Origin of the sequence: Flammeovirga sp. SubArs3, from assembly GCF_947387565.1 — a bacterium.
GTDB classification, from domain to species: Bacteria; Bacteroidota; Bacteroidia; order Cytophagales; family Flammeovirgaceae; genus Flammeovirga; species Flammeovirga agarivorans.
Map to the genome: position 1 here is coordinate 1 of NZ_CANDOA010000001.1, position 461,373 is coordinate 461,373.

The 461,373-nt window shown below is 34.1% G+C and carries 368 protein-coding genes, 1 pseudogene and 2 riboswitches (1 of these 371 only partly in view); of the genes and pseudogenes, 244 read left to right on the forward strand and 125 right to left on the reverse strand.

The genetic code is table 11. The features are described from left to right. A pseudogene (locus QL232_RS00005) lies at positions 1-542 on the reverse strand (nucleotide sugar dehydrogenase); the annotation flags it as partial. Between the two features lie 528 nt (positions 543-1,070). Here QL232_RS00005 and wecB (QL232_RS00010) point away from each other — a divergent pair. The 20 genes from wecB (QL232_RS00010) (at position 1,071) to QL232_RS00105 (ending at position 24,346) form a co-directional block, all read left to right on the forward strand. Then, the gene (gene wecB / locus QL232_RS00010; RefSeq protein ID WP_168884650.1) at positions 1,071-2,222 is read left to right on the forward strand and encodes a UDP-N-acetylglucosamine 2-epimerase (non-hydrolyzing); all 1,152 of its coding nucleotides are present in this window, start codon (positions 1,071-1,073) and stop codon (positions 2,220-2,222) included. Between the two features lie 79 nt (positions 2,223-2,301). Further along, a complete protein-coding gene (gene wecC, locus QL232_RS00015; protein WP_281612505.1) occupies positions 2,302-3,513 on the forward strand; it encodes a UDP-N-acetyl-D-mannosamine dehydrogenase in 1,212 nt (403 codons plus the stop codon). Between the two features lie 7 nt (positions 3,514-3,520). After that, positions 3,521-4,525: an NAD-dependent epimerase/dehydratase family protein gene (locus tag QL232_RS00020; protein WP_168884648.1), complete on the forward strand. Its 1,005-nt coding sequence runs from the start codon at positions 3,521-3,523 to the stop codon at positions 4,523-4,525. Beyond that, positions 4,515-5,780 (forward strand): Vi polysaccharide biosynthesis UDP-N-acetylglucosamine C-6 dehydrogenase TviB, encoded by a 1,266-nt coding sequence (gene tviB / locus QL232_RS00025; protein WP_168884647.1) that lies wholly within the window; start codon positions 4,515-4,517, stop codon positions 5,778-5,780. The genes QL232_RS00020 and tviB overlap by 11 nt, the downstream gene beginning before the upstream one ends. A gap of 75 nt (positions 5,781-5,855) precedes the next feature. Beyond that, complete coding sequence (locus QL232_RS00030) at positions 5,856-6,848, forward strand: SDR family oxidoreductase (protein WP_281612506.1); 993 nt, start codon at positions 5,856-5,858, stop codon at positions 6,846-6,848. A gap of 303 nt (positions 6,849-7,151) precedes the next feature. Continuing rightward, the gene (locus QL232_RS00035) at positions 7,152-8,153 is read left to right on the forward strand and encodes a Gfo/Idh/MocA family oxidoreductase (protein ID WP_168884645.1); all 1,002 of its coding nucleotides are present in this window, start codon (positions 7,152-7,154) and stop codon (positions 8,151-8,153) included. Further along, positions 8,143-9,393, forward strand: coding sequence for an oligosaccharide flippase family protein (locus QL232_RS00040; RefSeq protein ID WP_281612507.1), 1,251 nt, complete (start codon positions 8,143-8,145; stop codon positions 9,391-9,393). The genes QL232_RS00035 and QL232_RS00040 overlap by 11 nt, the downstream gene beginning before the upstream one ends. Then, positions 9,350-10,537 carry a PQQ-binding-like beta-propeller repeat protein gene (locus tag QL232_RS00045; protein ID WP_281612508.1) on the forward strand — a complete coding sequence of 396 codons (1,188 nt, stop codon included), beginning with the start codon at positions 9,350-9,352 and terminating at the stop codon, positions 10,535-10,537. Before QL232_RS00040 ends, QL232_RS00045 begins: the two co-directional genes overlap by 44 nt. Positions 10,538-10,539: 2 nt before the next feature. Further along, positions 10,540-11,868 (forward strand): UDP-N-acetylglucosamine 1-carboxyvinyltransferase, encoded by a 1,329-nt coding sequence (locus tag QL232_RS00050; RefSeq protein WP_281612509.1) that lies wholly within the window; start codon positions 10,540-10,542, stop codon positions 11,866-11,868. A gap of 82 nt (positions 11,869-11,950) precedes the next feature. Then, a complete protein-coding gene (locus tag QL232_RS00055) occupies positions 11,951-13,111 on the forward strand; it encodes a glycosyltransferase (protein WP_281612510.1) in 1,161 nt (386 codons plus the stop codon). Further along, complete coding sequence (locus QL232_RS00060) at positions 13,108-13,938, forward strand: hypothetical protein (protein ID WP_168884640.1); 831 nt, start codon at positions 13,108-13,110, stop codon at positions 13,936-13,938. Before QL232_RS00055 ends, QL232_RS00060 begins: the two co-directional genes overlap by 4 nt. Next, entirely contained in the window at positions 13,892-15,139 is a 1,248-nt protein-coding gene (locus QL232_RS00065; protein ID WP_281612511.1) for a hypothetical protein, read from the forward strand. The genes QL232_RS00060 and QL232_RS00065 overlap by 47 nt, the downstream gene beginning before the upstream one ends. Beyond that, positions 15,132-16,271, forward strand: coding sequence for a glycosyltransferase (locus QL232_RS00070; RefSeq protein WP_281612512.1), 1,140 nt, complete (start codon positions 15,132-15,134; stop codon positions 16,269-16,271). Before QL232_RS00065 ends, QL232_RS00070 begins: the two co-directional genes overlap by 8 nt. Positions 16,272-16,346: 75 nt before the next feature. Continuing rightward, a complete protein-coding gene (locus QL232_RS00075) occupies positions 16,347-17,456 on the forward strand; it encodes a glycosyltransferase family 4 protein (RefSeq protein WP_281612513.1) in 1,110 nt (369 codons plus the stop codon). Between the two features lie 222 nt (positions 17,457-17,678). Continuing rightward, positions 17,679-18,860 carry a hypothetical protein gene (locus QL232_RS00080; RefSeq protein ID WP_281612514.1) on the forward strand — a complete coding sequence of 394 codons (1,182 nt, stop codon included), beginning with the start codon at positions 17,679-17,681 and terminating at the stop codon, positions 18,858-18,860. A gap of 44 nt (positions 18,861-18,904) precedes the next feature. Beyond that, positions 18,905-20,104, forward strand: coding sequence for a delta-aminolevulinic acid dehydratase (locus QL232_RS00085; protein WP_281612515.1), 1,200 nt, complete (start codon positions 18,905-18,907; stop codon positions 20,102-20,104). Positions 20,105-20,298: 194 nt separating this feature from the next. Next, a complete protein-coding gene (locus tag QL232_RS00090; protein WP_281612516.1) occupies positions 20,299-21,207 on the forward strand; it encodes a WecB/TagA/CpsF family glycosyltransferase in 909 nt (302 codons plus the stop codon). A 147-nt stretch (positions 21,208-21,354) separates the two neighbouring features. Beyond that, positions 21,355-22,491 (forward strand): MraY family glycosyltransferase, encoded by a 1,137-nt coding sequence (locus QL232_RS00095; RefSeq protein WP_281612517.1) that lies wholly within the window; start codon positions 21,355-21,357, stop codon positions 22,489-22,491. Positions 22,492-22,595: 104 nt separating this feature from the next. Then, entirely contained in the window at positions 22,596-23,759 is a 1,164-nt protein-coding gene (locus QL232_RS00100) for a DegT/DnrJ/EryC1/StrS family aminotransferase (protein WP_281612518.1), read from the forward strand. Then, positions 23,756-24,346 carry an acyltransferase gene (locus tag QL232_RS00105; protein ID WP_168884633.1) on the forward strand — a complete coding sequence of 197 codons (591 nt, stop codon included), beginning with the start codon at positions 23,756-23,758 and terminating at the stop codon, positions 24,344-24,346. The genes QL232_RS00100 and QL232_RS00105 overlap by 4 nt, the downstream gene beginning before the upstream one ends. A 95-nt stretch (positions 24,347-24,441) precedes the next feature. Here the strand turns inward: QL232_RS00105 and QL232_RS00110 are convergent, their stop codons facing one another. From QL232_RS00110 to tdh, 3 genes are all read right to left on the reverse strand, one after another. Next, a complete protein-coding gene (locus tag QL232_RS00110; RefSeq protein WP_281612519.1) occupies positions 24,442-25,521 on the reverse strand; it encodes a lipid A deacylase LpxR family protein in 1,080 nt (359 codons plus the stop codon). A 123-nt stretch (positions 25,522-25,644) separates the two neighbouring features. Next, positions 25,645-26,820 (reverse strand): glycine C-acetyltransferase, encoded by a 1,176-nt coding sequence (gene kbl / locus QL232_RS00115; protein ID WP_281613269.1) that lies wholly within the window; start codon positions 26,818-26,820, stop codon positions 25,645-25,647. An 84-nt stretch (positions 26,821-26,904) separates the two neighbouring features. Further along, positions 26,905-27,927, reverse strand: a complete 1,023-nt coding sequence (gene tdh, locus QL232_RS00120; protein WP_281612520.1) for an L-threonine 3-dehydrogenase — start codon at positions 27,925-27,927, stop codon at positions 26,905-26,907. A gap of 395 nt (positions 27,928-28,322) precedes the next feature. On the opposite strand from tdh, the gene QL232_RS00125 reads away from it, so the two are divergent. Beyond that, positions 28,323-28,769, forward strand: a complete 447-nt coding sequence (locus QL232_RS00125; protein ID WP_281612521.1) for a hypothetical protein — start codon at positions 28,323-28,325, stop codon at positions 28,767-28,769. Positions 28,770-28,880: 111 nt separating this feature from the next. Here QL232_RS00125 and QL232_RS00130 read toward each other — a convergent pair whose 3' ends face one another. The 6 genes from QL232_RS00130 to QL232_RS00155 form a co-directional block, all read right to left on the reverse strand. Beyond that, positions 28,881-30,257: a Gfo/Idh/MocA family oxidoreductase gene (locus QL232_RS00130; protein ID WP_168884628.1), complete on the reverse strand. Its 1,377-nt coding sequence runs from the start codon at positions 30,255-30,257 to the stop codon at positions 28,881-28,883. Between the two features lie 199 nt (positions 30,258-30,456). Continuing rightward, complete coding sequence (locus QL232_RS00135; RefSeq protein ID WP_281612522.1) at positions 30,457-31,464, reverse strand: DUF4922 domain-containing protein; 1,008 nt, start codon at positions 31,462-31,464, stop codon at positions 30,457-30,459. Positions 31,465-31,532: 68 nt separating this feature from the next. Further along, complete coding sequence (locus QL232_RS00140) at positions 31,533-32,633, reverse strand: aminoglycoside phosphotransferase family protein (RefSeq protein WP_281612523.1); 1,101 nt, start codon at positions 32,631-32,633, stop codon at positions 31,533-31,535. 366 nt (positions 32,634-32,999) lie between these two features. Then, positions 33,000-33,254: a DUF2492 family protein gene (locus QL232_RS00145; protein WP_281612524.1), complete on the reverse strand. Its 255-nt coding sequence runs from the start codon at positions 33,252-33,254 to the stop codon at positions 33,000-33,002. Positions 33,255-33,445: 191 nt separating this feature from the next. Next, the gene (locus QL232_RS00150) at positions 33,446-34,657 is read right to left on the reverse strand and encodes a T9SS type A sorting domain-containing protein (protein WP_281612525.1); all 1,212 of its coding nucleotides are present in this window, start codon (positions 34,655-34,657) and stop codon (positions 33,446-33,448) included. 158 nt (positions 34,658-34,815) lie between these two features. Beyond that, entirely contained in the window at positions 34,816-35,088 is a 273-nt protein-coding gene (locus QL232_RS00155) for a hypothetical protein (RefSeq protein ID WP_168884623.1), read from the reverse strand. A gap of 323 nt (positions 35,089-35,411) precedes the next feature. Here QL232_RS00155 and QL232_RS00160 point away from each other — a divergent pair, with 323 nt between their 5' ends. Both QL232_RS00160 and QL232_RS00165 read left to right on the forward strand, forming a co-directional pair. Beyond that, positions 35,412-36,467, forward strand: coding sequence for a histidine kinase (locus tag QL232_RS00160; RefSeq protein ID WP_168884622.1), 1,056 nt, complete (start codon positions 35,412-35,414; stop codon positions 36,465-36,467). Next, positions 36,460-37,149, forward strand: coding sequence for a LytTR family DNA-binding domain-containing protein (locus QL232_RS00165; RefSeq protein WP_281612526.1), 690 nt, complete (start codon positions 36,460-36,462; stop codon positions 37,147-37,149). The genes QL232_RS00160 and QL232_RS00165 overlap by 8 nt, the downstream gene beginning before the upstream one ends. 63 nt (positions 37,150-37,212) lie before the next feature. Here QL232_RS00165 and QL232_RS00170 read toward each other — a convergent pair whose 3' ends face one another. From QL232_RS00170 to metH, 5 genes are all read right to left on the reverse strand, one after another. After that, positions 37,213-37,620, reverse strand: coding sequence for a hypothetical protein (locus QL232_RS00170; RefSeq protein WP_281612527.1), 408 nt, complete (start codon positions 37,618-37,620; stop codon positions 37,213-37,215). A 45-nt stretch (positions 37,621-37,665) separates the two neighbouring features. Then, a complete protein-coding gene (locus QL232_RS00175) occupies positions 37,666-38,046 on the reverse strand; it encodes a hypothetical protein (RefSeq protein WP_281612528.1) in 381 nt (126 codons plus the stop codon). A gap of 246 nt (positions 38,047-38,292) precedes the next feature. Beyond that, positions 38,293-39,039, reverse strand: a complete 747-nt coding sequence (locus QL232_RS00180; RefSeq protein ID WP_281612529.1) for an acyl-ACP thioesterase domain-containing protein — start codon at positions 39,037-39,039, stop codon at positions 38,293-38,295. Then, positions 39,029-39,928, reverse strand: coding sequence for an aldose 1-epimerase family protein (locus tag QL232_RS00185; protein ID WP_281612530.1), 900 nt, complete (start codon positions 39,926-39,928; stop codon positions 39,029-39,031). Before QL232_RS00185 ends, QL232_RS00180 begins: the two co-directional genes overlap by 11 nt. Positions 39,929-40,171: 243 nt before the next feature. Beyond that, entirely contained in the window at positions 40,172-43,975 is a 3,804-nt protein-coding gene (gene metH / locus QL232_RS00190) for a methionine synthase (protein WP_281612531.1), read from the reverse strand. A 108-nt stretch (positions 43,976-44,083) separates the two neighbouring features. Then, positions 44,084-44,191, reverse strand: a riboswitch (SAM riboswitch). A 519-nt stretch (positions 44,192-44,710) separates the two neighbouring features. On the opposite strand from metH, the gene QL232_RS00195 reads away from it, so the two are divergent. Then, the gene (locus tag QL232_RS00195; RefSeq protein WP_281612532.1) at positions 44,711-47,641 is read left to right on the forward strand and encodes a TonB-dependent receptor; all 2,931 of its coding nucleotides are present in this window, start codon (positions 44,711-44,713) and stop codon (positions 47,639-47,641) included. Between the two features lie 40 nt (positions 47,642-47,681). Continuing rightward, positions 47,682-49,319, forward strand: coding sequence for a RagB/SusD family nutrient uptake outer membrane protein (locus QL232_RS00200; protein WP_281612533.1), 1,638 nt, complete (start codon positions 47,682-47,684; stop codon positions 49,317-49,319). 1,535 nt (positions 49,320-50,854) lie between these two features. Here the strand turns inward: QL232_RS00200 and QL232_RS00205 are convergent. From QL232_RS00205 to QL232_RS00260, 12 genes are all read right to left on the reverse strand, one after another. Continuing rightward, positions 50,855-51,181 carry a hypothetical protein gene (locus QL232_RS00205; RefSeq protein ID WP_281612534.1) on the reverse strand — a complete coding sequence of 109 codons (327 nt, stop codon included), beginning with the start codon at positions 51,179-51,181 and terminating at the stop codon, positions 50,855-50,857. A gap of 247 nt (positions 51,182-51,428) precedes the next feature. After that, positions 51,429-52,757, reverse strand: a complete 1,329-nt coding sequence (locus QL232_RS00210; RefSeq protein ID WP_281612535.1) for a PCMD domain-containing protein — start codon at positions 52,755-52,757, stop codon at positions 51,429-51,431. Between the two features lie 12 nt (positions 52,758-52,769). Beyond that, positions 52,770-53,531, reverse strand: coding sequence for a hypothetical protein (locus QL232_RS00215; protein ID WP_281612536.1), 762 nt, complete (start codon positions 53,529-53,531; stop codon positions 52,770-52,772). Positions 53,532-53,556: 25 nt separating this feature from the next. Beyond that, a complete protein-coding gene (locus QL232_RS00220; RefSeq protein ID WP_168884610.1) occupies positions 53,557-54,096 on the reverse strand; it encodes a hypothetical protein in 540 nt (179 codons plus the stop codon). A 120-nt stretch (positions 54,097-54,216) separates the two neighbouring features. Beyond that, positions 54,217-57,330 carry an efflux RND transporter permease subunit gene (locus QL232_RS00225; RefSeq protein WP_281612537.1) on the reverse strand — a complete coding sequence of 1,038 codons (3,114 nt, stop codon included), beginning with the start codon at positions 57,328-57,330 and terminating at the stop codon, positions 54,217-54,219. Positions 57,331-57,363: 33 nt separating this feature from the next. Next, positions 57,364-58,446 carry an efflux RND transporter periplasmic adaptor subunit gene (locus tag QL232_RS00230; RefSeq protein WP_281612538.1) on the reverse strand — a complete coding sequence of 361 codons (1,083 nt, stop codon included), beginning with the start codon at positions 58,444-58,446 and terminating at the stop codon, positions 57,364-57,366. 362 nt (positions 58,447-58,808) lie between these two features. Beyond that, entirely contained in the window at positions 58,809-61,142 is a 2,334-nt protein-coding gene (locus QL232_RS00235; protein WP_281612539.1) for a TolC family protein, read from the reverse strand. A gap of 313 nt (positions 61,143-61,455) precedes the next feature. After that, a complete protein-coding gene (locus QL232_RS00240) occupies positions 61,456-61,905 on the reverse strand; it encodes a hypothetical protein (protein WP_168884607.1) in 450 nt (149 codons plus the stop codon). Positions 61,906-62,195: 290 nt separating this feature from the next. Next, positions 62,196-63,884 carry a ribonucleoside-diphosphate reductase subunit alpha gene (locus QL232_RS00245; RefSeq protein WP_168884606.1) on the reverse strand — a complete coding sequence of 563 codons (1,689 nt, stop codon included), beginning with the start codon at positions 63,882-63,884 and terminating at the stop codon, positions 62,196-62,198. 90 nt (positions 63,885-63,974) lie between these two features. Further along, entirely contained in the window at positions 63,975-64,952 is a 978-nt protein-coding gene (locus QL232_RS00250; protein ID WP_168884605.1) for a ribonucleotide-diphosphate reductase subunit beta, read from the reverse strand. A gap of 159 nt (positions 64,953-65,111) precedes the next feature. Next, positions 65,112-65,315: riboswitch (cobalamin riboswitch) on the reverse strand. A gap of 440 nt (positions 65,316-65,755) precedes the next feature. Next, on the reverse strand, positions 65,756-66,883 hold the full coding sequence (locus tag QL232_RS00255) for a BamA/TamA family outer membrane protein (RefSeq protein WP_281612540.1): 1,128 nt from the start codon (positions 66,881-66,883) through the stop codon (positions 65,756-65,758). Positions 66,884-67,037: 154 nt separating this feature from the next. Then, positions 67,038-68,168, reverse strand: a complete 1,131-nt coding sequence (locus tag QL232_RS00260; RefSeq protein WP_168884603.1) for a BamA/TamA family outer membrane protein — start codon at positions 68,166-68,168, stop codon at positions 67,038-67,040. Between the two features lie 145 nt (positions 68,169-68,313). On the opposite strand from QL232_RS00260, the gene QL232_RS00265 reads away from it, so the two are divergent. The 5 genes from QL232_RS00265 to QL232_RS00285 all read left to right on the forward strand — a co-directional run bounded on the left by QL232_RS00265 (position 68,314) and on the right by QL232_RS00285 (position 72,298). Next, positions 68,314-69,234, forward strand: a complete 921-nt coding sequence (locus tag QL232_RS00265) for an exonuclease domain-containing protein (protein ID WP_281612541.1) — start codon at positions 68,314-68,316, stop codon at positions 69,232-69,234. Positions 69,235-69,631: 397 nt separating this feature from the next. After that, positions 69,632-70,372 (forward strand): molybdate ABC transporter substrate-binding protein, encoded by a 741-nt coding sequence (gene modA, locus QL232_RS00270; protein WP_281612542.1) that lies wholly within the window; start codon positions 69,632-69,634, stop codon positions 70,370-70,372. A gap of 1 nt (position 70,373) precedes the next feature. Next, the gene (locus QL232_RS00275; protein ID WP_281612543.1) at positions 70,374-70,766 is read left to right on the forward strand and encodes a TOBE domain-containing protein; all 393 of its coding nucleotides are present in this window, start codon (positions 70,374-70,376) and stop codon (positions 70,764-70,766) included. Continuing rightward, on the forward strand, positions 70,767-71,432 hold the full coding sequence (gene modB, locus QL232_RS00280; RefSeq protein WP_281612544.1) for a molybdate ABC transporter permease subunit: 666 nt from the start codon (positions 70,767-70,769) through the stop codon (positions 71,430-71,432). It begins immediately after the preceding gene. Next, entirely contained in the window at positions 71,429-72,298 is an 870-nt protein-coding gene (locus tag QL232_RS00285; protein WP_281612545.1) for an ATP-binding cassette domain-containing protein, read from the forward strand. Before modB ends, QL232_RS00285 begins: the two co-directional genes overlap by 4 nt. Here the strand turns inward: QL232_RS00285 and QL232_RS00290 are convergent. Further along, a complete protein-coding gene (locus tag QL232_RS00290) occupies positions 72,295-72,579 on the reverse strand; it encodes a hypothetical protein (RefSeq protein WP_168884597.1) in 285 nt (94 codons plus the stop codon). The two genes, QL232_RS00285 and QL232_RS00290, sit on opposite strands and share 4 nt — an antisense overlap. Before the next feature lie 204 nt (positions 72,580-72,783). Between QL232_RS00290 and QL232_RS00295 the strand changes: the two genes are divergently transcribed. Both QL232_RS00295 and QL232_RS00300 read left to right on the forward strand, forming a co-directional pair. After that, positions 72,784-73,464, forward strand: coding sequence for a metal-dependent hydrolase (locus QL232_RS00295; RefSeq protein WP_281612546.1), 681 nt, complete (start codon positions 72,784-72,786; stop codon positions 73,462-73,464). A gap of 51 nt (positions 73,465-73,515) precedes the next feature. Next, a complete protein-coding gene (locus QL232_RS00300; protein WP_281612547.1) occupies positions 73,516-73,881 on the forward strand; it encodes a DoxX family protein in 366 nt (121 codons plus the stop codon). Positions 73,882-73,904: 23 nt separating this feature from the next. Here QL232_RS00300 and QL232_RS00305 read toward each other — a convergent pair whose 3' ends face one another. From QL232_RS00305 to dnaE, 4 genes are all read right to left on the reverse strand, one after another. Then, positions 73,905-75,281, reverse strand: coding sequence for a carbohydrate porin (locus tag QL232_RS00305; protein ID WP_281612548.1), 1,377 nt, complete (start codon positions 75,279-75,281; stop codon positions 73,905-73,907). Positions 75,282-75,434: 153 nt separating this feature from the next. Then, positions 75,435-75,665 (reverse strand): hypothetical protein, encoded by a 231-nt coding sequence (locus QL232_RS00310; RefSeq protein WP_281612549.1) that lies wholly within the window; start codon positions 75,663-75,665, stop codon positions 75,435-75,437. A gap of 127 nt (positions 75,666-75,792) precedes the next feature. Beyond that, positions 75,793-76,047, reverse strand: a complete 255-nt coding sequence (locus QL232_RS00315) for a hypothetical protein (RefSeq protein WP_168884593.1) — start codon at positions 76,045-76,047, stop codon at positions 75,793-75,795. 492 nt (positions 76,048-76,539) lie between these two features. Continuing rightward, positions 76,540-80,805, reverse strand: a complete 4,266-nt coding sequence (gene dnaE / locus QL232_RS00320; protein WP_281612550.1) for a DNA polymerase III subunit alpha — start codon at positions 80,803-80,805, stop codon at positions 76,540-76,542. 223 nt (positions 80,806-81,028) lie between these two features. On the opposite strand from dnaE, the gene QL232_RS00325 reads away from it, so the two are divergent. Beyond that, entirely contained in the window at positions 81,029-81,664 is a 636-nt protein-coding gene (locus tag QL232_RS00325; protein ID WP_211093381.1) for a trimeric intracellular cation channel family protein, read from the forward strand. Positions 81,665-81,725: 61 nt separating this feature from the next. On the opposite strand, the gene QL232_RS00330 is transcribed toward QL232_RS00325, so the two are convergent. Then, positions 81,726-81,962, reverse strand: coding sequence for a hypothetical protein (locus QL232_RS00330; RefSeq protein WP_168884591.1), 237 nt, complete (start codon positions 81,960-81,962; stop codon positions 81,726-81,728). A 282-nt stretch (positions 81,963-82,244) separates the two neighbouring features. Here QL232_RS00330 and QL232_RS00335 point away from each other — a divergent pair, with 282 nt between their 5' ends. Further along, the gene (locus QL232_RS00335; protein WP_281612551.1) at positions 82,245-82,781 is read left to right on the forward strand and encodes a dihydrofolate reductase family protein; all 537 of its coding nucleotides are present in this window, start codon (positions 82,245-82,247) and stop codon (positions 82,779-82,781) included. 12 nt (positions 82,782-82,793) lie between these two features. Here the strand turns inward: QL232_RS00335 and QL232_RS00340 are convergent, their stop codons facing one another. The 4 genes from QL232_RS00340 to QL232_RS00355 form a co-directional block, all read right to left on the reverse strand. Further along, positions 82,794-83,738: a hypothetical protein gene (locus tag QL232_RS00340; RefSeq protein WP_281612552.1), complete on the reverse strand. Its 945-nt coding sequence runs from the start codon at positions 83,736-83,738 to the stop codon at positions 82,794-82,796. Between the two features lie 30 nt (positions 83,739-83,768). Continuing rightward, a complete protein-coding gene (locus QL232_RS00345) occupies positions 83,769-84,311 on the reverse strand; it encodes a hypothetical protein (protein ID WP_281612553.1) in 543 nt (180 codons plus the stop codon). A gap of 207 nt (positions 84,312-84,518) precedes the next feature. Beyond that, a complete protein-coding gene (locus QL232_RS00350) occupies positions 84,519-86,393 on the reverse strand; it encodes a SusD/RagB family nutrient-binding outer membrane lipoprotein (RefSeq protein ID WP_281612554.1) in 1,875 nt (624 codons plus the stop codon). Positions 86,394-86,405: 12 nt separating this feature from the next. Further along, positions 86,406-89,498 carry a SusC/RagA family TonB-linked outer membrane protein gene (locus tag QL232_RS00355; RefSeq protein ID WP_168884586.1) on the reverse strand — a complete coding sequence of 1,031 codons (3,093 nt, stop codon included), beginning with the start codon at positions 89,496-89,498 and terminating at the stop codon, positions 86,406-86,408. An 809-nt stretch (positions 89,499-90,307) separates the two neighbouring features. Here QL232_RS00355 and QL232_RS00360 point away from each other — a divergent pair. Both QL232_RS00360 and QL232_RS00365 read left to right on the forward strand, forming a co-directional pair. After that, on the forward strand, positions 90,308-93,394 hold the full coding sequence (locus QL232_RS00360) for a SusC/RagA family TonB-linked outer membrane protein (RefSeq protein ID WP_168884585.1): 3,087 nt from the start codon (positions 90,308-90,310) through the stop codon (positions 93,392-93,394). 38 nt (positions 93,395-93,432) lie between these two features. After that, positions 93,433-95,343: a SusD/RagB family nutrient-binding outer membrane lipoprotein gene (locus QL232_RS00365; protein WP_281612555.1), complete on the forward strand. Its 1,911-nt coding sequence runs from the start codon at positions 93,433-93,435 to the stop codon at positions 95,341-95,343. 137 nt (positions 95,344-95,480) lie between these two features. Here the strand turns inward: QL232_RS00365 and QL232_RS00370 are convergent, their stop codons facing one another. Continuing rightward, a complete protein-coding gene (locus QL232_RS00370) occupies positions 95,481-95,969 on the reverse strand; it encodes a hypothetical protein (RefSeq protein ID WP_281612556.1) in 489 nt (162 codons plus the stop codon). A 480-nt stretch (positions 95,970-96,449) separates the two neighbouring features. Here QL232_RS00370 and QL232_RS00375 point away from each other — a divergent pair, with 480 nt between their 5' ends. From QL232_RS00375 to QL232_RS00390, 4 genes are all read left to right on the forward strand, one after another. Continuing rightward, complete coding sequence (locus QL232_RS00375) at positions 96,450-96,953, forward strand: MarR family transcriptional regulator (RefSeq protein ID WP_281612557.1); 504 nt, start codon at positions 96,450-96,452, stop codon at positions 96,951-96,953. 53 nt (positions 96,954-97,006) lie between these two features. Beyond that, on the forward strand, positions 97,007-97,351 hold the full coding sequence (locus QL232_RS00380; RefSeq protein ID WP_168884581.1) for a hypothetical protein: 345 nt from the start codon (positions 97,007-97,009) through the stop codon (positions 97,349-97,351). Positions 97,352-97,370: 19 nt separating this feature from the next. Beyond that, entirely contained in the window at positions 97,371-97,754 is a 384-nt protein-coding gene (locus QL232_RS00385; protein WP_168884580.1) for a hypothetical protein, read from the forward strand. Positions 97,755-98,529: 775 nt separating this feature from the next. Then, positions 98,530-99,555: a hypothetical protein gene (locus QL232_RS00390; RefSeq protein WP_281612558.1), complete on the forward strand. Its 1,026-nt coding sequence runs from the start codon at positions 98,530-98,532 to the stop codon at positions 99,553-99,555. Between the two features lie 46 nt (positions 99,556-99,601). Here QL232_RS00390 and QL232_RS00395 read toward each other — a convergent pair whose 3' ends face one another. Continuing rightward, positions 99,602-100,387, reverse strand: coding sequence for a DUF3050 domain-containing protein (locus tag QL232_RS00395; RefSeq protein WP_281612559.1), 786 nt, complete (start codon positions 100,385-100,387; stop codon positions 99,602-99,604). Positions 100,388-100,862: 475 nt separating this feature from the next. On the opposite strand from QL232_RS00395, the gene QL232_RS00400 reads away from it, so the two are divergent. Continuing rightward, positions 100,863-101,822: a hypothetical protein gene (locus tag QL232_RS00400; protein ID WP_168884577.1), complete on the forward strand. Its 960-nt coding sequence runs from the start codon at positions 100,863-100,865 to the stop codon at positions 101,820-101,822. A gap of 280 nt (positions 101,823-102,102) precedes the next feature. Here QL232_RS00400 and QL232_RS00405 read toward each other — a convergent pair whose 3' ends face one another. The 11 genes from QL232_RS00405 to QL232_RS00455 form a co-directional block, all read right to left on the reverse strand. Beyond that, positions 102,103-102,609 carry a hypothetical protein gene (locus QL232_RS00405; RefSeq protein WP_168884576.1) on the reverse strand — a complete coding sequence of 169 codons (507 nt, stop codon included), beginning with the start codon at positions 102,607-102,609 and terminating at the stop codon, positions 102,103-102,105. A 324-nt stretch (positions 102,610-102,933) separates the two neighbouring features. Then, positions 102,934-107,595, reverse strand: coding sequence for an MBG domain-containing protein (locus tag QL232_RS00410; RefSeq protein WP_281612560.1), 4,662 nt, complete (start codon positions 107,593-107,595; stop codon positions 102,934-102,936). Between the two features lie 135 nt (positions 107,596-107,730). Beyond that, complete coding sequence (locus QL232_RS00415) at positions 107,731-109,866, reverse strand: sulfatase-like hydrolase/transferase (protein ID WP_281612561.1); 2,136 nt, start codon at positions 109,864-109,866, stop codon at positions 107,731-107,733. 53 nt (positions 109,867-109,919) lie between these two features. Further along, a complete protein-coding gene (locus QL232_RS00420) occupies positions 109,920-112,547 on the reverse strand; it encodes a carbohydrate binding domain-containing protein (protein WP_281612562.1) in 2,628 nt (875 codons plus the stop codon). A gap of 217 nt (positions 112,548-112,764) precedes the next feature. Further along, complete coding sequence (locus QL232_RS00425; RefSeq protein WP_281612563.1) at positions 112,765-114,177, reverse strand: sulfatase-like hydrolase/transferase; 1,413 nt, start codon at positions 114,175-114,177, stop codon at positions 112,765-112,767. Positions 114,178-114,364: 187 nt separating this feature from the next. Further along, complete coding sequence (locus QL232_RS00430) at positions 114,365-118,405, reverse strand: MBG domain-containing protein (RefSeq protein WP_281612564.1); 4,041 nt, start codon at positions 118,403-118,405, stop codon at positions 114,365-114,367. A 272-nt stretch (positions 118,406-118,677) separates the two neighbouring features. Further along, positions 118,678-121,272, reverse strand: coding sequence for a T9SS type A sorting domain-containing protein (locus tag QL232_RS00435; protein WP_281612565.1), 2,595 nt, complete (start codon positions 121,270-121,272; stop codon positions 118,678-118,680). A gap of 709 nt (positions 121,273-121,981) precedes the next feature. Next, entirely contained in the window at positions 121,982-124,072 is a 2,091-nt protein-coding gene (locus QL232_RS00440; protein WP_281612566.1) for a hypothetical protein, read from the reverse strand. Between the two features lie 132 nt (positions 124,073-124,204). Continuing rightward, a complete protein-coding gene (locus tag QL232_RS00445) occupies positions 124,205-125,722 on the reverse strand; it encodes an alpha-L-fucosidase (protein ID WP_281612567.1) in 1,518 nt (505 codons plus the stop codon). A gap of 137 nt (positions 125,723-125,859) precedes the next feature. Beyond that, entirely contained in the window at positions 125,860-126,744 is an 885-nt protein-coding gene (locus QL232_RS00450; RefSeq protein ID WP_281612568.1) for an alpha/beta hydrolase, read from the reverse strand. A 166-nt stretch (positions 126,745-126,910) separates the two neighbouring features. Then, complete coding sequence (locus QL232_RS00455; RefSeq protein WP_281612569.1) at positions 126,911-128,317, reverse strand: sulfatase; 1,407 nt, start codon at positions 128,315-128,317, stop codon at positions 126,911-126,913. Positions 128,318-128,532: 215 nt separating this feature from the next. Between QL232_RS00455 and QL232_RS00460 the strand changes: the two genes are divergently transcribed. Beyond that, complete coding sequence (locus QL232_RS00460; RefSeq protein WP_281612570.1) at positions 128,533-130,989, forward strand: glycoside hydrolase family 2 TIM barrel-domain containing protein; 2,457 nt, start codon at positions 128,533-128,535, stop codon at positions 130,987-130,989. A 50-nt stretch (positions 130,990-131,039) separates the two neighbouring features. Here the strand turns inward: QL232_RS00460 and QL232_RS00465 are convergent, their stop codons facing one another. From QL232_RS00465 to QL232_RS00475, 3 genes are all read right to left on the reverse strand, one after another. Then, entirely contained in the window at positions 131,040-131,939 is a 900-nt protein-coding gene (locus tag QL232_RS00465; protein ID WP_281612571.1) for an alpha/beta hydrolase, read from the reverse strand. An 86-nt stretch (positions 131,940-132,025) separates the two neighbouring features. Continuing rightward, positions 132,026-132,691, reverse strand: a complete 666-nt coding sequence (locus tag QL232_RS00470) for a DNA-binding response regulator (protein ID WP_281612572.1) — start codon at positions 132,689-132,691, stop codon at positions 132,026-132,028. Then, the gene (locus QL232_RS00475; protein WP_281612573.1) at positions 132,688-133,794 is read right to left on the reverse strand and encodes a sensor histidine kinase; all 1,107 of its coding nucleotides are present in this window, start codon (positions 133,792-133,794) and stop codon (positions 132,688-132,690) included. The genes QL232_RS00470 and QL232_RS00475 overlap by 4 nt, the downstream gene beginning before the upstream one ends. A 207-nt stretch (positions 133,795-134,001) precedes the next feature. Here QL232_RS00475 and QL232_RS00480 point away from each other — a divergent pair, with 207 nt between their 5' ends. The 3 genes from QL232_RS00480 (at position 134,002) to QL232_RS00490 (ending at position 136,743) form a co-directional block, all read left to right on the forward strand. After that, on the forward strand, positions 134,002-134,385 hold the full coding sequence (locus QL232_RS00480) for a hypothetical protein (RefSeq protein WP_168884564.1): 384 nt from the start codon (positions 134,002-134,004) through the stop codon (positions 134,383-134,385). 379 nt (positions 134,386-134,764) lie between these two features. Beyond that, entirely contained in the window at positions 134,765-135,295 is a 531-nt protein-coding gene (locus tag QL232_RS00485) for a hypothetical protein (RefSeq protein WP_281612574.1), read from the forward strand. A 164-nt stretch (positions 135,296-135,459) separates the two neighbouring features. Then, positions 135,460-136,743: a C45 family peptidase gene (locus QL232_RS00490; RefSeq protein ID WP_281612575.1), complete on the forward strand. Its 1,284-nt coding sequence runs from the start codon at positions 135,460-135,462 to the stop codon at positions 136,741-136,743. Between the two features lie 73 nt (positions 136,744-136,816). Here the strand turns inward: QL232_RS00490 and QL232_RS00495 are convergent, their stop codons facing one another. The 6 genes from QL232_RS00495 to QL232_RS00520 form a co-directional block, all read right to left on the reverse strand. Then, positions 136,817-140,827: a T9SS type A sorting domain-containing protein gene (locus tag QL232_RS00495; protein ID WP_281612576.1), complete on the reverse strand. Its 4,011-nt coding sequence runs from the start codon at positions 140,825-140,827 to the stop codon at positions 136,817-136,819. A gap of 279 nt (positions 140,828-141,106) precedes the next feature. Next, complete coding sequence (locus QL232_RS00500) at positions 141,107-144,829, reverse strand: Ig-like domain-containing protein (protein ID WP_281612577.1); 3,723 nt, start codon at positions 144,827-144,829, stop codon at positions 141,107-141,109. Between the two features lie 430 nt (positions 144,830-145,259). Next, the gene (locus tag QL232_RS00505; protein ID WP_281612578.1) at positions 145,260-145,580 is read right to left on the reverse strand and encodes a hypothetical protein; all 321 of its coding nucleotides are present in this window, start codon (positions 145,578-145,580) and stop codon (positions 145,260-145,262) included. A 175-nt stretch (positions 145,581-145,755) separates the two neighbouring features. Next, complete coding sequence (locus tag QL232_RS00510) at positions 145,756-148,008, reverse strand: Ig-like domain-containing protein (protein WP_281612579.1); 2,253 nt, start codon at positions 148,006-148,008, stop codon at positions 145,756-145,758. A 173-nt stretch (positions 148,009-148,181) separates the two neighbouring features. After that, positions 148,182-149,828: an arylsulfatase gene (locus QL232_RS00515; RefSeq protein WP_281612580.1), complete on the reverse strand. Its 1,647-nt coding sequence runs from the start codon at positions 149,826-149,828 to the stop codon at positions 148,182-148,184. 241 nt (positions 149,829-150,069) lie between these two features. After that, on the reverse strand, positions 150,070-153,465 hold the full coding sequence (locus QL232_RS00520; protein ID WP_281612581.1) for an Ig-like domain-containing protein: 3,396 nt from the start codon (positions 153,463-153,465) through the stop codon (positions 150,070-150,072). Positions 153,466-153,943: 478 nt separating this feature from the next. On the opposite strand from QL232_RS00520, the gene QL232_RS00525 reads away from it, so the two are divergent. The 9 genes from QL232_RS00525 to QL232_RS00565 all read left to right on the forward strand — a co-directional run bounded on the left by QL232_RS00525 (position 153,944) and on the right by QL232_RS00565 (position 162,160). Further along, positions 153,944-154,522, forward strand: a complete 579-nt coding sequence (locus QL232_RS00525; protein ID WP_281612582.1) for an NAD(P)H-dependent oxidoreductase — start codon at positions 153,944-153,946, stop codon at positions 154,520-154,522. Between the two features lie 179 nt (positions 154,523-154,701). Beyond that, complete coding sequence (locus QL232_RS00530) at positions 154,702-155,616, forward strand: helix-turn-helix domain-containing protein (protein ID WP_281612583.1); 915 nt, start codon at positions 154,702-154,704, stop codon at positions 155,614-155,616. 132 nt (positions 155,617-155,748) lie between these two features. Continuing rightward, positions 155,749-156,186, forward strand: a complete 438-nt coding sequence (locus tag QL232_RS00535) for a nuclear transport factor 2 family protein (protein WP_281612584.1) — start codon at positions 155,749-155,751, stop codon at positions 156,184-156,186. A 20-nt stretch (positions 156,187-156,206) separates the two neighbouring features. Next, complete coding sequence (locus QL232_RS00540; RefSeq protein ID WP_281612585.1) at positions 156,207-156,635, forward strand: nuclear transport factor 2 family protein; 429 nt, start codon at positions 156,207-156,209, stop codon at positions 156,633-156,635. Between the two features lie 47 nt (positions 156,636-156,682). Further along, positions 156,683-157,591, forward strand: coding sequence for an alpha/beta fold hydrolase (locus QL232_RS00545; RefSeq protein ID WP_281612586.1), 909 nt, complete (start codon positions 156,683-156,685; stop codon positions 157,589-157,591). Positions 157,592-157,861: 270 nt separating this feature from the next. Beyond that, positions 157,862-159,496: a T9SS type A sorting domain-containing protein gene (locus QL232_RS00550; protein WP_281612587.1), complete on the forward strand. Its 1,635-nt coding sequence runs from the start codon at positions 157,862-157,864 to the stop codon at positions 159,494-159,496. Between the two features lie 164 nt (positions 159,497-159,660). After that, positions 159,661-160,014: a RidA family protein gene (locus QL232_RS00555; RefSeq protein ID WP_281612588.1), complete on the forward strand. Its 354-nt coding sequence runs from the start codon at positions 159,661-159,663 to the stop codon at positions 160,012-160,014. Positions 160,015-160,206: 192 nt separating this feature from the next. Further along, positions 160,207-160,875: a CatB-related O-acetyltransferase gene (locus tag QL232_RS00560; RefSeq protein WP_211093376.1), complete on the forward strand. Its 669-nt coding sequence runs from the start codon at positions 160,207-160,209 to the stop codon at positions 160,873-160,875. 160 nt (positions 160,876-161,035) lie between these two features. Then, on the forward strand, positions 161,036-162,160 hold the full coding sequence (locus QL232_RS00565; RefSeq protein ID WP_281612589.1) for an RDD family protein: 1,125 nt from the start codon (positions 161,036-161,038) through the stop codon (positions 162,158-162,160). 75 nt (positions 162,161-162,235) lie between these two features. Here the strand turns inward: QL232_RS00565 and QL232_RS00570 are convergent, their stop codons facing one another. Then, positions 162,236-163,363, reverse strand: coding sequence for a choloylglycine hydrolase family protein (locus QL232_RS00570; RefSeq protein WP_281612590.1), 1,128 nt, complete (start codon positions 163,361-163,363; stop codon positions 162,236-162,238). A 182-nt stretch (positions 163,364-163,545) separates the two neighbouring features. On the opposite strand from QL232_RS00570, the gene QL232_RS00575 reads away from it, so the two are divergent. Then, complete coding sequence (locus QL232_RS00575; protein WP_281612591.1) at positions 163,546-164,340, forward strand: AraC family transcriptional regulator; 795 nt, start codon at positions 163,546-163,548, stop codon at positions 164,338-164,340. A 70-nt stretch (positions 164,341-164,410) separates the two neighbouring features. Continuing rightward, positions 164,411-164,800 (forward strand): VOC family protein, encoded by a 390-nt coding sequence (locus tag QL232_RS00580; protein ID WP_281612592.1) that lies wholly within the window; start codon positions 164,411-164,413, stop codon positions 164,798-164,800. Positions 164,801-164,891: 91 nt separating this feature from the next. On the opposite strand, the gene QL232_RS00585 is transcribed toward QL232_RS00580, so the two are convergent. Further along, complete coding sequence (locus QL232_RS00585) at positions 164,892-167,900, reverse strand: CHAT domain-containing protein (protein ID WP_281612593.1); 3,009 nt, start codon at positions 167,898-167,900, stop codon at positions 164,892-164,894. A 517-nt stretch (positions 167,901-168,417) separates the two neighbouring features. Here QL232_RS00585 and QL232_RS00590 point away from each other — a divergent pair. Continuing rightward, positions 168,418-168,939, forward strand: a complete 522-nt coding sequence (locus QL232_RS00590; protein WP_281612594.1) for a hypothetical protein — start codon at positions 168,418-168,420, stop codon at positions 168,937-168,939. 119 nt (positions 168,940-169,058) lie between these two features. Here QL232_RS00590 and QL232_RS00595 read toward each other — a convergent pair whose 3' ends face one another. From QL232_RS00595 to QL232_RS00610, 4 genes are read right to left on the reverse strand one after another with little or no spacing between them, the layout of a single operon-like run. Next, positions 169,059-170,036: a deoxyhypusine synthase family protein gene (locus QL232_RS00595; RefSeq protein ID WP_281612595.1), complete on the reverse strand. Its 978-nt coding sequence runs from the start codon at positions 170,034-170,036 to the stop codon at positions 169,059-169,061. Next, complete coding sequence (gene speB, locus QL232_RS00600; RefSeq protein WP_281612596.1) at positions 170,026-170,883, reverse strand: agmatinase; 858 nt, start codon at positions 170,881-170,883, stop codon at positions 170,026-170,028. The genes QL232_RS00595 and speB overlap by 11 nt, the downstream gene beginning before the upstream one ends. Further along, complete coding sequence (locus tag QL232_RS00605) at positions 170,876-172,285, reverse strand: arginine decarboxylase (protein WP_281612597.1); 1,410 nt, start codon at positions 172,283-172,285, stop codon at positions 170,876-170,878. Before QL232_RS00605 ends, speB begins: the two co-directional genes overlap by 8 nt. A gap of 37 nt (positions 172,286-172,322) precedes the next feature. Continuing rightward, a complete protein-coding gene (locus tag QL232_RS00610) occupies positions 172,323-173,849 on the reverse strand; it encodes a bifunctional GNAT family N-acetyltransferase/carbon-nitrogen hydrolase family protein (protein ID WP_281612598.1) in 1,527 nt (508 codons plus the stop codon). Positions 173,850-174,354: 505 nt separating this feature from the next. Between QL232_RS00610 and QL232_RS00615 the strand changes: the two genes are divergently transcribed. The 4 genes from QL232_RS00615 (at position 174,355) to QL232_RS00630 (ending at position 176,474) form a co-directional block, all read left to right on the forward strand. Continuing rightward, on the forward strand, positions 174,355-174,744 hold the full coding sequence (locus QL232_RS00615) for a tautomerase family protein (protein ID WP_281612599.1): 390 nt from the start codon (positions 174,355-174,357) through the stop codon (positions 174,742-174,744). A 212-nt stretch (positions 174,745-174,956) separates the two neighbouring features. After that, a complete protein-coding gene (locus QL232_RS00620) occupies positions 174,957-175,346 on the forward strand; it encodes a group III truncated hemoglobin (protein WP_281612600.1) in 390 nt (129 codons plus the stop codon). 172 nt (positions 175,347-175,518) lie between these two features. Beyond that, positions 175,519-175,857, forward strand: a complete 339-nt coding sequence (locus tag QL232_RS00625) for a PadR family transcriptional regulator (RefSeq protein WP_168884535.1) — start codon at positions 175,519-175,521, stop codon at positions 175,855-175,857. After that, on the forward strand, positions 175,854-176,474 hold the full coding sequence (locus QL232_RS00630) for a hypothetical protein (RefSeq protein ID WP_281612601.1): 621 nt from the start codon (positions 175,854-175,856) through the stop codon (positions 176,472-176,474). The genes QL232_RS00625 and QL232_RS00630 overlap by 4 nt, the downstream gene beginning before the upstream one ends. 156 nt (positions 176,475-176,630) lie before the next feature. Here the strand turns inward: QL232_RS00630 and QL232_RS00635 are convergent, their stop codons facing one another. Then, positions 176,631-177,281: a hypothetical protein gene (locus QL232_RS00635; RefSeq protein ID WP_281612602.1), complete on the reverse strand. Its 651-nt coding sequence runs from the start codon at positions 177,279-177,281 to the stop codon at positions 176,631-176,633. 469 nt (positions 177,282-177,750) lie between these two features. Between QL232_RS00635 and QL232_RS00640 the strand changes: the two genes are divergently transcribed. From QL232_RS00640 to QL232_RS00655, 4 genes are read left to right on the forward strand one after another with little or no spacing between them, the layout of a single operon-like run. After that, the gene (locus tag QL232_RS00640; protein WP_168884532.1) at positions 177,751-178,521 is read left to right on the forward strand and encodes a hypothetical protein; all 771 of its coding nucleotides are present in this window, start codon (positions 177,751-177,753) and stop codon (positions 178,519-178,521) included. A 5-nt stretch (positions 178,522-178,526) separates the two neighbouring features. Continuing rightward, positions 178,527-179,171, forward strand: coding sequence for a hypothetical protein (locus tag QL232_RS00645; RefSeq protein ID WP_281612603.1), 645 nt, complete (start codon positions 178,527-178,529; stop codon positions 179,169-179,171). After that, positions 179,147-179,896 (forward strand): ATP-binding protein, encoded by a 750-nt coding sequence (locus QL232_RS00650; RefSeq protein ID WP_281612604.1) that lies wholly within the window; start codon positions 179,147-179,149, stop codon positions 179,894-179,896. The genes QL232_RS00645 and QL232_RS00650 overlap by 25 nt, the downstream gene beginning before the upstream one ends. Continuing rightward, entirely contained in the window at positions 179,893-180,561 is a 669-nt protein-coding gene (locus QL232_RS00655; protein WP_281612605.1) for a response regulator transcription factor, read from the forward strand. Before QL232_RS00650 ends, QL232_RS00655 begins: the two co-directional genes overlap by 4 nt. Before the next feature lie 36 nt (positions 180,562-180,597). On the opposite strand, the gene QL232_RS00660 is transcribed toward QL232_RS00655, so the two are convergent. Continuing rightward, a complete protein-coding gene (locus QL232_RS00660; protein ID WP_281612606.1) occupies positions 180,598-181,125 on the reverse strand; it encodes a hypothetical protein in 528 nt (175 codons plus the stop codon). 163 nt (positions 181,126-181,288) lie between these two features. Here QL232_RS00660 and QL232_RS00665 point away from each other — a divergent pair, with 163 nt between their 5' ends. The 5 genes from QL232_RS00665 (at position 181,289) to QL232_RS00685 (ending at position 184,852) form a co-directional block, all read left to right on the forward strand. Continuing rightward, entirely contained in the window at positions 181,289-181,783 is a 495-nt protein-coding gene (locus tag QL232_RS00665; protein WP_281612607.1) for a MepB family protein, read from the forward strand. A gap of 13 nt (positions 181,784-181,796) precedes the next feature. After that, entirely contained in the window at positions 181,797-182,348 is a 552-nt protein-coding gene (locus QL232_RS00670; protein WP_281612608.1) for a TetR/AcrR family transcriptional regulator, read from the forward strand. Positions 182,349-182,402: 54 nt separating this feature from the next. Beyond that, entirely contained in the window at positions 182,403-183,233 is an 831-nt protein-coding gene (locus QL232_RS00675) for an alpha/beta hydrolase (protein ID WP_281612609.1), read from the forward strand. 76 nt (positions 183,234-183,309) lie between these two features. After that, positions 183,310-183,771, forward strand: coding sequence for a RidA family protein (locus QL232_RS00680; protein ID WP_281612610.1), 462 nt, complete (start codon positions 183,310-183,312; stop codon positions 183,769-183,771). 61 nt (positions 183,772-183,832) lie between these two features. Further along, on the forward strand, positions 183,833-184,852 hold the full coding sequence (locus QL232_RS00685; protein WP_281612611.1) for a hypothetical protein: 1,020 nt from the start codon (positions 183,833-183,835) through the stop codon (positions 184,850-184,852). An 18-nt stretch (positions 184,853-184,870) separates the two neighbouring features. On the opposite strand, the gene QL232_RS00690 is transcribed toward QL232_RS00685, so the two are convergent. Then, entirely contained in the window at positions 184,871-185,464 is a 594-nt protein-coding gene (locus QL232_RS00690; RefSeq protein ID WP_281612612.1) for a hypothetical protein, read from the reverse strand. Positions 185,465-185,645: 181 nt separating this feature from the next. On the opposite strand from QL232_RS00690, the gene QL232_RS00695 reads away from it, so the two are divergent. The 17 genes from QL232_RS00695 to QL232_RS00775 all read left to right on the forward strand — a co-directional run bounded on the left by QL232_RS00695 (position 185,646) and on the right by QL232_RS00775 (position 202,868). Further along, a complete protein-coding gene (locus QL232_RS00695) occupies positions 185,646-186,116 on the forward strand; it encodes a Crp/Fnr family transcriptional regulator (protein ID WP_281612613.1) in 471 nt (156 codons plus the stop codon). An 86-nt stretch (positions 186,117-186,202) separates the two neighbouring features. Further along, positions 186,203-186,655, forward strand: coding sequence for a hypothetical protein (locus QL232_RS00700; protein WP_281612614.1), 453 nt, complete (start codon positions 186,203-186,205; stop codon positions 186,653-186,655). A gap of 338 nt (positions 186,656-186,993) precedes the next feature. After that, on the forward strand, positions 186,994-188,817 hold the full coding sequence (locus QL232_RS00705; RefSeq protein ID WP_281612615.1) for an IPT/TIG domain-containing protein: 1,824 nt from the start codon (positions 186,994-186,996) through the stop codon (positions 188,815-188,817). Between the two features lie 345 nt (positions 188,818-189,162). Further along, the gene (locus tag QL232_RS00710) at positions 189,163-191,229 is read left to right on the forward strand and encodes a hypothetical protein (protein ID WP_281612616.1); all 2,067 of its coding nucleotides are present in this window, start codon (positions 189,163-189,165) and stop codon (positions 191,227-191,229) included. Between the two features lie 213 nt (positions 191,230-191,442). Further along, entirely contained in the window at positions 191,443-192,051 is a 609-nt protein-coding gene (gene bluB / locus QL232_RS00715) for a 5,6-dimethylbenzimidazole synthase (RefSeq protein ID WP_281612617.1), read from the forward strand. Positions 192,052-192,091: 40 nt separating this feature from the next. Further along, positions 192,092-193,018, forward strand: a complete 927-nt coding sequence (locus tag QL232_RS00720; RefSeq protein ID WP_281612618.1) for an AraC family transcriptional regulator — start codon at positions 192,092-192,094, stop codon at positions 193,016-193,018. Positions 193,019-193,083: 65 nt separating this feature from the next. Then, positions 193,084-193,605 carry a DinB family protein gene (locus QL232_RS00725; protein WP_168884516.1) on the forward strand — a complete coding sequence of 174 codons (522 nt, stop codon included), beginning with the start codon at positions 193,084-193,086 and terminating at the stop codon, positions 193,603-193,605. A 56-nt stretch (positions 193,606-193,661) separates the two neighbouring features. Further along, positions 193,662-194,387, forward strand: a complete 726-nt coding sequence (locus QL232_RS00730) for a hypothetical protein (RefSeq protein WP_281612619.1) — start codon at positions 193,662-193,664, stop codon at positions 194,385-194,387. A 51-nt stretch (positions 194,388-194,438) separates the two neighbouring features. Then, on the forward strand, positions 194,439-194,957 hold the full coding sequence (locus tag QL232_RS00735) for a DinB family protein (protein ID WP_281612620.1): 519 nt from the start codon (positions 194,439-194,441) through the stop codon (positions 194,955-194,957). A gap of 95 nt (positions 194,958-195,052) precedes the next feature. Continuing rightward, on the forward strand, positions 195,053-195,631 hold the full coding sequence (locus QL232_RS00740) for a Crp/Fnr family transcriptional regulator (protein WP_281612621.1): 579 nt from the start codon (positions 195,053-195,055) through the stop codon (positions 195,629-195,631). 61 nt (positions 195,632-195,692) lie between these two features. Then, positions 195,693-196,334 (forward strand): MBL fold metallo-hydrolase, encoded by a 642-nt coding sequence (locus tag QL232_RS00745; RefSeq protein WP_281612622.1) that lies wholly within the window; start codon positions 195,693-195,695, stop codon positions 196,332-196,334. Positions 196,335-196,344: 10 nt separating this feature from the next. After that, positions 196,345-197,112: an MBL fold metallo-hydrolase gene (locus QL232_RS00750; protein WP_281612623.1), complete on the forward strand. Its 768-nt coding sequence runs from the start codon at positions 196,345-196,347 to the stop codon at positions 197,110-197,112. 143 nt (positions 197,113-197,255) lie between these two features. Then, positions 197,256-197,561: a DUF2834 domain-containing protein gene (locus QL232_RS00755; RefSeq protein ID WP_281612624.1), complete on the forward strand. Its 306-nt coding sequence runs from the start codon at positions 197,256-197,258 to the stop codon at positions 197,559-197,561. Between the two features lie 189 nt (positions 197,562-197,750). Further along, entirely contained in the window at positions 197,751-198,698 is a 948-nt protein-coding gene (locus QL232_RS00760) for a sterol desaturase family protein (RefSeq protein ID WP_281612625.1), read from the forward strand. Positions 198,699-198,960: 262 nt separating this feature from the next. Continuing rightward, a complete protein-coding gene (locus QL232_RS00765; protein WP_281612626.1) occupies positions 198,961-201,201 on the forward strand; it encodes a glycoside hydrolase family 3 N-terminal domain-containing protein in 2,241 nt (746 codons plus the stop codon). A 139-nt stretch (positions 201,202-201,340) separates the two neighbouring features. Continuing rightward, positions 201,341-201,748, forward strand: a complete 408-nt coding sequence (locus tag QL232_RS00770; RefSeq protein WP_168884507.1) for a hypothetical protein — start codon at positions 201,341-201,343, stop codon at positions 201,746-201,748. Between the two features lie 10 nt (positions 201,749-201,758). Beyond that, positions 201,759-202,868: a hypothetical protein gene (locus QL232_RS00775; RefSeq protein WP_281612627.1), complete on the forward strand. Its 1,110-nt coding sequence runs from the start codon at positions 201,759-201,761 to the stop codon at positions 202,866-202,868. A 19-nt stretch (positions 202,869-202,887) separates the two neighbouring features. On the opposite strand, the gene QL232_RS00780 is transcribed toward QL232_RS00775, so the two are convergent. Next, a complete protein-coding gene (locus tag QL232_RS00780; RefSeq protein WP_281612628.1) occupies positions 202,888-203,259 on the reverse strand; it encodes a VOC family protein in 372 nt (123 codons plus the stop codon). 223 nt (positions 203,260-203,482) lie between these two features. Between QL232_RS00780 and QL232_RS00785 the strand changes: the two genes are divergently transcribed. The 11 genes from QL232_RS00785 (at position 203,483) to QL232_RS00835 (ending at position 215,394) form a co-directional block, all read left to right on the forward strand. Continuing rightward, positions 203,483-204,460 (forward strand): dienelactone hydrolase family protein, encoded by a 978-nt coding sequence (locus QL232_RS00785; RefSeq protein ID WP_281612629.1) that lies wholly within the window; start codon positions 203,483-203,485, stop codon positions 204,458-204,460. Between the two features lie 126 nt (positions 204,461-204,586). Further along, positions 204,587-205,522, forward strand: a complete 936-nt coding sequence (locus QL232_RS00790; RefSeq protein WP_211093374.1) for an alpha/beta hydrolase — start codon at positions 204,587-204,589, stop codon at positions 205,520-205,522. Positions 205,523-205,647: 125 nt separating this feature from the next. Continuing rightward, a complete protein-coding gene (locus QL232_RS00795; protein ID WP_281612630.1) occupies positions 205,648-206,028 on the forward strand; it encodes an AraC family transcriptional regulator in 381 nt (126 codons plus the stop codon). 58 nt (positions 206,029-206,086) lie between these two features. Beyond that, the gene (locus tag QL232_RS00800; RefSeq protein WP_281612631.1) at positions 206,087-206,482 is read left to right on the forward strand and encodes a VOC family protein; all 396 of its coding nucleotides are present in this window, start codon (positions 206,087-206,089) and stop codon (positions 206,480-206,482) included. Positions 206,483-206,523: 41 nt separating this feature from the next. Beyond that, positions 206,524-206,922: a VOC family protein gene (locus tag QL232_RS00805; protein ID WP_281612632.1), complete on the forward strand. Its 399-nt coding sequence runs from the start codon at positions 206,524-206,526 to the stop codon at positions 206,920-206,922. Between the two features lie 106 nt (positions 206,923-207,028). Then, a complete protein-coding gene (locus QL232_RS00810; protein WP_281612633.1) occupies positions 207,029-207,847 on the forward strand; it encodes an alpha/beta hydrolase in 819 nt (272 codons plus the stop codon). Positions 207,848-207,871: 24 nt separating this feature from the next. After that, positions 207,872-208,747, forward strand: coding sequence for a helix-turn-helix transcriptional regulator (locus tag QL232_RS00815; RefSeq protein WP_281612634.1), 876 nt, complete (start codon positions 207,872-207,874; stop codon positions 208,745-208,747). Positions 208,748-208,943: 196 nt separating this feature from the next. Further along, positions 208,944-209,717 (forward strand): nuclear transport factor 2 family protein, encoded by a 774-nt coding sequence (locus QL232_RS00820; protein WP_281612635.1) that lies wholly within the window; start codon positions 208,944-208,946, stop codon positions 209,715-209,717. A 150-nt stretch (positions 209,718-209,867) separates the two neighbouring features. Further along, on the forward strand, positions 209,868-211,049 hold the full coding sequence (locus tag QL232_RS00825) for an FAD-dependent oxidoreductase (RefSeq protein ID WP_281612636.1): 1,182 nt from the start codon (positions 209,868-209,870) through the stop codon (positions 211,047-211,049). A gap of 245 nt (positions 211,050-211,294) precedes the next feature. Continuing rightward, positions 211,295-214,264 (forward strand): sulfatase-like hydrolase/transferase, encoded by a 2,970-nt coding sequence (locus QL232_RS00830; RefSeq protein WP_281612637.1) that lies wholly within the window; start codon positions 211,295-211,297, stop codon positions 214,262-214,264. Positions 214,265-214,419: 155 nt separating this feature from the next. Continuing rightward, positions 214,420-215,394, forward strand: a complete 975-nt coding sequence (locus QL232_RS00835) for an alpha/beta hydrolase (RefSeq protein ID WP_281612638.1) — start codon at positions 214,420-214,422, stop codon at positions 215,392-215,394. Between the two features lie 62 nt (positions 215,395-215,456). On the opposite strand, the gene QL232_RS00840 is transcribed toward QL232_RS00835, so the two are convergent. Further along, complete coding sequence (locus tag QL232_RS00840; RefSeq protein ID WP_281612639.1) at positions 215,457-216,071, reverse strand: TetR/AcrR family transcriptional regulator; 615 nt, start codon at positions 216,069-216,071, stop codon at positions 215,457-215,459. A gap of 81 nt (positions 216,072-216,152) precedes the next feature. Here QL232_RS00840 and QL232_RS00845 point away from each other — a divergent pair, with 81 nt between their 5' ends. The 3 genes from QL232_RS00845 (at position 216,153) to QL232_RS00855 (ending at position 218,110) form a co-directional block, all read left to right on the forward strand. Next, a complete protein-coding gene (locus tag QL232_RS00845) occupies positions 216,153-217,283 on the forward strand; it encodes an FAD-dependent monooxygenase (RefSeq protein WP_281612640.1) in 1,131 nt (376 codons plus the stop codon). After that, positions 217,280-217,708, forward strand: coding sequence for a DUF3995 domain-containing protein (locus QL232_RS00850; RefSeq protein ID WP_281612641.1), 429 nt, complete (start codon positions 217,280-217,282; stop codon positions 217,706-217,708). Before QL232_RS00845 ends, QL232_RS00850 begins: the two co-directional genes overlap by 4 nt. A gap of 102 nt (positions 217,709-217,810) precedes the next feature. Continuing rightward, positions 217,811-218,110, forward strand: coding sequence for a DUF1330 domain-containing protein (locus tag QL232_RS00855; RefSeq protein WP_168884492.1), 300 nt, complete (start codon positions 217,811-217,813; stop codon positions 218,108-218,110). An 82-nt stretch (positions 218,111-218,192) separates the two neighbouring features. Here the strand turns inward: QL232_RS00855 and QL232_RS00860 are convergent, their stop codons facing one another. Together QL232_RS00860 and QL232_RS00865 are read right to left on the reverse strand one after the other, a co-directional pair. Beyond that, positions 218,193-219,602: an NAD(P)/FAD-dependent oxidoreductase gene (locus QL232_RS00860; RefSeq protein WP_281612642.1), complete on the reverse strand. Its 1,410-nt coding sequence runs from the start codon at positions 219,600-219,602 to the stop codon at positions 218,193-218,195. Continuing rightward, entirely contained in the window at positions 219,599-220,456 is an 858-nt protein-coding gene (locus QL232_RS00865) for an AraC family transcriptional regulator (protein ID WP_281612643.1), read from the reverse strand. The genes QL232_RS00860 and QL232_RS00865 overlap by 4 nt, the downstream gene beginning before the upstream one ends. Before the next feature lie 158 nt (positions 220,457-220,614). Between QL232_RS00865 and QL232_RS00870 the strand changes: the two genes are divergently transcribed. The 12 genes from QL232_RS00870 (at position 220,615) to QL232_RS00925 (ending at position 230,061) form a co-directional block, all read left to right on the forward strand. Further along, the gene (locus QL232_RS00870; RefSeq protein WP_281612644.1) at positions 220,615-221,451 is read left to right on the forward strand and encodes a helix-turn-helix domain-containing protein; all 837 of its coding nucleotides are present in this window, start codon (positions 220,615-220,617) and stop codon (positions 221,449-221,451) included. Positions 221,452-221,540: 89 nt separating this feature from the next. Continuing rightward, on the forward strand, positions 221,541-222,095 hold the full coding sequence (locus QL232_RS00875; RefSeq protein ID WP_281612645.1) for a YbhB/YbcL family Raf kinase inhibitor-like protein: 555 nt from the start codon (positions 221,541-221,543) through the stop codon (positions 222,093-222,095). 143 nt (positions 222,096-222,238) lie between these two features. Further along, positions 222,239-222,790, forward strand: coding sequence for a tyrosine-protein phosphatase (locus tag QL232_RS00880; RefSeq protein WP_281612646.1), 552 nt, complete (start codon positions 222,239-222,241; stop codon positions 222,788-222,790). A 36-nt stretch (positions 222,791-222,826) separates the two neighbouring features. After that, positions 222,827-223,393, forward strand: coding sequence for a Crp/Fnr family transcriptional regulator (locus QL232_RS00885; RefSeq protein WP_281612647.1), 567 nt, complete (start codon positions 222,827-222,829; stop codon positions 223,391-223,393). A gap of 79 nt (positions 223,394-223,472) precedes the next feature. Further along, complete coding sequence (locus QL232_RS00890) at positions 223,473-223,787, forward strand: multidrug efflux SMR transporter (RefSeq protein WP_168884485.1); 315 nt, start codon at positions 223,473-223,475, stop codon at positions 223,785-223,787. Positions 223,788-223,797: 10 nt separating this feature from the next. Further along, positions 223,798-224,670, forward strand: a complete 873-nt coding sequence (locus tag QL232_RS00895; protein ID WP_281612648.1) for an NAD(P)H-binding protein — start codon at positions 223,798-223,800, stop codon at positions 224,668-224,670. 183 nt (positions 224,671-224,853) lie between these two features. Beyond that, positions 224,854-226,113: a serine hydrolase domain-containing protein gene (locus QL232_RS00900; protein ID WP_281612649.1), complete on the forward strand. Its 1,260-nt coding sequence runs from the start codon at positions 224,854-224,856 to the stop codon at positions 226,111-226,113. 38 nt (positions 226,114-226,151) lie between these two features. After that, the gene (locus QL232_RS00905; RefSeq protein WP_281612650.1) at positions 226,152-226,976 is read left to right on the forward strand and encodes an AraC family transcriptional regulator; all 825 of its coding nucleotides are present in this window, start codon (positions 226,152-226,154) and stop codon (positions 226,974-226,976) included. A 79-nt stretch (positions 226,977-227,055) separates the two neighbouring features. Then, complete coding sequence (locus QL232_RS00910; protein ID WP_281612651.1) at positions 227,056-227,910, forward strand: SDR family oxidoreductase; 855 nt, start codon at positions 227,056-227,058, stop codon at positions 227,908-227,910. 13 nt (positions 227,911-227,923) lie between these two features. Continuing rightward, complete coding sequence (locus QL232_RS00915; RefSeq protein ID WP_281612652.1) at positions 227,924-228,676, forward strand: N-acyl homoserine lactonase family protein; 753 nt, start codon at positions 227,924-227,926, stop codon at positions 228,674-228,676. After that, entirely contained in the window at positions 228,669-229,130 is a 462-nt protein-coding gene (locus tag QL232_RS00920) for a nuclear transport factor 2 family protein (RefSeq protein WP_281612653.1), read from the forward strand. The genes QL232_RS00915 and QL232_RS00920 overlap by 8 nt, the downstream gene beginning before the upstream one ends. A gap of 40 nt (positions 229,131-229,170) precedes the next feature. Then, positions 229,171-230,061, forward strand: coding sequence for a DMT family transporter (locus QL232_RS00925; protein WP_281613270.1), 891 nt, complete (start codon positions 229,171-229,173; stop codon positions 230,059-230,061). Here QL232_RS00925 and QL232_RS00930 read toward each other — a convergent pair. Then, positions 230,058-230,684, reverse strand: coding sequence for a LysE family translocator (locus QL232_RS00930; protein WP_281612654.1), 627 nt, complete (start codon positions 230,682-230,684; stop codon positions 230,058-230,060). The genes QL232_RS00925 and QL232_RS00930 overlap by 4 nt on opposite strands. A gap of 86 nt (positions 230,685-230,770) precedes the next feature. Between QL232_RS00930 and QL232_RS00935 the strand changes: the two genes are divergently transcribed. The 10 genes from QL232_RS00935 (at position 230,771) to QL232_RS00980 (ending at position 239,296) form a co-directional block, all read left to right on the forward strand. Beyond that, a complete protein-coding gene (locus QL232_RS00935; protein WP_281612655.1) occupies positions 230,771-231,664 on the forward strand; it encodes a LysR substrate-binding domain-containing protein in 894 nt (297 codons plus the stop codon). Positions 231,665-231,953: 289 nt separating this feature from the next. Continuing rightward, positions 231,954-232,343, forward strand: coding sequence for a hypothetical protein (locus QL232_RS00940; RefSeq protein WP_281612656.1), 390 nt, complete (start codon positions 231,954-231,956; stop codon positions 232,341-232,343). Then, entirely contained in the window at positions 232,344-232,787 is a 444-nt protein-coding gene (locus QL232_RS00945; protein WP_168885806.1) for an NADAR family protein, read from the forward strand. 93 nt (positions 232,788-232,880) lie between these two features. Beyond that, positions 232,881-233,795 carry a hypothetical protein gene (locus QL232_RS00950; protein WP_281612657.1) on the forward strand — a complete coding sequence of 305 codons (915 nt, stop codon included), beginning with the start codon at positions 232,881-232,883 and terminating at the stop codon, positions 233,793-233,795. A gap of 219 nt (positions 233,796-234,014) precedes the next feature. Continuing rightward, positions 234,015-235,934 carry a hypothetical protein gene (locus QL232_RS00955; protein ID WP_281612658.1) on the forward strand — a complete coding sequence of 640 codons (1,920 nt, stop codon included), beginning with the start codon at positions 234,015-234,017 and terminating at the stop codon, positions 235,932-235,934. A gap of 146 nt (positions 235,935-236,080) precedes the next feature. Beyond that, positions 236,081-236,497: an energy transducer TonB gene (locus QL232_RS00960; RefSeq protein ID WP_281612659.1), complete on the forward strand. Its 417-nt coding sequence runs from the start codon at positions 236,081-236,083 to the stop codon at positions 236,495-236,497. Between the two features lie 118 nt (positions 236,498-236,615). Beyond that, a complete protein-coding gene (locus QL232_RS00965) occupies positions 236,616-237,506 on the forward strand; it encodes a hypothetical protein (RefSeq protein WP_281612660.1) in 891 nt (296 codons plus the stop codon). Positions 237,507-237,592: 86 nt separating this feature from the next. Then, positions 237,593-238,069: a hypothetical protein gene (locus QL232_RS00970; RefSeq protein WP_281612661.1), complete on the forward strand. Its 477-nt coding sequence runs from the start codon at positions 237,593-237,595 to the stop codon at positions 238,067-238,069. Positions 238,070-238,139: 70 nt separating this feature from the next. Further along, positions 238,140-238,685, forward strand: a complete 546-nt coding sequence (locus tag QL232_RS00975) for a hypothetical protein (RefSeq protein ID WP_281612662.1) — start codon at positions 238,140-238,142, stop codon at positions 238,683-238,685. A gap of 32 nt (positions 238,686-238,717) precedes the next feature. Next, positions 238,718-239,296: a Crp/Fnr family transcriptional regulator gene (locus QL232_RS00980; protein ID WP_281612663.1), complete on the forward strand. Its 579-nt coding sequence runs from the start codon at positions 238,718-238,720 to the stop codon at positions 239,294-239,296. Here QL232_RS00980 and QL232_RS00985 read toward each other — a convergent pair. Together QL232_RS00985 and QL232_RS00990 are read right to left on the reverse strand one after the other, a co-directional pair. After that, positions 239,293-239,979 carry a DUF4386 domain-containing protein gene (locus tag QL232_RS00985; RefSeq protein ID WP_281612664.1) on the reverse strand — a complete coding sequence of 229 codons (687 nt, stop codon included), beginning with the start codon at positions 239,977-239,979 and terminating at the stop codon, positions 239,293-239,295. The two genes, QL232_RS00980 and QL232_RS00985, sit on opposite strands and share 4 nt — an antisense overlap. Next, positions 239,972-240,613, reverse strand: a complete 642-nt coding sequence (locus QL232_RS00990; protein WP_281612665.1) for a hypothetical protein — start codon at positions 240,611-240,613, stop codon at positions 239,972-239,974. Before QL232_RS00990 ends, QL232_RS00985 begins: the two co-directional genes overlap by 8 nt. A gap of 277 nt (positions 240,614-240,890) precedes the next feature. Here QL232_RS00990 and QL232_RS00995 point away from each other — a divergent pair, with 277 nt between their 5' ends. The 11 genes from QL232_RS00995 (at position 240,891) to QL232_RS01045 (ending at position 252,323) form a co-directional block, all read left to right on the forward strand. Further along, complete coding sequence (locus QL232_RS00995) at positions 240,891-242,312, forward strand: aminotransferase class V-fold PLP-dependent enzyme (protein ID WP_281612666.1); 1,422 nt, start codon at positions 240,891-240,893, stop codon at positions 242,310-242,312. Continuing rightward, positions 242,281-243,144, forward strand: coding sequence for a methylated-DNA--[protein]-cysteine S-methyltransferase (locus QL232_RS01000; protein WP_281612667.1), 864 nt, complete (start codon positions 242,281-242,283; stop codon positions 243,142-243,144). The genes QL232_RS00995 and QL232_RS01000 overlap by 32 nt, the downstream gene beginning before the upstream one ends. 161 nt (positions 243,145-243,305) lie before the next feature. Further along, entirely contained in the window at positions 243,306-243,731 is a 426-nt protein-coding gene (locus QL232_RS01005) for a hypothetical protein (RefSeq protein ID WP_281612668.1), read from the forward strand. A 104-nt stretch (positions 243,732-243,835) separates the two neighbouring features. Then, entirely contained in the window at positions 243,836-244,528 is a 693-nt protein-coding gene (locus QL232_RS01010) for a hypothetical protein (protein ID WP_281612669.1), read from the forward strand. Between the two features lie 271 nt (positions 244,529-244,799). Beyond that, positions 244,800-245,024: a hypothetical protein gene (locus QL232_RS01015; RefSeq protein ID WP_281612670.1), complete on the forward strand. Its 225-nt coding sequence runs from the start codon at positions 244,800-244,802 to the stop codon at positions 245,022-245,024. 87 nt (positions 245,025-245,111) lie between these two features. Further along, positions 245,112-245,810 (forward strand): hypothetical protein, encoded by a 699-nt coding sequence (locus QL232_RS01020; RefSeq protein ID WP_281612671.1) that lies wholly within the window; start codon positions 245,112-245,114, stop codon positions 245,808-245,810. 49 nt (positions 245,811-245,859) lie between these two features. Continuing rightward, entirely contained in the window at positions 245,860-247,269 is a 1,410-nt protein-coding gene (locus tag QL232_RS01025; protein ID WP_281612672.1) for a serine hydrolase, read from the forward strand. Between the two features lie 355 nt (positions 247,270-247,624). Further along, positions 247,625-248,476 (forward strand): hypothetical protein, encoded by an 852-nt coding sequence (locus QL232_RS01030; RefSeq protein ID WP_281612673.1) that lies wholly within the window; start codon positions 247,625-247,627, stop codon positions 248,474-248,476. A gap of 151 nt (positions 248,477-248,627) precedes the next feature. Continuing rightward, the gene (locus QL232_RS01035) at positions 248,628-249,659 is read left to right on the forward strand and encodes a histidine kinase (RefSeq protein WP_281612674.1); all 1,032 of its coding nucleotides are present in this window, start codon (positions 248,628-248,630) and stop codon (positions 249,657-249,659) included. Position 249,660: 1 nt separating this feature from the next. Next, complete coding sequence (locus QL232_RS01040; RefSeq protein ID WP_281612675.1) at positions 249,661-250,434, forward strand: LytTR family DNA-binding domain-containing protein; 774 nt, start codon at positions 249,661-249,663, stop codon at positions 250,432-250,434. A gap of 560 nt (positions 250,435-250,994) precedes the next feature. Continuing rightward, the gene (locus tag QL232_RS01045; protein WP_281612676.1) at positions 250,995-252,323 is read left to right on the forward strand and encodes an amidohydrolase family protein; all 1,329 of its coding nucleotides are present in this window, start codon (positions 250,995-250,997) and stop codon (positions 252,321-252,323) included. Positions 252,324-252,367: 44 nt separating this feature from the next. Here the strand turns inward: QL232_RS01045 and QL232_RS01050 are convergent, their stop codons facing one another. After that, a complete protein-coding gene (locus tag QL232_RS01050; RefSeq protein WP_281612677.1) occupies positions 252,368-253,333 on the reverse strand; it encodes an AraC family transcriptional regulator in 966 nt (321 codons plus the stop codon). Positions 253,334-253,719: 386 nt separating this feature from the next. On the opposite strand from QL232_RS01050, the gene QL232_RS01055 reads away from it, so the two are divergent. The 18 genes from QL232_RS01055 to QL232_RS01140 all read left to right on the forward strand — a co-directional run bounded on the left by QL232_RS01055 (position 253,720) and on the right by QL232_RS01140 (position 272,867). Then, the gene (locus QL232_RS01055) at positions 253,720-253,944 is read left to right on the forward strand and encodes a hypothetical protein (protein ID WP_281612678.1); all 225 of its coding nucleotides are present in this window, start codon (positions 253,720-253,722) and stop codon (positions 253,942-253,944) included. Between the two features lie 306 nt (positions 253,945-254,250). Then, positions 254,251-255,039, forward strand: a complete 789-nt coding sequence (locus tag QL232_RS01060; RefSeq protein ID WP_281612679.1) for a hypothetical protein — start codon at positions 254,251-254,253, stop codon at positions 255,037-255,039. Beyond that, positions 255,032-256,036, forward strand: a complete 1,005-nt coding sequence (locus tag QL232_RS01065; RefSeq protein ID WP_281612680.1) for a helix-turn-helix transcriptional regulator — start codon at positions 255,032-255,034, stop codon at positions 256,034-256,036. Before QL232_RS01060 ends, QL232_RS01065 begins: the two co-directional genes overlap by 8 nt. Positions 256,037-256,476: 440 nt before the next feature. Continuing rightward, on the forward strand, positions 256,477-259,035 hold the full coding sequence (locus QL232_RS01070; protein WP_281612681.1) for a cadherin domain-containing protein: 2,559 nt from the start codon (positions 256,477-256,479) through the stop codon (positions 259,033-259,035). A 419-nt stretch (positions 259,036-259,454) separates the two neighbouring features. Further along, complete coding sequence (locus QL232_RS01075) at positions 259,455-260,273, forward strand: alpha/beta hydrolase-fold protein (RefSeq protein ID WP_281612682.1); 819 nt, start codon at positions 259,455-259,457, stop codon at positions 260,271-260,273. Between the two features lie 407 nt (positions 260,274-260,680). Then, positions 260,681-261,604: a carboxypeptidase-like regulatory domain-containing protein gene (locus tag QL232_RS01080; protein WP_281612683.1), complete on the forward strand. Its 924-nt coding sequence runs from the start codon at positions 260,681-260,683 to the stop codon at positions 261,602-261,604. 334 nt (positions 261,605-261,938) lie between these two features. Then, positions 261,939-262,622, forward strand: a complete 684-nt coding sequence (locus QL232_RS01085; protein ID WP_281612684.1) for a hypothetical protein — start codon at positions 261,939-261,941, stop codon at positions 262,620-262,622. Positions 262,623-262,787: 165 nt separating this feature from the next. Next, positions 262,788-263,546 carry a helix-turn-helix transcriptional regulator gene (locus QL232_RS01090; RefSeq protein ID WP_281612685.1) on the forward strand — a complete coding sequence of 253 codons (759 nt, stop codon included), beginning with the start codon at positions 262,788-262,790 and terminating at the stop codon, positions 263,544-263,546. A 216-nt stretch (positions 263,547-263,762) separates the two neighbouring features. Next, positions 263,763-264,428 carry a hypothetical protein gene (locus QL232_RS01095; RefSeq protein WP_281612686.1) on the forward strand — a complete coding sequence of 222 codons (666 nt, stop codon included), beginning with the start codon at positions 263,763-263,765 and terminating at the stop codon, positions 264,426-264,428. Positions 264,429-264,432: 4 nt separating this feature from the next. Next, the gene (locus QL232_RS01100; RefSeq protein ID WP_281612687.1) at positions 264,433-265,710 is read left to right on the forward strand and encodes a hypothetical protein; all 1,278 of its coding nucleotides are present in this window, start codon (positions 264,433-264,435) and stop codon (positions 265,708-265,710) included. Between the two features lie 430 nt (positions 265,711-266,140). Next, complete coding sequence (locus QL232_RS01105) at positions 266,141-266,692, forward strand: TetR/AcrR family transcriptional regulator (RefSeq protein ID WP_281612688.1); 552 nt, start codon at positions 266,141-266,143, stop codon at positions 266,690-266,692. Positions 266,693-266,743: 51 nt separating this feature from the next. Continuing rightward, a complete protein-coding gene (locus tag QL232_RS01110; protein ID WP_281612689.1) occupies positions 266,744-267,604 on the forward strand; it encodes an SDR family oxidoreductase in 861 nt (286 codons plus the stop codon). Positions 267,605-267,624: 20 nt separating this feature from the next. After that, on the forward strand, positions 267,625-268,032 hold the full coding sequence (locus QL232_RS01115; protein ID WP_281612690.1) for a hypothetical protein: 408 nt from the start codon (positions 267,625-267,627) through the stop codon (positions 268,030-268,032). A gap of 172 nt (positions 268,033-268,204) precedes the next feature. Further along, positions 268,205-269,068, forward strand: a complete 864-nt coding sequence (locus tag QL232_RS01120) for a helix-turn-helix domain-containing protein (protein ID WP_281612691.1) — start codon at positions 268,205-268,207, stop codon at positions 269,066-269,068. Between the two features lie 84 nt (positions 269,069-269,152). Beyond that, positions 269,153-270,142 (forward strand): zinc-binding alcohol dehydrogenase family protein, encoded by a 990-nt coding sequence (locus tag QL232_RS01125; RefSeq protein WP_281612692.1) that lies wholly within the window; start codon positions 269,153-269,155, stop codon positions 270,140-270,142. Between the two features lie 343 nt (positions 270,143-270,485). After that, the gene (locus tag QL232_RS01130) at positions 270,486-271,073 is read left to right on the forward strand and encodes a Crp/Fnr family transcriptional regulator (RefSeq protein WP_281612693.1); all 588 of its coding nucleotides are present in this window, start codon (positions 270,486-270,488) and stop codon (positions 271,071-271,073) included. A 74-nt stretch (positions 271,074-271,147) separates the two neighbouring features. Further along, a complete protein-coding gene (locus tag QL232_RS01135) occupies positions 271,148-271,963 on the forward strand; it encodes an alpha/beta hydrolase (RefSeq protein ID WP_281612694.1) in 816 nt (271 codons plus the stop codon). Positions 271,964-272,120: 157 nt separating this feature from the next. After that, complete coding sequence (locus QL232_RS01140; RefSeq protein WP_281612695.1) at positions 272,121-272,867, forward strand: L,D-transpeptidase family protein; 747 nt, start codon at positions 272,121-272,123, stop codon at positions 272,865-272,867. Between the two features lie 215 nt (positions 272,868-273,082). Here the strand turns inward: QL232_RS01140 and QL232_RS01145 are convergent, their stop codons facing one another. After that, on the reverse strand, positions 273,083-277,402 hold the full coding sequence (locus tag QL232_RS01145) for an Ig-like domain-containing protein (protein WP_281612696.1): 4,320 nt from the start codon (positions 277,400-277,402) through the stop codon (positions 273,083-273,085). 1,184 nt (positions 277,403-278,586) lie between these two features. On the opposite strand from QL232_RS01145, the gene QL232_RS01150 reads away from it, so the two are divergent. The 9 genes from QL232_RS01150 (at position 278,587) to QL232_RS01190 (ending at position 286,743) form a co-directional block, all read left to right on the forward strand. Next, positions 278,587-279,420: an alpha/beta fold hydrolase gene (locus tag QL232_RS01150; protein ID WP_281612697.1), complete on the forward strand. Its 834-nt coding sequence runs from the start codon at positions 278,587-278,589 to the stop codon at positions 279,418-279,420. Positions 279,421-279,434: 14 nt separating this feature from the next. Continuing rightward, positions 279,435-280,319 carry a helix-turn-helix domain-containing protein gene (locus QL232_RS01155; protein ID WP_281612698.1) on the forward strand — a complete coding sequence of 295 codons (885 nt, stop codon included), beginning with the start codon at positions 279,435-279,437 and terminating at the stop codon, positions 280,317-280,319. Positions 280,320-280,413: 94 nt separating this feature from the next. Next, entirely contained in the window at positions 280,414-281,274 is an 861-nt protein-coding gene (locus QL232_RS01160; protein WP_281612699.1) for an SDR family oxidoreductase, read from the forward strand. A gap of 174 nt (positions 281,275-281,448) precedes the next feature. After that, the gene (locus QL232_RS01165; RefSeq protein ID WP_281612700.1) at positions 281,449-282,009 is read left to right on the forward strand and encodes a Crp/Fnr family transcriptional regulator; all 561 of its coding nucleotides are present in this window, start codon (positions 281,449-281,451) and stop codon (positions 282,007-282,009) included. Positions 282,010-282,097: 88 nt separating this feature from the next. Continuing rightward, positions 282,098-282,838 (forward strand): SDR family NAD(P)-dependent oxidoreductase, encoded by a 741-nt coding sequence (locus tag QL232_RS01170; RefSeq protein ID WP_281612701.1) that lies wholly within the window; start codon positions 282,098-282,100, stop codon positions 282,836-282,838. Between the two features lie 35 nt (positions 282,839-282,873). After that, the gene (locus tag QL232_RS01175) at positions 282,874-283,662 is read left to right on the forward strand and encodes a type 1 glutamine amidotransferase domain-containing protein (protein WP_281612702.1); all 789 of its coding nucleotides are present in this window, start codon (positions 282,874-282,876) and stop codon (positions 283,660-283,662) included. A 275-nt stretch (positions 283,663-283,937) separates the two neighbouring features. Next, positions 283,938-285,044, forward strand: coding sequence for a choloylglycine hydrolase family protein (locus tag QL232_RS01180; RefSeq protein ID WP_281612703.1), 1,107 nt, complete (start codon positions 283,938-283,940; stop codon positions 285,042-285,044). Positions 285,045-285,200: 156 nt separating this feature from the next. Beyond that, positions 285,201-286,178, forward strand: coding sequence for a DUF2268 domain-containing putative Zn-dependent protease (locus tag QL232_RS01185; protein ID WP_281612704.1), 978 nt, complete (start codon positions 285,201-285,203; stop codon positions 286,176-286,178). A gap of 85 nt (positions 286,179-286,263) precedes the next feature. After that, the gene (locus QL232_RS01190) at positions 286,264-286,743 is read left to right on the forward strand and encodes a GNAT family N-acetyltransferase (RefSeq protein WP_281612705.1); all 480 of its coding nucleotides are present in this window, start codon (positions 286,264-286,266) and stop codon (positions 286,741-286,743) included. Positions 286,744-286,793: 50 nt separating this feature from the next. Here the strand turns inward: QL232_RS01190 and QL232_RS01195 are convergent, their stop codons facing one another. Further along, the gene (locus QL232_RS01195) at positions 286,794-287,153 is read right to left on the reverse strand and encodes a helix-turn-helix domain-containing protein (protein ID WP_281612706.1); all 360 of its coding nucleotides are present in this window, start codon (positions 287,151-287,153) and stop codon (positions 286,794-286,796) included. Between the two features lie 119 nt (positions 287,154-287,272). Here QL232_RS01195 and QL232_RS01200 point away from each other — a divergent pair, with 119 nt between their 5' ends. The 20 genes from QL232_RS01200 to QL232_RS01295 all read left to right on the forward strand — a co-directional run bounded on the left by QL232_RS01200 (position 287,273) and on the right by QL232_RS01295 (position 307,285). Further along, positions 287,273-288,019, forward strand: coding sequence for a glucose 1-dehydrogenase (locus QL232_RS01200; RefSeq protein WP_281612707.1), 747 nt, complete (start codon positions 287,273-287,275; stop codon positions 288,017-288,019). A 53-nt stretch (positions 288,020-288,072) separates the two neighbouring features. Continuing rightward, complete coding sequence (locus QL232_RS01205; protein ID WP_281612708.1) at positions 288,073-288,780, forward strand: class I SAM-dependent methyltransferase; 708 nt, start codon at positions 288,073-288,075, stop codon at positions 288,778-288,780. Between the two features lie 379 nt (positions 288,781-289,159). Next, positions 289,160-289,792 carry a macro domain-containing protein gene (locus QL232_RS01210; protein WP_281612709.1) on the forward strand — a complete coding sequence of 211 codons (633 nt, stop codon included), beginning with the start codon at positions 289,160-289,162 and terminating at the stop codon, positions 289,790-289,792. A gap of 59 nt (positions 289,793-289,851) precedes the next feature. Beyond that, positions 289,852-290,541, forward strand: a complete 690-nt coding sequence (locus QL232_RS01215) for a hypothetical protein (protein ID WP_281612710.1) — start codon at positions 289,852-289,854, stop codon at positions 290,539-290,541. Between the two features lie 137 nt (positions 290,542-290,678). Further along, positions 290,679-291,497, forward strand: coding sequence for a metallophosphoesterase (locus QL232_RS01220; protein ID WP_281612711.1), 819 nt, complete (start codon positions 290,679-290,681; stop codon positions 291,495-291,497). A 135-nt stretch (positions 291,498-291,632) separates the two neighbouring features. Beyond that, positions 291,633-292,160, forward strand: a complete 528-nt coding sequence (locus tag QL232_RS01225) for a hypothetical protein (RefSeq protein ID WP_281612712.1) — start codon at positions 291,633-291,635, stop codon at positions 292,158-292,160. A 121-nt stretch (positions 292,161-292,281) separates the two neighbouring features. Continuing rightward, a complete protein-coding gene (locus QL232_RS01230; RefSeq protein WP_281612713.1) occupies positions 292,282-293,547 on the forward strand; it encodes a hypothetical protein in 1,266 nt (421 codons plus the stop codon). Between the two features lie 107 nt (positions 293,548-293,654). Further along, the gene (locus QL232_RS01235; protein ID WP_168882154.1) at positions 293,655-294,092 is read left to right on the forward strand and encodes a MarR family transcriptional regulator; all 438 of its coding nucleotides are present in this window, start codon (positions 293,655-293,657) and stop codon (positions 294,090-294,092) included. Positions 294,093-294,159: 67 nt separating this feature from the next. Further along, positions 294,160-295,098: an NAD(P)H-dependent oxidoreductase gene (locus QL232_RS01240; RefSeq protein WP_281612714.1), complete on the forward strand. Its 939-nt coding sequence runs from the start codon at positions 294,160-294,162 to the stop codon at positions 295,096-295,098. Between the two features lie 116 nt (positions 295,099-295,214). Then, positions 295,215-296,198, forward strand: coding sequence for an ankyrin repeat domain-containing protein (locus QL232_RS01245; protein ID WP_281612715.1), 984 nt, complete (start codon positions 295,215-295,217; stop codon positions 296,196-296,198). Between the two features lie 279 nt (positions 296,199-296,477). Next, a complete protein-coding gene (locus tag QL232_RS01250) occupies positions 296,478-297,512 on the forward strand; it encodes a DUF4198 domain-containing protein (RefSeq protein ID WP_281612716.1) in 1,035 nt (344 codons plus the stop codon). A gap of 1 nt (position 297,513) precedes the next feature. After that, on the forward strand, positions 297,514-298,191 hold the full coding sequence (locus QL232_RS01255; RefSeq protein ID WP_281612717.1) for a HupE/UreJ family protein: 678 nt from the start codon (positions 297,514-297,516) through the stop codon (positions 298,189-298,191). A 91-nt stretch (positions 298,192-298,282) separates the two neighbouring features. Continuing rightward, on the forward strand, positions 298,283-298,747 hold the full coding sequence (locus QL232_RS01260) for a hypothetical protein (RefSeq protein ID WP_281612718.1): 465 nt from the start codon (positions 298,283-298,285) through the stop codon (positions 298,745-298,747). Between the two features lie 309 nt (positions 298,748-299,056). Continuing rightward, positions 299,057-300,208 carry an MBL fold metallo-hydrolase gene (locus tag QL232_RS01265; RefSeq protein ID WP_281612719.1) on the forward strand — a complete coding sequence of 384 codons (1,152 nt, stop codon included), beginning with the start codon at positions 299,057-299,059 and terminating at the stop codon, positions 300,206-300,208. Between the two features lie 187 nt (positions 300,209-300,395). Next, positions 300,396-301,172: a class I SAM-dependent methyltransferase gene (locus QL232_RS01270; protein ID WP_281612720.1), complete on the forward strand. Its 777-nt coding sequence runs from the start codon at positions 300,396-300,398 to the stop codon at positions 301,170-301,172. An 87-nt stretch (positions 301,173-301,259) separates the two neighbouring features. After that, positions 301,260-301,835 carry a Crp/Fnr family transcriptional regulator gene (locus QL232_RS01275; protein WP_168882161.1) on the forward strand — a complete coding sequence of 192 codons (576 nt, stop codon included), beginning with the start codon at positions 301,260-301,262 and terminating at the stop codon, positions 301,833-301,835. A 77-nt stretch (positions 301,836-301,912) separates the two neighbouring features. Then, complete coding sequence (gene hchA / locus QL232_RS01280) at positions 301,913-302,767, forward strand: glyoxalase III HchA (protein WP_281612721.1); 855 nt, start codon at positions 301,913-301,915, stop codon at positions 302,765-302,767. A gap of 174 nt (positions 302,768-302,941) precedes the next feature. Then, on the forward strand, positions 302,942-305,203 hold the full coding sequence (locus QL232_RS01285) for an excinuclease ABC subunit UvrA (protein WP_281612722.1): 2,262 nt from the start codon (positions 302,942-302,944) through the stop codon (positions 305,201-305,203). A 33-nt stretch (positions 305,204-305,236) separates the two neighbouring features. Continuing rightward, on the forward strand, positions 305,237-305,689 hold the full coding sequence (locus tag QL232_RS01290) for a DinB family protein (RefSeq protein WP_281612723.1): 453 nt from the start codon (positions 305,237-305,239) through the stop codon (positions 305,687-305,689). A 147-nt stretch (positions 305,690-305,836) separates the two neighbouring features. Next, positions 305,837-307,285, forward strand: a complete 1,449-nt coding sequence (locus QL232_RS01295) for an alpha-L-fucosidase (protein WP_281612724.1) — start codon at positions 305,837-305,839, stop codon at positions 307,283-307,285. Between the two features lie 82 nt (positions 307,286-307,367). On the opposite strand, the gene QL232_RS01300 is transcribed toward QL232_RS01295, so the two are convergent. From QL232_RS01300 to QL232_RS01310, 3 genes are all read right to left on the reverse strand, one after another. After that, a complete protein-coding gene (locus tag QL232_RS01300; protein ID WP_281612725.1) occupies positions 307,368-309,614 on the reverse strand; it encodes a hypothetical protein in 2,247 nt (748 codons plus the stop codon). Positions 309,615-309,656: 42 nt separating this feature from the next. Next, positions 309,657-309,905 (reverse strand): hypothetical protein, encoded by a 249-nt coding sequence (locus QL232_RS01305; protein WP_281612726.1) that lies wholly within the window; start codon positions 309,903-309,905, stop codon positions 309,657-309,659. Between the two features lie 159 nt (positions 309,906-310,064). Next, entirely contained in the window at positions 310,065-311,441 is a 1,377-nt protein-coding gene (locus QL232_RS01310) for an RtcB family protein (RefSeq protein WP_281612727.1), read from the reverse strand. 88 nt (positions 311,442-311,529) lie between these two features. On the opposite strand from QL232_RS01310, the gene QL232_RS01315 reads away from it, so the two are divergent. The 3 genes from QL232_RS01315 (at position 311,530) to QL232_RS01325 (ending at position 314,076) form a co-directional block, all read left to right on the forward strand. Then, complete coding sequence (locus tag QL232_RS01315) at positions 311,530-312,567, forward strand: WYL domain-containing protein (RefSeq protein WP_281612728.1); 1,038 nt, start codon at positions 311,530-311,532, stop codon at positions 312,565-312,567. Next, positions 312,555-313,136 (forward strand): Crp/Fnr family transcriptional regulator, encoded by a 582-nt coding sequence (locus QL232_RS01320; RefSeq protein ID WP_168882169.1) that lies wholly within the window; start codon positions 312,555-312,557, stop codon positions 313,134-313,136. The genes QL232_RS01315 and QL232_RS01320 overlap by 13 nt, the downstream gene beginning before the upstream one ends. 64 nt (positions 313,137-313,200) lie before the next feature. After that, positions 313,201-314,076, forward strand: a complete 876-nt coding sequence (locus tag QL232_RS01325; RefSeq protein WP_281612729.1) for an SDR family oxidoreductase — start codon at positions 313,201-313,203, stop codon at positions 314,074-314,076. 19 nt (positions 314,077-314,095) lie between these two features. Here QL232_RS01325 and QL232_RS01330 read toward each other — a convergent pair whose 3' ends face one another. Then, the gene (locus tag QL232_RS01330) at positions 314,096-314,662 is read right to left on the reverse strand and encodes a Crp/Fnr family transcriptional regulator (RefSeq protein ID WP_281612730.1); all 567 of its coding nucleotides are present in this window, start codon (positions 314,660-314,662) and stop codon (positions 314,096-314,098) included. An 81-nt stretch (positions 314,663-314,743) separates the two neighbouring features. Between QL232_RS01330 and QL232_RS01335 the strand changes: the two genes are divergently transcribed. Then, positions 314,744-315,436 carry an HAD family hydrolase gene (locus QL232_RS01335; protein WP_281612731.1) on the forward strand — a complete coding sequence of 231 codons (693 nt, stop codon included), beginning with the start codon at positions 314,744-314,746 and terminating at the stop codon, positions 315,434-315,436. A 48-nt stretch (positions 315,437-315,484) separates the two neighbouring features. Here QL232_RS01335 and QL232_RS01340 read toward each other — a convergent pair whose 3' ends face one another. Then, a complete protein-coding gene (locus QL232_RS01340) occupies positions 315,485-316,462 on the reverse strand; it encodes a helix-turn-helix transcriptional regulator (RefSeq protein WP_281612732.1) in 978 nt (325 codons plus the stop codon). Positions 316,463-316,689: 227 nt separating this feature from the next. On the opposite strand from QL232_RS01340, the gene QL232_RS01345 reads away from it, so the two are divergent. From QL232_RS01345 to QL232_RS01540, 40 genes are all read left to right on the forward strand, one after another. Then, the gene (locus tag QL232_RS01345; RefSeq protein WP_281612733.1) at positions 316,690-317,931 is read left to right on the forward strand and encodes a C45 family peptidase; all 1,242 of its coding nucleotides are present in this window, start codon (positions 316,690-316,692) and stop codon (positions 317,929-317,931) included. Positions 317,932-318,460: 529 nt separating this feature from the next. Next, entirely contained in the window at positions 318,461-319,606 is a 1,146-nt protein-coding gene (locus QL232_RS01350) for a C45 family peptidase (RefSeq protein WP_281612734.1), read from the forward strand. 93 nt (positions 319,607-319,699) lie between these two features. Next, complete coding sequence (locus QL232_RS01355; protein ID WP_281612735.1) at positions 319,700-320,803, forward strand: porin; 1,104 nt, start codon at positions 319,700-319,702, stop codon at positions 320,801-320,803. 264 nt (positions 320,804-321,067) lie between these two features. Then, positions 321,068-322,081, forward strand: a complete 1,014-nt coding sequence (locus QL232_RS01360) for an ATP-binding protein (protein ID WP_281612736.1) — start codon at positions 321,068-321,070, stop codon at positions 322,079-322,081. An 8-nt stretch (positions 322,082-322,089) separates the two neighbouring features. Continuing rightward, a complete protein-coding gene (locus QL232_RS01365) occupies positions 322,090-322,497 on the forward strand; it encodes a response regulator (protein ID WP_168882179.1) in 408 nt (135 codons plus the stop codon). A 113-nt stretch (positions 322,498-322,610) separates the two neighbouring features. After that, positions 322,611-323,189 (forward strand): Crp/Fnr family transcriptional regulator, encoded by a 579-nt coding sequence (locus QL232_RS01370; RefSeq protein ID WP_281612737.1) that lies wholly within the window; start codon positions 322,611-322,613, stop codon positions 323,187-323,189. Between the two features lie 90 nt (positions 323,190-323,279). Beyond that, positions 323,280-323,906 carry a hypothetical protein gene (locus tag QL232_RS01375; RefSeq protein WP_281612738.1) on the forward strand — a complete coding sequence of 209 codons (627 nt, stop codon included), beginning with the start codon at positions 323,280-323,282 and terminating at the stop codon, positions 323,904-323,906. Positions 323,907-324,007: 101 nt separating this feature from the next. After that, complete coding sequence (locus QL232_RS01380; protein ID WP_281612739.1) at positions 324,008-324,580, forward strand: Crp/Fnr family transcriptional regulator; 573 nt, start codon at positions 324,008-324,010, stop codon at positions 324,578-324,580. Positions 324,581-324,641: 61 nt separating this feature from the next. Next, positions 324,642-325,580 carry an NAD(P)-dependent alcohol dehydrogenase gene (locus tag QL232_RS01385; RefSeq protein WP_281612740.1) on the forward strand — a complete coding sequence of 313 codons (939 nt, stop codon included), beginning with the start codon at positions 324,642-324,644 and terminating at the stop codon, positions 325,578-325,580. Positions 325,581-325,728: 148 nt separating this feature from the next. Then, a complete protein-coding gene (locus QL232_RS01390) occupies positions 325,729-326,112 on the forward strand; it encodes a hypothetical protein (RefSeq protein ID WP_281612741.1) in 384 nt (127 codons plus the stop codon). A gap of 108 nt (positions 326,113-326,220) precedes the next feature. After that, a complete protein-coding gene (locus QL232_RS01395; RefSeq protein WP_281612742.1) occupies positions 326,221-327,267 on the forward strand; it encodes a DUF3626 domain-containing protein in 1,047 nt (348 codons plus the stop codon). A 19-nt stretch (positions 327,268-327,286) separates the two neighbouring features. Beyond that, positions 327,287-328,027: an AraC family transcriptional regulator gene (locus QL232_RS01400; protein ID WP_281612743.1), complete on the forward strand. Its 741-nt coding sequence runs from the start codon at positions 327,287-327,289 to the stop codon at positions 328,025-328,027. Between the two features lie 46 nt (positions 328,028-328,073). Further along, positions 328,074-328,802 carry a transglutaminase-like domain-containing protein gene (locus tag QL232_RS01405; protein WP_281612744.1) on the forward strand — a complete coding sequence of 243 codons (729 nt, stop codon included), beginning with the start codon at positions 328,074-328,076 and terminating at the stop codon, positions 328,800-328,802. A gap of 172 nt (positions 328,803-328,974) precedes the next feature. Then, the gene (locus QL232_RS01410) at positions 328,975-329,976 is read left to right on the forward strand and encodes a trypsin-like serine protease (protein WP_281612745.1); all 1,002 of its coding nucleotides are present in this window, start codon (positions 328,975-328,977) and stop codon (positions 329,974-329,976) included. Between the two features lie 214 nt (positions 329,977-330,190). After that, the gene (locus tag QL232_RS01415) at positions 330,191-330,751 is read left to right on the forward strand and encodes a hypothetical protein (RefSeq protein ID WP_281612746.1); all 561 of its coding nucleotides are present in this window, start codon (positions 330,191-330,193) and stop codon (positions 330,749-330,751) included. A gap of 23 nt (positions 330,752-330,774) precedes the next feature. Further along, a complete protein-coding gene (locus tag QL232_RS01420) occupies positions 330,775-331,431 on the forward strand; it encodes a class I SAM-dependent methyltransferase (protein ID WP_281612747.1) in 657 nt (218 codons plus the stop codon). A 121-nt stretch (positions 331,432-331,552) separates the two neighbouring features. Further along, positions 331,553-332,389, forward strand: a complete 837-nt coding sequence (locus QL232_RS01425) for a helix-turn-helix domain-containing protein (RefSeq protein ID WP_281612748.1) — start codon at positions 331,553-331,555, stop codon at positions 332,387-332,389. Positions 332,390-332,474: 85 nt separating this feature from the next. Continuing rightward, complete coding sequence (locus QL232_RS01430) at positions 332,475-332,882, forward strand: DUF4345 domain-containing protein (protein WP_281612749.1); 408 nt, start codon at positions 332,475-332,477, stop codon at positions 332,880-332,882. 21 nt (positions 332,883-332,903) lie between these two features. Beyond that, a complete protein-coding gene (locus tag QL232_RS01435) occupies positions 332,904-333,827 on the forward strand; it encodes an SDR family NAD(P)-dependent oxidoreductase (RefSeq protein WP_281612750.1) in 924 nt (307 codons plus the stop codon). Between the two features lie 148 nt (positions 333,828-333,975). Continuing rightward, positions 333,976-335,145, forward strand: a complete 1,170-nt coding sequence (locus QL232_RS01440) for a vWA domain-containing protein (protein WP_281612751.1) — start codon at positions 333,976-333,978, stop codon at positions 335,143-335,145. Between the two features lie 12 nt (positions 335,146-335,157). Further along, the gene (locus QL232_RS01445) at positions 335,158-335,532 is read left to right on the forward strand and encodes a VOC family protein (protein ID WP_281612752.1); all 375 of its coding nucleotides are present in this window, start codon (positions 335,158-335,160) and stop codon (positions 335,530-335,532) included. Between the two features lie 252 nt (positions 335,533-335,784). After that, positions 335,785-338,607, forward strand: a complete 2,823-nt coding sequence (locus tag QL232_RS01450) for a T9SS type A sorting domain-containing protein (protein ID WP_281612753.1) — start codon at positions 335,785-335,787, stop codon at positions 338,605-338,607. A gap of 637 nt (positions 338,608-339,244) precedes the next feature. Then, positions 339,245-339,943, forward strand: a complete 699-nt coding sequence (locus QL232_RS01455) for a hypothetical protein (protein ID WP_281612754.1) — start codon at positions 339,245-339,247, stop codon at positions 339,941-339,943. A 9-nt stretch (positions 339,944-339,952) separates the two neighbouring features. Then, the gene (locus tag QL232_RS01460; RefSeq protein WP_281612755.1) at positions 339,953-340,537 is read left to right on the forward strand and encodes a MotA/TolQ/ExbB proton channel family protein; all 585 of its coding nucleotides are present in this window, start codon (positions 339,953-339,955) and stop codon (positions 340,535-340,537) included. 12 nt (positions 340,538-340,549) lie between these two features. After that, on the forward strand, positions 340,550-340,882 hold the full coding sequence (locus tag QL232_RS01465) for a DUF2149 domain-containing protein (protein WP_168882197.1): 333 nt from the start codon (positions 340,550-340,552) through the stop codon (positions 340,880-340,882). 64 nt (positions 340,883-340,946) lie between these two features. After that, the gene (locus tag QL232_RS01470; protein ID WP_281612756.1) at positions 340,947-345,725 is read left to right on the forward strand and encodes a cobaltochelatase subunit CobN; all 4,779 of its coding nucleotides are present in this window, start codon (positions 340,947-340,949) and stop codon (positions 345,723-345,725) included. A gap of 144 nt (positions 345,726-345,869) precedes the next feature. Further along, positions 345,870-346,241, forward strand: coding sequence for a DUF2200 domain-containing protein (locus QL232_RS01475; protein WP_281612757.1), 372 nt, complete (start codon positions 345,870-345,872; stop codon positions 346,239-346,241). Between the two features lie 48 nt (positions 346,242-346,289). Further along, the gene (locus QL232_RS01480) at positions 346,290-346,832 is read left to right on the forward strand and encodes a GNAT family N-acetyltransferase (RefSeq protein WP_168882202.1); all 543 of its coding nucleotides are present in this window, start codon (positions 346,290-346,292) and stop codon (positions 346,830-346,832) included. A gap of 6 nt (positions 346,833-346,838) precedes the next feature. Continuing rightward, positions 346,839-347,558 (forward strand): GNAT family N-acetyltransferase, encoded by a 720-nt coding sequence (locus QL232_RS01485; RefSeq protein WP_281612758.1) that lies wholly within the window; start codon positions 346,839-346,841, stop codon positions 347,556-347,558. A 152-nt stretch (positions 347,559-347,710) separates the two neighbouring features. Then, the gene (locus tag QL232_RS01490) at positions 347,711-348,952 is read left to right on the forward strand and encodes an adenylate/guanylate cyclase domain-containing protein (RefSeq protein ID WP_281612759.1); all 1,242 of its coding nucleotides are present in this window, start codon (positions 347,711-347,713) and stop codon (positions 348,950-348,952) included. A gap of 118 nt (positions 348,953-349,070) precedes the next feature. Continuing rightward, a complete protein-coding gene (locus tag QL232_RS01495) occupies positions 349,071-349,628 on the forward strand; it encodes a hypothetical protein (protein WP_281612760.1) in 558 nt (185 codons plus the stop codon). Between the two features lie 186 nt (positions 349,629-349,814). Next, the gene (locus QL232_RS01500) at positions 349,815-350,699 is read left to right on the forward strand and encodes an alpha/beta hydrolase (protein WP_211093253.1); all 885 of its coding nucleotides are present in this window, start codon (positions 349,815-349,817) and stop codon (positions 350,697-350,699) included. Positions 350,700-350,710: 11 nt separating this feature from the next. Continuing rightward, on the forward strand, positions 350,711-351,670 hold the full coding sequence (locus QL232_RS01505; protein WP_281612761.1) for an SDR family NAD(P)-dependent oxidoreductase: 960 nt from the start codon (positions 350,711-350,713) through the stop codon (positions 351,668-351,670). A 39-nt stretch (positions 351,671-351,709) separates the two neighbouring features. Beyond that, entirely contained in the window at positions 351,710-352,210 is a 501-nt protein-coding gene (locus QL232_RS01510; RefSeq protein WP_281612762.1) for an SRPBCC domain-containing protein, read from the forward strand. 6 nt (positions 352,211-352,216) lie between these two features. After that, on the forward strand, positions 352,217-353,125 hold the full coding sequence (locus QL232_RS01515) for a helix-turn-helix transcriptional regulator (protein ID WP_281612763.1): 909 nt from the start codon (positions 352,217-352,219) through the stop codon (positions 353,123-353,125). Between the two features lie 507 nt (positions 353,126-353,632). Further along, the gene (locus QL232_RS01520; protein ID WP_281612764.1) at positions 353,633-354,331 is read left to right on the forward strand and encodes an amino acid racemase; all 699 of its coding nucleotides are present in this window, start codon (positions 353,633-353,635) and stop codon (positions 354,329-354,331) included. 111 nt (positions 354,332-354,442) lie between these two features. After that, entirely contained in the window at positions 354,443-355,363 is a 921-nt protein-coding gene (locus QL232_RS01525) for an SDR family NAD(P)-dependent oxidoreductase (RefSeq protein ID WP_281612765.1), read from the forward strand. Positions 355,364-355,442: 79 nt separating this feature from the next. Next, positions 355,443-356,012 carry a class I SAM-dependent methyltransferase gene (locus QL232_RS01530; protein WP_281612766.1) on the forward strand — a complete coding sequence of 190 codons (570 nt, stop codon included), beginning with the start codon at positions 355,443-355,445 and terminating at the stop codon, positions 356,010-356,012. Between the two features lie 49 nt (positions 356,013-356,061). Further along, entirely contained in the window at positions 356,062-356,412 is a 351-nt protein-coding gene (locus tag QL232_RS01535; RefSeq protein WP_281612767.1) for a cystatin domain-containing protein, read from the forward strand. 61 nt (positions 356,413-356,473) lie between these two features. Then, positions 356,474-356,764, forward strand: coding sequence for an antibiotic biosynthesis monooxygenase (locus QL232_RS01540; RefSeq protein WP_281612768.1), 291 nt, complete (start codon positions 356,474-356,476; stop codon positions 356,762-356,764). A gap of 59 nt (positions 356,765-356,823) precedes the next feature. On the opposite strand, the gene QL232_RS01545 is transcribed toward QL232_RS01540, so the two are convergent. Next, positions 356,824-357,369, reverse strand: coding sequence for a hypothetical protein (locus QL232_RS01545; RefSeq protein WP_281612769.1), 546 nt, complete (start codon positions 357,367-357,369; stop codon positions 356,824-356,826). Positions 357,370-357,594: 225 nt separating this feature from the next. On the opposite strand from QL232_RS01545, the gene QL232_RS01550 reads away from it, so the two are divergent. After that, positions 357,595-358,548: an AraC family transcriptional regulator gene (locus QL232_RS01550; protein WP_168882217.1), complete on the forward strand. Its 954-nt coding sequence runs from the start codon at positions 357,595-357,597 to the stop codon at positions 358,546-358,548. 46 nt (positions 358,549-358,594) lie between these two features. Here the strand turns inward: QL232_RS01550 and QL232_RS01555 are convergent, their stop codons facing one another. The 12 genes from QL232_RS01555 to QL232_RS01610 all read right to left on the reverse strand — a co-directional run bounded on the left by QL232_RS01555 (position 358,595) and on the right by QL232_RS01610 (position 382,656). Continuing rightward, positions 358,595-360,067: a right-handed parallel beta-helix repeat-containing protein gene (locus QL232_RS01555; RefSeq protein WP_281612770.1), complete on the reverse strand. Its 1,473-nt coding sequence runs from the start codon at positions 360,065-360,067 to the stop codon at positions 358,595-358,597. 12 nt (positions 360,068-360,079) lie between these two features. Then, complete coding sequence (locus QL232_RS01560) at positions 360,080-361,519, reverse strand: sulfatase (RefSeq protein WP_281612771.1); 1,440 nt, start codon at positions 361,517-361,519, stop codon at positions 360,080-360,082. A 21-nt stretch (positions 361,520-361,540) separates the two neighbouring features. Then, positions 361,541-363,178 carry a right-handed parallel beta-helix repeat-containing protein gene (locus tag QL232_RS01565; RefSeq protein WP_281612772.1) on the reverse strand — a complete coding sequence of 546 codons (1,638 nt, stop codon included), beginning with the start codon at positions 363,176-363,178 and terminating at the stop codon, positions 361,541-361,543. Between the two features lie 72 nt (positions 363,179-363,250). Beyond that, the gene (locus QL232_RS01570; protein WP_281612773.1) at positions 363,251-364,723 is read right to left on the reverse strand and encodes a sulfatase; all 1,473 of its coding nucleotides are present in this window, start codon (positions 364,721-364,723) and stop codon (positions 363,251-363,253) included. 131 nt (positions 364,724-364,854) lie between these two features. Further along, entirely contained in the window at positions 364,855-366,303 is a 1,449-nt protein-coding gene (locus QL232_RS01575; RefSeq protein ID WP_281612774.1) for a sulfatase, read from the reverse strand. A gap of 123 nt (positions 366,304-366,426) precedes the next feature. After that, positions 366,427-368,109 carry a RagB/SusD family nutrient uptake outer membrane protein gene (locus QL232_RS01580; protein WP_281612775.1) on the reverse strand — a complete coding sequence of 561 codons (1,683 nt, stop codon included), beginning with the start codon at positions 368,107-368,109 and terminating at the stop codon, positions 366,427-366,429. A gap of 45 nt (positions 368,110-368,154) precedes the next feature. Beyond that, complete coding sequence (locus QL232_RS01585; protein ID WP_168882224.1) at positions 368,155-371,310, reverse strand: TonB-dependent receptor; 3,156 nt, start codon at positions 371,308-371,310, stop codon at positions 368,155-368,157. A gap of 218 nt (positions 371,311-371,528) precedes the next feature. After that, positions 371,529-373,496, reverse strand: coding sequence for a hypothetical protein (locus QL232_RS01590; protein ID WP_281612776.1), 1,968 nt, complete (start codon positions 373,494-373,496; stop codon positions 371,529-371,531). Between the two features lie 933 nt (positions 373,497-374,429). After that, positions 374,430-378,521 carry a hybrid sensor histidine kinase/response regulator transcription factor gene (locus QL232_RS01595; protein WP_281612777.1) on the reverse strand — a complete coding sequence of 1,364 codons (4,092 nt, stop codon included), beginning with the start codon at positions 378,519-378,521 and terminating at the stop codon, positions 374,430-374,432. A 10-nt stretch (positions 378,522-378,531) separates the two neighbouring features. Continuing rightward, a complete protein-coding gene (locus QL232_RS01600; protein ID WP_281612778.1) occupies positions 378,532-380,967 on the reverse strand; it encodes a sugar-binding domain-containing protein in 2,436 nt (811 codons plus the stop codon). Positions 380,968-381,116: 149 nt separating this feature from the next. Further along, positions 381,117-381,752 carry an HAD family hydrolase gene (locus QL232_RS01605; RefSeq protein ID WP_281612779.1) on the reverse strand — a complete coding sequence of 212 codons (636 nt, stop codon included), beginning with the start codon at positions 381,750-381,752 and terminating at the stop codon, positions 381,117-381,119. A gap of 133 nt (positions 381,753-381,885) precedes the next feature. Further along, on the reverse strand, positions 381,886-382,656 hold the full coding sequence (locus tag QL232_RS01610) for a DUF2807 domain-containing protein (RefSeq protein WP_281612780.1): 771 nt from the start codon (positions 382,654-382,656) through the stop codon (positions 381,886-381,888). A gap of 311 nt (positions 382,657-382,967) precedes the next feature. Between QL232_RS01610 and QL232_RS01615 the strand changes: the two genes are divergently transcribed. After that, the gene (locus tag QL232_RS01615; protein ID WP_281612781.1) at positions 382,968-384,368 is read left to right on the forward strand and encodes a basic amino acid/polyamine antiporter; all 1,401 of its coding nucleotides are present in this window, start codon (positions 382,968-382,970) and stop codon (positions 384,366-384,368) included. Positions 384,369-384,644: 276 nt separating this feature from the next. Here the strand turns inward: QL232_RS01615 and QL232_RS01620 are convergent, their stop codons facing one another. After that, positions 384,645-386,018: a histidine-type phosphatase gene (locus QL232_RS01620; RefSeq protein WP_281612782.1), complete on the reverse strand. Its 1,374-nt coding sequence runs from the start codon at positions 386,016-386,018 to the stop codon at positions 384,645-384,647. Between the two features lie 266 nt (positions 386,019-386,284). Beyond that, positions 386,285-388,375 (reverse strand): FUSC family protein, encoded by a 2,091-nt coding sequence (locus QL232_RS01625; RefSeq protein ID WP_281612783.1) that lies wholly within the window; start codon positions 388,373-388,375, stop codon positions 386,285-386,287. Between the two features lie 244 nt (positions 388,376-388,619). Here QL232_RS01625 and QL232_RS01630 point away from each other — a divergent pair, with 244 nt between their 5' ends. Together QL232_RS01630 and QL232_RS01635 are read left to right on the forward strand one after the other, a co-directional pair. Then, positions 388,620-389,603 carry an AraC family transcriptional regulator gene (locus QL232_RS01630; RefSeq protein ID WP_281612784.1) on the forward strand — a complete coding sequence of 328 codons (984 nt, stop codon included), beginning with the start codon at positions 388,620-388,622 and terminating at the stop codon, positions 389,601-389,603. Between the two features lie 154 nt (positions 389,604-389,757). Then, positions 389,758-390,975 carry a Gfo/Idh/MocA family oxidoreductase gene (locus QL232_RS01635; RefSeq protein WP_281612785.1) on the forward strand — a complete coding sequence of 406 codons (1,218 nt, stop codon included), beginning with the start codon at positions 389,758-389,760 and terminating at the stop codon, positions 390,973-390,975. Positions 390,976-391,288: 313 nt separating this feature from the next. On the opposite strand, the gene QL232_RS01640 is transcribed toward QL232_RS01635, so the two are convergent. After that, positions 391,289-392,134 carry an AraC family transcriptional regulator gene (locus QL232_RS01640; protein ID WP_281612786.1) on the reverse strand — a complete coding sequence of 282 codons (846 nt, stop codon included), beginning with the start codon at positions 392,132-392,134 and terminating at the stop codon, positions 391,289-391,291. An 83-nt stretch (positions 392,135-392,217) separates the two neighbouring features. Beyond that, positions 392,218-392,778 (reverse strand): carboxymuconolactone decarboxylase family protein, encoded by a 561-nt coding sequence (locus tag QL232_RS01645; protein WP_281612787.1) that lies wholly within the window; start codon positions 392,776-392,778, stop codon positions 392,218-392,220. 277 nt (positions 392,779-393,055) lie between these two features. Between QL232_RS01645 and QL232_RS01650 the strand changes: the two genes are divergently transcribed. Next, positions 393,056-394,738, forward strand: coding sequence for a thiamine pyrophosphate-binding protein (locus QL232_RS01650; protein WP_281612788.1), 1,683 nt, complete (start codon positions 393,056-393,058; stop codon positions 394,736-394,738). 82 nt (positions 394,739-394,820) lie between these two features. On the opposite strand, the gene QL232_RS01655 is transcribed toward QL232_RS01650, so the two are convergent. From QL232_RS01655 to QL232_RS01665, 3 genes are all read right to left on the reverse strand, one after another. Next, positions 394,821-396,386 carry a DUF1254 domain-containing protein gene (locus QL232_RS01655; protein WP_281612789.1) on the reverse strand — a complete coding sequence of 522 codons (1,566 nt, stop codon included), beginning with the start codon at positions 396,384-396,386 and terminating at the stop codon, positions 394,821-394,823. 109 nt (positions 396,387-396,495) lie between these two features. Beyond that, positions 396,496-397,425: an AraC family transcriptional regulator gene (locus tag QL232_RS01660; protein WP_281612790.1), complete on the reverse strand. Its 930-nt coding sequence runs from the start codon at positions 397,423-397,425 to the stop codon at positions 396,496-396,498. Positions 397,426-397,435: 10 nt separating this feature from the next. Continuing rightward, on the reverse strand, positions 397,436-398,788 hold the full coding sequence (locus tag QL232_RS01665) for an MATE family efflux transporter (RefSeq protein ID WP_281612791.1): 1,353 nt from the start codon (positions 398,786-398,788) through the stop codon (positions 397,436-397,438). Positions 398,789-399,083: 295 nt separating this feature from the next. Here QL232_RS01665 and QL232_RS01670 point away from each other — a divergent pair, with 295 nt between their 5' ends. Beyond that, positions 399,084-400,508: a DUF3500 domain-containing protein gene (locus tag QL232_RS01670; protein ID WP_281612792.1), complete on the forward strand. Its 1,425-nt coding sequence runs from the start codon at positions 399,084-399,086 to the stop codon at positions 400,506-400,508. A gap of 97 nt (positions 400,509-400,605) precedes the next feature. Here QL232_RS01670 and QL232_RS01675 read toward each other — a convergent pair whose 3' ends face one another. Continuing rightward, entirely contained in the window at positions 400,606-402,054 is a 1,449-nt protein-coding gene (locus QL232_RS01675; protein ID WP_281612793.1) for an NAD-dependent succinate-semialdehyde dehydrogenase, read from the reverse strand. Between the two features lie 131 nt (positions 402,055-402,185). Between QL232_RS01675 and QL232_RS01680 the strand changes: the two genes are divergently transcribed. The 4 genes from QL232_RS01680 to QL232_RS01695 all read left to right on the forward strand — a co-directional run bounded on the left by QL232_RS01680 (position 402,186) and on the right by QL232_RS01695 (position 406,977). After that, positions 402,186-402,620, forward strand: a complete 435-nt coding sequence (locus QL232_RS01680) for a hypothetical protein (RefSeq protein ID WP_281612794.1) — start codon at positions 402,186-402,188, stop codon at positions 402,618-402,620. A 395-nt stretch (positions 402,621-403,015) separates the two neighbouring features. Beyond that, the gene (locus QL232_RS01685; RefSeq protein WP_281612795.1) at positions 403,016-403,804 is read left to right on the forward strand and encodes a GNAT family N-acetyltransferase; all 789 of its coding nucleotides are present in this window, start codon (positions 403,016-403,018) and stop codon (positions 403,802-403,804) included. Then, entirely contained in the window at positions 403,743-406,208 is a 2,466-nt protein-coding gene (locus tag QL232_RS01690) for an AMP-binding protein (RefSeq protein WP_281612796.1), read from the forward strand. The genes QL232_RS01685 and QL232_RS01690 overlap by 62 nt, the downstream gene beginning before the upstream one ends. A gap of 49 nt (positions 406,209-406,257) precedes the next feature. Continuing rightward, entirely contained in the window at positions 406,258-406,977 is a 720-nt protein-coding gene (locus QL232_RS01695; RefSeq protein ID WP_281612797.1) for a hypothetical protein, read from the forward strand. Here the strand turns inward: QL232_RS01695 and QL232_RS01700 are convergent. Then, complete coding sequence (locus QL232_RS01700) at positions 406,967-407,932, reverse strand: TDT family transporter (RefSeq protein ID WP_281612798.1); 966 nt, start codon at positions 407,930-407,932, stop codon at positions 406,967-406,969. The two genes, QL232_RS01695 and QL232_RS01700, sit on opposite strands and share 11 nt — an antisense overlap. A gap of 202 nt (positions 407,933-408,134) precedes the next feature. Here QL232_RS01700 and QL232_RS01705 point away from each other — a divergent pair, with 202 nt between their 5' ends. The 6 genes from QL232_RS01705 to QL232_RS01730 all read left to right on the forward strand — a co-directional run bounded on the left by QL232_RS01705 (position 408,135) and on the right by QL232_RS01730 (position 420,586). Continuing rightward, positions 408,135-408,971, forward strand: coding sequence for a type II CAAX endopeptidase family protein (locus tag QL232_RS01705; RefSeq protein ID WP_281612799.1), 837 nt, complete (start codon positions 408,135-408,137; stop codon positions 408,969-408,971). 746 nt (positions 408,972-409,717) lie between these two features. Next, positions 409,718-412,849, forward strand: coding sequence for a SusC/RagA family TonB-linked outer membrane protein (locus tag QL232_RS01710; protein ID WP_281612800.1), 3,132 nt, complete (start codon positions 409,718-409,720; stop codon positions 412,847-412,849). A 14-nt stretch (positions 412,850-412,863) separates the two neighbouring features. Beyond that, positions 412,864-414,723: a SusD/RagB family nutrient-binding outer membrane lipoprotein gene (locus QL232_RS01715; protein WP_281612801.1), complete on the forward strand. Its 1,860-nt coding sequence runs from the start codon at positions 412,864-412,866 to the stop codon at positions 414,721-414,723. A 345-nt stretch (positions 414,724-415,068) separates the two neighbouring features. Next, on the forward strand, positions 415,069-418,347 hold the full coding sequence (locus QL232_RS01720) for an FG-GAP-like repeat-containing protein (protein WP_281612802.1): 3,279 nt from the start codon (positions 415,069-415,071) through the stop codon (positions 418,345-418,347). Positions 418,348-418,452: 105 nt separating this feature from the next. Continuing rightward, positions 418,453-419,526: a hypothetical protein gene (locus tag QL232_RS01725; RefSeq protein WP_281612803.1), complete on the forward strand. Its 1,074-nt coding sequence runs from the start codon at positions 418,453-418,455 to the stop codon at positions 419,524-419,526. 1 nt (position 419,527) lies between these two features. Further along, on the forward strand, positions 419,528-420,586 hold the full coding sequence (locus tag QL232_RS01730; RefSeq protein WP_281612804.1) for a TIGR03032 family protein: 1,059 nt from the start codon (positions 419,528-419,530) through the stop codon (positions 420,584-420,586). An 89-nt stretch (positions 420,587-420,675) separates the two neighbouring features. Here the strand turns inward: QL232_RS01730 and QL232_RS01735 are convergent, their stop codons facing one another. The 7 genes from QL232_RS01735 to QL232_RS01765 all read right to left on the reverse strand — a co-directional run bounded on the left by QL232_RS01735 (position 420,676) and on the right by QL232_RS01765 (position 432,835). After that, entirely contained in the window at positions 420,676-425,673 is a 4,998-nt protein-coding gene (locus QL232_RS01735; protein WP_281612805.1) for a T9SS type A sorting domain-containing protein, read from the reverse strand. Positions 425,674-425,675: 2 nt separating this feature from the next. Beyond that, entirely contained in the window at positions 425,676-427,535 is a 1,860-nt protein-coding gene (locus QL232_RS01740; protein WP_281612806.1) for a tail fiber domain-containing protein, read from the reverse strand. Positions 427,536-427,718: 183 nt separating this feature from the next. Continuing rightward, positions 427,719-428,228 (reverse strand): GNAT family N-acetyltransferase, encoded by a 510-nt coding sequence (locus tag QL232_RS01745; protein ID WP_281612807.1) that lies wholly within the window; start codon positions 428,226-428,228, stop codon positions 427,719-427,721. A 4-nt stretch (positions 428,229-428,232) separates the two neighbouring features. Beyond that, positions 428,233-429,249: a macro domain-containing protein gene (locus QL232_RS01750; protein WP_281612808.1), complete on the reverse strand. Its 1,017-nt coding sequence runs from the start codon at positions 429,247-429,249 to the stop codon at positions 428,233-428,235. Beyond that, entirely contained in the window at positions 429,249-430,577 is a 1,329-nt protein-coding gene (locus QL232_RS01755; RefSeq protein WP_281612809.1) for a caspase family protein, read from the reverse strand. Before QL232_RS01755 ends, QL232_RS01750 begins: the two co-directional genes overlap by 1 nt. Positions 430,578-430,877: 300 nt before the next feature. Further along, complete coding sequence (locus tag QL232_RS01760; RefSeq protein WP_281612810.1) at positions 430,878-431,861, reverse strand: AraC family transcriptional regulator; 984 nt, start codon at positions 431,859-431,861, stop codon at positions 430,878-430,880. Beyond that, positions 431,858-432,835: an AraC family transcriptional regulator gene (locus QL232_RS01765; RefSeq protein ID WP_281612811.1), complete on the reverse strand. Its 978-nt coding sequence runs from the start codon at positions 432,833-432,835 to the stop codon at positions 431,858-431,860. The genes QL232_RS01760 and QL232_RS01765 overlap by 4 nt, the downstream gene beginning before the upstream one ends. A gap of 334 nt (positions 432,836-433,169) precedes the next feature. Between QL232_RS01765 and wecB (QL232_RS01770) the strand changes: the two genes are divergently transcribed. After that, a complete protein-coding gene (gene wecB / locus QL232_RS01770) occupies positions 433,170-434,252 on the forward strand; it encodes a UDP-N-acetylglucosamine 2-epimerase (non-hydrolyzing) (RefSeq protein ID WP_281612812.1) in 1,083 nt (360 codons plus the stop codon). A 57-nt stretch (positions 434,253-434,309) separates the two neighbouring features. Here the strand turns inward: wecB (QL232_RS01770) and QL232_RS01775 are convergent, their stop codons facing one another. From QL232_RS01775 to QL232_RS01795, 5 genes are all read right to left on the reverse strand, one after another. Then, positions 434,310-434,960 carry a DUF4382 domain-containing protein gene (locus tag QL232_RS01775; protein ID WP_281612813.1) on the reverse strand — a complete coding sequence of 217 codons (651 nt, stop codon included), beginning with the start codon at positions 434,958-434,960 and terminating at the stop codon, positions 434,310-434,312. Positions 434,961-435,150: 190 nt separating this feature from the next. Continuing rightward, positions 435,151-435,741 carry a DUF4382 domain-containing protein gene (locus QL232_RS01780; RefSeq protein ID WP_281612814.1) on the reverse strand — a complete coding sequence of 197 codons (591 nt, stop codon included), beginning with the start codon at positions 435,739-435,741 and terminating at the stop codon, positions 435,151-435,153. A 135-nt stretch (positions 435,742-435,876) separates the two neighbouring features. Further along, on the reverse strand, positions 435,877-436,482 hold the full coding sequence (locus QL232_RS01785; RefSeq protein ID WP_281612815.1) for a DUF4382 domain-containing protein: 606 nt from the start codon (positions 436,480-436,482) through the stop codon (positions 435,877-435,879). A gap of 153 nt (positions 436,483-436,635) precedes the next feature. Beyond that, positions 436,636-450,225 carry a PKD domain-containing protein gene (locus QL232_RS01790; RefSeq protein WP_281612816.1) on the reverse strand — a complete coding sequence of 4,530 codons (13,590 nt, stop codon included), beginning with the start codon at positions 450,223-450,225 and terminating at the stop codon, positions 436,636-436,638. 28 nt (positions 450,226-450,253) lie between these two features. Beyond that, positions 450,254-451,312 (reverse strand): PorP/SprF family type IX secretion system membrane protein, encoded by a 1,059-nt coding sequence (locus tag QL232_RS01795; protein WP_281612817.1) that lies wholly within the window; start codon positions 451,310-451,312, stop codon positions 450,254-450,256. A gap of 330 nt (positions 451,313-451,642) precedes the next feature. Between QL232_RS01795 and QL232_RS01800 the strand changes: the two genes are divergently transcribed. Beyond that, positions 451,643-452,521, forward strand: a complete 879-nt coding sequence (locus QL232_RS01800) for a DUF302 domain-containing protein (RefSeq protein WP_281612818.1) — start codon at positions 451,643-451,645, stop codon at positions 452,519-452,521. 135 nt (positions 452,522-452,656) lie between these two features. Next, positions 452,657-454,699: a M48 family metallopeptidase gene (locus QL232_RS01805; protein WP_281612819.1), complete on the forward strand. Its 2,043-nt coding sequence runs from the start codon at positions 452,657-452,659 to the stop codon at positions 454,697-454,699. 57 nt (positions 454,700-454,756) lie between these two features. Here the strand turns inward: QL232_RS01805 and QL232_RS01810 are convergent, their stop codons facing one another. The 8 genes from QL232_RS01810 to QL232_RS01845 form a co-directional block, all read right to left on the reverse strand. Then, a complete protein-coding gene (locus QL232_RS01810) occupies positions 454,757-455,242 on the reverse strand; it encodes a hypothetical protein (RefSeq protein ID WP_281612820.1) in 486 nt (161 codons plus the stop codon). A 19-nt stretch (positions 455,243-455,261) separates the two neighbouring features. Continuing rightward, complete coding sequence (locus tag QL232_RS01815; protein ID WP_168882264.1) at positions 455,262-455,606, reverse strand: DUF2147 domain-containing protein; 345 nt, start codon at positions 455,604-455,606, stop codon at positions 455,262-455,264. Between the two features lie 201 nt (positions 455,607-455,807). Then, the gene (locus tag QL232_RS01820) at positions 455,808-456,458 is read right to left on the reverse strand and encodes a bifunctional 4-hydroxy-2-oxoglutarate aldolase/2-dehydro-3-deoxy-phosphogluconate aldolase (RefSeq protein ID WP_281612821.1); all 651 of its coding nucleotides are present in this window, start codon (positions 456,456-456,458) and stop codon (positions 455,808-455,810) included. Next, a complete protein-coding gene (locus tag QL232_RS01825) occupies positions 456,448-457,401 on the reverse strand; it encodes a 2-dehydro-3-deoxygalactonokinase (protein ID WP_168882266.1) in 954 nt (317 codons plus the stop codon). The genes QL232_RS01820 and QL232_RS01825 overlap by 11 nt, the downstream gene beginning before the upstream one ends. A gap of 4 nt (positions 457,402-457,405) precedes the next feature. Further along, the gene (locus QL232_RS01830) at positions 457,406-458,851 is read right to left on the reverse strand and encodes an aldehyde dehydrogenase family protein (RefSeq protein ID WP_281612822.1); all 1,446 of its coding nucleotides are present in this window, start codon (positions 458,849-458,851) and stop codon (positions 457,406-457,408) included. Next, positions 458,823-459,983, reverse strand: a complete 1,161-nt coding sequence (locus tag QL232_RS01835) for a mandelate racemase/muconate lactonizing enzyme family protein (protein WP_281612823.1) — start codon at positions 459,981-459,983, stop codon at positions 458,823-458,825. The genes QL232_RS01830 and QL232_RS01835 overlap by 29 nt, the downstream gene beginning before the upstream one ends. A 37-nt stretch (positions 459,984-460,020) precedes the next feature. After that, positions 460,021-461,079, reverse strand: a complete 1,059-nt coding sequence (locus QL232_RS01840) for an L-rhamnose/proton symporter RhaT (protein WP_281612824.1) — start codon at positions 461,077-461,079, stop codon at positions 460,021-460,023. A 77-nt stretch (positions 461,080-461,156) separates the two neighbouring features. Next, on the reverse strand, positions 461,157-461,373 hold the 3' portion of the coding sequence (locus QL232_RS01845; protein WP_168882270.1) for a beta-L-arabinofuranosidase domain-containing protein. It continues 1,811 nt past the right edge of the window; only the last 217 of its 2,028 coding nucleotides appear in the window; its start codon lies beyond the right edge, outside the window; it ends in the stop codon at positions 461,157-461,159.

Sequence of the window (461,373 nt, forward strand, 5' to 3'; positions counted from 1 at the left end):
AGAACTCTGTCAGGGTTCATTAAGTCATCTATTGCTGTACCTTCAGCTAAAAACTCTGGATTAGAAAGTATTTCAAAATTAAATTTACTTTCAGAATTTGATAAGATATCCTTTAATGCTTCAGCAGTTCTAACAGGTAAAGTAGATTTCTCAACAACAATTTTATCATTAACAGCAACTTCAGCAATCTGACGAGCACAAAGCTCAATATATTTCAAATCAGCCGCTTGACCTTTTCCTTTACCATAAGTTTTCGTAGGTGTATTTACAGAAATAAAGATCATATCTGCATCCTTAATTCCTTGTACAACATCGGTTGAGAAAAATAAATTTTTCCCTCTTGTCTGCCCTACTACTTCGGCTAAACCTGGCTCATAAATTGGTAATTTATCTAAATCTTCATGGTTCCAATCAGCTATTCTTTGAGCGTTAATATCTACTATGTTTACTTTAATATTTGGGTTTTTTAATGCAATCACAGCCATTGTAGGTCCTCCTACATATCCAGCACCTATACAGCAAATGTTTTTGATTTCTTTCATCGTATTTAGAATATATAATTTTAAAAAATTTGATCTTTAGTCAATTTCAGCATGCTAGTTAATAAACATAGAAATCAAATCAAAGGTTGGTATATAGCAATAGTCATTATATAAATGCTTTTAATCGTAATATGAAATATTATGTTCAAATAATCAAAAAGTTAGGATGTCATTTAGAGATTTATATAAAAAAGTGGCAATCCATTATTTAACATTTTACAACACCGTAAGTTTACTAGTCAGAATACATTATTCCTTTATATAAAGGGTTGTATGATAAATTATTAAGTCATCTTTGAAATCAACTCTTCATACTAAGTATAGAATTTTTTAATGAAAGCCGAAATTTGAAAGTTTACAATCGAAATATTAAAAATGACTTCCTTAAAAACTAGTTAAATAAATCATCAATCAATTGTTCACCAATCAAAAACGCTCTAAGATATTATTCTATTTTTTAGGTATTCAATCTACAACTCTTTGCAATTCCTTATTAGAAAATATCCAAATGCAGAAAACAAAAACAATATGAAGAAGATTTTATTAGTATTTGGAACTCGCCCAGAGGCAATCAAAATGGCTCCATTAGTAAAGGCCTTCCAAAATGATTCAGATTTCGAAACGAAAGTATGTGTTACAGCACAACATAGAGAAATGTTGGATCAAGTATTAGACTTCTTTGAAATTAAGCCAGATTTTGATTTAAACTTGATGAAGCCCAACCAGAACCTTTATTCATTAACGGCAGACATCATCAATGGTATGAAACCCATTTTAGAAGAGTTTAAACCTGATCACGTTTTTGTTCATGGTGATACAACAACTACAATGGCTTCTGGAATTGCTTCGTTTTATGGTGGAGCTAGAGTAAGTCATGTAGAAGCAGGTTTAAGAACGTATGATAAATATGCTCCATTTCCTGAAGAAATCAATAGACAGTTAACAGGAAAAATTGCTGATTATCACTTTGCTCCTACTACTACTTCTGAGCAAAATTTATTAAGTGAAAGAACTCCAGCACAAAATATCCTAATAACTGGTAACACTGTGATCGATGCACTTCATTTTAGCGTTAATAAAGTAAATCAACTCCAAGAAAATCAAGAAATTGAAATGCTGAAAGGTTTAGTCAACAATGAAAAAGATATGATTCTTGTTACTGGCCATAGAAGAGAAAATCATGGAGAAGGATTTATCAATATCTGTAAAGCACTTAAAGAAATTGCTGAAAAATCAGATGCTCAAATTATATATCCAGTCCACTTAAATCCTAATGTTCAAAAACCGGTATATGAAATTTTGTCTGACGTTGAAAACATTCACCTCATTGACCCATTATCTTACCCAGCATTTGTTTGGTTAATGGATAAGGCAAAGTTGATTATCACTGATAGCGGTGGAGTTCAAGAAGAGGCTCCTTCTTTAGGTAAACCTGTATTAGTTATGCGAGACACAACGGAAAGACCAGAAGCTGTTGAAGCAGGTACTGTAATATTAGTTGGAACAAACCAACAAAAAATCTCTTCAGAAGCATTAGACCTGCTACATAATCAAGAAAGATATGAAAGAATGAGTCGTTTAAACAATCCTTATGGTGATGGTAATGCCTCACAAAGAATTGTAGACTTCATTAAAAATATAGATAGACAAGTATTTACGGTTCTAAAATCAGCATCGTAAACCCCTACTTGCTCCATTTTTTTATCAATCCATTTTTTTACCTAGAAACTCCTTACCCAGAGTTTCAAAATCAGAAAATATGAAAGTTACAGTTGTTGGCTTGGGCTATATTGGATTGCCTACTGCAGCCCTTATCACACAAAATCAAGTTCATGTTCATGGTGTTGATATCAACCAAAATGTTGTTGATACGATCAATAGAGGAGATATCCATATTGTTGAACCTTCATTAAAAGAAGTTGTTGCTACTGGTGTAGCTGAAGGTTATCTAAAAGCTGGAACTAAACCTGTAGAAGGTGATGTATATCTTATTGTAGTTCCGACTCCATTTAAAGATAAAAATGAACCCGATATTTCTTATGTAAAAGCAGCAACTGAAGCAGTTTTGCCTTTATTAAAAGAAAATGACCTATACATTATTGAATCAACATCTCCGGTTGGTACAACAGAAAAAATGGCTGACCTTATTTACTCTCAAAGAGCTGAATTGAAAGGAAAGTTAAACATTGCATACTGTCCAGAACGTGTATTACCTGGAAATGTAATGCATGAATTAGTATACAACGATAGAGTTATCGGAGGAATCGATGAGAAATCAACACAAAAAGCAATTGAGTTTTATGCCAATTTTGTAAAAGGTGAATTACACCCTACAAATGCTAGAACTGCTGAAATGTGTAAACTTGTTGAAAACTCATCAAGAGATGTACAAATCGCATTTGCTAACGAATTATCCCTAATCTGTGATAAAGCAGATATAAACGTTTGGGAGTTAATTAAACTTGCAAATAAGCACCCAAGAGTAAATATTTTACAACCTGGTGCCGGTGTTGGTGGACACTGTATTGCTGTTGATCCATATTTTATTGTAGCTGATTACCCTATGGAATCTAAGATTATTGGTACAGCTAGAGAAATCAATAATTATAAAGCATTTTGGGTAGCTGAGAAAATTAAAACTGCAAAATTAGAATTCGAATTAAAGCATGATAGAAAGCCAAATATTGCTTTAATGGGATTGGCTTTTAAACCAAATATTGATGATTTAAGAGAATCACCTGCAAAATATATAGCTCAAAAGGTCTTACAAGATGCAAATGCGGAAGCCAATTTCTTTGTTGTTGAACCTAATGTTGAGTCTCATCCTGTATATAAATTAACAGATTACAAAGAGGCCGTTGAAAGTGCTGATATCATTTGTTATTTAGTTGCTCATGATGAGTTTAAGACTGTTGAAGTTCACAATGGTCAAATCGAGTTAGATTTCTGTGGTGTAAAAAACAATAAATAATTTAGTGATGAATATTCTAGTAACTGGAACAGCAGGGTTTATAGGCTATCATTTAACTAAAAAATTATTGAATGAAGGTCATACAGTTTACGGAGCTGACAATATCAATGATTATTATGAAGTCAGTTTAAAGTATGATCGATTGGCCGATACAGGAATCCAAAAGGAAGAAATTGAGTGGTTCAAATGGGTACAAAGTACTACGTATGACGCTTATAAATTCTTAAGAATTGACCTTTCTGATAAAGAAAGGACTGCACAAATGTTTGAAGACTTCAAGTTTGATTTAGTGATACATTTGGCAGCTCAGGCAGGAGTAAGATACTCATTAATCAATCCTCAAGCTTACATTGATTCTAACATTATGGCTTTTACAAATATGTTAGAAGGTTGTAAAAATCATGATATCAAGAAGTTAGTTTATGCTTCAAGTTCAAGTGTATATGGCTTAAACAGCAAAGTACCTTTCTCTGAAGAAGATAGAGTGGATGAGCCGATCAGTTTATATGCTGCAACGAAAAAAAGTAACGAGTTGATGGCACATACCTATACTCATCTTTATGGCATACAGACTGTAGGATTAAGGTTTTTCACAGTTTACGGTCCTTGGGGACGCCCTGATATGGCACCAATGATTTTTTCAAAAGCTGTAATGAAAAATGACACCATTAAAGTATTTAATAATGGTAATCAATCAAGAGATTTCACTTATATTCGTGACATCGTGAACGGAATTGAAAAAGTTTCTGTTCAAAAAATCGATGGAACTAATTTAGTGTTTAATATCGGAAACGGTAAACCAGTTAATCTATTACATTTTATAGAAACTCTTGAATCAGAATTCAACACAGTAATCGATAAAGATTTTGTTGAAGCTCAGCCTGGAGATGTCACAACCACTTATGCAGACACTTCAAAACTAGTTAAGTATACTAACTATAAGGCACAAACAAGTATACAAGAAGGTATTAGTCAATTCGTTAAATGGTATAAAGAATATTATGGAAATTAAAAATAAAAAAATCGCAGTTATTGGTCTTGGTTATGTAGGTCTTCCTTTAGCCGTAGAATTTGGAAAAAATGGTTTTGACATTGTAGGTTTCGATATTAACCAACCAAGAATTGACGAATTAAATGCAGGTACAGATAGTACTTTAGAAGTTACTTCAGAAGAATTAAAAGAAGCATCAGGATTATCGTATACTTCTAATTTAGAAGACATTAAAGATGCTCAGATATATATTGTTACGGTTCCTACCCCAATCGATAAATACAAAACGCCAGATCTTACGCCTTTGAAAAAAGCATCTGAGACGGTTGGGAAAGTATTATCAAAAGGCGATATCGTTATCTATGAATCTACAGTATACCCTGGTTGTACTGAAGAGGAATGTGTACCTGTACTAGAAAAAGTATCTGGTATGACGTTTAACGAAGACTTCTACGCAGGTTACTCTCCAGAAAGAATTAATCCAGGTGACCATGTTCACCGTGTTCATAATATCATGAAAGTAACTTCGGGATCTACTCCTGAAATTGCTGACGAAGTAGATGCTTTATATGCATCAATCGTTACTGTAGGTACTCACAAAGCATCATGTATTAAGGTTGCTGAAGCTGCAAAAGTGATCGAAAACTCTCAAAGAGACTTAAACATTGCCTTTGTTAATGAGTTATCGAAAATCTTTGATAAAATCGGTATTGATACAATCGATGTATTGGAAGCTGCAGGTACAAAGTGGAACTTCCTTCCTTTCAGACCAGGTTTAGTGGGTGGTCACTGTATTGGTGTAGACCCTTACTACTTAACATATAAAGCTGAATCACTAGGGTATCACCCTGAAGTAATTCTTGCAGGACGTAGAATCAACGATTCTATGGGTTCTCATGTTGCTTCTGAAGTAGTTAAGAAAATGCTTCATAACGGACACACTGTAAAGAACTCTAAGGCATTAATCTTGGGTATTACATTCAAAGAAAACTGTCCAGATATCAGAAATTCAAAAGTTATTGATGTAATTCGTGAATTACAGGATTATGGTCTAACTGTTGATGTATATGATCCAAATGCAGATAAGGAAGAAGTAATGGAAGAATATGGTATCGAATTAATCGATAGCGTAAAAGGTCCTTACGAAAGTGTTGTAGCTGCAGTTGCTCATGATCAGTTCCAAGATATGAACTGGAGCTCATTCACTAACAGTAATACTGTAGTTTATGATGTGAAGCATACGCTTCCTAGAGATATCGTCACTTCAAGATTATAATATAAAAAATACTTGATTTAGGAGTTGAGTAGTCAATATTTAACTCCTAAATCTTCATTCATAACTCAACTAATAATGTCAAGGATAATTGAAAATAGTAATGTTTTAGTGACCGGAGGTGCCGGATTCATTGGTTCTAACTTAGTTGAGGCATTACTTGGACAAAATAACAAAGTTGTTGTTCTGGATAATTTTGCCACAGGTAAAAGAGAAAATATAGAACCCTTCTTATCTGATAAAAACTTTACTCTAATTGAAGGAGATATCAGAAACCTTGAAGACTGTAAAAGAGCTGTGGAAGGGATGGAGTATGTACTTCATCAGGCAGCCTTAGGCTCTGTTCCTAGATCAATTAACGACCCTATTACTTCTAACGATGTTAACGTAAGTGGTTTCCTAAATATGCTTGTTGCTGTACGCGATGCAGGTGTAAAACGTATGGTTTATGCTGCAAGTTCTTCTACTTACGGTGATCATCCTGGATTACCAAAATTAGAAGAGAAAATTGGAAAACCTCTTTCTCCCTATGCTGTTACAAAATATGTCAATGAGTTATATGCTGATGTATTTGCAAAAACATATGGTATGGAGATCATCGGATTGAGATATTTCAATGTTTTTGGTAAACGTCAGGATCCTTTTGGTGCTTATGCAGCAGTAATTCCATTATTCGTAAAAGCACTGATCAACCATGAAAGTCCAATGGTCAATGGTGATGGTACTCATTCTAGAGATTTCACCTATATTGACAATGTGGTTCAGATGAATCAATTGGCAGCTACAACGAAAAATCCTGATGCTATTAATACAGTATACAACACAGCACAAGGTCAAAATACGAACCTTAACGAACTAATTACTGCTTTGAAAGAAAATTTACATCAGTTTGATGCAGAGATCAGTACTGTAGATCCCACTTATAGAGAAGAAAGACAAGGTGATGTAAAACACTCATTGGCTGATATCTCTAAAGCTCAAAACTTGATGGATTACCAGCCTACACACAATGTAGAGCAAGGAATTAAAGAAGCTATAGAATGGTATTGGAATTATTTCAATAAGAAATAAGTTAATACTCCCTTGATAAATTAGGTTTATCTTTTCTTCATGTATCTGAAGAAAAGATAAACCTTTTTTGTTTTAAAAAGCACACTTCACTTCGAATAAAGAACTGACTACCAATTCATGACAAAAGACGGATTATGAAACTTTATAACCTTTTCATAAAAGCGTCAACCCCTCCATTAACAGTATTTATATATGTATTTGAAGAAGTACAATCCATGAAAAAAGTACTTCATTTTTTTGTATCACAAAGTATGATACACCTAGATATTTGATCTATTTTTTATATAAACATATTATTCAATCATGAAGAATTTTGCATTAATCGGAGCAGCAGGTTATATCGCACCTCGTCATATGAAAGCAATTAAAGATACAGGTAATACTTTAATGGCAGCATATGATAAGTTTGATAGCGTTGGTATTATAGACAGCTATTTCCCAAATGCTGATTTCTTTGTAGAATCAGAAAGGTTTGATCGTCATTTAGAGAAATTAAAGTACGAGCAAGACATCAACATGGATTATATTTCTATTTGTACTCCAAATTATCTTCATGATTCTCATATTCGTATGGCATTACGTCGTGGATCTGATGCGATCTGTGAAAAACCATTAGTACTAAATCCATGGAACATCGATGCTTTAAGTAATGTCGAAAAAGATACTGGAAAGAAAATATGGAACATTCTTCAATTAAGAGTACACCCTTCTATTATCGCTCTTAAAAAGAAAATTGAAAATGGTCCTAAAGATAAAATTTATGATGTTGACCTTACTTACTTAACATCAAGAGGTAACTGGTACTATACATCATGGAAAGGTGATATGTCTAAATCAGGCGGTATTGCTACAAACATTGGAGTTCATTTCTACGATATGTTATCATGGGTATTTGGTGATGTAAAGAGAAATGAAGTTCATGTTCATACTCACGACAGAGCAGCTGGCTATTTAGAATTCAATCAAGCAAGGGTAAGATGGTTCTTATCAATCAATGAAGATGTTCTTCCTCAGGAAATAAAAGAAAAAGGCCAAAGAACATTCCGTTCTATTACAATCGAAGGTGAAGAGTTAGAATTTAGTGGAGGATTTACAGACCTACACACTACTTCTTATACAGAGATTATGAATGGCAACGGTTATGGCATTGAAGATGCTCGTCAAGCTATCGAAATTGTTCACGATATCAGACATGCAGGTATTGTAGGTGTAAGAGGTGAATATCACCCACTAGCAAAAGAGAGCTTAACTGATCACCCATTTGATAAGAAAAAATCAAAACTAATTATATCACATGCTTCATAAATTTAGGAAGAATAAGTTCTTTAAGAATTTTGCCTACCTATTTTCAAGCCAAGTGATTTCTCAATTGATTTCACTACTGAATGCATTTTTTATTCCCCGTTTGCTTGGTCCAAGTATTTACGGGGAATATCAACTAGTATTAAATTATATTCTTCTATATAAGGCCTTTACGGTGCCAGGAGTAAATAAGACAAATATTAGAGCATTAAGTCAAAACCAAGATGATATAGACCCAAGAATAAGTGATACTCTAAAGATTAGGCTCGTTGTTTCAACAATCGGAATTGTATTAATGCTAGCCTCTCTATTTATTATTGATTATTCCACTAACGCTAAATACGGAATTCTCTTTTTCTGTTCCTATCTATTGATTTTCTCTGCTTTTGATTCACTAAAGAGCTTATTTATAGTCAAGCAAAATTTTAAAGTCTTTTCTAAGATAGATATTTATAAATCCATTTTCCAATCAGGGGTATCCATTATTGCAGTACTTATTTCAAAAAGCATTTTCCCATTAATAGCCATTTACTTGATTACAGAAATATTTGGATTACTATTTTTATACAAAAGAGCCGTTATAGATTTTCAGCTTAAAGTTGATTTTGGTAGAAAGCTCAATTTTAAATTAATAAAAGATTCAGTATACTTTTCATTTATTGACTTCCTAAACATGTTAACCTCAAGAATAGATATTTTTGTGATATCCATTCTAGCAGACCCAAAATCTGTAGGACTATATGCATTAGCCAATACAATAGCTAGAAAAGGTCTGATCATTAGAAGAGCATTAGCTCAACCATTGTTTCCAGTTTATGCTGCAAAAGAAAAGCTTACGGCAGCAACATTAAATAAACACTGTTTAATGTTAGCAATACCTTCTATACCTATTGTAGGGATTATAATTCTTACCTCACAATATGTCATTCCAGGAATTGCAGGAGAAGAGTACTTAGAAAGTGTACCTATTTTAAATGCACTTGCCTTCTTTTTACTGTTTCATTATCTGGTACTTCCTTATTCAACAGCGTTGGAAAGTAATTATAATGAGAAGCTTTCATTAATCATTGGAATTTTTAGAGCATTATCAAACCTAATTTTAAATGTAGTATTGTTTAAAGTATACGGTTTGATCGGAATTGCTTATGCTTCAGTCTTAGTCTGGGCACTTAATTTTATTCTTTTTGCCATCATAAGTAATGTCAAATTTAAAAGAAAAATATCTGTTCAACCCACAATGTAATGGTCGAACCAATCGTGGATTAACGGTAGAAAATCAGCCTAAATTAAATTGGAAATTTCAAGTTCCTAGTCATCCTGTATATGGTTTTGAATCGATGCCTGTAAAAGATGAAGATGGTAATATTTATGTTGGGAATCATAATGGGAGTTTATATAAGCTTAACCCAGAAGGACAATTATTAAATACTTTCCAAACAAAATATAAGATTTTCTCTACCCCTATTACCATTGGTAACCGTTGTTATTTTGCTTCAGGAGATGGTTATGTGTACTCGTTAGATGAGAAAGGAAATTTAGCTTGGAAAACGCAGGTTAGTAATGAACCATTGCTTAAAAAACCCTCCTATTTACAATCTGTGATTCGTCAATACATCAAAAGAGATAAATCTAAATTTAGTATTGGTACAGTCCGTACTTGGGCATCCATGAACCTTGATAGTAAAGGCAGGTTATATATAAATACCGCTGGAACTGGAGTTAATGTGCTTGATATTAATGGTAATATCATTAAGCAATTGCCTACAAAATACAAATTCCCATTATCAGGTGTATCGTTTCTAGAGAATGATGATTTTGTCTTTTGTGATGAAAAAGAAGTTGTTTATGCTTATGATAACAATTTCAAACAAAAATGGACGTACAATATCGATAAAACGTATAATTTATGGTCGAACCCAGTTGTTTGTCTTGAAAAGAAATTAATTTTTTTAACAGGTTCAAAAAGTGATGAATCCATAATTGTTTGTCTTAATTTCGAAGGAAGAAAAGTCTGGGAAATCAAAATTAATAGTGAAATAAGAGGAACGTCAACTCTTAATCATAAAGGACAATTAATTGTACCTTGTTTTGATGGAAATCTACTTTTTTTAGATCAAGAGAATGGGCAATTACAAGAAAAAGTTAAACTCACTTCTTGTGATCGTGCTTTATGGACCTCTCCCATTGTAGACAAGAATAACAATATTTACGTTACAGTGAAAACTTCAAGAACCGAAGGAAAATTAAATATAATTAATAACGATTTTAAAATAATCCATACCATCGATTGCGGAAAGACGCTCTCTCCTCCTACTATCGATGAACACAACAACTTATTTTTTGGTGACTGGAATGGATATTTATACTCATACAATTTTTTTGATTAGATATGGAAAACTTTATTTATAAAATAACCCCAAGTAAATTAAATGGAACTGTAAATGTAAGTGGAGCTAAGAACTCAGCACTTCGTTTACTGGCTGCTTCTATCCTAACTGATAGAGATGTAACTTTAGAAAATAACCCTAACGAACTATTAGATGTAAAAATCCATGTTGAAATGTTAGAGGCTTTAGGTAAAAACATTTCTATTGAAGAAGACCGTATTCTAATCAAAGATGAATCATTCAATAATGAATTAGTATGGAACAAACGTTCTATACGTAATACAGTTTTGATTGCAGGTGCTTTATTTGCAAGAAGTGGTTATGCTAGTGTTCCGCTTCCTGGTGGATGCCAATTAGGTGACCGTAAAATCGATATTCACCTAGATATTTTCGAAAAATTTGGTGCAAAGATCAAATTTGAGACTGGCGAAACAAATGATACACTTATGCTAACTAAAGAAACTGAGTTAGTAGGACAAGATATCCATTTACCTATCCGTTCGACTGGAGCTACAGAAAACTCTATTCTCATCGGATCTTTAGCAAAAGGAACAACAAGAATTTTCAACCCACACGTTCGTCCAGAGGTACTTGATCTACTTGATCTTGTTTCTAAAATGGGAGCTAAAGTTGAAGTTTTTGGTCAAGATTATATTCAGATCACAGGTATCGGTGGTCAATCAACTCCAATTACTCCAATTGTGCATGAAGTAGTGCCAGATAATGTTGAAGCGATTACTTGGTTAATGATGGCCATTGTCAATAAGTCAAAAATGGAAATTAAGAATTTCCCATATGCTCATTTGGTAGTGCCTATGCAATTCTTACTGGAAGGTAACTCAGGTATTTCGTTTGATGAAGCTTCACAAACTTTATCTGTGGATGGTAAAAATGCAACTTCTTTTGAAATTGCTACAGGTCCATACCCTGGTATTAATTCAGATATGCATCCAATTTTTGCTGCTTATGGTACATTCGCGATGTCCAACTCTGTTGTTACAGAACTAAGATTTTTCGACCGTTTCCAATATTTAGAAGAAATGGCAAAACTTGGTGCTAACATTGTTCAAGATAAAAACACAATTACGATTTCAGGTAACATTAAAGTAAAATCTGAGACAGTAAGAGCAACGGATTTACGTGGCGGTATGGCTGTACTTATGTTGTTAAACGAAGGTACAGAAACAGCTACTATCACAGAGGCTTTTCAAATAGAAAGAGGTTATAATAACTTTGTTACAAAGTTTAATGCCTTAGGTGGTCAACTTGAAAAAGTCTTCCCAGAATCAACAAAAGAGATTGATGTAACCAAAGAAGCATTAGTTGCTTGATCCACAAAAATATAATCAGTTATCTAGGTGTACCCTGCCTAGATAACTTCACTCCTTTCACTTCAAATACTTTTTTAACTCCATGAAATATTATATTGTTATAGCATCAAATGGTATTGGTGGTGCTGAAACCCGCGCATTAAAACTTACCCATTACTTAGTGAATGAGAGCAAACTAGATGTAGAGATTGTACTTAACCAAAAACTTTTAGAAGCCTACCAAAAAAACAGATTTTGTGCCTATATATTAGAACACAATAAAATTAAAACACATGTAATTTCTGAAAGTGGCAAATTTGATGATACTTTTATCAATAAGGCATTAAAGGACCATCGCCTGTATAAGACGGTTAAATATGCTCCAAAGCCAATTTTAAAGAAATTAAGTTGGTATAATATTCTTAATGATCTGGTGAAATCAGAACAAGATATTGTACATTGTTTCCATGGAGAAAGTGCTCGATTAGGTACATTGTTTTTCTCTCAAAATCATAGAAATAGAGTCATTTTTGAGATTACATCTAACAGACACGTCCATAAATGGGCGGAGCAATTGAACCGCTTCGACTTTGATGAAAGTCTTCATGTAAATATCAACTGTGTAAGTCAAACTGTACACAACAATTTAAAAAAGTATTTGAAAGAGGATCATTTAAAACTTACCAACCATTACAGTGGTCCATTTTTATATTTCCCGAGACTTTATGATATCCCAAAGAAGGAAGACATTATCTGCTTTGCACATCGTTTTGTGTCAACTAAGAATGCTATCCTTTTTGCAGAATCAGTGAAAGAATTTTACTCTAACGAAGAAAATAAAAAGTGGAAAGTAATTTTCAGAGGTAAAGGTGCTGATGAGGAGCAAATTAACAATATATTAGGTAAGGAAATCGCCGAAGGTTTAGTTGAAGTATCTTATACAGACGACTTACAGTATGATTTGAAAAAGACAAAGATTTTTGTCTCAATCATTACAACAGGCAATTTCCCTTCGAACAGTGTTTTTGAAGCAATGAACTATGAGAATTTATTGCTACTTAGCGATACTGGTATAACGAAAGAAAAATTCAACTTTGATGAAGTTACCTACTGTGACCTTACCAAAGAATCTGTTTTAAAAGCTATAAATGATGCAACCCAATTAGCAGATTCAAAAGATTACATGTCAGCTAGAAAAGCAACTAAAGCCTATTATGATGGTATCGTAAACAGAATGGAATACATTAAAGATTTAGCAATATGAAAAAGAAAAAATTAATATTTATTGGTGGGACAAGTTACTCAGGTTCTACTTTTCTTAACTTAATTCTAGGGAACAATAAAAAAGCAATGTCTTTTGGTGAGATCAATCGATTATTTGATCACTATAAACCACATCATGTTGCAAAAATTAAGGATTTAAGATCTACAGACATCCGTTGGGATATAACCATTGCTGATGGCAAGAAGAAATTATACGAAAATATCAGTACCTTTTTCCCTGAAGCTGATATAATGATTGATAGTTCAAAAGATGTGAACTGGATTAAACAACAGTATAATTATAATAAAGACAAATTTGACTGTAAGATTATTCTTACATATAAAAGTCCATCACAAATTGCTAGTTCATATATAAAAAGAGGTAAGGAAGAATGGGAAAGAGTATACAACAGGTATCACAATTTCTTTTTCAATACTTTCAAAAATTTCCATGCCTTACCAAATGATTTCTACGAAACTCCAGAGTTAATCAATGACCTTGAGGATTATGTAGGCTATAATTTCAAATTAAAATCCCCATATAAAGAGCATGAGTTCAACTTCTTTGGAAATAACCATGCGAATACATCCATTAACCGACAAAAGAAAGATACGTTAGTAGATTCAACCTACAGTAATCAAACTGGAATTGTTAAAAATACTAACAACATTAAAGTTTCTATATCAAGAGACACAGAAAACACGTATAAAAAGATCGAAGAACAAAATTACAAGGCTAGTTTAAAATTTGTTATTCTACCTCGTATTAAATCATTTTTTTATGAAGCCAAGGTTTATTTTAAACCTCCTGTATCTGTTCACGTTTAACGGAATATTACAAGAAATAGGCTTACCAATTGTTGCTATTAAATATGCTAGTGAAGCCATCACTTTTTTCTCTCTTATGGTGATCATTAGTAAAATCAATTTAGACGGCATAGATCTTAAAATACTGGGAGCATTTGCTATATATGCTACGGTAGTAACATTTTCTGTTGTTTATAATGGTAGTGACGTAATTGATACTGTGAAATACAGTAGATACACATTTATTGGTATATTATTTTTTATTGCTGCGCGACGGATCGATTTAACGGAGGACCACTCAAGAGAAATATTTAGATTTCTTGCCCTAATAGCTGTTATTCAAGTAGTAGCATCTTTGATCAACTCAAAAATGTTATTACATCCACTCGAAAGAAAAGTAGGTACTTTAGTAAGTACAGGAGGTTCATTAGCTACCATTTATGTAATGTTCATTTCTCCTTATTTCTTATCCTACTATTTATTCACAAAACAAAAAAAATATTTATACCTCACTGTAAGTACCTTATTTATTGGTATTGCCAGTGGAAAAAGAGCAGTGGTTTTCTTCTATATCGTAATCAACCTTATTACATATTTTAGAGCTACCAACAAGAAGTTTTCAGCCCAAACACTATTCTTTATCCTACTGATACTGTTTTGTGGAAACTTTGTAATTCTAAATGTAAGTTCTGGAGTACAAAGTACCGGCTTCTTTAATATTATAGACAACTATAGTCAGGCCATTGAATATGCCAATACATATACCAATAATATCTCCCCAGACAACTATGCAATGGGGCGTATTGGATCTAGTAAAAACATATTCAATTATTCATTGGAAAGTGATGACATAATGGTTCAACTTATTGGATTTGGTCCAAAAGTACTGATGGGAAATATGATCTTCCACCCTTATAAGATTCTTTACGGAATTGTGGGTTGGGGTAATGTGATGATTTGTGTGGGATTCTTAGGTCTCTTCTTTTATGTGAGATTATATAAAAAAATGCACTCTGTATTTAATAAAGAAAGAAGTAAAACATCTAACCCAGATGATCATTTTATGAAGGCATTACAACTTGGTACATCTACAGGATTTATCGTTTGGTTTGTTTCCTTCTTCTTCTACTCGACCACATTCGTCATTTTTAGTGTGCCATTATTTATGTTTATGATTACCCTTGGCTATTCAGTAAATATCAAAAAGAACCATTATGCCTAATTCAATCCTTTTTATCCTAGAAACTCCACTAAATCAAAAGAGTATAAAAGCTAACTTAATTCAGACTTTGCAGATGTGTAAAGCATATAGAGATAACAATTATGATGTTACTTTACTAATGCCTACAACACACTCCAATGAGAAATCTGAAGAAGTAATCAATAATATTATGCCTGATGCGAAAGGTGTAAAATATATTTTCTCGGAGTTTAACTCTAAGTTTAAATTCTCTCAATCTTTGGATAGATTCACTTCGTTAAAGAAGAGTATCTCATTTACGTATGATTATTATTATACAAGATCATATTTTATCTCACAATATATCATGCGTAAAGGTGGTCAGCTTATTTATGAGTCTCATAATGCTTATTTCACTAAACATAAGTTCTTCAACAAGTTGATGACTTCACATATGAAGAAACTTATGAAGAAAGATAATTTCAAACTTTTTGTTACTATCAGTGATAGCTTAAAAAATTACTGGGTAGATCAAACTTTAAATTCTTCTCAAATAGTTGCTTTGCATGATGGAGCAGAGCCCATCTCAGATAATATTGTTGTTCCTGAGCATCTCACTTCTTTCTTTGAAGAAATAGGTGATCGTAAAATTGTACTCTATGCTGGAAGTTTATATGCAGATAGAAAAGTAGATAGAGTTATTGAATTAGCGAGAAGAAGTCCAGAGGCATATTTTGTTGTCGTTGGTGGCAACCCAAAAGAAGTTGAAGAATTAAAGGCACAAGCTAAAGGTGTAGAAAACGTAAAATTTTTAGGTAAAATTGAGCACAAGTATATTTCATATATGCTAACTAAGGCTGATATTCTATTAGCTATCTGGTCCTACGATGTACCGACAATGAACTATTGTTCTCCATTAAAGGTATTCGAATATATGAGTGCTGGGAAACTAATTGTTGCTGAAGGTTATTTACCAATCCTTGAGGTATTGAAAGATCAGGAAAATGCATTAATTGCTCAACCTGAAGATATCGATCATTTATCGAGTGCGATTCAGAGTGCTATCGATAATCCTCAATTGATGGAGATTGGAGTAAACAACCCTGCCCTTTTGGAGAAAAAATATACTTGGGATGTGAGAGTAAAAGAGATCATTAAAACGCTCGCAGCTTAACTAAATCAACCTAATTCTTGGTGTATTGAGACACCTTAAAATTTCTCATTATTTTTTAATATCCAGCCAAAGAAAATGAAAAATAAAGTACTGATTATTACAAAAGATCCCAAAAGTAAAGGAGGGGTTGTCAACTATTATAACAACTTTTTCAACTCCTTTTCAGATGATGAAATTCAGCTAGAATGGTTTGTCATTGGTTCAAGAGCAAAAGATTACTACGAACGTCATAATAGAGGTTTTAAATATTTACTTGAGCTTCTTAGAGATATCTTTGCCTTTATTTCAAAATTGGTTGTAGACAAAGAGATCAAGATTGTTCAGGTTAGCCCTTCGTTTTTCACAGTGCCTGTGATAAGAGACTTTATATTCCTTTTTATCGCCCAGCTTTTTGGTAAAAAGACCATTACATTCATTAGAGGATGGAATACAAAATATTCTCAGCAAAAGAACTTCTGGAAAACGGTAATGTTTAGAACCTATAAAAAAGCTGATGAAACGATTGTTCTGGCAGGAAAATTTAAAGATCAGTTAGTTAATTTCTTTGGTTTTGATCCCAACAAAGTAAGTGTTTCTAGAACGATGTTTAATAAAGAAGATATCGTTCTTAAAGAGAAGTTTGAAAATGAAACACTTAAGATCGTTTTCTTAAGTAGAATCAGTAAAGAAAAAGGAATCTTCCAGATATTAGAAGCTATCAATCTACTTAAAGATCAAAAGCTTAATTATAAAATTAATGTATTTGGTCATTTTGCTAATACTGAGATAGAGAAAGAAATAAAAGAGCTAATCAGCAAGCATGGCATTGAGCAGTATATTAAGTTTTGTGGTTTTGCAGATAAAGCTACTAAATTTAAAGCTTATGCTGAAAATGATATTTTTATCTTACCCACAGCACATGATGAAGGGTGTCCCAATAGTGTTATTGAAGCATTAGGAGCTGGTCTATATATTATGGCTACACCAGTTGGTGCAATAGATGAAATTGTAAAAAATAAGATAAATGGAGATATTATCTCTATTGATACACATAAAGATCTGATGGATTCTATCAAATACTGTGTAGAAAATAAAGTTACATTAAAACCATTAGCTCATAATAATATCGATTATGCAAATAATAATTTTGAGCAAAATGTGATTGTATCCCAGATCAAAGGTATCTACCGAAAACTATTAAAATAAAAAAGAAACCCCTTCCCATAGAATAAGCAAACTGTGAAGAGGATCTAACACTGTCTATACTTTATCTATTCCTATCTACATTTTAAGAATTTTTTTAAAAGACAAATCATGAAAGTAGTCAATCGTAATGTGAAAGTTCTGTTACGTTGGGTATCGTTTGTCTATGTATAAGTTCAATGGAAGCCCCCATTAAATACTCTGTAATTTTTTAATCTCTCTAATATGAAGAAGAAAATCTATATTATTAGTCAAACAGAAAATCACCTAACGCAAAGAGGTAAAAGACATACTGAACTGGCTGAAGTCTTGTCGAAGAAGCATGATGTCACTTATTATTCTTCTAACTTCTATCATGGCGAAAAAGAATTTCTTACTAGAGAACAAGAGAAAGAAGCCAATAAGGTTTTAGATTATAAATTAAACTTGGTTAGAACAATCCGATACAATAATAATATTAGTATCCATCGAGTGATTTCTAACCTTATTTTTGGTTTAAAGGTTTTCTTAAGTTTAGCCTTTAAAGAAAAGCCAAAAAATGCCATAATTATTGTTCCTTCTCGACCGGTAGAACTTTTATTCTTCATTAGTTTCTTCCATAAGAACAATACTTTAGTGATGGATGTAAGAGACATCTGGCCTGATGCATTTGAACACCTATCGAATAAAGCGTTATTAAAAGCATTTACTTTTTACTGTAATTTATGGCTAAAACCATCTGTAAAGAAGTTTGATAAGTTCATAAAAACTATCCCTACATTCCAAGAGTGGATTGATAGATATGCTGCAGATAAAGAATCAAAATTTATCCCTTTAGGTTTTAGTGAAACTCGCTTCGGTTCGACGTTCCAATATGAGCACCTATTAAAAGAACAAGAAAAAGATGCTCCTATTAGTATTGTCTACCTAGGTATGCTACAAAAAGTGATCGACGTAATGCCATTTGTTAAGGCAATCAACAATAACCCTAAGTACTCACTAGATTTATATGGAGATCCAGGTATTGGTGAAATGTATGGAAAAGTAAAAGCATACTTAGAGGAGACCAAGTCTACCAACATTAAAATAAAAGGAATGCTAGCTCAAAATGAAGTAGGTGGTGTTATTAGTAAATATGATATCGGACTTCAGCCTATGAGAGCAAGACACTCTTTACCTAATAAAACATTTGATTATATCGCCAATTTACTACCAATTATGTCAATCGGTAATCATGATACATCTAAGCTTGTGATTGAAGAAGGCATTGGTTGGGCTACAGTTTTTGACGAGAATAAAATTCAGGAAGTTCTTGACACAATTGATCATGAGGTGATCAAAAAGAAACAGGAACAAATGAGAGTAATCAGAAACAAGTACAGTAGAAGTTTCTTCTTCGATGAAGTAGAAAACATAATCAGAGCATAAGCGCATATATATCAGTTATTATATTTAAGATTAAACCCAAGATCATGGTAAGTAATTTCATCGACAGAAATTTCATTAAACATAAAGAATATTGTGAGAATGAAGAATACAAAGGTTGGGACCCTTATGATGGGTTAAACTCTAAAGTATTCCAAGCACTACCTTTTAAAAAATATGATATTGCTCGTTTGGCATGGATACAAGGATTTAAAAGAAGTCCTATCAATTTAAGAAAGGTATTAATGGTTCCTAAAGAGTACAATGCAAAAGGAATTGCTTTATTTTTAAACGGTTATTGTAATTTGTACCAAGCAGCAAAAAATGGAAATACAAGTTATGGTAGACCTGTTGAACTGCTTGATAATATCAGATCGTTGGGAGAGTTATTAATCTCTTTAAAAACGGAAGGTTACTCTGGGGCGGCATGGGGCTATAATTTTGATTGGCAAGCCAGAAGGTTGTTCTTATTCAAAAAGAATACACCGACAGTTGTAGCTACCAGCTTCGCTGTAGATGCATTAATCAAAGCCTATGAGATCACAAAAGACAGAGAGTTCTTGAACACGGCATTAAGTGCTGCTGACTTTGTCATGAATGATCTGAATAGAACAGAGAAAGAAAATGGTTTCCTATTCTCTTACTCTCCATTAAATGGAAACAATACAGTATATAACGCTTCGTTATTAGGTAGTAAAATATTAGCTATATGCTACCACTATACTAAAAATGAAAAATATTATGAAGCAGCCAAAGCGTCTGTACAAGCTTGTGTAGATCAACAAAGAGAAGATGGTTCATGGTTGTATGGTGAGTTAAAAGTTCAAAATTGGATTGATAGCTTCCATACAGGGTATAATCTTGATGCTTTATCTTATTTCCAAAAATATACTGGTGATTATACTTATCAGGATAATATAAAAAGAGGGTTTGATTACTATATCAACAACTTCTTTTTAGCTGATGGTACTCCAAAGTATTATCACGACAAAGTTTATCCTATTGATATTCATTGCCCAGGCCAACTTCCAGTTACTTTATCCAGCTTAAATAAATTTAATGAGCACAAAGAATTAACAGATAAGGTAATGCAGTGGACATTTGATAATATGCAGGATGAGAAAGGCTTCTTTTATTATCAAATGAAGAAGGGATTATCATCTAAGATTCCATATATGCGTTGGAGTCAAGCTTTTATGTTTTATGGAATTAGCCACTACATTAAAGAAAATTCAAAAAACGCCTAATTAGAAATTTATCCCTATTGAAGGTCTCTGGTTTAATTATATAATCAGAGACCTTTTTTAGATTGTTTTTTTTACTCCAATTATAATAGTCGAAATATGAAAGAATACTATTATATAATGAATAATGAAGCCCAAATAACTACGTATCAATACAATAACAAACAGTAATTTTTTTAACTCAGAATAGTGATTGTATGTTTTTTTCATACCTTTTTGTAATAAGTTGCCTAGCCTTCTTAATACTTTTAGCAACAGTAGAGATCCGAAAAAGATATTTTAGAGCAGAAGCCATTGCTGCATTAGATAATTTTGCATCCAATACTTTATTTATTGCTCCTACTCCAGAAAGTATTTCAGATAAAAGAGAACAAGTAAGTTCTTCTTCAAAATCCAATCCTGATGAATACAACAACTATGCATACATCAACGATGTAAAAACGTATGCTTTTGAATCAAGAGATCAGCTGTTGGAAATCATTGATAAGGAGAAAAAGATGTTAGTAGCAATCAATGCTCATAAAATCTTAAATGCCACAGATCAAACAAGAGATATTATCAATAATAATATTGGTTATGCCGATGGTGTTGGTGCTGTTATGGCACTCAAACAAAAAGGATTAAATAGTATCAAAATACCAGGTTGTGAAATCTGGCTAGATTTGATTGCTAAATATGAAACAAGTAAGACATTTTATTTTGTTGGCGGAAAAGATGAAGTCATCAATAAAGTTATTGAACAACTTAAAGAAGATTACCCTCAAATCAATATCGTAGGTTATCGAAACGGCTACCTTAAAGAAGGTGATGAAGAACGTTTATTAGCTGATATCGAAGAGAAAAAACCAGATGTAGTTTTTGTAGCTCAAGGTTCACCTCGACAAGAGTTATTAATGATGAAAATGCAAGAGGTCCACAAAGCCATTTATCAAGGTTTAGGTGGTAGTTTCGATGTATATACTGGTACTGTTGAACGCGCCCCAGAAATTTGGGTGAATATGAAAATGGAATGGTTATACAGATGGATCAAAGAACCTCAATTAAGAACTAGAAGGAATTTGGAACTTTTTAAGTTCTTTGGATACCTAGCTTTATTCATTTTCTAAACCCAAAATAATTGTTGTAATACTAATAATATACTAATAGCCATTTTTTAAAAAAGTACAACAATTAAATGAATAAAGGTCTCGATAAATTGCCGTAAAACAATAAAGAAATTCAATACAAATAGCCCATTTTTAATAGAATAAATTATGCTTCGTATTAGCTTAGCATTACTTTCTTCTTTGGTTGTTGCCATCCTTGCCGTCCCTGAAGTAAGAAAAGTAGTCATAAAAAATAATGTATTTGATGTTCCAGGTGGGCGAAAAATACATACAGATCTTATCCCATCTATGGGTGGTATAGGTATCTTCCTTGGATTTTTAATATCATCCTACCTTTGGACTTCAGGAGAACAAGTATTCGATTTAAAATACTTATTCGTAGGCATGTTCATGATCTTCTTTATGGGATTACGTGATGACATGATGCCATTAAATCCAAAGAATAAGCTATTCGTTCAAATTGTCGCAGCTACCTTAGTGGTTGTGATGGGCAATGCACAATTAACTTCATTGTACACTCTATTTCCAGGAATAGAATTTCCACAAGCCATCAGCTATGCATTAACCATTTTTGTTATTGTCGCATTAACTAATTCGTTCAATCTAATAGATGGAATTAACGGATTAGCAGGCGGAGTTGCTGCTTTTATTACAATGACTCTAGGTATTTGGTTTTATCTTATCGGTAACCTTGCTATTGCCACTTTGATGATTTCAATGTTTGGTGCTTGTATCGGATTCTTGTATTATAACTGGGGAAAGGCAAGCATATTCATGGGTGATACTGGCTCTCTATTTTTAGGGTTCTTTATTGCCACATCATTGGTCATGTTCATCAATACAGATTATGCCTTAGCAGCTTCCCATCCTTTTAAAATAGATAACCCTATTAGTGTGGCCATTTTATTATTTGGTTACCCTTTTATTGATACCTTGAGAATATTTACCATTCGTATTATGAGTGGAAGATCGCCATTCTCTCCAGATAAAAAACATATTCACCATGTGTTTGTAAGAACAGGTTTTACTCATTCAAAAACTAGTGCAATTGTAGTAACGGCTACTGCTATTGCATTATTCCTAACACTTGGTCTTGGTACTGTGTTGAATGATGGAATTATCTTGGGAATTATGATCGTTTCTTTTTATTTTATACCTATAGCTTTAAAAATTAGAGTAAAAAGATTTAAAATGAAAAGAGCTTTTAAAGTGATTGAAATGGCCACCGTTTCTAATCGCTTCAATGGAAAGTTTACTGTTGAAAAAATAAGAGCCAACAGTTAATAAAGACCCAAATTAAAAAATGATAGCATGCTTACTATCATTTCATAAGAAAATATATACCCACGATTCTATACAAAAGAATCATACTTCATAATCTATTTGTCATGATCAAAACTGTAAACAGAGAAGATGTAGGAAAGATCCAGATGGTAGACCTACAGACTCAATACCAAAACATAAAAGAACAAGTTGATAACAACATCCAAGAAGTAATTAATACTGGTGCATTTATCAATGGTCCTTTTGTCAAAAGGTTTGCTAGTGAACTAGCAATATATAACAATGTTCATCATGTAGTACCTTGTGCCAATGGGACTGATGCTTTACAATTAGCAATGATGGCACTAGGATTAAAACCTGGTGATGAAGTTTTGGTACCTGTACATACGTATGTAGCCACTGCAGAAGTGATTGCATTATTACAGTTAGAACCTGTTTTTGTAGATGTTGATCCAGAATTGTTTACCATTGATGTTACTCAACTAGAAGATAAGGTAACTCCAAAAACAAAAGCAATTGTTCCTGTACACTTATATGGACAATGTGCAGATATGGAAAGTATCATGAAATTCGCAAAGAAACATGACATCTACGTTATTGAAGATACTGCACAAGCTATAGGTGCAGATTATACATTCTCTGACGGAACTGAAGTAAAAGCGGGAACCATAGGACATATTGGCTGTACCTCATTCTTCCCTTCAAAGAACTTAGGTTGCTTTGGAGATGGTGGAGCAATGCTGATTAATGATGATGAATTAGCCAAGAAAGCTCAGATGATTGCAAGTCATGGTCAATCGGTTAAATACCATCATGATGTAGTGGGTTGCAATTCAAGACTGGACACTATCCAAGCTGGAGTATTGTTAGCAAAACTGCCACATTTGGATACTTATAACGCCAATAGAGCCTATGTAGCAAAAATTTACAATAGAGCTTTTGCAGAAGTTCCACAAATTAAAACTCCAAAAAGAGCAGATTATTCTACCCATGTATTCCATCAGTATACTTTAATAGTAGACGGTGTAGATAGAGATGCCTTGAAAGACAAACTTCAAGAAAAAGGTGTTCCTTCTATGATTTATTATCCTGTTCCTCTACACTTTCAAAAGGCATATGTAAAGGAGGAATTTGGTGAAGGAAGTTTTCCTGTTACTGAAAGTTTATCCAAATCTGTGTTGTCTTTACCTATTCATACAGAAATGAAAGAAGAGCAACAACAGTACATTATTCAAAGCGTTTTATCATCAATTGAGGAATTATCATGAGTGAAACAAAATATTTTGCACACGAAACAGCTGTAATAGATGATGGCTGTGAAATTGCGGAAGGTACAAGTATCTGGCATTTTAGCCACATTATGCCGAATTGTAAAATAGGAGAAAAATGTAACATTGGTCAAAACGTTGTGATCTCTCCTGAAGTAGTTTTAGGGAATAATGTTAAAGTTCAGAATAACGTTTCTATATACACAGGTGTTACTTGTGATGATGATGTTTTCCTTGGTCCATCTATGGTGTTTACAAATGTCATTAACCCAAGAAGTGCTGTGAACAGAAGGGGGCAATATGCGAAAACTCATGTGGGAAAAGGTGCTTCTATTGGTGCTAATTCTACAATTGTATGTGGACATGATATTGGAGAATATGCCTTTATTGGTGCCGGTGCAGTTGTAACTAAAAATGTCCCCGCCTATGCTTTATTAGTAGGAAACCCTGCCAAACAAATAGGTTGGATGTCTGAGTATGGGCATCGTTTAGAATTTGATAAAAACGGAATTGGAATCTGTCCCGAATCAGGAGATAAATATCAATTCGATGATAATAAAGTAAAAAAAATTAACGATTCAGAGTAAGAGAAATCTTACGCTTAAAGATAAAAACTATCGCATTATTTATTTAGGGCAAAATGTGTAGGGGCTAGAGTAATTCTAGTCCCTTTTTTATTTTACTAAAGACCGTAGAATACAGATACCTCACCCCAACCAAATAAATTTTTATTCTTAAAATTATCATTCTCTACTACTCTATAATACCTAAACATCCATCGTTTTAAATTGAAATTAATACCATATACCCAATTAAGAATTAAGGGATCGATTTGATCAGCTTTTAAAACATATGGACTTGGTTCAAACTGAATTAAGCTTCCTTGTGCTGTTCCATCGTAAAACAATGCGCCTACTTGAAACTCAGTAAAAAAATAGATTTGTTTCACTTGGTTCAAGCTATATAACATATCAGAAAATGTATCGCCAATCGACCTTTTCTCATTCATTAAGATTCTTGCTTTACTTCTGTTTTTCGAATTATTAATCACTGGAGGTCTTTTCTGACGTACACCATATTTACTGTAATAAGTATCATTGTATTTACCTATCTTGAACTGTAAACCTGATAGAACATAATTATATATCGTTCCAATATGAGCTTTACCAAATACATTTGTTTCATAGAGTTTACCAACAAACGGTAACATCTTATGAACCGTAATATCCATATCTAAAACTAAACCATTGCCAATTTGATTATCCCAACCATTAAAGTCTTTGTTTTCTAGAAATAAGCTATGCATGAAATTCTGAGTCTGCCCTGCAAAAGCCGCAGGACCTTGTATCCCAAAATATAAATTAGTTTCGATTCTTAGTGTTCTCCAATAATCAGATGTCACTTTCTTATACGTTGCATATAATAAGCCCGCATAAGGCCTATCCGTTGAATCTACTTCAGACAATTCTGCATTTTCAGGAGTATGCATATCTTGCCCAACCGTTAAACTGAATTCCTTTTGTGTTGAATGTTTTAGGCCAAATAGTATTTTATCCATCACCTTATTATTAAAATGATGACTAGCCCATGTAATATGAATACCATTGGTAAAATTACGATCGGATTGTAGCCAATACTGATAAAAATCGTTTTGTGATGAGATATTTATCGACTCACTTTGCTCTTTAGACAATGAATCCGTTTGAGCTTTAATACAATGAACACTTAAGGATAGTAGAAAAAGAAGAGAGAATAGTTTCATTACTAAATGATTGAAGAAGTATCAATTATTGACTTTTGAATATACTGATAATAGTTATAATTAATAAAAAAAGCGTTGTCCCTTTTCGAAACAACGCTTTCTTAATATTCATAAAGTAAGTGATTAGATCACTCCTAATTCTTTACCTACTTCTGTAAATGCTTTAACGGCCCTCTCTAGATGTTCTCTAGTGTGAGCTGCAGACAATTGAACTCTAATTCTAGCTTGCTCTTTTGGAACAACTGGGAAGAAGAATCCGATCACATAGATTCCTTTTTCTAATAATTTTTCAGCGAACCTTTGTGATAACTCTGCATTATATAACATCACAGCACAAATTGCAGATTCTGTAGGTTTGATATCGAAACCTGCTGCTAACATTTGCTCCTTGAAATAAGCAGTATTTTCATGAAGTTGAGTAGAAAGCTCGTTGGTACTGTCCATCATATCAAACATTTCAATACCCGCTGCAGCAATTGAAGGAGGAATTGAATTAGAGAATAAATATGGACGAGAACGTTGACGAAGCATTTCAATTACTTCTTTTTTACCTGTAGTGAAACCTCCGATTGCTCCACCGAAAGCTTTACCTAAAGTACCTGTGATGATATCTACTTTTCCACGGATGTCGAAATGTTCTGTAACACCTCTACCCGACTTACCTACAACACCAGCTGAATGGCATTCATCTACCATCACCAATGCATCATATTTGTCTGCTAACTCCACAATTTTATCCATTGGAGCAACATGACCATCCATTGAAAAGACACCATCTGTTACAATAATTCTGAAACGTTGATCCTGAGCAGCAATCAATTGCTTTTCTAAATCCTCCATATCAGCAGTAGCGTAACGGAAACGTTTTGCTTTACATAAACGCACACCATCAATAATAGACGCATGGTTTAATGTATCCGAAATAATCGCATCCTCTGCTGTTAATAATGGTTCAAAAACACCACCGTTAGCATCAAAACAAGCTGCATATAAAATTGTATCTTCAGCACCGAAGAAATCTGCAATTTTTTGTTCTAGTTTCTTATGAAGATCTGTCGCTCCACAGATAAATCGTACTGAAGACATGCCAAAACCATGAGAATCCATTGCATCTTTTGCTGCTTGAATTAAACGTGGATGGTTGGAAAGACCTAAATAATTATTTGCACAAAAGTTTAATACAGATTGTCCAGAGTCAAGAGTAATTTCTGCGTCTTGTGGACTTACAATAATTCTTTCGCTTTTATAAAGGCCATCTGCCTCAATTTGTTTTAAGTCTTCTTTTAGACTTTCATATATTTTTTTGCTCACAATAATGTCTATTTAAAAGTTGCCGTAAGTAGTTGCAGTACCATTTATCACTACTCACAAATTATTTAAGAATTAGTCCCAATTAAGGATTACTTTTCCACAATTTCCAGATTCCATAATATCGAAACCTTTTTGGAAATCATCAATTCCAAAACGGTGAGTAATAATTGGAGCGATATCTAAACCTGAAAGTAACATCTGTTCCATTTGGTACCAAGTCTCATACATTTCTCTACCATAGATACCTTTTAAGGTTAGGCCTCTAAAGATAATCTTATTCCAATCCACTTGAGCAGAATTAGGCAAAATACCCAATAATGAAACTTTACCTGAATTGTACATATGGCTGATCATTTGGTTGAAAGCAATTGGAGAACCAGAGCACTCCAATCCAATATCAAATCCTGTCATTTTTAATTCAGCCATGACATCCTCTAGTTTTTCATATTTAGGGTTAACTACTCTTGTAGCACCCATTTGTTTCGCTAATTCGGCTCTATACTCGTTCATTTCTGTAGCAACGATATTTCTAGCTCCAGCAAATTTAGCTACTTGAATCGCCATACTACCAATTAATCCAGAACCTGTAATTAAAACATCTTCTGCTATTAGAGGAAATGACAAAGCAGTATGTGTTGCATTTCCAAGAGGGTCCATAATTGAGACTACCTCATCTGGAATTGCAGCATTAATCTTCATTACATTAGAAGCAGGTACCTTTACGTATTCCGCAAAAGAACCATTAGTATTCACACCAATACCTATTGTTTTTTCACAGATATGCTGGCGTCCTCTTCTACAGTTACGGCATCTACCACAAGCAATATGGCCTTCACCTGTAACTCTATCACCTTCTTTAAAGTCTTTCACCTCGCTACCAAAAGCAGCAACGTGACCAACATATTCGTGTCCAATAGTTTGGCCTATACGAATGGTATTTTGTGCCCACTCGTCCCATAAGTAAATGTGTAAATCGGTACCACAAATAGATGATTTAGATACTTTGATCAAAACATCATTTGGACCTACCTCTGGAATGGCAACGTCCTCCATCCACAAGCCTTTTTCGGCTTTAGATTTAACTAATGCTTTCATGGTTATGTGTAGTATGTGTTATCGTAATTGTATGAATGTTATCCTTTTAAATCGGTTGCAAAATAACCAATTCCAATTGCTTACAAACATAATTGACTTATTTCAAATATCCACCTAAACGAATATTAATAATTTAGAATTATATATTGAATTCTTCATATTTCAAAACACCAATCAGTAGATTAAATCATCAATCACATAATTAGCAATATTTTATTTCGAGTTTAAGTTTTCTTTTAAAACCAAAAAGTACAATATTAAGTATTTAATAAAATGCTTGATTTTTTATCCATGTAACCATCTGTTACCCTACATCTACTTGCTTTTTTGCTACATCTTGACCATCTTGATAAAACCAAATAACTTTTTTCATTAATATACTTATTTATTCCCCGATGGAAAAGATTCAACAGAATACGAAAACAGAATTACTAACTACTGATTTTTGGTCCGTTTATAGACTTGATTCATGGTATTTTATTCAATGGAAAGATGCAGGAAGTGAAATGAATGATGAAGAATTCATGGATCATATTTCTTCCTTTGCAAAGCTTGTTGAAACCGATGGTGTCAACAATCGAATTAGTGGTTTTGTGGTAGATACTAGAGCATACCATTATGTTATGAACTTAGATGTTCAGAAGTGGCATGATGATGTAATTGTTCCAAAATATATTGCCAGTGGAATTACTAAGATTGCATTCTGTCTTAGTGGCGACCTTATTCGAGACTTATCCATTGAACAAACTTTTGATGAAGACAAGGCGCAATCTGGTGAAATTCAAATTCAGTATTTCCAAGAATTAAGAAAAGCTACTGCATGGGTAGAAGGTTGGAAGTAATTTCCTTCGACATTCAAACAACTACTAAATAAAAAATGAAATCAAGCTTCTCTTTGTATGATACCATCATTACAAAAAAGAGAAGCTTGATTATTTATTCACTAATTGATCTTATAAATAGACCTCATTTTTACCAAAAACAGGTTGGCGTTTGAACCACTTTCCTCTTGTGAAATCTGGGAAGTGTTGCACTGCTCCGCCCTCTTCGATTGACCTCTCTGACAAAGGAGTAATAGCTGACCAAGCAGCCGCATCGTATGCATCCATAGGAGGTGCTACATTATGCTTTATCGACATCACAAACTCATGCATAATAAAGTAATCCATTCCTCCATGGCCTGCTCCTGTTGCTATTTCACCATATTTAGCCCATAATGGATGATCATATTTATCTAACCATTCTTTAGCATCATCCCATTTATGATCTTCGGTCTTACCGGCAATATGCATTAAATTACCACCTGGTGCTGTATAACCATCTTCATGTTGCCAAAGTCCGTTAGTACCTTGGAAACGGAAACCTAATGAGTAAGGTCTTGGTAAATTGGTATCGTGAGTGACAATGATAGTTTCACCGTTTGCAGTGGAGATTGTTGATGTGACAATATCACCTAATTTCCAATCTAGGTTAGCATTGGGATGATCTTTACCGCCATGCTTAATTACATAATCATTTAAACCTCTTGCCTTAGTAGCAAAAGATGAAATTGTGTTGAATTTATTTCCGCGGTTGATGTCCATATACATAGCTACTGGACCAATACCGTGTGTTGGATATAAATCTCCATTTTTATGTAATGAGTGATGTGTTCTCCATCTTGCTTCAGAAGCTCCTTTCTCTCCAAATTCAACTCCACCCCCATAAATATCAACACCATTATTGAACTTTACATGTCTTAAATCGTGTTGGTAGCCACATCTAGCATGAATTGATTCACCAAATAATCCCTCACGAACCATTTGCAATACTGCCATTACATCTCTACGGTAACATACATTTTCCAGAATCATTAAATGTGATCCTGTTTCTTCATGTACATTAACTAAATCCCAACATTCCTGTAAAGTCATTGCTGCAGAAACTTCTACTCCAGTAAATTTACCAGCCTTCATAGAATCTACAGACATCGGTGTATGCCATACCCAAGGCGTCGAAATGATTACGCCTTGAACATCCTTAAGTTCTAATAAGTTTCTATAATCGTATTCGTTCTTACCGAAAACTTGTGGTTTTTTCTTTCCGTGTTTCTCACAGTATTTTAAAGCATTGTCTATTGCTTTATTATCAATATCGCAGATAGCAACTACTTCAGTATCATCTCTCAGTAATGCATTGTTTAAATGCCAAATACCTCTTGCACCTACACCTATGAAAGCAATTTTTACTTTCTCTCCATTTTTATTTTTTCCAAATGCCATTGATGGGGCTATCATTGTACCTAACCCTGCTACTGCTGCTGTTTTTATAAAATCTCTGCGATTGCTCATGTCTATGTTAATTTATTGTTTATCTAAGAGTCTGTAGTAATTGATAATCCAAATATATAATTTTTATTATTTATTGTTTATTAATAAAGAATATGAATTTCTTAATATTTTTAAACCTATGAAACTTTATACTTTTAGTTACTGAATATCTGACATTTGAATCCTCAAAAAATGAATATTAATTCTCTTTCTTTTCAGTTTACGAAACAATTTCATCGAAAAAAGATAATGCATCTTCGCTATTTAAAGGGTTAATGCTTTTTAGAATCCCTTTTAGAATTGCTTTTCCTTCTTCTCGAATGTCTTTGTTTATTTGTGATGCTTCATCCCCTTCTGGAGTTGGTAAGATTCCTTCACCACAAGCTTCTATAACACCAATTCCCTCGTATTTATACTTTAATAACTTTGAAGGTGTATTGAATGCTGCGTTTCTTAATACTAAATAAGCCTCATATTGCCCCTCATGGATTCTCAAGACCGTATTACAAGTATTTTCAGTAGTTTCTTTTCGCCATAATTCAAGTACTCTTGATAGAGAAACTTCTAACTGAAATCTTGATTTTGTACAAATCTTAATTACCGTCATTGGGTATTTGCAAAGAGTGTAGCTAACATCTCCTAGTTGTTTCTCAATAATAGGCTTTGTATCAAAAATTGGTAACCTCAGTGATTTAAACACCTGATAATGTAAATGTGATAATATTGAAGCTCCAGCACCTTCCCTATCACTATTTGAACACACCGTATAATTGGGCATTCTATCAAGAAATGTCAATTGCTTTTGGAAACTATTCAGACTCACTTCCATTGGTCTATGTGCTTCTGAAATCAATACAAAGTGATGATGATATAGAGGAAAAGGAGTTAACTGCAAGAAAAAAGGTTCTCCTTCTAACTCAATAGGCAAATGTTTTAAATTTTCCTTTCCTTCACTACCTACATTCTCAATACAGATAGGACAAAGAGCTCCCTTGGGCAATGGTGGTTTCGATTTACCTGCCATGCTTTTACTGTATTTCGAGCGAACATGATTGAGTTGGATACGATAATCAATTTCATCCTCTACATCAAAAAAATGTATTCTATCATTTCCTTCTAATGCTTCTACAGTAATGTATTGACTTTCAAAAGCTTCTTCATAAAGCTGGTTTAGCTTTATATCAAGTTCTTGATCGACCTGATTGATTTTGGTTTTGACCGTTTCCATTTTATTTCAGCCCAATTAATTTTTAGAGAATAGTTGGCAATAATCAACTTACTGCCAACTATTTAATATTATTGATTGATTAGTGTTGCATTTTCTACGACTGCTTTCATATCTTCAAACTGTCGCTCCATACTTTCCACAAGTTTGAACTGAGCCCTTGCTCGTTGAAGATTATGATGTTCGTGATGTGTTTTAAAATAATTATCACCGTCTAGGTAATCGGTAATAAACCTTAAGCCAATAATGAACGTCATAATACGAGCAGATAGTGGCAAATATTCTATTTCGATTGGAGTTAGTATATCAGCTGTTTTAGACAAGAAACCTTCAGTGTATGCTTTAAATAATAGGATATCCATCTCAACGTTATTCAGATCTTTATCATCTTCTGCCCCAGTATTGGTAGATGTTCTAATAGCATCTCCAAAATCATAATGAACAAAGCCTGGCATTACTGTATCTAAGTCAATAACACATAGTGCTTCATCATTTTCATCTAACAATACATTATTAATCTTTGTATCATTATGGGTGACCCTTATCGGTAACTTTCCTTCTTTTCCGAGACGTACTAAAGTCTGCATTAATTCTGCTCTATCTTCCACAAAATCAATCTCCTTTTGAGATAATCTTACTCTACCCGAAACATCGGCTTTGACAGTCTCTCTAAAAGTAGCAAGCCTTGTCTCCATATTATGGAAATCTGGAATAATTTCATATAATTTACTCCCATCAAAATCAGACAATAAAGCTTGGAATTCTCCAATTCCAACTCCCGCTTGAAAAGCTTGTGCAGTAGTTTCTACTTGGTCATAAGATTTAGCTGGAGTGATGGTCTCCATTGCTCTCCAATAGTTTCCTTCTTCATCTTGATAGTATAACAAACCTGATGATGCAGGAAAGAAAGTCAACGTGTTTTTTTGTGGATCTTTATGAGGTAGTTCTTGAAATTTATTTCTTAAGTGTTGCGTAACTCCATCTATATTCCTCATCAACTCAGGAACATTTGGAAAGATTTGATGATTAACTCTTTGAAGTATGTAAGTTGTTTTTTCATCTTCTAAAGTCACTAGGTAGGTATCGTTAATGTGCCCAGAACCGTAAGATATAGCACTTTTTACCTTTACATCAGATCTAAACTGATGAAAGATTCTTGATAGATTATTCATATAACGAGTGTTTAAGAGGTAATAATCCTTTGTCTTTGTGATTAATTTGTATTGAAAATGGTTCAAAAAAGGTGGGTTTTAAGTTTCACCTTCTTAGTAGTTGACATGTGTTATTACTAAATATTTTTCTATGACACTAAATAACTAATTTTTATTATTTATTCATATTAAACAATTGTTAACCAATTCCAATATTGTCAACATCAAATGTTTGATTTGATTAAAATGAAGAGAAATATTATAAATGTGTAAGCAATCTGTAGTAAAATGAATAAATATTATTTGTTAGTTATGTAATGAAAAATAAAAAAGGGTTACAAATTTTGCAACCCTCTAAGTATAACCCTTCTCTCACACTATAATTATTTATCTTAAATGCGAATCACACATTTTCATCGATGGATGTACCTCTACATTCCCTGTAGCATTTACAATCACTTTATTTCTATCTAATAAGAATTGTAAAGCTTCATCTTTAGGGAATGGTACTCCAGAACAAGATGTAAATTGAATATCAGCTCCCATCTTTTCAGCAATGGCATCAACTAAAGTTTCTGGAGTAAAAACTCCGTCATTGTCTTGTACTAGAAAAATGACTTCGTGAATGTGCGTTGTATTCATTTTCAATATTTTTTATTAACTAACCTACTTATACAAATGTAATAAAAGACTAGTTTATCTTTTATTTGATTAACAATTATTTGATCATATCATGGAAAGAGTAAAAGCATCATTAGATGAATTAAATTTTAATAAATAAAAAAAGAGAAACCATTGCTGGTTTCTCTTCTTATTCTGTATTAATTAGTTCTTTATTCTTTTAATAATTTCATTTTTGTTACTTCCTTTCCATTCTGAATCGAAATATAATACACCCCTTCTGGCAGAGTTTCCATACTTTCTAGACGGTATACCATATGCTTATCAGATGAATAGAATTGGTCTGTAAAAACCAACTGACCTGTATTATTATATACATAAATAGCAATTGCATTATTATTATTGATATTATTTAATGCAATAAATGAAAAATCTCTAGTAGGGTTAGGGTATACGTTTGAAGTGAAGTCCAGCTGTTCATTAAAAACTATAGAAATAGGTCCAAAGACCTCAGAAGTTCCGTCAAAATCATATTGAACCAACCTATAATATACATTGGAAGAATATTCTGTATAATCTTTATAATGATACTCTGTTAACTCCGTACTATTTCCTTGGGCTTCCACCATACCTAATGTTTCCCAATTCCTTTGGTCGCTAGAAACTTGGAGTTCGAAAAAATCAGCATTGATTTCTGATGCCGTAGCCCATGTTACATCAACATAGTCTATTTCTAGTTTTGCATCAAAAGAAATCAATTCAACTGGCAAATCTTCTTGAGATTTTTTAATCTGAGCTAATTTATATTCTAGACTTTCTGTAAAATCATTAACATAATCATGAATTCCTAAAAGGTCATCTCCCTCTACAAAGATTCCGCTTCTTCCTTCATTATCAGCTCCGATTCTTATATTTAAATCAATATTATCTGATGTGCCTAATGCATCACCCATTACATAAAATGATCCTGAAGTAAAGATATTTATAGTTGACGTACCGTCTGTTGTATTATTGACAAAGTCATCAGTAACAATCAGGTAAGAACCTTTTTTACGTCCACCTTGTCCCACTTCAACAGTACTTCCAGTACCTTCAATAATCAATGAGCCAAAAATAGCAAGGTAAGCCTCTCTTTCTACAACTAAAGTTGCTCCAGACAAAAGTTTAACATCAGCATAAATATCAACATATTCCTTGTAACTATCTGTTTTCTGAATGGTTAACGTTACGCCTTCTCCAATAACCAATGTATACCCATCAGGTGCAAAATACTCTATTGGTTCAGGGTCGCCATGTAAGGTGGTATTTTTAGTCACTAAGACTGTTTTATCAGAATCGTTGATTACTGCTTCTTCAAATTGAGCATAAGTGGAATTGACAAAAAATAGTAAAGCAGCTAAAATCAATGAGTAGCACTTTTTCATATTGATAGGTAAAAAAATAGGTTAAAAAAATCTTCACTATCAATAACGTAATCCACTCATTATCATCATTTTTAAATAAATTTATTAACGAATAAATACATTCATTATATAAAACAAAAGCGATCAAAACTCAATTCAATCGCTTTAATTTATATGTATTATCTATTTCTAATTGTAAAAAACACTAATGATGTTCTCCCAATAACGCTAAATAAGAGGCTATATAAAGTGGGAAGTAAAGACACGGCAAACCCACCAGCAAGCAAATCAAGTGGAACACTTCCGACAGCTTCAATCGCTTGCATTACAGAGAAGAGTCCTAGAAACTGAATTAGAATTCCTAAAATGATGACTAATACAGATAGTTCTCGAATAATTTTTTGAGTACGCTCCAACGATAACCACTTGTTATCTACCTTGAGGGTCCTCATAATGATAAAAAAAAGCATGACACCCCCGACTATAGAGATGATATTCATCTCAAAATAGCCGCCCATTTCATATAGTTCGATCATAGTTCTAAAATATAAGTTAGTAATTGCTTAATAGTTCAAACATAAAACGATACAGCTTTCCATTTTTAGTCTGTCGATAGTATATTAATTTCCGAAGGCAAATAACTCCATTCGATCGCTTTTCTTTCTTTTTCTAATTCATGAAAAATTTCATCGATAAAAGAATGATATCTATCTTCAAGTAACAGAATTTCATCGACTCAAGAAACTTCACTTCTCTATATTTATCATATTTGAATATGAAAATTAATAAACCTTGGCAGAAAATTATTTTTGAATCCCTCTTTTGGGGAGTGATGTTTAGTATTACCATATTGTTTTTGGGACATTTCCACCATGACTATTTTAATACATTTATATTCTGCCTTATTTGGTTCCCATTTAATATAGGTATCACATTATATATTAATAAGGTACTTATCAAGAATTTTCTTCATGCCAAACGATATGTAAAGTTTTTCACTTATCTCATCTATTCTTTTATAGTCAGTAGCTGGATTCAAATTTTACTTATCTACCTGTTTTTCATTGTAATAGTAGATTTAGAATTTAAATCAATTAATCCAATGATCAATGATTTATCGATGCTCTGGTTTGTTCAGATGTTTATTTCAGTGCTCTATACAGCGATTTATCAACTTAAAGAGGAACAACTAAAAAAAGAAAAAATTCATTTACTTGAAAAGGAAAAGTTACAGATTAGCGTTCAGCTTAAGGAACTGGAATTAAACACTTTAAAAGACCAAATACATCCTCACTTTCTATTTAATACACTGAATAATATATATGGACTTGCACTGGAAAAATCAGATGAACTACCTCAAATATTATTACAGTTAAGTGGTTTATTAGATTATCTTGTGTATCAGTCTAAAGAAGAAGATGTAGATGTCAAAAAGGAACTTAAGGTGATCCAACAGTATCTAGAATTAGAGAAATTGCGTTTTGATGACAAACTAAATATTGAAACTGAATTTCATGTAAATACGGCAACAATAAAGATTACTCCTTTTCTTCTATTTCCGATGGTTGAAAATGCTTTTAAACATGGCATTCGTTCCAATCAAGATCACTCCTTTTTATCAATAAAAAGTGACTATCATGCCTCTAATTTTTCATTTGAAGTAAAAAATAGTAAGCCACAGAAAATTGTGCCCCCTTTAAAAGGAGGTACAGGTTTAATCAATTTAAAAAAGAGGTTAGAACTTTGCTACCCCAATAAACATGAGCTTATTATTAATGATGAAAAGCTACAGTATTCCATCACATTAAAACTTGAATTATCACATGAATAACCATAAAGTATTAATCATAGATGATGAGCCTATTTCTAGAAGAATTACTAAAAACTTCTTATCACAAATCGAAGGTTACGAAGTAATTGGTGAGGCGTCTAGTGCAAACGAGGGCTTTCCCCTTTTACTTAAACATGATATAGATCTGATCTTTCTTGATATAGAAATGCCTGAAATCAATGGTCTGGATTTTCTTCGCTCAATCGCTAATCCACCAAAAGTGATTATCATTTCTGCTTATAGAGAATATGCCATTGAAGGATATGATCTCAATGTTGTGGATTACCTTTTAAAACCTGTAGCATTAGAAAGGTTTCAACTGGCTATTCAAAAATTTGAAGATGCAGCACCAAACCGTAAACAACTAAAGAAGTATTTAGATGAATTTCTTTTTGTAAGATCAGACAGAAAGCACTATAAAATCGATTTTGATCAAGTTGTATTTATTGAAAGCAAAGGTGATTACCTCTATATACATCAACAAGATGAAAATATTAAAACAAAAGAAACGATAAGTAGAATAGAACAAAAATTACCAGAACAGTTTATTCGTATACATCGCTCATATATTGTCAATATGAACCATGTCAAAGCATTGAATAAAGAATTTGTTGAAATTGGTGATGAAATGTTACCTGTGAGTAAAAGTTTTAGAGAAAGTATCAGTAAGATATTCGAATAAAAAAGACCAATCCTGTATTCATAGGATTGGTCTTCATATATATACTACGAGTGGTTACTCTGATTATTTTCTTAAATGATCTAGCAAAGCTGCTTCATCAATTTTTGCTAAAAGTTGCTTTTCAGTTTCATGCTCATCTGTTTCCACCTTTGAAATAACCAATTGATGAAGGCTTTTATGGTGATCTTCTAAATATTTAATAAATACATCTCCTTCATTGGCTTTACCTGTACCATGCGATGCTACAACTAAGCCTTTAAATCCTTGAAGATCATTAATGATGTCTTTAAAAAAAGCTGTATCCTCGTTATTATTTTTGCCATTTTTTACTTTTTTGTTGTGCAAATGCCAATGGATATGCTCAGGATCATATGGCTGCTCTGAAGCAATTTCACCTTCTGTTTTTCCTCCTAATTTATAAATATCAGCACCGTGATGATCAATTTTTAATAAAGCAATCGAATTTTCCATAATATTGTTAAGTCAGTGATTTTAAATAATTAATTAGTATTTCTATTACATCCACTCTTCGCAGAAACGTAGAAATTTAGTTTTCAATTCATTATAGATTGAATGGAACTTTGCCATCTCTGAATACATACCTGCCTGATCATCAAATGAAGTTTTTGAAGCTTTCACTTCATTCGCTTCAACTGCAGCAACTAATTCGTCTTCTTGTAACTTAATTTTATGATTTAAAGTATCGATTAGTTCATTTTGAACTTTAAACTGATTCATAAACTGCGACAACTGTTCACGAATTCCAGTTTTTGTATTTTTCTCAGTTAGTTCTTCTACTCTATCTGTATATAATTTGATTTGCTCTTTATAAAAGGCTAATTCTTTTACCCAAGAATTATGCTCAAAGTGTAATGTTGAAAGGTCTAACGATTTCATTGTTCTTAATTTTTTAAATTATTTTAAGATGATTTCGATAGTATATACTGACATAATCCATTCAATGTTACAGATTTAGCTTCAAGATGTTGAGATTAGTTAATTTGTTATAGAAAGTGATAAGAATGTGATAGGGATGGAAATAACAGTAAAGGATAAGTTGTATTATTTATGGATAAATAAATAAACCTTGCCGCCTGAATTCTCTTCAAACAACAAGGTTTATTCATTATATAGGAAGGAGTCTTATTCCCAAACTGTATGTAAAATACAAGCAGGTTTTTCTTCTTTCATTATACAAGTAATGATATTAAAACCATTTTCAACTTGATTTATTTCTGAAAGTATTTTCACTTCTTCATCCAGACGGACTTCAGCTAGATAATTAGTTTCCACCTGACTGAGTGATTTCTTTTTTACTTCTGCTGGAAGACTATCAATCATCCATTCTAAGTACTTAATGTTATTGACATGGTTTACGGGATCCAAGTCAGAGAATACTGCCTTACGCTGAGAGGAATGATCTACTCGTTCTAAACCTCTTAACTTATCAGGTTTTCCAGTTGTTGTAAGATCTTCTCTAACATGGACAACATCCATAAAATCATCTATATAAGTAGGTTTTCTTTTTTTTAAATCAATCCCAAACCAATTCGAAGAACCTTCTATTAAAACTTCTTCTTTTTGGTTTTTCATGATAAAATTACGTTGTGAAGAAAACTTCTGAACATCAAAAACCCAAGTTTCAATCAATAGATTATCTGACCATTTAGGCCATTGATTGATCTTATATTTTATGGAACCTAACACCCATGCTTTTCCAAGAGCCATCATTTCTCTCATTCCAAACTTTTCTGCATTTGAATGATTACCTGCAGCTTCTTGAAAAAACTCTGCAATTGCAGTAGGTTTTAAAATATAATTTGGCCCAATTTGAAATGACTTTACTACTTGTTCCTCTTGCCAAACTCCTGTATAATCACTAATCTTCATTATCTATGATCTCTACAGTGAAAGTAGCTGAGAATGTCTCTTCCTTATGTAATACCTGATTAGCATATTTTTCTTTAAAGTCATGGTTCTCATCTCTAAGATCTGCTACACCATACCAAGGTTCAATACATACAAAATCAGCTCTCTTTTGATACGGCGTCCAAATACCTAACAATGGCCAGTCTTTAAAACCAATTCTTAATCTTCTATCTTCATAATGCTTGGCATAAATATCTAAATATTCAGATTTGAAATGGTCAAAGATTAATGCATCATCTTTAAAAGTTTCGAACGTTAATGGAAGAATATGTTCACCTTTTAATGCATCATGTTCAATGGCTCCACTTCTTAAACCGTTATCTAATAATAATCTCTCGAAAGGTTCTTTATCCGAAAACTCAATTACATAATCCTCAAAACTAGTATTCGGGATAAAATTGGTATTGAAACCAGGATGGGCACCTACAGAAAAATAGATATCTTCCATATCCATATTATCCACTTGATAGGTAATGGATAGTTTACTTCCTTTTATCTCATATATTGTTCTAAATACAAACTTGTAAGGATATTTTTCCATTGTAGAATGGTCAAACTTAAGTTCAAAAATACACCTTAATTCGTCTTGAGTAATCAGCTTATGCTCCATATCACGAGCAAAACCATGTTGAGGTAATTTATATTTTACATCATCGACCTCATAGAATCCATCTTCAACCTGACCAACAATTGGAAAAAGAACTGGTGCATGTCTACCCCAAACTTCCTTATCTCCCTGCCATAAATATTCTTGCTGATGTTGTTTATGATATACAGAGTGCAATTCTGCTCCATTTTTTGAAATTTGAACCGATAAATTTGCGTTCTCTAAGGTTACTAATTTACTCATAAATTCTGCTTACATGTGGAGGTTTAATTATGAAGTGAAAATAGAAAATTTAAGCAAGAAGTAAAAAGTAAGGAAAGAAAATGTAACCAATAAATTATAGCTATATAATTACATATTCTTTTTGTCAAATAAATACTTGCATTTAATCTAAAAGTAAAAAGACCAAACTTAGAATAAGTCTAAGCTTGGTCTCATTAAGTTATTTATTAGAGAGGATTAAATACCTCAAAGATATTTCTCTGTTTATAAAAGAACGGTGCCTAACCAACGTCTCATTTCGTGTTCAGGTCTTCCTACTCTTTCAGCATAATCTTTAAGTTGATCCTCATTGATTTTTCCTAAACCAAAGTAACGAGATTCTTTGTTACCAAAGTACCAACCTGAAACAGCAGCAGCTGGAGTCATTGCATAACTTTCTGTTAATTCTACTCCAATTGAATTTGTTACATCCAACATCTCAAATAACTTGTCTTTTTCTGTATGATCAGGACAAGCTGGATAACCAGGTGCAGGACGAATACCTTCGTATTTTTCATCGATTAAATCTTCATTATTAAAGATCTCATCTTTTGCATAACCCCAAATTTCCTTACGCACTTTTTCATGCATTAATTCCGTAAAGGCTTCTGCTAAACGATCGGCTAAGGCTTTTACCATGATACTGTTATAATCATCCAAATCCGCTTCATATTTAGCAACTAATTTGTCCAACCCAATACCTGCAGTTACTGCAAAAGCACCGATGTAATCGTTTCGACCAGATTCTACTGGAGCAACAAAATCACTTAAACAGAAGTTAGGCTTGCTTGCCGCTTTTTTATTCTGCTGACGTAAGTGACATAATGTACCTACTTGATTTGTACGATCTTCTCTGTAGAATAACGAATGATGATGTTCTGCATCTGGTAACTCTACATCTTCTTCTTTAAAATCATACAAAGCGATATCATCGTCATTGATACTATTTGCAGGGAAGAATCCAATAACAGCATTGGCCTGAAGTAATTTATTATCAATGATATTTTTCAACATCGCCTTTGCATCATCATATAGATCTGATGCCTGCTTACCCACAATCTCATCTTTTAAGATCGCAGGGAAACGGCCTGCCAATTCCCATGTCTGGAAGAATGGCGTCCAATCCATATACTTTGCAATTTCTTCTAAATCATAATTCTCAAATACTTTTTTACCTAAGAATGATGGTTTAGTGATTGGTGTTGTTGCCCAATCGATATCCACTTTATTATTACGAGCATCTTCAATAGAAATTAGCTTTTTCGCCCCTTGACGTTTAGCGTGAGTTTCTCTTAAAACTGCATATTCTTCTTTAAATTCTTGGATTACTTCTTCTCTATACTCTTTATTTTCAGATGTATAAGCAGAAGCAATTGGCACTGATTTCGAAGCATCTAAAACGTGAACTACAGAACCTGAATATTGTGGATCAATTTTAACGGCAGTATGGACTCTTGAAGTCGTAGCACCACCAATCAATACAGGGATATTTAATTCCTGACGTTCTAGTTCTTCAGCAACGTATACCATCTCATCTAAAGATGGCGTAATCAAACCACTTAGTCCGATAACATCCACTTTTTCTTCAACGGCAGTTCTAATAATCTTATCCAAAGGCACCATTACACCTAAGTCAATGATTTCGAAATTATTACATGCTAAAACAACACTTACAATATTTTTTCCTATATCATGTACATCACCTTTTACAGTTGCCATTAGAATTTTACCTGCTGATGAGGATGCAGACAACTCTGGATTATTTGCTTTTTCTTCCTCGATATATGGAATAAGAATCGCTACTGCCTTCTTCATTACACGAGCAGATTTCACTACTTGTGGAAGGAACATTTTACCTTCACCAAATAGGTCACCTACTACATTCATACCATCCATCAAAGGACCTTCAATCACTTCAATTGGACGATCAAATTTTTGGCGAGCTTCCTCTACATCTTCTTCTACAAATTCTACTAAACCTTTTACAAGGGCATGAGAAAGTCTTTCCTCAACTGTTTTCTCTCTCCAAGAAAGATCAACCTCTTTTTTCTTACCCTTTGATTTTACAGTTTCTGCGAAATCAACTAAACGTTCAGTAGCATCTTCTCTTCTATTTAAAAGAACATCTTCAACATGTTCTAATAAGTCTTTTGGAATCTCTTCATATACCTCAAGCATACCTGGGTTTACAATACCCATATCCATACCTGCTTTACCTGCATGATATAAAAAGACTGAGTGCATGGCTTCCCTAACAGCATTATTACCTCTGAAAGAGAAAGAGATATTAGATACACCACCACTTACTAATGCATGTGGTAAATTTTCTTTGATCCACTGTGTACCTTTAAAGAAATCTACAGCATAATTATTATGCTCTTCGATACCTGTGGCAACCGCTAAAATGTTAGGGTCAAAGATGATATCTTGTGGAGGGAATCCTACTTTGTTTACTAGGATATCATAAGAACGAGAACAGATTTCTTTTCTTCTTTCGAAGTTATCTGCTTGTCCTTCTTCATCAAAAGCCATGACAACAGCAGCTGCACCATACTTTTTAATGAGTGTTGATTTTTGAATAAAGTCTTCCTCTCCTTCTTTAAGTGAAATCGAGTTAACAATACCTTTACCTTGCAAAGTCTTTAAGCCTGCTTCAATAATCTCCCATTTAGATGAGTCGACCATGATTGGAAGCTTAGCGATATCCGGTTCAGAAGCAATAAGGTTTAAGAAACGTGTCATACACTCCTTAGAATCTAACATTCCTTCGTCCATATTGACGTCGATCACTTGAGCACCACCTTCCACTTGGTGTCTTACTACTTCAATCGCTTCCTCAAACTCTCCGTTTTCAATTAATCGACGGAATTTTGCTGAACCGGTTACGTTGGCTCTTTCACCTACATTGACGAAGATACTATCTGGCTTGATCGTTACAGGTTCTAAACCACTAAGTCTTTGATAAGGTTCTTTTGTAGTAACCTCTCTTACTTTTGCTTGACTAAATGTTTTAGCGATACCAGCAATATGATCTGGAGTAGTACCACAACATCCACCTACGATATTAACTAATCCATCAAAAGATTTTAAGATATCACTCATTTCTTCTGATGTCTGATCATATTCGCCAAATTCGTTGGGTAGGCCAGCGTTAGGATATGCAGAAACATTTACGTCTGCTACCCTAGATAACTCTTGAATATATGGACGAAGTAAATCTGCACCTAATGCACAGTTTAAACCTACACTAAATAAATCGGCATGTCTAATAGAGTTCCAGAATGCCTCTACTACCTGTCCTGAAAGTGTTCTACCAGAAGCATCAGTAATAGTACCAGATACCATCAATGGCAGACGTTTTCCTTTATATTGGTTAGGAAATTCCTCTTCTCTACCTTTTGGGGCAGCGGGAGTAACATTTCCATTTTCTACATCAGTAAAATATTTGTCTGCAGCAAACAGTGCAGCTTTACAGTTTAAGGTATCAAAAACGGTTTCGATAAGAATCGTATCTACACCACCTTCTGCTAAGCCTTGAACTTGTAAATAATAAGCCTCCACAAGATCATCAAATGTAACGGCTCTATAACCAGGATCATTTACATCTGGCGAAATTGAAGCAGTACGGTTGGTAGGACCAATGGCTCCAGCTACAAAACGAGGTTTGTGAGGTTCCTTCTCAGTAAATTCTAATGCAGCTTCTTTTGCCAACTTCGCAGACGCATAGTTTAACTCGTAAACTTCGCTTTCCATTTCATAGTCGGCCATTGCGATTGTAGTACCACTAAATGTATTAGTTTCTACGATATCACAACCTGCTTCAAAATACTGTTTATGAATATCTCTGATAATATTCGGCTGAGTAATAGATAACATATCATTATTACCTTTAACGTCACATGGGTGATCTTTGTAACGCTCGCCTCTGTAATCATCCTCACCTAATTTGTGTCTTTGGATCATAGTACCCATGGCACCGTCCAAAATCAACACTCGTTCTTTTGCTAACTCCTGGAGTTTTTCTGACATCTTAATATTTTGAAAGTTACGTTTCACATACTCAACTATTTTATAAAATAGGAGAGTTAAAACGTGCTTAAAGTTTCTCTGAGACCCTCATTCTAGATCGAATGCTTCTACTCATCTTTCTCGGACACTTCCGAAGCGGGAATTGGCACCTATCGCTGGGAACAACGGTTGCCATGACATCTACGAGCCCGTTCTCTCTGTCATTCTTGATAAGCACGCCGCAAGATAATGACAAAATGAAGAAAAGCCCACAGATTTTGCATGAAAAGGTCCGATTTATTGAAAAATCAGTAATTTTTTTTGATTTTTTTGACAGATGATAAATGATAGAAATATGCAATTTTTAAACGTATTCAGTACATTTTAAATATTTTATCTACCGATTGCGCAACAGGTTTCTAAATAATTTAATTCGTATATTTTATTTCGTTATCATATTAATGCAACCGGTTTAGTTGGTGATTGATTCAGGTGTTGCGCTACAAAACGTTTGTGCTTCCATAAAAAGTGCAATAAAAACGCTTTATCTCAAGAATTAGCACTGCATTTAACATTTGTTTTTAATTCAGATTAGCTTTAGAATTGTGATAGACAAACTATAGCCAACACATGAGCGCTCTTGATGAAAATGAAATAAACAATCTATTTAATGCTATACTCTTTTGTCTAACTATTTTTTGAACATGAGATGATCACAACAATTCATGTCTGTCCTATAAACTACAATTTTAACTAATGAAAAGATTATTACAACTCTTCAGTCTGTTGGCGATTCTGTCGTTAGCAACACTGACTTCTACGTATGCTCAAGAACGAAACCTGACGGGTATTATCTATGATGAAACGAATTCCCCAATGCCTGGAGTAAACGTTATTGTAACAGGAACTACAACCGGAACTACAACCAATTTTGAAGGAAAATTCTCACTAAATGTCCCTGAAAGTGCAGAAACATTAACGTTTAGTTATATTGGTTATTTTGACCAATCAATCGCTATTGGAAACACTTCCAACTTCAGTATTTCAATGAAAGTAGATGCTGAACAACTTGAAGAAGTGGTGGTAGTTGGATACGGCCAAATGGAAAAGAAAGATGTTACAGGTGCAATGTCATCTGTGAAATCTGAAGATTTTAACCAAGGTGTACTTACATCACCAGATCAATTGATCCAAGGTAAAATTGCTGGTGTTCAGATGACGCCTTCTTCTGGTGAACCAGGTGCAGGTGTAAACATCAGAGTTAGAGGTGGTACATCACTTACTGCATCCAATGAGCCTTTGTATGTTATTGATGGCTTCCCTATTGATAATACTGCCTCAGACCCAGGTACAGCAGGAGTATACTCTGCATCGGCTTCAAAAAACCCTTTAGCATCTATCAACCCTGCGGATATTGAATCTTTTGATATCCTAAAGGATGCATCTGCAACAGCAATTTATGGTGCCAGAGGTGCAAATGGTGTTATTATTATTACAACAAAGAAGGGTAAAGAAGGACAAGCCAAAGTCAATTACGATGCATATGTAGGTATCTCAAACATCGCAAAAAAGCTAGATGTACTTACTGCATCAGAATACAGAGCAGCCACACAAGCTGAAGGCTCAACTCCTTTAGATTTAGATGCTAATACAGATTGGCAAGAAGTAATGACAAGACAAGCTATCACTCAAAATCACAATTTAGGGGTTTCTGGTGGTACGGCAAATACTCAGTATAGATTCTCAGTAAACTATCTTAACCAAGATGGTATCATGATTAACTCTGGTATGGAAAGAATTGGAGGTAGAATGAACATCACACAAAAGCTATCTAAGAAAGTAACATTAGGTGCTAATATGATGGGTTCATTTACAAAGAACAACAACTTGCCTTATGGTGTGGGTGGTGCTCTTGATGGAGGTGTTATCAACAACATGATCCGTATGTCTCCATTATTACCTCAAGACTATTCGTCACCTAACTTACTAGAGAAAAACCCATACATCATGGCGAATTCTGTACGTGATTTCACAAATACACAAAGAGTTTTAGGTAACGCTTACGTTGAGGCTGAATTTGTTGAAGGATTAACAGGTAAGATAAATATCGGTGGAGATATTACTTCTGCAAAACGTAACGCTTACCTTCCAGGTAGTATTGAGTGGGTTGGTGAAGGAAATGGTTCTGCTGATGTTAGAAACAATTTCTTACACAACGTACTATTAGAAGGTACTTTAAACTATACAAAGACTTTTGGTGATGTAAAATTAAATGCCTTAGCTGGTTATACTTTCCAAGAGTTTGGTAGAGAGTACAATGGAGCAAATGCTACTGGTTTCCAAATTGACGATATCGCTGAGTATAACTTAAATGCAGCAAGTGGTGATAATATCTTGGTGGATTCATACAAAGAGTCAAGCAAATTAATCTCATGGATTGGTAGAGCTAACTTAAGTTTTAAAGATAAATACGTATTCACAGGTACAATGCGTGTCGATGGTTCATCTCGATTTGGTGATAATAACAAATGGGGTGTTTTCCCATCAGTTTCTGGTGCTTGGAGAATTTCTGAAGAGTTATTCTTATCTGGAAGTGATGTATTAAGCGATTTAAAACTACGCGCTGGATGGGGTATCACAGGTTCTCAAGAAATTGGTAACTACCGTTCTCTTCCAACTTTATCTGGAGATAAAAGCTATGGAGCTGTGGGGATTGGTGCTGGTGTAACGTATGACAATTATGCTAACCCTGACCTTAAATGGGAAGAAACTTCTCAGTTGAATATTGGTTTAGATTTTGAATTCTTCAATGGTATTTTATTCGGTACTATTGATGCTTATCAAAAACATACAAAAGACCTTTTATTAGAGTTACAAGCTCCTCAACCTGCTCCTGTTGATGTTTACCTTCAGAATGTTGGCGAATTGAAAAACCAAGGTATCGAGATTTCATTAAATACGGTCAACTTCTCAAAAGATAACTTTACATGGCAAACTGGTGTGGTAGCGGCTTTCAATAAAAATGAAGTTGAAAACATCGGTGATTATGAAGAAATCTTTACTGGTGCTGTTGGTGGTCGTGGTCAAGTAGGTCAGTTTGCACAGGTGATTAAACCAGGTCTTCCATACGGTACTTTCTATGGTCCTCGTTTTGAAGGTTTAGATGAAAGTGGAAATGCTATTGAATCGGAAGAAAGCTATGTACTAGGACAAGCTTTACCAAAGTGGACATTAGGTATCAATAACTCAATGACTTTTGGAAGCTTTGACCTTAACTTCTTCTTTAACGGATCGTTTGGTCATCAAGTCTTTAACAATACTGCACTTGAGTTCTCTTCTACAAATGACCTATACGGCGATCAAAGTACTTATAACGTAATGAAATCTGCTGCTGAAGAAGATATCAGAGCGACAAAATACAACTCGAAATTTATCGAAGATGCATCTTTCTTAAGACTATCAAACATGACATTGGGTTACACATTTAATATGTCTAATGTAAAATCAGTGAGCCGTCTTAGATTATATGTTTCGGGACAAAATTTATTTGTGATCACTAACTACTCTGGTTACGATCCTGAGGTGAATGCACCTGCAGGTGGTAGCCAAGTGCCTCCTATTGGTATTGATTATAACAACTACCCTGCTGCTAGAACATTTATGGGTGGTGTATCAGTAGAATTCTAATCAATAAAACTTTCACAAATAACTTCAAAAAGAAATCATCATGATAAAAAATAAATGGATTAAAATCTTTGCTGCTGCAACATTAATCGGTGCCTCAGCATGTACAAACTTAGAAGAGAAACTATATAGTTCTGTTACAGATGAATATTTCCAAGACCCAGAAAATTTACCTGCAGCTGTTGCCCCTGTATATGCTTCATTAAGAAGTTTCTATCACCATGAAAATTACTGGGGTTTCAACCAAGTTGCTTCAGATGAAACACTAGTTCCATCGAGAGGTGGTGACTGGTATGACGGTGGTAAATGGTTAGAGCTCAATGCTCATACATGGACGTCTAATCACCCCCATTTACCTGGTTTATGGAATGCTCCATATACAGGTATTGCAAGAGCAAATGGATTAATAGAATCACTTGCAGAGTTTGAACAAAATGATGAAATAATTAAAACTCAAGCTGAAATCAGATTCTTGAGAGCTTATTACTATTTCACATTAATGGATATGTTTGGTAATGTGCCATTAGTTCTTGTTTCTCAACATAATGGTGATACTCCGGCAAGTTCAAGACCTGAAGTCACTGAGTTTGTTGTAAGTGAACTAGAAGCTGTAAAAGATATTCTTGATGCTGAACCAGAATATGGTAGAGTGGGTCAAGGTGCGGCCTATTCTTTATTGGCTAAAATTTATCTTAATGCAGGTGTTTATTTCCAAGATGGTTCCACTGTGGTTGCTCCTACTGATGCTCAATTGGACAAAGTGATTGAGTACACTACTAAAGTTGAAAGTATGGGATATGCTGTTTACCCTAACTACTTGGAAACATTTAACTTAGGTAACGAGGAAAGTAACACTGATTATATTTTCTATATCACATATACTGCTGATGACCCTCTTGGAAACCACGGTAACTCATGGGGTGTTCACTACGACACTCACAAAGTAAAAGGAGTAGAATGGGCAGTTCCTTCGAAATGGAATGGTTTCTCAATCATGACTGATAGATATCAATCTTTCAATGAAAATGATTTACGTAAAGAACAATTCTATACGGAATTCGAGAAAGTGGATGGTACTATCGTTCAACATGAAGTGGAACTACCATTATTTGATGCCAACAAAACGCAAGGTGTTCGATTAATGAAATGGGAACCCGATGCAGGTGCTGTTGGAGTTACTTGGGGTGGATGGTCAGGAAATGACTTCCCTATTATCCGTTATGCAGATGTTCTACTTATGCATGCTGAAGCATTAGCAAGAAAAGGCAATCCTGGTGATGCTATGGCCTATATCAATAAGTTAAGAACAGAAGGTGAAAGATTTTTGGGAGGTGCTCCTGAAGCAGATGCTGCTACTCATTATGCTCAACTATTGGCTGATGGTAAAGTAGAAAATGAACTTGATTTCATCTTAATGGAAAGAGGATGGGAACTTTGCTGGGAAGGTGTCCGTCGTCAGGACCTTATTCGACATGGCAAATACCTAAGTGCGTGGCAAAACAAGCAAATGGAAAATGATCCAGATGCATTTGAATTAAGAACGAGTGATGATGGTAATGAATATAAATTCTGGTTACCTAGTGAAGGTAAAGCTTCTGATGGTACCCACCGTTTATTATTCCCGATTCCACCTACACAAGTCGCTGCGAATCCAAACTTAAATCAAAATGACGGTTATTAATACCTAACTGAATATAGTGAGGGGAGTCGCTAAGTCTCTTTTCTACTCCCCTATTCAATAAAATACGATAATAAGTTAAATACTTTGATAAGCTAACTGCTACTAACTTCTACTTGGGATTTCGATAAATTTTCAAACTATTGATTAAATAAGTAAACCTAGTTTCGCTTTTCATATAACTAACATTACGTAGACAAGGGCTCCGGTATACATCATTGTATGTAAATCGGGCCCTTTTCTTTTGATGACAACTTGTTGAATTATAAATAAACACCCCTTTCGTTGATACCTTTTTTGTGTTTAATACTTATCACATCTTCATCAAAATGTGACGATTAGAGGTTAGAAAATACAAATTAAACTACACTTTATGATAACTTATTGAGACTTAACGCATCTACTCATTTTTTTTCAAAAAAAAATGAAATTTTCTTCAATAAAAAATATCCAAATTAAAAGCGTAATTATTACAAGAAATAGATATAAACACTTCCATTTGCAACCGATTGAAGGGAGAGTAATCTTTAAAAAGTGATAATATCAACCGATTGCAATAGTAAAAACCACAAGAAAACACCTTTATCAAAATAATATTAGAAAAGTACAATTTTCAGTAAAAATCACATAGTTTGTTCGTATTCTAATATTTGTAAAATTTCACAGATTGTACTACTATTGTAATAAGAAAATGAAAATGAAAACAAGAATAACTGTCCTTATTGTACCATTTAGGACAGTAAATATGAAAATTAGATAATTTATAAATTAGAATTATTACATGATAACGATTGTACGTTAATCTACATTAAGTACAATTATTTACAACGATATATGGCGGGTTAAAGTGGAGTTTTTGTCTATGACTCTGCAAAAAAGTCAGAGAGGATTTATGCCTCTCTGACATTCCCTTTCATCTAAAGACTTAAAGGTCTTCATATAAGTAGCACATAAATACATAAAGAAACTCGAATTTGCCTTAAACATGAGGTTAGTTGAGAATTGTTCGCTTAATAAGGTATACGTTTCTGTATACCGATTCACAAATGATCTCAAGGAGATCGTCAGTATTTAATGTGGCTCATTTTTGAGCGCGGGGACACTCTCCCGCCATACTTATAGACAAGTCTCCTATACCTTAACGGGTATAGGAGTACTTGTCAAGAATTTAGTTTGTAGTGAGTGATTAGAGTGTGGAAAAAGCTGTTCTTTCTAAAAAGGGCAGCTTTTTTTGTACGTTGTGTTTATAAGCAAAAACTAACAACAGCTAACGATTTTATTTCCATTGAGTTCTTTTAGACCAACTTTAATACATACTGATTTGACCATTGGAAATAGCTATCTCTTCTCCTATATCCCACCTCTTAAAGAGACTTATACGATTCTAACACACTTGTTAATAAATAAGTTATTCTACAAATAATGTGCTTTAGTTTGAACCACTAATTTGAAATACTACTGTGCATACATCTTGTTTTATTTGTAAATATGATACTAATATGAATGCAACTAATGATAAAATTGTAATAATTAACTTTTCATTTAGTTGACGCTTCGATCCATTTTTCTTCATGGAATTCTCTATAGAAGTCTAGTTGTTCATTAAATACATAGAAAGTTCCTTCAGTATTTCTCCCAAAATTCACAAGTGTCTGGCCTTGTCCAAAAAAACCATCTCTTTTAGGTGAAGTTACTTCAGTATTAAATACATAAAGAATTTCACTAGTTGGAGTGTACTTATATAAGCCCCCTTTTACGAAATTGTGAGATGAAACATATTTGATATCTAATACATGTTTTACTTCTTTCTTTTCTGAACATGCAACACTAATGATTGTTAGTAGGATAAAAGTTATTTTTTTCATTTTTACTTCTTTTACCTTGAATAGGGCAAAACGAAGTAAAAAACCCTACTTTAAACTTAAAATTTCTTCAAGTCTCAATAAATATTCTCCAATCCAGTACCTTGAACTTGATAAAACGCTTAAAATCAGCCTTGAGGAAAATAGGTGAGTTGAGATAACCTTATAAAGATCTATTTATTATCCTGTTTCTGAATAATATTCTATTACTAATGACTCAATGCATTAGTTTTACCATTTCTCCTACCTTTTAGTAATTAAGCTGAAACTCTTTCACCCTCAATTCGCTACCAACACCTCCATTAAAATTTGCTCCATCATAACTAGAAGAGTAAACCACAATAATATGTGTCGGTGATTTAGAGACCTCTGCAAACCCATGTTCAGGCATTCTTTCATTATTCGTACTTGGCATCATATACGGAGCCAGATCATTATGATTTCCATAAAGAAGTAGGATACTAATTTCCTGAAAATCATTCATACTCTCATCTGTTCTATACCAACCTGTCGCTAAACGGTATCGTTTTTCATCCTCTCCACTACCTTCCCTTACTTGTAATAATACATACACATCACAGGCATCCATACCTTGATCAAAACGCTTTGGTAAATACTGTATAGATGTTGTAAAACTCTTCGGTTTATCGTTAAATGGAATCCCAAAATCTGTGATCACATTGGTCAGTCCACTTCCTTGAATCTCTCCAGTATATAATGATCCTGCGGCTATCACACCTAACATAGAAGTTGTTCTCAAAACCGTATATTCATACTCTTCTATCGATGGATATGGGAACACTGTTTGGACTCCAGTTGGGATAATTAGATCTGCAGCCCCTACATCTCCTGTCCGCCACGGAGTAACACCAAAAGTGGAACCGGGTAAATAGAATTTTCTATTGGCATTACTTTCATCATCTTTTCTACCACCATAATACCAAGTATTAAAATCTGAATATGGAATTTGATCACCAATTCTTTCTTCATCATTGTCATAATCTACTTGAACCGTCCATTCTATCCCCTCGAAAGAAAAGATAACATCTTCGGAAAAATCATGTGTTTCTTGGGGAAGAGGAAAAACTATTGCATTTGCAGGTGAATAGCTAAAGGTCTCAATAAATAAATTTTCTTTATCAAGGAAAAATGGAATTTTCACCTTCACTATTCTATTCACATTATCAAGCTCAGCTGCAATCTGTCCTTCTATGCTGAAAGAAGTAATATTCACATTAAAATCGGCTTCAATCACATGGACTGTCCACTCATAATCTTGATAAGTAGAAACAATAAAACGAACCTCCTCACTAAAATCTTTCACTTCATTAAACGAAGGGGTGATCGTCGCATCTTCGGTAAAAGTGAGATCCACAATTTCAAGGTTAGTGATATCTGTCCCAAAAGGAACCATTACTTCAATTCGTTGCTCGTCAGAAGATATCATTGCACCTCCTTCTTGAACTTCCAATTGGAAGCTTAATATCTCTCCAAAGATGTAAGGATAAGGCACATCGTTTTTGATACATGAAGTAAAAAGTAATGATAATAAGATGATGAATTTATATATATTTTTCATGGTTGCAGTTATTTAGATATAGATGGAAAGGCCAATGTTTAATGTGAAAATATCTAAGTTGAAGTTAGCATTACCTGATCTACGCGTTCCTTGATCAACTTGGTTTTCTGTTTGATGTGTCCATTGATAATTAATACCTATCACATCAAGAGATGTTTCGATGGCAATGTTATTATTAATAAAAGCAACCATACCTGGTGATATTCCTAAACTTACTTGATTTGTAGTGGTATAACTTCCTCTTATATCCAATTTATGGTCTCCAACTGCCAATTCTTTAGATTGCCCATAACTGTAGGACAACCTTACTTCATTAAATAGTCCAAATCGATTACTTATCCCTAAACTGATGTAGTTTCTCATAAAAAAAGAAGTACTATATGTATGAGAAACTTGAGATGAACCATTGATTGAAAAAGACAGATCGTCTCCTAAATCCATGTTTAATTGGTCAATATTCAATTGCCCTCTTGTATAACCGAATCTCCCCCCAATTGCAAGGTTATCTTTAACAAAGTAGGCAAAATAAGGACTTACGTTCAGGTTATACCCATCTCCATCCCAATCTTCTAAAATCAAAAATTGGTAGTTATCATTATTATGATGTGAATATTGAAAAGTTGCCCCAGCAAGCCACTGTCCTTTCGGAATAAAAACTCTATTTTTAATGCCTCTATCAAAGTCTCTAGTGTGTTCATTTTTTTGACTAAATGATGTTGATGAGATAAGCAGGAATAGACAAATAAAATGTAGTGAGGTAGTTCTTTTTTTCATGATACTTTTGATTTGAGATACAGGTTTATGCTTTGACGATTTTTAATGATTTTCTCTTCTCTTTATGATTTTTCTTTAATTCAGACCAATCTTTTCCCTTCAGACAATAATTATAATCCACTTTCTTCATTCTTAGTTTTGCCTGAATCCAAGGCACAGGAGAAACAATTAACACCATTGGTGCAGCAAACACACCCATTGAGAGAGCCCCAACGGTTAGAACTTGTGAGAAACGTGCCTTCTTATGCAATTTGGTATGATGGTACTGAATAGCTTCTTCTTTTAATTCTTGAAGTTCAGCGTATTCTTTCATAAAGTCGGCTGTGGCTTCATGGGTTTTAAAAGACTCATACCTTACATAATCTATATCCGATTTTTGTATAAAGTGAACCTCTTTTTTCCTTACAAAAGCAAAAGTGTTTTCGGTAGATAAATGCTTCCCTTTTTTCCATTCCTTTTTAGTAACAGAAACAACTTCTCCATCATTTAAGTGGATATTGATATTGTCCATTTCAGTTGGAAGTGATATAGCAGAAGCAACAGCTTGAATAACAATGATTGACATAAGATATAATTAAGTTTAAAAGTTAATGATCAATTTAGTTTCCTCTTATGGAAACATTTTTTATAAAGTTTTAGCCAAAAAGTGGCGGTTATTTAATACATCATTTTCTATATATATCCATTACTTTTTAAGTGCCTCCAACTGTTCTGGAGTATAATTCACCTTAAAAAGAATACTGTAATATGATGGTACAAAGATTAGGGTAATGACTGTTCCGAATAATAATCCTACCATGATAGTCACTGCCATTGGTTCCCAAATCGCTCCTCCTCCTAAATAAAGAGGTACTAAGCCTAACACCGTTGTGAATGTTGCTAATATGATAGGTCGGAATCTTTGAAGACAAGCTGAAACGATGGCTTCTTGTGGTGATTTTTTCAATTCTTTTTCCTCTACCTCTATTCTTTCTACCAATACAATGGCATTATTGATCACAATACCTGCTAGTGAAATCACCCCTAAAAAGGCCATAAATCCGAATGGTACTTGAAAGACTAAAAGACCTAACACCATACCTATAACACCCAATGGAATAGTTAACACAATCAGTGACATCTTTCTGAATGAATTGAACTGGATTATCAATAACATCACGATGATAAAAGCTGACAATGGTAAGTATTTAAATACAGCTCCCATGTTTTCAGCACTTTCTTGTTCATCACCTCCTAAACTATAAGTATACCCTTTATCCCAAGTTTGTTGTTGCTCTTCTAACCAAGGTTTCAATTCTATCATAATCTCATTGGCATTACCACTTGCTGTCAATTCACTTTCGACATTGATAGACCTTTTAAGGTTTTCTCTTTTGATCTGTGTGTATTGCCAATGAGGTATCACTTTCGCTACTTGACTTAAAGGAACACTCTTTCCTGAATTTTGACTGTAAACATTGGTTGTTTTTAAAGTAGATAATGATTGAGAAGAGTTCTCTTTACTTTGTAATATTATTGGAATCGATTTCTCGTCTTCTCTATATTCCCCAGTTTTAAAGCCTTCCAAAATCGTTTGTAATGAAATAGCAATATCTTGATTGGTTATACCTGCAGCTTGTGCTTTATTCTGATCAATTTCAACAATAAATTTCAAGCCTTTTGGCCCCCAATTGTCTTTTACATTTTTAGTTCCTGAAATTGAAATCAACTTCTCTTTTATGGTATTTGAAATTTCTGTTAAACGTTCTGGGTTTTTACCTGACACTTTCACTTCTATTGGTGCTCCTCCGCCACCAGCTCCAAGTAAAACCGTTTTTATATCTGCATTAGGAAACTCTTTAAAGCAGTAGCTATCAATTTGTTCTATCAAATTAGAGTTCACTAGGTGGTGGGTAGTATTGACTAAAATATGTGCGTAGTTGGCATTAGGTTCGTCTGCACTGTATCCTAAATCATATGCAGATGGGCCTTCACCAATATAAGAAGTCCAAGAAACAATACCCTCTTCTCTGTCATCATTTACTAATAAGTGACTTCTAAAGTATTCTTCCATAGTTGATACCACCTCTTGTGTTTTTTCAATTTTTGTTCCTTGAGGTAAATTAATATCAATCGTAATCATATTTCTATCACTCTTTGGAAAGAATAATACATCCAAAAGACCAAAGCCAAAGATTGACATGACAAACAAAACAGCTACGCCAGATACCACTGTTCTCTTATATTTTAAAGCAATAAGAATAACCTTTTGATACCCGTTTTTTAACGCATCAATCATCTTATCCAAAAGCTTTTGCTTTTCTACTTTATTGACTGGTTTTACTTTTAAGAAATAAACGCATAAGAGTGAAATAATACTTAAAGAGATCACCCAAGAAGAAAGTAAAGCTATAGTAATCACGACGAAGATAGGTCCCATGATATCTCCCATTACTGATTCCGCCATATAGAATGATAAGAAAGCAGCAGAGGTAGTTAGTGTAGAAATCAATAAAGGATTAAATAATTCCTGTACTGAATCGATGGCCGCCTTTTTGACTTCAATCCCCTCTTCCATTTTAACCATAATCGATTCTGCAACCACAATAGCATTATCTACCATCATTCCTAATGCCATAATCAATGCGGCTAATGAAATCTGATTGATACCAACATCAAGCAATCCCATTACCATAAAAGTTGTGATAGTTACAATAGGTATTAAACTCGCAATGACTAAACCTGTTCTAAAACCTAAAAAGATGATCATTACTGCTAGTACAATTACAATAGATTGTAAAAGGTTGACTTCAAAATCATTTACTTTGTTTTCTATATATTCATCCAATGATGAAATTCTTAACACCTCTAAACCAATTGGCAACATTTCGTTGTACTCTTCAATTACATGATCTACTTCATTTCCAAGAGTCAAAATATTGCTTCCCTCCTTTAAAGAGATATGTAATGAAACTCCTTTTTTACCACTCACTTTTACGATCTGCGATTCTGGGTAGATATATCCTTTTTCAATCACAGCAACATCCGACAGCTTGATCACATTTCCTTTACTTCCGACTGAGAATAACATGTTTCTAATGTCCGACAGTTCGTCAAAGTTTCCTGTAGGTTCCAATACAATTCTTGTGTCATCAACATTAATTTCTCCTCCAGAGTTTAAAATATTTGTCGCACTAATAATTGATTGCAAACCATTGGATGTCAAACCATATCTTTTCAATTTTACATTATCAAACTTAATAAAGACTCTTTCCTCTTGTATGCCGTTTATTTCTACTTTTGCGGCATCATTCAAGCTGATAAGATCATTTCTTAGATCGTCTGCTACTTCCTTTACTTCTGCATAAGAAAATCCATCACTTGAAATCCCCAATACAATTCCGAAAACCTCTCCAATTCCTTCATCTTGCAACTGAGGGTGAACATTCTCCGGAAGGTCATTCATCATTTCCAATTTTCTTCTTAGTCTGTCCCATACATCCTGTAAGTCCTCAGGAGCAACTTCCATTTTTAGCTCAACATTAATTACTGAAAGTCCTGTTCTAGAATCACTAGTTACCTCTTTTAATTCTGGTAATTCCTGTACAACTTTCTCTATTTTATCTGTAACTAAGTCTTCGACTCTATTGGGACTCGCTCCAGGAAATGAAGTAACTATTGACGCAACTCGCACCGTATAAGGGGGCATACTATCTCTAGATAAAGTATCATAAAACATTACGCCCATTAGCATTACTACGCCTAAAACACTTAATACAATACGGTTTTTCTCGATTGAAAATTTGGCTAAATTAATCATGGCTTTTTAAAATAGATGTAGAAGAATAAGAAATTAAAGTTTTACAGTTTGTCCAGTTAATAAAGTTTGAAGGCCTGCAGTAACAATCATATCGCCTTCAGTTAGTCCTGACTCAATGATGATACCATGATCCAGTAGGTCTCCTACTTGAATTTTTCTTTTGTGTACAGTAGCAGTATCGCCTTGATCTTTGGTGATGTAATAGACAAAGTTTCCTTCCTGATCTTCACCTACTGCACTTAAAGGCAATACAATTGATGTATGGACTTCTTGGTCTGATGAAAAATTGAAAGTGACTTCAGTAACCATACCCGAATAAATCGATGATGCTATTTCCTCTAACTCTATTTTCACTGGGAAAGTCGCACTTTCGTTATCAATAATCGGTGATATCTCAGTTACTCTACCACTTAGAATTTCATCGCTGGAAGTGAAATTCAGTGCTACTGTTTCATGCTGATTAATTTGAGAAATTACATTTTCAGGTACACCCACCATTACATTTATACCGTCGCCTTCATTCAGTTTGATCACAGTTTGACCGTTGCTTACTGTTTCATTTAAGTTAGCTTCCACAGCTGCAATAGTACCATCCTTAGGGGCGTAGATGTAACCAAATCTAATTTGTTCTTTATCTATTGCAAGCTTTCTCTCAGCTGAGGCGTATTGATTAATAGCATTCTCAAATGTGTTTTTAAGTGTCTCGTATTTACTTAAAGTAAAGTTGCCTTTTTCGTACAACACTTTACCTCTAATGTATTCTGACTTCGCCGTAAGCATATCTGATTTTGCAGCGTTTAATGCAGATAATGATTGCTCAAATGATAATTTTGCTTTTACGTTATCCAGTCTCATTAGCAAATCTCCTTTCTTTACTTTCTGTCCTACTTTTACTAATTTTTCTGTTACGATCCCATTATTTCTAAAACTCAATTCAACTTCCTGACTTGCGACTGCATAACCACTGTATGTCCTCTTGTCGTCGATATTTTGCTTTTCAATTTTTAAATAACGTACACTTCTAATCGCTTTTTCTTCTTCATATTGTTCGTTTGTACATGAGATAGAAATCATTAGAACAGCTAAAAAAGGATATATAAACTTTATATTTTTCATAATTAGTATTTTATGTTTCCTAAAAAGGAAACCAATGTTTTATAATTTTGTCAATCTTCATATGGATGATAACAATTGACATTAATGATTTTACAAATTGAATTAAAATGTTTCCTTATTTGGAAACCAATTAGATTCAGAAGATTAAATTTTAGTAATTGAGAAACATAATAAAATTTGATAGATGAATAGATTAAATGTTTCCTTTATTGGAAACTTATGATACAAACATAATAGTTTATTTCCTAAACAGGAAACATGATTCAAGTCCATTAACAATATTAATTCGACTTCTTTCATTTTATTAAATTTCACAGTACCAGTCACTGAATTTCAATAGATTACTACAACACACATTTATACTATTGACGAATATATTTCATTGCTCTAGCCATAAATGCAGTGTTCTTTTCTTCACTACTAATAATAAAGAAATGACCAATTGCTCTTTGTAATTGTAGAGACACCATAAAATAATTATACTGTGCTGTGGTTAATGCTAGTTGTGTTTCTAGAAAATCATTTTGTGCATCAATCAATTGTATCACAGGGATAATTCCATTAGCATACTCGTCTTGCGACAATGCTACATTTTCTTGAGACACTTCTAGGTTTGATTTAGAGATTTCGATGTTAGCAATCTCATTCGTTAGTGCCAATATTATTTCATGAATATATTTATCAATTCCTACTTCAAATTGGTTCTTTTGTACCAATAATTGATCGTATTGAATTTTAGTTTTTTGTTGATTGATATTTCTAGTATTCTGTTGGAATATTGGTATGGATACATTAACTCCAACAGTATAATTATTAAGTGGTACGTCAGGGAACCCTGCCGGTAAATTCATCCCTGCTCCATCACGATACAAAAACTGATTGTACTGTCCCTGAAGAGCAACCGTCGGAAGAAAACGACCATTTTTCTGCAGTTTATAATTTCTGTTTATAGCCTCCTTACTGTATTCTATCCCTTTCAATTCTGGAGCATTTACTTTTGCCTCATCAACTAAAAAATCAATCAGTAACATACGGTCTCTAGGATTATCCAAAAGGGAAATTAAGGCATTATATTCACTCAATGTTTTCTCATTAAATAACATCAAACTATCTTTTAATGCTATATTTTCTTCCATCGGCAAATTCAAAAGTTGGTTTAATACTAAATGTGATTGTGCCTCCGCATTCTTAGCTTCTATCATAGATTGAGTATTCTGAGCCAGTTGACTTCTAAACCTTAGTAGATCCGATTTTCCTCCAACACCTAATTCGATATTTTGTTCCGATAACTTTAAGTTTTCTTTGGTTAAGCTCAAATTTTGAAACTGAATATGCTTATTAGCATCAAAGATTAAAGTATTAAAATAAGCGGTTCCTATCTCTAAAAGTGCATCCAGCTCTTTTGCATTGTACTCTTCTTTTTGAGCCTTTAAATTAGATTTTGAAATAGAAATATTAGCTGAAGCAGCAGCAGAATAAATAGTCTGATTTAATTGTACATTCCCATTGACCATATATTCAGGATTTTGTCCAAATGATAACTCTGCCATTTCCGGGTTTAAATAATTTCCTCCAGCATTCACAGCTACTTCTGGTAAGTAATTTGACTTGGAAAGTTTCACTTCCTGATTTTTCAACTCGATATTCTTCCTTTCTACATCCAATTCAAGGTTTTGATTGACCATTAAATTCATGAGTTGCTTTAGAGAAAATTGCTCCTGATTTAAATTAATTTTCTCATCCACTAAATTATATTGCACTAATTCGCTGTTTGTCACATTCAAACCCAACCAATCTGCTACTTGAAGATTAATTGTCAGTTCTTTATCATAATTTATCTCCACAGGTAATGTTGCAGCATCTTCACCTGAAGAAATTGCTTCTAATGTTAGTGCGATTCTTCTGAAAATCTGATCAATATTTACTTTTGGTTGATTTGTCGCCAATATCCCCATTTCTACTTCTTTAACTCCATAGGCAGAAAATGAAGGTAATTTTTTGGTATTGATTTCTGTTATTAAGTCTAACAGTTCTGACTTAGATAATTGGGACACACTATTCACATATACCGCATCAATATCAGAAGGCAAATCTACTTTTTGTCCTTTTTGAACAGGTATTAAAGTGTATTTAAAATCTTCAGCTGCTAAAGCATGTTCTAAAAATGAAACAATTGGTGTTAATTCTAAAACATAATCATCAACTACAATCCCTACATGTTGATATTTCACCAATTGACTAAAATCCTTTAGGTCATCTTTATAAGAATAAGGAGTTATAAAGTAGGTAAAATTCTTTATTCCAGAACTTTTCTGTCTAAACGGTATTTCATCTATAATATCCTTATTGACAAAGCCTAGCAAGATGGTTGGCACTTCAAACTCAATATTTGATTCATAAAACATAATTGAATTAGCAATACCAAAAGAGAGAATAATATCTGCTTTATTATCTACAAGGGTTTTATAATTTAACCTTGCCTTTTGTGGGTCATTGTCACAAGACAATACTTCTTGAAAGTCGATGACATATTCTTTCCCAACAAGATGATTAATTTCAGAGGTAAGCTGTTCGTACAAAGTCTGATTATCAATTGATTTAGCATCAACCATAATACCTATTGATAATTTCTCTTGAGCAAATAGAGAGAGACTAAGCATAAATACATAACATGTAAGTAGTAAATATTTTTTCATGATATTGATTTTTGTTTCCAATAATGGAAACTTATTAGAGATAATGATTTAACGATTTGTCTTAAGTTGACAGTGGAGAATTAGATGAAGATAGATCTTACCTTAATTTGTTATAATGATAGCAGTTACCGAGATAATAATTAAAGGTAAATACATTTTAATCCATTGAATGATATTGTCTTTTTTCATTTTTATTAGGGTTAAGTTTCTGTAAATGGAAACCAATAGGATGTAAAAATCAGCCCATATATCGACTGTTCTGATAATGGTATTGGAAAAATTAAAGTTTTATTGATTGACTAGGATCTTATAATTAATCCTTTGGAAAGTATTTATGTGTTACCAACTTAAGAAATTGAATAATCTCTTTATTGAAAGTAACTGTTTTACTCATCAATTCTTTAATATCAGGAGCATTATCATTTCTTCTAGAAACACATTCATCAATTAGTTCTGTTTCCCTAGTCATATTCTGTACAACAAGATCCATGTAGGTTGAAATACCATCAGAATCTAAGTAGAATAATCTTTTTCTTGATGAATTAGGATCCAAAATAGAGTCCACTCTATGTTTATCTTTTAATGATTTAAGGGCTTTACTTACTGCTCCTTTCGTTGCTCCAGTGATCTCCACTAAATCATTAAAAGTAAGGTATTTATCATTTGACAAATAAAATACACCTAATATCTTACCTGCTAATGGCGAGAACCCTCCCCCTTGGTGGGTGATAGATAATTGCTCTAATATTTCTTCTTTATTCATCGTAAATAAATCTTGTTCTATTTTTACTTTCCAACAAAGGAAACAAATAATTCAGAGAATTACATCAATTTAAGTCAGAAGATTATTCATTAAACTTTTATTGAAAACTCTTAACCACTTTAGTTTCCTTACTCAGAAACTATGATACAATTATACGGGTAAGTTTCCAAATAAGGAAACACAGTTAAACTGTATTAACATAAAAAGCAATAATTATGAAAAAGAGCAACAAAAAAAGCTGCTACCCTACTAAAAGGATAACAGCTTCTAAGTTTATCTTTGATTTGAGATTAACCCTCACATGAGACACAAACATCTTCTGTGACATTCATTTGAGCTCTCAAAATACTTTCACTTCTTTGGTAGTATAATGTTTTTACTCCTAAAGCATGTGCTTCAAGCATTACTGCATTAATATCTTTTACCGGTGTTGATGGAGGGAAGTTCAAGTTCAAGCTTTGAGATTGGTCAATAAATTGTTGACGTAACGCAGCTTGACGAACAATAGCCATCTGGTTGATTTCTTTGAAAGTAAGGAACAATTCTTTCTCTTCTGGAGTTAAAGCATTGATATTTTGTACTGAACCCCCGTCTGCTAAAATTTGTTTCCAGATATCATCATTGTTCAATCCTTTTTCTTCTAGCAACTCTTCTAACTGCTTATTTTTTCTTGAGAATACACCTTTAGCAGAGTCCATTACATAATAGTTACTTGCCATTGGCTCAATACCAGTTGAGTATCCACCAGCAATCAAAGCATTAGAAGTTGTAGGAGCAATAGTTAACAATGTAGAGTTTCTTCTACCTGTATCCATCATTACCTTAGGCTCACCATAAGCGTTCGCTAACTTTTCTGAAGCTCTGATAGATTGCTCTTTAATTTGTTTGAAGATAATTCTTGTCCAAGAATCAGCCGCAATACCAGCAAAAGGAATTTTCTTCTTTTGTAAGAAGCTATGCCATCCTAAAACACCCAAACCTAATGCTCTATGGTTTTTAGCAAAGTTCACAGCTCTTTGCATGTGATCAATACCTTTGGCTTTATCAATAAACTCTTCCATTACTGCATCTAAGAAGAAAGTAGCTGTCTCAACTAAGTCAGTATCTTTCCACTCATCATAACGCACTAAGTTTAATGATGACAAACAACAAACGAATGATTCTTCTTCATTAGAAGGAAGCATGATCTCAGAACAAAGGTTAGAGGCTTTGATTTCCATCCCTTGATCTTTGTACCATCTTGGACGTTGATTGTTTGCGTTATCTTTATATAAGACATAAGGAATGCCTTTTTCAATTCTAGATTTGATCACTTTTGCCCAAACCTCACGGCTACGTCTGTCTCCTTCTCTTACCTTTTGAATAAAGTTATCAGAAACAGTTACACCCATGAAAATATTTTGAATTGTCTTTCCAACATCTTTAATAGTTAGAAATTCGTCGATATCTTCATGCTCAACGTCAAGGTAAGCAGCAAGCATACCTCGTCTTGTACTTCCTTGGTTTGTACCGTTGATTACTGAATCAAACATTTCCAAGAAAGGGTATACACCGTTTGAAGTACCGTTATTTGTTATTTCAGCACCTCTAGGACGTACATCAGACATATTGATAGAAGTACCTCCACCAATTTTCGACATCATCATTACTTCTGCTAAAGTAGAACCGATACCAGCAATACTATCAGGCACATAACTACCAAAACAACTGATTGGTAATCCTCTTTCTGTACCCATATTTGACCATACAGGTGAAGCAGGACATAAATAGTTATTCCAAATAGCGTCAAAGAATCTTTTTTCGAAATCGGGTCTTTTTAATCGAGTTGCAGCAGCTTTAGCAATTCTTGTTACAGCATCTCTTACAGTTTCACCTTCTAATAGGTAACCGTTATTTAAAGTTTGCAATCCTTCATGAGTCATCCATTTTGGGCTTGCTTCCAAATTAGATGCTTCAGCAGTTAAAGTAATTTCAGACATAATTAAGAACTGAGGGTGTGTAGTGGTGTTTAGAAAGAAATTGAAATTACAAGGGAGAATAGCTGCTCCCTTGTATTGTAGTATTTTTGCTTAGAATAAATCGTCAGCGGTAACTGACTGAGTTTTCTTTGTATATTCTGTTGGACGTACGGCAAAGAAATCATCATGAGCAAGACCGAATACTTCCTCATCAAACCATTGCATTTCTTTAAGTACTTCTTTGTCTACTTCGAAAGTTGGCTTTAAACCAATTTCTGATAAACTCTTATTTAAACGGTCTCTCATGAAATGTACCAAGTGATTGATTGGTAAGAAATCAAACTCGCCATTTTCAAAGATGCCTGTAAGTAATCTTACTTCAACATCATGAGAAATCTTAGCCGCTTCATAGATACGGTTTTGTAATTCTTCAGTATTCAACTCAGGGTATTCAGCAATCATGGAGTTGTACAACCACATACCTGCTCTTGCATGTGAGTTTTCATCTTTCGCAGACCACTTAATGATATTACCAATACCTTTTAATTGGTTTTTGAATTTTTTGAATGAAAGAAGAATAGCAAACTGAGAGAATAAGTTTACATTTTCAGTGAAACAAGAGAAAATTGCAATCGACTGAAGTAAATCTTCTGGTTTTGCATTTCCTTGTGCATCAACTGTCACTTGTGATAACATTTCAAGACGTTCCATAGCTGTTTCATCTTCTAGGAATGCCTCAAAATTATCCAAATCTAACAATTCGTTTAAACGAGCGTATGCTGATGCATGTCTAGCTTCATTTTCTGCAAAAGTGATCGCCATTGCTTTAATCTCAGGCTTAGGAATAAATTGTCCGATCACACCCCAGAAATCATCCTGAACGTTTGTTTCTGTTTGTGCAAATGTCTTTAAAATATTACCAATAACATCACGCTCATGATCACTTAAGTTTGTTTTGAATTGCTGAATATCAGCATCAAAATTCACTTCTGAGTGAATCCAAAAAGTCTGATGAATTGCATCAATGAACTCTTGTGCTTTTGGGTATTCAAAAGGTTTGTAAGCTACACGTTTATCTAGTAAACTCATTGTTATATTTAAAGTTTTTAATGTAAACAACACTGACAACTAATTTGTTGCCGCACATTTGACGTTTGCTAATTTTACTTTACAAGACTCTTTGACTAAAACTTTGAAAACATTCAAAGAAGATAGATCAACGATTTGCTCTCCCTTATCCCGAAGGAGGTAAATTAAGCACACGATGGCAGGTCTTCTGGCTCGTTTTTAAGTGATGAAATTCTCCCTTCCCATACCCAAAAGATATAGTGGTTAAAAATTGAACTCATCTAAAAACTTACAGCTGCGGGAACAGCATAGGAATTACACCTATTTCCCTTTTCACTGAAGCATTCTCAACTTCACTTCAGCACCTTCGTTTTAACAAATAAATAGCCTTTTCGTGATTATTGCAAACATTTTTGATGGTAATTTTATAAAAAAAAATATTCTCAATTTTATCATTTTTTACTTGACTGAATCAAAAATTAGCGCTAATAAGAAGAGAGCTAACTACCTATCAATAATTGTACTATTCTAATATTTCAAAAAGTAACACCTGTCCCAATCAATGAAACATTTTTTGTATTACTCGTTCAAAAAAAAATATAATATATAACACAATAAATCAGGATTTGTTTTCAGAGATCACATAACGACTATATACAAAATTAAATTTGGGTTGTATCATGAAAAAAAAGCTCATTTTTAATAAAAGATTTTTTTTCATGATTCACCTTTTATTAAAAATGAGCTTAATGACTGTTTGTAAATTTCAAACAAACAGAATTATTGTCTTGATTTTTTATTCAAAAAATAATAATGATGTCATCTTAAAAAGCTTCACCAAAAGTTAGATAAATTCCGGAGCTTCCATCAGGGCCAATTCCATAGTCCGCTCTTAGTGATGCTTTGTCTTCTTCGTTAATCAGTAACCTTACACCAACACCTCCCGAAAGTTTAGTTTCTGAAAAATTAAAATCACTGCTATTTTCATAAACGTTAGCAGTTGCAACAAAGGCTGTCATTCCTAATCTCCAGAACATATGCTGTCTTACTTCTGCTTGAAAGGCGATCATATTATTATCTCTATATCTACCTTCATAGACACCTCTCATCATATTCAAACCTCCCATAAGTGCCATTTCTCTAAAAGGAACATCACCATATGTTGAGTTGTAAATACCCTGAAAAGCCACTACTGTTTTTCCTTCTTTCTCTCTACTCACATCAAAGTACTTTCTTGCATCCAAGTAAATACGTTCGAATTTATAATCGCTTCCTAAAAAAGAGTTATAGGTTTCGATTTTAGCTTCAATATAATGCCCGCCAGAAGGTGTCAATACAAGGTCTCTTGTGTCCCATTTGTACACAAATCCTAATCCTGAAAGTGAACCACCTGCATACCCAGGTATTTCAGAGACATCACCATAACTTCCATCCTCTCTTGGTCCAACACTTATATCCCAAAAATTAGCGTATCTGTATTGAAGACCAAAAAACATCTTATCTCTAATTTTTTTCAGAAACTGTTGTCGGAAATCAACTTTGGTCCAATCCATCAACTGTTCATTGCTATTTGGAGTGTCCCCACCAATACCGTAATATTTCTCTGGGTATTTAGCATACTCCCATGTTCCTTCGAATAACCAGTTTTCATCTTTGGTAAAAATAGTATGCTCCAACTTCAACCTCATTTGATTTTCTAAAGTATAGAAACCTATAAATGTTGCATTTGATGGTCTAGTAGCTAAAGTGGCATTGGGTGTTTTAAATTGAAACACACTTACTAGGCCAAACTCCCAACTTGTTTCTTGGGCATAAGCTGGGTAAGGAAAGGCGGTTATCTTCCTCTTATATAATGTATCTATTTCACTCGAAATTGAATCGTCTTGTGCTAAAATCGATGATGAAATAAATAGTGAAAATAAAATAAGTAGAAGTGATTTCGATGTTTGCATAAATATTAGTTCAGCGATAATATAAGATCGTAAATCTACTAATTTTCAGACACATTATAGGGTATTCATAAAGAAGTTTAAAATTATTGAATAGAATTGTCAAAAAAGGGAGAAAAATCGATTCCTTTTGAATAAATTTAATCTCCCAACATTATTAAAATGCTTCACCATAAGTAAGGTATAACCCAGAACTTTTATTAGGCCCAAAGCCATAGTCCGCTCGTAATGAAGCTTTATCTTTTTTATTGAAGATGAATCTAAGTCCAGCTCCTCCAGCAAGTTTTGTCTGATCGAATTGAAAGCCATTCATTTGATTATAAACATTGGCTGTAGAGACAAAACCAGTCATTCCAATTCTCCAAAATAAATGTTGCCTCAATTCAGCCTGTACCGCAAGCATATTATTATCTCGATACCTTCCTTCGTAAATTCCTCTCATCATATACATTCCTCCCATCAATGACATTTCTCTAAAAGGTACATTTCCGTTGGTAGTCTGTAATATGCTTTGAAGTGCTAAGACTGTATTTCCTTCCTTTTCTCTAGTCAAGTCAAAGTATTTTCTAACATCAAGAAAAAAACGGCGGAAACTATATTCTGATCCCATCCATGTTTCATAGGCTTCTAATTTAGCTTCTATAAAATGGCCATTAGTTGGTGCCATTACATAGTCCCTTTTATCCCATTTATAAACGAAACCAAAACCTGACATACTACCTCCTGCATATCCAGGAATTTCAGACATATCACTATATGTTCCATCTTTTCTTTTGGTCACACTAATGTCCCAATAATCAGCATATCTATATTGAAGGCCTAAAAACATTTTATAGGAAACCTTCCGAAGCACTTGTTGTCTAAAATCAACCTTTGTCCAATTGATGATTTGCTCATTGCTATTTGGAGTTTCTGCTCCAATACCGTAATATTTTTCAGGGAAAATCACATATTCCCAGGCACCTTCCAATAGCCAGTCTTCATTTTTGGTAAATACTGTATGTGCCAGTTTTATCCTCATCTGGTTTTCAATTGTATAATAACCAAATAATGTAATATTGGAGGGTCTCGTGGCCAAAGTCGCCTTGGGAACCTTAAATTGATAAATACCAGTCACTCCAAATTTCAACCGTGTTTCTACCGTATATCCGCAAAACGGGAAAGCGGTGATTTGGTTTTTGTAGACAGTATCTAGTTCATTCAAATACTCTTCTTTTTCTTGACCAAAGCTATTTATGGTGAATAAAAAAAAGAGCAATATAAAATAGTTTCTTTTATAGTAGCTCATAGCGTTAGTTGGATGAAAATATTGAGTAAAATGAGAAGTCGTTCCTTAAATGTAATAATTTTTTTGAAAAATCGTCAGCAAGAGGGATAATGAAACTTCATTTCACTACTACATCCAAATCCTTGTGATTAACTATCTTTGCTGTATGGATTTTATTTCGATAGATTTTGAAACGGCGAATGCAAAAAGAACTTCAGCTTGTTCTATTGGTATTGCAGTGGTAGAGAAAGGTAAAATTGTTGATACACAACATCATCTTATTAAACCTTTCCCGGATTATTATGCACCAAATAATGTAGCTATTCATGGTATAACACCACAAATGACATTAGATGCACCAACCTTTGAACATGTATGGTTTAAATTGTCTCCGTTATTGACAAAATATCCATTGATTGCTCATAATGCTGCTTTTGATCTGAGTGTATTAAGAAATTCTTTAGCTCTTTATGATGTTGCACCACCATCTATTGATTATTTCTGTTCGTTGATCATGTCAAGAAAAGCCTTTCCAGAATTATCATCGTATGGTTTAAGTGCTTTATCAGATCACTTCGATATCCAATTAAACCACCATAATGCTGAAAGTGATGCAATGGCTGCGGCTATCGTAGCATTGAAAATGATCGAACGACATGAAGTTGATTCTCTTTATGATTTATCAGATAAGTTAGGAACAAAGATAGGCCAACTTAAAACGGATGGTTCTTACCAATCTTTTGGTAATGGTAGACCTGAGAAAAAAAGAAAGGCATATACTTTTTCTGCACCAAAAAATCCTCAACCGAATCATCGGTTCTATAAAAAACATGTCGTTTTTACTGGCCGATTATCTGAAATGACAAGAAAAAACGCAATGCAAAAAGTAGTCAATATCGGAGGATACGTTTCTCCTGACTCTCTAACACCTCAGACAGACTTTTTAGTGTTGGGAAGACAAGACTTTGAACGCTATGGACAAGGTTTTAAATCTTCTAAAATTAAGAGTGCTGAGGTATATAGATCACAGGGTTTCCCAATATTCATTATGGGAGAAAATGAATTCTTTATGAGCTTTGATGATTAAGCCATTTGTTTTAACAGCTGGTTCCAGTAGATTTTTTGAGGTTTTTTCTCACTGTCCATCCTGTAAAAATTATTTCTTTTGAAGAGCAATTCCCCAATAGGAACCTCTTGAACAGCACTTGGATAAACTTTCTTTAGGGTAAAAATTTTATCATGATGCTTAAATTGAAAAGGTGCTTCAGAATATTTAAAAAAACAGGTAAAGGTTGAATTTGAATATTCTTCATGCAACAAACACTGATAGTACATGAATTAGTCATTTTTGTTGTATAACATCGGGCATTGTAATGGTAATGAAAATATTTGTTAATAGGTAGATTACGTAATAAAAATACCTAAAAAAGGTGAGAGCTATCTTAGTTTTGTTTAATGTTTTCATTGTTTATTTAAATTTGTGTATGCGTAATATTTTAAGTGGACTTGTCCTATTTCTAGTTATATCACTTCAAGGTTGTGATACTTCTAAGAGATCAACATTAAAAATAGCTACCTCTGCCAATATGAATTTTGTGATAAGAGAGCTAGTTCAGGAATTCAATAAAGAAACAAGTATTGAGTGTGATATTATATTAAGTTCATCAGGAAAATTATACCACCAAATAAAAGAGGGAGCTCCATACGATGTTTTTGTTTCTGCTGATATGAAATATCCTCAACAGTTATTTGAAGAAGGTAAAACATTAAAATCGCCCGATATTTATACTAAAGGAACTTTAGTCGCTTGGACAATAAAACCAATTGAATTACGCAACATGGATGATATTTTCTCAGCCAGTATCCATAAAATTGGTATTGCCAACCCCAAAACTGCTCCTTATGGTGTTGCAGCGATCTCTGCTATACATGAAGTTTTTGGCACTAACTTAGACGAAAAATTAGTGTATGGAGAAAGTATCTCTCAGATCACTCGATATGTCCATAGTGGTAGCGTAGATGTTGCCTTTACTTCTTTATTTATTGCAAATTCTCCCTCACTAAAAAATGTAGGGCATTGGGTGAAAGTGCCAAATGAACTATATCCAAAAATTAATCAAGGTGCTGTAGTAATTAAGGGCAATGATGAAGAAAATGCACAATTGTTCTTAAATTGGCTTATGAGTAAAAAAGGACAAGATATTATTGCATCATTCTCAAACTAATTTGAACAAATTCAAAGGACATATTACAGAAATTCTTGGTGATGAAAGTATCTTATTAATTAAGGTGAAAATAAATAGTGAAACATTATCCACCTTAACAATAAGTTCAACATCTTCTCCCTTAATTATTGGGCAAGAGATCCAAATTGTATTTAAAGAGACAGAAGTTTTTATGGGTAATGAATTACTTACAGAGCAGATAAGTATTCAAAATCAGTTACAAGGAACTATCACTAAAATCGCTTGGGGTACAGTGTTATGTAGAGTGTTATTAGAAACAAATATTGGTAGCATCTCCTCTGTAATTACTACACAATCAGCACAACGTCTTCAACTTCAGGTAGGAGGAAATGCAGTTGCTTTTATAAAAACTAATGAAATTATTTTAGAGTAAATGGACTGGACACCAATATTATTGACAATTCAGTTGTCTGCTATTACCACAATTATTCTTCTTGTTATAGGTCTTCCTATAGCCTATAACATATCTAAAATAAATTCTATACTTAAGCCCTTTATTGAAAGTATCATCAACTTACCCATAGTATTACCCTCCACTGTTTTGGGTTTCTACCTCTTGCTCGCTTTCAGTCCTTCCAATACCTTTGGGCAATGGATAGAAGACACCTTAGGTATCCAAGTGTTATTTTCTTTTACGGGATTAGTGATTGCCTCTGTAATTTACAGTGCACCCTTTATGATTCAATCATTACAAACTGGGTTTCAACAGATACCACAGCAATTGATTCAAGCTTCCAAAATATTGGGCAAATCAGATCTGGAAACATTCTTCCGAGTAATACTTCCCAATATGAAACATAATATCCTGAATGGAATTGTGCTCACATTTGCACATACATTAGGTGAGTTTGGTATTGTGCTTATGATCGGTGGAAGCATACCTGGAAAAACTAAAGTTGCCTCAATTGCTATCTATGAAGAAGTTGAAATGTTGAATTATACAAATGCACACCTCTATTCAATTGTATTATTAGCTATTGCATTTTGCATTCTTTTTTGCCTTTACATTATTCATCAAAAAAGTGATAATAAATTATGATTTTAATTGATGTACAACATAAATTCCCAAATAGTAATACCTCCATCAACTTCAAAATTGAAGGTGAATTACAGCGCTTTTATGGTGTCTATGGTCATTCTGGGGCAGGTAAGTCAACCTTACTAAATATCATTTGTGGTTTTATCACTCCACAAAAAGGGAAGATCATCATCAACGATGAAATATGGTTCGACGCAACCAAAAACATCAATCTCTCTCCTCAGAAGAGAAGTATAGGAATGGTTTTTCAAGACTATGCTCTTTTCCCCAATATGTCTGTAAAGGAGAATTTGGAATATGCACTTCCAAAGAAAAAAGACAAAGCAGTACTCCAAGATCTAGTTGAACTTATGGAATTAGAATCCATATTAAACCAATTTCCACCAACACTATCTGGAGGACAAAAACAAAGAGTCGCCTTAGCAAGGTCGGTCGTTCAACAACCTAAATTATTACTGCTAGACGAACCACTTGCCGCATTAGATCAAGAAATGCGTCTTCGACTTCAAGATTACTTACAACAATTACATCAACAATATCGCCTTACCACTTTTCTCATTAGTCATGACATTGCTGAGATGTACAAACTATGTCAGCAAATTATTGCTATTGATTCTGGGAAAGTTACGGCAATAAAAAGCCCTTCTGAATTTTTCCAAGGTCAAAAATCACATGGGAAATTTCAGTTCACAGCAAAAGTCCTAGATGTTATCCATCAAGATATTATGCATGTAGTATCCTTACTTATTGGGGAAGAAGTTGTAAGAGTTGTGGTTGATCCAGAACTTGGTCATACCTTAAAAAGTCATGATACAGTTGTTGTTACTACTAAAGCTTTTCAACCAATTATCCATAAAATTGGCTAAACCTCCTCTACTTTGTCTTCCTCTTTCAAATAGAATTTATCTAATTGATACTTCACAAACATTCCTTCTATTATTTCTTCCGAAAGTTCAGATGAGCCAATAAATAAAGGTCTTTTTGTCGTGTTGCTACCAGAAAGGATCATCACCGGATGTCCTTCTTTTAATAGTTTAATTTTGTTTGAGTTTAATATGACGCCTAATTCTCTTTTTAAGATTGTTCTTTTAGTTGTTTCTAAGACGAGAGAGTAGTCTAGAGCGTCATAAATAAATAACTTATCCATACTTATTGATAGTTTGATTTTAAGCAATACGCTTATTTAAGTAAAAACAGCACATGAAATTCTTTGATTTAAGTTATAAGCTAAAGAAGAAATTTCACGATTTGAACCGCTTTTTTTGATAGTTAACAATACAATATATGCACAAATTAGTAATGTTTTTTATAAATTTAATCATCATATCAATAATTTTTCAATTTAATTACAATGAAGGTAAAATTTTTAGGACATGCGTCCTTATTGATTGAAACAAAAGGTAAGAGCTTAATTGTTGACCCTTTTATTACACCCAATGAACTCGCAAAAGACATCGATATTAATACACTGAAGGCAGATTATATCCTTATTACACATGGTCATCAAGACCACGTAGTCGATGTGGATGCAATAGCTGAAAAAACTGGTGCAACAATTATTTCTAATTTTGAAATTGTATCGTATTACGGAGAAAAAGGATTCACTGGTCACCCATTAAATCATGGTGGTGCTTTCGATTTTGATTTCGGTAATCTGAAGTATGTCAATGCCATCCATTCAAGTGTTCTACCTGATGGTACTTATGCGGGTAATCCTGGTGGCTTTGTATTAAGCAACGAAGAAGGTTGTCTTTATATAGCAGGAGATACAGCTTTAACAATGGACATGAAGCTTATCCCTATGACTTCACCTAAATTAGATCTAGCGATATTACCTGTAGGTGATAATTTCACAATGGGCTATGAAGATGCTCTCATTGCATCTGATTTTATCGAATGTGACCATATTATGGGTTATCATTTTGATACCTTCCCTCCTATTGTTATTGATAAAGAAAAAGCTATTGATCTTTATAATAAGAAAGGCAAAAAATTAGTACTTCCTACAGTTGGAGATACTATTGAATTATAATCATTAAAGGTAGGTTGAAAAATCTACCTTTTTTACTATCCACACTTATCTATGAAAAAAACTAAAATTACTTATCTAGTTAGTACAGGATTCCTGTCGTTAATCATGGTTTTTTCTGCTTCTATGTACTTTTTACAAAATGAAATGATACAAGAAGCATTTACTAAACTTGGGTATCCAACGTACATCATTTATCCATTAGCAGGCTTAAAAATACTTGGACTCGTTGCCATATGGTCCCGCTCCAATTTACGCCTCAAAGAATGGGCATATGCAGGTTTTTTCTTTGACTTAGTACTAGCAGCCACTGCACATATTGCTGTAAATGACAACGAACAATTACCTGCAATAATTGCCATTGTAGCGTTATTGATCTCTTATTTTTCGGGAAAGAAATACTTTAATGAACAGTATTAATCTGATTTCAGAATGGTTGTTGATTAAAACCACCATTCTGATTTAAGTCCTAAATACTGACCAAAATCTCCAGCATTACCGGCTTCATAATATTGAGAAAGACCGTTTTGTTTTACCACATCATTATAGAAAGCTAATGTATAAACTAACCTTATGTGAGGCCTTGCCATTAGTTTTCTTTCTCCAGAAGGAACATATACAGGAGCAATAGTAAACTTATTCATCATACCTAACCCAGGATTGTATCCTACAATACCATTAGAATATTCTTCAAAGTCTCTTATCTGATAATGGTATTCAAAAATCATCTGTAACTTATCTGTAATATATAACTGAGGTCTGAATCCGATGGTAAAATCCCATTTCTCATTTGGTCGTTGATCGTTCACAAAAACTGGATTTCTTGCTCCAATGGCATACCTGAAAACAGAATATCCCATAATGCCCCATTTTTGATTGACATCCCACACAAAGTTCTCCGTAATATTCAGGCCATATGCTCCAATATATTGGCCTGTTTGATTAGGGTTCCCAAAGTTTATAAACGTTCTTGATGACCATCCATCATCTCCGGGTCCATTGGCTATTCTCGTACCATACCTTATGGATGCATTATTTAGAAAATTACCTTTTTGGTGTAAGTGCATTGCTCCAACGACAAACCCAAAATCGCTAACTCTATCTTTTATAAAAACAGGATCATCTAAAGAGTCTTTACCTGTAAAATGATACTCACCAAGAAAGTTGATGGTATTATATTTATTGAGATGATAGCGATGCTGTAATGCTAAGATATGCTTTTGTCTTCCATCTTCATACAATTCATCACCATAGGGGTTATTCGGTTGATCTTGTAGTACCAAAGAGCTCACAAATGCTAACTGTGTATTACCAACAGTAAGTCCGAAACCCTGACCTGTTAAGTTATTAAAGGTCCAGTAATCAGCCATGTCGATATTCCGATCTCTATAATATCTGCTACCTACCCATAAGTTTAATGGAACATTAAAGATGGTATCACTCACATCAAGATACATCTCTGCGAAGTTTATGACAGTATTATTGGCAATAAAGGTATTATCACCAGAGAAAGACTGTGTAGTTAAGACAAACTTAATCTTAGGTTGCTCAGGTTCCATTTCAAATAGCCGATCTATGTTGGCTACTACAGTCATTTCAATGTAGTCGTTTTCCTCAAATCTACCACCTATTGCTCCTTGACTTGATAGATTTAACCGAGAGCCTACTTTTTCTTCATAGACAGAAGAAGACACTCCTATTCTACCATAAGAATGAAATTCAAATTGTTTATTGTTTTGTATAGGTTCTTCTTCTTCCTCTTGAGCATAGAGAGATGTTACAATAGATAGAAGTAGAAATGAAAATAATAGTTTCTGCATGTGTTGAGTTTGAATTGTATTTCAATATAAAAAATTACAGATTATTTCCTATGTAGATGACTGTAAAATCTCTCACTCAACAACATAACAAAAAAAAAGAGCTCATATATTTCCATATGAGCTCTTTTTATATTTTTAGCATTAAGCTTCAGACTATGAAGTTTTTGTACAACAAGCCTTTTCGCCATTAGCTACTTTTTCTTTACAACATTTGTGCATTGCAGCCTCTTCTTTTCCCATTTTACATTCTGACTTATCTCCGCTGCTACATTTTTCACAATTTGCACATGATTCTTGTTTACAACATCCTTCTGAAGATTCTTGAGCACAGCTCATCATCGATAATGCTGCAACAATACTGATAACTTGTAGTAATCTTTTCATTTCCCTAGTTTATTTAAAATAAAAATTGTCACATCAATTTGCTTAAATATACAAAGATTCTACATTTTAGACATAAAAAAAGGCTACCAAATTGGTAACCTTCACAATACCTTTTTAAGAAATTAGCTTAAGCTAAAGCATCTTCTAGTTGATCCATTAACTTCTTAGCTACGCTTCTCGGTTTTTGAGCTTTTAATTCAGCTAAAGCAGACTTTGCCTCAGCAACTTTTTGAAATACACCTTCAGGGTTACCGTCATTTTTGAAAGAAGCTAATACCCAAGTAAGGTCGTTTACTTGTTGCTCGTATTCTCCTTTTTTGTTTAAACTCGTTAATTTTGTTAACGCCGCTTCAGCAGCAGCTACGATTTTTACTTCGCTCATGGTTATTTTTTTTGTTGCAACAGATATAATTCTGGTATCATTAACTATACAATTATACACGATTACTTTTTTTTAAACAAGTATTGCAATCTTCATATAATTATATAAAAGTCATTTTAATAGTATAGTTGTCAGAAAATACACTTATTAATCAGTATATTATTTTATAATACAAAAATAAATCAGAATAATATTTTTGTCCTACATACACTTTTATACAAGTTTCACAGTTGACTGATTTTCAATCTAATGATAGGAATCACCAATATTTTTTTGAAAAATCTCAAAATATTGGAAAAATCAAGAAATTAATAGCTCATAACAGTGCAACCATCATTACATTATTATTGAATTTTATTATCTGAAATATTATTTAAAACTTAATTATGTAATCAGAATTTACTTTTAACATCTCAATCAAAAAAATTAAATAATAAAAAAGGCAATACAGTGAAGTATTACCTTTTAATAATAATATTTATTCTCTCTTTTTTAGAATACTCTATATTCGATTCCTTCCAAGAGATCTAGCTTATTTAATAACTCCGTAGATGGATCTACTTTATAAGATTTAGAGAATAGGTTCAATACCATATTATCTTCTCTAGAGAAAACCTCTAAAGACATTTCTCTTGTTCCTTGATGCTCACCCACTATTTCGACAAGTTCCATAATCATATCATCATTCAAAGAGGATACATCCACTGACAAGTCGATACCTTTACAGAAATGGTCTTTTACAGAAGAAAGTGCCATAATTCGCTGTGGGCTTAATTCCCAAACACCTTTATTTCTGTAGCTCTCTTTTACTTTTCCTGTTACACAAACAAAATCACCTTCATTAAGGAAATGTCTATGTTTATTGAAAGCTTCTCCGAACATGGCCATTTGAGTAATTTGGTCATAGTCTTCAACAGAAAAAATACCGAACTTATTACCGTTCTTACTTTCAAGAATCTTTGCTTCTGTAATCATTCCACCAACTTTGATCTCTTGCTGTTTATGAAGATCAATGTTTTTAATTGGAATACAAAAGTTTTCCAACTCCATACGATACATGTCCAGTGGGTGGCCCGAGATAAAGAAACCTACTACTTCTTTTTCAAAACGAAGCTCAACAAGTTTTGACCATTCTTCCACATCTGGAATTTTCGGAGGAGGCACCGATGCCCCACCTGCTGCACCAAATAAAGAAGCCTGCGCGGACAACTTATCTGCCTGCACACGGTTACCATATCTTAATATCAGATCAATACCTGAGAATTTTTCACCTTCAGGAATATGGAAATATTGTGCTCTATGAAATTCGAAATCATCAAAAGAACCGGCGTAAGCTAGACTTTCCATCACCTTACGGTTTACGGCTTTAAGGTTTACTCTTTCAACGAAATCAAAAATTGAATCGTAAGATTTTTCTTGACGACCTTCAATAATTGCATTGATCGGTCCTGTCCCGACACCTTTTACGGCACCCAGTCCGAAACGAATCGCTCCATTCTCATTTACTGAGAATTTATACTCTGATTCGTTGACATCTGGTCCTAACACTTGGATACCCATACGGCTACACTCCTCCATAAAGAATGTTACCTTTTTGATATCATTCATGTTATGGGTTAATACCGATGCCATGTACTCTGCAGGGTAATTCGCTTTTAAATAACCCGTATGAAAGGCGACAACAGAATAACAAGTTGAGTGAGATTTGTTGAAGGCGTAAGCTGCAAAGGCTTCCCAGTCTGTCCAAACCTTCTCTAATGCTTTTTGATCGTGACCATTAGAAGTACCCCCTTCAATAAATTTAGGCTTCAGTTGTTCTAGTAAGGCGAAGATCTTCTTACCCATCGCTTTACGTAACATATCGGCCTCACCTTTTGTAAATCCAGCCAATGACTGAGACAGAAGCATTACTTGCTCTTGGTAGACTGTAATACCATACGTCTCCGCAAGGTACTCATCCATTTTTGGAATATCATAGACAATTTCCTCTTCTCCATGCTTACGAGCAATAAAGTTTGGAATGTATTCCAAAGGACCTGGACGGTACAAGGCGTTCATGGCAATTAGGTCACCAAAAACATCGGGTTTCAGTGATCTAAGGTGCTTTTGCATACCAGCTGATTCAAACTGGAAAGTACCGTTTGTCTCTCCTCTTTGATACAACTCATATGTCTTTCTATCATCCAATGGAATATCGTCTGTATCGATTTCTATTCCATGTCGTTGTTTAATTAACTTAATAGCATCCTTAATGATCGATAGTGTACGAAGACCAAGGAAGTCCATTTTAAGCATTCCTGCATTTTCTACTACAGAGTTATCAAACTGTGTCACCAAAAGATCTGCATCTTTGGCTGTAGTTACAGGAATAAATTTAGTGATGTCATCTGGAGTGATAATAATACCACAAGCATGAATACCGGTGTTCCTTACAGACCCTTCCAATACTCTTGCTGTATTCACTACCTGTCCTTCCAGACCTGTTTCATGAGATAGCTCTTTTAAAGCATTGGCCATCTCAATTTGTTCACTGTTTAGCTTTTCATTTAGTTGTTCATCAGACATTCCGAAGAGTTTCTTCAGTTTCATATCTGGAACAAGCTTAGCGATTCTATCGGCATCACTTAATGGTAAATCCATTACTCTGGCAGTATCTTTTATTGAAGATTTTGCCGCCATAGTACCATAAGTGATAATATGAGATACTTGGTTGAAACCATATTTATCCACTACCCAGTTGATAATCTTCTGACGACCTTCATCATCAAAGTCAATATCAATATCGGGAAGGGACACACGGTCAGGATTCAAGAATCTCTCAAATAGAAGATCATACTTAATTGGGTCAACATTGGTAATACCAATAGCATAAGCTACGGCGGATCCTGCTGCTGAACCACGACCTGGTCCTACAGAAACCCCCATGTTTCTTGCTTCAGTGGTAAAATCTTGTACAATCAAGAAATAACCTGGATAACCTGTATTTTCAATGGTCTGTAATTCGAAGTCAAGACGCTCTCTAATATCATCCGTGATTGTTCCATATCTTTTTTCCGCCCCAACATATGTCAAGTGTCGTAAAAAAGCATTTTCACCTCTTTTACCTCCGTCTTTCTCATCCTCTGGATTAACAAATTCCTCTGGAATATCGAAGGCAGGCAAGAGGACATCCCTTGCTAGTTTATATGATTCAATTTTATCTACAATTTCCTGTGTGCATTCAATCGCCTCAGGTAAATCATAGAACAGTTCTTTCATCTCATCAGCAGATTTGAAATAGAACTGATTGTTTGGAAAGCCAAAACGGAAACCTCTACCTCTACCGATAGGAGTAGATTGCTTTTCTCCGTCTTTTACACATAATAAAATATCATGTGCAGACGCTCCCTCTTCATCTATATAATAAACATTATTTGCCGCAAAGTACTTAACACCATACTTTTCAGCAAAACGTAATAATACCTCGTTAACGTGGTCTTCCTCATCCAATCCATGACGACAGAGTTCTATGTAGAAATCATCTTGGAATTGTTCCAACCACCATACAAATTCTTGTTCAGCTTGCTCTTCACCAACATTCAGGATCAAGTTGTTTACAGGAGAAGACAGTCCACCTGTAGTTGCAATTAGATCTCCTTTATATTGTAAAAGAAGTTCTTTATCAATACGAGCATAAGTACCATCTCTATCTGTATAAGCACCATCGATAAAACCTTGTGAGGATAGCTTTGCTAAATTATGGTACCCTGCCTTATTTTTTGCGATCAATACCGGCTGAGAACGTCTATCAGGATCATCTCTTGTGAACTTTCTCTTCTTATGGTCATTTACCAAATAAAATTCACAACCTACAATAGGTTTTAAATCTGCTTTTAATACATCTCTAACAAAATGGTAAGCTGTGTACATGTTACCATGGTCAGTAAGACAAACTGCAGTACAGCCATCTGCTTGAGATTTTGCCACTAAATCTCCAATGGTACAAGTTGCTCTTAGAATGGAGAATTGTGTATGTGTATGCAAATGAGTAAAAGGGACATCTTTTAGACGAGCTAAACCCTCTTCCTTACTTACCTTACCTCTACCTTTATCTTTACTTTTTTCTTTAAAAGCGAAGTTGGCCTCATCAAGAACAGGAGCTTCATAAACAACTGCTTCAACAGGTACATTATTGATTGGCTCAACAACGCCATGCTCAATTAACCCAAAGAAACATCGAGCAGTAGCATCAACGTCATATGCTGCATCATGGGCATCAGCAAAGGGAACACCAAATAGTTTTTTATGAAGTTCTGTTAAGCTTGGCGATTTGAATTTACCACCTCTACCTCCTGGTAAAGCACAGAAATCTGTCGAAGACTTCATTGTATCAATCACTTCCACTTCTGTGATGGTACTTTCAATGCCTTCTCTTAAGAATTCTGCTCCTGTAACATTAATATCAAATTGGAGGTTGTGTCCCACTTGTCGATCGGCTTTTGCTAAGTCGATTTTGAACTCCTCCAATACATCCTTTAACAGATGACCATGCTCAATTGCATGTTCAGTAGTAATACCGTGAACTTTAGTCGCATTAAATGGAATTGTATAACCATCAGGTTTTACAATCAGGTTTTGTGCTTTAATCAGTTGACCATGATCGTCATGCAACTGCCAAGCTAATTGAACCACTCGGGGCCAATTTTCAAGATCTGATATGGGTGCGTTAAAGTTTTTCGGTAAACCTGTGGTCTCCGTATCGTATATGATGTATGCCATGCTACTTTCCTGCTCTAAAATTTAGTCTACAAAGCTAACAAAAAAGGACCTAAAGTGTATATAAAAATTGATAATCTAACTTATCAATCATCGCTTGAAGGAAATCAGACATTTAGTTTATTGAAGTTGAATAAATATCTATTAAAATTTCAGAATTTTGATGGTAGAATATTTTTAAAATGATATTTTTAATACATCAATTAGACATAATAACTATACGTATTTGGAAGAAATCATCTATTACATTGGGGTTGTAGGTACATTTGCCTTTGGCATATCTGGAGCTCTGGTTGCTATGAATAAAAGGTTAGATGCCTTTGGAGTGGTCATCGTGGCCTTTGTTACATCCGTTGGCGGAGGTACCCTTAGAGATACATTAATAGAAGGTAGAGATGTATTTTGGATTGATGATCCTACCTATATCTACTTTATCATTGGCGGAGCTATCACTGCAATGGTTTTTCAAGAAAGGTTAGAATTATTAAGAAAGCATTTAATGCTTTTTGACACTATAGGTTTGGGCCTTTTTACAATTGCAGGGGTTCAGGTAGGACTGAATTATAATCTCAGCTATAGTATTTGTATTATTTTGGGAGTGATCACTGGTGCATTTGGCGGTGTATCCAGAGATATTCTAGTAAATGAGATCCCCTATATTTTCCATAAAGAGATCTATGCCACCATCAGTATTTTGGGTTCTGCTATTTTTCTAGTGATGCATTATTTTGGTTTTGGTGACGGTTTGTATCAACTCATTCCCATTTCAATAATAATACTATTAAGGCTTTTGGTTGTTTCTAGAGAAATTACTCTACCATCACTTTACACTGACTTGAAAAGGAAAAAGAAAACGGAATAAAAAAAGAGCGATATTTCATTAATAAGAAATACCGCTCTTTAAATCTATTGTTGAAAAACTTTTAATTTTCTGTTTCAAATTCAGGGTTTGGCTCAATTCCTCTACTGATCATAAAAGGCCAAATACTACTGAATATAATTACTGGAACATATATGTAATACCTCTGAGGGATATCAAAACCCTGAGCTAAAAAGTAAGACTTAATGTATGCAGCTAAACCTAAAAGTACGAATGTTAATACAATTCCTACTTGTGCGATTGGTAATAATTGAATAGATCCTATTTTAAGTGGCTTCATGTATATATGTTTTTAAGTAATTTCTGTAATTAATATAGGTTTTATATACGTAAGATCAATGATTTTGTTCGATAAATAGTGTAAAATATACTTTTATTCACATTCCTTTAATAGTTCAAATCAAAGACTTTACATTATTTGGGTAATGAACTAAACAGCAACATAATAAGAACAACTATTAACGATAAAAGTTCTTTAAAATTCAATTTTATTTTTCCCGTTTAAATTTATTAAATTGTTAATAGTTATTATTTCACCAATCGACCCCCCAAAAACTAACCCATGCGAAAAATCATATCTTTTGTTACAATGAGTATTGATGGTAAAATTGCCAATTCTAAAGGAAGTACAGAATGGCTTGAAGACCTTCAGAAAGAAACACATGAAGAGTATGGATTTACTGAATTCTATCAGGGGATTGATACCACAATTATGGGAAATACTACTTATCAGAAACTGAAAAATAGTGGCAAAGAGTTTCCATATAAAGGAAAAATAAATTACGTCATCACAAAAAATACTGAAACCAAAAAAGATGATAATGTAGATTTCATTGCTGATGATGTTATGGGAACCATTAGGTCTCTAAAAAACCAACCTTCGGATAAAGATATTTGGTTGATTGGTGGTGGTAAAGTAAATGCACTATTACAAGATAATGGTTTAATTGATGAACTTCGATTATTTATTGCTCCTATTGTATTAGGCAATGGTGTCCCTCTATTTTCACCTTTTGGTAAGACAACAACTTTTGAACTCACCTTTTGTAAAAACCACCCTTCAGGTATTGTTGAGATGCACTACCACGTTACCCGTTAATTTTATCTGCATTTACTCTTTTAATAAAAGGTATTCTATTAAATATTGTGATCCATCTACATTGATTGGACCTTCATGTTCTACCCACATGGAATCTCCTTCCTCGTTGTGTTGAGTCATAAATTGATAGACCGTTTGGGCATCCAATTGTAAGCGAACCATTCCATTGTAGATATCTGCCCTATTTGACTGTTCTCCACTTTCCCAACTCCATGTACCATGGTATTCCCCATTTTGCAAAAACAAAGGGTCTTGAGTGGTTTGAAAATTTTCTGAAACATAATTATGTAATGAAGAATCTACGAACCAATTAAAAGTACTACTTCCTGTGAAAACCATAGAATAATCTAACTCAACAGGAAACGGTCCCAACCAATCCGTCCCATTACTTGTTGTGTATAAATGAGCATTTTCTACATTCCATGAATTACCACTTAGAAAAAACCTGCCATCCGCAGGGTCTGCAACAAGGTCAAATTTCACATCCAAGTGATTGGCATTGCCGATCTCATCTTCAAACATAAACCGAAGAGTAACTAAGCCTGTATAAGACAATACTGCATTTATGATATAGCCATCCAAAGTAAAAATTGCTTCACTTTGACCTAATAAATTATTACCAATGGGAACATTTGTCGTACTACGCTGATTTACCACGGTTAATTGTGCAATTAAGTTTGCAGGCAGATCAAGTAGATCAATTACTTCAGCTTCAGTATTATTGACTAATACCTTTAAGTGTGCAGAATTTATTCTAGAGGGTGTCTTTACAGAAAAACTGACATAGATTTTATCATCTTCAAAACCTCCTGCAGTATCTTTAAAAGTTGTATTTACATCAAAGTTGTTGGTGCTTTCTAATGTTAGTGTGGAGATATTGGGTTCTTCATTCGTATCACAAGAAACGCAAAGAAGAATTATTAAAATTGTAATTGAGAGGTTAGGTAGGAATTTCATTTATTTCAATAATTAAGGGTAAATACTTTGTCAATTCGTCTTTTCTAACCAAAACTCAATTCTATAGCGATATGTTCTACCTTCGAATCTTAAATTTTCTTCCATATAGCAAAAAACTTTTTCAGGCTCATCATCATACACCCTAGTTCTTATTCTTGTAGGCCCTACCGTTAGTACACCTGCTTGGTAATGTTCGATGGTATTTTTAGATAAGATTTCTTTGTAAGACCAATTCAATAGGTGTTCCGTTGAACTGAAGAAAATAGGATCTTCAATAGTGAAAAAATGTGAGATATATGAAGATTCTAAACTTTGCTGTGTATGCCAACTTATAGATCCATCTACTTTAGCCTCAACGTCGAAGTTAACGGCTACTTCTCCGGGCCCATGATCTAAGGAAGATGAGTAAGAACGATCAACATGATCAAAATTTGTATAATAAGTAGCATTTGTTACCGTCCAATTGGATGAACTAATGACATTAGTGTTCCTCATTTCATTGATAGAAATGTCTTGATACGGTTCACAGGCAATGAACGGTATTGATATAATAAGTAAAACTAGGTATTTCATTTTCACAGGTCTTTAGAGCTGATAATAAAACACTTAGACACTAAATATTGGTTCGGAATAGGGTGATTTTTGTCTTCTAATACAATAGATTCTTGAATGAATGAAAAAGGAGTTAGACAAATTATCTAACTCCTTAAAAACATGAATTATTCTAAGCTGTTTTTTTACCTTCTGAGGGGTAAAATTGGCTCATTTAAAAACCATCTTCTATTTAAAACTCATAAATTGTTTTGCCGTTATAAAATCACCTGAAGGATTACCACTCTCTTGATTACTGATTGCACTATTTACGTTTGTAGGGTTTACAGTAAACTCTCTATTTGGATATGGGAATCTTGCTGGACGAATACCGTTTGTTACACCTCCAGAGTGTAATTCTACGTCAGTAGTTCCTGTTGGAGCCACACCTTCTTCCATTAGTGGATCTTCGTTATATGTAGGAATAGTCACATTTTTATGATCCCCACCCATATTTGCATGTACTATGCTAGGCAGGTGAGTTCTATTCCATAATGCGAAGGCATTATATCCATTTCCAATTTGAGATAACCAGTGCTGATAAACAATATCCTCTAAACGGTTACCTTCCTGACCGAAGTTAGCAACTACTCTACTGATATAATCTTCTACTGCCACATCCCATAAATAAGAAGGGTTCGTCTGTGATTTATATAGATCAACAAATGACGTTACATAATCTTGACCTTGGTAGAAGTTTGGATACTTCTTAATGGCTTGCTCTACACCTGTTCTAAAGTGTTGTACCACATCTGCATTAATCCAACCTCTTTCAGCTGCTTCTGCAATCATAAAGTGAACTTCATCAGAAGCTAATACCATTGTTGGTGATGTTGCATTTAAGATAGTAGAAGGGTTTACAGCAACTAATTGAGAGTACTGACCACCATCATTAAATTTGTAATGCATATTATTTACATAATCACCATCTTCATCCTTGCCTGTAATAGTTAAGGCAGTATACATCACTTGGTCATCAATTACATAAACACCTCTGTTACCGTCAGGTCTATCTCCTTCTCTACTACCTCTGAAGTGAATCTTTTGGAACTCTTTTCCTTCTGAAGTATCATAAGCAAATGGATCAAAATCTGTATAAGCACTAACGTCTGTAAACGCTGCTGTTGATGAACCAGAGTTATCGATATGAGAAGCTACCCAGAAAATACGAGGGTCTTCTAACTTCTGCATTGATACTAACGCTTGGTCTGAGATAAACTGATAAGATTGTCCACCTACTCTACCTTCGTTGGCAACTCCAGAACCGTTCACTGTTTGTCCCCAAGGACCATCACTTTCGTTATGTCCTAACACTGCAGATTGTGATAAACCATCGATATATTTGTTGGTATTAAAAGCTTCTGCAAAGATCTCCTTACCTCTTGCAGGGTCACCTGCAGACATGTAAATACCAATCTTCATTAGTAATGAGTTACATAAACGCTCCCAAGAGTCAGCATCACCACCATAATAGAAATCTTCAGTAAATAACGCTCCTTCACTAATGTTTTCTCTTGCTGCTTTTAATTCAACAACCATGGCTTCAAAGATATCTTTTTGTGGGTCATACGCTGGGTATAAAATCCCTTCAGAATATCCTTTACCTGCCTCAGAATAAGGAACATCACCATATATTGATGTTGCTCTTAAGTAGTTGATTACTCTTACAATCGCTACTTGAGCTAACTTACCTTTATTCTCTACACCTTCAGCTTCCATTTGAGCTTCTAGACGAACTCTGATATCCTCTATGTTTTTAGCGATATCATTGTAAATCAATGTCCAAGTAGCTTCTGTGTAAGAATCATTTCTGTTAAAACCCTGTCCTTGATTATACTGAGGGTTAGCAGTTACACCAGACATTGGTCCAGCCATAATCAGGTTTCCTCTAAACCCTTCGTGACCACTAGAGAACACTTTTGCTTGGATAAAAGTGAACTGATATTTAGGGTCCATATCCCCACTTGTATAATCGTTATCGTTCATTTCTCTGAACATATCAGTACAAGCAGTTGAGAAAAGTAATGCACCAGCTAATGCTGCATATTTTATAATTTTTTTCATGATAGTATCTGATTAGAAGTTAGCATTTAATTTGAAGCCAAATGTTCTTGGTAAAGGCATATTGAAATATTCAATACCTTGACCGTTTCCTGAAGTAAATGATGCCTCTGGATCGATGTTATCCGTATTTCTCCATAAGTAACCTAAGTTGTTACCATAAGCAGTAAGCGATAAGTTTCTAAATGGTGTTTTCTCTAAAGACTTGGCTGGTAGTCTGTAAGAAATTGAAACTTCTCTTAGCTTAATGAATGATGCATCAGATACGAATTGCTCATCGATTGTTGCTACTCTTCTATAATATTGTTCCGGATCTACAGAACCTGTGTAAGGTTGTCCATCTGAAGTAACTAGGTTGCCTGGATTCCAGTGACCGCCTTGGTAATACTCGTCTCTACCCACAAGTGTTTCCTCATGCTTACCGTTGGCATACATCGAAGCATTTGTTTGTGAGTAAATCTGACCACCGAATTTACCATCGATTAGTACTGAAAGTGATACATTCTTATAAGTGAATGTGTTTCTCCACCCTGCCATCCAAGGTTGAATCGCGTTACCAATTTCTGATACTTCATCCGATACTACTGGTAAACCGTTTTCATCTACTACGATATTACCTGAATTATCTCTTGTATATGTTTTACCCATAATCACACCATATGATTCACCTGGGATTGCTTGTACTGATACAGATCCTGTTGTTGGCATTAATAAGTAAGACTCAACACCTTCTGTTAAAGAAACTACTTCGTTTTGGTTGTATGCTGCTGTTACCATCATATCCCAACGGAAGTTGTCTTTTTGAATTGGCGAGTAATTAATCATTACTTCCACACCTTTGTTTTGAATCTCACCAGCGTTAATTAATGCTTGGCTAAATCCTGAACCACTAGAAACATCAACACCTAAAATTTGGTCTGTTGCTCTTTGGTTATAGTATGCGATATCAAATCCAACTTTGTTGTTGAATAATCTTAAGTCTAAACCGAATTCATAAGAGTTAGACATTGAAGGCTTTAGGTTCTGGTTAGGAATAACATTTCCATCAATACCACCCATTGACCATCCATTGTTTGGATATCCACCAGGGTTACCGTTCACCATGTATTGTAAGTGTAAGCTGTAAGGGTCAGTATCAGAACCTACCTGTGCCCATGATGCTCTAACTTTACCGAATGATAACCAATCAGGCATTGTCCAGTCCATGTCTGAGAATACCCATGAACCACTTACTGATGGATAGAAGTATGAGTTATTGTTTAAAGGTAGTGTTGAAGACCAGTCATTACGACCTGATACATCTAAGAATAAGAAACCTTTATAACCAATTGATGCTGTAGCATATACTGAAGCAATCGCTCTTTCATATCTATTTAATGAGATAAATCTATCAGAACCTGCTTGCGGGTTTTGTAAATCTTCAGAAGTGAAGTTTGATGAACCAATATCTGTCATATCATGTAATTGGTGCATGTATGAACCACCAGCAGTTGCATTAATATCGAAATTACCGAACTTCTTACTGTATTGTAATAAGAAATCCATGTTGTTTTCAGTCTGTAGATTTGTTCTTTCGTAAGCTCTACCTTGCTCATACAATGGAGTATAAAGCGGATCTAAAGTATTTTGTCTAAATGAAGTAACGTCAGTACCACCACGAACAACTAAGTTTAATGCTTCGTTAAACTGATAGTTTAAGCTTAACATACCTAACATTCTATCTTGCTTATCCATGTTCTGCACTTCGTTCATCGTCCAGTATGGGTTAGAGTTTCTCTCATTATAACCAATCGGTCTACCGTTGGCATCTTTGTAGTTACTCATCCAATCCATGCTGATAGTATTAGGAATACCCATTAATGCATTTTGGTAGTTATAAATGGAGTTACCCATTGCCATACGGTTATTTGCCTCTTGGTGAGTATAAGTTACCCTTGTATCTAAAGTTAACTTATCATTCATCAATTTTGTGGTACCTCTAACGTTGAAAGTGTGTCTGTTAAATGTCGAATTTTCAACGTTACCACTGTTGTTCATGTTTGAGTAAGAGAAACGTACATTGGAAGTTTCGTTTCCACCAGTCAATGAGATACTATTGTTGAAAGTTACCCCTGGCTTGTAGAATTGATCGTAAATATTGTAGTGTTTTACTTCTCTTGTCTGGCCATCATAGAACTTATCCGTTGTCATACCTGGTGTCACTTTTGGACCCCACATTCTAGTACCATCCGTTGACTTTGGATCTGTTGGGAATTGTCCCATTGTACCGTGTGCATATTGGTTTTGCATTGTTGGAGTGATCCCTACTAAATCGAAGTTTACACCTGTAGAGAAATCAATACCTAATCCTTTTCTATTCTCACCTGATTTTGTTGTGATTAAGATCACACCGTTGATGGCTCTTGTACCATATAGAGCCGTTGCTGCAGGTCCTTTTAATACTGACATCGATTCAATATCATCAGGGTTGATCGATGATAAACCATCACCTGTATCGATACCACCATTGTCCATATCGTCGGCATTTTCGAAAGTCGAGTTACTCATCGGAACACCATCAACAACATATAATGGTTGGTTACTTCCCGAAAGTACTGCGTTACCACGAATAACAACATTAGATGACGAAGCTGGTCCTGAAACCGGAGTGACTTGAACACCAGCAACTTTACCATTTAATGAGTTCATTAAGTTGGCTGATGAATTTTCTCCTAATTGCTCAGATTTCACTTCAGATACCGCATAACCTAGCGATCTTTCCTCTCTTTTAATACCTAAAGCGGTAACTACTACCTCTTCAAGTTCTTCAGCATCTGCTTCAAGAGCGATATCGACATGGTCTGAGTTTGCGATATTAAAATCAATCGTCTTATAACCTATAAATGAAAAAGATAAGACATCTTGTCCTTCTTGAACTTGAACAGTGAAATTACCATCAAAATCGGTAACAGCACCGCTTGAAGTTCCTTTTATTAAGATATTAACCCCAGGTAGTGGTGCTTGGTCAACAGCATCAGTTACAGTACCTGTAATGGTTCTTTCTTGGGCATAGGAAGCCCCCGCCGAAAGCATAAACATGCTGATCAGCACCAAGAAAAATTTATTCATGATATGATAATAGAATTAGATTAGTATAGTAAAGTCATAAAAAGGCGGTAGTGCCCTATTTAAGTAATAAATGAACTAACGTTACATTCTAGATCAACAAATGGTGATCAGGCAATTGAATAGTGTAGAATGATAAAAAGTTAGAAACGTAGTTTAGATAATGTAGTGTTTTATCATACTTTATTCTAGTTAAATTAAATGGTTTTATAATGTTACTTTTATTCTTCTGAAGTATATAAGTGTTTTGTTTACATTACAAACGTAGCAACATGCATAAACACGCACAACATAAAATTAAACTTTAATACAAATTACCTTTCTCTAACAAAAAAAATCTTAATAATACCTACATTTTTTAATAAACAAGCATAAACAGGCAAAATCAACATCAAATTAGCCTATAAATGCTGCATAAATTCGTGATTTTGGGTCTTTTTAGTTTGATGTTAATCATAATTTTAATAACACTATATACACTTAACAATAAGTGAGTTACCTCTATTAACAAAACCACTAAAAACAATGTGAATATGCATAACCCAAAAACAGGCACACTCATGAAAACCGTAAATTACTTGCAAATAATTAAGATATTTTATCTCCGAATCTATTTTTTTTAAATATAAAATCGCCAATTACTGCATGTTTTTGCATGTATTTGCATTGATTAACAGATAAAGTCGTGCATTATGTTGCAAATATTTAAAAACCTTCGATACATTTGTGTCATCAATACACTTAAATAGTATAGTTGTATGACAAACATAAATTAGTAGACTAAATTTTTTATTTCACTTCGCAAAACAAAAATGAGACGATTATTACATTTTATTATTCTATTTTGTTCTGTTCTCCTTATGAGTAACACTGTTTCTGCTCAAGAACGCAGTGTTAGTGGTTCAATCAAAGATGCCGGTAATGGAGATCCGCTTGTTGGTGCAAGTATTAAAATACAAGGAACAACTACAGGTACCATTACAGATTTCGATGGTAAATTCTCATTAATGGTAACAGACGAAACGGTGTTAGAAGTCTCTTACATCGGTTATCAATCAAAAAAAGTAAATGTAGGCAACCAATCTGTATTAAACATTTCGTTGGATATGGATGCAACACAAATGGAAGAAGTTGTGGTTGTCGGTTTAGGTGTTAAGAGAGAAGAACGTTCTCTTGGATATGCCGTTCAGGAGGTTACAGGTGACGATCTTGGATCTGTACCTAACTCTGCCAATGTGATGAACTCACTTTCAGGTAAAGTAGCTGGTGTTCAAATTAATCAAGTTGGTGGTGGTCCTGGTTCATCTTCCAATGTTGTTATTCGTGGTAATGCTATCTTAGATGGTTCAAACCAACCACTTTACGTTGTCGATGGTATTCCATTAAACAACAACAACTACGAAAATGCCAATGACAAAGACAATGGCGGTGTAGATACTGGTGATGGTCTTTCGGGTATCAACCCAGAAGATATTGAATCAATGTCTGTACTGAAAGGACCTGCAGCGACTGCGATTTATGGTTCAAGAGGTATCAATGGTGTAATCATGATTACAACAAAATCTGGTAAAGGTGGAAACCAAGGTTTAGGTGTGGACTTTTCACATGCTTCTACTATCTCTACTTTTGGTATCACTCCAGATAACCAGGAACAATATGCACATGGTACAAACGGAGCTTTCCCAGCTTCTCCAAAAGATGATTTTGGTATGTGGGGTCCAAAGGTAACGCCAGGCATGACAACAAATGCTTACTATGACGGTCAGGAAAGAGAAGTAAAATTCTATGATAACTACGATGCCCTTTTCAAACCATCATATACTGCTAACACTAACGTTGCATTGACAAAAAACACTGAATCCAGCTCAGTACGTTTCTCTTATTCAAATATGAGTAACAATGGTAACGTGGACAACCAAGGGTACGACAGAAACACTTTCAGTTTGAGAGGTACTTCTGATTTAAATGACAAACTTCACTTAGATGCAAGAGCCAACTATGTGAAAGAAGATGCCAAAAACAGACCATACATGGGTAACAACGGTTATAACTATATGGGCTACCTAGCTGCGATTCCAAATTCATATGATGTAAATTGGATGAAGGATTACAAAGATGAAAACGGACGCCCAGTTGGTTATGACCAAAACAACAACAACCCTTACTGGACAATGAATGAGGTGTCTTATGAAGATACAAAAGACCGTTTTATGGGTATGGCTTCATTAACGTACGATATCACTGACCACTTAAAAGTGATGGGTAGAGCAGGTACTGACTATACTTCATGGAGAGCTTATTCTGTTGACCCATTATACACACCTCAATACTCAGGTGGCCGTGCTTATGAAAGAACACAATTAGAGAGAGAAGACAACTTTGATGGCATGTTAACTTACGACAACAAGTTTGGTAAGTTCGATGTGGTTGCCAATGTTGGTACTTCATACATGCACATTCAAAGACAATATTCTGATACAGGTTCATCAAATTTCTCAGATCCATTACAACAAAACCCGATGTCTGGTTCTGATAGATTTATGTACTACAGTGCTTATGAAAAAGCGATTGCATCAGTATACGGAACCGCTTCTATTGGTTATGATGGTTACTTATTCCTAGACGTATCAGGTCGTAATGACTGGTCATCTACTCTACCATTAGATAACAATTCGTACTTCTACCCTTCAATCAGTGGTTCATGGGTATTCTCTGATATGGATTGGGATACTCCAGACTGGTTAACTTTCGGTAAAGTAAGAGCATCATGGGCAAAAGTAGGTTCAGATACAGATCCTTACATGTTATATCAAAACTATGAGATCGATGGTAACTCTCAAGACGGTTTACAAACAGGTGGTATTAAAGGTAACACAATTAATAACTCTGCTTTAAAACCATCAATGCAAACTTCTTACGAACTAGGTTTCAACTTAAGAATGTTTGATGACATCGTTAACCTTGATGTAACGTACTACAACTCAATGTCAAAAGATCAAATCATGAAGGTGCGTATTCCAGAATCATCAGGATATGAAGATGCGATCATTAACGCAGGTGAAATTGCCAACAAAGGTGTTGAAATAGCTTTAGGTATTAATGTTGTTAGAAAAGAGAACTTCAACTGGCATTCACAAATCAACATGGCTTACAACCAAAACGAAGTAATTTCATTAACGGATGAGGTAAATCAGTACTTAATTGGTGAAGGTCCTGTAAACATTGTAGCTGCTCCGGGTCAACCTTACGGTGCCATTTATGGTACAGCATATAGAAGAGATGACAACGGTAATATCATTGTAAACGAAGATGGTATTCCTCAAGTAGAAGATGGTTACCAACAAATTGGTAATTCTGTTCAACCTTGGATGGCAGGTTGGATCAACAACTTCCAATATAAAAACTTCACATTGGGTATCGTGATTGAAGGTAAATTCGGTGGTGACCTTTACTCTCAAACAAATGCTCAAATGTACTCCAATGGTAAGCACCAAGATACTGCAGACGGTAGAAACCAAATGCATAACACTGGTACATACAACCCTGGAAATATGGTATATGAAGATGGTACAGCCTTCACAGGTTTCACTAACTCACAAGATATTCAAAACTACTACCAAGCAACTTCTGGTGTAGACGAAGAGTTTATCTATGATGCTTCATACATCAGAATCAGTGAATTATCATTTGGTTATACTTTCCCTAAAGTGATGATTAGCAACCTTAAGATGCAAGATCTAAGAGTTTCTTTCGTAGCCAACAACGTTTGCTACTTATGGAAGAAAACAGAGAACATTGATCCAGCAGCATCTTTTGCTTACGGTAATGCTCAAGGTATGGAAGTGGGTTCTTACCCTCTACCACAGACATTCGGTTTCAAGCTTAATGCTAAATTCTAATCCTCTTACATCACTTTAGTTTCAAATAGAAAATAGTTATGAAATTCAATAAATATATTGTTGGTGCTGTATTGGCAGCGTCTATGTTCTCATGTACTCAGAAGTTCGAAGAAATGAACAATGACCCTTGGGCTTCTAGTGAAATGGATCCTAAGTACCAATTCACTCACATCCAAAATAAACCATATACGGATGGTGGTGAAAGCTGGAGAACAAATATTATTATGACAGGCCCGATGTCTCAAGCAACAGGTAACTTGTATGCATCTGGTGAAGCGTTCAGTACTTCTTACAAAGAATGGGCTTGGAACAACATCTTTAAGGATGTATTAAAGAATGTCACTGACCTAGAAACAAAACTTGCTCCTGAGACTGCACAATTAGGCCAAGTAAAAATTGTCAAAGTGATTGACATGATGAAGGTGACTCAACTTTACGGAGACATCCCATATGCAGAAGCAGGAAAAGGATATGTTGAGCATATTTTATACCCTAAATACGATAGCCAAGAAGCTGTATTCGAACAAATGATTACAGACTTAAAAGCTGGTCGTGATATGATGGATAAAGGTGAGACATTTACTGATGATTTCTACTATAGAGGTGATGCCGCTGCTTGGAAAAGATTAGCCAACTCTATGCTAATGAAGATTGCATTATTTATGTCTGAAGGCAATGCTGAAAGAGCTAGTGAGGTATTCCAAGAAGCATTTAACCACAGTGCAGGTTATATCTCAACATTAAATGAATCAGCAAAATTAGAGCACTCATTAAATGGTGGCCCTTGGGGACAACATATGAATGGCGCTGGTGCTGCAATGACATCTCAGGTAGGTGGATTCGCTTACGGTTACATAAGTGAGACTTCTTTAAAGTCGATGCAATCTCGTAAAGATCCTCGTTTATTTTATGTAGCTGGTGTGCATGACTACTCACAAGCACCAAGTAAAATGATTTACCCTACAGAAAACTTCGATCCATTTGAAATGGCTGAAGAATGGGGTGAAGCTGTTAAGCCTGTTTCATTAAGAGGTACTCGTATGGGTGATCAAGATGGACAAATCGCCATGTTTGCTTTTGAAGCTAGTGGAAACGCTGACGACGCTACAATTATTAATGCTGATTATTTTGCTAGAGTTAATACAACAGATTCAACTGCATATCCTAGTGAATTACCATTACGTGGTGCTGATAAATTTACGTTAGCATCATTAAATAACGAAACGATCTTAAACCCATTATCTCCTACCATTATTATGGGTTCTGATGAAGTTCATTTTTTAATTGCTGAAGCGATTGAAAAAGGTTTAGTAGGTGGCAATTCTGCCACTCACTTCGAAGCGGGTATTAGAGATGCTTTCAAGAAATACCAAGTGTTCTATCCAGGTCAGGAATATGCTGAAGCAGCAATGCAAGTATATAGAGAGACTTCTGGAGATCAAGGTTATTCTTATGATGGTGCAATGGCTGATTATGTAAGTGCAGAATTGCAAGCATTTAATTCCTCAACAAATAAATTAGATAACATCATTTACCAAGCTTGGGTATCTCAAATAGGTAATGGTATCTCTACATTCTCACTTTGGAATAGAACGCACCTACCATCGTTTGTAACTCCTGTATTGGATAGAGATAAATATGAATTCTTAGACATCCCAGTATATACTGAAGATATCAGACCATTATATATCGCAGGTCAGGATTTACCAGATCCAGTAGGAATCAAGAAAGTTCCTTTCCATTCTCCAGGTTCAACATCTTACGTTCGTTCGAGACGTTTTGATTATCCTAATAACGAAATGTCTTCTAACACTACCAACTACCAAGAGGCGGTGGAAAGACAACGTGGTGATGCTGGAAACACAGGACAATTCAACACTGTAGATATGTGGAGTAGCTATAAAGGCACTTTCTCCAATGCACAAGGTGTTGAGATCATCAAAAATTAGTATTTAGAAATTATTCATTATCTATTTACAACTTTGCTAAAAGCTTGCTTTGTATCCATTTTGGATATGAGGCAAGCTTTTCTTTTTAGCATAAAAAAAGAGTATGTCTCACTAGAAAACATACTCTTCCTTCTCATCTATTTTGATTGATGATCATCAATCATTTTTTTATGGTCTTGCATCATCTTCGCATGACTTTCATCTAATCTCTTGTGATCGGCTTTGATTTGGTTATGTTCTTTTTCCATCTTAACATGATCTGCCTTTACCTCTTCTTCACTCATAGATCCACTTTCATGTTTCTGTTCTAATGCTTCATGATCGGCAACAAGTTCGATATGCCTTTCAACAATTTCCTTGTGCTCGATTATTATTGCATTATGATCTTTTTCCATTTTTATATGGAGGGTATCATCTTCACTCATCACTGACATATGTTCGTCAATCATCTTTTGATGGTCTTGTTCCATTTTCTCATGTGCCTTTTCCATTTGTGCATGATCCTTTTCAAATTGATCATGTTTTTTGGCCAATTCATCGTGGTAATTGCTTTTCTGACCACATGAAAATATGAACATAGAGCATAGAAAGGCACTAATAAATAATTTTGGGTGGATACTATTCATTTTAAAATGTTGTGTTATTGCAGTTAAATAAAAACTCGTTAATCACTGATAGTAAACAATATAAGATATTAATTTATTCCATTTGATTTTGTGGTATAAAAAAAGGAAGCCATTCCAAAAAAGAAACGGCTTCCTCAAATTCTTTACATCTTTAAACTATCATCATCTTAACAAAGCAAAAAATTGATGGGCTAAAAAATCATCGGTCAGTTAAATAAATTAGTTAATTATTGAGTTAAAAAAGTAGATTGTAAAACTATGAATCACAATATAGTATACCCTGTTTCTTGCCCTTTCTACTTTTATTTATTGACAGAAAAATTTCATAATCCGATTTTGTTTAATGAAAAGTGATTAAATCATACCATAAAATGAGCATTATAAGAGTATTAAGCTCTTTTTTGTATCTAGTAGATTATGATCCAGAAATAAATTTTCAATTTTTTCTGAAACTTTAAAAACTTTGTATATATTTGAAATATGAAATTTGAAGAAGCAAAAAATAAGTACATTCAAACTTGGGGGGCTTTGGGTTCACAATGGGGCATAAATAAAACTATGGCTCAAATCCAGGCACTTTTAATGATCTCTACCGAAGCACTTTCGATAGAAGAGATTATGAGTGAACTTCAAATTTCTAGAGGGAATGCATCGATGAACATTCGAGCTTTAATCGACTGGGGTATCGTTTTTAAGGAAACAAAATCTGGTGAACGAAAAGAATTCTTTACAACCGAAAAGAATTTGGATCGATTGGCAGTGACGATTGCTAAAGAAAGAAGTCGAAGAGAATTACAACCTGCAATTAGAATGTTAAAAGAGGTTTCTACAATTGAAACTAACGATTCTATTGCTGAAATGGAATTTGTTTCTCAGACAGAAAAGCTACACGATTTTGTATCAAAAGCTGATAGTCTTGTGGATAAGGTTACTCAATACAAAGAAAATTGGTTAAGCAAATTGATTATGAAAATATTAAAGTAAAAAATTTTACTCTAAAGTTTCAATAATTTCTGAAACTTCAAAAGTTCACAAATATGAATTACAACATTTATGGGTATTTCATCTATTTGATATGCGTCATATTCATTATTGTGAAAGTAGGTAAAGTCTGTTACGATAACGGAAATGTATTTGCCAAAAGCTACTTAAAAGGAAAAGAAGAGTTATCTGTACAAATCAATAAAATGTTATTGATAGGTTACTATCTATTAAATATTGGTTATGCAGCAATCACTATTATTTCCTGGAATAACATCAATAGTATTGAAGAGTTAATCATTACCATCTCTAATAAAATTGGTGTTATCGTACTGGTTATTGGCCTACTTCATTATATGAATATATACATCATCAAAAATTACATTCACAAACTATTTTAAATCTCTTAATCTAATCATTATGGAAAATTCAAAAGCACTAATTGGTTACCTTATCTATATCCCCACCGTATTTGCCCTTACAATATTTGTGGCAAGGTCTCTCTTTAAAAATAGTAGAGTTTTTATGTTAGATATTTTCCGCGGACGCTCAGAAATTGCTCTATCAACGAATCGCTTATTTGAAACAGGTTTTTATTTACTAAACATTGGATGTGCTTTGCATATCATTGAAATGAATCTTGACAGAGAATCAAGTTACCAAAAATTAGTAGAAGAACTAAGCTATAAGGTTGGAGGGTTTTCGATCTATTTGGGAATTATGCTTTTTATCAATCTCTATTTATTCTTTAGAGGGAAAAGAAAAGCTGCTCAAAAAATAGCTCTTGATCATGTGGAAAGTTAAACATCTCAATGAAAGACTAATGGATGTAAGGCGGATTAGCATTGCCTTTTTACAATGCTTTTCGCTGTCCATGATGACTATCCCTATCCTTCAATATCATATATTAGGTTCTAATTCTCGGCCTTTTGTTACACTGGGCTTACTCAGTTTCTACTTTCAGATATTATTTCTAGTATGGTTCTTCTTAATACATTTGATTCTTGAATTTATCCATGCTAGAAAGAATAAATTCTCTTATTATCAACATTTTGTAAATAATAAGATCATATTTTGGAGTTGGTATCCTCTAGTAATATTTGTTGTACTCTGTTTGTTTATTTTCTTTCTTAAGCACCTTAAGAATTAAACATTCTATAGGATAGAATTATATATAAAAAGACAGCCATCTCAATATAGAAATGGCTGTCTAAAATCTTTACATCTTTAAACTATCATCATCTTAACAAAGCAAAAAAATTGATGGGTTAAAAAATCATCGGTCAGTTAAAAAAATTGGTTAGTTATTGAGTTAAAAAAGTAGATTGTAAAACTATGAATCACAGTATAGTATACTTTACTTCTAGCCTATTCCATTTTTATTTATCGACACAAAAATTTCATAATCCGATTTTGTTTGTCGAAAAAGGCTGAATTGTTATCAAAAAGAGACTTTTAATAGAACACCTCTTTTTTAGGCATTACTCTACTCTCTTTTTTCATAAACTAATAACCATATTTTGAATAAAGGATTAAGCATACGATCGTAAGAAGAAAGATTACGAAATTTTTTTATTCGATGAAGACGAAATTACTATATGTAGCCAATATACTTTTTTGTGGTTTTCTAGTTTATTCTTGTGAGACTGTTGAGAAAGCACCAATAGAAGATAATACTGATATTATCAGCGACACTATACCCAATAATGTAGCAGATACCGATTCTACACTAAATGATAGTATTGCCACAACCCCTGTAGATTCTACTTTAGTAGAACAAGATACAATTCCAGGATTTCCTATGGGTCCTGCTGAACAAATCGATGCTGTTAACCTTAAAGCAGACTTCTTGATTAAGATGTATGATATAGAAGGAAGACAAAGGGCTGAAGACCAAATTCTATTTAATCGGGACTTAATTGTTGTTTATGATGAACACAATGGTCAAACTCCTGGTGAATATTATTATGATGAAAAGGAATTAATGCTAATGAATGTACCAGTTGGTGAAAATTCATTTTGGTCGGAGTATTTGGCTCCAATTCCAGAAGGCCACCAGATTGCGACTGCTTCTTTAGTTCATGAAGATGAAGTGTCCTACTTTAATTCAGCTTCTATAATAGAACAAATAAGGAATGAGAAAGAAGCAATAATGAACTTCCGATCAGAAGTACAATACCAAAGTGTTGATGCAAATACAACATTAGATGTATTTAATATGCATGCTAAAAATGGTCGTATAATCGTTGGAATATCATATAATTCTCCTTCCACTACTTATTATATTTCTGCCATCATGAAAGTGTATAACAAACATGGAAAAGAGATTTTTACAGTAAACTCGGATGACATAGAAACTACTTCTAGTAGAAATGAATACGGTGTAGGTTTAGACTTTACAGATCCCCTTGCCACAACCGGAGCCTTTGTAATTATTGATGTTTCATTGATCAATACTGAAAACGAAAGCGATACCAAATCCTGGACTTTGGATGGTCAATTGGATGAACGTTTCAAAATAGAAAACGGTATTTCCAAAGGTATCTCTATTGATATAGATAATAATGCAGCTCCCAAACTAAAAGTCCGTTTAGAAAGACAATAAAAATAAAAGCGTCAACCCTATTGATAATAAGTGGTTGACGCTTTTTTTATGCCATCGCTTCTTCAGGCTGATTCTCTTTAATGAGATCATTAATTGCATCCCAAAGTTCTATTCTTTTTTTCAGAGCCTCCTTAGCAGTTACTAAAGTTTCTTCCCATTTTATTGGGTCATCTCCGCAAAGTTCTGTCACCATTTGTAAGGACAATGGGCCATGCTCATCACCATCTAGCTCTATATGTCTTTTTAGGTAATAGATTACCTTATTATACTTTTCTTGTTCCTCTGTATTCTTTAAGATTTCAAAGAACATATCTGGAATAACATCTTCCCTACCAAATGTAAAAGCAGATGCAACCAAATGCGTTTTATTGGTATGGATTACAGAAAATGTATAGTTGACAAACGCTGCTACTCGTTGATCGATTCCAGTATTTATTAATGCCTCTTCTACTGATACTCCGTTTTGAATTTCATTTACGAATTGGAAGATAGTAGCAGTGTTAGCTGACACTTGAGTCATTGCATCCAAATACATTTCATAATGACTCTTTGGTTCACCCAACTCATTGATATCACTTTCCTCTCCACAAACGATTTCATTGATAAATCTTGCTACGGCAGGATTGGCAGGTGGTGTCCAAGGGAATGTGACATTTGTAAGCTGCTGTTGTAATGCTTTTAAAAGGGACATAAAATCCCAAACAGCAAAAACATGATGCTCCATAAAAACTTTGATATCTTCTACCTCTTTTAAGTTTTTATATAACGCATGGTTAGAGAGTTCATTCCTTAATTCTTGAATCTCCTTTTCGATATTTTCTACAGTAAGCATTGTATAAAGTTTGATTGTTCTCTTATATAGACAGTAAACAGATTGAGATCAAAAATGTTCTTCTTCTGATGAGTACTGTTTGTAGTTTATCATGCTGGATGAATCACAAAGGTAATCAATAGAAGTAGGCAGAAAAACCCAAAAAGATATAATTCCCGAAAACGTAATTATTCATCACTAAAACTAAGCTTCTTTTTTATTTCTTCTTTAAGTTCTCATCTCATCATTTGATTATAAATGAATGATTCCTTCCTTAAAATAACTCATTAATAGCAATAAATGATGTTTTTTCTTCAAAAGACAGAAATTGAAAACAGACAAACACTATTCGTATGTCCAACCCTAAAAAGTGGCGTTATAGTAATTAAGTTTTCAATAACAGCTCTAATAATCTTCAAAAATAATAACCCAGAGTAAGTTAAAGAAAGCGACTCAAACATATTAATTATAACAAATACTTTTAATTTTTTTAAAAATGAAAAACAATTTACTTGCTAAATTAGGTGTAGCTTCAATCGCGTTAGGTGCAATTGCATGTAACCCACAAGAATCATTAATGACTCCAGGAGCTGATCAAGAAAACGTAATTCCTTCACAGTCTCTATCAGAATTACCAACTTCATTTATCATGGGTGGTGTTTCTAGAGCTGCAGGTCAAGAAACTGACGACGTAACTGTAGATTATGCTAACATTAACGTTCATGTTTCACAAAACGGTGTTGCTGCTCGTGGTTATTCTTACGACCCAGTAAACCAATTATTAAAAGACATTCCTTACGGTTACAACGACTTCTACGCAGACTACCCAGCAGTTATTCCTGCAGGTCATGAAGTAGCAGTTGGAGAGCCAATCCACATCGATCAATTATCTGAGTACAACGGTGAAGCTGTTTTAGATTACATGCGTGAGCAAAGAGAGCCAATCGTTAACTTCTTATCAGGAACTCAATCTCAAGATGTTAACTCTGCAACAGTTCTTGATCCATTCGTAATGATGCCTCAAAACGGTCGTATCGCTGTAGGTATCGCTTTCGAATCTCCAAACGAAAACTGGAGACTTGGTGCTGAATTTACTGTATACAACAAGCAAGGTAAGAAAATCGGTAAAGTAGAAGGTATTCCAGTAGAAAACCAAATGCCTAACGATATCTTCGCTATCGGATTTGACTTCACTGACGTTGAAGCTGTAACAGGTGCGTTCGTAGTTATCAAAATCGAAGTTGTAGAAGTAAACTCTCAAGGCGAAAGAACTGGTGAATTCCACCAATGGACATTAGATGGTCACAAAGACAAAACTTTCTCAATCGAGAACGGTTTATCTAAAGGTTTCGTATTCGATATCGATGAGAAATTCACTCCATCATTCCAAGACTTAACTTCAGAATTCGAATTCGTACAATTAGTAATCGACGACGAAGTAGTTGAGTTAGACTAATTATCTAATAAAATTGATAAACTTCGAAGGTGAGGTAATGTATATCTAAAAGTAAGGTTCCCTCCAGATGTATTATCATGTTTAGGTCATATGACCTCCCGAGAAGTTTTTAATATAAATAAAAGGAAGCAAGGTGATTTATTTACCTTCGCTTCCTTTTTGTGTTTACAAACCTTAGCTATACAAAAAAGCCTACTCCATTTAGGAAGTAGGCTGAATAAATAGTAATCGTACATCTCTTTAACTTTTCGAGATGTCTGGGTAAAGGGTTATTAATTCTTTAAAGCTTTCTAGTAATATTACCATTACTGATATCGATATAAATTACTTGTCTAGTAGTTTTTGAGATCATCTCCCATGTATTACCTGTAAATCCTCTATCAATATATTTTTCTCCTTTATAAATGTAATAGACCTCTTTTTGACTTTCGAAACGTTCTGCTGTTCTTGGTACAATTTCATTATTCAAAGTAACTTGAAGGTCAAGATTGTCATCGCTAATTCTTTTTGCTGTACCAATTACAGGAGATACAATGATATCGTCATCTCCACCTGGGTTACCAAAATCAGGGTCGATAGGCTCTTCCGGTGCTTCTGGGTCTACTACTGGAGGTCTAATTCCAATATCAGTATCACCGTCTTTGTCTGAACCATTACCGTCTCCATCTGTTGGAGGAATTCCTTCGATAGGATCATCCTTATCAATTCCGCCAATAGGTCCCAAATCATCACTTCCACAAGATGACAACAAAACAATAGACAATCCGAATAGTAAGATTTTTCTCATTTTTAAAAGTTGGTTATTAAAATTAATGATAGGTAAATTCTGACGCCATCCTAGAATTTGGTTTTAGTTTGGATGACGTTCGATTAGTATAACGGGAGTAAATAAAGTTAGTATTACCAAATTGAAGTCAAATGCTTCCGAATAAATACCAAAAAAGAGGCTACTTCCTCAATAACCTCTTTTTTGTATCACTATTAAATTATCCTCTCGATGGATTTACTGTGTTTTATTTTTCATCATTTCTTTCCAATATTCGGAATGAATTAATCAAAAAAAAACGAAGCCCCCAATTACTGGAAACTTCGTTGAACTTAAATACACATTTTATTTTACATATATCTTCTCAATTGAAGATTTATCTCCGCTAATCATTTTTACAATTAATACTCCTTTAGCATTTGAAGGAAGAGCGATAACCTTGCTGTTCACCAATTCTGTACTATACACCTCAACACCACTTACTGTGTAAATCGAAATACTTGTAGGGTTTGATGTACCTACATCAAGAGTAAACTGACCGGTATTTGGGTTTGGATAAACACTTACACCAATTAGATCATCTGCTGCAGATAATGGTGGTTCTTCTTCCGTTACTGCATTAATTACGAGAGTTTCTGTTGCTGTACCTTCATAATTAGCATCTTCAATAATTGCTACTACTTCGTACTCTCCAGCTTCCGTTGGAGCCTCAGTTTCTCCATCATAGGTTACTGTTACTCCCAATCCTTCAACATCTGATGTTGCAGTTGCTGATTTAGAAGTACCATCGAAATCATGTACTAAATCTGATAGGGTGATCGTCGCTATTGCTTTAGAGATCACCAAAGATGCCGTCGTTGACCCTTCATAATTATCGTCTACAATTGTTGCAACAACCTCATAAGATCCTGCATTCATTGGTAACTCTTCAGAGTCATTGTACGTCACCGTCATTTCTAAATTATCCATATCAGTTGTAACGGTAGCTTCTTTTTCTGTCATATCATATGTATGATTTAATCCCGACACCGAAATGTCAACAACTGCTTTACCAATTGAATAAGTCACTTCATCCGAACCTTCATAATTTTGATCATCTACTGATAAAGAGAGTGTATGTGAACCGGCATCAATACCATTACCTGCAGTAAGTTCAGTGATCGCTTCTATACCATTAACGTTGGTTGTGACCTCAGGAGTTTGAAGTTCGCCTGTGTAAGTAAAAGTTTCCGCACCTACTGTAAACTGAACTTCTGCTTTATGAATCGTATAAGAGAAATCGGCATTACCTGCATACATATCATCCGTAATACTGATATTTACATCATATATATCAGCGTTGGTTGGAACGTCTGTTTCACTATCGTAAGTAATATCTACTTGCTCTACAGAAATTAGTGTTCCTTCAGCATCTTTAATTTCATAAACGATTGGTTGGGCCTCACCATTATATGTAGTTGATGTTGTTGCAGTAATATAAGCAATCATCTTCTCCGTGATTTCTAATGTGGCTGTTTCTGTACCTTCATAATTATCATCAGATATCATAACGGTTACATCATACTCTCCTACCTCAATAGGCGAAATTTCTTCATCATCTTGTTTGTAAGTGATATCATAATTTACATCTAAATCCTGACCTTCATTATCCTTGATTATAACAGTAACTGCTTTTGCATTACCATCATGGATAAAAGTTAAATCTGAAATTTCAATGTTAGCTGTAGCTTTATTAATCACAAAGTTACTTACATCTGATCCTGTATAGTTGTCATCATCAATAGTTGTTGTTAACGTATAGCTACCAGCATTTATACTTTCTGATGCATCTCCTGTTACGGTTTGATTTAAAGCTACTTCAATACTTGGGGTCACCGTAGGTATTTGTTCTTGTCCATTGTAGGTAAATGTGGTTTCACCTACTGCAAAAGTGACTGTTGCAGGCGCGATAGTGAAATTAGTACTCAAAGTATTTTCTGAGAAGTTATTATCATCCACAACAGTGACTACAACAGCATACGTTCCAGCATCTGATGGTACTGTCTCAGACATATCATAAGTTGTTACCGTATTTACTTGATCAGAAATATCATTATCATCTCCATCTTTCACTACATATTGAAAAGCTATAGCTTCACCTGTATATGAAGGTATTGAACTAACTTCTTCAATGGTTACAGCTCTTTGCGTAATAGTATAAGTTGCAGAGAAATCTCCCTGATAGTTTTCATCAACAATTTCAACTGTTACGTCATAATCTCCTGCATTCATTGGAGCATCCGATGATTCATTATTCTGCTCATCAACATATAAAATAGAATATTGAAAATCAGTTGCTACATTCACCTCCTGAGTATTTCCATTATATTCAACTGATAAGTCATCATCTGAAATTGTGATTTCACCTTCCGCCTTTTCAATAACAAAAGTGGCCTCTAATTGACCGGAATACATGGCTTCATCTACTGTAGCTACGATGTTGTAGTCTCCTGCATTTAATGGCATTTCATCTTTACCATTATACTTAACCATAACAGATACACTTTCTGTAATATCGTTATCTTGGTCATCTAAAACTGTAAAATCCAACATTACTTCTTCACCAGTATAGACAACGTCGGCTGTATTTAATGTGATTGAAACCGGCTCTCTTGTATCGATACCATTTAGCTCGAATACGCCTATATCTCTTGTACCGTTCACTTCTTTACCTAATATATCAGTAGCAGTACCAAAATCATTAACACCAGCATCTACTGCAACACTACCCTCTGTAATTTCTATAAAATGTACTCCAAGCAGATTGGTAGAAAGATTTGTTGCAACTTTCATTTTATCAATAACTTCTACACCATCCGCATTGGACGCTTGTGTGTTATTACCGGCTGTAGGCATTTGGAAAACTGCATTCACAGTATGGAAAAGATTATTTCTAAAAGTAGTTGTATTTGCGTTGATCACATCACTACCTGAACTCACAAAAATATCCAATTGCCACCCATCGCTCACTTGCCATACATAATTGTACAATAAGTTATTGCTTACATTAATAAGATTTAAAAGGTAACCATTGGTACCATGACTTAACCATAAACCTGTAGCTCCTCCAACTGTTTCTTCTCCTAAGTAATTATAGTTTGCAGTAAAAGTATTGTTCTCAAGTATTAAGTCTGTATTTCTTGTTGAGTTAGCAAAAACCGCTACTGCACCACCACCTTTAGCAGTTGTGTTTTTATGAACAGTGGTATTTTTCATAGTAAATGAACCTGTAGAGACTGCGATAGCTCCTCCTCTATTGAATGCTCTATTTTCGCCAAAGTAAGAGTTATAAACTTCCAATATACCACCACTTACAATTGCACCTCCATTTAAGGATTCTTCTCCATTAATCGCTTGGTTATTGATAAAATTACAGTTCTTTACTACTAAACTACCCGTTGAAAGAACGTTGATAGCTCCGCCACCATCGGCAGATAAATAATCTTTTACAGTAATTTGATCTAAGGTCACACTTCCCAATACAGATAAGAATTTGCCTGTTCCAGAACCCGCAAATACAGCCTGTTCGTCCCATCCTTTAATCGTTATATCACTCCCTTCTGCAATTTCTAAAGATTGGTCATTGAATGTTCCTTTTACAAAAATTGTTACGCCTGTTGAACCATTCAATAATGTCAATGCCTTATTAAAAGATTGTAATGGCATATCCATAGAACCACTATTCGTGTCTAAACCATTTTGACTATCCACATACAATTCTGATGCAGGAGCCTGGTACTCAATAGCACCAATATCTCTACTATCACCCGATTGTAGATTACCAATCATGTCTTTTTCAGGAGCATACGTCATATTTGCAGCATCCTCCAATACACTTCCAGCTAAAACAGGAATAAATTGTACTCCGTTTGCTGCAACCTCTATGTTTTCACCAAACTTTAATGATTCGATATCACCACCAATAACATTCTGATCTTCGGCTTTAAAAGAATCACCAAAACTTGTTGTTTCTACAATATTATTTTTCAGTACCAAAAGGTCGTAGGTATCATCTTCACCTTTAGTATCCCAGTTAATACTTTTGTACCAACTGTTCTTCAGGTTATAGTTATTAAAAGCAACGGTATTGATAATTTCAACAGAAGTTAGCTTACCATTTTTATCACTTAGGTTAATACCTGCACCACCTGTACCATCACTACTGTTATTAAACACTGTACTGTTGATCATTTTAAACGTAGCCGTTTTTCCTACAGGAGGAGCGACATTTATCGTTCCTGCAGTCCAACTCGTTTGGTACAGGTTATTTAATGTAAATAAAGAGTTGATTATTTCCAGCGTTCCTTCATTAACATGCACTGCGGAACCATTCGATTTTGTCTGGTTTCTTGCAAAAAACGAGTTATTAATATACAATTCACCTGAAGAGTAGATGGCTCCACCATTGTTACTACCATAATTGTCAATTACGTTGACATTATTCAAAGTACCGGCTCCCGTAGGGTTAATTTTTATTGCAGGACCATTAACGGTGGAATTATAATTTCTTAGTGTAAGATCATGTAGAACAGCAGTGGTATTAAATACTAAACCTTGTACTGAATTATCGTATTCGTCCGTAGGCTGTAAGAATGTTTTATCTGCTCCTTCACCATAAAACGTATACGTTTTTGAACCTCCAGAAATTGTCTGATTGTCTACTTTTGCAATACCTTTAATATAAATATTGATCTCCGTTAAATTCGAGTATTCTCCTGTATAGGCTCCTTCTTTCCCTTCTCCAATACTTGTTGTGTGGTAAAGGATAAAGCCTAATGTTTTAAAAGGATGTTCTGGTGTTAAACCATAAATGATCTCTTCATCATCAATTGTTTCAGAGATTAAGTCTTCACCAATTTCTGCATCTACATAAAATGCGTCTTGAGCAAAAGCCTTTCCCTGGAGAGCTACGAAAGCGAGAAAAGCACAGATAGCTGTAATTTTGTTGAGTAAAATTCTTATCATCATCTAATTCAAAAAGAAGGTGTTAGTAAAAAAATATTTTTTTGTGTGTTTAATACACTTTATGTAAACCTACTACTCTTTTAAGTCTCTTGTTAGCATTTGTTTACCCTAGTTAAGTACTATTTTGACTATAAGGATCTAGCGTTTATTAAAGCGTATAATGAGTTGGTTATTAATCATCAAGAAATAGGTCCCAGCTATAAGTTTTGAGACATCAATAGTATTGGTGTTCAATGCCTTTACTAGGATTCGACCATTTATATCTTGCACTATTAATTCTGTTACTTTAAAATCAGCCTTAATATGTAGCTCCGATGGAGTAGGATTTGGAAATAGTGTTAATTCAGTACTGCTACTATCAAGTGAGGTCACTTTATCATCTTCTGATTTACTTTCCTCTTGTTCTTGATTATTTGCCAAACTCAATTGGAAGGAAATAGTGGATGTTGCCGAATGATAAATATGATCACCTTCTTGTGAGGCTGTGACTGTCACCTTACCTATCGCAATATCTAATGTGATCATATTCCCCTCTAAAGTAGCTGGCCCATCAATGGTATATTCCAATGGATATCCAGAAGTTGTAGAAGCCTCTACTGCAAACGATTCATCAGCTGTTGTTTTATCATCAATAGGTAAAATCGTTATTTCTTGTTCTACTTTTGTGATATAGAAAGACTGTGTTACAGCTTCTGCTGATTCATGATGCTCATCTCCTAATTGTTGTACTTCTATTTCAATTTCACCCGCCTGATTTACCGTTAGCTCATTTCCAGAAACGGTAGCATCTCCTTTTAATATATTAATATCAACAGGTAAATATGAGCTTGCTTGAACTTCTAATTCAAAAGTTCTTTCTAACATATTTCGGTCAGCGATAGCAGGAAAATCTATGATTTGTCTCGCTTTTGCATCAATATGAATTAGACCTAAAAAAGTAGGGTATATAAGTTCCTTTTCCCAAGCATATAAATCTTCTTCCATTTCTCTGACAAGATCTTTATGAGTGGAAACCAAGCTTTTGGTTTCGCTAATATCATCTTTAAGATTGTATAGATCATTGGGCCATTGTCGATTTCCTGTAACCATCAACTTATAATCTCCTTTTCTGATAGCATATTTATTATTATCAAATTTTCTTAGGTAAATCGCATCATGGGGTTCTCCGGTTCTTTCTCCTGTTAGAAATGGTACTAAATTGACTCCATCTAGAGGCTTTTCAGGATCAAGCTTTGCATTTGATACTGCTGCTGAAGTAGCCAAGATATCCAACGCACTTATTGGTTTATCATAACTTTGTGGTGTAATTTCACCTTTCCAAGACATCAGAAAAGGTACTCTATATCCTCCTTCAGTCACACTGCTCTTACCTCCTTTAAGGACACTATTATCTGAAGCATTTTGTGCCTCAGGACCTCCATTATCTGACAGTAAGAAAATGATGGTATTCTTATCTATTGCTAACTCTTCTAGTTTATCTAGTATTTGTCCGACACCTTCATCTACAACATCAACCATTGCTGCATACGTTCTTCTATCATTATCTACAATTGAAGCATACTTATCTAAGTATTCTTGTGGGGCTTCTAAGGGTGTATGTGGTGCATTATATGATAAAAACATAAAGAAGGGGTTGTCTTTATTCCTTTCAATATATCTTACCGCTTCCTTAGAAAATTCTTTAGTGAGATAATCAGATACCTTAACTGGTTCGAAATCTCTTTGTATCCATGTTCTATAGCTTTCACTCTCAGTCGAAGCTTGATGGGGATATTGTATAGTATACTTTTCAGGGAAATAAGAATGACCACCACCTAGATGGCCGAAAAACTCGTCAAAACCTCTGTTTAAGGGATGTAATTTTTCAGTGGCTCCCAAGTGCCATTTCCCAATAATTGTAGAATGATACCCTGCCGTTTTCATGATATCAGCAAATGTATCTTCTGCTAATGGAAGTCCCATATTATCATCTTCAGTAGTGTACTGGGGATTACGCTCGAAACCAAATCTTTGCTGATACCTACCCGTAATAAAACCAGCTCTACTAGGACCACATACAGGATAAGAGGTATATGCACTACTAAAAGTCACTCCTTGTGCAGCCAATCGATCCATATTAGGAGTGTGAATGTCTTTACAGCCATGGAAACCAAGATCTGCGTACCCTAGATCGTCCAACATAATCACAATGATATTGGGGGATGTAGAAACTTGACCAAAAACAGAGATGCTAAAAAATAGAAATATAAAGAAAGGTGTAGTCTTATTCATCATGTTAATTTGCTTTTACCCAAAATGTTACCATAGATTTTTTCATTAAATAATGATCATCTCTTTAAGAACTTCTTGGTCACTCTTCCTTCATTTGTAACCACCTCTGTTACATACATCCCTGGTAATATTCCTTGAACATTTATTTGAAGATTATTCTGTACATTCTCATAAAACGAAGACAAAAGTACCTCTCCTGTAATACTATATATATTGATTGAAACATTTTGGTACGTCTTGCCAAAACCAATCGTTAGTATGTTCTCCACATTATAATTGGGTTTTAGAATTATCGACACTCCTTTTTCTGGATGTATTGCAGTTGGCAATTCATTTTCCGGATCTGTTGGATCGGGATCGGTAGGTTCTTCAGGATCAACAGGGGTTTCTTCCTCTTTATCAGGATCAAATGGAAGGTCATCTTCTGTTTCTTCTTCAATACCTCCATTATAAATGGGATTTTCTCCTGCACCATTATATGCACCAACATTAGGTTGACGTATACTTGAAACAAATGTCTGAAAGAAGTCCTGTCCACCATTATTGCTGACCAACTTACCTTTACTGATCAACGGGCTATCTTCTTGTAAAATATAGTCTAGCACTTCCGATGCTCCCGTAGCTTTAAATTGTGGATCTCCAACAATGGCATTTTTATCATTGGGAACAGTCATGTCGCCGAAGTAGGCATTGTTGTCAAATACTACATCTTCACCAATACCGTAAATAAATTTTGTTGGTTCTTCAGAATAGAAAATATTATTGATGATGTCGAACCTTTTGGGTGTACCTGGCCCCCAAGTGGTGAAATCTATAAGTTCATTTTCATATGTCTCAGGCTTTTTATGCCAATAGAAGGTGTTATTATAAATCTGAACATCCTCCACTGGCCCCGCCACATGGATTGCGGGACCATAGTTTTTCTTCGATCCCCATGTTCTGAATCCATCGTTAACACTAATATTATAACGGACGATTGAATTGGTATTTGCCGTTCCACCATTTGTCTTTGTACCGTCTGAGCAGATTAGAATAAATCCACCAGCATTATCATGCGAATAATTGTATTGAATGACCGTACCATCACAATAAAAATCGGAATCATAGCCTTGTGCATCATGATGAGCTTTATGACCACTCACTTCGTTGTATTGAATGATCGTATTGTTTGAACTAAATGCCCAAATCCCTGCAGCCGCATTATTTCCATCATTATGATATTGTAAGGAGTCTGTAAATGCCCTACAGTTATTATGTTCGATTACCGCATCTTCACATCCAAAAGCAACAATCCCATCTCCAGGTATTCGTTCGATCAGATTGTTTTTCACCAATAAATTTTTTGTATAGTAATCTCTTCCATATCCAGCTTTCCCATAAATACCATTCCTAACAACATCATATATATGGTTTCTTTCAATCACTGCATTTACTAATCTGGATCTATTTTCCCCAATCATATAATAGAGAATACCTCCACCATGGCCCAAAGCTTTTCTGTATTGACCATTAACATCATGAATTGCTAAATGTCTTACTTTGGTCCCATAGATTTCTCCTTGATTATTGGCTAACATTACTACTCCATAGCGTTGATTTCCGGGTGAGTTACCCATATTTGTGATTTCAAAGTGAGATACTTCTGTATATGCTGCATTTTCTAATAAAACAGTATAGTCTTTGTTCCCCCAACCGTTAATTTTGGGTTTGTCTCCTTCACCATATCTAGAAAAAAGAATAGGATGATCTTCTGTACCTCTTGTAGTGGTTATCTCCAATTGACCTTCCCAGATTTCTCCTGCTTTAAATAGAATTTTATCTCCCGGAACAAAAGTTCTACTGTTTACTTTATCTAAAGATTTCCATGCTGTCTCTTTCGTTATCCCGTCGGCAGTATCATTACCATTAGAAGCATCAACATAATAAATATGAGACTCATACCCCTTGATCGATAAATCGATGGTACTTTTTAATGTTGGAAAATTACTGTAAGATGTCGTTACTGTCACATCACCTGCCTCAAGAGCTGTCAGTAAACCTGTTGGATCTACTTCTGCATTTTCGTTTGAAACTTCCCATGAAATGGTTCCGGGATCTTCCCATCCCGGTATAATAATGTGTTGCAGTTGATACTCTAGCCCCACTAATGGTTGGGAAATATTCTGAATAGCAACCGTTCTTACTTGAGGTAATGTCTCTTCTGTTTCTACTAGAGTGACCTCATCGATATAGATCTCTTTATCAACATCTACAAACTTATAAAAAGAAAGTTGACTGATTTCTTCTACATCGTCTGTAGAAAACGTCTCTGTATATTGTTGATAGGAAGTTGTCAGTGTAATAATTTTATTGATCACTGAATTCCCATTTACCTTCATAATCACCCTTACCTGATCACTAGCTCTTTTTGCTTTCGCCCAGAAGGTAATGGTATATTCGCTATTAGATTTTAATTCAATAGATTGAGATAGACTTCCTTGTGTGTCACTAAAGATATAACCACAATAAGTGCCTGAATAGGCTTCTTCACTGGAAACTCCATTGTACCAAGTACCCCATTGTTCAGAATGACCTTCCTCGAAATCACCATTCAGTAAATAATTGTCTGAAGATTGTGATAACGTTTTCAGAGGGATGGATAGAAAAAGTCCTATTATTAATGTTCGAAAGTAAATGTTAGTCATATAAAAGTCATTTCAGTAATTCACCATTTCATTTTTTGTAAATTTAGAGTAGAAAGACATGTGATATAAGACCCTTTTCATCACATCGCAGTACTATTTTGACTGATCATTTAACGATAGAAGTTCTTTAACGTAAAAAAGAGTGTAGAATACATAATATTGCTACACTCCTCGTCCTAGTTTTTAGTTAGTTAAAGTAAATCACACAGAATAAATCTTATTGTTTCGTCCACCAATTGTCACCGTTTAGACGAGGGAAAACACGATCCTTCAGTTGGTCGTTCCACTTCATCCATTCAGACATTAATTCTTTGGATAATTTCTTGTTCTGTCCTTTAATATTTGTTGTCTCATATGGATCATTTTCGATATCAAAGAGCTCAGTAGGGTTACTCTCCATATTTTTGTTCGCCAATAGCTTATAGTTACCATGACGAACTGCCATACAGTTTTGCTCCCATTTTCTCCAGAACAAGTAATCATGAGGAATCCCATCAACTTCTCCTTTTAAATAAGGGACTAAATCTACTCCATCAAATGGTCGCTCTTTATTTATTTTAATATTAGCCTGAGCAACAATTGTAGCCATTATATCCAAAGACGAAATAGGATGTTCGTACTTCATTCCTTCAGGTAATTCGCCTTTCCAACGCATTGCGAAAGGAACTCTTACGCCACCCTCAAACATGTCCGTTTTAAAACCTCTTAAAGGACCGTTATTGGATGCATTTTTCTTGGATCCTCCATTGTCTGATAAAAAGACAACCAGTGTGTTCTCATCTATTCCTTTATCTTCTAAAGCCTTTAATACTCGACCTACTCCATCATCTACTGCACTTACCATAGCAGCATATGTTTTTCTCCTTTTGTTTTCAATATGATCAAATCTTGATAAGTATTTTTCTGTTGCTTCTAAAGGTGCATGAGGAGCATTATATGCCAAATAGACCATAAATTGTTGGTCATTTTCCGCTTGCTTGTTGATGTATCTTACAGTAGCATCCGTTAATTCGTCTGTTAAATAATCGTCGACTTCTACCGCATCATAGTTTTCTCTAATTTTTGTTGAGTACCAGTCCCACTTTTTCGTCACCTCCGATAAATCTTTTAGTGTTAACAACTCAGGTAAGTAATGGTGTCCACCTGATAAGAAACCAAAGAAATAGTCGAATCCTCTTTTTAATGGGTGAAATTTCGGATGAGTACCCATATGCCATTTTCCAATGATTGCACTATTGTAATCTCCCTTTTTTAATACTTCAGCCATTGTTTCTTCCTCTACTGGAAGTCCACATCTTTCATCCTCTGGATTAATAGAAGGGTTCGTTGTAAAACCAAACCTATCTTGATATCTACCTGTTAGGAAACCCGCTCTACTAGGTCCACAAACAGGGAAACTAACATAACCTTGTTCAAACTGTACTCCCTCCTTCGCTATTCTATCAATGTTTGGAGTAGGGATATCTTTACAGCCATTAAAACCAACATCTTCCCATCCCATATCATCTACCATAATCACAATTAGGTTCGGTGATTTTGCTTTCTTCTTCGTTAATGGGTAATCCATTGCCGCAATAGTGACAACACCTATCGATAAAAGAGCTAGAAGTTTTAATAAATTTTTTCTCATGGTCATGTTATTTCATTTCAACAGTAAAGATCTATTTTTTGATTCAATAAGATAGACTACTAATCTGTACATCCTTTAAATTGTAGATTTTGTGCTCATAAGTAGGCTTTTCTATGTTCAAAAAAAGAAAGGCTACCTAACTTATTAGGTAACCTTTCTTCTTGTCGGTCGTTGTCTTATTTCTTCTCTATTTGATATAGATTTTTGATGTCGATACTTGATCACCACTTACCAGCTTCACAATGTATACACCTGATACCACATTTTGTAAATCTACTACAGATTGTTGTACAACATGTGATGTGTAAACTGCTACACCCGATAAGTTAATTACTGAAAGTTCAGCTTCGTTGACATCATTTAGTGATACTGTGAATTGTCCATTACTAGGGTTTGGATATACTGATACTCCAAATGTTGTATCATCAATCGCTGTTGGCTCAGCCACTTCTTCAAAAATCACTAATGTATCTAAAGCAAAACCTTCATAGTTATCATCAATAACTGCTACGGCAACTACATATTCACCTGGCAGAGTAGGAAGAGATGTTGAACCATTATAAGTTACAAAGATGTCATCTACTTCTTCTGATGTAGTAATTGTTGCTTCTTTCTCTTCGAAATCAAACTGATGTTCTAAATCCGCGAAAGTGATTGTTGTTGTGCCTTTGTTGACTACAAACGTACCTTCAAGGCTACCAAAGTAAGAAGGGTCATTGATCGTAGCTACTACAGTATATTCTCCAACATTAATTGGTTCTGCTTCTTCTTCACCAACCATGTAGCTGTATGTAATACTTTCGAATTCCACTTCTCCTGCTGCTTCTGCATATTGCATTGTTCCATCGTATTTACCTTCTAAAGTAGTAAACGATAATGCTGCTTCAATTTTATTGATTGTCAATGTTGCAGTAGCTGATCCTTGATAGTTTTGATCATCAATTGAGGTAACAACTGCATACTCTCCACCAATTGTTGGTGCTTCTGTTGACCCATTATAAGTACTTACTACCGATAGACCTTCAATGCTTGGTGTACCTAACAGAGTCTTTGGTTGACCATCAAAATCTACTGCAAGGTCAACAGCTTCTACTGTCGCTTCTGCTTTTTCAATAGTTAATGTTGCCTCCGCTTCACCTTGATAATTGGTTTCATTGATCATGGCTTTCACTGCATATTCTCCAGCATTCATTGGTAAATCAGCTACATCATTATACATCACATCTACCATTAAACCTTCTTTTCCAAGTACCACAGTTGCACTTTTTTCTGAAGCATCATAAACATAAGATAGATCTGATAACGCCACTGAAATTGGTGCTTTTTCAATTGTATATTCAATGATTAACTCACCTTGGTAGTTCACTTCATTGATCATTACCTTTAATTGGTGATCACCTGCATCTGTACCATTACCGCTTGTTAATTCTTCCATCACATTCAATGCATCCATTGACAAAGTATAAGTTGGTAATTGAACTGCTTCATTATACACGAAGCTATCCAAGTTCTTTGTAATTGTCACCTCCTGCTTTGTAATTTCATAATCAAATGAAGTGAATCCATAGTAAGTATCATCTTCATAAGTAATCTTCACTTGGTATGTACCAGCATCTGATGGCACCTCTTCTGCATCATTGTAAGTAACAGTAACCGTACCCGCAGAGGTATCGATTGCGTTTTCACTTTCATCAGCTACTGAATATACTACGGCTTGAGATGAGCCATTGTATACTACCGATGTAATTTCAACAGAAATATCAGTAGTCATTTTGCTTGAAATGATAAACTCTGCTTCGTTACTACCTTCAAAGTTTTTATCATCAATTTCAGCATATACCATATAGTCACCACCTTCTTTAGGATCTACTACTTCTTCGCCTTCTTGTGAATAAGTTAAGTTTACAGTAACCATCACTTCCTCACCATCACCATCAAGTACTTTATAAGATGCCGCTTTTACATTTCCATCATTCAGATGTACCAAGTCAAATAATTGAATTGTTGCTGTTGCCTTTGTAATCTCATAATCAACCGCTACACTACCTTCATAGTTAGGGTCTGTAATTGTTGCTGTGGCAGTATATTCAGCGACATCAATACCTAAAGTGTTATCTTCTCCAGAAATTTCCACATCGAAATCTACTTCTGGCGTCACTGTAATCTCTGGAGTTTGTTCTTCACCGTTATAAACAAACGACTTGTCTTCACCAACAGTAAACTCAACAGCTGCTTTCTCGATTGTAAAAGTACCCTCTAAAGTAGCATCACTCTTGTAGTTCATATCATTTACGGTCACTACCACTGCATAAGCTTTAGCATCGACTGGATCTTCAGTTTCTGAATCGTAAGTAACGTCTGCATTTACAACATCAGTTAGATCTTCATCTGCTGCACCTGTAATTTTGAAACCATAACTTTGAGCCATAGCATTATAAGTAGCTGTTGTACTTGTTTCTGAAAGCGTAACCGTAGCTTTATCAATGGTTAAAGTAGCAGTTGCTTCACCTTGGTATAAAGTTTCGTCAATGCTTGCTACAACTTTATACTCTCCAGCATTTACAGGAGCAGTAGTTGTTGGATCTTCTTCACCTTCTTGGTACGTAATTGTATAGTTATAATCCGATGTTACGCCCACAGTTTTTTCAGTACCATCATAAGTAGCTGATAAGTCTTCTGTAGTTAATGTAATTGCTGCTGATTGTTTTGTTACTGTAATCTCAGTTACTAATTCGGCGTTAAAACCTGATTCTAACACATCCAATGTTGCTTTTACAGTATAAACTCCTGGCATTAAAGGTAAATCAGCACCATCATTATAAGTTACTGTTAAAGTTACTTCTCCTGAAATATCGTTTCCACCTTCATCTTCGATAGAGAAAGTAGGTGTATCGATAGCTTCTCCTGTATACTCGATTTCACTAGCAGATGTTAATTTAATAGTTGCTGGTGAACCTGAAAATTCATACTGACCAACATCTTTTCCACCTCCAATCGCTGCGTTTCCTACAATATCATTCGTACCTGTATTGTATCCATTGTCAATCGCTACACTACCAAAGTAGATGGGTAAATAGTATACACCTTTATCATTCTTAGGTAAGACAAATGCTCCATTCTCATCCACTGCTAAGCTGGTACCCACTTTCATTTGTTCTTTTACATTCTTCACTATTAGCTCAGGGTCCTCCTCATCAAAGATATTTGAAATGACCTGGTTTGTTGAATTCTCACCGAACTCAACAGTAGAATTTTTGACATTAAGAATGTTGTATTCTAAATTTTGAGCTTCTTCAATAATACGAGACTGCTTTGCAAATAAATCGACAGACCAATTTTGGCTTTTTCCTGCTACATAATTGTAAAGTAAGTTATTTCTAAATTCAAGGATATTTGCTTTTGGTCCTTTCCAATGATCTAATAAAATGATACCTGCAGCACCACCTGCTGCAAAATTTGAATAATTACCTACAATTGTAGTGTTATTCATCTTTAGGTTTGCATCATTTTTATCATTAGCAGCAACCATAATTGCTCCACCATATTCAGTTCCACCCGCATTCGTAGAGTTATTATAGATCAATGTATTTTCCATTGTCAGATCCTTTAAAGCCACACTAATTGCCGCTCCTTTATCTTCTGAAAAGTTTTCTGCAAAATAAGAATCATATACTTTTAGGAAACCTGCTGTATGAATGGCTCCACCACCTACTTTTTTTGACGCATTGTAGAGCGCTTTATTACCAATAATATTACAAGATCTAATTTCTACGTTGGCACTCCAATCAATAAATAAGGCTCCTCCATTATCAGCATTTCCAAAGTCTCTAATGGTAACATTTTCGAAAACCATATCTGTCACTTGGATTTTCATAAATCTAGCACCGTATGCTTTATCACCTTGGAATACGGCTTGTTCATCTCCCCAACTTTTGATGGTAACATCATATCTAGAAGTAGAATTATTAGACCCTTTAAGCGTAATGTTCTTATCCTCTGTAAAAGTACCTTTCACATAAATAATAGTAGCCACTTTCTGTTGTAAGTGATCCGTACTTAATGCTTTTGTAAGCGATTTTAATGGGCTTAACTCTGTTCCGTCATTACTGTCATTACCACTTGTGGCATCAACATAGATCACATCTCCTGTTACATCTTCAGCGAGAGAAGCCTGAGTGAAACTGAAGAGGAATGTGATTGTCAATAAGTTTAGTAAAAAAATTTTCATTCCATTATAAAATAAAATAAGAAAATAGCCGCTTCGTAATATTATTAGATATTACGAATGCGTAATAAAAGTTTGAATATTGAATTCCTGTTATAGAAGGTAAAGTCAACTTCTATGGTTAAGTAGTATTTTGTTTAGTAAGAGGTCATTCAACATCATATTGTAAAATTATTGGAATCAAGTAGTTTATATGAGCTCAAATTAGACCATTTCATGACAAATAATTGACATAAATGACACAAAATATAGGTTAATTAGCGTATAAACAACATTTATTTTAATGTTATTTTAGAGCGATAAATCTCATCATTAGATCCCTTAATTTGTAGCACATAAATACCTCTAGGAAGACTACTTACGCTAATGACATCTACCTGATGTATCTCTGTTATTAGGTAATTTACTCCCAATAGATTGGTCATGGTCACCTGTTTAGGTCCATCCCAATTTCTAGTATTAATCGATAATTGATCCGTTGCTGGATTTGGATAAACCATTACCTGAGTTGCATGAGAGTTTGTAGATGTAACTTGATTATTTTCTGTAATTGAAAATGTAATGGATGCCTCAATATTAAAAGAAGTATTGATTGCTGTTACCGTCACTTCTCCCTCTGCCTTTGCAATCAGAATGTTATTTGTGATAGTTGCTATATTCTTGTCATCAACAATAAATTCGAAATCTTCTAACGCTAATTCTTCATGATCGATAATAAGATCTAAAGTAATCACATCTCCAACAGACAACTCAGTAAAGTGATCACCAAACGAAACGTTATAATCTGGTGTTTCAACAATTGTATTCGTATTAAAGTTATTGTCTGCTCCAATATTGGGGATTTGGGTAGATACTGTTAACGAGTTACCAAAAATATCCTGCTGTGGGAATGGTGTCACATCTTTAAAAATACCTTTCCCTATAACATAGAAAGAAGGTTCAGGAAATGATTGGCCTGCATTGATTACTGGACTCTCTTCTAAAATTTGATAATTTTCTTTCTGACTTTTCCCTTTATCTTTAAATAAAGGATCTTTCATCAATGCTTTTGTATCTAATTTAGAGAAGTCCTCATTTACATTACCAAAGAATAAATTATTGGAAACTATAAAATCCTCTTCCATTTCTAATTCGATAATATCTCCTATTCTTCCCTCTCCTTCATGAACAAAAATATTATTGTACACATAGGTATTTTTACTATACATTGTGATATCTGGAGTATAAGGCTTATCGATGTATACTGTATTATTATAAATATATACACTATCTGATGGGATGTGTTCTCTCTGAACTTTGATTCCATCTACAGTTGTTGTGCCCACAAAACCGGAAGTCCATAGTGTATTTCCATGAAAATCTCTAAAACCATCATTCACACTAACATTAAAACGATAAGCTACATTGGTATTGTCTCCTAGTATTTCCACAAAACCACCTTCACAATCTTCTGTATAATTGTATTGATATAAGATATTTTTATTCCCAAAATCAATATGTAAACCATAAGAATCATTTGGACCTCTTACACTGTATGATTCATTGTATTGAGCAATAATATTATTCGAAGAAAACACCCACATTCCACTTCCTCTACCTACCAATCTTGGTTCCTCTTCAGTGCTATACCCCGTATGGTCGAAGAGGTTATTTTCTACCAATGCATTATGGACCTTAGATAGAATAACTCCAGAGCCTCCAGTTTTTTGAAATTCATTATTTCTGATCACAAAATTAATCGACCTGTTAACGCTATCTTCTTCGGTTGTTTTTCCTTTGTGGATAGACCATACTCCTGCTTTTCCTATGTTTGTAAAGAAACAATCTTCAATTAAAACATCTCTAATGGTTATCTCCTTATCTACCTTATTACTATCCGATTCAAAACGAAGTCCAGTTACGTTTAATGCATCAAAGTCCTCAGGTAAAGAATCTCCAAAAATATCTGAGAATTTTAGGTCATGGAAGGTTAGACCTTCAGCAACCCCCACTCCCCAATTATTGGCTACCACAAGAATTCCAAAGCTCTTTTCATGTCCCCAAGAAAATCTACTCATGTTTTTTCTATCGTTCTTTATCCATAAGTGAGAAATATCTAGAAAAGAAGTATTGATCAACTTTATTGCTTCAAAATAATCTCCTCCGTCAATATTTCCAGAACCTGAAATCACTGGTAATTCACCTTCACCATAACTAGAAATTGTTATTGGTGCTAAAGCAGTTCCGCTACATTTTAGAATCAAGTTTCCTTCAAATGTGTCACCTCTTTTAAATAACAATTGATCTCCGGGTTTTAATAATCCGCCTGTATTAATGTCTTGAGCAATTTGTGATGCTTTTGCCAACGTTTTCCAAGGAGATGCCATTGTTCCTTCATTTGCATCATCGCCCTCGGCACTGAAATAATAACTTTTGGGAATTGAGCTTTCACTTTCCTGATAGATTCTAATTCTATCTAACAAAATCGTATGACCTGAAACTGCTTTAAAAGTAATCGTATTGTCACCTTCTTGAAGTTCGATTTCTAATAGTGTAGCAACAGCGGGACCAACATATGCCCAATTTGATGGATTCAAGTTATATTCTTGAAAATCATCATCATTTGGTTTTATTTCTACTTGCTGTGAAGAACCACCATTAAATTTAAAAACCTGTAGAGCGTAGGTGCCGCTTTCGGTAATATCATTAATATCAAAAGTGATCCATTCATCAGGTTCTATTTTCATAAATTCTCCACCCGAAGCATTAACGTTAGTGGTCAATACTGCACCAGATGAAAACAAAGCTTTTTCAGCTTCCAAAGATTGATCATATTCTGCAAATACCCATGAAGGTAAAAAAGCAAAAAAGAGTAGTAGTACTTTTTGCATATTAGAACTTTAGTTTGTCATTTTTAAAAAAGTGCGGGAATTGAAAAACCAATGAATGTGATCTACAGCTTAGATTCTTTTTCTCATTTTTAAAAGAAAAATAGACTCCTCAAACGAGAAGTCTATTCTTAAATCCATTACTGTTAATTGTCTTCATTAATCTACTTATAGTGAGTCACACATAACATACTTAGAAATAAATCCTACTATAACCTCCTCAAACGAAATAAGGAGTAAAAAAAAATATTCCCATTATTTATAATCTTGCCTAAAATATGGCTACACTTCTCTCAAAGAACTCATCCGAATTAATTAGTCATCGAATGACAAAGTAGCAGCGTTTTCTGCATCCTTGTATAACAAATTTATTATTTCATTATGACCTGTTAGGACAATTAATCATCAATAAATAGCAATAATCAGCTCAATGGTCACATTTCAGACCTGAATTAGCGTAAATTATACTTTTAATGGAAAATGAGTCTAGAAACCAAAAAAGGTCAGACAATATCTGACCTTTTATCATGGTATGTAATTACTATTAATAATTCTCATTTTATTAACTTTCCATAAGTCTGTTCAACTTGTGGTGAAGTCTGTTTACTTTCTTTTTGAACATTACAAACTTACTCAGTCCAAGTGTAAATGATGGTCACTTATGAACCTATTCATAACACTTTATAGACCTTCTATCATTCGTAATACATTATTACTGTTGCTGTAAACGATAACTATACATTTTATAGTTGATTTGTCTCATGTAGTTTACTAATTCGTAGTAAACCTGATCTGTTGCAGAAACTACTCCACAGTTGGCATTTTCTCCATTGCCCTTACCTGCAGTTGTTGAGTTGGCCCACATAAACCAATGGGTTCCCACACAACGAGGGTTTCTTAATGCTCCAGAAACAAAATTGATGTACTTCTCTCCTCTATTACGTTGATTGGAAGCATATCCCAATCCTGGAAAAAACTTACCTGTATCTAAAGCACCGAAGTTGAATTCTGAAATAATAAAAGGCTTATCGATGTATTTGTAGGGATACTTATAATGTTCCACTTCATTTTCGTAAGCATTAAACGACATCAAATCAAGGTATTTGGCACTCACTTCTAAATTTATGTTGTTCTTATGATTACCATGCCAACGACAACCAATATACATTGTGTTGGGTGCATATTTCTTTATCAAACGTTGTGATACCCCAAAGTAAGTCTCGCACATTTTCTTATAATGTGCTTCCGTATATTTTCTGATATTCGTCCACTTGATCTCTTTTTTCTTTACAGATGTATTTAAAAGCTCCTCCCAACTAGAGAAGCTAGTTCCAGCAAGTTTATTGAATTGATGAATCTCTTTCAAATTATCTTGTAAAAGCTTCACAAAAGCTGCTTTACCATAAGATTTCTTCCCTTTTTCTAATGTACTGATTGCCAAACCTGCAGGGTTCTTCCAATGGATCTCATTATTAACAAATACACCAAATAAGAAAGGGTCATCTGCTTTACCTTCTAATCTCTTCTTTAATTTCTCTTCCAAATTGGACTCCCACTTTGGGTTAAAGACATCAGGAAATTTCTCATGAATTTCTGGATAAGTTTCATGTACTATTACAGTGTAGGGTAATTTATTTTCTTCTTTATGTTCATTGATACTTTCTTCAGACCAACCTCCAAGAGTATTTAGTCCCCAGCTTCTCATTCTTCTTAAAGAGAAATCGATATATTTAAACTCAGAATTTTCACCATATTTTTTGTAAAGGTTCTGTTTTCCGAACATATATTTTTGACCATCATAAAACTTTGCATATTCAGGGGCATTTTTCGCAGGAAGGTTTTTAAAATAGTGTTCTCTTCCTTTAATAGGTGTCTTCACTTCTAGTTTACCTGCTCCATTTATTCCATTCGACCAAAAAAGGTGTCCCTCTGGATCAATGATCCACCATTTACCATCTATTTTCTGTGTTCTAAAGTGTCCTGTTTTATTAAATTGTGGCCCCAACTTATAGCCACCAAATCTATCCCATTCCTTAGATCCACTATATTTTAATAATTCTTTTTCCTCTTTGACTAGTGCTTCTTTTAGCTGAGCATCATTGGTAATTTTCCCTTCCCAATTTTCATGAATATATTGTCCATATTCATTGATAAATGGAAAAAACTCCTCCTTATTTTTGGTATAGATTTCTGAAACAGCATTTTGATTTTTAAACACCCTTTTCAAAATTACCCTTCTTTCAAACTCTTGTGATGGAAACTCAATATTTACCTTTTTAATACGAGAAGCATCTACCCCAGCAAAATTTAAAACCACACCTTCAGGAATTCCTTTCATCCCTTTAAAATCAGAAGATTGTGGGTAATCATTTTTCGTTACCGCATCTCTAATCATCGTACAATTAAAGACTAAATTCTCTCCTGAATTAATAAAGCCGATATGCTCATTCCTTAGGTTTTCTTTTTTCTTAAGGTATTTTTTTCTAGGATTGTCATAAATGAGTACAGGGTCAAATCGCACTTGTTGATCCGATTTATTTTCAAGTTCTATACTCATGTATTTATAGGACGTAAGGTCCCAATATTCATCAGATGCTGAAAAAGAAATCACTCCTTTACTTCCTTTGGGAATAGTAATTTCAACACCTTGTTTTACCTGATTTACGGTTAAATTGTTAGTGGTATAAGTTTCTCCATCCACCTTTTTAAGGTTTAGAACATCTTCTTGAGGAGAATCAAATCCAAATAAAGTCACTATTGCTAAGCATTGTAATGCTGTAATTAAAAAATTGGATCGTTTCATAAGAGTCAAATCAAAGATTGTTTATCAGCAATTTGACATTTTGAGTAAAAAGGAGCTGAAATGGATATTCATAATAATATCACAAAATTGACAACTCCTTTTTTTTATTAGTAAAATGTTTGTTCCTAACAACTATTCAACACTTTTGGGGTCAATAACGACTTTGATCACTTCATGTAACCCATCTTTATTTGCTGGTGGGTTATCAATAATTAATTCCCTATCGTTGTATTGGTACTTTACTTTTTCTCCTGTTCTCAATAATGTTACAGACAAGACTTTAGGTACATTTTGAATGGCTATTGGTTGATTTGGTGAACAACCTTCATAAAAAGGCCCCTTCTGCCATTTCGATTCACCAGGTCTTGCATGAACATACCAAACCTTTTTGTCCAAAGAAGTAGTGATAGGCACATTTGATTGTTCAGGGAAATGAGTTCCTTCAACTTCGTAAATCGACTGACTACTATGTTTCATCCACCTTTCCATTTTACTAAACATCACATAATTCTCATCTGGCAACGAGCCATCAGGTCTTGGTTTGATGTTTAATAGAACATTTCCTCCCCAACATCTCACTCTAGCAATCGCAAAGAGTACATCTCCCATATTTCGAATTGACTCACTTTTGTTGGATTTCCCTTCATAAAACCAACCATATCCTTTATTCAAACTCATACATACTTCCCACTTTACACCATTTGCTTTAAGCTTTTTCATATGCTCCCACTTCACCATATGAAAGTTCTCAGGTGTAACAAAATGAGTTCCAGGGTAAGGGCCTTTTTCAAAATCTAGATGATAGACATTTCCTCGATTATTGAATAACATATCTGGGTTATACGCCAAGGCTGTTTCTTTAAAATTAACGGGTAAACCCGAATCCCACCACCAAATATCAGGAGTGTATGCTTTCATCAATTCAAAAGCAATTTTTTTCTTCTGTTTTAGAATTTTCACCGGAAGTGGTGGAATCGAAGCTTCTGATACATATTCACCCTTCCAGTTCAGTACTTTTCCTTTATATTTCATCAAGGACATATATTCCTTGTCCAAGTGCCAATCTGCTCCAGAGAAATAGAAGCCTAATTTCAAACCTTCGTTTTTTACTGCCTTTACAAATGGTTGAAGCAAATCTCTTCCTTCTAAATTCTTTTGAACACCAAGGTCTGTATGTTTACTTGGCCAAAGGGTATATCCGTCATGATGTTTTGCCGTAAGCACTACATATTTAAAACCTGCCTTTTTTGCAGCATTCATCCAAAGCGAAGGATCGTAATTCTCAGCAGTAAACCTTTGGATAGATTTTTCATAATACTCTTGGTAAGATGCCATAGGTTGGTCACTCCCTTTTTCTTTAGGTCTTCGCATGACCCATGGAGATCCATAATAGCCCGCAGCGGTTCCCCAGTGAATAAAAAGTCCTAAGCCCGCATTATTAAACCATTGGGCATTTTCAGTCATTTCAAGAGGATTACTCAATGTTAGACGCCATGGTAAGTCTCCAGAATTATGTCCGCCTTCCATTTTCATGGCTAGGTCAGCAATTTCCTTTTGCTCGTTGGTAGTCTTTTTCTCTTTTTTCTGGCTATATCCTTTACTTGTTACTACAAGTAGCAGAAAAATTAGTATTGGTTTCAAGATATTCATTTCATTCTAAGTGTTTATCGAATATCATTTTTTCTTACTTAATGGATAGGCACAGAATCAAAAAAAGATAGCATAATTCTTAATAAGTTGAGCCTAAAAAGAATTATACTATCTCAGATCTATTGTTTAAGGTTTACCTACCAGCTATTTAACCAATCCTCTGCTACTGCTGTCCAATCTGGAGCATCAGCATTGGACTTTCCGAAACCATAACCATGCCCGCCCTTGGGATAGAGATGCATATCTGTACTGATATTGTTCTTCAGTAAGGCATCATATAGTACTAAAGAGTTCTGGACCGGCACTGCTCCATCATCAGCTGAATGAACAATAAAAGCTTTAGGTGTTTTCTCTGTCACCTGCTCTTCATTCGAGAATTGCTCTATTAATTGTTTCGTTGGTTCTTTACCAAGAAGGTTATTTCTAGAACCCATATGTGTTATCCCTTTTTTCATAGACACAACAGGATAAATTAGCATCATAAAACTAACTTGAAAAGACTCTTTATCAATTTCATCGGTAGCTTCATAATAACTAGTAGAATGCGTGGCTAATGTGGATGCTAGATGCCCACCTGCAGAAGAACCCATTACACCTACTAATTCTTTTTTAATATGTAGCTTTTGTACATTCCTTTTGATCCATCGAATGGCTCTTTGTGCATCCTGAATGGGTGCTTTGTAAGACTCTATGACAGAGGCTGCTTGAGGCGATCTATACTTCAATACAAAAGCTGCAATCCCTTGTGCGTTCAACCATTTTGCATAGTCTGTTCCTTCCCAATCATAGGCTACACCTCCATAGCCGCCTCCCGGTAATATTAATATTGCTTTGCCGTTTGCATTTCTTTCTGAAGGCAAAAATATTTCTAATGTTGGCTTTTGTACTTTGCTGATAAACGTAATATCTCGCTTTGCTATATCTTCACGCTCTTCAGTGGATTTATAATTGGGAATATCTTTTTCATCCCATAATTCTATTAGTTCTTGTCCGTAAGTTGTTGAATATAAAAGACTCATCATTATGTAAATAAAAAGAGATTTCCTCATGGTCTGTTTGTTCATTGATCTTGTAAGTTTGATACCTTTAAATTAGAGTTTTTCATCCAAAATATTCAATAAAAAAAAGGAAATGACTTCAAAATTGATATCACTTCCTTCACATTCCTAAAATTAATAAGTAGCCAAACTATAATTTCTTTGATAAGGCTTTTGGTTGCTTTAATTGATATTCAGTATCATATAAATCAACTTGTTCTCTTCTCCATCGATCTCCTTCCATATATAATATCTGAGGACAAGAAACATCCCAATCCCCTAATTGCTTTAGCATTTCTATTACCATTTCTCGGTGTTGGTCTGCTACGTCATTTTGCTCAGATGGATCTTTATCCAAATTATACAACATCGGTAATCGATCTGGTAGTCGGATTAGTTTCCAATTTCCTTTTCGAATACCCGCACTGATCGTAAACCTCCACATCATTGTTTCATGTGGGTTGCCCTTTTTTACTTTTGTGAGGTAAGGATAAATATCCACTCCATCTAATTGATCTTCCTCCGTTGTTTTTCCTCCCGCTAATGCTACAAAAGTGGGTGTTAGATCTAATGATGTTATTGGTAAATCGTATTGTCCCTTTTTTAAATGTTTTGGATATGAGATCACAAAAGGAACTCTAATCCCTCCTTCTAAAAGGATCCCTTTTTGTCCATTCAATGGGGCATTTATAGACGCATTATGATTACATGGACCACCGTTATCACTCAAGAAAACAACAACTGTATTTTCATATAGTCCCTGATCTTTTAACTCTTGAATTATTCTACCAACATTAATATCTAGTCGGTGAATCATCGCAGCATATGTTCTTCTTTTCTTGTCTTTTATTTCTGAATACAATGCCATATCCTCTTCTGTTGCTTGCATTGGTGCATGAGGTGCATTAAATGAAGCAAATAAGAAAAATGGCTCATCTTTATGTCTTTTTATAAAGTCTAAACATTCATCGCCTTTATCATCTGTAATGTAAGAGATAGGCTGTGGTTGTTTATAGTTAGATTCAATACGGTAAGGATAAGGAGTTCCATTCGGTCTATTGGCAAAATAGTTATGGCCTCCACCTCTATATCCCCAAAATTCATGAAAACCTCTCTTTGTTGGATGAAAATGATCTGCTTCACCTAAATGCCATTTTCCTATCAGACCATTTACATAACCTAAGTCTGCAAGTCTATCTGCAATCGTTACCTCCTCCACTGGCACACCAATATAATTCTCATCAAATTGTGGTAAATCAACAATAGGATTATTATCGAAACCAAAATTTACTTGATTTCTACCTGTTATTAATCCGGCTCTTGATGGGCCACAAACGGGTGCTGAAACATACCCTTGTGTAAACTGAATTCCACTGTTTGCTAAAGCATCAATATTGGGTGTATGTATTTGTTTACTTCCATTAAACCCAACATCTGCATAACCCAAATCATCAGCAAGTATAATCACAAAGTTTGGTTGCTTATGTTTATCTTGGCCAACAGCTAACAATGTCCACCCTAAGAGGAATGTAAGTAATAAGTTCAGTCTGAAGTTCATCTCAAAAATATTTTAGTATATCTCAAAGGTCACTTTTTATTCCTCGTTTATGGTGTCTATTTTCATCAATTATGGGCATTAAATCGTCAATTATGCTATAAAAAAACAAATTTATGATACTTAACAGGCTTTATTATACTTTAACGAGAATGTTTCATCCCTTTCGCTATGTATGATTTAAATTTATAAAATCGCAAACTGATAGTAGAAGTGAAATGAAAAAATTTATATACTTATTTATATTCCTTCCAATAATTGTGTTATCACAGAACACATCTGATGATACATTTAATTCAGGAAGACAAGAAGTACTTTTGAAAGAAGGTTGGAAGTTCTTTAAAGGACATCATGATGATTTTTCTCTAGGAAGTTATGACGACAAAGATTGGGAATCTGTATCTATTCCACATGATTGGGCGATAAAAGGACCTTTTGATAAAAAATACGATTTACAGCAAGTAGCCATATTTCAAGACGGTGAAAAAGTCCCTACAGAAAAATCTGGAAGAACAGGTGCATTACCATATATTGGTACTGGCTGGTACAGAAAAAATATAACGATAGAAAATTCTCTTTCCGAAAAGAAAGTATTGCTACAATTCGATGGTGCGATGAGTGAGGCACAAGTCTATATCAATGGACAAAAAGTAGGAGAACATCCGTATGGATATGCTTACTTTTTCTTCGATATCACTAAATTCCTAAAAGAAGGAGACAATTTGTTGGCGGTAAGATTACATAATCAACCTAAGTCATCGAGATGGTATCCGGGAGCGGGTATTTATAGAAATGTACACCTTATTACTACGAATAAAGATGCCTTTCAACAATGGGGAACCACTATAACTACTCCATTTATCAGTCAGAAAAAAGCAAGAATAGATGTAACAAGCGAATTAGAGGGTGATATCGACCAAGTCAATTACTCAATATCTACAACAGATGGAGAGGTCGTTTCAGAAGGAGCGTCTTCATTAAAGTTTGGTAATACTATCAGTACTCAACTTAGTGTAGAAAATCCTCAATTATGGAGTCCTGAATCGCCATACCTCTATACAATTAAACTTACTGCCTTCAAACAAGGACAAGCTGTAGATCAAATAGAAAAAACTTTTGGTATCAGAGAGATAAAATATACTGCTGAAAGAGGATTTGAGTTGAATGGACAACAACGCAAGTTCAAAGGAGTTTGCCTTCATCATGATCTAGGTCCTTTGGGGATCGCAATTAATAGGGCTGCTTTAAAACGTCAGTTAGTTATGATGAAAAACATGGGAGCAGATGCGATTAGAACCGCTCATAATATGCCTTCAATAGAACAGATGGAATTATGTGATGAACTGGGTTTAATGGTAATTGCTGAGAGCTTTGATGAATGGAAAAAGCCTAAAGTGAAAAATGGTTATCATCGATTCTTTGATGATTGGGCAGCTGTTGATGTAAAAAATTTGGTAAGACGTTTGAAGAACCACCCTTCTATTGTGATGTGGAGTGCAGGCAATGAAGTTCCTGATCAATATGGTAGTGAAGGAGTAAAAAGAGCACTTTGGCTACAAAATATCTTCCATGAAGAAGATCCTACTCGTCCTGTTACTGTAGGTATGGACCAGGTAAAAGCGGTTATGGAAAGTGGTTTCGGAGCTATTTTAGACATTCCGGGGTTAAATTACCGAACACATTTATACCAAGAAGCTTATGAAAAATTTCCTCAAGGGTATCTTTTGGGATCTGAAACAGCTTCAACGGTAAGTTCAAGAGGGGTTTATAAGTTTCCAGTAAAAGAGTATAAGAAAAAGAAATATTCAGATTTCCAGTCATCAAGTTATGACTATGAGGCTTGTCCTTGGTCCAATATTCCTGAAGATGATTTCATTTTACAAGATGATCAACCATGGGTATTAGGCGAATTTGTTTGGACAGGATTTGACTACCTTGGAGAACCGTCGCCCTACAATGAGGAGTGGCCTTCTAGAAGCTCCTATTTTGGTATTTGCGATCTAGCGGGTATACCTAAAGATCGCTATTACCTTTACAAAAGTAGATGGAATACGGAGGAAGAAACATTACATATCTTGCCACATTGGAATTGGGAAGGTAGAGAAGGAGAAACTACTCCCGTTTTTGTTTATACTAATTATAATACCGCTGAACTATTCATTAATGGTGTTAGCCAAGGAAAGCGTACTAAAGATGTCACTTCTCGTTTGGATAGATACCGTTTGCGATGGATGGATGTGAAATACGAAGCAGGAACAGTTAAAGTCGTTGCTTATGATGACAATGGACAAGCTGTTGCTGAAAAAGAAATAGAAACAGCAGGACAACCACATCATTTAAAGTTAGAAGCTGATCGTTCTATCTTATCTGCAGATGGTGAAGACCTCAGTTATGTAACCGTCTCTGTTGTTGATAAAGAAGGCAACTTTTGTCCTACAGCCAATATCCCTTTATCATTTAAAGTCAAAGGTGCTACAGATTATAAGGTGGTTTGTAATGGAGATGCTACTTCTCTTGAAATGTTTCATGAACCAACCATGAAAACTTTCAATGGAAAATTAGTCGTTACTCTACAATCACAAGATATAGCCGGGAAAGGTATTTTAGAGGTAAAGGGGAAAGGATTAAAAACTGCTCAAATTGAAATTAAAGTGAAAGAGCAACCCACTTTATAAGCAAAACCCCTCTAAGACATCTTTATCAAATCTTTGAGGGGTTTCTTTTTTTAGATGTTCTGTGATTTCACTTCTTTCAAGAACTCTTTAAAAAGAGGCATTACATCTTGTCTTCTTTTAAAGTATAACATATGCCCACCCTCTTCGATTTCATATAAAGTAAAGTTATTTATTCCTTTCTCTTCACACACCTTCTTGAAATTTAAGTAATGATAGGAAGGAACAATCTTATCTGCAGTACCATGAATCATAAAAATCTTTGGCTGTCCTTGATGAACATAATGAGTGGGTGAAACACTTTGTTGAAAAGCTATATCTGCCACCTGTTCTTCATTTAAAAACTTGGGAAACCATTCTCTCTCCGGCTTAATCACAAAATCTGTAGGTGTGGAAACGGGCATTATTGTTTTCACTTTACAATCATAATCAGTATATGTACCAGAGTGAAAAGTATCTTCTGGCGATAGACCTATCATTAGTGATAAATGTGCTCCCGCACTGTATCCCCAAATGCCTATCCTATCTAAGTCCAATGGGAGTTCCCCTTCTTTTGACTTTAAACAACGAATAGCTTCTTTCACATCCTCAATACAAACTGGAAAATCTCCTTCAGAGACCAAACGATAAGAAATGGTCACTCCAACAAATCCTTGCTTCGCGACATTAAACACTTGATACAAAACATTATCCTTATCACCGTTGGCCCATCCACCTCCATGAATAAATACAACTACCGGTTTCTTTTTCTGTCCATCATCTTTGTAGGAAATTCCTAACTGATTGGCTCTTTTGGGTGTTTTTGCATCCTCTCTATATTGTATAACCTGATACGTTAATCCTTCTGGAATGTTGATCTCTTTTTCTGGTGTTCTACCTTTTTTTTTCTGTGCTGATGCTACATGGAAAAGGCTAAAAAAGGCGATCGTTAAAAAAATATATCTTCTCATCATTTCAATTTATAGTCTATTTCAAAAGTAGTAATAATGAAGGGAGAATATGAGTATTGAATTGATGAAGGTGATGCATATGTTGATCACTATAAGTAAAGTTGATCCAACAACTGCTTCTTATATTTCTGCCCTATGGGGATGGAATGTTTTTGAATAACGATAGTATTGCCTTCTATACTTTCTATCCATTTTTCATTGACTATATATGATTTATGAATTCGAATAAAGCCTCCTTTTTGTGATAGAAACTCATCATAATAAGAAAGCTTCTGATAACAAATCACAGGTTTATCTTTCACTACCAATTTCACATAATTACCACAGCCTTCTACATACTGTAAGTCTTTAATATCAATATTGATTAGCTTTTTCTCCGACTTTACAAAAAATTGATCTTTCGAAGATACCTTCTTTTCTAATTTGTTAATCGCGGTCATAAATCGACTGAAGCTAAAAGGCTTTAATAAGTAATCGACGACATTGAGTTCAAAACCTTCTACTGCGTATTCCTTATAAGCAGAAGTTACAATTACCTGAGGGGCCTTTGGAAGTGAGCGAAGTAATTCAAACCCATTCATTTTAGGCATATTAATATCTAAAAAGATCAAGTCTAAACTTTGTTCATGCATCAATTCCATGGCTTCAAATGCATCATAAGCATTGCCTTTCTTTTCTAAATAATTAAATTTTTCACAATACCCTTCTATTATTCTATGGGCTATTGGTTCGTCATCGATGATAATGTAGTTCATGATAGATCGATAGTCAAAAGTGTTTTGTAGGTGTTAATTCCTTTAATTTCTTCAAATGTATATTTATCTGGATAGATTAATTCTAATCTTTTCTTCAAATTTTCAAGGCCTATTCCAACGCGGTGATCCTGCATTGCTTTGTCAAAATTATTTTCAATAGTGAACGCGACAGAATTTCCACATTCTTCAATTTCGATGAATATGTAGGCGTTTTCCACAAGTGTTTCAACACCATGTTTAAATGAATTTTCAAGTAGAATGATATACAATAACGGTGCTATTTCAAACTCAGAAATTACCGAGTTGATAAAATGTACCTGTACATTCTTCTGATAGCGAATTTTATGTAACTCTATATAATTTTCAAGGTATTTAATCTCTTCCTGAATGGGTACTTTTTCTTCTCTTCCTTCATAAATCGTATAGCGCATCATGTCTCCAAGCTTTAGCACCACTTCTGGTGCTTTATCCGATTTTTCTACTGTAAGCCCATATAAGTTATTGAGCGTGTTGAAGAAAAAATGAGGGTTAATCTGACTTTTTAGAAGTTGTAACTCAGCACTTGCTTTCTCATTTTTTAATGATTTTATCCACTTCCATTGTTCATATACCCACAAACAGAAAAGAATAGGAATTGATAAAGCCAAAGAAATCGTAATCGTCTCAAACCTTTCATGTTCATCCATGCCAATGTTACATAACAGAACAATACCCATCATGCATGCATAATAGATATATACATATTTTAGGAAAAACTGTGGAGTGATAAAATAACCAATCATACTAAACCACATCACTACCATAAATATGGTGGTATAGTTCTCTTGAATTCCAGCACTTTCATCGTAAATGTTAATAAAAATAAGAGCGAGAATTACAGCTCCTAATTTTAATAGGGCAGGTACTTTTCTCTTTAAGTAATTGAAGTTGTGAGCAATTACTGAAGATAGCCCTGACCAAAACAAGAATATAGCCACTACTTCTCCTTCCCTATCAAAAGGAATGATGATCATGTCCATCAATGACATGAGAATAAGCATAAAGAAGACGAATGAAGATCCAATGATTATTGATCTGCCGTATTTTTGTATTTTATTTTTCATGATTCTAAAGTAGCGTTAGACCAGTAGGTCAACAATTTTTTTATGTCAACCTGCTTATTTTCATGACAAACACTATCAACCAAGACAAGATACTCTTTATCAAGCAAAAAATTTATGCTTTAACGTAGAAGAATTTTAAAATGTATTTTTGAAAGTAATCCATTAAAGAGTATTTTGGCTATTCAATAATAATGAAAATACATTTCAATGGGGGCAAAAAATAAAAAAGCAAATAAAGATACAAGTATATCGGTAAGGGTAAATTCTGACCTGCTCAACTTGTATAGAAAAGAGATTAAAAACAGTGAGAAAACTGTTGCTGAAAATCAAGACTTACTTTTAATAAGTACTATTTTACAAAGAAATACAGAGTTTGAAAAAGGCTTTGAAGAATCGCCTTTAATGTCCATGACAAGAATTGCACTCTCACTTGCAACCAACAATGAAAACTTTGATTATATCTCCGCTATTGAGTATGTAGAGAAAAATGGGAAAGAAATATACGATATGTGTACAACCATGTCAAAATTAACTGGAAAGACTTTTAATGATGTTATTGACTCCATTGTTTCTCAAATAGAGATTAAATAATCATCTATCCGTTACAAAAATAATAAGAGGCAGAGTTGCCTCTTTTTTTATGCACTTTTGATTTTAAACTGACTATAAGACCATTCTTAATTCTATTTTTTGACATGTCATTTCATATATTTAATACATTTCATAATTAAGAAAAGTTAAATACATTTTTCTCTGTAACCCTTTTTGAATAACTACGTCTCAATACTATATAAAATGACATTTCATTTTTAATTAATTTGAAAAACATGAGTTGTAAGTTTTAGATGATGTTTGCTAACACTTCAATCTGTTTCATTTCAGCTATTAAGAATTTAACTCTGAGCGAGAAATTGTCTACTGTCAATTCGAAGCTCGAAAATCAATTTTATTAATCACAAAAATCAAAACAATGAAAAACGGAAAATTATTAACTACTGCATTTTATCTTCTTTTCTCCATCTCTATGGGGGTCATCTTTTCTTCTTTGACTTCTTGTAGTAAAGAAAAGAATAACGATCCTAATCCAACCCCTCCTAGACCTGAGGCAAAGGCAGGTTTCTCTTTTAAAAATATGATCGTTGATATGTCGGAGTATGACTTGGACGATTTATGCCCTGCCACTGATGAGGTACGATTTAAAATATGGGATGCTTATGGTAATGAAGAGGACGTTACTATTGCTGAAACCGAAGACTTATGGCAATTAAAGGAAGAAGGTTTGTTGCAAATCACATTACAAACGAAAATCATGATTACAAAAGAAAAACCCGTTTACTTCATTGGTTATCCGAAATCAGAAGTGGATAAAATGATAGTCCCCAAACAAGTAAAACGAGAGATGAGAATCCCTGAAGAATTGCATGGGGAAATTCCTACTGATAAGATCGTCGAGACCGATTTCAATCTATATATCCATGACTTTAAAAGAAATAAAAAATAGTAGATAAATGGATAAGACACCTATAATTAACTAATCTATTACGGGTTCTTTACCCCTCGTAGTTATCGGAAATTTACTTTGATAACCACAAAACGTTTTCTTTACATTACTACTTAACAAAGGAGGAGTATTCAGTTACTCCTCCCTCTCAAAACATGAATTTTATGAATAATATAAAGATAAATCAAATCAGATTCATTCTCGTTTGGATGGTAACCGTTTGGGCATTCCCTACTAACTCTTATGCAGGAGTTCCACCGATTTATTACCAAATTGAGTTAAATGAAAATAGCCATTATTACACAGTACAGGCAGAAGGAACTCCTTTTGAAAGAGGATTTACCCACGGCAAAAAGCTGAAAAAAGAAATTAGGTATGCCATTAACCGCTTTAAGTACGATTTAACTGTACCTATGATGCAGTCTGTTGGTTTACCAGCAGAGTATCATCAATACCACAATTATGTGCTACAAAACACTGGATTTATAGAAGCGATAAAAACACAAACCCCTGATCTTCTCGAAGAGTTAGAAGGAATTGCTAAAGGAGCTGAAGTTAACCTTGAAGACCTATTGGTTTACAATATTAGCTTTGACGAGATATTTGCAGTACTCGAAAAGATGACAGGGCATAACCCTGCTTTTATCGAAGGAAATGATTTAAATGGTCATTGTAGTTTTGGATCAATCCGTGGCAAAAAGAGAACGACATCTATCTATACTTGTGATTGGGCTCGTCCTTTTGAAGGCTCTCAATGCGTGATGGTGTATAAAAAGTTTGATGGTACGACGATGTTGATCACTGGATATGTCGGCACTGTAGGTATACAAGGGGTTAATCTCAGTAATGGGTTTTCTGTAAATGCACATTCAAAATTTGATCTTAATGCAGACCTCAATGGTTTACCTTCTTTATTCTTTGCTAGAAGATTAATGGAAGCAAAAGATAAACACGATGCGGTAGTAAAATTATCAGAAACTAAGATCGCTGTTGGTTTAGGATACGTGATTACAGATAAAAATGGTTCTGTTGCCTATGAAGTATCTCCGAATCAAACAGAAAAGTATAACCCTGGAAGTCACTGGTTTGCTATAGCAAATGCTGCTAGAGTAAATAATGATTTAAAAGCTTCAGTGAAAGAACATTTTAAATTAGATGAACAGGTCAACATGAAAAGACTTCCAAAAGGATATTGGGAACACAATGCAGACAGTGAAACTCGATATACAATGATTAAGGAAGAATTAACGGATAAAAAATGGATGACGGTTTACGAATGGGTTAATCTATTTAAACAATACCCCATTGGAAAGTATGTTGATGAAAATCAAGCAACAACCAACTTCTGGATTATTGTAGAGTTTTCAGATAAGTACATAGATATATGCACCGCTCCCGGTGTACCTGGCGAATTACAGGCAGAAACAATACGTGTGAAATACCAATAATAACAATGCGTTAGAGAAGTAGTGATAAAGGATTAGTGTCGTTTGACCTAATCCTTTTTACACTATATTCATTTTATTCAACTATAAATCTAGCTGTGATATTTTCTCCATTATTGTCTGTCAATAATATCACATAAGTCCCTTTAGGATATTGGCTTACATTAATTTCTAACCCACTTAATAAATCATCTTGATACATAAGTCTACCCATGATATCATAGATCTTTACTGTTTTATGCTGATGATCGTTTGTTTCTATAGTCAGCACTTCTTTCGCTGGATTTGGAAAGACTTTAAGTAATAATCCATCGTCAAAGATTTGATTAGGTATATATTCAGCATCACCTAATCTTTTAATTTTAATGGAATCTACCCAAACATTTTCTCCTTTGCTATCAGTACTTGACCATTCAACTTTCACATCTTCACTATTAGGATCTGTATTGAAAATGATACTTTGTTCATTATTTTGAGTACTGCTTATTTCTTGTTTTGTGATTAACTCTTCGTCTTTATCAAAAACACTGAATTGTAACGTTTGATTTTCCAATTGAGCAGTAAAGACAATTTCATATTGAGAATTAGAAGCTGTTTTGATCCACTGTGATAGTTTCGCATTGGCTCCTATTTTAGCAGACGAATTATCAATATTTACTGTTCCTTGTGTTTCCCAACATGAAAGCTCTTTCTCAAAGTCTGGATTCAATACATAAGCTGTTTTCTTAAAAACAACCTCATCTAGATATGATTTTCCTGTACTACCTTTTGTTCTTTCAAATACAATCTGCAATGAGTCTGTTACTTCCTCAGTTGTAAACATTAATCGGTATCCGGTATAATTTTCACTGTTCACCTCAATCGCTCTGATTGGTTTTCCATCTTTATCCTGAATAGATAAAACGGCATTGCCATTCTCTATATCTTGTACTCTTGCAAACGCACTTAATGTATATGTGGTATTTGGCAATACTCTTCTCCATGAGTTCAGTTGCCCTGTTCCTGTTAACTCTGCAGCATATACACCATAATAGGCAGAAGTTGTAGCCATCACTTGATCATCAGAATTCCAATTGATAAGTTTTGCTTCAAAATCACCATTTTCATGAAGTCCTTCCAGAGGTGCTTGCTCAAGTTCTACTCTTAAGATTCTGGGTACACCTTTTGGAATCTTTATAGCGATTTCACTTTCAGTACTAGACAGTATACCTAAGGAGTTTCCTGAGAGTTGATCAATAACTTCACAAGATCCTGTTAATGTATTTCCTGCTTTAAAGCTAACTAAACTTTCTTCTGGAGTTAGAAAGCTGTTCCCCATTAACATCACATAATACGTTAATGGATCATTATCTTTCCTCAATGTCTGCCAGAAACAAGTCCCATCAACATAGAAATCTAAATTTTTCTTTTGTACTCTCAGTTCTGAAAGTATATGTTCTCTACCTTGTTGCAAAGAAAAATCATCCCAAGAATCTCCGTTTGTTTGGTAGGCCACATTACACCAATTATTACCCTCGACTTCAACGCTTTGTCGATGAGGAACGAAGGTAACAAATCCGCCTTCTGAGGTAGGTAGCATATTATCAAACCTTCTTTTTGCATTACTGATATAGCTTGTTACATCTGTTTGAGGTACATCATTAAAAGCATTCCAACATGCTAATCTACTTAGTACATATTCTTTTATATCAGCATTGTATAACTCATGATCATGCTTATAATGTTGCTCTTTCATACGTTCAGTTCCATTATAAAGCGTTACTGCAACAGGTGAAATCCCTTTCATTTCACTTGGACTTTGGGCATGTGGGTAAATACCACTTTCTACTATTTTCAAGAAATTCAAAACCCCCTTCTGATAGGCCTGTGTCCATTCTTCTTCTTTATCAGAAACATCACCTCTAGTGTATAAAGGATTTTCTTTACTAGTTACAGATGTTAATCTAAAAACCTTAGCTCCTAAGGCATATTGAGATAGCATTTGTCTTAAGACTACATGAGCATTACGCATACCACCCCATTCTGCTACTCTATTTGGAGTCAGGTTATCTCCAATAATATTACAACCCCAGTTTTTAACGTCTCCATTCATCCATAAACCTACTCTTTCTTGAATACTTAAATCTTGTACCCCTACATTCGAATTCTCAACCCCTGGTACTAAAATATCTCTGTATTTAGGAAAATATTCATCCCCTTGTTCTTGAGAAAAAGAACTTATTATTGCTCCTTTTGCACATAACATTATCATAGGTGGTTTTGCCTTAATAGCTTCAGCTTTTTCTAAAACTGCATCCAACATTGGGGTATAAAAATCGAAGTATTCGTCTGTTCTTAATTCTTTAGATCTAGCCATCATGTAACATTCTCCATCTACTATCGAAGCTTCGTAGATGGATGCCAGTGTTTCAGGAGTCATGTATAAATGGTTACCATGACCAATGATAATACTAAAATATACGCCCTTATTTGCTAATGCCTTACTAAAAGCAATTACTCCCTCAGCTGTAATATTGGGGTTTTCACCTTGGGTTGTTTCGCCATAGATGGCAGTATTCATGGTCAAGGCTAGTCGAACATTCTTACTTCCTCCAATTTTAGCATACCATTTTTGCATTTCATCGTAGGCTGCTTGTGCTCTTACATTACAATTATCAGCGGTCATGTCCCAACCTAACCATCCTCCAAATGAAGAACTTACAAACCAGATGGGTTCACGGTTTTCCTCTTTTTCTTCTGTCTTAATTTGTTGGAGGCTGTTCGTCAGTTCATCAAGGTTATCATTCACTTCTTTAAAAGCTCCTCGATAAGCAATTTTTCTTGCTTGCTGCTGCCAATCAGAAGTACTAACATCTACTACATAGAAATGATCATCACCATTCATAGGTCCCGACAGCACTACTTTATCATATCCTCCATTTCTATCTTCTAATCGGGCAATACTTGTAAAATGATAATCAGAATGTGCCCATGTATATTCTTCTATAGAAAATGCCTTTTCATCAACATTATATTTTGATAAGAAAAGATCATCGCCATATAAAGTAAATAATTCCTTTGCTTCATCAGTTGTAAAATTACCAGGCAAACCATGTTGCATCAGGTATTTTCCAGTGTTTGTGATATGGTCTTTGTTTTTATATCCTAGAAGGCCCTTTAAGTATTGCTTGGCAAAGTCTTCATACTTTTTGAGTGTAAGCTTCTCATCTTCCTCCAGCATTGATGAAAATTCTTTTGAACCCAAACCATTTTCTGGATGAAATACTCCCCAATGAGCTACAATATCTTCGTCTCCATCATTATCTATATCATAAGCAAAAGGTAATTGTTTGTCAGTAAAGCCCAAACCAGGAGTAGTGTTATCAGAAATAAAACCTGTATCTCCATTCCAATAACTAGGACGGGTATAAGTAGAAATATCCAACACATCTAAGAAGTTATTCCCTTCAAAACTCCTTCGATTAATAAATACAGCAACTTCATCACTCCCATCTCCATCAAAATCACCAGCTACCAAATGACGAATCAATCCAGCTAAATTACCTGATTTATCTGTTTTAGGTCGAACGGTTTTTTGTAATTCCAAATCAGTATTAAAAAAGTAGACAAGTCCATCTACTCCCGAGGTCATAATTATAGTTTCCCCATCAGAGTTTTTACCTACTGTTGCTGTATACAAGGCTCCTGTACTAACATTCTTATCTTTTAATAGTTTTCCTGTAGAGGACAGTATTCTTAAATGTCCATCCGTACCTGGCAAAATTATCTCCTCCCCTTTACTGCTTGCTATTAACTCTTCAGCAAATATTCTGATACCAAGACTAGGTAGATCGGTATATTCCCACAATCGATTATCTGCCTCAGGGGATGTTATTTCAGAAGGTCTTTGAAATGCAATTACTTTTCCTTCCACAGTCATTGCAATCACATAATCTTTATAACCTACACCATCTAAATCTGCTGTTGTTACATGAATTAGATTGTCTCCCTGTGTATTGTAAGGTTGAAAATGAGAAAGGTTTTCTTGTGAAAAGGCAAAATATGAAGTAAAAAATGTAAGTAGAAAAAATATAAATAGCCGCTGCATAAATCTGCTTTGTTTGATTGTATTGAAGTAATAATTCAATGACAATAAAAGTCTTTTTAGATAAAAATATGAACACAGAAAAGTATGAGATTAACACAAAGCATTAATTATTAATACAATAGTTCATCAAGGAAAATGAGATAGTGATTGAGTGAAATAACCTAAGTAAAAATATTTTACCATAAGATCGAAAAACTTCCAGCTCATTAGCGAAGTCTTAAAAAAACAAAGCAGTATACCAATTAAGATATACTGCTTTTTATCAGTTTTATACCCAATTTATTTTACAATAAAACGGCTTGGGATTCGATGACCATCTTGGTCAGTAACAATGACAATATATGTTCCTTTTGATAATTGCGAAACAGGAATTTTGATAGAACTATCAAACTGTTTCTGCAGGATAGAATGACCTACTAAATCAAAGATTTCAAGTGATTTTTCACCTTTATGATTCTCCAATCTAAAAGTGATATAATTAGAGGCAGGGTTCGGATAAACCATTAAGTTTTCCAGTTCATTTTCTAATGTCTCTGCACTAATTTTTCTTGCAGAGGAAGCTGGTGCTTTGTACAACATCGCGTTATCTAAATAAGCATAACCTGTACCTCCAGAAGGTCTCCAGAAATAAACTTTTATTGTTGTCTGATTTGCACCTGTTTCAAAAGCGACCTCGTGATAAGTATAATTTTGGTTGGTGATATTCTTGAATGCAATACCATTAGAATTCTCATCATTTACTCCCAACACTACTCTTTCAGAAGAAGGATTATCTACTTTAACATATCCTGAGAAAATATAAGATGTATTTGGTTCTACTTCTACAAATTGGTTACATGAAGCTACTCCATTTAATCGTAATGCAGCTCCTTCATAAGCACCACTCGTTGTTGTAGTGATGTCTTGCCAAGTACCCCAATGGTTTAAACCATCTTCAAAATCACCATTTTTAAATGCTTCAATACTTGATGGAGATACTGTTACTTGAGTAGTAGCTGTAAACTCGCCATCAACTGTTTTCACTGTAATATTGGCCGTTCCAACTCCTTCAGCTGTGACTGTTCCATTAAATACAGTTGCTACCGCACTATTGTCACTACTCCAAGTCACTGATTTGTCTGACGCTGTATTTGGTAATACATCTTCTGATAAAACTAAGTCATCACCCACAAACAATGGATTCACTTGTGCTGAGACTGTCACTTCAGTAACAGGTACATATACCGTTGGTTTTTTCACCACTTTCATATTATCTACAGTAGCCACTGCACTACCACTTTGCGGTAACCATGAGTATACTTTTACTGTTTCATTATTTCCAGAATTAAATACGACCTCATGGTATTTGTATACACCAGAGTAAATATCTTTCGATTCCAATCCTTTATTGGCTGCATCATTTACACCTAAAACTACTCTTTTTGATGTATCTGTGATCTTCATGTAAGCGGATAAAATATAGTCGGTATTTTTTTCAACGTCAATCCACTGATTTAAAGATCCTTTAGTTGTAATCGCCATAGCAATATTGCCTTCATATGCATCTGAGGTTTCTTGAGGATTATTCCATGAGCTCCATTCGCTATTAAACCCTTCTTCAAAACCGCCATTAATAACTAAATCTACTTCAGGTTCAACCCCTACTGCTACATTTGTTGATGCTGTAAACCCTCCATCAGTTGTTGTTGCTTTTATTACAACATTTCCGTTAGCTACAGCAGTCACTAAACCTGCTTGATCAACTGTCGCAATTGTTTCATCATTACTCGACCATGTTACAGATTTGTGAGTTGCATTTGATGGTAAAAGCGATGCCGTAAGCTGTACCGTTTCTCCTATTTCAATAGCATTCCCTGCTCCAGAAACTTCTACTCCAGAAACACGAACATCATCTTTATGGTAACCACTGTTAAACGTATTGTCAGCTCCGATATTTGGAATTAAATTTCTAACATCCACATCATTACCATAGATGTCTTTTGCAGTATATAGAGAGAAGTTTTCAAAAATACCTTTACCGGCCATTGGGAATGATGGTTCTGGTAGTACTCTACCACTGTTAATAGCAGGGCTACTTTCTTGTAGCTGATATCCATAAATATCACCTGCTGTTTCGTCTACAAAAACAGGGTCTTCACCAATAATTTTATTGTTATCAAGATTTGTGAAAGCAGGTGCAATATCTCCATAGAACATATTGTTGTCTACTATTAATTCACTTCCATTTTCAATATCAATCATGACTTCTTCAGCTCCTACTTGTGCTCCATCAATAACCTTAAAGATATTGTTGTAGATATAAGTATTCTTTGCAAAAATTGAGATATCTGGCTTATAGCCTGCCTGATCATAAAAAACAGTATTGTTGTAGATAAAGCTACTGTCTGAACGAACAGGATCGTTTCCTGTGCCTACATAACCTGATAACCAAATAGTATATCCATGATGATCTCTAAAACCATCATTTTTACTCACATTATAACGGAAAGTACTGTTAACACATTCTCCCAAAATCTCAACAAATCCACCTTCTGTGTCTTCACTATAATTGTATTGGAAAATTGAGTTTTTACAATAGAAATCCACATGTCCTGAAGCATAAGTATCACCAAAACCTCTAGACCTAAGTTGTTTGTTGAATTGAACTACAACGTTTCTTGTATTCCAAATCCAGCATCCTTCACCTCTACCATAAAAGAGGTCTTGAACATTTTTCTCTCCGACACCTAAATCAATAAATGTATTTTTCTCTACGATCGCATTACAAACTGATGATAGAATTACACCATCACCACCTAATTTCTCAAAATGACTATTTCGAACTACGAAATTGATATTTCTTTCTTCTTCATCAATTGGGTTATTGACAACGTTGGATAAATGACGAATACTCACCGCTGTTGAACCTAGATTGTAGAAGTAGCAATCCTCAATCAATACATCATTAATTCCTATTTCTAATTTTGGTGTAACAGTTAAATCGTCTTTATCAGCATCAAAGAAAATACCTTTTGCTGTATAATAATCTAAAGTGAATTTACCCTCAAAATCGAGCATATTGATGGCAAAAACATCTGTTATTTTTAGGTTTCTAAATGTTAGACCTTGGATAACACCACCCCATTTATTTGCAATCACTTTGATACCATAAGCTGTGTTTGTACCCCAAGTGATATCTCCCATGTTTTTACGGTTATTTTTAATCCAAAGTCCATCCATTGTGATGAAACTTGTGTTCGTCAACTTCACTGTCTCTAAATAATCTCCCGTAGGGATATTACCTGAACCTGAAAGTATAGGAAGTTCACCTGTTCCATAACTACCAATTTCAATAGGTTTACCTTCGCTTCCAGAACACAAGACTACTAGTTGCCCTTCAAAAGTATCTCCTTTTCTAAATAACAGTTTATCTCCCGGATTTAATAACCCGCCTTTATTCGACTGCTTTGAAATCGCAGTAGCTTTCGCTAATGTTTTCCAAGGTGAATTGATACTACCATCATTGTTGTCATCACCATCTGCACTAAAATAGTAAGCGTTATAATTTTCTAATAAAGTCACGTAATCAATAGACAACCCCACCGAAGAAGTTGCTGATATTGTTACTGTGTTAGTCCCTGCTTCTAATACGACATCAAGTACTGTCACCTGTGCTGGCCCTTCAAACGCCCAATTAGAAGGAGATAGTGTAACAGAGGTTGTTGCGTTACTATTCACTGTTAAGTCTGCCGCTACTTCGCTTCCTCCATTATAAGAGTAGACTTCCAGTTTGTAAGTTCCTGCAGAAGGTACATCTGTAAAGGTTACTTCCATAGCACCATAAGGTGCCACATTTTTTAATTTCACAAAAGATCCCCCAGAGGCGTTTTCATTCGTGGAAATTGAAAATTCGCCGGTAAGATTTGCTGTTTCTCCTTCTTGATCTTCGTTAACTCCTGTAGCATAGAGAAGTTGTCCTAGTGAGAAGAATGTAACTAGAAAAAATAAGTACGTTTTCTTCATAGCATTTAATTCATTAATAAGTAAAAAACCGTGGTATTCATTTTCTATTCATTTCATTATTACGTTCTAATTATGTTGATTTTTAAACCCAAAATTCAACTGAATACCATTTGTGTAAAAAGTGATACTTACTCTTTTGGTAAGCATTTCTTCGATAGAATATTTGTCAATTAAGGAGAAATACGAGAGAGAGAAGGGCACAAAACTGCATTTTGGATAACACAATCTTAGATTTTTTAACAGTAGTAGAATTTTTAACGTAAATAATACACTAATTTAAATTTTGTGCTAAAAAAAACGACCGAATAATCTTCGAATCGTAAGGTGTACTTTACTATATATACAATTTATAAAGTCAGTTTCTGACTATATTAAGGAGAGAATATCCATAAAAAAGGCCTCAAGGTATTTCCTTGAAGCCACTTAATAATTACATTGCTTTTCCTAATTCCTGAATTAGGATGATTAATCCTAAGATGCCAAAGATTATTCCCCAATACTGCATTTTAATCCAGAAAAGAGAATGATTAGGTTTTAGCAAAATGTCTTGCCCTGTCGATTTGTTCATGAGAATTTGGGTTTTCCCATTCCATTTCTTCCCCATCACCCAGCTAAACGCTGCAGTAACGAAAAGACTAACAACAAAGGCATACGAGGCAAAGTCTCTTGGTACAATTTGTACTAAGCCAAATATCGATACCAATAATACCAATACAGAGAGGCCACCTCTCCCAGACCATACTAAGATCATGTGAATAGATGAAATTTGTGAGCTTACTTCTATTTTGGGTCTTTGTTCAGCATATTCAGACCTTCTAACTACTCCATTACAATATTTTAGTCACAATTAAAGAGAAAGTGCTTGCTTTATTTCAGTCACAGTAATAGTTGCTTTTTCTTTTTTGCTGATGTTTTGAAGTAGTCTTTTAATATATCACTAGCTTATGAGTAGTTGATACACCTTTTTCATTTGTAATCACTAGGATATAAGTACCTGTAATATAATTATTGAGATCTAAGAATAATGTATCTGAAAATTTATTTTTAAATTTTAATTTCCCAAATACCGAGTAAATAGCTAAATCATGATTCCCTGCTGATGTAATCATCACCTTTCCTGTCGTCGGATTAGGGTAAACTTTTGATTGAAATGATGGATCATCCACACCTAAAACCTCACCATTGGAATCAGATTTTATAGTGATGTTTATAGAAGATGTAAAATTGCCTTCCTCCGTAGTTACGGTTACTTTAACCGTTCCCTCAGCCAATGCTTTTACTTTCCCGGTTTGATCTACAGTTGCAATGGACGGATCACTTGAAGTCCATGTTACCTTCTTATTCGTTGCATTTAAAGGCAAAACTTGAGCAACACATTGATTTTCTTCTCCGATGATCAATTCTTTTACTTCATTCTCAATCAGCACTGATGATACAGGAAGTGAAGGACCTGCATTAATATCTTCATTAAAGTTATTATCAGCCCCAATATTTGATATTAAGTTTCTGACATCTACTTCGTTACCATAAATATCTGTGGCTGTATATATCGAAATATGTTTGAAAATACCTTTCCCTGCCATTGGAAAAGAAGGTTCAGGAATTTTTCTTCCCACATTAACAGCCGGACTGCTCTCTTTAATCTGATAACCATCTATTCCACTAGTACCCTCATTGATAAATTCTGGGTCTTCATCGATGATTTTATTATTGTCCAAATCTGTAAAGTCAGTGGAAATATCCCCAAAAAACAAGTTGTTATCTACAATCAATTCACTTCCTTCTTCAATATCAATTTCTACCCCATCTGCTCCTATTGCTGCACCATTTTTCACCTTAAATATATTATTGTAGATATAGGTATTCTTCGCAAAAATTGAAATATCAGGTTGGCAGATTTCCTTGTCGAGATACACCGTATTATTATAGATAAAGTTACTGTCTGAACGTACAGGTTCAACATCCTTACCTACAAACCCTGATACCCAAAGCGAATAGCCATGAAAATCACGTTGTCCATCATTGACACTTACATTATACCTGAATGTACTGTTGACACAATCACCTAAAATCTCTACAAAACCTCCTTCGGTATCTTCGCTGTAATTGTATTGATAAATGGCATTTTTAGTAAAAAAGTCGATATGTCCAGCTGCTCCATACGTATCACCAAATCCTCTTGCTCGATATTGTTTATTGAATTGTACAATCACATTTCGAGCATTCCAAATCCAACAACCTTCTCCTCTACCAAAATATAAATCAGTTGATGATCTATGATCTCCCCAACCTAAATCAATAAAGTCATTATGTTCTACCAAAGCATTATAAACAGAAGATAATACGATACCATCCGCCCCAAGCTGTTCGAACGTATTATTACGAATAATGAAGTTCTTATTTCTATCTTCATCATCAATTGGGTTGTTTCTAATATTTGTTAGATGACGAGAAGTTATACCTCTACTACCAATATTGTAGAAATAACAATCTTCTATTAAAACATCTTCTATGCCTATTTCTTTGATGGGGTTTACAGTAAGATCATTGGCTTCTGAATCCAAAAATATACCATGTGCTGAGTAATAATCCAAGGTAAACTTCCCTTCCCAGTCAATCATGTCAATACCGAAAATATCTGTCAGCTTTAGGTTCCTGAACGTTAAGCCTTTTGATATACCTCCCCACTTATTGGCAATTACTTTAATCCCAATTGAGTTGTTTGTAGCCCAATTTAGGTTGCCCTTATTTTTTCTATTGTTTTTTACCCAAAGTCCATCCAAAGTAACATGACTTATGTTTATCATTTTTATGGTTTCATGATAATCACCATTCGGTATATTTCCTGAACCTGAAAGAATGGGTAATTCTCCCTCTCCATAATGACCAATAAGAATTGGTTTTGCTTCCGTTCCTGAAACTGAAAAGATAAGTTGTCCTTCGAAAGTATCACCTGATCTGAATAACACCTGATCACCGGGTTTTAAGATGCCTCCTTTATTAGTTGCTTTCGAAATTTCTGTAGCCTTCTCAAGCGTCTTCCAAGGGGAATTTATCGAGCCATCATTATCGTCATTTCCTTCATTACTAAAATAATATGATCTTGATGTTTCTTGTGAAAAAATGGGGTAGGAATACCCTATTAATAAAATCGAAAAGAATAATAAAAACCTGTTCATGTTTGTAGTCATCCAAAAAAGTGAGTGATTATTTGTACTGTCAAGTAAATAAATATTATCAGTCGGTATGAACAGATTTGCCTTAAAAACTAGCATAAAAAAAACATGAAAACCCCATCTACAATTGTAAATGGGGTTAGCCACTATATTCACTCTAATAATGTTGTTTCTTATTAAATATCTTTATTGTTTATATCACTTTTTATGCGTTTTCCCCAACCTCTACCATCTAATGGAAGGACATTGTTCTCTTCAGCCCAAGTATTCCATTTTTTCTCAAGGTTCTTCGCAACTTCTGGATATTGCTCAATCAAATTATTTTCCTCTGTTCTATCTACTGTAAGGTCATATAATTTCCATTGCCCTTTGTAAGGAGGTTTATTTCCTTTTAAAGCAACAAGTTTCCATCTTCCTTCTATTATTGCCCTGTCCGCCTCATGCTCAAAATACATGGCTCCTCTCTCTTGTATTTCTCCATCGAAAGCCGAAACAAAGCTTTTCCCTTGGTAAGGTTTAATGGTATGGCCCTTATTTTCTGTTGGGTAAGTAGCACCTGTTAATTCCATCAAAGTGGGTAAAATATCCAATACATGTCCAGACTGTTGTGATACTCCTGCCATTCGAATTTTTGAAGGCCAATGAACAATTAAAGGTGTGCTAATTCCTCCCTCATGATTGGAGCTTTTATACAGTCTAAACGGAGTATTACTCACATTCGCCCAATTTCTACGGTAACTTTGATTGAATGTTTTTCCACCAATATCTTTCATATCAGCTACATTCATCAACTGACCTTCTGGCTCTTTATTTCCTCCATTATCAGAAAGGAACATGATGATCGTATTCTCTAAATCACCTTTCTCTTCTAAAAACTGGATAATCTGTCCAACACCCTGATCCATTCTATCTATCTGTGCTGCATATACTTCCATATATACTTCCCACATTGCTTTTTCGTCGTCAGTAAGTGTATCCCAAGCGGGTATATCTACAGGTCTTTTGCTTAATGCCCAAGCATCCGCTAAACCTTTCTTTTTCATCTCATTGTATCTTTGCTTCCTGAAGTGGTCCCAACCTTTACTAAACTTTCCCTTATATTTTTTGATATCTTCCTCCAAGGCATGCAAAGGTCGGTGTGGTGCATAATGTGCTACATAGAAAAAATAAGGCTGCTCTTTTTTAGATGTATAATGCTGTTCCAACATTTCTATTGTTGAAGTATTGATCGCTTCAGTCAAGTAAAAATCATCAGCTGGTGGAACAATAGTATTTCCTTTAGTTAAAGTGTTGGGGTCGTAATATCCTCCCCCTCCGGCTAATATTCCATAATATTGATCGAAACCTCTCTGCAATGGCCAATTCTTATTGTCACCTCCCGGTACCATTGTCTTATCGTAAGTTACATGCCATTTTCCTGTCATATAGTTCGCATAACCTGCTGTTTTTAAAACTTCAGCAATGGTTACACTATTTTGACTAATTGCTCCTCTGTATCCAGGTCTTCCAAAATCTGAAGCCGTCATCCATCCTAAATCAGCATTGTGAGCATACAGTCCTGTAAGCAAAGTCGCTCTAGTTGGACAGCATCTTCCTGCATTATAAAACTGATTAAAGGTAAGTCCTCCCTTAGCTAATCTGTCGATATTCGGTGTTTCAATTCCAGACCCCATAAAGCCAAGGTCTGAGAAACCCATATCATCTGCCATAATCAGAATTATATTCGGTTGTTTTCTTGTCTCTTGTCGAGTAGTCTCACTTTGGGAAGTTTTACAAGAAAAAAACACCAATGTTAGTAGGCTAAAAAAAATTATTCGTTTCATACTTTATTGATTGCTGTGTTCGATCAATACAATAATATGGATGTTTGATAGGTTTAACTGCTACAAATTAGTCAAATGGTAACATAAAATGGTCATGAAAACATAAAAAGGCCCTCCCAAAGAAGGTAATGACTGATTTACACATGTGATGCATAATTTACCCGCTTCAAGAGGAACCTCATTTTATGAAGAGTACATTCTCTCTTCACTTTTAAACCCTATTACAAGTCGTTTTTGGTAGTTATTTAATATAAAGTTTTTCAGAAGATTTATGCCCAAGAGCATCAGTTACTACAATTAAGTATAAACCTGCTTTAAGGTCTGTAACTGATAGCTTTGTTTGATTTTGGAAAGTTTTCTGCAACAATGGTTGTCCTAGAAGACTAAATACATTCACAGTAGCATCTCCATTTACTACATTCGTAGAAATATTCACTACCCCTTTTGCTGGGTTAGGATACATCATTACTGATAACTCCTCTTCCAAAGCTACTTCTTGATTAATACTTCTAGCATTACTTCCCACCTCAGTGATGACGATATTATCTAAATACGCTCCGCCTGTTGACCCATTTGGTCGCCAGAAGCCCAGTTTAGTATCTTCACTTTCTGCTGATGTAGTAAACGTAATGGTATGATCTGTCCACTCAGTGTCAAAAATATCTTTGGTGGTATAATTTCCTCCACCAGATTCTCCAGTTACAAAATTTGCCTTTACAGACGCATCGTCTAGTTTAGCAGAGAAAGATACCTCGTAAGTTGTATTAGATTTTGTCTTGATATACTGATTTGCTCCACCATACCCAACAACTTTCATCGAAGAAGCACTATTCGAAACAGTTCCAGTACCCCAAGGATTCCAACCTAATAATCCTTTATCGAAATTACTATTGATGGCATAAGCCGTTTCTTGTAATGTAATTTCATCTACAAAGGCATTTCCTACTCCATTTCCAGGTCTCCAGAAAAATACTTTCACTGAGTCTGTCGTTGCCTTTGTTGTAAACATAAAGTGATGTAGGGTATACTCAGTATCATAGATTTGAGCATTATCGATACCTTTGTTTTTCTCATCGTTTACACCTAAAACAACACGATCATTTTCAGGATCCAGTACTCTTGCGAATGCGGATAAAGTATAAGTTGTATTTGGTTTTACTTTCACCCATTGTCTAATTGACGATGGACCCGTTAACTTCGCTGCAGAATTTCCATGGTATGCATCTGTTGAAGTAGAAGCATCAGCCCAGAATTCCCAATTTGTTAAACCATTTTCAAAACCGTTATTTAATACCTCTGTGATGACATCTAAACCAACATGAATAGTTGCTACCGCAGTTAGCCCCTTATCTTCCGTTGTTACTGTAATCGACACAGAACCATCTCCTACAGCCGTCACTAATCCATTTTGGTCTACTGTTGCAATGTTGGTATCACTACTTGACCAAGTTACATTTTTATTATTCGCGTTCGCTGGAGTAATTCCAGCTGACAATTGTTGCGTATCACCCACTACAAGTTGTGTACTTTGAGGACTAACAGTTACTCCATCTACTCTAATTACAGTAGGGTCTACTTTTGTATTGTAATTGTTATCTGCACCAACGTTAGGATAGAAAGTAGCGATATCCACTTCATTTCCATAAATATCTTGAGTAGCAACCATTGAAATATCTTTAAAAATTCCTTGTCCAGCCATTGGGAAAGTTGGCTCAGGGAAAATTTTACCTGAATCAATTACAGGACTACCTGAGTTGATTTTATATCCTTCTATATTTTTTGCTCCAGGGTTAACGAAGTTAGGATCCTGAGTCAATGAAGAATTATCTAGGTTTTTAAAAGCAGAATTGATATTACCCACAAATAAGTTGTTGTCAACGATAAGTTCGCCTCCATTTTGGATATCTATCTCTACTTTTTCACCAATAATACCACTTCCTGTTTGTACAAAAATGTTATTGTAGATATAAGTGTCTTCACTAAAAATCGAGAAATCTGGTTTCTGATTCGCATCTAAATATATAGTGTTATTATATACATAAACATCATTCGAAGGTACTGGTGTGTTCCCCGTTCCTACATACCCTGAAGTCCAGATTGTACTTCCATGGAAATCTCTGATTCCATCGTTCACACTTACATTATAACGGTAAGCAACATTGTGGTTATCACCTAATACTTCTACAAAACCACCTTCGCTATCTTCACTATAATTGTATTGGAAAATAATGTTCTTATTACCAAAGTCGATGTGCATACCATAAGAATCATTTGGTCCTCTTACACTGTAAGATGCATTGTATTGAGCCAATACGTTGACACATTTAAATACCCACATGCCACTTCCTCTTCCGGCCAAACGACCTTCACTACTTTGGCTATGTCCTGAATGATCAAAGTCGTTATTTTCCACTAAAGCATTCAGCATCTTAGAAAGAATCACACCAGAACCACCCGTTTTAAAGAACGTGTTATTTCTAATGATAAAATCACTATTTCTGTTCGTCACATCATTATTAGGATCATCACTACCTTTATGAATTGCCCATACACCTGCTTTACCTAGATGAGTAAAATAACAATCCTCAATTAATACGTTCTTAATCGTTACTTCTAAATTTGGTTCATTTTGTTCGGATTCAAAGCGTAATCCTGTCACACTATAATCATTGAATTCCTCTGGAACACCAACACCAAAAATATCTGAGAACTTCAGATCTCTAAATACAAGGTCAGATGATACACCGCCCCACTTGTTAGCGACAACTCTCACCCCGTAACTGTTAGATTCTCCATAAGTATATCTTGCGTTGCTTTGTCTATCGTTTTTAAACCAAAGCTTAGACATCACTACATGCGAAACGTTGATCAAACGCATCGCCTCAAAATAGTCACCACCTGCAATGTTTCCTGAACCTGAGATAATTGGGTACTCACCAGTACCATAACTACTCACCTCGATAGGGTTTCCTTCTTCACCCGAACATTTAAATAGAAATTCACCTTCAAAAGTATCTCCAGCTCTGAAGAGCATTTTATCACCTCCGGATAATAAACCTCCACTACTTTGTTTTTCGGCAATAGCAGATGCTTTTGCAAGTGTATGCCAAGGAGAATTGATACTTCCATCATTTAAATTGTCATCACCATCTGCACTAAAATAAAATACATTGTAATGTTCAGTGACCTCAAACTTATCTAATAAAATATCCGCATCGTGAGGAGTAAGACTAATCGTATTATCTCCACCTAAAAGGTCCACGTCTACTAAAGTCACTTTAGCAGAGTCCTCAAAAGCCCAGTTAGAAGGCTGAATAGTAATCACAGAAGATGTCCCACCGTTTACACTTAAAGATAGACTTTGAGATACTCCACCATTAAAACCATAGATGTGTAATTTGTAGGTTCCTGCTTCAGGAATACTGTTTAAAGGAATGTTGATTGTTCCTTTGTTCCCTTCTGTGTTTTTTAATTTTACAAAACTACCACCTGAAGCATACGTTTTGGAAGAGATGCTTGTATCTCCAGTTAAATTAGTACCCTCTGCTTCGATTACATTCCCATCGGAAGTATTGCCGAATGCAGCTTGTGTCAGAAATAGTAAAGTTGTAATAATCCGTAAATACATTCTTTTCATAGCATTTAATTTGAAGTTTCCGTTCGCTTCCTATACATGAAGTAGCCTAGGATAAAAACTCATGTGTCGTATTGAAAAAAAGGAAGCATATATAATGTTCTTCTAAGCATCTAGAATCTGCTGAAGAACGAATAGTTAACTGAAAGCAAGTTAGTTGTACTCTTTGTTTAGGACGGTCACAACCACACAAATTAAATATCACTGAAATGACTATTTATAACGTAATAACTACACTAATTAATTGATTTGATCTGTTCATTTTGGAATAATTTGTATTCAGCCTGTCGAAATAGTGTTGATAGGTTTGCCAATTTTTGCTCATGATTAATCTACGCCTTTAACATCAAAATGGACAGAAAAATGATGGGTTTATTATCGGTCAATGAGTAAAATAACATAAATAAGTACTGAATTAGACATTTGTCCTATTATGAGTTTCTCGCCCTTTCTAGATTTGTGATAAATAAATAATACAACGATGAAAAAGATTTTAATAATTAACGGACACCCTGATACAGAAAGTTTTAATAAAGCCTTGGCTGATGCTTATCATACAGGAGTAAAGAAAACCGATGCTGAAGTTTCGGTCTTAAATATAGGTGAGTTAGAGTTTAACCCAAATTTAGAATTTGGTTATAGAAAAAGAACATCCTTTGAGCCTGACCTTGAAATGGCTATTGAAAAAATAAAATGGGCAGATCATCTTGTTTGGGTATACCCAATGTGGTGGAGTAGCATGCCTGCAAAATTAAAAGGGTTTATTGATCGTACTTTTTTACCCGGAATCACATTTGACTATGTGGAAGGAAAAGTCTTCCCGAAAAAATTATTAAAAGGAAAAACAGGCAGATTAATTGTCACTGCAGACAGTCCACATTGGTACCACCGCATTATTATAGGTAACCCGATTATCAATCAAATGAAAAAAGGAATACTACAGTTTTGTGGAGTGAATCCTGTTAAAGTAACCTATATAGCTACAATCAGAAAATCAACAGAAAAATTTAGACAAGATTGGTTGTCGAAAGTAGAAGCAATAGGGTACAACGATGTGTAAATAATCTATACCCGAAGTACTTTATTCTTTGAAAGAAATTTTTTCTATCACCTCACTATCATTAACCCAGGTAGTGGGGTGTTCTTTTTTATAAATTTTGTAGATTTAATATTCGATATATATCAATTCTAATTTTAACCCGAACATAACTTTTGTTCTGTAACTAAACTTTATTCTTTTTGGAGCATTTTAAAAGTATAACTGATTATTGTAAAACGATAGGAATTTCAGCCCCATTACACCCTCATTTTGATATCAGAAGTTTTGAGGAAAACATGGGTAAGGTGATTCCAAATATGCCTCCCTTCCGACATGAGTTTTTCTCCATTGCTATTAAAGCGGATGGTGATGGAAAAGCGATAACAGGTCACAATACAGATTTCCCTGATGGGGTGACGATATTCTTTAATTCTCCATTTCAGATCCTCTCTTGGGATATTGTCCCCAATTGGACAGGGTTTTATATCATGCTTTCTCAAGATTTCTTAGCATCCTCACATTATTTTGATCGCTTTTTAGAAGACTTCCCTTTTTTAAAGATTGATGAATCGATTCCTTTTGAAATACCAAAGGAGGAACTACCCGCAATATTGGATATCTACCGTAAGATTAAACAAGAATATACAGGAGCAGAAAACGATCAGTTCAATTTTATCCAAGTATATGTTCTTGAACTTCTTCATCAAGTAAAAAGACTCTTCAATAAAAATATTGATGTAAAAACTGCAGACGAACAATATCGCTCCGCCGATTTAAAACTACTTTCCCGTTTTCAGAAATTAATAAAAATCAGTTTTTATCCTGATGCTGAAATTGAAGCACAAGCAAATATTCATTCTCCAACTTATTATGCAGGGATTTTAAGTGTACACCCCAATCATTTGAATGCCATTGTTAAATCAATAACTGGAAAAACAGCATTAAATCATATTCATCATCATATTTTACGCTTAGCCAAAGCTGAATTGGCACAAACAGATGTTAGTGTGAAAGAAATTGCCTATGGGTTACACTTCGACTCACCCAATAATTTTAGTGCTTTCTTCAAGAAAAATGCTGGGATGACGCCACTTACCTACAGAAAAAACAGCTAATCTTTGAAATTCATACTTCTTACTTTGAAACTATAAATTGTTTCCATTCCAATCTTCAGACTTTTGTATCATCACATTAACAAAAGCATTAGAGATCAACACGTTATCTCTTAATTTTCAAAACGAAGAACTATGGAAATAATTAATGAAACCGTCACTCGATTATTTATCGCTACCGATAACAAAGATTGGAATACTATTGAAAGTATCTTTTCTGATCAAGTAGAGTTAGATTATTCTAGCATGAACGGGAACCCTAAAACAACATTAACTCCGAGACAAATCATCGATGGGTGGAAAACTATTCTTCCAGGATTTACATCCACTCACCACCAAATAGGAAACTTTGTCACAACCATCAGAAATACTAAAGCAGATGTATTCTGTTATGGTACTGCCACTCACTTCTTAGAAGATGAAGACGGAAATATTTGGACAGTGGTTGGTAGCTACAATTTTGAGTTAGAAAGAGTGAAAAATGAGTGGAAAATCACTCTTATGCAATTCAACTTTAAATACCAAGATGGTAATACCTCTCTCCCTTCAAAAGCAATTGAAAGTTTAAAGTAAACCCCTCCTAGATTATAATTATGAACAATTCATCCGAAAGAAATAAAGAAAATACATTAGCCTTTTTAAAAGCTTTAGAAGATTATGATCTGGAAAAAGTAGTACAATCATTTGCAGAAGATGGTGTACATATTAACCCTTATTCCTCGGGGTTATTTCCAGAAGGTACAAAGGGTCAGGACGGTGTTAGATCTTATTGGGAACCTGTTTTTCAAAATTTTGAGAAAATGGAATTTCCTGTTGAAGAAATATACTCCATGAATGAAGCAAATATGACTTTTGTAAAGTTTGAAGGTAAGATCAAATTGAAAAACGATGGTGGTTGGTATAAGAATAACTATTACGCCACTTTCAAATTTAATGAGGAAGGAAAAATCACGGAATATGTAGAAATTTTTAATCCTATTGTTGCTGCCAAAGGCTTTGGCTTACTAGATCAAATAAAATAGAATTCATCTCAATTTTTAACTCCATATCAAAACAAAACTATAAAGACATGAAAAATATTAATTTCAAAAGCGAAGGTTTAAACTTAGTAGGTAATTTATTTTATCCAGCAAACTATAAAGAGGGAGAAACTTATCCAGCAATTATTTCAGTAGGAAGTTGGACCACTGTCAAAGAGCAAATGGCGGGTTTATATGCTGAAAAATTTGCGGAACAAGGCTTTATCACTTTAGCATTTGATTTTAGAAATTACGGTGGTAGTGAAGGAGAGCCTCGCTTTTGGGAAAACCCTACGATGAAAGTAGAAGATATCAAAAACGCAGTCACTTATTTACAATCTCTACCTGAGGTAGATAGCAATAAAATTGGAGCATTTGCAGTATGTGCAGGTTCTATGTATACATTAATGGCAGCCTCAGAAGATGATCGTATTAAAGCGGTTGTTACTGCTGCTTCTTGGTTACATGATGATGAAGCTGTAAAATTATTCTATGGTGGTGAAGAAGGGGTAAATAGCAAATTAGACGCTGCAAGAAAAGCAAAAGACAACTTCGCTAAAAATGGTGTAGTAGAGTATATTGAAACCATTTCAACCACCAATACTTCGGCGGCTATGTATGGTGAATATGACTATTACCTTAACCCAGCCAGAGGTGGCGTAAAAGAATGGAGTAATGATAAATTTGCAGTAATGAGTTGGGAAAATTGGTTGACACTAAATCCTATGCCTTATGCAAAGCAACTTCAAGCACCAACATTAATGATCCACTCGAACGGTTGTGTTTTACCTCAATACACAAAAAACTTTTTCGAAGAGATTGGTACATCAGACAAAGAGCTAATTTGGTTAGAAACAGCATTAGATTCTCCAATGCAACAATTCAATTTCTACGACCAAGATGAAGAGGTCAGCTTGGCGATTGAAAATGGTACAAAATGGTTTAATGAGAAATTGTAGGAGGTAAATCCTTCAATACTGTAGATCCAGAAAGGTTAGTTCTTTTCTGGATTTACTTTTTTATTGTACACAATGTTTATTAGAAATACGTCCAAACCAAAAGTATAAATACAAGTAAAACCCATCAAAAGGGATTTTAGATAGATACCTATTTTATCCCTTCCATTATTGTTTCTTATATTACATCCGAAAATCAATTAAACACTAGACTAGCACTTAATTTTTTATCTGAGAATTAATACTTTAAGTTAGTCCTATTTAAAGCAAATAATGAACAAATTACTTCTTACACTCACTATGATTCTTGGAATAATGCCGTTAGCCTTCGGCCAATCAGACCAAGAAAAACACCTATCACTTATATATGATTTTGAAGGGGAAGATTTCGAATATAACGTTAAAGCCATGGTAGGTTTGAACGATTCTCTATATATTATTTCAGGAACACCTGATTACAATGGTATGTTCTTCCGAATCGACAGAAATGGAGAAGGGTTTGAAGAAATATGGAAATTCGATGAAGTAACTAGAATGCCAAATAGCTTAATTGCAAACGATTCTATCATCTACGGAACAACTAGATTTAGTGAAAATGGTGGTGGAGTATTGTTTCAATACTCCCTAAATGACCACAACTTACAAGTGATTAAAGACTTTGATATTGATGATGCTCAAGAGATACAAATTAAATACGTAACCGATAGTGTGTTTTGGTTATGTTCCCAGATGTCTCCTGTTGATGAGGGAAGTATTTTCACTATTAATAAGGATGGATCAAATTTCAAAAAAATATATAATAACACTAGTTCCGAAACAGGCCAAAACCCTGTAGATTTTGTGTTTTATGAAGATAGTATATATATCGCTTGTTTTAACGGTGGTGGTATCCCTTATGTTAATAATGATGGTTCAACTAATTCTAGTGGATGTTTTATCCGTGTGAATATTGATGGCTCAGGATATGAAAACATCATTCAAGGAAGTGATAGTACAGGTACACAACCTTCATCATTATTAATACACGACGGAAAATTAATAGGGTTATTTGGCTATTCTGGAAGTAATGCGGCTTCTGGTGGCCGTTTTTTTAAAAGTAACTTGGATGGAAGTTCTTATGAAGCTCTAGGAAGTCTTACAGATCGAGCATTTACAAGATTACTATTAACAGATAGCCTTATCTATGGCATGAGTTCTTTTAATATTTTTGGTCTCAATCCTGTAAATGGAGAAGTAAGAATTTTTGATGATTTATTGAGTAATTCCGATTTTGGTTATGATGTTGTATCAAGTCCAGCTTACTTAAATGACGAAGTATTTTTTGCTACTCTGCAAGGCGGACCAAATAGAGGTGGCACAATTCTTAGATGGACCAATGAAGCTCCTGAAGTAATTGAAGAAGATTCATTGGTGAGTAATGGCCGAATTGTAGTTACAAATAATGTCGCAGAAGTTAATCTAAAATCAATTTTTAGTGACCCTGAAGGGGATAAAATGACCTTCTTCTTAGATTATGATGAAACAAAAATACAAGTCACTGAGGAAAACGGTAACCTTAACATCACTTCATTGGTTGCTGGTACTAATGATATAACTATTACTGTAACAGATGGATGGTCTGGGTATAATTCTACAACCATTAGTTATTCTTCAGAAAATGGTAGTATTACTAGTAGTAATGATTTATCTTCTGCTCCTCTTTTATTTCCAAATCCCGCACATTCTACTTTAAATTTCAATATCAATAATATAGAATTAATTGAAGTACTAAGCCTCGATGGAAAGCTCTGTTTAGCAAAACAAATGCCCAACGGGTATATCGATATTAGTTCACTCAAAAATGGGATTTATATTGTGAAGATTTATACAGATAATGAGTCATACTCTCAGAAGTTCTTAAAACAATAGTCTTCAATACTTATTAGAAATAGTCTAGGGTAATGCTGTATAAGTAAATAGCATTACCCTTTTTCCGTAATAAATAATTAAGAGTACAATACAATTAGTGGAAATTGATTTTATATTTGTATGACATATAACTTCATAATTAAATTCAATAAACTTTCTACGCCATGATTACAAGAAAAAGAGGAGTATATACTGGAAGGAATAAATCATCAGCTTATAAAGATTTAGTTTGGACTGTAGCCACAGCTAAAGATGTTTCTCTTTCAATAGAAGATCAGACCAAACAAACCCTAGCAACCATAGAGCAAAATCTACTCGAGTTAAATTCAAATAAACATCAAATCGTATCAGCTCAAGTGTACCTTGCTAATATAAATGATAAACCAACGATGGATTCTATTTGGCAAGATTGGATTGGTTACAACCCTGATCACTGGCCACAAAGAGCTTGTTTAGGTGTAGACTTAGAAGGGGATGTATTAATCGAAGTTACGGTCACTGCAGTTGCTATTCTTTAACATCTCTTTTTCTTCTATTGAAGAATCATCACAAGTTAAAATCATGGAGGTTTTAATAAAGTCGCTGTATTATCCACATTCTTCATTTCAGAATTGATTACACTTTTTTATCTGAAGAAAAATGACAAAAACTTTAAAGATTAATGCCTCCATTTTTATTCAACCTACTCTTGATCTATTACCTTTAAGGTCATGAAAGAAATCAATCCTAATAATTTATACCCTGTCGAAAATTTCAAGAATACGATCTTCTTGAAACCACTAATAGAGAAGAGCGAAGTAGAAAATATACATGTGGGAGAATACTCCTATTACAGTGACTTTAAAGATCCAACAAAGTTCTTAGAAGAAAATGTTTTGTATAATTTCGGCTTCTCAGGCACCTCATTACATATTGGTAAATTTTGTGCTTTTGCTGATGGCGTAAAAATAATAATGGCAGATGCCAACCATGCCACTGAAGGCATTACAACTTTCCCATTTGCGATATTTGGAGGAAAATGGTCTGACGAACTTCCAATAACAGATTATCCTTTTAAGAAGTACGATGATATCGTAATTGGTAATGATGTTTGGTTAGGAAAATCTGTGACTGTTCTTCCTGGTGTTAAGATCGGTAATGGGGCAATCGTTGGTAGTCATGCAGTAGTCGCTAAAGATATTCCTCCATACAGTATTGCTGTTGGCAATCCAGCAAAAGTAATCAAACAGCGTTTTTCAGAGGAAAAAATTGCCATTTTAGAACAATTGAATTGGTGGGATTGGCCTGTAAAACATATCGACCAAAATATTACTTCACTAGTAAAAGGAGATATGGATACCATTATCGATTATGCTAAGAAAAACCATTTAATGGAATAGCTCAATATGTGACAAAACGTTATTTCTCATTACGTGATTTGCATGTTTTTGCGATGTTATTTTTTTTAGTCAGTTTATATTTTTATCATCGAATTTTATAAGTGACTATGTAGACGATAGAGATATTTAGAATAATAAAGCAAACATTGACCGTAACGATATGAGTATTTTTTATAGTAGGTTTAAGGACAAACCTAACGACGAACTTCATTCCATTATTCGCCATAAATCAAGGTATCAAGAGGAAGCTATTTTTGCTGCCATTAAAATTCTAAAAGAAAGAGGTGAGGCAATAACTGAAGAAGAACAACTACTATTAGAATTAAAAGAAAGACAACAGAACAAGATTAATTCTGAGACTACTACTTCTTTTACCCCAAAAAGGGTATTAGCATTTGCCATCGACTTATTAATCTTAACCATATGTAGTTATATCATCGGTGGAATTCTTTTATTCACATCACAGACAGGGGCTGTTACTTCGTTAGTAATAAGTGCGATACTTATTATTGGATACTTTACCATTGGTAATAGTGCTGTAACCAAAGGAAGTACATATGGTAAACAAAATATGGGACTTCATGTCATCGATGAGGCTCAAAACACTTTGTCTATTGGAAAATCTTTTATGAGAAGCCTACTTATTTTAGGTCCTTATTTTTGTATTAAATTTTTAGAATTAATTGATATTGAAAATGAATTCATTCTTGTAATAATTGACAGTTTGTCATTTAGTTACTATTTATCCTTTCCATTTCTCTTTTTTTACAATAAAAAGTATAGAGTATTGTATCATGATTTAATCATGAAAACTAGAGTAACTCCATGCAATGTCAATAGTAGTAACTACTTTCACCAAAACAACTCCTTAAAATATTTAGGGTGTGTTCCAGTCTTTTTCCTATCTCTATTTCTTTCTTTAAATTATCTCCTTGAAGATCAACCTATTGAAATTCAAAAGAATAACATAGATGTGTTTCATAATAATGAAGAAGTGTTTTCTTCATTAATGACTGAGATAAATAGTATTGATGAGATTGAGGAAGTTGAGAATGTATCCTTTACTACTTATAATCAGACATCTACAAGTTTCATCATTACGGTGAAGTCCACTGTCAAGGTCAATGATGATGAAACACAAAAAGTAGCTCAAATTATTGAAGCAAAGATAAAAGAGAGAAATATCAAAGATCTTATTCCTTATGATAATATCGTAATTGTAAGTAAATATGGATTTACTTTACCATTAGCAAGCTATACAATAGAAAGACAAGATGTGTTTTAAAATACTATGAATATATAAAAATAGAGAGGCTATAAATTACTGAATTTATAGCCTCTCTATTTTATTACCACTTAACTAGTTAAATTGAGGTGTTCTATCTAAAATATCTTGTGATCTGTCGATGTCTAATGGTAAACGCTTAATTTCATTTCCCATTGTCGTAAAATCGATATCACTTAAATTAATTTGTTGAACTCTTCTATTGTCTTGAGTATGATAATTGAATACTTTATTAGTTAAATCAAAAGATGTAGTCCATATAGTTGCACTTCTCATCGTACTATGATCTTTTCCGAAAAATATACCTGTCCCCTCTGCTCTATCCGCACCTAATGATAGATTGAAATTATCTAATATTCTGAACATTTCATACAAAGATTCCTCTGAGTTTTCCATTGGTCTAGTCGTTTGTGTCCAAGCTGCTGCTCTTACAAATCGTGAGGTTGGTGTCATATCACCAGGTAGGCCTACCATACCCGAACCCATTCCAGTTGGTTTAAACTCAACTCCGGAGATCGTTTTTGAAGGAGCTGAATTAAAATCAAGATTTAAGTAATTTCTTAAGTTCGTCATGTGCCAATCATAAGACGGTGCATTAGTGATTACGCCTAGTGGAGCATCATGAATATGAAGTTGACCATCTACAAATTCAATAACAATTGACTCACCTGAAGCATCAGTTACCATCCAGTGTCCATCAACTTCAATACCAATTGCTTCTTCAACTACTCCTACTACTGCTACATTTTGAATTCCTTCTTTTACTTCATCAACAGTAGCGTACTGTGCCAAAATATAATTTACAACATCTTGTGATGATATCGTATTTTCAGCTTGTGAAGGATCATACTCTGTATATTTTGCTAAATTTGGAAAGTAAAATATTCCTACTGATAGACCTGCATCATTCATACCATCAATAATTAGATCTTTACCGAGCATATCAAGACCTACAATGCCATATTTTGCTTCAAATTTTTTCCCGTTATTCCCTTCAGGGGTTAAGCTTGAAAATGCATAACCTTTAGGAACAATTGCTACTTTTGAGAAAAGATCAAAAGCGCCCCATTCCATTGTTCGACCATATCGAATACTTCCATCTTCAGCAACTAAGCGAATACCTGTACATGCGAAGATTGTTGAGTGAACTAATAAAATTAGGCTTAAACCTAAGACTGATGAGATTTTAATTGACTTTTTCATTCTGATTTTTAAATGATCAACAGATTAATTAATTATTACCTTACAAAGGTCTTGATAATCACATTCAATCATTTACACATTAGAATAATGAATTTGCACAGAACGGTCAATCTACAAAGGTCGGAATTCATAGATTTCTTTTACCTTTAATAGAAAGAGTTTATTCCCTTGCCATTATTTGAATGTTAAAGATAAAAACACATTTTCCAGAATTTCATTCAGATCTCATTGAAAGATTTTGGATGATTGAAAATACTGAAGCAGAAACGAAAGTTGTGACTCCCCCAAGCCAATATGTCAATATTATTTTCCCTATTGGGACATCAAACTATAAACGAAATGAAAGCTGGGTCACTTCTCCTCAAATAGAGGGTATCTCTTTACAGAACAATACCATTACATACCCACCGAATACCAAAGTTTTTGGGATTCGACTCTTTGCTTATGGTCTCTATCCATTCTTCCAATTTGCAGGAAAAGAGATCATGGACACTTCAATACCTATTCAACTTGACGGTTTTCCTTTTATAACAGAGCATAAAAATGATGATGCACTTATTAAGAAGCTAGAAAAAACCATTTTATCTCACTTTTCTGTTGATCGGTATAATGAGATTAAACCAATACTAAATTTCTACCAAAAATTCCGATGGAATGATGAAAACGAATCCATAGAACGCTTCTGTAAAGATTCTGAGACAAATTATACTTCACTCAACAGACTATTTAGTAAAGTGATTGGAATCTCACCAAAGAAGTTTGAACGTTTAATTAAGTTTCGAAAATCGCTTTGTAGTATAATAGATAGTCAAGAACAACTCACCTCCATAGGTATCAATTCAGGGTATTTTGATCAAGCCCATTTTATCAGAGAATTCAAATTATTCCTTCATCAAACTCCCTCTGAGTATAAGAAAATGATAAAAGAAGCGGATAAAGAAAGTAATATCATCAATTACAACTTCAAATTACATTAGTGTTTAAAATATACAATTCTCCTGATTTTAGCTTTTCTACTTTTGTCATATCATAAAACATAAATAAAAAATGAGAATTGAACACATTGCTTATTGGGTGAAGGATTTAGAAGCTTCAAAAGACTTTTTTTTAAAATATTTTGGGATGAGTACTAGTGAAAAGTATACCAACACAACAAAGAATTTCAGCTCGTACTTCTTATCTTTTGAAGGTGAAAATACTAGAATTGAAATTATGATGCGACCAGATATCCAAGCTTCTGAAATAAGTAAAGGGCATTCGTTTGGTTTAACACATTTAGCAATTTCCGTTGGAAGTAAAGAAAAAGTAGATCAACTTACCGAAAGGTTTAGACAAGACGGCTTTACTATTATCGGTGAGCTTAGAACAACTGGTGATGGTTATTATGAAAGTGTCATTGAAGATTCGGAAGGAAACTGGATTGAGATTACAGAGTAATTTCGAAAAATTTTATACAGACTAAAAAAAAACCACTTCACAATACATAAATAAGCATTATGAAGTGGTTTTCTTTATAACGAATTATTTCCTATTGCACATGCACAAACGCTGCCCAATAGTATGGATTTTCATATTCTTCTTTAATGGTAGCTTGAGCTTTACTTACCGCCTCACCGATATCAGACAACTCTACATAGTACTTGTAGAAAAGCGTCATAAATTTTTGTGTTGCAGCATCATCCACTGTCCACAGAGATATAATTTGATGCTCAATTCCCGCTAGCTTCATCGCTCTTTGGAAACCATACACTCCTTCGCTTCGTGTACTTTGTCCAATTCCTGATTGACAAGCAGAGATGATGGCTAGTTTAGTTGCTCTTAGATCGTAATTCGATAATTCATTTGCCATCAAAATTCCATCATTTTTATCATCATAACGTTCGCCAGTTTCCCAGAAGTAATTCGCTCCAGAAAATACTATACCTGCTCTATTCATAGGATCGGGATCAGAATAAATCATCGCTGCTCCTTTATAAGATCCTGCTGCTATTTTATCCTTTGGAATATAAGGAGAGAAATAGGCATGAGTAGCAATATGTAAAATATCTGATGGTGCTTTACAGAAATCTTTAAATTGTACTTCAGAAGCATCATTCCCCGTAAAAAGATCAACCTGTAATTTAGAAGCTTCTAACTCTTCATTAATTAGTTTGACTTCTTTTAGTGTTCCCGGTAAATAAGTGAACGTACCTCCTACTGTTTGAATTTCTGATTTTGTATTTGTTGAAGTTGATGATCCAGATGTTTTCGCCTTTAATTTCAAACCTCTTTCACCACTTTCGCTTGTGATCTGTTCTAATGCATTTTCATCATAGTTCATACCACCAAAAATAGTTGCTTTTCGAGGCGACAATTGTGATTTACTCGCAATAAGTGATGTCTTACTTACGCGTTTCAGTTTATACTCTTCCCCCCATCTTTTTTCTGAATTTTTAGATTGAAGTGCATCCATCGACAAACCATGTAGAATCCCTGCCGGCGAATAATGCACCGTTTTTACATTATCAAGGTAAGGCCTTAATGGATCAACAATTAAGTTGGCAATCTTCTGTGAGTTGGTATTATAAATATAATTTACTTGCCATTGTTCTTGCTGACCATTGTCTGGAGGAAGTAACTCTTTTAATTGTTGTTCATCACATAAAGGAATAAAAACAGGAGATTTCATATCGCTTTTTAGTACTAAAGCTGCATATTTTTCAGGAGCATAATAAACAAACTCAACGGCTACCTCATTAGGCTTTAAAGCCTTTTTCACCATTTCCCAATTTACATCATCCTCATCAATTACAGCAAAGACTTCCTTTCTTGTTTTTGTCGCTAACTCTCGGTGCAGACCAAACGCAATGTCTTTTAAACTATCTATATCTACCCTAGGATCATGGAATAAGATCTCTTTTCGTACATCCATCCAATGTTCAAATAGATTTTTCAAATCTTTGTTTTTACTATCAGCTGCATATTTTCTAATGGCAATTACTGATGACAGTCCTATTTCTTTAGACAAAAGGGTATAATCGTAGGCCAGTTGTTGTGTAGCCTGATTGGGTAGTTTTTCGGCTAAGGAATACAAAATATCTCCACTTTCTTCGGATATCTTTACCATCTGTTTCTTATCCATTTTAGATGGGTTCAGCATGACATTTTTAATCAGATATTTGAATGTTTCATACTCTTCCGTCAACTTTGCTAAATCCACTTTATCTGTTTGTTTTGCTTCTACTAGAATACCCACGTAATTGATATAATAATAGAACCTGAACATTCTAACATATAGCAAAGAAGCTACATCATTTGCATCCACTTCCGGAAAACGCTTATACTCTTCAATGGAAGTATTATAGGCGATTAAGGCATACTTTTGAGCATTCTTTAAGTCTCCTTGATATTTATACACATTGGCTAAAGTAAAGTAAGGGCCAGATCCAACTGTACCACCAAGTTTCTCTGCCACCTCGATCATGTCAAAACATTCTTTCTTCGTCTTCTCATAATCTTTCATCTCAAATAAAACCGTCATCTTCATATTCTTAATTCCAGGATATAAAGGATTGGTTGCATCGTTATTGTCTAAGAAATTATTAGCCAGGTCTAAAGCTTCCTTGTATCTACCCAACATCTGATAGTTAGAAATTAACATCGCATCGCTTTGTAAATAGCCTAACTCCTTTTGCTTTAATTGGACAGTCAGCATATTTTCATAATCCCCTTGGAGCATATATAGACTACTTAAGTTCAATAGAAACGAACTGTAGTAGTGTGATGTGGTATCTCCTTCTTTTTCGATTTTTTCGATCGCATCCTTTACCAATTTCGTCGCCAGATAATATTGGTTTGTACTGTACATTTTACCAACAAGCATCAATGTAGTATTGTAGTCCATTGTACCTGCAGCCAAATGTTCTTGTATGATTCGATCAAAGTTTAGTGATTGACTTTTTGCATTCTTCCAGAAGCGCTGAACGTCATCGTATAAGTCTTCATATTCCTCTTTCTCTTCAGGAGTGGCGTTCTTATATAATTCCTCCAAATGATCGAGGTAGGGTATTCTATAAAAGAAATTATCTGCTACTTTTTGTAATGGATTTGCCAATGCATACTTCTGTGTTTGTATCCATCGATAAGATTGAACCATTTTGAAAAGTTCTTCCATTTCTTCAAAGCTTTCTTTTTCATCCATTTGTACCTTAAATAGATACTCTTCCACCTCAGAAAGGTAATCGATAAGAAACGGATCTAATTGAGGTTGCTCTTTTAAACGAATAAAACTGGACAGTTGCTGTGCAGCAGCAGAGCGGATATAATAGTCTTCTTTATCAAGTGTAGGGACCACTTTCTCTACCCAATTTGCTTTCCAATCATCATTCTCTTTAGCGAGGGCACTTCGGGTTGCTTCCAAGCTTTCATACTCTTTTTGCATTTCGGGTAATGCAGATCGTAATTGGCTTGTTTTAAATGACATAACAGCTTTCTTGTCCTGAGCACAGGAAATTGTGACAAAAAAAGACAGTAATAGCAGTAGTTGTTTAGTTTGCATAATAGTTTTGTTGAGTTGTAAATCTTAAAAAATTGATTCCAGACAAATTTCTAAGGCGTCTTCTTTTCAATACAGTAAATAATCAACGCCCAACAAAGGTATAAAATAGAACTTGATATGAAAGGAGAGGAATTAAAAAATTAAAGGAACGAAGTATACATTTCATGGGTTTCATCTTATGGAAGAGAAATATAGGTATTTAATTTTGTGATACACTTTCTAAATACACTTTAGTACGTCTACCTTCTTTATTTATACTAGAATTAAAAAAACTGTATTGAGTTACTGATTACACAAAGTAACCATTGTGCTTTTTGTTACATCAATGTCCTTCAGTAGCTTATCAAAACCAGTTGATAACAATGTGCATTTCAATAAAAAACTCTATGAATTCAGTCTTGATTTATCAATTAAACTTTCTATTTTTGATAGTGTTATACACTATCCATCGATAATTTAATGGGAATAACAGCTATCTGATTATTAACTAAATGCCTTACAAACCTCACTTTTAAAAATGAGCAAATTATCAAAAGTAAACATTACTGTTGCCTCTTTACTTTCGTTTCTCGGACCTATAGGCCTGTTATACATTGGTTTAAATTTCACCTTTTGGGCCTTTTTCTATTCAGCCGTTTTTATGTATCTCTATGACTTTCTGTTGTTATATACGCTGAACCAAGGTATTCAATTACCACTAAATGTTATCTATGTTTCATTATTAGCTTGGGTGTTTTTCGGACATCAATTAGCTGTATTACGAAATGAAATTGTGGAGAAGTATTCTTCATCAGAAAAAAAACAGAAACAGTTCAAAAGTTTTGGATTTGGATTTATCCATAACCTGAACCTTTTTAAACTTTACCTTCAGTTCTATACTGTTGGTTTAGGCTTATATGCTGCTTTTGGATTTTTCAAATCGGGTGATCATGAATGGGCACCTGTTGCCTTAGCAATAATAGTTGTAGTCATTGGATTATTTCAGGTACTTTTTGTCGGCCTACAGAAAGGATTAACTAAGCTTTTTAAGTACGAATAGATCGATAGTATACCACTTAATATATTCAATAAAGACACACCTTTTTTTAATGAGTGTAGGGGCTACAATGTACTGGCAATAGTATCATTATAGACCCCTACAGTTCATTTAAAGGGAGATTAATACCCCAATAAATAAGCAAATATTAAAGGCGCTACTATCGTAGCATCCGATTCTACTATATATTTTGGCGTATCTGCATCCAATTTGCCCCAAGTTATTTTCTCATTAGGAACAGCACCCGAATAAGAACCATAACTTGTCGTAGAATCCGAAATTTGACAGAAATAACTCCAGAATGGCGTCGCCTCTCTCTCTAGGTCTTGGTACAACATTGGTACGACACAAATTGGGAAATCACCAGCAATACCTCCTCCTATTTGAAAGAATCCTATTCCATTGTCCTTTGTATTTTCTGTATACCAATCAGCTAAAAAGGTCATGTATTCTATGCCTGATTTCACTGTGGAAGTTTTCAACTCATTCTTTATACAATAAGAAGCAAAAATGTTCCCCATTGTAGAGTCTTCCCATCCTGGTACAACGATCGGCAAGTTCTTCTCTGCTGCAGCCAATAACCAGCTATTTTTAGGATCGATTTGGTAATATTGTTCCAACTCTCCTGATAATAACATCTTGTACATGTACTCATGCGGGAAGTATCGCTCGCCGTTTTCCTCAGCAGTTTGCCAAATCTTAAATATGTGACCTTGTAATCTTCTGAATGCCTCTTCTTCAGGAATACAAGTGTCTGTCACTCTATTCAGTCCTTGGTCTAGTAACTCTCTTTCTTGCTGAGGAGTTAAATCTCTATATTCAGGAATTCGCTTATAGAAAGAGTGAGCAACTAAATTCATTATGTCCTCTTCCAAGTTGGCCCCTGTACAGCTAATAATCTGGATTTTATCCTGACGGATCATTTCAGCTAACGACTTACCTAGTTCAGCAGTACTCATTGCTCCGGCAAGTGTTACCATCATCTTATTTCCAGTTGCTAATTGATCTTCATAACCTTTTGCTGCATCCACTAAGCTAGCAGCATTGAAGTGCTTAAAATGATCTAGTATGAATTGAGAAACTTGTCCTTTATTTTCCATAGTATTGATATGATAATAGTTTATAGTATAATTTAGAAACCAGAAAACCAGGTGCTGTTAAACCTTTTATTGGGGCAAACTCTACAATATCAAACCCCACAACATTCTTCTGTTTAAAAACACGCTTTAGGTAAATCATTAAAGTATTCCAGTCAAAGCCTCCAGGCTCTGGAGTACCTGTTGCAGGCATAATTCCAGGGTCAAATGCATCAAGATCAATAGAAAGGTAAACGTTATCGGTCATCTGCCCGATAGACTTATTCATCCAATCATTTTTTCCATAGATCTCTTCTGCAAAATAGGTCTGCTCCCTATTCATATGCTCCTTCTCACTGATGTCCATACTTCTAATCCCTACCTGTATTAAATTGGTACTTTTTGATGCTCTATACATCGCACAGGCATGATTAAATTCCGTTCCCAAATAATCAGGTCTTAGGTCTGCATGGGCATCAATTTGTACCACTGTCAAGTCCTTGTACTTTTCTTTAAAGGCATCGATAACACCAATACTAATTGAATGTTCTCCTCCAAAAAACGTCAGGTATTTACCAGTTTCCAATAGTGATTTTGTCTTGGAATAGACTGCATTATATACCTCTTCTGGACTATTATCTTCCTCGATTGCAGGCAAAACATGGATTCCTTTTTTATAAACTTCAGAATCTGTTTCTATATCGTAGACTTCCATATTTTCGGAAGCCTCAATAAATACTTCCAAACCTTTATCAGCGCCTTTTCCCCATGTGCTTGTTCCATCATAAGGAATGGGCTGGAGTAATACATTAGCGGTATCATAGGAAGAGTACTTCTCTTCTACTCCAGCGAATACATATTTCTTACTCATTGTATCCCAATATTTTAAACATTTCAGCCACAGATTGTTCTTCTCTGTAAACAGTGTCTATAATATTTCCTTTGTCGTCTCTATCAATGATTACATGTTTTGGTGCTGGAATCAAACAGTGTTTAATACCACCATAACCACTCACTGAATCTTGATAGGCACCCGTATGGAAGAATCCTAAGTACAATGGCTCTTTGTCTTTTTCCTTATCAAATTGAGGCAATAATACCTCCTGATTTAGATCATCAGAGTTATAATAATCTGAGTGATCACAACTGATTCCACCAATATTTACTCTACCATACTCATGATTCCATTTGTTGACAGGTAACAAGATGAATTTTTCTTGAATCGACCACGCATCTGGAATCGTATTCATCAAACTATTGTCAATGATATACCAAGTCTCGTTATCGTTTTGTTGTTTTTTATCTAATACTTCAAAGATGATTGCACCTGCTTCACCCACAGTGTATTTTCCGTACTCGGTAAACAAGTGTGGTTCTGGAATATTGCTATCGGCACAAGCACTCTTTATCGTTCCTACAATCTCATTGATCATGTATTCATAATTGTACTCAAAGCCCAAGCTGTTTCGGATAGGAAAACCTCCACCCATATTTAGTGAGTCTAAAGAAGCACTCTCTTTTTTCAAGTCAATGTAAAGTGATAATGCTCTTCTAAATTCTCCCCAATAATATGGCGTATCTTTGATACCCGAATCCACAAAAAAGTGGAACATCTTGAACTCTACTTTAGGGTTATCATGAATATATGTTCTATAAAACTCAAGGATGTCTTTTTGTGGAATGCCTAACCTTGAAGTGTAGTAAGCCGATTGTGCTTCTTCATTGATAGACATTCTCACTCCAATTTTCACCACATGCTTAGTTTTTATTCTAGCCAATCTATGGTACTCGTTAATGCTGTCCAGAATAATCACAGAGTTGTGGAAACCTGCTTTTTGTAAGTCAACTATTTTTCTTAAATACTCTTCTGTTTTATACCCGTTATGAATAATTTTTATGTCTGTAGTTATTTTTCCTTTTTGATATAAGGAAAGGATAAGGTCAATATCAAAAGATGAAGATGTTTCTAGGTTGACGTTGTGTTTTATGGCCTCATTGACCACATGATAAAAGTGATTACATTTAGTACAATAGCAAAAGTTATATTCCCCTTTGTAAGCGTTGTTTTTAATTACTCTGTTGAATAGATTTCTTGCTTTTTTAATTTGGTCTCCGATTTTGGGCAGATAAATAAATCGAAAAGGAGTTCCGTGTTTTTCAATTAAGTGTTTCAATGAAACCCCATGAAATGTGAGAGAGTTGTCTCTTAAGTCAAAGCCTTCTTGTGGGAAGTAGTAGCTTTGCTCTATTAAATCAAAGTATGTGTTTTTCATCTTTACATAAATAGTTGAGGTATAAATTATTAATCGTTTAATTTTTGGAAAGCGTGTACAAATCCTTTCTTCTATCTTTTAAGTTTCTGACACTTCCGTGTTGATGTAATTCTCTAAGTAAATCCAGATCTACGTCTGCAATCAATATCATTTCTGTGTTTGGTGTCGCTTCTGCTTTTACTCCACTAGTTGGAAATGCGAAATCACATGGGGTAAAAACTACAGATTGTGCAAACTGAATATCCATATTGTGTACTTTTGGTAGGTTGCCTACACTACCAGTAATGGCCACATAACATTCATTTTCTATCGCTCTTGCCTGAGCACAATGCCTCACTCTTGAATATCCATTTTGAGTATCTGTTAAAAACGGCACAAATAAAATTTCCATATCTTCCTCTGCCAATAGGCGACTTATCTCTGGAAACTCAATATCATTGCAGATCAAAACACCGATTTTACCACAGTCTGTATTAAAGGTCTTGATCTCATTTCCTCCTTGCATCCCCCAAACTTTTGCCTCATCTGGGTTGATGTGTATTTTTTCGTAACGTTCAACTGTTCCATCTCTCTTACATAAATAGCCAACGTTTAGTAACTCACCATTTTTAATCTCTGGCAGAGATCCTGCGATAATGTTGATGTTATATGAAATCGAATAACTTGAAAATTTCTCTACAATTTCGTCTGTATACTTTGCTAGTTCTCTAATCGCTTGTGCTCCCGACAAGTGATTGTATTTTGCCATTAGTGGGGCATTGAAAAACTCTGGAAATACTGCAAAATCAGAACGATAACCAGAGACTGCATCTATAAAATATTCTGCTTGTTGTAGTAGTGATTCAATGTCTTTGTAGGGTCTCATTTGCCATTGTATCAAGCCTAAACGTACAACTTTCTTTTGGGTTGTCGCTTTTTTAGTTGGCTTTGTATAATAAATGTTATCCCACTCTAAAAGCACCGCATACTCCCCAGAATCCGCATCTCCTTCCAAATAACCTTTTAATATTCTTGTCGGGTGGAAGTCGTTAGAAATCTGAAAGTTGAGTACCGGATCATGAATTTCTTTCAGCTTAACTTTCTCTAAATATTCCTTTGGTGAAAGTGAATCCGCATGTTTATAATAGTTTGGAATTCGACCTCCAAATGCTATTCCTCTCAGGTTTCTATTTTCACAAAGCTCTTTTCTGTAATCGTATAATCTTCGACCAAGTCTTAAGCCTCTAAATTCCGGTTTAATAAATACATCAATGCCGTAAAGTGTATCACCTTCGTAATCGTGAGAATTGAATGTATAATCTGCAGTGATATCACGATAGGTATGGTTATCATCAAAATCTTTATAGTTCACAATGATCGACAAAGCCGTCCCGGCAATATGACCATTCACCTTAATGACCACCTGACCTTCTGGAAATTTTTCCAATAAGTTTTTTATTTGTTCTTCTTTCCAGTAAGAATCAGGCATGGAAGAATAAGCTGAGACCATCACGTCTTTTATCTCCATATAGTCATCGAACTTTAGGTATTCCAATTCGATTTTATCGATACTTTTAAGATCCATTATTTAATGCGTTGGAAGGTTTATATGTGTAGGTAAACAGATTAGAGTTATTATTTTGATAAGTTTTTGGCTATTACAACTTTAAAATTATAATACACTCAAAAACAACAACTTATTACAGCTGTATTAGTTTTAGTTCTCATGAAATTTCTTGAATAATTAATATAAGAGCAATGATTATGTTCGCCTTGCTGAATGAGAAATCATTAGGCCTAATGTGTTAGTTATTTAGTAGTCGTCTTCGTTGATTGATCATTATATCATTTTCAGCGGCGCAAATATAGATTTAGTTTTTGAATCGCCTATGTTTTTGTGATTTTTTATCAAACTAATTTTTTAGCCCGTAAAAACACAAACATAAGTAACTAAATATCAATTCAATAGACATGAATTTTACACTACTCCTAAACTCCATTTATTAAAATCAGATTAAATGTTGATATGATAATAAGTTGGAATCATACTTGCTTTTTCTCAAAAACAACCTCTTTTAAAACTAAATACAATGTCTCAAATTAAAATTTACGGACTAAGGTCTCACTTAAATGGTAAAAAGCAACAACTTTCAGACATTATACATGCTTGCGTTGTTGAAGCATTACAATATCCCCAAAACAAACGAGCACATCGTTTTATTAACTTAGAAAAAGACGATTTTTACTACCCTGAAGGCAGAACTGATCAGTACATTATCATTGAAATTATGATGATTACCGGAAGAACCGTAGAAACTAAGAAAAAGCTTATTCAGTTGCTCTTCAAAGAAATAAGTGAGAAAACTGATATATCTACAACAGATATAGAAATTCTGATTCAAGAAAGCCCCGCTTCAAATTGGGGATTTAGAGGTATGACCGGAGATGAAGTTTCACTGAATTATAAGATAAATGTCTAATATCTTCTTATAAAAATAAAGACTTGAAAAAGATAAAGTAGTGCATTTTGGACAGTATTATTTCTTAAATAAAAGAGAACATTTTGGACGCAATTACTGAAACCAAAAATGAACTACTACATTTGTATTCTGAAAAAGGAGTAGTTATAAACGAATAGATGATAGAGATTTATCGCCTTTTTCAAATTCAATTTATTTAAGAATAATAATGTATGCCTGAAATTCAAAACAGAGAAGACGTAAATAAGATTGTGCTTACTTTTTACAATAGAATCCGAAAAGATGCTGTTTTGGGACCAATATTTAATACGGCTATCCAAGAAGAAAAATGGCCCGAGCACTTAGAAAAGTTAACCGATTTTTGGTACTCAAATCTCTTTGGTGTTAGAACATTTACTGGTAATCCTGTACAAGCTCATATTAAAACAGACAATATGATGAAGAATACAATGGGGCCAGAACATTTTGAAAGATGGTTAGAATTATGGTTTACCACAATTGATGCTTTATTCGATGATCAATTAGCACAAAGAGCAAAACAAGTAGCCCATAATATAGCAAGAAGGCAATTGATGATTGTATATTCTACCCGCTCCAATTAAATTAGAATTTCAGTACAATACATTACCACACATACCTTTTTTTAGCTTAAAATTCAAGAAGTAATGCTTTACTCCTAAAAAAGCAATCTGATATCAGATTAATTATCAGTGATTTATTAAATTTTATATACATAGAATTATGATGTATTGTATTTTTATGTATATTTGTTCTATGTACTCAAAAGAACTATTAAAAGGAACTCTCTCTGCGATTATTTTAAATCTATTATCAGAGAATGAAAGAATGTATGGTTATGAGATTTCTCAAAAGGTAAAAGAAATTTCTGATGGAAAAATCTTACTCAAAGATGGGTCTCTATATCCTGCTTTACAGAAAATGACGAAAGATGGATTGCTCTCTTATCAAGAAGAGTTCTACGGTAAAAGAGTAAGAAAATATTACTTTCTGACTCCCAAAGGCAAAACCGAAAAGGTTCGATATTTAGAAGAACTGAAGGACTTTCTTGCCACTCTCAATAAACTTGTCTTCCCAGAACTTAACCTCACATGAAATTAAATAATGAACAAGAAAAAATAATAGAAAACCTTGTCGATAATCAAGGGATTAAGATTCAAACGCTTAGAGATGATATCATCGATCATTTGTGCTGCGTTGTCGAAAGTGAATTAGGACAAGGAAAATCATTCGATCAATTATTGGATCATGCCGTAAAGGAATTAGCTCCCAATGGTTTGATTGAAATTCAACATAAAACAGTTTTTTTACTTAACTCTAAACGAATTATTCTCATGAAAAAGCTTATGTATTTAATTGGACTTATTGGATCAGTTTCTTTAACTGCAGGAGTAACGTTTAAACTACTTCATATGCCATTGGCCACAGAACTCTTTATGTTTGGATTTCTGGCTTTACTTTTAGTCTTTGTTCCTCTTTTTGCGATTGATAAATATAAAGTATCCCTTCAGAAAGCTCTTTCAGTAAGGTTAAAGATTATTTTAGGCCTTGTTGCCGGAGTAATTACTGGTTTATCTGGCTTGTTTAAAGTGATGCATTTACAAGGGGCCAGTGTATTATTATTAACAGGAGCTTTTGTTTTTGCATTTGGGTTTCTACCCTTTTACTTCTTTACGATGTATAAAAGTTCACTTCCAGAAATGGCAGAATAAAAAACATCACATTTTTAATTTACAAACTCAAAAAGTTCGAAGTGTAACTATTTGTAGTCAAACACTTCGAACAGTATTGGGTAAAGACGCTATCCATCAGTATCCTTTTTTGAAATACTGATGGGTAGCTTTTTGATTTATAAATCAATTGATTCTTTACGGTGTGTGTTTCTTGATAAAGTTGAATATGAAGTCAACTACTCCATCTTGAACAACATTAAACTTAACGTATTCTCCATCATTCACACCATTTGTTTTATTAGTAACTACTGTAGCTTGTTGTTCTGACCCATTTAAGTTATTAGAAGGATCCATACTGAAAGCACATACAAATGTATTGGTATGAAGTAAAGCCTCACAAGTACTATCTAAAGTACAAGTTTGACCATTTATTGTGACCGGATCGTGGCCAGGTTGATCACCAAACCAACAAATAATTCTTGTTGCACCAGGTCTCCAGCCTGTAATTGTTCTTTCAGACAATTGTGTCAGTGCATATAGCTGTCCTTCCTTTCTGTTTCCACCACCACTTGCATTCAGATTATTTACTGCTGATTGTAGAAGAACATCATCATTAGTGATCTCTTGTAGAACAACAAATGGATCTGGGTCAGTACTGTCTTTGTAATAAGAGCCCCCTACTTCTGCATCCCAATCTGTTGAAGTAAGCAATTGTTGGTAAGCACTAACAAAGTTTGCTTTCACATCATTAATTGCTGAACCCATACTACCTGTATTATCAGCTAAAAGCATAATATCGACTTTGAATCCAGCATCGGACCCAATATTTAAATGTGGACCTTTCATTTGTGTAAAAAATTAGTTGATGGCATTCCTACTCTATTTGATATTGGCTTTTCGGATTCCGCCATAGTAACAAAAGTTTGATAGTAGCTACTCAATCGGATATTTTGCTTTTGATTACATTACAAATGTCTGAATATTAGGTGTTCGATCTTAGAGTAAGAATACTGGTTTCTGAAATTGAGTATTTATACCTAATGGATATTTTAAAAAAATGGTGCAGTATTTAGAGTGGAAAAACTCGTTCGGTGTTTATTACCTTGTGATTGTTTATCTACAGCACATCAACAATAAAAAGAGACAATATTGCATGCTTTTAAAAATTAAATTACTTTTAACAGTGTATAGAGTATGTATACCCAATAAATGATTCCATTTATTAAATAGGTTATATCATACTTCTAGACATCCGAAACTATACTATTACTAGTTCACTCTAACTACAATCTTTAAAAGCTAAAATTTTTCAACTATGCTACTAAAAAGAGAAGAATGCAAACAGGCAATTCTTAAATGGGAAAAAACTAAAACTGACTTCGAAAAAATTAGAGCACTTATAGATGCTACTAAAGTTTTTCGTTTCGATGAATCTGATCAGTCTTGGATTAGAGAACACAACAAAAACCACAGTTTTCATGTGTATGCTGGAGTTCACAATGATCATTTTGTCCTCATCATTGTTCCTTTAACAAAAAAAGGAAAGGAAAAAGCTCTTGAAAAGTACCTGACAAAAACTTTAACCGCTTTAAAAAAGGATATCACTTTAGTGGAAACAGAAGTTGTCACCACTGTTACGAAAACAAAACTATCAGCAGATTTAGCGGTAACAAAATTCTGGAAAGAGGTAAATCTACCTGTTCATAACGAACCAACAATTACAGAAAAAGCTTCTGCTTATGATATTGAAAAGTGGAAAAATGAAAGCCTTAATTGGTTCTTCTACGAATACAGTACTTCTCGTGGTAGAAATATTTTCAGAACGTTTACTGTTCCATTATCAGATCTTGATCGAGATGATAATAAGAAAGGGGATGTTATTGCCTTTTTTGGGTTAAAACTTTCTCCAATTTACCAGAAGCAAATTCCTATCTTAATCTTTGTTTCCCAATCTGAGAAAGATAGCGGAACAGGTGAAATATTAAGGGCAAAACTTGGATTTAGCGCAGCACCAACCAACTCTCAGGACTGGTCGCAGCCGTGTCCTCCACTTTGCAAAGATAAATCTGGCTTCACTCTGTTTTAATCAGAATGGATAGTTTAATAATTATATCTATCATATTATCTCGTTCCTTCCTATCAATTGCTTTAATCAATGGTATTATTAGTGATAAACTAAGTAGTACTAAACTGAGTATTTGGTATACTGCCTACATTGGTTTTATCCTAGGTATAGAGGTGATGATTCTTTTCTCCATTTATATTCTCGAAAGTGAATCAACACAACAACTTTATCCCTTTTATGTTGGAGGTGAGTTTTTTGTAGTTATTAATTTATTCCTATCAGAATTAAAATCGACAAAGAAATGGCAAGTAATAACAGGTATTATTGCTTGTTGTTTCTTTATCGAAGCCTATGTTTTATGGCTCACCAATAATGATGCATCTACAGGTTATGGTAAAATAATATCCCATTTAACTATCATCTGTTTTGCTGCATACCTATTGATTAAAAACATCAATGAATTGAAGAATAATGGTCCTTCGACTATCGTTCATGCCTTTCTGTTTTTATACTATAGCGTATCGTTATTCTTATTTATGGTCATGAACCAACTGACGGATCAGAATATTTTTATTTGGGTTATAAATAATATTCTTAGTACTGTGTTATACGGTAGTTTTGTTTATACTTTTTATAGTCAAATCCAATGGTCATCAAAGTCCAATATATAGTCGTTTTGATTATCGTACTTACAATAATCATTTTATTTACTTTTCAATTATATAGAGCTTTCATCAAAAAAATATTAGAAGAGAAAACCATTCACTATCGATTAGAAATAGAACACCAAAAGGAAGTCGCATTACAACAAACCATAGTTCAAGAAAATGAAAGAAAAAGGATAGCAGAAGTCTTACATGATGATGTGGGAAACAAACTGAACATTCTTTCTCTTTGGATTAACAATGAAGATACTTGGAATAGTGAGAGATCTAAGGAAATTATTGTTCAGCAAATACCAGAACTAATAGAAACGACTAGAACAATATCTCACTCCTTGTACCCAGTGAACTTAGAAAAGTTTGGGCTAATTCTCACTTTAGAGGCATTGGTCTCTAATGTAAATCATTCTTTGTCTATAGATCTTGTGCATCAAAACTATAGACAAAGAGATATATCGTTTGAACTTCAAATCTATAGAATAATACAGGAGTTTTTAAGTAATGTAATCAAACATGCTAAAGCCACAAAAATGGTCATCCACTTAAGAGATCAGGAAAATGCGTTAGCTGTCGTTTTATCAGATAATGGAATTGGGTTTGATCAGGAGCAACTTCAAGCAGGAATGGGACTTGAGAATATAAATAGTCGTATCCAATCCATTGAAGCTTACAGTAAATGGAAAAGTAAAACCGGGAAAGGAGTTAGATTAATAATAGTACATCCAAAGAAATGAAAGATATCATCAACGTAGCACTCGTAGACGACGAGGCATTATTTATAGAAGGCATATCACTTATTTTCTCGAATGTCGATAATATCAATGTAATTACAACAGCCAACAATGGTTTGGAGTTTCTTGAATATCTCGATAAAAAAGAACCATCTACGCCTCTAGATATTGCAATAATTGATATTCAGATGAAACCAATGGATGGATTTGAACTTGTAGAATCAATAAAGGATAAGTACCAAGATCTAAAAGTTATTGTACTTTCATCTCATTACAAAAGTAATATTGTTGGGCATATGATTAAGTTGGGTGTCTCTGCATTTATTCCAAAAAATGCCAATAAACAACTCTTGGTAACGGCTATTGAATCTGTACACCAATCAGGCGTTTATTTTACTGAATCCGACAAAGAAATGCTTATTCAGTATATGAATAGTGGTTCCAAAAAGATTTCGCTAAGTCCCATAGAAGAGCTATCGGGAAGAGAAATTGAGGTAGTAAAACTGATTTGTCAGGAAAATACAAACCAAGAAATTGCTGAAAAACTATTTCTCAGTAAGCGTACCATAGAAAATCATCGACAAAGAATCCTCGATAAAGTTGGAGCAAAGAATACTGTAGGTTTAGTGGTGTATGCAATAGCCAATCAAATACATCCATTGCCATAAGTATGTTAGGAAAGGGAGAAAAATAAGTACCTATTATCAACTATCTAATGATTTTACGGATAAACTAAAAACTTCTCCTAGTTCAGTTTCTGTATACATCAGGTGGTTTTTATCTTTTATAATTTCACATTCAAGTTCCATTTTATTTATCCACTCATGATTAGGTTTAAATTCATCATTTTCACCGAATAGAAGTTTTATTCTCCCTTTTGGTCTCTTTGTTTCCTTTCTCAACCTTGTTGATGAAATACAAGTCAACGACTTTATATTATTCGTTCTTAAACCGTAATTCCAAGCAATAACACCTCCGATACTAAAAGCTAGTATATCAACTAGGTTTCTTTCATTTTGAACTAAATAATCTACAGCCTCATCAATCGCCCCTTCAATAAACTGATGATGTAAACTTTCTTGACTGTAGTTAGATATATCTACCTTACCTATCTCACAACAATCATAAAAAGTAATATCAAAATTAGTTTCTAAAATTTTTGTGTAGTTAGTTAACCATTGGGCTTTTTGGCTTCCCCATAAGTCAGAAATAATAATTAATTTATTCTTCATGTTAAAATTCTCGTTCTCCAATAAAATTATAGAATTTCATAAAAATAAAACACATTTATATTTTCAATTACATAGACAATTAACACTATAAATACTTTCTATACAGATTAAAATAGAACGATTATTGAGTGTATCATACCACTTTAATATGAAGCTGTAACAAATGAACGAAAACTTAACTCATATCAAGTTAGCTATTTACGATAAGTGTTCTTTTACTATTTCCAATTACCATGAAGAGGCAGAAGGGAAAGAATATGAGGCTTGTCAATTTGATTTAGATGGAAAGAAAATTATCAATCGAAGTGCTAAAATTACGCCTAAAAAAGTAGGGCAATTTGTCACCTTTTGGAAGCGAGATATCAATGGTATTACAACACCTTTTAAGGAAAATGACTCAATTGATTTCTTTACAGTTAATGTAAGAAAGGAAGATCATTTTGGACAATTTGTTTTCCCTAAAAGTGTACTTATACAGAAAGGGATTTTATCTACTAAAAATAAAGATGGCAAAAGAGGTTTCAGAGTATACCCTAGATGGGATGTAACTCTAAATCAACAAGCTAAGAAAACTCAATCGTGGCAATTGAAATATTTTTATGAAATAAATAGTTCCACTATATTAGAAGATGTTGTCAGGCTCTTTAATGAAAAATAAACAATCCAATAAGATGGAAAAACAGCAGCTATGGATTAATGCAGGTTATAAAGTCTACTCTACTGAAGGACCAAATGGTTTAAAGGTAGAACGATTGGCAAAGGTTGTTGGGGTAAGTAAATCTTCCTTTTATCATTACTTTGCTGACCTAGAATGTTTTATTGATGATCTTTTTCGATATCATTTAGAACAATGCAAGATCATAGCAGAAAAGGAGAGACATTGTGAAAAGATCCACCCTGATTTAATTGATATTTTTATCGAGCACAAAACAGACCTATTATTTCAACGTCAGTTAAGAATTCATCAGAAGGAAAAACAAGCACAGGTTGTACTTTCTAAGTCAAAAACCATTCTTGGAAATTTTTCAGAAATGGCTTGGGCACAAGATATCTATCATCCGCTGACAAAATCGCAGCTTAACGCAATTTTTCAAATCGTTATTGATGATTTTTATATGAAAATCAATGAAGACAACCTCAACCATGAGTTTCTTGGAGAATATATGAAAGGGATTCAGGATACTACAAAACAACTCATTGGGCAATTGTACACTACCGTCTAAAAGTTTCGATTTTTCATAGGCAACTTTACATTATCAACATCAAACAGTAGCACTATGAAAAACGTCAACATCAACGGAAACACAATTGAATACCAAGAATATGGAACTGGTCAGCCTCTCATTTTTATCCATGGAACCCTTTCAAGTGGCCAAACTTGGAGAAAGATCATTCCATCACTCTCAAAAAAATATAGATGTATTGTCCCAGAATGGCCATTTGGAGGACATAAAGTAGCCGTATCTCAACAAGTAGACCTTTCTCCTAACGGTATTTCGGATCTCATTTATCAATTCTTTGTGGCAATGAACCTCTCAAAAGCTGCGATTATCTGTAACGATACAGGTGGCGCATATACTCAAATCTTTGCGTCAAAACATCAAGAGATGATCTCTCAACTAGTAATCAGTAACTGCGAAGGATTTGAGATTTTCCCACCTAAAAAATTTCAGAGTTTACAATTTATGGTTCAAGTTCCTGGGTACTTATGGACCATGTCGAAATTGTTTCAGTATAAGCCTTCATTGAAATGGGACTTATCTTTTGGCCTCCTAAGTAATGCTTTAAACCCCGAGGAATTATATGAACATTATGCAAAGCACTTTGTTGCTGATGACTTAATAAGGGAAAACTTTAAACGTCTTGTTCTCGGTTGGAATCCAAAGTATACAGAAAAGGCTGCTACAGATCTAAAAGAATTCAATAAGCCTGTTCTCATTTTATGGGGAATGGATGACTTGGACATGTTCCCATTGGAGTTAGGTGAAAGAATTAGAAATATTTTTCCAAATGTGGAATTTGTGAAAATTGAAAATGCAAAAACCTACGTTCAGGAAGATAACCCCCAAGATTTTGTAGAAAAAATCCATCAATTTCTTGAGGTATAGACATTTCCCTTTGTCATAAATTGACAAGTAAAAGTCATTTGCTAATTTAGTGGGAATCCAACTTTTAGCTATTATTATGACACCCTTAGAAAACTTAAATAAACTAGGACTCCAACTTCCTTTCCCTTCAACTCCGGGGGGAAGTTATGCATCTGTTAATATAAGGAGCAATATTGCTTACATTGCTATTCAATTTCCAATACTCAATGAAGAATATTTGTATCAAGGGAAATTAGGTGTAGAAATTTCTACTCAAGAAGGATATCAAGCCATGCAACTTTGTGCTTTAAATGTTTTATCACAAATCGACAAAAAAGTAGGTTTTGAGAACATTATAGGATTAAACCATATCGATGCTTATTTTCAATCTGGCCATGATTGGGATGATTCTCCAATTGTCGTCAATGGTGCTTCTGATCTTTTTGTAAAAGTGTTAGAGGAAAAGGGTGAACATTCAAGAGCCATTTTTGGAGTTGATAAACTACCGAGAAATTTCAGTGTTGGTTTAACGGCTTCATTTACGATTGAAGCAAGGTAAATAAATCATTCTGATAACTAAAGGCTTCATCTTATGATAAAAATTGACTTTTGTATGTAGCATGAAAATATCGCTCTCATTTCTTTTACTTTTTATTTCATCAATTGGAATAAAAAATAAATTCTCTGATCCTGTTCCAGGTTCTTGTACTATATTCTCGGCCTCTATTGGTAATCAAACATTATTTGGCAATAATGAGGATTACTTTGACCCCGATACGTATTTATGGACAGAACCAGCCACACGTGGAAATTATGGTTGTATATATTTAGGATTTAAAGATTACTCACATCAGGGAGGCATTAATGAAAAAGGACTTTGTTTTGATGCCAATGCTCTTCCTGATGTAAAGATCAATCTTCATAAAGAATTACTTCAACCACCCCATTATGATGTGCCTTATGACCAATATGAGATTTGGCTACCTGTTTTAATTCTAAGAAGAGCGGCAACTATTCAAGAAGCGATTGATATTGCACAAAAATATCAAAAGAACAACTGGTACCCTTCATCAGATGGCGTCGGTTATCAATTAAACTTTGCCGATGCTCAAGGTGATGCCGTGGTCATGAGTGTAGATCAATCTGGTGAGCTTGCTTTTACTAGAAAGAATAAAGACGCCTATTTTTTGATTTCTACGAATTACAATAAGGCAAATCCAAATAATGCATTAGAATATCCCTGCCATAGGTACACTGTTTCTGAAGAGATGCTTAGTACGATTACAAAAGAGAATGATATCACTGTCAGTTTCTTTAAGAATATCCTTGACCGCGTTCATCAGGAAGGTATTTTTAGTCGAACTTTATATTCCAATATTTTTGATTTACAAAGAGGAATTATCTACTTATACTACCAACATGAATACGAGGAAGTAGTCATACTTCATGTAAAAGATGAACTAGCAAAGGGAAATATTAATATTAAAATCAGTGATCTTTTTTCTGAAGAAACTGTACACCAAGCATCCTATAAGTGGTATTCTTTGATAGCAAAATGGATACTTGGCTGTGCAGCATTAACAGTAATAAGTATTTTAATTATTCATTACATAAATAAAAAGTATTACAAATTTCATTAACTTTTCAAATCAATGAAGTTATTTTTTCTTTTTGATGAAATTGATATTGAAGTTTGCTCTGATTTGAAAATTTGAATAAGACATATTAAAATCTTCTCCGATTACCGTATTTGGAGCCATACTATATAATACAGTCAACTCAAAGAAGTAAATATGTAGACCAAACTCTGGGACAAAACCAATTGCACTAATAGGGTGATGGTTATAAAAGTTATCCTCTACCCTAACAACAGCAGGTCTCATATCAAAGTAACCGACACCTAAACCTACATGTGTTTTCACTTTTTTTCGACCAAGAAAATACCTTGTTTTTAGAAGGTAATGACTAAAAAAAGAGATAAAGGTCAAACCAGACCCACCATTATTAGTATCAACATAATTACCAACAAAAGCAAATGAATATGACATTTCTGCCCCAAATGACCATTTTGGACTGTGATTATAATACAAACCAATATTTCCACATGTACCAGGATCAAACCCCTTGTATTCATTGATTTTCGTAGACATACTAGATAGCCCATAACCCACATTAAAGGTTAGTAATTTATCTTGAGCAAAGAGAGCATAGCTTAAAAATAAAGCCATTAATAGAGTAATAAGACGTTTCATATTCAATAGTTTGTGACATAATACTATCGCCAAAGTAATTGATAGAAAAACGTAAATACTAAAAATGTACTACAATAAAAATACGTCACAATAATGACGTACTTTTGAAGTGTAATCCTCTACAAGGCATAATTTTGGCTATTTTAGTATAATCATAAAGGTTTTAATCGATGAATAAATAATGCAGGAAATCAAGGTAAAAAAAGGGACAATTCTTCAACATAGTGGTGAAATAAATAGTAAAATTTATAAAGTAAAGAATGGACTACTACGAAGTTATTCCATTGATAAAAATGGACATGAAAATATTTTTATGTTTGCCCCTGAAGGTTGGATTATTGCAGATTCCTGTGCACCTACTTCACCTTCTGTATTATTTATTGATGCTCTCGAAGACTCAACAATTATAGTACTACCCAAAGAGTTAGAAAGAGAGAAAGATAATATTGAACCACTAGCCAAAAGAATGAAAGTCCTTCAGGAACGTATCATAATGTTAATCAGTACAAACGCTATAGAAAGGTATGAGCATTTTATAGAAACTTACCCGAATATCGTTCAGAGAGTATCTCAAAAAATGATTGCCTCTTACCTTGGTGTTACACCAGAGACATTAAGTGCGGCAAAAGCAAAACGATCAAAAAAAGAATAACATTTCTTGAATTCTTATGAAATCATAATGCATAGGTTTTAGGCAGATACGACTTTTGCATCAGGTTAAAACAAAAAAATAACATTATGAACAATAAGAACATCTATTTCAAAATATCATCGGTTTTATGGTTGATTTGGGGTTTCGTCCATATTATGGCAGGAGTAATTACTGATTATGCCATCTTAAATGGAGACATAATAGGTGCAGTGAGTGGAATTGCAGACGCAATTGACCCAAATTCTTTACAAGCAAATTATCCCAATGCTGCAGGAGCTATTATTGGTCAACATGGATTTAATCTTTTATGGATTGGAGTCACCACTTTTATATGTTCAATATTCATTTGGAAGGGAAATAAAAATGCGATCTTATTAGCTATCTTAACAGGAGGTTTAGCCGATGTAGGTTATTTTTTATTTATGGATTTAGGTGGGTATGTAAGATTTGCTCCGGGAACTCTGATGACAATTGTTTCTTCCTTAGCGATCGTTTCTAGTTTGATCGGTTTATCTAAAAACAAACAACAGAACTATTAACTCGTTCTTATCAATATTACCTGTGCCAATTATTTATTAAGTAGATAATTGGCATTTCTTTTTATATGTAATCCTAGTTTATATTACCCGTAACCATAGAAGTGTTTTAAATGTTAGGAGACGAATCAATAACCATTTATATCCTTTATCCTTAAAGTAAAAAATGACAACATAACCCTCATTTCCTTAGCAATGGAGAATATTTATTTAGGTTATATAAAAATGAATTTCACTAAATCTTTAAATAAATAGTTGATTTCTAACTACTCTAAACACATATTTGCCATTTGATTAAATAGCCAAGACTAAATATTTATTAAATAAACTATTACTACGCTATGAATAATTCTCTTACTAGCAATTTTCTCTATGGCTTATTGCTAAGCTTATTTTTACTAAATCATTCCCCTATTAATGCACAAAATGCATCCAATTGTACTGATGAAGACATCCAAAACAGATTAGATGAAGGAGAAAGTCCTTTTGAGATTTTTCAATCTTGTCCTGATATACAACTGAGTCAAATTTATGGTAAATACTATTTAGGTAAATATCCTATTGCCTACCTAGACACATTAAAAGGAAATGGATTTATTACAACAGATTCTAGAGTAACCAAAATAGGTGCTTCATGGGTGACAGTAAAGGCATCGATGGATAGTGCAAGTATTAATGTTCCAGGTACAAGCTCAGCAATAGGAACAGGCGTACTAAACACAGCATTAATTATTGCGAAATATGGAATAACAGGAAGTTACTTCCAAGACTCTACTTATTCTTATGCTGCTTTGTTAGCTTACAATTATTCGAAAGAAACAGGAGGCAATTGGTTCTTGCCAAGTAGTGATGAAATGGCAGCCATTGTTCAAAATGTCATCAACCCAAGTGGACAAATGGGAGCACTTTGTCCAAGACCGGGACCAACTCCTTTTACTGGGAGCCAATGTAACTTTGCTTATTGGACCTCCACACAACAAAATATCAATCCATCAGGTTACTTTAATAAAGCATATATCGTTGACTGTATGGGAAACATTATTCCAGATGGGGAAGCTACGACATTTGAAACAAACAAGTCTTCTCCCTATTTAATAAGACTTGGGTGTAATTTCTCATCAGGTAGAATACCACAAATCACATCAATTAGTCCTGATACCGTTAGAACTGGTGAAAACATTACTGTAACAGGGCTGAACTTTAATCCCTACGATAATGCGTTGATCTTTGCTAATGGAGTGGTAGCTAGGTCGATTAGCTCCACTACTACATCTGCTGTTTTTACGGTTCCTGATAATGCAAGATCTGGTCAAGTAAAATTGACTATTTCTAAAAAATCAAGCTTTTATTCTGAGCAAAGCCTTACAATTCTTCCAGTTCCTGAAATTACTAGTATACCTTCCACTGGTATGATTAATCAAAACATTATCATTAGTGGCAAGAACTTCAGTAGTAATAATGATGATAACCAAGTAACTTTCAGTGGAGTTTCAATGCCAGTAACGCCTATTTCTTCAACAGAAAATAGTATTACTGTCACCATACCATTAGGAACAAAAGAAGGTTTTGTGCATGTTATCTCTAACGGTATTCGAAGTACTAGATCTTTAAATAAATTACAGATCACTCCTCTTAATATCAGTTTGAATACTACCTCAATAAGAGAAGATAAAACACTTACGATTACTGGAAATGGATTCAGCGACAATATCAATGAAAATAAAGTGTATTTCACAGGTGGAGCTGAAGCTACACCTTCAACCGTTTCCACAAATAGACTAACTGTTACAGTGCCAAAAGAGGCTAAAAGCGGTACTTTATATGTTATTAGTAATGGTGTACAAAGTATTAATAGTGCACCCTTAGACATTATACATCGCCCTGAAATTAGTTATTTCACCCCTCAAAGTGGTTCCTCTGGTGAATTACTTACAATTACAGCTAATAATTTAGAAGTAGATAAAAGTGTTAATCGTTATGTAATTTTCTATCAGAATGATGTACAAAAAGGATCTGCTCTTGCCACATACAGTAATAGTACAACTCTTCAATCCACAGTTCCTCAAGGATTAGCTCCAGGAAAATATAAAATGAGCATATCAATTGATAATTGGATAAGTGAAAAATCTGAATCAGAATTTACAGTCGGAAATAATGATTATTAAGTTATAATCATAAAGGCTATTTAATCTAATCATGCCCTGTAGCTATTTGTTACAGGGCATGTTTTTTATAATGCAATACTTTCTCTTTTTATAGGAAAAACTTCAAAATCGCATCCCTTATCTCTTCAGATTCTTTATCATCACCAATTTCTATTTTTCAATAGATAGAGACGTCAAACTTATTAAAAAACCTTAATTACAAGGCTATTTTAAAGGTTTTCTATCAAAAAAGTATTTAAAGCAATAAAAATAATATTGATAGCAACATCCAATTTTCGGCCTCGACCTAATTTTACAACTGTTGATTTACATCAATCTAATCATCCATAGAAATACCGAAGATTTATGAAACGAAATGAAAATTTCATGCAAATATTAATGATTCTAATTTTTAACTTAGGGACATTTTTAACGCATGGCAATCCATTTAACGAGGCTACTCAGACAGTTATAGAAAACAATAAACTCAAGGTAACTGTAAATGAAAAAACAGGATCATTTACAGTTCTTGAAAAAGAAACAAACCACCTTTGGAAAGATGATCCTTGGGTAAATTCTGCAGGGTTGCTTACAATAAAAAACAAAGGGAAAATAGAATATCTAAATATCTCTGAAAGTAAAAAAGTGACTGTTAAGAAAGAAGGTGATCATAGTATTGCTTTGTCTTTTATCAATCCTGTTTTTACTAATGGTGACGTTGCAAAAGGTGTTGAAATCAAAACGGAATTACGTTTAGTAGATAGTAATGCAAAGTTAGAAGTTGAAGTACTTTCTGTGAATAAGGGGGACTACAATTTAATGGAGTTAAGATACCCTACAAGAGCATTTAGTTTAGAGACAGATGTCGACAAAGGTGCTGCAGTTATCCCTCAGAAACAAGGAGTTATCTGTCCTTCATTTATTTCTCCAATGAACGGAGGTTCTTTCTGTATGTGGGACGACGCTACCTATTATAGAAAAACGAGTGGTAAGCTACCTTTATTTAATAATGGTATCGGGCTTACTATGCCATGGTGGGGAACGCATACGGAAAAAACAGCTGTAGTGGGTATTGTCGATGTTTCTGCTAGACCCGATATGTTCTACAATATCAATAACAATGGACAATACTTATTTAATAGTAAAGGAGAAATGTCACCTTACAAGCGTATTGCCTTTTTAGATCCTGTTTGGAAGATCAATAGAGAAAAAGAAAGAAAACTTATTACCTATGAGTTTATTCCAAAAGGAACCCATGTGGATATGGCAAAAGCTTACAGAAAGGAAGCAATTAAAGATGGTTACTTTGTCTCTCTAAAAGAAAAAGCGAAAAGAGATCCAAACGTAGAAAAACTACAAGGTGCTATCTATATGGGGGTATATGGAGGTTATCCTCACTATGTGGAAATGCCTGGTATGGCCTTTACATTTAAAGAGTTACAAGATATTATTAAGACAACTCATGATGAATTAGGCGTAGACAATGCATTTTTCCATGCTTGGGGTGTATTCTCTAATTTTGTTCCTAACTGTTGGCCAATTAATGAAAATCTTGGAGGTGTAAAAGAGTTGAAAAAAGCAGTAGACCTAACGAAGAAATATGGTTATTTATACTCTTCATATCATGCTTACTCTGCAACATTAGAAAACGACCCAGAATTCAACACTGAACTGTTTGCTAAAGACAAAGAAGGTAAACTAAAAAATACAGGAAGTAGATGGGCCAATATTGATCAGAACAAACAATTAGGGCTTGCGAAAAAGAGTTTACACAAAGAAATTGCTGCTTTAGAATTACAAGCAGATATCACTGATATTTCATTTGCTACTTTCCCTGACGAAGACAACACAGGTTTATTTAATCTCGCTAAATATATCGATTCGCTTAATTTAGTGAATGGTACTGAGCATGGTCAACAGCAATTTATACCTTATTTCGATATGTTCGAAGGTCTTACTTACCTACCTAACCCGAACTTAGTACAGTTCTCTCATAGAGCACCATTGTTCAATTTAGTTTACCATGATGCTATTGCCATCTTTGGTAAGATTCAGGATCCTGATAACCAGATCTCAATTAATGGTGATTTTAGAGTGAAATCTCTACGAAATATTCTTTTTGGTATGGGTACAACGATTTTCTTCTCTCCTTATGAGTTTGAAGGAATGAAAGAAATGATTCAAATCGCAAATAAAGTAGTTAGCCCTGTAAATAGAGAAACGTTCTTTGCGGAGTTAACAGACCATGAATACATCAGTGATGATTTTAAATTACAACGATCAAAATTCTCTTCAGGTACAGAAGTGATTGTCAATTTAGGACCAGTCTATCAAAAAACTAAAGAGGGTGAGATCATTCCTGCCTACGGATATAAAGTAACTTTTAGTGATGGTAAAGTGGCTGAAGGCAGCTTCAAACTTACCTATAATTAATGAGTAAAAAGACTTGATACAGTGTGTGAGTGTATCATCTTTTAGTGAATAGAATCTATAGCCAACGAGTAAAATTGTTGGCTATTTTTTTATGTCAATCGAGTAGATACAGCCATGTATAGATTTCTTTAGATTAGGTATACTTCCATCTTGTTCTTAGCTTAGTAACCATAATTGATCTTTCATATAAAATTCAACTATTTCACTTAGGATATGGACTTATACGATTGCATATATAAACGAAGAGATACAAGGCATTTCACACAAGATGATTTACCAGAAGAAGTACTAGAAAAAGCATTAGATGCTGCACATGCAGCTCCGTCAGTAGGTTTATCAGAACCTTGGAGGTTTATCGTTGTCAAGTCTCAAGAAAGAAAAAAAGAGATTAAAGACTTATTCCAGGAATCCAATACAAAAGCAGAATCTCAAATTACAGATTCCAAACAAACAGCACTGTATAACTCGTTAAAGCTTGAAGCTATTGAAGAAACACCTATTGGTATCGCTATATTTTGTGATACAAGTACTTTAGATTCCTTCACTATCGGAACCATTGGAAATACAAGTACACTGGAATGGAGTTGTGCCTGTGCAGTACAAAATTTATGGTTATCACTAACAGAACAAGGTTATGGTGCAGGATGGGTCTCGATTTTAGATTATAAGAAGTTCGAGAACTTATTTGAAGTGCCAGAAAACTGGAGAAGTTTAGGATATATGTGCTTAGGAAAACCTGCTACAGACTATGATGGACAACCGATGCTACAAAAAGAAAAATGGAAAGTAAGAAGTAAAAAACCTTACGTTAAGTACGTTTAATTATCAAGGAAAATCTATTTCATAAACTAATCACTATTAGTTGAATACCAATAAAAAAAAAGAACTTCAAGAAGACTATAGAAACAGAATCAATAGAGTCTTTACATTTATAGATAAGAATCTAGGCAATGATTTATCATTAGATAAAGTAGCAGAAATTGCCTATTTCTCACCCTTCCATTTTCACCGAATTTTTAAACTGATTACGGGTGAGACGTTAAATGAGTATGTGAAAAGAAAAAGGATTGAGAAGTCTGCAGCAGACTTATTACATAAAAATATAAGTATATCTGAAATCGCTCATCATTTTGGTTTTAGTGATGCTTCTTCTTATTCGAAAGCTTTTAAAAAATATTTCAAAGAAAGTCCTACTTCATTTATCAAACTCAATCATCTTAGACATAGCAAGATTAGACAAGTCAATAGCAAGAATGGACAAGAGTATCCGAATGATGAAAAATACCTTTGTATCATTAATAATTTAAGACAATGGATGACTATGAATGCAAAAATTGAAATTGTAGAATTACCAAAAATGAATTACGCATACGTTTCATGTATCGGACCTCAAAACCTTGGTAATGCTTTTCAACAACTGATACAATGGGCAACACCGAAAGGGTTAATGCATGATCAGGTAAAAATGATGACCGTTTATCATGATAGTTTTAAGATCACTGAACCCAATAAGGTAAGGATGAGTGCTTCAATACTTCTTCAAAAAGACGAAACTGTAGATGGAGCTATAGCATTAAGTTCGTTTTCTCCTCAAAAGTGCATTGTAGGTCATTTTGAAATCAACCCTAATGAATTTGAGAAAGCATGGACCGGAATGTTTCTATGGATGAATGAAAATGGATATAAAAAAGCAGAACAAGATCCTTTTGAAATCTATCATAATAATTTCAACGAACATCCTGAAGGTATTGCGATAGTCGATTTTTATATACCCATCGAATTGACTTGATTATTTGATTCACATCGTGGATATTAGTCATAACTATAAACACGAATCACAATCTATTATAACCAATGGAAAAAGAAGAACAAAAACACAATCCTGGCTTCCTAGAATATGTCTATAAATTAACAGAAGGAACTGATCTTAAAGAAGCACTTTCACTGAGTTTAGAGAATATTGATCGTATTGATATTGCCCAATTAAAACGTATCGGCTTAAAAACTTATGAAGCTGAAAAATGGACTATCAATAAGATTATCCAACATTTAATTGATTGGGAAAGGGTTTGGTGTTTTAGAGCCATCCTATTTGCCAGAGGCGAAGGAAGTATTCCTGATGCCCATGACCAAGAGATTATGGCAAAAAACTCCAATGCAGATGAACTTTCTATTGAACGATTAATCGAAGAGCTTCGAGTAGTCCGTCAATCCAGTATTTTGTTGTTCGATTCGTTTAATGATGAGATCTTAAATACAAATTGTGAGTTTTTTGAATACGAAATGCCACTATATGCTATTGGATATACCATTGCGGCACATCAAATACATCACTTAAATATCATTGAAGAACGCTATATTCCTTTGGATCAATAGTCTAAAACATTACGTTTACTTTTCATTTCTATCCCAAAATTAACACTACCTCTCTCATGAAAAAAATAGTTAAAGTAAGTCTTATCTTATTGGTAATTCTGATGAGCACCATGGCTATTCATGCTATTGCCATGCCTCAACTATCCAGATGTCTAGTTATCGATGCTTATGAATTTAAGCAAGTTGGCAATTTATATTACAGGCCTGATGTAAGTGAAGAAAAAATCACGGCTTTAACTACCTTGCTTGAACAAGCAAAAGAACGAAACCTCGAATTCTGGGGAAATACTACCGCTTCTCCAAAATTTATTTACTGTGATACTGATGATGATTACAGGAAATTTGGTTCTCCTATGATGACTCCTGCAGGAACTCACCCTCACTTTCAATCTTATGTTATCATATCAAGAGAGGGTTTAAATCTTGATATTCTAGCTCATGAAATCTGTCATGCAGAGTTGTCGGCTAGAGTTGGTTTTGTAACTAGAGCATTAAAACTCCCAGTTTGGTTTGATGAAGGTGTTGCCATGCAAATTGATCACAGGAACTACTATTCACTAGACTCATTGGCTGTTAAATCAAATCAATTTACAGAACTACCTGATATAGAAAATATGGGACCTGCTCAATTTTGGGGAGGTAATCACTCGGATATAAGAATGAACTATCTAACTGCCAAATACAAGATTCAACAATGGGATCCTGAGCAAAACCTATCCCTTTTTATCAAGAAAATAAATGAAGGAGCAAGTTTTGAAGAGGCCTATTCATTCAATAAATAAGACAAAAAGTAGTCAAAATAAATATTAAGTAATACAAACAACAAAAACTAAATGAGTACTGTAGAAATAATAAAAACTCAAACTGAAGATGCTTACAATTGGGTCAATAAATTGGTAGAAAGTATACCTCATGAACAATGGGATGAAACACCTGACATTATCGATACTAATGTTACTTGGCAAATTGGTCACTTGATCCTTAGCTTTAATTATCATTCATTAATGTCAATTAGAGGTCCACAACTTGATCTATACCAACAACTTCCTATACAAGAGTATTTTAAACTATTCGTCAACACTCAACCTTCAGAATGTATCGGAAAAACGGATGCAGTAGCATTGGTTGAGCACTTGAGGTTGATACAGAATAGATCAATCGAGATCATTGCTAATTTATCTGAAGACGATTTGAATGCACAATTAGAACCTACGAAAGTTCCTCATCCTATTGCGAAAAATAAATTTCAAGCATTAGACTGGAATGTAAAACATACTATGTGGCATTGTGGTCAGCTAGGGCTACTGAAAAAAGTCTTAGGACAACGCTATGATTTCGGTTTGAAGGTTTAAGCACCTGCTAAGTAGTTTGGAGCAAAATTTTTAAGTAATAATACTTTTCTATATTTGGTCTAAAATTATATATAACCTATTCATCAATACGCTAAATGAACCTAGATACAACAAAAATATCGTCATTTTTTGAGACAGAGTATCCACTTAACAAAGAAGGATTAAAAGAACTTCTGGGTTTATTTAGTGTAGTTGAATATAAAAAGAACACCCAAATCCTTACTTCAGATACCGAAGAACACCAACTGCGTTTTCTAAATAAAGGGGCAATTAGAGAATACTATGCATCGACTGAGAAAGAAACCAATATCAATTTCTATACAAAGCCTCAGTTTATAACCGATTTATCGTCGTTTATGAACGATACCAAAACAAAAAAGTACCAAGAGTCGCTCACCTCTATAGAGTTACTAGTAATTGATAAGGAACTGTTCAGAACCATCTTAGCAAAATACGATTGCGGTAAATCCTTTATAGATTTATCCTTTCAAAAGCTGCTAAAACAGAAGGAACTATTTGAATACAATAGAGTTACAAAATCCCCAGAAGAACTCTACCAAGAATTATTAATATATAAACCCAATTGGCTTCAATCTATTCCCCAATACCATATTGCTTCTTACTTAAATATTACCCCAGAAACATTGAGTAGAATTCGTAAACGCATTTCTTGATTCAAATCAATGGAATTGGAGTAGAGTATTCTGACTTTTGAATTATCAAAACAGAAACAGAATGAAATTACATCCAGTTAGAAAACTTCAATTAGACGGGTTTTTCCCGATGAATTGTTATGTTCTTGAAAGAAATAACAAGTGCTTTATCATTGATCCAGGTTATCAGAAAGAAACCATTCAAAACTACATTAAAGATGAAAATTTAGAAGTAGTAGGTATCTTATTAACCCATGCTCATATTGACCATATTGAAGCATTAGACTGTTTTAATGTACCGGTTTATCTTCATGAAAAAGAAGTCGAGATTTTACTAGATGATGATTTAAATGGTTTCGGTTTTTTCAATAAAGAAAAAGATTACGACATCAATACTATTGATATTGTGCCTATTAATGAAGATACCATTATTGATCTTGAAGGCTACGAGATATCTGTAATATTTACTCCAGGACATACCAAAGGAGGCGTATCCTATAAAATAGGTCATGATATCTATACTGGAGATACACTATTTGAAGGTTCAGTAGGAAAATGGGATAGACCAACAGCCAATCTTAACGATCTCAAGCAATCGGTCATCAAATTAATCGATGAACAAGCAGAACATATGTTAATTCATCCTGGACATGGTAGAAGTAGTACCATAGGTGCAGAAAAGAGATTTAACACCTTTTATAACGAATGGAAAAGAGCAAATTAAATTAATTATTATGAAGATATCACACATCAGAAACGCAACAATGGTCATAGAAACCAAGGATAAAGTGATTTTAGTTGATCCTATGCTTGGTGCAAAAGGTACTGCTGGCCCTACATTCACACTTTTCAGATATAAACCACAACGCAATCCAATTCTTGATTTACCAAGTAATGCTAATCAAGTCGTTGAGAAAACTACACATTGTCTTATTACTCATTTACATCCTGATCATTTAGACAAAGATGGAGAGGAGTTTTTAAGAGCGAAAGACATTCCTGTGATTTGTAGCGTAAAAGATGAAGCTGAACTTCTAAAACGTGGGTTAAACGTTACACAAGTAGTCAAGTATTGGGAACATTCGCCATTCTTAGGAGGAACCATTGAAGGGATTCCTGCTGTACATGGTTATGGATTTATAGCAAAGCCAATGGGCAATGTAATGGGTTTTTACATTCAATTACCTGATGAACAATCGATTTACTTAAGTGCAGACACTATTTATACTGATGATGTTCATAAAGTGTTGGTAGAATATCAACCTCAAATTAGTGTAGTGGCGAGTGGAAGAGCTCAATTAGACATTTTCCAACCCTTGCTAATGAAAATGGAAGATATCGTGAAATTCGTAGAAAACTCTCCAAATAAAGTAATAGCGAATCACTTAGAAGCAGTAAATCACTGTCCAATTACGAGGAAGGAGTTATCCTCAGAGCTATCCAAAAAGGGGTTACTAGAAAAAACATATATCCCAGAAGATGGCCAAATGATGGAATTCTAATATTACCAAAATAGCGATTGTGATAAATTTCTCAATCGCTATTTTTTTATTATCGGGCTAGACTTTCTAACTTTTTTATTGATTATATTTACCATAACACTTATACGCTAAACGTTACTCTACAAATTAAACCATCACTACAAATGAGCACCAAAAACATCTATTTTACATTGTTCATCTTGGGATCCATTATACCTTACTATGAGTTTATTAGTTTTATCATAAAAAATGGGTTAGATCTTGCTCTTTTATTCGACCAACTTTTAGCTACTCCTATCAGTCGTTTTTTTGCCTATGATGTTATAATTTCTGCCATTGTTTTATTGCTATTCATACTAAAAGAAAAAGATGATGTAAAAAACTATTGGCTTTCGATTGTTGTCACTTTCGTTATCGGTGTATCTGCGGGATTGCCATTGTTCCTTTATCAAAAAGAAAAAAATAATTAGTTAAGCAAGAACTCCCGTTATAAATAGCATTACAAATAATATTTCAACTATTTTATTCCTTCAATTTTAAGATTACCATAAATAATTCTTCTAAGTAAGAAGCTTTCTTCTATATTTGCATATCAATCTATTTATATTAAGTCTAAATAAAAACTAAAAGACTAACATCACTTTTTAATAATCTATGTTATGGGAGCAATTTGGGATTCCGTTGCAGATTTTTCAACCAATTTAAAAGGCAAATCAGCAATTTTTGTTTATTCAATCATTTTCATTGAATGGTTCTTTTTGTGGAGAATTCAGGTCATAAAAAAACACAAAGAAACCTTAGTTAATATCTTCTCTTATGTTATAGAATCACTTCCTTATCTATTACTTGGACCAATTGTCATTCTAGGTGTCATGAACTTTACCTACGAACACAGGATCTTTACTTTAGGAACTGAGTGGTATGTATGGTTAGCAGCCTTTCTATTACTCGATTTCGGACGATGGTTTATTCATTTTTTAGGACACAAAATTCGAATTTTATGGTGTATTCATGGGGTTCATCATACTCCAAAAGAAATGAGTTTTTCCGTTACAGTTAGAGGTTCTTTTTTAGGTATTCTACTATCACCTCATAGTTTTATTTGGTTGCCAATATTAGGCTTTAATCCTTTCTTGGTGTTAATCGTTGATACGATATGTAGGGTGTATGTTGTTTTAGAACATGGGAATGAAAAAGTAATTGGTAAGCAACGCTGGATGGAATTGTTTTTTATTTCTCCATCAGCACATCGGGTACATCATTCCAAAAACCCAATTTACCTCGACCGAAACTTTGGGGAGACCTTTTCAATTTGGGATCGAATATTTAATACATTCCAAACAGAATTGGACCATGAAAAACCTGAATTGGGGATTATGAATGATAAATTAGATCCAAGTAATCTAAAGAGTGTACAACTTACTCTCTGGAAAGATTTATGGAAAGACGTAAAAGGGGCTCCAACCTTTATCGATAAGATCAAATATATCCTTTATCCTCCAGGCTGGAACCATATTGATGGCGGAAAACTTGCTGGTGAGTTTCGTAAAGAAGCTCTTGATGAGTTAAGGACAGAGGAACAAAAAACTACAGAACAAGTTGTATAGAAGCAATTAATCCATACCCCAAAGTTCAAATCAATTCCCTTGAGCTTTGGGGTATTTATTTTTTCTATCCTTTAGCACTACGTCAACACTTGAAGATTTAACAGACCTTTATATTACCGACTACTTCATAACTTTCTTTATATTTCTTCATCTATATTAATCTGAAAAAATAGCTATCTTTGAATTGAGAACAATAAACTAAACCTTCCCTACTCATGTGGTCACATGAGCTGAATTGATAAATAAAACGTCACTAAATGAAATGAGACTATCCTATTACTTCACCATTACATTATTACTATTCATTGTAAGTTGTAACCAACAAAAAACTCCAACAGATCCAATAGAACAAAGGGTAGAAGCATTACTTTCAAAGATGACCTTAGAAGAAAAAATAGGTCAGACGGCTTTACGAGGTACGTCAAGTAGGGTTAAAGGAGCTTTGCCAGAGGAAATGAAAGAAGCGGTTCGAAAAGGCCATGTCGGTGCTTTTTTAAACATCATGAATACCGACTATGTTGATGAATTACAACAAATAGCAGTCACTGAAAGTCCGAACAAAATTCCATTGATTTTTGGTAGAGATGTCATCCACGGATTTAAAACTATTTTTCCAATTCCATTGGCGACTGCTGCTACATGGGATCCAAAACAGGCCGAAAATACAGGTAGAATTTCAGCTATCGAAGGTACTTCCTCAGGTATCAACTGGACATTTGCTCCAATGTTGGATATCGCAAGAGATAGTCGTTGGGGTAGAGTCGCAGAATCTCCTGGAGAGGACCCGTACTTAGGAAGCCTAATGGGAGAAGCCTATATTAAAGGGTTCCAAGGGGATAACTTAACAGATAAAACAAGTATGGTCGCTTGTGCCAAGCATTTTATTGGATATGGTGCTGCAGTAGGTGGACGAGATTACAATACGGCAATAATCTCAGATCCTTTACTGTACAATGTCTACTTACCTCCTTTCCAAGCTGCTATTGATGCTAATGTTCAGACATTTATGTCGTCGTTTAATGAGCTCAATGGAGTGCCTGCATCTGGTGACAAAAAAATCATGACGGATCTTTTAAGAAATAAAATGGGTTTTGATGGCTTTGTTGTAAGTGATTGGAACTCTATTACAGAAATGATTCCTCATGGGTATGCTGCCGATGAAAAACATGCTGCAGAATTGGCATCCAATGCAGGTGTAGATATGGAAATGACATCACAGTCGTACGAGCATCATATTAAAACCTTAATCAAAGAAGGTAAACTTGAAGAAAAGCAATTAGACTTTTTAGTAAAAAATATCTTAAGGGTTAAAATAAGAATGGGGCTTTTTGAAAATCCTCACCGAGATAAAAAACATGATGGTCATCTGTATTCAGAAAAGCACCTTTCTTTAGCTAAAGATGCTGCTGCAAAAAGTATGGTATTATTAAAAAATGAGAATACTGTTCTTCCTCTCAAAAAATCTCAGAAGGTGGCACTTATTGGACCTCTTGCTGATGCCCCATTGGATCAAATGGGTACTTGGTGTTTTGATGGAGAGAAAGAGCACTCTCAAACACCTTATATGGCCATGAAAGAAAAAGTATATGGTTATGAAGCAGGCCTAAAATACAGCAGGGACAAGTCCACTTCTCAATTTAAAAAGGCCATTCAATTGGCTAAGAAAAGTGATGTCATTGTTTTTGTGGGGGGTGAAGAAGCTATCCTTTCTGGTGAGGCACATAGTAGAGCTGAGATTAATCTTCCGGGTGCACAAGAAGAACTTATCCATGAGTTATCGAAATTAGGGAAACCTATCGTTTTAGTCATCATGGCTGGACGTCCTATTACTATTGGTAATATAAAAGATGAAGTGGAGGGTATTCTAATGGCATGGCATGGAGGAACAATGGCCGGCCCTGCCTTAAATGATATATTGTATGGAAATATTGCTCCAGAAGGACGATTACCAATTACATGGCCAAAGTCTTCAGGACAACTTCCGTATTACTATAATCACAAAAATACGGGTAGACCTGCTAAAGCAGAAAAGTTTGTTCAGATGTATGACATCCCTGTTGGTGCTTGGCAAAGTTCGCTGGGTAATGAATCACATTATTTAGATGTAGGTTACCTTCCTGAGTATCCTTTTGGATATGGTTTATCCTACACCCAATTTGCCTACTCAAACATCAAAATTTCCAAAAAAGAAATCGTAGAAAATGAAACAATAGAAGTTTCTGCACTGATTAAAAATACAGGAAAAGTAGAAGCAACTGAAACTGTACAACTCTACATACAAGATGTGATAGGTTCTTTAACTCGACCTGTAAGAGAGTTGAAGGATTATGAAAAAGTCTTCCTAAAAGCAGGAGAAGCTAAGCGAGTGACATTTACCATTCATACCAACCAGCTTAAGTTTTACAATAGAGACTTAAAACAGGTCTTAGAAAAAGGAGATTTTAATGTATGGATTGCTCCTTCCGCAGCTGAAGGATTAAAAGAATCATTTATCTTAAAATAATTTATCCTGATATCCCTTATACATCAATAATTCTGATAGTATAAGGGATATTTTTTGTTCTTATGAATTGAATTCGATCTAATATACACTACTTTAAACACACATACTTTGACATATATTCATCATAGACTAAACACAAATGCTACTACATAAGATCGTACAGTGGGGAAATCAAAACCCTAGAAAAATCTTTATCATAGATGGAATAGGTGCTTGTATTTCTTCCGTTATGTTAGGCGTCATATTAGTACATTTTGAACAACTCTTCGGAATTCCCATTTCCACACTTTATGTCCTAGCGATATTTCCTTGCCTTTTTGCAGTATATGATTTGGTTTGCTATTTCGTCAACATCAAATCCATATCCATTTACATAAAAGGAATTGCTGTCTTTAACTTATTATATTGCTTCTTATCTTTGAGTTTTGGTATTTATCATAAAGAACAAATAACACTTTTGGGTTGGAGTTATTTAATTGCTGAAGCGATCATTATTCTTTTGTTGGCCTCTGTTGAATTAAGTATAAACTCCAATACATCTAACTAACAACTAGAAAATGTATAGAGCTATCGTCGTCTTTTCACTTATTCTGTTTTTTCTAAACTCTTGCAAGAAGGAAGAGGTTAATGATCTCTTGTTACCTAAATCTGATCAAGCGGAATTGCTTGAGCTAGAGTTGGTCTATCATCAAGAAACCTTCTTATCAACCATTACTGATTCTATCGTTTCAATGAATCAATTATTCCCTTACGAAGCTGATGAAGTAGGCATTAACAAGATTAGTGTTTCAGCAATGGCAACTGTCAATACAACAGAGGGCGATAGATTTTCATTTCAAGAAAGTCCCATATCAATAAAAGTAACTGCTGAGAATGGAGAAAATGTAAAAGTATATTCTCTAATCTTAGAAAAGGATACCATCCCCAACTACGCTGATTTATTATTTAATCAGTTTACAGACTCCAATTGTGATATCTATGCTACGATCGCCGTTGATGATTTGATCATTGAAAATAATGCTTGGAATGCTGGAAATCTACCAAATAACAGTTATACTCAGTGTATTTATGCATATGATAAAAATGACCTTTCTATAGTAGGTTGGGAATGGCAATACCCTGATAATGCCTATGGTGTTAATGCATACCCACAACTTATCTATGGTTGGAAACCGTGGCAATCGGCTTCTTCTACAACTGCACTGCCAAAGAAAATTGAAGATATCAGTACACTAAAAGTAAATTATGAGGTGGAAGTCACTAGAAATGATGGAGACTACAATCTTGCCTTTGATAATTGGATCAACTCTTCTGCTGAGGTGACACCTCAAAATATTCTGTTTGAGTTTATGATTTGGGAAGATGATCACCAATTAGTTCCTTTTGGGGATTTCCAAGAAAATGTAACAACAACCAATGGTACCTACAAGTTTTTTATGGGAGAACCAGACTGGGAACCTGAAGGTAGCAATTGGACTTATCTAGCCTTCCAACGCACCCAAAAACGTAGTAAGGGTACTGTAGATATTGATGAACTACTCTCCTATTTAATAAATAAAGGGATTGTATCATCAAACAGTTATTTCACTTCTGTAGAACTCGGAAATGAAATTGGTAACTCAACAGGGAAAACAGTGATAAAACACTTCGATGTGGAGATCAATTAACATAAACGATTTTATAATATTAAACATGTTGGTCGATAAGAATTTGATTCCCATCTGGATCTGTCAAGGTCAGACTTGCGGGACCTGTTGTCGTTTCGTCAGCTTCTGATGAGAGTTCAATTCCATGACTTTTCAAATTCTTCTGAATCTCTCTGATGTCCTCGAATGTATCTAAAGTGTTTCCGTTTTCATCAAAACCTGGGTTAAAAGTGATGATATTTTTTTCAAACATCCCTTGGAACAAACCAATAATAGAATTGCCATTCTTAAGGATCAGATAATTCATTTCTTCGTTTCCACCAATCACTTCAAAACCAAGATGTTCATAAAATTTTTTAGAGACTTGTAAATCTTTTACTGTAAGGCTGATCGAAAATGCTCCTAGCTTCATAATTCTAATTATTTTTAATAAGATAGATTCCTTAAAATGCCAAAAACAAATAGCTGACTTAATGATGTAATATTGAAGTAGTATAGATGTATTTATGAATACTGCTATTCTATTTTAGTTTTTGGATTAAGTTATTCTAATGTAGTAATTTACAACCATATTTAATCAATTAAATCACAAACAATTGGTTAATACCATCCACTCAAAAAGCTAATTTATTTCAATGTTCACTCAACTAAGAAGAAAGGCAATCTACTTCCGCATCTATCAATACTTTATCATATTGTCATTTATTTCGATGGGTTTCTATTCATGCGATAATACTTCTACAGAAGCTGTTATTCCTACATCTTCTACAGTATCATCAGATAATGAAGAAGATGATCTCGAACAACCCGAAATTCTTCCATTAGCAATCGATTCTTCAGACCTTGTGGTTCTACCATTAGATACTGGCGGAGTACATAAAGCATTCACTTTAGGTGCTACTCCTGCTGTTTTTGGACATTACATATATACACCAAGTGGTTATACTGATAGTGGAGCTGAGTATCCGCTTCTAGTGTTTCTACACGGTTGGGACCCTTCGGGATATACAGGTTCTGACTTTTCTGAACTCAATGAACTTCAACAAGGCGTTACTCCCCCTGGATTAATAAGTGAGGGAAAATGGAACCCATCGTTTCCTTTTATTGTCGCCTCTCCTAGACTTAAATCGTATGATTATTGGAGACCACAAGATGTTCATTCGTTTATCAATTATCTTATTCAAGAATATCAGGTCAATACAAGTAGAATTTATATTACCGGTCTCAGTTTGGGCGGTGGAGGTGCATGGTACTATGTTGGAGTGATGGGCACTGAAAACTATGCTGCTGCAATTGTTCCTATTAGTGCGAGAGGAGAACCTAGTATCGTTACCAATTTATCCAAAGTTCCTATTTGGGCTTTCCATGGTGATTCTGATACAACGGTACCACATAATGAAAACTTTGGATCTGTCCCTTTGGTTTCAGCGATAAATGCTAGAAACCCTGAGGTAAAAGCAAAAATTACAGTCTTTAATAATACAGGTCATGATGCATGGAGCAGAGTGTACTCCGATAATTTTACAAAACGAACTCAAGGTGATCCTTTTACAGTATCTATTTATGACTGGCTCTTACAATACAAAAAAGAAAACCTTAATGAAGATAACTGAAAAAGTACTTTTAGGTCGCTAATACAAAAATGTATAACTCTTCTACGAAAATGTATAAGTAGCTGAACAGTGCCATGCTATACCTTTGTAATCAAATAATTAAACAACCTATTAAAGTATATGATTATGAATTTATCAGCAGGAAAAAACACAGTCACTTTTAAATCTTTTGGTATTGAACTAGTAGGTAACTTATACCTTCCAGAAGGTTTTGATGAAAACAAAAAATATAAAGCTATCGTTGGTGCAAGTCCATTCCCACAGGTAAAAGAACAAGTGTTAGGGACTTATGGACCAGAGATGGCAAAAAGAGGGTTTGTCTTTTTAGGTTTTGATTATCTAGGTATGGGTGATTCTCCGTCTTTACCTGGTGAATTTAAGCAGTCTAGGTATATGTTTAGACTAATTGAAAACACTTGGGATGCCGTTTCTTACTTAGGAACACTTCCTTTTGTTGAAGAGATTATGGGGTTAGGTGTTTGCCAAGGTGGTTCTATCATGGCCTCTGCTGCAGTAACAGACCATAGAATTAAAAAACTAGCTACAGTTTCAGGAATGATGGCAGCTGATGCTTTCCAATGGACAGACAAGACTGTTGTTAATCAAATGATTGCAGGAGCCAATCACTCTAAACAGAAAATCTATGAAACAGGTGCTCCAGATTATGTTGCTCCTTTTGGATTAACAGATGATCAATCTAGAGAAGAATATATCGAATTAGCAGGTACACCAATGGCAGGTGAATCTTATGATTATTATGGTAAAGATGGTATAAAAGGCCCTAAAGCAGTAGAAAACTTTACTAACATGCATATTGGTGACCAAGCAATGGAATCGCTAATATCTATCTCTGAACATTATGCAGATAAAATTGCACAACCTACTTTAGTGGTTTATGGTAAAGATGCTCCAACAGCAATATGCTCTACAGGATTTATTGATAAACTTACTAATGAGCATGAAGTTTTAGCAGTATCAGGTTTTGGTCATGTGGATTTCTATCATCATCCGGATGCAGTAAAAGTATCCACTGATGCTGTGGCAGAATTCTTTAATAAATAAAAAGTATCTTACTTTGATCAAGGATGGTTTGGGGTTTCTCAAACCGTTTTTGTTTTTTATTGAGTATATTGATTATGTAGATTTAATAACAACCCATATCAGAATAAAAAACCTACAGTCAATCAATGAGTCTTTACGAGAAAGAGATATTAAAAATAAAGGAAGATATCTATTCCAACCAGTGGCAATTAGATACTGTCATCGGTCTTCGAAATTATATCGACAATAACTTTAATGAAAAACTGAATTTAAATCTATTTTCTCGTATTAGGTTCGTTTCTAAATTCCATTTACTGAGATTATTTAAACGGTATTACGGTCAAACGCCCAATCAATATTTAATCGATAAAAGAATAGAAAAGGCCAAAGAATATATCAGTACAGGTGTTTCCATTTCGAACGCTTGTTATGATGTAGGTTTTGAAAGCCTAAGTTCTTTTAGCACATTATTCAAGAAAAAAACGGGATATTCTCCAAGTGAATATCAAAAGAGCAATTTTCGATAAGTCTCTTCATTTTCTAATGTCAATCTTTGTGTCATACTAATCATAAAATATTGAAAACATGAAAATTAAACTCGTAAGTATTCCCGTAGGTGATCAAGAAAAAGCACTAGAATTTTATACCTCAAAGCTAAATTTCATAAAGAAGATTGATATTCCCGTTGGCGGTGGAAACCGATGGTTAACGCTAGTCTCTAAGGAAGAGCAAGATGGACCTCAGTTATTATTAGAACCTGCTCCAAAAGATTTTGAACCTTCAAAAATCTATCAAAAGGCATTATTTGATGCTGGACTTCCCTATACGCAATTTGATGTTGAAGATGTTCAAAGTGAATATGAAAGATTAATAAAATTAGGGGTTGAATTTAGTGTAAAACCCATCGAAATGGGGACCGCTAAACTTGCTGTCTTTAATGATACTTGTGGCAACTATATCCAAATTGTTGAAGTCCTCTAATCACTATTATATATATTAAGTAATACATTAAATAAAAGATAATGAAAAACCAAATAATTCGTTCACTAACTTTCCAAGATGGTAATGCTGAAAATGCTATGAATTTATATGTAGAACTATTTGAAAATTCAAGTATTCTAAATATTAATAGATGGGGGAACCAAATGCCTAATATGGAAGGAAAAATAATGCAGGCTACTTTCGAACTCAATGGAAACTTATTTATGTGTAGTGATAGTCCTGCTATTCATGATTGGAATTTCTCTCCTGCTGTTTCCAACTATGTTGAATGCCAAGATGAAACAGAGATCCATCGATTATATTCAAAGTTATTAGAAAACGGAAATGCACCCATGGAATTAGCTAAGCATGGTTTTAGTCAAAAATTCGGTTGGGTAATCGATCAATTTGGCGTTTCATGGCAATTGAATTTAAAATAACATATTTCTACCATAAAAACGGTTCGAACTTAAAATTGAACCGTTTTTTGCATTTAAAGAGTATACTATTTTTTCCTTAAACTACTTTTCATCTAAATCATTTTACATGACGCCAAGCCATCAATTAGACTTAAGGTCTAGACATCCTAACTTTCAAGAATATTTGGCTATTAATGAAAACGAGTCTGATCGAGTTAGAAAAGAATACCATTGCCACCTCAATGTAAAATATGGAGAGGCTCCTCTTCAAAATTTAGATATCTTCCCATCTAGTTCACCCAATTCTCCTATTCTAATTTTTATCCATGGTGGTTATTGGAAAGCTTTAGATAAAAGTAGCTATAGTTTTGTCGCAGAGCCATTTATTCAAAAAAACATCACTGTTTGTATCATCAACTATAGATTAATACCTGATGTAACGATGGAAGGTGTCCTTTCAGATATCTCATCTTGCATATATTGGATTCAAAAGAATGCTGATAAATACCATGGGGACCCCAAAAGTTTAGTCCTTTCTGGTCATTCTGCCGGAGGACATCTTGCCTTGATGGCTTACTTGATCAATAACGATATAAGATCAAATATTTTAGGTATATGTAGCCTTAGTGGTTTATTCGATTTAGCACCCATCAAGAACAGCTACTTAAATGATATCTTACAATTAGATGACCGAAGTGTTCAGCAGTTTAGTCCTACAACTAAAGAATTAACCCAGCTCAAATGTCCAGTCTTTTTGACTGTAGGAGCAGGTGAAACCGATTTATTTATTGAACAATCCAAAAGATTATATCAAGAGAATAAGTCTGCGTCTCCACTGGAATACTTTGAATACCCCCAACTTAATCATTATGAAATAGTACATAAATTAGGGGAACTAGATAACCCTATTGTTGATTTTATTTTTGATAGATTTAAGGCGAAATAAAATTTTTGTTGAGTAATTAGCATAATGGAAGAGGAAACTAGAAATATACCATTTAAAAATCATCAAAATCCCCATTCCCAATTTGACCTTCTCAGATTGGAAGAACTTTTTTTACGCAAAGACCTAGACCATAAACCCGAAGCTCTTCATCGAGTAGAGTTTTATATCATCATATTTATAGAGGACGGTGAAGGTTATCATTCTATAGACTTTAATGATTTTCAATGCTCGAAAGGAACATTAATTACCATTCGAAAAGATCAAATACATAAGTTTTTTAAAGACAATAATCTCAAAGGATCTTTACTACTTTTTACTAATGATTTCTTGGTAAGTTATCTCGAAAAAGCAGAAGTACAAAAAACAATGCTTCTATTTAACGAACTTCTAGGTGTAGCAAAATTACAGTTGCATGACCAGGATTTCTCAAAAGTGTTTCAAATTATTCATCGGATCAAGGAAGAATATTTTGATGTAAACGATGAACATTCGATGCATATCATTCGAAGTGAGTTACATATCTTGATTACTAATTTATTCCGTATTAAAGCAAATTCTGAAAATATCGATTTCGAAAAAAAATATCTTAGAGAGTTTGTCATGTTTCAACAATTAGCAGAAGAAAACATCACTAAAACTACTAAGGTTCAGGATTATGCAAATATGATGAGTATTAGCAGCAAAACTTTAAATACCATTACAAAAAGTATAGTACATAAGTCTGCAAAAGAGTTTATTGATGAGATTTGTACAAAACAAATCAAGCGACTTCTTATCAATACAGAGCTATCCATTAAAGAAATCGCTTATCAATCAGGATTTGAAGAAACCACGAATTTCTATAAATACTTTAAACGCCAAACTCAATCAACTCCTGAACAATTTAGAGCCAACCACTAACACTTTCCCATTTTTACAGTCTTTATGCTCTTTTTAATAGCGATTTGAGGCAAAGAGAATAGCACCTTTGTAATACACTCTTCAACAATTTTTTTCAATTATGAAGTCAACAGTTATTCTTAATTTAATTGCTTTTGTATTCGTCCTAAGCAGTTGCAACTCAAATCAAAGTTCACATCTAAAAAAAGGAGTAAAAATGGAATCATCTAACAAAGAGAAAGTCGTAGCCCTACTAAACAGTTTCAACACAGGAGACCCTACACCTATTTCATACATCAATCCTGAAAAGTACATCCAACACAACCTTGCTGTTGGCGATGGCCTATCTGGATTCGGAGAAGTAATGAAAAATGCACCGGAAGGTGGTTTTAAAGCCAATGTCATCCGCGCTTTTGAAGATGGAGATTATGTATTCACACATACCGAGTATAATTTCTTCGGTCCAAAAGCTGGTTTTGATGTTTTTAGATTCGAAGATGGTCAAATAGTTGAGCACTGGGATAATTTAGCTGCTGTTACACCAGTCAATCCAAGTGGAAGAACTCAATTTGATGGTGCTACGGAAATTGCGGATATCAATAAAACAGAAGACAATAGAAAAGTGGTCCAACAGTTTGTCGATGAAGTTTTATTGAATGGTAAAATGGATAACTTAACTGTTCTTGTCAATCCAACAAAATACATTCAACATAACTCTGCTGTTGCTGATGGGTTGGATGGCCTTGGAGCTGCCCTTAAATATTTTGCTGAAAATGGAATGGTTATGAAATATGACAAAGTACACAAAGTGTTAGCCGAAGGTAATTTTGTCCTAACTATGAGTGAGGGTAAGTTTGGTAAAGCACCTGGTAATCATGTCGCTTATTATGACTTGTTCCGTTTAGAAAATGGACAAATTGTAGAGCATTGGGATGTCATTCAGCCCATTCCTTCCAAGGATGAATGGAAAAATCAAAATGGCAAGTTCTAAATTGCTATAGATAAAATATGTTGTCCATGAAAGACTACTCTGAGAATGAGTAGTCTTTTGTATTTAAGTTATTATATTAGATGTGGGCATGGTCCATTGCCTTAAATAAATACTCTTATTGCTAAAAGAAATAACTCTCAAAAATTAACAATGACTAGAAAAGAATTTATCAAAGCTTGTAGTATTCTTGGTATTTCCATTCCATTTCAAACAGTAATAGCTTCTTGTTCAAATGAAGACGATGAAAATACACCTACAGGTTTTTCTGATTCAGTAATAATAATTGGTGCAGGACCTGCAGGTATGTCTACAGCTTACTTATTTGCTCAACAAGGTATTGATTTCAAAATTCTCGAAGCAGCACCAACCTATGGTGGTAGAATAAAACACAATACTGCTTTTACTGATTTTCCTATCCCATTAGGAGCTGAGTGGATTCATGTAGACACCTCCATTTTATCTGATGCTGTAAACGATCCTTCTGTAAATATTACCACACAAACAAAAGGCTATCAAGGTAGTGATACTGTTGGTTATTATGATGGTAATTATGCTACTTTTTCATTGGCAAGTACCTTTGGAGACCATGAAGACAAAAAATTCATCAACAGTAGTTGGTTAGATTTTTTTGAAACGTATATCGTTCCAAGTATTCAGTCTAATTTTATCTTCAATACACAAGTAATTAATATAAACTATGAAAGTGATAAAGTTGTCGTCACGGATAGTAATGGCCAAACTTATGAAGCAGCAAAAGGGATAATAACTGTCCCCCTAAAAATACTTCAATCCAATGCAATAACCTTCGCTCCTGCTCTTCCAGAATCCAAAGAAAATACCATTAGTAAAGCTACTGTATGGGGAGGTATAAAAGTATTTATTGAATTTTCTGAGAAGTTTTACCCTACTTATCTTGGTTTTCCAGATAGTGAAACTAGTGAAGGACAAAGGATCTATTATGATGCATCATATGGTCAGAATTCAAATAAATATATATTGGGCTTATTTGCTGTAGGCAAACAGGCGGAACAATATCAAAACCTGACAGGTACTGCTCAAAAAGAATATATTCTTAATGAATTGGATGCCATTTTTGATGGCAAAGCAACGGCATCTTATGTTCAGCATATCGTACAGAACTGGAATGAAGAACCTTTTATCCAAGCCGCTTATTTAGCTGATAGTGCTTCAAGCAGTATCTCAAGAAACCTTTCTACATCCGTTGACAATAAACTATATTTTGCAGGAGAAGCGTATACTCAAGAAGACGATTGGGGTGGTGCACACAACGCGATTCGAAGTGCTAGAGATGTAGTTGAAGAAATTCTATAAGTGTATTGCTAAAGTTGTTTCCTATACAAAAATCAAGTCGAAAATGTATCACACACTTTGATAAAGTGTTGATTATCTGCCGTCTTTGTCCGGTTTATGTTAATTAATTTTCAGTAAAGAAATCCTTTTTTTTCAGTCGCTAAATTTCTGTTAGTATTAATCATTTCTGTATAATTTTCTCTTTGGCTTTCCCTCTAAATTGAATGCATTGAAATGAATTAATGTTAAACTATGAAATGAAAGCTATGAAAAAACCAGACTTTCTACTACTGTATTTAATGCTATTTTTCACTACCACTTCAATGGCCTATGAGGTGGGTGAAACTATTGAGGCAGAGAATACTACTCTGATTGGTAACACAGCAATTGTGTCTAAAGAATTTGCTTCGGGAGGAAGCTTTGTCAAACTGAATAAAACTCCTGTTGGTGCTATGGCTCTTACTTTTGAGAACATCGTTACAGCAGGAAAATATAAACTCCAATTGTATGCTTTTAATGCAAATGTGACGCAAAGTATAGACCTTTCTATCAATGGAGGAGATTTCTCCCCTGTAGTCATCCAACCTTCTAATTGGGCATACCAAGACTCAGCTAAAGTATCTATTATTGAAGTCGATTTATTAGCAGGAAGTAATACGCTTACTTTCCAAGCCAATCAAACATCGATCTCTATCGATAAGTTTATCCTTAAGGACTTACCCAATTTAAATAAACCCAATGTAATTGTGATCATGACTGATGACCTTGGGTATGCCGATGTTGGTTTTAATGGTGCTACAGATATTCCAACCCCCAACATCGACCGTATCGCTGAAAATGGTATACGATTCACTAGTGGGTATACTACTTATTCTGTTTGTGGCCCAAGTAGAGCCGGCTTTATTACAGGTCGATACCAACAACGTTTTGGTTTTGGTAGAAACCCGCTCTATAGAGTTGATGACCCTAACCAAGGTTTGCCGCTGGATCAACAAACCATTGCTGAATCTGTTGGACAAGTAGGCTATAGTTCTGGTATTATTGGTAAATGGCATTTAGGGGCCCATATCTCAAACCACCCTCTCAATCGAGGTTTTACCGAATTTTATGGTCACTTAGGAGGTGGTCATAATTACCATCCTGAAGATTTAGTGATTCAAGATAGTTACCAAGCAGCCAATGAGGAAGAAAGTTATGATACATGGATCATGAGAGACCATACTCCTGAAGAAACAGATGAATATTTAACAGATGAGTTTTCTACAGAAGCTGTCAGCTTTATCGATAGACATCAGAATAATCCTTTCTTTCTATTTCTTTCTTATAATGCTCCACATACCCCCTTGCAAGCGAAAGATGAAGACCTTGCACTCTTCTCTCATATTTCAGATGAAAAGAGAAGAACTTACGCAGCGATGGTCTATGCTGTAGATAGAGGAGTAGGTAGAGTTTTAGATCAGTTGGCTGCTCTTGGTTTAGAAGAAAATACAATGGTATTTTTCCTTTCGGACAATGGAGGCCCTGAACCCAAAAATGCTTCAGATAATGGTATCCTAAGAGGAGGAAAAAGTGATATCTATGAAGGGGGTTTTAGAGTGCCTTTTGCAATGCAATGGAAAGGGGTCTTAACAGAAGGAACTGATTACAATTATCCCGTTTCTGCATTGGATATTTTTGCTACCTTATCTGAACTGTCCAACTCTCCTATCGATCCCGATAAACCATTAGATGGTAAAAACCTGATTCCTTATCTCACTCAACAAGTATCAGGAAGGCCACATGAATCTATTTTTATTCAAAAGTTTGACAATGATAGACATGCTGTTCGCCATGAAGATTATAAGATACTTTACCATAAAGACGGATCGAACAAAAAGCTGTATGATTTAAGTACCAATGTAAATGAAGATGATACTGAAAATCTATATTGGAATTCCGACTTTAGGGCAACAAGAGATACTCTGGATTCCGTAATGGTAAGATGGGAAAGAGAACTACTTCATCCTATCTTCTTAGGTTTATTGCATGATGAAGAGATCTGGGCTACCGATGTCAATTTATCTACTAATGAATTAACCATGTCGCTCAATTCTAGTGAAACTATTAATGGCTCGATCGCTCCTGCAGATGCTTTTAATAATGTCTTAGAATGGAGCAGTAGTAATCCATTTGTGGCTACTGTGGATCAAAACGGGAAAGTTACTTCTTTGGCTGAAGGTCATACTGTAATTACAGCAAAGGTGATTGATTTAAGACAAATCTATTCGCAATGTATCGTTAAAGTGGGCAATCCTGCTTTAGCTACTTCTATTTCCTTATCACAGAATACTGCTAATTTAGTAACCGGTAAGTTTATTGATTTAGATGCAACAGTAACCGGAGAGGATAATTATGAAGTAACTTGGTCTAGTAATAATACCGCTGTTTGTACTGTTGATGAAACTGGTTTTGTGCTCACACATGCTGAAGGAAGTGCAACAATTACCGCCACTGTCATTGGACAAGAAGGTCTTTCTGCTACATGCAAAATTAACAGTACAGGAAATGAAATTTCAGACACTATTATTAACCCTGATTTTGAAGATGGACTTTCAGCTTGGTCTTATTATGGCGGAACCTCTATAGAATCTACTTCACCATTTGCAGGAACGAAATCTTTAAAAATGGTAGAAAAAGGTGGAGTCAGTCAGTTTTTTACTACAGAAGCCAATACATCATATACCTTAAAATTTGTAGCAAAGGTGGATAATCCAAGTATTCCTCCTCGATTGTATATCAAAGATGCGAATGGTAATAAATATTTTGAAGAAGAAATCACCTCTTCAAATTACACTGAACATGTTGTGCATTTCACTACATCAGAAGATGATTTTGTTGGTCAGGTCGGCTTTTGGAGACCAAAAGATGCTGTAGGCAATGCCTATTTGGATAATATAGAATTAACGATTGATACCAGTAATACTAGAGATCATCTCGTTTCTGAATTACCATCTGCAGAGAAAATGAAGTTTAGTATATATCCTAATCCCACCTCTGATGTAGTGAATATAAAATCTTCACATCATCAGACTACCAATGTGATCATTATCTATGATCTTATGGGAAGAAAGGTATGCTCTCAAGTTTTTACATCTCAGCTTTCCTTAGCCATCTCTCATTTACAAAAAGGAACTTATGTTATTTCCATCATCAGTTCTAGTGGAAAAAATCAAAAAAGTAAATTAGTAATACAATAACATAAGACCACCTCAGGTTTATTTCTGAGGTGGTTCTTTCCTTATCAATCAAATGGTAAGTTATATTTATCAAGAAGAAGGATAACGATATTATTGACTTATTCTTTTTGTGGTTCGTTTTTACTAAATTATTCTACTTAAAAACTTTATTTCAAATGATAGACGAAAAGAAATTATCTACAATTAACTTATACGATCGTTTTAACGCTGCTTTTGTAAGCCTTATTACTCCAGAAATGTCTGAGTTGAATAAAATCAGAAAGCAAAACGGTTATTCTCATCAACCAACTATTGAAAAACCTTTTGATATGCCTTTGGAGTTTACCTCTATTGATGGGGTTAAAATTAGAATGGCAAAATCAATTATCGATCTCCAAGAAAAAGAAACTGTTGTTCTCTTATCTGCTTTTCCCCATAGTATCATTGCCTACTCTACAGTTTGGGAACAGCTAAAGAACAACTATAACCTTTTCGCTTATGACTTACCAGGATTTGGAGCAAGTGAGGGGAAATCAGACTATATGTCGTTTAAGTTTCAAGGATCTTTCTTAAACTCATTTTTAAAACACTTTGACATTGAATCTTCCCATTTAGTCGGACCTGATGTCGGTATGCCCTCCGCTTTAACTTATGTCATCCATCATAAACATAAAATCAAATCATTAATGATTGGTGATGGACCGGCAGCACTGCCTACATCTGAGCCAAGTGTCATGAAAAAAATGGTTCACTCAGGCTTCTGGCGTACGATGTTTGTAATCGCTGGAAGTGGTGCATTAATTGAATCTGCCAAGAACTTAGGCAACGTTCAATACGTCCCCAATAAATTTGAAATTTCAGATTATAAAAAGTCACATACTGGTAAGGTGGCTAACAATATGAAATGGTTTAAAAAATACCCTGATGCGGTAAAGGATATAGACGAGAACTTGAAAAACATCACTATTCCTACTAAAATTTTTTGGGGTGAACATGAAGCCATATTACATAAAGAAAATGGTATACGACTTAATCAACGATTACCTAATAGTGAACTAGAAATTTTTGAAAATTGTGGGCATTTTGTCTATCAAGATGATTACAAAAGGTTCATCCGATTAATTGAATCTTGGGTAGAAAAACACAAATAACATAAGAAATTCCTTCCAAAAGCCATCAAACAAATTTATTCTATTTGATGGCTTTTAGATGATCAGCTATCCATCAACTTATTGTATTCTTCTTTCCCCTTCTTGGTGAGGTAAGGATAAACACTCTGATTTATCATTAATGTATATTCATTGATTGCATCTTCTGTAAGCGTATCTGCTTGGATTAGTAATGAAGAGAACCAAAAATTACTAATTACCTCAGTCCTTCTAAATAAATTTTGATACTCATTTTCTAACATCTCCTTTCTAAATAAACCCTGTTCAATCATCACATCTATAACCTTTAAAAACTCCATTTCTCTTCTTTTTGAAAGAGTGGCATAATGTAATTTTATCTTCTGATTCCCTCTTGTTACAGTGGTGAAATCTAAAAGAAAAAAATGATATTCAAAGAAGATAGTCATTACCTGTTGAGCAAGAGAAAAGAAGGATTTCAATATATCTTCTGATAGAGTAAGAGATATACCATCGATCTTCTCGACCAATTGGAAGTACAATCCTTCTACAATATCTTCTCTTTTCTTAAAGTGATACTGAAGATTGCCTACACTGATACCCGCTTTATCTGCAATCGCTCTTAAAGAAACATTGGAGATGCCCTTCTCATTAAAAAGTGAAAGGGATTGAGTTAATATCTTTTGTTTGGTAGCATTCATAAGTACAAAGATAAAAATTTTAGTACAAGTGTACTATTTAAAATAAATTTAGTACGTTTGTACTAATCAATCTTCAATATTATGACAATAGATATTATCGGTGCCGGAATTGGTGGACTTACCACTGCCATTGCACTAGAGAAAAAAGGATTTAATGTCAGGGTTTTTGAACAAGCAGAGACACTTAAACCTTTAGGAGCAGGAATTATCCTTGCCAATAATGCCATGCAAGTATTTGAACATTTAGGATTAAGAAAAGCCATTGAAAAAGAAGGAAATTCTATATCCTCCATGAACATTACTCATCCCAATCTTTCTCCCCTCTCGAAAATTGATCTGACCTTTTTTGAAAAAAAACATCTCGTTAAAAACATTGCTATCCATAGAGGTCAATTACAGACTATCTTAATGAACGCCTTAGAAAAAACAGAAGTTTATCTGCATCATAAAACTAAGGATATAGTACCTCTTGAAAATGGATATCAAATTACTTTTCAAAATGGGAAACGTATACAATCACAGCTCATCATTGGTGCCGACGGAATCCACTCATCTATTAGAACACAGCTCTTTCATAAAAGCAAAACCCGACAAGCCAAGCAAGTTTGTTGGAGAGGAGTCACAGACTTTAAGCTATCAACCCGATATCAGCATGAATTAAATGAAGCATGGAATACTTCGAGTAGGTTTGGATTTGTTCAAATTGCTGAGAATAAAGTCTATTGGTATGCACTGAAATCTTATAATAAAGACGGTATTGCACCACAGTTCGATGACTTTAAAAAGAATCTGAGTAACTATCATCCAATCATCAGAGAAATAATCGGTGTTACTTCTACTGATCAGATAAACACAGCCGAAATCGCTGATTTAGCTCCAATAAATCAATGGTATAAGGAAAATGTATGTTTGATTGGAGATGCCGCCCACGCAACAACACCCAATATGGGACAAGGTGCATGTCAAGCTATAGAAGATGCTTATGTACTTTCGGAATGTATGGAACATTTTGAAGCCAATGAAGCCTTTCAGCATTTCCAACAGTTACGTTTATCAAAAGCAAAGAAAGTAGTGAATACAAGTTGGATGATTGGAAAAATATCACATTTCTCCCATCCATTATTGATCTTATTGCGCAATTTTATGATGAAAATAACTGCTTCATTTAATAGAAAACAAACTGCATATATCTTTCAAATTCCAAGCGTATGATACCTACTATTATTTCCATCTGTTTATCATTCATATTTATCACACTCGGTGCAATACACTTCTATTGGCTATTGGGGGGTACATGGGGAATTAGTAAAGTGATACCTACAAAGAGGGAAGGTGCAGAGGTCGTTGCTATACCAAGATTAGCCACTCTAATTGTCGCTGCAATACTAATTACTTTTGGCTTGTTTTACCTTCATAGCACCGGTATTATTTTGCTTCCATTACCTAGTTTTATGGTGCAATTTAGCCTGTGGATCATACCTGTATTATTTATTGTTAGAGCCATAGGAGATTTTAAATACGTTGGTTTCTTCAAAAAAATTAATGACACTAATTTCGCGAAGGCGGATACCAAACTATTCTCACCTTTGTGTTTAGGAATAGGTATTTTAGGAATTATTTTAAAGCTAATATATTGATAGTTATATCATTTGCACTAAAAATAAATATGACTAACTTGAGGATCACATCTAAATAAATATCACTCGCACTCTACTAAAAACAAACTAAATTAAATAAGTATGAAACACCTCTTAATTGTAGAAACGAACATCACAGACCCTTCATGGGTACAGGATTATCTTATCAAAGTTACTCCTCTACTTTCTAAATTTTCTGGTAAATATGTCACTAGAACATCCAACATTGAAATCCTAGAAGGAGAAAAGAAACCACAATACTCATTAGTGGCTGAATTTGCTACCAAAGATGATGCTCTTGCTTTTTATGCTTCTAAGGAATATTATCCCTTCAAAGAAGCTAGAAGAAATGGATCATCAAGTAAATTCTTATTGGTTCCTGTAGAAAATGGAACGGAATAAGTAAAGTTCATCACATCATAAATGGCTTATCCCACTTCTTTGAAAGAATGAAGAGGAATAAGCCATTTAATTTGTAATTCAATTATTGTTCTACAGCCTTTAGTACTTGCTCAGCAGCTCTAATCCCTGACCAAGCAGCACCATCTAATGCCGGATTATGTGTATAGTCTCCACCAAAAAAGATATTTCCAGATCGTTCCCGTAATGCTTCTTGGTAAGTGTTTAAAAAGTTAGGAGGATACTTCACAATACCATCTTTCCATCGCTTCACTGAATAATCAGCAATATTTTTTTCCATAGTAAATCCTGGATATATCTTTTGTAGTGTTTGTGTTACTTTCTCAACCACTTCTTGATCTGATAATTTCTGTATTTCAGTGCCTGCTATATTGATACTCACTACCGTTTCATTTTTTAATACTTTTCCCGATTGATCCATGTAAGCATTAATTCCTTCATCATGAAAGATACAAGAAGAGATACGTTTCGATTTTGGTAGATTCTTCAAGTAAAGCCCTACTTCCATACTCGCACCATATTTTACCGCATTTAATGCCGATTGCTTTTCTTCAGAGAGTCCTTTTACAATCCACTTTGTTACTGTAGCAGGTGTCGTAACGACTACATAATCTGCAGTATAAACGGATTGATCTTTACATTGCACTGACACCCCATTATTTATGTTTTCTATAGAAGTTACTTCTTTAGACAAATGAATGGTTCCTCCCATTTTTTTAATATCGTTGGCAATGGCTTGAGGTAATTTCTGATTACCGTTGCGGATTAAATAACTGCCTGCTTCTCCATTAGCTTGGCCATACCAACCCGTAAGTAAAAGTGCAGATGTCTCACTTACTCCAGCTCCACCTTCTGGAATTAAAAACATATTGTATAAGTTTTTTACGTCTGGGTGATATTCAGATAATAACTCTGCTGCTGTTTGTTGATCCAAATCTACCCAAGTCTGTGAATTAGGATATTTATCAAAAATATATTCTCTACCCGTACTAAATTGACTATACAATTTTTGCATTTTCTTAATAGATGCATCAAAATCCTCCGACGCCTTCCTATCAATTGGGAGTTTTAAGAAAAAACTTTCGTTCCAAGAAGACACCATTTTTCCCTGCCAAATTGCGGCTACTTTACCACCTTCTGGATAAAACTTGTCTGCATTATCTAAATATTTATTGAGGTATTCGTTATCACTTTTAAAAAAATACTGAGCACCTAGATTGGCATAGATTCCACCCAGCTTTTCGGAATAAACACGTCCACCAACTTGGGGATCTTTTTCTAAAATCACTACCTCAAGACCCATTTCCTGAAGACGTAATCCTGCAATTAAACCTGATATTCCAGCACCTACTACAATTACTTTTTTTGAAGACGTTTCTTTTGGTTTAGGGTGAGCATAAATCACAGACTCAAAAACTCCTATAATTAATACACAGAATACAGTGATTAAACTTTGTATTGATAACTTTTTCATAAAATTGGAATATAAATTTCAGTTAGTAAATCTTTTTCTTCTACTTCCTCTATCGTATTGAGGTATTTTTCAAACGGCCAACTATCTCTTAATATGTAGTCACTTTCGAATACCCACGATTGATAAATAAAATCATACAACTCATCAAGTTGACTGTAAGCACCTTTAATCGTAAATACGGCATATTTCCCTTCCTCTAATAGCAGATAACCAAACTCTCCAAAAGGCTTTACAGCATGTTCAGTAGATATACAAGCATAATACCTGCATCTATCTTTCTTTGTAATTGTTGGATCATCAAGGTTAAAGCCAATCAGTTCATTCTCTCCATTAATTAGTTGGTGATTCATCGCATAATCCCAAAGCTTAAACCAAGCTTTATAACTTTCTTCTTGGTCGTTGTAATCTGCTATTACTCTAAGGTAAGTGAGATGACTACTTTTTACATGCCTTACTTCTGGTTGAATTTCCAAAGACTTTATTTTATTCACATTAAACTTCGAAGTGAAGAAAGATTCTATGTTTCGAAATGCGGAAGGTGTTATCCCAAAATGCTTTTTAAAGGCTTTTGAAAGTGATTGTTGGTTGCTATATCCAGTTTTTTCGGCAATAATAAGTAACGAAAGAGCTGTACCTCTTAATAAACCTGCAGCGGTTTCTAAACGAATTCGGTTGGTATAAGACCCTACAGATTCTCCTATTAAAGCTTTAAAGATTCTATGAAAATGAAATTCTGAAATATTAGCGATCTCTGCCAACACTTTCAAATCAATATGTTGATCAAGATGGTCGTTGATATAATCGATAACAGAGTTCAATGACTTTTGATATTCATTGTGTGTTTCTTTTTTCATAGTATTTAAAGTTTCCTCAAAATTAAAGTATACCTCTAAGTATCAACTTATCCGTACTTGCTATTTTTCAATGAAAACTTTAATTATGAAATTGTTTCTTGGATAGCTTCTTCTTTTCAATGAAATTCACTTGATATTATCGCTTTCAGCTATATAAAATGAAAACTATAACACTACCAGACGAATTAAATATCCATAATAGCTTCTCTATCAAAGTTTATGATTATAAAAGCACAGCAGAAATTTCGAAGCAACAGATCTTACTGAATAAAAATACATTTAGCTTCCTACAAGAAGGGAATAAGGAAGTCTTCTTCAATGATTCATCCAAATCAATTGATAACTCAGAGTTTTTACTTATGACTTCTGGCCATTGTCTCATGACAGAAAAGCTTTCAAGTCGATCTAATGCCTACAGAAGTATTTTATTTTTTTTCTCTACTGAAGATGTTCTCCACTTTATTACAAAGTTTAATTTGCATCTAGAGCAACCCAACAATTCACCTTCGGCATTCTCTTTTCAATATGATACTTTCATAAAGCGTTTTGTAGATAGTCTTGTGGATTTATCATCTCATTCCATTGCTCTTCAACAAAATATACTCTCCACAAAATTTGAGGAGATCATGTTATACCTCACAGAAATTAAAGGGATCGACTTCTTATATGCTCTGGTGGCAGAAAACCAACAGCAGCAGAAATTTATACAGACAGTAGAAAGTAATAAGCTTAACAAACTGACAATTAAGGAACTCGCGTTTCTATTAAACATGAGTGTCTCCTCTTTCAAAAGAGAATTTCAAAAACAGTATCAATGTTCACCCAGTAAGTGGTTTCAAGACCAAAGGTTAGATCATGCGGCCATGTTATTAAAGAACCATTCCAAAAGACCTTCTGAAGTATATGAAGCGATGGGATATGAGAGTTTATCCAACTTTATTCAAGCATTTAAGAAGAAGTTTGGAATTACTCCAAAACAGTATCAATCAAATTGAACCTTTTTCAATACTTTTTGGACTGAACTAAACACAAGGTTCCCATCTCTTGCTCATAATTTTACACTTGAATTAAAAACGTAAATATTATGAAGAATTTATTCCAAATCTTAACTGTTATTTTGGCTTTTTCAAGCGCTGCAATCTGTCAGAACACATTTACTTTAACTAGTAATGATCTTGGTGGCGAAGCAACAATAAATGAAGAATTTAATGGCTTTGGATGTACTGGGAAAAACCAATCACCACAATTATCATGGAAAAATGCACCTGAAGGTACTAAAAGTTTTGCCATTACAATGTATGACCCAGATGCTCCCACTGGAAGTGGTTGGTGGCATTGGCTAGTTTTTGATATCCCATCTGATATTACAGAACTCGTATCGGGTGCTGGTAATCCATCACTACAATTAATCCCCCAAGGAGCAATCCAAAGTATTACAGATTATGGAAGCAAAGGATATGGCGGGCCTTGCCCTCCTGAAGGGCATGGTATTCACCAATATATTATCACAGTGTATGCACTCAAAACAGACCATTTAGGTTTAGATGAAAATACCAACGCTGCAGTAGTAGGATACTATTTATGGAATAATACATTAGCCAAAGCGAGTATTATTACCTATTACAAAAGAAGTAAATAACATACATCAATATAGGCAGTATTGGGATCTCCAACTCTGCCTATTTTTTTGAATACTTTTCTGGTCAAACATAAAAAATGGTATAATAATAGGTAGTAAAGACTTCAAATAAATCACCCACTTTACCTAATAGTATAAACATTATGGGACTGGATTACACAGATGGATGCGTAAACTTTAGAGACTTTGGTGGATATATCAACCTAATTCTAGATAAAGACTGTTTACCTGAAAACCGCCTATTTAGAGGAGGTAGTATTGAATATATTAAAGATCTCTCTGAAATCAAGAATACAGTATCTGTCTTCAACCTAAGAAATGGACCTGATTATCATGATTTTGATATCGATTACTATCATTTCCCCATGGCCAACAAAGTCGAAAAATATGATACCACAACAAAAGAAGTGAGAGTTTGGTTGAATACTATTATCAAGCAATTTGAAGATGAGCAATTAAAGTACCCCGTATTAATACATTGCCTTTCGGGTAAAGATCGAACAGGAATCGTTGTTGCTGCTATCTTATTAATTTTAGGAATTAATGAAAAAGCCATTGAGGAAGAATATTTACTCAGTGAAGGAGAAGTAAAACTAGAACTTATTCGACAATCTATTGAGGGCATGAAGGATATCTCCAACTACTTTAATCGAGTAAACTTACCACTTGTCAGAAAAAATTTATTGGGTAAATAAGGTTAGTCAAATCATTATTTATTATCATCTTCGCTTATGGATTCCATCAAAAAACTTTTTACCGATAAATATAGCCTTACAGAAGAAAGCTTTGAACTTCTACGCCACTTAATGGTGGAGGAACATAAACCAAAGCACGACCTTTTAGTTAAAGTGGGAGAAGTACATCATTTCATATACTTTATAAAAAAAGGTGCGATGAGAAGCTATTATACCAATAATAATGGTAAAGAAGTAACCTATTGGTTTGGTTTCGAAGGCGACATTGCCGCTTCCTTGGGAAATTTTGTCCACTCAAAACCTTCATTAGAAAATATTGAGTTACTAGAAGATACAACCCTTTTAAAGATCAACAAAACAGCCCTTTTAGAATTATACAATACCAATTTAGAACTGGCCAACTTTGGGAGAAGACTAGCAGAACAGGCATTATTGGAGATGGAAGAACAGATTCTCGCTACCCAATTTACAGATGCAAAAAGTAGGTATTTACAACTCATCGATAAATTCCCACAGATCTTGCAAAGAGTCAAGTTAGGCCATATTTCTTCTTACTTAGGCATTACACAAGTTACCTTAAGTCGTATCCGGTCGGAAAAGTAAATTCATTTTTTAACATAGGTAAAAAGATTCCCTTTTTCTCCGCTCTACATTTGTTCTGTAATCATAATCACAGAATACAATGAGTTGGATCTATTTATTATTATCAGGCCTTTTTGAAGTAGCATTTACTACCTCGATGAAATATTCTGAAGGTTTCACCAATTGGAAAGGAATTGTTGGTTTCTTCGTATTTGGGTCGTTAAGCTTTGGTTTACTACTTAAATCAATGCAATCTATTGAGATGGGCACAGCCTACGCCGTTTGGGCAGGCATTGGATCTAGCGGAACTATTCTGGTGGGGTTATTACTTTTCCATGATGCCTTTAGCTGGTACAAAATCCTATTTTTATCTCTAATTATCATTGGAATTGTTGGTATCAAAGTAAGTCATTAAACACTCAAACATGAAAAAAATTACAATCATCGGTGCTACTGGCACATTAGGTTTACCTATTACAAAACAACTTACAAAAAAAGGGGTACAGGTTAAGGCTGTAGTTAGAGATATAAAGAAGGCAAAAGAAATATTACCTTCTACAGTTGAGATTGTTTACGGAGATGTAGCGGAAAAAGATAGTTTAAAAACGGCATTAACCGGATCTGAGACTATTTACCTTAATCTTAATACAACCAACTGGGATGAAAACGCTTCCTTCCAACCCGAAAGAGAAGGTATTATGAATGTTATTGATATCAGTAAAGAATTAGGTATCAATCATATTATGCAGATTGTGGGTATCGATTCCTCACATCCAGAATTTGCTGTGAAAGGTATGGAATATAAAACGAATCGTATCCGTAAACCTGGAATGGAATACCTAAAAAACTCAGGTATTAATTATACTTATTTCCATTGTTCGGTATTTTTAGACTCCTTACCTACGTTTATTCAAGGAGAAGATTTCGGCATTATTGGTCACCACCAATACCCTGTATTTTTTACCAACACTACAGATTTAGCGGATACAATTCATAATGCCATCGGAAACGATAAAGTTTACAATAGAGCATTTACAGTACAGGGACAAGAAGGGATAAGCTTCCCTGAAGCGGCTCAAAGGTTTGTCAATATTTATAACCCTTCTATCCAAGTATCTGAATACCCCATGGAAACGATAAAACATATTGGTCTTCCTAGTAAAGAGTATGAAGATTTCATGGAACATATGCTTACTTATGTTGAGCAATTAAAAGAAGAACAAGTGTCCCAACCTACTTGGGATCTCCTAGGGAAACCAAAATTAACGATTGAGGAATTCACTAAATCCTTGATCTAATACTTAATGGGTAGATGTTCATTTCATCTACCCTTTTTGGCTATATTAAGCCTGTATTAAAAAAGAGAAAGGCAGTTACAAATATTCCGATACTTACTTATATTTACCAGAACTTTTTGATCTATTCCATCACTTTGAGTCAACTTGACTTGAAGAATACCAACAACCAAACACTAAATAAATATGAGTAAATTATTAAGCTTCTATTTTCTACTGCTCATCTCTTGTCAATCCATCTCAGAGAAAAATGAAACTTCCTTAAAAAATTCACCAATCACAGATTCACTCACCTATCAACTGAATGAACTCTATCAGTTAGGTCATATCAATGGTTTTTCTGTAGCAATCACGAACGAGGAAGGTACTTTGTATGAACAAGGTTTTGGCTATGCCAATGTACACGACTCTATTGCTTATACTGCAGAAACAATACAAACGGTAGGTTCTGTCTCCAAGACGCTAATAGGTATTTCACTGCTTAAGGCACAAGAAATGGGTTTATTACACTTAGATGACCCGATAAATAAACACCTTCCTTTTCAAGTAGAAAACCCTTATTCACCTAATGTTCCCATTACTATTAGGCATCTGGTGCATCATACTTCTACAATTATTGATACTGACAATTACAATTTCTCTTATGTATTAGATCAACCGTTATCGGAGAAAGACACTGTAGAAGTTTTTCAATTCTTTCAACCACCATCAAGTGATATTTCCATTTTAGAGTTCCTAAAAAAGACGCTAACAATAGATGGCGAATGGTATTCAAAAGATATGTTTATTGATGCCAAACCAGGAGAAAAGAATCAGTATTCTAATACTGGGGCAACACTTGCCGCTCTAATTATTGAGCAAGTAGCTGGGGTATCATTCAGTAGGTTTACAAAAAGTCATATAATTACACCGTTGAATATGTCATCCTCAGGTTGGTTGAAATCAGAAATTGATACCCATCAGTTTTCTCAGTTGTATATGAATAAGGAAGTACCTTTCCCTTCCTACCATCTTGTGACGTATCCTGATGGCGGGTTTATTACGTCGAGTGATAACCTTGGAAAATATTTAACCGAATTAATTAAAGGGTATCATGGGCAAGGAACTTTGCTACAAACTGAAAGTTATGTTGAACTTTTTGGCCAAGAAGTACAAACTGATACTACATCACAAGATGCTGAAAATCCTATTATGCAGCTTTCTTATAAAAAGGGAATCTTTATGGGTTTTGCTCCACAACATTTCTATGGACATACTGGAGGCGACCCTGGCGTTGTTGCTCTTATGTTGTTTAATTCTGAAACCAAATCAGGGCAAATCTTTATCTCAAATACGGATATTGATGGAGAAAATAAAGAAGCTATTGAGCAACTTTTTAGTATTTGGAGTACATTGAACGAATATCGAGTAAAATATTCTAATGCAAAAACGTTAGAAAAAAAATAAAGACCAATTGGGGATAGATGTTGCCAACTGAATTGACTATGATAAATCAAACCATTACATACAACAATAGTAGAATTATTCTTTCTCATGAACGGAAGAAGAAAGCAGTGATCGACATCTATCCCAAACACCATTTACTAACCTATATTAGAGAAGGAGTTCTCAAAGTAAAACAGGGTAAAGAGGTACAAATGTTTACCAAAGGTGAATTTGTATTGTTGAAAAAGTATACCCAAGCTACCATCACTAAAACTTGGGAAAATGATGGTGTGAAATTCTCCAGTTTTGTCTTCTCATTTCAAGAAGATCTTGTTCAAGAGGCCTTTGCACAACTTCACTTCGAACTTCCTCAAAAAAATAAAGTCCCTATTGAAAATGTAGTAGGCATTAATGCAAACCCGATTCTCAAACAGTTTATCAGTTCACTTCAACTGTTTTTTGAAGAAGGGATTCCAATGGACAATCAACTGGCAAGATTAAAAACTTCTGAAGCATTAATAGGAATGATAAAAAGTGATGATACTTTAGCCTACCAACTACAAAATTATGCTGTAAAAGGTAAGGCTGATTTACATCATTACATGAAATTCCATTACCTAGAAAACAAGAAATTGATTGAATTTGCCAGAGAATCGGGAAGAAGTATCTCAACATTTAAGAAAGATTTTCAGGCATTATACCATATTACACCTGCGAAATGGATTAAGAAAAAACGGTTAGAACATGCCCACAAGTTACTCACGACTACCCATCGAAAACCTTCTGATATTTACCTAGAATGTGGCTTTGAAGACCTTGCTCATTTTAGTAAATCCTTTAAAGCTCAATACAAAGTCAACCCCTCGCAAATAGTAACTTTATAGACAAGTAAATATGTCTTTTTAGACAAATAAAAAGCCTGCTACTCCCTCTAATTTTGTATCTAAATCATAAGCATTAGATATGAAAACAATTTTAATCACAGGAGCTAGTTCAGGCTTCGGGAAACTACTTACGCAACAGCTCGCTCAAAAAGAACAATACCACATAGTAGCGACGATGCGAAACACAGACTCTTCTAACGCCACAGTAAAAAAGGAGTTAGAGGCACTTCCTAATGTTGAAGTCCTTTCTCTTGATGTTACTTCAGATGAAGAAGTACAACATGTAACTCAGAAGGTCGCTCAAAAATATAGCAGTATTGATATACTGATTAATAATGCTGGTGTATTTGGAGGTGGACTTTTGGAAGCACACAGTATTACACAAGTTCAGAAACTATTTGATGTAAATGTCTATGCTCCTCTCCGATTGATGAAAGCAGTACTCCCTTCAATGAGGCAACAACAAGACGGATTAATCATTAATTTATCCAGTATGTTAGGATTCTTTTCCATTCCATTGAATGCTGTTTACTGTGCCTCCAAATTTGCATTAGAAGCCTTGGTCTCTGGGTCCTATTCTGAGTTAATCTCTAAGGGAGTGGAAAACATCTTAGTTGAACCCGGCTCTTTCCCTACTGCACTTTACCAAAAATCAGGTATTAAAGCAGATCTGTCTGATGTCACTCTATCTTACGACGGGTGGGCGGAACAGATGACAGCGTATGCAAACCAAGCAGTATACAAAGCAATTCAAGAAAATCAACCTGATCCACAGGCTGTAGTTCAAAAAATTATCGATTTAATATCCATGGAAAAAGGGACCCGACCGATGCGTAACCCTATTGACCAAATATCGGGAGAAGACTTTGCTCAAAAAGTGGCACATGATATTGAATCACTGGCACAAACTCAAATGAAAGCTTACGGATTCTAACCCCAATAAAACGATGAAACTATATGTATTGTACGCTGGAGAGATTACCTGTACGGATCGATCTCAGCTGGATAGTAATTCTAACGATCAGAATGAAATCGAATTAGCCAACCCGATCTTTTTAATAGACCATCCCAAAGGTAAAGTAATGTGGGATGCTGGACTTTCAGACCATTTGATTGAAGTCGAAGAAGATATTGAGGCATGGATTTTCAAATTAAGAATGAAAAAAACTGTTCTCTCTCAATTAGAGGAAATTGGTGTACCTCCGAAGAGTATCGACTATTTCGCTTTCTCACATATCCATAATGATCATACGGGCAATGCCAATTATTTTAAATCAGCACAATTAGTGATGCAGGAAAAAGAGTATCACCTTGCTTTTCAGGCTGACCCACTACCCGTTAATTATAAGGACTATCAGGAGCTAAAAGATTCGAAAGTGACCAAACTTCATGGAGATTATGACCTATTTGGCGATGGAAAAATTCGATTTATATCGACACCGGGACATACTGCAGGACACCAATCATTATTACTAAAATTGGAGAAAACAGGAAGCATTCTGATTTCTGGCGACATTGCATACTACAAAGAAAATTACCAGAACAAAGGAATCCCCACCTTCAATTCTGATAAAAAAGAGAGTCTTGCTTCATTAGATAAAGTGCAAAGAATTCTAGATCAAGAAAATGCTCAATTATGGATACAACATGATAAAGCACATTTCGACTCACTTTCACTTAGTCCTAAATACTATGAATAAATGGAAAGTACATCTATGCTTGCTACACATTATTTGTTGTCTAACGCTTTCTTCTTTCACTATAAATAAACATCAAATGGAAATTGAAAATATCAAACACACTATTGAAAAGAATTATCTGCATGGAGCTTTTAATGCTACGGACATAAATGCCTTCAGAAATATATTTCACCCCGAATTTGCCATTATAAATATTCAAGAAAATGGCCGCTTTTTTCTCTTTACTCGCGATATGTGGGAAGGTGTATTACAAAAAAGACGATCTGACAAAACATTCGATTATGCTACTATTGCACTTCAGCCAAAATGGAGAAAAATAGATATTGAACAGGATAAAGCCAGTGTTACGCTAGACCTCTACAATGGAGAAAAACGAGTCTATACTGACTTTTTATTACTGACAAAGATTGACAATGAATGGAAGATTGTTTCTAAAATTTTCAACCAATATTAATTTACAGCGGCTCCTTCATTGGAGTCGCTAACTATAGATGATGAGAGCTTCTTTCTATCTTATTTTTTCAACATTAATGTGGGGGTTGAATTTTCACCTACTGAAAATTATGTTGAGTAGTGTTCATTTTCTTGAAGCAGGTTTTTGGCGGTATTTCCTAGGTACACTGGCACTCGGACTACTAGGCCACAGATCCCTTAATTCTTTCAAATGGGAAATACCCCAATTAAAAGGAATTGCTATAGTAGGTGTATTAGGATTATTTAGTTTCAACCTGTTTCTATTTATGGGAATGCAATACACTAACCCTATCAATGCTTCTTTGATCATGAGTTTAAACCCGTTAGCCACTCTTTTACTCGCTTATTTTTTTTCTAATTCGGTGATAAAGTATTATCAATTACTGGGTGGAGTGATCGGAATATTTGGAGTCATTTTTTTAATAAGTAAAGGTGATGTATTCCACCTTCAAGCTCTCCAATTTTCAAAAGGAGATACTTACATTTTTACCGCCATGCTATTGTCTTCTTGTTACCCTATTTGGATAAAGAAGTATGTCTCAAACATTTCAAGTCCTGTTTTCACCTTTGCCACCCATCTTATTTGTTTTATCGCTTTTATGATAGTTTCACCACTTTTTTCCCACTTCCAACCTTTCAATTATTCAATAAGATTCTGGCAAGCCACTTTATTGTTTGGCATCTTCGGAACAGCAATTACTTATGATAAATGGAACAAAGCTGTTCTAATTATTGGAGCTGAAAATGCTGCGGTATATATGAACCTTATTCCACTTTTTACAACTTTATTTGCTGTTGTTCTTGGGGCTGAAATTTATACATACCATTATATTTCAGGTGGGTTAATATCAACGGGTTTATTGATCACCCAACTTCCAATGTTAATACAGCGATACTTTTTCAATCACTAATCGTTACTCCAAAGAATTTTTAATCCCATTAGAAGAAAAGCTACCCCACTAAGCTGGTTCAGCCATATGCCTGCTTTTGGATTCGGTATTATTTTCTCTGCAAAGACACTGGCAAATAATGTGAGGGTGAGATACCAAATCATTCCAATAAAAGCATAGGTTATACCTAATATTAAAAAAGGCAATGGATTGTTTAATTCCTGTGGGTTAATAAACTGAGGAAAGAATGACAAAAAGAATAATGCGACTTTCGGATTTAAAGTATTTGTAAGCAAACCCGACCAGAAGTCATTTTTTGTTGATTGCTCATCCTGATAAACTGTTCTATCACCAAGAGATTTCTTATTAAAAAGTAACCGTATACCTTGAAACAAAAGGTAAGTTGCTCCTGCATATTTTATACATTGAAAAACATAAACTGACCTAGCAATAAGTAAAGACAAACCTAGAGCAGCACAAAAAGTATGTACTAATACACCTGAATTTATTCCCATTGTAGCATAAACACCAGATTTCTTTCCTTGACTGATAGTTTTATTCAACACAAAAGCTGTATCAATCCCTGGTGTAATAATAAAGATAAAGGCAGTAATCACAAACGCTGCTATATTCTCAATTCCCATAGTATTCTTTTTTAATGTTTCATCATTACTTATGGCAAAAGAACTGTTTTGATATCGAATAAAAAATACATATTTTTCATCAACTAATGCATAAATCGCAATTATTAATGACTATTCAGCAGATCAAATATTTTCTTGAATTAGCTAAAGAACTTCATTTTTGGAAGACAGCAGAAAAGGTATATCTCTCACAATCTTCCTTAAGTAGGCAAATTCAATCTTTGGAAGATGAATTAAATATCAAGCTTTTTGATAGAGACAAAAGGAATGTAAAACTGACTAATGCAGGAAATTTTCTTCAAACACAGTTAACAACAAAGATGAGAGAATTGGATCAGATCATTAGTCATGCTAAAAAAATCGACAGTGGTAATATTGGTGCCCTCTCAATTACTTACCCTGGATCAATTATTTACGATTACCTTCCTCAGTTTATCGAAAAGGTCAATCATAAATTACCTGAGTTAAAAGTCGAGTTAGCTGAACCTATGGACGAGAATCATGAAAAGTTATTGTTAGAATATAAGACAGATTTGGCATTTAGTAGAGATAAAATCAATAATGCAAATATTGAGTTTAAAAAACTCTACTCGGAACCTATATGTCTTGTAGTACCAAAAGGCCACCGACTTTGCAGTGAAGTAATAAATGGTTTAGAAAACGAAAAGTTTATCATTTCTGGTTTACACCGTTCCACTTTCTTTTCATCTATTCTTAGAGAATGGTTCTCTAAACACTCACTAGATCCTAAAATAGCCATAGAATCCGATTATGGCGGAATGATCTTAAGTTTAGTCTCAAAAGGGCTAGGTATTACCGTATTACCAAATTCATTTCAATCTGCACAAATAGAAAATGTTCACTTTATCGAGCTAGAAGAAACCATTGACCTCTTTATCAACTGGAGAAAAAACGAATTAAATAAAGTGGTTGAGAAAGTTGTTGCAATTGCAGAAGATATTGGGGCTACTATTCATTAAAAGATCTATCAACTAAATATGAGTATCAAATAGCTCTTTTATGTACGACTTTTACATTAAGTTTACTACACAGATTATCATCTTGTTTTGTATTACAATAAGCTATATCTTTAACTCATCTTTCAACAATCTAATTAACAGCAAACTAGAAATATCCAAGCAAGCTAACCTGTGAAAATAGTAGTTGAAGATATTAATCAATAAATGCAATAGTGTAATAACATAGATTTATGTAGATAAACACAATTGTGTTTACATAATGTTGTGCGTCATTACCGAAATAATTTAAATGGGGAAATATAAAGATTCAGATTGGTATTTAAAGTCTAGTAAAGAACTAATAATGAAATACGGAGATATTCCTCCACCTTGGATTTATGCTCCAAATTTTCATCCATATAGTATGGGGTGGAGAATGGGTGGCGGTGAGACACATATGATGATATTAAATGAATGGCTAGACCAAAAAGATTTGAATTTCGATGAACGTTTAAAGTATTTGCAAAAGTATCCTTGTCCAGCGCGATGGTATCAATGGATCATTTATTTTTTATGGAAAGTTGATTCCTATAAATTTGAAGAAACTGATTATATCCCATACTTTGAAAAACTTGAAAGTTTCGGATTTGATAATACTTCTGAATTTAAGAATGATTTTAATAGAGATGATTTAGACTAAATGAATGAAGGTACTAGAATAAAATTCTATTCAGAAAATGGGAAATACGGTGAATTTTCAAATTTTGCCCAGTTTCCTATTAAATTAAAAGGCAAGCTGTGGAAAACCACTGAGCATTACTTCCAAGCACAAAAATTTTCAGGTTCTGAATACGCAAACAAGATTAGAAAGGCTATTTCTCCCATGAAAGCTGCTGAATTAGGACGAACCCGAAAAGTAAAAATTAGACCAAATTGGGATAATATGAAAGACAATGTCATGTATGAAGCTTTGAAAGCAAAATTTACACAACATAAAGAACTTCAAGAGTTACTATTAAGTACAGAGGACAAAATACTGGTAGAACATACAGAAAATGATTCTTACTGGGGGGACGGTGGCAATGGACAAGGAAAAAACAGATTAGGTAAGTTACTAATGAAACTAAGAACTGAATTAAAATAAAACGAACGCACAACAATGGCTAAAAAATCATAGCTGCCCTGCGGGGCAGCAACGCTTTTTAGCCCAAACGTTGTGAGGAATGAAAATTTACATATGACAGACGAAAATAACACATCTAAAAAAGCTAAATATGACCTTGGTATAGGTTTAGGGATTTTTATCATTTCTACTCTAATTGGATACTTTTTTAACAGCTATATGAGCAAGGATGATATTAACATTGAAAACGTTGAAATAATACCTGAATATCACAGATTTAATTTTAATCGTAAATTATTCTCTGAAATAGAAACGCTTAAAGAGACATCTTTCATGTTTGGAGGAAGAATAATGCAAGAGTACCCTGATGAATTAAATGAGAATTATAAAGCAATACTTCTAAGTCAACTGAAAAGAGACCTCAGCAAAGCAAATGCAAAACTAACTCAACTAAATAAACTTAAGCAAAATATCGAAACAGGAGATATCCTAATAGAATCACAAAGTTTGATTAATTTTTATCCTACCTATCAAAATCAAAAACCAACAAAAGAGAAGCTATTAAAACAAGTGGATTATAAAATCGCTTCCATAACTCGACTACAAGAGAAAGAAAAAGCATTACTAAATGAAATCAGACAGTTTAGAAAATCAAGAAATGGAAAGTGTAAGATATCTATAACATTTTTAAATTCTGGAAATACTGATGGATTGGTGAAACCTGAAGCAAAGCTAATTATTAAACCTTATGATGAACCCATAGCAATAAAGGTGTTAGACAGTGAAGAGAATAATCAGTTATCTCCCTACTTCCCTGTTTCTCAAAGTTCACCAAAAGTCTCAACTGCTATTCCTAAACGTTCTATGGTCAACTTAAAATTTCAAATAGTTGAAGATGAGGTGGGAAAAAAAAGAATACTTGAGGATTTACAACAAATGTTAATCAAAAAACAAAATTTCAGGTGTAAAGTAAGAATCACCGACTTTAGAAATGATGAATACGAATCAAATTTTTACCTTCAACTCTGAAATAAAAACTCCTCACAACAAGGCGTATGACTACATGCCGTGTCACAGGGTTACGATAAGTTTGTACTTATCTACTAGCCCCGCGAATTCTTCGAATTCGAAAAGTGTAAGAACAAAATACCTCGCGAATTCAAAGAATTCGCTACTTTGAAAACTGAAACGAACTACTGATAAAACACGTCACAGAGCATACACAGAATGTTGCTAGCAATACAAAAAATGAAACATCAAACAATCATATTAACGATTATCCTATTGACTTTGTCGACATTTCATGTCAAAGCAGACAGTTGGACTGACCCTGACTGGAAAGAAATGATTGATAGTTCGGATGTAATTGCATTAATTGAATACGCATCCGAAGGAGACTTTCGAGCCAAAGCTAGACCTCTGACCATCTACAAGGGAAAGCTAAACACAAAGGAAATTTGGATTTCAGGGTTCAGCAATAGATATGGACCTATTGACAAAATGAGTCCAGGAGACAAGTACATTGTTTTTCTCAATTTCTATGAACCAACTGAGAGAGCTCTTGAGTATTGGAAGGAACAGATTAAAGAACAACCCGAGTTGAATGATTACTATGAAGCACTCAAAACAGGAAATGCCTATTATGTTTGGACACCAACATCTGGAGACCTAAGAGTTAAAGGAAAAACTGTCCAATACGACTTGCTACAAACATCATATTACAGCAAACAAAATTATTATCCGCTTGCTGAGTTTGAAACATTTTTGAAAGCCACTTCCCAGACTAAAAATTCTAAATTTCATGAAGAGTTATTGAAAAAGGTAAAAACAAATGCAACCAAGGAGATCTCTGCACAATACTTAATGACGTTGTACCTAAGTTCATTTAAGACTTACGACCCAGTCTTTCAAACAATAGCCAACGAGCAGAAACCAGAACCTTGTTATGCACTTGCTCAACTGCTTGGTGAAGTTAAAGACGAAAAGTCAAGAGATATATTGGTACAACTACTCGACATTAAGAACAGCATTGTTCAAGGAGAAGTAGTAAGACAGCTTTCAGATGAAGACCCTGAATTTATTGGTCCAATTCTTCTTGCCCATTTAGATTCTGCTGGAGAAGGCGGTATTTATCCTTCCAATATAATGGATCCAGGAATGAACAGAGTAGACGGTGGTAAAATTGAAATAATTAAAACGCTAGGTAAACTACAATATAAGCCAGCTGCAAAGGAACTATTGCCTTTACTTAATACCGACAACGAATATTTATTCAAATTGACAATTGAGGTTCTGCAAGAACTTGGCTCTAGAGATTACATCCCCTATATCAATGAACATTTAGAAAAAGGTTCTCGTGATTTAATTTTAGACATTTGCTATATAATTACAGATAATAATCTAGAAGAATGTATTCCTTCATTAATGAAGTTTGTCTCTACACACGACAAGTCCATTCATCCAAGCATGGAGTATTCTATATCCAAATATTCAGGCCTAGCTCATTTTCCAACTGACACCGTGAAAGAATTTCTTTATTCTGATTTTCTATCTGTATTAGAAATGGAGAGTGGTGGAACAATTGATAACAAGATGGATTGGGTCAAAGAATATATAGACGTCTTTACTGAATTAGATATTTTAAGGGCAAAAGAACAACTGTATGACTTCATGTATAACTATTATGGATTCAATTATGATTTCAAGCTGAATTCAAAAATGTTTGAACAAAAGAAAATTAAGGAAGACTCCATTTCAAGAGCAATTAAAGAGGTGGTTATTGGTGATAGCATTAAATCAGTCGAAGTGCTGGCTCTTATAAAGAAGAATCAAAACCAATTTGACATTGAAAATTATTCAGCAAGAGTTAAGGTGTCTAATTCAGATCAGTTCGATATGTTATTTTCCAAACTTGAATTAAATGGGTTTTCTAAGGATCACATATTGATGACTTCTGGAAGCTATACGTATACCCATGGAGCATTGGAAATTAGAAGATTTGGTGATGGACTGATGACGAAATTCTTAAACTACATTACAATTTCTCCTGACACAAAGGACATTGAATTTTTGAAAAATTTAAAGGCATATAAATATTACTCATCTGACTACGATTTAAGAAAACTGGATGAAGCAATAGAAAAAGCCGAAAATAACTTAAATAAATAAAGCACATACTGGCAACAATGGCTGAAAAATCATAGCTGACCTGCGGGACAGCAACACTTTTTAGCCGAGAGGTTAGAGCATATTATATATAATACTCTTAATCAATACTCAATAAAATAGAAGTAGATTTTTTTATGAACAAAAAAATGAGAACAATTAAAACCTATTTTTTTATCGCTTTTCTTCTATTCACTTGTAATATTCTTTATGGACAAGATGATCAAATATATGAAGAAGTAGCAGTACCTGCGGAATATGAAGGAGGTATGGGAAAGTTTTATAAATGGGCAATTCAAGAATTAAAGTATCCGAAAGATGCACTAGAATCAAGAGTAGAAGGAAAGGTTTATGTGAAATTTATTATAGATGAAAAAGGTCAAGTTATTGATGATTCAATAGAAGTAGTTAGGGGTTTAAATGAATCATGTAATAATGAAGCTATTAGAATATTATCAGCATGTTCGACATGGACACCTGCTAGAACACATAAAAATAAAAAGAAAGGACATAATGTTAAACAAAGAATGGTTTTACCGATACCATTTAAGCTTCCTAACAATTAAAACATGCTCTAACAATAGCAAAACTCCATCTACCGGGTGACGCACCCGCTGGTCGTAGTTTAGCCATTACTTTGTAATGGATTGATTAACTATCACATAGAATTAAGAAAGATAAAATATGAGATTATTCCTTTTCTGTTTATTTTTTATTGGTTTATACATTCAAGCTACAGCTCAAAAAGTAGACACTCAAACAGAGATCATTGAGTTAGCTACTATATTCCACAACAATCATGTAAAAGGCTCACCTGATGAATCTACACTTGAAAAACTCAAAAATATCAAGTCAAAAGAATTAGTTTTCTCTAAGAAGTTTATTTTAGAAATCATTACAGAACAAAATTCAATTATCTCAGAACCCTTTTTAACAAAACCAGACACTACAGATCTTAAAAATATTTACATTATTTCTCGACTGAATCATAAAATGTTCGGATCCGAAAATGTGTCTTTATTTGACGAATTAGCTATTCTAAGAGCCGAAAAAACGCCTTATAATGAATTAGTCAATTTTTACTATGATTTGATTTTTAGTTTAGCTGAAAACAAGAATAAGGGATTGACTTTTGAAAAAATAAATTTTAATCTAGATGAATTCAACCTATCTAATGACGTTGAAAAAGGGATATTCTTTTTAAATTGTATGAATATATATTACTCTGGAATTAAATTTTTTATGGATTATAATAAACCTCCTAAGATGAAAGAGGCAAAAGAGTATATTAATAAGTATCCTAAATTTAATGGAAAAGAATATTACAATTATAAATCTTTAGCTTTTCAGGACTTTGTGTTTAGACTTGACAAAAGAAAACCAAAAGAAAGCTTTAAACAGCATTATATTAATATATATCTGCAAGTCCTTTTTTATAACTATGTACTCCTAGTTGATGCCAATGATCATGAACAAACAGAGTTATATGAGCACTCCATTTTATCACAAAAGGAATATTGGAAGTTTTCCACTGAACCAGAGGTATTTGAAGAACTATATAAGATGACAAATTAAACGCATTACAACATCAACTAAACACCAATCACGGTTGACTCAACTGCTCACGTAGTTTAGTAATCACGTTGTAGGTTATTAAAAACATGAAGATTATTATTATCATACTTTTTCTTTTCGGGACGATGAAATCTAACGCTCAATCATACAGTGAGACAGATTCATTGTACCTGATAGCATTTGAAAAATATTCAATTCAGTTGGATTCATTTTACACTAAATACTCAGAAAATAACGAACAGTATTCGATGATATTTATTGAGAGAACTGATTTGATTAAAAACGTTCCTGATAGCATTGGAGAAAGAAAAATTGTCACCCTAAATAATAAAAATCTAAAAGAGGTTTACAAGAGATATGCTTGGAAGTTAATTCAATTGAAAGTCTTTCCGATTGAAATTAAAAAAGGACAAATTGAAATTACTTTCATTCCTTATCATGGTGAGATGGATAAGAAAGGAAAACTTAATCTTGGATTAAGTGGTTGGACAAATATTTATTTTCAATATGATTGTAATCAAAAGAAATGGATTTATGATAGAACTGAAAACGGGGGAATATGAAAACAATCTACAACACTATGTGAAATGCATTAAAAATGCTTTTTACATTAAACGTTGTACCACATTTAAAATGAGAAAAGTATTATTCATATTAACAGTTCAACTAATATCAACCCTAGTTTTTGGGCAGGATAAAGACTCAATATATTCAACTCCTCTACTAGACAATTATGTCAACCGTTGTATTGAAGGTCTAGAACCAATAGAATATTTGAAAATTAATAACTACTCAAAGGGGTTAGACTTTTGTAACTTGGCATCTTGTTTAACATTTTTAGAAGCATATGACCAAGACTCTCTTCTTAATCAAGCCATTTTTGAACGATTAAGGCAAATAGCTCAAGAGTTTTATATTGAAGGAACTCCTATTCTAATATTGGGATACTCAATGAATAGTGTTGAATTAAGTGAGAGTTTAAATAAGAAAGAAGATTCCTATGGGATAACATATGTTAGCTTAGGTAATTCTTGTATCTCTTTTGGTTCTTTTGATAAAGGCGTCGAAGAATTTAATAAAGAGACAAGAATTTTGGTAAACTATCAAGACTCTAACGATGAAAATATAGAGAATAAGAAAAAAGAAAAACGTAGTACAACAAAAAATAAAAACCATTGAAAACGTTTTTTATTTAAACGTAACTAATAAAAATGAGAAATTTACTTGTTCAATATATTTCAAAATTTATAGATCTAAGTCAAGATGAAATAGATGCTATGAACCAATACATCCCAATTAAAACATTTAAAAAAGGAACTGTAATCATTAGAGAAGGAGAAGTTTGTGACGTTTGTTATTTTAATTTAAAAGGTCTTGTAAGACAGTATAGAACAATAGAAGGCGAAGAAAAAACTACTTTTTTTTATACTGAGGAACAACCTCTGAATACCATAAAAAGCGTGATGGAAAAATCACCTTCACTTTATTCCCTTTCCTGTTTAGAAGACACAACATTGGCAATTGGAACAACAGAAGTTGAACAAGACTTTTTTGAAAGATTCCCTCAATTTGAAACACTTGGAAGGTTGCTTACTGAGCAAAATAACGGTAAGCTTTTGGAGTCATTTGAGAATTTTAAACTACAAAGCCCAGAGGAACGGTATTTCGATTTACTCCAAAAAAAACCATCGCTAATACAGCGGGTAGCACAATATCATCTAGCAAGTTATTTAGGGATGACACCTGAGTCTTTGAGTAGAATTAGAAAAAGAACCGCTTCAAAGCCCTAATCGTTTTTAATTCCTTTTATCAACAACCATAAACAAAAGGAAAACTCTCCTATCATGGCAACCATCAACCCGGGATACGAAAGTGATTTATATTCCGGGTTTATGAAATAGATCAAAAATTCAATTAGATGTCCAAAACAAGATAACATCAGCAGAATACCTATGATACTTGGGAATTTCCTAGATTTCCAAACCAAATACCCTAAAGGAAGAAGCCATAAACCAAAAAATATTTGAGCCGTAAGATACATATATAAATGTTTTGTTAGTGAAAACATCACATGTGTATGCAGGTCCAGTTGGCTCCAAGCAAGAAATTCGTTCGTCAGTAATAGTATAGCAGAAAATTGGTAAAATGTACTCACGCAAAGTAAAACTGAACTTGTCAGGGTAAACAGTAAAAACAATAATGACAATGTTCGATTATATTTTGTAAAAATGGAATGAAGTACTACTGCCAATAAGATGTAGCAAACAATCATAACAAAATCACTCAAGACTCCTAATCTGAATACAAGTTCTGAACTAAGGATGTTAGCAACCGTTTGACTTATGTTTCCTTCAACAATTACAATTGAACGGATGTATTCAGATGAACTACCAAATAGAATAACAAGTAGGTAAAAAATACCTGCAATTCGAGCTCTCCTCTTTATGGAATTATTTTTTACTATTTCAATCATTTTTACTCAGTTGATTTATGCGTTTTAGTATATCTATAGGGCCTTGAGGAAAAAATGCTTTTAACATAAAGTTGGGGACATTCACAGCAGGTGAAATTTTTGCCGTTGTATTTATCTCGACTTTACCGCTAACAAGCTTTTTAATTGTGAAAGTCATGCTATAATCAGTCAGACGATTTACCCCTAACGATCTGTAAGACGAAGGACTTGCTTCTATTTGGAATGTAGCTTTCTGATTATTTATACTAGAAATCATAAAGGCTACACAATCCGAATTTTTAAATGGCCAAGTGGGCTCAAAAAAATAGTATATCAGTGATTTATTTTCTGAAATAGAATCGAGTAATCTACTCTCTTTCTCATTGATTATTATTTTATGGTTTACTACGTTTTTTAGGATGTGTACACACCTTTCAAAATCAACATCGAATTGAGTCGTCGCTTCGTACTCAAGAAATTTTTTCTTATCTGATTCACTTTTAACAGAATATACCTTACTCTTTACCAAAAAATTTCCATCTCTCGAAGTTTGAACTTTCCAATCAGTTTTAGTTTGAGAAAAAGCTGGTAGTGTAAGAAAGGCTATAGTTATTAAAGTTAAAATTCTGCACTGATTCATATTTTTATACTGCATTTGTTGTTTGACAAAGAAATATCCTTTTCAACAAACAAGTGATTGACTTAAGTTAAGAAAGTAAAAAAGCTATAACATACTGTATAAGTAATAGCTCCGTTCCGCTACCTAGAAAAGTCAGTGCATTTTAGTATTTTTCAACTAAATAGGTTCTATGGTTGGTTTTACACGCTACTACTCATACATGGGATGTAGGGCATTTGAAAAACCGCAAGAATCGGGTTTCATTACGTTTTGAGAATTGAGAATTTTGTCAAAACATTTAAAAGGAATTAATATGCAATTTGATTTTGACAAAAAACAGAGAAAAGAAATACTCAAAACAGTTTCTGAAAAGTTGGAGAACTATTATAGCTCAACAAAAGATTTTAAAACCAATCCTGATTTGAACATAAAAGAAATCAGAGAATCTATACTTACTAAAGAATTAGCGAATGGCATTAGACCAGATAAAGCAATCGAGCATGTGATAAAAGGACTTGAGACCTTTTCAGTTCATACACCGCATCCTAAGTATTTTGGGCTGTTCAATCCACGTTCTAATTATGCAGGAATTATCGCTGACTTAATCACTGCTACTTATAACCCCCAATTAGCAGCTTGGAGCCATGCCCCTTTTGCCGTTGAAGTAGAGGAGTTAATAATTAAGGAATTTGCTAATAAATTTGGATACGATGGAAATGCAGATGGTGTTTTTACAACAGGAGGAGCTGAAGCCAATCTTACAGCTATGCTCTGTGCTTTGAACCATAAATACCCACACTTTGCTAAAGATGGAGCATTTGGTTTGGACAAAAAGCCTGTTGTGTTTTGTTCAGCAGAGGCTCACCACTCAATTCAAAAAGCCGCAAAAGTTGTTGGAATTGGGTACAGTCTTGTAGAAGTAATTCCAGTTACAGATGAATTAAAGCTGGACACAGAGATTTTACAGCAAAAACTAAATGAACTTGACCCATCAGTTTATTCGCCATTAATGATTATTGGAACTGCAGGAACTACTGGGACAGGTACAATTGACGAACTGAATCAGCTAAGTTCCATTTGCAAAAAGAACAACATTTGGTTTCATGTCGATGCAGCTTATGGAGGAGGAGCAATTTTAAGTCAGGATTTGAAGCACCAATTAACAGGTATCGAAAAGTCTGATTCTATTACTTTTGATGCTCATAAATGGATGTCAGTTCCAATGGGAACAAGTATCTTTTTGACATCGAAAAATGACATTCTTGGTAAAACATTCAGAATTACAACAGAATATATGCCTAAAGAGGCAGATAAACTTACAATTACTGAACCCTTTACACATTCTATTCAATGGTCGAGAAGATTCATTGGTTTAAAAGTATATCTTTCACTACTATTTTATGGTTGGCATGGATATGAACAAACCATCAATCATCAGGCAGAGATGGGGCAGTATTTGAGAAATAAGTTATTAAAAAGTGGTTGGCTTATAAAAAACTATACAGGCTTGCCAGTTGTGTGTTTTACAAAAGAAGATTTTGAAACAGATTCAAATTTCACAAAAGAATTATTGGATAAGGTTTTAGCAAAAGGTAAATCATGGTTATCTGTTTACCCTATAAAAGGAATACCTACTTTTAGGGCTTGTATTACAAACTATAATACTACTGAAAAGGAAATCGATGAATTGGTTGATGAACTAAATGAAGAATTTACAGCCTATGTTGGACAATAAAACACATCAATATAATAAAATTGCAGAGGCTATTGCATTTATAGATGATAACCATAAAGTACAGCCGTCTTTAGACACAATAGCTGAACATGTAAACTTAAGCCCTTTTCATTTTCAGCGTCTATTCAAGGAATGGGTAGGAATTAGTCCGAAAAAATATTTGAAATTTATCAGTTCAAGTTATGCAAAGAGTTTACTCAGAAAAAAAGAAAGCAACCTATTTGATACAGCTTTCGAAATAGGCTTATCTGGAACAGGAAGGCTTCACGACATGTTTGTAACGATTGAGGGTATGACTCCTGGAGAATATAAAAACGGTGGTTCAAGCCTTATAATCAATTATAGTTTTGCGGAAACTCCTTTTGGCGAAATCATAGTAGCAGCCACCAACAAAGGAATCTGCCATATGGCATTTAGCGAGAATAATGTATTAGCATTCGAGGAGTTACAAGGCATTTTCCCGAATGCAACATTCAATCAAAAAGTAGATAAATTTCAACAAGACGCTTTATTTATTTTCCGTAATGACTGGACTAATCTTAGTGAAATAAAATTACATTTGAAAGGAACAAAATTTCAATTGAAAGTTTGGGAAGCATTGTTATCCATTCCTTATGGAAATCTCTCTACTTATGGAGAAATAGCAGAAGCGATTCAGCATCCAAAAGCATCAAGAGCAGTGGGAACTGCAATAGGAAACAATCCGATAGCCTACCTGATTCCATGTCATAGAGTAATTCAAAAATCGGGAAATATTGGTGGCTATCATTGGAATCCGACAAGAAAGAAAGCTATGATAGGTTGGGAAGCTTCAATATTGGAAAATGAATAAAAACGCCCTAGAACATTTTGTATAAGTAATGCAGGCAAAGTGCTAAATTTCAAGGTTTGTAGCCCTCTCAAACATAGTAGTGGTTTGACAGAAAACTACCACGCAATTTGCCACTACTCATACAATTTACCGTAAACCATCATTTAATGCAAACACACATAATGAAGTTAAATCCTCTAATTATAGCATTTGTTCTGACTCTTGTTTCGATTCAATTGACAGCTCAAAATTTCAAAAAAATAACTACTTCTTGTGACCTCAATTATCATGAAGGAGACACCTTAACAATCAAAGGAAAATTTAGTAGTTGTATGGAATACTCTAGTTTTGAAACCATTAAAACTGACTCTTGCTCATCAAGTTTTCAAATGGAATTGAACTTTAAAGAGATTTCTGAAAATCAAAAATTAACATCCAATTTTCATAAGTTAAGTGGAAGGTGTGGTGGATATTTCAACTTGACCCTAACAGGAATTCTAAAAAAAGAGAGCAAAAATGGTTATGGTCATCTAGGGACAAACAATACTGAATTTGTTGTAATTGCTGTAGAGAAAATAGGGAATCTAAAATTTTCTAAACTAGAATAAAACGGTTTACAACATCAGCTAAGACAGCAAGTCTCAGGCGACGTACCCTTGCTCGCAGTTTAGCAACTGCGTTTGTGCAACATATTAAACTAACTACAAAATTTATGGATAAAATTATTACTCAAGTATTATGTGCTATGTTATTTATTTCATGTAATACTTCAAAGAATAATAAACATTACATTGAAGAGAAAACTAGCTTTGATATTCTCAAAGATCAAAATATTCTAACACATAAGTGGCTTAGAGAAGAATCTAATCTTTTAATGATTCATGAAACACTAAAAGCTTTTGGTTACCAGAAATTAATTAAAACTTTAGATTTAAATTCCTCACCAATAATTTATAAAGATATCTATCTAAATAAAGATCTAACTTCATTAGTTGATTCTTTAATTTTATCATATGACACAACTGATATAGGAAGTAAATATTATTATGAATTTTGGTATAGACGTAAAATGGAAAATAATGAAGAAGTTATTTTTAAGATCCTTAATGAAATTAAAAAATCAATGGATTTAGAAAAAATGGAAAACTCAATATCTAATGAATTAGTTAATGACACTTTACTTTCATTGTTATCAATAGAATATAATACCAAAACAATATCGGATTCAATAGCTTATATGAATTACAATAAACTAAAAAGTTATGGATTTCATCAATCAGCATATAATCTCTTATTTGAAAGATATGAATATTATGATATTGATTGGAATAAAGATAAATTACAAAGCGAATTAACAGAGAGTGAAATCGAAGAGGTTCCTTTCATTAAAGACAATACAAAATAATATACGTTGCCCAACACTAGCTAAATCTCCATGTATCGGGTAACACACCCTCGCTCGCAGTTTAGCATATACGTTGGGCACAATATAAATAAGACCAGTAACTCTTGATATAGAATCATATTTGGTTGAAAGTGAAAATGGACCTTTCAGAGCAGTTCCATTTTATGAACTCTCAACTGATGAATGGGTAATTTATCAAAACAAACAACTACAGTATCTGATAGATTTCAATCTTCGAAAATTTTCATTTGTCAAACAGATAAAAGAATCAATGAACAAGGGGTTCGGCCTTGAAGAAATAATCTCTAAGTATGGATGTTACCTAGGATTAGATTGGACAACTAAACACAATATTAAAAGTCTGAAAATTGAAAACTCACAACAGACTGAAAAGGTCAAATTGGAGGTTATTGAACCCTTTGGAGATGTTGCTAATGAATTTGTTGTAATTGCTGTAGAAAAGATAGGAAAAATAAAGTATTCTAAACTAGAATAAAATGGCTTAAAACAGCAAGTCTCAGGCAACACACCCTCGCTCTCAGTTTAGCATATACGTTTGTGCAACATTAAACGAAAACAAAAAATGATAGAAAATTTACCAAACTGGATCGATCTAACTTTTATCGTTACTTGCATATTGACAATAATTCTATTTCATTTTTCAAATGGAAAACCAAAAAAGTTAACCCTTCTGATTATTGTTTGGTCAACTATGCAATCCATATTGGCATATATTGGATTTTACCAAATTACAGATTCGATTCCCCCAAGATTTGGATTAGTACTGATTCCAACAACATTTTTGATTATCTATGGATTATTATCTAAACAGCAAAAGTGGATTTTTGAAAAGAGAGAGACGAAAATCAGCACTTTCCTACATTCAATTAGATTGCCTGTTGAAATAGTTCTATTCGGATTATATACACATAAAATGATACCAGGATTAATGACTTTTGAAGGCAGAAATTATGATATCTTAATGGGAATTACTGCTCCGTTAATTGGACTTTTATTCATGAAAAAAATAATAAGTAAAAAGGCTTTAATAGCTTGGAACGTTGTAGGATTAATACTTGTGCTCTTCATTCTTTTTAATGGAATATTATCAGCTGAACTACCATTTCAGCAATTTGGATTTGAACAGCCCAATCGAGGAATAAATTATTTCCCATTTGTCCTCTTACCAGCCACAATAGTTCCAATTGTAATTTGGACACATATTTCAGATATAATTAAACTAAGAAAAGAGATAAAAACGACAACACAACAAGGTGTATAGTGCTTACCCACTTTACACAAAACGTTTGTGCAACATTAAAGAAAAAACAATGAAGTATCTTTACTACCTTTTACTAAGTTTTATTTCAACTAGTCTTTTGGGACAAGTAATCACTGAAGAGTTAGAAAATGAAATTAAGAGACGAGTAGAACTTGAAATTAATCCGAGCATTTCCATTGGAGTTTTATTACCTAATGGAAATACCAAATTTTATGGTTTCGGCTACTTTGAAAACAATAAAAAGCAACCAGATAGCTTAACCCTTTATGAAATTGGCTCCGTAACCAAGACCTTTACAGCAACTCTTACCGAAATTTACCTTAAAGATTCTTTAGACAGTCCATTATCTTCCTTTTATTTAGCAACCAAATATCCAAACTTGGATAGCATTACACCCTCTGAATTAAGAAACCATATTGCTGGAGTCCCTCGGCTATCCAATCAATTCTCCCCTAAAGATTGGTCAGACCCTTTCAATGGCTACTCAAACGATATTTTACAAGTTGAATTACAGAATTTAAACCCTGACACTTCCAATATTTGGAAATATTCTAATCTAGGCTATGGATTACTTGGTAGGACTATTGAAATAGTGACGGGTAAATCTTATGAAAATTTAATGAGTGGTCTCTTAGATGATGTAGGGATGGATAATACATTTCTTTCAGTTCCTACGGAAGAAAATCAGAATATTGCAGAACCTACTAATATTGGCACTGCAAATAGTAATTGGAATTTTACAGGACCGAGCAGGTATGCAGGTGGTTTAGTTAGTAACACTAAAGACCTTTTAAAGTACCTACAATATCAAAAGAAAAACAATTCTTTGTTTAGTTCTGATGACTTACAGAACCTTATTCAAACAGGAGTTCCCAACTTAGGAAAAGACAGACTGTTTTACAAAGACGGATGGTTTGTTTTAAAACCTGACAGCATAACCAGTATTCTTTTGCATAATGGAGGGACGGGAGGATTTATTTCATTTGTAGGCTATAATAGAAATACAGGCACAGGAGTTGTAATCCTTTCCAATTCAGTGAATGTGATTGATGATATTGGAATTAACATCCTTTATCCAGCATTCAAAATAAATCATCCCGAACGCACAATAGCTTACGAATTAGCAGAAGAAATAGACGCGGGAAATATTGGTAGTTTAGTTAGAAAATATCAAAAGCTAAAAAGTGAGAAATATCCAAACAATGTCTTAGATACTTACTGGTTAGAGCGTTTCCATTTTGGGAAGGGTAATTATAATATCAGTACTCAGTTAAGTGACATAATGGTACAAGAATTACCAGATGATTGGGAAGTACACGATATAAAAGGACAAAATCTAGAACAGTTGGGAGACTACAAGAATGCTATTATAGCCTACAAAAAAGCTTTAAAATTGAATCCAGAGATGGAAGTGCTAAACGAAAAAATAAAACGTTGCACAACACTATATAAGAGATAATAGCTTCCTTCATCAACTACTACGCTTATGCTAAACGGTATGCATAGATTTAATAATTAAACTAAAATAACCCAGCTACACATAGTCAAGCTCTTTTTATTTTTTCATATCTCAAAAATAAAAAGAGCTTGAGCTTGCATTTCCCATCGTACAACACACAAATTTCTCTTCATTGCTTCCATTTCGACCTCAAAGCCCAAAATTCGACTTCAAAAACAAATTTCTAAAAAGGAACAGATAGCTCTTCATTTTTGCAAAAGAGTTTAAAAGTATTTTGACTGAAAACAATATAAAAATTGGTTGAAATATCAAAAACAACATAATCCAAGTTCAACAACTTTATAATAGAGAAAATATGAGAAATCTATTTAAATTACTTACAGTACTCCTCTTGTTTTCATGTAGCAAAAATGAAGAACCTCAAGAACAGATTAACCAAGATACTCTTCAAAAACAGGTGAACCAAGATGCTCTTGTCTCAGCTTTTTTTGGGCTTGATAATGCACTACCAAGTATTCTATGTAATCAACTAGGAAGCCAGTTAGATGGCATGCCTGTTAATTTTAAATTTCCAATAGATGCATCCCGTTTATCGGAAACTGATTTTGAAGTGGTAGATAGTCTTGGAAATATACATACCCCTATGTGTGTTTCTTTGGCTCCAGCTAATGAAAATGGAGAAAATCGAACTGTGCTTCTGTTTGGTGAATTTGGTACTGCTGTTACCAACCCACCTGTTGAAGTTAGAGTTGTAGGGGATTTATTTACAACTGACATATTATCTGGAGAATCCGCTTGTTCAGAAATCATAAACCTAAACGGAATCATTACCACGAATGTAATTCCGCTTTCTGATGGACCAAGTTTATTCTTTGCCCAAAGAATTGATGGTAATATCAATGAATGTAATTCAGGAACACAAACGATTCAAGTTGCTTGGAATGGTGGCGTTACACCGTATATAAGTGGTGATTCCGAATCTGACTTGTTTCAATACTATATTGGCTATTCTGACAGTTCTGGAGTTCTAATACCACATGTACCTATTTCAATAGCAGATATAAATGACAATGACAACTTCCACCAACTTTGTTTTTCTACTAGTGATGAAATTGTTAAAATCTCAATGATGGCTTACACAGTTGAAGACCCAAACCATGACCCCAATTTATATAGCGAAATTGATGTTAGTTCTTGCACTCCTTAGGCATGTGTGAAGAGAAATTTTTGTTGAGCATCGGCTTGGCGACGAATACTAAATCATTTATGACTTTTTAGAGCTAAATATTATTGAAGGAAAATGTTCAGGAACTAAAAATATATTTTAAATTGTTGGTTGATAATTACTAAAATTTTAAATGTCAAAAAATAACAGAAATACTTTCATTAGAATTGTTTTGGTATCGTTTTTTGCTATCGTAGTAATGCGATTAGTTAGCTTAGCCATGCCTGAAAACACAGAATATCAATTGCAAATTCCAAAGGAATTATTATTATTTTTTTACTTACTGTTTTTAAATTTAATTATAGAAGGAAGCTTATTTTTTGATAGATATTTGAACAGAAAAAGACCTTGGTATTACAATCCACAAAAAAGGCTTTTCATTCAAATAGGAATTATCATTCTATGGACATTTATATGCATTGCGATACCATTTACGATCCAGTATTTTAACAACGGTCAGTCCTTGATTTATCCCAACGCACCAGTTATCATATTTATATGCTCTGTTATTTTTTCAATTGGTTTTATTAGTATTTCTATAGCTATAAACTTTTTTAAGCAATGGAAAGATTCTCTACTAGATGCAGAACATTACAAACAAGAAAAACTCAAGGCAGATTATCGTGTTTTACAAAATCAGGTAAATCCACACTTCTTGTTTAATAGTTTAAATGTGCTGATTTCAGAAATAAAACATAACCCAACAAATGCAGAAAATTTTACACGAAAACTATCGAAAGTATATCGATATGTTTTGCAAAGTAAAAATCACGATTTAATTTCCTTGAACAAAGAACTTGAATTTATTGATTCTTTTATTTTTCTGCATAAGGTCAGAATAGGAAATGCTTTAGAATATGTAGTAAATATTTCTAATGAAATACAACCAATGCAAATCCCTCCTTTAACCTTACAAATTTTGATTGAAAACGCTCTCAAACACAACATAGCGAATGCAGAAAATGTTCTGAAAATTTCAATCGAAAGCGGTAGTGATAACACTTTAATCGTGAGTAATAACTTACAAATTATTGATACAGTCAATTCAACATACACTGGTTTAGCTAATTTAAGCAAGCGATTTGAACTCATTAAAAAAGATGGTTTTACTTATGGTAAACAAGAGGGGAAATTTGTGGTAACCATTCCTTTAATCGAAGAATAAAATGATAAAAGTAATAATAATAGAAGACGAATTACCAGCACAACGCTTGCTAAAAGAAACATTGCAGGAAATCAATTTTGAAACAAATGTTATTGGGTGCTTGAATAGTATAAAATCTGCCGTGGAGTGGTTTCAAAACAATCCACATCCCCATATTGTTTTGTTGGATATTCAATTATCAGATGGCCTTAGCTTTGAAATTTTTAAGCAGGTAAAAGTTGATAGTGCCATTATTTTTACAACTGCTTACGATGAATATGCCATACAAGCCTTTAAAGTCAATAGCATTGACTACCTGTTAAAACCAGTAGAAAAAGATGAGTTAAGAACTGCCTTTGAAAAATATCATAACTACAATAAGAAATATATTCAGGAACAGAATTCTAATATTGATTTTGCCGAACTTGCTTCTTTAATTAAAGGTGAAAAGACTGAATATCGTAAACGCTTTCTGATACACTCCAATGAATCATTTTTTCATTTGTCTGTTGAAGACATTGCACTCTTTTACAGTATGCGAGGCGTTACTTTTGCTGTTACTTTCGAAAAGAGAGAATACCCAGTTAATTTTTCACTCGAAAATTTAAAAGATCATTTACAGCCTGATAATTTTTTCAAATTAAATCGTCAATTCATAGTGAATATTGATGCTATTAAAAGAGTCCATGCCTATTTTAATGGGAAATTGAAAATTGAAATGCAACCATCTCATTCAGAAGAGATTATTATCGGAAAAGACAAAGCAGCATCTTTTAAACGTTGGTTAGATAGATAATCAAATAGCAGAGAAAATAGTCTTCATGTTGTACGAAATTAAATTTATTTTTATTGTATGTTATTCATTTTCAATTCACCACAGCAAAAGCTCAATTCTGAACTATATGATAAACATTGGAAAACTAAGCAGAACATGAAAATCACTAATCACAATACGGTATATAGCCAATAGGGCAATTTGTACTGAATTCAAATTCTATACATTTAACTAAAGTAAGTACCAGTCTGAAAGATTAGTGCTTTTTACTTACCTACTTGTTGTTTACTAGACTATTAACCTGATTTTATTAAAATAGAAAAAAGCATTTATACTTTCAATTCTTAATCCAAAAATAACAAAAAAATGAAATGATTTTAGTTGACAAACTCAAACTGTTTGTTGCATTAAGACGATCGATTTTACTATATGATATATTATTGTTTAAGTTTTAAACTTATAAGTGCAAAATAAAAATAGACCTCTTTTATTTTTTGATAACTACTTCATAGAAATGTACACTTCATTGTTTAGACTCAGCTCTACTTTTGTTCTATCAATCAACAAAAAACATCTGAACAATGAAAAAGTTATACATCTTACTAAGTTTATTTATCGGTTTAACATTCAATATTTTTGGACAAGAAAATACGAAAGTTATCATTACAAATGTACATTATTGGACTGCCGGAATGGAGCAATCTTCTGGTTCACCTGTAAACGTTATCATAGAAAATAATTTAATAAAAGGTATTACATCTGAACTCAATATTGATTCAACTTTTACTATAATTGATGGTCAAGGACAATACCTAATTCCTGGTCTTATTGATACACATATTCACTTGATGGACTCTGAAGGTCCTGCGGAACTAAAAGAAACAGAATTTTCTTACTTAAGTATTTTAGGAGCTAAAAATACGGATAGAGTTTTAATGAATGGTGTCACTACGGTTAGAGATGCCGCTGGCCCTACCTTTGGATTAAAAAAAGCAATTGATGAAGGAATCGCAACTGGACCTAGAATTTATCCTTCAGGTGCTGCACTTACGCAATCTGGCGGACATGGTGATTTCAGAACTTTATGTAATCACTCTCATATAAAAGGTGGATATGTAGATGAAACAGAAAATATGGGATTGGCTTTTATTGCTGATGGTAAAACGGAAGTATTAAAAGGGGCTCGTGAACAACTTAGAAAAGGGGCTACTCAAGTAAAAGTATTAGTGAGTGGTTCAATTAGTGGAGAGCACGACCCAATTGATGTAGTGGAATTTACCGAAGAAGAAGTACATGAAGCTGTAGTTGCTGCTGAAAATTGGGGTACTTATGTTATGGTACATGCTTATAATGATAAAAGTATTCAAATGTCTCTAAGGGCTGGTGTAAAATCTATTGAACATGCGACTTTAATTTCTGATTCAACAGCCCGATTAATAAAAGAGAAAGGAGCTATTCTTTCTACTCAAACGTATGTATTTAGTTTTGATATGCCTTATTTCACAGATGATCAAAAACAAAAAAGAAAAGAAGCTGAAGAGGGGTTAGATACTTTATTCGCCTTATCTAAAAAATACGATTTATTGGTTACTCACAGTACGGATATCTATGGAGATGTGGAACAATTTAAAAATGCCCCAAAAGAATTCACTTTAAGACAAAAATGGTTTACTAGTGTTGAAATTTTAGAACAAGCCACTATTAATGCGGCAAAAGTTTTAGAGATGTCTGGGAATAGAAATCCTTATAAAGAAGGGAAATTAGGTGTAATAGAAATTGGAGCTTATGCTGATCTTATTATTGTGAACCAAGATCCCACCAAAGATTCAAAAGTACTCTCAAATCCTGATCAAAATATTTCATTGATTATGAAAGATGGGAAAGTGTACAAGAATGAATTAAAAAAATAGATAATTTATATGCTCAACAAGTTCATTGTTGGGCATACTTTTTTTTACTCCATATTATTTAAAACTTCAGTAGGCGAAATCCCATAAACTTTGGAAAACGTTTTTGAAAAGTGTTGTACGCTACTAAATCCAAAATCGAAAGCAACCTCAGTGATTGAATATTTTTTTGTCACAAGTGCTTCATATGCTTTTTGAATTCGAAGGGAGGTATAGTAATTATAAATTGTTTTACCGAAGGTACTTTGAAAGATCTCTTGTAATAAATTTTGGTGTATTCCGTATTCCTCAACGAATGCTTTTACATTGGGTTTCGTTCCTAAATTGGCCTCAATCTGTGTTTTTATATCGAAAATAACCTTAAAGTGATAAGCAGATAATGTATCCGTTTTAGTCGTGACAATATCTATTTCCGATAAATAATGAGTAAATAATAAAAATAATTCTTGGGTTTTAATCCTTAAAAAGAGTTCTTTTCTATAGTCTGAATAAGTAAAAACTTGATGAACTGTTTGTATCCAAGTCGATAATTCTTGAGTTCTGTTGATGAAATAATAATAGTTTTTCTTTTCCTCTAAAAAAGTTCTTACCTCATTATTTTCTATCCACTGCAAACCACTTCTATCATAGAAAAGCTGAATAGGTCGAAAGACATCTCCTTTCTTTAAAGCTACAGATAATGTTATATCATTTGTGGTATTGACTATTCCATGATAATGTATTGGAAGCTTTACATCATTATCTATAAAGTTCATCTCTAATCCTTCATTAAATAAAGAAGTATGATGTGTAAAGAAAGTATTTTCATCAAATGATAATTGAAAAGTAAGGGCCTCACAAATGATATCTATGTGAACATATACTGCCGTTCCACTATCATTAAAACCTTCTAAAAAATAGATACTTCCTTTGGCTACCTCTGAATCTACATTCATGATAGTTTCATTCAGCATTTCTCCTTTAAAAAGGTCTAATAATACTGTTTTGTATTTTTTGAAGTTATCTATTTTCATATTCTTTTATAGGTATCGATTTGAAAAAAAGGAAACAGGTTTGGGACAAACTATTTCGAACAATGTAACTGCTATGGTAAAAGTAACCATAAGTTTAATTATGTAGTTGGTGTTATAAATGATTCGGGAACTATTGATTCCAAGTATGAAAACTCAATACTTGAAAAAATTTGCAATAAATTAAATGCAGGAGAAATAAAATCAAATTTAGCATTTCATTTGACTATGAGAATGGAACATATTTAGAACAAGTCGATGTAGTTATAAATAACAAGTATTTGACAGCTCTTCCAAAAGGATTATTAGAACTTAAGAAGTTGGAATACATCAGTATCCATCCTAATAATTTAAAAACAATTCCATTGGATAATTATCAATTCCCTTAGTTGAAAAAACTCTACATAGGATTTAATAATATTATTGAGCTACCTGACAAAATGGATAAATTAAAAACTTTAGCTGTAAATGGTAATGAGTTGACTGATTTACCTGACACATTATTAACTCTACCCAACTTGAAATATATTTCAGTAAGACTTAATAATTTTTCCGAAGATACCCAATTAGAATTTTACAACAAATACAAACAAAAAGGAATTGAATTAAAATAAAAAAAGTGGTAACACTGTATATGAAATCATAGCACCACCCTTCGGGATGCTACGCTTCAAATACTAACCGTTAAACAGCTCAGATAGTTTTTTTAATAGTGCTATCTATGAGGTATAACCTACTCCCTCCTATTCAGGAGGTTCCTGTCAAAGATATCAACACAACATATAATCAGATAATTGCACTTTTTATATCATCATTTCATACCCCTCTCATACCTTTTTCCTACCCTTATACTACCCATTTTTTTGAGTGTACAAATTAGATTTACCCTTAAATAAATTTTAAACATTAAATTTACCGGTATGGAAAAAAGCATCTTTTTATTCTTCATTTTACTTTTGACTAACACTTTTGTGTTTTGTCAAGAGGATAAAGATTCCTTGGCAGACAACTATATCTATCCTCCTAATTCTTACAATAACTTTGATGGACTTACACCTAAAGAAAGTTGGGATATTCATAAAGCAGCTTACATCAAACAGTTAAAAGCAAAAGGTGTTACAGGTAAAGAATACAAAAAAAGTCTGAATGAGTATGAAAAACAAAAGGCAGATTTTTTAACCAGAGTAGAAGAACAAAATAGAATTGCCGAAGTTCAGAGAAAAAAGAATGAAGAACAAAGGGCTCAAAATGAGGTCCAAAGAGAAAAGAACGAAAAGCAAAGGGCAAAGAATGAAATTCAGAGAGAGAAAAATGAAGAGCTAAGAAAGAAATACCAAAAGTGGATAGATAACACTAAAGAAATTCTAAGTAAAAATATAACAATCTCTAGTCAAATAGATAATAGTAAACCAATATCATTTACAGTTACATCTAATAAAACACTGTATTTAGGTATCAGAGCCCACGTAAAATCTGGGACTACTTTAATTGAAATTTTCAACCCAAAGGGAATTAAAGAAGGTGAACTGTCTTTAAAATCACAATTGGGTTCAAATAATAGAGAATCAGAATATACTTCAGGAGCCTTTGATAAAACGATCTCAACTACAGAAGTTGGTGAATGGCAAATAAAAATCTCATCCCAAAAATCGAATGGTAATGTTGCCATGTCAGTTCGTCAATCTATTAAATCTGTGATGAATGAATAAAGTAATAAAAAATATAATTGCTATTCTCTTTATCATCTTGTCTTTTAAAAGCAATGGATTTTCAGATACTATTGGTCAAATTTCTGGCAAATTGATATTAGATGACACTTGGGATAGAAAAGTATATGTGTCTTATCTCAGAACATTTGAAAAAGAAAATGCTGTTTCGAATGATATAATAATTACAAGTGCTACAATTGATAGTCTCGGTAATTTTAAGATTGATTTAGATAAGATACCAACTCAATGGTCCTTTTTTCGATTACATATCGTTAAAAAAGGAGTTTCTCCCAACTCGCTTGTTATTGGTAGTATAGACGAAAACTTTTTACTCTTAATCGCTAAACGTGATTCTGAAATAAAAGTGTTCAATAAAGGAGGCAAACCAATATTCGGAGAGACAAACATTGAAGGAGCTAATTACATGAAGACATTTGACTACATTAAGAAACTATCTAATTACCCCAATTCAATTGACTATGACCAATCAATAATTGAAAAGGAATTTATTAAAGAGGTAGTCTCGGAAAAGCTAAAAGTAGTTGCAGATAGTTGCAAGCATCCATTGATTTCTCTTTATGCCATCTATCAAACTGATTTTCAAAAAGACTATTTAGTTAACCCTATATTCTACAAGGACTATTTGTCAAAATGGGAAAATGAGAACAATTCATATTTTAATTCTTTTCGACAAAAATTTCCTAATAATGAGTATGGTTATACTATAGGTAGTAAAAAGCATCTTATCTTTTTAGTCAGTGCTGTTTGTTTTCTGTTGGTAGGCGGATTAATATATTCTAAACGTAAAAATCATAATATTAAACAGCTAAGTATTCAAGAACGTAAAATATTTGATCTATTAAGAAATGGACTGAGCAATAAAGAAATATCAGCTGAATGTAATATTGAATTAACTACCGTAAAGTCACACATAAGCAGTATTTATTCCAAACTAAAAATAAAATCTCGAAAAGAAGCGATGGATTTTAAAGTCTAAATCGATAAATAACAAAGATAAGATTAACCTTACAAAAAAGGTAAGCAAGAACGTAAAGGAAACTCTAGTGAAATAAAAGAGATCAATACGATATAATTTGGATAGAAAGCCTATTGACCCCACCTAATACCTTTATTTAATAAGGCCACTTACTCTACAACTCGTAATATTAAGCCGATAGGCATCACTACGAACTGAAACCTCATATTTGATTTCTGTTACACATCCACACCTTTCTCAAAATGAGATATGGTCACTTGATCGTAATACTAGTAGCTTGTTCAGATGGCATTTGAGAAAAAGTAGTACTCCGACATGATCTGATTTTGAACCGAATTGACCTTCTAATAAACGATTCCAGTTATTCTATAACCCATATTTGAGGAGAAATGAAATCTTAGGTCTCATACCCAATGAGATGAATTATTAATGAAATTTTTATGGATACTACTATTACAACTTTTCGTACTCTTCAACATACGATCTTCACTCTTTTACTATTTATGGCCTCTGTTAGAACAGAAGCAGCAGTATTGGCTACAGCAATAGATATCACTGCCAACGAGCCTAATGTAGACTATTATCTCTTCGGTAGAGATCAAAATGGCGATACTCTAGACGACTCAGACTTCATTAGTGAAGGTACTCATACTGATCGATTTGCTGGAAAGTTTTCCAATGCCGACGTCTCAGATTGGATTACACTTCAAAACAACTCGGGTACTTTCTTATTCAATGGCAGTAATGGTGTAAATAAACAATCTTGGATGGGTGCTACCTTAAATTTTGATATACAGTTGGATCAGAGTTACAATAACACCTATGTACCCAAAATCATCATCATTTGTATGAATAACGGTGTTGAGAAAAAATATACCATCGATATTAGTGATCAGGTGGATTTGAATCTGAACACCTGGCAAAATGTGGTAATCAGTTTTACTCAGGAAAAAGAAACCACTCCTACTACCAATAGTGAAGGCGTGATTACAGGAGGAGAATACCAAAATACATTTGCAAACAACATAGCACAGAATGCCCAGCGCTTTAAAGCGATTAGATTTACCACTTATTATGCAGGCTCTGTTACTCAGGCAAAATTTAAGCTTAGGGACATGCATGTAAAGGGTACATTTGAGTGGGAAACGCAAAACACTTCTTTTGTGCATAAAAATGAGAACAACAAGAATGCTACGATGGTTTATCGTTATTCTAAAAAAGCAAGATGGACTGACACCGAGAAAATCCCCGCGTTTATTTTCCTACATGGTAATGGTGGAGGAGACAACGCGTTAGGAAGTGATGCACAATGGTCTTTGTACGAGCGTCCTATTGCAGCAACTAGGCATTCGTCATATATATTTGAGCCTAAAAGTGGTAATAGTGGTGGTAGTTTATCAGACCATCAGATCAATGAATTTTTAGATCATATTATTTCCAATTACAATGTAGATCCTGATCGAATTTATTTAGGAGGTTTCAGTGCCGGTGGCATAGTAACTTCTCGTTTCTTAACCACTGATGGAGCAAATCGATTAGCTGCAGCCTATTTTATCAACGGGGCCATGTTACAATCATTGAAGAACTACCAAAAAATGGATTGGAGTCGAGTGACTAATTTATCCACTTGGATTATTAATAACTTAGATGACCCAACAGTACCACATAATAAGACTAGCAATAGAGAAGGTTCTACATCTCGTCTTAACAATGTACTAGTGGCCAATGGTGCTAACAATGTACTAAGACTTCATGAATCGGGTGCACATTCTATTAAAATTCCAAGAAACTTCTCACCTAGCTTTTTGGAGTTTATTTATTCAGCTAGAAGAGGTGGTACTCCTGTCAACACAGCTCCATCAATATCCGACGCTACATTTAACATTGATGAGAATTCGGCAATTTCTTCAGTTGTTGGGACAGTTTCAGCTTCAGATCCCGAAGAAGATGATCTTACCTTTTCAATAGTATCAGGCAATAGTCTAATTGCATTCCAAATCAATTCAAACACAGGTGAAATTTCTGTAAATGATAACTCTATTCTTGATTTTGAAACCAATCCATCTTTCCAACTTACCATTCAAGTAAGTGATGGCATGCTTTCAAATAAGGCTTCTATTACTATCAATTTGAATGATATTGATGAGAACACTCCCCCATCAATATCCGACGCTACATTTAGTATTAATGAAAATTCAGGTGTCTCGACTGTTGTTGGGACAGTTTCAGCTTCAGATCCTGAAGAAGATGACCTTACCTTTTCAATAGTATCAGGAAATAGTCTAGGTGCATTCCAAATCAATTCAAACACAGGTGAAATTTCTGTAAATGATAACTCTATGCTTGATTTTGAAACCAATCCATCTTTCCAACTTACCATTCAAGTAAGTGATGGTAAGTTTTCAAATGAGGCTACTATTACTATCAATTTGAATGATATTGATGAGAACACTCCCCCGTCAATATCCGACACTACATTTACTATTGATGAAAATTCAGATGTCTCGACAGTTGTTTGTACTGTTTCCACTTTTGACAATGAAGGTGATGACCTTACCTTTTCTATTGTTTCAGGAAATGACCTAGGAGCTTTCAAAATTGATTCAAACACAGGTGAAATTTCTGTAAATGATAACTCTATTCTTGATTTTGAAACCAATCCATCTTTCCAACTTACCATTCAAGTTAATGATGGGGAGTTTTCTGATAAAGCTACTATAACTATCCACTTGAATGATGTGGACGACACTAATATCGTATTAGGATTATATGATGATATCGGTAACGTTATATCAGTATATCCAAACCCCACTTATGACTTTGTTAATATAGATTGGAGTGATTTCGAATATGCAGTGGTTTATAACCTTCAAGGCAAGGAAATTATTACGTCTCAACTAAGAACACTTGATTTACGAAGTTTGAATCCAGATGTCTATTTAGTCTCTGTATTTGGAAAGAATAGCGAGCGTATTAGCCTTAGAGTTCTTAAAAAATAATTACTATCTAGTTAGATTTCAAACTTAACAACAAATACTCCACTGTTCGTAGTGTTAAGCAGAAAAGCGATACTACGAACAGTGTTGTTTACTAAGTCATCCACTTAAACATTCTGAAATGTTTTGAGAAACATATTAGTCTTAATAATAGTTGAACACCAATTTAAAATGAAAGTGCTAACTACCTAATCATTTCATTTACTGTACTAATTACCATCTTGTTTTGTGATACAATAATCTATATCTTTAAATCATCTTTCAACAATCTAAATAACAGCAAACTAAAAACAATAAAGCAAGCTCACCTGTATAAATAGAAGTTGAAAGGAATAATTAATAAATGCAATATTGTTACAACCTTCCCTTATGTTGATTAACATAATTGTGTGTACATAATATTTAACCTCATCACCAAAAAAATGAAAACTTTCCATCTAATCTTATTACTAATCATTCCTTTTTACTGTTTCTCCCAAAATCAAGTAACAGATCTTACTTTCGGTAAGAAAATTGTGATGAAGTCTGAACTTCTATCAGATTCGGTAGAATGTTGGGTTCGTATACCAGAACGATTAAATCAAGCAAAAAAAGATTCCGTCTCCTTACTAGTGTTGCTGGACGGAGATGAATATTTTAAAATAGCATCTGACGTTGCAGAACTTTATGAATGGTCAGATAAAATGCCTTTAACTGTGATAGTTGGATTACCCAGTACAGTAAAAAGCCGATATAAATATTATACACCTACAAACGTAAAGAACTTGAGCAGTAAGGAGGATAGTATTTTATACTCATCAACAGGTAACTTTAGTCTTTTTGAGTCCTCATTATCCAAAGAAATAATCCCTCAATTGGAAAATTATCTTCAAGTTAAGTTTACCGAAAAAACATTATTTGGTCACTCTAATGGAGGATTGGGAGCCATGTCATTCTATATTTCAGAAGATCAAATCTTTGATAAATATATAGTAGCAAGCCCAGCAATTCTTTGGGATAATTATTTCATCCAAAAAAACATCTCGTCTAAACTGAGAAATGAAGCTATCTATTTAACGCTAAGTAATAATGGATGGGACTATTCAATAGAATCATACGACACCCTAATTGGAATTTTAGAGAAGACAAATAAACACTTTAAGTTTAAATTGAATGAAGAAGAAAGTCATTCGACTAACGGCTTACGTACTTTGTTGGATGGTTTAATTTATGTCAATAATAAAAACAAAAAAATACAGTAATTAATAGCAGCTATTACTCACAATAAGCATTATGCAATAGGTAATAGTCAAGATCTTTTGGTCTCCAAAAAATTTGGTGGAACAATGAGATCATTAAAGGGCTTCAAGGAAATACCTTGAGGCCTTTTTTACAGTTAGACCATCCAACGGTAGATGATCAGGTCGTTTTTATCACAAAAATTAATATTGTGTTATCCAAAATACTGTTTTGTGTTCTTCTCTATCGCTTATCTCTTTTAAATTGAAACGTATTTCTTCACTATTTTAAGTAGTATACCGATGGGCTTTACTCTAGTTCTATATCTTGTTCTAAGTTGAAGACTCAAACAGTCTAATAATTCTCAGTGAGACTACACTCAATGATCATTATCTAGCTATTATTCTCCATTAATTATAAAATTGATCTTATGAAAACAAAGTTTTTAAAAATAGATACACCCTGCAAAGAAAATTGGGACAATATGAGTCTGAATGAAAAGGGACGCTTTTGTGAAATATGTTCAAAAACACTAATTGACTTCACACAAAAAACTGACTCACAAATCATTAAAGAAATCAATAATAATGAGAATTTATGTGTTAGATTAACAAGTGAGCAAGAGAAAATACCGTTTGTAGAAATTAAAAAAAATAATGAAAATAAATTACCTTATTCGAATGTAGCAGTAGGGTTAATGATCGTCACATCATTATCCTTCAATCAAACTTCAGAGGCCACAAACGTACCATTACAAGCTGACCTCGAACAAACCTCGAACAATGATCTAGGCGCTGATAAAAGCATCAATACTACTACATTTAAAAGGTCTACTTTATTTAGTGGTCAAATTACTTCAGAAAATGGCGAAGTGGTAGAAAATGCAAAGGTCACATTTATCACAATCAATCAGATATTTTCAACTTACACTCTAAAGGATGGTACTTTTTCAATTAAAATTCCAAAGGAGTTAATCGATGACGAAAATGTTATCAGAGTTTCTTATGATCAAATAAAATATCATAAAACAGATAATAAAAAATTTGTTGGTTATGAGACCATTGACTACGTATTAACAAAACAAGAAATATCTTCAGAATACAATATTAAAGCGACGCACATTAGGCATATAATCGGCAAAGTTCGTGTAATGAAAGATGATGAAACTCCTGTAGTATTAAGCGATGGAAAAGAAATGAACTACAATGAATTTATAGATGCTAAATTTGCAAGGAATAACACTACTATAAATTTAGAAAACAAGGTGATTTACTTCTTTAAATCTGAATCTGCCGTTGCTTTATATGGAGAAAAGGCAAAATATGGATTATATATTATAATGAATAAAGAATAGAAAGGAGATCACTTTTCTATTAAAAAACATCTGAGTATTAATTCTTAAACTAACTTGACATAATTTCTTTATTAACAGAATCGATAATAGGATAATTATTTTGGAGGATACTTTTTTTATGCCCTATTTTGGAATTATTCATCTGAAATAGGTTAAAATTTATTTCAGATGAAATCATTGCTCTTGAAATGATAACCATGTGATGACTATCCAAATATCTAACTATACACAATAATTCTCTTAAGCGGTATGTAATAGTAGAATATAATCAACTGAAAGAGCTCCGTATATTATATTTAAAACACTCCTAAAATTTATAGTCGATTTTAAACTAATGAAACATTGTATCTTCTTATTCATTCTTCTTCCAATATGTAGTTTTGGACAAATACTAGATGGAGAATATTTATCAACATTAATAGTCGAGTCAGAAAAAAAACCAAGTGGTACTTTAAATTCAATGAGACATCAATTAATATCACTTAAGTTTAATAAAGACGAAAAAAGTGTGGTCTTTAAGAATCTAAAATACGACAAAAGTACTCCATCAAATTATACTCAAACTGGTAATCAAATTACATTTATAGACCACTATAAAGGGAGTTATATAGTTGAAGAATCAGATGGATTGATAATTTTAACTCATAACATTAATGATAGCACATCTACTTCGATGTACTTAATTGAGCTCCCTCCAAAAAAATCAAATTTAAATAATAGAAATTCTTTATATACAGGGACATTAAAAATTAATCACGAAAAAACGCTAATCAAGACTACTGGGTTAGGCTTAGTATTCACCTCTAATATTCTTGGTAATCGGGAATATAAAACTAATAAAGTGAATTGTAGTGGTTATGCAATATTCTACTTAAAAAATTCACTCAGGAACCCTATGCCTGTCTTTATTGTAAAAAATGGTACTGATTCTAAAATGAGTGGAACTTTGTTAGTTTATGATTTTTATAATGAATCAGATGTAATATTACAGAAGTATAAATTTCAAATAAAAAAATGACTATAATTGAGGATAAGTTAATGGGATAACATCTCATATTACAACAAACTCAATTGAAACTAACACAGAAGAAAAGTGCTTCAATTTGAATATTTCATACTAATTGTTACCTATACTGCATTAACTATTTCTTTGTTTCTGCAAATATTGTGTTACAATAAAAAAATGGAAAATAAAGAGACGATTGGGTTTACACTCTCGCTACTCCTACTATTAATTTCCATAAGTATTTCACCATTATTTCCAGAAGAGAAAACCACTACACTTTCTACTTTACTGTGTATGATTTTGATAGCCTGTGCTACGTTTCTGGATACTTTGGGTCTTCAAAAGCATTCTATCCCAGACAAATTCAAAAAGATACATATTGGGATATCAATCGGATTGGCAGTAGTTGTGATCGCATCAAAACTATTGGGTAATATGCTTTATACACAATGGGCTGTAATTGTCTTTTTAATTATAACGATAGTGGTATCAATGCTTATCACAAGGCAGACCAAACCAATCCAACAATTTCAGCATTTGGAGAAATCAAACCGGGTTTTTGCCCTCACTTTTCTAATACTTACTCCTATTTATCTGATTTTCCATTATGCCTTCGAAAACGAGTATCAGCATTTTCAAATAGGGTTTCTATTGTACATTGCATTTACAGCTTTAGCGATTCGAAAGATTTATGACGATATGCAAAGGTTGTCTCTTATCAATAACGATATGACACCCAACAAACAGCAGTTCAAGAACTATGCACTTACGAAGCGGGAACAAGAAATCGCCTCTTTACTTCAAAAAGGGGTGACTTATCAGAAGATCGCTGATCAACTTTTCATTTCATTACCCACAGTAAAGACCCATGCGAGTAACATCTACAAAAAGTGTGGTGTCAAAACTCGAAATGAATTATCAAATTTACTTAGGTAATAATCTTTTTTAAAGGTAGTAGTAAAGTATACTTTCGCTCATCATAAGCCCGACTCTTAAGCCTTGGGTTTATGATGAAATGACAAAAAACCAATAACTCACTGATTATCAATTCTCATACTTTTGTATGATATCCCTTTTTTTAGTCGAAATCATACATTTACCCGATTGTGACTCCCTCATACCTCCTATAGTTTTGCTTCAAAAATTTAGATTATGAAGTACAAATTATTACTCCTCACATTTATTGGATTTTATTCCATTCTTTCAAATGCTCAAGGTTTAGCATTATCATCTGAAGTATCTAGAAACACAAACTTCTATTCATCAGAGAAAAACAGTTCTCGTAAAGATTCGATTCAAAGTAAAACTACCAAGTTCTTTATCGCTTATGATCTTGGAGAAGCAATTTTTAATCAATTCAAATCTCTAGGAGGTGAAGTAGGTGTAGGGTTTAAGAATGACCATCTATTTAGAATGTCTTTCACCCATCTGTTTTTAACTGAAGAACATCTGTCATCTGATTTTGTAAAAGCAGTAGATGGTGAAAATGTCGAAGGCAAGCAATTCGGTTTCGAATTGTTCTACGACTTTCCTGTCTTTTTCAAAGGACTTTATATTGCCCCTTCTGTTGGGTATTATGATCATGAATACAGGCATACTATCTCAAATGAAAAGGTGCAACAATCTTCTTTCACCGTTGGAGGTGCAATCAGCTTTGTAGAAACTGATATTTTAAAGGTCAAAGGTCTTTATTACAGAGTTTCGCTTCCTCTCAGGTATACACTTGATCCTATTGAAGAAACGCAATTAGGGGATGCCACCATCAAGAGTAATCAGTTTGATAACAATATTTGGTTTTTTGTAGGATTCCAATTCTAATAAAATGAATAAGAAGATTATCATAATCCTAATCAGCTACTTATTCGTTGTCAACATTTATGCTCAAGAAGCTATAAATCAAAAGAGAAGATTGGATTTTGCACAAATGTATCTTGAAACAGGAGGGAATTTTTTCCCTCCATTTACAGGAAAAGAATTGATAAACAGTGAAGTGACGCCGGTGGATTATTCCGCTACTTTAAACCCCTATATTACATGGGGTGGATTTCATTTTTGGGGGCATGCAGAATTTTATGTTTCATTTCCTTTAGGACAAATAAATTTAAATGGAAATGAGGCCCAACATCAATTACTACATGCTGTGGCAACAGGTACAAGAGTATATCCTTGGGCTATAAAAAAAGGGAAAATACGTCCTTATTTTGGGGTTAACTGGGGATCCTTGACGTTTACACAAATCCCTCAGTCAGGTGAAAAGTATACAACGATTGCCAAAGACTTTATGTTGAATTTTGATGCAGGGTTGATGTACAATTACAAAAAACTTGGTGTTAGATTGGCGGTCAATTATTTCTCCAATAATAAATGGCAATATCCACTAAGTAAAACTGAAATGACAGAAATTGTTACGCCCTCCTATTCCCTCCAATTTGGTCTTCTATATTCCTTTGATGCTACAAAAAATAATACGCCGAAAAATATAGACCAATGGAATAGCTATCCTAATATATCCAAGCTTTCTTATGATGCAGTGGCATTTGGTGACTTCTTTATTGGCGTAGGACCTTCTCAATCGTTTTCACTCTCTAATTCAGAATACAACACACAGGAATTTCCTTATTTACAACAAAAATTGGCTTCTTCTGCCTATTTCGATTTTGCATTGGGGTATCACTTTAACAGACTTAACTTTTTTACCGCCATATCTTTTAGGAATCCCACTTATACAACCGAAGGGTTTGGTACCAAGCAAATAATAAAAAAGCAGTCAGTAGCCATAGAATTGAATAAATTTCTCATCGACTTTTCTGGATTCGCTCCATACATTGGCCTTAATATCGCTCATGACAAAATTGAATACATAGAAGATGTAGATGGGTTAAAACGTAAACTTCGTTTTACAGCTTTCGAACCGGGTATCACTTTTGGATGGGATATTGTCCCCGGAAAAACAAATGAAGCTTTTATTCTCAGAACAAATTTAAGATGGTACCCCTACTCCAATTTTAAAGTGGATGGAAAAGCCTTTGACTTTAGTCAATTAGAATACAATTTGATTCAGGCAGTATTTTATCCTCAAAGATTGAAAAGAAGAAGTTAAAAGTAAGCCATTCTACCTCTATAAGTTTTTTCTATATCAGCATAAAAACATTCGATTTTACAAGAGACGATTCTCTCCGTATGTTTGTAATGTAATCAATCGGAAAGCGGTTGATGATACAGAAAATGACTTCGTTGGATTTACCGAATCCATAAAAATATAGTATTTACACACAACTTTAAACACTGATGTTGAACATCATCTCAGTGTCATCGGATTTAGAATAATTAGTTTGCTTAAAATTAACTCATCATCATCAAAACAAAATCCCACTTATTGAAAGTGGGATTTTTTGTTTATTGATCACTCTATTTCATGAATACTAAGTAGACATCCCTTATTATTATCAACTCTCTAAAGAAAAAGCATAACATATACATTATCAATACATTAAATTGGAATAAACACTCCAATTTTTTATATTTATACCGTGAGTAAAAAAGAAAACATATTATCATCTGCCCTTGAACTTCTCACCGAAAATGGAATTCATAATACTCCTATGTCTGAAATTGCAAGAGTAGCCGGTACTGGAATGGGAACTATTTATAACTATTTCCCTACCAAAGAAATTCTAATCAATGAAGTATATATTAGTATAAAAGCCCAAGAAATATCAATCTTCACCGATTTTGATAAACAGCAACCGATTCGAACTCAATTTGAAATGTATTTTAGGTCTGCTATTTCTTTTTTTATCAACAACCCCATGTATTTCAAGTTTATAGAACAATTACAGGCATCACCTGTTATAACAGATGAAAGTAGAAAGTTTGGTAGAAAATCTATTGCTCCTGTCGTTGAACTTATACAAAACGGCCAAAAACAAAGAATTATAAAAGACATTCCTATTGATGAGATCTTGACATTTATAGCTGGTGCAATATTATCTTATTTGAGATGGTATTTCAATCAAACAGAAACGAAAGATTCTTCACTAAAAAATCAAATGAATCTCTTATGGGATGCGATTAAAGAATAAAAAATTTTAAACCCAAATTGGAATGAACATTCACTCTAAATTCTAACTATCATGAAAAAAAACGTACTCATCACAGGTACATCAACAGGAGTAGGCTTTGATAGTGCTATTTTATTTGCACAAAATGGCTACAAAGTGTACGCTTCTATGCGTAACCTCAAAAAAGCAGATGCTTTAAAAGAAAAGGCAGAAAGTGAACACCTCGACATTCACATTATCCAGTTGGATGTAACAGATGCACAATCTATAAGCAAAGCGGTACAAACAATCATCGACGAAGATGGAAAAATTGATGTATTAGTTAACAATGCTGGGGCAGGATTTGCCAAAACAACCGAAGACGCAACGGAACAAGAAATAAAGTGGGTAACTGATGTCAATTACCATGGTGTAGTTTTTTGTACACAGGCTGTTTTACCATATATGCGAAAACAAAAATCAGGACAGATTATAAGTATTACTTCTGTTGGAGGCTTAGTTGGGCAACCCTTTAACGAATTATATTGCGGTGCCAAGTTCGCTGTAGAAGGATATATGGAAGGTTTAGCCACTTATGTTTCGGATGCATTTAATATTAAAATCACTTGTGTGGAACCTGGTGGTATAAAAACTGAATTTATGGACTCAGCTGTAAGTAAAACTGCAGTCGATGGAGCCTTAGCGTCAGGAGAATATTTGCCAATTTTTCAGGCTTATATGGCGGGAATACAACAAAGAGCAAAGGAAGGGGAAGCAAAAACTTACCAAACAGGAACTGAAGTCGCAGAAGTACTACTTGATATTTCGAAAAACGAGAACCCACCATTAAGGATCAGAACCTCAGAATGGGCAGAGGCGTTTTGTCGATTAAAGACACAAACAGATCCTGATGGAACAAAATTAGTGCAACAAATAAGAAGTAGTTTTCTGTAGTACAATTCAAAAAGAGACATATGAAACGTTTTGCAACGATCACTTTTGGTGTCCACTCATTGTTTGAAATTTTGTTCGGAATGAACAATTATATCAAAGGAGCATCTGCCTCTCAAACTGCAGAACAAATCGCCCATCAGACCGTCGCCTTGGCAATAACATTTCGGTTTATGGGAGCTGCATTATTTGCTTTAGGCATCTTAGGATTATTAATTCTATTTAAAGCTGGTGTACTCTCTAAAACTGCCAAAATTGTTGCCGCTGGATTTACAGTATTTCATACACTTGGTTCTTTAGGAAGTATATATTCCGCTTCACCTAATTTTGAAATTTACAGTGAACCCATGGCATTAGGAGCTATCATTTTACATGGAACATTAGCGGTCTGTTTCGCCTTTATTGCTTTGAAAGTAGATAGCAATCATTGAGGTAAGCTTGTAAAATAAATTGTATATCATCAAAAGCGGTTGGAGGTAAAAACTCGAATCGCTTTTGTATTTATTTGAGTATATTGTCACCTATAAATGGAGAAAAAAAAGTCCAAATAGAAGAAGCTGAATTGCTGTTAGACGATATTGGACTTTGATAAATTATAAGTAAATGATTCCAACAATATCAGACATACAAGACTTGTACAACATAACAGGGTTTGACCGTCATCCCATTTCTGTTGATTTCGATATTGTTACTCATCAAGAAACCTATCCAAGCACAAAGAAAATGGTTCCTGCTCATCGAAGAGATTTCTTTTCGGTGATCTTTCTTGAAAATCAAGAGGAAGGAGAAATGCTAATCAATCAAGACAAGCATGCCCATTTAAACGATATACTTTTCTTTCAAAGCCCAGAACATGTTTTTAGCTTCGTTCGAGGTGATTCAATGAAAGGTTTTTTGCTTTTCTTTAAAGCCGAGTTTCTATTACCTTTTATCAATGAGGTAATCTCTGAATACTCTTTCTTCCGAAATAATGAAAACAATTTATTTCACCTAAATGAAAATGAAAAAAGGGAATTTATAAATTTGTTTAGAGCCATTCAGACGGACAAACATAACCCCAATGTGGCGAAAGCATTAGTAGTGGCTCTACTTGAAAAAGTAAAGGTAATTCAACAAAAACACCAAATTAAAGAGAAAACCATTTCATCAGAAACTCGATTAGTAAACCACTTCAAAAGACTTGTAAATAACAGTTTTATTGAAGAAAAATCTGTTGAATTTTATGCCCAACAATTAAACCTAACGGCCAATTATCTCAATAACAGAATTAAAGCCTATACAGGCAAAACAGCAAAAGAACATATTGCTGAGAGAATCCTATTGGAAGCAAAAAACATGTTAATATATACTGACCTAGATGTGGCAGAAATAAGCTTTCAATTAAACTTCTCTGAAAATTCTTATTTCGGTAAATTTTTCAAAAAACATACAGGATTAACACCAAAGGCATTTCGCCAAAATCACTAATTTTTACCATTTCTTCCGCTGTTAGTATTATCAATTGGCTTTCAATAGCATCTACTTTTGTATCATAACCTTTAATTAAAAATTATGAAAGCAATTCAAATCACAAAAAACGGGGGAGCTGAAGTATTAGAGTATAAAGAAGTACAGTTACCGATACCTCAAAAGGGACAAGTTTTAATAAAAGTACATGCAGCACCTGTTAACTTTATTGATACAGTTTTACGCGAGGGAAATATGCCTCCTAGCATGATGCCAGAACTACCCTTTATCCCCGGAGTTGAAGGCACTGGTATTGTTGAAGACCCCAACGGCACTCATTTAAATAAAGGTGATAAGGTAGCATTTCTTGGCGTAATTGGATCTTCAGTTTATGCTGAATATGCGCTGGTAGATGCTCATAAACTAGTAGTGTTAGACAAGGAAGCTAATTTACAAGAAGCGGCAGTTTTACCCGTCAATTATTTTACAGCTTACCATATGCTTAAAAATGTAGCTAAAGTAGAAGAAGGTAAAACGGCACTCATTTACGCTGCATCGGGAGGTGTTGGAACAGCTTTAATTCAAATAGCCAAAATCCTTAATATTAAAGTTGTGGCATTAGAACGTAGAGATGAAAAAGTAGAAAATGCATTAAACCTAGGAGCTGATTATGCTTTTTATACTTCTAGTGAAAATTGGATTACACAAGTGAAAGAAGCTGTTGGAGAAAATAGTATAAACTATGTCTTTAATCCAGTTGCTGGTGATAGCATCAAAAATGATTTAGAACTGTTAGCTCCACTTGGGCATATCGTAATATTTGGATTTTTAGCAGGTTTAGGAAAGTTCAATTTAATGGAAGAAGCCGTTAAGAATTTCAGCAAGGCTCCTACTCTTTCATTTTCAGAAATTTATGCCACTTATTACAATAATTACCCTTTAGTTGAAAGTGCTATGAAAGAATTGTATCAATGGCTGAGCGAAGGAAAGATCAAACCGATTTATGAAACTTTGCCATTGACAGAAGCCAAAGCTGCTCATGAAAGATTAGAAAAAGGGTTAGTTCGAGGAAAGCTACTATTAATCAACGAATAACTTAAACATTATACAACAGAACTCGAGCATCAAAAATACAGCTATTCGAAATGTATTTTTGATGCTCTCTTATTTTATACCCATTGATTGTTAATCAGACAATGTATGGTTTACACAAGACAGAGAACTAACTGTTCCATTTATCTAATACTATAAAAGCTAACTTGTACTGTAATACATTAATTAATATCTTTAATACGACTTTAAACACACTAATAAACAGTAAATTAATTTGTTGTTAATGAAGTTGATTGTTTAATAAAAAATGATTTTTCGTAGATAAACAATATTGTGTTTACATGATGTTACAACAAATAAAAAGTAGATAATCCTTTATAAACAAATGAACGAAACAACAAAAGCATATTTCAGTGATTTTTTTCCTTTAGAAGCAGACGATTTAGAAACGTTTACAGAAAAATTCACATATAAATTCTTGAAAAAAGGTGACTATTTTATAAAGGAAGGAGAGTTATGTTCTGTAATTGGATTTATTGTTAAGGGTTGTATGATTTGTGTTTACAATAAGGATGGTGATGACGTAATAGATGAATTTTCTATGGAAAACGAATTTATATCTGATTATCCAAGTTTATTAGATAACAAACCTGCTGAAAAAAATGTAAAATGTATAGAAGATACAGAACTGTTGATTATTAAAGCAAGTGACTTGAATGAACTATACAATCAAAAACATTCTTTTGAGAGAATAGGGAGATTAATTGCAGAATTGTTATTTAAGAATTGGCATCAAAAAGCTGTTTCACTTATGCTTGATGATGCAGAGACAAGATATCTAAAACTTATTAAAGAGAAGCCTACATTAGTGCAAAGAGTTCAGCAATATCTCATCGCATCATATTTAAATGTAACACCGGAATCATTGAGCAGAATAAGAAAAAAATTACACAATAAACCTTTCTTATCATAAGTCAATGAATAGTGGGTATACCCAAGATTACTTTAGCTTCATAATGTATTTACAAACGTTTAACTTTCTATATTATGAAGACAGTGGTTTTATTTTTTAGTATACTCTTAATTAGTGTTGTAGGTCTAGCACAAGAAAAAGCAATTGATAAGAATGTAGTATTTATTCATGGAGCATGGTCAACAGGTATTGTTTGGTCTAATTTTGAAAATTATTTTTCTGGAAAAGAATATAATACTATTTCTCCAACGTTTAATTATCATTCAACTGAACGTAATGATTCATTGATTGGTGTGAGTATGGAGGATTATGTAAGCCAAATCAGAGACATCTTAAAATCATTTGAAAATCCACCAATCGTTGTAGCTCATTCAATGGGATGCATTGTTGTACAAAGATTAGCAATGGAGGGATTGATTGGAAAAATGATTTTAATTGCACCACCGGCAAATTATGGAATGATGCCACCGTCAGAAAGTATAAAATCAGTAAAATGGGTAAACAGTGTAAAACACTTAAAAAATAATCTAACAAAGCCCACATTTGAACAAGCTGTTAACGGGATGCTAAATAATTTGTCCAATGAAAAACAAAAAGAAGTCTATTCTAATATGACTTATGAATCAGGACTAGTAATGAAAGAAATGATTTGGATAAAGAATATATTCGGAAAGAAACCAAACAAGATTAAATATTCACAGATAGATATCCCTGTGTTACTTGTTTCTGGCGGGATTGACAATGCTTCACCTTTGAAGATATCAGAAAAATTAATGAAGAAATATAAATCCAAAGTAGAATTGAAACAATTTGAAAATAATGCTCATTGGATGATGGAAGAAAATAACTGGAAAGAAACTGCAGAGTATATTAGTAAATGGGCTGATTAAGAATTAATTGTTCAAAAATAACAAGGAAGTACAGGTTTTAACAGTCTGTACTTTTTTGTATAATTGAAAAGTGATTACTTTTAAATCCGCTACTTTTTATACTCGAGACCGTTGTAATCCATTCATTTCATTGACCTTATCTATATAATTTGAGACTATGACAAGGAAACTTCTATCGATACTATTAATAATTACTCTCAGCTCTTTTCAGACTGATTCATTTAAAAATAGTCAGCTTAAGTATTCGAGAGTTCGACAAGCATATAAGGATAAAGAAAGTAGCATGCTTACACTGCTTCAAGATAAGCAGATTGATATAGGTAAGTTGAAAATTTATCTTCGCACCTTTAAAAATGAAGAGCAAATTGAGTTGTGGGGTAAAAATGATTCTGACACAAAATACTCCTTGATTAAAACATATGAAGTATGTAACACCTCTGGAAATTTAGGACCTAAACGTCAACAAGGTGATTTACAAATTCCAGAAGGGTTCTACCATATAGACAGATTCAATCCATACAGCAGCTATTACTTATCACTGGGAATTAATTACCCCAATAAATCTGACAGGGTTTTAGGTGTAAAGGGCCAACTTGGTGGAGACATATTTATTCATGGTGCATGTGTAACAATAGGATGTTTACCAATTACTGATGACCAAATAAAAGAATTATATATATTCTGCACTGAGGCTAGAAATAACGGACAAACTAAAATACCAATCACAATTTTTCCTTCTAAATTATCTGAGGACGAGTTTAAACGCCTATCTGAAACATATAAGACAGATACTGATAAAATTGCATTATGGACTGACCTTAAAAGAGGTTACGAAATATTTAATCAGAAAAAGGAACCTCCATCAATTGGGTTTTTAGCATCAGGAAGGCATCGAGTAAATTAATTGTCGGAACTATATGCTTGATCCTACACTGTTCTCAGTATTTGACCTCCTCAATGTTTTAGCATAAGTATCAATCACTGATTTTATAGAAAAATAAAGAAAGCCCCGAAATGCTTCGGGGCTCATATTTACCTTCTAATATAAACAATATAGTTGTTTATATTAGAAGGTTTTTGTCGACATCAATACTGCCACTTATTTAAACTTAATGGCTTCTAGTTTTTGATGAATCTTTTAAAAACTGAAGTATCATTAAGCTGAATTTTTACAAAATATTGGCCATGAGGTAAGTTACTCACATTCAATATTCCATTTGTATAAGGAACATCCATCAACATACCCATTGTATTATATACTTGTAGTATGTTTATCGCTCGGTGGTCAATGTTTGTAGAGATGAACAATTGATTCGTCGCAGGGTTTGGATAAACACTAAAGTCTACTTTCAACTCGCTTGCACTAAGAATCACATTAATACTCAATTCATCCTCAGTTGTATCAACTCCTTGATTTCCAACCTCATCAACTGCAGTTACTTTAACATCATAAGTTCCATTCTCAAGCTCAGATAAGGCATTATCTTTAATACTCCATTTTCCATCGCCATGGTTGATTGCCTCAAGTATTTGTCCATCTACCGATACTTTAATTGTAGCATCAGCATCATCAATAGATCCTGTTAAAGATGGTGTGTTGTCATTCGTCTCTAACTCATCAACTGTAACTACAGGAGCCGTACCATCGTACTCTACACTTAATTGTTCTGCTACAGTATTGCTATTGTTAACCGCATCCATGGCTACTTCCGATGAAATATTTACAGTGATATTACCATCTGCATTTGGAATAACATCAAACGAGTAATTAGCTTCAGAACCAGAGAAGTTAGTTACTGTACCACCACTGATTGTAACATCTGTAGCTTCAAAGCCAGTGACCGATTCACTAAAAGTTACTTTGACAGAAATTGGGTTCTCATTAGTCACTGAGGAAACACTTGTCGAAAGACTTACAGTTGGGGCAGTCATGTCAATTACCAACTCATTAGTACTTTTATCACTTCCTGAGTTGCCTACCTTATCAGTCGCTATTACAGATACATCATAAATACCTTCAGGCAAACTGCTCAACTCATTATCTGAAATTGTCCAAGTACCATTGCTCACATTCGCCGTCTTTACTTCACTATTTACAGTTACTGTCACTGTTGCACTATTATCATCGACTGTTCCACTTAATGACGGTGTGGCATCATTCGTCGTTAAGCTCGTCACCGTTACGCTCGGGGCTGTCAAATCAATCACCAACTCATCGGTACTGCTATCACTACCCGAATTACCAGCTGCATCTAATGCTTTAACAGTTACATCATAAGTACCTTCTGATAAACTGCTCAATTCATTATCTGAAATCGTCCAAGTACCATTACTTACACTCGCCGTTTTTACCTCACTATTTACTGTCACTGTTACAGTTGCATTATTATCATCGACTGTTCCGCTTAATAATGGTGTGGCATCGTTCGTCGTTAAACTCGTCACCGTTACGCTCGGGGCTGTCAAGTCAATTACTAACTCATCGTTACTACTATCACTACCTGAATTTCCCGCTGCATCTAATGCTGAAACAGATACATCATAAGTACCTTCTGACATACTGCTCAATTCATTATCTGAAATTGTCCAAGTACCATTACTCACACTAGCGGTCTTCACCTCACTGTTTACAGTCACTGTTACTGTTGCAATATTATCATCTACTGTTCCACTTAATAATGGTGTGGCATCGTTCGTCGTCAAGCTTGTCACCGTTACGCTCGGGGCTGTCAAATCAATTACTAACTCATCGGTACTACTATCACTACCTGAATTTCCCGCTGCATCTAATGCTGAAACGGATACATCATAAGTCCCTTCTGACATACTGCTCAATTCATCATCAGCAATCGACCAAGTACCATTGTTCACATTAGCGGTCTTCACCTCACTGTTTACTGTCACTGTTACTGTTGCACTATTGTCATCGACTGTTCCACTTAATGATGGTGTCGCATCGTTCGTCGTCAAGCTTGTTACTGTTACGATCGGGGCTGTTAAATCAATCACCAACTCATCGGTACTACTATCACTACCTGAATTTCCCGCTGCATCTAATGCTGAAACGGATACATCATAAGTCCCTTCTGATAAACTGCTCAATTCATTATCTGAAATTGTCCAAGTACCATTGCTCACATTAGCGGTCTTCACCTCACTGTTTACTGTCACTGTTACTGTTGCACTATTGTCATCGACTGTTCCACTTAATGATGGTGTCGCATCGTTCGTCGTTAAGCTTGTTACTGTTACGATCGGGGCTGTTAAATCAATCACCAACTCATCGGTACTACTATCACTACCTGAATTTCCCGCTGCATCTAATGCTGAAACGGATACATCATAAGTCCCTTCTGATAAACTGCTCAATTCATTATCTGAAATTGTCCAAGTACCATTGCTCACACTAGCGGTCTTCACCTCACTGTTTACAGTCACTGTTACTGTTGCACTATTGTCATCGACTGTTCCACTTAATGATGGTGTCGCATCGTTCGTCGTTAAGCTTGTTACTGTTACGATCGGGGCTGTTAAATCAATCACCAACTCATCGGTACTACTATCACTACCTGAATTTCCCGCTGCATCTAATGCTGAAACGGATACATCATAAGTCCCTTCTGATAAACTGCTCAATTCATTATCTGCAATCGTCCAAGTACCATTGCTCACACTAGCGGTCTTCACCTCACTGTTTACAGTCACTGTTACTGTTGCACTATTGTCATCGACTGTTCCACTTAATGATGGTGTCGCATCGTTCGTCGTTAAGCTCGTCACCGTTACGCTCGGGGCTGTCAAGTCAATTACTAATTCATCGGTACTACTATCACTACCTGAATTTCCCGCTGCATCTAATGCTGAAACTGATACATCATAAGTACCTTCTGACATACTGCTCAACTCATCATCAGCAATCGTCCAAATACCATTACTTACACTCGCCGTTTTTACCTCACTATTTACTGTCACTGTTACAGTTGAAATATTATCATCGACTGTTCCACTTAATGATGGTGTCGCATCGTTCGTCGTTAAGCTCGTCACCGTTACGCTCGGGGCTGTCAAATCAATTACTAACTCATCAGTACTGCTATCACTACCCGAATTACCGGCTTCATCCGTTGCTGTAACGGACACATTATAAGTACCTTCTGACATACTGCTCAACTCATCATCAGCAATCGTCCAAATACCATTACTTACACTCGCCGTTTTTACCTCACTATTTACTGTCACTGTTACAGTTGTATTATTATCATCGACTGTTCCACTTAATGATGGTGTCGCATCGTTCGTCGTTAAGCTCGTCACCGTTACGCTCGGGGCTGTCAAATCAATTACTAACTCATCAGTACTGCTATCACTACCCGAATTACCGGCTTCATCCGTTGCTGTAACGGACACATTATAAGTACCTTCTGACATACTGCTCAACTCATCATCAGCAATCGTCCAAATACCATTACTTACACTCGCCGTTTTTACCTCACTATTTACTGTCACTATAACAGTTGCAAAATTATCATTTACTGTTCCACTCAATGATGGTGTTGCATCATTTGTCTTAAGACTTGTTACTGTTACAGTTGGAGCAATTCTATCAACATTCTGCGATTCTCCACTTGAGTAAGAGGCTACTCCACTATTCCCAAGGTCATCTTGAATATCTGTTGAAGACTTAAGATTTAAACGAATCGTTCCTTCATTAGCAATTGAATTTACAACCACATTAACTGAAGTACCAGATGTACTGCTTACTGAAGCAATACTAGCCGTTGCAGTGCCTGTTGTCACCAGTTCAAAGTCATCTATGGAAATATTATTTGCATTCTCATCAAAACTCACTTGGTAAGTAACAGAGCTTGCATTATCATCATGATTACCAGACAATGATATTCCTTGTACTACAGGCGGATCGGTATCAGAAGGGGCTGCTGTAATATCCATTTCAAATATTAGATCAAAGCCTGGAATTGCAGAACCACTAAGATATATATCACCTCCATCATATTGATTAGCATCATGATAACCTATACCATAAACATACGAAAATTCAAAAATATATTCACTTCCATTGGTTACAGGAATGGAATACCCACTAAGGTCTATTGATGAGTAGGTAGTATGATCTACCTGATCCCATTTCACAAAAGTAATTTCTGTCATTGGGATAGTAGCTAATGTAGATGCTTTGCTAGCTGTGTAAATGATTAAATTACCATCATCAAGTACATCACCGTCAGTTAAATCATATATTGAGAGAAATTTTAATGTACTGAGTGTTCCATCTGTACATGCCGTAAAACTCTGCCCCATCTGATCAGTAATATTGCCAAAAATATCTCCATTACTAAGTGATGCATCAACTGTACATTGTGCATAAATGGTATTAATACTCGCTAACCAAGCAATGAGAAGAAAGTAAATTGTTTTCATTTAGAAAAAAATTAATTGTTTAAAAATTTGAATATCATGTCTCTATGAAATTCCAACATATACACCCATAAGTTTTTTAAAAGTTTACAACTTTTACAAGATTTAGTATTACCTAAATTACCGCATGAACTTTATCTATTAGATTTACAAAAGTGATAACTAAAACAACAGGTTGTGAAGTAGTTATAGCAATGAGAGTCAGACTTTGTCTGCTTCACAAATTTATATTTAATGTAAGATAGCCTTTCTAAATATTAAAGAGTATTGTGTTCAAGTCTTGTAAACCAATAGTAAAATGGTCATCACTAATTTTGTCGTGTATTTGAAAAAAAGTATAGATGGTACGGGTTGTTAAAACTATACTTTAGAAATGTCCAACTTGCATTGGGATAAAATAAACTCTCTATAAACTGAAGAAGTAATAAATGTTTCCATTGTCAGTTTGGTATGTTTGAAAAATCATTTTATGTATTTTATAGCAAGAGAAATATAGAAAGAATATTTTATATGTCATGTGTTATAACCCAATGTAAAGGGGGATATACTCAAGCAAATTAATTAGATTGAAAATATTCGTATTCATCAATATATGTACTCTACATATCCTTTCTAAAAGTCATTAAATATTTCATAGAGTAATCTCGATTGTATTGCATGCGTAATATAATAGTAATCAATTATTTTTCCATAAAAATGAGATCATTCTCCTACTTTTTTATAGATGAAAATGCCATTCTCATTCCCTCATTCAGTCTATTATGGCAAAAAGAAAACATACCTAATGAGTCACAATACATCGAATATTTTATTCCATGAGTAAGAAACTTGCCACCTCTAGAAGAATAAATTATATTTAGAATGATATTATTCGTATACTTTTCGACATATACAATACCTAACTTCCACCCGATGATTGTAGTTTTACTATTACATCATATAACATTCTAGAAAATTATAAATCAATGAATAGAATAACTTTCAAAGTTCATTCATCTAGAAGTAAGGAAGATTCAATATTGGATATTACAAACTAGTACACCAAACATGGAACGATAGAGTAAATAATAAACCACTAATAATTAGAACTCATTGACAATAATAACAACTAAATCTAGAGCATAACCTTAACCAATATAACCGTTCCTATACTCTGTTACAGGAACGTTGACAACCATCAAAAAAAAATGAAACACATTGAAATACTATCCAATTCAGAAAAACTATCTGCAACACTTTATGAAGCCGATAAGAATGATACACTTCTCATAATCGCCTCAGCGACGGGAATAAAACAAGAGAATTATCAAAAATTTTCTTCGTTTCTGTCCGAAAAAGGAGTTTCAGTGATCACTTTTGATTACAATGGAATTGGTCGCTCTCTGACTAAACCCATCAAAGAATTAAATAATAATGCTGCTGATTGGGGGCAAAATGACTTAGAGAGTGTTTTGCAATATGCTATAAAAAACTACCCCGACGCTAAAAAAATAATTCTTGGACATAGTATTGGAGGGCAACTGATCGGCTTGGCTAAATCATCCTCTAAATTTGATAAGATAATACTTATTGCTTCACAATCCGGTTACTGGAAATTTTGGCAAGGAATTGATAAAGTAAAGATGTGGTTCAATTGGTATATTCTAATTCCAACCCTTTTACATCTATATGGATATCTCAACTCAAAAAAGCTGAGCGGAATGGAGAACCTACCAAAAAATGTAGCCGCTCAATGGCGAAATTGGTGCAAAAATCCAGATTATATACATAGTGATAAATCAATAGCTATAAAATATTATGATAAAATTGAAGTAGACATTAGTGTATTTAGTATTGAAGATGATTATTTTGCTCCTCAAAAAGCAGTAGAATGGATGGGCAATCAATATCTAAACTCAAAGATTAAATCAACTCATTTAGTACCAGATGATTTCAGAGAGAAGAAAATTGGACATTTTGGTGTATTTAAAGACAAGTTCAAAAATACAATTTGGGAACTACTGCTAAATGAGATAAGATAACTCTTAATGTAAAATTGAAGAATACTATAAAAACATTTAAAGAAATTAATGAGTTTTTTGAAACGACTGGGTTTGAAAAACGAACAGATATTCCTGACTTTTTCATCTTTAAGTTTGATGAACTCCCGAAGGACAAGTCACTCAAAATGTCTCCTTATCAAAAAGATTTCTATCAGATTTCTTTGATACTAGATGCTAAAGATACTAGCGTAAATATCAATGAACAAACTAATGAAACTTTAGAAAACACCCTTTATTTTCTATCTCCTAGCCATATTTTCTCTTGGCAAAGAAGCATAAAAACTACTGGGTTTAATGTTTATTTTAAAGCAGAATTCCTCAATTTTTACAGTGGTGATTTTAAAACAGAATTTTCTCTTTTTGATTTGGCTCACAAGAATTTCCTAAAGCTGAGTAATAATGAAACAAAGGAACTTATCTATGATTTTGAAAAACTCTACAATGAGTTCTACACACCTAATTCCTACAGAATTCAAATTATTCAATCGTTTTTATTATCCATTTTATTTAAATGTAAAAGCATTGAAGAAGCCAACAATAACACATCTAAAAAGCTTTCCAAGAAAGAAGAACTTGTCTTCAAATTTCAAAATTTAGTAGGAAACAGTTATATCAAACATAAAAAAGTAGCTGATTATGCAGATGCATTAAACGTATCTGCAAATAGTTTAAATCAGACTGTTAAATCGATAACAGGGAAAACCGCAAAGGAGATTATTTCTGTCAAAATCATTCAAGAAGCTAAACGACAGCTGAAATATACTACTGACGATATTTCTGAAATTGCCTATTCTATGGGTTTTGATGAACCCACACATTTCGTCCGGTTCTTTAAAAAATCAACTGGTACGACTCCTAACGAATACAGAAAAGCCTAAATGTAATTTTGGTCATTTTCACATTGTTTTTGGTTACCGCTAAGATCCATCGTTGATAGATATTTGTACTATCAAATCGAAAAAATTAAAGACAATGGAAAAAATAATCGTATTAGGAGCTACTGGAAATATTGGAACCGCTGTTCTAAAGAATTTACAAAACAAAAACGTGGAAGTTTTTGCCGGTGTACGTTCAGAAAGAGATTTCAAGAAAGTACAACAATTGAATGCTAAACCAGTTTTGGTCAACTTTACTGATCAAGAAAGTTTAAACCAAGCTTTAAAAGGTAAACAGCGTGTATTTTTGGTAACACCTTTAATGCAAAATCCAGAATTTATTACACAATTGGTAATCAATAGTGCCATAAAGAATAACGTAAAACATTTTGTAAGAAGCACAGCATTAGGAGCAGATGTAGACGGACAAATTCAAATGGCTCGTTGGGCAGGAAAAAGTGAAGAATTAATTAAAGCATCTGGTATAAATTACACCTTTGTTCGCCCCAATAATTTCTTACAAAACTTCATCAACTTTCACAGTCAAACTATAAAAGAGCATAGTGGTTTTTACTTACCTAATGGTGCTGCAAAATTAGGTATGGTTGATATAAACGATATTGCTGAAGTAATAAGCATAGCGTTAACTTCAGAAAGCCATTATAACCAAGCTTACAACTTAAGCGGATTAGCACTTACTAATAACGAATATGCTAACATCATTAGTGAAGTTACAAATAAGAAAGTAAGTTATATCGATGTACCTGAAGATAAAGCAAGGGAAAGTATGTTGAGCAATGGAATGCCTGAATGGATGGTGAATGCAATGATGGAATTAAACTATATCATGAAACAAGGATGGACAGCCGAGTATTCAGAAGACTTCAAAAAAGTAATAGGAAGGGAATATACTTCTGCCAAAACATTTTTTGAGAGTAACAAGAATTACTTTATCTAAGAAATAATACATAATTTATTACTTGATATAAACAATAGCGGTTTGGGTGTAAACTCGAACCGTTTTTGTTGTTATACCATCTAACAGAAAGCCAATTGTAAATACGCTAAATCAATTACTTCCAATTCACTTCAATTTAGTTTGGCAAATTTGTTGTTTAATCATCGTATGCAAATGCTAAAAGATACACTCAAAAATATTGTGTCATTTGACCCTGAAACTCTAGAACTGTTGGTCAATCAGTTTTCGGAAGTTCCATTTAGTAAAGGTTCGTCTTTTGCTAAAAAAGGGGAGTATTCTAGAAAAATCGCATTTGTGAAATCTGGGGTACTAAGAGCCTATTACAGTAATGAACAAGCAGAGGAGTATAACAAAACATTTTTTACTGAAAACCATTTTGTTGGTGCATATTCTTCATTGATTACTCAACAAAAAAACCTTATCGACATCGATTGTCTTACAGACTGTTGCCTATTGGTTGCAAACTATAAAAGAATAACGGATCTGTACGACCAATACCCTCAAGTGGAAAGGCTATCCCGTATACTTGCCGAGCAGTTTTTTGTTAGAAAAGAAAAAAGAGAAATTGAATTGGTTACACTACAAGCCAAGGATCGCTATACTATTTTTCAAAATGAACACCCACAACTAGAACAACTTATTCCACAATATCATATTGCTTCCTATTTAGGCGTAAGCCCCACACAGTTGAGTAGAATCAGAACTCAAAAGTAAATCTCTCCTTTTTCTTTACATATGTAAATGGAACTCTTCCTCAAAGCACTGATTATTGTATCATACACCAATCGATACAGATAATATTATGCGATTAGAAGGAAATAAAATTCTCATTACAGGTGCTACAGCAGGTATTGGCGAAGCTTTGCTTAATAAGTTTTTAAGTCTCGGTAATCAGGTTATTGCATTGGGACGTAATGAACAAAAACTGATGGATTTAGGCCAAAAAGACAAACGGATTATTCCGTTTTCTTGTGACATTTCAAAAGAAGAAGACCTAGAAAAGTTATTCCTCTTTATACAGCAAAAACATCCAGATACCAATATCCTAATCAACAATGCGGGCATTCAGTACAATTATCATTTTACAGAAGAGCCTCTACTATTAGATAAGATAGAACAAGAAATCAACGTCAATTTCTTGGCTCCACTCAAAATTATCGCTCGGATATTACCGATCATTAAGTCTAATGATAATGCTGCCATTGTTAATGTTTCATCGGGTTTAGGTTTAGTACCTAAAAAACAAGCTCCTGTGTATTGTGGCACAAAAGCAGGTATCCATATTTTTTCAAAAGCATTGCGATATCAACTTCAACACACTAAGGTTTTTGAAATTATTCCGGCCCTGGTAGACACCAATATGACTGCGGGAAGAGGAAAAGGGAAAATACCACCTGAGCAATTAGTCGAAGAGTTTATTTACGCTTTCAAGAATGATAAGTATGAAGTAAGTATTGGTAAAGTAAAACTGCTAAAAATAATCCACCGCTTATTCCCTTCTCTTGCGGAAAAGATCATGAAAAATGGAGGGGAAAAAGAATAGTCTATAATCAAGTATAACTTTAAAATTAGTTTAAAATGAAAAACAAAAAAATCATCATCTTATTACTTCACTTATTTATTTCCATCTCCGTTTTTGCTCAAAATGGAAAAGTACTATTTGTCATGAGCGAAGCGGATACACTATTATTGAAACAGGGGAAAAAGAAACGACAAACAGGTGTTTTTCTTAATGAGTACTATCAAGCATACAAAGCCCTTACAGCCAAAGGCTACGTTATTGATTTTGCCACTCCTACGGGCAAAAAGGCAACTATTGATCAAGAAAGTTTAGATGATGACTATTGGAAAGAAACTCCAGAATTGAAACAAGAAGCCATTGATTTTTGTAGTCAAAATAGTAGTTTTTCCAACCCTATAATTTTAGAAAAAGCGATCCAACAGAAAGAGGAATACATTGGTTTGGTAATACCTGGTGGACAAGGCTTAATGGTTGATTTGATTTATAATAAAAACATACCATTACTCTTAAAATCATTTGCTCTCGACAAAAAAGCAATTGGTTTGATTTGTCATGCGCCTGGCTTAATTACCACAATTCCAAAGGAAGAAAACCCATTTGTGGGGTACAAAGTAAATTCAGTGACACCTTTTGAAGAATTTTATATCGAAAGATTTATCATGAAGGGAAAACCTCAAAATAGAAAAATTGCCAAGCAGCTTAAAGAACTAGGTATAAAATATGAAAAAGGAGGCCCCGGTAAAAGTTTTGCAATAAGGGATAGGAATCTAGTTAGCAGTCAAAATCCCTACTCAGGAAACGAGTTCAATAAGTTGTTTCTAGAAGTTCTTGAGGAAATGAAATAGACAAGTTTATTTATTACAGATAAGATTATAATGCTCTAGTCTAATCTTATCTAAAACTAAGCTTTTAGTCTCGTTTTCATTTTGCTTTGTATTGCTGTAATCTATAACTTTAATACATCTTCCAACGATCTAACTGACAACAAACTAGAGGCATCAAAGCAAGCTATTTTGTGATAATAGAAGTGGAAGATTGTTATAAAAAATAACCCTGAGTCACTACTCAACAAGTAAAAATTAAAACTAAATACATCTAAATAATAACCAAAAAATTAATCATGAGAACAAGATTAACAACTATACTTTTAATTCATGCAATAAGTACTATCAGTATATTTTATGCAGAGGCTTGTACCGGTTTACGTTTAATCGCGAAAGATGGAGGTGTAGTTATAGGCAGAACATTAGAGTTTGGCCTTGACCCTAAATCAGAAGTATTGGTTTTTCCAGCGGGTACTAAAATAAAAAGCTCGCTACCAGATCAGTCTAAAGGGATTTCCTACACATCAAAATATGGTATTGTTGGAGCCAATGGTTTTGGATTCGATATACATGCTGATGGAATTAATGAGGCAGGACTGTATGTTGGATTACATTATTTCCCTGGTTATGCTAGCTATAATCAACCCGATGCTTCTAAATACGAAGTTTCCATGGCCGCTGAAGATTATGGAACTTGGTTATTAGCAAATTTTGCTTCTGTAGAAGAAGTTAAAGCTAATTTTGACAAGGTATTTCTTGTTGAGAATCCATTAGAAGTATTAGGTAATAAAAGCCTACCTGCACATTATGTTATTCATGATAAATCAGGTGCTTGTGTTGTTATTGAACCACTAAAAAAGACGTTAGTGATTTATGATAATCCGGTGGGCGTATTTACGAACTCACCTTCTTTTGACTGGCATGTCACTAATCTAAATAATTACATGAACTTATCTGTAATCAATGTGGAGCCATTTGATTTTGGAGGACAGAAATTAAGAGCTCCTGGTGAAGGTAGTGGTTTACGAGGTTTACCTGGAGATGGAACACCTCCATCACGTTTTATTAGAGCGGCAATTTATTCGCAAACTGCTGTAAAGCAGGAAACGGCCAAACTAACCGTACCTCAGGTTTTTCATCTAATGAATAACTTTGATATTCCAGTAGGTTCGGTACGTGATGTGGTTAAAACATCAGATGGCACAAAAGTTTTTAATGAAATAACATCATGGACTACTGTGGTAGACTTGAAAAACCTTAGTTATTCGTTTAAAACCTACCAAGGCCAACAAGTGTGTCAGGTAGATATTCAAGAAACATTAAAAGCGGCCAAAGGGAAAATTCGTCACATCTCGATGGAGACCGAGTTTACAGTTGTAGATGTGAGTGATAAATTCAATTAGTCATTCATTCCTACTCACATTTAGATAAAGTAATTACTATTGTCACAAATAAACTTACAGCTCTTGTATAAGTAATTCCGGAAGAAATATTGATTGCTATTCTTTATACGGTTTTACTTATACAATAGGCTGTTACAACAAAAACTCACCTACTTCATGCAAACTTTACAAACTCACCTCAGTTTCATCTTTATTCTTTTTCTATTTATTAATTTAAATAATAGCTTTTCAAAAAATTCAAAAGAACCAATATCCTCTAAGATTTATGTTAGTGATATACAAAACTTCTACAATGCTTTAGATTTAGCATTGGATGATACATTAAATGCAACTTCTATTTTTAAAGAAAGTTATTTTGATAAAGGGTCAAAAGGTCTAAAAGACTTCTATAAAAGTAAAATTTATAGTGTTGATAAATTTTCTAGGTTTGTCCTACAACATAAGGAGTTTTATTTATCGATAAGAAAAGATATCACTGATGTAGATGACCTTAAGGAAAAGATTCAAACTTACTTCCAAGAGTTTAAAGCTATATATCCTGATGCGACATTTCCAGATATTTATTTTGTCGTTGGTAGATTTAGTTCTAACGGAACGATTTCAAAAAATGGAATAATAATAGGAACTGAAATCCTCTGTCGAACACCTACATCAAAAACTGAAAATTGGAATAAAGATATACTTAGAATAAGTATGTTAAGAGAGCATATTCCAGTAACTGTTTGTCATGAATTGATTCATTTTAACCAAAAGAAAATGAAAAAGGAGAATACAATTCTTGCCAGTAGTTTAAGAGAGGGTTCAGCAGAATTTATCGCAGAACTTATTTGTGGAAATACAGATGGCGACTATACTTCTTTTGCTGGTAAGGAAGAGTACATTTGGAGTGAATTTGATAACTGTAAAGACAATAAAAGTACTTGGAACTCTTGGAGAACATGGGTGAAACAAAGTGAAACAAGACCAAGAAATTCAGGTTATTGGACTGGTTATTTACTTTGTAAGTCATATTTTGAACAGAAAAACTTCGATAAGAAAAAAGTAGTGCATGACATTTTAAATATCAGAAGTTATCATGATTTTTATATCGATTGTAAAATAGACCAATTCATTAAAAATAATTACTCAAAATAAATTATCTTTCACTACTGAACTAAGCTTTTACACTCTAGTTTCCTCACCTATTTTGAAATTAATTATTATTCTACCTTCTCCTAAAATGGACATACAAATTCAACAAGCTAAAATAAATTCAATTCATGAGATCAATGAAATGATTGACATCTCTGTCAATGTATTACAAAAAAAATACTACAAAGAGTCCACAATAATTGTGGGTAAAGAATTGATCCAAGGTATAGAAGATTTAATACTAAATCACTCGTTTTATATCGCCACTTTAGATCACAAAATAATAGGCTGTGGAGGATTTAAAATAGATACAAGTCAATCAGATATCACTGAATTTAAAAGCTTTTTTGTTCATCCTGATTATGCAAAACAAGGCATCGGATCATTATTATTAGAATACTGTATATCATTATGCAAAAAGCTTTCATTAAAGAAAATAGTATTGACCTCAACCCTCTCAGGTGTTCCATTGTATAAAAAGTTTGGATTTGAAAAGATGAAGTCTAATCAAATACTATTGTCGAATAATGATTATTTTGAAGTAATAGAAATGCAACGCTCTCTATAAAAAAGTGAAGAATGAACTATAAGTTTTAGGACTATAATCTCATTACAAACTCAACTTTCATCACTACAAATCATTACTTCCACTTCTTCTTTTTTCATTTGTTCCATCCCCCAATTTCCTAAATATTCAATAAATGGTATAAGTTCTTTTCCTTTATTACTTAAAGTATATTCAACTTTGGGAGGCACTTCCTGATATACTTTTCTAAAGATCAAATCATCATATTCTAATTCACGCAACGTTTGGGTTAACATTTTAGGAGAGATATCAGGTAAAGCCCGACGAAGTTCACCGTAGCGTAAAACCTCCCCACTGTGTAATGCCCATAATATTCTTCCTTTATATTTTCCACCGATGCGTTTAAAGCCATAATCTATCCCACAGACTGCTTTTTTATTATTTTTATCCATTTTTTACCTACTGATTTTCAACATTAATACCCTTTTAGTACCTAGGTTACTAAAAAGTGCATACTTGACCAATATATACTAATATGAACAACTTTGCCTAACAAATCAACAAACAGGATATGAATAATTTAGAAGGAAAAGTTGCAGTAATCACAGGTGCATCGAAAGGTATTGGAAAAGGAATCGCTAAAGCTTTAGCAAGTCAAGGAGTTTATGTTGCTATCAATTACCATAGTGATAAAACAGCAGCTGTTCAACTTGTGGAAGAACTGAAATCGAAAGATTACCAAGCCATGGCTTTTCAGGCAGATGTTTCCAACAAAACAGATGTTACAAACATGTTCAATCAGATAAAGTCAGCAATTGGAAATATCGATATCTTGGTAAACAATGCTGGAGTTTATCATTTTGAACCTATAGAAACAGTTACGGTGGATGAATTTCAACGTCAGATGAATACCAATGTTCTTGGAAGTATGTTGTGTTCACAAGAAGCTTTGTCGCATTTTGGTGACAAAGGAGGAAGTATCGTAAATATTAGTTCTGTAGCTACCACCCGACCTACAGCCTACACATCACTTTATACAGCGACAAAATCTGCAATTGATGGGTTTACGCAAAGTTTAGCTAAAGAACTCGGACCTCGAAATATTCGAGTAAATGCGATATTACCAGGTCTAGTAGAAACCGAAGGAACTCACACGATTGGTACTATCGGAAGTGAAAGTGAAGCCAATTTTGTTGCCATGACTCCTATGGGAAGAGTGGGTCAACCCAACGACATTGCACAAGTGGTCTCTTTCCTAGCTACAAGTGATGCTCAATGGATTACAGGGCAAAAAATAGAAGTGACTGGAGGCTTCTAGCCAAAGTACAGAAAAAATCGCAATAAATTACCACCTCAAAAATTAACTTTAGCATGCGAAAATCAACTGTAAAGGAAATACAAATACGTTTTGACAATGATGTTGAGCGATTTTCAAATCTTGACACAGGTCAGGTAACTACAATAGATGCTACAATCTCTTTAGAAGTATTGACCGAAGCAGCAAAACGTATTGTTCCCAATCCACAACGATTGTTAGATATCGGGTGCGGAGCAGGAAACTATACCATAAAAATGCTTTCAAAAACTCCAAACCTTAACTGTACCTTAGTCGATTTAAGTCAACCTATGTTAGATAAAGCATTTGAACGTGTTTCACTATCTACGACTAAAAAAGTAGAAACAATACAAGGAGATATTAGAGAGGTTGATCTAGAAGAGGAAAGTTATGATATAATTTTGGCCGGAGCTGTTTTACATCACCTTAGGGATGATAAAGATTGGGAAACAACGTTCGAAAAATTATTCAACTTACTTAAACCTGGTGGGTGTTTAATGATATCCGATCTTATAACACAAGAAACTGCACCTCTAATAGAATATACATGGGATAGATACGGAGAATATCTAGAGGGTATTAATGGAGAAAAATACAGAAAACAAGTGATGGATTATATTCAACTAGAAGACTCTCCTAGATCTATGACTTATCAATTAGATTTAATGAAAAAAGTAGGCTTTAGGGTTACCGAAATACTACACAAAAACATGTGTTTTGGAGCTTTTGGGGGGATAAAATAATTTCCCCTGTTAAACATTTGACACCTAAATTTATCCATCAAAAAATTGCGAGTATGTTTCTGCATCATTGTAAAAATTTATGTAGAAATTGCTCGCGATTCTCCTTTCTTAGACCTCAAATATTATCTTTACCTCAAAGCAACTCGAATATATAGACTTTGCGAACTATTGAAATTTGATGACTCTTCAAATGATACCCTTTCTACAGTTTAAATACTAAATAATTAGAAAGGATAAAGTTGAATTGAATCACTACCTAAACTCCCTTGGAAACTCTAATTTTCAATAAATGACCAAAGCCTACCTAAAAGAGTTTAAAGTGCTTTATATAAAATAGATCGTGAATCTATTTATAGACAATTACAATTAAGAAAACTATATGAAATTTTACTTAGTAGACATAAATTCTAAATTAACTGAAGCATGGAGTAAAGTATTTGAAGGGGTTGAGAATGTGGAAGTAAAAAATGAATCTATATTTGACCTATCTTGTGATGTTATAATAAGTCCTGCGAATAGCTTTGGCTATATGAACGGAGGAATTGATTTTGCCATCTCAAAACATCTAGGGTGGCACATTGAAAAGACACTTCAAAAAAAATTGAGAGAGGAATATTTTGGTGAATTACTTGTTGGACAAGCTACTATTGTTGAAACTAATAATGATCAATTCCCATATTTAATTTCAGCTCCAACAATGAGAACACCAATGACAATCTTACGTTCTCCAAATGTATATTTGGCCACCAAAGCGATATTGACTTTACTACTTTATGGAAAGTTGGAAGATGGCACACCGATAAAAGAAAAAATTAAAACGATCGCTATTCCAGGCTTAGGTACTGGTGTTGGCCAAGTTCCTCCGATATTATGTGCCAGACAAATGAGAATAGCTTGGGAAGATGTGTTCAATCAAAAGTATAAGACTGAAGAAGGTTGGGAAGAATTGAGATCAAACTATGCTTATTTCTTTACACATGATGAAAATGATTTGAAATATGACATTCCTTAAAATAATCATGTCTACTTTCATTACTTAAAAATTTTGCAATACTAATTAAACTAACGGAAATGTTTACAGATATATTAATTGAAACTGTATTTATACCTATTGCAGTTCAACTGATCATTTCAATATTCTATTACTTTATAGTCATAAGAAAGGACAGAGATGTATATCAAAAAACATACTCCCTTACTTTAGCTCAAAAAGAAGAAAAAGAACAGAAAGTTAGAAGATGGATGATTTTTTATTTTTTGAGTTTCGCTATAGGAATTGGTGTATTTAGCTGTTCAGCATCACTATTAAGAAGTTTATATTATCAAACTCAAAATGAATTATTTCAAGTGATTTTAGTCCCAAATATTACAAGTTACTCTATAATATTTGGGTTCATGATAGCAGTTCCAATTTCGATATTTATAAATAATTTTCGCAAAAGATGGATAGGTGATTATTATAAAAAACCTTCCTTCTCAATAAGTAAAATATTTGCTTATTTATTCTTGATACTATCTATAAGTTTTACATTTCAGATAATTCGGAAAGGAGTCTATTTTGAGAAGGATTATGTCATAGTAAAAGATTTATTTAGTGATGACATATCAATTCCTTTAAACCAAGTTAGTTCTATCAATCAGGAAAATTCTATTGTCACTTTGTTGTTAAAAAATGGTTTAGATATCTCAATCAATGATATTGAGGTCGATTATAAGAAGCTTTTGAAGTCAGAAGAAATGATAGGTTTAAATAATAAATAAATATTGAATTATAACTATCACTTTTTTTACAGCTTTACTAATCACCTAATTAGTTTTTAATTAATAAATCATTTGTGACCAAAATTAAATTATCACTTTTTAAGTATAAGACTATTTAATACATCACTTTTACTAAAATGATTTTACGACTAAAAAAGCTTATCCTATTAATAACACTATCTACATTAACTTTTTCTTGTGGAAAAAAAGTAGAACAAGCTTTCTCTTTTGTACAGTTATGTGATCCACAATTAGGAATGGGAGGCTATGAACATGATAAAGAAACTTTTGCACAAGCAGTTAAACAAATTAATGAACTAAATCCCGACTTTGTCGTCATTTGCGGTGACTTAGTACATAGTCCCAATGATAGTTCTTATAACGATTTTCAAGAAATTATGAGTGGTTTTACAGTTCCTTGTCATCTTGCGCCAGGAAACCATGATATTAGAAAAGTACCTACAGCACAAACTATTGCTTATTACCGAAATAAAATTGGTAAAGATTACTACCATTTTAAAAATAAGGATCACTTATTTATAATAACGAATACTCAGTATTGGAAGTGTGATGTAGAAAATGAGTCTAACCCACATAATGAATGGTTTGAAAAGACTATCAAAAAAAAGAAAAGTAAACGACACTCTACTTTTGTAATAGGACATTATCCATTGTATACAGAATCTCCTGATGAAAAAGAGCATAACTTTAATTTACCAGAACCTCATAGAAAACAAATCTTACAGTTATTGAAAGACAATAATGCAGTTGCATACCTATCTGGGCATACGCATAAATTAACTATCAATAACTATGAGGATATTGAGTTAGTCAGTGGAGAGACAACAAGTAAAAACTTTGATAAAAGACCTTTCGGTTATCGCGTTTGGACGGTTGATCAAAATGCTGTGGAGCATCATTTCGTTCCTTTAAAAGAAATAAGAGAGATTCAATAAATTGGAAGTTTTATTATTATTTCAACTTATAACATTCACTACATAAAAATCAACTACTGAAATTCATACCTTCATATTTTTTATATAGCTTAGTAATTAGGTTAATGAAAAACGTATCAAATAGTAATTTTTTAGATGAATAAAATAATTTACACTGGGCTTCTCCTATTTGTTTTAAGTTTAATATCATGTGTTGATGGCGATGGAGAAACAAAATATTATGATCCGGACTATAAAGTTTCAGCAAATATTCCTGGAACTATCAAGATGAAAGAAAGTTATGATACCCTTAAACAAGGGTGGCCTATGAAAAGTGTAAATTATAGAAATAATTTAACGGATTGTTCCTATGGAATTGTTGGTAATAAATTCCCTCAAGAAATTTCTAAGGAAGGTTTGATAAAATATGCCGACGTTATGGTAACATGGGCAGAGTGTGATCAAAAAACACGAACAGAAACAAGCCTAGATGGGAATTTTGCATTAAAATTCGAGTTTGAAGGATGCCCGCCTTTTGGACAAAAAGGGATTACCTACTTTACTGCTGTCAACAATGTAATTTTCACTTTTACAGTTGATTACAATGAGTACAAAGAGGATATTAATAATTTTATTTCATCTATAGCATTTGATCAATTACAAGATTCTCAAAACACAAAATAAATACATTTATTTCGCTCTTAATTACTCCCAATAATTTATTATTTTAGAAGAATAGAGAACGCTATTACCTCTAATACAACTTAAAAACAATATCTCTCAGAACTATCATTGAAACCAATAAATGAAGAGTTACTTATACCTAATACTTCTTATTTTGTGCTTACCTCAGGTCAATGCTCAAGATTGGGAGAAGCGACATTCTTTTGCAAAAACTTACTTTGGTATCGATAATTATATTGCTACAAATTTAGCCAATGGATCTTTTCTGAATGCTAACAATGAAGTGGTGTCATTTCAGAAGCATGGTTTTATTACCCCTTCCATAAATATAGGAGCCACTCATTTTTGGGGACATTCCGACTTCTTTATTTCCATTAATACTACCGATATAAAATTTGGTGAAGATAAAATCGAAAATAGCTATCGTTTAGGAACATTTACGGGATTAAGAGTTTACCCCATAGCCTCAAAAGAGCAATCAATAAGACCGTATATCGGTTATAAGTTTTCACCATTTAGATACACTCAAAAAGATTTAAATAACGATCAATTTAAGTTTACACAAGTAAAGTCGATCGTTGATATCGGACTGGGTATACAGCTAAGTAAATTCTATTTCACTCTAGAATATGGTAGAGTTATCAATCCAGATTTTGATATCTATCTATCCAGAGAAGTGATCAGTCAAGATCAATTCCCAGAACATCTATTTCAGATTGGTGTCAACTATATGATGGAAACTACCAAAGGGGCCAATAACCAACTGAGTAAACAAGCCAATGATCAATTTTCAGCTTCCAATAAATGGGGCTTATTCTTTGGTATTGGGCCATCAGCTTCTTTTCCTATAAAATCATCAAACTATGTCACAGATAAATACCCTTTCTTGGATGATAAAACCTTCCCTGTTATATATCCAGATATTGCCGTAGGATACCATTTTACAAAATTAGACTTCATTAGTGCATTATCTTTTAGACCTATTTCTCAAACAAGAAGTGCTTATGGAATAGAACAAAAGATTAAGCGACATAGTATCAATATGGAGACTTATAAATTTATTGCGGATTATCATGGATTTGTGCCTTATATAGGTTTGGGGTTGAGCTATGAAAAGCTAAGTTTTTCTGAAAAAGATAACGGCCATGAAACCTCTTCATTTAACACCAATGAATTTTCTCCAAACCTTGTCTTTGGTTGGGATATTAGGCCAAGTGTAAAAGGTGATGGATGGGTATTAAGAACTAACTTAAGATATTACCCCTTTTTAGAACTGGAACACCAAGGTAAAAAGTTAAGCTTACAGCATCTTGAGTTTAATTTTATTCAGTTTGTGATATATCCTCAGAGATTAAAACAAATAAAGAAAATAGCATCGACCTACTGATAATCAACCTACTATATTTCTATTTAAATTTATTGATTGAAAAACTACATCATTCATTTGTATGTACAACTAATATTAATACCTTTGGTGTATCAAAATTTAAAAATATGAGCAATTCAGGAAAGTCATATCAGGAATGTTGTTTATACTTTACAGCTAATTCCTTATCGAGATTTATTAATTCGATGGCAGAAGATGCATTCCGTATTACAGGGTTATCGCCTTCTCATGCCTATCTTATGCTTATTTTATTTGAAGAACCCGGCCTTAGTCAAGGAGAATTAAGTGATAAAATCAACGTAAAAGCTTCTACCATGACTCGATTTATTGATAAATTAATTACCAATAAATATGTTGAGCGTATTCAAGAAGGTAGAGTGACTTATATTCACCCGACTGAAGAGGGTAGAAAATTACAGCCAATGATCAATGAGGCTTTAAACAATCTCTATCAAAAATATTGTGAGGTTTTAGGGGAAGAGTTTGCTGTGAAATTGACTGCAGATATCCACAAAGCCAATGAAATTATAAAAAAGAAAGATTAGAATACCTCCTATCTAGGTATTCTTTTTTTGAAATCCAATACTTGTATGTACAACTAATTAAATAAATATGAAAACATTAATGATTTTAGCACACCCTCGTCTTGAAAAATCTGTCGCCAATAAGCGAATTGCAGATGAAATAAAGAATAAAATAGATGATGTGGAAGTGAGAGATATTTTTTCGCTATATCCAGATTATAAAATCGATGTGGAGGCAGAACAACAAGCATTAATAAATGCAGATACTATCATTTTTCAATATCCTTTCTGGTGGTATAATATGCCTGCCATTCTAAAAGCCTGGTTTGATGAAGTCTTTGATTTCAATTTTGCCTATGGCCCAGAAGGGAATAAACTAAAAGGGAAAAACTTCCAATTAAGTTTTACAGTGGGTGGACCTACAGAGGCTTATACTCCAACTGGCTATAACCATTTTAGGATTGAGGAATTAACTAAACCAATGGAACAAACAGCCTATATGGCTCAGATGAACTTTTTAAAGCCTATCTATGAACATGGTATGGTATACGTTCCTAATGTTTATAATACGCAAGAGGCTGTAGAAGCTAGAGCTGATCAACAATTAGAGCGTATTATTTCAGTAATTGATGGATTTAAAAATGAAACACCAGAGGTAAAAATAACCGCTTTTGTAAAAAATTGGTTTGCTCATTTTGATCAGTTAGCAGAAGATGGATATTTCACTCATTCATTGGAAAAAGATGCTCAATTAGTTTTCCCAGAAGGAGAATTTATTGGTCATCAAGGGTTTTCGGAATGGTATTCTGCCATCAAAAAAGAAATCAAACCAGACAATCAACATATTATTGAATCCATCAGTATTACTCCTAATAATGAGTATTTTAATGTAGATTTAGCCGTAAAACTTAAAGCTGAAAAATATTCAGGAGAAGCATTACAATTAAATGTCAAAGAAAAATGGAAAGTGGAAATCACAAAAGAGGGGAATGTGAAAATTCATACCTATAAAGTGAAAGCAGTCTAGTTCCTAATTTATCTATCAAATAATCGTTACATGATATTTCAATTCCCAATTAAAGTTTTGGATTGTCTTAATATCATTTCATTCATCCATTACTCTCAATTATTAAAAGTTTAAATATGAAAAGTCAACAGATGATCAACTTACTTATTCTACTCGGTTTTATAGTATCCATAAATAATACTTCTGCACAAAATAGACAAGATGAACACCTCACTCCTCTTATGAAAGCGGCAGGAGAAGGAAATGTAGAATTGGTGGAAGAACTCATTAATAATGGGGAAAATATCTTTGTCATTGATCCAATAACAGGTACTAATGTTGTTCATTTTGCTGCACAAGGTGGTCATGTTGAAGTCATGAAAATTTTAGTGGAACATGGCGCTGAAGCCATTATTAATCTTCAAGCAGCTAGTAATACTTTTACACCCCTAATGGTTGCTACTTGGTATCAAAATCCAAAAATGATTCAATATCTATTATCACTAGATCATATTAATGCGAACTTAAAAGATCAATATGGTAGAACGGCTGCACAATTCCCTGTTCCTGATAAAGGTTCAAAAGAACTACATCCAATAGACCAAGAAATTTCAGAAATCTTTGCTAAGTATTATAAAAAATATGATCGATATATGGAGCAACATTTTGAAGATAAAGTAACTCCTAAAAATTTACCAAAAGACGTTAACCTAGTCATTCCAAATAATGAAATGGGCAATGGATATCATACCGCAGCATTGGTGGCTTCGAGAAATAATAATATTGAATTATTTAGGAAGATGATTGAAAATGGTGCCGATTTAACGCTTGAAGGAGAATATATGAAAGCTGTTGTTACACATAAGGCTGCCTATATGGGAAATTCAGAGATCATGCATATGATTGTAAAACATAAGGATTTTGATAAAATTAAAAATGCTCAAGGCCCTACTAACGGATATACTCCATTACATGATGCGATATGGCATGGAAATACTGCCACAGCAAAAATTTTATTAGATGCAGGTGTGGACACTTCTATAGTAGCTTGGGATGGACTTACTCCTCTGGATTTAGCTAAGAAAAAAGGCTATCAAGATATAGTGGATTTGTTCCAATAGGCAATCACAAAAGAGCAGGGTAATTTGAATTAAATATCCTGCTCTTTTTTTATTTCAGTCCTCTTAAAACGAAAGATTCAACTATATTCAAAGATCCTCTCTAACATCAAGTCTTCTCCTATTTGAATTACATATAGATACATGGAATGAAATGCTACCCATCAAAAATAAGTATGTGCTTTGTTATTGAAATTTCTATGAGAAAAGTTATTACTTTTGCCGCAAACAACTAATTATATCAATTCACTAATCGAAATAAATAAACTTCATCAACGAAATATGAAATTAAAAACGGGAGTCATTTCAAAGACATTCGACAATAAACTGACTAGACCATTCTATTTGCTATTCGCTCTTATTGTATTGAGTAGCCATGATTTGTATATCAAAATGGAGACCTACTTCTTGAAACCCAATCAGGAAGCATCTTTTAGTTTATACAATGGTACTTTTGAAAATAGTGAAAATACAATTTCAAGAGATCGACTTTTAGATGCTTCAATCGTAGCTCATGGAAAAAGAGTCGCTATTTCAGCCAGCCAGTGGGTAGATCAGGACAGTACGGTAACAAAAGCTATTTTTAAACCTACAGAAGAAGGTACCTATGTCGCTGGTGTTTCTACAAAAGAAAGAGTTTTTCAACAGACGGCTGAAGAATTCAATAGCTATTTAAAACATGATGGTGTTTTGGATATGCTGAATGAGAGAAAATATAGTAACACATTAGATGAGGATGTGGCAGAAAGCTACCAAAAGCATGTAAAAGCCATCTACCAAGTTGGTGATCAAAAATCTGAGGACTGGAAGACCATCTTAGGATACCCTATTGAGTTTGTACCAATGGATAACCCTTATGCTAAACATAGTGGAGAATCTCTTGATGTACAATTACTATTGGACGGCCAACCTCTTGCCAACCAAATAGTATATGCAGATCATGTTTCAGGACATCATACGCATGACGGTCACACTCACAGCCATGATCATGGTTCGGATCATGAACATACGCACACTAACGGTAAACAGCTACGAACTAATGACCAAGGGGTCATTACAGTGGGCTTACCCGAAGATGGTATTTATTTTCTTCGAACTATCCATATGAAAAAGGTAGAAGGCAATAAAGATTATACACATCAATCTAAATGGAGTACACTAACTTTTGAAGTGACACATGAACATGGCGAACATACACATACGCATGATCACGACCACAATCATGACCATGAAGAAGGGATTCCAACTTCACTGTTTGTGATCGTCAGCTTATTTATAATCGCTACATTATTTATGTATTTTAGAAAAAACAACTAAGATGAAATTGAACTTTAAAAAGGTTTTCTTCCTGTTTCTATTATTTCTTCCATTGATTGGATTTGCACATGATGTTACTAGTGCCGATCAGGAAACATTACGTAACGGTGGTTTATGGGCATATATTCAAGTAGGTGCAACTCACATGCTGACAGGGTATGATCACCTACTTTTTCTAGCAGGAGTGGTATACTACTTAAATGGCTTCAAAGATATCTTAAAGTTTATCACCGCTTTTACTGTAGGACATTGTATCACATTAATTGGTGCTACGTATTTAGGAATTACTGCTGATGAACATTTAGTTGATGCAATCATTGCTTTGAGTATACTTTATAAAGGTTTTGAAAACCTTGGTGGCTTCGAAAAATTCAATGTCAAGTCTCCGAACTTATTACTTATGGTTGTTATTTTCGGACTGATTCATGGCTTTGGATTATCGACCAAATTGCAATCTTTTGATATGGGACAGGGTGAGTTCCTACCTAAGATTTTATGTTTTAATCTGGGTGTAGAATTAGGACAAGTATTAGCTTTAATTCCTATTGTATTCATCATTACCTTATCAAGAAAAAACAAAGATTTTCCTGCTTTCTACAAGGCAGTCAATTGGTATTTAATTATTGCAGGTTTTGGCCTATTCTTATATCAAATGTCAAGGTTTTACTCGGGTCATTAATTGATCCAAAAATCTATAAAAAACAAAAAGTAGAATATCGATGATTTATAAATTATATTGGTATTCTACTTTTTTATTTAGCTAAAAAAATATGAATCCTGAAGTTCCTATCATCATTATTGCTATCGCTATCCCTTTATTTTTTCTTTGTCTTAGATTTTTCAAAAAAAGAAATATTAGCACTCAGAAAAACAGGCTTTGGATCGCGCTAGGTTTTACCTCTTTTGTTAGTCCTGTGATTTATATCCTTGTTATTCTGTCTTGGCTATGGTCTAATTCCTATTACAGTAAAACAGAGTTTAATGCAAAAGTTTGGGAAAGTACAGAATTGGAACGCTACAGAATGTCGGAAGATATTATCGAAAGTAAGATGCTTTTGGGTAAATCCGATCAGGAAGTAATTACATTGCTAGGTCCCGATTATATCTACTATAATAAGACTACAATCACATATATGTTAGGTTTCGTCCCTGGGTTATTTAATATTGATCCCGATTATCTTGAAATCACCTTAGAAAATGGTATTGTAGTAAGTGTTACCCAATATGAAGGTTAAACATTTCATGACTATTCAAGTTTAACTATCAGAAATTATCCGTACCCAAGACCAAAAAGTATAACTCTTCTACAAAAATGTTTAAGTTCTAAAGCCCTTTCTGTCTTTACCTTTGTCCTAGATCATTTTTAAAGAAGAACTTAAAATAATTACAAGATGAAAAATGCAATAGTTTGGATATCAAGTTCTACTAGAATTAATGTAAGTTATATTATTCTATAATCGGTTGATATAGGGTTCTATACCTAACAAATCCATAAGAAAATTCAATTGTAATAACATTTCATTGAAACATATAAATCAAAATAAATGAAACGTATCATTAAATGGTTATTTATCACTGTAGGTATTTTGATATTATCTGTGGTAATTATTGGAACTGCATTTATTAATATTAGTCCGCAATTTGGAGGATCTGCCAGTCAGGATCAACAGTTAAGTTATGCAGAAACCGGTCATTATCAAGATGGGATATTCATCAATGATGAAGAGATTATTATGGAGTACAACTGCCATAGTATCACAGCGATGCTAAAAGAAACGATGAACCCAGATCCTAATGTAGCTCCACATCAAAATATTGATGTGCTTAAAATGGATCCTCAATCGATAGGTACTTTACCGGACTCATTACCTAGAATCACTTGGTTAGGTCACTCGTCATTCTTAATAGAAATTGATGGTAAAAAGGGCTTAATTGATCCTGTTTTTGGTCAATACGCTGCTCCACACCCTTGGTTAGGAAGAGCTCGATTCAATAAGGAAATGCCCATAACTATTGCTGATTTATCTAATATTGATTTTGTAATTATCTCTCATGATCACTACGATCATTTGGATTATGAATCGATTGATGAATTAAAAGAAAAAGTGAACCATTTCTATGTTCCGCTGGGTGTTGGAAATCATTTAAGAAGATGGGAAATCAGTGATGATAAAATCTCAGAGATGGATTGGTGGCAAGAAGCCAAGTACAAAGATTTAAAAATAGTACTCACCCCATCAAGACATATGTCGGGAAGAGGGTTAAGCGATCAATCTGCTACACTTTGGGGATCATGGGTGATACAAAGTCAAAACACTAATATTTACTTTAGTGGCGATGGTGGTTATGGAAAACACTTTAAAGAAATAGGAGAAAAATATGGCCCATTTGATGTAGGTTTAATGGAATGTGGACAATACAATGAGCTTTGGAGAGATGTTCATATGATGCCCGAAGAATCCGTTACTGCTGCCCAAGACATCCAAGCGAAATTAATTGTCCCTATACATTGGGGATCATTTGCGTTGGCTACTCATTCGTGGACTGATCCTGTAGAAAGGATCGTTAAAGCTGCAAAAAAAGAAAATATGCCAATTGCAACGCCAAAAATTGGTCAATCTATATTGATTGATGGAGAGCTGAAAACAGATTATACACATTGGTGGGAAAGTAAACGCTACGCAATGATGAGATAGACATTGAAAAGACTACATCTTTAGAAAGGTGTAGTCTTTTCTATTTTACGTAAAAATGCATTCAGAAATAAATAGTATTTTTAATACCTAAGAACAAGAATCCATCAATTATTTACGTATCATGAACATCAAGAAAATTATCTACTCTACTCAACGCCCTGCCCTATATGAAAAATGAACCACCTTTATGTGGACAGATCCTTATATTTCGAAACAATTACTTCAAATTCATCTGAACCCCGATATTGACCTTGCTAGCCGTAAACAATCTTCTATCGAAAAAACCGTCAATTGGATTCTTGAACACTTAAAAGTGGAGAAACCTTTAAAAATTCTGGACCTAGGATGTGGTCCAGGTTTGTATACCAAAATTCTTGCAGAAAAAGGACATCAAGTCACTGGTATGGATATCTCTAAAAACTCAATAGAGTATGCCACTTCCTCAGCAGACAAAAACGGCCTTTCTATTCATTACAGAAATGAAAGTTATCTTGAAGCTGATTTAGGAACTGAAGAATATGACCTCATTTTACTTATCTATACTGATCTCGGTGCTTTAACTCCTTCAGAAAGAGCTCCTTTACTCATCAAAATAAAAAATGCCCTAAAGAAAGGTGGTTCATTTATTTTTGATGTATTGAAAGATAAAGACTTTACGAAAAAGGCATCACCCAAATCTTGGGATGCAGTAGAAGCAGGCTTTTGGAAAGGTACACCACACTTGGCCTTATCAGAATCATTTTTGTTTGAAGAGGAGAAAGTTCTCCTTTCACAACATACCATTATCGACGAAAATGATACTACAGATATCTACCGTTTTTGGACTCACTTCTTCTCCAAAAAAGATGTTTTAGAAATGATAGCCTCTCTAAATTTTTGCAATGTTACTTTTGAAGAAGGTTTACTCCCAAAAAGCGATATGTGGAATGGCGATAATGTATTGTTTATCAAATGTGATAAATAAGAAAGAATCAATTAGTTTTGGAGAATTAAAACAACCAAAAGCTATTCATAATTGTAGAATCGCTTTACTCATCAATTTATTTAGAGATTGCAACAATTATTTGATAAAATCAGAAACGACATTCCATTGTCACCCGAAGCAGAGGAACATATTTATTCGATCGGGGAAATAAAGAATATATCTAAAGGTGACTTATTAATACAACAAGGCCATACTGTTCATACAACTTTCTTTGTTACTGAGGGGTGTTTACGTTCTTTTTATGTTGATAAAGATGGGAAAGAACATACCCTACAATTTGCAGTAAATGATTGGTGGATAAGTGATTTTATGGCCGTCTACAACCAAGATGTTGCATCACTTACTGTTGAGTGTATACAAGACTCTAGAGTCATCGAATTTCAGATGGAACAATTGCAAGAGATTTACCCTTTATTCCCTGAATTTGAGACATTTCAAAGAAAGAACTTGGAACGTCATGTGATGCACTTACATAAAAGAATTCTAAATCAGCTTAGGTTAACAGCTACCGAAAGATATGAATTATTCATAAGACAATATCCTAATATAGAACAGTTTACCCCTAACTATTATATTGCTTCTTATCTTGGTGTAACAAAGGAAAGTTTAAGTAGAATACGAAAATTAAAAGCTCAGAAGTAGCTTTGTTATCATAGGGTAATTTCTAAGAGATCTTTATCATGTAACTTTGTGAATTGAATATAAAATCACCAAAAGTTATGCTAAAGAAAATTCTTGGATTATCACCAAAATTAGAGTCTGATGGCTCATATAGCCCGTCTAAATTGGCGTTAATGATAGGAACATCGAAAAAAACTGACTATGAAAATATCTCTTACAATCAATACAAAGGTGAAAAAACTAAGATTTTAGTCATCTTTACAGAAGAGAAAAATCTTAAAATGAAGAACGGTAAATACTTCTCAACAGGCAACCACCCTGTTGAAGCACTATTACCAATGCTTCATCTGAAAAATGCTGGGTTTGAATTTGAAATCGCAACCACTACTGGTAAGCCTGTCGTATTTGAAATGTGGGCTTTCCCAGATAACGATATCGCTGTGAACACCCTATACTATGATCTGAAATCTGAATTTGATAATCCTGTTAAACTCTCTGATTTTATAAACCTATCTTCTCATCGCCCAGAAGATTATGCAGCAGTCTTTATTCCGGGAGGGCATGGAGCCATGATTGGAATTCCTGAAGATAAAAATGTAGATAAAGTCTTAAGATGGGCTGATGAGAATGAACTGTTTACTATCAGTTTATGTCATGGTCCGGGAGCTTTTTTAGCTACTACATTAGACGATCAAAAGTTCCTTTATGAAGGGTATAACATGGCTGTTTTTCCAGATTCTGTGGATAATCAAACGCCAATGTTTGGATACTTACCCGGAAAAATGCCCTATGGGTTAAGTGAAAAACTTAAAAGCCTCGGAGTATCTCTAATGAATACAAAAATGGATAAAACGGTTTGTCTTGATAGAAAACTGATTACTGGAGCTAGTCCTTTAGCCTCTAATGAGCTTGGTAAATTAGCTGCTAATACCTTATTGAAAGAATTAAGTTAAAAGGGTATTATCCAAAAAAATATTATTACGGTCTGTGGATTTGTTCATCACCATTGAATGAATTTACTGGCCGTTTTTTTATTCAATTAACTCTTTTAATAGTATTTTTAATGGTGATTCATTGAGTTGAAAGGACTAAAAAGTCTAGTTTTCATAACCTTCTATTGTCATTTCATGAGAAATATTATTATCAAAGGTGCAAGGCAAAACAATCTTAAGAACTTGGACTTAGAAATACCAAGAAATAAGATTGTAGTATTTACGGGTGTTTCTGGATCGGGAAAATCGTCTTTGGTTTTTGAGACCATAAATGCTGAAGCACAACGTCAGCTGTACGATACTTTTAGCACTTTTGCGAGAAGCAGAATGCCAAAATACGAACAAGCAGACTACGACTTGATAGAAAATTTATCTCCTGCAATATTAATAGAACAAAAGCGGTTTTCAGGTAATTCTAGATCTACTGTAGGTACTGTAACGGAAATATACACTTACCTTAGATTATTATTTTCTCGTATTGGTTCTGAATTTATTGGAGGTTCTAACCACTTTTCCTTTAACTCTCCTGAAGGGATGTGTGAGCACTGCAGTGGAACCGGATTCGCCACTAAAATTGAAGTTGATGCCCTCATAGATTGGAATAAAACAATTAATAATGGTGGCATTTTATTTAGTGATTTCAAAGTAGGTTCTATCTATTGGAAACAGATTGTGATGTCCAATTTATTTGACTGCGATAAGCCTTTCAAAGATTTCTCTGAAAAAGAGAAACATGACTTCTTATATGCAAAAAGTATTCGACATGATTTTGGAGATGAGGAAGGTTTTCTGAAAGGTAATTATGAAGGTTTGTACCGTAAAATCAATCGCCTGTATCTGAATAAAGATATCGCTAGTCTTTCGAAAAAGAAACAGGATGTGATCAAAAATTATATCCATCAAGGAACATGTGACCAATGCCACGGTGCTCGTCTAAATGCAAAAGCTTTATCAGTAACTATCCATCAAAAAAACATATTTGAATTATGTGAGATGCAACTAAATCAGTTATTTGATTTTATCTCACAAATAAAAAATGAGAGGGTAGTAACAGTGCTGGAACAAATACAATTGCGTTTACAATATCTGATAAATATTGGCGTCGGGTACCTCAACTTATCGAGAGAAACCAGTACATTATCAGGAGGAGAAGCACAACGAGTAAAACTTGCTAAACAACTAGGCAATAGCCTTACTGAGATGATCTATATACTTGATGAACCAAGTGTTGGACTCCATCCTAGAGATGTTCATTTAGTCAATGAATTATTCAAAGAACTCAAAGCAGGAGGAAATACAGTCTTAATTGTTGAGCATGATCCTGATGTGATTAAGATTGCTGACCATATTATCGATATCGGTCCTCATGCTGGTGTGAAAGGTGGTGAAATTATGTATCAAGGTGATTTTAAGGGCTTACAAAAAGCAGATACACTCACCGGAAAGTTCTTACATACTCCGATTCCTAAAAAGGGTCCAATAAGAAATTCAAATGAGTACTTCACAATAGAAAATGCTACATCCAATAACCTAAAGAATATTACCGTAAAGATTCCAAAGGAGTTATTTGTCTGCATTACTGGCGTTGCCGGATCTGGAAAAAGCTCATTGATACATCAAGAGTTCTTGAAGAAAAACGCTAAAGCAATTGTAATTGATCAAAGTCCAGTTGGACAATCTGAACGTTCTAATTCGGCCACCTATACCGGTGTATTCGATTTGATTCGTAAAGTGTTTGCTAAACAGAATAAAGTAAGTAGTGCATTATTTAGTTTTAATTCAAAAGGCGCCTGTCCAAAATGTAATGGATTAGGTTATATCACGATAGACATGGCATTTTTAGATGCTGTTAAATCGAAGTGTGAAGAATGTAATGGAAAACGATATAATCATGAAGTACTCACCTATAAGTATCAAGGAAAAAATATCCATGAAGTATTAGAACTTACGATTCAGCAAGCCTACGAGTTCTTTGCTATCAAGGAAATTCAATTAAAACTAAAGCTGTTAATTGATGTAGGACTTGGCTACTTAAAACTAGGACAACCTCTTTCTACATTATCTGGAGGGGAATGTCAGAGAGTGAAGCTAGCTAGTGAATTACATAAAGAAGGAAATATCTATATTATGGATGAGCCAACAACGGGCCTTCATATGTCAGATATTCAAAAAATTATTGAGTTAATGAATCAATTGGTAGATAATGGAAATTCATTAATCGTTATCGAACATAATTTGGATGTGATTAATAATGCCGATTGGATTATCGATATTGGACCTGAGGGAGGTATTGCCGGAGGGGAATTAGTTTTTGAAGGAACACCAGATAAGATCGTACTTTCGAAGACAAGTTACACAGGCAGATATCTAAAGGAATATAAGAACGCTTTCAAGTAAAACAGTCACTCTCTCAATAAATGATTTAATAAAATGAAAGAAACTATACTAAAATTCAGTCAGCTATTATCAGAAGGAAAAGAGTATATTGAAAACTCTTCTATTGAAGAATTCACCAAAAAAGAAAGGCCAGAAAAATGGTCAAAACAAGAGATCTTAGGTCATCTTATTGACTCGGCAATAAATAATCTTCAACGTTTTACGGAAATTCAATTTGAGGAAAAACCTTATGTTATCAGAAAGTACAACCAAGATGAGTTGGTAAAGGTCAATGATTATCAAAATGCCAATCATACCGAACTACTTCATTTCTGGATGTCGATAAACCATAGAATTATAGCAATTATGAAACTCCAAACGGAAGTAACTTTAGGATACAAAATTGTATTAGGTGATCATGAAATTTCGGATTTAAAGTATCTCATGCAAGATTATGTTGCTCATTTAGAACATCATCTCCAACAACTAACCATCCAAAGTAAATAATATATCTTCCACATTTTCTGTATATAAACTATTTATCGCTCTTTGTCTTTTAAGATTCGGGCAATACTTTGAAAGCAATACGACATCTTTTAACAGGATAAATAATTAGAATTACAACATCAATTTTTTAAGTATAGAAATGTTGTAATGAAAAAATTCACTCTATTTTTAATATTAGCAAGTCTGGTATTTACCTCCTCAGCACAAACTTGGGAACAAATGAATGCTTCAAAAAAAGAAGCAATGGAACATTTTAATGAAGATAAATTTGGAATGTTTATTCATTGGGGACTGTACTCCATTTTAGGAGGAATGTATAAAGGTCAAAAAATTGATGATATAAAAAGTCCAGATCCTGGTGTTGCAGAGTGGATTCAAGCAAGAGCTAGAATTTCTAGAGAAGAATATTCAAAACTAGTTGATCAATTCAATCCTGTAAAATTTGATGCAGAGGAGTATGTGTTGCTATTGAAAAATGCAGGGATGAAATACTTGGTCATAACTTCTAAGCATCATGATGGTTTTGCACTTTTTGATTCTGAACATAGCACATTTGATATAGGTTCTACTCCTTTTAAAAGAGATATCATCCAAGAATTATACGATGCCTGTCAGAAACATAATATTGATTTTGGGGTATACTATTCCCATAATATCGATTGGAATGATGCGAATGATTGTAACATTAAAAATTACTTAGATTATACAGGAGAAGTTTGGCCAGAACCTGCCGACTTTAAAGGCAAAAAACGCAGAACAATGGGGGCAAACCTTTGGGATCCATCTCCAAATACATTTGATGACTACTTATATAACAAGGCGTTTCCTCAAGTGAGGGAATTACTCACAAAGTTCCCAAATATTAAATTTATGTGGTACGATTTTGCTCACTTTTTAACGAAATACCAAAGTTTTCAATTTTATAAAACGGTGTACGATATCAACCCTAATGTGATTGTTACTGATAGAGTGGGGCATGGTTTGGGTGACTACAAAATTCCTGGGGATAATAAGATTCCTACGGTAGAAGAAATGGAAGGCAAACCTTGGGAGACGGTAGGAACTTTCAACCATTCTTGGGGATATAAAGAATATGATAACGATTGGAAATCTCCTTATGAGTTAATCTATTGGCTTACTGCTATTGCTTCGAGAGGAGGCAATTACATGTTAAATATTGGACCTAAAGGTGACGGATCTATTCCAGCACAAAACATTGAAAACTTAAAAGCTTTAGGCAAGTGGACTAGCGTAAATGGTAAAGCAATTTATGGAACGCATAAATGGAAAATTAATCAGGAAAGTGCTGAAATAGATAAGAACGAAAAAGGCTACGGCTTTAAAGAAAAGTTTGCAGCATCTGATTTCTGGTTTACTGCAAAAGGAGATAAAGTATATGCTATCGCTTTAGAAAGAGGTAAAACAGCTCTTATTAAAAGTTTTGCTAATGAGGATATCAAAGACGTAAAACTGTTAGGTTACGATAAGAAATTAAAATGGAAACAAACTGATGATGGGTTATCAATTGTTCTACCTAAAAATAAAGATAATCAAATTGGCTTTGCTGTAGAGGTGACATTAAGTAACTCATTATAGAGTATTTTGAGGAATATACAAGGCTCCCAACCATTAAACTAATGTTTGTTTAGTGGTTGGGAGCTTTCATATTACATGCTCATCAAGCACCTAAAAATACTCTTGATACTTCAGCCGTATTTCTCGACCAGTCAATATCATACACTTCATCTGCTTCTTCTATATTATCAACAACCGTCAGACTTTGTACTTCCGATTTAAGCTTTAATAATTGACCAATTTTTAATTTAGCATCAAGTTTTTTGATCAAGGCTTCTACACCTTCTGTATTTAAATTACGAATCAATTGTCCTTGAAAAATCATTTCTAACCAAATGATTTCTCTTGTTTCAATTGCTAAAACTCCAAATACCAATCCTTTCGTTAAAGTCTGATTTACTCTCACTTGATGTTGTACCGTTGTCGGATCGTAAGCCACTCCACTTTCAGAGATTTTCATAGGATGTTTACTATTCATCCAGCCAACAACTAGATTCGGAGATAAACTACCATTTGTGTAAGAGTTGCAGGTGAAAGTAACATACTTTGCATTGAGCTTTTCTAACCTAGAAAGATCTACATCTATATATTCGGCGGTCCCCACTTTTTCAGGAATATACTGTATATCTCCACTGTGCTGACATCCTGGAATTGTTAATTGAGAATATGAGCAAAATTCTGATTTACCTTCATAGGCAACATGACAACTTAAATCCATATCTAAGTGTTGAGCCGATAAACCCTCTCCCCACTGTAAAAATAACCTGACCGTATCTCCCTCCACCTTATATTGAGTTCCCATTAATCCACTAGAAATATCCTGAATCGTTTCAGAACGGTCTCCAATGGCAATAGGAATATTAAATAGACTCTCTTCAATATATATCGTTGAATGTTCATTATTCTCGGCTAAAAACTTCTTTTTCATACATTTCAAACTAAGGTCTTTTACCAACTCCTGCATATTGCTTAGTTCTTCATGGGTATACAATTGAAGCAACTTATTAGGAGGAATCATTTTATTTACTCCTCCCAAAGGATTCACTGACCTTGATACATTCTTATCAAAATAATTTTCAGCATACATATCTAAAGTAAATACTAGTCGTAATGGAACTTGATCCATTATATCTTCAAAATGTTGGATAGTGATATCTCCACCAAACCAAAGCATATTAGAAAACAATGAGCGAGCAAAAATTCCTGGTCGTTTTTTTAATAACTGAAAAGTACTTTCAGCATCTGATTTCATTTTGAAATGATCCACTTTACCCTGCCATACCTCATACTTTTCATTATAAAAAGTATCCATTAAAAGAGATAACTGACTAAAGCCTTTTCTTTTGCTATATTCTGATAATCGTAATGCTCTAATCACTCTCACCCAAATGTTTCTTTTCGGGTGCATTAGTTCACATTGAGACTGAATGTCCATCGAAAGGCTATTTAACCAAAATGCATATTGACGACACTCCTTTCTTGTAAATTTCAGCTTAAGTTTATTTTTCGCTTTTTCTTCTGCAAGCGTACTTTGGCCTGATGCTGAATGTAAATGGTTTGAATTTTTCTTATTGCGGCGAACGATCACTTTTGGCTCAACAAGCTGAAGGAAACCCGTATGTTTAAACCATAAATATCTAAGAATATCATTTGGTGATTTAAACAATGTATTCCCTTCCTCAATTTTACCCTCTTCGACTAATGCATCTATCACAAACATTAGCGTTTCTTTTATTTTAATATCTGTATGAGGTAGTACACCAAACTCATTGATCAAGATTTTTAAATCCTCTCTTTGAGTGGCATCTAAAGCAACAGGAGAAGAGAGAAGATCTGCTAAATACTCTTTTAATTGATCCATAGACCATAGTTTCAATACCTTCAACTTATTCACTGATGGCAGTAAGTCTAATTGATCAAATTGAAACGGAGTACCACAAAATGGACATCCGTTGTATCGTTCCAATGGAAAAGTGTGCTCTGGTATATGATGGCCACATTCTAAAATCACCCCATTTTGATGTTGAAATAACTGAGCAAATAGTGTAATAATATGATCTTTTATTGACGCCCCAGTAGGTATATCCCATTGTCTAACCAAGGGAGTCCAATTCTTATTTACCCCTGTGACTTCTTTTAAGAGATCCAAAATCTCGAATAGAGTTTCTTGAGAACATTGATTCACTTCTTTCAATAATTCCTCAGAAAATGTAAAGCCTAATTTAGTACAATTAGCCACCAATAATGTAGTGGTATGATGTAAGTGAGATCCACTAATTCTCGTTTTCCATTGTGTAGGGACTACCAATGCGTTTTTTCTTAACGCTACTTTTAATATATCTGATTTCATAATAATTAGTTTAAATCAGGTAATCTTGCTTCTAATTAGTTATCAATAATGGTGGGGACGGATCCCCTGAAGTAAGAAGCAATTGACCTTGATTATATTGGGTAATTTAGAGACTTTTGCCAACCAATCGTTCTCCTTTCGGAGACCAGGATTCGAACCTGGATTATAGAAGTAAGCCTCTATTGACCCATGAGTAAACAATACATCAGTATCTAATTTTGTAGGACAGGTAGGATTCGAACCTACGACACAGATACCCAAAGTATAGGAGTAAATTTGATTTGACCTCACTATGGTAATTTAATAACATAGTCTGGATTCGAACCAGTTTAAACCGTTCTGTAGTAAGTTAGTATTGACCAATGTTCGGTAATCATCAAATTATCTTGCTCTACCTACTGAGCTACTGTCCTAGTATGAGGAAGGTGACTACGCAATAGTTGCGTAGCCTTATTTTTTCTTTCTCCAAGGGGCATTTTTATTATGATCACCTGCCATAATAGAACCATAAGGTAAAATCTCGTCGACTACTTCACCTAAACCGAACTCTTTCATCTGTTGTCTTACAGTGTCAGCATTCTTATAGGCAGAAGGTAATTCTGAAATATCTATTTCGTTAGAGTAGAATCTAACATCTAACCCTGCAGTTTCATCAGCAAAAATTTCTGCATCAGTTTTATGATCATTATTTCTCTTATGCTGAGTTCTACTCATATTTCTTCCTGCACCATGTGGAGCAAAGCCTAAATTGGTAGCACTTTTTTGTCCTTTCACTACTAAAATTTGTGATGCCATGTTTAATGGAATCAACCTTAAATCAGAGTCTTCCGGCATAAAAGAAGGATGTAAGGGTGTCGCTCCTTTCGCATGATAAAAGTGATTACCTTCTTTGAATACAAAGTTATGCTCATTCCAGAACCTATCTTTGACATCCAATTGAAGTTTATCTGCAATATCATCATGTATACAAGTATGATTTTGCTTGGTCCAATCTCTCATCACTTGTAAAGCCTTCCAATACTCCTGTCCTTCCTCCGTATCAAAAGGAATCCAAGCATTTTGCTTTAAGGTTTTAGGAGAAAGATTCCTTCTAAATTTTTCCGCTACCTTCATCCCTGCCTTAAATAACTTCGCTCCAGGAGCTCTCGAACCATGATGAGTTACTACAACTGTATGTCCAGTAGCTTTCGATATCCCGACATAAAGAAAATGATTTCCATCTCCTTGAGTACCTAGGTGTTTTCTTGCATCTTGGATCATAAATCTTTGATTCAAGAATGAATTTCCATTGAAAGCTGCTAACAAATCTGCAGGAAATCTATATTGATCATCTCTACTTCTACCTCCAGGACCAAAGTGTGTGGCCTCATGAGCTGCATCCAATACTAGCTTGGGATCAACTTTTCCGTAATCTGAAAGCATTAGCGAGCAACATATATCTGCACTGTGCATACCTGGGTGAATAGCATTTTCTGTCACCACTACCCCACCAACTGGGATTGTTCCCTCTGGTCCACTTGGACAAGCATCTGGCATAATAGCTCCGTCTACCACTGTTGGTGTTTGCATCACTTTTTGCATTGTATTTAATACTGATGCTACATTCGATTTTTCTAACTCATTCTCTGCTTTAATATTGATTGAAAAATCAATAGGTTGATCATGTAAATCCATTACCGGAGCCGTTTTAAATTGCTCTAAGTAAGTCTTCATTTCATCATCGGTAAGTGAGTTGGCATTGATATGCTCTATCGCTTTCTTAAACCATTTCCCTGGTCTATATCCTAAATCTATTAGTGTATTTCCATTAATCATTTTCTTTTCCATTTGATTGTGTTTTTGATAACAATTCAAAGGTGAAACTCAACTACGCAATGAATTTGCGTAGAAGTAAATATTTTTTAATTTTTGTGATATGGCACAAAATAAGAATGCTTTAATACGTTACAAAACGATAGATAAATGTCTGCAAAACAAGTACAAAGAGTGGACTTTAAATGATTTAATAGAAGCTTGCTCTGAAGCGTTGTATGAATATGAGGGCAGAGACATCAACGTAAGTAAACGTAGTGTTCAGCTCGATATTCAAATGATGAGGAGTGATAAATTAGGATACAATGCTCCCATTGTTGTCTATAATAAGAAATACTACAAATACGAAGACGACAACTACTCTATCATGAATATCCCTTTAAATGAAAATGATATGAGTATTTTATCGGAGACCGTAGAAATGCTAAAGCAATTCAAAGACTTTTCCTTGTTTTCTGAATTGGGAGGTATCATTCAACGTTTAGAAGACAAAGTCTATTCTGAGAAAACCAACCAGCCCTCGATTATTCATCTAGATAAAAATGAAAACTTAAAAGGTCTTCAACATTTAGATATTATCTATCAAGCGATATTAAAAGAGGTAACTTTAGATATAAAGTATCAATCATTCACAGCAAAGAATCCATCAAAGGTGGTGTTTTTTCCATACATACTGAAAGAATTTAATAACCGGTGGTTTGTCATAGGAAAACGACAAAAAAATAGAGTAATCCTCACTTTTGCATTAGACCGAATTATGGAAATCGACTACAATCTAAAGGTCGACTATGTAAAAGAAAACTTTGATGGAGATGAATATTACAAAGACACTATTGGGGTAACGGTAATGAACAAAAAGCAACTTCATGATTGCCATCTAAAAGTCAATGCTTTTAATGCTCCCTATGTGATTACCAAGCCAATTCATCATTCTCAAAAACTTATCGAAACCTATGATGATGGTAGTGTTGTAGTATCTGTAAGAGTACATCTCAATTATGAGTTTGAAAGAATAATATTAGGGTTTGGTGATAGTATGGAGGTACTAAAACCTTGGAGTTTAAAAAGTAGAATAAAACAAAGACTTAAAAAGGCCTTTCACAATTATCTAACGGAAGAGGAAGAACAATGCAAAGATTAATAGATAGTATCAAAGCTTATATTACATTAGATCAAGAAGAACTTTCTATTTTAGAAGAGTCTCTATCCATCAAACAGTATACAAAGAAAGAAGTCATTTTTAGCGAGGGCCAAGTAGCCAATGAGCTTTACTTTGTTACTAAAGGCTGTGTACGACTATTTTATAATGTAGAGGGAATCGACAAAACAGCTTTTTTCTATACTGAAGGACAATTCATCTGTGCTGGCGAAAGTTTTACCTTTGGAACACCTGCTTTGGAAAGTTATCAAGCCATTGAACCTACAGAGTTGATTATTTTTACTAAATCTGATATTGAAAAACTAACTCGCCTAGTTCCAAAAATGGAAGTGATTGCAAGAGTGGCGGTAGAAAATGAATTAATTACAAGTCAGAAAATCATTGCTTCTTTTGTCACCAAATCTGCTAAAGAAAGATATCGTGATTTACTAAATACTCAAAAAGAATTATTCCAAAGAGTTCCTCAACAATTTATTGCTTCCTTCTTGGGTGTATCTCCTGAGACCTTAAGTAGAATAAAAGCTAGAGTTCACAAAGAAGACCTTTCTTGACGATCGTCAAGAGAATTCTAATCTGCTGCCTGTACCTTTAAAACATCATTAAATAACAAAGAAAATGAAGCATGTATTAGTAGTAGGTGCAACCGGTTATCTTGGGCAATACCTAGTCAAAGAACTTAAAAACAAAGGTTTTTGGGTTAGAGTTTTGATCCGCAAAGAGAGTCAAAAAAGCCTTTTTGAACAGGTAGATGATTTTTACGTTGGTGAAATCACAAAACCTGAAAGTATTCAAGACTTAACTCAAAATATTGACTGGGTAATTTCAACGATTGGAATCACCCGTCAGAAAGATGGTCTCACTTATATGGATGTCGATTACCAAGGCAATGCCAACTTATTAGCGTTAGCAAAAAAAGATAAGGTAGAGAAGTTTCAGTATATCTCTGCTCTTAACGGTGACCGATTGAAACATCTAAAAATCTTCGAAGCCAAAGAGAAGTTTGTAGATGAGTTAAAACAATCTGGTTTATCGTATTCCATTGTAAGACCTTGCGGTTTCTTTTCAGACATGAAAGATTTTCTTGATATGGCAAAAAGCGGTAGAGTTTATCTTTTCGGTGACGGAAGCTTAAAAATGAATCCAATTCACGGCGAAGACCTTGCAAAAGTATGTTTGCAACTGATACAAGGAGACAACAAAGAATCCACAGTTGGTGGACCCGATATATTTACTCAAAACGATATTGCTACTTCAGCATTGCAAGCATGGGGTAATCCTATTAAAATCAGTCACCTGCCTGATGCAATAAGAAAACTTACGATCTGGTTATTAAGAACATTTACATCATCAAAAACATATGGCCCATTTGAGTTTTTCTTAACCGCAATGGCCTTGGACAATGTAGCCGATGTGTATGGAGATCATCACTTGGAAACCTTTTTTGTCAGTGAAGCTAAAAAGCAAAAAGCAAGTTCCATCACCCAGAAGTGAAATTCTGGGCTTCGATAACTTATCCTTCCACTTTCTTCAATGCTCGATTCAAACTTCTTATTGTCACTCCTAAATAAGAAGCCATGTTCTCTTTGGATAAAGGTACTTCCTGTTTTGCTTGAAGTTCTAATAGTTTACCTAAACTATGTTCTATTGTATAAAGTTGTTGAAACGATGCTCTACTAGATGTATTGATAATTCTTTCTGCAAAAACGTCTAACAGCAAATTATTCAGAGCAAGATCCGTCTTCACTAATTCTGAAAAGTAGTCATAGGCAATTGCATAAACAGAAACATCAGTAATTGCCTGAATGCTACATAGACATCTTATTTTCTTGATAAACTCAATTTCTCCGACGATTTCACCACTACCTAAAAACTCTAAAATATATTCTTTATCATTTTCTTCAGTAAAAAAACACTTTGTAATCCCTTCTTTGATCAAAATTACTTTGGTCGGTTTTTCGTCCTGACTAAACAAAAAATCTCCTTCACGATAGTGTTTTACAAGAATCTTATCCTTTCTATTTTCTTGTTCATAGAGACGCTGTATATAGGTTAAAAATGTCTGGTTTTTCCTTAGCATAAATTAGGCGGGACAAATGTCCTTTTATAGGTTTTCTCTTCTATTTAATTTTGTATTTTTAAAAAAGATAAACATAAAGAAATGAAAAACAATATTAAAACCATAGCATTTGATGCTGACGATACATTGTGGGTCAATGAGACATATTTTCAGGAAGCTGAAAAGCAATTTGGAGAATTATTAAAAGATTACCTTCCTATACAAGAAGTCTCTAAGGAGTTATTTCAGACAGAAATCAAAAATTTACCATTATACGGTTATGGAGTAAAGGGATTTATGCTGTGTATGATTGAAACAGCCAATAGAGTATCCAATGACACCATCTCACCTACTGTAATCAATAAAATTTTAGAAATAGGAAACGAGCTTATCCTCCAACCTATCGATGTACTTGATGGAGTAATTACTACTTTAGAAGCCTTAAAAGATGATTACAGGTTGATTGTAGCCACAAAAGGTGATCTTTTAGACCAAGAACGTAAATTGAAGAACTCAGGATTGGAACATTATTTCCATCACATTGAAATCATGAGTGATAAAAAAGTAATGGATTACCAAAAACTTATTCATCATTTAGATAGCAAACCTGAAGAGTTTTTGATGATTGGTAACTCAGTAAAATCAGATATTCTTCCAGTATTGGAGCTAGGGGGTTATGCAGCACATGTACCATTCCATACAACATGGGCACATGAAAAGCATGAGGAAGATATTCAAGACCCTCACTTCACAAAGTTACAAGCTATCAATGAAATCGTTAGTATTTTAAAATAGATAGCAAAAAAAGTCTCTCAATAAGGTAACCCCTAATGAGAGACTTTTTTATTTCTTATCCCTTAAATCGGATGGTGGATATCCATAGTATTTTTTAAATACTTTACTCATATGAGCGATATGGCTAAAGTTTAAATCAAATGCTATTTCTGTCAAGCTTTTATCAGTATAGGTTATCTGCCTAAAAACTTCTTCTACTTTTTGTTGATTATAAAACTGAAGTACTGGCTGATCAAATATGGATTTAAAAATACGATTCAACTTAGAAACACTCATGCCATATTCATCACTTAGTTCTGTTAAGTTGGGTTGTTCTGAAAAGTCCGATAAATAGGTATTCTTTAATCGAACCATTGCTTTCAGGTCTTCCGGATGGATATTCGTCTTTAATCTTGTCGATTCGTTTTCCATCTTCTCTATTATTGCCCCCATAATATCTGCAGACTTACTAAAAAATGTAATATGCCTACGTCTTGATGGATCAACATTGGCCATAATAGTCTTTACATAGTTCTCAATTTCTACATCAAGAGAAAAATATTGCAACCATGGTGATTTGTCATCAAAAAGAGTCTTGAGTTTAAAGTCTGGATTGGGAGTATTAAAGCTATTGAAAAGATCTAATGAAAAGCGGATTGTTACCCATTGACAGTCAATATTATTAGGAAACTCTAACTCAAACTCCTGACTAGAATTATATATGTATATGCCAAGGTTATTAAAATTGGTACTCTGTCCTTTTCTATAAAATTCACCAGTACACCCAATACGAACAATGATATAATGCTTTTCCTCATTGGGAGTATATTGAGCAACTATAGGTTTCTTAGAATTGAGGTGAAAGATATCTACAAACATATCTCCTAAGAAGCGTATGGAATTTGCTTTCACCTGACACCAACTATTATTAATATTTAATTCTTCACCATCCCAAGTTCCACCTAACTCTTTGGCAATTATCTCATACCCTTTATGATGGTCTATATCACTGGTTGAAATGATGTACTTATCTTCCATAATCTGCATTTTCTATTTATTCTAATATACAACGCTCCATTATTTTACACATCATTTCATGAAAAAATCAATAAAAATATGAATTGACGATTTTTGACAACCGCTTAAAGAAAACGTACAAATCATTGCTTAGGATAACGACGACATTTGTAATGTAATCAATTGGGAAACACACTTAATCATCTCTTCCTAAACTGTTTACAACAAAATATTTTATCATAAATAAATTCATAAAAATGAAAAACTTAAAAAATTACTTATTCGTTGTTATCGCATTTATCTTCTCTACAAATGTTATCGCTCAAAAAAGCATTACAGAAAATTTATCTGAATTGAATTTAAAAAGTGAATACAAAGGAGGCAAGTTATATGAAGCCAATGGATTTTTAATTCCAGTAATTGAAGGTTCAAATGAGGAAATGGGAGAACAATATGGTGCCTTAATGAAAGAAGAAATGCAAAAAGCATATGACTTCTTAATTCAACCAGAATTGAAAGAAGGTAAACTCGATCAAGAAACGATTCAGTTCTGGGTAAATAGAGCGTACGGGACAGGCTCTTTAAGAACTAAACAATTTTATGATGGTGTGGCCAAAGGGTCCGGTTGGTCTTTAAATGATGTTGTATTCTTAGATCAAATAATGGAATATGGTATCTATTATGGTAAACTTCATTCATTTGCAGGTTGTACATCTATTGCCGCTTGGGGTGAAAACTCTAAAGATGGAGAAATGTACATAGGGCGTAATATGGACTGGTCAGAAGCCTTTTTAAATTTCCCAACTGTACTTACTGTTAGAAAGCCTAACGATGGATCATACAAAATGGCAACTACAGGATGGCCTGGTATGTTCTGTGCTTTCACTGCAATGAACGAAGAAGGTGTTTATATTGATTTGCATGATGGTACAAGTATGGGTGGTTCTTTAGTTTTCTTAGAGAGACCGTCGATCATCAACATTCTAACTGACTTTATGAGTGAGTCGGCTTCATTAGATGCTTTGAAAGCAAAATTCAACGGAATGAATAACAGTACTTCTACGATCTTTACTATTGCTGATAGTAAAAGTGCTGCTTCGATGGAGTGTTCTTCATTAAACGGAAATAGAGTGCGCTTACCAAAAGGTGATGCGATTACCGTTGTAAATACTTTCTTGGTGGATGATTGGGGATTAGGTAAAAGAGAAACTGTAAGTAATTCGTTAAGAAGATACTCTAATATGGAAGATCGCTTAGCTGAAAGTAAAGGTAAAGTAGATGCTCAATACACAAGAGACCTAATGGATATTAGAATCTTCAATGAAGATGGTTCTTTCAAAGAAAATGGTGGGTCTACAAAGCCAGCATTACAGGATGCAGACTTAACAGTATACCAAACAGTATTTGATATCCATAATCAAAAGGTTTGGATGAAAGTTCCTGTTCCAGAGTACTTTGCTGACTGGACTGAAATCAACCTAAACGAATTATGGAAATAAAATAAATAGATTGATGGATAGAAGCGGGCCTCGTATTGAGGTCCGTTTTTTTTATACTAACTATTTTGTAAAAATAATGATTAACGATAATACACAACTACTTGACGAAAAGGTATAACTAAGTCGACATTTAAAATCGGATATTTGTTGTGTAATAAGGAGAAACAATAGATAAAAACATCTCTAGTTTCATTTAGTATTTGATGATTAATATAATGTTCGAACTTCAATCATTTCCCTTAACTAAACATTGAATTCGAACGATTACAGTGAATCAAATCGTAGTTAAGATTGACTTGTACGGGCCCCTAAAAAGGCCCGTTTTTTTATATCAAAATTTTCAGTCTTTCTCCCACTTAAAAATAGAAAAAACACGATGACGATTTTTGACAACCACTTAAAGAAAACGTACAAATCATTGCTTCAAAATACCCCGACATTTGTAATGTACTCAATTGGGAAAGACACTTAATCAACTCTTCCTAAGATCGATACAGAAATATTTTATCAATTATTAAATTATAATACAATGCAATTAGTAAAAGAATTCAAAGCGGGTAAACTTTATGTAGCAAACAATTTTTTAGTTCCAGTATTAGAAGGTTCTAACATTGAAATGGGTGAACAATACGGGGCATTAATGTTGGATGAAATGCAAAAAACATTTGATCTAGTAGTACAACCAGAAATTAACTCGGGACACTTGGACCAAGAAGCGATTGATCTTTGGGTAAATAGAGCATACGGAACAGGTTCTTTAAGAACAAAAGATTTCTATGATGGTGTAGCTCTTGGTACAGGTTGGAGTCTTGAAAATGTAGTTCTTCTAGACCAAATTATGGAATATGGAATCTACAAAGAAAAGCTTCACTCTTTTGCGGGTTGTACTTCTATCGTTTCTTATGGAGAACAATCAAAAGATGGCGGAATGTACATCGGTCGTAACTTAGACTGGAGCCCTGCTTTTAATAAATTCCCTACCGTATTTACAGTTAGAAAACCTAACGATGGTTCTTACAAAATGGCTACAGCAGGCTGGCCAGGAATGTATTGTGCTTTTACTGCGATGAATGAACATGGAGTATACTTAGATGTTCATGATGGAACAAGTATGGGTGGTTCTTTAGTCTTTTTAGAAAGACCTTCACTTCTCAACACTTTAACTGATATTTTAAGTGAATCGAAAACACTAAAAGCAGTAAAAAGTAGATTTAATGGTATGGTCAATAGCCTTTCTATCATCTTTACCTTAGCAGATAAAACAGATGCAGCTTCTGTTGAAGGATCATCTTTTGGTGGCAATAGATTACGTAATGCAAAAGAAGATACATTAGTGGTTGCCAATTCATTTTTTAATGAAGATTGGGGATTAGGTTTAAGAGAAACAGTAAGTAACTCTATGAGACGTTTCTCTAACATGACTGATCGCTTGGCTGAACGTCGTGGTGAAGTGGATGCTAAAATCACAAGAGATTTAATGGACCTAAGATTATTTAATGAAGACGGTACATTTAAAGAAAATGGTGGTTGTACTAAACCCGCTTTACAAGATGCGGATCTTACCAACTATCAAACAGTATTTGATATCAATGAGCAAAAGGTGTGGATAAAAATTCCTGTACCTGAATACTTTGCTGACTGGACTGAGATTGATTTAAAGAAATTGTGGAACTAATCACCCATCCAAAAGTCTCGGTATTCTGAAAATGAATCCGGGACTTTCTTCTCTTATATAAAACTCCCATACATCTATTAATGTCAAACTACAATGAAGAAGCTGCTTTTTATATGTCTATTTATATTATCTTCTTTTGTTCCTTTTACTTTCGCCTCAGATAATCCCAAAGAAAGTAATTGGAAGAACTTTCAAGATAGCTTGACCTTTACCTTGGATAGTCGATTAGATTTTAAATCTATCAATTATCAACAACAAACGGATCAATTGGGCAATGACCAAAGATTTCAGTTTTCTGATTTTAGGATTGGCTTAGAAGGAAAGTTTAATCAAAATTTTGGGTTTCAATTTCTCTATTCTCCTAATGATTCTAGAATGGGAATGAATAACCTATCGGATAATATCTTATATGCTAATGTTCATTATACCACACATAATGAAAGATGGCATATAAAAGCCGGTAGAAGTTTTTTAAATATGGGTACAGTGGAACAATCCTACAACCCTAATGATGTCTATACCTATTCTATTATTGGAAATAAATTAGGTGTTTTTAAAACCGGTATTACTACTGAATACCGTACCAAGAAAGGACAAAGAATAGGACTTCAGATTGTCAATGCTAATGAAGACTCTTTGGGGCATCAACTAAATTTAGAGTACAACTTTTATTGGTATGGAACACTTATTAAAGATAGAATCAAAACTTTCTTTAGTTACACAACAATCCATGATAAGACGAAGGCTTTTACTTCCACACCTTATGCCGTCAACTTAGGTGTTCGTTGGAAAATGGGGAATTGGTTATTGGACACCGATTATGCTTTTGTACAGAACATGCCCAATTTTCGGGACAATACTATGTACCAATCAATACCCATTCGTTTCATGTATAACGGTAAGAAATTTAAACCCTCTATAAAATACATTTATGACCAAGTATACTTTCTAGATGGATTAAACCCCGAAAATAGTTTAGGTGAAATGAGCGTTTTAAATACAAACCGTATCCATACTTTAGAAGTTGCTTTACAGTACTATCCATTTCCAGATAGGAATCTAAGATTTCATCTTATAGGTAGTTACGCTTCTGATACCTATCAATATAAACATGTTACCAATAGTGAATTTTTCAACTCAAAATTTACTGTTTCTGCAGGAGTAAGAATAGGTTTTGATGTGCTAAAAGGGCGGTAAATAATAGTACATTTTCCATGAAAAATATAAGGCAGTCTTTCTGATTCAGAATTTCATAAGTAAAAGTTTTGAATTCTTCCTACTAATTATTTTTATGTAAAAACCCGATTTAATTACTATTAATAAAAAATATAATCAACTGATATTCGATATTCATCCTTTTAAATACTAATACTATTTTCTTTCCCTTCTATTTCTGATTATTCAGCTAGTTCCAAAAGCAATAATTAGCATAGAAAAAGATAGTAATAATGCTGTACTATAATGATTCGTTTACTTAAAAGACCTGTTTACCTGAGCACTATTTTAATTATTCTAATTTTTATAATAGACCTTATTATACCATTAGGAGTAGCTGTAGGTGTTCTTTATGTATGTTGTATTGCCCTTTTAATTAGAGAAGACACTGCTACCACTTTAAAACTTGCTCTATTATCCACTTTTTTAACTGCAGTTATTCCAATTTTGACGATTGACTCCCATACTACATGGATGGCTTTTGTTAATCGAGGGATTTCTATTGCGTCCATTTGGGTACTTTATTTTATTGTTATCAAACACAAAAAGTTAAATGACATAAAAAAAGTCTATACCAATAAGCTAATTCATAAAAACAAAGAACAAGAACAGTTTATATATATTGCAAGCCATGATCTCCAAGAACCACTAAATACGGTGATGAGTTTTTCTAATGTATTGAATGATAAATATTATGATGTTTTAGATGAGCGGGGACGAAAATGTCTCACCTATGTTCACCAAGCCAGTGCAAGAATGAGTGCTTTGGTAAAAGCTCTTTTAGATTATGGTCGCTTAGGTAAAAATAGAGAAAAAGAGGAGATCGATTGTAATGTGATGTTAAATGATATTATTATGGATCTTGATGAGAGAATTCAAACATCACATGCTAAAATCACGATTGGTGAACTCCCTATTATTAATGGATATAAGAATGAGATAAGAATGCTCTTTCAGAATTTACTGACCAATGCCATCAAATTTAGAAGAGAAGGGCATCCACCTCAAATCACTATTAGTGCACAAAAAGAAGATAAATCTTGGACCTTCTATGTACAAGATAATGGTATTGGTATCGCAGAAGAACATAAACAAAAGGTATTCACCATTTTCCAACGCTTACATACAACTAGTGAGTATGAAGGAACAGGTATTGGTTTAGCCCATTGTAATAAAATTATCGATTTACACCATGGAAAATTATGGTTAGAATCTGAATTAAATAAAGGAAGTACATTTTACTTCAACTTACCCAAATAATTAATACCATGACAGAACAACCAAAAAACATACTACTTGTTGACGACGACGAAGCAACTAATTTCCTTAACGAAATGATCTTGGATGAAATGGGTTGTGCCAAAAGTATACACATTGCCACTGATGGACAAAAAGCCCTTAACCATTTAAATGCTCATTTTAATGATGTAGACCTCATTATGCTAGATATTAATATGCCTAGAATGAATGGGTGGGAGTTTCTAGAAAAATACAAAAGCTTGGATAAAAGCCATAGAGCTAAGATTGTTATTATCATGGTTACTACCTCGTTTAACCACGACGATAAGGAAAAAGCTGAAAACATGGCGGAAATTAGTGGCTTTTTGAATAAACCTTTAACCAAAGAAAAGATGAGTGCTCTATTAGAACATTATTTTGATGATCAGGAGGTTTAATCTTAAAGTTTGTATAAATAATCATTGTGCTAGTACCTATCAATGGATGATCCATAGTAACTTTAATAGCAATAACTATTTTTCAATCCAAACAACTAGGTACTAAGCTTACAATGAACCTTGACAACTTTAAAATTCAAATAAGAAAAATCACTGATTTCTCAGAAGATGAATGTGCGTTATTTACTCCTCATCTGAAGAAAAAAACACTAAAAAAAGGAGAATATCTTTTACAAGTAGATCAACCTGTAAATGAAATTGCTTTTATAGAAAAAGGTGTATTACGTCTTTTTTATCAATCACAAGATGGTAAAGAAGTAAATAACCATTTTTTCTTAAAGAATGACTATGCCGTTTCCTACTTAGATTTATTGAAAAGTCGTCCAAGCAGATACAGTATTCAAGCATTAGAAGATTGTGAAATAATTACATTCGATGTTCAAACGTTGACAAATGCTTATGATCAATCAAAAAACTGGGAACGCTTTGGGAGAATCATTGCTGAAAGTGTCTATGCTATTGCTACCAATAGATTCGAATCTTTCTTATTTCTATCTGCAAAAGAACGGTATTTACAAATGCTACAAGATTACCCTTTATTTATTGAACAAATTCCACTTTATCATTTAGCTTCTTATTTAGGTATTGAAAGAGAGAGTCTTAGTCGAATAAGGAAAGAAATTACTCTTTAAAATATGATTGTAACATACATCAATTTTTAAGACATCACATGAAAATACTTTTATGGTATAATAATCATTCATCTTAAAAATGTATTTACAATGAAACATCACTTCTCTCTTCTTATGGTCCTCACCACTTTATTTATATCATGTGGTACTTCTAGCAAAGTCATTGTCCCTTTAAATGAGACATTGCCTTCGACTAATGATAACTACACTATTGTTTGGGTAGGAAAAGGGAAAGCTTTTACTTTCCAAGATGGAAAGTACATAAGAAACGCAACAAATGACTATGCTTTTGAGGTAGTACAAAGAAGATATACAAATACTTGGAAGTCAATAAAAAATATGCACCGAGTACATCCCAACTACGATGGAAAAGCAGGAGAAAGAGAACAGACTATGTTTTTTGAAATCGATTACCATAAAGAAGGAAGCCAGATTAACTCCGAAATACGTTCTTCTTTAGGAAATGGAAAAGGACATTCTGATCATGAATTTAGAGAACAGAAGATACAATTCGAAGCTGAAGGAATAAGTTCTTTTGCCCCATATAATACCTACCGTATTACTCAGCACTATAATTATGAGGAAGGGGTATTGACTGAGACTGTAGAGTTGTTCAAACTAGAAAATGATATAGAATTCCCTTTTGCGAAAATAGAAGAAAAAGCATTGATATTTAGACCTACCCAATTGGCAAAAGCTCCAACATTATTTGAATAAATAATCGGGGAAGATTCTTACTAAAAAATAGCTTGAAAAGTGAAGACTTATGGATTCAAAAACTTTTCAAGCTATTTTTGTGTTGAGATCACTACTAACAAATGGAAGAACTAAAAAAATCTATCATCAAAACATACAGTATTCCCGAGGCAATAGTCGATGACTTTATTTCGTATTGGGAGGCCATTTCTATTCCCAAGGGAACTATTTTATCAGAACCTGATAGAACTGATAAGTATTTATATTTTACCCTATCAGGGTATCAAAAAGCCTACTATGTAGTAGATGGTAAACAATGTATTATTTCATTTACACAGCCGAACCATTTCACTTGTGCTCCAGAATCTTTCCTCACTAATAAACCTTCGAAATATTACTTTGAATGCATTACCGATAGTGTATTCTATCGACTCTCCTATCGAGATTTTATACTCAATACAGAGAAACATCAACATATACAACGATTTTTCATGGAAGCATTAATGGGTCTGGTTAATAATATAACTGATCGATTTATCAAACAAACTTCGTTAACTATTGAAGAGAAGTACAAAGATTTTATGAATAAGAATGCTCAACTAATACATCATATTCCACAAAAAGATATTGCCAATTTTCTAAGTATTAATCCTACTAACTTCTCGAAACTCATAAATAAAGTACCCATACAATAGTTGGTATAGACCAAGAACTATACTTCCCGTTTACTCTACATTTGAAAAAAAATCAAGAGTAATGAAACAAGTTGTATATAATCAGTACGGAAACAGTGATGTGCTAAAAGTAGAGCACAAAGACAGACCTGCTTTAAAGAAGAAAAACTCAATGCTTATTAAAGTCTCCTACTCTTCTTTAAATGCCATTGACTGGAAAAATAGAAAAGGTCACTTCAAACTATTTACGGGCTTATTTAAACCTAAAACTAAACAGGGGTTTGATGTTGTAGGTATTATTGAAGACAAATCTAAGGATGTCTCTGAATTTTCTATTGGAGACCAAGTGATCGGGCAACTTGGTAATTTTGATGGAGGTGCTTTAAGCGAATACCTTGTCGTTAATACAAAAGAGTTTGTAAAAATTCCAAAGGGAATACAATTAAATCAAGCCGCGGGGATTCCTATGGCAGGTACCACTGCCTGGATGGCATTGATGGAACTAGGAAATCTTAAAAAAGGAGATAAAGTCCTGATCAATGGCGGAAGTAGTGGAGTGGGACATTTTGCAATCCAAATCGCAAAAGCATATGGTGCACATGTAACTAGTGTCTCAAGTAGTAAAAATTTGACATTTTGTTCTCAGATGGGTGCAGATAATATAATCAGTTACCAAGAAGAAAACTTTCTAGAGAAAAAGGCTCAATTTGATATAATTTTCGATGTAGTGTTCAATTCATCTTACAAAAAAACTAAACATTTACTGGGAACCAATGGCATTTATATCGGCACTACTCCTTCCAAAACAATGGTATTTGAGCTATTGCGTTATCAAAAGGCAAAGTTTGTTGCAGTACAACCAAACAAAAACGCCCTACAAAGCCTGATACATCTTATGGAGAAAAATAAACTAAAAGTAAACATAGATAAAGAATACTTGCTGGATGATATTATCCCTGCTCATCAGTATTTAGAGAAATCTAGAACTAAGGGAAAAGTAATCATAAAAATTGCAAAATAGTACTATAAATCAGAGTGCTTACTTGGAGTAACTTGAGCAAAGTTTGGTATATTTACTATAACAATTTTAACGGTTTATAAGTTAATACCGTAATCTTGCTTTTAACCGTTAGAATTGTTACTCTACTTAAGCAAACTATACTATTCTTATGAAACTTTATACCTATTGTTCAAACTGTAAAGCTGAAATCAATTTCTCGGCATCCGTAAAAAAACGATCCGATTTGACAAAGAAATTTGAAACACAAAATTCAAATGCTATCATTTTAAGCTGCAATTGCTGTAAAACACAATCGATTAATAACATTGATTCCATTAAAGCAGAAGTCAATCAGAAAATCATTGGTTTTTCGACCATTTTCTTTGCTATAGCAGCTATTATCCTCTCTGTGTACATCTTCACATTGGCAGTAAAGTTCTTAAATATTTATACTGTAGGCGGATTAGTTTCTGTGATCAGCATTCCATATCTAATTTGTCATGCAATTAAAAACTATCTCCAAAATAAAGTGATGGATTTTAATTTTTCATAATTGATGTAAGTGATAATCATTGAGCATGATGAGTTACTCTTTTCTTTCGGGAAAAAGTAATATCTTTATTTGAGATGAACTTTAAGGAAACAAAAGGAACTTCTTGTCATGCTCACATCAAGTCAACTACAGGCGATAGAAAATGTATCAAAGACAGCTTTAATGATGAAAGAAAAATCACAAGAGCTGATTGATATGATTCTATATCAATCCAATATTGATATGGATCTCTATGTCCAATTTTATGCAAATGTTATAAAAAATGCACCTGTAGCACTTCATTTTCATCCTGATCGAATAAGCAATCAAGGAAATACCATTGCAGAAGGTTTACTGTCATCAGGTGTCTATAAAAATCAATTTGAGACCAATATTTCTTCAGGTAGTGTTTCCGCACATCTTGGTGGATTACGTGATGAATGGGAAGATGGTATTTTTAAAGGAGCATATACTCATTCCGAACCAAAAGAACGACCTAAATATGGTGCACTTCATCTAACTCACTCTGAAAGTGGTCCTGCCCCTAGATTCGGCTCTTGTTACTTTGTACTTCATCCGGAGGTAAATCAAAGAACTACTTTCACTTACGGAGATACCTATGCTTCTCCTAAAGAAGTAGGGACAATACAACAAATTGAACCAATTTTTTCAGCACTTTTCAATGACTTATCTACTAGAGGAAGTGCTTTGGGAGAAAATAATATCACCACTTTGGAGTTTATTACACTCATTAATCAGATATATCCCAAAACTATTAGTCAAAAATCATTGAGGCCGTTTTCTCATAACCTAGACTTCTATATTGAAGCACAAGTTCATGGAGAAATTTCATTGGAAAAGGATGTCTCAGAGCTAATTGTAGATTATTCATTTTTCAATACTAAAGTAGGTAATACATTGATGGCATTGTGTCAAAAATATAAGATTCAGCTTCATTGGAACTCCGGTTTAGAGTTAGGAGTAGACGAATTTCCGAATAATTTCAGAGGCCCAGAAGTACCTAAATTTGCCAAACAATTTGGCCATAATGGTAAACTAAATCCATTTCTACTAGGCAAGGCTGCACTAGAAGTAGGCAACGAATATGAAGAATTGCAAATGCTCAAGTATTTATGGCATTGCTTAGTGAAGTTTGGTAGACCTATACAAATGTAATACACCTAAGTGCTGATAAATGATAAATCACATACAAGTTAAAAAGGATTTTGGTTGGTTCATTGGAAATTTTGATAATAATCAATTCCATAATCATTATGCTCTTCAGATAAGTATTCCACTCACTGGAATTATCACCATAAATACACCAACTCATCATCTTTCCACAAAGAAAGCTGTGCTTATAAAATCCAATATTAAACATCAGGTATCATCTAAGTCTGATCATTTTATATTACTCATTAACCCTGCCTCAGTATTAGGGCATTTCTGGAATCGTTTCCTTAAGAAGGACATACAAGAAATCAATACAACAATCATTGATCATCTCATTTCTATTCTTCATCACAAAACATCTTTTCCAGACTTTATAGAACAAGTCAATTCTACTATTCAAGCAATGGAGTGCAATTGTAAAACAGCACTTCATGATGGTGATCAAAGAATAAGCAACGCTTTAGATTACCTTTATGAACATGCTGATAGAATCGTTTCACTAGAAGAAATTGCTAATTACTCTCACCTATCTGAGAGTCGATTTATTCATCTATTCAAAGAAAATACAGGTATTACCTACAGGAGAGCCCAATTATGGAATAAAATATTAGTAGGAATGCCTTTGATAGGAAATAAAACATTTACTGAAATTGCTCATCAAACCGGTTTTTCGGATAGTGCTCACTTTAGTAGAGTATTTAAAGAAAACTTTGGTTTTAGTCCTCGAGACTTTCTTCATTTCAGCCAGTTTATTCAAGTTTAATGCGGTCTGAATACTGACTTTTGTTTCATCATCAAACAATAATATAATGGAACAAAAATTAGATCTAAGTCCTAAGTTCAATCATCTTCTAGCTGCTTCAAAAATTTTAGATTTTAAGGCTGAATCATTGGAAACACTCATCGAAAAAAGAGGTTGGAGAAACCTATCTGATATGGAAAAAATCAAGGAAATATACAATTTCGTTAAAGATGAAATTGCTTTTGGTTATAACTCTAGCGATGATATCAGTGCTTCTCAAGTATTAAAAGATGGGTATGGGCAATGCAATACGAAAGCTAATCTTTTTATGGGGCTGCTAAGAGGTGTAGGTATTCCGAATAGAATTCATGGATTTACCATTCATAAAGCTTTACAGAAAGGGGCCATTACTGGAATATGGTACAAAATGTCACCCACCTTTATATTACATAGCTGGGTTGAAGTGCTCTTCCAAAATGAATGGTATAATTTAGAAGGACTTATTCTAGACCAAAAGTACCTCAACGCATTACAAAATAAATTTCAGGATTGTAAAGAGACTTTTTGTGGCTATGGTGCTTATACTGATCAATTTCAATCTCCGCAAATTGAATGGAACATGAATGACACCTACATACAGAAAAAAGGAATTCACCATGACTTTGGTTTATATAATACCCCTGATGAATTTTATAAATCACATCAACAAGAACTTGGAATCATAAAAAGATGGATGTATAGATATTTCATTAGACACCTAATGAATAATAATGTTGATAAAATAAGAAAGGGCTAGAGAAATAGAACCTCTCAAAACACTCACTATTAATGCATTATATCTTATAAATAAAAAATAGCACAATCAACCGATTTATTGATTTTTTACTTTCTGATACAATTGATCGGTTGGTTTGTTGCGTATATTTAGAAGTTAAAACCTAATTACTCTCTATTCAAAAGTTAAACCTATGAATAAAAAAACACTCCTATTTTCTCTATTCTTTGCTACTATTATTATTTCCTGTAATAATGATGAAGTCGAAACCTCAAATGATAGTGATGAAGTATCAACCTTTGGAATACGACATGACAAAGATTTATCAGATTATGAAAATGTAGCTAAAAGTAATGATACCAGTTTACCAAATTTTGATGCTGTTGTTAATTTCAGTTATAGCTTAGACGGAAGCAGTAACGAAGATTATACTGCTTCAGGAACATTGATTGATACAGAATGGATATTAACAGCAGGACATAATTTTTATGATGCAAATGAGCAGAGTTCTCCTGCTCCCCTAGAAGGCATTAAGGTTAAAATTGGGAATAACCCGAATAACCCAGATGCAGTTTATTCAGTAACAGAAATGATTCTGCATCCTACATGGTTAGCAGGAAACCAAGAATACAGTCATGCTAATGACTTATGCCTGATAAAACTCTCCTCACCCGTTCAAAATATCACTCCTGTACTCCTCTTTGCTGATGGTACCGAAAGCTTAGAAAGTACAGTTTGGTTCTGTGGCTTTGGTGATTACTCTGAACAAGCAGGCCAAGATAAAAACTCGGACTCCAAGAAACATGCAATGAGTAATACATTAGACCGCAAAGTTGATGGATTTCAGACTTCATTAAACGGTACTACCTACACTGGAGGTATTTTAGCTTTTGACTTCGACAACCCCAATGGTACTATCAACTCCTTAGGTGATGATCATATTGGAGGTTTTGAAGACCAACTTGGAACAGGAGCTAGTAGTGCATCCGCCTTAGATTATGAGGGAGCTACTGTTAAAGGGGATAGTGGAGGCCCTTTATTTGTCAAAGACAATGGTGTATGGAAACTTGCTGGCGTTTTAGCGGGTGGTGTCACTAACCCTATTCCCAACCACACTGATGGCGATTATGGAGACATCAGTATATTTATAAGAGTTTCTTCTTCATACGACTGGATATTATCGAATATGGAATAAGATCACTTGTGAAGAATAGATAATATGTCATCAACTACTTCAATCAATAAGAAGTGGTTGGTGACATTTTTCTTTCATCGAAAGGATTTCAACCAAAATAATTGTCCAATAATTTCAATTCTAAAAAAAATAGTGACAATATTATACTTAAGTTCTCATCAACAACATGTTGTAAATTAAAATAACTCAATACGCAAAAAACTAACTTCATCTTATGTACAATCAATCTATTAAATACCACCTGGATAAATTTTACGGCGATAATCCTGAATTTGGAGAAGATGGTGGAATTCATGAAAAATGGGCATGGCTAGAATTTGGCTTTTTTAAGATCCCATTCCCCAATTTTAAATCGAGAAGTGATATCATTTATCTTCACGACGTTAATCATATTATTAATGATTATGATACCACTTGGAAAGGAGAAGTCTCTGTGTCTGCATGGGAAATTTCAACCGGAATGGGGCGATTTCTTACTGGCTGGTTGTTTGCCTCTTTCGCTTTTGGCTTTGGTATTCTGACCTACCCTAAGTCTGTTTATCGAGCTTTTATGAAAGGGAGAATTACAAAAAGCCTATTCAAAATGGAGATTCCAAAAGAAGAACTATTGAACATGTCTCTGAAAGAAGTAAAGCAAATTACAAACCACGAAGAGAAAGTAAATTATCAACCAACAACAAGTGATAAACTTAGGTTTGTCCTTGCTGGAAGTTTAAGTTGTTTATTCTTCCTTTCCCCTTTTATTATTTCAATCCTATTACTTATCACACTATAGACCTTATAACACATCTCTAACTTATGGAAAGAAAATTAACAGAAGAAGAACTAAAAGAATTAGAAGCCCAACTCAGTTGTCCAGAAGGTGACAATGGTATTGAAGTGGGTAACTTGATGAACGAATCGAATATTCCAATGACTAAAAGTTCTATCCGCGAACTTGACATACAAGATGAAAATACTGTTTTAGAATTAGGTCATGGTAACTGTGGGCATCTTAATTTAATTATTGATGCCGCTGAGGATGTTTATTACTTTGGTTTGGAAGTATCAAAAACCATGTGGATTGAGGCCCAAAGGATAAATATCACCAAACAAGCAGAGTTTAGACTTTACGATGGGAAATATATACCATTTCCAGAAAATCATTTTGATAGAGTATTAAGTGTTAACTCCATCTATTTCTGGGAAGAACCCCTAGCTGTTTTGGAAAGTATTGAAAACAGCTTAAAAGTGGGTGGGCAATTTGTCTTAACCTTTGCACATCGATCTTTCATGAAAAAATTACCTTTTGTGGGAGATAAGTTTACACTCTATGAAGTGAAAGACATTCAAGAACTAATTAAACCATTAAACTTAATCATTACCGAGGTAACGAAAGAATCGGATGAGGTAAAAAATAAAAGTGGAGAAAAAGTATTGCGCACCTATTCTATTGTGAAAATGGTCAAAATGTAATCTCTGTGATACAAAAAACTTATCCTCTATTGACAAACACATTCCTTTATATCTAAATTGTATTGATTTTGACATCCAATTCATATCATAACTCTTAGTTTAAATTAACAGCATTACGAACATGGAATTCAAAGAAAAGGCAATTAAATACAAAGGTCGTATTGTTTTTATGAAGCTTTCTATGCCTTCTTTCGATCGTACATTAAAGCAATTTGTAGAAGACGAAGCCTGCTTTATGTTTGTCAATAGAGGAGCTGTTGCTGTTCGCTCACCTGAGGAATACCTGACTCTAAATAAAGATCAGGCTATGATTGCAAAATGCCTCAATTATTTTTTTGAACCTGTCAAAGATCAGTCGAAGTGTACAGACGGTATCGAATCTGTAGGCATTTTTCTATACCCTTCCCTAATTAAAGATCTTTTTGAATTTGATGTATCCTCTTCTCAACATAAAGTTGATTACAATATTAAACAAGTTCAAGTTGATTTGCTGCTTGACAACTTCAGACAGAGTATCGACATCCTATTAGAAAACCCTGATTTAGCAGACGAAGGGATCATAAAAACTAAACTAAAAGAGTTTATCCAATTAATATATAAATCACAAAATGCTCCTTCTGAATTAGACTTTCTATCTGCTCTTTTTCAACCCAACGATATTGATTTCAAGAAGGTCATTCAACAAAACCTCTACGCCAATCTTTCCCTTGATGAATTGGCTTTATTAACCCACTTGAGTATTTCCTCTTTCAAAAGAAAATTTAAAGAAGTATTTAACGAAAGCCCTAAAAAATATATTAATAGAAAAAAGGTAGAAAGGGCGGCTGAACTACTGAAATCTACAAAAGATAGAATTTCTGATATTGCGTATGATGTTGGGTTTGATTCTTTAGCTACGTTTAATAGAAACTTTACAGCAGAACTGGGGCAATCTCCATCAGAATTTCGAATGAACTAAAATGAGAAGTTCTTGAACTAAACTGTAAAAAGATCCTTTGAATTTTCAGAGACATTTGTTGTGTACTAATTAATAAAACAAAGTCATGAAAAATTCAAAGACGTTAAAAGTATACTTACTACTCTCTGGTATATTACTCTCTATTATTGGAGCACTCACTTCTTTCAATCCTATCGAGATCAAAGCAAATGAAGGAATCATTTTAGCTGGAAATCCTAGTGCTTTAAATGATGTTCGATCATTTGGTATGTTACTGATTGCTACAGCCTTGTTTAGTAGCATTGGAGTTTTCAAAGAATCAATTCGAAAACCAGCCATTATCTCTGTTTTCACTCTCTTCTTATCCTTAGGCCTAGGCCGTGTTTTAAGTATTGCATTAGATGGTTTCCCTTCCGATGGAATATTAAAAGCGACAGTGCTCGAACTTGTATTAGGTATTATCGGAGTAACACTTTTCAGTGTTTATAAAAATAAATCAACATCTACTCATTAAATTATCAAAAGCTCTAGAACGATGAATAAAACAATTATGATCACCGGTGCTAATTCTGGTATTGGAAAAGAAACCGCAAGACAATTAGCCTTACTCCAAGAAACTGAAAAAATCTATCTGGCTTGTAGAAGTATAGTTAAAGCCGAAGTGGCAAAAAAAGAACTGATCGAAAGTACAGGAAGAGATATATTTGAAATCATCATTATGGATGTTTCCCAACCAGAAACCGTAAGAAAGGCGATTCAAGAATTTAATGGTACTATAGATGCATTAATAGAGAATGCAGGTGGAACTGGAGGTAAAACCCCAGAAAGGTTAACCAAAGATGGAGTAACCGAACTCACAGCCAGCAACTTACTAGGTCATGTCGTATTAGTCGATGAATTACTAAAGGCCAACAAATTAAATAACGTGGTCCTTTTTGCCAGTTCAGAAGCTGCTAGAGGAATTAAGAAAATGGGTATGCTACGCCCTAGCTTAGAAACATCAAGTACAGAAGAGTTTATCTCTGTATTTAATGGCAGTAAGTTTGGAAACAACTTTGATGCTTTTCAAATCTATGGCTGGATAAAATATGGAGGATCACTATGGATTTCTTCAATGGCAAGAAAACACCCAAACATCAAGTTTCTAAGTATGAGTCCAGGGGCCACTAGAGGAACAGGTGGAATGGATGATCTGAGCTTTATTAAAAGAATATTTCTAAAACATATCGGGATGAAATTCATTATGCCGATGCTAGGGTTATCCCATTCATTAGAAAGTGGTGCCCAAAGATTTGTAGAAGGTATAAATAATCCTTTCTACAAAAGTGGTAAATTCTATGCCAGTAAGAAAAACGTATTAACTGGTAAAATGATTGACCAAGGTACAATTTGGAGTGATTTAGATAACTCTAAGTTCCAAGAAAATGCTGATAATGCTATCCATAGTTTTATAGCATAAATTACTTATTTTCAATGAAACTGAGGGTTTAGAATTAGATTTCTAAGCCCTTTTTTAATAACCTAAGCTTAATATTAGAAATACTTGTTCGGTATGACCTTTGATTACTATTTTTACATAAAGCAAACCAAAAACTAATTAAAGTAACATGCAATCAACAAGTATTTTTAAACAATTAAAAAGCGTACTTCTATTCTCTCTTTGTCTACTTTGTTTCTCTTGTGGAGAAGGTAGTTATGACATTGGATCTGATGACTTCAGCGAATCTGCAGAAGATAGTAGCGGAAGTACAGGAGGGCCACAATCTGGGTTAGTGACTGCTGGAGAATGGAATGATTTATCGAATTGGGAATTTTGGAACGACCTTCTTCAGGAAGATGAATTTTCTATTGCAGCGGCTCAATGGAATATTAACACCAATAACCGTTTCTCGTTCTTTGTTACTAACAATTCTACCCCTGTTATCAATGCTAAAATAGAATTGTTGAAGGATGACACAATACTCTGGACTTCCAAAACGGATAATCATGGATATGCAGAAGTATGGCTCGGGGCCTATGAGTATCAATACCAATCAACATTTAATAGTTTTTCGATAAAAGTAAATGATGAGTTGCTATCCCATCAACTGATTCCATTTGACGAAGGGGTCAATGAAATGAATATCACATCTGAGAGTAGTGATTTAAATAGAGTGGAGATTTCATTTATAGTAGATGCTACAGGTTCAATGGATGATGAATTGGAATTTTTAAAAGAAGACCTAAAAAGTGTTATTGAAAATGTAATGCAAAGCAACTCTACTCTGGATATCTATACTTCAACCGTTTTTTATAGAGATGAAGGAGAAGAATATGTTACCAGAAAATCCGATTTCACCAATCAACTTTCGGAAACGATAGCGTTTATCACTCAACAAGAAGCTGACGGAGGTGGCGATTTCCCTGAGGCTGTTCATACCGCCTTGGATCTTAGTATTAACGAATTACAATGGTCAGAAAATGCTAAAACGAGAATTGCTTTTTTACTTCTTGATGCACCTCCACATGAAAACTCACAAATCCTTGATGATATAAAAGATACTATACAAGAAGCTTCAAGACAAGGAATAAAGATTATTCCCATTGCAGCAAGTGGTATCGATAAACCCACAGAATTTCTTTTACGATATATGGCAATTCTTACTAATGGAACTTATGTGTTTATCACCAATGATAGTGGTATTGGTAATGATCATTTGATACCAAGTGTGGGTCAGTACGACGTAGAATACCTAAACGAATTAATGATACGTCTAATCAATGAATATTCAGAATAAATATATTTTTCAATGAACTTAAATCAGATTACAATTCCATCTTTGGACTTGTCTGTTTCAATCCCATTTTATCAAAAGTTGGGGTTGAAACTTATCGTAGATGCTCCGCCTCATTATGCAAGGTTCGAAAGTCCAGAGGGTAGCACTACCTTTTCCATTCATTTAGTAGATCAACTGCCACAAGGTGATGGTGTTTGGGTCTATTTTGAAAGTGAAAACTTAGATGAAAAAGTAGAAGAGTTTCTCGCTAAAGGGTTCGTTTTTGAGGAAATGCCCAATGACAAATCTTGGTTATGGAGAGAAGCAAGACTAAAAGATCCGGACGGCAACCAATTGATTCTATATTTTGCTGGGGAAAACCGATTAAACCCACCTTGGAGAGTATAATCCATGAATTTGCTTTACTAAAACCTATTATTAAGCAATTTATTTTTTCACCTATTTACCCTTCCTTTTGTCATGATTGCCATGTGACAAAATCTTACAAGCACTATTTTCTTCTCTCTTGAAAGAGTATATAACACTCAAAACACGTTATAGACTACTAACTGTTTTGTTTAGGACTTAATTTTGTGATCAATCTTTTGATGATAAAACAAACTACTTTTTTCTCTTTCAAACTACTTTATTAAATGACTTATGAAAAAATTATTTACTCTTCTATTCATCATTCAAACTCACTTATTATTTTCTCAGGATATTAATATTCCAGATGAAAACTTCTTACACTCTGTCATTGCACAAGGTTATGATATAAATGGTGATAGTATTATTCAAGAAACTGAAGCTTTAGCGGTGACTAAATTAAATCTGTACCAAAAAGGTATTGACGATTTTACAGGCCTCACTAGCTTTACCAATTTAACTTGGCTAGATATATCACATAATTATACACACAAGGCTCCTGGTTTTCCTATGGATTTTACCATGATGGAAAACCTAACCTACTTGGATGCTTCTGTCAATAATTTTAATGCTGTGAATGTTGTGGGTCTAACACACCTGGATACGCTAGATATCGAACAGTTAAACTTAAATACTTTTGATTTCACAGGCCTAGAAGGCTTAAAATATCTCGATATACATTTTAATAATTTTAGTACGATAGATTTATCTATTCTAACTTCCTTAGAATACCTAGCCATTCATTACAATAATCTATCGACACTAGATGCCACCCCTTGTAAAAATTTGAAATGGTTGGCTGTCGGTAGTAATCCATTACTAAGTATTGATGTGACAGGCCTTACGGAATTAGAAACGCTCTACCTCACAAAAGTAGATATCAGTGAACTTGACTTATCTACTCAAACCAACTTGGAACGATTAAGTCTATCTTATACAAACCTTCCAAGTGATTACACTTTTGATGCCCTACCTAGTATAGAATACATTTCTATTGCTCATAATGGTTTCGAAAATATTGATGTGAGCCATCTTTCTACATTGGAAGAATTAAGTCTACCATACAATAGTGTAGATAGTTTGAATATATCGGGACTTGAGAAGCTTGAACGCTTAAGTTGTGCATTTAATGAAATGGATACTTTGGTTTTAGAAGGCTGTAAAAGCCTAAATAATATTAGAGCATGGGAGAATAATCTAAGAAATTTAGATTTATCTGACTTGAATAACTTACAATATCTGTTTGTTAGTGATAATGAATTAACAGATATAGATGTCTCAAATCTTGATAGTTTACTCTCAATCAATGCTCATGGAAACATGATAAGTGAACTTGATTTATCTAATAATCCATTAATCACATACCTATCGCTTCAAGAAAATGATTTAACAAGTTTAGACATCTCTCACCTTGATAGTTTAACTACGCTATATGTACAGGATAACAATAATATGACCTGTTTATCTCGTCTGCCAGATAAACTTAAAGTTTTAGACATCAACAATACAGATATTCAATGTATTGCTAACTACCCTGAAGCATTGGTTGAATACGCTAATTTATTACCAGGTTTTGGTATCTTAGAACGTTTAACTTTATGTCTTCCTGACAATAATACAAATGATTGCCCTACTAAACCGACAGTTTATGGTAATGTATTTTATGATTACAATAAGAATGGAATCAAAGATGAGGGTGAAAATAATTTTGAAGGATTAGAAATTACTTTTAACCCTGGAGAGCAAGTATTCACCACAGATAAAGAAGGTTATTATTATGCTGTATTAAGTGATACAGGTACTTATACTGCCACGATTTCTGCTCCTGAATATTTCGATGCCATTCCGGAATCATTTGACGTCAGTACGAATGATTATTCTGATCAAATCATCCAAGATTTACCACTACAAGCCAATAAAGAGTTCAATGATTTACAAGTACGTATACCGTATCATACTAGAGCTAGACCAGGTTTCAATATGATTTATGCTGTCGAAGTACTCAATCATGGTTCACTACAAGCACAAGATATTATCATCGAATTGGATGCTCCAACTTTTGAAATTGCAGATACTTTAAGTGGTTTTGTTGTCAGCAATGATAAGATCTATTATACCATCGATCAATTGAATGTAGGAGAAATAAATAAAGTCTACTTATATGGTAAAACAGCTCTCGATGCATTAGGCGAACAAGTGGAAACTGAGGCAAGTATCAGTGCATTAGATTTTTCAGATGATAATACAGAGAACAATACTGACAAAGTTTCCTTTGAAGTTACGGGATCTTTTGATCCTAATGACAAACAAGCGATTGACTCCATCACCGTCTCTCATATTGAAGATAGAACACCGATAGAATATTTAGTGCGCTTCCAAAATACAGGAACAGATACTGCATTTGATGTTCATATCCTCGATACTATATCGAACAAATTAGATTTAGAGACTTTTGAAGTGGTCAGTGCCTCTCATGATTACAATGCGGTATGGTATGCTGACAGTGTGGTTGTATTTGCTTTTGAAAATATACTTCTACCTGATAGCACTAATGATGAACCAAACAGTCATGGATATATCCGCTATCAGTTAACACCTAAAACGACCGTTAGTGAAGGTGATAGTATATTTAATACTGCACAAATTTACTTCGACTTCAATGATCCGGTAATCACGAATACTGTACAGACAATTGTTTATAATACTCCAATAGAAGAAGAAACAGAAGAGGAGACGGAAGAAACAAATGAAGAAGTGACTTCCGAAGAAGACACTGAATCTTCTGACGAAACAACCGAAGAAGTGACGAGTATCGATTTAAATAAAAAGGAAGTACTATTTTACCCTAATCCTGTAAAAGGTGATAAACAAATTCATGTTCGTACTGATGGTTGGGTAAATGTTAGCATTTCTGATTATACAGGTAGAACTGTTTACTCTAAAGAAATGGTTGATCAAACTTTCTATGTCAATCAACTTTCACCAGGTTTCTACATCCTAAGATATACTACAAATGATAATGTCTCTGGAGTTGTTGAATTGATAATTAGTGAATAATTACGTTCAATTTCATATTTAAAAGATGGCTATTTCTTAAAGGGTTTACCTAATAGGAATAGCCATCTTTTATTTTAATCCTATTATTTCAAGGTATCTTCATATTCTTTGCTATAACTGAAAATACCCCCCTCATTGATCAATCTGATTGAAAAATATGGCTTCAAATCAAGTCATTTTCCTTATTCGATATTATTATTTCCGATTTCGATAACGCCCCTCATAATATAAAAACAACATTTGCACTCATTATTTATAAACAGTCTAAATAATTATTTAGACTAGAAGATGAAATATTGAAACTCTTGTTGATGGCTTTCTTCTTATGAATAGACACTATAGAAACATCTACTTATCTCAATAATTGACAAACAAACTAGATCTATCATTTAGAACAATTATTACATCACCAAGACTTCAATAAGTATACTAATTCAATACTTCCATAAGAATCACATAAAGTGATTTTGGTAGAAATTTTTTATTAAAAAAGACAACTGATCAAAAGTAATTTAACTGGTTTTACAATGATTTTGTCTTTACGTATTCACCTTCGATTAAATAATACAGGCTGTGTTGAAAACGAAAGCAATTTCATTTTCTCACAATAAAAAGTATTTCATAATCTCTTTTTATAATGTGGATTTTCATATTCATTTTCTTTGCTATTGCTTCTGCATTTACAGTGCTCAACTTATCGGTAGCAGAATCAAAGAAAGTATTTTTTACCGCGATCTCAATTTTGATGATCGTAAATCTTATCTACTATCCTTATAGTGTGGAGGTGACCAACCAAACACTTAGCAATCTATTGGGAAGAAGTGATTTGGTTTCTTTTATCGCATTAGTACAAATTTTTGAGTCCATATTATTAATAGGGCTTTTTGTGCTACAGATTAAAGGACACTACAAGAAACGAGCGAAAAAAATCATATCATGGTTTACCATTTTCCCATCCTTTATTTTTCTAATGGGGCTCTTCTTTTTACAAAGTTATTGCTTCATAAATATTGAAGAATATCCATTTCTATTGATCGCGTTCGCTTTTGCTCTCGGTGTAGGTGTCCTACTTTACTTGGCTGTAGCATTTGTGAAATTCATCTTACCGGAATGGGACATAAGAGCAGAATTAAAGATGCTCACTTCATTACTCCAAATCTTATTAGCGATGTTTTTACCATTAATTGTGAAAGGTGTTCAAGTTCCTTTTTCCAATCTGGTGGTAGAGATACAACCCATACTTGTAGCAGGAATTACCGTAATAAGTGTCGCTTCTATCGGGGTATTCTTATACATGAAAAGAGAAAGAAAATATTATTCAAATAAAAATAAGTAAGAAACAAACATGACTAGTGTAACAAACATTTTGTATTGGATTTCAACTGGGTTACTCATTCCAGTAATCGCAATTCTACTCTTTAGTTTTGTCAAATCACTATTATTATTAGGTGGCTTCTTTGGTATGTTCATTAATAGATTAAAATATACGAAAGAGCAAAAAGAGATGATTGGTAAACTCAATAAAGACATCTCTTTGTTAGACAGTCTAACCTCATTAAAAGGAAATAAACAATTCTCCATTCACCTAGAAAGAATCGTTGAAGCTGAAGGCAATGAGGTCGTTAGTGAAAAATCATTAGCTGATTTCGAAGTGTATTCAGAAAAAGAATTAAGCTCTTCTAAATCTCTTGGTCGTATTGGCCCTATGATTGGCCTAATGGGTACTTTGATTCCAATGGGGCCTGCCCTAGCTGGTCTAGCTTCTGGTGATATTGCTTCCATGGCTCAAAACATGCAGGTGGCCTTCTCTACAACAGTAGTGGGTATTTTCATAGGGGGTATTGGATATGTAACACAATTAGTAAAGCAAAGATGGTTTGTTGAAGACCTTAACAACCTTGAGTACATCCATAAATTAACAACAAGATAACTCCTTCATACCATGAGAAAAAGAAGATTTTTAACGAATGGTGGTGAGGATGAAGATCCACTATCGGGGATGGCCAACCTCTTTGATATTGCAATGGTATTTGCCTTAGCATTGATGGTCGCACTAGTATCCCGCTTTCAAATGACGGAAATGTTGAGTAGTGAGGATTTTACGATAGTAAAGAATCCTGGAAAAGAGAACATGGAAATCATTCAAAAGAAAGGGAAGAAGATCGAAAAATATAAAAGTGATAAAAAAGCAGGAGCATCTAAAGGCCAAGGAAAAAAGATTGGTACTGCATATCAACTGGAAAATGGAGAGATCATTTATATACCAGAAGATTAATATCACATAGTCAATTAGACTTTTAGTTAACACACAAACTTTATTCTTTTTTCAATTAATTATTATGAAAAAATCCTACATCATAGTTGGAGGATTAATCGCTACATTACTCATCATTTTTTATGTAGTGGTCTTAATGCCAACAAAAATTGCTTTAGTCCATTTTAGAGATTCACAAATGGCTGAAGTGGCAAAAGTCAATGATAACTGGTTTATTCAACCAGAACAAATAGATTTAAAAACTGATGATTTTTCGGGGATTACAGATTACCCAGCTATCTATTTATTTCATATTTCTACACTTTCTTCTGAGCAAAAAGCCAACCTACAAAAGGCAATGGAAAACGGAAGCAAAGTACATGTTCTATCCGCAACCAGTAAAGAAAACGATTTAAGTAATATTGCTGGAGACGATCTAGACTACATCATGAAATGTTTTGACAACCATGGTGCAGAAAACGTAAAGAGATGGTTAAATTATTCTCGTAAAGTGTTTGATGACCAATCATTATTTGTAGATGAAATTACAGATCCAATCACTTATGCGAAGGATGTATTTTATAGAATAGGGAATGTTGCCTTTGAAGACCTAGACGATTATTGGAAATATTACAAGGAACAAGGACTTTACAAAGAAGGTAAGCCAAGAGTAGCTATTCTAAATATCAATGCTAACCCTCAAACAATTTTTAGATCTTACCAAGACAGTATCATCCTCAATATGGAAGCTAGAGGTTATAATGTTGCGGCAATCAGTGGAAGATATAAGAAACTGTCCAACCTGAAGAAATTTCAACCGAATATGGTCATGAGTTTCCCACATGGTCGATTGGATATGAGAAATGGAGATGATGTGGTAGAATGGTTAAAAGAAAATGATATCCTTTTACTAACTCCTCAGCTTGTACACCAAACATATGAAGAGTGGGACAATGACCAACAAGGAATGTCGGGTTCTATTTTTGGGCAAAATGTAGTAGTACCTGAACTCGATGGTGCCATTCAACCTTTTGCTGTTGCTGCAGAATATATGAACAAGCAAGGTTTTCATACTTATAAACCGATCCCTGGTAGAATTAATAAGTTTTGTGAGACTGCAGATAGATGGTTGGCTTTAAAAGATAAAGCAAACAAGGATAAAAAAGTAACCATTTTCTATTACAAAGGACCTGGTCAGAATGCATTAGTAGGTGGTGGACTTGAAGTAGGTATTTCGATGTTCAATGTACTAACACAAATGAAAGCTCAAGGCTACAACCTTGGCGACCTACCTAAAGACTATAACACTTTTATACAACGAATCTATACTGAAGGACCTATTTTAGGTGAATATGCTCAGGGTACATTCAATAAATTCTTAAAAGAAGGTAACCCAGCATGGATCTCTACAGAAGAGTATGATGCGTGGTGTAAACAAGAACTGGATCCTGAGAGTTATGCAGAAGTAAAAGCCGCTTATGGAGAGGCTCCTGGAGATTATTATACTACTATTAAAGACGGTAAAAAGTATCTTGCTATTCCTAGAGTACAATTTGGTAATGTTTCATTATTACCAGTTTTAAGTGCAGCCTTAGGAGTCAATGAATTTAAGGCGATCCATGGTGTTAAGAAGGCGCCTCCACATGCCTATATTGCTTCTTACCTATGGCCAAGAATGAAAGAAAAAGTAGATGCTATCATTCACTTTGGTACACACGGTAGTGTTGAATTTACTCCTTGGAAACAGGTATTACTCTCACAGAAGGACTGGCCAGAAGTACTCATCACACCAATTCCTCACTTATACATTTATACCATCGACAACATCGGTGAAGCAATGATGGCTAAGCGTAGAACATATGCTACCATGGTTTCACATCTAACAGAGTCATATTCTACAGCAGACTTATACGATGAATTGGATGAGATCTCAAGAGTATTAGGCAACTTCGATGCAGTACCTGACGGTGATGTAAAAGAACTCCTAAGAGATAAAATTAGAGCATTTGCAGATACATTAGATCTTGAAAAAGACCTTGGTATTACCAAAGCAATGGTAAAAGAAATGAGTGATGAGACAGCAGGGTTAATTGAAAACTATGTCAATCACTTAGGGAAGGAAAAAATTACAATGGGATTACACACATTCGGCGTTTCATATTCAGATAAAGAAATTTATGAAACAGTGAAGATGATGTCCGTTGATCCTTTAACCCAAAGTATCAGAGAGTTGGATAAAACTACAGGTACAAAAGGATTTTACCTTTCTAAATACAACAAAACATCTGGAGTTCGTAAGGAAGGATATGATGATATTGCACTTAGAATGATTACTGATGTATTGGATAAAGGGTATACTACTCAAAAGATCATGACACCAAAAGCTTTTGATACTATTGAGGAGTTAGAGAACGAATATGGTGCTCCAAAAGCATCGGTGATCTCTGATTATTATGGTGGTGCATATGCTAAGAAAAAGAAGAAAGTAGCTCCTTCGAAATCAAAAGAGGAAATGGTTTACAACCCAGTTACTCATAAGATGGTTCCAAAATCTTCATTGAAACCTCAGAAGGTAACAGACGATGCTGCTAAAGGATGGACAATGCATGTTGCTGCTTCAAGAAATACGGCCTATGGTATCGATATCATTAAAGACGAAGAATCATTTGAAGAAATCTCCTCATTGCTAGACCCTGCCACTTTACACAAGTTTTCTAATGCGGGTAAATTAGACGCGAACATTCAAGCTCAAGTAGATATCATTAATAATAAGACCTTTAATAAGTTAGTGAAATACCTACAAAATGAGGAGAAAAGAACAATGATATTAAAATGGTTGGCCGAAGAACAAACGCAAAATAGAATTGCAGGATACCGTTCTAGTATTGATAGTAGAATTATCAAAAAGATCTCTTCTGGTACTTATGTTGATGATTTCTTATCTGCGTATAAGTCTAAAAACTATAAAAATGTTGTTGCTAAATATGACAGAAAGAAAAGTAAAACTGTCAACAGTAACATTCAATATATCTTAGATAAGAAAGCGTCGATCATTGCTGCTGAGACTTCTAATTCAAACTTAACCGCAATTATTGCTATCTTAAAAAGTGAAGGAGCTCAGAAGCAATTGCAAAGCAATATTGCCATTCTAGAAAATAGAATTCTTGAGATTGCTATGGAAGAAAAGCAATTATTAGCTGCTCTTTTAATGATGCAAGAAAGCATTGAAGCTGTTCAAGAGTACAACGAAAACCTTAAAGCTTCTCCAAAAATGGAGATTGGTGCTTTACTCAATGGTTTAAAAGGTGGATACGTTGCTCCTTCTTCTGGTGGAGATCCTATTTCAAATCCATTGGCAACACCAACAGGTAAAAACCTCTACTCTATCAATGAGCAAGTAACGCCAACAAAAGAAGCCTTCGAAATTGGTAGAAATATGGTTGAACAGATCTTACAGAAACATATTTCTAAACATGGTGAATACCCTAAGAAGATTGCTTATTCTCTTTGGGGTGGTGAATTTATCCGTAATCAAGGTCTTAACATTGGACAGATCATGTACATGTTAGGTGTTGAGCCTGTTCGTAACCAAAGAGGACGTGTTTATGATGTCAAGCTGATTCCTATGAGTGAACTTCAACGTCCAAGAATTGATGTTGTAGTCCAAACGTCTGGTCAGTTTAGAGATATCGCTGCATCACGAATTTATCTTATTAATAAAGCCATTGAACTAGCTTCTGAAGCAGAAGATGATGGCAAATACAGAAACTATGTAAAAGAAGGTACGGCTCAAGCTGAAGCTTCAATGAAAGATAAAGGAATGTCTCCTGCGGAGGCGCGTAAGTTTTCTACTGTTAGAGTATTTGGTGGTGTAAACGGCAACTATGGTACAAATATCATGGGCTTGGTGGAACAAGGTGACAAATGGGAAACAGAAGAAGAAATTGCTGAACGATATATTCAAAACATGGGTTCAATGTATGCAGAAGGCAGCTGGTCAGAATTTAGAGAAGGTATGTTCGAAACAATGCTCGAAAATACTGAAGTGGTTGTTCACCCTAGATCTTCTAATGTTACGGGTCCTATTTCATTAGATCATGTGTATGAATTTATGGGAGGTATTACCGCAAGTGTTAGAGTAACAACGGGTAAAGATCCAGATGGTTATTTTAATGATTTCAGAAATAAATACGACCCTACAGTTCAAGGATTGAAAGAAGCTATCTGGTCAGAAACAAGAACACAGCTCTTTAACCCGAAATACATCAAAGCACAAATGGAAGAAGGTGAATCGGCTGCAGAAGTCTTTGCAGAAAACTTTAGAGATACGTATGGTTGGAATGTGATGAAACCTGCCGCTATCGATAAAGAGATCTGGGAAGGATATTATGATATCTATGTTAAGGATAAGAAAAACTTAGGAACAGTAGAGTTCTTCAAAAACAAGAATCCTTATGCCTTACAAGAAATGACGGCGGTGATGCTTGAAACAGTGCGTAAGGGTTATTGGAAACCTTCAGATGCGGTGAAGAAAGACATTGCAAAACTACATGCCGAATTAATTAAAGACAATAAAGCCGGTTGTAGTGGATTTGTTTGTGATAACGCAAAGCTTAGAGAAATGATCAAAGGGTTACTTTCAGATGAACTCAAAGAATCATATTCTCAAGAAATTGCTAATGTAAGAACAGGCGAAACAGCTGACAAAAGCAGTGAAAGTGTTGTTTTAAAGAAGGAAGAAATAAAAACGCTTTCTGAAATTATTCAAGACAATCAAAAGGCTATTATCAGTTTAGTTATTGCGATTCTACTATTTGGAGGTGCCATCACTTGGGGTATCGTTAAGAGAAGAAGAGAAGCGTAAGCTTGATAAATACAACCAATAAATGCCCTGAAATGCGAATCGTCATTTCAGGGCATTTGTTTTTTCTAGCCTCCTTTGAATGCAAAAGAGAATAAGGTAAATTGGATCATTGAAATAATTATTACCTCTCTAACTTTTTGCCATATGAAAGCAACTCAAGAACAGAATGACCGCATTGCGAAGATGACATTTGCTTCAGTTTATCCTCATTATATCACAAAAGTCGAAAAGAAAGGAAGAAGCATAGAAGAATTACATCAGGTTATTGAATGGCTAACAGGCTTTAATGCTTCCAAAGTACAAGAGATGGCCGACGCTAACATTACTTTTGAAACTTTCTTTGAACAAGCTCAAATTCATCCTAATGCACACCTAATTACAGGAGTAATTTGTGGTTACAGAGTGGAAGAAATAGAGTTTGAATTAACACAGAAAGCTAGATATTTAGATAAACTGGTTGATGAACTCGCAAAAGGAAAAAAAATGGAGAAAATATTAAGAGAACCTAAGAAGTGATTTTAAATTTGACTTACAATAAATAAAACCTAAAATTAAATACTAATTATGAATATCCATTTCGAAACAGATGAACTAATTGTCAGAGACCTTGAACAACAAGATCTTGAAGGTATTTTTCTTTTAGATTCTGACCCTGAAGTACATGAATTTTTAGGAAAAAGACCAATAAAAACCATCGAAGAAGCCCAGAAAGTTGTAGACTATATTACAGGCCAATACAAAACAAATGGAATAGGTCGTTGGGCTGTCATTGATAAAGCCACCAATGATTTTGTAGGTTGGACTGGCCTTAAATATGAAGAAGAGTTAAGAACTGAGTTTAACTATTATGATATCGGTTACAGACTCCGAAAGAAATATTGGGGTAAAGGCATTGCAACTACTACAGCCCTTGCCTCATTAAAATATGGTTTTGAAAAATTGAATTTAGAAGAGATCTGTGGAGCTGCTGAAATTGATCATATTGCCTCCAATACCGTTCTAAAGAAGATTGGGTTAAAGCTTTCAGGTACATTTATGTATGATAATGAGCCACATAATTGGTACAAAATCACAAAAGAGGAATGGATAAATAATCAGAAAAAGTAAGTACAAATGAATCATTTAATCATACAAAACCTCTTTGATCTTTGGGAACATATAGGTGAGATCACAAATACTTTAACAAAGACAGATCAGTACTCATCGGTATTTATGCAGCAATCCGATTGGCCCAAAAGAGTGTTCCGAATTATTGATAAAAAAGAAGTCCTTTTGGATGTAATTGAAAAAACTAAAAGTAATGAACTTCCTGAAGGTCTTACAATTCAATCTCCTAATTCCTTAGAAAACAATGATAGTTTTCAATATATCATGAGTCAGAAAAACATGGCGATTGATATCAAGGAAGTAAAACCAATAGGCGAGAATAATTTTATTAAACAGGTCACCACCAAAGAAGATGCCTATAGTTTTGCAGCAACAGCATCCCAATCATTTGGATATACTGTTGATGGCAAAGTCGTGAATGCTATTTTACAACATTCATCCAATGTCCGATTATTTATCTTTCAAGAAGAGAATACTACATTAGGGTGCGGAATGGTTTATTTTGACCCTAGAGGTATTGCCGGATTGCACATGATTGGAACCATACCAGAAGGCAGAGGAAAAGGAGTAGGAAAAAGTATTACGGAAAGGTTATTGAAAGAAGCGAAAGCACAAGAAGCAGAACATTGTGTATTGCATGCTTCAAAAATGGGTGAACCTATCTATTCCAAATTAGGTTTTAAGACATTTGGAGAGATTGAGACTTACAGAATAATTAAAGAATAAATGATGTTTGATCATTCAAAATAGTATATTACGTTATGTATTCTTTCTTTTATGAAACAATACATAACGTAATCGATTAACTACTTATACAGTTAAAACAAAATATCAATTACAGCTGTCTTTCGTCCAAAAATTAACGATACTCATTAAAGATGAAACACTTAACTCATCTTCAAATCTGGTTCTTTTCCAAACGTCATGTTTTAGCAAAGAATAAACAGTTTTATTATATCACACAAGCTGCCTATTTATTTGGAATGATTGCTCATGCAATGGGAATTCCAATGTTTTATGAGCTTGGTATCCATGAATTGGTCACCTTCAATGCCGTTTTTAGTGTGCCCGCATTTTTAATGGCACTGATTCTAAACAGAAGAGGAAAACACAATTTTGCCTTCCTTTGGGCATTCCTGGAATTACTTTTCCATCAAGTCGTCACCACCTATTATTTAAGTTGGGATATTGGTGCTTATTTTTGGTTGATTTATCTCGCTGGTCTCTCCTTTTTTAATTCTCAATGGCAACTTAGGACTCAGCTTTCATTATTAACCACAGTAATTGCCGCTTTTATTTCGTTGTTTCTTTTTTGTCAGGAAGGTGTCTATGCTATCGACATTAACCTACTTAAAAATTACTATTTGATCAGTGGTATCACTGTATTTATGGTACTTTCACTGTTGATTTATTATTTCGTTTCTACTACCACAAAAGCAGAATTACTATTAAAACAAGAACAAGAAGTCACTAAAAAAATGCTTCACAAAATTGAAGGATTATTTGGACAACAGGTTTCTCGAGAAATTGCTGCCGAGATGATCGACAGTGAAAAAGAAATAGAAAGTAAACAATATTCAGCAACGATCATGTTTCTGGATATTAGAGATTTCACATTGCTAGCTGATTCAAGACCACCATCAGAAGTAGCACATATTCAAAACGAGGTTTTTAGTGCCTTAATTGATATTATCAGAGTACATCATGGAAATGTTCTGCAATTATTAGGTGATGGTTTAATGGCTGTTTTTGGAGCCCCAAGAGCAAATACAACACATGCTCAAGATGCTGTCAATGCTTCATTTGATATCTTAGATAAAATTAAACATTTGTCAGAAATAGGACATATACCCAAAATCAGAGTAGGAATAGGGTTAAATACAGGAGATATAGTTGCGGGTAATCTGGGTAATGATACCAGAAAAAGTTATTCAATCACAGGGAAGAATGTTATTATCGCTGCTCGCATAGAACCATTGAATAAAAAATACAACAGTCAACTATTGATTTCAGAAAGCGTCTATACTGAAATTAATAGTACAGAGATAGAGACAGAAGAACTTGGCCATATTCCTTTAAAAGGCATCGAACTCCCAGTGAATGTTTATAAGTTATCGTAGTTTGTGTAATGATTGACTTTATTAGTAGTCTCCTGTTTTCATAAATCCCCATTTTAATATTACCCCAAAATATCGTAAATTGAGGATTGTGATTACTTAAAAAACTACACTATAACTTATGAACAGGATACTTAGAATTAAAGCAGGCGAAATTTCTAATGTTTCAAAAAGAGATCTTAAAAAAGCGGTCAAAATACTATTGATTACCATGACTGTTTATATTCCTCTACAAATTTTCACTTTAAAAGGAGGCACAAACACACTCTTAATCGTAGCTATCAGTTCTATCTTTACGGTACTTATCTCTAGTGGAATATTGAGGTTTATGTATGGTTTCAAAAAATTATATTATCAAAGTCTTATTATTAAAGTAAATACAGAAGGAGTATCAAAAATTATTGATACTACTACCCCTCCATCACTATCAGGTATTCTAAAAATCAATTGGGAACAAGTAAAGAATATCTCGCAAAAACATAGCATTTCTATCAATTGGGAAGATATCAAACTGATAAAAGAAAATAAATACGGGTTATTAATAAAAGGAAAGCAATCCAATAGTTTTTCAGGCAATGGACAATTTCAAATTCCAAAAGAAATTGAAGAATTCAATGAGTTAAAAGCATTTCTGTTTAAAGTTCATCAAGACAAAAAAGAGGCTGTTCATATAGACTAATAGATCTCCTACCCAATAAAACTCATTTAAAAACACCATACAATCACCAATATTTCTATGCATTCAATATGTATACATAATGCTCCGATATGTATACATTATTAGGATTCACATCGAGTAATTTTGCTTTATACCGTTACCGAAATCATAATTCTAAACCGTAAAAGCATGATTACTAAAATGATAATGAACAGAATAGTACCAATGATTGCTACTGTTCGAAGATCTCCAATTTTAAGAAGACCTGACGAATATGGGATGAACTATGAAGATATCTCATTTAAGGCTACAGATGGCGTAGTATTAGAAGGATGGTTTATCCCTGCCAAAGAAAAATCTAACAAAGTAGTGATATGTAATCACTTCTCTCCAGGTAACCGTTATGGCTATGCGGGCCATCTAAAACCATGGCAAAATGCAGGTGGTTTTGAAGTAAATTTTCTTCCTAAATATAAAGCATTAACAGATGCAGGCTATAATGTGTTAGCCTATGATCTTAGAAACCATGGCTTTAGTGCTCCGTCACAAAATGGAGCGTATAATCCAAAATTCTTTGAATATAAAGACGTTCTAGGTTCTTTATCCTACATCAGAGAACGAGAGGATACTAAAAACATGGAAATACATCTACATAGTATGTGCTTAGGAGGAAATGCTACTTTAGTGGCTATGAATAAACATCCAAAAGCCTTTGAGGGAATAAAATCAATGATGCTTATTCAACCTATTTCTGGAGAAGCATTAGTAAAAAAGTTATGCAAAACCATGTATCTAGGAGCAAAAGGAGAAAAAGTCTTCGAAGAAGTATACAGACAGAAATTTGGTTTTAGAACAGAAGACTCCTCACCTATTCTTGATGCAAAAGCCGTCAAAGTTCCTACTTTTATGACTCAAGTAAAAAATGATAAAGCGACTTTTCCGGAAGATGTACAATCTATTTTTAATGCCCTACCAATTGAAGAAAAGAAACTTTATTGGATAGAAGGAACAGACGAGCGATTTAGAGGTTATACCTACTATTCAGAACACCCTGAAGCGATGATCGAATGGTACAATAAATATTCATCTTAATAATAAAAACTATGGCTAATAAAAATGTTATTTGGTGTGATCCTTCAACTTTACAAAAAGATTTACAAGGAAAAATATATATAGTAACAGGAGCAAATTCTGGGGTCGGCTTGGAAACTTCAAAGCAGCTGATTACTCAAGGTGCTCATGTGATTATGGCCTGCAGAAGAGTTGATGCCGGTTTGCTTGCTGCAGAATCATTTCTATCATTAAAAGGAAGTTTTGAAGTTTCAAAAGTAGATTTTTCAGATTTACAATCTGTAAGAGAGTTTGTAGAAAGGTTCAAAGAAAATTACTCTAAGTTAGATGGTCTTATGTGTAATGCTGGAGCTCTATTTTCCGGAGACAAAGCGAAATACACAAAAGATGGATTTGAAATGTCAATTGGAGTAAGCTATTTCGGGCATTTCTTATTAACAGAATTACTATTAGAGCTTCTTATATCAACTAAAGGTTCAAGAATAGGAATATTGTCTTCTGTAGGGCATGCGGGTAGTCCCAAAAAAAGATATCAAGTGCACTTAGATGATATTCATTGGAAGAATAGAAAGTATAATAGTGTGGATGCTTATTGTGAGGCCAAGGTAGCTGTTAACCTATACGCACTAGAATTGGCTGATAGGTTAAAAAATACTGATGTTAGTACTGCTTCTGTACACCCTGGGTGGGCAAGAAGTAATTTTGGTGGAAACGGAAGTATGATGAAGATATTAAGAGTATTATTACTACCTTTTAGTAACTCAATTACAAATAGTAACGAGGAATCTGCACAAACTTCTCTACATGTTTTACTTTCTGATGATGCTCCAAAGCATTCTGGAGCCTACTTTAGTCAGCACAGCGTTTTGTATAGAGATAAGGAATGTAAGAAAGGCGGTTGGCCAATGACTTCACCCAATCCAAACGCAAGAGACCTCAATACTGCAAAGAAATTAGTGGCATTAAGCAATGAATTAGTCGGTCTTGCTTAAAAGTAATCTACACCTCAACTTTAATTAATTTCAAGAATCATGGAAATACTCAACTCAAAATGGATATTGATCATCGGAATTCCTTTAGTTATCATTATTGTGTTATATTTCTTAGGTAATAAATCTGTCCATACAGAAATAAAAATTAATGCTACGCCCGAGCAAATCTGGAAAGTTTTAATGAATAAAGATCAATACAGGGAATGGAACACTGTGCTAATTCCAGTCAAAGGGAATATAAATGTCGGAGAAACCGTTGAATATGAATTCCACCAAGACAGTGAAAACCAAAGTATTATTCCTTCAAAAATATTGAAAATAGAAACCAATCGATTACTTAATCAAGGGGGTGGTATTCCGGGGATTCTTACGTATAATCACCGTTACATTATTGATCAAACTGAAAGTGGAAGTAAATTGACCATTCATGAAGACTATAAAGGAATAGGAGTTCCTTTCTGGAATCCTTCTCCAGTACAAAGGGCCTATGAGCGACTCTGCCATAACTTAAAAGATCGTGTTGAAAGTTTGAACAAATAGCATGTTATGAAAAATAATATCGTAGAAATAAACTCTATTACACAAATACACAATACCTTGGACATTCAAAAACCCAAGCATCCATTAGTATCAGTGATTCCTATGAGTTTATTATCACAATACAATTATGGTGATTACACCTATGTAATGGATTTATATCAGATCAGCTTAAAGACTGGAGTGAGTGGTGCAATTACATATGGACGTAATTCATACGACTTTCAAGAAGGCACCTTAGTTTTTTCGAAACCAGGTCAATCATTAAGTTATTCTGAAAATGAGGGAACTGATGGAGAAGAAGGGTGGATGTTAATATTTCACCCTGATTTAATTAGAAAATCTCCCTTAGGAGAGTCTATCGATAATTATACATTCTTCTCTTACGAAGCCAATGAAGCATTGCACCTTTCAAATGATGAAAAACAAATCTTAACTGAGCTTATTCAGAAAATTGAAAGAGAATATGAGAATAATATTGACCGACACAGCCAAGAATTGATCATTGCAAATATTGAGATGGTTCTAAAATACTGTACTAGATACTTTGACAGACAATTCTATACCAGAACGAACCTCAATAAGGACGCCTTCTCTAAATTCGAAAAACTTCTGAAAAGTTATTACAAAGACGAATTACACTTAGATCTTGGGGTACCTACTGTAAAATATTGTGCTACCGAACTCAATATGTCCTCACATTATTTGAGTGATATGCTAAGAAAAGAAACCGGCAAAAGTGCACAAGAACATATTTATAATTTTGTGATAAATAAAGCCAAAACAAGATTATTAAGTTCATCAGAATCTATAAGTCAAGTAGCTTATAGTTTGGGCTTTGAATACCCTCAACATTTTAGTAAACTTTTTAAAAACAAAACGGGTTATAGCCCAGTTGAATACAGAAAATCTTCATAAACTAAGGCCTTTTTACAAAAACGTAGCTTATTCATAAAAATGCTTACTGATCAAGTAAGGGAGTATTTTAAGAGTAGAACAATTCAAATTACAGGTATAAAGATTTCAATGAATTGTCTTTTTTACAGAAAATTGTTGTACTCATTTTTTCTGAGGGGTCGTTTTTGTTTTACATTTGTAGATGGAATATGACTATTTATTTCATTAATAATATAAGTTGGAATTTTACAAGTAGAACATTTGTTCTATCATTAGTTACCCTCTATTCAGTTTAATAAATTACCGTTTTGATATTGTTCTATTTAGGCACTAACCCAAATACTTACGAATTGATTGTAACCCAATAACAACAAGAATTTAATTGCCATCTTCTCGTTAAGACTACTCCTAATAGTACATATTGATGATATCTAAAGGTATCCCTTAACAACGTATATTTAAACTGTTATTTGCACTTAAATAATAACCGGGACTTAGTATCGTAGTTTACCCAAAAACGAACTTAAAATGAAGAAAATTGGATTAATCGGAGGTATGAACTGGGAATATTCTCAGATCTACTATCAGATAATTAACAAAAAAGTAAAGGAACTTCTTGGTGGTCTTCACTCTGCTAAATGCATTATGGAATCATTGGATTTTTCAGAAATTGATCGACTTCAACACAAAAACGATTGGGATGGCTTAACAAGACATATTACTGATGCAGCCATTAACCTCCAAAATGCTAAGGCTGATGTTATTGTCCTTTGTACTAGCTCAATGCATCAATGTAGTACTGATATTATAGAAAATACAGATATACCGTTTTTACATATCGCTGAGGCAACAGGCAAGTCAATCAACAAGAAAAATATAAAAAAAGTACTTTTACTTGGTACAAAGTCTACCATGACAGACGGTGTCTACAAAGAAATTCTTCAAAGAGATTTTAATATTGAAGTGATTACTCCAAATGAAGAGGATATAGAAATCGTTCATGAAATCATTAATAACGAATTATCTATTGGGATTACTACCCCTGAATCAAAAGAAACAGTTATGCAAATAACTCAAAAAGCAATTCAACAAGGTATTGAAGGTATCGTTTTAGGAGCAATCAATTTACCTTTATTGATTAATAATTTTGATTTCGAAGTGTCTGTTTTTGATTCAACAAAAATACATGCTGAAAGTGCCGTTTTATTTTCTTTGATTCAACAATAACATTGTACACATTCCTGAACCAAAACTACATTTCTTTAAACCAATACTACAAATTTATATTGACCTTGAGCTCTAATTTTGTGATTAAGAAATTATATTACTTCAGCTATTATGAACAAAACAATCTTAATTACAGGAGCCAATTCGGGAATTGGAAAAGAAACTGCAAGACAACTAGCACTGCTAGATACTACTGAAAAAATCTATTTGGTTTGTAGAAACCTTGACCGAGCAATATTAGCCAAAGATGATCTTGAAAAGTCTACAGGTCGTAGTATTTTCGAAATTATTATCATGGATGTTGCTAATATAGACTGTGTCAAAGATGCTCTAAAGTACATTTATGATCCCATTGATGCGGTCATATTAAATGCTGGGGGATTAGCGGGAAACTCTCCCGAACAAATTACCAAAGATGGTGTCACTTTTATATCAGCATCAAATTTACTAGGCCATGTGGTCCTTGTAGAAGAACTACTTAAACTTGGAAGAATCAATAATACCGTACTTTTTGCTGGGACAGAAGCCGCAAGAGGTGTTAAAGTGCTAGGTGTTAAAAGACCAGAACTCAATAATTCTGTTCAAGAGTTTACATCCATATTAAACGGGCAATACTTTGGTGATTCTATGGACAATATGGAGGCCTATTCTCTTGTAAAATATATAGGTGCATTATGGATTTCTTACATGGCAAAACAGCATCCGCATATTCAACTGATTACAGTGAGTCCAGGGGGTACACAAGGGACCTCTTTCACCAAGGAACTTCCATTCTTTCAGAAATTTATGTTCGACTATATAATGATGCCTTTTCTTTTACCTCTTATGGGAATGACACACAGTTTACAGAAAGGCAGTCAACGTTTTGTTGATAGTATACAAGATCCAACTCTTTCAAATGGTGGATTTTACGCCAGTAAAGAAAAAGTAACTGCAGGTCCTATGGTGGATCAAAGTTCATTTTTTGGTAGTTTAAAAAATGAAGGTTTTCAAAAAAATGCCTATGATGCCATACAGTCTTTTTTAGCTTAAAAATAAATACCTCATTATCTATCCAACTAAATAGATAATGAGGTATTTTTGTGTAGTTAATCCTAAATAATCAATAAATATGAAAGGGGAATACTACAAAACAAAAGAATCTGTAGAAGAGTACATCCAGATGGCTAAAGATGTGAATGGAAAAGCCTTAATAGATCAACTTATTACGCATCTTCAACCAACATCTTCTGTTCTAGAAATTGGCTCTGGTCCTGGAACAGACTGGGAGATACTTAGTGCAACTTATCAAGTAACTGGATCAGATTTTTCTGAAGAGTTTATCCAACGCCTTGCTAAAAAATTTCCTAATGGAACATTCTTACACTTGGATGCTTCTACCCTACTTACAACACAGAAATTTGATGCTATCTATTCCAATAAAGTGCTACATCACCTAACTGATGAAGAGTTACAACATTCCATCCACAGACAATTTGATTTACTAAATGATAAAGGTATCATCTGTCATTCGTTCTGGAAGGGAGAAGAAACAGAACACTTTAAGGGCTTGTTGGTGAACTGTCATACAAAGGAATCGTTAAACAAGTTCTTCGGACAACAATTTGAGTTAATCTTTTTGGAAGAATATTCTGAATTTGAGGAAAAAGATTCTCTACTTTTAATTGGTATGAAAAAATAAATTGTATTTTTATAAGTACAATCAACTCAAAACATTAATCTCTTAATAGATGAACTCATTAAAACATATCTTATTTCTATTAGTTACTGTTGTATTTTTTTCAAGCTGTGGAGGTGATAATGCTAAAAACGACGAAAGCCACAAACAAGAACAATTAGTAGGTGGTTGGAGCGAGTCGGAAGTGACTCCAGAAGCTGAAAAAGCGCTCGACTATGTGCTAAAACAAATGAACACTTCAGCAAAACTAGATAAAATCACCCACCTGAGGACACAAATTGTCAGTGGTAGGAATTATGATATCGACTTCTTGATGGATAATGGAAAAGCTTGGAATGTAAAAGTATACCAAGATCTACAAGGTAATTATGAAATTACCAAAACCGCCACAAGAATCAATTAGACATATAGGAGGGAAAATATTTCTCTCCTTTTTTTATATACTAACAAATGAATTTTATACTATGATTTTAGAAGTTGCTATTCTTCAAGTAAAACAAGGTGAAGAGAAAGATTTTGAGAGGGATTTTAAAGAGGCAGGTCAATATATTAGTTCTATTCAAGGCTATCATAGCCATACTTTAAAAAAGTGTTTGGAAGTAGAAAACAAATATATCTTGTTAGTGAACTGGGAAACATTAGAAAACCATACGGTTGACTTTAGACAATCTGATGTGTATCAGCAATGGAAAGCAAAGTTGCATCATTATTATGACCCCTTCCCAACAGTAGAACATTATGAGACCATCTTATAATAAAAAAGAGAAGCCAAATACATAAATATTTGGCTTCTAGACACTTTAATACATCAGAATTAATAAATCAGTTTGTTGGAAATATCTTCTACTATATCCCCTGTTTTTGACACTACTCTTTCTAAATTTTGAGAGGCCTTATCGACATTTAATTTCGAAGAATCACTCATTTCATCTAATAAATTTCTTCCTTTACAAATCAACTCTTCCAAGTGATCTTGTAAATTGACCAACTCGTCTACTGTTTTCTCTGTAATTTCATTTTTGGCTTCCGCTTTTAATAAGTTTGAGTTACTTATCATCTCTTCAGCATTTTCCTTTAAAGAATCCAAGATTTTATCATTGGTATTTTCTGAAAAATCAAGAAGTGCTTTGTTCATATTCGTCACCTTATCAATAATATCTTTTGATGTTGTCTCTATATGATTTAAACTTTCTAATGCTTCGATCTCTTTTTGAAGAATCGTATCATTAATTTTTAATGATGCTTCAGCCTTTAACTCTGTTTTCTTTTTATCAGTAACCTCCTTAATATCATCAATATGTTGTTGGTAACTCAGGATATTGGCTTGTACTTTTTGTACTGATTCTTGTAATGTGTTCATCTCTATATTTTGTTTTTGTGATGATACAAATGTCAGTATTCAAACAATAAATGAGTCTTAGTTATTGATTTATAATTCTCTCTTTTTGATATCTTATTGTTAAAATTTCAACAAGTCAATCTCTACTGATTTACAATATATTATGACATAAAATCATTTATGGTAATGTTTATCATCAGTAAAGCTGGTTGAATGCAATTAGTTTTACCTCAAATTTGAATCAAAATGAGAGAAGTCTATATCGATGAAATTTCATACAAAGAGGTCTTTAGAAGTTTGTCCGACCGGTTTGATGGTGTCACTACTGATGACTCATTAAACATCCATCTTAATGAAGAAAAAATATTTGCCAAAGGGCATCAAATCAATGCAGACCTAGAGATCACCCAATTCAATGCCTATTTAGAAGAACCAATCAGAATTATTCGAAGAAGTTTACATGAAAATGTATTCGTTATTGTCTATTTCTTAACACCTTTTCAGCTGACCAATGACATTGATGCAGCCTATCAAATCAAGAATAAAAAATATTGGTCTAACCTTAAAAGAGATGAAGTATTTTATTTTGAAGGGCATCAGGAAATCTCATTTATTACAATAAAACTCACTCGAAATTTTATTGAAAAGTACAATGTCAATAATCAAAATTTCACGACTCAGTTACTAGATACAAAGGATCCATTTATTATCTATGAAAATATTTCTAGTGCATCTGTAGAAGTGCTGAAAGAGATAAAGGAATGTGACTTCAATAACGAAATTGAACTCTTAAAATTAGACTACCTTACTTATAAGCTATTGTACAACTTTGCCAATAAAGTGGCCTACAGGTTTGGTGTACAGGCTTTCCCAAGGTTATTACCTGATGTCGATGTAGAAAGAGTATTTAAAGTGAAAGACTATATAGAAGAGAATTTTGAGGAAAAAATCACACCTGAACAAATAGCAGAAATAGCTCAGTGTAGCTACAGTAAATTACGTAAACTGTTCAAAGAAGTTATAGGTCAATCTATTTTGAAATACACTAATGATTACAAATTACAAAAAGCACATTCATGGCTCACTAATGGAGCTTATAATGTTTCTGATTGCACTTATCAGTTAGGTTTTAGTAGTATGACACATTTCAGCAAATTATTCGTAAATAAGTATGGCTGCCTACCTAGCGACTTGAAATAATAAAAAAGCCTACGATTCGCATCGTAGGCCTGGATAAAGATAGAAATTATTGGTATTTCTTGTCTCTAAAATCACCATTTTTTACTGTTCTCTCTACAAAGTGATAGAGCTTCATAAACTCTTCATCATTTTCGAAGAGTGGGTGATCTTTAAGAGAATCTAAGATCTTTTGTGGATTTCGCTCTTCATAATTAAAATCCTTTTGTATATCATTTTCTTTCCTTTCAAAGGCTATTGCTCCTCGAGGAAGAATCTTTGCTTCAGATTGGTTTCTAACTACATTCTTTTCGAAAAGTGTTTGGACTGGGTACTTCTTGCCCCAATCTTGAAATTCTACAACATGGTTTTCCATTTCTGGATTTTCCTTATCCGGAATAACGACAATATTATGATGAATATTAGTGTTCTCAACTGGTCCAGTAATATGGAAAGTAGGAGCAAAGTATCGCTTATTGTGAGCCTTATACGGACGAATTCCATCGTTAATACTTAAGTTATATTTTACTTCAGTATTCTTCGTTCCTTGATTCATTGGCTGTCCTAACTTAAAGCCATTATTACAAATAAGAATAAAACCTCCCCAATTATCGTAACTTAGGTTGTATTGAAAAGTAGTATTATTACAGTTAAAATCAGAATCATAGCCTTGACCATCCCACTTTGCTCTATGATCACTTACACTATTAAATTGTACTAGTGTATTGTCACTACTCCAAGGCCAAATACCTGCAGCTGCATCACCTTTTGGCATAGAGTCGATGCCTTTTCTAATCACATTGTATTCGATCAAAGCTCCATCACATCCTAATGGAACAATGCCATCTCCAGGGATATTCTCAATTAAGTTTCCTCGAACCACCACTTCCAAACTAGGGTACCAAGCTGTTCTTTTGATATTTCCTTTTGAGTTGATTGCATTTCTCTCACAATGGTGCATATAGTTGTTCAGAATTTGAAGATCAATAAATCGAGTTTTCACTTCATTTCCCATATTCTGCCAAAGTATTGCAGAACCACCACCTTTTTTCTTTTCCAGCAGACCATTTACATCAAATATTTCAAGTCCTTCTAATACTATGTGATGACAGTCTCCAAAATTCTCGGCTCTTACCACTACTCCTCTTCTCTTTGCTGCAGGCTTTTCTCCTTTATTCGTAATCTTCAGGTTTCTTACCTCCCAATACTCTACATTGTACAAATAAAGAGTAGACTCTTTATATCCTAAACCATTAATTTGAGGATGATCGCCTTTACCATATCTGTCTATAGAAATAACTTTCCCTTTTTTACCAGATCCTTTAGGCATTAACTGTCCTTCATATGTTGTACCTGCAGCAAATAGAATCTGATCTCCAGGTCGAAAAGTTTGCTGATTGACCTTCCAAATCGTTTTCCAAGCCGACTTCTTAGAAGTGCCATTATTTTTATCTTTTCCATTATTTGCATCTACATAATAAGTGGTACAAAACGCAAGATGTGATACAAAAAGTAGACTAATGAATAGAGCTAAAGTTTTCATAATCCTCAATGTTTATAATGATGCTGCTGGCTTATTCCAAACAACGGATTTCATTTTCTCCTCATACTCGGCCATTAATTGCTTGTATTTTTTGTCTTTTGCTAGATTTTCCCATTCATGTGGATCCTTCTTTAAATCATAGAGGTAACGTTTTCCATCAGGTGTAATCGTAAATCTGTAACGGTCAGTTACCACACCATAGCTATCTTTGGCACAAGTAAATGTTATATTTTCCCATTTTGGGTTTTTCTGAGTAAGTAATGGCACTAAGCTATTACCGTGAAGCTTTATTTCTTCCGGTAAGGTAACTCCAGCCAACTCCATTATTGTTGGGTAGATATCGATATTTTGAACAATATTTCCTACCTGTTTTCCTTCTTTAGAATGTGGTAATTTTATAATTAATGGACATCTTAAAACAACATGGTATCCAGTATTTTTTCTCCATTTACCATGATCCGTTAAATGGTAACCATGATCTCCCCAAACGACAATAATCGTATTATCATAAAGGCCTTCCTCTTTTAACGCCTGTATTACTCTCCCCATTTGTGCATCGGCATAAGTGGTACTTGCCATATACCCTCGAATCAACTTTTGTGCAGTCTCATCATCTACTCCCTCATTCCATATCTCACTACCTTTTCGACCTTGATATGGATCTTTTGTTAGATCTCGATCTGCATTTTCGGGTACATACGCTAGCTTTCCGGCATCTTGTGGGTACATATCAAAGTACTTCTTTGGTGCTACCCACGGCATGTGGGGACGAGCAAAACCACACGAAATCATAAAAGGTTTAGATTTATCCCTTTTCTCTTTGATGAAAGAGATAACATCTCTAGCCGTCTTACCATCATTAAGTAATTCATCTGGTCCGTCAACAGCGGCATACATCAAAGATGCAGGCCCAGAGTCCTTCTCATAATATGTTTTTATTTGATCAGCTCTCCCGCCAATTTCTACGATTTTACTTTCAATTTTCTCTCCACCATCATGGTATTTTCCTTTCCAATATTTTCCAGGTATATCCCAGCTCTCTTTTTCAGAAGTAGGAACATTTCCATGATATAATTTACCACTAGTAGCTGTCCAATAACCATTGGATTTCAACTGATTTGGCCAAGTTTTTTGTACTTGAATTTGCTCTTGGAATTTAAATTTCTTCCCATCAATCCAAGTTTTGTTGTTAAACCGAACGCCAGTCATCATCGCCGCTCTTGAAGGGCTACACAATGGGTAGTTGACATATGCTCTGTTAAACTGCACCGCTTGATTTGCTAAGGCATCAATATTTGGTGTAAGTGGCTCAGGTTCTCCATATACACCAATTTGAGGTCTCAAATCATCAAAAGCGATAAAGAGAATATTAGGTCTTTCCTGATCTTGAGCGTACAATAATGTTCCACTACATAAACAGCCAAGAAAGAAGATAATTTTTTTCAGTTTCATCTTATTGAGAAGTTAGGCCTGTTATTTCATTTCAATGGCTCCTAAATCTGGAGCATCTTTTATTGGATTGCCTAGAATATCTTTATCTACTTTTTCTCCGATATATAACCCCTTCTTATCCCCTGGAATTTTCTCAATCTCAATTCCTTTATTTTTTACTAAAGCAGAATTAGTAGGCATAAAATCAGTTGGAAGGTTACCATTTTTATTCTTGAATTGTGGATTACCAAATTCTGGTTGGCTATCTGTGATAGGAGATTCTACTGGCCAATTTTCCTTTTTCAAGTATAAATTATTCTTAAATACGATATTCTCTACCAATACTTCTCCTTCTTCTTCAGGTTTGTATTGGTCTCCTAGTACTTGCTTGCTTTCGCCTTCGAAGTAAAAAATATTGTTCGCAATCAAGACCCCTTTTGATGCTCTATCTACAGCAATTTTCACAAGAATATCACTCTTTACATAGATCGTATTATTATAGAAATAGCTATTGTAAGGACCTTTTCTTTGGCGTCCTTTTCCATTAAAACCACTTAACCAAAAGATTTTTCCTTCTTGAGATGCTACACCTTTTTTCTTTACTCTATATCCGTCATTAATACTTACATTATATCTGTAAGCACAGTTAAAGTTGTTGCCTAAAATCTCACAGAAACCTCCAGCGTTGTTCTCACTAATATTATATTGAACGATTACATTTGAGCAATTAAAATCGATATGACATCCTGCTGAATCTGCAGGACCATTAGCATTTCTAAATTCATTTCTCTCAATCAAAACACCATCACAACCCCAAGTCCAAAGGCCACTACCTCGTCCCCACTTTCTAGTATCATTATTACTACCAGACTTGTTCACGATGTTATGATGAATGTGACCATCATTAATTCCACTCATTTGTATACCAGGGCCACCAACTTCTATTACTTTATTGTTGGCTATTACAAGGTTTTTGATAGAGAGAGATTTTCCATTTACCTTGATACCAGTGTGTGCTACATTTGAAATTTCACAGTTGGTAATAGATAAGTTTTTAAAACCAGAGTCTTTCACTTTATTCAGTGCTCTAATTCCCCAACCATACCCTTGAGTACCATTGGGGGTGAATGTTTCTTTCTTTCCTCTTTTAAACCCTTCGTCCATTAAAAATACATCTCTCACTTTCACATGGTCGATGGTAATATTCTCATACTCTCCTACTTGATCACTTAAAACCAAGATACCACAGCGCATTGTGTTTTTGTTTACCTTAGCTTCATCAACACCCCCTGCATTGGCAGTTACCTCTAAATTAGTCACCTTAATAAAGCTACTGTTTTTAATTAAGATGCCATTAAAGTATCCTTTTGCATCAATAATTGGTAAAGCATCACTCTTATCATCTTTGGATTGGTAGTTACTAATTTCAATCCATTTATTTTTACGACCAGCAATGTTTTCTAATTCAATATTCCCATAAAAAACACTTCCATTTGCCAATAAAACTTTATCCCCTGCCTTTAGGTTAAGGCGGTTGATTTTCTTTAGAGTTTTAAAAGCATGTTTTGCTGACGTTCCTTCATTCTTGTCCTTTCCATTTTTTGCATCTACGTAATAAGTAGTTGCAATGGCAGACTGGGTGAAGAAAAGCATTGTTAGTCCTAACAGTAATAATTTCATTTTCTTTTTATTAGTCAAAAAATATCACATCATCATCTTGTGAAGTAAATCAAAATACAAGACGAAGAAACACTATTTTAGATTTTTCTTCTTCTTCTTTTTCTTCTTTACTGGTGCTTCTTTAAATTCTTCTTGTCCCTCTCCCTGAACACTCCATTTTACGATATATTCTTTTACTAATGGAGCCTCTCCTTTTGGTAGGTATTGTGACAATTCGGTTTTCTTTTCTTGGTAACTTGCATCCTTGGCAAGGTTAGTCCATTCATTATGATCGTTGGTATGGAAGTATAATTCTTCTGTACCATCATAATAACGAATGTATCTATAGTCTTTTGTTCTTACCGCATAATTCCCTTTACCCCAAGAAGTAATTGCTGGTTCATCCAATGTCTTCAAAGGTTGCTTAACAATTCCTTTTAGCGATGCCCCATCTACATAATCTGGTGTTTTTACATTGGCATAATCTGCAACAGTTTTATATACATTGATCAGTGAAATCGCCTCATCATAAGTTCTTCCATATTTTACCTTTTTATCTCTTGTATCATAGATGATAAAAGGAACTCTTGTCGCTTCTTCCCATAGTGTAAACTTTTTAAATGACATCTTTTCACCTAAATGGAAACCATGATCTGACCAAACAATTACAACTGTATTATCTGCATAATCACTTTCTTCTAACGCAGTAATTACTCTACCTATATTATAATCTGCCCATGAGATACATGCTAAATATGCTCTTCTTACATCCTCCCAAGCATCATCATTTCTAAAACGTCTATCATCACCTGCTTTTCTCATCGACTTTCCTTCTCTAGGAATATCACTTAAGTCGGTCTCTAAGATTTCTGGAGCTAAAATTTCTTCTGGTAACGCATCAAAAAACTGCTTTGGTGCATCAAAAGGTAGGTGTGGCTTCACAATACCTACAGCTAAGAAGAAAGGTTTTTTATGTTTCTTTTCTAAGATATCCACACCATAAGATGCTACTTGATAATCTACATGCTCACTCATTGGGTTATGAGTAGGTCTGAAAGACATTTTTTTGTTGACTTTATATCCTTCTCCTTCTTCAAATACCTTTCTCGTATTTAAGTCTGTAAGGTAGCCAGTCCACTCTCTTTTATCGTCTTTTAAACCATGGTGAATTTTTCCTGCACCATAAGTAGCATAACCATTCTCTTTTAACAACCTTGGCAAACTTGTATACTTATTCATCAAATCATTATGGATTTCATGCTCATAGAAAGGATACAGACCTGAGTTAAAAGGCTCGATTCCATATAACAAAGCATTTCTACTTGGTGAACATCCCGGAGCAGAACAGTGAGCATTTGTAAAGTTTACTCCTTTTTCTGCTAGTTTATCTAGGTTAGGAGTAATAGCCTGTGGATGCCCTCCTAAAAATCCTGTCCAATCGTTCATATCATCAATAGCGATGAATACGATATTTGGTTGCTTCTTATTTTTTTGTGCCTGAACAACACCTGTGGTGATGAATAACCCAAAAAAGAAAAGAAGAAAAGAGTTGGTATGTTTTTTCATGGTTGAAGTAAGTAATTTGTCATTTCATGTTCTGTAAAAGTAAGATGTACTAACACAAATCAGTACTACAAACCCTTCAGTGGTGGTCACGAAACAAACCATGTTATGTTTTGTCGATTTTGTGTTAAAATCTAAATCCCTCCTTTCTTCAATAAAGGCTCATCAAACTCCTTCATCTGAGCATACAGTTCGTCTTTTAGCCTCTTGGCAATTGATTTATATTCAGGGTCATTGTAATAGTTGACCAATTCATCTGGATCCTTTTCTAAATCAAATAACCATGGCTCATCCGATGGTGATACAACTAACTTATATCTAGCATCGACAGCCGCTACCCATTTGCTTCTAGCATTAGTGATATACACTGTTCGATCCATATCTACGACCGATTTTTTTGATGTGAAGTCTTTTGCTGCATTGGCTCCATGAAAAGTATAAGCTGATTGATCCACACCCATAATTCCTAATATGGTTGGTGTAAAATCAGCCATTGAAAAAGCCTTCTGGATTGTTTTACTCTTCTTAATTTTTGATGGATAACGAAGCATAAATGCTACTCTAGCAGACATTTCGTAAGGTAAGCCTTTGTTATCTTTACCATGTTCTCTTAATAAGTCTCCATGATCTGAAGTGAAAATCACGATCGTATTTTTTTCTAGATCATTATCCTCTAGAAATTTTAAGATTCGACCTACATTATCATCAATACATTTTACCATTCCATAGTATTGACGCATCGCATTTTGTTTGATGGGTTTTGTATTGTGTTTCTTCCCTTTTCTAGCCACCCAACCTGGAGATAAATCACCTTCTTTATAAATTGTTCTTGGCTCTTCAAAAGTTAGATGATCGTACATCGTGTTGTAAGGTGCTCTTACTTGGTTTGGGCCATGAGGATCTGGTATCGACAACATCAAACAAAAGGGTTTGTCTTTGTCTTGTTCTAAAATTTTTAGTGCTCTGTCTACTAGGAAGTCAGTAGTAAAAGATTTCTCATCGACCTTATTCTGATCAAAGACCATATGACCTTTTTTATTCTTCTTCTGATCTACAATCACTCCATTCTCTTCTTCCTTAAGTGCTTTCCAATGCCCTCTGTTGATCATGTATCGATTGTGTTCAAAACCAAACTTCCTTTTAGGAGCAAAACCAGGCTTATCCTCTCCGTCTAAGTGCCACTTTCCTACATATGAAGTAGAATACCCGTTATCTTTTAAGATCTGTCCGAACGTAATCACATCGTCGTTCAATGGCATATCATTTACAGGAGAACCTGTAGCCACAGGATATAAACCTGTCATCATAGATGCTCTTGAAGGGGTACAAACCGGTGATGTCGCATACCAGTTTTTGCATAAAACTCCTTCATTGGCTATTCTGTCCAAATGTGGTGTTTCAACAATAACATCCTTTCCCCACATCATCGCCTGTTCTTCTGACATGGTATTTCGGTAGGCGCCAATTGTTCTTAAATTATGCTCATCTGTATGTATGATTAATAAATTAGGTTTGTCTTGCGCCTGTAGGAGACATGAGCAAAACAATAACAAGGCAGTCACTAATGGATAGGTTTTCATCATCTTTATTAAAAAAAATAAACTCTTATTCTCAATATAGGCTATTGAAAAAAGAGGACATATTATAAAAATAATAATCGCAACCCATCTTAAAGAGGATCTTTGAAGATGAGTTGCGAAAAAATATTACCAGTTTTCTTTCTGGTTAAGAGAAGTGTTAATGTTGATTTCTTGTAAAGGGAATGGTAAAACCATATGCTTTGCAGGATTGAAATTGATGAATGGTCTCTTATAACCATCCATTGCCCAGAAAGTTTCACTATAATCTGGGTGTGCTCTCATAATTTCTTCAGTGAAACGTAATCTTTCTTCTAATTTATTCCATCTGATTAAATCAAACTTACGAACACCTTCGAAGCAAAGCTCTCTTAAACGTTCATCCATAATTTCTTGGAAAAACGCATCCTTTCCAGCTAATGAAGAAGGAGAGTCTTCTTCCAAAGTACCTAAACCAGCTCTTTGACGAACTCTATTGATACACTCAATAGCTTGTCCTGTAGGGCCACCATTTACTTCATTCAATGCTTCTGCATGCATTAATAATACATCCGAGAATCTAAGAATTGGGAAGTTGATTGGTGTTTGGTTTCTTGAAAGAATGGTCTCGTTCGTTAACAAGATATATTCTTCACCATCAGGGTTGTTTGTATCAATTTCCTCGTAGTTTGCTGGTTCCCATCTTCTGAACTTACCAGGACAGTTTTGAGGAGCAAATACATTAGAAACTCTAACAATCTTAGCAGATTTATTCATTTGGAACATTGGAACGTTCCATTCCATTCTTCTGTCTTCGATTTCATAGATCTGGTTCATTACAGGAGTAAGTGCAACAGATTTTTGAGTAGTTGGATGGTTGTTGCCATCAACATAATCGAATGCTATACCATTATAGTTACCAACAGCACCCATTGTTGAGATACCAATGTCTAAGTTATTTTTATATGAGATTTCAAATAAAGACTCCTTAGTGTTGTATGATGAACCTCCAATATAGTTTAAGAACAAGTTTCTGTACCCTAATGAATCTTCAGAAGTTGTCAGTTCATGCCAACCGTCGTTATAAATGATATCCTCAGTATACACTAAAGCACTATCATAATATTGTGTCTGTTGGTAAGGGTAACCTGCCATTTTCATGTAAAGTCTAGCCAATAAACCTTCTGCGGCCATTTTATTTGGTCTACCTGGCTGGTACTCTGAATCTGATGCATGAGGAAGATTTTCAATCGCATATTTGAAGTCTGCTTCAATAGCTGCGTATACTTCTTCTAATTCTGCTGCAGGTTTATTGTTATCAAATTGGTCTTTTGTATAATCCAATCTTAATGGAACTTCATTCCACCAGCTTGTTAGATTGTAATAAGCAAAGGCTCTTAAGAAACGAGCTTCTGCTAAATACCATTCGTATTGGCCATCCTCAAAAGCACTTTCATCTAAACGAGCAATCATTTGGTTACACTCGTTGACAGCTCCATAAAGTTGTCTCCAAGATTCTTCAATTGCTTCTGAGTTGGAAACGTGACTGTATAAAGATACAGCCCAGTTTTCATCCCAACCTCTAGAATAGTACCCTTCATCGGTACCGTATTGCATTTCCATCGAAAGTGTACTTCCATAACCTCCAGCCGATGCTGAGAACTTTGAAAAAATACCTGCAATACCTAAATCTACTCTAGATTCACTATTATAGAAGTTGTCTGAATTCCAACTTGATTTTGGTTCTACATCTAGAAAACTTGAACATGAAGTCCCCATGCCTATAAGCACAGTCGCCACCAATCCGAATTTCTTTATATATTTTGTATTCATCTTAATCGAATGTTTAGTCGTTGATCGAATTAATTTTAAGTAGGATTAAAGTGTTAGTTTAATGCTTCCTAAAATTGTTCTGCTTTGAGGGTAAGCTGAGTAATCTAAGTTTGGTGATACACCATTACCTGCTACACTAACTTCTGGATCATATCCTGAGTAGTTGGTCCAAGTGAAAAGGTTTTGTGCAGATACACCAAAGTATAAACCTTTGATTTTAGCTCTCTTCAACACTTTTGATGGGATATTGTATCCTAATGAAACAGTTTTTAGTCTGATATAAGAACCATCTTCAATAAATCTGTTATCAATTTGGTTACCCACTCTAGCACTACCTAATGAACCAGCATATGTAGAAGCGTTGATATTAGTATCTGTATGGAATGGTGTCCAGTGATCAGCAATTGTAGCAAAACCATTGAATGATTGAGAACCCCAAGGTTTGTGCATTTCCACTGCGTTACCGTTCATTACATCAAATCCATAAGACCATTGGAATAAGAATGAGAATGAGATGCCTTTATATTGGAATGTGTTTGTTAAACCACCGAAGTGTTCTGGATGAGGGTTACCAATAATTGTTCTATCCTCTTCATTGATTGTACCATCACCATTACGGTCTACAAACTTCACTCCACCTGGAGCGATATCTTGAGCACCATTATCAGCAACACCGTCTTTCAATTCGAAAGTTTGTGTTTCGTTGTTCCAGTTAAAGTCACTTTGTTGGTAAATTCTATCGAACTCAAGACCATACATCATACCTACTGGCTGACCTACTCTAGTCGTGTAGTTGTCTTCACTGAATCTTGCTCTTGTATAGATAGCGTCATCTCCTTGGTTCAACTTCAATACTTCATTTTTGTTGAATGAGATGTTGAAGTTTGTTGTCCATTTAAATGACTTCTTGTGAATGTTCACTGTATTTAATGAGATCTCTAAACCTTCGTTTTGTACCTCACCAACGTTTTGGAATACTCTTGTAAAACCTGTACTTGTTGCCATGTTAGCATTTAATAGTAGGTCGTAAGTATTCTTTCTATAAACATCAACTGTCGTTTCTAATCTTTGGTTGAAGAATGATAAATCAACACCAAAGTTTACTTGTTGAGTAGTTTCCCATCTTAAATCTGGCACTGCTAAGTTAGATTGTACAGCACCTGGACGGTAAGCTTCTGTAGAACCCCAGTTATAACCTGACCACTTACTAATAGCAATTTGGTTGAATGCTGCAAAGTCTGCAATTCTGTTATTACCAGTGATACCCCAACCACCTCTTAATTTCATTGTAGAGAATACTCCTAGATCTTTTAACCAAGGCTCATCTCCAATTCTCCAAGCACCAGAAACTGATGGGAAGTAACCCCATTTGTTACCGTCAGCAAATTTAGACGAACCATCTGCTCTGAAGTTGGCAGTAATTAGGTATTTGTCTTTGAAGTTGTATGTAGCTCTACCGAAGTAAGATAATAGTGTATTACCTGTCCAAGAAGTCTGTGCTAATGTTGCTGTAGTACCAATACCTAAGTTATAAATACTAAAGTCATCTACTGGTAAGTTACCATTCTGTAATAACTGTGTAGAGTAGTCGTTGTAAGAACCTTCAATACCACCCATTACTGAGAAAGTATGTTGACCTGCTTTCTTCTTATAAGTTAAAGTGTTAGAAGAAGCGACTGTTTGTCTAACTGTTTCTTCAATGCTACCTTGAATTCCTAGAGGTGAGTTCTGACCAGCTCTTGTTTCTTCACCATAGAATAATGTATTCTTAGATAATTGAGCTTGGTAGTTTGCATATAAGTTTAATGTTAAGTTCTTATGGAACTTGTGTGTAAATCTTAAGTTACCTCTAAATACGTTTTGGTAATCCTTATCCTTTGTATTCATTAAGTTTGGTACCGGAGGATACATTACTGATTGGTTAGGATCTGTTGGATCATATCCACCTGGCTCTAAATCATCTGGAGTAACTGGATCGATTGGTCTAAAACGAACTGCATCTCTAATAATACTTGAATAACTGTTCTCTCTTAAGTTTGGACCTTGTCTAACAGCATATGAATGCATTAAACCAGCATTTAACGTTGACTTATCAGAGATAGTGTGTTTTACTCTTAAGTTGTTGATTAACTTTGTAAACCTAGAAGTAATTAAAGTACCTTCTTGATCAGTGTAGTTACCAGAGTAGTAAATGTTAGTTTTCTTATTACCACCACTGATCGATAAGTTGTATTTTTGAATAGGAGCTTGTCTGAAAATTTCATCTTGCCAATCATGTGCTTCTAAACCGTTTTCCTCATAGTTTCTATATAACTCTGGATCTAACCACTTATCATAAAAATTATTGATTTTGTCATAGTTACCTTCTAAATCCCACTTACCAGATGCCCAAGCTTGTGCTTCCTGGTATTTAACATACTCGTATGGGCTCATTACTTCTAAGTACTTTGTAACATTTTGAACACCATATGAAGCATTTAACGTTACTGTAGTTTTCCCATCTTTTGTAGCACCACTTTTCGTAGCGATTACAATTACACCATTTGCACCACGAGAACCATAAATTGCAGTTGCAGAAGCATCTTTAAGGATGTTGAATTCTTTAATATCTTCTGTATTAATTGTTGCTGGGTCAAAGTTCTCTAAAGGAACTCCATCTACTACGTATAATGGTGAGTTATCACCAGTGATTGAGTTGCCACCACGAATGACAATATTCATAGGTGAACCTGGTGTACCTTCAGAGGCAGATACATTTACACCTGCAACTCTACCCATTAACGCCTCATCATAGTTGGCTGTAGGAGCATTCACTAGATCTTCAGTATCTACTGTTGCTACTGAACCTGTAATGTCCTTTACCTTACTTGTACCATAACCAATTACGATTACATCTTCTAAGACGCTCATCTCAGGTTTCATCGTAACATTGATCTTAGATCTATTTTTAATGGCAAGGATCTGTGTTTCAAATCCAATAAATGACACTTCTAAAGTATCTGTCGGGAGAATATTGGATAGCTTATATTCACCTTGGATGTTCGTCATGGTACCTACTGTAGTACCTTTGATCACGATATTTACACCAGGAAGTGGCTCTCCTGAATCGTCTAATACTTTACCCCCAATGGTTGTCTCCTGTGCGATGGAGAATAACGGTAAAAGCATTATTGCTATTATTCCTATTATATATTTTTTCATCAGTTTATTGATTTTGAAGTTGTTGAGCTTGTGCTTAGATCATCGAAGAGTGTTTTAGGTGAGGGCAGGCTCCCCTGCCCCCTCTTTTTGTTAGGTTAAATCAATAAATATTATTAATCCAACACTCTTCTTTTTGAATTCCCTTATAGTTGTCCCCTACAAGGAAATGATGATATAGATGAATGATTTCTAAGCTTCACTACTTTCACAAGATTAAATTAGATTCCGTCTACTTGCTCTACAGCTTTGTAGTTGATATCAGAGATAAAGAATTTACCTGATGAGTTTGAGAAGTCTGCAACTCCTACTTCTCCTGTATCTGTTCTAATTACTTCAGTTAGATCACCTGTGAAATATGTTTTATATCTTAAAGCGAAGGTAAATTTCGTTTGATCTTTATATGGACCTAAATCCAATTCATATCTTAACCATTTTTGATATGTCGCTCTTTCTGGATGTTTTGCATTATCTGGATCTGGACCTGCTTGGTCACCTGGGTAAGGTGTACCAGTATATTCGTCTCCTTGACCTTCAATTTTGAACTTGATAATATCATTTACTTGCGTCCAATTTGTTGTTGATACATCTCCAGTATAGTTATCTGTTACATAGATCTCCATATCTGCTGCTACTCTACCGTCAGTTTGGTAAGCAGCAAAGTCATTTTTCATCCAGAAAATTGCTGATAAATCAAATCCTGAAGCATATTGTGATAAATTTTGCTCCTTCATAATCATCCAAGAATCATGTTCTGGGCTTCTTGCAGGACCATAAACAATATTATGCATATGAATTGGAGTATTATCTGTAACAGATTCTGGTCTGTCTTCCGCAGCAAGATCACCAGGACCTGCTGTTGCTCCTTTATATTTCCAGTATACACCTGAACCTAATCCACCTTTTTGTACTGCTACTAGGCTATAGTAATCTTTAGTTGCTAATGAAGGATAGAAGAAGTTGAATACTTCTCTTGGTGGAGTATATGGCTCCAATGAGATAGCAATCTTCACAACTTCAGCATAAGTTTGCTCTTCGTAACTTACTTTACTTGTTACTATTATTTCAGGATAAACGATCAATGCTTCCTCACCTTCTGGTAAGTCTAACACATATGCAGGGTTTAATGAAAGCGCCCCTGTCTCTCCATTAATTTGGAATTTATCATGCTCTGTACCTAATGAGAATGTTACACTAGGGTTACCGCTAGAAACATCTGGAGTTGTTGTCCATGTCCCTTCTCCCACTACTAAGTTCTGACCAAATGGGCTATAAACTACAGCTAACGGTAATAGAGGACCAGCATTTAATTCTAATGCTTCATTCGATACTACCAATAAGAAGTCTTCTGCTGTAAATTCAAAGTCTACATACTCATCAGTAATATTACTAATCAGACGAATTGTTGGAGAATAAATTTCATTTTTAGAGATCGTATAATCTGGATGTAAAGAAATTGCTCCAGTTAATGAATCAATCACTAATGTATCAGCATATCCAGTTAATTCGTAACGGAAATCATATTCTTCTACTTGATCTTTCGCAAACATTACTTTTGGTGCAGCCGATGCAGAACCTTCTTGACCAACAACCAAGTTATGTTGAACTACATCATATGTTAGTCCGCTTGGCAATAAAGGCATTACATTTAAATGAAAAGCATCCTCAAACACTTTTGCATTCGACATATCATCTCTATCAGTAGCCGGTCTAGCCTGTACTGTAAAGTAATAGTCACCTTCTTTAAACATATTGTTGTCTTTGATATAGATCTGACCTGCTTTTGCCGGATCTATAATTGGCACCTTGTATACTGGCACCTCTTGCTCAACAGTATCACCATCGATGACAACTACAGCTGTATCTTCTACAGCAATTTTTTCTAATGTATCTAATACAGCACTTGCTATATAAACACTATCTAAATAAGATGGATCCAATTCTCCATCTGCAGTTCTTACACTAAGTATTTCGAAGACACAAGGAATGCCCTCTGAGTTATAAGTGGGTATAGAAGAAGTAATCTCACTGTATGCCCTGGCATTAACTACTTCAGAGTAGGTTAACCCAGTGATGTTAATATCTGTCGGTACTTCTGAATTTTCCATAAAAGCAGAAGGCTTCTCACACCCTGCACCCCATATCAGGGCAGCACAGCACAAGAGTATTTTAGTCAGATTTTTATTCATGGTTCATTATTTCATTTCATTGGTAAAAAATTGTGCGAATCTCAATATCATTTCTATTCGCCTTACATTTCATCATTCAGTCACAAGTAATAATAAGTATCGTAAAATTATATCATAGATAAATAGATATTGTTTTGATTATTAATTGAGCTTTGGAGATAAATTTCTAATGATCTACCGGTAAAAAAATTCATTTCAAAATCCATCTCCATTTGTCAGATTCTTTTCTTGTTGCTTAAGTAATCCAACACTACAAAATTAACAAACTCTAACTTAAGACAAGACACTTATTATACAATTTTTACTATTAATTGTATTTCGTACAGTTTATATCACTAAATGTCATTTTTGTGTCCTTTTTTTCCTTGGTATCGTCAGATTTAATATCATAAATAGAAAAGAAAAACCGAGCAATGTATATTTCGTGATCATGTTGACACTTTTTGGATAACCTATCATTTCATTTTTCCTTAAAAGAATATTCAAATAATTCAATTAATGCTTTATCATATATAGGTCCTTGTCTTAATACTAAATTGTAAAGGCATGATGATCCAAACTTTGTAGTGTTCCTGGCAATGAGCCTTACGTGAGGTAGTCGAACAATAAGATGATAAATGAAAAGACACCTACCAGCAAACTACCCCAAACAACTCTTTCTTTGATGCTATTAACTTTCATACTTTTCTCATAGTTATCGATTTTATGACTAAAATTTTTCATTACTTATTTTGTGACTTAAATAGCTGGGTAATCATTAATTTTACTACCCTACTCTACAAACCTACCTATCAAAATCAACAAAGTTGTGATGTATTCTAGTCAAAACTGACACTTTTTAAATGAACTCTATTTATGTCAATTCTATAAAATCTGTGTCAAAAAAAGCCTGCTAATCAGCAGGCTTCAAGTATATTATCTATTTTGTGTCCATTAATCTACGGCCTCCTTTTTCGTAAATTCTTTTGGTGTTACTCCAAAGACCTCTTTAAAACTCTTTGAGAAATACGATCTATGTGAGAAGCCTACCATGTACATCACATCAGAAACATTATAGTCTCCTTGTTTTAAGAGCTGTCCTGCTCTTTTTAATCGCACATTTCGGATAAACTCATTGGCCGTCATACCTGTCATGGATTTAATTTTTCGGTACAGGTTAGTTTGTCCCATTCCGATATTCTCTCCGAGCATTTTTACGTTAAAATCGGAATTATCCATGTTCTTCTCGATTTCTTGCATTACCTCATTTAAGAATTTCTCCTCAAACGATGGAAGTTTCACTTCCTCTGGTTGAATATCGATTTCTCTCTTTATACTTTTCTTTAAGTGTTCCCTTTGAGTGATAATTTTACCCACTCTTAATCTTAGGTATTCTACATTAAATGGTTTCGCAATATAATCGTCTGCGCCTTTCTCAATCCCTTCCATTTTGCTTTCAATACCACCTTTAGCTGTTAGAATAATCACAGGGATATGATTGGTGAGTACATTGGCTTTCACTTTATTACAAAGTTCAATACCTGTCATTTCTGGCATCATCCAATCTGTAAGAATCATATCAGGCATTGTCTTCTTAGCTACTAGCCATCCTTCTTTACCATTGGCAGCAGAAGTAACATTAAATTGCTCTTCTAAACAATGAATTAAGAATTGACGCATATCTTCATCGTCTTCCACAACTAAGATACTTGGTCTACCATCTTTATTCTGTTCTTCTATAGCTTCTTCTGTTTCGAAGTCTTCATGGTCAACGTCACCTTCTGATTGATTTGTGTTATTTTCTACTTCTGTAGAAGTTTCCACTTCATCAATTTCTTTCTCTTCGTAGTCTTCTAAGTGCTTTTTGTCCAACGGTATATATAGTGTAAATTCTGCTCCATGCTTCTCTTCACTCTCAACAGATACCCAGCCACCATGCATTTTTACATAATCATGTACTAACGATAAACCTATACCCGTACCCTGTTGGCCCAAGTAGTTCTCAGTTTTGATGTTTGTGAATCTATTAAAGATCTGTGATTGAATCTCTTTAGGAATACCGATACCCGAGTCCATTACTCTAATTCGCTGATAATCCATTGGTGGTAGCTGTTTTACAGGGTGTTCTGCTTCTACAACATCTACTTTCACCTCTATCTTGCCGTTATCAGGAGTAAACTTAATCGCATTTGAAATTAAGTTATATATTACCTTTTCGATTTTTTCAAGGTCAAACCAAATTACGCGTTCAGTCTCCTGAGTTCTGAAATTAAGATCTATATTACGTTTTATGGTGGCATCCATAAAGTCATGAGTAATATTCCTAGTCAGACTTACAATATCATATTCTTCGATAAGAAGCTTTTCACCTCCTTGATCAATTTTTCTAAGATCAAGCACTTGATTGACCAATCTGCTTAATCGCTCAGTATTTCTTTTGATGATATTTAAGAGCTTAGATTTTTGTGGATCTACCTCTAAAGATTCCAATTCTTCTAAAGGACTACTGATCAATGTTAGAGGAGTTCTTAGTTCATGAGAAATGTTTGTAAAGAATTTAATCTTCATTTGATTAATCTCTTCACTTTTTTCTCTTTCAATTTTCTCTAATTCCAGCTTATTCTGAACCTTTACGTTGGATACAGTAATGCGTTTAGCAAAATAGAAAAGAATACCAAGTACAATAAAGTAGAATACCTTTGCATACCAAGTTGCCCAAATTGGCGATTCTATTGTTAATTGTAGACTTGCATACTCTTCTCCGAATTTCCCAAAATTATCTGAAGCTTTAATCTTAAAAGTGTAATTACCTGGCTTCACTTTGATATAAGATACAAAGTCTCTACTGCCATCAATTACTTGCCATTTGTCTTCCCACCCTTCTAACTTAAACATATACTGATGGGCAGAAATATCTTGATAATCCAAAGATGAGAAATAGATAGAGAATGTATTCTCTTCATAATCTAGGTTGATTTTTTCTACATCATTTAGATCTTTAGTATATAATACTCTTTCATTTAGCTTCTGATGTGTATCAATCTCATGATTATCCACTTTAAAAGAAGTAAACCTTACTTTGTTAAAGGTACTTTCATTGTTCAAGCCATTGGGATCAAACGATAAGAAACCATCATAACTATTAAAATAGATGCGATTTTTTAGCTGCACTACATCTCCAGCTTTATAGGTTCTGATTCCAGTGTTTGCAAAACCAAAGCTTACCAACTCTTTAGTAGATGGAGTATATTTATTCAGTTTATTTTTTGTGGTAAACCAAAAGTCTCCTTTCTCATCAACAAATAACGAAAGTATAGTATGAGGATGAGTATATACAATTTCAAAGTGTTTGCTCTTATCATTAAAAGTCACGATATCTTTAGGTGTGAAACCCCACATTTTTAGATCGTTACCAATAAATGTATTCTTCAAGTAAAGCCACTTATTTTCTTTTTCTTTAAAGTGAACAACATTCCCTTTTGTTAGATGGAAGTAATCAATACCATTACCATTCGAAATCCAAGGGTTTTTATCTGCACCTCTAAATATAATATCTGAGATATAGTCCCCTGCGATAGTATTTCTATTATTAGGGTCGTGTCTGAAGTTGATAAATTCTAACTTCTGATTTCCTTTCTCAATCACTTTGTACACCCCTAGCATTGAACCAATCCAGATATCCCCTTCTTCGTCCATGGCGATTTTGAATAGATAATCTGTTTGTAAGGCTAATGGGTTAGTCTTATCAGCCACATATTTATAGATCTTATTTGTCTTAGGGTTTATCACATTTAAACCTCCAGGTGTAATTACCCAAAGCATGCCTTTCTTGTCCACCAATAGTTCTTTTACATTGCTGTGTAATATCTCTGGTGTCTTATAATAAACATACTCTTCTTTTTTAATATCATACTTAATTAACCCTGAGAAGTTAGTGCCTATCCAAATATTGCCTATCGAATCTTCGGCAATAGTATTTACAGGTAATCCTTTAGGTAATAAGTCGTTTTCATAACCAAAAGTATTTATAGCAAATGCTTCATTATGAAAGGAAACTTTATCTACTCCATTATTTGTACCCAACCAAATATTCCCTTTTTGATCATTATAAATAACATTGATTATATTACTAGTAATAGAATAGTGATTGTTATAATCCGAGAAAAGGTGTTCGAAAGTGCCTTTGCTTTCATCATAGATATTCAAGCCAAAACCTGTACCCAACCAAATCTCATTGTCATTCACTCTTGTGATACTTTTGATCACATTATTACTTAAGGTTTTGTCTGTCTTTCCTTTATAAATTTTAGAAAAATCTCCAGTAGTTGTGTCAAAAATAGCAAAACCCGTTTCTGTACCTACATATAACTTAGAATCATCCTCTTTAGAAAAAGGCTTGATATCTAAGATCAGGTTGTTTTTCTTATTCTGTTCAGACCTCTTTTGTAGGCGATAGTGGGTAAAAGCACCTTTTTTCTGATCGTATTTGTTTAATTGATCTTGAGTACCTACCCATAATATTCCTTTGGAATCTTCGTATAAAACTCTGACAATGTTGTCAGAAAGACCTTCACTTAGGCCTGGAATTTTTCTGATGACTGTACTTTCATTTGTTTTTGGATCAAGAATGAAAATTCCTGCTCTTGTACCAATATACAAGTCGCCACTTTTCAGAAACTGAACTTTAAAGAAAGTAATATCTTCATTGGTTAATGATATTCTTTCAAAAGTATATGTTGTTACATTAAACTTAATCAAAGTCTTAAAAGTAGCAATCCAGATATTACCATTATTGTCTTTCGTGAGATCAATGATGTTTTCAGTAAGGATAGTTTCCGCTTTATAGCCATCATAACGAACTAATCCGTCAGATAAACCAATCCACATAAATCCATAATCATCTTCCAAAAAACAATTTACTTTTTTGTTAGTAATGTTCTCAGGGAGCTGGATATGTGAGAATTCTAAAAACCTATCTAGTGCAAATAGTGGGCTTTGCGGTAATAACAAAGCACATGTTAGTAATAGTATTAATAGTCCTTTCATATATATCATGTTATCGAATCACCTTCAATGATTTGAAAGTCATTGTTTTGGAATTTAATTTAGTTGATTTCACTGTTAGCTTGATCAAACCCGCTTCATCAGAAGACTGAAAAAATAGGACACACTTACCATTAAAAACCTTTCTAAATTTAGCTTTATTTGAAGATAAATCCAATATGTCTCCATTTTCAACACCTAGAATTTTTGCGGGACCATCAAGAGTAAACTCAACAAGGTGGTCAGCGTCTGGAACAAAGACACCATCCTTATCTATAATATTTACTTCACATCTGATAACGTCAGTTTGATTAGCGTATACTTCAGTTTTGCTAGGTATGAGTTGGAAACTATTAGCTTCACCACTACTTCTAACGATATCTTCTGCTACTTTCTTATTTTTATTTCTTGCAATCGCCTTAATTTCCCCTTTTTCGTAAGGCACCTGCCAAACCAGCTGCCTTTCCTTACCCATCACTTTTTCTCCAAGTGATTTCCCATTTAAGAACAATTCAATTGAGGAAGTATTCGTATATACTACCACTGGAATTTTTTGTCCTTCTTTTCCTTGATGATTCCAATGTGGTAACACATGAACCATCGGCTCGTTACTCCAAAGGCTTTGATAGAGGTAATAATGATCTTTCGGGAATCCTGCCAAATCGATGATACCAAAGTTGGCTGTTCTTGCAGGCCAATTAAATGATTCTCCAAGGTAATCAAAACCTGTCCATCTAAAGTTACCTACATAGTAATCGTATTTTTCAACGCGGTTCCAATCATCTCTAACACCAATTCTAACAATCGAATTATCATAAGAAGATTGGTATTTGTTTGTAATGTTAGGGAACACTTCTTCATCACTTAAATTAGGAATTTTATAGACCTTATTTTCCATCTTCGCAAATTGCTCCGGCTTCTCCCATGGTGCAGGATTATCTTTGGTTCTATACCAAGTTTGTGTTCTGTAAATCCCTCTCGTCTGTAACGTATGAGTAATCTCTGTACCAACGATTAATTGATCAGGATTTTTTGCATGATAATCTTCAAGCACATTCTTAAATTCACCATGCCCATTAAATCCTGCAATATCAATATGAGTTCCTTTATATCCTCTACCTTGGGTTACAAATCGTGTTGGATCTATTGATTTCACAAAGTCAACTAATATTTTTTGTTCTTCATTAGTAAACTTATGTACCTCATTACCGACACTCCACATAATTACTGAAGGGTGGTTACGGTCTCTTTTTAAGAAGCCTTCTAGATCTTTTTGCCAATAATCTGCAAAATAATTCCCGTAATCAAATTTTGCTTTTGGTCTCCACCATCCATCAAATGCTTCGTCCATCACCATAAAGCCCATGGTATCGCACATCGCATAAAATTCAGGAGAAAAGGGGTGATGTGCTGTACGTAAAGCATTACACCCCATTTCCTTAAGTAATTTTAATCTGTGGTAAAGAACATCATTTGGTACGGCTACACCTAAAGCTCCTGCATCTTGATGATTACTTAATCCTTTTAATAAAATAGGCGTATCATTCAAGAAAAGTCCTTCGTTGTTTTTCCATTCTACTTTTCGAATACCAAAAGGAGTAGAATAAGTATCTTTTACTATTTTATCTACCATTACTACACTCTCTAATGTGTACATATTAGGTGTAGTTGGTGACCATAATTTCGGATTTTCTAATTGTACATTTTGAGTGATCTTCCCAATTTTTTGTAGCTTATATTTCGTTGTTGTTTCACTTACTACTTCTCCTGTATTAGACCTAACAATACTTTTTAAAGTGATTTTCTTTGCAGCTTTTAGCTCACTTTTTAAGCTAGTAACAATTTGTACTGAAGCAGAAGCTTTGGATACTTGAGGAGTCGTTACGAAAGTACCTGATTGAGGTATATAGATATTCTTGGTTTTCGTTAACCATACATGTCTATAAATACCCGATCCAGTATACCACCTTCCACTTGGAAGTTTTGAATGATCTACTTTAACAGCAAGGGTGTTTTTCCCTTCTTTTAAATATGGCGTTAGATCATACTCAAAACTCATATAACCATTCGGGTGAAAACCTAAATGATGACCATTTATCCAAACATCACTATTTAAATATACCCCATCAAAAGTGATGAAATATTTATCGTCTGCGTGTTTGTCTGCCACTTGAATTTCTTTTCTATACCATCCTATTCCACCAGGAAGAAATGCCCCTGATTTTCCCGACGGGTTTTCTTCTCTATATTCACCTTCAATACTCCAATCATGAGGAACGTTTAATACTCTCCAATTCGAATCATCAAAAGCTATCTCTTGGGCATTCGACACCTCTTCCTTTGTAAACTTCCAATCAAAATCCAATGAAATACGTTCACGAACCGTTTGTGAAAAACCGATAGAGGAAAGAAAAAATAAACCAACAATATGTATAAAAATTAATCTCATTTCAGACAAGTAGATAATAAAAAAGTCGTTATCGTATAGTCAAAACTAGATCATAAATGTTGATTTAACGGTTATTTAAAAATGCAAAAGTAGCACATATCCAAAAGTCGGATTTATGCTACTTTTCAACACTATTTGTATAATTTATGCTATTTAATTAGCACTAATAGGTCTTTCATGGAAGTAAAAACATCTATTCCTTGAGATGAAAACTTTTCTGCATCTTCATGTGGACAATATGCTAACACATTAAATCCACCATTTTTTGCTGCTTGTATACCTGATAAACTATCTTCAATAACTAAACTATCCTCTGGTGCTACATTCAAATGAGCAGCAGCTGTAAGAAATACTTTCGGGTCCGGCTTCCAAGCATTCAGGTCATAGGCACTAAACATATTTCCTTTAAAAAAACTGTACAAGCCAGTCGTTTTTAAATTTAATTCCATCTTATTCATAGGACCATTGGATGCTACAGCAAAAGGGAGTGATAAATGTTCAACTACTTCTTTAATTCCTGGTATTGGCTGAATATCATTTTCAAACGCTTGGAATGTTCTTTTTCTAAACTCAGCCTCAAAATTATTTTTTAACGTCACCTGATATTTCTCTTGTATATAGCTAACAATTTGATCAAATGCTTTTCCAGTTAGAGTTTGTATCGCCTCTTCATAAGTAATGTCAATAGAATAGTCTTTGAATAGATCGATGAATACATTCATGGTAATCGATTCTGAATCCACAAGAACTCCATCACAGTCGAAGATGATTGCTTTATATTTCACTATGTTGTTATTTATCAGTTTATACTTCTTTCTTCAAAGGTAATAAACCCGAAAGTGATTGAAAAAATAAAAGGTACCCTGTATATAAATCATACAGAGCACCTTTAACATTCCGAATTACAAACTTTATATCTTATTGCTGAATAACTTCTCCTGAGCTACTTGTGTTAGCTTCTCTCACTGTTGGGTTTCCTTTAAAATAGAAGTTACCACTTGATGATAAATTTACATTATACTCATTCACACAATGAACATAAGCATCTCCTGAAGAAGAAATATCAAAATCTACTTTGTCTGATGTCATATCATTAGAGTAACAATTACCAGAAGAACTAATGCGTCCGACTAGTTCGCTTGTTGCTCCAACTAACGATGCATCTCCTGAAGAAGAAATATTAACCACTACTCGATTGGCCTCAATATTACTTGCCTCTACATTACCAGAAGAACTAATGTTTACAACCAAATCACTATCTATTCCTGTAGCATCCTCTAATTTGATATCTCCACTAGAAGAAGTATTTAAACTCACTTGAGAAGAACCTTCTCCAACTTCAGAGATAGATATATTTCCACTAGAACTCGCTGTAGCTTCTTTTAACTGAGGAAGCGTAACATAGATATTCAAATCAAAATTAGACAGGTTTTTATTAATAGAGATTTTCCATATTTCATCTTCTACTTTCTGAGAAAGATGTTCAAAAACCTCAGGTTGTGTTTCTATAGTAATTGTTTGCTCTTCACCGTATTGGATATATACATGACCGGTCGTTTGGAAGTTCACTCCTTTGATGTCTGCTAACTCCAAATTATAGTTTGAAGTTGGACCAGAAACGTCCTCACTGTTACAACTCACAAACCCCATCACTAAAGTGATAAATAAAATTATGTTTAAATTTTTCATGCTTTAAATATTGTTTTCAGTTGTATAACACTTCAAAGTTAGTTTCCCCCTACTCCCAAAAGAAAAAAATTTATTTTTTTTCAAATTGATCAAATATTGAAACCAATACTTTTCATAAGATACTCTGTTTCCAGAGTATCATCCAACAATTTTAAACCTTTATTTATAGTAATCAATCACCTTTTTATAGCTTCATTTTTATTAAAAATGCTACCGAAACAATAGAATAAGTAAAGTCGTTACCAAAAGTAACCTAAGGTCTAATTGACTTTAAACACACACATACACATCATCAAAAATCTTATTCATCAATGGAAAATGAAAAAAAAGTTGGACTGTGGGGACTTGTCGCCATTGTTTTCGGTTCAATGATCGGTGGAGGAATTTTTAATATCCCTCAGAATATGGCTTCAAATGCTGGGTTAGGTGCCGTTATGTTATCTTGGGTGATTTCAGGAATTGGTATCTGGTTTTTAGTAGAAGTATTTAAATCTTTAGAAGAAAAACACCCTGAATTAAGTTCAGGAATATATGCATATGCGCAAAAAGGTTTCGGCAACTTTGTTGGTTTCAGTAGTGCTTGGGGGTATTGGATTGCTGCTATTTTTGGTAACGTAGCTTTTGCAGTACTATTAAATGATGCACTTGGTATTTTCTTTCCAAGTCTATTAGAACATGGATGGCAAACAGTGGTTTTCGGATCCGTTTTAGTATGGCTGATGACGACCATTGTTTGGTTTGGAGTAAATAAGGCTTCATCATTGAATACACTCTCTACAGTTGCAAAATTCTTATCGCTGATTGTAATATTTATTATGCTAATCGTTGCCTTCGATTTTGATGTTTTTACAGCTGATATCTGGAGATTTGGATTAGGAGGTATCGGCAAACAAATTAAAGGCACTATGATGGTAACGCTTTGGTGCTTTATTGGTATTGAAGGAGCCGTTGTGATTTCAGGAAAAGCAAAAAAGAAATCGGACGTTAGTAAGGCGACAATAATTGGTTTTGCGGCAGCATTGTTGATGTATCTGTTATTATCGGCTTTATCTTTTGGTATCCTAAAACAAGAAGAATTAAGCGTTTTATCTTCTCCTTCTACGGGTGGTTTATTACAAGCTGCTGTTGGTAGTGATTGGGGATTGATGCTAGTGAATGTTGCTGTAATTATATCAGTATCTGGTGCTTGGTTAGCTTGGACAATCCTAGTTGCAGAAACACCTTATAGTGCTGCAAAAGATGGCATCTTACCAAAAATATTTAGTAAAGACAATGCACATCAATCACCAGGGATTTCATTATTGATGTCTAGTATTATCGTTCAATTGGCATTATTTATTGTCGTTTCTGCAAAGGATGTGTACTTGGCAGCTGTTGATATTGCCGGAGTGATGATTCTTCCTTCTTACTTATTAAGCTCCATGTTCTTACTAAAAGAGGTACTAAGTAAAAAGGGATATTCGATGAAAATCAAAGTGATTGCTTTATTGTCTTCGTTGTATTGCCTTTGGTTAATTTATGCAGCAGGCATTAACTTTTTACTGCTTTCAATGATGTTTTATGCTGTAGGTATTCCATTTTACCTTAAAGCAAGAAAAGAACAAAATGGATCACATGTGTTTGCCAATTATGAAAAATGGATTGCAGGTACAATGATTAGCTTATCTTTTATTGGGGTTTATATTATATCCACAGGTGCAATGGCACTTTAATCATAAAAAAAACAGCCTCAGTAATTACCGAGGCTGTTTCTAAATCTTTACATCTTTAAACTATCATCATCTTAACAAAGTATTATCGATATGGGCAAAAAATTATCGATATTAAAAAATCGTTTTTGGGTATGTTTTAATCACTATTAATTGAACTACAACTTTATATACTCTTAAAACATGTACCTCACCTTTTATATTTCAGTAGAAAAGTTTCAAAATCTGACTTCATAAAAAAACGCCTTGAGATAGAAGGTTATTCTCAAGGCGTTTTTTTTAAAACTGGTTTATTGTTTTCATGTAGTTAGTATCACTTATCTGATAAGGGGTGATCAAAGTTTCTACATAATCGAGATAACTCTTTAATGGATAAATATTATCCTGATTACCTTCCAAAGGCAGCGTCGCCGGTTGTTCATTAAACCTGACCTGTACAAACTTCTCTCCTTCTTTTTCCAACAAAAACCATTCGATATTGGAAGCCATACTTGCATACTCGCCCTCAGACCACTCAATATTAAGTGCATGGTCTGATTTTCTATTGATGTTATTGAGGTCTAACAATACAGCTAAAGGTAATGTGGTTTCAGCATGGGCAAAATTAAAATACCCTTGATAGTCTAAAGTTCCCTTCGAAGCTAAACGTAAGTTGTTGCTAATATTCATCAGTAATGTCGTTGAATTAGCATAGGAAATTTTTCGACCTTTATACCCTGGCCCCTTTTCATAAAAAGCTTCAACATCTCCTATTTTGGCTAGAAGTTGAGTCTGAGAGGGGGTAAAAACAAGGAAGTCTGGACGTTGGTCTGGTGTAATCGCAAAAGAGATTTTAAAGCATTCATACAGTGCTAAAATGATATCCGTCTTCGAGGCAATAACAACTTCTCCTTCATCATCTTTATACACTTTCTCTCCATTTTCAATATCATTGATTATTTGAGACTTAAAATAGTTAGGAAGAATAGCATCCCCAATGTCTAGATACTCCTTTGATTTTTTTAGCTCCACTATTTGCTCCTCCCAAATTGCTGAGTCTTTGTATGCTTTATAGTTAGGAGAAATTTTATGATATCGTAAAAGCGGATCTTTCCCTTTAATAAAATTATTGATTTCCCATTCCGGATGGACATCTTTCTCTTTCAATCCTTGTATAAATGCTCCTCTTGAATTCTGAGTTCTTGATTTATATGTCGCATTTCCAATAAATTTTGTAGAAGACTTAAAGAAATCAGGAGCAATATCGTATAGCCTTTGTCCTATAGCGAAATGTTCTTCTTTCCCTAGAGGAGTTAGTTGTCCATAATTATTTATCTGAAGATCAATAAGTTGCTTCACCTCTTGCATCAGTAGTTTACCCTCCTCTGTTAATTGGTTCTGTTTATCTGCATCCATCATCAATTCATATAATGCAATATCTTCTCCCGGGCCACTCATATATCGAGAACCATGTCTTGCTACATTTGTAATAAAGATGGTTTCATAATCTTCTGGTATAGGAGTAATTTCTTTTGGGGGCATATAGTTCTGTTTCGAACCAATATTCCACTCTTGTTCCGTTGTTAAAGATTGCTTTGTATTTTCCTGTGAACAGGATGTCATAAAAAAGAATTGGAATGTACTCAATAGAAGTACTGTAATTTGTCTGTTCATTATTTAGCTTAGTTATTCAGTTGGTCTATTTCATATTAGGTTTCAGTTGATTATATATCCTCTACATATCAATGAAATATAAAAATGGATTTAACAACAGCGAAAATAAGTAATTTATGATTACGGAATTCTGTGTTCATAAAAAGATAATATTGGCGTCATTAATTGTTATTTCACAAAAAGTCCTTTACCTAAAAAAAGATAAAGGACTCGAATAAATACATTATGGATTGAGTAATGCTGAGATTATAAAGTATCGTATTTTATTAAGCAAAACGCTCTTCTTTTAAAGTTTCCCATCTCATCTTATTACTGTACTGTTTGTATTCTTCCATAATATGAATCAATACCCAGTAATTATTAAGAATCTTGTGAAAATCAAGAGATGCATTACTTTTGTCTAGCCTTTCAAGTATGTTTTGAGCTTTCGCTTTTATCGGGATAATACTAGAGGAATTACCAATTTTTTCATCTTGTAACATATACAAAGTTTCTTCCTTGAGTGTTGAAAATTCCATTAATGATTCCTCAGGAGTATTACTTTCCTTCATTCTTTTTATCAGTAACTGAATTCTTTTCGAGATTCTATGAATATAGAAAGTGATATCGTTTAGTTGTTGCTCAGTGATTCCATCAAATAAATCATATTTAATAACTGCACTCCATTTCTCTAGAGTCATTGCAGCAACTTCCACTTCTCTTTTGGCTAATCTATATTTTATCACCTTACTCAATTGGTACCATTTCACCTTATGTTTGGCATGAACCAGCAAATAATGGGCACTATTAAAGAAGCCATTTATCTTATTCATAAATGCTTTTTCGGGCCTAGTAGTATTGAGCATATACCCCAAAACCACAAGCCATAACAATGAAATAGTATTGAAAATATCTGTATTTATGATTCCATAAAAATCATACGATTGATTTTCATTTGTTATCCCCAATAGCATCACACCAAAAGCTGCAGTGACAAATGCAAAACCCCTTAGGTAATAATAGTTGATAAACATGTAGATAAATAAGAAGACACTTAATGTATAAAAGCTTCCCAACGCAGGCATAATAAAAGTATAAATTAGAGTCGTAAAGAAGCTCATGATCGCAAAATATTTGAGAAACTCTTTTGCTTTCAGTTGGGGTGTTAAAGCAATAAACATGGCATTGGCTCCAGATGACATATACCATTGCGAATGCCCCGGAGGGTCGAAAAATATCCAAATAAGAAAGCCTCCCATTACAGCAAAAGTTGCATAGAGGGCACCTACAAAATATTGCTTATCTAACAAGGTGAAATCATAAACCTTATGTTTTGCTACTTTTCTAAACCTGTTAGGCGAATCATTGACAAGGTGATTGGTGACATACGTTAATTCTTCTAATTCATTCATTAGATCATACATCTCCTCTTGAATCAGTTTCAACCGAGTATATTGAAGCTTATTTAAATGATTTTCTTGATCTATTAGAATTGTCACCTTATTAAAAGTGAACGTAGTTGCTTCTAGTTTAAGCATTTGAACGACTTGAGACAATCTCTGATGGATTTCATTGTAGGCAGCTATAAATGGCTTTTTTTCTAAATATACATCCTCTTCATGGTTTAATTCTTCGACATTTATCAATAAACTAACCAAGCTGTTCGACACCTTATTGTACCTAAAAACAAAATCTACCCACAAGTCTTTTCTTTTATGATCATCCGTATTGTTGTAGTCAGCTAACGAAAGTAAATCAACCAACTCGCTTTTACTTTTTTCCATTTTATGATTGAAAGTTGATGCATCAATCGTTTTATGTTGAAATTGGTATTTTATTAACTCAAATTGTTTTTGAAGATGATCTATTAGTTCTGATGCTGCTTGTTTTGGCTTTCTTTGTTCGTAATAAGGCCAAATCACAAATGAGATGATGGTATAGATACCTACGCCCAAAACGTTTTCTAGTGTTCTGTACAAAGCATGGTCAAAAGCATTTATTGGATCAGAAGCACCAGCAGTTGTGATGATCAGACAAGTGAATCCTAACACATTCCATAAATAACTATGCTTTACATCTGCCATCATCATATACATGGTAATAAATACCCATAGGCCTGCTAAAAACATAAATAAGAAACGACTTTGAGGAGCAAGTGCTAGAATGATTAAGCCAACAATACTTCCGATCACCGTACCAATTATTCTTAATGTTCCTTTTCGAAATGACTGATCGATTCTGAAATTGGGCATTGCCACCATACAAATACCAAACCCTGCCCAAGCAGGATCAAACCAATTTAATTGTAAAGCGACAGCATAAGTAATCACAAAAGACAATGCTACTTTTACCGCCTCTTTCACTTGTCTGTTTTCCATTGTTTATTGTGTCAGAAGTTGATGAATAATTAAAGCATATCACAAAAGTAAAAGGGGCTTTTTCAATTCATTGGTAAAAATTTAGGGGAGATTAGTAAAACTCACTATTTAGCTGCGAGTAGGATCTCTTTGAATGTTTTCAAGGAAATGTTGACACATTCTTCTTTTACTAAATACATTAATAAGGGTTTTTGTAAATTATTTAATAGAGTAATTCACAATATCATTCCCTGAAAATTATCTAATGGAAGAAGTACATTTTAACGACAGAGGAGATAGTACCTACTATGAATATTTAAAAGAAAACCTAAAAGGGAAGCCTGTAGATAAATATACTTTATCCCTTAAAAGCGACCTTATCGATGGTACTCTTTTCGTCGTAGAAGAAAAAGGATTTAGAATTACATCAATCGATTATAAAGTTCTGAAAGACTTCTCCATCAACTTTACTTCTGATAAGCAATTTGATTATACTATTATCTTCTTTTGCGAAGATGTAACATATTCGGGGCATGATAATAAGCCCATTCACTTTAGTGTTCCTACAGGGTTTTTAATTTTAGATAATACCCAAAACATCATTTTTGAAAGAAAAAAAGGAACCCACCAACAAAGAGTCACCTTATATTTTAATCGATCAGATGTATCTCCCTTTTTAAATGAGAAACTCAATACAATCAAAGACTTTGCTTTTCATAAAGGGGATGATCATACGGCTATATGGAAAAAGGTGTACTTTGATAAAGGACCGAAAGACATTAACCCTAAACTGAGAAACAGATGGCATATCGTTAAGTTACATGAGCTTTGCCTTATCATTTCGAATATTCTCCTTTCATTTAATGGAGAAGAAGACTTGAAGAAAATCTACATGGACCATGAGTTTGAAGCGGTATTTGAAATTAGAGATTACATACAGCATAACTTTCATGAAAAACCCATCATGTCAAAACTGACAAAAAAATATGGGATCAATTCGACAAAACTTAATGAGATTTTTAAATATTGCTTCGGACAGACCGTCTATAAATACTACAAACATGCAAGAATTTATAAAGTAAGAGACGAAATTATTACCACACATAAATCATTGACAGAAATTGCTTATGAATTTGGGTTTTCCGATATCAACCACTTATCAAAAAGTTTTATTGAGGAATTTGGAGAAAAGCCAAGCGAATTGAAAAACTCTTCCAAAAATGATTCACAAAAAGGCCTTGACAAATAAAGAAATAGCTAACTAAAATTGATTCATAAAATGTTATCGTTAAAAGATTTTAATTGTCATTAATATCTAAGGAACTCTACTCCTCCTGATATATATTTAGATAAAATTTATAAACCTTTTCCTACAAACATACGCCTACTCGATCAATTACAAGATGCATAAAGTTAAGATTGGACTCATTGGTGCTGGATACAGAGGGATAATACATCTAGAAAATTGTTTGCAAAGAGATGATGTAAACATTAAGGCTGTAGTGGAACCCAACATAGAACATCACCAGAAAATTCATCAGTTATTTAAGAAATACAAGCAACCATTACCTACTATTTATAAAGACAATAATGGTTATAAAGAAATGATGTCTTCCATAACATTGGATGCTGTTATTATTTCTGTGCCTTGGGATTTCTTCTTCGAGATTACGGCCTTTGTTCTCCAATTCCCTGTTTATGTAGGTATTGAAGCCGCTAGTGCTACCTCCTTAGAACAACTTTATACATTAAAAGAAATTAAAGAAACACATGGTACGCAATGCATGTTACTTGAAAACACTTGTTTCCATAGAGATGTCATGGCGATTCAGAATATGATTGATCAAGGACTTTTTGGAGAGTTAGTACATTGCAGAGGGGGTTATGAACATGATTTACGTTCGATTAAGTTTGATGAAAACATGAATTATGGGGAAGGTGCGAAAGGTGAAGCGAGTTGGCGAACAAACCATTCAATCACTAGAAATGGCGATTTATACCCTACTCATGGCATTGGACCCATTGCCTCATTCCTAAAGATTAATAGAGGAAATGAGTTTGTATCTATTGTCTCTCATGCGTCGAAGTCTGTGGGTCTAAAAAGTTATGTAGCCAAACATAAAGGTGAGCACCATCCTAATGCTAAAGATAAATATATCCTAGGTGATGTGATTACGTCTACACTTACGACCAAAAATGGTGAAACGGTGATCCTAACACACAACACTAATGTGCCTAGGCCATACTCACTCGGTTTTAGAGTACAAGGAACGAAAGGCATTTGGATTCAGGAACATGGCAACCATCTACATTTAGAAGATTATTCAAATCATGATGAATGGATGAATCAACCACATCAGATTTTCAATAAATATGATCATCCGGATTGGAAAAAATACCAATATGATGCTGCGAAAACTGCCCGACATCAAATGGACTATTTTGTCTTAAAAGAGTTTATTGAATCGATTAAATCACAAAGGATACCAAAATATGATATCTATGATATGCTAACTTGGCTAGCCATTTCACCATTATCTGAGCAATCCATAAAAGAAGGAAATAGGACCATTAAGTTTCCAAACTTCAAAGAAAAAAGAACGGAGGAAGCGATGTATTAGATAGTTATAACCGTAATTATACAAGGTATTAAACACATCAATTCTTTTATTGTACTGTTATAAACTTTCACAATCCGGTTATTTATAATTTTTTTTTACCAACGATTGTTCTTTTTTTACTAAACCAGACTTTCGACATCGCCGTTTATTTAACTGTAACACATTAAAGCAGACAAAAGAAATTACACATCATCAGTTTAAACAATTACATTAAAACAAAGCATTTTTAATACGAGCAGAAAAAGTCGACCTTTTGGATCGACTTTTTTTTATGCATAAAAACAGCTCCAACCCAATGAAACTGTTCAATATATTACGATTCTATTCTTGTTCGATAATGTGAGGGGGACACTCCAAATTGTTTCTTAAACAGTCTGGTAAAATATAATGGGTCGTTGTAACCTACTTCATATGCTACATCACTTACAGGAATTTCGGAAACCTTCAGCAATTCTTGTGCTTTTACCAACCGTTCCTGCATAATATACTTCGACGGTGACATCTCATATACTTTTTGGAACTCTCTTTTAAATGTGGAAAGGCTCATATCATTTAGCTTGGCAAGTTCTTCCAAAGTTAAATTAGAGAATTTATGCAATTCAATTACCTTTTTCAGTTTAACGACTCTTGGTGAATATAGATCATGGATAAGTTCAACAACTGAACTTACATTTCTAGTTTGTACCAACAGTAAAACCAATTCTTTGATTTTAAGTTCAATAAGATCTTGATTGACCAGAGAAGGGATATCAAAATAAAACTCTAACGAATCAATAAACCTAGCGATTACGGCATCATCTACTATATGTTTTGTATTCGTGGGCTTATCTCTTTTCTCAATAAGTTTGGGTAGTTCGTGAATGTAGAGTTTCTTTAATACTTCTGGATATAAATGCACAGCGATTACTTCAACATTTCCAGAGTTTTGTTTACCTAAAAACTCAAGAAAGTAAGTATCACATTTTAACAAGACAGCTTCTTTTTTCTTGATGTCCATTTTTTCATTTGCAGAATGTAAAGTGATATCTGCATCTTTCATGTATAGAAAACACCCTTCATCCTGAAAAACACGTTCCTTAGTAAACGGGACCTCAATTTGAATTTTTTCTATTAATGGCTTTCCATCATATTCAAAAACCTGTGTTGTAATCGCTTCCATTAGAATAAAGTTATGGAATAATATGAGTTATTGAAAAAATCCTTCTACATCAAATATTAATGCAGAAGGATTGATTGAAGAGATTAGACAGTAGCTTCTTTTTCCCATTTAAAGGATTGGAAGTTCTTATCTAATGGTGTTTGTGATACATGATTGGTATAATTACTAATTGTTTTTTGTGCTAAACCTAAGATCACATCCAATACATTTCTATGTGTGTACCCTGCAGCATAGAAGCTATTTAAATCTTCATCTGATACAAAACCACGTTTTCTGATCATCTGTAAAGTAAATGTTCTTAGTGCTTCAAGTTTTTCAGACTGTAAAGGAGTTTCGTTTCTTAACGCCTCAGTGATTGCACTATCTATGTTCATTGCATTTGCTATTGCAGTATGAGCAGGAACACAATAATGACATTCGTTTTCAACATTAATCGTTTGCCATACTACAGTAAGTTCTTCTGCATTAAACGAAGAGTTTGTAAATAATTCATGTAGCTCATCGTATGCTTTTGCCAACTGAGGAGATTCTACTAATGTCCCGATTAAGTTGGGTACAAAACCGAAAGCTTTTTGCTTTTCTTCCAAGATTGATTTTGCTTCTTGGTCTACAGTGTCGAAAGTGTGTACTTTAAAATTTCTCATGGTAATAGGTTGATTTAAATTTGAATAACTATTTCGTTTTGTTGTTGTAACAAATGTAGCAGAGTTCAATTCGTTTAAAATGGACTATTAGGTCAAGAATATGGACAAGTCAAAAAAACACCCCCAAGACTATTAAAAAGGGTGATTCATAGTGTCAGTCTTTTTTACAACAACCTCAGCTTTTCATACAAAAGATTACTTTTTAAATCCCCCACCTTTGTATTGTTCGATAGGAACAACAAATCAAAATCTATTCAACCTTTAAAAAATTATTATTATGACTATTTCAGAATACGTACTAGTTAGATTAAATGAATTAAATGTAAACCACTTATTTGGTATCCCTGGCGATTATGACTTACCATTTTTTGATGAGATGATTGATAAGAAGACAGGCGTTAAACATATTAATAGTAGAAACGAATTAAATGCAACGTATGCTGCTGATGGATATGCAAAATTAAATGGATTTGGTGCTGTTGCAGTTACATTTGGAGTTGGATCCTTAAGTACAACTAATGCCCTTGCAGGTGCTTATGCAGACAATACTCCTATAGTAGTTATATGTGGTGCTCCAAATAGAAATACTTCTAAAACATTAGGACGAAAGCAGCTCCACCATTTAATTGATCAGGATTTAGATACTTCACTTAAAGTGATGTCAAATTTTACTGTTGGTTCAATTCGCCTAGAAAATTCTGAAACGGCTACAGAAGAAATTGATCAGCTTCTTTTAAAATCTTATTTCCAAAAGAAACCCGTTTACCTTGAGATCCCTTATGATCTACAAAAAGCGGAAGTTGCAGCTCCAAATAAACCATTAGACCTTAATAAAAATATATCGAATCCTCAAAAGTTATCTGAAGCTGTAGAGGCTATCAAGAAAGAAATTGAGAAGGCTAAAAGCATATCTAGCTTGGTAGGACCAGTGTTGGATCGTAATCAGCAGATTTTAAATGCAGATAAAATCATTAGACATCTTAATGCCTGTGTAGGCACCGTTTTTACTGGAAAAATATCTCACTTTGAAGACCACCCAAATAGTGTGGGCTTATATCAGGGAAAAGTATCCGAAGAATATACTTATAAAATGATAGAAGGGGCTGACCTAGTAATTACCTTCGGAAACCCGTATACTGAATTTGATAGTGGTGTTTTTACTGATGATATCGGTACTAACCAAGCTTCTATTCATATCCAAAATGATCATGTTATCATTAATGATGAATTTTATATGGGTGTATATCTTAAAGACATTTTGCCAATTCTTGCCGAAGAAGTAATATCGTTAGCCCCAAAATCATTATCTATTGATCCTACTCAACGAAAATTCTCCTTCGAATTAAAAGATCAGTTTACACCAACAGATAATGCCATTACTATTGATCGTTTGTTTGTACAGTTTGCCAATTTCATGGAATCAGGAGATACTCTATATGGAGACACTGGCGGATATATTAATTTGTCACAAGCTGAATTCAAGAAAGACATTAGTATCATGGGTTGTGGTAACTGGGGTTCTTTAGGTGCCGGATTTGGCATGAGTGTAGGAGGATCTTTTGCAGCTTCAGAAAGAAAAACGGGTAAAGTAGTTTCTATTACAGGAGATGGAGCCTTCTTAATGTCGGCTCAAGATTTATCTACTCTTATTGAGCATAAACAGGATATCACACTTATAATTTTAGATAATAGTGGATATGGAGCAGAGCGTCAAATTTATCCAGGTAAAGAACGTAGTTACAATGATTTCTTACCATGGAACTATGAAAAACTTGCCCCTGCTTTGGGAGGTGTAGAAGGTGTAACTTGCCACAGTTATGTTGCCAATACCGAAAAAGATATCGATAAAATCTTCACTGAAGTTATTGAGAATAAAGGTGTCAATGTTGTGAGAATAATGATTGATCCTTGGGATAGTGCTTCTTTCAATGTGAGATTTAGTGAAGCATTAAGACATTAAAATACATGAGATAATTTGATTAAAATTGATGATCGAAAAGGACACTCTAAATGGAGTGTCCCTTTTTTATATCTATCACAAATTAATTTCTTTGTAATACTATTTCCCCTGGCTCCCAAGTTTTATTGAACCATGGGTTTAATGGCCCATATAAACGAAGGATTGTAAACCAGCCTTTACCCGGTACTGTCTGTATCCAATTGGATTCATGGCCTTTTGGAGAGTTAGGCCCAAAATACAAAGTATAAGATCCATCTGTATTTTTTTGTAATGGATTCCTTTGGCTATTTATACTTGGAAACCTCTGACCTGTTTGTAATTCCGATCTTGTCTGTGGATCATATACACATACCGACCAGAAGTTTTTGGCAGGTACATCTTTCGGAAGGTGTAAAGTATAGTTTTTACCTCCATCGAAATAATGATCATCACTATCCTTGCTTGAAATAGCATATTGTGATCCTATACCTTCCAATTTCCATGTCATAGCGGGAGTGTTTACTGTCGCCATGTAGAAGAATCGAGATCGGGCATCAAGGTTTCTTCCTCCCTTGCCTTCATCTTTCAACCATTGATAATTTCCACCAATAAAACCCGACTCCCAATTAGATTCAGGATATATTTTAGCTTCCTTATCTCTTGGATTAAAAGCTAATGCTCTTGCTGTCCCATTGGCTACTTTTACAGCATCTGTCAAAATTGCTTTTTTATGAGCATCCGGTTGGAACAATTTCCCTTTTTCAATTCCAATACTTGAGAAAATACCTCTTAATTCAGGATCTATAAGCGATATTGGTTCCCTTTGAATCACAGCATTTAATTCTTCATAGAAATGAAAATCATTTGCATGAATGGTATTAAACGTTTTAGAAGACATATCGATAAACTCCATCTTAGGAGCTGTTTCTTTCTTTTTATATGGATAAACTTTTAATCCGTTTCTAAATAGTTGGGATGAATAATCTGGTTTTTGATCAACAAGAAAACCTCTAAGGATTACCCAGTTTACATAACTTTTAGAGGTTGCTACATAATATCCATGGTCAGGAACATTCCCTTTATAATCTGGAGGAAGAATTAGATATTTTCCTCCTTTCCCTCTATCGGGACCTGGTAAACCCATATCAATGACATATCTAAAGAAAGCATCGTTTACTGTGGCAGGACCACAACCTTTTGGCACTTCAATCACCATCGGTCCATCTTTCTTTAAATCTAAAAATACAGAAGCATAAACAGTACTTGTATTTCCTGTTAAGAAGAAAGCATTTGATCCCATTAATTGATCAAAAATGCCGACTTTATTATAATTATCAGCACCCATACTCACTACTCCTCTTCTAAATGACTCCAATGAAGCGGCAGGTATTCCATTTAAAAAGGTTTCAATTCCCCTTAAATGATCCAGGTTATCATATAGTTTTTGAGTGGTTTCCTCTGTGGGCATTCCATCAAAATAGTTTAGTTCACCAATACTTGTAGTGACCTTATTGGGGGTTAATATATCATGTGGAACTGAAGTATTATACTTTGCAGCAATATCTTCAAACTCCCTTTCTCTGTTAACCGAAGTTCCCTTTTTTGTATCACAACCTATGAATAATTGGGATGCGATTAATGATGAGATAATAATAAATTTACGTTGCATAACTTTGTTTTTGATTTGATTTATTCAACGGTTGTTATGCATCGTTTTTTTATATATTCATCTGAAAAAATAACATATTTCTATGAATGATCTTTTTATCTATACTACTCTATCTTTGCTTTTTTTGATACTCTTTTGGGGTAAGACCAAATGTTTTTTTGAAAGCCATAGTAAAATGACTGCTACTTGAAAACTCTAAATCCATAGCTATCATAGCGTTGGTTTTATCTCCTTTCAATAAAAGTCTCTGGGCCTCCTCAAGCTTTATTTTTAATATATATTGGTAGATGGACACCCCAAATGTTTTAGTGAAATTATAGCTTAGGTGACTTTTGCTTATTCCGCACTCCTTAGATAGTAGGTCGATATTTACACCTATTCCATTTTTAGTATCGATCATCTGTCTTGCCTGAAAAACACCTTTAATATTTAAAGTAAGATCGCCTTCCTTTTTCACTTCAGCTTTCTTACTGATTTGTTCCAATAATAAGTGGAATAAGTAAGAACCGCAGGAGTAGATCAATTCTTTATAAAAAGGTGATTGTTGGATTTCTAATATACGATAATAGGTTCCTTTCATGACCTGATTCATTTCTTCAAACACAAGAAATGATGTAGACTCCGGAAATATCTCTTTCAATGATGGTACTCTATCTACTAATTGCTGGAAATAGGATTTCTGTACTCTAAAATTCAATAAGCGAATACTTTTATTGACGGGAAGCTTCCATTGAATTTCTCGCTTATCATTAGTCATCAAAGCTCCCTCTTTCAAGCAGATTTCTTCATCGGACTCAAAGAGAATTGATGATGTATCTGCAAACATAATAGTGATAAATTGCTTATCATCAGCAAAGGTTAAAGTACTGTTCGCTACCTCTTTTTTTAAAGACATATATGTTCTGAAAAGCTGTAAACGCTCAGTAAGTAAAAAGCCTTCTACTTTACCCTCACCAATTTCATTGTCGAAAATGAAGGTATTATCTATTACTCTTCCATTAAAATTTGTATTCCACTGTTCTAGAATATCCTGTATCATTGTACTATGATTAGCTTACGGTTACTTCACTTTTTAGAAGTTTGTTAGTCAAATAGAAATAAGCAACAGTTAGAAATAGAGCTCTTAGAAAAACACTAATACCTATTGCATACCATACTCCATCTACACCCATTCCCATATTGTTGGCTAAGAAAAATGCCAATGGGACTCGAATTACGGTCATAGAAGTATTGATCACTGCCGGGTACTTTGTTCGACCCAACCCATTGATAATCCCTGTAGTTACCATCTCAACACACATAGATACCTGAGCTACACCAAGTACTTCTAGATAATCCGCTCCTATTAAAATAGTATTTCTTTCACTCACAAAAACTCCCATTAACTCTTCATCAAAATGATAAAAAAGAAGGCCTGTAACGACACCTAAAAGTAATGAAATTATCATGGCATAGAAGTAACCTTTTTTAATACGATCAAATTTCTTTGCACCATAATTTTGTCCTGTAAATGACAACATTGCTGAGGATAAACCAGAAATACACATAAATGTGATGGCTTCTAGCTGGTTTCCTATTTTTTGAGCTGCGATAGCATCACTTCCCCAATCTGAAATAATTTTTGTGATGGCGATTCCTACACCTGTAAAGATGATTCTTTCCAATGAAGTGGGTAGCCCTACTTTGATCAATTCATTAATACGAATAAATCGGAAACCCCACTGGGTTAATCCTCCGAAAAAGGTTCTAAAGGATTTTCTAAGAAACAGTGCAAAAGCAATAAACTGAGCAATACCTGTGGCCCAAGCAGCCCCTGCGACTCCCCAACCAAAAGTGAAAATAAATATTGGATCCAATACCAAATTGATCACTACGCCAATAGAAAAGTAGAGAAAAGGTTTTTTGGCGTCCCCTCTTGAATTACTGATTTGAGTCAATAATAATGTCCCTAAAGAAAAGATGAGAAAGATCGACATCCAGCTCAAATAAACATACGCACTATCAATAACTACCTGTTTTTTGAAATTGAAGAAGCCAATGATTTCATCAAAATAAACTTGGAGAATAATACCCATTAAGATAATGATCAGCATTAATGCCTTAACAGAATCTCTACTATATTCTTTAGCTTTTTTGTTTTTATTTTCTCCAATAGCTTGAGACACAAGAACCCCAGAACTTACTAAAAAGATCGATGCAAAAGCCCACACTAGCTGTAGGAAAATTGTACTTGTACCTACCCCTGCAACGGCATCACTACCCAACTTTCCTATCCAAACGATGTCCACAACATTTGTAGCCGTTTGCATAAACATGGCACCAATAATAGGAACAGAAAGTGCAAGAATTCGTTTTAATACAGGACCGTCCGTAAGGTCTTTACTATTTGTTTTACTTTTCAAGTGATTGGGTTTAATCTGTTGATCGAAATGAGCTTTTAACTATGTTCAGTTTGCAACATATTAAATATAACTATATGTCATTGATAAAAATAATTAATCTGGAGTTTAATACAGGGTATTATTGATATACTAAACTTTTGAATTGGAAGGATACAACATCATAAAGGTTTGACTAGTAACTTTTTGTAAGATCATTAAATATTTTTTTGTAAAAAAATGTGTGAGATTAGGTACAAACTTATTTCCACTCTCTTATATGAATAGAAAGCGTATTTTTTTACATACTCATAAATTAATGAAACTCTCAAATCTAACACTACTCATAATCTTAGGAGGTTTAACATTTACTGCTTGTGACGAAACAACTAGTAATGATGATGAAGCTTGTACTGAAACTACTTGGTATCAAGATAGTGATAATGATGGCCTAGGTGATCCCGATGCTTCTACTGAAGCTTGTGAACAACCCGAAGGTTATGTAGCCAATAGTAATGATACCGATGATACTGGTGGTAGTTCTACATCAGAATGTGATACCCCTGGTGAAGTAGACCAGTCAACAGATACAGAGATTGAAGCTATGCGACAAGCAATGCTAACGTTTAGAAATTCTCTTTCATCTTCATTATTATCCGAAGCATCAACTTGTCTTGACGACGAAAGATTGTACGTTTGGCACAACACTCCTAACTCTAATGGTAGTAATAGAGACGGTATTATTTATGGAGATCTTTCAGACGAACAAATGGGGTACTTCCAAGATTTATTACAATTGTTTTTAAGTGATGGTGGTTACCAGAAAGTAGATGAAATCACAATGCTTGCAGAGGGTTTACTAAGTACTGAAAATGGTGACGTTTGGAGTCCTGATTTCTATTCTATCGATATGTTTGGTGATCCAGAAAATAGTGGCTCTTGGGGTTTCCAATTGGACGGGCATCATCTTGCAATCAACTTTTTAGTTCATGGTGATCAGGTTTCTATGGTACCCGCTTTCTTGGGAGGTGAACCTGCTGTCTCTTCTTATAACGGAACAGAGTTTGACATCTTTAAAGACGAGAGAGACTTGGCCTTAACTTTATATAATGGGCTTACTGATAATGAGGCTGGTTCAGCGGTTTCTTCGAGTAGCCATGCTATGGAAGTAGGTCCTGCTGACACTCCAGGTGATGTTGACCCATATAGAGGTGATTACGATTACTCTGGTTTTGCAGGTACGGGTATTAAATACTCGGATATGTCTGCTGATACTCAAGCCAACCTTATCTTGGTAATGCAAGAATATGTTTACAACATGGAAACTACTTTTGCAGACGCTTGGTGGACAGACATTATGGCCAACATTGATGATACTTATTTTGTATGGATTGATGAAGTAGATGCACCTTCTACAACCTCTCCATTCTATTATAGAATTTACAACCCATATTTATGGGTAGAATATAATGCAGAAAACGCTCTTGGTGGTGGTGGAGCAGATTACAACCATGTTCATACAATTACAAGAATACCTAACAACCCATCTACATCAGATGGTGGAGATTATGGTGTTTTTGCTCAGATTATTAATGAAGGTGGTGTAAAGACTTTATATGAGCACTACGCTATCGCTGATCACCACAAAGCAAGTGAGATGTTGTTTGATTACACTGTACAGTTATCACAAGGTCAAGCTATTGAGCATTCTCACTACCATGGAAGACACACACATACACACTAGGGTTCCAATAATATTTTTTTGCTTACTGTCTTAACATTCATCCACTTTATTCTTAACTCGATAACTCAAGACTTCTTGAGCTATCGAGTTTATTTTTTTACCCAAAACACATGTATTTCATTTCAAGGTATTCGTCAATTCCATATTTAGAACCTTCCTTACCAAATCCGCTCTCTTTAATTCCTCCAAAAGGTGCTACGGTTGTTGAGATCATTCCTGTATTAATACCTACCATACCATATTCCAAAGCTTCTGCTACTCGCCAAACCAACTGATAATCTTTACCATAAAAATAAGCGGCTAAACCATATGGAGTATCATTGGCCATATCGATGACTTCTTCTTCAGTAGAGAATTCAAAAATTGGAATTACCGGACCAAATATTTCTTCTGTATAAACATCCATCTCCTTGGTTAGATTAGAAAGAATAGTAGGCATGTAAATCTGATTATTCTCATCTGATCGCTTGCCACCAAGATCAATTTCACCACCTTTCTTTACTGCATCATCGACAACTCCTTCCACAAACTGTACCGCAGATTCATCGATTAGTGGTCCAATTTGAACACCATCTTCCATCCCATTTCCTAGCTTAAGATTGGCAACAGCCTTCTTTAATTTTGAAGTAAAAGTTTGATACACATCTTGATGTACAAAAAAGCGGTTTGAACAAACACAAGTTTGTCCTGCATTACGGTATTTCGACGCAACTGCTCCTTCAACAGCTTGATCAATATCTGCATCTGCAAATACAATAAAAGGTGCATTTCCCCCCAACTCCATAGAGACTTTTTTAACAGTGTCTGCACATGCTTTTATTAATTGTTTACCTACTGCTGTTGACCCCGTAAAAGATAATTTTCTAACAATAGAATTAGAAGTTAACTCATCTCCAATTTCACTTGTTCTACTGGATGTAATGACATTAAACACCCCTTTTGGAATCCCTGCCCTTTCTGCTAAAACACCTAATGCTAAAGCGGATAAAGGAGTATATTTTGCAGGCTTAACAATAATGGAGCATCCCGCTGCCAATGCTGGAGCGACCTTTCTAGTAATCATAGCATTAGGGAAATTCCATGGCGTAATCGCCGCCACTACCCCGACGGGTTGCTTAATCGTCACAATTCTTTTATCTGCCTGATGACCAGGGATTACATCTCCATATGTTCGTTTTGCTTCTTCGGCAAACCACTCCACAAATGAGGCTCCATAAACTATTTCTCCAATAGCTTCTTGTAATGGTTTCCCTTGTTCCAGCGTTAATATTTTTCCTAAATCTTCCTTGTTTTCTATCATCAGATCAAACCATTTTCTTAAACGGAATGACCTTTCCCCTGCAGTTGTTTTTTTCCACTCTTTCTGGGCAATCTCTGCCGCTAAAATGGCTTTACGAGTATCGTTTGCATTAAAATCAGAGACAGACTGAATCACAGTCTGATTGAATGGATTTTTTACTTCAAAGGTTTTATTCTCTTCACCATCAACCCAGCTGCCGTTGACATAACATTGGCTTTGTAATAGTGTAGTATCTTTTAATATCATGGTGCTATTTTATCTATTGTAAGAGTGATCAACGAAGTTAATAACCAGTACATCAATTGAAAATAATTTTTATCAGAACTAGTCACTTTTTGTCATAAACATTATGGGGTTTTACTTGTTATTTATTTATTATGCTATTAGAAACTACTTACGGGAAACCGAAAAATTATCAAAAAGGAAAATCATTAGTTGGAAGGCCATTTTCGATATTTAAAATTTTTAAAATGAGAGGAAGTTCTTCACCCAGGTTTTTCATCGAAAGTACCAACCTTGCTGTTGACTATCATAAGGAGTTACAATCTGATCTAGATGCTGCTATGATTGAAATCAGACGCAATGGGATCATCGTTCATATCAACGTCAAGTTACAGATCTTTGAATGGATGATTCCGTATTATCAATTGGTGCTATATAAAACCAATGAATATTTTAGTATTCATGCACATGGTCGATTTTTACAATTTACACTGGATAAATCGCACATCGAACATTTAAAATTTATAAATAAACTGGTCTTTGAGAAAGAATCACATATGAGTCAATATCATTTTATTGATGGGCGGTAATGCAAATTGTTATATTTTGAGTTAGAAGCTTAAATGTTAGAAAAATTCAATTGTTGGATTCAGGAAATTTCCAACTAGAAAAGTGCTTAAGAACAGTATTCATATCATTTCAGACATAATACTTTAAAAAAGATAATGTGATTTATTTATCTGACAGTATCGTCGATTTTATAATGTAACTTTTATATGAAATTAAATTTAATGTTTCCATTGTTTAAATTGGGTAAAACTTTATAAAAGACCACTACTACTTAAATAACTTAACATAAATGTAGCTTTATGTATTAATAATTTATCCTTAGATAAAAGTTAATATGTAAAGCTTTTTTAGTTTGAATTCTTCAACTATATTCAACCCGATATCTATTTTTTATGGATTTACCCGTATTTCCAAAATGCTACTACAACATCCTGTCTTCGAATATGATATGTATCGTTTGGAGACTTATAAACAGAGAAAAAGAAATATTGCGATTAACAATTACAAAGGGTATTTATCATTGATGTTTGAAGAAGTGGACTACTTCAATTACTTATACCTTAATACTAACAATATTTCTATAAAAAAATTAGGCCTTCCCTACTATGAAAAAGGGATTGATCGAATTAAAATTATACAATCTAAAGAATCATACTATCATCATGATTTCTTAGATCTTTCATATCAAGATCGGACCATTGTAGCATGCTATAAGGACCTTTCTACTTACATCCCTTCATCTAATATCACAACCATTAAACCGGTCAGTAATGACGAAGACCTTCTCCATTTTACGAAGTTATATCTTACTGTTTTTGGATCTTCTAATAAAGATTATGATGAGGTAGCAGAAAACTTCAAATTACTATTACAGTCTAAGCAATCTGATCTGTTCTTTATACAAGAAAATGGTAATACAATAGGTATTTGCTCTAATTTCTATAATGAAGAGTACATGTTCTTAGCCTCATGTGGAGTATTACCAGAATACCAAAACAGAGGTTTTCAAAAGAAAGCAATTAAAGAGCGTTTGTCCATCGGAAAGCAAAAAGGATATAAAAGTTGTTATGTTTGGGCATACGACAATACTATTAGTTTAAGTAACCTATTAAAATCTGGACTTTCTATTCACAAGACATATCATGAAGGATTATCAAAACCTTTGGGTGACCTTATTAAGCAACAAGAAATATTACAAGCATAAGCCTCTACTTACTTATAAAAACCAATCCTATTCCTTCGATTTATTTTTAGAAAAAGTAAGGCTTTTATGTAATATCCTCCTAAAACAGCAAGAGAAAGTCATAGCAATTCAAGTCTCTGATCCTATTCATAGTCTATTCTTAATAGTTGCTTCTTTAGTCGCTAAGAAAACTTATTGGATGGTGAATGAAGAGGTTATACAATCAGTAAACCTTAATATTTTAAAAGATGTGCTTAATATAGATGATCAATTGTATGAGCATTTTATTAATTCTAACGATGATACAGAATTACCTTTATCAGTTAAAGCAAACATCTCCGGTTTTCATCCTTTCTGTTGGGTAAATAGTTCTGGATCGACCTCAAATCATAAAATAACCGAATACCTTTATCAGGGTTTATTAGAAGATACACTTAGACAAATCAGAAATAATAACATTACTAACAACGACCGTATAGATATTGTCTCTTCCCTAAATTTCAGCGCCTCTTTATCTTCTATATTCCCAGTTTTATATAGTGGCGCTTCTCTTCACCTGTGTGATTCTACTTTAGACATCATTGACTTTTGGAGACAAGAGAAAATCACCATGACTACATTAACTCCTTCATTATTCAGAACCTTATTAAAAAGAAGGGTTACTATTGATTTACCCCATTTAAGATTTATCTGCTTAGGAGGAGAAGAAGTTTTTACGAGTGATATCCTATTATTTAAAAAGCATTTTCATAAGAATCAGGTTTTACAATTAGCTTTAGCCAGTTCTGAAACAAGAATGATTGGGGAGTTAAAGGTGAAGGCTGATACTAATGATGAATATGAAGAAATAAAATATCAACCTATTGAAAGTAAAAAGTGGATTATCTTAGATCAAAATGATGAGGTAGTAACAAATGAGAAAGAAGGACGAATTGCTATACAAAGTCATGCAATTGGTCATCGATATATCAACTCCTATGATAGCTTTAAACAAGTGGATGAGAATACCACATTGTTCATATCGAATGATATAGGTAAAATTGATAAGAATGATCAGCTCCATTTTAAGGGGCGTTCTGATAATAGAATAAAAATTAAGGGTACTTTTATTAATTTATCAGAAATAGAAGCTAATTTAAGTCTTATTGAATCCATTAATGATATAGCAGCTATCGCTGATAGCACCCATGAAAATCTATACCTTTTTGTAACTACTTCTTCTAATGGTAAAGACGAAATAAAAAGAATCATTCAAGCAAGCTTCCCTAAACTAACTTATCAACTTATAATTCTTGATAAATTCCCTAAAACTAATTCAGATAAAGTTGACCGAAAGAACTTACTAAAAAGGGTTTCCTCTGTTGAGAAAGTAAAAGATCCTTATCAAAATGCCTGGAGGAAGCAATTCCCTCTGATTGATAATTTTGAAGGAAAACACTTTTTTAGTGACTTAGGTGGCGATTCACTTACTTCATTATCATTAATCTCAGATTTAGAAGAAGTCATCGGAAAAGAACTTTCTCCACAACTTATCTATCTATACCCTACATTTGAAAAACTAAAAGATGCATTATATGATTCAAATTCTTTTAATCTAATACAAGTAACAGAATACAGTTCATTTAAAGAAAATATATTATTTATTCCATCTATTCATGGAAGCCATGAACAATATCGATTCATTCAAGAATCTCTTAAGGAAAAATATAACATTTACCTTCTTCAGTATCCTTTAAAAGAAAATCCTAGTGATAAACAATTTTACAGTTTTTCGATGTTAATACAGCAATGTGTATCTTTTCTTGATCAGTCAAATATTTCATTTAAAGCATTCATCGGGTACTCTTTATCTGGGTACATAACATACGAAATAGCTCATCTAATTCAGCAACAACCTTCGGTGTTTATCATTGATACTCCAATTTATGAAAAGCAATCATTACTAATGAAGGTTATGAATGACTCATTAAAAACACTGAAAATAATAAAGAAAAACTTTTTTAATTCCTCTGAGCTTGTCATCAGTTACAAGCGCTTAAAAAGAAGAATTAAACAACAATATTTCCATACATCTTCCAATGATGTATCTATTCAAACAATTCATGATTACTTCTTCTCATTTTATGCTGAATTACTTCATTCAAAAATTAAGGTTAGCACAACAAAGTTTCCATTAGGTACTTTTATAGCTAACGACCAATCATTCTTTAGTAATGATATTAAAGCTACTTATCAATGGGAAAAGTATAATCAGAATTTACTATTTAAGAAGACACTTACTGGGAATCATGGATCCATATTAAATAAAGAAAACTCTCTAAGCATAGCTGCAACTATTATTAAAGAGTTAAAAGAAGTTCCAAACCATAATAATAGGATATTTGAAACAGCATTAACTAAAGAATTGATCATTGATAGTGAATAATAAGATGAATTGGTATGATTTTCTTTAACAAAAAAGAAAACTAATTACTATGGACATCTCAACAATCGGATTTATTCTTTCGGGTATCAGCGGAACGGCTTGGACTTTAGTCTATATACAACTCATTCGCTTAGGGTTTCAACAGAAAACATATGGCATGCCTTTTATTGCATTAGCTTTAAACCTTGCTTGGGAGGCATTATATGCTGGAATTGGTCTAATGGAAGCTCCTACAAATATTCAGACGATTGTTAATGTTATATGGTTAGGGTTTGATATTGCCATTGTTGCCACCTATTTTAAATATGGGAAGGAAGATTTTGAGAAGTTAGCCAATAAAAAGTACTTTATACCTTGGTCTATTATTGTACTACTGATGGCCTTTACATTACAGGTTGCTTTTTATCAAGAATTTGGAAAGAGTGACGCCAAATATGTTGACGATATGCTTTGGTTTATCAACCCTTCATTAGGTTGCTGGTATTCTGCTTTTACACAAAACCTTATTATGTCTATTGCTTTTATTAGTTTATTGGTACAGCGAAAGTCATTAAAGGGACAGCATTTATCAATAGCTATAGCAAAATGTATCGGAACATTAACGCCTAGTATTTTATACGGGGTTATTTTGGAAAGTAATTTAGTAACCTGCCTTGGGGTATTTATATTGATCTTTGATATTATTTATATCTGGATGATTATAGATTTTCAACAACAGAATAAGATAACTCATAGTGAGTTTTATGGGGATGCAACGCTTAGTGAGTAATATTGTAAATCACTTTTTTGATATTTAATTCAAATTCCAAAACATCATCTTTACAATAAGAATAGAACTTCACTACAACATAACCAATAACACAAGTAGCCACTCCAAGTTCTAAATAAGAGATCAATTCTATAGCATGTGCCATTGTTGTCTCACCAGCAGTAAATAATACTTTTGCATACTTCTGAAGTGCCACTGTACCTATTGCTAACGGGAAAGTAAAGGCAGCAAATCCAGGGTTAAACTTTCTTTTTAATAGGTGGAAAAAGGCAATATATAAGACAGATGTCATTAAGATCGACAATGTAAGTAGTACATGGCATATAAACTCATTGGGGTTTTGTGTGATGGTTAAGTACCCTGCAAAACACAAACTTGCTGGTGCTGCCATGATTCCAAATGTTTCTACAGTATCGAATTTATAGAATGCTAATCTGTAAATCATAAATGCCAACATTACAAAATATAATGGGGTAGCTATCCACCAAATCATTGCGGCTAGAGTTGGGAACCCCATATATGTAGCGTTTACACAAGCTACAACAATACCAATTGGAGGAACAAACCAGCTGGGCATCATGTGCTCAAAAGAAAAATTCTTCATTCTATGGTAGACAAAAGTCGCTAAACAAATCAAATGTATACCAATGGCTAATAACCATAAACCTTTGCCTAAAATTGGATCCACCTTCACCAATATCCCGGCAAATACCATCATTGCCATCGCCATAGTAGGAACATAACTTCCCAACACATGATGTTTTAGTTCCTCTTTGAATACATCAAAATGTAATACGTTTCTTAAAATTAGAGATAAGAAATAGAATAATGCGATAGCTAATGTGATATAAGAAACCCATCCAATATGAGCATTTCCCCAAGCTGCACCCAATGTAGCAGTACCTAATGCAACACCAGTAAGTCCGACAGGCAAATTTCTTATTTTATCTTTCATAATATTACTTTTAATTATTTGATAACAGATTGATACTTAATAAAACGCATTTATTCGATCACTGTTACCTAATAAAAAGAATGTAAAATAACTTAAAGTTATAATTAAAAGATTTAGGATTCTTACAAAAAATCAGTAAGTAATTGATTTAAAAACTTTTATTATCTTGGGACTCATTTCAAAAACAAACTATTATCTCTAAATGAATACTATAAGTTATCCTAACATTAAACAGTCTTTTGGGATCTTCGGAATTTATCTTCTCTCTTTACTCATCAGTGTACCTCTCTATTTCATCTTCGAAGCTTTCAACGTCAACCAAAATGTAATGATCTTATTTAGCTATTTGGTCAGTTCATCATTTACATTCTTAATCATTCACTACCTAAGATTTAAACAGAATGAAGTCTTTAAATATCAATTTAGAAAGACGCCATTTATGGTGTATGCTTTAAGTCTCTGTGCTATGTTCTGTTTCCAATTATCTATCATCACACCTATTACATCATTAATACCACTAACTAATGATTATCTTGATACGGTGAAATCAATGATTGACGACCGATATTTTCTCACTTTCTTTTCGATAGTTATTATTGCACCGGTAATGGAAGAATTTATTTTTAGAGGTATCATGCTCGATGGGTTGCTAAAAAATTACACCCCATGGAAGGCTATCTTACTATCTTCATTTCTTTTTGGGTTGATCCATATGAACCTTATTCAAGCAGTTCATGCTGGTTTGGGTAGTGTGCTTTTTGGCTGGATCTACTATAAAACCAAAAATTTATTGCTTCCGATAGTATTACATAGTATCAATAATTTCTTTGCATTTAAAGAGTTAACCTCTATTCCTGATGATTTTGATATTGAACAACCTTTTTATGACGTAATGGGAGGAATAGAAAATTACCTTCTAATGGCAGCTGTGGCATTAATTATTTTAGGTCTAAGCATTTATCAAATTAATACTCTTTTAGAAGAGGATGTTAAAAAAGGTGATGAAAATGAACCCATCAATGTAATAAAATCACAGTAGATACTAAAATGGAAAATCAACATTGTACAAAACCTTTGATTTTAAACATTGTACACCTTGTTGATTTTCCAATATTTTTAAACGATTGTAATAATATTTAATAGTCGTTAATACACTTTTCTAACAAAATTTCACTTCCTACATTTGTTATATGAAAATGAAACAAAGCTAAAACAAGTACGATTTCAATACTAAATTACAAACAATCTATTCCATAAATATTAAATGAAAACATCTACCTATATAACGATTTGTGTAAATGATCTTTTATTTCCAATTGATCATATTTCCAAAATAAAATTCAAAACTGATTTGCAATAATTCAGCAATCGGTTTCGGTATATTCTATTGTTTATTTTTCAAAATTATACGAAAAGTAAGCCTAGATGCATACACTCTTTAATTTCTAAAATGAATGAATTACTGTCTTTAACCTTAATCAGTGATACATATACGGATATATAACATTGTAACCACTGCGAATATTCAGAATTAATTTAAGTGAAATAAGATTAATATAATGTTTTGATTACAACTAAAAGACATCTCTTTTAGGGGTGTCTTTTGTAAGCATTGCATAACTAATCTATCATATTTTCATTGAAAAAAATTGAATATAAAAGTTTACATATATTCGTTAGCATTAAAATAAATTCTTATCTACATATATTTTAGCATAGAAATATGTTTCGCTGATCTGTGCTATAAATCCAATAAATCAAGCGTTAACAAACAACAAACAACCGATGAAAGTAAGTAACTTTTTACGATTTATTCTTTCTGCATTCTTCTGTACGATGCTGTTAGGATTTGCCCCTGTTTTTGGACAAACAAGGGTCATTACAGGTACAGTTCATGATGAAATGAACGAAGCTTTACCAGGTGTAAACATCCTTATTAAAGGAACATCTAGTGGTAGTATTACTGATTTTGATGGTAAATTCAGTATCGAAGTAGGTAACGGTCAAAATGAGTTGGTCGTATCGTACATCGGATATATCACTAAAACCATCGCTATTGGCACTCAATCAAATGTTTCCATTAAAATGGAGTTAGATGCTGAGCAACTTGATGAAGTTGTGGTAACCGCCTTAGGTATTGAGCGTTCGGAAAGATCTTTAGGATATGCAGTAAGTGCTGTAACTGCTGAAGATATGGGTGATGCTGGTGTCGCTTCTGGTAACATGATGAACTCATTATCAGGTAAAATTGCAGGTGTGCAAATTGCTCCAGTAAGTGGTGCAGGTTCATCTTCAAGAGTAGTTATTAGAGGTACTGCCAACCTAAATGGTAACAACCAACCATTATACATTGTTGATGGTGTGCCAATTGCAAATAACACTTTCAAAGATGCAGGTGACTCTCCTGACACTGGTGATGTGAACACAGGTGACGGTCTATCTTCGATCAACCCTGATGACATTGAATCGATTTCAGTATTAAAAGGTGGTTCAGCAACAGCACTTTATGGTTCTAGAGCGATTAATGGAGTTATCTTAATTACTACCAAATCTGGTAAAGGTAAAGGAGCTAAAAGTGGTGTTGATTTCAACACTGGTGTTACTCTAGATGTTGTAGGGATTACTCCAAAAGATCAAACTACTTACGGGCAAGGTATTGACCACGCACTAGCTGGTAACCCTAAAGCGACTACTGGAATGTGGGGTCCAAAAATTACTGGTCAGAGAACAGATGCTTACTACGATGGTAAAGAAAGAACTTTACAAGCATACGATAACTACAATAACTTCTTTAAGACAGGTATTACTTCTAATACAAGTGTGAGTGCTTACACTTCAAATGAAAACTCAAGTTTACGTTTCTCTTATTCAAATATGGATAACCAAGGAATGGTAGACAATTCAACTTATAAACGTAATACATTTAATATTAGAGGTACAACTTCTATTAGTAAAAGATTACATATCGACGGACGTTTGACTTATGTGAATCAAAAGGCACACAACCGTATGGAAATGGGTAATTCTGTAAATAACTACATGGGTATGTTATTAGGAATTCCTACAACAGTAGATCAAAACTGGTTAAAAGATTATACCTACCCAGAAGGTCACCCAAGAGCAGGTCAGCCTCACGGTTACAATGACAAAGAAACGAACCCTTACTGGAACATGAACAGAGTGGTTAACGAAGATGTTCTTAACCGTGTAATTGGTATGGCTTCAGTGACTTATGATATCACTGATGATTTAAAAATCTTAGGTAGAGCTGGTACTGACTACAATGCAATGCGTCAGGATGTTCTTCAACCATTATACACTCCTTGGTTCGAACAAGGTAGAGCTTACCAAAGAACAAACCTTGATTTCGAATCAAATGCTGACTTCCTATTAAGCTACCATAAACAAGTGGGTAACTTTGATATCAGTGCCAATGCAGGTGGTGCGTATATGCATCAATTACGTCAGATGACTGACGTTGGATCTTCAAGATTCTCTTCAGAAGACTTCCAAAACCCAGCTGCGGGTTCGGATATGTTCCAAAACTTCTCTACTTACGACAAATCAATTGCTTCTTTATATGCAACGGCTTCAGTAGGTTATAAAGGATTTTTATTCTTAGATGCATCTATCCGTAATGACTGGTCTTCAACATTACCAGAAGACAATAATTCTTACTTCTATCCTTCAATTAGTGGTACTTGGGTATTCTCTGATATGGATTGGGATACTCCAGACTGGTTATCATTTGGTAAGTTAAGAGCATCATGGGCACAAGTAGGTTCTGATACTGATCCGTATTCTTTGGCCTTACAATATGAGTTAGACAACTGGGACCATAACGGAATGAACATTGGTGGTATCAGAGGTAATAGAATTCCAAACAAGGCATTGCTTCCTTCAATCCAGACGTCATATGAATTCGGTATCGACATCCGTTTCTTAAACGACAGATTTGGTTTAGATGTAGCTCGTTATTCTGCTATTGCAAACAATCAAATTCTTCCAGTAGATATTTCTAGAACTTCTGGTTATGAGAGTGCGATTATCAATGCGGGTGAGATTCTTAACGAAGGTTGGGAAATGAGCTTAAACTACCAACCAATTATGAACAAAGCATTTAATTGGTCGATCGACTTCAATGCAGCCTACAATTACAACGAAGTAATTTCATTAACAGAAGGTGTTGATTATTACAGCATCGGTGGAGTTGGTGGAGTAAATATCCAAGCGATTCCTGGTAGACCATACGGTGAAATTGTTGCAAAACAAGCATTACGTGATGATAATGGCAACTTTGTAGTAGACTCAGAAGGACGTATTCAAGTAGAAGATGAGCCTTCAACAATTGGTAATGGTGTTCAACCATGGATGGCTGGTATTAGAAATACATTTAGCTATAAAAACTTTACTTTATCGGTATTGATTGATGGTAAATTTGGTGGTGATATCTACTCTTCTACTGAAGCTTCTATGTATGCTTCTGGTAAACACGAAGGTACAGTTGGACCAAGAAACGAATTTATCGATGGTGGATTCTGGAACCCAGGAAACTTAGTAACAGCTCATAACGATGCTGATGGTAATGTTTCTTATGAGCCATTCACTCAATCTGTAGATCCTCAACAATACTTCGATAGATATGCAGGAATTCCTGAATTCCACTTATACGATGCATCATTTATCAAGTTAAGAGAAGTATCTGTTTCTTATATGTTCCCTAAAACAGTGTTAGCCAATACACCAATTAAAAACATTGGTCTTACAGCTTCTGCTTTCAACGTAGGTTACTTATGGAGAAATACGGACAATATCGATCCAGAAGCGTCATTCACTTCTAGAAACGTTCAAGGTATTGAGTATTCCAACTTAGCTATTCCAAGAACATTTACTTTCAAGTTAAACGCTAACTTCTAATCTGAAACATCACAATGAAACTAAGAAATATATTAATTGGAGCTGCACTTTCAGCAACTGCATTAACAGGATGTAATTTTGGTGATCAAAATGTAGACCCATGGACATCCAATGATTTAGACTTAAAACATGTATTCACTTACACTCAAAGTAAGATGTTTACATCAGGACATGAAGGCTTTAGAGGAAACCTTATCATGGCTGGGCCGATGGCACAAAATACTGCTTGTTTATATTCAACAGGTATTGGCTTTGGTACTAATGATGGTTATACTGAAGCAACTTGGTCAAATATCTATGGTAATGTTTTAAAGAACATCGAAGATGCCAAAGGTAAGTTAGTAAAACAGGGTGGACATGACTATATGATTGGTCAGTTTAACGTAGTGAAAGTAGTAAACATGCTTCGCTTAACTGAGCTTTATGGAGATATCCCTTATGCTCAAGCTGGTTTAGGTTACGAGAACTTAACTTTCTATCCTAAATATGATGCTCAGAAAGATGTCTTAAATATGATGGTAGACGATCTTCTAGACTCAAGAGCAAAAATCGAAGGGGCTAACGATACAGATATCAGTAATTACGATATGTATGATGCTGACATCTCTCGAAAAGCACAATACCAAAAGTTAATCAACTCTTTACTGATTAAGATTGGTGTAATGATGTCTGAAGCAGATCCATCTAGAGGTGCAGAAATCTTTAAAATGGGGTATAATAATACGCATGGTTATATCACTGATTGGTCTGAAACTTCTTATGTAAGACACGTTGAAGCAGGTGGCCCATGGGGACAACATGTCAATGGTTCGGGTATTGCTGTTGAAGGTCAAGTTGGTGGTATGTCTTATGCATATATCTCTGAGGTAGCTTTGAAATTTATGCAAAACCATCATGATCCTCGTTTATTCAGAGTGGCTTCTCACTTCGACTATTCTGGAGGTGTGAATAAAGCTGTAATGAATACTGCCTTGTACCATGATTTTGACCCATTTGCTGTTGCAGGTGATGAAGGAGAATTCAAAAAAGTACACTACAGAGGTGTTCGTCTAGGTGACAACGGTGATGGTAACAGAGGTTTATTCTGGAGAAACTCGGGCGATGTAGCACAGCAAGCTGCTTATTGGATGGATCAAAATGCACAAGTGGGTGATGAATATGCTTTCGCTCAAGAAGGTCAGTTTATTACACTTACAGGTTTGAACCCTGCCACATTCAACAGACTTACACCAAGTATTATTATCGGTGCTGATGAAGTTGCTTTCCTGATTGCCGAAGCAAGCTTAATTCCAGCATATGGTGTTAACGATGCACAAGCATTTAGAAGAGGTGTTGAATTAGCCTTAGCAAAATATGATGCGGTTAACTTCCCTGGTGCTGATTTTGAATCTTCATTTGTTGAATTATATAAGTCACAAAAAGATCCAACATACTCTCAAGAACAAAATAAAACGCAATATGTCAACGACGCAGTTTCAAGATATAATGCTGCAGCAGACAAAAGAGATGTTGTGATTACTGAACACTGGGTTGCATTAATGGGGAACGGTTATAAATCATTCGCATTGGTAACTAGAACTGGTGGTCCATCATTTATCCCAGAGGTAATTCCTACAAATGAACGTAACTACAACTTACCTTCATACGATATCGACCCTGTTATCGATAATGATGCTGCGAAGGTAGGTACACACCAAGTAGTTAAACATAGAGGTGGCGTTACTGATTTTGTTAGACCTAAACGTTTCCCTTATCCTAACAGAGAGCTTAATGTAAATGCTTCAAACGTAGAAGAGGCAATTACAAGACAAAGAGGAAATGTAGGTGCTGCAACTCACTTTATTGCCATTCCACAATGGTATAGTAAGAAATAGATTAGATTGATTGTAATACCAAAGGCCGCCTCATAATTATTTGAGGTGGCCTTTTTCTTATCAAAATAAACCTGAAAAATTACGGTCAGAATTATGCTTAACACCACAAAAGAAGAAATTCAGTATTAGAAACCTCTTTGTAATAAGTTACATTTACAAAAACAGCCATAATAGTATCAAAAACGACATTTCACAGTTATGCATGTAATATAAATTGTTCTAAATAATAGTAAAATGTAAGATATTGTAATACCCAAAACACCTCTCTAAGCGTCACTTTCAGAGTAATATTGAAGAAACAAAACGCATGTTATTATGTATCGCAAAACTATTACTCCACGCTACTTGAATAAATTACTAAAGAAGTTTATTAGACTAAAAGCATCTATTCATCTAGACAAAATCCCTTCTTATCGTAAGCATAATATTCACCGGAAATTAGGGCTGATAAAGAAGAGGCTCCAACACCACAAATTTCAATTTGGTTTATCAGTATCTCTACTTTTATTTACCCACTCTACTAAATCCTTAGGACAAAATATATTTAATACTTCAACCGACCTAAACCCTAACTCAGGTTACAATATCCAAGGGGTCTATTATTATGGTCGAATGGGCAGGTCTATGGATGGTATTGGTGACTTTAATGGCGATGGTTACAATGATTTTGTGATGAGTGGATTAGTTGGAGATCCAGACATCATACAAACAGCAAATCAATTAAGCTATTTTATTATCCTTGGATCACCAGAGAAAAGAGATCAAAATTTACAGCAAAATGAACTGCCAGACGATATGCTTTTCGAGATAAAAAGTCATATCAGCAGATTTTATGAGGTGTATGGTATTGGAGATATCAATGGAGATCATAAAGATGATATCATGGTACGTACAGGCAGAAGTACCTATAATGTCATTTATGGAAAATCCGTAGACGAAAATGATCAGCCATTGGAATTAGCTTCTTTCACTCCCGAAGATGGTTTTGTGGTAGAATCAAATACCGAAATTTCTGCGGCTGGTCAAGCGGGATTATACAATAAAGATGAATTAAATGATATCGTATTTGCAACACCAAAACATGCCTACATATTAATGGGTAATAATTACTTCAGTGATACCCTTCACCTGAATGAACTCAACCTTGGAGTGGAAGCTACTCGAATTAATGTAAGCTGGGGTACCTATGAATGGATTGATGGTGTAAATACTATCGGTGATATAAATCACGATGGCTTTGATGATGTAGGCATCAATAAATTTACTGGCAGCTGGTCTTCGGCTGACACTTTATATGTTATTTATGGAAAGGAACATATCAGTGAGAGTATTGCTTACAGTGATGTCAAAGATGAAAATGGTTTCAAAATTACTGCTTTTACAGATGGCTACGGAAGCAAAGCTCCATCAACAAGCAGTGTTTTCGAAAGTATAGGAGACATAAATGGAGATGGTTTCAATGATTTAGCTATTGGTCGTAGTTACTATTATGAATATAACGAACATGCACATATTATTTTTGGCAATGATTCTTCATTCAATAATCTATTATTTCTAGATAGTCTCGATGGTTCTGATGGATTTGATTTAGGAACTTTTGAGGGAGGATATTATAGCATGTTCATCGGAGGAAAAGGTGATGTAGATGGTGATGGTATCGACGATATTGCAGTGAGTATTGGAAATGATGAAACCTACATTCTTTTTGGAGAAGATAAAACATATACCGATCAAATTAACTTCGATGATTTAAAATCACATCAAAAACTAAAAATAGATACTGAAGGTCGACACAGAGATGATGATCATGACTGGATTGAATTGTTGGATGTAAATAACGATGGGATTGATGATATTATCATTGCTAAAACCGGTATTGCTTTCCAAAAGGATGATGTTGAAAGTGGAGAGGTAAATATCATCTACGGCTCACCCGAACTAAGACCTCTTGAGAGTCAAAAAGAAAAAGTGGAACTCTCTGAGAAAATTGCTGATTCAGGTGATTTTAATGGAGACGGTCATGAAGATTTACTACTTTTTAATAGAAATACGGCTTACATCATTTTTGGTGATGGAACTTCAAAACCTTCTACTGAAATCTCAGAAGTAGACAATAAACTTACAATCAAGAATGATATTAGGTTTAGTATTCTAAAAGCAGTAGACCTGAATAATGATGGGATTGATGATATTATTGCCAAAGATTATCTAACACTTGAAGTCATGTGGGGAAAGCAGAACTTTGATACTGATACTATCAATTGGGGTGAATTCTCTGAGGAAGATGGCATGAAGATCACTTCAGAAAGTGCGTATCATCTAGGGAATACTATTATGCCTATGGACGACTTTAATGGTGATGGTATCAATGATGTTGCTATTTTTGATTATTACAGAGAATATGACTCAAAACACTCATCATATATTCTTTTTGGATCCGATGAAGCCTTCCCTCAAGAAATCGCCATTGACCACCTCGAAGCTGGTGATGGATTAGAATTTACTGCCAGCGGAAATTATTGGTCAGCAAAACTAATGACAGGAGATTTTAATGGTGATGGTATCTCCGATTTAGCAAGTGGACTTTACCCAGAAAATACATTAGAAGTAGTATATGGTAAAAAAGAAGGTTTCTCTGAACAGAAAATGCATTGGAACAATCTATTTGATGGAGTCAACGGGTTCAAAATTGACAATACTGCTGAGAAAGGTTTTTCTATGACTGACTTTACCCTTTCCGGAGATATTAATCATGATGGAAAATCTGATATCATTATGGTCGGTGGTTTAGACTGGTATGGCGAAAGAGACCAGAAAACACAGGTCATCGTTTATTACGGTACAGACTCTACTGATGCTTTGGTAAAAACAGATTCTATTAATGGTCAAAATGGTTTTATCATTCCTATAGATAATGAAAATATTAACGTTAGTTCTGGAGTAGATTTTAATGGAGACGGAGTAGATGACTTTTTTATTGGAGCTACGGGAAATGGTCATCAACAAGGCAGTTATGTGATTTATGGTGATTGTGAACTACCTGAAAGTAGAAGCATAAGTTTATCTGAATTAGTGGTCGGTAATCGCGGTGAGTATTTTCAGTCGAAGTATAATTTTGGAGACGTACTCTTTGATGTAAATGCTGATAGCTTAATTGACCTTCAATATAACAATGCTAGCTTTTTGATTTCATCTGCATCTGAGCTTCATGATTGTTTAGAAAGCCAAGAAGAAGAACATCAAGAAAGTAATGATGAGGAAGACGACAATACTACAACAGAAGAGGATAATTCAGAAGAAGAAAATAATAATGATGGTCAGAATGAAGAGGACAATGATAAGGAAGAAGACAATAATGATGAGGAAATTACAGACCCCGACGATGACCCTATTAGTGCCTCTTCTCTTGATCATCAGAATATTATTTTTTACCCCAACCCTACAACAAATCGCCTGTATTTTTCAGGAATTGATAGAAAAGATACTATTCGTATTTTCGATGGTGTAGGTAAGCTTATTACAGTCCAATCAGGAGAAAGTCCTTTTATTGATACTTCCAATTGGAGAAAAGGCATATATCTTGTAGCGGTTAAAAACAAACGGTACAGGATTGTAAAACAATAATGTATCGTTTTAGGTCCTGTTTCTACTTTTATAACAGGACCTAAAACAACTCTTATTGTAACTTTTTAATCACGACATCACTTGAAACCGACATCTTTACTATACATGCAATTAACGAAAAGTAGTCATTGGAATGCCTTATCCGACGAAGAACAGTTAGAAAGCATTTATAACATTAGACAAGCATCTTTTGGAGTTATTTTATGTCCCATTGCTATTGCTGTGATGTTCCATATACAGCTTCCTATTTTTGGGTACTCACTTTTTGCTGGTTTAGCCATCTGTATTTTCAATATATTCTTAGGGTTTAGGGGTAAAAATGATTTAGCAACAGCACTTGCTATTATTACTTTTACCTGTATTTACTCACTCTCAAAATGGTTTTATCCAAGTTTAGCTTTTGAGTTTTTAATGTTTCCATTTTGTGGAATTACTGTGCTTGTTTTAAAAGATAAAACAAAAAAGATAGTACTCCCTTTTGTAATACTTTCCTCTATTTTCGTTTTGATTGCGGAATTCATCACTCCTCTAAAATTTGAACCCACTTTTTTACAAGAGAAACTTGTGTATTATAGTGGTATGCTTATCTCGATCATTATTCTGAGTAAGTTACTCTTTGAGTTCGGCAAACATCAATCTATTCTCAAAGAAAAATTAAAAACTAAAAATAGCTTACTGGTTGATCAGCAAGAAGAGATTAGATTACAGCACGATGCTATTTTGAAATACGAAAAAGAAAAATACAATAATGATCTAACAATTAAACAGAAAGATTTAGAATTCCTCCAAGAGATCAATAAGATGAAGGTAAAGTTTAGACTTCAAACAATTGAAAAGCTCAGAGCCATTATGAAGGGAGGGGAATATCAAAAGGATGTACGATCATTGGTCTTTGATTTGGAACAGCAAAGTAGAGATGAACAAAGAAATGATCGTCTACAGGAAAGCTTGGATGTTGTGAATTCCGATTTTTATATCAAATTGGATCAAAACTTCCCTAGTTTATCTATGACGGAAAGGGAAATTTGCTCGTACATCAAGCTTGGGCTTTCTTCTAAAGAAATGGCCGTATTAAGAAATACTTCCGTCAATGCGATCAATGTTACAAAAACAAGAATTAAGAAAAAGGTCGGATTTGATGATACTACAGAGTTCGCTAAATATTTAATGGCATTGTAAAATGAATACATTACAACACATCAAGTCAGATGGAAAATCTTTAGAAGTAATTGCTACCGAAGGTTTTGGTAACTTCTTGAAAGAACAACAACTAAGTATCGCCTTTACTACTTATCAGGTCGGTAAGATATTTATGATCGGATTAGATGATACTCAAAAAATCAGTATTTCTGAACGTACTTTCCCTAGGTGTATGGGATTGGCACTAAAAGATAATTCTATTTGGATGAGTTCATTGTTCCAAGTGTGGCGCTTTGAAAATTCTGTTCCCAATAATCAGAAATATAAAGATTACGATAAAATATATATTCCCCAGATAGCTTATACTACAGGCGATATTGATATCCATGATATGATTATCACACCGAAAAATAAGCCTGTATTTGTCAATACAAGATTTAATTGTCTTGCGACCACTTCTGATACACATAGTTTTAAGCCACTCTGGAAACCTCCATTTATTTCAAAATTAGTTGCAGAAGATCGCTGCCACCTCAACGGGTTAGCAGCTGAAAATGGGTTGCCTAAATATGTGAGTATGGTCTCACAAACAGACACTGAACAAGGCTGGAGAGATCACCGTAAAAATGGAGGTATAGTGATGGATGTTCAGACTAATGAAGTAGTCTGCAAAAACCTTTCTATGCCACATTCTCCCCGTCTTCATAACGGTAAATTGTATCTTCTAGATGCCGGTAGTGGATACTTTGGGTATGTTGATATTTCTCAGAAGAAATTTATTCCTATGACCTTTTGTAATGGTTTTATTCGAGGTATGAATTTCATTGGCGACTATGCAATTGTAGGTTTATCAAAGCATAGAGAAAACAAAGCCTTTGAAGGTTTACAATTAGAGGAAAACCTCAAAAAACACCAACAAGATGCTGAATGTGGTCTCAATATTATTTCTTTAAAAACAGGAGAAGTCGTTGAACAACTCAGATTAAATGGCATTGTAAGAGAACTTTATGATGTTATGAGCATGCCAAACATTCAGAAACCACTTGTAATTGGCACTATGAAAGACGATATCCAAAGAATGATTACTGTTGAAAATTAAGCAACATAAACATCATTTTTATAATAAAAAAAGAGCCATGAAACATCATGGCTCTTTAAGACTAATACTATGTAAACTAACTTTTAATGTTACTTTTTGATAATCTTTCTTGTGATATACTGATCATTCACATGAAGTCTCATAATGTATAGTCCTGCGGGGTATTTACCCATATCCAATTTCATCGATCCTTTTATTTCAATCTGATCGATCTTCACACCTGCTGCATTAGAAATGATTAGGTCTGTGATTTCTACCGAATTTGGAACTTCAACTAAAGTAAATTGATTGACCAAGTTCGGGTAAACTTTCACTTGGTTCAATAAATCGTCTTCTAATGAATTTGGACCTTCTGGATCTTCAGGGTCAGTAATATCAGAGATAATTTCCTCTGTAGGCAGTGTTACTTCTACCGCTACAGATTTTCCCTCTTCGTCGTTGGCTAAGATGATAATATCTAAATCACTGATGGCATCTTGAACTCTTGTACCACTAGGTAATTTTGAAGGATCTATAGTGAATGTTAATGTTTCAGGGTCAAAGATCACCCAATCTGGAAGTGGGTCACCATTGGCCAACATCACCTGGTAAGTTACCTCACCTTCTAAATCTTCGAATGCTTCTACTGCTACTTCGATCACTACAGTACCAGAATCTGTCTCTACAGCTTCAATAGCTTCATCAGCCACTTGTTGTACTTCTTCGAAGTTAAATATTACATCAATAACGGTATTCCCATCTTGTAAGTGGTGTGATCTGTTATCACTATTGTCTTGAGCAACAAAAGCCTCCGCAACACCATTAACGAATAACTGGTAGTAGATGATACTTTCCGGAAGAGAAATAGATGTTGTAAATACATTCGATGTATCATTTTTCGATAATGTGATCTCCTCATTCCAATTATCGAAACTACCTTTCATGGTTAATACATCATTGTTAGGATCGAAATCACCAAATGTAATGGCAGACTGCATATTCACTAACCATACTGCATCAAATCGTTGTTCTGGCAGCTCATCATTGAACCACAATGAAATGGTTTGCTGACTTTCTTCTTTGACGAAAGAACGGTTAATATCTTCTGTTGTTACATCCCAACCATCGCCATCAGGATATTGATAGATCAATTGGTAGCTGTATTCTTCATTATCTGTAAATTTCTGGAAGAAGAAGCTATACAATCCATTATCATCCTGGGTTAATGGGTATGATGAGAATAATTCACCATCAAAGATTCTAACTCTTACTTCATTGCCTTCAACGGTAGGATCAAAGTTACCCAACTCTACTTGACGACTCATATTCACTTTGAATATTACTGCAGTATTATCTGCATTTTCATCGTCGAAGTAGAAAGCAGAGTTGATAGTTTCTCCTGGAGAGGTAGTGACTGATCTTGTAATTCCACCTCCTGGGTATTCATGTAGTAGATCATCCCAAGATTCATTTATTCGTGTTTTGAAATTATATGTCGCCACCTCATGGTTATCTATAGAAAGTTCATAAGTATAAACTCCATCGTTATTACTGTCTAACATTTCGTAAACAGCATCACCTCCCCAACCATTGAAATCTCCGGCTAGATCTACCTTATCAGCATCTGGGTTAAATCTTCCTTGATCAATTAAGGCATTCATATCTACTTCAAAAGTTAAACCGGTATAATAGTCTATATTATTGAAGCTGTGATAGATTTCAAACGGCGAACTCACAGTAACATTGGTCTTGGCCGTTTCCTCTACAATTGTTTGGGTTGGGTCAACATAGAATAATTTGAATGAGATATCCTCTCCTGCTGCATATACTTGTGATGGTGTACTGTATACAAAGCCATCGTCATGTGTCAGCGTGTAACTTTTTAAGACATCATCACCTTCAAATACTTGTAAGAATAGCATTGTTGTATCCGTAAATGTTCCTTCGATACGTTCCTTAGCCATATCAACATAGATCATAGTTTCAGGGTGGTCTACGTCTTCATAACCGTATACAACATCTATCGTATTTGCTCCCTTATTTAGTGTAATTGCTCTATTAACACCATCATTTTCTACAAAATCCCAAGAGTTATTTAACCTCAACTTATACTCAAAAGTTAATGACGGGATACTATCTACAAAAAGTGTATAAATAGAATCTGCCTCTGGATCACTTAACAATTGGTCATCGTAGTCAATACCCCAATTGGCCAATTCGCTCACAAAACCTAGATCATCTGTTGATGGATCAAATTGGTCATTTCGTAACATCCAACGCATATCTACATTAATCGCCAATGAAGTAACCAATGTTTCATTATTGAAGCTGAATGAGAATACATTTGCAGTATCTGACATATTGAATACATGCAATACGTCTTCACTAATAACAATCTCATCATTTTCTTTTTCTGCAACTACTGCTTGAACATAATATGTCTCATTTACAGCCTTTAATTTAGAAGTCGCTGTAAATGTTACTTCATCATCTTTCGGATCCAGAAGATATACATGCTGTAGTTCTTGATTGCCATTATAGACCATTAAACCAAGGTGCTGTGTAGAAAAGTCTATACTATCCTGATGAATAAGTTTTTCAAAGTCCACTTCAAAAGTAGCTAATGGATGTTCGATTAACTCATCATTATATGTAAATTCAATCACATTATTTTTACCTGGGATAACCATCGCCTCTCTGGTGTTATCATCTCCCATTTTCTCAAAGTCACCAGACGCCCAAGACTCATTCTTTCTGGCCTTAAATTCTAGATTTTTACCACCTCTGAAATATAACATACCAGTATAGATACCGTCTGCATCATCATCTGATAAGACTAAGCTACCTTCATCTCCCCATAGGTTGAAATCACCAACGATATCCACCTCATCTATTGACGCATTAAATCTATTCTGTTCAATTTCAGAATTCATATCTACCGCAAACGTTACAGTCGTTTCAAATGCTGAATCATTAAATAGATCATTGATTACATTGGCTTGACTTGATACTGTATCCATTCTATAGTCCAACTCTTCAAATACCATACGGCTACTATCTCCCATCTCAGTAATGCGGTATTTGTAGAGGAACTGTTCGTTTAACTCTTTGAAATAATAACTTCCTGTAAAGATATTGTCATCACTTTCTGCTAATCTGAACTGATGCGTTAGCATTACCTCTCCGCTATCCGAAGGATTGTAAATCATTACGTCCACATTTCGAGGAGAGAACATATTCCCATCTTCTACTTGCTTTGTTAGATCTACATTAAACGTTGTAAGAGGATTCGTTATCACTTCGTCGTTATAAGCAAAACGAATTGTAGCAGTATCATTTTGTATGGAAATTTTACGGTTAGGACCTTCTCCTAACTCATGTTCTCCTTGCTCCCATGACTGATTAATTCTAGCTTTAAATTCATGTTCTCCAAATGGAAAACCAGCAGCAGTATATACATAGATCGAATCATCTTCATAATCTACAAGTGTCCACACTGAATCTACACCCCAATTATTAAAGGTTCCTGCAATATCAACTTCATCTTCATTAGGATTAAATTCACCTTTCATCATAGGTGCTCTCATGTCCACATAAAATGTAAATGTATTGATATCATAGTTAAACCAACGGCGTTCGAAGTTATCTTCAGCAGTAACGATGTGATATGAATTAAAGCCTTCAATAAAACGTTCATGTGATGTATCAATATTTTTGATGTAATTGAATCGATGCATATATTCCTCTCCTTCATCAAAAACTTGAGATTGTGCCATATACACGCCTTCTTCTTCGGTTGGGTGCATGATGTACTCATTCAGAATTAAATCATTTCTAAAGATTTGAAGTGTAGGTACATCAGCATCAGGATCGAAGTTTCCATCCTGAATTTGTTTTCTCATATCACTGTAGAAATATGTGATAGGATACGCTCCATTTTCATCATTATAGGCAATACTTATCGCTAATGAATCTTCTTCGCCCATTGTGTAGAATCTACTAGTATCACCTCTAAACTCATGTGATCCCAGCTCCCAACTTCCATTGATTCTAGCTTTCATAAAGAAAGTGCTATCACCAAAGAATGACTTTTCTAAAGTGTAGATACCATCCATATCATCATCTGACAATTCATCTCCTTGCCAGTCGTTGAAATCCCCAGCGATATCTACAAATTCTTCGTCAGGGTTAAATCGTCCATTCTCAATCTCAACATTCATATCAAGACTTAAGAAAAGCGTTTTTAAGGATAATTCAGTGAAATCGAAAGTATCATCAAACTGATTGGCTTGAGGGAAAGCTCTTTCTCTAAGGTAAAATTCTTGAGTGCTTCCCGCTTTATAGTAATACCAAACATCATCATCCGCTGTGAGTTGATACGAAGTCGCAGTGTATTGACTATCTCCTAGATCAGTCATATGATATTGTACCCTCCCTTCCATCGTTTCTAAGATTACTAAAGGAGTAGTACCATCTTCCAATAAACCTAACTCAGCAAGTAACGTTCCGTCTAGGTTAAACGTTAATGCCGGATTGGTTAAATCTTCATTATCATAATAAATATAGACTGCATTGTCCCCTTCTTCCAAGCTAACAAAACGGTTGTTTCTCTGGCTTAGCTCTGAGGTATCCCAAGATTGATTAATTCTAATTTTGTATTCATAATACGTATCAGGTAGCCCCATAAATGCTACAGTGTAAGTACTGTCACCATTATCTGAAAGTAGATCTCCGCCGGCCCATTCATTCATGGAACCTGCAATATCTAACGTGTCTGAACTTGGGTCAAAAATACCTTGAGCAATTGCCCAACGCATATCAACAGTCACTTCTAAATTAATAGGTTGAGGTAGGTTCGTAGTATCTCCAGATGTAGCCATTACATCCATAAATACATCACCATTTGTATAACCATTACCTTGTGTTGCCAGATTATTTCCGCCAACAGAAGAGGTATTCTGATAATCACCATTTATACTTGTCTGACCACCCATTAAATTACCTGAAGGGGTGTAATTTGTGTACTGAGCGGAAAGTAGAAAAGGGATAAATAGTATGGAAAGAGAAAGAATCCACCTCTTCCATCTAATTGAATAAGTATTTTCCATGATTATTTAGATGAAGAAGTGATGATTTTTGATAATACCTCTAATTGAAGTTTCATTGCTTTTAAATCTGCTTCATTTTGGTTTGCCTTTTCAACAGATGCCTTTAGTGATTGGTTTTCTGCTTCTAAAGTTTCCACCTTCTGATTAAGCTCCTTTAGTGCTTCAATAAGAACAGCCACTGTTTGTGCATAGTGTACAGATTTGTAGCCTTTATCATCCGTTTCTACTAACTCAGGGAATATTTGCTCAACTTCTTGAGCAATCAAACCGATTTGAACATCTTTATCAAACCCTTTTTTAGGGAATTCGTCTGCTTTATATAAATAAGAAACTCCTTGTAGTTTCATGACATTCTCCAATGAAGAAGTAAGAGGAGTAATATTTGATTTGTATCTTCTATCTGATGAAACTAAAGAGAAATCAGTATATACATCTAAAGCCAATTCAGCACCATTGGTATGTCTCAACACTAATTGTCCATAGCTGTTTGTACTATCATTCACTGTACCCAACCAAGCTATATCTCCATAAGATTCTTTACCAATAATAAAATCGTTGTAACCAATCCCTGTAAAATATCCATTTTGGTGGTTGTTGATGGTTAACGATCTATGGTTAAAAGTTGAAGAATAATTCGAATCAACATCTCTAATATGAAGATTACCTGCTTGTCTGTTTTCATCATCCATAACTACCTCAGCCATAAAGACATTAGGATCGTCATGCCCTGGAGTTGCTTCTAATTGTAAGATAGGTAAGTTGTTATCCCAATCCTTCAGGTACATTCCAACGCCATTTCCTTGTTCCGAACGATGCCAAATACCATGAGAATCAATATATGTGTGTCTATCATTACTGGTATTATTTACATGAATCATCCCTTGGTCTAAGTCCATGTAATCATCATAAACAGCTTCCATGGTTACTAAGCTTCTATACCAGCCATTGCCATCACCTGTCTCTCCATAAACTTGCAATAGACCATAGTTTGAGTTTTCCCAAGTTTTACCCATCATTTGGATATTTGGAGTGTTTTGTCCCCATAAGAACATTTCTCCCGTTGCTCTGTCTGTCCCATCAGCAATGATATTCATCGACAAACCAGCATCAGAGCCTTCAAAAGAAGAAGATAAACGAAGTGATCCACCTTCACCGATTACACCACCTGTGTTATCCTGTACATCAGTAATTTCCAAGTTTACAATTGGATGATGTGGGATTTGATAACCCTCTAAGTGAAAGAATGGAAGATTTGTTGGTTCCCAAACTTTAAAGCCTGTACCAACCCAAGCACCACTTTCTGTTCCATACATGGATAATAAACCTCCAGTATTTACTGAATCCGTTCCATAAGCATATAACCATGCTTTGTTTCTACCTTGATGGTCATAAACAGCGAGTCCACCATTCCCATTGCTATCAATTTCTAATTGAGCCTTTTTTGATCCGTCATCAGAATCTAATTGGATCTTGTTGGGCATAATACTTACTGCCATCACACCATTTTCATGATTAACGTTGCTAGATCCTTCTCCTAAATCCCCTACAATTGGAGCATATAATGTAATTGGATCCAGTGAATTACCATCAACACTTAGGTAAAGCATTGCTTCTCCTTCTTGATTGTAGATGTTGTTAGGAATAGGCTCCATACTACCTAAAACCACTGAATAGAACCCATCAGTGACCATTACACCAGTATGCTCTTCAGACCAGTCGGTTCCATCTAAAGAGAAGTTTAAAGTGACAGTAGTGTTTACTAGCGTGTCTGCTGCCGACAATTTACCCTGAAAAGGGATTTTTTGGGCAAAAAGACATGACGTAGCAAAAAGTAACATTAAGAGTGTAGTTAATGTTTTCATAGCGTTTACTAAAATTAATGAAGTTTAAAAATTGTCAGAGGAGAAACACTTTTAGTTGATAAAGAAATCAGTTGGGCAGAATCCTCCTCTATATCATCGTAATAATTTGCTAGTAAAACTATGAAATTACATTAATCTAGAATATCCCCCTTTTGGGGTATTTTTTTGTTAATAATTGAAAATCTATCGAATAATTTTTTGGTAATCGACCACATCCAAGATTTTACCAAACTTCTCACCCACCTGTTTTAAATGTGCACATTTTTCGTATCCTAACTTTTCAAATAAGCGAATACTAGCTAAGTTATCTCCTGTTATTACTGCCATCAATACACAGATCATATCTCCTTCCAGTGCATCCATTTCTAGTTTCTTAATCACTTTAGAAGCGATTCCTCTTCCTGAGGCTTTATGGTCCAAGTAAATAGTTACTTCTGCTGTACGATTATAGGCTTCTCTACTTTTAAACGGGCCCAAATAGGCATAACCCACTACAGTAGTACCTTCTTTTACTAAATATGAGGGGTATTTTTTGCTTCCAATTGGGATAAAGGCTTCTAATTCTTCTATCAATACTTCATCCATGTGGAAAGTTGCTGTAGAATTTTTCACATAGTAATCATAGATGATTTTCACTTCTTCTAAGTGGTCTTTTGTTAAAGGTTCGTATGTTAAATTAGTTGTTGTATTCATTGTTTTAAGCTTGTAAAAAGTTATTTAATTCATCATTTATTGAAGTGATCTTATTCAACGTTTCCTCCCTTCCTTTCTTGGCATCCTCTATATTTGTGATGAGTTGAAAAGGAACCATCTCTCCTCCATATTTTGCTTTTTCGATTTCATAGTGTCTTAATGCCGAGTTATAGTAATTTAATGCTTGTTCAGACACTTTCTTATCTTCTTTTAATTGCTCAATAGTATGTTTATGATTATTGATATTATGGTACAAGTCCTCTAAAAATTGTAGATCTTCCAATAGGTGAGGAATAGTAGCGACAGCAATAGTATTATCTTGTCCCATTTCCATCTCATCGATATGTTTGAGCCCTACTTCTAATCTACTGATCAATTCTTTATCAACACTTCCTCTTTCTTTTAAAGTACTATTTACTCCTGTCAATAAATCTCTTATTTCTTTGTTTTGTTTAGTGATAGAGGCAAATTCAACAGCACCTTCAAAAAGAGCATTCATATCTTCATTGTTAGCAACGCCCGGTAATAAGCATAAATTGATCTCGTCGATACATGTATTTTGATACAAAAATTCAGAAATCGTTTCAGTCGTTGTTTTTACCGCTTGCTCCAATTCAAACCCTGCCGTACCAGTCCCTATAGCAGGTAACGTAATCGATCTAATACGAAGAGATTTACCCAATTCTAATATACGCGCTAGGATTTCTTCCAATACATCAACATTGACAATATCACCAGTATTAAAATCTATAGTAATCGCATGAAAAATATATTTTGAGGATAACCTTCCTGCTGTCGTTACGAGAACATCCCCCAATTTTAAGTCAGTATGTTTCTGAGCATCAAATTGAATTTCTATTCCTCCTTCGTTTAAAATTCTTCGAGATACACCACCACCCATACTGACAAAATTATCGTCGGAGCTAACGGTTACATCAGATTTCACTTCAATGATATCCCCATAAATTACATTAAACTTGGAGCCTCCTATGTAGTATTCTTTATTTTGTGATTCGATCATTATAACAATGCTAATAGATTATTTTTTACTTCCCTCATTCCTTTTTTGGCATCTTCCATTCTGTGTAATACTATTGGAGGAATGTTTTCACCATGTTTCGCAGCAGCTATTTCAGCATGGTGCAGGTTCTTTCTGTAGATTTCATATAAGCTCAATTGATGTTTGATATGTTCCAATTGTTGATCATTAAAGGACGTAAAATCTTTCTGCGTGATATATTTTACTTTTTCCTCCTCCGATAGCACATCATAATTTACTATTGGTTGCTCAATGATTTTCTCTTCTTTTACCTCAGTTACTGTTTCTACTGGTTGAGGTTGTACTGCAGCAACCTTCCTTATGTTGGATAAGAATAGTTTCAAAATCACAAACACTAATAGTAGGATAATTATGACCCCAATAGTGTATAAGTTGATATCTTTCTCTTCCTTGACTCCTCTTGTTGCGATCTCCTCATTAATGTCACTAGAAGTTGAAGTTTGAGAATTGTTCATTTCTGATAAACTGACCTTACTGCCTTTACTAAAAATAAATTCACTACCAGGATCATCACTACCAAATGAACCATATAAACTCTCTGTCTGGGTTCTTTTTGTGCTGTGATGTAAATCTGATAAAGTAAATAATTCTAGGTCCTCTTGACACAAGGTATTTAAAATTGCATTACAAAATGGAGAATGTCCATTTACTCCATTATCTGGCACTTCTTCCAAGGCTCCTGAAGTCAAGTACACTCTTGTTGTTTTAGGCATTTTCTTGTTGAGGAATTTCATGGTATTTCTATCCATTTCTGCTCCTCGACTTCTACTCTTATCTCTTAAGTTCTCATTAAAGCTACCTCCAAAGCAAACATCTAATACAATTGCAACATGTTTTGCTTTTAATGCTTCTAACATCCCACTTAATTTTTTGTACTGTAGGTATGTATTTCTTGTCGGATCTTTCTTTACTGTTTTAGTATCCTTAAACACTAAAAATCCATCATCAAAACTTGAAGCATCATAATCTCCATGTCCTGCGATATATATTAAAAATCGGTCTTGTTCAGATAATATGTTATTGTACCTCAATATTGCTTTCTCAACATCTTCTCTTGTTGGAGAAAGTAGCAATTTAGTTTTAAAGAAATAATCTTTTTTGAGTACTTCTTCAATACTTTTCGCATCGTTTTCTGCATTCTCTAAGTTTTGCCAATCTGGTTTTCCTTGGTAATCGTTAGTTCCAATGACCAATGCATATTGTTGGCTATTGACCAATTCTTGATGCTCCGTTTGTGCGATCGATAAAAACGGTAAAAAAAAGGAAAGTATTAAAAATTTAGTTGTCAAGTTCATCGAGTTTGTGTTATGAATCTAAAGATAATAAAATTCAGTTTTTTAGTATCAACATTTTTCCTTCACTCTTGAATATGTACACATTAATCGCATTCCTATTGAATATTATCTTGTTACCTTGAAATTAGTTTGATTTTTAACATTATTTTATTGTTTAACATGAAACATAATTGAAATTAGACCCGTTAGTATAAGAGAAGTTAGATGAATGCGCTTAGTAGATAAGTGAAAAAAAATTGAGAGAGTTAAGTTCATGAGACACCTCGTTGATATTGTCAGCGAGGTGTTTTTTTATTAGATAAATTGTGCTGTATATTTTTCTTGAAACTCTTTAGGTGTAAGCTTAAATTTTTTCTTGAAAGATGTCGTATAATGGCTTGCACTATTGAACCCAAAATCTAATGCAATAGCTGAAATAGGCACTTTTAAAGATTTCAATATTTCTTTTGATTGATGTAACCGAACATCTTGATGATAACTCATGATCGAAACACCAAAAACCTGTTTAAAAAGATAACGTAATCGACTCTCACTTAAACCCACTTCCTTTGATACTTCATTGATAGTAACTACTCTATCTGAGTTTTCGTAAAGGTAATTTTGAGTCTGTAACACTGCATCCATATTAAACGGGTATTTATTGGATGCTTCAATAACTTCTCTACTATTCACACAAATAAAGAAGTGTGTAAGTAATCCAAAGGTGGTCGTTTTTATCCTTTCTAAGTAATAATAATCCTTCTCTGTTGTACTAAAAACAGTATCAAACATCCACCTTCCTTTAGGGTCCAATTCCTCAAACACTACAAAGTAATCGTCTTGTGGCATTAGATTTTGTAATTTCTTAGACTGGGAAGTAAAAGACCTAAAAAGATCCTTTGAAATTCTGAGTTCTAGAATACGTAATTGAGGTCTTTTCTTAAAATCTATTTTAAAGCTTCTCGAAGAATTGGTGACATATACTCCATACCCACTTTCACTATATTCGTACAACTCTGTTGGATCTTGTACATCTTTTTTCTGTTCAACAATTTTTTCTTCCAAAGGCATTAAGAAAGACATTCTTATATAAGGTAAGTGTCCCAAATTTGGGTGACGAAAAGGGAGATCTTGCTTTAGGTATAACTCTAACTTTAAGACATCAAGTTCTTCGAAAGCAATCGCTTCTATATATCCTTTTGCTTTATTATTATCTACAACTACTTTATTTTCTTTTTTAGTCACCTCTAAATGAGAAGCCCAACGATCTAAAGTAGTCTCTATGGCTTTATCATTCATCTTATTATTCTTTTTCGGTATTCGTTTGGTGTTTCTTTAAAACACTTTTTAAATGCAACAGAATAATGACTAGCACTTGAGAAGCCTAAATCCATAGCTATTTGTAAATTGGTCTTATGATTTTGCTTTAATAATTCTTTGGATTTTTCTAGTCTTAATTTCTGATGATAGTTACTTACAGAAGCTCCAAAAGCTTGCTTAAAAAGATACCTCAACCGACTTTCACTTAAACCTACCTCTCTTGTTATTTCCTCAATAGGGATTACCCGATCTAAAGTCTTTTTAAGAATTTCATAGGTTTCGAGTACGGGTCTAGATAATTTATTTAGTTCATCTTTCGTATTTGGTAATTCTCTAGAAGCAATACTCATGAAGAACCTATTAATAAGACCTGAACTAATAGCTTGTAAGCGTTCTTTGTGAAATAACTCCGTTTCATCACACCTAAATATTTCATCAACATACCAAGTCATTAATAAATTTAGATCCTCAAAGACGAAAAACGATTTACTGAGATCTAACAATACTCTGGTTGTTTCGTATTGCTGACTAAATTCTAAAAACCTGGTTTTCTTGATGCGAATGATGATAATCTTATTATCTACTCCTTTATTATATGACCACTCCATCTGACCAGAGAAGTTCGTACATATAACCCCAAAAGAGCCATTGCTAATGTCTGAGTATTCATCATTCTGAAGGTAAGTACTAACCATTTTGGTAACTCCCGGGTAGGTGAATTTTATCCCAACATATTGATTTTCAAAATCGATTTCTCGATAAAAACTTAGATCTTCTTTTAGATTAAAATCAAAGATTAGGATTTCATAGCCCTCTTTTTCAAAGACAAATTTTTTAATACTCCCTTTTCCCTTTGCATTATCAAAGACAAGGCAATTATCCTTCACCTTACCTTGAAATCCTTCATTCCATAATTCTAATACATTTTTATGATGGTTACTTGTATAGCTCATAGGTTATAAAATTCACTATAAATAATTTACAAAATTCTATACTAGTCACCTTCATATCATTTCGAGAAACACTTAATAATCATATTTCCTCCAAAATATTTGCAGTCGGATTATGAAATTGAAAAGTAACATTATGCAAGGATTCGTCATTAGGGTACCGTTAAACAGATATATCAAGGAAGAAAAACAGGTGGTTATCTCAATGATAGCCATTTCAATATATTATAATTTAACTCCATCCAATTTCATTTAACTTCAAAAACATAAAAGCCAACCTATTTCAAGCGTTGGCTTTTTATTTTCTGAAAAATGGAATTCGAAATGCTTTTTATCTATGAAAAAGATTTTTTTATTGATTGGTACTCGACCGAATTTTATTAAAGTCACTCGCTTTAAAACACTGGCAAAAGCCTATAATATGGATGTCAAAATAATCCATACAGGACAACATTATGATGTCAATATGTCCAAAGTATTTTTCGATCAATTTAACTTAGAGATTGATTATTACCTTGGGATAGGTCAACTCACTCCTGCCGCACAAGTCGCACAAATTATATTAAAATTAGAGGAGCTTTTTGAAAGGAAAGGTCAGCCAGATATTCTAATTGTACCCGGTGATGTTAACTCAACAATGGCTGGAGCAATTGCAGCGAAGAAATTAGGTATCAAGTTAGGTCACTTGGAGAGTGGTTTAAGATCAGACGATCATAATATGCCCGAGGAACACAATAGAATTATCACAGATAATATTTCTGATATCTGCTTTGTCACAGAAGATTCCGGTATCAGAAACCTTAAAAAAGATGGAGTAGATGCTGCATTACACTATGTTGGTAATACGATGATCGATACCCTTGTTCATTATGAAAAAGACATCGATGCTTCTACTATTCTAAGTGAGCTTGGAGTAAAGAAAGATGAGTTTTACTTGTGTACTTTCCACAGACCGTCTAACGTAGATTTTGGCCGAAATATCAATAAGCTCTACCAGCTTCTAAATATGCTCACTGAAAAACGTAAGGTTGTTCTTCCTTTACACCCACGTACTATGAACAATCTTAAAAAATCTGGATTATTGGATAAGTTTAAAGCTATTCCTCACCTGATTATCACTCATCCTCTAGGTTACTTCGAGTTCCAATCACTAATAAAAAATGCAAAAGCTGTTTTAACTGACAGTGGTGGAGTACAAGAAGAAACGACCTTTAGAAAGGTTCCATGTTTAACGGTAAGAGAAAATACAGAAAGACCTGTAACAATTACAGAAGGGACTAATACATTAGTCAATTTTGATATGGAAGAGATTTCAGAATACCTGAAACAGATCGAGGAGGGTACATATAAAAGTGGTCAGATTCCAAAGTTATGGGATGGCAAAGCCACCGAAAGAATTCTAGAAATATTAGCACAATAAAAAAGATGGTCTTTGAATTTAAACATTCAAAGACCATCTTTTTTATTATTGATTACCTTATTCAGGTAAATTTTCATTATCGTCTGAAACTTTTTGCAAAATCAACGAACCTGTTTTTTCTGCGCCCTTTGTTCCTTGTTGTAGGTTGTAACCCTCATTTCCTTTATGAACTAATCGTAGTGATCCAGCCATATCTAACTTTAACACATATTTTTGATTTGCTTCAATTCCATTCTCAGAATCTGTTGTTAAGGTAAAGTCTAAATCTTCATGAGAAACATGTAATGCTGCTTCCACATTACCTTCTTCTACTACCTTTTGATTTTCTGCAAACTTCACTAAATGCAAAGTAGCATTTTCATCAATCGTGCCAGCAGGAAGGTTTTCTTCTGTCCACATTAACGTATCAGTACTTTGAAAACTTAATAGGTCTATATAACCTTCTCCTTCATTTTGAGTGTAAAGTACAGTTACTCCATCTACAGCCAATTCTAAGCTTTCAACAGCAACAATGACAGAATCAATTCCTTCTAAACTTGGGTGTGACTCTGATTGAATTCTTGCAGAAGATTCTCCTTCCATTTGGAAATCGGAAACTTGTAATGAAACGCCTGTTGAAGCATTATTAGTCGGTTCTGATTCATCTTTATTACATGAGGCAAATAGAATCGTAGTAAATGCCAAGGTTGTTAGTAATGTTTTTTTCATAATTTTTTGCAGTACATTTTTTTATATGCCGCAAAAGTCATAATCCTCTTTCACTACAACAAATTTGTTATGGAATTTTGACATACATCTTCCCCCTTTTGTCAAATTTTATTGACGGATGATAATAAAACAACCACTGCTAAATTTTATTAATAATAAATAAGATGTAACAATGATTGTTTTATACTCACTATTGTACTTGTTCTAATACAATCAATCCGTATGGATTTTCTGATGATGATTGTGGTTGAAGATTATATTTACCATTTCCTGTACTATTTAATCTTAAACTACCATTCATATCCAAACGAATAACATATTTTGTATCTGCTGCAATTGCCGCTCCTTCTTCTAAACGAAATTCTAATCTAGGCTTTGTGATTTGCAAATCAATATGATCCGGTGATGCAGATTCAACTACATAACTATTACCACTTTTATCCATCTCTAACTCAGCATATTGAAACTCCCCTACCGGAAGTGTTTCTTCAGTCCAAATTAAAGTATCTGTACTTTGAAAAGTCAAGAGATCTACCATACAAGGTCCCTCTAATTGTTCAAAAGTAACTGTCTGATCATTGACTGATAGAGATAAGGCTGAAATATCTACAACAACAGAATCAATACCATCTATACTTGTTCTTGCTCCTGAAACAGGCGAAATATCACCAGCTTTAAAAGTTACATCTGTAGATGCTGAATGCATTTCTTGCTCATCATCTTTATTACATGATGTAAATAATGTTCCTAAAGCCAATAGAGTGATAAATACTTTTTTCATAATCAGTAAATTGTTTAAGATTAAAATTCTTGATTCACTCTCTTATATCGGTCATCAGAAAATATCACCTCTTTGAAATAAAAAAAGTCGCTAAAATTAATTAGTGACTTTCTTATTATACTTTTTTGACTGTAACTAGTCAACTTTCTGAAGGATGAGTACACCTTCTTTTGGAGCTCCAGCTGTTCCTTGCTGTAAATTATAACCACCGTTTCCTTTCTTTACTAGTCGAAGTGAACCGGCCATATCTAATTTGATCACATATTTTGTATCTGCAGCAATTGCTGAATCGCTTTCAATATCAAAATCAAGCTCTTTGTGTGAGATATGTAAATCTGCATGATTACCATCTGTCTCTACAACATAGCTGTCTTCATCTTTATCTAGACCAAGAACTGCAGAATGTAATTCACCTACAGGCAATTCTTCTTCTGACCAGATTAAAGTATCCTTACTTTCAAAAGATAATAAATCAATATAAGCTGTACCTGGATCTTTCGTAAATGTAACTGTTTGTCCATCTACATTCAATTCCAACGATGAAACAGAAACTACAACTGAATCCACTTCATGCGGTTTATTATTTGCCTTTGTTCTAGAAGATGAGACTGAACCTGCTTTTAATGTTACGTTTGTGGTAGCATTATAGGCTAAGTTTTCTGGTGAAGAAGAATCTTCATTACTACATGAACCAAATAAAAATGTAGAAACTGTTAGGATAGATAAAGCAATCTTTTTCATATTTAATTGAGGCAAAGTGTAAAAAATATCTATTACTATAGAAATTAAAAAATTAGCAATGTAAACATTACTACAATCAATACGAAAAACGACACATAAATCACTATTGTTCAATATGTTAACTTACATTATGGATATAGGAACACCATATAATTAATATATGACAGACAGCCCTTTTTCTTCTCTGAATATTTGTCCAGGGTACAAGGCATTTTCATAAGTGATGATATATATATAGTCACCTATAGCTACTTTTTTACCTCTGTAAGTACCATCCCATCCTTTTGTAGGGTCTCTCAATTCATATTCATCAGCATATTCATTATGGTAAATTACTTCTCCCCATCGATTATAAATAGTTAACTGAATATTTAACATGTCCTTTCCTTCTATAAAGAAGGTATCATTTAAACCATCTCCATTTGGTGTAAAAGCTGTAGGTGGTGTAAATTGTGGAGGACATAAGTCAGTGATAGTAATTTCATACTCTTCTGTACAATTAGTTGAATGTGTAAGATCTGTCATTCTCACTCTGTAAGATCCTTCTTCTGAAATTGTTACTGTTGGAGTCGATTTATTAATATCTTCCCAAACTACAGCATAATTTTTATTATCAGTGGCTGTAATATCGATCGTAGCATCATCATCAAAACAGAATGTAGTATCTACAGGCATTATGGTTTCTGGTAGATCATTTGTTGTTAGGGTAATAGTATGTTCATATAAACATGGGTCTGAATTTTCATTGCTTTGTACCCATAATTTATAAGAATACTCCCCTGCCTCATTGACTGTTATATCTGTAGTTGTTTCTCCAGTACTCCATTCTACAGCTTTTACGACTCCTTGGTCTGAAACAATTGTACTAAGGTTTACATCCGTAAATGCACAGGCATCCAAGGTTGATGAACCTAATCCGTTTGGTAAAACCACCACTTCAATACTATCTCTTCTTGCACAACCTTTTTCGTTGAACGTCTCAAAATAATAGAATTGTGTTTCCGTTGGAGCAACTTCTATGGCATTTGAAGTTGATCCATTATCCCATTGCCAACCAACACCTCCATTCACTTGTAGATTTACTGATTGTCCTTCACAGACATATAATTGAGGATCAAAAGTGATATCGGCTAAACGAAGAACTTCTACCTCTTGCTGTATGACATCCTTACAGCCCAATTCATTAGTAATCACCAAGGCTATTTTGTAAGTGCCTTCTTTTATGTATTGATAAGATGCCGATGGGTTTCCTTTTTCTTCTGGATCACTATTTTCGTTATCATAATCAAAGAACCATTCCCAATCTACAATGCCTTCAGGTGATCCTCCTGATGACTTACTACCGTCAACTAAAACATTCTCCCCAACACATATTAATGTTGGAATCTCAATCCTAGCTACTGGTGTTGGGTGTATTGTGATTCTTCTTGTAACTACATCACTTTGACAACCAAGATCAGTCGTAATTCTTAGAGCTATTTCATAATTCCCTTCACCTTCATAAATTTTATTCACAAAAGTTGATGTTGTAATTGTATCAACATCAAAAGTTCCATCATATTCAAAATCCCATTCATAAGAGATTGTTCTATTTGGTATTCCAGATTCTGACGCATCAAATTCAACACCATTTCTTGCACATCCAATGTCTTCACTCAATGTAAAATCAGCAATTGGTTTTCTTTGGAAATATACCTGAACTGTATCGACACCAGGACATACACTAGGCATAGCATTGTTTACTGTAGTCAGTACAACATCTGCAGTTACCTCATAGCTATCTGTATTAAAAGTTGGGTTATTTACTGTGAAATAATAACCATTAGCATTATTACCTTGTAGCGAACCTCCTACCTCATTTAGGATCTGCCATGAATATGTAATATTACTTTGTTGTACATAAGCAGAATTCAATACTAAACTTCCATCTTCACAACTTTCTTGAGTAACAGTAGGCAATCCTACCAATGGTGAACGGTGAATGGTAAATGAATAACGTTTTGTACTTGCTGCACTCGTACAATCTTTCAATCTATTGGATACTTTCACATCTACATCAAAAGTAATCTGTTGTGTTCCAACATTTAGATAATCTCCATCAACTAGCGTTACAGATAAGTTTTGATCCGTAAAACTGTTGACGATTGAAGTTATATTATTTATTCCTTGTGTGGATGCTCCCGTTATCGAACTACTTACAATCGTCCAATCATACAAGTAATCAGCAGAGAAGTCTTCTGTTCCAAAAGGATAAATAATTACTGGTACTGCAGAACAACCTTCTGCCGTAGCATCAGGAATCACAATCTCTGGTATACGCGTAAAGTTCACTGTATACTGATGAGTAGATATACAAGTTGGGTAGGCCTTATTCGTAGCTGTCAATTCAAAAACGGCAGTGATGATACCAGAACCTGTACCGAAATAGGTATTGTCTACCGTTAATCCTGTAATTGTATTCGATGATATCCCATTGAAACCATTAAAGTAGGTTGTGGCAGTTGCATTCCCTCCATCAACAGAAACAACATTCCATTGAATATCATATAGCGATTGATCAGAAACAATACCATTTATACTTGTGGTTGCTTCAGAACATATAGTGATATCATCGTTCGTATCAAACTCAGCTGAACGAGAAAGTTCAATATCGATTGTCTTTGTAAATGGATCACAACCTCCTGTTTGACCTACCGTAATTGTACCTTGGATGATAGAACTACCTGGATCAAAGGATACATTTATCAATTGAAGTCCTGAGTCATCTGTACCTGTTGGTAATAAAGTGAATGTACCTCCAGTCGTTGTTTCAGACCAAGTGTGATTTACAGTTGCTATAGGGTCAGATAATTCTGTAAATAATGTCAAGGTGTCTAGTCCATCAGTACATGAGTTAAAGTCCATGACATGATCTAAGCCTACCTTCCTATTTATAGTTACCGTATACACCTGATTTACTGTAGAACATGCTCCTCCAATACTTAATGTCACATCACCAGTAATTACTGAACTCCCATCTGTAAAATCAATATCTACTACATCAAGACCCGAACTACCATTGCCTTTCGTTGAAATATCAAATGTTCCTCCATTTAATGAAGTAACATCAAGAGACCAAATATAAGCCCAGCTAGATACTAGATCCATTTGACCTGTATACAACTCATGAACTTCTGATAAGTCATCAAAAGAACAAATTGTATTCATTGTCAGTGATGAAGGATCAACCGTTCTGTTAATCACAAGTGGTAAATTAAGTGGGTAGTTTCCACAAGCACCGGCCACATCCAAAGTAATTGTACCAGTAATTTGACTAGCATTTGTATTGAAATTCACTGATGTAAGTACCAGTTCTGATAAATTATTTCCTCCTTGAGTATGAGTGATAGTACCACCTACGATATTAATAATATCCCATGTGTACACATATCCTGTAACTGCTTCTGAGTTCTCAGGAATAGCAACAACATTTGTAGCTCCATTATCTAAACAAAGGTTTAATTCTGGAATTGTTGTTGCTTCAGGCATTCTTCCGATTTCAACAATAATATCTTTTGATTCTAGATTACATCCACTATTGTTAGATACCCTTAGTATCGCATCTATTTCAGGTTCACTTGTTCCAAAAGTAATGGCATTATAGTTTAGTCCTGATAAATCAGTTCCTGTCGCTTCTATCTCAAAAGTACCTCCAGAGACCGTACCCGTTACAATTTCCCAAGTATAGTCTATACCATTTAATGATTCTGATAAACCAGCAAATGCTACTAAACCTGTTTCACCTTGAAGTACACAAATGTCAATTGCATCAGGGAACAATGACATATCAATTTGTCTATTGATAGTGATATTAAAGGTAGTGTCTTGAGTAGCACAACCACCAATTGTAGACAGTTGCACATCAAAATTCACTGAACTTATATTGTCATTAAAGTCTACCATATCTACTTGCAAACCGGAGTTATTAGGTCCCATTCCTGAGATACTCACCGATGCATCTGCTGGTGCAGAAACGATATTCCATGAATAACTTACTCCACTTAAAGTCTCAGTAGATGCTGCAAATACTACTTCATTTGTGGTACCGTCCAATAAACAAAGTTCTTGATCGGCTATACCTGACAAATCAGGAATACGCTGTATAGTGACCGGAATATTTACGATACCTGCATCACAATCTCCTGTGATTTCTAATGGAATTTCAGCATTAATCGTCAATGAATTATCACTAAAATTAATATTCTCAGCTACTAATACAGAATTCATATTTCCATTAGACACAATATCAAATGTACCTCCAGAAACATTAATAGGTGTTGCTCCCCAAGTATAATCGAAGCCAGGAATATTCTCTAACACTCCATCAAATAGCTCCCCTGTACCATTATCAATCACACAAAGTGTATTGAATGCTACCGTTGTCACATCTATCTTACGGTCAATTGTAATCGTATAATCTTGTCTGATTGTTTCACAAGGTCCAACGATCTCATAAGTCACTGTACCCGTAATTTGACTTTGGTTATCATCAAAATCAATATTATAAACTTCAAGTCCGGAGTCTAAATTTCCTTTTGGTCTTACTTCAAAAGAACCGTTAGTTATTGTACTTGTATTTAGTATCCAATTGAACGTAAACCCAGGTAATACTTCTGTTTCACCTGCATATACTTCATAGGTATTGGCATCTCCATCTGCTGCACAAATTGTATTTAAAGTGATGGCTCCTGCATCAATACTTCTATTGATTGTTAAAGGAATATTCAGTGGATAATTACCACAGGCATTGGCTACGTCCAATTGAATTATGCCTTCAATCAATGATGAACCAGAGGCAAAAGAGACATTATCAAACGTCAACTCAGAGTCATTATTCCCACCTTGACTTATGGTTACTGTACCTCCACCATTGGTTACATTTACCGTCCATGTATATACATAACCAGTTACTTCCTCTGCATTGCCTGGAATCGCAACTACAGATCCATTATTTGCTAAACATAAATCTAAACTAGTAAGATTGGTAGCTTCTGGCATTCTACCAATTGTAATCGGAATCACCTTAGATTCAATGCTACAGCCTGAGTTGTTCGTTACCTTTAAATTGGCTGTAATTCCAGAAGATAATAAGTCAAAATTGATATTGTTGATCTCCAAGCCTGAAGCATCACTACCAAGACTTGCAATTTCAAACGTACCTCCATTTAAAGATCCTGCTTCAATTTCCCATGTAAATGATAAATTATTAACTGTCTCTGCCAATTGGGAAACAACCTCGATATTGGTTGCTCCTTCCAACTCACAAATATCAAGTAGGTTAGGGAATAAATCCATGTCTACTTTTCTTTCAATCAATACATCAAAAGAAGTTGTTTGGTCCTGACATCCACCTGTTACTGTTAAGTCAACCGTAAATGTGATATTATCAGAAGAAGGACTGAAATCTATAGTTGAGAGATTTAAACCTGTATTGTTATTTCCATTTGGAGTCAATGTTAAACTACCACCATTCACCACTCCTCCTTGAATTTGCCAATCATAATTTACTCCAGTAAGAAGTTCCGAAGATGCAGCAAATACTACTTCTGAGGCTGTTCCATCTAATGTACAGAACACCTGATTCGAAATTGCTGAGATATCAAGCTGTCTATTAATTCTAATTGGTAAAGTGACAGTTGAGTTATCACAACTTCCTGTAATTTGAAGAGGAATTTCAGCATCAATAAATAATGAATTGGCATCAAATGAAATTGCATTTGCTACTAAGTTGGATGCATTATTTCCTGTTGATGACACAGTAAATGTACCTCCTGATATAATATTTAAAGCACCCCAATTGTATGTAAAACCTGGAATTGTTTCAGGTAACTCTGCATATAATTCTTGTGATGTAGCCCCTTCAACTACACAAAGTGTATTCAACGATATCGAAGTTAAATCTACTTTTCTATCAATAACTACAGGTAAAGTAGTCGTTACATCAGAACATGTACCTGATGATACTGTTAAGATAATGTTTGCTGTAATTTGAGCACTGTTTGTATCGAAAGTGATATCACTAGCATCTAAAACAGAATTTAAATTACCGCTTGATGCAATTGCGAAAGAACCTCCACTTAAGGAACCTAAATCTAATTGCCAATCGTATGACCAACCTGCAAGCGTTTCTGTCACCCCTGTATATAATGTACCAGTGCCATTATTTCCTTCACTACATAAAGTCGTTAAGGCTAAAGTAGATACATCAGGCTCTCTGTTTAATGTATAGTTAATGGTCAATGGGTAGGTTCCACAGGCATTATCTACCGTTAATAATAATTGACCTGTAATTTGAATTTCACCATCATTAAAGTCGATAGTTGTAAACTCTAAGCCAGAATTATTTGAGCCATAACCTGCTACTTCAACGTCTCCATTATTTTCTGAGGCTACCGACCATACGTAATCATATGTACCGATTACTTCTCCCAGTTCTGTGATACCCACAACATTTGTAGCTCCATCAGCCACACACAGTTCTATATCTGTAACATTAGCTACTGAAGGCATTCTTCCGATAGTGATATTGATATCTTTACTTTCAATAGCACAACCGTTGGTATTTTCTACTCTAATTACTCCTGTAATAGTTGGTGAACCTGTATCGAATGTAAGGTTATCGATCCACAAACCAGAGTTATCAGTTCCTTGGGCTGTTAAATCAAAATCACCTCCTGACCATGAAACCTTAGACCAAACATAATCCAATCCTGTTACTGTTTCAGCCAGAGGATTTAATACCGATATATTTGTTGCTCCATCTAGTTCACAAAGAGTTAGATCATTCGGAAACAATGATAAATCAACAGCTCTATCTATTGTTACATCGAATGAAGTATTGATTGTCTGACATCCTCCTGTGATTTCTAAGTCAACAGTGAATGTGATTTGGTTGGATGTAGGATCACCACTTTTATCAAAAATAATATCATCTAACGTTAAACCTGAATCTTGATTACCATTAGGTACTAAGCTTGCAGATCCTCCAGATAAAGTTCCTGTTCGGATTGACCAATCATAACTTAAGCCTGTTAGGTTTTCTGTAGATGCATCGAATAAGATTTCTCCATCTGCTCCATCCAAAGTACATGTTACAATATCTGTAAATGTTGTTACATCAGGAATTCGGTTAATTGTAATGGTTTTGGTCACAGAAGATGCATCACAAGAGCCTGTTAAAGTAAAACTAACGTCGGCTGTGATTTGAAGGCTACCGTCTGCAAAATTAATATTATCGGCTCTTAAGCCTGAATCATTCACACCAAAAGAAACTAAATCAAAGGTTCCTCCTGATAATGCTGTCAATGTTGACCAATCATAAGTAAACCCAGAGATGTTCTCAGAATTTTCAGCTAAAATGATTTCACCTGTAGCACCATCTATTGTACATAAAGTAGTGAATGTAATGGCATTTAAATCTACTTTTCTATCAATAACTACAGGGACAATCTTCGTCTCTGTATTACAAGCAGTAGTTACTGTCAACTCTAATTCTCCAACAATTTGTGAACTACCAGAAGTAAATACAATGTCTTTGATATCCACTCCTGAGCCATCACCTGTGACATCAAAATCGAAATCACCTCCTGTTGGAGTAGCTAATTTTTGCCAAGTGTAAGTTGTGTTAGCAATCGATTCAGTAACGGGTAAATACCCCGTCATTGCAGTCGTTTCATTATTGAAAGAACACAGGTTTATGGTCGTATAATCATCAAGATTTACTCTTCTGAATATTGTAAAGTTTGCTGTTTCAACAATTGGAGGTTCAGGACAGCCTGTTGTTTGAGTAATTTGAACAGTACCTGTAATTTGATCTGATCCATCGTTGAATTGGATATCGTTAAATTCCAATCCAGTATTTTGGTAACCAAACTGATTGTGTGTGAATGTACCTCCCCCTGTAATGGTTACATCCCATGTAGAAGTCACCCCTGCCCAAACCGTAAGGTTTTCGTTGTGGGCAATTACATTGTTTTCTCCTTCTTCTACACAAAGTGTATTCATACTAATCACTACAGGGTCTGCAACTAAATCGATAGTTACAGGTATAGTCATTGTATTTGATCCACAAGTAGCACTAAGGCCAGTGATCGTCAAATCAACATTCGTCGTAATTACATCGCTACCTACATCAAAGTTGACGTTATTAAAAACCAATCCTGAATTATCTGCTCCTGTACCTGAGATCGTAAAATTACCACCATTTATAGGGTCAGGTAGGTTCCAAACATAAGTATAATCAGGGTCTAATGTAGGTGAATTTTCATTTTGAACCGTCACCAATGTATTTCCTGTTCTTGAACAAAGAGAAATACTATAACCTGTTACTTTTAGAATATCTGGCTGATAATGAATAGTAAACGGAATTGACTGAGTAAAAGTGCCACATGATGCATCTGGACCACTAATCACTAAGTCAACAAAACCTGTAATTTGAGTAGCTCCAGCATCAAAAGTAATATTGTCAAATTCCAATGCTGAGTTATTGTTACCACTTGCATCTAAGGTGAAATCACCCCCAGTTGGTGCAACAGGATTTTTTGTCCAAGTATATGTAAAGCCATTGATAGCAGTTGGTTCTTCTGTGTAGATAGAAACATCTGTATCATTATTAAAGGCACAAAATTCTATGGGCGTTGCAAAACGCGTCATGTCAGGAATGCGGTTGATCTCAACTGGAATGTCAACTGGGGCAATTGTACATCCTCCTCCAGCACTTGTCACTGTCATTCTTAGTGTTGCTCTGATTTGATTACTTGCACCTGTAAATTGAACATTATCAAAATCTAATCCTGAGAAATCTCCCCCATTCGGCGTTAAGTCTATCGTACCGCCTGAAGGTGTTCCTACAAAACTCCATGAATAAGTAAAGTCTGTAATTGGTGTTGCATTGGCAGTGAAGATATTTATTCCTGATGCTCCATTTAATAAACACTGATCTATAGATGCCAATGGTAATGTATCAGGTAATCTATTGATTGTGAATGTAAAGGTATTCGTTAGCGTACCACAAGTAGCATCTGCACCCGTTACTGTTATCGTAGCTGTTCCTACAATCTGAGCAACACCTGCATTAAAAGTAACATTCGTTAATTCTAATCCACTTCCTTGGTCTCCGTATGGGTTTGTTGTAACTGTACCACCTGTAGCAGAAACGTTCCATGTATAAGTATAACCCGTTAAAGTCTCTCCTAATTCAGCGGCAATAATTTCATTTGCAGCTCCATCTGCCAAACAGAAAGTTACATCTGATTGATTGATTACATCAGGAATTCTATTGATGGTTAAAGTAATATCTTTCGTTGCACCAGCACAGCTTGCATCCATTCCAGATACTGAACCTCTTACTGTAGCAATAATTTCATTTGAACCGTTATCAAAATTGATATTATTAATAATCACCTGTGAACCATCAGCTCCCATACCTGCTACATCGGCAGTACCTCCTGTGAAACCTGAGATGCTCCATTTGTAATTATAACCTGTAACAATTTCTGTATTTAAAGGCTGAATTTCAATTCCTGAAGCTCCGTTTATCGCACAGATTTCAGTATCTGCGATTTGTAAACCATCAGGTAATCTATGAATTGTAAAATTAAAAGTCTCCGTTGAAGTAGCACAAGCACCAGATAATCCAGTCACAGATACTTGAACAGTTCCTGTAATCTGATTGCTTCCTGTTGCAAAATTTATATTTGTAAAACTTAATCCAGAACTATTATTTCCATTCCCTACTAATGGTGAATCAATTGTACCCCCCGAAGGAGTACCTACAAATGACCAACTGTAATTGATGGTAGGAAGTAGTTCTGTACTCGCAGTAATGACATCTAAAGAAACAGCTCCATTTAATACACATGATTCAAAATCAGTAAGATTTGCAAGTGCATCAGGATTACGGTTAATGGTCACAGGGATACTTACAGTATTACCACAAGTAGCATCCAAGCCATTTATCACTAAGTCTAAAGAAGCTGTTATTACCTCTGAACCATCGGTAAAATCAATATTTTCAAAATCAACACCACTATTGTTTGGTCCGTTTACGGAGAATCCTAAAGAGCCTCCAGTAATACTATTTAGACTCCATACATAGTCATAACCAATAAATAATGCTGTATTTGCGGTAACAGCAGAAACTAATGCTTCATTATCCGTAGCACATATATCGATTGATGTTAATGCCAACTGATCAGGTTTTCTATATACTGTAAAAGGAATTGAAGTAGTTACTGTGCCACATGATGCATTAAGACCTGTTACTTGTAAATCTAAAGTACCATTTATAGAAGTGCTATTACCGGTAAATGCAACTGACGTAAATTCTAAACCTGAACCATCAGTACCTAAAGCATTTTCTGTAACTGTTCCTCCATTAGTCACATTTACTGTCCATGCATAAGTTGCTCCAACCACTTGATCAACAGCAGCTAATGGAGCTACCATTTGAAGGTTAGCATCTGGGTTAAATGCACAATTTATTGCAGATGTTAAAGCATTTACATCAGGAATACGATAAATCGTTATGTTTAATGTATTAGACAATGTACTACAAGATGTATCTGCTCCTGTTACTGTTAAAGTAGCCTCTGCAGTTACCACACTTTGGTTATCATTGAAGGTTACATTGTCTAGTTGCAGACCAGAATTTTGCGTTCCATATTGTGATGTGGCAATTGTACCATTTTGTACATTTGTAATCGTCCAATTATATGTATAACCTGTTAAGGTTTCTCCTTGTTCTAATGCTAAAATCTCAGAAGTAGCTCCCTCAATTAGACAGAACGAAGGATCCGTTAATCCAAATGCATCAGGAATTCTATGGATAGTTACAATAATCTCTTCAGTATTTCCTGCACAACTTGCATCCATTCCACTAACAGAACCTCTTAGTGTTGCTGTAATTGTCGTTTGGTTAGCACCAAATGCAATATTATTTAAAATTACACCCGAAAAATCACTACCTGTTGTAGTAACATCAAACGACCCTCCTACAAAATCATAGGCCAACCATGAATAGCTATAATCTGTTACTATATCTGTATTGACAGGAAGAATTTGAACTGCATTAGCTCCATTGATCTGACAAGTTTCAACATCTGAAATTTGTAAACCGTCAGGTAATCTATGAATCGTAAAATTAAAGGTCTGAGGTGTAACAGTACAATTTGTACCTGCTCCAGTAACAGATACTGTAATCGTACCTGTAATTTCCTTTTCTCCTGTACCAAATGTAACTCCAGTTAATCTTAAACCAGAGTTATCGTTTCCATTTACTAAAGTTGTAATTGAACCTCCAGCATTAGTTGTGACAGTCCATGCATATTGAATAGCTGGAAAATCATCTGTGTAAGGAGCTACGATATCTATAATTGGCGTTGAACCATTTAGTAGACAGGTCTCAAAATCTGACAATCCTGTATGTTGATCAGGTGAGCGATCTATGGTAACAGGAATGCTCATCGTATTACCACAAGTAGCATCCAGACCATTAATTACTACATTTAATGTAGTTGTAATTTGCTGTGAATTTGCATCAAAATTGATGTTCGTAAAGTTGACACCTGATTCGTTATTCCCAAACTCAGCATAGCCAAATGAACCACCCGTAAATGCTCCAAAAGACCAATCGTAATCAAACCCACTAAAATTTTCAGTATGAGGAGAGATTCCTAAAAGACTATTAATACCATCTACAGCACAAAGGTCAACACTTGTGATATTCAAAATATCAGGTCTTCTAAACACTGTAAATGGAATATCTGTTGTTGTCGTTGAACAAGTAGACCCTGTAATATCTAAATGTAATGTACCGGTAAGGGACGTAATATCACCATTAAAGGTCACTGTATTAAATTCCACACCAGAGTTGTCTGTTCCCAATAGACCCAAATCAATTGATCCATTAGCTGGATTATCCAATGTATAACTCCATGAATAAACATAAGAGGCAATCACATCGTCTGGGATATTTTCAGTAACAACAATATGATTTGATGACCCATTATCTGCACAAATTAGAATCGGTGAGGTATTTACAGCAGATGGAATTTTATCTATAGTTACAGTGATGTCGTTTGTAATTGTACCACAAGATGCATCTGCACCAGTTACAGTAAGTCTAACTGTACCTACTATTTGTAGTTGATTTGGAGCAAATGAAACATTATCAATATTAAAACCCGTACCATTAGCAGAACCTGTCACATCAAATGTACCGTTCGTACTACTCACAAAGGCCCAACTGTAGGTATAACCATCAATTGGGTTGTTATCCTCTGCCACTGCTTCAATGCCAACATCTCCTTCTGCAGCACAAAGAACTACATCTGCTGTATTGATTTGACCTGGTTGTCTGTTTAAAGTAACTTGGTAAGTATTTGTATTACAAGAAGTAGATATACCATTTACTACCAATGAAAGATCTACTATTATTGAATTAGAAGTCCCATTAAAAATGACGTTATCAAATCTTAAACCTGAGTTATTATTACCAAAAGATACTGCTGTCGCACTACCATTACTGATATTAACTACGTTCCAAGAATAATCAACACCAATATTATTTGTTGAATTTGGATTGTTAATAACGATACCTGAGGCACCATTTAAGATACAAATTGGAGAAACTATATCTGCCAAATTAGTATTAATAAGCTGAACATTAATCTGAAAATTAGACCCTGGACAGCTTCCTGCACCTCCTGCTACATTAACATCAAATACTACATCAATAAATAAAGAATTAAGATCGAATTGTACATCAGAAATTGTTAAACCACTCTGGTTTGTACCCGAACCATTATAAGTAATTGTACCTCCACTAATACTATTTACCCCCCATGTGTATGTAAAGGGGTCGTTAACCGCACTTATTACTTCTCCTAAATTTTGATTATTACTAGCACAAAGTTCTACTAAACCTGTTAAAGCTGGTTCTGGTGATCGATAAAATGTAAGTGTAAAAGTATCAAATTCATCATTTGAAGTATCACCACAAGAAGAAATACTTTTTACTGTTACAGTTATTACATTCTCATTAACATCAAAGTCGTTATTATCTATTGTAACATCAAACTGAGTAGCCCCATTATTTGTTGCTAATAAGGCTGCTGCTACTAGATCGTTATAAGCATCTGTAGTAGTCCCTGTAGTACTTTCAATAATCCATTCGGGAGTAATATTTGCATTTTTGGGAAGGTTGTTTTCATCAAAAGAAGAAACTAAAGATGCCATAGAACTTCCTCCCGATGGAATACATGGATCATAGGGGAGAGAATCTAATGTAATTGGTGGAGCAGTATAATAACCAACAGAAACTTCTTTAAAATTATAACAAGATGTTGGTATTCCTGAATTATTATCAGCATCCTCCCCACAACCAATTTCCCACACTTCTACCTTCAATGTACCGAAATTGATACCGTTATTTACATTTTTATCCCCTTGAATTTTTGCATTATCTCTGTCTGTTTGTCCTGTGAATCTTAGTGAACCTGTGATATCAGATAACGACCATTTGAATCCATAGGATTTACTAGGATCTAAACCTGTTAACTGGTAATTAATTGTACCATTATTTGTTTTTTGACATAACAATATATCATCTATAGAGATGTAAGGCTGAGCTATAGTATTATTACCATTTACAAGATATAGTATAATAAAAGCTAGTATAAATTTATATAATAATCGTCGTTTCATGTCGTAAATCCGGAAGTGATATCTGTTGTTAGTCTACCCAAGGAGTAGAACAAGGTAGTAATTGCGATTTCTGTCGCTTTTTCTTTCTGTAATCTTTATAAATATTTAGATCATAACCCACCGATATTTCATGTGAAATAGCTCCAGTTTGAGGAAGACGAGTTAATGTCCAATCCATGCTATACCCTAGTTTTAGCTTTTTTATTTTTACCCCAATCATCGCAATAATGGCATCATGATTTATTGATTCAGCATCATTTTGTTTAATAACAGGTAATCCTCTATACCAAAAACCAAAAATCATGGGATATAGATTAGCGTAAGCTCCTAAACTAAGTTGTGAGAATTTTCCTTGTTGCATAAAAAGAAGAACTGGGGAAATTGTTTTTCCTGTGTAGGAATGAACGGTCTTTCTTCTATTAGCATACTCTAACGGTATGACATATCCACCCATTAAAGAGAATTTCATAGGATAACTTTGTTTACCTCCAAGAAAACTAACACTAGGAGAATTGATATGATGAAAAGACATTCCGCCCCAAAAACCTCTTCCAAATACAAGCATACCTGCAGATACATCAGGAGCATAAGCATTCGTATTTAATAATTGTTCTTGTGTAGCTCCTCCTACAGTTCCTCCTGCACCAATTTGATCCGAAAATAGAAGAGAGTTAAAAGCAAGTGATGATTGCATTACTCCCAACTGAAGTCCAAAATTTATCTTTAGGTTATCCGAAACAGACAATAAATACCCTCCTATTACCTCAAATGATGTATTGGTAAAATTTTGCATTTGATTAATAGAAGACCTGTCTTGACGAATAGTCCCTCCTATAGATATATTTTTGCTGGGTATAAATTGATCATACCCTACCATAAATGTTTCAAAATTTGCAGGTAACCCAACCCATTGATTTCTATAATTAAATGTTGCCCTAGCATCATACGTATTCCCAACCATCGCTGGATTTAAATACAACGGGGCAGCATAGAATTGAGAAAATTGAGGGTCTTGAGCGTAGGTTACCAATGCTAAAAGTTGGAATAATGGAAAAACCACTATCCACAATAATTGCCTTGGTTTCATCAAAGTGACATTAATCAGTTAATTCAAACAGTACAGTCTAATATACGTTAATATCATGCCAAAGAGAGATGGATAAAATGATTTAATTAAAATAAATCTTACAATGTAAGATCTTTCAATTATTGAACCTTAATAACTTTGAATTGGACTATTTTATTTTTTGCCACATTTTAACCTAGATATGTTTACTGTATAATAACATACTAAAAGATTTTAATATATGTATTACATATTATAAAATACGCCAAGTTTAGATTGTAAAAGTACATTTTAAAAAAAATCCTTAAATTAGTTATTACCAAAATAAAACCCAGACATAGCTAATTAATAATGAGACTTAAAGATTCAATCAATATATTTCTTATTCTTTTCCTGATTTCTTGTTCTTCTGATTCTCCTATCCATAACCATATGGCTGCTCAGGTTCAGGATAAATTAGACCAGCACCTTAAAGTTTTAAATACACTGATACCGGATAAAAATAAACTTATCGAACTGGATCATTCTCGGATGGCTATTGATGAAAATGTATATACGCCTCCATCTATCGTAACCATTTTTTCCCGACCAAAAGTCAATGCGAGAATCTTACAAAAAAGCCAAGTTGCAGGAATAGATTTACCCTTTAAAATTCTATTGTATTCAGAACCTGATACACAAAAAGTAAGTTTAGCTTATACGTCTGCGGAGTTTATTCAGCAACGACATCAACTAACTAGTGAAGATGTAAAAGGGTATAAATTAGTGATGGATAAAATCGTGAGTAAATTTCCTCCTAACATGGTGAAAACAGTAGACCTGTCTAAAGTTGACAAAGGGTTTGGGTTAAGAATCATAAAATCTGAGAAAGATTTCCTTACTTCAATTAAAGACCTTAAAGCAGCTATTGGAAAAGAAGGTGACACTCGTTTTTTTGCTGATATTAATTATCAAGCCGAATCAAAAAAAGTAGGGGTAGATATCCCTCCGACTTATCTGATTCTTTTTGGAGGTCCCGCACCTGGAGGAAAAGCAATGCATACAACTCCTCGTCTCGGTCTCGATGCTTTTTGCCAGAAATTATTGGTTTATGAAACCAAAGAAGGAGAGGTATTTATAGCTTTTAATGACATCGTAGACTTCTCAGAATTGTATTATGATACATGGACCATTCCTCAAAGGTTCATTAATTTTCGACTTGGTAAAACACTTGGAGGGGCTGTGGAATAAGTTGTTATTCCTATCACAAGGAAAATTTGCAGCTGAAAGGAAAGTCACTTAGTTTATTTTTTTTAAATTAGTTGATGAATTTTTTAAACATCCATACATGTTTATACTACTTTTTAAAGCAACTATTTAAGAACAATGACTAAAGATCAAATTGAACTCTCGCCTTCTTTTAAAAACAAAACAAGAAAGGCCATCTTCTCTATTATCATTTTTGTATTGATTTATGGAGTCCTTCTTTCATTAGCTACCCTACTCACAGCGTTTTGTATTTACATTGGTGGTATGATCATCATCAATGCTCCAAGATTAATCACTATTGGACTTGGTATTGGACTAATAAGTATGGGGATTCTAATCATGATTTTCCTTCTGAAATTTATCTTCCAATCCACTAAAGAAGATAAATCCAATTTTATTGAGGTCTATCAAAAAGATGAACCTGAACTATTTTCAATGCTACAAGAAATTGTAGAAGAAGTAGATACTCATTTCCCAAAACATGTCTACCTCACCGATGAGGTGAATGCTTTCGTTTTTTATAATTCAAGTTTCTGGAGTATGTTTCTACCTATTCGTAAAAACTTAGTTATCGGTTTGGGGCTAATTAATAGTGTGAGTAAGTCTGAATTGAAAGCAATTCTAGCTCATGAGTTTGGTCACTTCTCGCAGAGAACCATGAAAGTGGGGAGCTATGTTTATAATGTAAATCAAGTAATATATAATATCCTTTACAATAATGAAGGGTATACCAATATGGCCAGTAATTGGGCAAGTATCTCTGGTTATTTCTCTGTATTTGTGGTTATAGCCTTTAAGATCAATATGGGTGTTCAGTGGATTCTCCAACAATGTTTCGAATGGGTAAATAAGAGCTATATGGGACTTTCGAGAGAAATGGAATTTCATGCCGATGAAATCAGTGCTCATGTAGCAGGAAGTACACCTTTAAAAACTTCGCTTCTGCGTATCGAATTTGCCAGTAAATCACTTAATAATGTGATTAGATTCTACCAGGAAAAATCACAAGAGAAGATCTATGGTCAGAACCTTTACAATGAACATCGTTTTGTGATGAATTTCACTGCACAAGAGACGGAAATATCATCACAACATGGATTACCTCAATTGTCACTTCAAGAAGAAGAGAATAATATTTCTACAAAACTAAATATTAATGAACAATGGTCTTCTCATCCGAGTACTAAAGATCGTATTGACCGTTTAGATGAATTAGGTATTCACCTAGAGAATATTGATCATTCACCAGCGAATTCCATTCTTTCAAAATTGGAGGAATATCAGAAGAAAATGACGTTAACTATATATGAAGGCAATATAGAAGTTGAAGGATGTCAGCCCATTTCAATGGATGAATTTGAGATTTCTTATAAGGAAGATTATCAAAGAAATAATTTTTCTAAGTTATACAACGGCTATTATAATCTACACAACCCTGTTGAAATCGACCTTGAGAATAAATCATCTGTTCCCATTTTATTTGATGACCTTTTTAATGATGATGTGGTTACCCTCACAAAAGAACAAACCGTATTAGAGTCTGATATTCATATATTAACAGAAATAGCCTATAACAATACTGGCATCAAAAAGTTTGAGTATGATGGGGAGCAATTCACCAAAAAGAAAGCGGGGAGTTTAATTCATTCTTTAAAAGAAAAGCTAGAGGAATTAAATGAGAAGTTGAGTGCTCATGATCAAATCATCTATCAGTATTTTATTAATAAAACAGATGATGCACAACTTGAAAATCTATACGATGAACTAATTAATTTTGACAACTTTACCAATGAGCAAAATAAACTCTGGAGTACTTTTAATAGCGAACTTGAGTTTATTCAGACCGTAAATACCATTGATGATGCAAAACTTGGCTTCTTAAATATCAAGTCAGAGAAGGCATTTAAAGAGTGTATTAAAGAACTTATTGCTATTGAAGAATTGGTGGCTACAATACCTCTAGATATGAAAGAAAACTTTGAGATGTATGTGAAAGAAGACCTCGTTTATTTAGGGGTTGAAACCTACAATGAAAAGGATCTCAATATCTTACTATATGCGGTAAACTCTTTCCAATACTTATTAAATAAGTTATATATGATTAAGAAGAAACAACTTCTTCAATATCAAATCGGCTTAGAAACTGGTGTAACAGTATAACTGTTGGACATAAAAAAAGAAGGCTTCATTACCTTCTTTTTTTATGTCTATACTAACTTATAGACTATGATTTTTTTCACCAAAATTCCATTTTGCAGTGTCTCTTTCTAATAAAGAGAAAAATAATAACATCAATAGCAAAGGTAATTGGATAAATATACCCAATTGTGCTCCACTGATAATGGGTGCCGGATTTAGCATTAAGATAAGAATAGCCATAAGCACATAACATATCATTACTAAATATATGGCAGGAATCCACTCTCTATACCTAAATACTGCAACAATTTTTACCACTGTAAAAATCACAAAGTGAGAACTAAACAGACCATACATATTTGTAAAGGATAAACTCGCATCTAGAGAATATTCATCCATAGGTAAACCTGTTATACTTTCCATTCCTCCATCAAACTTAAAAACCATAATAATGGTTCTTGCTAAATCTCTGAGAAGAAATAAGAAGAAGAAGTATAATGCTATTTTATTCCCTTTATAATTATTTTGTTTTGGCGGTATTAAAGATTCAATGTTTAACTTCATAAATGATCAGATTCGGAAGTTACTTTTTCTTCCATTCGACTGTTTTTGATAAGAAACCTACAGAGACCTTAACTTCTAAATGGTCGTCCACTACTTTTACATCAGCATTGTACCATTCGTCTTTCTTGATAGAATAGATTTCTCCTTCATAATGGTCACCTTTCTTTTTCAGATCCCTTAAGATGACAGTGCCTACCTTCCCTTTTGGATTATGCGTTGAAGAAATTTTACCCTCTAAAACGTCATCTCCTTTAATTTCTACAATAGTGTCTTCTTTTCCAGTATTCCACTTTCCTTTAATATCTTGTCCAAAAGATATAAAGCTAATCATTGAGAAAATTAAGAGTGCGATAAATTTTTTCATTTTGTCTTTATTTTAAGGTTGTCAGTGACTTGAATAGATTTCAAATATAACTACATCAACGAAACATTGTTACATATTTTATAATACGTTAAGAAAATTAAAACATTTCATTGAATTAAATAACATTTTATACTACGAATTATTCTCAGAAGATTGAATCAGACATAAAAAAAGCCTGATTATAAAATCAGGCCGTTTTCTTTAAACTTTTATCGTATGATATATTTGGTTTTTTATAAGAGATAAATGATTTCTTAATGCTTTTTCGTCTTTTTCTTTAATCATCTCTTTAGGGAAAAGGGAGCTACCCATCCCTACTCCTGTAGCACCAGCTGCAAAGAAGTTAGAGATATTTTTCTTTGTTACACCACCCGTAGGTAATACTTTTATTGTATTTAATGGTGCCAATACGTCTTTAATGTACTGAAAACCAAACTGTGAACAAGGAAATATTTTCACAGCAGAAGCACCTGCTTCCCAAGCTGTATATATTTCTGTAGGTGTCAATGCCCCAGAAAAGACAGGGACTTCTAATGATTTACATTTTGCAATCACCTCTACATTAACGATTGGAGTAACTATAAACTGTGCCCCTGCCATCAATGCCTTCTCTAGATCATCCATAGAACAAACAGTTCCGGCACCAACATTTAAAGAAGGATAATCATCTCTTAATTGAGCGATCAATTGTGTTGCGCCTTCAGTATTCATCGTTATTTCCAAAGAAGAATATCCTGAAGAAATATAAATAGGAACTATAAAATCTACTTCTTCTTGAGATACATTTCTTAAAATTCCTACCACAGGAGTTTCCTCAAAAGCCTCCCATGAAAATGCTTTATTATTTTGCATATCTTTCTAATATTCTTTTCTGACCGATCAGTAATGCCTTCTCTATTATTTCTTCGTCAAAGACTAAAAGTTCTTGTCTCTTTTGAGCCACTTCAGCTAAAGCCAATTGGTATAGATTATTGATCTTTCCTGAAGCAGCCATACAGATAATTCCTGTATGATCTTTTAGGTAACCTAACTCATCTCCGATCAACAAACCACTCAAATAGTAATAAGACAACTTCTTATCTACTTTTGAGATCAAATCGTTTGCTCTAATCTTAAATAAGTATTTACTATAACCTTCAGTTGCTCCTAAACGAACGCCTTGAATAAAATGTGCTTTCGCCTCATCATTCATTTCGCCCGGTTCGACAGAACTGCCAATGATACTTTCTTTGCAAAAAAGCTCGAACATTTCACCTGTCATAAAAGTATTCAGATCGGTATACTTTGAATCTTTAAATGAAAGGTGTTTGCTGTGCGTTCCTGGTAAAATGAGTACCCCTTCTTTTTGAATAGGAAGAAAAGAAGCCATACCAATAGCCTGTACTTCTTCTCCTCTCATCACATCATCACCAGATTTTGCTCCGGAAACCATCAGTACCGAAAGTTTACTTGAAAGTGATAACTTCTTACTGAAAAGGTTATCTCCTCCTTCATTAAAAGGCATTTCAGAATATCCTAATTCCTGCATACCCATCGAAGACGTAATCATACCTGATGCCACAATAACGTTATCATCATCCAAGCTAGTTACCTGTGCCAGTTGCTCTATAAGATATCGAGAAAAGAAGTTTCCTCGATCAAACTTTCGCTGTGCACAATACTCATTGTACATTTTTTTGACACCTTGATTGGTTTGTAACTCTTCTAAAACATCTAATGTTTCTGTATCAATTAGTCTCAAGCGAAAATTAGAAGTACCCCAATCACAACTGATAAATTTCTTTGGTATACTCATCTTATTATAATTTTTTGCTGACTCTTTTCTGAACTAAGTAATCATCCAAAGCAAACTTTGAACAGTCCATACTTAAACCACTATTTTTCACTCCTAAGTGAGGTAGGTAAATGTCGTATTTCACACCATTTTGTTGCACCTCACCAAATTCCAATGCCATGGTTACCTCTGCCATTGTTTCTTCACTCTCTGTAAAGACATAAGAAGCTAAACCTGCAGTAACATCGTTAGATTTTTGGATCACCTCTTCCGTTGTTTTGAACTTCAGAATTACCGCTACTGGCCCAAATACTTCATGTTGTAGTACGGCAGCCTTCGGATCATCCATCACTATCACTGTTGGCTTATAGTAGAAACCTTTGCCTTCTACCTTCTCGCCACCAGTTAGTAACGTTCCTCCTTGAGCTAAGCAATCTTGTACAAACTGGTGTACACCATCTCTTGCTTTTTCACTTACTAGAGGGCCCATATCTGGGTTGTTTTCTCTACCAAAACCTAATTTTTTAGATTCAGCGATCTCTACAAAACGCTTTACATATTCATCGAAGATACCCTCCTGAACAAAGAAACGGTTAGGAGCTACACAAATCTGACCCGTATTGCCATATTTCACTCCCGTACCTACTGCTAAGGCATCTTCAATATTTGCATCATCAAATACAATAAACGGTGCATTACCACCACACTCCATCGAGTATCTTTTGATAGAGGTTTTGATACTTTGCTCTATTAATTTTTGAGCCGTATACGTGGCACCAATCATCGTAATTAATCGAGGAATAGTACTCTCACATAATGGAATACCCACGTTCTGTCTGTTTCCACATAACACCGTGATTACACCCTTAGGGAAACCAACCTCATGGGCATATTCTGCTATCATTAATGCTGATAGTGGTGAAATTTCTGACGGTTTAATAATGATAGAACAACCTGCAGCTAAAGCTGGACCTAGTTTAAATCCAAGGTTTAGCAATGGGAAATTATACGCCAAGAAAGCGACAACTACACCTAATGGTTGATGTACCATTGTATGTTGGTGAGTACCTTCTCTATCTGGAATTTCGAAATCTTCTTTTGCCAAGATTTCTTTCCCATAAAACTCAAGTGAATTAGTGATACTCACTACATCTTCGTCTGCTCCATCAAAAGTTTTTCCCATTTCATGAGAAACTACTTCTTTCAACAAGTCTTTATTTTCTAACAGCTTTGCTCTTAAAGCCATCATTTTGTCTACTCTCTCCTGAACTGGAGTTTTTGACCACACTTTAAAACCCTCTTCAGCGGCTTTTAAAGCACGTTCTGTATCTTCTTTCTCTGCCCAAGCGATTGTTGCAACAACCTCTTCATTAGCAGGACATTTTACATCAAAAGTATTTTTCGATGAAGACTCAACAAAAGCTCCATCAATGTATAGGCCTTTATGACCATAGTGGTTCAGTACTTGCATCTTTTTCTATTGAATATTTTTCTAAAAATTCTTGATTTACATCTACGCCTAACCCTGGTTGAGTTGGTATTCTGATTTCACCATTCTCTACCTTAATGTGATGTGTGGTTACATCATCTCTAAGTGGATTTTCTGTACGGTCCAATTCAATCATTGGAGCATCTCTAAACATTCTACCTGGGTTTTGGTCTAGGTTAGACACAAAGTGAACCGCTGCACTAATTGCAATCCAAGTTCCCCACGAATGTGGCACAATGTCTTTGTGATAAGTAGAGGCTAAAGTGGCGATACGTTTTGCTTCCGTTAGTCCACCTGTAGCACAAATATCTGGCTGTGCGATATCTACACATTCATTCTCAAATAATCGCTTGAAGCCATGTCTTAAATACTCACACTCACCTCCTGCAATAGGAATCGTCGTATTTTCTCTAAGCTTTTTATATCCTTGATAGTCTTCTGGGTGTACTGGCTCTTCAAACCAGCCTATATTTAAATGCTCTAATCGCTTACTAAGCTCTAAGGCTTCTCTATAATTGTAGGCATGGTTAGAGTCGATCATTAGTTTTACATCATCTCCTAAATGTTGTTTTAGAAGGTTGACATAATAGACATCCTTTTCTAAGCCTAAACCTACTTTCATCTTAGCAGCTTTAAAACCTAACTCTCTGTAAAGTTTGGCTTCTTTGGCTAAATCTTCCTCTAATGTTGGAGAATCTGTGAAGTAAAATCCTGTAGCATAAGGGTGAATTACTGGGTTTTTAACACCACCCAACAACACACTAACTGGTTGATTAAGTAACTTCCCTTTTGCATCCCACATACCAACATCAATAGCACTTATGGCAGCATTAAAAATACCACTACGACCAAAGTCCAGTGATCTTAAATACATGATCTGCCATAACTTCTCATTCTCTAGTACATTTTCACCAAGAATAAAAGGCTTAAAAAACTCAATACCTGTTTTGATCATATCAGCTGGTCCATATCCTTCACCCCAACCGTATGTTCCATCTTCTAGGATAATCTTAACCAAGCATATTTTTCTAGAAGCATAATGCCATTGTGAGAAATAGAAAGGATTTTCTAATTCCTGTGAAAGTACATATGGCTGAATATCTATTATCTTCATGATCACAAATTCTTTTATTGAAATATTAAGCGGTGTATTACAAATTAGAGTACCCTAGAATACAGATAGCAAAAATTAAGACACCTAAACCTCCAAGTAAAATCTTAAATGGCTGTTCAGCGTTTTTCCATTCTCCTTCTCTATATCCCCAGAAATTGCTAATGATTAGGGATAATCCTAACATCATCGGCCAGCCAATTACAGGTCCTAATGTACCCATCAATGCCGCTCCTTGTCCGTAAACTCCCAGTGCAGCAAACCAGAAAAGACCAGCGATTACTGCCCATGTATATGCTTTTGTACTGTTAGGTGTAGAGAAGTCTCCCCATGAATTATTGGTCACTAATTTGTATACAGCAAACAATAAATTCATTGCAAATGCACCAATCAATACTACAACCCAAGCCACTAAACTTGCATCTTTAGGATCTACGTTATATTTAGTTACTGCTAATTCTGCAACGGGTGCAGCATTGGAAAACCCAATATTTAAGAAAGCTGACAGAACACCACATGCTACCGCAATAGCTACTCCTGTCTGAATTGATTTCTTTGGTTTAGTTTCTACTTTTGGTGAAGCAACTAAAACATCACCATCTTCTTCTAACTCTTCTGATTCGATTGTTGCCTGTTGTTGTACTTTATCTCTTTTAACACCTGCAACAGCTGTAATTCCTACACCTACTAATAACAATCCTACACCTACTAAAACAAGATTAAAGTTTTCAGGTAGTGATTCCATCTGAAACATTGGAATTAACGACCCCATTGAAGCGGCTAATCCCATTACAATACCATATGTAATCGAGACTCCTGTGTATTCTACACTCACTCCAAAAAGTATACCTCCAATACCCCATAAGAAACCAAAAAGCATAGCCATTAGTAACACATTACTATCTGCTTCTCCTATAATCGTAAATGTCTCTGGAACTGCAATTAATGCCCATGTAACTGGGAATAAAACCATAGCAACAAGTGCATGTACCACCCACCAATTTTCCCATTTCAAAGGAGAGATATGCTTCATACCTAATCCAAAAGTACCTTGGAAAAAGCTGGATAACAGGATCAATGTAATTGCTAGTATGTTCATTTATTTAGGTAGATTAATTTTGAAAAAAATGAAAAAACAAAGAGTGACATTATCATATCACCCTTTGCACTGTGTTATTACAAATTATTCCAAATAACAGGCATAAAGACTGTCATTTCAGATTGTCCGCGATTGTTCCAGGTAAAGTATGGAACCATCTTTATTTTTGTTTCCTCAAATTCTGGTCTGTCAACTGTTGAGTACATGTCCTTTTTATCCTGATCCTTACGGATTAAGATTGGTGTTTCAATTGTCGCTACACCACCAAGAAAATCTTTATCGTAATTCACTTTT

Excerpts from the sequence above, each read along its gene's own strand:
- wecB (WP_168884650.1), top strand. The coding sequence starts at position 1,071 with ATGAAGAAGATTTTATTAGTATTTGGAACTCGCCCAGAGGCAATCAAA.
- wecC (WP_281612505.1), top strand. The coding sequence starts at position 2,302 with ATGAAAGTTACAGTTGTTGGCTTGGGCTATATTGGATTGCCTACTGCA.
- QL232_RS00020 (WP_168884648.1), top strand. The coding sequence starts at position 3,521 with ATGAATATTCTAGTAACTGGAACAGCAGGGTTTATAGGCTATCATTTA.
- tviB (WP_168884647.1), top strand. The coding sequence starts at position 4,515 with ATGGAAATTAAAAATAAAAAAATCGCAGTTATTGGTCTTGGTTATGTA.
- QL232_RS00030 (WP_281612506.1), top strand. The coding sequence starts at position 5,856 with ATGTCAAGGATAATTGAAAATAGTAATGTTTTAGTGACCGGAGGTGCC.
- QL232_RS00035 (WP_168884645.1), top strand. The coding sequence starts at position 7,152 with ATGAAGAATTTTGCATTAATCGGAGCAGCAGGTTATATCGCACCTCGT.
- QL232_RS00040 (WP_281612507.1), top strand. The coding sequence starts at position 8,143 with ATGCTTCATAAATTTAGGAAGAATAAGTTCTTTAAGAATTTTGCCTAC.
- QL232_RS00045 (WP_281612508.1), top strand. The coding sequence starts at position 9,350 with ATGTCAAATTTAAAAGAAAAATATCTGTTCAACCCACAATGTAATGGT.
- QL232_RS00050 (WP_281612509.1), top strand. The coding sequence starts at position 10,540 with ATGGAAAACTTTATTTATAAAATAACCCCAAGTAAATTAAATGGAACT.
- QL232_RS00055 (WP_281612510.1), top strand. The coding sequence starts at position 11,951 with ATGAAATATTATATTGTTATAGCATCAAATGGTATTGGTGGTGCTGAA.
- QL232_RS00060 (WP_168884640.1), top strand. The coding sequence starts at position 13,108 with ATGAAAAAGAAAAAATTAATATTTATTGGTGGGACAAGTTACTCAGGT.
- QL232_RS00065 (WP_281612511.1), top strand. The coding sequence starts at position 13,892 with ATGAAGCCAAGGTTTATTTTAAACCTCCTGTATCTGTTCACGTTTAAC.
- QL232_RS00070 (WP_281612512.1), top strand. The coding sequence starts at position 15,132 with ATGCCTAATTCAATCCTTTTTATCCTAGAAACTCCACTAAATCAAAAG.
- QL232_RS00075 (WP_281612513.1), top strand. The coding sequence starts at position 16,347 with ATGAAAAATAAAGTACTGATTATTACAAAAGATCCCAAAAGTAAAGGA.
- QL232_RS00080 (WP_281612514.1), top strand. The coding sequence starts at position 17,679 with ATGAAGAAGAAAATCTATATTATTAGTCAAACAGAAAATCACCTAACG.
- QL232_RS00085 (WP_281612515.1), top strand. The coding sequence starts at position 18,905 with ATGGTAAGTAATTTCATCGACAGAAATTTCATTAAACATAAAGAATAT.
- QL232_RS00090 (WP_281612516.1), top strand. The coding sequence starts at position 20,299 with ATGTTTTTTTCATACCTTTTTGTAATAAGTTGCCTAGCCTTCTTAATA.
- QL232_RS00095 (WP_281612517.1), top strand. The coding sequence starts at position 21,355 with ATGCTTCGTATTAGCTTAGCATTACTTTCTTCTTTGGTTGTTGCCATC.
- QL232_RS00100 (WP_281612518.1), top strand. The coding sequence starts at position 22,596 with ATGATCAAAACTGTAAACAGAGAAGATGTAGGAAAGATCCAGATGGTA.
- QL232_RS00105 (WP_168884633.1), top strand. The coding sequence starts at position 23,756 with ATGAGTGAAACAAAATATTTTGCACACGAAACAGCTGTAATAGATGAT.
- QL232_RS00110 (WP_281612519.1), bottom strand. The coding sequence starts at position 25,521 with ATGAAACTATTCTCTCTTCTTTTTCTACTATCCTTAAGTGTTCATTGT.
- tdh (WP_281612520.1), bottom strand. The coding sequence starts at position 27,927 with ATGAAAGCATTAGTTAAATCTAAAGCCGAAAAAGGCTTGTGGATGGAG.
- QL232_RS00125 (WP_281612521.1), top strand. The coding sequence starts at position 28,323 with ATGGAAAAGATTCAACAGAATACGAAAACAGAATTACTAACTACTGAT.
- QL232_RS00130 (WP_168884628.1), bottom strand. The coding sequence starts at position 30,257 with ATGAGCAATCGCAGAGATTTTATAAAAACAGCAGCAGTAGCAGGGTTA.
- QL232_RS00135 (WP_281612522.1), bottom strand. The coding sequence starts at position 31,464 with ATGGAAACGGTCAAAACCAAAATCAATCAGGTCGATCAAGAACTTGAT.
- QL232_RS00140 (WP_281612523.1), bottom strand. The coding sequence starts at position 32,633 with ATGAATAATCTATCAAGAATCTTTCATCAGTTTAGATCTGATGTAAAG.
- QL232_RS00145 (WP_281612524.1), bottom strand. The coding sequence starts at position 33,254 with ATGAATACAACGCACATTCACGAAGTCATTTTTCTAGTACAAGACAAT.
- QL232_RS00150 (WP_281612525.1), bottom strand. The coding sequence starts at position 34,657 with ATGAAAAAGTGCTACTCATTGATTTTAGCTGCTTTACTATTTTTTGTC.
- QL232_RS00155 (WP_168884623.1), bottom strand. The coding sequence starts at position 35,088 with ATGAGGACCCTCAAGGTAGATAACAAGTGGTTATCGTTGGAGCGTACT.
- QL232_RS00160 (WP_168884622.1), top strand. The coding sequence starts at position 35,412 with ATGAAAATTAATAAACCTTGGCAGAAAATTATTTTTGAATCCCTCTTT.
- QL232_RS00165 (WP_281612526.1), top strand. The coding sequence starts at position 36,460 with ATGAATAACCATAAAGTATTAATCATAGATGATGAGCCTATTTCTAGA.
- QL232_RS00170 (WP_281612527.1), bottom strand. The coding sequence starts at position 37,620 with ATGGAAAATTCGATTGCTTTATTAAAAATTGATCATCACGGTGCTGAT.
- QL232_RS00175 (WP_281612528.1), bottom strand. The coding sequence starts at position 38,046 with ATGAAATCGTTAGACCTTTCAACATTACACTTTGAGCATAATTCTTGG.
- QL232_RS00180 (WP_281612529.1), bottom strand. The coding sequence starts at position 39,039 with ATGAAGATTAGTGATTATACAGGAGTTTGGCAAGAGGAACAAGTAGTA.
- QL232_RS00185 (WP_281612530.1), bottom strand. The coding sequence starts at position 39,928 with ATGAGTAAATTAGTAACCTTAGAGAACGCAAATTTATCGGTTCAAATT.
- metH (WP_281612531.1), bottom strand. The coding sequence starts at position 43,975 with ATGTCAGAAAAACTCCAGGAGTTAGCAAAAGAACGAGTGTTGATTTTG.
- QL232_RS00195 (WP_281612532.1), top strand. The coding sequence starts at position 44,711 with ATGAAAAGATTATTACAACTCTTCAGTCTGTTGGCGATTCTGTCGTTA.
- QL232_RS00200 (WP_281612533.1), top strand. The coding sequence starts at position 47,682 with ATGATAAAAAATAAATGGATTAAAATCTTTGCTGCTGCAACATTAATC.
- QL232_RS00205 (WP_281612534.1), bottom strand. The coding sequence starts at position 51,181 with ATGAAAAAAATAACTTTTATCCTACTAACAATCATTAGTGTTGCATGT.
- QL232_RS00210 (WP_281612535.1), bottom strand. The coding sequence starts at position 52,757 with ATGAAAAATATATATAAATTCATCATCTTATTATCATTACTTTTTACT.
- QL232_RS00215 (WP_281612536.1), bottom strand. The coding sequence starts at position 53,531 with ATGAAAAAAAGAACTACCTCACTACATTTTATTTGTCTATTCCTGCTT.
- QL232_RS00220 (WP_168884610.1), bottom strand. The coding sequence starts at position 54,096 with ATGTCAATCATTGTTATTCAAGCTGTTGCTTCTGCTATATCACTTCCA.
- QL232_RS00225 (WP_281612537.1), bottom strand. The coding sequence starts at position 57,330 with ATGATTAATTTAGCCAAATTTTCAATCGAGAAAAACCGTATTGTATTA.
- QL232_RS00230 (WP_281612538.1), bottom strand. The coding sequence starts at position 58,446 with ATGAAAAATATAAAGTTTATATATCCTTTTTTAGCTGTTCTAATGATT.
- QL232_RS00235 (WP_281612539.1), bottom strand. The coding sequence starts at position 61,142 with ATGAAAAAATATTTACTACTTACATGTTATGTATTTATGCTTAGTCTC.
- QL232_RS00240 (WP_168884607.1), bottom strand. The coding sequence starts at position 61,905 with ATGAATAAAGAAGAAATATTAGAGCAATTATCTATCACCCACCAAGGG.
- QL232_RS00245 (WP_168884606.1), bottom strand. The coding sequence starts at position 63,884 with ATGTCTGAAATTACTTTAACTGCTGAAGCATCTAATTTGGAAGCAAGC.
- QL232_RS00250 (WP_168884605.1), bottom strand. The coding sequence starts at position 64,952 with ATGAGTTTACTAGATAAACGTGTAGCTTACAAACCTTTTGAATACCCA.
- QL232_RS00255 (WP_281612540.1), bottom strand. The coding sequence starts at position 66,883 with ATGCAAACATCGAAATCACTTCTACTTATTTTATTTTCACTATTTATT.
- QL232_RS00260 (WP_168884603.1), bottom strand. The coding sequence starts at position 68,168 with ATGAGCTACTATAAAAGAAACTATTTTATATTGCTCTTTTTTTTATTC.
- QL232_RS00265 (WP_281612541.1), top strand. The coding sequence starts at position 68,314 with ATGGATTTTATTTCGATAGATTTTGAAACGGCGAATGCAAAAAGAACT.
- modA (WP_281612542.1), top strand. The coding sequence starts at position 69,632 with ATGCGTAATATTTTAAGTGGACTTGTCCTATTTCTAGTTATATCACTT.
- modB (WP_281612544.1), top strand. The coding sequence starts at position 70,767 with ATGGACTGGACACCAATATTATTGACAATTCAGTTGTCTGCTATTACC.
- QL232_RS00285 (WP_281612545.1), top strand. The coding sequence starts at position 71,429 with ATGATTTTAATTGATGTACAACATAAATTCCCAAATAGTAATACCTCC.
- QL232_RS00290 (WP_168884597.1), bottom strand. The coding sequence starts at position 72,579 with ATGGATAAGTTATTTATTTATGACGCTCTAGACTACTCTCTCGTCTTA.
- QL232_RS00295 (WP_281612546.1), top strand. The coding sequence starts at position 72,784 with ATGAAGGTAAAATTTTTAGGACATGCGTCCTTATTGATTGAAACAAAA.
- QL232_RS00300 (WP_281612547.1), top strand. The coding sequence starts at position 73,516 with ATGAAAAAAACTAAAATTACTTATCTAGTTAGTACAGGATTCCTGTCG.
- QL232_RS00305 (WP_281612548.1), bottom strand. The coding sequence starts at position 75,281 with ATGCAGAAACTATTATTTTCATTTCTACTTCTATCTATTGTAACATCT.
- QL232_RS00310 (WP_281612549.1), bottom strand. The coding sequence starts at position 75,665 with ATGAAAAGATTACTACAAGTTATCAGTATTGTTGCAGCATTATCGATG.
- QL232_RS00315 (WP_168884593.1), bottom strand. The coding sequence starts at position 76,047 with ATGAGCGAAGTAAAAATCGTAGCTGCTGCTGAAGCGGCGTTAACAAAA.
- dnaE (WP_281612550.1), bottom strand. The coding sequence starts at position 80,805 with ATGGCATACATCATATACGATACGGAGACCACAGGTTTACCGAAAAAC.
- QL232_RS00330 (WP_168884591.1), bottom strand. The coding sequence starts at position 81,962 with ATGAAGCCACTTAAAATAGGATCTATTCAATTATTACCAATCGCACAA.
- QL232_RS00335 (WP_281612551.1), top strand. The coding sequence starts at position 82,245 with ATGCGAAAAATCATATCTTTTGTTACAATGAGTATTGATGGTAAAATT.
- QL232_RS00340 (WP_281612552.1), bottom strand. The coding sequence starts at position 83,738 with ATGAAATTCCTACCTAACCTCTCAATTACAATTTTAATAATTCTTCTT.
- QL232_RS00345 (WP_281612553.1), bottom strand. The coding sequence starts at position 84,311 with ATGAAATACCTAGTTTTACTTATTATATCAATACCGTTCATTGCCTGT.
- QL232_RS00350 (WP_281612554.1), bottom strand. The coding sequence starts at position 86,393 with ATGAAAAAAATTATAAAATATGCAGCATTAGCTGGTGCATTACTTTTC.
- QL232_RS00355 (WP_168884586.1), bottom strand. The coding sequence starts at position 89,498 with ATGAATAAATTTTTCTTGGTGCTGATCAGCATGTTTATGCTTTCGGCG.
- QL232_RS00360 (WP_168884585.1), top strand. The coding sequence starts at position 90,308 with ATGAGACGATTATTACATTTTATTATTCTATTTTGTTCTGTTCTCCTT.
- QL232_RS00365 (WP_281612555.1), top strand. The coding sequence starts at position 93,433 with ATGAAATTCAATAAATATATTGTTGGTGCTGTATTGGCAGCGTCTATG.
- QL232_RS00370 (WP_281612556.1), bottom strand. The coding sequence starts at position 95,969 with ATGAATAGTATCCACCCAAAATTATTTATTAGTGCCTTTCTATGCTCT.
- QL232_RS00375 (WP_281612557.1), top strand. The coding sequence starts at position 96,450 with ATGAAATTTGAAGAAGCAAAAAATAAGTACATTCAAACTTGGGGGGCT.
- QL232_RS00380 (WP_168884581.1), top strand. The coding sequence starts at position 97,007 with ATGAATTACAACATTTATGGGTATTTCATCTATTTGATATGCGTCATA.
- QL232_RS00385 (WP_168884580.1), top strand. The coding sequence starts at position 97,371 with ATGGAAAATTCAAAAGCACTAATTGGTTACCTTATCTATATCCCCACC.
- QL232_RS00390 (WP_281612558.1), top strand. The coding sequence starts at position 98,530 with ATGAAGACGAAATTACTATATGTAGCCAATATACTTTTTTGTGGTTTT.
- QL232_RS00395 (WP_281612559.1), bottom strand. The coding sequence starts at position 100,387 with ATGCTTACTGTAGAAAATATCGAAAAGGAGATTCAAGAATTAAGGAAT.
- QL232_RS00400 (WP_168884577.1), top strand. The coding sequence starts at position 100,863 with ATGAAAAACAATTTACTTGCTAAATTAGGTGTAGCTTCAATCGCGTTA.
- QL232_RS00405 (WP_168884576.1), bottom strand. The coding sequence starts at position 102,609 with ATGAGAAAAATCTTACTATTCGGATTGTCTATTGTTTTGTTGTCATCT.
- QL232_RS00410 (WP_281612560.1), bottom strand. The coding sequence starts at position 107,595 with ATGATGATAAGAATTTTACTCAACAAAATTACAGCTATCTGTGCTTTT.
- QL232_RS00415 (WP_281612561.1), bottom strand. The coding sequence starts at position 109,866 with ATGATGAATAAGACTACACCTTTCTTTATATTTCTATTTTTTAGCATC.
- QL232_RS00420 (WP_281612562.1), bottom strand. The coding sequence starts at position 112,547 with ATGACTAACATTTACTTTCGAACATTAATAATAGGACTTTTTCTATCC.
- QL232_RS00425 (WP_281612563.1), bottom strand. The coding sequence starts at position 114,177 with ATGAGAAAAAATTTATTAAAACTTCTAGCTCTTTTATCGATAGGTGTT.
- QL232_RS00430 (WP_281612564.1), bottom strand. The coding sequence starts at position 118,405 with ATGAAAATTTTTTTACTAAACTTATTGACAATCACATTCCTCTTCAGT.
- QL232_RS00435 (WP_281612565.1), bottom strand. The coding sequence starts at position 121,272 with ATGCAAAAAGTACTACTACTCTTTTTTGCTTTTTTACCTTCATGGGTA.
- QL232_RS00440 (WP_281612566.1), bottom strand. The coding sequence starts at position 124,072 with ATGAAACGATCCAATTTTTTAATTACAGCATTACAATGCTTAGCAATA.
- QL232_RS00445 (WP_281612567.1), bottom strand. The coding sequence starts at position 125,722 with ATGAATATCTTGAAACCAATACTAATTTTTCTGCTACTTGTAGTAACA.
- QL232_RS00450 (WP_281612568.1), bottom strand. The coding sequence starts at position 126,744 with ATGATGAGTCTTTTATATTCAACAACTTACGGACAAGAACTAATAGAA.
- QL232_RS00455 (WP_281612569.1), bottom strand. The coding sequence starts at position 128,317 with ATGAACTTCAGACTGAACTTATTACTTACATTCCTCTTAGGGTGGACA.
- QL232_RS00460 (WP_281612570.1), top strand. The coding sequence starts at position 128,533 with ATGAAAAAATTTATATACTTATTTATATTCCTTCCAATAATTGTGTTA.
- QL232_RS00465 (WP_281612571.1), bottom strand. The coding sequence starts at position 131,939 with ATGATGAGAAGATATATTTTTTTAACGATCGCCTTTTTTAGCCTTTTC.
- QL232_RS00470 (WP_281612572.1), bottom strand. The coding sequence starts at position 132,691 with ATGAACTACATTATCATCGATGACGAACCAATAGCCCATAGAATAATA.
- QL232_RS00475 (WP_281612573.1), bottom strand. The coding sequence starts at position 133,794 with ATGAAAAATAAAATACAAAAATACGGCAGATCAATAATCATTGGATCT.
- QL232_RS00480 (WP_168884564.1), top strand. The coding sequence starts at position 134,002 with ATGGGGGCAAAAAATAAAAAAGCAAATAAAGATACAAGTATATCGGTA.
- QL232_RS00485 (WP_281612574.1), top strand. The coding sequence starts at position 134,765 with ATGAAAAACGGAAAATTATTAACTACTGCATTTTATCTTCTTTTCTCC.
- QL232_RS00490 (WP_281612575.1), top strand. The coding sequence starts at position 135,460 with ATGAATAATATAAAGATAAATCAAATCAGATTCATTCTCGTTTGGATG.
- QL232_RS00495 (WP_281612576.1), bottom strand. The coding sequence starts at position 140,827 with ATGCAGCGGCTATTTATATTTTTTCTACTTACATTTTTTACTTCATAT.
- QL232_RS00500 (WP_281612577.1), bottom strand. The coding sequence starts at position 144,829 with ATGAAGAAAACGTACTTATTTTTTCTAGTTACATTCTTCTCACTAGGA.
- QL232_RS00505 (WP_281612578.1), bottom strand. The coding sequence starts at position 145,580 with ATGATCTTAGTATGGTCTGGGAGAGGTGGCCTCTCTGTATTGGTATTA.
- QL232_RS00510 (WP_281612579.1), bottom strand. The coding sequence starts at position 148,008 with ATGAACAGGTTTTTATTATTCTTTTCGATTTTATTAATAGGGTATTCC.
- QL232_RS00515 (WP_281612580.1), bottom strand. The coding sequence starts at position 149,828 with ATGAAACGAATAATTTTTTTTAGCCTACTAACATTGGTGTTTTTTTCT.
- QL232_RS00520 (WP_281612581.1), bottom strand. The coding sequence starts at position 153,465 with ATGAAAAGAATGTATTTACGGATTATTACAACTTTACTATTTCTGACA.
- QL232_RS00525 (WP_281612582.1), top strand. The coding sequence starts at position 153,944 with ATGAAAAAGATTTTAATAATTAACGGACACCCTGATACAGAAAGTTTT.
- QL232_RS00535 (WP_281612584.1), top strand. The coding sequence starts at position 155,749 with ATGGAAATAATTAATGAAACCGTCACTCGATTATTTATCGCTACCGAT.
- QL232_RS00540 (WP_281612585.1), top strand. The coding sequence starts at position 156,207 with ATGAACAATTCATCCGAAAGAAATAAAGAAAATACATTAGCCTTTTTA.
- QL232_RS00545 (WP_281612586.1), top strand. The coding sequence starts at position 156,683 with ATGAAAAATATTAATTTCAAAAGCGAAGGTTTAAACTTAGTAGGTAAT.
- QL232_RS00550 (WP_281612587.1), top strand. The coding sequence starts at position 157,862 with ATGAACAAATTACTTCTTACACTCACTATGATTCTTGGAATAATGCCG.
- QL232_RS00555 (WP_281612588.1), top strand. The coding sequence starts at position 159,661 with ATGATTACAAGAAAAAGAGGAGTATATACTGGAAGGAATAAATCATCA.
- QL232_RS00560 (WP_211093376.1), top strand. The coding sequence starts at position 160,207 with ATGAAAGAAATCAATCCTAATAATTTATACCCTGTCGAAAATTTCAAG.
- QL232_RS00565 (WP_281612589.1), top strand. The coding sequence starts at position 161,036 with ATGAGTATTTTTTATAGTAGGTTTAAGGACAAACCTAACGACGAACTT.
- QL232_RS00570 (WP_281612590.1), bottom strand. The coding sequence starts at position 163,363 with ATGAAAAAGTCAATTAAAATCTCATCAGTCTTAGGTTTAAGCCTAATT.
- QL232_RS00575 (WP_281612591.1), top strand. The coding sequence starts at position 163,546 with ATGTTAAAGATAAAAACACATTTTCCAGAATTTCATTCAGATCTCATT.
- QL232_RS00580 (WP_281612592.1), top strand. The coding sequence starts at position 164,411 with ATGAGAATTGAACACATTGCTTATTGGGTGAAGGATTTAGAAGCTTCA.
- QL232_RS00585 (WP_281612593.1), bottom strand. The coding sequence starts at position 167,900 with ATGCAAACTAAACAACTACTGCTATTACTGTCTTTTTTTGTCACAATT.
- QL232_RS00590 (WP_281612594.1), top strand. The coding sequence starts at position 168,418 with ATGAGCAAATTATCAAAAGTAAACATTACTGTTGCCTCTTTACTTTCG.
- QL232_RS00595 (WP_281612595.1), bottom strand. The coding sequence starts at position 170,036 with ATGGAAAATAAAGGACAAGTTTCTCAATTCATACTAGATCATTTTAAG.
- speB (WP_281612596.1), bottom strand. The coding sequence starts at position 170,883 with ATGAGTAAGAAATATGTATTCGCTGGAGTAGAAGAGAAGTACTCTTCC.
- QL232_RS00605 (WP_281612597.1), bottom strand. The coding sequence starts at position 172,285 with ATGAAAAACACATACTTTGATTTAATAGAGCAAAGCTACTACTTCCCA.
- QL232_RS00610 (WP_281612598.1), bottom strand. The coding sequence starts at position 173,849 with ATGGATCTTAAAAGTATCGATAAAATCGAATTGGAATACCTAAAGTTC.
- QL232_RS00615 (WP_281612599.1), top strand. The coding sequence starts at position 174,355 with ATGTCTCAAATTAAAATTTACGGACTAAGGTCTCACTTAAATGGTAAA.
- QL232_RS00620 (WP_281612600.1), top strand. The coding sequence starts at position 174,957 with ATGCCTGAAATTCAAAACAGAGAAGACGTAAATAAGATTGTGCTTACT.
- QL232_RS00625 (WP_168884535.1), top strand. The coding sequence starts at position 175,519 with ATGTACTCAAAAGAACTATTAAAAGGAACTCTCTCTGCGATTATTTTA.
- QL232_RS00630 (WP_281612601.1), top strand. The coding sequence starts at position 175,854 with ATGAAATTAAATAATGAACAAGAAAAAATAATAGAAAACCTTGTCGAT.
- QL232_RS00635 (WP_281612602.1), bottom strand. The coding sequence starts at position 177,281 with ATGAAAGGTCCACATTTAAATATTGGGTCCGATGCTGGATTCAAAGTC.
- QL232_RS00640 (WP_168884532.1), top strand. The coding sequence starts at position 177,751 with ATGCTACTAAAAAGAGAAGAATGCAAACAGGCAATTCTTAAATGGGAA.
- QL232_RS00645 (WP_281612603.1), top strand. The coding sequence starts at position 178,527 with ATGGATAGTTTAATAATTATATCTATCATATTATCTCGTTCCTTCCTA.
- QL232_RS00650 (WP_281612604.1), top strand. The coding sequence starts at position 179,147 with ATGGTCATCAAAGTCCAATATATAGTCGTTTTGATTATCGTACTTACA.
- QL232_RS00655 (WP_281612605.1), top strand. The coding sequence starts at position 179,893 with ATGAAAGATATCATCAACGTAGCACTCGTAGACGACGAGGCATTATTT.
- QL232_RS00660 (WP_281612606.1), bottom strand. The coding sequence starts at position 181,125 with ATGAAGAATAAATTAATTATTATTTCTGACTTATGGGGAAGCCAAAAA.
- QL232_RS00665 (WP_281612607.1), top strand. The coding sequence starts at position 181,289 with ATGAACGAAAACTTAACTCATATCAAGTTAGCTATTTACGATAAGTGT.
- QL232_RS00670 (WP_281612608.1), top strand. The coding sequence starts at position 181,797 with ATGGAAAAACAGCAGCTATGGATTAATGCAGGTTATAAAGTCTACTCT.
- QL232_RS00675 (WP_281612609.1), top strand. The coding sequence starts at position 182,403 with ATGAAAAACGTCAACATCAACGGAAACACAATTGAATACCAAGAATAT.
- QL232_RS00680 (WP_281612610.1), top strand. The coding sequence starts at position 183,310 with ATGACACCCTTAGAAAACTTAAATAAACTAGGACTCCAACTTCCTTTC.
- QL232_RS00685 (WP_281612611.1), top strand. The coding sequence starts at position 183,833 with ATGAAAATATCGCTCTCATTTCTTTTACTTTTTATTTCATCAATTGGA.
- QL232_RS00690 (WP_281612612.1), bottom strand. The coding sequence starts at position 185,464 with ATGAAACGTCTTATTACTCTATTAATGGCTTTATTTTTAAGCTATGCT.
- QL232_RS00695 (WP_281612613.1), top strand. The coding sequence starts at position 185,646 with ATGCAGGAAATCAAGGTAAAAAAAGGGACAATTCTTCAACATAGTGGT.
- QL232_RS00700 (WP_281612614.1), top strand. The coding sequence starts at position 186,203 with ATGAACAATAAGAACATCTATTTCAAAATATCATCGGTTTTATGGTTG.
- QL232_RS00705 (WP_281612615.1), top strand. The coding sequence starts at position 186,994 with ATGAATAATTCTCTTACTAGCAATTTTCTCTATGGCTTATTGCTAAGC.
- QL232_RS00710 (WP_281612616.1), top strand. The coding sequence starts at position 189,163 with ATGAAACGAAATGAAAATTTCATGCAAATATTAATGATTCTAATTTTT.
- bluB (WP_281612617.1), top strand. The coding sequence starts at position 191,443 with ATGGACTTATACGATTGCATATATAAACGAAGAGATACAAGGCATTTC.
- QL232_RS00725 (WP_168884516.1), top strand. The coding sequence starts at position 193,084 with ATGGAAAAAGAAGAACAAAAACACAATCCTGGCTTCCTAGAATATGTC.
- QL232_RS00730 (WP_281612619.1), top strand. The coding sequence starts at position 193,662 with ATGAAAAAAATAGTTAAAGTAAGTCTTATCTTATTGGTAATTCTGATG.
- QL232_RS00735 (WP_281612620.1), top strand. The coding sequence starts at position 194,439 with ATGAGTACTGTAGAAATAATAAAAACTCAAACTGAAGATGCTTACAAT.
- QL232_RS00740 (WP_281612621.1), top strand. The coding sequence starts at position 195,053 with ATGAACCTAGATACAACAAAAATATCGTCATTTTTTGAGACAGAGTAT.
- QL232_RS00745 (WP_281612622.1), top strand. The coding sequence starts at position 195,693 with ATGAAATTACATCCAGTTAGAAAACTTCAATTAGACGGGTTTTTCCCG.
- QL232_RS00750 (WP_281612623.1), top strand. The coding sequence starts at position 196,345 with ATGAAGATATCACACATCAGAAACGCAACAATGGTCATAGAAACCAAG.
- QL232_RS00755 (WP_281612624.1), top strand. The coding sequence starts at position 197,256 with ATGAGCACCAAAAACATCTATTTTACATTGTTCATCTTGGGATCCATT.
- QL232_RS00760 (WP_281612625.1), top strand. The coding sequence starts at position 197,751 with ATGGGAGCAATTTGGGATTCCGTTGCAGATTTTTCAACCAATTTAAAA.
- QL232_RS00765 (WP_281612626.1), top strand. The coding sequence starts at position 198,961 with ATGAGACTATCCTATTACTTCACCATTACATTATTACTATTCATTGTA.
- QL232_RS00770 (WP_168884507.1), top strand. The coding sequence starts at position 201,341 with ATGCTACTACATAAGATCGTACAGTGGGGAAATCAAAACCCTAGAAAA.
- QL232_RS00775 (WP_281612627.1), top strand. The coding sequence starts at position 201,759 with ATGTATAGAGCTATCGTCGTCTTTTCACTTATTCTGTTTTTTCTAAAC.
- QL232_RS00780 (WP_281612628.1), bottom strand. The coding sequence starts at position 203,259 with ATGAAGCTAGGAGCATTTTCGATCAGCCTTACAGTAAAAGATTTACAA.
- QL232_RS00785 (WP_281612629.1), top strand. The coding sequence starts at position 203,483 with ATGTTCACTCAACTAAGAAGAAAGGCAATCTACTTCCGCATCTATCAA.
- QL232_RS00790 (WP_211093374.1), top strand. The coding sequence starts at position 204,587 with ATGAATTTATCAGCAGGAAAAAACACAGTCACTTTTAAATCTTTTGGT.
- QL232_RS00795 (WP_281612630.1), top strand. The coding sequence starts at position 205,648 with ATGAGTCTTTACGAGAAAGAGATATTAAAAATAAAGGAAGATATCTAT.
- QL232_RS00800 (WP_281612631.1), top strand. The coding sequence starts at position 206,087 with ATGAAAATTAAACTCGTAAGTATTCCCGTAGGTGATCAAGAAAAAGCA.
- QL232_RS00805 (WP_281612632.1), top strand. The coding sequence starts at position 206,524 with ATGAAAAACCAAATAATTCGTTCACTAACTTTCCAAGATGGTAATGCT.
- QL232_RS00810 (WP_281612633.1), top strand. The coding sequence starts at position 207,029 with ATGACGCCAAGCCATCAATTAGACTTAAGGTCTAGACATCCTAACTTT.
- QL232_RS00815 (WP_281612634.1), top strand. The coding sequence starts at position 207,872 with ATGGAAGAGGAAACTAGAAATATACCATTTAAAAATCATCAAAATCCC.
- QL232_RS00820 (WP_281612635.1), top strand. The coding sequence starts at position 208,944 with ATGGAATCATCTAACAAAGAGAAAGTCGTAGCCCTACTAAACAGTTTC.
- QL232_RS00825 (WP_281612636.1), top strand. The coding sequence starts at position 209,868 with ATGACTAGAAAAGAATTTATCAAAGCTTGTAGTATTCTTGGTATTTCC.
- QL232_RS00830 (WP_281612637.1), top strand. The coding sequence starts at position 211,295 with ATGAAAAAACCAGACTTTCTACTACTGTATTTAATGCTATTTTTCACT.
- QL232_RS00835 (WP_281612638.1), top strand. The coding sequence starts at position 214,420 with ATGATAGACGAAAAGAAATTATCTACAATTAACTTATACGATCGTTTT.
- QL232_RS00840 (WP_281612639.1), bottom strand. The coding sequence starts at position 216,071 with ATGAATGCTACCAAACAAAAGATATTAACTCAATCCCTTTCACTTTTT.
- QL232_RS00845 (WP_281612640.1), top strand. The coding sequence starts at position 216,153 with ATGACAATAGATATTATCGGTGCCGGAATTGGTGGACTTACCACTGCC.
- QL232_RS00850 (WP_281612641.1), top strand. The coding sequence starts at position 217,280 with ATGATACCTACTATTATTTCCATCTGTTTATCATTCATATTTATCACA.
- QL232_RS00855 (WP_168884492.1), top strand. The coding sequence starts at position 217,811 with ATGAAACACCTCTTAATTGTAGAAACGAACATCACAGACCCTTCATGG.
- QL232_RS00860 (WP_281612642.1), bottom strand. The coding sequence starts at position 219,602 with ATGAAAAAGTTATCAATACAAAGTTTAATCACTGTATTCTGTGTATTA.
- QL232_RS00865 (WP_281612643.1), bottom strand. The coding sequence starts at position 220,456 with ATGAAAAAAGAAACACACAATGAATATCAAAAGTCATTGAACTCTGTT.
- QL232_RS00870 (WP_281612644.1), top strand. The coding sequence starts at position 220,615 with ATGAAAACTATAACACTACCAGACGAATTAAATATCCATAATAGCTTC.
- QL232_RS00875 (WP_281612645.1), top strand. The coding sequence starts at position 221,541 with ATGAAGAATTTATTCCAAATCTTAACTGTTATTTTGGCTTTTTCAAGC.
- QL232_RS00880 (WP_281612646.1), top strand. The coding sequence starts at position 222,239 with ATGGGACTGGATTACACAGATGGATGCGTAAACTTTAGAGACTTTGGT.
- QL232_RS00885 (WP_281612647.1), top strand. The coding sequence starts at position 222,827 with ATGGATTCCATCAAAAAACTTTTTACCGATAAATATAGCCTTACAGAA.
- QL232_RS00890 (WP_168884485.1), top strand. The coding sequence starts at position 223,473 with ATGAGTTGGATCTATTTATTATTATCAGGCCTTTTTGAAGTAGCATTT.
- QL232_RS00895 (WP_281612648.1), top strand. The coding sequence starts at position 223,798 with ATGAAAAAAATTACAATCATCGGTGCTACTGGCACATTAGGTTTACCT.
- QL232_RS00900 (WP_281612649.1), top strand. The coding sequence starts at position 224,854 with ATGAGTAAATTATTAAGCTTCTATTTTCTACTGCTCATCTCTTGTCAA.
- QL232_RS00905 (WP_281612650.1), top strand. The coding sequence starts at position 226,152 with ATGATAAATCAAACCATTACATACAACAATAGTAGAATTATTCTTTCT.
- QL232_RS00910 (WP_281612651.1), top strand. The coding sequence starts at position 227,056 with ATGAAAACAATTTTAATCACAGGAGCTAGTTCAGGCTTCGGGAAACTA.
- QL232_RS00915 (WP_281612652.1), top strand. The coding sequence starts at position 227,924 with ATGAAACTATATGTATTGTACGCTGGAGAGATTACCTGTACGGATCGA.
- QL232_RS00920 (WP_281612653.1), top strand. The coding sequence starts at position 228,669 with ATGAATAAATGGAAAGTACATCTATGCTTGCTACACATTATTTGTTGT.
- QL232_RS00925 (WP_281613270.1), top strand. The coding sequence starts at position 229,171 with ATGAGAGCTTCTTTCTATCTTATTTTTTCAACATTAATGTGGGGGTTG.
- QL232_RS00930 (WP_281612654.1), bottom strand. The coding sequence starts at position 230,684 with ATGGGAATTGAGAATATAGCAGCGTTTGTGATTACTGCCTTTATCTTT.
- QL232_RS00935 (WP_281612655.1), top strand. The coding sequence starts at position 230,771 with ATGCATAAATCGCAATTATTAATGACTATTCAGCAGATCAAATATTTT.
- QL232_RS00940 (WP_281612656.1), top strand. The coding sequence starts at position 231,954 with ATGGGGAAATATAAAGATTCAGATTGGTATTTAAAGTCTAGTAAAGAA.
- QL232_RS00945 (WP_168885806.1), top strand. The coding sequence starts at position 232,344 with ATGAATGAAGGTACTAGAATAAAATTCTATTCAGAAAATGGGAAATAC.
- QL232_RS00950 (WP_281612657.1), top strand. The coding sequence starts at position 232,881 with ATGACAGACGAAAATAACACATCTAAAAAAGCTAAATATGACCTTGGT.
- QL232_RS00955 (WP_281612658.1), top strand. The coding sequence starts at position 234,015 with ATGAAACATCAAACAATCATATTAACGATTATCCTATTGACTTTGTCG.
- QL232_RS00960 (WP_281612659.1), top strand. The coding sequence starts at position 236,081 with ATGAGAACAATTAAAACCTATTTTTTTATCGCTTTTCTTCTATTCACT.
- QL232_RS00965 (WP_281612660.1), top strand. The coding sequence starts at position 236,616 with ATGAGATTATTCCTTTTCTGTTTATTTTTTATTGGTTTATACATTCAA.
- QL232_RS00970 (WP_281612661.1), top strand. The coding sequence starts at position 237,593 with ATGAAGATTATTATTATCATACTTTTTCTTTTCGGGACGATGAAATCT.
- QL232_RS00975 (WP_281612662.1), top strand. The coding sequence starts at position 238,140 with ATGAGAAAAGTATTATTCATATTAACAGTTCAACTAATATCAACCCTA.
- QL232_RS00980 (WP_281612663.1), top strand. The coding sequence starts at position 238,718 with ATGAGAAATTTACTTGTTCAATATATTTCAAAATTTATAGATCTAAGT.
- QL232_RS00985 (WP_281612664.1), bottom strand. The coding sequence starts at position 239,979 with ATGATTGAAATAGTAAAAAATAATTCCATAAAGAGGAGAGCTCGAATT.
- QL232_RS00990 (WP_281612665.1), bottom strand. The coding sequence starts at position 240,613 with ATGCAGTATAAAAATATGAATCAGTGCAGAATTTTAACTTTAATAACT.
- QL232_RS00995 (WP_281612666.1), top strand. The coding sequence starts at position 240,891 with ATGCAATTTGATTTTGACAAAAAACAGAGAAAAGAAATACTCAAAACA.
- QL232_RS01000 (WP_281612667.1), top strand. The coding sequence starts at position 242,281 with ATGAAGAATTTACAGCCTATGTTGGACAATAAAACACATCAATATAAT.
- QL232_RS01005 (WP_281612668.1), top strand. The coding sequence starts at position 243,306 with ATGAAGTTAAATCCTCTAATTATAGCATTTGTTCTGACTCTTGTTTCG.
- QL232_RS01010 (WP_281612669.1), top strand. The coding sequence starts at position 243,836 with ATGGATAAAATTATTACTCAAGTATTATGTGCTATGTTATTTATTTCA.
- QL232_RS01015 (WP_281612670.1), top strand. The coding sequence starts at position 244,800 with ATGAACAAGGGGTTCGGCCTTGAAGAAATAATCTCTAAGTATGGATGT.
- QL232_RS01020 (WP_281612671.1), top strand. The coding sequence starts at position 245,112 with ATGATAGAAAATTTACCAAACTGGATCGATCTAACTTTTATCGTTACT.
- QL232_RS01025 (WP_281612672.1), top strand. The coding sequence starts at position 245,860 with ATGAAGTATCTTTACTACCTTTTACTAAGTTTTATTTCAACTAGTCTT.
- QL232_RS01030 (WP_281612673.1), top strand. The coding sequence starts at position 247,625 with ATGAGAAATCTATTTAAATTACTTACAGTACTCCTCTTGTTTTCATGT.
- QL232_RS01035 (WP_281612674.1), top strand. The coding sequence starts at position 248,628 with ATGTCAAAAAATAACAGAAATACTTTCATTAGAATTGTTTTGGTATCG.
- QL232_RS01040 (WP_281612675.1), top strand. The coding sequence starts at position 249,661 with ATGATAAAAGTAATAATAATAGAAGACGAATTACCAGCACAACGCTTG.
- QL232_RS01045 (WP_281612676.1), top strand. The coding sequence starts at position 250,995 with ATGAAAAAGTTATACATCTTACTAAGTTTATTTATCGGTTTAACATTC.
- QL232_RS01050 (WP_281612677.1), bottom strand. The coding sequence starts at position 253,333 with ATGAAAATAGATAACTTCAAAAAATACAAAACAGTATTATTAGACCTT.
- QL232_RS01060 (WP_281612679.1), top strand. The coding sequence starts at position 254,251 with ATGGAAAAAAGCATCTTTTTATTCTTCATTTTACTTTTGACTAACACT.
- QL232_RS01065 (WP_281612680.1), top strand. The coding sequence starts at position 255,032 with ATGAATAAAGTAATAAAAAATATAATTGCTATTCTCTTTATCATCTTG.
- QL232_RS01070 (WP_281612681.1), top strand. The coding sequence starts at position 256,477 with ATGGATACTACTATTACAACTTTTCGTACTCTTCAACATACGATCTTC.
- QL232_RS01075 (WP_281612682.1), top strand. The coding sequence starts at position 259,455 with ATGAAAACTTTCCATCTAATCTTATTACTAATCATTCCTTTTTACTGT.
- QL232_RS01080 (WP_281612683.1), top strand. The coding sequence starts at position 260,681 with ATGAAAACAAAGTTTTTAAAAATAGATACACCCTGCAAAGAAAATTGG.
- QL232_RS01085 (WP_281612684.1), top strand. The coding sequence starts at position 261,939 with ATGAAACATTGTATCTTCTTATTCATTCTTCTTCCAATATGTAGTTTT.
- QL232_RS01090 (WP_281612685.1), top strand. The coding sequence starts at position 262,788 with ATGGAAAATAAAGAGACGATTGGGTTTACACTCTCGCTACTCCTACTA.
- QL232_RS01095 (WP_281612686.1), top strand. The coding sequence starts at position 263,763 with ATGAAGTACAAATTATTACTCCTCACATTTATTGGATTTTATTCCATT.
- QL232_RS01100 (WP_281612687.1), top strand. The coding sequence starts at position 264,433 with ATGAATAAGAAGATTATCATAATCCTAATCAGCTACTTATTCGTTGTC.
- QL232_RS01110 (WP_281612689.1), top strand. The coding sequence starts at position 266,744 with ATGAAAAAAAACGTACTCATCACAGGTACATCAACAGGAGTAGGCTTT.
- QL232_RS01115 (WP_281612690.1), top strand. The coding sequence starts at position 267,625 with ATGAAACGTTTTGCAACGATCACTTTTGGTGTCCACTCATTGTTTGAA.
- QL232_RS01120 (WP_281612691.1), top strand. The coding sequence starts at position 268,205 with ATGATTCCAACAATATCAGACATACAAGACTTGTACAACATAACAGGG.
- QL232_RS01125 (WP_281612692.1), top strand. The coding sequence starts at position 269,153 with ATGAAAGCAATTCAAATCACAAAAAACGGGGGAGCTGAAGTATTAGAG.
- QL232_RS01130 (WP_281612693.1), top strand. The coding sequence starts at position 270,486 with ATGAACGAAACAACAAAAGCATATTTCAGTGATTTTTTTCCTTTAGAA.
- QL232_RS01135 (WP_281612694.1), top strand. The coding sequence starts at position 271,148 with ATGAAGACAGTGGTTTTATTTTTTAGTATACTCTTAATTAGTGTTGTA.
- QL232_RS01140 (WP_281612695.1), top strand. The coding sequence starts at position 272,121 with ATGACAAGGAAACTTCTATCGATACTATTAATAATTACTCTCAGCTCT.
- QL232_RS01145 (WP_281612696.1), bottom strand. The coding sequence starts at position 277,402 with ATGAAAACAATTTACTTTCTTCTCATTGCTTGGTTAGCGAGTATTAAT.
- QL232_RS01150 (WP_281612697.1), top strand. The coding sequence starts at position 278,587 with ATGAAACACATTGAAATACTATCCAATTCAGAAAAACTATCTGCAACA.
- QL232_RS01160 (WP_281612699.1), top strand. The coding sequence starts at position 280,414 with ATGGAAAAAATAATCGTATTAGGAGCTACTGGAAATATTGGAACCGCT.
- QL232_RS01165 (WP_281612700.1), top strand. The coding sequence starts at position 281,449 with ATGCTAAAAGATACACTCAAAAATATTGTGTCATTTGACCCTGAAACT.
- QL232_RS01170 (WP_281612701.1), top strand. The coding sequence starts at position 282,098 with ATGCGATTAGAAGGAAATAAAATTCTCATTACAGGTGCTACAGCAGGT.
- QL232_RS01175 (WP_281612702.1), top strand. The coding sequence starts at position 282,874 with ATGAAAAACAAAAAAATCATCATCTTATTACTTCACTTATTTATTTCC.
- QL232_RS01180 (WP_281612703.1), top strand. The coding sequence starts at position 283,938 with ATGAGAACAAGATTAACAACTATACTTTTAATTCATGCAATAAGTACT.
- QL232_RS01185 (WP_281612704.1), top strand. The coding sequence starts at position 285,201 with ATGCAAACTTTACAAACTCACCTCAGTTTCATCTTTATTCTTTTTCTA.
- QL232_RS01190 (WP_281612705.1), top strand. The coding sequence starts at position 286,264 with ATGGACATACAAATTCAACAAGCTAAAATAAATTCAATTCATGAGATC.
- QL232_RS01195 (WP_281612706.1), bottom strand. The coding sequence starts at position 287,153 with ATGGATAAAAATAATAAAAAAGCAGTCTGTGGGATAGATTATGGCTTT.
- QL232_RS01200 (WP_281612707.1), top strand. The coding sequence starts at position 287,273 with ATGAATAATTTAGAAGGAAAAGTTGCAGTAATCACAGGTGCATCGAAA.
- QL232_RS01205 (WP_281612708.1), top strand. The coding sequence starts at position 288,073 with ATGCGAAAATCAACTGTAAAGGAAATACAAATACGTTTTGACAATGAT.
- QL232_RS01210 (WP_281612709.1), top strand. The coding sequence starts at position 289,160 with ATGAAATTTTACTTAGTAGACATAAATTCTAAATTAACTGAAGCATGG.
- QL232_RS01215 (WP_281612710.1), top strand. The coding sequence starts at position 289,852 with ATGTTTACAGATATATTAATTGAAACTGTATTTATACCTATTGCAGTT.
- QL232_RS01220 (WP_281612711.1), top strand. The coding sequence starts at position 290,679 with ATGATTTTACGACTAAAAAAGCTTATCCTATTAATAACACTATCTACA.
- QL232_RS01225 (WP_281612712.1), top strand. The coding sequence starts at position 291,633 with ATGAATAAAATAATTTACACTGGGCTTCTCCTATTTGTTTTAAGTTTA.
- QL232_RS01230 (WP_281612713.1), top strand. The coding sequence starts at position 292,282 with ATGAAGAGTTACTTATACCTAATACTTCTTATTTTGTGCTTACCTCAG.
- QL232_RS01235 (WP_168882154.1), top strand. The coding sequence starts at position 293,655 with ATGAGCAATTCAGGAAAGTCATATCAGGAATGTTGTTTATACTTTACA.
- QL232_RS01240 (WP_281612714.1), top strand. The coding sequence starts at position 294,160 with ATGAAAACATTAATGATTTTAGCACACCCTCGTCTTGAAAAATCTGTC.
- QL232_RS01245 (WP_281612715.1), top strand. The coding sequence starts at position 295,215 with ATGAAAAGTCAACAGATGATCAACTTACTTATTCTACTCGGTTTTATA.
- QL232_RS01250 (WP_281612716.1), top strand. The coding sequence starts at position 296,478 with ATGAAATTAAAAACGGGAGTCATTTCAAAGACATTCGACAATAAACTG.
- QL232_RS01255 (WP_281612717.1), top strand. The coding sequence starts at position 297,514 with ATGAAATTGAACTTTAAAAAGGTTTTCTTCCTGTTTCTATTATTTCTT.
- QL232_RS01260 (WP_281612718.1), top strand. The coding sequence starts at position 298,283 with ATGAATCCTGAAGTTCCTATCATCATTATTGCTATCGCTATCCCTTTA.
- QL232_RS01265 (WP_281612719.1), top strand. The coding sequence starts at position 299,057 with ATGAAACGTATCATTAAATGGTTATTTATCACTGTAGGTATTTTGATA.
- QL232_RS01270 (WP_281612720.1), top strand. The coding sequence starts at position 300,396 with ATGTGGACAGATCCTTATATTTCGAAACAATTACTTCAAATTCATCTG.
- hchA (WP_281612721.1), top strand. The coding sequence starts at position 301,913 with ATGCTAAAGAAAATTCTTGGATTATCACCAAAATTAGAGTCTGATGGC.
- QL232_RS01285 (WP_281612722.1), top strand. The coding sequence starts at position 302,942 with ATGAGAAATATTATTATCAAAGGTGCAAGGCAAAACAATCTTAAGAAC.
- QL232_RS01290 (WP_281612723.1), top strand. The coding sequence starts at position 305,237 with ATGAAAGAAACTATACTAAAATTCAGTCAGCTATTATCAGAAGGAAAA.
- QL232_RS01295 (WP_281612724.1), top strand. The coding sequence starts at position 305,837 with ATGAAAAAATTCACTCTATTTTTAATATTAGCAAGTCTGGTATTTACC.
- QL232_RS01300 (WP_281612725.1), bottom strand. The coding sequence starts at position 309,614 with ATGAAATCAGATATATTAAAAGTAGCGTTAAGAAAAAACGCATTGGTA.
- QL232_RS01310 (WP_281612727.1), bottom strand. The coding sequence starts at position 311,441 with ATGGAAAAGAAAATGATTAATGGAAATACACTAATAGATTTAGGATAT.
- QL232_RS01315 (WP_281612728.1), top strand. The coding sequence starts at position 311,530 with ATGGCACAAAATAAGAATGCTTTAATACGTTACAAAACGATAGATAAA.
- QL232_RS01320 (WP_168882169.1), top strand. The coding sequence starts at position 312,555 with ATGCAAAGATTAATAGATAGTATCAAAGCTTATATTACATTAGATCAA.
- QL232_RS01325 (WP_281612729.1), top strand. The coding sequence starts at position 313,201 with ATGAAGCATGTATTAGTAGTAGGTGCAACCGGTTATCTTGGGCAATAC.
- QL232_RS01330 (WP_281612730.1), bottom strand. The coding sequence starts at position 314,662 with ATGCTAAGGAAAAACCAGACATTTTTAACCTATATACAGCGTCTCTAT.
- QL232_RS01335 (WP_281612731.1), top strand. The coding sequence starts at position 314,744 with ATGAAAAACAATATTAAAACCATAGCATTTGATGCTGACGATACATTG.
- QL232_RS01340 (WP_281612732.1), bottom strand. The coding sequence starts at position 316,462 with ATGCAGATTATGGAAGATAAGTACATCATTTCAACCAGTGATATAGAC.
- QL232_RS01345 (WP_281612733.1), top strand. The coding sequence starts at position 316,690 with ATGAAAAACTTAAAAAATTACTTATTCGTTGTTATCGCATTTATCTTC.
- QL232_RS01350 (WP_281612734.1), top strand. The coding sequence starts at position 318,461 with ATGCAATTAGTAAAAGAATTCAAAGCGGGTAAACTTTATGTAGCAAAC.
- QL232_RS01355 (WP_281612735.1), top strand. The coding sequence starts at position 319,700 with ATGAAGAAGCTGCTTTTTATATGTCTATTTATATTATCTTCTTTTGTT.
- QL232_RS01360 (WP_281612736.1), top strand. The coding sequence starts at position 321,068 with ATGATTCGTTTACTTAAAAGACCTGTTTACCTGAGCACTATTTTAATT.
- QL232_RS01365 (WP_168882179.1), top strand. The coding sequence starts at position 322,090 with ATGACAGAACAACCAAAAAACATACTACTTGTTGACGACGACGAAGCA.
- QL232_RS01370 (WP_281612737.1), top strand. The coding sequence starts at position 322,611 with ATGAACCTTGACAACTTTAAAATTCAAATAAGAAAAATCACTGATTTC.
- QL232_RS01375 (WP_281612738.1), top strand. The coding sequence starts at position 323,280 with ATGAAACATCACTTCTCTCTTCTTATGGTCCTCACCACTTTATTTATA.
- QL232_RS01380 (WP_281612739.1), top strand. The coding sequence starts at position 324,008 with ATGGAAGAACTAAAAAAATCTATCATCAAAACATACAGTATTCCCGAG.
- QL232_RS01385 (WP_281612740.1), top strand. The coding sequence starts at position 324,642 with ATGAAACAAGTTGTATATAATCAGTACGGAAACAGTGATGTGCTAAAA.
- QL232_RS01390 (WP_281612741.1), top strand. The coding sequence starts at position 325,729 with ATGAAACTTTATACCTATTGTTCAAACTGTAAAGCTGAAATCAATTTC.
- QL232_RS01395 (WP_281612742.1), top strand. The coding sequence starts at position 326,221 with ATGCTCACATCAAGTCAACTACAGGCGATAGAAAATGTATCAAAGACA.
- QL232_RS01400 (WP_281612743.1), top strand. The coding sequence starts at position 327,287 with ATGATAAATCACATACAAGTTAAAAAGGATTTTGGTTGGTTCATTGGA.
- QL232_RS01405 (WP_281612744.1), top strand. The coding sequence starts at position 328,074 with ATGGAACAAAAATTAGATCTAAGTCCTAAGTTCAATCATCTTCTAGCT.
- QL232_RS01410 (WP_281612745.1), top strand. The coding sequence starts at position 328,975 with ATGAATAAAAAAACACTCCTATTTTCTCTATTCTTTGCTACTATTATT.
- QL232_RS01415 (WP_281612746.1), top strand. The coding sequence starts at position 330,191 with ATGTACAATCAATCTATTAAATACCACCTGGATAAATTTTACGGCGAT.
- QL232_RS01420 (WP_281612747.1), top strand. The coding sequence starts at position 330,775 with ATGGAAAGAAAATTAACAGAAGAAGAACTAAAAGAATTAGAAGCCCAA.
- QL232_RS01425 (WP_281612748.1), top strand. The coding sequence starts at position 331,553 with ATGGAATTCAAAGAAAAGGCAATTAAATACAAAGGTCGTATTGTTTTT.
- QL232_RS01430 (WP_281612749.1), top strand. The coding sequence starts at position 332,475 with ATGAAAAATTCAAAGACGTTAAAAGTATACTTACTACTCTCTGGTATA.
- QL232_RS01435 (WP_281612750.1), top strand. The coding sequence starts at position 332,904 with ATGAATAAAACAATTATGATCACCGGTGCTAATTCTGGTATTGGAAAA.
- QL232_RS01440 (WP_281612751.1), top strand. The coding sequence starts at position 333,976 with ATGCAATCAACAAGTATTTTTAAACAATTAAAAAGCGTACTTCTATTC.
- QL232_RS01445 (WP_281612752.1), top strand. The coding sequence starts at position 335,158 with ATGAACTTAAATCAGATTACAATTCCATCTTTGGACTTGTCTGTTTCA.
- QL232_RS01450 (WP_281612753.1), top strand. The coding sequence starts at position 335,785 with ATGAAAAAATTATTTACTCTTCTATTCATCATTCAAACTCACTTATTA.
- QL232_RS01455 (WP_281612754.1), top strand. The coding sequence starts at position 339,245 with ATGTGGATTTTCATATTCATTTTCTTTGCTATTGCTTCTGCATTTACA.
- QL232_RS01460 (WP_281612755.1), top strand. The coding sequence starts at position 339,953 with ATGACTAGTGTAACAAACATTTTGTATTGGATTTCAACTGGGTTACTC.
- QL232_RS01465 (WP_168882197.1), top strand. The coding sequence starts at position 340,550 with ATGAGAAAAAGAAGATTTTTAACGAATGGTGGTGAGGATGAAGATCCA.
- QL232_RS01470 (WP_281612756.1), top strand. The coding sequence starts at position 340,947 with ATGAAAAAATCCTACATCATAGTTGGAGGATTAATCGCTACATTACTC.
- QL232_RS01475 (WP_281612757.1), top strand. The coding sequence starts at position 345,870 with ATGAAAGCAACTCAAGAACAGAATGACCGCATTGCGAAGATGACATTT.
- QL232_RS01480 (WP_168882202.1), top strand. The coding sequence starts at position 346,290 with ATGAATATCCATTTCGAAACAGATGAACTAATTGTCAGAGACCTTGAA.
- QL232_RS01485 (WP_281612758.1), top strand. The coding sequence starts at position 346,839 with ATGAATCATTTAATCATACAAAACCTCTTTGATCTTTGGGAACATATA.
- QL232_RS01490 (WP_281612759.1), top strand. The coding sequence starts at position 347,711 with ATGAAACACTTAACTCATCTTCAAATCTGGTTCTTTTCCAAACGTCAT.
- QL232_RS01495 (WP_281612760.1), top strand. The coding sequence starts at position 349,071 with ATGAACAGGATACTTAGAATTAAAGCAGGCGAAATTTCTAATGTTTCA.
- QL232_RS01500 (WP_211093253.1), top strand. The coding sequence starts at position 349,815 with ATGAACAGAATAGTACCAATGATTGCTACTGTTCGAAGATCTCCAATT.
- QL232_RS01505 (WP_281612761.1), top strand. The coding sequence starts at position 350,711 with ATGGCTAATAAAAATGTTATTTGGTGTGATCCTTCAACTTTACAAAAA.
- QL232_RS01510 (WP_281612762.1), top strand. The coding sequence starts at position 351,710 with ATGGAAATACTCAACTCAAAATGGATATTGATCATCGGAATTCCTTTA.
- QL232_RS01515 (WP_281612763.1), top strand. The coding sequence starts at position 352,217 with ATGAAAAATAATATCGTAGAAATAAACTCTATTACACAAATACACAAT.
- QL232_RS01520 (WP_281612764.1), top strand. The coding sequence starts at position 353,633 with ATGAAGAAAATTGGATTAATCGGAGGTATGAACTGGGAATATTCTCAG.
- QL232_RS01525 (WP_281612765.1), top strand. The coding sequence starts at position 354,443 with ATGAACAAAACAATCTTAATTACAGGAGCCAATTCGGGAATTGGAAAA.
- QL232_RS01530 (WP_281612766.1), top strand. The coding sequence starts at position 355,443 with ATGAAAGGGGAATACTACAAAACAAAAGAATCTGTAGAAGAGTACATC.
- QL232_RS01535 (WP_281612767.1), top strand. The coding sequence starts at position 356,062 with ATGAACTCATTAAAACATATCTTATTTCTATTAGTTACTGTTGTATTT.
- QL232_RS01540 (WP_281612768.1), top strand. The coding sequence starts at position 356,474 with ATGATTTTAGAAGTTGCTATTCTTCAAGTAAAACAAGGTGAAGAGAAA.
- QL232_RS01545 (WP_281612769.1), bottom strand. The coding sequence starts at position 357,369 with ATGAACACATTACAAGAATCAGTACAAAAAGTACAAGCCAATATCCTG.
- QL232_RS01550 (WP_168882217.1), top strand. The coding sequence starts at position 357,595 with ATGAGAGAAGTCTATATCGATGAAATTTCATACAAAGAGGTCTTTAGA.
- QL232_RS01555 (WP_281612770.1), bottom strand. The coding sequence starts at position 360,067 with ATGAAAACTTTAGCTCTATTCATTAGTCTACTTTTTGTATCACATCTT.
- QL232_RS01560 (WP_281612771.1), bottom strand. The coding sequence starts at position 361,519 with ATGAAACTGAAAAAAATTATCTTCTTTCTTGGCTGTTTATGTAGTGGA.
- QL232_RS01565 (WP_281612772.1), bottom strand. The coding sequence starts at position 363,178 with ATGAAATTATTACTGTTAGGACTAACAATGCTTTTCTTCACCCAGTCT.
- QL232_RS01570 (WP_281612773.1), bottom strand. The coding sequence starts at position 364,723 with ATGAAAAAACATACCAACTCTTTTCTTCTTTTCTTTTTTGGGTTATTC.
- QL232_RS01575 (WP_281612774.1), bottom strand. The coding sequence starts at position 366,303 with ATGATGAAAACCTATCCATTAGTGACTGCCTTGTTATTGTTTTGCTCA.
- QL232_RS01580 (WP_281612775.1), bottom strand. The coding sequence starts at position 368,109 with ATGAATACAAAATATATAAAGAAATTCGGATTGGTGGCGACTGTGCTT.
- QL232_RS01585 (WP_168882224.1), bottom strand. The coding sequence starts at position 371,310 with ATGAAAAAATATATAATAGGAATAATAGCAATAATGCTTTTACCGTTA.
- QL232_RS01590 (WP_281612776.1), bottom strand. The coding sequence starts at position 373,496 with ATGAATAAAAATCTGACTAAAATACTCTTGTGCTGTGCTGCCCTGATA.
- QL232_RS01595 (WP_281612777.1), bottom strand. The coding sequence starts at position 378,521 with ATGAAAGGACTATTAATACTATTACTAACATGTGCTTTGTTATTACCG.
- QL232_RS01600 (WP_281612778.1), bottom strand. The coding sequence starts at position 380,967 with ATGAGATTAATTTTTATACATATTGTTGGTTTATTTTTTCTTTCCTCT.
- QL232_RS01610 (WP_281612780.1), bottom strand. The coding sequence starts at position 382,656 with ATGAAAAATTTAAACATAATTTTATTTATCACTTTAGTGATGGGGTTT.
- QL232_RS01615 (WP_281612781.1), top strand. The coding sequence starts at position 382,968 with ATGGAAAATGAAAAAAAAGTTGGACTGTGGGGACTTGTCGCCATTGTT.
- QL232_RS01620 (WP_281612782.1), bottom strand. The coding sequence starts at position 386,018 with ATGAACAGACAAATTACAGTACTTCTATTGAGTACATTCCAATTCTTT.
- QL232_RS01625 (WP_281612783.1), bottom strand. The coding sequence starts at position 388,375 with ATGGAAAACAGACAAGTGAAAGAGGCGGTAAAAGTAGCATTGTCTTTT.
- QL232_RS01630 (WP_281612784.1), top strand. The coding sequence starts at position 388,620 with ATGGAAGAAGTACATTTTAACGACAGAGGAGATAGTACCTACTATGAA.
- QL232_RS01635 (WP_281612785.1), top strand. The coding sequence starts at position 389,758 with ATGCATAAAGTTAAGATTGGACTCATTGGTGCTGGATACAGAGGGATA.
- QL232_RS01640 (WP_281612786.1), bottom strand. The coding sequence starts at position 392,134 with ATGGAAGCGATTACAACACAGGTTTTTGAATATGATGGAAAGCCATTA.
- QL232_RS01645 (WP_281612787.1), bottom strand. The coding sequence starts at position 392,778 with ATGAGAAATTTTAAAGTACACACTTTCGACACTGTAGACCAAGAAGCA.
- QL232_RS01650 (WP_281612788.1), top strand. The coding sequence starts at position 393,056 with ATGACTATTTCAGAATACGTACTAGTTAGATTAAATGAATTAAATGTA.
- QL232_RS01655 (WP_281612789.1), bottom strand. The coding sequence starts at position 396,386 with ATGCAACGTAAATTTATTATTATCTCATCATTAATCGCATCCCAATTA.
- QL232_RS01660 (WP_281612790.1), bottom strand. The coding sequence starts at position 397,425 with ATGATACAGGATATTCTAGAACAGTGGAATACAAATTTTAATGGAAGA.
- QL232_RS01670 (WP_281612792.1), top strand. The coding sequence starts at position 399,084 with ATGAAACTCTCAAATCTAACACTACTCATAATCTTAGGAGGTTTAACA.
- QL232_RS01675 (WP_281612793.1), bottom strand. The coding sequence starts at position 402,054 with ATGATATTAAAAGATACTACACTATTACAAAGCCAATGTTATGTCAAC.
- QL232_RS01680 (WP_281612794.1), top strand. The coding sequence starts at position 402,186 with ATGCTATTAGAAACTACTTACGGGAAACCGAAAAATTATCAAAAAGGA.
- QL232_RS01685 (WP_281612795.1), top strand. The coding sequence starts at position 403,016 with ATGCTACTACAACATCCTGTCTTCGAATATGATATGTATCGTTTGGAG.
- QL232_RS01690 (WP_281612796.1), top strand. The coding sequence starts at position 403,743 with ATGAAGGATTATCAAAACCTTTGGGTGACCTTATTAAGCAACAAGAAA.
- QL232_RS01695 (WP_281612797.1), top strand. The coding sequence starts at position 406,258 with ATGGACATCTCAACAATCGGATTTATTCTTTCGGGTATCAGCGGAACG.
- QL232_RS01700 (WP_281612798.1), bottom strand. The coding sequence starts at position 407,932 with ATGAAAGATAAAATAAGAAATTTGCCTGTCGGACTTACTGGTGTTGCA.
- QL232_RS01705 (WP_281612799.1), top strand. The coding sequence starts at position 408,135 with ATGAATACTATAAGTTATCCTAACATTAAACAGTCTTTTGGGATCTTC.
- QL232_RS01710 (WP_281612800.1), top strand. The coding sequence starts at position 409,718 with ATGAAAGTAAGTAACTTTTTACGATTTATTCTTTCTGCATTCTTCTGT.
- QL232_RS01715 (WP_281612801.1), top strand. The coding sequence starts at position 412,864 with ATGAAACTAAGAAATATATTAATTGGAGCTGCACTTTCAGCAACTGCA.
- QL232_RS01725 (WP_281612803.1), top strand. The coding sequence starts at position 418,453 with ATGCAATTAACGAAAAGTAGTCATTGGAATGCCTTATCCGACGAAGAA.
- QL232_RS01730 (WP_281612804.1), top strand. The coding sequence starts at position 419,528 with ATGAATACATTACAACACATCAAGTCAGATGGAAAATCTTTAGAAGTA.
- QL232_RS01735 (WP_281612805.1), bottom strand. The coding sequence starts at position 425,673 with ATGGAAAATACTTATTCAATTAGATGGAAGAGGTGGATTCTTTCTCTT.
- QL232_RS01740 (WP_281612806.1), bottom strand. The coding sequence starts at position 427,535 with ATGAAAACATTAACTACACTCTTAATGTTACTTTTTGCTACGTCATGT.
- QL232_RS01745 (WP_281612807.1), bottom strand. The coding sequence starts at position 428,228 with ATGAATACAACAACTAATTTAACATACGAACCTTTAACAAAAGACCAC.
- QL232_RS01750 (WP_281612808.1), bottom strand. The coding sequence starts at position 429,249 with ATGATCGAATCACAAAATAAAGAATACTACATAGGAGGCTCCAAGTTT.
- QL232_RS01760 (WP_281612810.1), bottom strand. The coding sequence starts at position 431,861 with ATGAATGATAAAGCCATAGAGACTACTTTAGATCGTTGGGCTTCTCAT.
- QL232_RS01765 (WP_281612811.1), bottom strand. The coding sequence starts at position 432,835 with ATGAGCTATACAAGTAACCATCATAAAAATGTATTAGAATTATGGAAT.
- wecB (WP_281612812.1), top strand. The coding sequence starts at position 433,170 with ATGAAAAAGATTTTTTTATTGATTGGTACTCGACCGAATTTTATTAAA.
- QL232_RS01775 (WP_281612813.1), bottom strand. The coding sequence starts at position 434,960 with ATGAAAAAAACATTACTAACAACCTTGGCATTTACTACGATTCTATTT.
- QL232_RS01780 (WP_281612814.1), bottom strand. The coding sequence starts at position 435,741 with ATGAAAAAAGTATTTATCACTCTATTGGCTTTAGGAACATTATTTACA.
- QL232_RS01785 (WP_281612815.1), bottom strand. The coding sequence starts at position 436,482 with ATGAAAAAGATTGCTTTATCTATCCTAACAGTTTCTACATTTTTATTT.
- QL232_RS01790 (WP_281612816.1), bottom strand. The coding sequence starts at position 450,225 with ATGAAACGACGATTATTATATAAATTTATACTAGCTTTTATTATACTA.
- QL232_RS01795 (WP_281612817.1), bottom strand. The coding sequence starts at position 451,312 with ATGAAACCAAGGCAATTATTGTGGATAGTGGTTTTTCCATTATTCCAA.
- QL232_RS01800 (WP_281612818.1), top strand. The coding sequence starts at position 451,643 with ATGAGACTTAAAGATTCAATCAATATATTTCTTATTCTTTTCCTGATT.
- QL232_RS01805 (WP_281612819.1), top strand. The coding sequence starts at position 452,657 with ATGACTAAAGATCAAATTGAACTCTCGCCTTCTTTTAAAAACAAAACA.
- QL232_RS01810 (WP_281612820.1), bottom strand. The coding sequence starts at position 455,242 with ATGAAGTTAAACATTGAATCTTTAATACCGCCAAAACAAAATAATTAT.
- QL232_RS01815 (WP_168882264.1), bottom strand. The coding sequence starts at position 455,606 with ATGAAAAAATTTATCGCACTCTTAATTTTCTCAATGATTAGCTTTATA.
- QL232_RS01820 (WP_281612821.1), bottom strand. The coding sequence starts at position 456,458 with ATGCAAAATAATAAAGCATTTTCATGGGAGGCTTTTGAGGAAACTCCT.
- QL232_RS01825 (WP_168882266.1), bottom strand. The coding sequence starts at position 457,401 with ATGAGTATACCAAAGAAATTTATCAGTTGTGATTGGGGTACTTCTAAT.
- QL232_RS01830 (WP_281612822.1), bottom strand. The coding sequence starts at position 458,851 with ATGCAAGTACTGAACCACTATGGTCATAAAGGCCTATACATTGATGGA.
- QL232_RS01835 (WP_281612823.1), bottom strand. The coding sequence starts at position 459,983 with ATGAAGATAATAGATATTCAGCCATATGTACTTTCACAGGAATTAGAA.
- QL232_RS01840 (WP_281612824.1), bottom strand. The coding sequence starts at position 461,079 with ATGAACATACTAGCAATTACATTGATCCTGTTATCCAGCTTTTTCCAA.